429 protein-coding genes, 12 tRNA genes, 2 other RNA genes and 1 riboswitch (2 of these 444 only partly in view) are annotated in these 447075 nt (G+C 64.6%); of the genes, 196 read left to right on the plus strand and 247 right to left on the minus strand.

Annotated features, from left to right (window positions below):
• Together AB1K63_RS03015 and AB1K63_RS03020 are read left to right on the plus strand one after the other, a co-directional pair.
• Positions 1-605: the 3' portion of a hypothetical protein gene (locus AB1K63_RS03015; RefSeq protein ID WP_366958453.1), read on the plus strand. Its footprint begins 373 nt before the window's first position; 605 of the gene's 978 nt are visible here — the last part of the coding sequence; its start codon lies beyond the left edge, outside the window; its stop codon occupies positions 603-605.
• On the plus strand, positions 598-1986 hold the full coding sequence (locus tag AB1K63_RS03020; protein WP_366958454.1) for a HAMP domain-containing sensor histidine kinase: 1389 nt from the start codon (positions 598-600) through the stop codon (positions 1984-1986). Before AB1K63_RS03015 ends, AB1K63_RS03020 begins: the two co-directional genes overlap by 8 nt.
• A 7-nt stretch (positions 1987-1993) precedes the next feature.
• Here the strand turns inward: AB1K63_RS03020 and AB1K63_RS03025 are convergent, their stop codons facing one another.
• A complete protein-coding gene (locus tag AB1K63_RS03025) occupies positions 1994-3280 on the minus strand; it encodes a citrate synthase (RefSeq protein WP_366958455.1) in 1287 nt (428 codons plus the stop codon).
• Positions 3281-3293: 13 nt separating this feature from the next.
• A complete protein-coding gene (gene gltX, locus AB1K63_RS03030) occupies positions 3294-4709 on the minus strand; it encodes a glutamate--tRNA ligase (protein ID WP_366958456.1) in 1416 nt (471 codons plus the stop codon).
• 131 nt (positions 4710-4840) lie between these two features.
• Between gltX and AB1K63_RS03035 the strand changes: the two genes are divergently transcribed.
• Positions 4841-6931 (plus strand): ComEC/Rec2 family competence protein, encoded by a 2091-nt coding sequence (locus AB1K63_RS03035; protein WP_366958457.1) that lies wholly within the window; start codon positions 4841-4843, stop codon positions 6929-6931.
• A gap of 28 nt (positions 6932-6959) precedes the next feature.
• Here the strand turns inward: AB1K63_RS03035 and lexA are convergent, their stop codons facing one another.
• The 9 genes from lexA to AB1K63_RS03080 form a co-directional block, all read right to left on the minus strand.
• Positions 6960-7655 (minus strand): transcriptional repressor LexA, encoded by a 696-nt coding sequence (lexA, locus tag AB1K63_RS03040; RefSeq protein WP_366958458.1) that lies wholly within the window; start codon positions 7653-7655, stop codon positions 6960-6962.
• Positions 7656-7793: 138 nt separating this feature from the next.
• Positions 7794-8279, minus strand: a complete 486-nt coding sequence (moaC, locus tag AB1K63_RS03045) for a cyclic pyranopterin monophosphate synthase MoaC (protein ID WP_366958459.1) — start codon at positions 8277-8279, stop codon at positions 7794-7796.
• Between the two features lie 150 nt (positions 8280-8429).
• Positions 8430-9215: an indole-3-glycerol phosphate synthase TrpC gene (trpC, locus tag AB1K63_RS03050; RefSeq protein WP_366958460.1), complete on the minus strand. Its 786-nt coding sequence runs from the start codon at positions 9213-9215 to the stop codon at positions 8430-8432.
• Positions 9212-10204: an anthranilate phosphoribosyltransferase gene (trpD, locus tag AB1K63_RS03055; RefSeq protein WP_366958461.1), complete on the minus strand. Its 993-nt coding sequence runs from the start codon at positions 10202-10204 to the stop codon at positions 9212-9214. The genes trpC and trpD overlap by 4 nt, the downstream gene beginning before the upstream one ends.
• Positions 10201-10800, minus strand: coding sequence for an aminodeoxychorismate/anthranilate synthase component II (locus tag AB1K63_RS03060; protein WP_366958462.1), 600 nt, complete (start codon positions 10798-10800; stop codon positions 10201-10203). Before AB1K63_RS03060 ends, trpD begins: the two co-directional genes overlap by 4 nt.
• Positions 10800-11765 (minus strand): prolyl aminopeptidase, encoded by a 966-nt coding sequence (gene pip, locus AB1K63_RS03065; protein WP_366958463.1) that lies wholly within the window; start codon positions 11763-11765, stop codon positions 10800-10802. Before pip ends, AB1K63_RS03060 begins: the two co-directional genes overlap by 1 nt.
• Positions 11762-12592, minus strand: coding sequence for a phosphodiester glycosidase family protein (locus tag AB1K63_RS03070; RefSeq protein WP_366958464.1), 831 nt, complete (start codon positions 12590-12592; stop codon positions 11762-11764). The genes pip and AB1K63_RS03070 overlap by 4 nt, the downstream gene beginning before the upstream one ends.
• Positions 12589-14106 (minus strand): anthranilate synthase component I, encoded by a 1518-nt coding sequence (gene trpE / locus AB1K63_RS03075; RefSeq protein WP_366958465.1) that lies wholly within the window; start codon positions 14104-14106, stop codon positions 12589-12591. The genes AB1K63_RS03070 and trpE overlap by 4 nt, the downstream gene beginning before the upstream one ends.
• Positions 14103-16034: a peptidyl-prolyl cis-trans isomerase gene (locus AB1K63_RS03080; RefSeq protein ID WP_366958466.1), complete on the minus strand. Its 1932-nt coding sequence runs from the start codon at positions 16032-16034 to the stop codon at positions 14103-14105. Before AB1K63_RS03080 ends, trpE begins: the two co-directional genes overlap by 4 nt.
• A gap of 195 nt (positions 16035-16229) precedes the next feature.
• Between AB1K63_RS03080 and tpiA the strand changes: the two genes are divergently transcribed.
• The 3 genes from tpiA (at position 16230) to AB1K63_RS03095 (ending at position 19192) form a co-directional block, all read left to right on the plus strand.
• Positions 16230-17003: a triose-phosphate isomerase gene (gene tpiA, locus AB1K63_RS03085; protein WP_366958467.1), complete on the plus strand. Its 774-nt coding sequence runs from the start codon at positions 16230-16232 to the stop codon at positions 17001-17003.
• A 78-nt stretch (positions 17004-17081) separates the two neighbouring features.
• Positions 17082-17468 carry a preprotein translocase subunit SecG gene (gene secG / locus AB1K63_RS03090; RefSeq protein WP_366958468.1) on the plus strand — a complete coding sequence of 129 codons (387 nt, stop codon included), beginning with the start codon at positions 17082-17084 and terminating at the stop codon, positions 17466-17468.
• A gap of 92 nt (positions 17469-17560) precedes the next feature.
• A complete protein-coding gene (locus AB1K63_RS03095) occupies positions 17561-19192 on the plus strand; it encodes a CTP synthase (RefSeq protein ID WP_366958469.1) in 1632 nt (543 codons plus the stop codon).
• Between the two features lie 329 nt (positions 19193-19521).
• Here AB1K63_RS03095 and AB1K63_RS03100 read toward each other — a convergent pair whose 3' ends face one another.
• Complete coding sequence (locus tag AB1K63_RS03100; RefSeq protein ID WP_366958470.1) at positions 19522-20001, minus strand: Hsp20 family protein; 480 nt, start codon at positions 19999-20001, stop codon at positions 19522-19524.
• Between the two features lie 170 nt (positions 20002-20171).
• Between AB1K63_RS03100 and grxC the strand changes: the two genes are divergently transcribed.
• From grxC to AB1K63_RS03120, 4 genes are all read left to right on the plus strand, one after another.
• Complete coding sequence (gene grxC, locus AB1K63_RS03105; RefSeq protein ID WP_366958471.1) at positions 20172-20438, plus strand: glutaredoxin 3; 267 nt, start codon at positions 20172-20174, stop codon at positions 20436-20438.
• Positions 20435-21262 carry a carbon-nitrogen hydrolase family protein gene (locus tag AB1K63_RS03110; protein ID WP_366958472.1) on the plus strand — a complete coding sequence of 276 codons (828 nt, stop codon included), beginning with the start codon at positions 20435-20437 and terminating at the stop codon, positions 21260-21262. The genes grxC and AB1K63_RS03110 overlap by 4 nt, the downstream gene beginning before the upstream one ends.
• Entirely contained in the window at positions 21259-21741 is a 483-nt protein-coding gene (locus AB1K63_RS03115; RefSeq protein WP_366958474.1) for a DUF1178 family protein, read from the plus strand. The genes AB1K63_RS03110 and AB1K63_RS03115 overlap by 4 nt, the downstream gene beginning before the upstream one ends.
• Before the next feature lie 40 nt (positions 21742-21781).
• Positions 21782-21858 (plus strand) — tRNA-Arg (locus tag AB1K63_RS03120).
• A gap of 9 nt (positions 21859-21867) precedes the next feature.
• Here the strand turns inward: AB1K63_RS03120 and AB1K63_RS03125 are convergent.
• Genes AB1K63_RS03125 through hppD form a run of 4 tightly spaced genes read right to left on the minus strand, consistent with a single transcriptional unit; the run spans position 21868 to position 25735 of the window.
• A complete protein-coding gene (locus AB1K63_RS03125; protein WP_366958475.1) occupies positions 21868-23037 on the minus strand; it encodes an MFS transporter in 1170 nt (389 codons plus the stop codon).
• 54 nt (positions 23038-23091) lie between these two features.
• Positions 23092-23997, minus strand: coding sequence for a mechanosensitive ion channel family protein (locus AB1K63_RS03130; RefSeq protein ID WP_366958476.1), 906 nt, complete (start codon positions 23995-23997; stop codon positions 23092-23094).
• 32 nt (positions 23998-24029) lie between these two features.
• Entirely contained in the window at positions 24030-24617 is a 588-nt protein-coding gene (locus AB1K63_RS03135) for a VOC family protein (RefSeq protein ID WP_366958477.1), read from the minus strand.
• The gene (hppD, locus tag AB1K63_RS03140; protein ID WP_366958478.1) at positions 24614-25735 is read right to left on the minus strand and encodes a 4-hydroxyphenylpyruvate dioxygenase; all 1122 of its coding nucleotides are present in this window, start codon (positions 25733-25735) and stop codon (positions 24614-24616) included. The genes AB1K63_RS03135 and hppD overlap by 4 nt, the downstream gene beginning before the upstream one ends.
• A gap of 149 nt (positions 25736-25884) precedes the next feature.
• Here hppD and AB1K63_RS03145 point away from each other — a divergent pair, with 149 nt between their 5' ends.
• The 4 genes from AB1K63_RS03145 to AB1K63_RS03160 all read left to right on the plus strand — a co-directional run bounded on the left by AB1K63_RS03145 (position 25885) and on the right by AB1K63_RS03160 (position 29152).
• Positions 25885-26202, plus strand: coding sequence for a septum formation initiator family protein (locus AB1K63_RS03145; RefSeq protein WP_366958479.1), 318 nt, complete (start codon positions 25885-25887; stop codon positions 26200-26202).
• Between the two features lie 174 nt (positions 26203-26376).
• On the plus strand, positions 26377-27405 hold the full coding sequence (pdhA, locus tag AB1K63_RS03150) for a pyruvate dehydrogenase (acetyl-transferring) E1 component subunit alpha (RefSeq protein ID WP_366960634.1): 1029 nt from the start codon (positions 26377-26379) through the stop codon (positions 27403-27405).
• Positions 27405-27746, plus strand: a complete 342-nt coding sequence (locus AB1K63_RS03155; protein ID WP_366958480.1) for a hypothetical protein — start codon at positions 27405-27407, stop codon at positions 27744-27746. The genes pdhA and AB1K63_RS03155 overlap by 1 nt, the downstream gene beginning before the upstream one ends.
• Complete coding sequence (locus AB1K63_RS03160; RefSeq protein WP_366958481.1) at positions 27746-29152, plus strand: pyruvate dehydrogenase complex E1 component subunit beta; 1407 nt, start codon at positions 27746-27748, stop codon at positions 29150-29152. Before AB1K63_RS03155 ends, AB1K63_RS03160 begins: the two co-directional genes overlap by 1 nt.
• Before the next feature lie 6 nt (positions 29153-29158).
• On the opposite strand, the gene AB1K63_RS03165 is transcribed toward AB1K63_RS03160, so the two are convergent.
• The 3 genes from AB1K63_RS03165 to AB1K63_RS03175 are packed head-to-tail and all read right to left on the minus strand — an operon-like array spanning position 29159 to position 32462.
• Positions 29159-29848 (minus strand): hypothetical protein, encoded by a 690-nt coding sequence (locus AB1K63_RS03165; protein WP_366958482.1) that lies wholly within the window; start codon positions 29846-29848, stop codon positions 29159-29161.
• Positions 29845-30435, minus strand: a complete 591-nt coding sequence (locus AB1K63_RS03170) for a TadE family protein (RefSeq protein ID WP_366958483.1) — start codon at positions 30433-30435, stop codon at positions 29845-29847. Before AB1K63_RS03170 ends, AB1K63_RS03165 begins: the two co-directional genes overlap by 4 nt.
• On the minus strand, positions 30432-32462 hold the full coding sequence (locus AB1K63_RS03175) for a VWA domain-containing protein (protein ID WP_366958484.1): 2031 nt from the start codon (positions 32460-32462) through the stop codon (positions 30432-30434). The genes AB1K63_RS03170 and AB1K63_RS03175 overlap by 4 nt, the downstream gene beginning before the upstream one ends.
• A 187-nt stretch (positions 32463-32649) precedes the next feature.
• Between AB1K63_RS03175 and AB1K63_RS03180 the strand changes: the two genes are divergently transcribed.
• The 5 genes from AB1K63_RS03180 to AB1K63_RS03200 are packed head-to-tail and all read left to right on the plus strand — an operon-like array spanning position 32650 to position 37097.
• A complete protein-coding gene (locus AB1K63_RS03180; RefSeq protein ID WP_366958485.1) occupies positions 32650-34650 on the plus strand; it encodes a TadE/TadG family type IV pilus assembly protein in 2001 nt (666 codons plus the stop codon).
• A complete protein-coding gene (locus tag AB1K63_RS03185; protein ID WP_366958486.1) occupies positions 34650-35243 on the plus strand; it encodes a TadE/TadG family type IV pilus assembly protein in 594 nt (197 codons plus the stop codon). Before AB1K63_RS03180 ends, AB1K63_RS03185 begins: the two co-directional genes overlap by 1 nt.
• The gene (locus AB1K63_RS03190) at positions 35240-35923 is read left to right on the plus strand and encodes a pilus assembly protein TadE (RefSeq protein WP_366958487.1); all 684 of its coding nucleotides are present in this window, start codon (positions 35240-35242) and stop codon (positions 35921-35923) included. The genes AB1K63_RS03185 and AB1K63_RS03190 overlap by 4 nt, the downstream gene beginning before the upstream one ends.
• Before the next feature lie 36 nt (positions 35924-35959).
• On the plus strand, positions 35960-36595 hold the full coding sequence (locus tag AB1K63_RS03195; protein ID WP_366958488.1) for a hypothetical protein: 636 nt from the start codon (positions 35960-35962) through the stop codon (positions 36593-36595).
• A 34-nt stretch (positions 36596-36629) separates the two neighbouring features.
• Positions 36630-37097: an EF-hand domain-containing protein gene (locus tag AB1K63_RS03200; RefSeq protein WP_366958489.1), complete on the plus strand. Its 468-nt coding sequence runs from the start codon at positions 36630-36632 to the stop codon at positions 37095-37097.
• Between the two features lie 3 nt (positions 37098-37100).
• Here AB1K63_RS03200 and trmFO read toward each other — a convergent pair whose 3' ends face one another.
• Positions 37101-38468: a methylenetetrahydrofolate--tRNA-(uracil(54)-C(5))-methyltransferase (FADH(2)-oxidizing) TrmFO gene (gene trmFO, locus AB1K63_RS03205; RefSeq protein ID WP_366958490.1), complete on the minus strand. Its 1368-nt coding sequence runs from the start codon at positions 38466-38468 to the stop codon at positions 37101-37103.
• 91 nt (positions 38469-38559) lie between these two features.
• Here trmFO and AB1K63_RS03210 point away from each other — a divergent pair, with 91 nt between their 5' ends.
• Positions 38560-39213: a lysoplasmalogenase gene (locus AB1K63_RS03210; protein WP_366958491.1), complete on the plus strand. Its 654-nt coding sequence runs from the start codon at positions 38560-38562 to the stop codon at positions 39211-39213.
• Here AB1K63_RS03210 and gyrA read toward each other — a convergent pair.
• Complete coding sequence (gyrA, locus tag AB1K63_RS03215; RefSeq protein WP_366958492.1) at positions 39210-42044, minus strand: DNA gyrase subunit A; 2835 nt, start codon at positions 42042-42044, stop codon at positions 39210-39212. The two genes, AB1K63_RS03210 and gyrA, sit on opposite strands and share 4 nt — an antisense overlap.
• A gap of 385 nt (positions 42045-42429) precedes the next feature.
• Here gyrA and AB1K63_RS03220 point away from each other — a divergent pair, with 385 nt between their 5' ends.
• On the plus strand, positions 42430-43644 hold the full coding sequence (locus AB1K63_RS03220) for a hypothetical protein (protein WP_366958494.1): 1215 nt from the start codon (positions 42430-42432) through the stop codon (positions 43642-43644).
• 57 nt (positions 43645-43701) lie between these two features.
• On the opposite strand, the gene AB1K63_RS03225 is transcribed toward AB1K63_RS03220, so the two are convergent.
• A complete protein-coding gene (locus AB1K63_RS03225; protein ID WP_366958495.1) occupies positions 43702-44412 on the minus strand; it encodes an NYN domain-containing protein in 711 nt (236 codons plus the stop codon).
• Positions 44413-44454: 42 nt separating this feature from the next.
• Positions 44455-45108, minus strand: coding sequence for a carbonic anhydrase (locus AB1K63_RS03230; protein WP_366958496.1), 654 nt, complete (start codon positions 45106-45108; stop codon positions 44455-44457).
• Positions 45109-45168: 60 nt separating this feature from the next.
• On the opposite strand from AB1K63_RS03230, the gene lipA reads away from it, so the two are divergent.
• Both lipA and AB1K63_RS03240 read left to right on the plus strand, forming a co-directional pair.
• Positions 45169-46122 (plus strand): lipoyl synthase, encoded by a 954-nt coding sequence (lipA, locus tag AB1K63_RS03235; protein ID WP_366958498.1) that lies wholly within the window; start codon positions 45169-45171, stop codon positions 46120-46122.
• Positions 46122-46583, plus strand: coding sequence for a type II toxin-antitoxin system RatA family toxin (locus AB1K63_RS03240; protein ID WP_366958499.1), 462 nt, complete (start codon positions 46122-46124; stop codon positions 46581-46583). Before lipA ends, AB1K63_RS03240 begins: the two co-directional genes overlap by 1 nt.
• Here AB1K63_RS03240 and AB1K63_RS03245 read toward each other — a convergent pair.
• Entirely contained in the window at positions 46544-47044 is a 501-nt protein-coding gene (locus AB1K63_RS03245; RefSeq protein WP_366958500.1) for a CinA family protein, read from the minus strand. The genes AB1K63_RS03240 and AB1K63_RS03245 overlap by 40 nt on opposite strands.
• Positions 47045-47049: 5 nt before the next feature.
• On the minus strand, positions 47050-48198 hold the full coding sequence (locus tag AB1K63_RS03250; protein ID WP_366958501.1) for a bifunctional 2-C-methyl-D-erythritol 4-phosphate cytidylyltransferase/2-C-methyl-D-erythritol 2,4-cyclodiphosphate synthase: 1149 nt from the start codon (positions 48196-48198) through the stop codon (positions 47050-47052).
• Between the two features lie 76 nt (positions 48199-48274).
• Between AB1K63_RS03250 and dusB the strand changes: the two genes are divergently transcribed.
• From dusB to hflX, 7 genes are all read left to right on the plus strand, one after another.
• Positions 48275-49291, plus strand: coding sequence for a tRNA dihydrouridine synthase DusB (gene dusB / locus AB1K63_RS03255; protein WP_366958502.1), 1017 nt, complete (start codon positions 48275-48277; stop codon positions 49289-49291).
• Positions 49288-50355, plus strand: coding sequence for an ATP-binding protein (locus AB1K63_RS03260; RefSeq protein WP_366958503.1), 1068 nt, complete (start codon positions 49288-49290; stop codon positions 50353-50355). The genes dusB and AB1K63_RS03260 overlap by 4 nt, the downstream gene beginning before the upstream one ends.
• Positions 50345-51775, plus strand: coding sequence for a sigma-54 dependent transcriptional regulator (locus AB1K63_RS03265; protein WP_366958504.1), 1431 nt, complete (start codon positions 50345-50347; stop codon positions 51773-51775). Before AB1K63_RS03260 ends, AB1K63_RS03265 begins: the two co-directional genes overlap by 11 nt.
• 48 nt (positions 51776-51823) lie before the next feature.
• Positions 51824-54031 carry an ATP-binding protein gene (locus AB1K63_RS03270; RefSeq protein WP_366958505.1) on the plus strand — a complete coding sequence of 736 codons (2208 nt, stop codon included), beginning with the start codon at positions 51824-51826 and terminating at the stop codon, positions 54029-54031.
• Complete coding sequence (locus AB1K63_RS03275; protein WP_366958506.1) at positions 54031-55416, plus strand: sigma-54 dependent transcriptional regulator; 1386 nt, start codon at positions 54031-54033, stop codon at positions 55414-55416. The genes AB1K63_RS03270 and AB1K63_RS03275 overlap by 1 nt, the downstream gene beginning before the upstream one ends.
• A 122-nt stretch (positions 55417-55538) precedes the next feature.
• Positions 55539-56078, plus strand: coding sequence for an RNA chaperone Hfq (hfq, locus tag AB1K63_RS03280; RefSeq protein ID WP_366958507.1), 540 nt, complete (start codon positions 55539-55541; stop codon positions 56076-56078).
• Positions 56075-57391 (plus strand): GTPase HflX, encoded by a 1317-nt coding sequence (gene hflX / locus AB1K63_RS03285; RefSeq protein ID WP_366960635.1) that lies wholly within the window; start codon positions 56075-56077, stop codon positions 57389-57391. The genes hfq and hflX overlap by 4 nt, the downstream gene beginning before the upstream one ends.
• Here the strand turns inward: hflX and mazG are convergent.
• Genes mazG through AB1K63_RS03335 form a run of 10 tightly spaced genes read right to left on the minus strand, consistent with a single transcriptional unit; the run spans position 57388 to position 66331 of the window.
• Positions 57388-58152, minus strand: a complete 765-nt coding sequence (gene mazG, locus AB1K63_RS03290; protein WP_366958508.1) for a nucleoside triphosphate pyrophosphohydrolase — start codon at positions 58150-58152, stop codon at positions 57388-57390. The genes hflX and mazG overlap by 4 nt on opposite strands.
• Before the next feature lie 44 nt (positions 58153-58196).
• Complete coding sequence (locus AB1K63_RS03295; RefSeq protein ID WP_366958509.1) at positions 58197-58367, minus strand: hypothetical protein; 171 nt, start codon at positions 58365-58367, stop codon at positions 58197-58199.
• A complete protein-coding gene (locus tag AB1K63_RS03300; protein WP_366958510.1) occupies positions 58364-59131 on the minus strand; it encodes an MBL fold metallo-hydrolase in 768 nt (255 codons plus the stop codon). The genes AB1K63_RS03295 and AB1K63_RS03300 overlap by 4 nt, the downstream gene beginning before the upstream one ends.
• Positions 59128-59904: a TatD family hydrolase gene (locus AB1K63_RS03305; protein WP_366960636.1), complete on the minus strand. Its 777-nt coding sequence runs from the start codon at positions 59902-59904 to the stop codon at positions 59128-59130. Before AB1K63_RS03305 ends, AB1K63_RS03300 begins: the two co-directional genes overlap by 4 nt.
• Complete coding sequence (gene metG / locus AB1K63_RS03310) at positions 59904-61463, minus strand: methionine--tRNA ligase (RefSeq protein ID WP_366958512.1); 1560 nt, start codon at positions 61461-61463, stop codon at positions 59904-59906. The genes AB1K63_RS03305 and metG overlap by 1 nt, the downstream gene beginning before the upstream one ends.
• Entirely contained in the window at positions 61456-62409 is a 954-nt protein-coding gene (locus AB1K63_RS03315) for a DNA polymerase III subunit delta' (RefSeq protein WP_366958513.1), read from the minus strand. Before AB1K63_RS03315 ends, metG begins: the two co-directional genes overlap by 8 nt.
• The gene (tmk, locus tag AB1K63_RS03320; RefSeq protein WP_366958514.1) at positions 62409-63044 is read right to left on the minus strand and encodes a dTMP kinase; all 636 of its coding nucleotides are present in this window, start codon (positions 63042-63044) and stop codon (positions 62409-62411) included. Before tmk ends, AB1K63_RS03315 begins: the two co-directional genes overlap by 1 nt.
• Complete coding sequence (locus AB1K63_RS03325) at positions 63041-64177, minus strand: D-alanyl-D-alanine carboxypeptidase family protein (RefSeq protein WP_366958515.1); 1137 nt, start codon at positions 64175-64177, stop codon at positions 63041-63043. The genes tmk and AB1K63_RS03325 overlap by 4 nt, the downstream gene beginning before the upstream one ends.
• A gap of 53 nt (positions 64178-64230) precedes the next feature.
• Entirely contained in the window at positions 64231-65328 is a 1098-nt protein-coding gene (locus AB1K63_RS03330) for an SPOR domain-containing protein (RefSeq protein WP_366958516.1), read from the minus strand.
• The gene (locus tag AB1K63_RS03335) at positions 65312-66331 is read right to left on the minus strand and encodes a lytic murein transglycosylase (protein ID WP_366958517.1); all 1020 of its coding nucleotides are present in this window, start codon (positions 66329-66331) and stop codon (positions 65312-65314) included. The genes AB1K63_RS03330 and AB1K63_RS03335 overlap by 17 nt, the downstream gene beginning before the upstream one ends.
• A gap of 123 nt (positions 66332-66454) precedes the next feature.
• On the opposite strand from AB1K63_RS03335, the gene AB1K63_RS03340 reads away from it, so the two are divergent.
• Positions 66455-66544 (plus strand) — tRNA-Ser (locus tag AB1K63_RS03340).
• Positions 66545-66560: 16 nt separating this feature from the next.
• Here the strand turns inward: AB1K63_RS03340 and AB1K63_RS03345 are convergent.
• The 6 genes from AB1K63_RS03345 to AB1K63_RS03370 form a co-directional block, all read right to left on the minus strand.
• The gene (locus AB1K63_RS03345) at positions 66561-66761 is read right to left on the minus strand and encodes a hypothetical protein (protein ID WP_366958518.1); all 201 of its coding nucleotides are present in this window, start codon (positions 66759-66761) and stop codon (positions 66561-66563) included.
• 57 nt (positions 66762-66818) lie between these two features.
• The gene (lpdA, locus tag AB1K63_RS03350) at positions 66819-68231 is read right to left on the minus strand and encodes a dihydrolipoyl dehydrogenase (RefSeq protein WP_366958519.1); all 1413 of its coding nucleotides are present in this window, start codon (positions 68229-68231) and stop codon (positions 66819-66821) included.
• A gap of 260 nt (positions 68232-68491) precedes the next feature.
• Positions 68492-68899 (minus strand): hotdog domain-containing protein, encoded by a 408-nt coding sequence (locus tag AB1K63_RS03355; protein ID WP_366958520.1) that lies wholly within the window; start codon positions 68897-68899, stop codon positions 68492-68494.
• Entirely contained in the window at positions 68892-69311 is a 420-nt protein-coding gene (locus AB1K63_RS03360) for a hypothetical protein (protein WP_366958522.1), read from the minus strand. Before AB1K63_RS03360 ends, AB1K63_RS03355 begins: the two co-directional genes overlap by 8 nt.
• Before the next feature lie 5 nt (positions 69312-69316).
• Complete coding sequence (locus tag AB1K63_RS03365; protein WP_366958523.1) at positions 69317-69748, minus strand: hypothetical protein; 432 nt, start codon at positions 69746-69748, stop codon at positions 69317-69319.
• Positions 69749-69822: 74 nt separating this feature from the next.
• Positions 69823-71163, minus strand: coding sequence for a pyruvate dehydrogenase complex dihydrolipoamide acetyltransferase (locus tag AB1K63_RS03370; protein WP_366958524.1), 1341 nt, complete (start codon positions 71161-71163; stop codon positions 69823-69825).
• Between the two features lie 139 nt (positions 71164-71302).
• Here AB1K63_RS03370 and AB1K63_RS03375 point away from each other — a divergent pair, with 139 nt between their 5' ends.
• Positions 71303-71758, plus strand: a complete 456-nt coding sequence (locus AB1K63_RS03375; RefSeq protein ID WP_366958525.1) for a universal stress protein — start codon at positions 71303-71305, stop codon at positions 71756-71758.
• 4 nt (positions 71759-71762) lie between these two features.
• On the opposite strand, the gene AB1K63_RS03380 is transcribed toward AB1K63_RS03375, so the two are convergent.
• The 11 genes from AB1K63_RS03380 to radA form a co-directional block, all read right to left on the minus strand.
• On the minus strand, positions 71763-72278 hold the full coding sequence (locus tag AB1K63_RS03380; RefSeq protein WP_366958526.1) for a peroxiredoxin-like family protein: 516 nt from the start codon (positions 72276-72278) through the stop codon (positions 71763-71765).
• Positions 72279-72341: 63 nt separating this feature from the next.
• Complete coding sequence (rnr, locus tag AB1K63_RS03385) at positions 72342-74645, minus strand: ribonuclease R (protein ID WP_366958527.1); 2304 nt, start codon at positions 74643-74645, stop codon at positions 72342-72344.
• A gap of 23 nt (positions 74646-74668) precedes the next feature.
• A complete protein-coding gene (locus tag AB1K63_RS03390; protein WP_366958528.1) occupies positions 74669-76114 on the minus strand; it encodes a M28 family peptidase in 1446 nt (481 codons plus the stop codon).
• 46 nt (positions 76115-76160) lie between these two features.
• Positions 76161-76748: a DUF805 domain-containing protein gene (locus AB1K63_RS03395; protein ID WP_366958529.1), complete on the minus strand. Its 588-nt coding sequence runs from the start codon at positions 76746-76748 to the stop codon at positions 76161-76163.
• 34 nt (positions 76749-76782) lie between these two features.
• The gene (locus AB1K63_RS03400; RefSeq protein WP_366958530.1) at positions 76783-78324 is read right to left on the minus strand and encodes an aminoacyl--tRNA ligase-related protein; all 1542 of its coding nucleotides are present in this window, start codon (positions 78322-78324) and stop codon (positions 76783-76785) included.
• A gap of 94 nt (positions 78325-78418) precedes the next feature.
• Positions 78419-78997 carry a polyhydroxyalkanoate synthesis repressor PhaR gene (phaR, locus tag AB1K63_RS03405; protein WP_366958531.1) on the minus strand — a complete coding sequence of 193 codons (579 nt, stop codon included), beginning with the start codon at positions 78995-78997 and terminating at the stop codon, positions 78419-78421.
• Positions 78998-79071: 74 nt separating this feature from the next.
• On the minus strand, positions 79072-80115 hold the full coding sequence (gene alr, locus AB1K63_RS03410) for an alanine racemase (protein WP_366958532.1): 1044 nt from the start codon (positions 80113-80115) through the stop codon (positions 79072-79074).
• Positions 80105-81739 (minus strand): MFS transporter, encoded by a 1635-nt coding sequence (locus AB1K63_RS03415; RefSeq protein ID WP_366958533.1) that lies wholly within the window; start codon positions 81737-81739, stop codon positions 80105-80107. Before AB1K63_RS03415 ends, alr begins: the two co-directional genes overlap by 11 nt.
• 53 nt (positions 81740-81792) lie before the next feature.
• A complete protein-coding gene (locus AB1K63_RS03420) occupies positions 81793-82227 on the minus strand; it encodes an iron-sulfur cluster assembly scaffold protein (protein ID WP_366958534.1) in 435 nt (144 codons plus the stop codon).
• Complete coding sequence (locus AB1K63_RS03425; RefSeq protein WP_366958535.1) at positions 82224-82748, minus strand: CvpA family protein; 525 nt, start codon at positions 82746-82748, stop codon at positions 82224-82226. Before AB1K63_RS03425 ends, AB1K63_RS03420 begins: the two co-directional genes overlap by 4 nt.
• Positions 82749-82761: 13 nt before the next feature.
• A complete protein-coding gene (radA, locus tag AB1K63_RS03430) occupies positions 82762-84138 on the minus strand; it encodes a DNA repair protein RadA (protein ID WP_366958536.1) in 1377 nt (458 codons plus the stop codon).
• Between the two features lie 70 nt (positions 84139-84208).
• Between radA and AB1K63_RS03435 the strand changes: the two genes are divergently transcribed.
• Positions 84209-86524, plus strand: a complete 2316-nt coding sequence (locus AB1K63_RS03435; RefSeq protein WP_366958537.1) for a patatin-like protein — start codon at positions 84209-84211, stop codon at positions 86522-86524.
• 3 nt (positions 86525-86527) lie between these two features.
• Here the strand turns inward: AB1K63_RS03435 and dnaJ are convergent, their stop codons facing one another.
• Positions 86528-87640, minus strand: coding sequence for a molecular chaperone DnaJ (gene dnaJ / locus AB1K63_RS03440; protein WP_366958538.1), 1113 nt, complete (start codon positions 87638-87640; stop codon positions 86528-86530).
• A gap of 75 nt (positions 87641-87715) precedes the next feature.
• Entirely contained in the window at positions 87716-89647 is a 1932-nt protein-coding gene (gene dnaK / locus AB1K63_RS03445; RefSeq protein WP_366958539.1) for a molecular chaperone DnaK, read from the minus strand.
• Positions 89648-89818: 171 nt separating this feature from the next.
• Between dnaK and AB1K63_RS03450 the strand changes: the two genes are divergently transcribed.
• Both AB1K63_RS03450 and AB1K63_RS03455 read left to right on the plus strand, forming a co-directional pair.
• Positions 89819-90301, plus strand: coding sequence for a copper chaperone PCu(A)C (locus AB1K63_RS03450; RefSeq protein WP_366958540.1), 483 nt, complete (start codon positions 89819-89821; stop codon positions 90299-90301).
• 68 nt (positions 90302-90369) lie between these two features.
• A complete protein-coding gene (locus AB1K63_RS03455; RefSeq protein WP_366958541.1) occupies positions 90370-90828 on the plus strand; it encodes a vgr related protein in 459 nt (152 codons plus the stop codon).
• Between the two features lie 52 nt (positions 90829-90880).
• Here the strand turns inward: AB1K63_RS03455 and AB1K63_RS03460 are convergent, their stop codons facing one another.
• The 4 genes from AB1K63_RS03460 to hrcA form a co-directional block, all read right to left on the minus strand.
• Positions 90881-91177, minus strand: coding sequence for a glycine zipper domain-containing protein (locus tag AB1K63_RS03460; protein ID WP_366958542.1), 297 nt, complete (start codon positions 91175-91177; stop codon positions 90881-90883).
• A 127-nt stretch (positions 91178-91304) separates the two neighbouring features.
• Positions 91305-93056: a DUF885 family protein gene (locus AB1K63_RS03465; protein ID WP_366958543.1), complete on the minus strand. Its 1752-nt coding sequence runs from the start codon at positions 93054-93056 to the stop codon at positions 91305-91307.
• Between the two features lie 5 nt (positions 93057-93061).
• Positions 93062-93646 carry a nucleotide exchange factor GrpE gene (gene grpE, locus AB1K63_RS03470; RefSeq protein WP_366958544.1) on the minus strand — a complete coding sequence of 195 codons (585 nt, stop codon included), beginning with the start codon at positions 93644-93646 and terminating at the stop codon, positions 93062-93064.
• A gap of 14 nt (positions 93647-93660) precedes the next feature.
• On the minus strand, positions 93661-94704 hold the full coding sequence (hrcA, locus tag AB1K63_RS03475; RefSeq protein WP_366958546.1) for a heat-inducible transcriptional repressor HrcA: 1044 nt from the start codon (positions 94702-94704) through the stop codon (positions 93661-93663).
• Between the two features lie 143 nt (positions 94705-94847).
• Between hrcA and rph the strand changes: the two genes are divergently transcribed.
• The 4 genes from rph to AB1K63_RS03495 all read left to right on the plus strand — a co-directional run bounded on the left by rph (position 94848) and on the right by AB1K63_RS03495 (position 98352).
• Positions 94848-95561 (plus strand): ribonuclease PH, encoded by a 714-nt coding sequence (gene rph, locus AB1K63_RS03480; protein WP_366958548.1) that lies wholly within the window; start codon positions 94848-94850, stop codon positions 95559-95561.
• Between the two features lie 9 nt (positions 95562-95570).
• On the plus strand, positions 95571-96197 hold the full coding sequence (rdgB, locus tag AB1K63_RS03485) for an RdgB/HAM1 family non-canonical purine NTP pyrophosphatase (RefSeq protein ID WP_366958550.1): 627 nt from the start codon (positions 95571-95573) through the stop codon (positions 96195-96197).
• 65 nt (positions 96198-96262) lie between these two features.
• Positions 96263-97456, plus strand: coding sequence for a radical SAM family heme chaperone HemW (gene hemW / locus AB1K63_RS03490; protein WP_366958552.1), 1194 nt, complete (start codon positions 96263-96265; stop codon positions 97454-97456).
• Complete coding sequence (locus AB1K63_RS03495; RefSeq protein WP_366958553.1) at positions 97453-98352, plus strand: tyrosine recombinase XerC; 900 nt, start codon at positions 97453-97455, stop codon at positions 98350-98352. The genes hemW and AB1K63_RS03495 overlap by 4 nt, the downstream gene beginning before the upstream one ends.
• Here AB1K63_RS03495 and AB1K63_RS03500 read toward each other — a convergent pair.
• From AB1K63_RS03500 to rsmI, 4 genes are read right to left on the minus strand one after another with little or no spacing between them, the layout of a single operon-like run.
• Positions 98349-98954 (minus strand): DedA family protein, encoded by a 606-nt coding sequence (locus tag AB1K63_RS03500; protein WP_366958554.1) that lies wholly within the window; start codon positions 98952-98954, stop codon positions 98349-98351. The genes AB1K63_RS03495 and AB1K63_RS03500 overlap by 4 nt on opposite strands.
• Before the next feature lie 7 nt (positions 98955-98961).
• Positions 98962-99924 carry a glutathione synthase gene (gene gshB / locus AB1K63_RS03505; RefSeq protein ID WP_366958555.1) on the minus strand — a complete coding sequence of 321 codons (963 nt, stop codon included), beginning with the start codon at positions 99922-99924 and terminating at the stop codon, positions 98962-98964.
• Between the two features lie 9 nt (positions 99925-99933).
• Entirely contained in the window at positions 99934-100284 is a 351-nt protein-coding gene (locus AB1K63_RS03510; RefSeq protein WP_366958556.1) for a YraN family protein, read from the minus strand.
• Positions 100281-101129: a 16S rRNA (cytidine(1402)-2'-O)-methyltransferase gene (gene rsmI, locus AB1K63_RS03515; protein ID WP_366958557.1), complete on the minus strand. Its 849-nt coding sequence runs from the start codon at positions 101127-101129 to the stop codon at positions 100281-100283. Before rsmI ends, AB1K63_RS03510 begins: the two co-directional genes overlap by 4 nt.
• 39 nt (positions 101130-101168) lie before the next feature.
• Between rsmI and AB1K63_RS03520 the strand changes: the two genes are divergently transcribed.
• Genes AB1K63_RS03520 through AB1K63_RS03535 form a run of 4 tightly spaced genes read left to right on the plus strand, consistent with a single transcriptional unit; the run spans position 101169 to position 105524 of the window.
• Complete coding sequence (locus tag AB1K63_RS03520; protein ID WP_366958558.1) at positions 101169-102356, plus strand: penicillin-binding protein activator; 1188 nt, start codon at positions 101169-101171, stop codon at positions 102354-102356.
• Positions 102357-102413: 57 nt separating this feature from the next.
• On the plus strand, positions 102414-104390 hold the full coding sequence (gene parE / locus AB1K63_RS03525) for a DNA topoisomerase IV subunit B (protein ID WP_366958559.1): 1977 nt from the start codon (positions 102414-102416) through the stop codon (positions 104388-104390).
• A 53-nt stretch (positions 104391-104443) separates the two neighbouring features.
• Positions 104444-104965, plus strand: a complete 522-nt coding sequence (locus tag AB1K63_RS03530; protein ID WP_366958561.1) for an RNA polymerase sigma factor — start codon at positions 104444-104446, stop codon at positions 104963-104965.
• Positions 104958-105524, plus strand: coding sequence for a hypothetical protein (locus AB1K63_RS03535; protein ID WP_366958562.1), 567 nt, complete (start codon positions 104958-104960; stop codon positions 105522-105524). The genes AB1K63_RS03530 and AB1K63_RS03535 overlap by 8 nt, the downstream gene beginning before the upstream one ends.
• A 16-nt stretch (positions 105525-105540) precedes the next feature.
• On the opposite strand, the gene AB1K63_RS03540 is transcribed toward AB1K63_RS03535, so the two are convergent.
• The gene (locus AB1K63_RS03540) at positions 105541-106785 is read right to left on the minus strand and encodes a bifunctional alpha/beta hydrolase/OsmC family protein (protein ID WP_366958563.1); all 1245 of its coding nucleotides are present in this window, start codon (positions 106783-106785) and stop codon (positions 105541-105543) included.
• A gap of 74 nt (positions 106786-106859) precedes the next feature.
• Between AB1K63_RS03540 and AB1K63_RS03545 the strand changes: the two genes are divergently transcribed.
• Positions 106860-108152: a serine hydrolase gene (locus AB1K63_RS03545; RefSeq protein WP_366958564.1), complete on the plus strand. Its 1293-nt coding sequence runs from the start codon at positions 106860-106862 to the stop codon at positions 108150-108152.
• A 9-nt stretch (positions 108153-108161) separates the two neighbouring features.
• Here the strand turns inward: AB1K63_RS03545 and AB1K63_RS03550 are convergent, their stop codons facing one another.
• Positions 108162-108704, minus strand: a complete 543-nt coding sequence (locus AB1K63_RS03550; protein WP_366958565.1) for a hypothetical protein — start codon at positions 108702-108704, stop codon at positions 108162-108164.
• 275 nt (positions 108705-108979) lie between these two features.
• Between AB1K63_RS03550 and AB1K63_RS03555 the strand changes: the two genes are divergently transcribed.
• Positions 108980-109828: a MoxR family ATPase gene (locus tag AB1K63_RS03555; protein ID WP_366958566.1), complete on the plus strand. Its 849-nt coding sequence runs from the start codon at positions 108980-108982 to the stop codon at positions 109826-109828.
• Positions 109829-109834: 6 nt separating this feature from the next.
• Here AB1K63_RS03555 and AB1K63_RS03560 read toward each other — a convergent pair whose 3' ends face one another.
• Entirely contained in the window at positions 109835-111235 is a 1401-nt protein-coding gene (locus AB1K63_RS03560) for a methyl-accepting chemotaxis protein (protein ID WP_366958568.1), read from the minus strand.
• 113 nt (positions 111236-111348) lie between these two features.
• Here AB1K63_RS03560 and AB1K63_RS03565 point away from each other — a divergent pair, with 113 nt between their 5' ends.
• Positions 111349-112533: a VWA domain-containing protein gene (locus AB1K63_RS03565; RefSeq protein WP_366958569.1), complete on the plus strand. Its 1185-nt coding sequence runs from the start codon at positions 111349-111351 to the stop codon at positions 112531-112533.
• A 64-nt stretch (positions 112534-112597) separates the two neighbouring features.
• Positions 112598-112984 (plus strand): hypothetical protein, encoded by a 387-nt coding sequence (locus tag AB1K63_RS03570; protein ID WP_366958570.1) that lies wholly within the window; start codon positions 112598-112600, stop codon positions 112982-112984.
• Between the two features lie 28 nt (positions 112985-113012).
• Here AB1K63_RS03570 and AB1K63_RS03575 read toward each other — a convergent pair whose 3' ends face one another.
• From AB1K63_RS03575 to AB1K63_RS03585, 3 genes are read right to left on the minus strand one after another with little or no spacing between them, the layout of a single operon-like run.
• Entirely contained in the window at positions 113013-114026 is a 1014-nt protein-coding gene (locus tag AB1K63_RS03575; protein ID WP_366958571.1) for an aspartyl/asparaginyl beta-hydroxylase domain-containing protein, read from the minus strand.
• Positions 114026-115222, minus strand: coding sequence for a DUF1343 domain-containing protein (locus tag AB1K63_RS03580; protein WP_366958572.1), 1197 nt, complete (start codon positions 115220-115222; stop codon positions 114026-114028). The genes AB1K63_RS03575 and AB1K63_RS03580 overlap by 1 nt, the downstream gene beginning before the upstream one ends.
• Positions 115219-115752: a DOMON-like domain-containing protein gene (locus AB1K63_RS03585; RefSeq protein WP_366958573.1), complete on the minus strand. Its 534-nt coding sequence runs from the start codon at positions 115750-115752 to the stop codon at positions 115219-115221. Before AB1K63_RS03585 ends, AB1K63_RS03580 begins: the two co-directional genes overlap by 4 nt.
• Before the next feature lie 211 nt (positions 115753-115963).
• On the opposite strand from AB1K63_RS03585, the gene tyrS reads away from it, so the two are divergent.
• The 4 genes from tyrS to cysK all read left to right on the plus strand — a co-directional run bounded on the left by tyrS (position 115964) and on the right by cysK (position 119947).
• The gene (tyrS, locus tag AB1K63_RS03590; RefSeq protein ID WP_366958574.1) at positions 115964-117193 is read left to right on the plus strand and encodes a tyrosine--tRNA ligase; all 1230 of its coding nucleotides are present in this window, start codon (positions 115964-115966) and stop codon (positions 117191-117193) included.
• Between the two features lie 118 nt (positions 117194-117311).
• Entirely contained in the window at positions 117312-117650 is a 339-nt protein-coding gene (locus AB1K63_RS03595) for a PilZ domain-containing protein (RefSeq protein WP_366958575.1), read from the plus strand.
• A gap of 66 nt (positions 117651-117716) precedes the next feature.
• Positions 117717-119033 (plus strand): MFS transporter, encoded by a 1317-nt coding sequence (locus tag AB1K63_RS03600; RefSeq protein ID WP_366958577.1) that lies wholly within the window; start codon positions 117717-117719, stop codon positions 119031-119033.
• Positions 119030-119947: a cysteine synthase A gene (gene cysK / locus AB1K63_RS03605; protein ID WP_366958578.1), complete on the plus strand. Its 918-nt coding sequence runs from the start codon at positions 119030-119032 to the stop codon at positions 119945-119947. Before AB1K63_RS03600 ends, cysK begins: the two co-directional genes overlap by 4 nt.
• A gap of 76 nt (positions 119948-120023) precedes the next feature.
• On the opposite strand, the gene AB1K63_RS03610 is transcribed toward cysK, so the two are convergent.
• From AB1K63_RS03610 to AB1K63_RS03625, 4 genes are all read right to left on the minus strand, one after another.
• Positions 120024-121829 (minus strand): acyl-CoA dehydrogenase C-terminal domain-containing protein, encoded by a 1806-nt coding sequence (locus AB1K63_RS03610; RefSeq protein WP_366958579.1) that lies wholly within the window; start codon positions 121827-121829, stop codon positions 120024-120026.
• A 39-nt stretch (positions 121830-121868) separates the two neighbouring features.
• Entirely contained in the window at positions 121869-122309 is a 441-nt protein-coding gene (locus AB1K63_RS03615) for a MerR family DNA-binding transcriptional regulator (protein WP_366958580.1), read from the minus strand.
• Positions 122310-122340: 31 nt separating this feature from the next.
• Positions 122341-122721: a phosphoribosyl-AMP cyclohydrolase gene (hisI, locus tag AB1K63_RS03620; RefSeq protein ID WP_366958581.1), complete on the minus strand. Its 381-nt coding sequence runs from the start codon at positions 122719-122721 to the stop codon at positions 122341-122343.
• A 300-nt stretch (positions 122722-123021) separates the two neighbouring features.
• Entirely contained in the window at positions 123022-123813 is a 792-nt protein-coding gene (locus AB1K63_RS03625) for a ComF family protein (RefSeq protein WP_366958582.1), read from the minus strand.
• Between the two features lie 53 nt (positions 123814-123866).
• Here AB1K63_RS03625 and AB1K63_RS03630 point away from each other — a divergent pair, with 53 nt between their 5' ends.
• Positions 123867-124625 (plus strand): methyltransferase domain-containing protein, encoded by a 759-nt coding sequence (locus AB1K63_RS03630; protein ID WP_366958583.1) that lies wholly within the window; start codon positions 123867-123869, stop codon positions 124623-124625.
• Here the strand turns inward: AB1K63_RS03630 and ppdK are convergent.
• From ppdK to AB1K63_RS03645, 3 genes are all read right to left on the minus strand, one after another.
• Positions 124622-127285 (minus strand): pyruvate, phosphate dikinase, encoded by a 2664-nt coding sequence (gene ppdK, locus AB1K63_RS03635; RefSeq protein ID WP_366958584.1) that lies wholly within the window; start codon positions 127283-127285, stop codon positions 124622-124624. The two genes, AB1K63_RS03630 and ppdK, sit on opposite strands and share 4 nt — an antisense overlap.
• Before the next feature lie 121 nt (positions 127286-127406).
• Positions 127407-129533 (minus strand): glycine--tRNA ligase subunit beta, encoded by a 2127-nt coding sequence (glyS, locus tag AB1K63_RS03640; protein WP_366958585.1) that lies wholly within the window; start codon positions 129531-129533, stop codon positions 127407-127409.
• A complete protein-coding gene (locus AB1K63_RS03645) occupies positions 129530-130429 on the minus strand; it encodes a glycine--tRNA ligase subunit alpha (RefSeq protein ID WP_366958587.1) in 900 nt (299 codons plus the stop codon). Before AB1K63_RS03645 ends, glyS begins: the two co-directional genes overlap by 4 nt.
• 194 nt (positions 130430-130623) lie before the next feature.
• On the opposite strand from AB1K63_RS03645, the gene AB1K63_RS03650 reads away from it, so the two are divergent.
• The 10 genes from AB1K63_RS03650 (at position 130624) to AB1K63_RS03695 (ending at position 136075) form a co-directional block, all read left to right on the plus strand.
• Positions 130624-130941, plus strand: a complete 318-nt coding sequence (locus AB1K63_RS03650; RefSeq protein ID WP_366958588.1) for a UrcA family protein — start codon at positions 130624-130626, stop codon at positions 130939-130941.
• A 65-nt stretch (positions 130942-131006) separates the two neighbouring features.
• The gene (locus AB1K63_RS03655) at positions 131007-131414 is read left to right on the plus strand and encodes a hypothetical protein (protein WP_366958589.1); all 408 of its coding nucleotides are present in this window, start codon (positions 131007-131009) and stop codon (positions 131412-131414) included.
• An 11-nt stretch (positions 131415-131425) separates the two neighbouring features.
• Positions 131426-131815, plus strand: coding sequence for a hypothetical protein (locus AB1K63_RS03660; RefSeq protein ID WP_366958590.1), 390 nt, complete (start codon positions 131426-131428; stop codon positions 131813-131815).
• Entirely contained in the window at positions 131812-132009 is a 198-nt protein-coding gene (locus AB1K63_RS03665; RefSeq protein WP_366958591.1) for a helix-turn-helix transcriptional regulator, read from the plus strand. Before AB1K63_RS03660 ends, AB1K63_RS03665 begins: the two co-directional genes overlap by 4 nt.
• On the plus strand, positions 131993-132415 hold the full coding sequence (locus AB1K63_RS03670) for a hypothetical protein (protein WP_366958592.1): 423 nt from the start codon (positions 131993-131995) through the stop codon (positions 132413-132415). The genes AB1K63_RS03665 and AB1K63_RS03670 overlap by 17 nt, the downstream gene beginning before the upstream one ends.
• A gap of 52 nt (positions 132416-132467) precedes the next feature.
• Positions 132468-133409, plus strand: coding sequence for a TraB/GumN family protein (locus tag AB1K63_RS03675; protein WP_366958593.1), 942 nt, complete (start codon positions 132468-132470; stop codon positions 133407-133409).
• A complete protein-coding gene (locus AB1K63_RS03680) occupies positions 133406-134281 on the plus strand; it encodes a TraB/GumN family protein (RefSeq protein ID WP_366958594.1) in 876 nt (291 codons plus the stop codon). Before AB1K63_RS03675 ends, AB1K63_RS03680 begins: the two co-directional genes overlap by 4 nt.
• A 106-nt stretch (positions 134282-134387) precedes the next feature.
• A complete protein-coding gene (locus AB1K63_RS03685) occupies positions 134388-135065 on the plus strand; it encodes a 50S ribosomal protein L25/general stress protein Ctc (RefSeq protein ID WP_366958595.1) in 678 nt (225 codons plus the stop codon).
• A 126-nt stretch (positions 135066-135191) separates the two neighbouring features.
• A complete protein-coding gene (gene pth, locus AB1K63_RS03690) occupies positions 135192-135767 on the plus strand; it encodes an aminoacyl-tRNA hydrolase (RefSeq protein WP_366958596.1) in 576 nt (191 codons plus the stop codon).
• A gap of 113 nt (positions 135768-135880) precedes the next feature.
• Positions 135881-136075 (plus strand): PEP-CTERM sorting domain-containing protein, encoded by a 195-nt coding sequence (locus tag AB1K63_RS03695; protein WP_366958597.1) that lies wholly within the window; start codon positions 135881-135883, stop codon positions 136073-136075.
• Between the two features lie 38 nt (positions 136076-136113).
• Here AB1K63_RS03695 and AB1K63_RS03700 read toward each other — a convergent pair whose 3' ends face one another.
• Positions 136114-136362: a hypothetical protein gene (locus tag AB1K63_RS03700; protein WP_366958598.1), complete on the minus strand. Its 249-nt coding sequence runs from the start codon at positions 136360-136362 to the stop codon at positions 136114-136116.
• Between the two features lie 80 nt (positions 136363-136442).
• Here AB1K63_RS03700 and AB1K63_RS03705 point away from each other — a divergent pair, with 80 nt between their 5' ends.
• From AB1K63_RS03705 to AB1K63_RS03725, 5 genes are all read left to right on the plus strand, one after another.
• Positions 136443-137441: an SDR family oxidoreductase gene (locus AB1K63_RS03705; RefSeq protein WP_366958599.1), complete on the plus strand. Its 999-nt coding sequence runs from the start codon at positions 136443-136445 to the stop codon at positions 137439-137441.
• A 62-nt stretch (positions 137442-137503) separates the two neighbouring features.
• A complete protein-coding gene (gene ychF / locus AB1K63_RS03710; RefSeq protein ID WP_366958600.1) occupies positions 137504-138604 on the plus strand; it encodes a redox-regulated ATPase YchF in 1101 nt (366 codons plus the stop codon).
• An 84-nt stretch (positions 138605-138688) separates the two neighbouring features.
• Entirely contained in the window at positions 138689-139492 is an 804-nt protein-coding gene (locus tag AB1K63_RS03715; RefSeq protein ID WP_366958601.1) for a DUF1206 domain-containing protein, read from the plus strand.
• Positions 139489-140262 carry a glutaredoxin gene (locus AB1K63_RS03720; protein WP_366958602.1) on the plus strand — a complete coding sequence of 258 codons (774 nt, stop codon included), beginning with the start codon at positions 139489-139491 and terminating at the stop codon, positions 140260-140262. Before AB1K63_RS03715 ends, AB1K63_RS03720 begins: the two co-directional genes overlap by 4 nt.
• Positions 140263-140278: 16 nt before the next feature.
• Positions 140279-140740, plus strand: coding sequence for a MaoC family dehydratase (locus tag AB1K63_RS03725; protein WP_366960637.1), 462 nt, complete (start codon positions 140279-140281; stop codon positions 140738-140740).
• On the opposite strand, the gene AB1K63_RS03730 is transcribed toward AB1K63_RS03725, so the two are convergent.
• Both AB1K63_RS03730 and mutL read right to left on the minus strand, forming a co-directional pair.
• Positions 140737-141228, minus strand: a complete 492-nt coding sequence (locus AB1K63_RS03730; RefSeq protein WP_366958603.1) for a hypothetical protein — start codon at positions 141226-141228, stop codon at positions 140737-140739. The genes AB1K63_RS03725 and AB1K63_RS03730 overlap by 4 nt on opposite strands.
• A complete protein-coding gene (gene mutL, locus AB1K63_RS03735; RefSeq protein ID WP_366958604.1) occupies positions 141228-143030 on the minus strand; it encodes a DNA mismatch repair endonuclease MutL in 1803 nt (600 codons plus the stop codon). The genes AB1K63_RS03730 and mutL overlap by 1 nt, the downstream gene beginning before the upstream one ends.
• 192 nt (positions 143031-143222) lie before the next feature.
• Between mutL and AB1K63_RS03740 the strand changes: the two genes are divergently transcribed.
• The 7 genes from AB1K63_RS03740 (at position 143223) to ribH (ending at position 149648) form a co-directional block, all read left to right on the plus strand.
• Complete coding sequence (locus tag AB1K63_RS03740; protein WP_366958605.1) at positions 143223-144266, plus strand: rod shape-determining protein; 1044 nt, start codon at positions 143223-143225, stop codon at positions 144264-144266.
• 20 nt (positions 144267-144286) lie between these two features.
• On the plus strand, positions 144287-145180 hold the full coding sequence (gene mreC / locus AB1K63_RS03745) for a rod shape-determining protein MreC (protein ID WP_366958606.1): 894 nt from the start codon (positions 144287-144289) through the stop codon (positions 145178-145180).
• Positions 145177-145734, plus strand: a complete 558-nt coding sequence (mreD, locus tag AB1K63_RS03750; RefSeq protein WP_366958607.1) for a rod shape-determining protein MreD — start codon at positions 145177-145179, stop codon at positions 145732-145734. Before mreC ends, mreD begins: the two co-directional genes overlap by 4 nt.
• The gene (mrdA, locus tag AB1K63_RS03755) at positions 145734-147809 is read left to right on the plus strand and encodes a penicillin-binding protein 2 (RefSeq protein ID WP_366958608.1); all 2076 of its coding nucleotides are present in this window, start codon (positions 145734-145736) and stop codon (positions 147807-147809) included. Before mreD ends, mrdA begins: the two co-directional genes overlap by 1 nt.
• Positions 147806-148930: a rod shape-determining protein RodA gene (rodA, locus tag AB1K63_RS03760; RefSeq protein WP_366958609.1), complete on the plus strand. Its 1125-nt coding sequence runs from the start codon at positions 147806-147808 to the stop codon at positions 148928-148930. The genes mrdA and rodA overlap by 4 nt, the downstream gene beginning before the upstream one ends.
• An 85-nt stretch (positions 148931-149015) precedes the next feature.
• A tRNA-Lys gene (locus tag AB1K63_RS03765) sits at positions 149016-149091 on the plus strand.
• Between the two features lie 134 nt (positions 149092-149225).
• Entirely contained in the window at positions 149226-149648 is a 423-nt protein-coding gene (gene ribH / locus AB1K63_RS03770) for a 6,7-dimethyl-8-ribityllumazine synthase (RefSeq protein ID WP_366958610.1), read from the plus strand.
• 16 nt (positions 149649-149664) lie between these two features.
• Here ribH and eno read toward each other — a convergent pair whose 3' ends face one another.
• Complete coding sequence (gene eno, locus AB1K63_RS03775) at positions 149665-150951, minus strand: phosphopyruvate hydratase (RefSeq protein ID WP_366958611.1); 1287 nt, start codon at positions 150949-150951, stop codon at positions 149665-149667.
• Between eno and AB1K63_RS03780 the strand changes: the two genes are divergently transcribed.
• From AB1K63_RS03780 to AB1K63_RS03810, 7 genes are read left to right on the plus strand one after another with little or no spacing between them, the layout of a single operon-like run.
• On the plus strand, positions 150941-151066 hold the full coding sequence (locus tag AB1K63_RS03780; protein WP_366958612.1) for a hypothetical protein: 126 nt from the start codon (positions 150941-150943) through the stop codon (positions 151064-151066). The genes eno and AB1K63_RS03780 overlap by 11 nt on opposite strands.
• 7 nt (positions 151067-151073) lie before the next feature.
• Complete coding sequence (locus AB1K63_RS03785; RefSeq protein ID WP_366960638.1) at positions 151074-151649, plus strand: hypothetical protein; 576 nt, start codon at positions 151074-151076, stop codon at positions 151647-151649.
• Positions 151650-151678: 29 nt separating this feature from the next.
• Positions 151679-152077 (plus strand): phage holin family protein, encoded by a 399-nt coding sequence (locus AB1K63_RS03790; protein WP_366958613.1) that lies wholly within the window; start codon positions 151679-151681, stop codon positions 152075-152077.
• A complete protein-coding gene (locus tag AB1K63_RS03795; protein ID WP_366958614.1) occupies positions 152074-152451 on the plus strand; it encodes a hypothetical protein in 378 nt (125 codons plus the stop codon). The genes AB1K63_RS03790 and AB1K63_RS03795 overlap by 4 nt, the downstream gene beginning before the upstream one ends.
• A gap of 1 nt (position 152452) precedes the next feature.
• Complete coding sequence (locus AB1K63_RS03800; RefSeq protein ID WP_366958615.1) at positions 152453-152929, plus strand: hypothetical protein; 477 nt, start codon at positions 152453-152455, stop codon at positions 152927-152929.
• Positions 152930-152983: 54 nt separating this feature from the next.
• Complete coding sequence (locus AB1K63_RS03805) at positions 152984-153238, plus strand: DUF4170 domain-containing protein (protein ID WP_366958616.1); 255 nt, start codon at positions 152984-152986, stop codon at positions 153236-153238.
• Positions 153239-153246: 8 nt separating this feature from the next.
• Positions 153247-153726, plus strand: coding sequence for a GNAT family N-acetyltransferase (locus AB1K63_RS03810; RefSeq protein WP_366958617.1), 480 nt, complete (start codon positions 153247-153249; stop codon positions 153724-153726).
• Between the two features lie 11 nt (positions 153727-153737).
• Here AB1K63_RS03810 and greA read toward each other — a convergent pair whose 3' ends face one another.
• From greA to carA, 4 genes are all read right to left on the minus strand, one after another.
• Complete coding sequence (gene greA, locus AB1K63_RS03815; RefSeq protein WP_366958618.1) at positions 153738-154205, minus strand: transcription elongation factor GreA; 468 nt, start codon at positions 154203-154205, stop codon at positions 153738-153740.
• A 107-nt stretch (positions 154206-154312) separates the two neighbouring features.
• On the minus strand, positions 154313-157636 hold the full coding sequence (carB, locus tag AB1K63_RS03820; protein WP_366958619.1) for a carbamoyl-phosphate synthase large subunit: 3324 nt from the start codon (positions 157634-157636) through the stop codon (positions 154313-154315).
• Positions 157620-158105, minus strand: coding sequence for a hypothetical protein (locus AB1K63_RS03825; protein ID WP_366958620.1), 486 nt, complete (start codon positions 158103-158105; stop codon positions 157620-157622). The genes carB and AB1K63_RS03825 overlap by 17 nt, the downstream gene beginning before the upstream one ends.
• On the minus strand, positions 158102-159298 hold the full coding sequence (gene carA, locus AB1K63_RS03830) for a glutamine-hydrolyzing carbamoyl-phosphate synthase small subunit (protein WP_366958621.1): 1197 nt from the start codon (positions 159296-159298) through the stop codon (positions 158102-158104). The genes AB1K63_RS03825 and carA overlap by 4 nt, the downstream gene beginning before the upstream one ends.
• Before the next feature lie 151 nt (positions 159299-159449).
• Here carA and AB1K63_RS03835 point away from each other — a divergent pair, with 151 nt between their 5' ends.
• From AB1K63_RS03835 to rpoD, 4 genes are read left to right on the plus strand one after another with little or no spacing between them, the layout of a single operon-like run.
• Positions 159450-159905, plus strand: a complete 456-nt coding sequence (locus tag AB1K63_RS03835) for a GatB/YqeY domain-containing protein (protein WP_366958622.1) — start codon at positions 159450-159452, stop codon at positions 159903-159905.
• A complete protein-coding gene (locus AB1K63_RS03840) occupies positions 159902-160663 on the plus strand; it encodes a hypothetical protein (RefSeq protein WP_366958624.1) in 762 nt (253 codons plus the stop codon). Before AB1K63_RS03835 ends, AB1K63_RS03840 begins: the two co-directional genes overlap by 4 nt.
• Positions 160664-160714: 51 nt before the next feature.
• Entirely contained in the window at positions 160715-162586 is a 1872-nt protein-coding gene (gene dnaG / locus AB1K63_RS03845; RefSeq protein ID WP_366958625.1) for a DNA primase, read from the plus strand.
• Between the two features lie 8 nt (positions 162587-162594).
• The gene (gene rpoD, locus AB1K63_RS03850; RefSeq protein WP_366958626.1) at positions 162595-164607 is read left to right on the plus strand and encodes an RNA polymerase sigma factor RpoD; all 2013 of its coding nucleotides are present in this window, start codon (positions 162595-162597) and stop codon (positions 164605-164607) included.
• A 33-nt stretch (positions 164608-164640) separates the two neighbouring features.
• Here rpoD and AB1K63_RS03855 read toward each other — a convergent pair whose 3' ends face one another.
• Positions 164641-165939: an EAL domain-containing protein gene (locus tag AB1K63_RS03855; RefSeq protein ID WP_366958627.1), complete on the minus strand. Its 1299-nt coding sequence runs from the start codon at positions 165937-165939 to the stop codon at positions 164641-164643.
• A 274-nt stretch (positions 165940-166213) separates the two neighbouring features.
• On the opposite strand from AB1K63_RS03855, the gene AB1K63_RS03860 reads away from it, so the two are divergent.
• Both AB1K63_RS03860 and AB1K63_RS03865 read left to right on the plus strand, forming a co-directional pair.
• Positions 166214-167626, plus strand: a complete 1413-nt coding sequence (locus tag AB1K63_RS03860; RefSeq protein WP_366958628.1) for an HWE histidine kinase domain-containing protein — start codon at positions 166214-166216, stop codon at positions 167624-167626.
• The gene (locus tag AB1K63_RS03865) at positions 167626-167988 is read left to right on the plus strand and encodes a response regulator (protein ID WP_366958629.1); all 363 of its coding nucleotides are present in this window, start codon (positions 167626-167628) and stop codon (positions 167986-167988) included. Before AB1K63_RS03860 ends, AB1K63_RS03865 begins: the two co-directional genes overlap by 1 nt.
• Before the next feature lie 53 nt (positions 167989-168041).
• Here AB1K63_RS03865 and AB1K63_RS03870 read toward each other — a convergent pair whose 3' ends face one another.
• Positions 168042-168320 (minus strand): PepSY domain-containing protein, encoded by a 279-nt coding sequence (locus AB1K63_RS03870; RefSeq protein WP_366958630.1) that lies wholly within the window; start codon positions 168318-168320, stop codon positions 168042-168044.
• 266 nt (positions 168321-168586) lie between these two features.
• Here AB1K63_RS03870 and rpiB point away from each other — a divergent pair, with 266 nt between their 5' ends.
• The 5 genes from rpiB to AB1K63_RS03895 all read left to right on the plus strand — a co-directional run bounded on the left by rpiB (position 168587) and on the right by AB1K63_RS03895 (position 172451).
• Positions 168587-169024 (plus strand): ribose 5-phosphate isomerase B, encoded by a 438-nt coding sequence (gene rpiB / locus AB1K63_RS03875; RefSeq protein WP_366958631.1) that lies wholly within the window; start codon positions 168587-168589, stop codon positions 169022-169024.
• Between the two features lie 37 nt (positions 169025-169061).
• Entirely contained in the window at positions 169062-170339 is a 1278-nt protein-coding gene (glyA, locus tag AB1K63_RS03880; protein ID WP_366960639.1) for a serine hydroxymethyltransferase, read from the plus strand.
• Positions 170340-170345: 6 nt separating this feature from the next.
• Complete coding sequence (gene nrdR / locus AB1K63_RS03885) at positions 170346-170834, plus strand: transcriptional regulator NrdR (RefSeq protein WP_366958632.1); 489 nt, start codon at positions 170346-170348, stop codon at positions 170832-170834.
• The gene (locus tag AB1K63_RS03890) at positions 170824-171558 is read left to right on the plus strand and encodes an RNA methyltransferase (RefSeq protein ID WP_366958633.1); all 735 of its coding nucleotides are present in this window, start codon (positions 170824-170826) and stop codon (positions 171556-171558) included. The genes nrdR and AB1K63_RS03890 overlap by 11 nt, the downstream gene beginning before the upstream one ends.
• An 80-nt stretch (positions 171559-171638) precedes the next feature.
• Complete coding sequence (locus AB1K63_RS03895; RefSeq protein WP_366958634.1) at positions 171639-172451, plus strand: FkbM family methyltransferase; 813 nt, start codon at positions 171639-171641, stop codon at positions 172449-172451.
• On the opposite strand, the gene AB1K63_RS03900 is transcribed toward AB1K63_RS03895, so the two are convergent.
• Complete coding sequence (locus AB1K63_RS03900; protein WP_366958635.1) at positions 172452-172763, minus strand: chorismate mutase; 312 nt, start codon at positions 172761-172763, stop codon at positions 172452-172454.
• 206 nt (positions 172764-172969) lie between these two features.
• Here AB1K63_RS03900 and rpsD point away from each other — a divergent pair, with 206 nt between their 5' ends.
• Both rpsD and AB1K63_RS03910 read left to right on the plus strand, forming a co-directional pair.
• Positions 172970-173584, plus strand: a complete 615-nt coding sequence (gene rpsD / locus AB1K63_RS03905) for a 30S ribosomal protein S4 (protein ID WP_366958636.1) — start codon at positions 172970-172972, stop codon at positions 173582-173584.
• Positions 173585-173722: 138 nt separating this feature from the next.
• Positions 173723-174025, plus strand: a complete 303-nt coding sequence (locus tag AB1K63_RS03910) for a hypothetical protein (RefSeq protein ID WP_366958637.1) — start codon at positions 173723-173725, stop codon at positions 174023-174025.
• Here the strand turns inward: AB1K63_RS03910 and tgt are convergent.
• From tgt to AB1K63_RS03955, 9 genes are all read right to left on the minus strand, one after another.
• Positions 174022-175176 carry a tRNA guanosine(34) transglycosylase Tgt gene (gene tgt / locus AB1K63_RS03915; RefSeq protein WP_366958638.1) on the minus strand — a complete coding sequence of 385 codons (1155 nt, stop codon included), beginning with the start codon at positions 175174-175176 and terminating at the stop codon, positions 174022-174024. The genes AB1K63_RS03910 and tgt overlap by 4 nt on opposite strands.
• Positions 175176-176123 (minus strand): DUF481 domain-containing protein, encoded by a 948-nt coding sequence (locus AB1K63_RS03920; protein WP_366958639.1) that lies wholly within the window; start codon positions 176121-176123, stop codon positions 175176-175178. Before AB1K63_RS03920 ends, tgt begins: the two co-directional genes overlap by 1 nt.
• 43 nt (positions 176124-176166) lie before the next feature.
• Positions 176167-176931, minus strand: a complete 765-nt coding sequence (locus AB1K63_RS03925) for an ABC transporter permease (RefSeq protein ID WP_366958640.1) — start codon at positions 176929-176931, stop codon at positions 176167-176169.
• A complete protein-coding gene (locus tag AB1K63_RS03930) occupies positions 176928-177884 on the minus strand; it encodes an ABC transporter ATP-binding protein (protein WP_366958641.1) in 957 nt (318 codons plus the stop codon). Before AB1K63_RS03930 ends, AB1K63_RS03925 begins: the two co-directional genes overlap by 4 nt.
• Before the next feature lie 7 nt (positions 177885-177891).
• Positions 177892-178920, minus strand: a complete 1029-nt coding sequence (gene queA, locus AB1K63_RS03935; protein ID WP_366958642.1) for a tRNA preQ1(34) S-adenosylmethionine ribosyltransferase-isomerase QueA — start codon at positions 178918-178920, stop codon at positions 177892-177894.
• Positions 178921-178958: 38 nt separating this feature from the next.
• Positions 178959-179633 (minus strand): peptidylprolyl isomerase, encoded by a 675-nt coding sequence (locus AB1K63_RS03940; protein ID WP_366958643.1) that lies wholly within the window; start codon positions 179631-179633, stop codon positions 178959-178961.
• A 79-nt stretch (positions 179634-179712) separates the two neighbouring features.
• Positions 179713-180225 carry a pantetheine-phosphate adenylyltransferase gene (gene coaD / locus AB1K63_RS03945; RefSeq protein ID WP_366958644.1) on the minus strand — a complete coding sequence of 171 codons (513 nt, stop codon included), beginning with the start codon at positions 180223-180225 and terminating at the stop codon, positions 179713-179715.
• On the minus strand, positions 180222-181124 hold the full coding sequence (locus AB1K63_RS03950) for a farnesyl diphosphate synthase (RefSeq protein WP_366958645.1): 903 nt from the start codon (positions 181122-181124) through the stop codon (positions 180222-180224). The genes coaD and AB1K63_RS03950 overlap by 4 nt, the downstream gene beginning before the upstream one ends.
• Before the next feature lie 11 nt (positions 181125-181135).
• Positions 181136-181387, minus strand: a complete 252-nt coding sequence (locus AB1K63_RS03955) for an exodeoxyribonuclease VII small subunit (protein WP_366958646.1) — start codon at positions 181385-181387, stop codon at positions 181136-181138.
• Positions 181388-181549: 162 nt separating this feature from the next.
• Here AB1K63_RS03955 and AB1K63_RS03960 point away from each other — a divergent pair, with 162 nt between their 5' ends.
• The 3 genes from AB1K63_RS03960 to AB1K63_RS03970 all read left to right on the plus strand — a co-directional run bounded on the left by AB1K63_RS03960 (position 181550) and on the right by AB1K63_RS03970 (position 185202).
• Positions 181550-182221 (plus strand): hypothetical protein, encoded by a 672-nt coding sequence (locus AB1K63_RS03960; RefSeq protein ID WP_366958647.1) that lies wholly within the window; start codon positions 181550-181552, stop codon positions 182219-182221.
• A gap of 63 nt (positions 182222-182284) precedes the next feature.
• Positions 182285-184519 (plus strand): phosphoribosylformylglycinamidine synthase subunit PurL, encoded by a 2235-nt coding sequence (purL, locus tag AB1K63_RS03965; protein ID WP_366958648.1) that lies wholly within the window; start codon positions 182285-182287, stop codon positions 184517-184519.
• Positions 184516-185202, plus strand: coding sequence for a nitroreductase family protein (locus tag AB1K63_RS03970; protein ID WP_366958649.1), 687 nt, complete (start codon positions 184516-184518; stop codon positions 185200-185202). The genes purL and AB1K63_RS03970 overlap by 4 nt, the downstream gene beginning before the upstream one ends.
• Positions 185203-185215: 13 nt before the next feature.
• Here the strand turns inward: AB1K63_RS03970 and AB1K63_RS03975 are convergent, their stop codons facing one another.
• Positions 185216-186073 (minus strand): Coq4 family protein, encoded by an 858-nt coding sequence (locus AB1K63_RS03975; protein WP_366958650.1) that lies wholly within the window; start codon positions 186071-186073, stop codon positions 185216-185218.
• A 47-nt stretch (positions 186074-186120) separates the two neighbouring features.
• Positions 186121-187005, minus strand: a complete 885-nt coding sequence (gene serB, locus AB1K63_RS03980) for a phosphoserine phosphatase SerB (protein WP_366958652.1) — start codon at positions 187003-187005, stop codon at positions 186121-186123.
• On the opposite strand from serB, the gene miaA reads away from it, so the two are divergent.
• The 3 genes from miaA to AB1K63_RS03995 all read left to right on the plus strand — a co-directional run bounded on the left by miaA (position 186998) and on the right by AB1K63_RS03995 (position 190200).
• Positions 186998-187963, plus strand: a complete 966-nt coding sequence (gene miaA / locus AB1K63_RS03985) for a tRNA (adenosine(37)-N6)-dimethylallyltransferase MiaA (protein ID WP_366958654.1) — start codon at positions 186998-187000, stop codon at positions 187961-187963. The genes serB and miaA overlap by 8 nt on opposite strands.
• A 159-nt stretch (positions 187964-188122) precedes the next feature.
• Positions 188123-189172 (plus strand): amidohydrolase family protein, encoded by a 1050-nt coding sequence (locus tag AB1K63_RS03990; RefSeq protein ID WP_366958655.1) that lies wholly within the window; start codon positions 188123-188125, stop codon positions 189170-189172.
• 71 nt (positions 189173-189243) lie between these two features.
• On the plus strand, positions 189244-190200 hold the full coding sequence (locus tag AB1K63_RS03995) for a nitronate monooxygenase family protein (protein WP_366958656.1): 957 nt from the start codon (positions 189244-189246) through the stop codon (positions 190198-190200).
• Positions 190201-190206: 6 nt separating this feature from the next.
• Here AB1K63_RS03995 and AB1K63_RS04000 read toward each other — a convergent pair whose 3' ends face one another.
• Complete coding sequence (locus AB1K63_RS04000; RefSeq protein ID WP_366958657.1) at positions 190207-190698, minus strand: NAD(P)H-dependent oxidoreductase; 492 nt, start codon at positions 190696-190698, stop codon at positions 190207-190209.
• An 80-nt stretch (positions 190699-190778) separates the two neighbouring features.
• Here AB1K63_RS04000 and recJ point away from each other — a divergent pair, with 80 nt between their 5' ends.
• The 8 genes from recJ to phoB all read left to right on the plus strand — a co-directional run bounded on the left by recJ (position 190779) and on the right by phoB (position 199010).
• A complete protein-coding gene (gene recJ, locus AB1K63_RS04005) occupies positions 190779-192566 on the plus strand; it encodes a single-stranded-DNA-specific exonuclease RecJ (protein WP_366958658.1) in 1788 nt (595 codons plus the stop codon).
• Positions 192567-192655: 89 nt separating this feature from the next.
• A tRNA-Glu gene (locus AB1K63_RS04010) sits at positions 192656-192730 on the plus strand.
• A gap of 58 nt (positions 192731-192788) precedes the next feature.
• The gene (locus AB1K63_RS04015; RefSeq protein WP_366958659.1) at positions 192789-193982 is read left to right on the plus strand and encodes an ATP-binding protein; all 1194 of its coding nucleotides are present in this window, start codon (positions 192789-192791) and stop codon (positions 193980-193982) included.
• Between the two features lie 171 nt (positions 193983-194153).
• Positions 194154-195539, plus strand: coding sequence for a phosphate ABC transporter permease subunit PstC (gene pstC, locus AB1K63_RS04020; RefSeq protein WP_366958660.1), 1386 nt, complete (start codon positions 194154-194156; stop codon positions 195537-195539).
• The gene (pstA, locus tag AB1K63_RS04025; RefSeq protein ID WP_366958661.1) at positions 195532-196797 is read left to right on the plus strand and encodes a phosphate ABC transporter permease PstA; all 1266 of its coding nucleotides are present in this window, start codon (positions 195532-195534) and stop codon (positions 196795-196797) included. Before pstC ends, pstA begins: the two co-directional genes overlap by 8 nt.
• Positions 196794-197582, plus strand: coding sequence for a phosphate ABC transporter ATP-binding protein PstB (gene pstB, locus AB1K63_RS04030; RefSeq protein WP_366958662.1), 789 nt, complete (start codon positions 196794-196796; stop codon positions 197580-197582). Before pstA ends, pstB begins: the two co-directional genes overlap by 4 nt.
• A complete protein-coding gene (phoU, locus tag AB1K63_RS04035; RefSeq protein ID WP_366958663.1) occupies positions 197582-198250 on the plus strand; it encodes a phosphate signaling complex protein PhoU in 669 nt (222 codons plus the stop codon). The genes pstB and phoU overlap by 1 nt, the downstream gene beginning before the upstream one ends.
• 73 nt (positions 198251-198323) lie before the next feature.
• Positions 198324-199010 carry a phosphate regulon transcriptional regulator PhoB gene (gene phoB, locus AB1K63_RS04040; RefSeq protein WP_366960640.1) on the plus strand — a complete coding sequence of 229 codons (687 nt, stop codon included), beginning with the start codon at positions 198324-198326 and terminating at the stop codon, positions 199008-199010.
• Here phoB and AB1K63_RS04045 read toward each other — a convergent pair.
• From AB1K63_RS04045 to AB1K63_RS04065, 5 genes are read right to left on the minus strand one after another with little or no spacing between them, the layout of a single operon-like run.
• Positions 199007-199747 carry an extensin family protein gene (locus AB1K63_RS04045; RefSeq protein WP_366958664.1) on the minus strand — a complete coding sequence of 247 codons (741 nt, stop codon included), beginning with the start codon at positions 199745-199747 and terminating at the stop codon, positions 199007-199009. The genes phoB and AB1K63_RS04045 overlap by 4 nt on opposite strands.
• 2 nt (positions 199748-199749) lie before the next feature.
• A complete protein-coding gene (locus AB1K63_RS04050; protein WP_366958665.1) occupies positions 199750-203322 on the minus strand; it encodes an error-prone DNA polymerase in 3573 nt (1190 codons plus the stop codon).
• Position 203323: 1 nt separating this feature from the next.
• Entirely contained in the window at positions 203324-204757 is a 1434-nt protein-coding gene (locus AB1K63_RS04055) for a UdgX family uracil-DNA binding protein (RefSeq protein ID WP_366958666.1), read from the minus strand.
• Positions 204754-205998: a putative DNA modification/repair radical SAM protein gene (locus tag AB1K63_RS04060; RefSeq protein WP_366958667.1), complete on the minus strand. Its 1245-nt coding sequence runs from the start codon at positions 205996-205998 to the stop codon at positions 204754-204756. The genes AB1K63_RS04055 and AB1K63_RS04060 overlap by 4 nt, the downstream gene beginning before the upstream one ends.
• Before the next feature lie 45 nt (positions 205999-206043).
• A complete protein-coding gene (locus tag AB1K63_RS04065; protein ID WP_366958668.1) occupies positions 206044-207051 on the minus strand; it encodes a transcriptional regulator in 1008 nt (335 codons plus the stop codon).
• A gap of 101 nt (positions 207052-207152) precedes the next feature.
• Here AB1K63_RS04065 and AB1K63_RS04070 point away from each other — a divergent pair, with 101 nt between their 5' ends.
• Both AB1K63_RS04070 and AB1K63_RS04075 read left to right on the plus strand, forming a co-directional pair.
• Complete coding sequence (locus AB1K63_RS04070; RefSeq protein ID WP_366958670.1) at positions 207153-207686, plus strand: hypothetical protein; 534 nt, start codon at positions 207153-207155, stop codon at positions 207684-207686.
• A 97-nt stretch (positions 207687-207783) separates the two neighbouring features.
• Entirely contained in the window at positions 207784-209322 is a 1539-nt protein-coding gene (locus AB1K63_RS04075) for a DASS family sodium-coupled anion symporter (RefSeq protein WP_366958672.1), read from the plus strand.
• Between the two features lie 11 nt (positions 209323-209333).
• On the opposite strand, the gene AB1K63_RS04080 is transcribed toward AB1K63_RS04075, so the two are convergent.
• A complete protein-coding gene (locus tag AB1K63_RS04080) occupies positions 209334-210911 on the minus strand; it encodes a DUF6504 family protein (protein ID WP_366958673.1) in 1578 nt (525 codons plus the stop codon).
• The gene (locus AB1K63_RS04085; RefSeq protein WP_366958674.1) at positions 210847-211611 is read right to left on the minus strand and encodes a hypothetical protein; all 765 of its coding nucleotides are present in this window, start codon (positions 211609-211611) and stop codon (positions 210847-210849) included. Before AB1K63_RS04085 ends, AB1K63_RS04080 begins: the two co-directional genes overlap by 65 nt.
• Positions 211612-211730: 119 nt before the next feature.
• Between AB1K63_RS04085 and AB1K63_RS04090 the strand changes: the two genes are divergently transcribed.
• Positions 211731-212216, plus strand: a complete 486-nt coding sequence (locus AB1K63_RS04090; protein WP_366958675.1) for a pyridoxamine 5'-phosphate oxidase family protein — start codon at positions 211731-211733, stop codon at positions 212214-212216.
• Between the two features lie 43 nt (positions 212217-212259).
• Here AB1K63_RS04090 and AB1K63_RS04095 read toward each other — a convergent pair whose 3' ends face one another.
• A complete protein-coding gene (locus tag AB1K63_RS04095) occupies positions 212260-213837 on the minus strand; it encodes an amino acid permease (RefSeq protein ID WP_366958676.1) in 1578 nt (525 codons plus the stop codon).
• Positions 213838-213931: 94 nt separating this feature from the next.
• Positions 213932-215356, minus strand: coding sequence for a sodium-dependent transporter (locus AB1K63_RS04100; RefSeq protein WP_366958677.1), 1425 nt, complete (start codon positions 215354-215356; stop codon positions 213932-213934).
• Between the two features lie 138 nt (positions 215357-215494).
• On the opposite strand from AB1K63_RS04100, the gene panB reads away from it, so the two are divergent.
• A complete protein-coding gene (panB, locus tag AB1K63_RS04105; RefSeq protein ID WP_366958678.1) occupies positions 215495-216364 on the plus strand; it encodes a 3-methyl-2-oxobutanoate hydroxymethyltransferase in 870 nt (289 codons plus the stop codon).
• A gap of 72 nt (positions 216365-216436) precedes the next feature.
• Complete coding sequence (locus AB1K63_RS04110; RefSeq protein WP_366958679.1) at positions 216437-217513, plus strand: DUF475 domain-containing protein; 1077 nt, start codon at positions 216437-216439, stop codon at positions 217511-217513.
• Here the strand turns inward: AB1K63_RS04110 and AB1K63_RS04115 are convergent.
• The 6 genes from AB1K63_RS04115 to AB1K63_RS04140 all read right to left on the minus strand — a co-directional run bounded on the left by AB1K63_RS04115 (position 217505) and on the right by AB1K63_RS04140 (position 225993).
• Positions 217505-219160 carry a tetratricopeptide repeat protein gene (locus tag AB1K63_RS04115; protein ID WP_366958680.1) on the minus strand — a complete coding sequence of 552 codons (1656 nt, stop codon included), beginning with the start codon at positions 219158-219160 and terminating at the stop codon, positions 217505-217507. The two genes, AB1K63_RS04110 and AB1K63_RS04115, sit on opposite strands and share 9 nt — an antisense overlap.
• Before the next feature lie 100 nt (positions 219161-219260).
• Positions 219261-220628 carry a PEP-CTERM-box response regulator transcription factor gene (prsR, locus tag AB1K63_RS04120; RefSeq protein WP_366958681.1) on the minus strand — a complete coding sequence of 456 codons (1368 nt, stop codon included), beginning with the start codon at positions 220626-220628 and terminating at the stop codon, positions 219261-219263.
• A complete protein-coding gene (gene prsK / locus AB1K63_RS04125; protein WP_366958682.1) occupies positions 220628-222718 on the minus strand; it encodes an XrtA/PEP-CTERM system histidine kinase PrsK in 2091 nt (696 codons plus the stop codon). Before prsK ends, prsR begins: the two co-directional genes overlap by 1 nt.
• 20 nt (positions 222719-222738) lie before the next feature.
• The gene (locus AB1K63_RS04130) at positions 222739-224124 is read right to left on the minus strand and encodes a TIGR03013 family XrtA/PEP-CTERM system glycosyltransferase (RefSeq protein WP_366958683.1); all 1386 of its coding nucleotides are present in this window, start codon (positions 224122-224124) and stop codon (positions 222739-222741) included.
• Between the two features lie 123 nt (positions 224125-224247).
• Positions 224248-224538: a hypothetical protein gene (locus tag AB1K63_RS04135; RefSeq protein WP_366958684.1), complete on the minus strand. Its 291-nt coding sequence runs from the start codon at positions 224536-224538 to the stop codon at positions 224248-224250.
• A 63-nt stretch (positions 224539-224601) separates the two neighbouring features.
• Positions 224602-225993: a short-chain fatty acyl-CoA regulator family protein gene (locus AB1K63_RS04140; protein ID WP_366958685.1), complete on the minus strand. Its 1392-nt coding sequence runs from the start codon at positions 225991-225993 to the stop codon at positions 224602-224604.
• Positions 225994-226148: 155 nt separating this feature from the next.
• On the opposite strand from AB1K63_RS04140, the gene AB1K63_RS04145 reads away from it, so the two are divergent.
• The 3 genes from AB1K63_RS04145 to AB1K63_RS04155 all read left to right on the plus strand — a co-directional run bounded on the left by AB1K63_RS04145 (position 226149) and on the right by AB1K63_RS04155 (position 228555).
• Positions 226149-227747: an isocitrate lyase gene (locus AB1K63_RS04145; RefSeq protein WP_366958687.1), complete on the plus strand. Its 1599-nt coding sequence runs from the start codon at positions 226149-226151 to the stop codon at positions 227745-227747.
• A gap of 22 nt (positions 227748-227769) precedes the next feature.
• On the plus strand, positions 227770-227955 hold the full coding sequence (locus AB1K63_RS04150; RefSeq protein ID WP_366958688.1) for a hypothetical protein: 186 nt from the start codon (positions 227770-227772) through the stop codon (positions 227953-227955).
• Positions 227956-228072: 117 nt separating this feature from the next.
• Entirely contained in the window at positions 228073-228555 is a 483-nt protein-coding gene (locus AB1K63_RS04155; protein WP_366958689.1) for a hypothetical protein, read from the plus strand.
• Positions 228556-228562: 7 nt separating this feature from the next.
• Here the strand turns inward: AB1K63_RS04155 and AB1K63_RS04160 are convergent, their stop codons facing one another.
• Both AB1K63_RS04160 and AB1K63_RS04165 read right to left on the minus strand, forming a co-directional pair.
• Complete coding sequence (locus AB1K63_RS04160; protein ID WP_366958690.1) at positions 228563-229897, minus strand: amidohydrolase; 1335 nt, start codon at positions 229895-229897, stop codon at positions 228563-228565.
• A gap of 137 nt (positions 229898-230034) precedes the next feature.
• On the minus strand, positions 230035-231834 hold the full coding sequence (locus AB1K63_RS04165; RefSeq protein ID WP_366958691.1) for an SLC13 family permease: 1800 nt from the start codon (positions 231832-231834) through the stop codon (positions 230035-230037).
• Positions 231835-231986: 152 nt separating this feature from the next.
• On the opposite strand from AB1K63_RS04165, the gene AB1K63_RS04170 reads away from it, so the two are divergent.
• Positions 231987-232784 carry a class I SAM-dependent methyltransferase gene (locus tag AB1K63_RS04170; RefSeq protein WP_366958692.1) on the plus strand — a complete coding sequence of 266 codons (798 nt, stop codon included), beginning with the start codon at positions 231987-231989 and terminating at the stop codon, positions 232782-232784.
• A gap of 3 nt (positions 232785-232787) precedes the next feature.
• Here the strand turns inward: AB1K63_RS04170 and AB1K63_RS04175 are convergent.
• The 3 genes from AB1K63_RS04175 to efp all read right to left on the minus strand — a co-directional run bounded on the left by AB1K63_RS04175 (position 232788) and on the right by efp (position 234409).
• A tRNA-Leu gene (locus AB1K63_RS04175) sits at positions 232788-232872 on the minus strand.
• 69 nt (positions 232873-232941) lie between these two features.
• Complete coding sequence (locus tag AB1K63_RS04180) at positions 232942-233760, minus strand: inositol monophosphatase family protein (protein ID WP_366958693.1); 819 nt, start codon at positions 233758-233760, stop codon at positions 232942-232944.
• Between the two features lie 85 nt (positions 233761-233845).
• On the minus strand, positions 233846-234409 hold the full coding sequence (gene efp / locus AB1K63_RS04185; protein ID WP_366958694.1) for an elongation factor P: 564 nt from the start codon (positions 234407-234409) through the stop codon (positions 233846-233848).
• A 131-nt stretch (positions 234410-234540) separates the two neighbouring features.
• On the opposite strand from efp, the gene AB1K63_RS04190 reads away from it, so the two are divergent.
• Positions 234541-234900 (plus strand): elongation factor P, encoded by a 360-nt coding sequence (locus tag AB1K63_RS04190; RefSeq protein ID WP_366958695.1) that lies wholly within the window; start codon positions 234541-234543, stop codon positions 234898-234900.
• Here the strand turns inward: AB1K63_RS04190 and AB1K63_RS04195 are convergent.
• Genes AB1K63_RS04195 through thiE form a run of 3 tightly spaced genes read right to left on the minus strand, consistent with a single transcriptional unit; the run spans position 234890 to position 237475 of the window.
• Positions 234890-235552: a M23 family metallopeptidase gene (locus AB1K63_RS04195; protein WP_366958697.1), complete on the minus strand. Its 663-nt coding sequence runs from the start codon at positions 235550-235552 to the stop codon at positions 234890-234892. The two genes, AB1K63_RS04190 and AB1K63_RS04195, sit on opposite strands and share 11 nt — an antisense overlap.
• Before the next feature lie 18 nt (positions 235553-235570).
• Entirely contained in the window at positions 235571-236788 is a 1218-nt protein-coding gene (locus tag AB1K63_RS04200; protein ID WP_366958698.1) for a L,D-transpeptidase family protein, read from the minus strand.
• Between the two features lie 48 nt (positions 236789-236836).
• Complete coding sequence (thiE, locus tag AB1K63_RS04205) at positions 236837-237475, minus strand: thiamine phosphate synthase (protein ID WP_366958699.1); 639 nt, start codon at positions 237473-237475, stop codon at positions 236837-236839.
• 85 nt (positions 237476-237560) lie between these two features.
• On the opposite strand from thiE, the gene AB1K63_RS04210 reads away from it, so the two are divergent.
• A complete protein-coding gene (locus AB1K63_RS04210; protein ID WP_366958700.1) occupies positions 237561-237956 on the plus strand; it encodes a hypothetical protein in 396 nt (131 codons plus the stop codon).
• Positions 237957-237977: 21 nt separating this feature from the next.
• Here AB1K63_RS04210 and AB1K63_RS04215 read toward each other — a convergent pair whose 3' ends face one another.
• Positions 237978-238868: a fructose bisphosphate aldolase gene (locus tag AB1K63_RS04215; RefSeq protein WP_366958701.1), complete on the minus strand. Its 891-nt coding sequence runs from the start codon at positions 238866-238868 to the stop codon at positions 237978-237980.
• Positions 238869-238995: 127 nt separating this feature from the next.
• Between AB1K63_RS04215 and AB1K63_RS04220 the strand changes: the two genes are divergently transcribed.
• Entirely contained in the window at positions 238996-239751 is a 756-nt protein-coding gene (locus AB1K63_RS04220; protein ID WP_366958702.1) for a flavodoxin family protein, read from the plus strand.
• A gap of 6 nt (positions 239752-239757) precedes the next feature.
• On the opposite strand, the gene AB1K63_RS04225 is transcribed toward AB1K63_RS04220, so the two are convergent.
• The 4 genes from AB1K63_RS04225 to tkt are packed head-to-tail and all read right to left on the minus strand — an operon-like array spanning position 239758 to position 244447.
• A complete protein-coding gene (locus tag AB1K63_RS04225; protein ID WP_366958703.1) occupies positions 239758-240228 on the minus strand; it encodes a PaaI family thioesterase in 471 nt (156 codons plus the stop codon).
• Positions 240225-241424, minus strand: coding sequence for a phosphoglycerate kinase (locus AB1K63_RS04230; protein WP_366958704.1), 1200 nt, complete (start codon positions 241422-241424; stop codon positions 240225-240227). Before AB1K63_RS04230 ends, AB1K63_RS04225 begins: the two co-directional genes overlap by 4 nt.
• 11 nt (positions 241425-241435) lie before the next feature.
• Positions 241436-242443, minus strand: a complete 1008-nt coding sequence (gap, locus tag AB1K63_RS04235) for a type I glyceraldehyde-3-phosphate dehydrogenase (RefSeq protein ID WP_366958705.1) — start codon at positions 242441-242443, stop codon at positions 241436-241438.
• 15 nt (positions 242444-242458) lie between these two features.
• Complete coding sequence (gene tkt / locus AB1K63_RS04240) at positions 242459-244447, minus strand: transketolase (RefSeq protein ID WP_366958706.1); 1989 nt, start codon at positions 244445-244447, stop codon at positions 242459-242461.
• A 194-nt stretch (positions 244448-244641) separates the two neighbouring features.
• On the opposite strand from tkt, the gene AB1K63_RS04245 reads away from it, so the two are divergent.
• The 5 genes from AB1K63_RS04245 to AB1K63_RS04265 all read left to right on the plus strand — a co-directional run bounded on the left by AB1K63_RS04245 (position 244642) and on the right by AB1K63_RS04265 (position 246342).
• Positions 244642-244851: a hypothetical protein gene (locus AB1K63_RS04245; RefSeq protein ID WP_366958707.1), complete on the plus strand. Its 210-nt coding sequence runs from the start codon at positions 244642-244644 to the stop codon at positions 244849-244851.
• Positions 244848-245336 (plus strand): cell division protein ZapA, encoded by a 489-nt coding sequence (locus AB1K63_RS04250; protein ID WP_366958708.1) that lies wholly within the window; start codon positions 244848-244850, stop codon positions 245334-245336. The genes AB1K63_RS04245 and AB1K63_RS04250 overlap by 4 nt, the downstream gene beginning before the upstream one ends.
• A 10-nt stretch (positions 245337-245346) precedes the next feature.
• Positions 245347-245518, plus strand: a non-coding RNA gene (gene ssrS / locus AB1K63_RS04255) — 6S RNA.
• Positions 245519-245539: 21 nt separating this feature from the next.
• The gene (locus tag AB1K63_RS04260; protein ID WP_366958709.1) at positions 245540-246112 is read left to right on the plus strand and encodes a 5-formyltetrahydrofolate cyclo-ligase; all 573 of its coding nucleotides are present in this window, start codon (positions 245540-245542) and stop codon (positions 246110-246112) included.
• On the plus strand, positions 246112-246342 hold the full coding sequence (locus tag AB1K63_RS04265; protein ID WP_366958710.1) for a DUF2842 domain-containing protein: 231 nt from the start codon (positions 246112-246114) through the stop codon (positions 246340-246342). Before AB1K63_RS04260 ends, AB1K63_RS04265 begins: the two co-directional genes overlap by 1 nt.
• Positions 246343-246380: 38 nt before the next feature.
• Here the strand turns inward: AB1K63_RS04265 and AB1K63_RS04270 are convergent.
• A tRNA-Asp gene (locus AB1K63_RS04270) sits at positions 246381-246457 on the minus strand.
• 185 nt (positions 246458-246642) lie between these two features.
• Between AB1K63_RS04270 and AB1K63_RS04275 the strand changes: the two genes are divergently transcribed.
• Positions 246643-247086: a hypothetical protein gene (locus tag AB1K63_RS04275; RefSeq protein ID WP_366958711.1), complete on the plus strand. Its 444-nt coding sequence runs from the start codon at positions 246643-246645 to the stop codon at positions 247084-247086.
• Position 247087: 1 nt separating this feature from the next.
• Here the strand turns inward: AB1K63_RS04275 and AB1K63_RS04280 are convergent, their stop codons facing one another.
• The 4 genes from AB1K63_RS04280 to thyA form a co-directional block, all read right to left on the minus strand.
• Positions 247088-248410 carry a dihydrolipoamide acetyltransferase family protein gene (locus tag AB1K63_RS04280; protein WP_366958712.1) on the minus strand — a complete coding sequence of 441 codons (1323 nt, stop codon included), beginning with the start codon at positions 248408-248410 and terminating at the stop codon, positions 247088-247090.
• 4 nt (positions 248411-248414) lie between these two features.
• On the minus strand, positions 248415-249476 hold the full coding sequence (locus AB1K63_RS04285; protein ID WP_366958713.1) for an alpha-ketoacid dehydrogenase subunit beta: 1062 nt from the start codon (positions 249474-249476) through the stop codon (positions 248415-248417).
• Positions 249473-250762 carry a 3-methyl-2-oxobutanoate dehydrogenase (2-methylpropanoyl-transferring) subunit alpha gene (locus AB1K63_RS04290; RefSeq protein ID WP_366958714.1) on the minus strand — a complete coding sequence of 430 codons (1290 nt, stop codon included), beginning with the start codon at positions 250760-250762 and terminating at the stop codon, positions 249473-249475. The genes AB1K63_RS04285 and AB1K63_RS04290 overlap by 4 nt, the downstream gene beginning before the upstream one ends.
• 74 nt (positions 250763-250836) lie before the next feature.
• On the minus strand, positions 250837-251769 hold the full coding sequence (gene thyA, locus AB1K63_RS04295) for a thymidylate synthase (protein ID WP_366958715.1): 933 nt from the start codon (positions 251767-251769) through the stop codon (positions 250837-250839).
• Between the two features lie 112 nt (positions 251770-251881).
• Between thyA and AB1K63_RS04300 the strand changes: the two genes are divergently transcribed.
• From AB1K63_RS04300 to AB1K63_RS04330, 7 genes are all read left to right on the plus strand, one after another.
• Positions 251882-251958: transfer RNA gene (locus AB1K63_RS04300), tRNA-Pro, on the plus strand.
• Positions 251959-252237: 279 nt separating this feature from the next.
• A complete protein-coding gene (locus tag AB1K63_RS04305; RefSeq protein WP_366958716.1) occupies positions 252238-253224 on the plus strand; it encodes a hypothetical protein in 987 nt (328 codons plus the stop codon).
• Between the two features lie 22 nt (positions 253225-253246).
• A complete protein-coding gene (locus tag AB1K63_RS04310) occupies positions 253247-253702 on the plus strand; it encodes a hypothetical protein (protein WP_366958718.1) in 456 nt (151 codons plus the stop codon).
• A 149-nt stretch (positions 253703-253851) separates the two neighbouring features.
• Positions 253852-254976, plus strand: a complete 1125-nt coding sequence (locus AB1K63_RS04315) for a hypothetical protein (protein ID WP_366958719.1) — start codon at positions 253852-253854, stop codon at positions 254974-254976.
• A 67-nt stretch (positions 254977-255043) separates the two neighbouring features.
• Complete coding sequence (locus tag AB1K63_RS04320) at positions 255044-260095, plus strand: hypothetical protein (RefSeq protein WP_366958720.1); 5052 nt, start codon at positions 255044-255046, stop codon at positions 260093-260095.
• Positions 260092-262182, plus strand: a complete 2091-nt coding sequence (locus tag AB1K63_RS04325; RefSeq protein ID WP_366958721.1) for a DUF11 domain-containing protein — start codon at positions 260092-260094, stop codon at positions 262180-262182. The genes AB1K63_RS04320 and AB1K63_RS04325 overlap by 4 nt, the downstream gene beginning before the upstream one ends.
• Positions 262183-262258: 76 nt before the next feature.
• Complete coding sequence (locus tag AB1K63_RS04330; RefSeq protein ID WP_366958722.1) at positions 262259-262732, plus strand: low molecular weight protein-tyrosine-phosphatase; 474 nt, start codon at positions 262259-262261, stop codon at positions 262730-262732.
• Here the strand turns inward: AB1K63_RS04330 and recG are convergent.
• The gene (gene recG, locus AB1K63_RS04335; RefSeq protein ID WP_366958723.1) at positions 262729-264789 is read right to left on the minus strand and encodes an ATP-dependent DNA helicase RecG; all 2061 of its coding nucleotides are present in this window, start codon (positions 264787-264789) and stop codon (positions 262729-262731) included. The two genes, AB1K63_RS04330 and recG, sit on opposite strands and share 4 nt — an antisense overlap.
• 122 nt (positions 264790-264911) lie before the next feature.
• Between recG and AB1K63_RS04340 the strand changes: the two genes are divergently transcribed.
• The 3 genes from AB1K63_RS04340 to AB1K63_RS04350 are packed head-to-tail and all read left to right on the plus strand — an operon-like array spanning position 264912 to position 271227.
• Positions 264912-265187 (plus strand): succinate dehydrogenase assembly factor 2, encoded by a 276-nt coding sequence (locus tag AB1K63_RS04340; RefSeq protein WP_366958724.1) that lies wholly within the window; start codon positions 264912-264914, stop codon positions 265185-265187.
• Positions 265188-265224: 37 nt separating this feature from the next.
• Positions 265225-268749, plus strand: coding sequence for a transcription-repair coupling factor (mfd, locus tag AB1K63_RS04345; protein ID WP_366958725.1), 3525 nt, complete (start codon positions 265225-265227; stop codon positions 268747-268749).
• A 54-nt stretch (positions 268750-268803) separates the two neighbouring features.
• On the plus strand, positions 268804-271227 hold the full coding sequence (locus AB1K63_RS04350) for a prolyl oligopeptidase family serine peptidase (protein WP_366958727.1): 2424 nt from the start codon (positions 268804-268806) through the stop codon (positions 271225-271227).
• Between the two features lie 37 nt (positions 271228-271264).
• Here the strand turns inward: AB1K63_RS04350 and AB1K63_RS04355 are convergent, their stop codons facing one another.
• Positions 271265-272086, minus strand: a complete 822-nt coding sequence (locus AB1K63_RS04355) for an EAL domain-containing protein (RefSeq protein WP_366958728.1) — start codon at positions 272084-272086, stop codon at positions 271265-271267.
• A gap of 107 nt (positions 272087-272193) precedes the next feature.
• Between AB1K63_RS04355 and AB1K63_RS04360 the strand changes: the two genes are divergently transcribed.
• The 3 genes from AB1K63_RS04360 to AB1K63_RS04370 all read left to right on the plus strand — a co-directional run bounded on the left by AB1K63_RS04360 (position 272194) and on the right by AB1K63_RS04370 (position 274215).
• On the plus strand, positions 272194-272982 hold the full coding sequence (locus AB1K63_RS04360) for an NAD kinase (protein WP_366958729.1): 789 nt from the start codon (positions 272194-272196) through the stop codon (positions 272980-272982).
• A 104-nt stretch (positions 272983-273086) separates the two neighbouring features.
• A tRNA-Asn gene (locus tag AB1K63_RS04365) sits at positions 273087-273161 on the plus strand.
• A 391-nt stretch (positions 273162-273552) separates the two neighbouring features.
• Positions 273553-274215, plus strand: coding sequence for a hypothetical protein (locus AB1K63_RS04370; RefSeq protein ID WP_366958730.1), 663 nt, complete (start codon positions 273553-273555; stop codon positions 274213-274215).
• A gap of 147 nt (positions 274216-274362) precedes the next feature.
• Here AB1K63_RS04370 and secA read toward each other — a convergent pair whose 3' ends face one another.
• Together secA and AB1K63_RS04380 are read right to left on the minus strand one after the other, a co-directional pair.
• Positions 274363-277110, minus strand: a complete 2748-nt coding sequence (gene secA, locus AB1K63_RS04375; RefSeq protein WP_366958731.1) for a preprotein translocase subunit SecA — start codon at positions 277108-277110, stop codon at positions 274363-274365.
• A gap of 98 nt (positions 277111-277208) precedes the next feature.
• Positions 277209-277478, minus strand: a complete 270-nt coding sequence (locus tag AB1K63_RS04380) for a hypothetical protein (RefSeq protein WP_366958732.1) — start codon at positions 277476-277478, stop codon at positions 277209-277211.
• A 168-nt stretch (positions 277479-277646) separates the two neighbouring features.
• Between AB1K63_RS04380 and argJ the strand changes: the two genes are divergently transcribed.
• On the plus strand, positions 277647-278873 hold the full coding sequence (gene argJ, locus AB1K63_RS04385) for a bifunctional glutamate N-acetyltransferase/amino-acid acetyltransferase ArgJ (protein ID WP_366958733.1): 1227 nt from the start codon (positions 277647-277649) through the stop codon (positions 278871-278873).
• A gap of 23 nt (positions 278874-278896) precedes the next feature.
• On the plus strand, positions 278897-279673 hold the full coding sequence (locus AB1K63_RS04390) for an inositol monophosphatase family protein (RefSeq protein ID WP_366960641.1): 777 nt from the start codon (positions 278897-278899) through the stop codon (positions 279671-279673).
• Here the strand turns inward: AB1K63_RS04390 and trxA are convergent.
• The 8 genes from trxA to ahcY form a co-directional block, all read right to left on the minus strand.
• Positions 279670-279990: a thioredoxin gene (trxA, locus tag AB1K63_RS04395; RefSeq protein WP_366958734.1), complete on the minus strand. Its 321-nt coding sequence runs from the start codon at positions 279988-279990 to the stop codon at positions 279670-279672. The two genes, AB1K63_RS04390 and trxA, sit on opposite strands and share 4 nt — an antisense overlap.
• A 49-nt stretch (positions 279991-280039) precedes the next feature.
• Positions 280040-283564 carry a double-strand break repair helicase AddA gene (gene addA, locus AB1K63_RS04400; protein ID WP_366958735.1) on the minus strand — a complete coding sequence of 1175 codons (3525 nt, stop codon included), beginning with the start codon at positions 283562-283564 and terminating at the stop codon, positions 280040-280042.
• Positions 283557-286523, minus strand: a complete 2967-nt coding sequence (locus tag AB1K63_RS04405) for a PD-(D/E)XK nuclease family protein (protein ID WP_366958736.1) — start codon at positions 286521-286523, stop codon at positions 283557-283559. Before AB1K63_RS04405 ends, addA begins: the two co-directional genes overlap by 8 nt.
• The gene (locus AB1K63_RS04410; RefSeq protein ID WP_366958737.1) at positions 286516-287232 is read right to left on the minus strand and encodes a nucleotidyltransferase family protein; all 717 of its coding nucleotides are present in this window, start codon (positions 287230-287232) and stop codon (positions 286516-286518) included. The genes AB1K63_RS04405 and AB1K63_RS04410 overlap by 8 nt, the downstream gene beginning before the upstream one ends.
• Entirely contained in the window at positions 287229-288218 is a 990-nt protein-coding gene (locus tag AB1K63_RS04415; protein ID WP_366958738.1) for a phosphotransferase, read from the minus strand. The genes AB1K63_RS04410 and AB1K63_RS04415 overlap by 4 nt, the downstream gene beginning before the upstream one ends.
• Positions 288215-288658 (minus strand): tRNA (adenosine(37)-N6)-threonylcarbamoyltransferase complex ATPase subunit type 1 TsaE, encoded by a 444-nt coding sequence (tsaE, locus tag AB1K63_RS04420; protein ID WP_366958739.1) that lies wholly within the window; start codon positions 288656-288658, stop codon positions 288215-288217. The genes AB1K63_RS04415 and tsaE overlap by 4 nt, the downstream gene beginning before the upstream one ends.
• Complete coding sequence (locus AB1K63_RS04425) at positions 288655-290994, minus strand: PAS-domain containing protein (protein ID WP_366958740.1); 2340 nt, start codon at positions 290992-290994, stop codon at positions 288655-288657. Before AB1K63_RS04425 ends, tsaE begins: the two co-directional genes overlap by 4 nt.
• A 101-nt stretch (positions 290995-291095) precedes the next feature.
• Entirely contained in the window at positions 291096-292508 is a 1413-nt protein-coding gene (ahcY, locus tag AB1K63_RS04430; protein ID WP_366958741.1) for an adenosylhomocysteinase, read from the minus strand.
• A 158-nt stretch (positions 292509-292666) separates the two neighbouring features.
• Here ahcY and AB1K63_RS04435 point away from each other — a divergent pair, with 158 nt between their 5' ends.
• Positions 292667-293149: a peroxiredoxin gene (locus AB1K63_RS04435; protein ID WP_366958742.1), complete on the plus strand. Its 483-nt coding sequence runs from the start codon at positions 292667-292669 to the stop codon at positions 293147-293149.
• Positions 293150-293193: 44 nt separating this feature from the next.
• On the opposite strand, the gene AB1K63_RS04440 is transcribed toward AB1K63_RS04435, so the two are convergent.
• From AB1K63_RS04440 to AB1K63_RS04470, 7 genes are all read right to left on the minus strand, one after another.
• Entirely contained in the window at positions 293194-293994 is an 801-nt protein-coding gene (locus AB1K63_RS04440) for a hypothetical protein (protein ID WP_366958743.1), read from the minus strand.
• A gap of 236 nt (positions 293995-294230) precedes the next feature.
• Entirely contained in the window at positions 294231-294686 is a 456-nt protein-coding gene (locus AB1K63_RS04445) for a hypothetical protein (protein WP_366958745.1), read from the minus strand.
• A gap of 85 nt (positions 294687-294771) precedes the next feature.
• Positions 294772-295350, minus strand: coding sequence for a TMEM165/GDT1 family protein (locus AB1K63_RS04450; protein WP_366958746.1), 579 nt, complete (start codon positions 295348-295350; stop codon positions 294772-294774).
• 24 nt (positions 295351-295374) lie between these two features.
• Positions 295375-295538: riboswitch (yybP-ykoY riboswitch) on the minus strand.
• 115 nt (positions 295539-295653) lie between these two features.
• On the minus strand, positions 295654-295974 hold the full coding sequence (locus AB1K63_RS04455) for a multidrug efflux SMR transporter (RefSeq protein WP_366958747.1): 321 nt from the start codon (positions 295972-295974) through the stop codon (positions 295654-295656).
• Between the two features lie 132 nt (positions 295975-296106).
• Positions 296107-296715 carry a GTP cyclohydrolase I FolE gene (gene folE, locus AB1K63_RS04460; protein WP_366958748.1) on the minus strand — a complete coding sequence of 203 codons (609 nt, stop codon included), beginning with the start codon at positions 296713-296715 and terminating at the stop codon, positions 296107-296109.
• Positions 296712-298265: a phospholipase D-like domain-containing protein gene (locus tag AB1K63_RS04465; protein ID WP_366958749.1), complete on the minus strand. Its 1554-nt coding sequence runs from the start codon at positions 298263-298265 to the stop codon at positions 296712-296714. The genes folE and AB1K63_RS04465 overlap by 4 nt, the downstream gene beginning before the upstream one ends.
• Positions 298266-298276: 11 nt before the next feature.
• On the minus strand, positions 298277-298768 hold the full coding sequence (locus AB1K63_RS04470; protein WP_366958750.1) for a hemerythrin domain-containing protein: 492 nt from the start codon (positions 298766-298768) through the stop codon (positions 298277-298279).
• Between the two features lie 108 nt (positions 298769-298876).
• Between AB1K63_RS04470 and AB1K63_RS04475 the strand changes: the two genes are divergently transcribed.
• Positions 298877-299278: a metallopeptidase family protein gene (locus AB1K63_RS04475; protein WP_366958751.1), complete on the plus strand. Its 402-nt coding sequence runs from the start codon at positions 298877-298879 to the stop codon at positions 299276-299278.
• Between the two features lie 22 nt (positions 299279-299300).
• On the opposite strand, the gene AB1K63_RS04480 is transcribed toward AB1K63_RS04475, so the two are convergent.
• From AB1K63_RS04480 to AB1K63_RS04490, 3 genes are all read right to left on the minus strand, one after another.
• The gene (locus AB1K63_RS04480; RefSeq protein WP_366958752.1) at positions 299301-299600 is read right to left on the minus strand and encodes a PilZ domain-containing protein; all 300 of its coding nucleotides are present in this window, start codon (positions 299598-299600) and stop codon (positions 299301-299303) included.
• Positions 299601-299841: 241 nt separating this feature from the next.
• Positions 299842-299918: transfer RNA gene (locus tag AB1K63_RS04485), tRNA-Arg, on the minus strand.
• A gap of 44 nt (positions 299919-299962) precedes the next feature.
• Complete coding sequence (locus AB1K63_RS04490; RefSeq protein ID WP_366960642.1) at positions 299963-300385, minus strand: (deoxy)nucleoside triphosphate pyrophosphohydrolase; 423 nt, start codon at positions 300383-300385, stop codon at positions 299963-299965.
• A gap of 84 nt (positions 300386-300469) precedes the next feature.
• Between AB1K63_RS04490 and AB1K63_RS04495 the strand changes: the two genes are divergently transcribed.
• Positions 300470-300670, plus strand: a complete 201-nt coding sequence (locus AB1K63_RS04495; protein ID WP_366958753.1) for a Flp family type IVb pilin — start codon at positions 300470-300472, stop codon at positions 300668-300670.
• A 113-nt stretch (positions 300671-300783) separates the two neighbouring features.
• The gene (locus AB1K63_RS04500; protein ID WP_366958754.1) at positions 300784-300957 is read left to right on the plus strand and encodes a Flp family type IVb pilin; all 174 of its coding nucleotides are present in this window, start codon (positions 300784-300786) and stop codon (positions 300955-300957) included.
• A gap of 59 nt (positions 300958-301016) precedes the next feature.
• Here the strand turns inward: AB1K63_RS04500 and AB1K63_RS04505 are convergent, their stop codons facing one another.
• From AB1K63_RS04505 to AB1K63_RS04525, 5 genes are all read right to left on the minus strand, one after another.
• Complete coding sequence (locus tag AB1K63_RS04505; protein WP_366958755.1) at positions 301017-302489, minus strand: M48 family metalloprotease; 1473 nt, start codon at positions 302487-302489, stop codon at positions 301017-301019.
• A 163-nt stretch (positions 302490-302652) separates the two neighbouring features.
• Entirely contained in the window at positions 302653-303597 is a 945-nt protein-coding gene (locus tag AB1K63_RS04510; protein ID WP_366958756.1) for an acetyl-CoA carboxylase carboxyltransferase subunit alpha, read from the minus strand.
• A 9-nt stretch (positions 303598-303606) separates the two neighbouring features.
• A complete protein-coding gene (locus AB1K63_RS04515; protein WP_366958757.1) occupies positions 303607-304494 on the minus strand; it encodes a tyrosine recombinase in 888 nt (295 codons plus the stop codon).
• A 4-nt stretch (positions 304495-304498) separates the two neighbouring features.
• A complete protein-coding gene (locus AB1K63_RS04520) occupies positions 304499-306349 on the minus strand; it encodes a hypothetical protein (RefSeq protein WP_366958758.1) in 1851 nt (616 codons plus the stop codon).
• Complete coding sequence (locus AB1K63_RS04525) at positions 306346-306525, minus strand: hypothetical protein (protein ID WP_366958759.1); 180 nt, start codon at positions 306523-306525, stop codon at positions 306346-306348. The genes AB1K63_RS04520 and AB1K63_RS04525 overlap by 4 nt, the downstream gene beginning before the upstream one ends.
• Positions 306526-306551: 26 nt before the next feature.
• Between AB1K63_RS04525 and AB1K63_RS04530 the strand changes: the two genes are divergently transcribed.
• Together AB1K63_RS04530 and aroB are read left to right on the plus strand one after the other, a co-directional pair.
• Positions 306552-307133, plus strand: a complete 582-nt coding sequence (locus tag AB1K63_RS04530) for a shikimate kinase (RefSeq protein WP_366958760.1) — start codon at positions 306552-306554, stop codon at positions 307131-307133.
• On the plus strand, positions 307124-308245 hold the full coding sequence (gene aroB / locus AB1K63_RS04535) for a 3-dehydroquinate synthase (RefSeq protein ID WP_366958761.1): 1122 nt from the start codon (positions 307124-307126) through the stop codon (positions 308243-308245). The genes AB1K63_RS04530 and aroB overlap by 10 nt, the downstream gene beginning before the upstream one ends.
• A 24-nt stretch (positions 308246-308269) precedes the next feature.
• On the opposite strand, the gene AB1K63_RS04540 is transcribed toward aroB, so the two are convergent.
• From AB1K63_RS04540 to AB1K63_RS04595, 12 genes are all read right to left on the minus strand, one after another.
• The gene (locus AB1K63_RS04540) at positions 308270-308644 is read right to left on the minus strand and encodes a tRNA-binding protein (RefSeq protein WP_366958762.1); all 375 of its coding nucleotides are present in this window, start codon (positions 308642-308644) and stop codon (positions 308270-308272) included.
• Positions 308645-308647: 3 nt separating this feature from the next.
• Positions 308648-308911 (minus strand): hypothetical protein, encoded by a 264-nt coding sequence (locus AB1K63_RS04545; protein ID WP_366958763.1) that lies wholly within the window; start codon positions 308909-308911, stop codon positions 308648-308650.
• Between the two features lie 154 nt (positions 308912-309065).
• The gene (locus tag AB1K63_RS04550; RefSeq protein ID WP_366958764.1) at positions 309066-311105 is read right to left on the minus strand and encodes an acetyl/propionyl/methylcrotonyl-CoA carboxylase subunit alpha; all 2040 of its coding nucleotides are present in this window, start codon (positions 311103-311105) and stop codon (positions 309066-309068) included.
• Entirely contained in the window at positions 311105-311905 is an 801-nt protein-coding gene (locus AB1K63_RS04555; RefSeq protein WP_366960643.1) for a DUF3445 domain-containing protein, read from the minus strand. Before AB1K63_RS04555 ends, AB1K63_RS04550 begins: the two co-directional genes overlap by 1 nt.
• Entirely contained in the window at positions 311902-312330 is a 429-nt protein-coding gene (locus AB1K63_RS04560) for a hypothetical protein (protein WP_366958765.1), read from the minus strand. Before AB1K63_RS04560 ends, AB1K63_RS04555 begins: the two co-directional genes overlap by 4 nt.
• Positions 312327-313337: a biotin synthase BioB gene (gene bioB / locus AB1K63_RS04565; RefSeq protein WP_366958766.1), complete on the minus strand. Its 1011-nt coding sequence runs from the start codon at positions 313335-313337 to the stop codon at positions 312327-312329. Before bioB ends, AB1K63_RS04560 begins: the two co-directional genes overlap by 4 nt.
• Positions 313338-313593: 256 nt before the next feature.
• Positions 313594-315750 (minus strand): methylmalonyl-CoA mutase, encoded by a 2157-nt coding sequence (gene scpA / locus AB1K63_RS04570; protein ID WP_366958767.1) that lies wholly within the window; start codon positions 315748-315750, stop codon positions 313594-313596.
• Between the two features lie 8 nt (positions 315751-315758).
• A complete protein-coding gene (locus AB1K63_RS04575) occupies positions 315759-316370 on the minus strand; it encodes a glutathione S-transferase family protein (RefSeq protein WP_366958768.1) in 612 nt (203 codons plus the stop codon).
• A gap of 1 nt (position 316371) precedes the next feature.
• Positions 316372-317157, minus strand: coding sequence for an enoyl-CoA hydratase-related protein (locus AB1K63_RS04580; RefSeq protein WP_366958769.1), 786 nt, complete (start codon positions 317155-317157; stop codon positions 316372-316374).
• Between the two features lie 91 nt (positions 317158-317248).
• Positions 317249-317707 (minus strand): methylmalonyl-CoA epimerase, encoded by a 459-nt coding sequence (gene mce, locus AB1K63_RS04585; RefSeq protein ID WP_366958770.1) that lies wholly within the window; start codon positions 317705-317707, stop codon positions 317249-317251.
• On the minus strand, positions 317704-318438 hold the full coding sequence (locus AB1K63_RS04590; RefSeq protein WP_366958771.1) for a hypothetical protein: 735 nt from the start codon (positions 318436-318438) through the stop codon (positions 317704-317706). The genes mce and AB1K63_RS04590 overlap by 4 nt, the downstream gene beginning before the upstream one ends.
• Before the next feature lie 7 nt (positions 318439-318445).
• On the minus strand, positions 318446-319978 hold the full coding sequence (locus tag AB1K63_RS04595) for an acyl-CoA carboxylase subunit beta (protein ID WP_366958772.1): 1533 nt from the start codon (positions 319976-319978) through the stop codon (positions 318446-318448).
• A gap of 224 nt (positions 319979-320202) precedes the next feature.
• Here AB1K63_RS04595 and AB1K63_RS04600 point away from each other — a divergent pair, with 224 nt between their 5' ends.
• On the plus strand, positions 320203-320385 hold the full coding sequence (locus tag AB1K63_RS04600; RefSeq protein WP_366958774.1) for a CsbD family protein: 183 nt from the start codon (positions 320203-320205) through the stop codon (positions 320383-320385).
• Positions 320386-320472: 87 nt separating this feature from the next.
• Here the strand turns inward: AB1K63_RS04600 and gorA are convergent, their stop codons facing one another.
• Positions 320473-321825 carry a glutathione-disulfide reductase gene (gene gorA, locus AB1K63_RS04605; RefSeq protein ID WP_366958775.1) on the minus strand — a complete coding sequence of 451 codons (1353 nt, stop codon included), beginning with the start codon at positions 321823-321825 and terminating at the stop codon, positions 320473-320475.
• 74 nt (positions 321826-321899) lie between these two features.
• Positions 321900-322619, minus strand: a complete 720-nt coding sequence (locus AB1K63_RS04610) for a hypothetical protein (RefSeq protein WP_366958776.1) — start codon at positions 322617-322619, stop codon at positions 321900-321902.
• Between the two features lie 204 nt (positions 322620-322823).
• Between AB1K63_RS04610 and AB1K63_RS04615 the strand changes: the two genes are divergently transcribed.
• Positions 322824-323930 carry a mechanosensitive ion channel domain-containing protein gene (locus AB1K63_RS04615; protein ID WP_366958777.1) on the plus strand — a complete coding sequence of 369 codons (1107 nt, stop codon included), beginning with the start codon at positions 322824-322826 and terminating at the stop codon, positions 323928-323930.
• Positions 323931-323938: 8 nt separating this feature from the next.
• On the opposite strand, the gene AB1K63_RS04620 is transcribed toward AB1K63_RS04615, so the two are convergent.
• A complete protein-coding gene (locus AB1K63_RS04620) occupies positions 323939-325324 on the minus strand; it encodes a DEAD/DEAH box helicase (RefSeq protein WP_366958778.1) in 1386 nt (461 codons plus the stop codon).
• A 327-nt stretch (positions 325325-325651) separates the two neighbouring features.
• Here AB1K63_RS04620 and AB1K63_RS04625 point away from each other — a divergent pair, with 327 nt between their 5' ends.
• On the plus strand, positions 325652-325927 hold the full coding sequence (locus tag AB1K63_RS04625; RefSeq protein WP_366958779.1) for a hypothetical protein: 276 nt from the start codon (positions 325652-325654) through the stop codon (positions 325925-325927).
• A 17-nt stretch (positions 325928-325944) separates the two neighbouring features.
• Positions 325945-326433: a response regulator gene (locus tag AB1K63_RS04630; RefSeq protein WP_366958780.1), complete on the plus strand. Its 489-nt coding sequence runs from the start codon at positions 325945-325947 to the stop codon at positions 326431-326433.
• Between the two features lie 37 nt (positions 326434-326470).
• On the opposite strand, the gene AB1K63_RS04635 is transcribed toward AB1K63_RS04630, so the two are convergent.
• A complete protein-coding gene (locus AB1K63_RS04635; protein ID WP_366958781.1) occupies positions 326471-327370 on the minus strand; it encodes a DUF4886 domain-containing protein in 900 nt (299 codons plus the stop codon).
• Positions 327367-328911, minus strand: a complete 1545-nt coding sequence (gene pgi / locus AB1K63_RS04640) for a glucose-6-phosphate isomerase (RefSeq protein WP_366958782.1) — start codon at positions 328909-328911, stop codon at positions 327367-327369. The genes AB1K63_RS04635 and pgi overlap by 4 nt, the downstream gene beginning before the upstream one ends.
• 48 nt (positions 328912-328959) lie before the next feature.
• Between pgi and lepB the strand changes: the two genes are divergently transcribed.
• The 4 genes from lepB to AB1K63_RS04660 are packed head-to-tail and all read left to right on the plus strand — an operon-like array spanning position 328960 to position 331837.
• Positions 328960-329799, plus strand: coding sequence for a signal peptidase I (gene lepB / locus AB1K63_RS04645; RefSeq protein ID WP_366958783.1), 840 nt, complete (start codon positions 328960-328962; stop codon positions 329797-329799).
• A complete protein-coding gene (gene rnc, locus AB1K63_RS04650) occupies positions 329796-330470 on the plus strand; it encodes a ribonuclease III (RefSeq protein ID WP_366958784.1) in 675 nt (224 codons plus the stop codon). Before lepB ends, rnc begins: the two co-directional genes overlap by 4 nt.
• Positions 330467-331372: a GTPase Era gene (gene era / locus AB1K63_RS04655; RefSeq protein WP_366958785.1), complete on the plus strand. Its 906-nt coding sequence runs from the start codon at positions 330467-330469 to the stop codon at positions 331370-331372. Before rnc ends, era begins: the two co-directional genes overlap by 4 nt.
• Positions 331373-331417: 45 nt before the next feature.
• Positions 331418-331837: a hypothetical protein gene (locus AB1K63_RS04660; RefSeq protein ID WP_366958786.1), complete on the plus strand. Its 420-nt coding sequence runs from the start codon at positions 331418-331420 to the stop codon at positions 331835-331837.
• 7 nt (positions 331838-331844) lie between these two features.
• Here AB1K63_RS04660 and topA read toward each other — a convergent pair whose 3' ends face one another.
• From topA to plsY, 4 genes are all read right to left on the minus strand, one after another.
• Positions 331845-334424 carry a type I DNA topoisomerase gene (gene topA, locus AB1K63_RS04665; RefSeq protein ID WP_366958787.1) on the minus strand — a complete coding sequence of 860 codons (2580 nt, stop codon included), beginning with the start codon at positions 334422-334424 and terminating at the stop codon, positions 331845-331847.
• A 91-nt stretch (positions 334425-334515) separates the two neighbouring features.
• Positions 334516-335229, minus strand: a complete 714-nt coding sequence (locus AB1K63_RS04670) for a hypothetical protein (RefSeq protein WP_366958788.1) — start codon at positions 335227-335229, stop codon at positions 334516-334518.
• A complete protein-coding gene (gene dprA, locus AB1K63_RS04675) occupies positions 335226-336332 on the minus strand; it encodes a DNA-processing protein DprA (protein ID WP_366958789.1) in 1107 nt (368 codons plus the stop codon). The genes AB1K63_RS04670 and dprA overlap by 4 nt, the downstream gene beginning before the upstream one ends.
• Complete coding sequence (gene plsY / locus AB1K63_RS04680; protein WP_366958790.1) at positions 336329-336958, minus strand: glycerol-3-phosphate 1-O-acyltransferase PlsY; 630 nt, start codon at positions 336956-336958, stop codon at positions 336329-336331. Before plsY ends, dprA begins: the two co-directional genes overlap by 4 nt.
• Before the next feature lie 79 nt (positions 336959-337037).
• Here plsY and murI point away from each other — a divergent pair, with 79 nt between their 5' ends.
• From murI to AB1K63_RS04700, 4 genes are all read left to right on the plus strand, one after another.
• Positions 337038-337832 (plus strand): glutamate racemase, encoded by a 795-nt coding sequence (murI, locus tag AB1K63_RS04685; protein ID WP_366958791.1) that lies wholly within the window; start codon positions 337038-337040, stop codon positions 337830-337832.
• Between the two features lie 68 nt (positions 337833-337900).
• Positions 337901-339121: a 5-aminolevulinate synthase gene (gene hemA / locus AB1K63_RS04690; protein WP_366958792.1), complete on the plus strand. Its 1221-nt coding sequence runs from the start codon at positions 337901-337903 to the stop codon at positions 339119-339121.
• 95 nt (positions 339122-339216) lie between these two features.
• Positions 339217-341427 carry an EAL domain-containing protein gene (locus tag AB1K63_RS04695; RefSeq protein ID WP_366958793.1) on the plus strand — a complete coding sequence of 737 codons (2211 nt, stop codon included), beginning with the start codon at positions 339217-339219 and terminating at the stop codon, positions 341425-341427.
• Between the two features lie 94 nt (positions 341428-341521).
• Complete coding sequence (locus AB1K63_RS04700; protein ID WP_366958794.1) at positions 341522-342295, plus strand: hypothetical protein; 774 nt, start codon at positions 341522-341524, stop codon at positions 342293-342295.
• Between the two features lie 18 nt (positions 342296-342313).
• On the opposite strand, the gene AB1K63_RS04705 is transcribed toward AB1K63_RS04700, so the two are convergent.
• Together AB1K63_RS04705 and AB1K63_RS04710 are read right to left on the minus strand one after the other, a co-directional pair.
• Positions 342314-343516: a type III PLP-dependent enzyme gene (locus AB1K63_RS04705; RefSeq protein ID WP_366958795.1), complete on the minus strand. Its 1203-nt coding sequence runs from the start codon at positions 343514-343516 to the stop codon at positions 342314-342316.
• A 176-nt stretch (positions 343517-343692) separates the two neighbouring features.
• Complete coding sequence (locus tag AB1K63_RS04710) at positions 343693-344265, minus strand: LemA family protein (protein WP_366958796.1); 573 nt, start codon at positions 344263-344265, stop codon at positions 343693-343695.
• Between the two features lie 81 nt (positions 344266-344346).
• Between AB1K63_RS04710 and AB1K63_RS04715 the strand changes: the two genes are divergently transcribed.
• Positions 344347-345471: a DUF3137 domain-containing protein gene (locus AB1K63_RS04715; RefSeq protein WP_366958797.1), complete on the plus strand. Its 1125-nt coding sequence runs from the start codon at positions 344347-344349 to the stop codon at positions 345469-345471.
• Here AB1K63_RS04715 and AB1K63_RS04720 read toward each other — a convergent pair.
• The 3 genes from AB1K63_RS04720 to AB1K63_RS04730 are packed head-to-tail and all read right to left on the minus strand — an operon-like array spanning position 345468 to position 349156.
• Positions 345468-346643, minus strand: a complete 1176-nt coding sequence (locus AB1K63_RS04720) for a carboxynorspermidine decarboxylase (RefSeq protein WP_366958798.1) — start codon at positions 346641-346643, stop codon at positions 345468-345470. The two genes, AB1K63_RS04715 and AB1K63_RS04720, sit on opposite strands and share 4 nt — an antisense overlap.
• Positions 346644-346646: 3 nt before the next feature.
• The gene (locus AB1K63_RS04725) at positions 346647-347915 is read right to left on the minus strand and encodes a S41 family peptidase (RefSeq protein WP_366958799.1); all 1269 of its coding nucleotides are present in this window, start codon (positions 347913-347915) and stop codon (positions 346647-346649) included.
• Positions 347916-347944: 29 nt separating this feature from the next.
• Positions 347945-349156: a saccharopine dehydrogenase family protein gene (locus AB1K63_RS04730; RefSeq protein ID WP_366958800.1), complete on the minus strand. Its 1212-nt coding sequence runs from the start codon at positions 349154-349156 to the stop codon at positions 347945-347947.
• A gap of 236 nt (positions 349157-349392) precedes the next feature.
• Here AB1K63_RS04730 and AB1K63_RS04735 point away from each other — a divergent pair, with 236 nt between their 5' ends.
• The 5 genes from AB1K63_RS04735 (at position 349393) to AB1K63_RS04755 (ending at position 353242) form a co-directional block, all read left to right on the plus strand.
• Entirely contained in the window at positions 349393-350349 is a 957-nt protein-coding gene (locus tag AB1K63_RS04735; RefSeq protein WP_366958801.1) for a threonine/serine dehydratase, read from the plus strand.
• A 74-nt stretch (positions 350350-350423) separates the two neighbouring features.
• On the plus strand, positions 350424-351656 hold the full coding sequence (locus AB1K63_RS04740; RefSeq protein ID WP_366958802.1) for a DUF3419 family protein: 1233 nt from the start codon (positions 350424-350426) through the stop codon (positions 351654-351656).
• The gene (locus AB1K63_RS04745) at positions 351653-352300 is read left to right on the plus strand and encodes a class I SAM-dependent methyltransferase (protein WP_366958803.1); all 648 of its coding nucleotides are present in this window, start codon (positions 351653-351655) and stop codon (positions 352298-352300) included. The genes AB1K63_RS04740 and AB1K63_RS04745 overlap by 4 nt, the downstream gene beginning before the upstream one ends.
• A gap of 61 nt (positions 352301-352361) precedes the next feature.
• A complete protein-coding gene (locus AB1K63_RS04750; RefSeq protein ID WP_366958804.1) occupies positions 352362-352814 on the plus strand; it encodes an MAPEG family protein in 453 nt (150 codons plus the stop codon).
• Positions 352811-353242: an MAPEG family protein gene (locus AB1K63_RS04755; protein WP_366958805.1), complete on the plus strand. Its 432-nt coding sequence runs from the start codon at positions 352811-352813 to the stop codon at positions 353240-353242. The genes AB1K63_RS04750 and AB1K63_RS04755 overlap by 4 nt, the downstream gene beginning before the upstream one ends.
• Before the next feature lies 1 nt (position 353243).
• Here the strand turns inward: AB1K63_RS04755 and trxB are convergent, their stop codons facing one another.
• Both trxB and AB1K63_RS04765 read right to left on the minus strand, forming a co-directional pair.
• Positions 353244-354227, minus strand: coding sequence for a thioredoxin-disulfide reductase (trxB, locus tag AB1K63_RS04760; protein ID WP_366958806.1), 984 nt, complete (start codon positions 354225-354227; stop codon positions 353244-353246).
• Positions 354228-354338: 111 nt separating this feature from the next.
• Positions 354339-355127, minus strand: a complete 789-nt coding sequence (locus tag AB1K63_RS04765) for a tyrosine-protein phosphatase (protein ID WP_366958807.1) — start codon at positions 355125-355127, stop codon at positions 354339-354341.
• Between the two features lie 177 nt (positions 355128-355304).
• Between AB1K63_RS04765 and AB1K63_RS04770 the strand changes: the two genes are divergently transcribed.
• Positions 355305-357356, plus strand: coding sequence for a glycoside hydrolase family 97 protein (locus tag AB1K63_RS04770; RefSeq protein WP_366958808.1), 2052 nt, complete (start codon positions 355305-355307; stop codon positions 357354-357356).
• A 35-nt stretch (positions 357357-357391) separates the two neighbouring features.
• Here the strand turns inward: AB1K63_RS04770 and AB1K63_RS04775 are convergent, their stop codons facing one another.
• A complete protein-coding gene (locus AB1K63_RS04775; protein ID WP_366958809.1) occupies positions 357392-359056 on the minus strand; it encodes a sulfatase in 1665 nt (554 codons plus the stop codon).
• Positions 359057-359061: 5 nt separating this feature from the next.
• Entirely contained in the window at positions 359062-361404 is a 2343-nt protein-coding gene (bglX, locus tag AB1K63_RS04780) for a beta-glucosidase BglX (RefSeq protein WP_366958810.1), read from the minus strand.
• 236 nt (positions 361405-361640) lie between these two features.
• On the opposite strand from bglX, the gene AB1K63_RS04785 reads away from it, so the two are divergent.
• Together AB1K63_RS04785 and AB1K63_RS04790 are read left to right on the plus strand one after the other, a co-directional pair.
• A complete protein-coding gene (locus tag AB1K63_RS04785; protein ID WP_366958811.1) occupies positions 361641-364628 on the plus strand; it encodes a TonB-dependent receptor in 2988 nt (995 codons plus the stop codon).
• 63 nt (positions 364629-364691) lie between these two features.
• Positions 364692-366188, plus strand: a complete 1497-nt coding sequence (locus AB1K63_RS04790; RefSeq protein WP_366958812.1) for a glucoamylase family protein — start codon at positions 364692-364694, stop codon at positions 366186-366188.
• A 7-nt stretch (positions 366189-366195) separates the two neighbouring features.
• Here the strand turns inward: AB1K63_RS04790 and AB1K63_RS04795 are convergent, their stop codons facing one another.
• The 5 genes from AB1K63_RS04795 to purU all read right to left on the minus strand — a co-directional run bounded on the left by AB1K63_RS04795 (position 366196) and on the right by purU (position 371179).
• The gene (locus tag AB1K63_RS04795; protein WP_366958813.1) at positions 366196-367062 is read right to left on the minus strand and encodes an endonuclease/exonuclease/phosphatase family protein; all 867 of its coding nucleotides are present in this window, start codon (positions 367060-367062) and stop codon (positions 366196-366198) included.
• Positions 367063-367065: 3 nt separating this feature from the next.
• On the minus strand, positions 367066-367857 hold the full coding sequence (locus tag AB1K63_RS04800; protein WP_366958814.1) for a hypothetical protein: 792 nt from the start codon (positions 367855-367857) through the stop codon (positions 367066-367068).
• Positions 367858-367954: 97 nt separating this feature from the next.
• Positions 367955-368947: a LacI family DNA-binding transcriptional regulator gene (locus AB1K63_RS04805; protein WP_366958815.1), complete on the minus strand. Its 993-nt coding sequence runs from the start codon at positions 368945-368947 to the stop codon at positions 367955-367957.
• 83 nt (positions 368948-369030) lie between these two features.
• Entirely contained in the window at positions 369031-370251 is a 1221-nt protein-coding gene (locus AB1K63_RS04810; RefSeq protein WP_366958816.1) for an MFS transporter, read from the minus strand.
• Positions 370252-370303: 52 nt separating this feature from the next.
• On the minus strand, positions 370304-371179 hold the full coding sequence (purU, locus tag AB1K63_RS04815; RefSeq protein ID WP_366958817.1) for a formyltetrahydrofolate deformylase: 876 nt from the start codon (positions 371177-371179) through the stop codon (positions 370304-370306).
• A gap of 152 nt (positions 371180-371331) precedes the next feature.
• Here purU and AB1K63_RS04820 point away from each other — a divergent pair, with 152 nt between their 5' ends.
• The 5 genes from AB1K63_RS04820 to AB1K63_RS04840 all read left to right on the plus strand — a co-directional run bounded on the left by AB1K63_RS04820 (position 371332) and on the right by AB1K63_RS04840 (position 378848).
• The gene (locus tag AB1K63_RS04820) at positions 371332-372162 is read left to right on the plus strand and encodes a Ku protein (RefSeq protein ID WP_366958818.1); all 831 of its coding nucleotides are present in this window, start codon (positions 371332-371334) and stop codon (positions 372160-372162) included.
• A 3-nt stretch (positions 372163-372165) separates the two neighbouring features.
• The gene (gene ligD, locus AB1K63_RS04825; RefSeq protein WP_366958819.1) at positions 372166-374661 is read left to right on the plus strand and encodes a DNA ligase D; all 2496 of its coding nucleotides are present in this window, start codon (positions 372166-372168) and stop codon (positions 374659-374661) included.
• 67 nt (positions 374662-374728) lie between these two features.
• Positions 374729-376798: an HAD-IIB family hydrolase gene (locus tag AB1K63_RS04830; RefSeq protein ID WP_366960644.1), complete on the plus strand. Its 2070-nt coding sequence runs from the start codon at positions 374729-374731 to the stop codon at positions 376796-376798.
• A complete protein-coding gene (locus AB1K63_RS04835) occupies positions 376795-377952 on the plus strand; it encodes a hypothetical protein (protein WP_366958820.1) in 1158 nt (385 codons plus the stop codon). Before AB1K63_RS04830 ends, AB1K63_RS04835 begins: the two co-directional genes overlap by 4 nt.
• A complete protein-coding gene (locus tag AB1K63_RS04840; protein ID WP_366958821.1) occupies positions 377949-378848 on the plus strand; it encodes a galactosyltransferase-related protein in 900 nt (299 codons plus the stop codon). Before AB1K63_RS04835 ends, AB1K63_RS04840 begins: the two co-directional genes overlap by 4 nt.
• A 3-nt stretch (positions 378849-378851) precedes the next feature.
• On the opposite strand, the gene AB1K63_RS04845 is transcribed toward AB1K63_RS04840, so the two are convergent.
• A complete protein-coding gene (locus tag AB1K63_RS04845; protein WP_366958822.1) occupies positions 378852-379940 on the minus strand; it encodes a glycosyltransferase in 1089 nt (362 codons plus the stop codon).
• Positions 379941-380080: 140 nt separating this feature from the next.
• Between AB1K63_RS04845 and AB1K63_RS04850 the strand changes: the two genes are divergently transcribed.
• From AB1K63_RS04850 to AB1K63_RS04860, 3 genes are all read left to right on the plus strand, one after another.
• The gene (locus tag AB1K63_RS04850) at positions 380081-380866 is read left to right on the plus strand and encodes a Crp/Fnr family transcriptional regulator (RefSeq protein ID WP_366958824.1); all 786 of its coding nucleotides are present in this window, start codon (positions 380081-380083) and stop codon (positions 380864-380866) included.
• A complete protein-coding gene (locus tag AB1K63_RS04855) occupies positions 380863-381648 on the plus strand; it encodes a sulfotransferase (RefSeq protein WP_366958825.1) in 786 nt (261 codons plus the stop codon). The genes AB1K63_RS04850 and AB1K63_RS04855 overlap by 4 nt, the downstream gene beginning before the upstream one ends.
• A gap of 159 nt (positions 381649-381807) precedes the next feature.
• Positions 381808-383586: a DEAD/DEAH box helicase gene (locus AB1K63_RS04860; RefSeq protein ID WP_366958827.1), complete on the plus strand. Its 1779-nt coding sequence runs from the start codon at positions 381808-381810 to the stop codon at positions 383584-383586.
• A gap of 24 nt (positions 383587-383610) precedes the next feature.
• On the opposite strand, the gene AB1K63_RS04865 is transcribed toward AB1K63_RS04860, so the two are convergent.
• From AB1K63_RS04865 to aspS, 7 genes are all read right to left on the minus strand, one after another.
• Positions 383611-383687: transfer RNA gene (locus AB1K63_RS04865), tRNA-Met, on the minus strand.
• A gap of 78 nt (positions 383688-383765) precedes the next feature.
• Entirely contained in the window at positions 383766-384287 is a 522-nt protein-coding gene (locus AB1K63_RS04870) for a 2'-5' RNA ligase family protein (protein WP_366958828.1), read from the minus strand.
• Positions 384284-385255, minus strand: coding sequence for an endolytic transglycosylase MltG (gene mltG, locus AB1K63_RS04875; RefSeq protein ID WP_366958829.1), 972 nt, complete (start codon positions 385253-385255; stop codon positions 384284-384286). The genes AB1K63_RS04870 and mltG overlap by 4 nt, the downstream gene beginning before the upstream one ends.
• A gap of 1 nt (position 385256) precedes the next feature.
• The gene (gene fabF, locus AB1K63_RS04880; protein WP_366958830.1) at positions 385257-386516 is read right to left on the minus strand and encodes a beta-ketoacyl-ACP synthase II; all 1260 of its coding nucleotides are present in this window, start codon (positions 386514-386516) and stop codon (positions 385257-385259) included.
• 118 nt (positions 386517-386634) lie between these two features.
• Positions 386635-386871, minus strand: a complete 237-nt coding sequence (locus AB1K63_RS04885; protein WP_366958831.1) for an acyl carrier protein — start codon at positions 386869-386871, stop codon at positions 386635-386637.
• A gap of 100 nt (positions 386872-386971) precedes the next feature.
• Complete coding sequence (locus AB1K63_RS04890) at positions 386972-387436, minus strand: hypothetical protein (RefSeq protein WP_366958832.1); 465 nt, start codon at positions 387434-387436, stop codon at positions 386972-386974.
• A gap of 56 nt (positions 387437-387492) precedes the next feature.
• Positions 387493-389310, minus strand: coding sequence for an aspartate--tRNA ligase (aspS, locus tag AB1K63_RS04895; protein WP_366958833.1), 1818 nt, complete (start codon positions 389308-389310; stop codon positions 387493-387495).
• A gap of 155 nt (positions 389311-389465) precedes the next feature.
• Between aspS and rnd the strand changes: the two genes are divergently transcribed.
• From rnd to AB1K63_RS04910, 3 genes are all read left to right on the plus strand, one after another.
• Positions 389466-390674 carry a ribonuclease D gene (gene rnd, locus AB1K63_RS04900; protein WP_366958834.1) on the plus strand — a complete coding sequence of 403 codons (1209 nt, stop codon included), beginning with the start codon at positions 389466-389468 and terminating at the stop codon, positions 390672-390674.
• Positions 390671-391567: a hydrogen peroxide-inducible genes activator gene (locus tag AB1K63_RS04905; protein ID WP_366958835.1), complete on the plus strand. Its 897-nt coding sequence runs from the start codon at positions 390671-390673 to the stop codon at positions 391565-391567. The genes rnd and AB1K63_RS04905 overlap by 4 nt, the downstream gene beginning before the upstream one ends.
• Positions 391568-391644: 77 nt before the next feature.
• The gene (locus AB1K63_RS04910; RefSeq protein ID WP_366958836.1) at positions 391645-391980 is read left to right on the plus strand and encodes a PilZ domain-containing protein; all 336 of its coding nucleotides are present in this window, start codon (positions 391645-391647) and stop codon (positions 391978-391980) included.
• 4 nt (positions 391981-391984) lie between these two features.
• Here AB1K63_RS04910 and pgsA read toward each other — a convergent pair whose 3' ends face one another.
• Complete coding sequence (gene pgsA, locus AB1K63_RS04915) at positions 391985-392593, minus strand: CDP-diacylglycerol--glycerol-3-phosphate 3-phosphatidyltransferase (protein WP_366958837.1); 609 nt, start codon at positions 392591-392593, stop codon at positions 391985-391987.
• Between the two features lie 115 nt (positions 392594-392708).
• On the opposite strand from pgsA, the gene AB1K63_RS04920 reads away from it, so the two are divergent.
• Positions 392709-394109: an MFS transporter gene (locus tag AB1K63_RS04920; RefSeq protein WP_366958838.1), complete on the plus strand. Its 1401-nt coding sequence runs from the start codon at positions 392709-392711 to the stop codon at positions 394107-394109.
• Here the strand turns inward: AB1K63_RS04920 and AB1K63_RS04925 are convergent.
• Both AB1K63_RS04925 and AB1K63_RS04930 read right to left on the minus strand, forming a co-directional pair.
• Complete coding sequence (locus AB1K63_RS04925; protein WP_366958839.1) at positions 394106-394297, minus strand: hypothetical protein; 192 nt, start codon at positions 394295-394297, stop codon at positions 394106-394108. The two genes, AB1K63_RS04920 and AB1K63_RS04925, sit on opposite strands and share 4 nt — an antisense overlap.
• Positions 394298-394408: 111 nt before the next feature.
• Complete coding sequence (locus AB1K63_RS04930; protein ID WP_366958840.1) at positions 394409-394819, minus strand: EVE domain-containing protein; 411 nt, start codon at positions 394817-394819, stop codon at positions 394409-394411.
• Positions 394820-395041: 222 nt separating this feature from the next.
• Here AB1K63_RS04930 and AB1K63_RS04935 point away from each other — a divergent pair, with 222 nt between their 5' ends.
• The 5 genes from AB1K63_RS04935 to AB1K63_RS04955 are packed head-to-tail and all read left to right on the plus strand — an operon-like array spanning position 395042 to position 400204.
• The gene (locus AB1K63_RS04935) at positions 395042-396613 is read left to right on the plus strand and encodes an EAL domain-containing protein (RefSeq protein ID WP_366958841.1); all 1572 of its coding nucleotides are present in this window, start codon (positions 395042-395044) and stop codon (positions 396611-396613) included.
• Between the two features lie 39 nt (positions 396614-396652).
• Positions 396653-397459 carry a diaminopimelate epimerase gene (gene dapF, locus AB1K63_RS04940; RefSeq protein ID WP_366958842.1) on the plus strand — a complete coding sequence of 269 codons (807 nt, stop codon included), beginning with the start codon at positions 396653-396655 and terminating at the stop codon, positions 397457-397459.
• A complete protein-coding gene (locus tag AB1K63_RS04945) occupies positions 397456-398628 on the plus strand; it encodes a MiaB/RimO family radical SAM methylthiotransferase (protein WP_366958843.1) in 1173 nt (390 codons plus the stop codon). Before dapF ends, AB1K63_RS04945 begins: the two co-directional genes overlap by 4 nt.
• Complete coding sequence (ftsY, locus tag AB1K63_RS04950; protein ID WP_366958844.1) at positions 398625-399548, plus strand: signal recognition particle-docking protein FtsY; 924 nt, start codon at positions 398625-398627, stop codon at positions 399546-399548. Before AB1K63_RS04945 ends, ftsY begins: the two co-directional genes overlap by 4 nt.
• Complete coding sequence (locus tag AB1K63_RS04955) at positions 399548-400204, plus strand: inner membrane-spanning protein YciB (RefSeq protein ID WP_366958845.1); 657 nt, start codon at positions 399548-399550, stop codon at positions 400202-400204. Before ftsY ends, AB1K63_RS04955 begins: the two co-directional genes overlap by 1 nt.
• A gap of 3 nt (positions 400205-400207) precedes the next feature.
• Here the strand turns inward: AB1K63_RS04955 and AB1K63_RS04960 are convergent, their stop codons facing one another.
• The 10 genes from AB1K63_RS04960 to AB1K63_RS05005 all read right to left on the minus strand — a co-directional run bounded on the left by AB1K63_RS04960 (position 400208) and on the right by AB1K63_RS05005 (position 408375).
• Positions 400208-402133: a potassium transporter Kup gene (locus AB1K63_RS04960; protein ID WP_366958846.1), complete on the minus strand. Its 1926-nt coding sequence runs from the start codon at positions 402131-402133 to the stop codon at positions 400208-400210.
• 102 nt (positions 402134-402235) lie between these two features.
• The gene (locus AB1K63_RS04965) at positions 402236-402877 is read right to left on the minus strand and encodes a tetratricopeptide repeat protein (protein ID WP_366958847.1); all 642 of its coding nucleotides are present in this window, start codon (positions 402875-402877) and stop codon (positions 402236-402238) included.
• Positions 402874-403218 (minus strand): cytochrome c-type biogenesis protein, encoded by a 345-nt coding sequence (locus AB1K63_RS04970; RefSeq protein WP_366960645.1) that lies wholly within the window; start codon positions 403216-403218, stop codon positions 402874-402876. The genes AB1K63_RS04965 and AB1K63_RS04970 overlap by 4 nt, the downstream gene beginning before the upstream one ends.
• An 83-nt stretch (positions 403219-403301) precedes the next feature.
• Positions 403302-403835 carry a DsbE family thiol:disulfide interchange protein gene (locus AB1K63_RS04975; RefSeq protein WP_366958848.1) on the minus strand — a complete coding sequence of 178 codons (534 nt, stop codon included), beginning with the start codon at positions 403833-403835 and terminating at the stop codon, positions 403302-403304.
• Positions 403832-405775 carry a heme lyase CcmF/NrfE family subunit gene (locus AB1K63_RS04980; RefSeq protein ID WP_366958849.1) on the minus strand — a complete coding sequence of 648 codons (1944 nt, stop codon included), beginning with the start codon at positions 405773-405775 and terminating at the stop codon, positions 403832-403834. Before AB1K63_RS04980 ends, AB1K63_RS04975 begins: the two co-directional genes overlap by 4 nt.
• Positions 405772-406251, minus strand: coding sequence for a cytochrome c maturation protein CcmE (gene ccmE, locus AB1K63_RS04985; RefSeq protein WP_366958851.1), 480 nt, complete (start codon positions 406249-406251; stop codon positions 405772-405774). The genes AB1K63_RS04980 and ccmE overlap by 4 nt, the downstream gene beginning before the upstream one ends.
• Entirely contained in the window at positions 406248-406388 is a 141-nt protein-coding gene (gene ccmD, locus AB1K63_RS04990) for a heme exporter protein CcmD (RefSeq protein WP_366958853.1), read from the minus strand. Before ccmD ends, ccmE begins: the two co-directional genes overlap by 4 nt.
• The gene (gene ccmC / locus AB1K63_RS04995) at positions 406381-407109 is read right to left on the minus strand and encodes a heme ABC transporter permease CcmC (RefSeq protein ID WP_366958854.1); all 729 of its coding nucleotides are present in this window, start codon (positions 407107-407109) and stop codon (positions 406381-406383) included. The genes ccmD and ccmC overlap by 8 nt, the downstream gene beginning before the upstream one ends.
• Positions 407110-407185: 76 nt before the next feature.
• Positions 407186-408253 (minus strand): Glu/Leu/Phe/Val dehydrogenase dimerization domain-containing protein, encoded by a 1068-nt coding sequence (locus AB1K63_RS05000; protein ID WP_366958855.1) that lies wholly within the window; start codon positions 408251-408253, stop codon positions 407186-407188.
• 45 nt (positions 408254-408298) lie between these two features.
• Positions 408299-408375: transfer RNA gene (locus AB1K63_RS05005), tRNA-His, on the minus strand.
• Between the two features lie 208 nt (positions 408376-408583).
• Here AB1K63_RS05005 and AB1K63_RS05010 point away from each other — a divergent pair.
• The 3 genes from AB1K63_RS05010 to AB1K63_RS05020 all read left to right on the plus strand — a co-directional run bounded on the left by AB1K63_RS05010 (position 408584) and on the right by AB1K63_RS05020 (position 409970).
• A complete protein-coding gene (locus AB1K63_RS05010; RefSeq protein WP_366958856.1) occupies positions 408584-409216 on the plus strand; it encodes a 2OG-Fe(II) oxygenase in 633 nt (210 codons plus the stop codon).
• On the plus strand, positions 409213-409461 hold the full coding sequence (locus AB1K63_RS05015) for a hypothetical protein (protein ID WP_366958857.1): 249 nt from the start codon (positions 409213-409215) through the stop codon (positions 409459-409461). The genes AB1K63_RS05010 and AB1K63_RS05015 overlap by 4 nt, the downstream gene beginning before the upstream one ends.
• A 218-nt stretch (positions 409462-409679) precedes the next feature.
• Positions 409680-409970: a hypothetical protein gene (locus AB1K63_RS05020; RefSeq protein WP_366958858.1), complete on the plus strand. Its 291-nt coding sequence runs from the start codon at positions 409680-409682 to the stop codon at positions 409968-409970.
• 65 nt (positions 409971-410035) lie between these two features.
• Here the strand turns inward: AB1K63_RS05020 and rpmE are convergent, their stop codons facing one another.
• From rpmE to pyrH, 10 genes are all read right to left on the minus strand, one after another.
• Positions 410036-410263: a 50S ribosomal protein L31 gene (gene rpmE, locus AB1K63_RS05025; protein WP_366958859.1), complete on the minus strand. Its 228-nt coding sequence runs from the start codon at positions 410261-410263 to the stop codon at positions 410036-410038.
• A gap of 122 nt (positions 410264-410385) precedes the next feature.
• A complete protein-coding gene (fabZ, locus tag AB1K63_RS05030; RefSeq protein ID WP_366958860.1) occupies positions 410386-410874 on the minus strand; it encodes a 3-hydroxyacyl-ACP dehydratase FabZ in 489 nt (162 codons plus the stop codon).
• A gap of 24 nt (positions 410875-410898) precedes the next feature.
• Positions 410899-411594 carry an OmpH family outer membrane protein gene (locus AB1K63_RS05035; protein ID WP_366958861.1) on the minus strand — a complete coding sequence of 232 codons (696 nt, stop codon included), beginning with the start codon at positions 411592-411594 and terminating at the stop codon, positions 410899-410901.
• Positions 411594-414338 carry an outer membrane protein assembly factor BamA gene (gene bamA / locus AB1K63_RS05040; protein ID WP_366960646.1) on the minus strand — a complete coding sequence of 915 codons (2745 nt, stop codon included), beginning with the start codon at positions 414336-414338 and terminating at the stop codon, positions 411594-411596. Before bamA ends, AB1K63_RS05035 begins: the two co-directional genes overlap by 1 nt.
• A gap of 147 nt (positions 414339-414485) precedes the next feature.
• Positions 414486-415616: an RIP metalloprotease RseP gene (gene rseP / locus AB1K63_RS05045; protein WP_366958862.1), complete on the minus strand. Its 1131-nt coding sequence runs from the start codon at positions 415614-415616 to the stop codon at positions 414486-414488.
• Positions 415613-416776 carry a 1-deoxy-D-xylulose-5-phosphate reductoisomerase gene (gene dxr, locus AB1K63_RS05050; protein WP_366958863.1) on the minus strand — a complete coding sequence of 388 codons (1164 nt, stop codon included), beginning with the start codon at positions 416774-416776 and terminating at the stop codon, positions 415613-415615. Before dxr ends, rseP begins: the two co-directional genes overlap by 4 nt.
• A complete protein-coding gene (locus tag AB1K63_RS05055) occupies positions 416773-417528 on the minus strand; it encodes a phosphatidate cytidylyltransferase (protein ID WP_366958864.1) in 756 nt (251 codons plus the stop codon). The genes dxr and AB1K63_RS05055 overlap by 4 nt, the downstream gene beginning before the upstream one ends.
• Positions 417518-418201: a polyprenyl diphosphate synthase gene (gene uppS, locus AB1K63_RS05060; protein WP_366958865.1), complete on the minus strand. Its 684-nt coding sequence runs from the start codon at positions 418199-418201 to the stop codon at positions 417518-417520. Before uppS ends, AB1K63_RS05055 begins: the two co-directional genes overlap by 11 nt.
• A gap of 22 nt (positions 418202-418223) precedes the next feature.
• Positions 418224-418781, minus strand: coding sequence for a ribosome recycling factor (gene frr, locus AB1K63_RS05065; RefSeq protein WP_366958866.1), 558 nt, complete (start codon positions 418779-418781; stop codon positions 418224-418226).
• A 13-nt stretch (positions 418782-418794) separates the two neighbouring features.
• Positions 418795-419514: a UMP kinase gene (gene pyrH / locus AB1K63_RS05070; RefSeq protein WP_366958867.1), complete on the minus strand. Its 720-nt coding sequence runs from the start codon at positions 419512-419514 to the stop codon at positions 418795-418797.
• Between the two features lie 199 nt (positions 419515-419713).
• Between pyrH and AB1K63_RS05075 the strand changes: the two genes are divergently transcribed.
• The gene (locus AB1K63_RS05075; RefSeq protein ID WP_366958869.1) at positions 419714-420193 is read left to right on the plus strand and encodes a hypothetical protein; all 480 of its coding nucleotides are present in this window, start codon (positions 419714-419716) and stop codon (positions 420191-420193) included.
• 75 nt (positions 420194-420268) lie between these two features.
• Here the strand turns inward: AB1K63_RS05075 and tsf are convergent, their stop codons facing one another.
• The 6 genes from tsf to AB1K63_RS05105 form a co-directional block, all read right to left on the minus strand.
• Positions 420269-421198 carry a translation elongation factor Ts gene (gene tsf, locus AB1K63_RS05080; protein WP_366958870.1) on the minus strand — a complete coding sequence of 310 codons (930 nt, stop codon included), beginning with the start codon at positions 421196-421198 and terminating at the stop codon, positions 420269-420271.
• Positions 421199-421287: 89 nt separating this feature from the next.
• On the minus strand, positions 421288-422034 hold the full coding sequence (gene rpsB / locus AB1K63_RS05085; protein WP_366958871.1) for a 30S ribosomal protein S2: 747 nt from the start codon (positions 422032-422034) through the stop codon (positions 421288-421290).
• A gap of 558 nt (positions 422035-422592) precedes the next feature.
• On the minus strand, positions 422593-423378 hold the full coding sequence (gene pssA, locus AB1K63_RS05090) for a CDP-diacylglycerol--serine O-phosphatidyltransferase (RefSeq protein ID WP_366960647.1): 786 nt from the start codon (positions 423376-423378) through the stop codon (positions 422593-422595).
• A gap of 35 nt (positions 423379-423413) precedes the next feature.
• Positions 423414-424166 carry a phosphatidylserine decarboxylase gene (locus AB1K63_RS05095; protein WP_366958872.1) on the minus strand — a complete coding sequence of 251 codons (753 nt, stop codon included), beginning with the start codon at positions 424164-424166 and terminating at the stop codon, positions 423414-423416.
• Positions 424167-424215: 49 nt separating this feature from the next.
• Positions 424216-425334 carry a beta-ketoacyl-ACP synthase III gene (locus tag AB1K63_RS05100; RefSeq protein WP_366958873.1) on the minus strand — a complete coding sequence of 373 codons (1119 nt, stop codon included), beginning with the start codon at positions 425332-425334 and terminating at the stop codon, positions 424216-424218.
• Between the two features lie 50 nt (positions 425335-425384).
• Positions 425385-425470, minus strand: a tRNA-Tyr gene (locus AB1K63_RS05105).
• A gap of 126 nt (positions 425471-425596) precedes the next feature.
• Here AB1K63_RS05105 and rlmB point away from each other — a divergent pair.
• Positions 425597-426394 (plus strand): 23S rRNA (guanosine(2251)-2'-O)-methyltransferase RlmB, encoded by a 798-nt coding sequence (gene rlmB / locus AB1K63_RS05110; protein WP_366958874.1) that lies wholly within the window; start codon positions 425597-425599, stop codon positions 426392-426394.
• A gap of 62 nt (positions 426395-426456) precedes the next feature.
• Here the strand turns inward: rlmB and AB1K63_RS05115 are convergent, their stop codons facing one another.
• The 10 genes from AB1K63_RS05115 to AB1K63_RS05160 all read right to left on the minus strand — a co-directional run bounded on the left by AB1K63_RS05115 (position 426457) and on the right by AB1K63_RS05160 (position 436622).
• Positions 426457-426729: an HU family DNA-binding protein gene (locus AB1K63_RS05115; protein ID WP_366958875.1), complete on the minus strand. Its 273-nt coding sequence runs from the start codon at positions 426727-426729 to the stop codon at positions 426457-426459.
• Between the two features lie 213 nt (positions 426730-426942).
• Positions 426943-429333 (minus strand): endopeptidase La, encoded by a 2391-nt coding sequence (gene lon / locus AB1K63_RS05120; protein WP_366958876.1) that lies wholly within the window; start codon positions 429331-429333, stop codon positions 426943-426945.
• Positions 429334-429598: 265 nt separating this feature from the next.
• On the minus strand, positions 429599-430750 hold the full coding sequence (locus AB1K63_RS05125) for a hypothetical protein (RefSeq protein WP_366958877.1): 1152 nt from the start codon (positions 430748-430750) through the stop codon (positions 429599-429601).
• A gap of 42 nt (positions 430751-430792) precedes the next feature.
• Positions 430793-431134, minus strand: a complete 342-nt coding sequence (locus AB1K63_RS05130) for a YbaB/EbfC family nucleoid-associated protein (protein WP_366958878.1) — start codon at positions 431132-431134, stop codon at positions 430793-430795.
• Positions 431135-431147: 13 nt separating this feature from the next.
• On the minus strand, positions 431148-432935 hold the full coding sequence (locus AB1K63_RS05135) for a DNA polymerase III subunit gamma/tau (protein WP_366958879.1): 1788 nt from the start codon (positions 432933-432935) through the stop codon (positions 431148-431150).
• A gap of 94 nt (positions 432936-433029) precedes the next feature.
• An RNA gene (ffs, locus tag AB1K63_RS05140) (signal recognition particle sRNA small type) lies at positions 433030-433124 on the minus strand.
• A gap of 34 nt (positions 433125-433158) precedes the next feature.
• Complete coding sequence (locus tag AB1K63_RS05145) at positions 433159-433437, minus strand: ETC complex I subunit (protein ID WP_366958880.1); 279 nt, start codon at positions 433435-433437, stop codon at positions 433159-433161.
• A 118-nt stretch (positions 433438-433555) separates the two neighbouring features.
• Positions 433556-436003: an ATP-dependent helicase HrpB gene (gene hrpB / locus AB1K63_RS05150; protein ID WP_366958881.1), complete on the minus strand. Its 2448-nt coding sequence runs from the start codon at positions 436001-436003 to the stop codon at positions 433556-433558.
• On the minus strand, positions 436003-436218 hold the full coding sequence (locus tag AB1K63_RS05155; RefSeq protein WP_366958882.1) for a helix-turn-helix transcriptional regulator: 216 nt from the start codon (positions 436216-436218) through the stop codon (positions 436003-436005). The genes hrpB and AB1K63_RS05155 overlap by 1 nt, the downstream gene beginning before the upstream one ends.
• On the minus strand, positions 436218-436622 hold the full coding sequence (locus AB1K63_RS05160; protein WP_366958883.1) for a hypothetical protein: 405 nt from the start codon (positions 436620-436622) through the stop codon (positions 436218-436220). Before AB1K63_RS05160 ends, AB1K63_RS05155 begins: the two co-directional genes overlap by 1 nt.
• Before the next feature lie 138 nt (positions 436623-436760).
• On the opposite strand from AB1K63_RS05160, the gene AB1K63_RS05165 reads away from it, so the two are divergent.
• Together AB1K63_RS05165 and AB1K63_RS05170 are read left to right on the plus strand one after the other, a co-directional pair.
• A complete protein-coding gene (locus AB1K63_RS05165; RefSeq protein WP_366958884.1) occupies positions 436761-437294 on the plus strand; it encodes a hypothetical protein in 534 nt (177 codons plus the stop codon).
• A gap of 87 nt (positions 437295-437381) precedes the next feature.
• Positions 437382-437549, plus strand: a complete 168-nt coding sequence (locus tag AB1K63_RS05170; RefSeq protein WP_366958885.1) for a hypothetical protein — start codon at positions 437382-437384, stop codon at positions 437547-437549.
• 4 nt (positions 437550-437553) lie between these two features.
• Here the strand turns inward: AB1K63_RS05170 and AB1K63_RS05175 are convergent, their stop codons facing one another.
• Positions 437554-438564 carry a polyprenyl synthetase family protein gene (locus AB1K63_RS05175; protein WP_366958886.1) on the minus strand — a complete coding sequence of 337 codons (1011 nt, stop codon included), beginning with the start codon at positions 438562-438564 and terminating at the stop codon, positions 437554-437556.
• 77 nt (positions 438565-438641) lie between these two features.
• On the opposite strand from AB1K63_RS05175, the gene AB1K63_RS05180 reads away from it, so the two are divergent.
• The gene (locus tag AB1K63_RS05180) at positions 438642-438962 is read left to right on the plus strand and encodes a chorismate mutase (protein WP_366958887.1); all 321 of its coding nucleotides are present in this window, start codon (positions 438642-438644) and stop codon (positions 438960-438962) included.
• Between the two features lie 15 nt (positions 438963-438977).
• Here AB1K63_RS05180 and AB1K63_RS05185 read toward each other — a convergent pair whose 3' ends face one another.
• From AB1K63_RS05185 to AB1K63_RS05205, 5 genes are all read right to left on the minus strand, one after another.
• Positions 438978-439472 (minus strand): hypothetical protein, encoded by a 495-nt coding sequence (locus tag AB1K63_RS05185; protein ID WP_366958888.1) that lies wholly within the window; start codon positions 439470-439472, stop codon positions 438978-438980.
• 60 nt (positions 439473-439532) lie between these two features.
• Entirely contained in the window at positions 439533-440846 is a 1314-nt protein-coding gene (locus AB1K63_RS05190) for an ATP-binding protein (protein ID WP_366960648.1), read from the minus strand.
• 117 nt (positions 440847-440963) lie between these two features.
• On the minus strand, positions 440964-441641 hold the full coding sequence (locus tag AB1K63_RS05195) for a response regulator transcription factor (protein ID WP_366958889.1): 678 nt from the start codon (positions 441639-441641) through the stop codon (positions 440964-440966).
• An 85-nt stretch (positions 441642-441726) separates the two neighbouring features.
• Positions 441727-442068, minus strand: a complete 342-nt coding sequence (locus tag AB1K63_RS05200; RefSeq protein ID WP_366958890.1) for a hypothetical protein — start codon at positions 442066-442068, stop codon at positions 441727-441729.
• A gap of 88 nt (positions 442069-442156) precedes the next feature.
• Positions 442157-442879 carry an SIMPL domain-containing protein gene (locus tag AB1K63_RS05205; RefSeq protein ID WP_366958891.1) on the minus strand — a complete coding sequence of 241 codons (723 nt, stop codon included), beginning with the start codon at positions 442877-442879 and terminating at the stop codon, positions 442157-442159.
• Between the two features lie 133 nt (positions 442880-443012).
• On the opposite strand from AB1K63_RS05205, the gene AB1K63_RS05210 reads away from it, so the two are divergent.
• The 3 genes from AB1K63_RS05210 to AB1K63_RS05220 are packed head-to-tail and all read left to right on the plus strand — an operon-like array spanning position 443013 to position 447001.
• Positions 443013-444575, plus strand: coding sequence for an amidohydrolase family protein (locus AB1K63_RS05210; protein ID WP_366958892.1), 1563 nt, complete (start codon positions 443013-443015; stop codon positions 444573-444575).
• 42 nt (positions 444576-444617) lie between these two features.
• Positions 444618-446426: an ATP-binding cassette domain-containing protein gene (locus AB1K63_RS05215; RefSeq protein ID WP_366958893.1), complete on the plus strand. Its 1809-nt coding sequence runs from the start codon at positions 444618-444620 to the stop codon at positions 446424-446426.
• Positions 446423-447001, plus strand: coding sequence for a uracil-DNA glycosylase family protein (locus AB1K63_RS05220; RefSeq protein ID WP_366958894.1), 579 nt, complete (start codon positions 446423-446425; stop codon positions 446999-447001). Before AB1K63_RS05215 ends, AB1K63_RS05220 begins: the two co-directional genes overlap by 4 nt.
• 34 nt (positions 447002-447035) lie before the next feature.
• Here the strand turns inward: AB1K63_RS05220 and AB1K63_RS05225 are convergent, their stop codons facing one another.
• Positions 447036-447075: the final stretch of a DUF6456 domain-containing protein gene (locus AB1K63_RS05225; protein WP_366958895.1), read on the minus strand. Its footprint extends 431 nt past the window's final position; 40 of the gene's 471 nt are visible here — the last part of the coding sequence; its start codon lies beyond the right edge, outside the window — the gene reads right to left on this strand; it ends in the stop codon at positions 447036-447038.

The raw sequence follows: 447075 nt of genomic DNA on the forward strand, positions 1-447075 counted from the left end.
TGGAACCGGTGCTTTCTCCCTATATCCAGAACGCGGTCGCTTCCAGCGACGCGGAGACCAGCGGCCTTGCAATGCGTGTTCTCGCGGCGCAGGCGCGGTTTTTCCGGCACCAGTCGCGGATGCACCTGCCCCTCGGCGAATTGCCGGTGGAACTGTTCGAACTGGTGCTGGTCCACTGGCGCGATTTCCTGCCCGACGATGCAGGGGAGGGGGCCCGGGACGCGGAGCAGGCCCTGCGCGACCTTCGCCACGAACATCCGGCGCGGCTGCTGCTGATCGAGAAACTGCTGGCTACCAATCCGCAGGATCGGCGAGGGGCGCTCTCGATCGGCCACGCCGGGCTCGCGACGTTCATTACCGCGCTTGCCGGGGCCACCCGGCAGGACAGGGCGCTGGTGATGCAGTGCAGCAGCGAGCAGCATCTCGGCCGGTTCGTGCTTTCCCTGCGCGCCGCCGGGCTGGCACCGCAAGAGATCGAGAACCAGTTCCAGTATCTCCATCCGGAAATCGAATTGCCGGACGGCCTGGCCACGCTGCGCCCGGACCGCGCCGCGCAGATGTTGCATGCAGGCGCAAGCGCCGCGGACACGACCGGCCATGCATGAACGCGTGACACCGGCCGGGCCGCGCGCGCTGGGCGATGCGCAGGGCCGCCTCCTGGAGGCCGACGAGAGGATCGCCAACCTGCAGACGAATGCTGGCGGAGACGTTCCTGGACCTTGCACCATTCCCGCGATCCGGGATGTGCTGCTGACGGTCGCGTCTTCCGGGCGCACGGTGCGGCGGCGGCTCGCTGCCCATGACGGCAGCGGCTTCGTATCCTTCCGGGTCGTGGCGAGGCCGGCGGACGAGGACGGCCGGATCGCCATCGAGACGACCGACTGGGTCGTGGAAACGCCGGAGCAGGCGAACGAGCGCGAGGACGAGAAGCGCCGGCTCGCCGCGACGCGCGCGGGCGCCGAGATTGCCCTGCTGCTGGATAGCGAACAGCGGATCCTCGAATGCGAAACGCGCTCTCCCGACGCGGCCGAGGCGGTGGAAGCCATGCGCGAAGGGCGCGGGCAACCCTGGACCGGTTTCGTGGACCTGGCCGACAAGCCCGGCACGGCCGCGCTCCACTGGCGCTTGCTGGACGGCGCACGCTGCCGCCTGGCCGGATCGGAGAGAAGCTGGGAAGCGCGGATCTTCCCGCGTGGTGCGGGCGAGGACGACGCGGCAGGCTTCGAACTCTACCTCGTCGCACAGACGGCCGTGTCGACGCTCCCGGTCGCGACCGGCAATGCAGGCACCCTGGCAAATGCGGAAACCGCGACGGAATCGGCGTCGATCGGGCGCGACGTATCGCCCGTCCTGCGCCAGCCGATCACGCGCATCATCGCCAATGCGGAGACGATCCGGACCAAGCTCGCCGGGCCTCTGCCGGACCAGTACAGCGCCTACGCCGCGGACATAACCGCCGCAGCGCGGCATCTCCTGTCGCTGGTGGACGACCTTGCCGACCTCGAAATCGTCGAGGCGGAGGATTTCCGAACCAGTGCCGATGCGATCGATCTGGCCGAAGTGGCGAAACAGGCGGTCGGCATTCTCGCCGTCAGGGCGCAGGAGAAATCCATCGCGCTTGATCTCGCAGGTGAATCGGCCGTGCCGGTGACGGCCGAGTTCCGGCGCGCCTTGCAGATCCTGCTGAACCTGATCGGCAATGCCATCCGCTATTCGCCGGAAGGCTCGACCGTCCGGGTTGAAACCGGAAGCGGTGATTGCCTTGGCCGTGTGGCGGTCATCGACGAAGGGGCCGGCATCGCGGAAGAAGACCGCGAGGCCGTTTTCCGGAAGTTCGAAAGGCTCGGCCGGACCGGCGATGGCGGGTCTGGGCTCGGTCTCTATATCTCGCGCCGGCTTGCCCGGGCGATGGGCGGCGACCTGGTGGTCGAAGCGGCACCGGGTGGCGGCGCGCGCTTCGAACTCACATTGCCGCAGGAAGCCTGACGGCCCCTCAGCGTTCCGAAACGGGCACGTAATCGCGCTGCGTCGGACCGGTGTAGAGCTGGCGCGGCCGACCGATGACCTGCGCGGGATCGGAAATCATCTCGTTCCACTGCGCGACCCAGCCCACCGTGCGCGCGAGCGCGAACAGGGCGGTGAACATGGTGGTCGGGAAGCCGATCGCCGACAGGATGATGCCGGAATAGAAATCGACGTTCGGGAACAGCTTCTTCTCGATGAAATAGTCGTCGTTCAACGCCATTTCCTCAAGGCGAAGCGCCGTCTCGAACACGGGATCGTCGACCTTCAGCGCTTCGAACACTTCGCGCACGGTCTTCTGCATCACGGTCGCGCGCGGGTCGTAGTTCTTGTACACGCGGTGGCCGAAGCCCATCAGGCGGAACGGATCGTTCTTGTCCTTGGCCCGCTCGATGTAGTGCGGGATCTTGTCCGGCGTGCCGATCTCGCGCAGCATGTTGAGCGCCGCTTCGTTGGCGCCGCCATGCGCGGGGCCCCAGAGGCAGGCAATGCCGGCGGAAATGCAGGCGAACGGGTTGGCGCCAGAAGACCCGGCCAGGCGCACCGTGGAGGTCGAGGCGTTCTGTTCGTGGTCGGCATGGAGGATGAAGATCCGGTCCATCGCCTTTTCGACTTCCGGGATGACTTCATACGGTTCGGCCGGGACGCCGAAAGTCATGCGCAGGAAATTGCCGGTGTAGCTGAGCGAATTGTCGGGCTGCATGAATGGCTGCCCGATCGAGTACTTGTACGCCATCGCCGCGATGGTCGGCATCTTGGCGATCAGCCGATGGCTGGAAATCTTGCGATGTTCCGGGTCCGCGATGTCGGTGCTGTCATGGTAGAAGGCCGACAGCGCGCCGACCACGCCGCACATGATCGCCATCGGGTGCGCGTCGCGGCGGAAACCGCGATAGAACGTCATCAGCTGCTCGTGCAGCATGGTGTGGCGCGTGATGGTGTAGGAGAACTCGTCCAGCTCGGTCGCCGAGGGCAATTCGCCGTTCAGCAGCAGGTAGCTGACTTCCATGAAGCTGGAATGTTCGGCCAGCTGGCCGATCGGATAGCCGCGGTGAAGCAGCACGCCTTCCTCGCCGTCGATGAACGTCAGCGCGCTTTCGCAGCTGGCGGTCGACTTGAAGCCGGGATCGTAGGTGAACCGGTTGGTGGTGCCGTAGAACTTGCGGATATCGACGACTTCCGGTCCGCAGGTCCCTTCCAGAATGGGGAATTCCTGGGTGTCGCCGGCAATCTCCAGCTTTGCGGTAGTATCCGACATCGGGGTCTCCTGCTTAGGTCTCGTTGTTGGTTCCGGCCGCCTGCGCGTCGATCCGCGCCAGCGATTCCTCTCGTCCGAGAAGGACCAGAACATCGAAAATTCCGGGGGACTGGGTGGTCCCCGTCAAGGCCGCGCGCATCGGCTGCGCGAGCTTGCCGAGCCCCAGTTCGAGCTGTTCGGCAAGCGATTTGGTAGTGGCTTCGAGCGCCTCCGATGTCCAGTCGTTTTCCGCGTGCAGCGCGGCGGAGACCTCAGACAGCCGGGCGCGGCCATCCTCGTCGAGCAGGGCGGCGGCTTTGTCGGTCATTGCCAGCGGCCGCTCGGCGAACAGGAAGGCGGCGCCTTCGGCAAGTTCGTTCAGGTCCTTCGCCCGTTCCTTGAGGACCGGCATTGCCCGTTCGAGCAACGATTCATCCGCCCCGGCACCGATTTTCGCAGCGACCAGCTGCGCCAGCCGGGCATCGTCCGCTTCGCGCAGATAGTGGCCGTTGAGGTTGAGCAGCTTCTTGGAATCGAAGCGCGACGGGCTCTTGCCGACGCCTTCGAGCGTGAACAGCTCGATCGCTTCCTCGCGCGTGATCTCTTCCCGGTCGCCGTGCCCCCAGCCGAGGCGCAGCAGGTAATTGAACAGCGCTTCGGGCAGAATGCCCATCTCGTCGCGATAGGTTTCCGCGCCGGGCGCGCCATGGCGCTTGGAAAACTTGGCCCCGTCGCTGCCGTGGATGAGCGGGACGTGGGCATAGACCGGTTCCGGCCAGTCCATCGCGCGATAGATCGGCAGCTGGCGGAAGGCGTTGTTGAGGTGATCGTCGCCGCGAATGACGTGGGTCACGCCCATGTCGTGATCGTCCACCACCACGGCCAGCATGTAGGTCGGCGTGCCGTCCGCGCGCAGGATGATGTAATCGTCGATCTCGGCATTGGCGACGCGGACGCTGCCCTGCACCGCGTCCTCGATCGTGGTCTCGCCGTCCTGCGGCGTCTTCAGCCGGATCGTGTAGGGCACGCCCTCGGGCGCTTCGGCCGGATCGCGGTCGCGCCAGCGCCCGTCATAGCGCATCGGCTGCTTGGCTGCGCGCTGTTCTGCGCGCATCGCCTCCAGCTCTTCCGGCGTGGCGAAGCATTTGTAGGCATTGCCCGTCTCGAGCAGCGCGTGCGCGACTTTGGCGTGGCGCGCGGCGCGTTCGGACTGGAACACCGGGTCCTCGTCGAAGTCGAGGCCGAGCCAGGACAGGCCGTCGAGGATCGCGTCGATTGCGTCCTGCGTCGACCGCTTCTGGTCCGTATCCTCGATCCGGAGCAGCGCCTTGCCGCCGTGATGGCGCGCGAACAGCCAGTTGAACAGCGCGGTGCGGGCGCCTCCGATATGCAGGAATCCGGTCGGGGACGGCGCGAAACGTGTCACCACCTGTCCGGTTTCACTTGCCATTGATTGCACGTTCCTTTTCAAATCTCGTCATGCCCGGCAGCGAGACATTCGGCGTGCCCTTCGGGGGACCCGGCGAGGGGGCGGGGGGTGCCGATGCTGCGGTGCAGCGTCCTTGGCGAAGCAGGCTCCACTTGTCCAGTATCGCCGACAGGGCCGAAGCGTTCCTGGACCGGGCGGGATTCGATCGCGCGCCCTGGCTGACGGTCGCTTTTGCGGGAGGAATCGCGCTCTGGTTCACCCTGGCCGCCCCTTGGCAATGGTGTGCGGCGATCGGCGCGTGCCTGCTGCTGGCGCTCGGCGCTTTCGCAGTCTGGCGCGACCGGCCGGGCCGGGTCGAACTGCAGAAGGCGGTAATCGCCCTGCCGGTGATGGTCGCGCTGGGGATCGGCGTGGTCTGGGCCCGGTCGGAACTGGTCGGGGCCGAGGCGATCGACGGCCCGCGGGTGGAGCGGTTCGATGCGCGGATACTGGAGCGCGAGGAGCAGCCGGCGCAGGACCGGATCAGGCTGGTCCTCGCCATGCACGATTCCGAGGCGGGGGAGGCGCGCAAGGTGCGGGTCAACGTTCCGCTGGCCATGGCTGCGCCGGGCCTGCGCGAAGGTGTCGTCATTCGCCTGCGGGCGCGCCTTATGCCGCCGGCGCCGCCCATGCTCCCGGGCTCCTACGATTTCGCCCGGCGGGCCTGGTTCGAAGGTCTGGCCGCGACCGGCGCCGCCATCGGAAAGATCGAGATCGTGGAGGGGGCAGGCGCGGCGGACGGGCTGGCGCAAGTGCAGCGGTACCTGGCGAGCCATGTCCGCTCGCAGCTTGGCGCGTCGCCCGGCACCATCGCGGCGGCTTTCGCGAGCGGCGACCGGGGCGCGATATCCGAGGCGGACGAGGAAGCGATGCGCGATGCCGGGCTGACGCACCTGCTTTCCATCAGCGGGCTGCATGTGAGCGCGGTGATAGCGGCGGCCTATCTGCTGGCGCTGAAGCTGCTTGCGCTGTGGCCCTGGCTCGCCCTGCGGGTCCGCCTGCCGTTGATGGCGGCGGCGATCGGCGCGCTCGCAGGTGTCGGCTACACCTTGCTGACGGGCGCGGAAGTACCGACGGTGCGCAGCTGCGTCGGGGCCCTGCTGGTCCTGATCGCGCTCGCCATGGGGCGCGAGGCGCTGTCGATGCGCATGGTCGCGGTGGCTGCCTTCATCATCCTGCTGGTCTGGCCCGAGACGCTGGTCGGCCCGAGCTTCCAGCTGAGCTTTTCCGCCGTTCTGGCGATCGTGGCGCTTCACAACAGCGCGCCGGTCAAGGCGTTCTTGGCGCCACGCGAGGAAGGCTGGCTGGCATCGACCGGGCGCAAGGCGGTGATGCTGCTGGTGACGGGGCTGGTGATCGAGATTGCGCTGATGCCGATCGTCCTGTCGCATTTCCACCGGGCCGGCGTGTACGGCGCCTTCGCCAATGTCTTCGCGATCCCGCTGGTCACTTTCGGCTCCATGCCGCTGATCGCGCTGGCGCTGTTCGCAGACCTCGTGGGGCTGGGCGCGCCGTTCTGGTGGCTGGCGGGCAAGTCGCTCGACCTGCTGCTGGCGATCGCGCACTGGACGGCCGACCAGCCGGGCTCGGTCAAGCTGATGCCGGACATGGGGCGCGGCCTGCTGATGCTGTTCGTCGCGGGCGGGTTGTGGCTGGCACTGTGGAAGGGGAGGGCGCGGTTGCTCGGGCTCGTTCCGGCGGGCCTCGCGGCCATGCTTTACGCGCTGAAGCCTGCACCGGACCTGCTGATCTCAAACGACGGACGGCATGTCGGAATCGCGGGCGAGGGCGAGCGGCTGCTGATGCTGCGCGACACGCGCAGCGACTATGCGAAGGACAATTTCAACGAACTCGCGGGTCTCGACGGCGAGCCGGTTCCGCTGGCCGAATGGGAGAATGCCGAGTGCAGTCCGGATTTCTGCGTCATCACGCTCGAGCGAGCCGGGCGAAGCTGGTCGATCCTGATGGCGCGCAGCCGCAACATCATCGAGGAACGGGCACTGGCGGCGGCGTGCGAGCGGGCCGATATCGTGGTGGCGGACCGCTGGCTGCCGCGCTCCTGCCGTCCGCGCTGGCTCAAGGCCGACCGCAAGATGCTGGCGGAGGAGGGCGGCCTCGCGATCGACCTGTCGACGCCGTCATACTCCGCCGTTGCCGACACGCAGGGCGCGCATGGATGGTGGCGCGGCGAAAGCTTCCGCTGACCGCCGCGCCGACCGTCATCCGGCCGCGTCAGTGATAGCGGCGCAGCAGGCCTGCGAGCTTGCCCTGCACCTGCACCTGGCCCGGGTGGTAGACCTGCGGCTCGTAGCTCGAATTCGCCGGATCGAGGCGGATATTCCCGCCGTCGCGGCGCAAATACTTGAGCGTCGCTTCCTCGTTCTCGACCAGGGCGACGACGATCTCGCCGTCCCGCGCGGTGTCGGTCCGCTTCACGAGCGCATAATCGCCATCGAAGATGCCCGCTTCGATCATCGAGTCACCCGACACCTCGAGCGCGTAGTGATCGCCCGGACCGAGCAGCGCCGCGGGGACCGGCAGGCTCGACTGGCCTTCGATCGCCTCGATTGGCGCACCGGCGGCGATGCGGCCGTGCAGCGGGATCTCGATCACGTCGTTCGCCGGTTGCGGCATGCGCGCCGGCGGCGTGGTCGCCCGGTCCACCGCGTCCGATGCCGTGTCGTTGGCGGCGACGGTCTTCGTCCCGGTCACGTTTTCCGGCTGCTTGAGGATTTCCAGCGCGCGGGCCCGGTTGGGCAGGCGACGGATAAAGCCGCGCTCTTCCAAGGCGGAAATCAGCCGGTGAACGCCGGACTTGCTCTTGAGGTCGAGCGCTTCCTTCATTTCCTCGAACGAGGGGGAAATGCCGGTCTCTTCCAGCCGCTGCTGGATAAAACGGATGAGCTCGTGCTGCTTTGCCGTCAACATGGGGCCCTTGGCTCCTTGATTGCCTTTACGATCCATCCGCAAACCGCGAACGAATGCAGAACAATTAGGCAACCAATTCGGTTAGGTCAAGCGTTTCCGCCATTCCGGGGTGGATAGTGCGGAACAGGCGTTCCCCTTTCATCCCGCCGGCGCATCGTCCGCAATCCACGATCCGGACTTGCCGCCATGCTTTTCGAACAGCCTTATGGCCTCGATGGTCATGGACCGGTCGATCGCCTTTGCCATGTCGTAGATCGTCAGCAGCGCGACCGAGACAGCGGTCATCGCTTCCATTTCCACGCCCGTGCGCCCGGTCAGCGCGGCGGTGGCGGTGACCGCGATCGCTCCGTCCTCGAACGCGAAGTCGACCGTTACGCTGTCCAGTGCGAGCGGGTGGCACAGCGGGATCAAGTCGCCGGTCTTCTTGGCCGCCATGATCCCTGCGATGCGCGCCGTGGCGAGGACGTCCCCCTTTGCGGTATTGCCGTCGCGGATGGCGGCGAGCGCCGCCTCCGACATCCGGATGCGACCGCCGGCGACGGCGCGCCTTCCGGTCGCAGGCTTGCCGCCGATATCGACCATCCGGGCCGCGCCCGATTCGTCTAGGTGAGTCAGGTCAGGCATAGCGAAGCTGAACCAAGTTGACGGAGTTGACACAGTCCTGATGGCAAAACCCGACGGCCGTGAAGGGCCGGAATTGCGGCGGGCAGACGGGACGGGGCAGGGGCTTGCTCATGGATTGATCCTGACAGCTTCGCGCCCTGTAGGACAGGCCTATCCGTTCAGCAGGTCGCGGGTCGCCTGTGCGACATCGTCCTGCCGCATCAGGCTTTCGCCGACGAGGAAGCAGCGGATGCCGCTCCGGCTCAAGCGCTCGCAGTCGGCGTGGCTTGCGATCCCGCTTTCCCCGACCAGCATGGCGTCCTCGGGCGCACGCGCGGCCAGCCGTTCGCTTGTGCCCAGATCGGTCTCGAAACTACGCAGGTCGCGATTGTTGATGCCGATGAGGCGCGATTTGAGACGCGCGGCGCGCTCCAGCTCCGCCTCGTCATGCACTTCGACCAGCACGTCCATGCCGCGCTCCAGCGCCGCCGCCTCGAATTCGGCCAGTTCGCCATCGGACAGTGCCGCCACGATCAGCAGGACCGCGTCCGCGCCCAGCGCGCGCGATTCCGCGATTTGCCAGGCATCGACCATGAAATCCTTGCGCAGGACCGGCAGGGCGCAGCTCTTGCGCGCTTCGATCAGGTAATCGTCATGACCCTGGAAATAGGGTTCGTCGGTCAGGACGGAGAGGCACGACGCACCGCCATCGGCATAATCCATCGCGTGCTGGTGCGGACGAAAATCGGGCCGGATCAGTCCCTTGGAAGGCGAAGCTTTCTTGATTTCCGCAATCAGCGCGAAGCCATCCGCCGATTTTTGCGCCAGGGCGTCGGCAAATCCGCGCGGCGGGGTGGCGGCAAGTGCGGCCCGGTCCAGGTCCTCGATTGTCGCGCGCGCCTTTCGCGCCGCGACCAGTTCGCGCTTCGCGGCGCAGATTTCTTCCAGCCTGTTCATCCGACCATCTCTATCCAGCGCGCCAGCAGATCGCGCGCGCGCCCGCTGTCGAGGGCTTCCGACGCCATGGAGGCGCCCGTGTTCCAGTCCTCCGTCCGTCCTGCCACGATCAGCGTTGCGGCGGCATTGAACAGGACCGCATCGCGATAGGGGCCGGGCACGCCGTCGAGCAGCGCGACGAGCGCCCGCGCGTTGTGCGCCGCGTCCCCGCCGCGGATCGCCTCGACCGGCGCGTGTTCGAGGCCGGCCATCCCGGCATCGACCCGGCGCATGGCGAATTCGCTGCCCTGAACGTCAGCGACCTCGTTGCCGCCGGCAAGGCTCAGCTCATCCAGCCCTTCGTCGCCCGAGACGATCATGGTGCGCTGGGTGCCCAGGCTCGCCTTGGCGCGCGCGTAGATCGGGACATAGGCGGGGCGGGCGATGCCGATCAGCTGGCGTTCGACGCCCGCGGGGTTCGACAGCGGGCCCATCAGGTTGAAGATCGTCCGCCGGCCGAGCCGCTGCCGGATGGGCTGAATCCGGCCCATCGCCGGGTGGTGGTTCTTCGCGAACAGGAAGCAGATGCCGATTTCCGCCAGCGTGCGCTCCGCCGTGCGGCCCGCCGCTTCCATGTCGAGGCCGAGCGCTTCGAGCGTATCGGCCGCGCCCGACTTGCTGCTGGCGGCCCGGTTGCCGTGCTTGGCGACCGGCACGCCGCAGGCCGCGACGACCAGGCTGACCGCGGTGGAGACGTTCAACGTATGGTGCCCGTCACCGCCGGTGCCGCAGCAATCGACCGCGCCTTCGGGTGCCTCGATCGGGATGAGGCGCGCGCGCAGTGCCCGCGCGGCGCCGGCGATTTCCTCCGCCGTCTCGCTGCGTTCGGTCATGGCGAGCAGGAAGCGGGCGATTTCCTCCTCGCTCGCTTCGCCATCAAGGATCCAGCCGAAGACTTCTTCGGATTCCGCCTCGTCCATGTGCGGCACCGCCAGCGGCAGCGTCTTCATGCCGGGTCCTTCGCTTCGTTGCCGCAGATCGCCAGGAAATTGGCGAGCAGGGCGTGGCCGTGTTCGGTGGCGATGCTTTCGGGGTGGAACTGCACGCCGTGAATGGGGAGCGTCCGGTGGCGGAAACCCATGACGCTGGTGCCGTCCAGCCCGGGCGTCTCGCTGGTCGCGTTCACTTCCAGCACCTCGGGAATGTCTTCCACCACCAGAGAATGATAGCGGGTCGCCATGAAGGGCGAGGGCAGGCCGGTGAAGACGCCGCTGCCCTGGTGGGTCACGGCCGATGTCTTGCCATGCATCAGCCCGCCGCGGACGACCGTGCCGCCGAAATGCTGGCCGATCGCCTGGTGGCCCAGGCATACGCCCAGCAGCGGCAGCTCCGCGTCGGCACAGGCCGCGACGAGATCGAGGCTGATCCCGGCCTCGTTGGGCGTGCAGGGGCCGGGAGAGATCAGGATGCCTGACGCCCCGCTCTTAGCCGCCTCGGCCGCGGTCAGCGCATCGTTGCGCTCCACCCGCACGTCCGCGCCCAGTTCCATCAGGTAGTGGACGAGGTTGAACGTGAAGCTGTCGTAATTGTCGACGACGAGGATCATCAGCCGGTCTTGCCTGCCAGCTTGTCCGTCGCGCGCACGTGGCCGTCGATGATGCCGGGTTCGCCCGCGCTGTGGCCCGCATCGTGGACGATCCACAGTTCCGCTTCGGGCCAGGCCTTCTTCAGTTCCCAGGCGGAGGTGGGCGGGGTGCAGATGTCGTGCCGGCCCTGGACGATGATGCCCGGAATGCCGCGCAGTCTGTCCACGTTCTTCAGGAGCTGCGCTTCCTCGAGAAAGAAGTCCTTGAGGAAGAAGCTGGCGCAGATGCGCGCGAAGGGAACCGCCTTGGCCGGATCGGCGAAACTGTCCATCAACGCCTCGTCCGGCAACAGCGTGGCGACAGTGCCCTCCCACAGCGACCATTCCTTCGCGGCGGCGAGGCGGGTTTCCTCGTCCGGACTGGTCAGCCGGTCGTAATAGGCCTGCACCAGATTGCCGCGTTCTTCCTCCGGGATATGGCCGGAGAAGGAGTCCCATTGTTCGGCCATGATCTCGCTGGCGCCGTATTCGTAGAGCCAGGCCTTTTCCTTCTGCCGGCCGAGGAAGACGCCGCGCAGCACCAGTTCGCTGGTGCGTTCGGGGTAGGACTGGGCGTAGGCGAGCGCGAGCGTCGCGCCCCAGCTGCCGCCGAAAACCTGCCATTTCTCGTGGCCGCACATCTGGCGAAGGCGTTCCAGGTCCTCCACGATGCGCCAGGTATCGTTGGCTTCCAGTTCGGCGAAGGGCTTGGACTTGCCGCAGCCGCGCTGGTCGAACAGCAGCACGTCGTACAGATCCGGATCCCACTGGCGCCGGTGCATCGGGCTCATCCCGCCGCCCGGGCCGCCATGCAGGAAAACCGCCGGTTTCGCGCCCTTGGTGCCGACCCGCTCGTAATAGAGCGAGTGGCCTTCGCCGACGTCGAGCATGCCGGTTTCGTAGGGTTCTATCTCGGGATAGAGCGTGCGTTCGTATTCGATGGTCATTGCTTCGTCTCCACCACGATTATGGGCCCGAGCGGGGCGCGGGCATCGCGCCGGCCGCTGGCAGGATCCCAGAGCGACGACACGTTGCCGTCGAGGAACAGGGCGTTTGGGGTCTTCGCCTCGTCCCGGAAATAGCGCGCGAACAGCCCGAAGCTGACCGGGCTTTCGGAAATCACGAAATGCGCGCGGCCCTGCGCGTCGACGCCAACGCCGTTGCGCAGCGCCTTGCTCGGCCCGTCTTCCGAAATCTCCGGATGGATCGTGCCGTCGATCACCAGCATCGGGCCGCTCTGCGTGCCGAACTGCGGACGGTCGCCGACAGTGCGGTAGAAGGTCTCCGAATCCAGCACGCGCCAGCTGCCGTTGCTGCCGAAGAACACGCCATTTGGTTTGAGATGGAAATTGCCGGGGCCGTCGTTGCGGTTGAGTTCGACGAGCCGCTCCGCGTCCTCGACATAGTATCCGACCGGATCGCCCGATGCCTCGAACATGCCGCCGTTCATCGCGAAGGCGACCGGCGGCGCGCTCGCGCCGCGGCCGGAGGACAGGGCGGCGAAGCTGCGATAGGGCGCGCCGTCGTCGGGGCCGAGATCGGTCGTGATGGCGTGTTTCGCGGGATCGGCGATGCAGTGGGTGAGCCTTGCACCTTCGAAACTGACCGGCTTGCAGTCGGATGCGCGCATCGGCGTGCTGGCCGGTTCGGGGGATGCGATTTCGGCGCCGTCGTCCGATCCGCCGCCGATCTCGGTGGTGATGACCGGCTCGCCTTCGGGTGCGGGATTGCAGGCGGCGAGGCCGAGCGCGAGAAGAAGGACCGCGGTCCTCACTGGCCGAACCCCGGTTCCCGGGCGAGGCGCACGGCCTCGCGCGCCGCGGCGAGCAGGGCGCCGGCCTTCGCCTCGCATTCGCGCAGCTCGTAATCGGGATCGCTGTCGGCAACGATGCCGGCACCCGCCTGCACGTGCAGCACGCCGTCCTTCACCACGCCGGTTCGCAGCACGATGCAGCTGTCGACCGAGCCGTCGGGCGCGAAATAGCCGACCCCGCCGGCATAGGCGCCGCGCGTTTCCGGCTCCAGCTCGGCGATGATTTCGCAGGCGCGCAATTTCGGCGCGCCGCTGACCGTGCCCGCGGGAAAGCCCGCGAACAGCGCGTCGAGCGCGTCGCGCGCGGGGTCGAGTTCGCCGACGACATTGCTGACGATGTGCATCACGTGGCTGTAGCGCTCGATCGTGTAGCTGTCCGTCACTTCCACCGTGCCGCGCTTCGCCACCCGGCCGACATCGTTGCGCCCGAGATCGAGCAGCATGAGGTGCTCGGCCCGTTCCTTCGGATCCGCCAGAAGCTCGGCTTCCGCCGCGCGGTCCAGCGCGGGCGTGGCCCCGCGCGGGCGTGTCCCGGCGATCGGGCGGATGGTGACTTCGCCCTCGCGCACCCGGACGAGGATTTCCGGGCTCGACCCGACGATCGCGAAATCGGGCAGGTCGAGGAAATAGAGGAAGGGCGAGGGATTGATCCGGCGCAGCGCGCGATAGAGATCGAATGGCGGCAGCGTGAAATCGCAGGTGAAGCGCTGCGCCAGCACGACCTGGAAGACGTCGCCGGCCGCGATGTACTCCTTCGCGCGCAGCACCATGTCGCGATAGGCCTGCGGGTCGGACTGCGGTGCGAGCGCCGGGTCGGGCAGGTCCGGCGCGGCCGTTCGCGATGGCGGTGCCGCGGCGAGCCCGCGTTCGGCTTCCTCGATCCGCTCATGCGCCAGGGCGATCCGTGCGTCGCTCCCGCCGGGGCCGTCCCAGACGGGCGCGATCAGGAACAGCTCGTCCGTGAGGTTGTCGAACACCAGCAGCAGCGTCGGGCGCACGAACAGCATGTCCGGCAGGCCCAGCGCCTCGTTGGCCGCGCGCGGCACGTCCTCCACCAAGCCCAGCGTCTCGTAGCCGAAATAGCCGACCAGGAAGGCGAGGGCAGGGGGCAGCCCTTCGGGCACGTCGATGCGGCACGCATCGGCCAGCGTGCGCAGCCGAGCCACCGGATCCTCGGCGCAGCTTTCGAAGGCTGCGGGGTCGCGCAGGTAGTCGGCATTGAGTTCCGCCTGCCCGCGCGACGCGCGGTACACGAGGTCCGGCTCCAGCCCGATCAGGCTGTAGCGGCCGCGCTGGCTTCCGCCCTCGACCGATTCTAGCAGGAAATCGCCGCGACCGTCGCGCGACAGTTTCGCGAAAGCGCCGACCGGCGTTTCGCAATCCGCGACGATCCGGCGCCAGACGAGGCCGTTGCGACCGGTCGGCGTGCTGGTGCCTGCGGAGGCGCGGCTGCCCGGGGGGGCTGCTGCGCTCAATTGTTGCCGTTCAGCTGGCGACGTACCGCCGCAATCGCATCCTCGTTCCTCTCGATGCCGATTTCCTCGCGGATCGCGAGGCGCAGCTGGTCGCTGTATTCGCGGCCCATGGACTGGCTGAGCGCGGCCTGCGTCTGCGTGAACAGCGGATCGTCGCTTTCGATCGGGTTCGCTTCGATGTCGTTCAGGTCGACGATGTACCAGCCCGCGCTGGAAGGGGCTTCCAGCTTCTTGGACGTGCCTTCGGCCATGCTGAACAGCAGCGCGAGCGGCGGCGGGATCTGCTGGCCGCCGCGGGCGAGCTGTTCGCGGTTGAGGTCGACGTTCTCGATCTGCGGCAGGCTCCGGTCCTCTTCGCGCAGCGCTGCGGCGAGGTCCGATCCACGGCCGAGCCGGGTGATGATGCGGTCGGCCGCCTTGCGCGCTTCGGCAAGACCGCGCGACAGCTTCCAGTCGGCAACGACCTGGTCGCGGATTTCCGACAGCGGTGCCGCGGCGGACTGGGTGATGCGGTTGACTTCGAACACGAGGTAACGGCCGCCCTGCTCGATGACGGCCAGTTCCGGCTCGCCTTCGGGCATTTCGAACGCGGTCGCGAGCGCGGGGGCGAGGACTTCGTCCACCTGCTCGTCCTGCGTGCCGTATACCAGGCCGTTGCCGGTCAGCGGGCGCGTGGTTTCGAGATCGACGTTCAGAGCGCGTGCGATGTCGGTGATGGCCGAGCCGCCAGTGACCTCGTCCTCGATCTCGTCGGCCAGGTCGTCCAGCGCGGCGCGGGTCTTCTGCTGCTGCAGCGTCTCCGCGATCTCGTCGCGTGCCTGGGCGAGCGTGCGGGCTTCCTGCCGCTCGACATCGTCGACGACCGCGACGTGGAAACCGAGGCCACTTCGCGCCGGTTGCGCGACGCTGCCTTCGCTCGCCGCGAACACGGCATTGGCGACGGCGGTGGATGTCTGGGCGGCCAGTTCCTCGCGCGTGACGGGCCCGACATTGGTGACGCCGAGGCCCGCTTCCTGTGCTGCGGTGGCGATCGGCGTCCCGCCGGCGATGCGCTGGCGGAAGGAGGTCGCGGCCTGCTGCGTGGGGACGATGAACTGAGTGATCGTGCGCCGCTCGATCGCCTGGAATTCGGCACGACGCGCCTGGTAGCTGGCGCGGATTTCGGCATCGGTCGGCGCGGTCACGGTCACCTGGTCGGGGCCGAACACGGCGTAGCGGATCACGCGGCGCTCGGGCCGCAGGTAATCGCCGCGATTGCTGGTGTAATAGGACTGAAGCTGTTCGTCGGTCGGATCGCCCGAGGGCGCGTAGGCCTGGCTCGGCAGGAAGCCGATCGCGCCCTCGCGCTGTTCCTTGAGCAGCGCGCCGTAACGCAGCGCGACCTTCTGCGGCACCTTGGCCCCGAAGGCGGCGGGCACCAGCACCTGCTGCGCGAGCAGGATATCCGTCTGTTCGGCGCGGAATTCCGCTTCGCTCATGTTGATCTGGCCGAGCAGCGCGCGGAAGGTCTCGGGATCGAAATTGCCGTCAGACCCGCGGAAGTTGGGATCGAGCAGGATCTGGCTGTTGACGAGATTTTCGCCGGCACGGAACCCGTATTTCTGCGCCCATTCGCCCAGCGCCGCCCGTTCGATCAGCTGGTCGAGAACTTCGTTGAGGCCGTCTTCCTCGAGGAAGGCCTGCATCGAATAGGTCCGCTCCTCGCGGCGGATCCGGTCCACTGCGGCCGTGGCGGTTTCCGCCAGTTCGGCCGAATCGATCCGCCGGTCGCCGACGACCGCGGCCCGGTCACCGCCCGCCACGCCACCGAAGAAGGCGTTGTTGCCCACGTCCCCCAGCGTGAACCCGACGGCGATGATGCCGAGCAGGACCAGGAAGAGAACGATACCGAAAGCGGAGCTGAAGAACTTGCGGACGCTTGTAAGCATGGTCGTGAATCGATATCCGGATATGGGTTGGCCGTGGCATGCGGCGGGAGCGTCGCCTTATCTTTGATGCGTCCCCTCGGCAACACTTCCCGGCCACTTTTGACCTCATGTGGATTGACGGCTAGCGACACCTGCCGATCGATCCATATAGCGGGTCCTTCGCAATTCGAACTCACTACAAATCAAGGCGTTTAGATGCACGAGCGTCCCTTTATCGTTGGCAACTGGAAGATGAACGGAACCCGCGCGATGCTGTCGCAGGCGCGCGCCATCGACCGTGCCGCACAGAATCTCATGCGCGCGGAGGTGGCCTTGGCGCCGCCCTATACCCTCATCCACCCGGTGCATCGCGAAGCGGCGCAGATCGGCGTCGGCGCGCAGGATTGCCATGCGGGCGACGAAGGCGCGCATACCGGCGATATCTCCGCCGCGATGGTGGCCGATGCCGGCGCGAAATTCGTGATCCTGGGACACAGCGAACGGCGCAAGGCCCATGGCGAGAAGGATTCGCTGGTGCGCAAGAAGGCCGGAGCGGCCTTTGCCGCGGGATTGCAGGTCATCCTGTGCTGCGGCGAGCCGGAACAGGTCCGCGACGAAGGCACCGCGCAGGATTACGTGACCAAGCAGCTCGAAGCCTCGCTGCCCAAGGAAATCGAGCGAGCCGGGGAAAACCTGACGGTCGCCTACGAGCCGATCTGGGCGATCGGCACCGGCCGCACCCCGAACGTCGAGGAAATCGGCGCCATGCACCGCGCCATCCGCAAGGTGCTGGTGGAACGGTTCGGCGAGGATGACGGTGCGCAGATCCGCATCCTGTACGGCGGCTCCGTCACGGCCGACAATGCCGCCGAACTGCTTGGCGCGGACGAGGTCGGCGGGGCGCTGGTCGGCGGGGCCAGCCTGACGGCAGATACCTTCATCGGCATCGTGATGGCCGCCGCCGGCGGGGCGGACAGCGCCGCGAGCTAAGGCAAGAACCGGCGTCCGGCTTGCGGTTTGGGCCGCACGGACCTATTTGACGCGCGAATTTTCTGGGATCGTTTAGCAATGTCACTCTTCCTCTTCCTGACCGTCGTCCAGGCCCTCGTGGCCGCCGCGCTCGTCTGCGTGGTGCTCATGCAGAAATCCGAAGGCGGCGGTCTGGGCGTGGGCGGCAGCCCGAGCGGGATGATGAGTGCCCGCGGCGCGGCCGATTTCCTGACGCGTGCGACCAAGTGGCTCGCGGTGGGCTTCGTGGTCCTCTCGATCATTCTGGCGGCGCTGGCGACCAACACGACGTCTTCGGGCGAGATAACCTCGACCATCGACCGCACGGTCACGCCGCAGTCGGCCCCGGCCAACGATCCGCTCGGCGGCGGCGCGGCTCCGGCACCGGCGGCACCGGCCGATGCCCCGGCACAGGCGCCTGCCGAGACCGACCCGCTGGGCAACTGAGCCCGGTTTTCCTTTCCCCTGTGGATTGCGTGGCAAACGGCGGCGCAATTCGCTTGCCCCGAATCCGGGGTGCAGCTTAAGGCTCGCCTCCCATGGCGCGGTTCATTTTTATTACCGGCGGCGTGGTTTCCTCGCTCGGCAAAGGACTTATGGCGGCGAGCCTCGCAGCACTGCTGCAGGCGCGCGGGTACAAGGTCCGCATTCGCAAGTTCGACCCCTATCTGAACGTCGATCCGGGCACGATGAGCCCGTACCAGCACGGCGAAGTCTACGTCACGGACGACGGGGCGGAGACCGATCTGGACCTGGGTCATTACGAGCGCTTCACCGGCGTCGCCGCGCGGCAAAGTGACAACGTCACCAGCGGCCGGGTCTATCGCGACATCATCGAGCGCGAACGGCGCGGGGACTATCTGGGCGCGACGGTTCAGGTCATCCCGCACGTCACGGACGCCATCAAGCAGTTCGCGCTGGCCGATGTCGACGACCTCGACTTCGTGCTGTGCGAGATCGGCGGGACAGTGGGCGACATCGAATCGCTGCCCTTCATGGAAGCGATCCGGCAGTTGCGGAACGAGCTGGAGCCGCTCCAGACGCTGAGCGTCCATGTGACGCTGGTGCCTTTCATTGCGGCGGCGGGCGAGCTCAAGACCAAACCGACCCAGCACTCGGTGCGCGAGCTCGCGGCGCTGGGCATCAAGCCGGACCTGCTCCTGTGCCGCAGCGAGCATCCGATCCCCGACAGCGAGCGCAACAAGATCGCGCAGTTCTGCAACGTACGGGCCGAAGCGGTCATACCCGCGCTCGATGCGCCTTCGATCTATTCGGTGCCGCTCCAGTACCACGAAGAGGGACTGGATCGCGAAGTGCTGCGCGCCTTCGGTATCTCCGACGCGCCCGATCCGGACCTATCCCGCTGGCACGACGTGACCGACCGCTTCTTCAATCCCGAAGGCGAGGTTACCATCGGCGTGGTCGGCAAGTATGTCGGCCTGCAGGACGCCTACAAGTCGCTCAACGAGGCGCTGATCCACGGCGGTCTGGCGAACAAGGTGCGAGTCAACATCCGCTGGCTGGATGCCGAGATGTTCGAGCAGGGCGAGGAAGACCTCGCCGCCAAGCTCGAGCCGATGCACGGCATCCTCGTGCCCGGCGGTTTCGGCGAGCGCGGATCGGAAGGCAAGATTTCCAGCGTCCGCTTCGCGCGGGAACGCGGCGTTCCCTTCTTCGGCATATGCCTTGGCATGCAGATGGCCTGCATCGAGGCGGCACGCCTTGCCGGCCATGCCGCGGCATCGTCCACCGAGTTCGGCGCGACGGAAGAACCGGTCGTCGGCATCATCACCGAATGGATGAGCGAGGAAGGCCTGCAGAAGCGCGAGGAAGGCGGCGATCTCGGCGGCACGATGCGGCTCGGCGCCTACGAAGCGAAGCTGGCCGGAAACAGCCACGTGCATTCGATCTACGGCTCCGACAGCATTTCCGAGCGCCACCGGCACCGTTACGAAGTCAACAACGCCTATCGCGAGCCGATGGAGAGCACCGGCCTTTCCTTCTCCGGCATGTCGCCCGACGGCCTGCTCCCGGAGATCGTGGAACGTCCGGAGCATCCGTGGTTCGTGGGCGTGCAGTTCCATCCCGAACTGAAGTCCAAGCCTTTCGATCCGCACCCGCTTTTCGCGGACTTCATCGCGGCGGCCGTGCGCCAATCGCGCCTGGTTTGAAACGAACGGTCCGGCGATCGTTCGCCGGATGACGTTTTCGTACAATCGGGACTTTATCTTTTCTTAGTTTTGGCCCATAGAATCGAGCGCCGCTGGGGGGCGGTCGGCGTGTGGGATTTCTGAAAAGGATCTACTTGTCCGGATTGGACGGTCTTCTGCGACCCGGACGGTCCTTTACGGACGAGGCGGCCTAGGCCGCGGGGGCAGGTCTTCGGGCTTGCCCCCTTCGCTTTCGGGGAACCCCAAGTCTCAACAATAGCTATCGGAAACGGCCCGGATCGATGCCGGGCCGTCCCCTTTCAATGATGCTGCGTGTGTCGCAGCGCGGATCAGGCGGCGTCCGCCTGGTCGTCGCGCTTGTCGCCCTCGATCACTTCGAGGCCTTTCTGGCCGTTCACGGCGATCTTCTTGGGCTTCATCGCTTCGGGCACTTCGCGCACGAGGTCGATCGTCAGCAACCCGTCCGCGAGATCGGCATTCGCCACGCGGACATAATCGGCCAGTTCGAACCGGCGTTCGAAGCCGCGATTGGCAATGCCGACATGCAGCATTTCGCCTTCGCCATCCTCGTCGTCGCGCTTGCGGCCCTGGATCGTCAGCAGGTTCTGCTGGGCGGTGATGTCGAGATCGCCGGCCCTGAATCCCGCCACGGCCAGCGTGATGCGATAATCGTCATCGCCACGGCGCTGGATGTTGAAGGGGGGGTAATTGTCGCCGCCATTGCCGCGGGCCTGGTTTTCCAGGAGATCGAACAGGCGATCGAAACCGACGGTGGAACGGCGATAGGGGGTAAAATCGAGACGTGACATCGAAACAAACTCTCCTTTGAGCAATTTGATATGTGTGGGCCCGCGAAAGCGGCGCCCGGTTACGCATTCCCGGCCCTTGCAGGCACCGGGAACAGCGTCGATATCGGAAATTCGCGCGGCCGTTTCAAGACCTCCGGAGCCGCGCTCCAGCCCCTTCGGAAGGAACCGGAATGAGCCAGCCGCAAGTCGACATCTACACCAAGTTCGGATGCATGTACTGCACACGCGCCCGCCAGCTGCTGGACGGGAAGGGCGTGTCCTACAACGATATCGACGTGACCATGGGCGGCGACGAGAAGAAGGCCATGCTGGAACGTGCGCCCGATGCCCGCACTGTGCCGCAGATCTTCATCGGCGATACGCATGTGGGCGGATCGGACGATCTCGCCGCGCTCGATCGCGCGGGCAAGCTCGACGGGATGCTCGGCCTCGCATGACGCGTATCGCCGTACTCCAGATGCAGTCGGGCATCGACCCCGACGCGAACCGCGCGACGCTGGTACAGGCGGCGGACGATGCGGCGAAGGGTGGGGCGGCGATGCTGTTCACCCCGGAAATGAGCGGGCTGCTGGACCGGGATCGGAAGCGGGCCGCGCAGTCCATCGTGGCCGAAGAAGAGGACACCGTCCTCGCCGCCATGCGCGAGGCCGCGGCGCGCAACGGCATCTGGATCGCGCTCGGATCGCTTGCCGTGAAGGGCGAGGGCGACCGCTGGGCGAACCGGTCCTTCGTAATCGACGACCGGGGCGGGATCGCTGCGCGCTACGACAAGATGCACATGTTCGACGTGACGCTGGAAGACGGGGAAAGCTGGCAGGAATCGAGCGCCTACCGGGCCGGTGACGGCGTCGTCGCGGTGGATACTCCGGTCGGACGGCTCGGCCTCACCATCTGTTACGATGTGCGCTTCCCCGCGCTCTATCACGCGCTGGGCCACCTGCAGTGCGACGTCATTGCCATTCCCGCCGCCTTCACACGGCCGACGGGGCGCGACCACTGGCACATCCTGCAACGCGCGCGGGCGATCGAGGCCAGCGCCTATGTCGTCGCGGCCGCGCAAGTGGGCGAGCACGAGGACGGACGGGCGACCTTCGGCCATAGCCTCGTCGTCGGCCCTTGGGGCGAAGTGACGCTCGACATCAGAGGCGACGCGCCGGGCCTCGCCTTTGCCGAGATCGACCGCGACCGCGTGGCCGGCGTGCGCCGACAGGTCCCCAGCCTTGCCAACCGGCGCGACATCCCCGAACCCGCGCAGCGATGATCGTCTTCGACCTCAAATGCGACAATTCGCACCGTTTCGAATGCTGGTTCAAATCGTCCGGCGATTTCGAGGAGCAGTCGTCGCGCGGGCTGGTTTCCTGCCCGCAATGCGGGTCCGGCGTGGTCGCCAAGGCGCCGATGGCGCCCGCGGTTCCGAAGAAGTCGGCAGGCGAGGGCAGGCGAAATCGCCTCGAACCCAAGAGCGCTCCCGCAGATCAGCCGCTCGCGGGCGGCAGCCTGCTGCCGGAGGTCGCCAAGGCGCTGCAGACGATTGCCAAGGCACAGGCCAAGGCTCTGGAAAAGAGCACGTGGGTGGGGGAGAAGTTCGCCGACAAGGCCCGCGCCATGCATTACGGGGAAGCGGACGAGGCGCCGATCCACGGCCGCGCGTCTAGGGACGATGCCGAAGCCCTGCTGGAAGAAGGCATCACCGTCGCCCCGATCCTCTTCCCCATCGCGCCGCCCGACGAAGTGAACTGATTGCACCCCCGCCCATCGCGCGATAATGCGATCCCCGCACGCGCTCGTAGCTCAGCAGGATAGAGCACCAGATTCCTAATCTGGGGGCCACAGGTTCGAATCCTGTCGGGCGCACCATCCCTCTCTTCAGGCCTGTCGTTTCAAGCTTTCGATGGAAAGCGCGGTCAGCGCGCCGGACATCACGAGTAGGAGAACGCATGTGCCGGGCCAGCCGAAGTGGTCGTACGAGAATGTGCCGAGAAGGCTGCCCAGACCGCCGCCTGTGAACATCAGCACGATGTAGATCGTCGTCAGCCGGGTGCGCAGGTCGGGGGCGAGTGAAAGGAAGGTCATGCGCCCGGCGACGTCGATGCCCGGACCGACCAGATTGGCGAGGACCAGCGGCACCACGAGACCCCAGAGCGAATAGCCGAGCGGCCAGAAGAGCGCGAGGCCGGCCATCTGGATGACGGCGAAAACCGCGCGGGCGCGGTAGGGGCCGACCTTGTCCGCCCATTGTCCGAGGCGCGGCGTCGAGATCACGCTGACGGCCGCGATGGCGGCGAGGTAGCCCACTGTGTCGACCCCGTACCCCATTTCGGCCGACGTGAGATGGAGTGCGAGGCCGAGCCAGAGCGCAATGAAGGCGCCGAAATTGAAAGCCTGGATCACGCCCGACAAGACGATTGCGCGGTGCGACTTGAGGAGCGCGAAGAGAGAACTGAGCAAGGCAAGGTACGGGGTTGCCTCCGTCCGTTCGGACGCCCGGCCTTCCATCAGCCGCGGAAGGAGCAGCATGGTGACGGCCATCGCCCCGGTGGCGATCCAGTAGACCGTTCGCCAGCCGAAATACTCGGTCACGACGCCCGCGCCCACTCGCGCCACCAGTATGCCGAAAATGACGCCTGCGGTGAGGAGCGCGGTGACGTGTCCGAGACGTTCCGGCGGGACGCGTTTCGACGCGTAGGCGGGCAGCAGGTAGGGCGCGATCGTGACGAAGCCCAGCAGGGTCGAGCCGAGCGTGAACAGCAGGAACCCTTCCGCAAGCGTCATGAGCGCAAGGCACGCGGTTTGCCCGGCGACGAAGAGGATCGTGAGGCTCCGGTTGGAGAACCGGTCGCCCAGCGGCAGCAGGAAGAAGATGCCGATGGCGAGCGCGATCTGGTTCAGGGCGGGGACGATCCCGATCTCGCTGTGACCTACGCCGAAGTGATCGGCGACTTCGCCGATGATCGGGTGGATGTAATAGGCGTTGGCCGTCACCACGGCGCATGACAGCGCCAGGCCGATTTCCTGCGACCGGGTCAGCTCCCGCATGGCGTAATTCCGAATTCGGGATCGGTTGGGCGCCGTAAGGCGTCCCGTTCCGGATCAGGCAAGTTCGCCCGGCTTTTCGCCGAGCGGCACGCGCTCCTTGAACGTGTGGGTCACGTAGGGGAAAGGGATCTCGATGCCCGCATCGTCCAGCGCCCGCTTGATGGCGCGCACGACCTTGTCCTTGCTTTCCCACATGTTTCGCGGCGTCGAACCCGCCCACCAGCGGACGTTGAAGTCGACCGAGCTCGCGTTGAATTCCTGCGCGAAGACGTCGATCCCCTTGTCGACCTCAACCCCCTCGACCCCTTCGACCGCCTTGCGGATGACGTCTGCCGCGTGGTCCAGATCGGTGTCGTAGGACACGCCCGCCACGACCTCGTGACGGCGCATGGGATCGTCGGTTAGGATCTCGACCGGGTTCTTGAACAGCATGGAATTGGGAACCAGCGTCACTTCGCCCGACAGCTTGCGGACATGCGTTTCGCGCAGGGTGATATGCTCGACCTTGCCGACGATGCCTTCGCATTCGATGACGTCGCCGATCCGCATTTTCTCGCGGATCATGATAAGCACGCCCGCGAGGAAATTTTCGAAGATGTCCTGGAACGCGAAACCGATGGCGACGGCGCCGATGCCGAGGCCGGCGATCAGGCTGGCCGGCGTCAGCCCGGGCATGACGACGATCGCGGCGACCATCAGGCCGAAGATCCAGATCGCGAGACGGACGATGGTTTCGAGCAGATTGCGCAGGGAGGGGCGCATCTCCGTGCGGCCGGTCATCTTGTCGACGATCCGCACTGCGAACTTGGCGACCAGCCAGGTGACGAAGAGGATAACCAGCCCGATGACCAGGCCGGGGAGCGCCCGGATGAGCTGCTCCCCCATGTCCACCAGTTGACCCTGAAGTGTCGCGACGGGATCTACTGTCGCTTCGGCGGACTCGCTTGTCGTGGCTTGCATGAAACTCCCTCTTTCAGGGCTCAATGCATCAGTCAGTCGGCAGGTTCCTGCCCTTTGTTATGCTCCGACCGGGCGATTTCGTGCAGCCAGGCCGCATGCTGGGGTGCCTTTTTCGTCTCCGACCATTCGTCGAGCATCGGCATCGCGACCCGCTTCAGTTCGGCATACTGCTCGTCCGTCCCGATATCGGTTGCCAGTTCGACGCGGTGCCCGTTGGGATCGAAGAAGTAGATCGACTTGAAGATGCCGTGATGGGTGGGGCCGAGGACCTCGATGCCCTCGCTTTCGACATGCTCCTTGGCGGCGAGAAGCTCTTCTTCGCTGCCGACCTTGAAGGCGAGGTGCTGGACCCATTTCGGCGTGTTCTTGTCGCGGCCCATGTCCTTCTGGTTGGGCAGTTCGAAGAAGGCGAGGATGTTGCCGTTCCCTGCGTCCAGGAAGACATGCATGTAGGGATCGTATTCACCGGTCGACGGCACGTGATCCTCGGAAAAGGCCGAGGTGTATTCCATGCCGAGGACGCGCGTGTACCATTCGACGGTCTCCTTGGCGTCTTTGCAGCGATAGGCCGCATGGTGCACGCCGCCGAGGCGGATCGGGTGGTTTGCAGTCGCGTTCATTCTGCCGGCTCCGCTTCTACGGTCTTGGCGTCCTCGACGCTGAGAGTGCCGCGCTTGATCTGGTCGCGTTCCATGCTCTCGAACAGCGCCTTGAAATTGCCTTCGCCGAAGCCTTCGTCACCCTTGCGCTGGATGAATTCGAAGAACACGGGTCCGACCTGGGCTTCCGCGAATATCTGAAGCAGCAGGCGCGGCTGGCCGCCTTCTGTGGTGCCATCGAGGAGGATGCCGCGCGCTTTCAGCTCGTCCACCGGCTCGCCGTGTTCGGGCAGGCGTTCGGGCAGCATCTCGTAGTAAGTTTCGGGCGGGGCGGTCATGAAGGGCACGCCGAATTCCTTCAGCCGGTCCCACGCCGTCACGAGGTCGTCGCAGATGAGCGCGATGTGCTGGATGCCTTCGCCGTTGAATTCCTTCAGGAACTCCTCGATCTGACCCTTGCCGCCTTCGCCTTCCTCGTTGAGCGGGATGCGGATCTTGCCGTCGGGGGCGGTGAGCGCCTTGGACGTGAGGCCCGTGTACTCGCCCTTGATGTCGAAGAAGCGGATTTCGCGGAAGTTGAAGAGCGTCTCGTAATAGTCCGCCCAGTATTTCATGCGGCCGTTGTAGACGTTGTGGGTCAGGTGATCGATCACCTTGAAGCCGGCGCCTTCCGGGTATTTCTCGACATCGGGCAGGTACTCGAAATCGATGTCGTAGATCGAGAGGCCATCATCGCCTTTGTCGGCATAGCGATCGATCAGGTAGACGATGGCGCCGCCGATCCCGCGAATGGCCGGAATGCTCAGTTCCATCGGCCCGGGTTCGTTGGCGACCGGTTCGGCGCCCTTTTCGATCAGGTGTTCGTATGCCTTCGCCGCGTCCTTGACCCGGAACCCCATGCCGCACGCGCTGGGCCCGTGTTCGCGAGCAAAATACCAGGCGGCGCTGCGCGGTTCGTAATTGGCGACGAGGTTGATGTTGCCCTGCCGCCAGAGCTGGACATCCTTGCTGCGGTGGCGTGCGACCATCGAGAAACCCATCGCCTTGAAGACCGGCTCCAGCTTGCCTTTTTCCGGGGCACAGAACTCGACGAACTCGAAGCCGTCGAGGCCGGCGGGGTTTTCGAAAAGGTCGGGCATATGTCTCTCTCCTGTGAATGTGGTTTCACATGTAACCAATTTTCAGGGAACTTTCAACGCCAACGAGCGAGCCCCCTTGCGAGTTTCCTGTTCGCGGACGTCCTTTTCCGCTTGATCGGAGGAATCAGGTGTGATTCAAGGAATTTGCAATGCGCAAACGCCACCGCTTCGACACCCGCCGCGAACGGCTCGCCCAGGGGGCCGCCCTTGGCGTCCTGCTGCTGATGGCCGGCTTCGCCTTCGCGGGGCCGAGCGGGCTTCTGTCGTGGAGCGAGAATTCCGCTACGCTGGATGAACACCGGGCGAAGATCGCCAAGCTCACCGACGAGGTCGATGCGCTGGATAACCGGGTCCGCCTTCTCGACCCGGCCCATGCCGACCCCGACCTGGTCGGCGAATTGCTGCGCCGTAACCAGAATGTCGCGCATCCGGACGAGATCGTGCTGACCCTGCCCGAAGAAGAATAACGACCCCGATCGGAATAGCCCGATCCGAATAGCTATGCGCAGCCCAAGGCTTGCCTTGACGCTGCGGCACGCCCATGGAACGCCCGAACCGTTCGCCCATTCAGGGGTGACAGACGACCGGAGAGCGAATTCGTGGCCAAAGCCAAATCTGCCGCCAAGAATACCCCAGAAGCGATGGACGAGGATTTCGCGCTTCGCACCCTTCAGGAAGAATTCGAGAAGGCGAAGCGCTACGACGCTAGCGAAGAGGAAAAGCTTCGTTTCTACGAGCAGATGCTGCTCATCCGCCGGTTCGAGGAGCGCGCGGGCCAGATGTACGGCCTGGGGCTGATCGGCGGTTTCTGCCACCTCTATATCGGGCAGGAAGCGGTCGCCATCGGGCTCCAGTCCGCGCTCGACAACGACCGGGACAGCGTCATCACGGGCTATCGCGATCACGGGCACATGCTCGCCTACGGGATCGACCCCAAGATCATCATGGCCGAACTGACCGGCCGCCAGGCCGGCATCTCGAAGGGGAAGGGCGGCTCGATGCACATGTTCAGCACCGAGCACAAATTCTACGGCGGTCACGGGATCGTCGGCGCGCAGGTGCCGCTCGGCGCCGGCCTCGCGCTGGCGCACCAGTACCGCGACGACGGCGGCATCTGTCTTGCTTATTTCGGTGACGGCGCCGCGAACCAGGGCCAGGTGTACGAAACCTTCAACATGGCGGCCCTCTGGAATTTGCCGATCGTGTTCGTGGTCGAGGACAACCAGTATGCGATGGGGACCGCCACCAAGCGGTCGTCCGCGGAAACCCGGTTCTACCGCCGGGGTACGGCATTCCGCATTCCGGGCATGGAAGTGAACGGGATGGACGTGCTCGAAGTGCGCGCCGCTGCCGAAGTGGCCTTCAGGCACGTGCGCGAAGGCAACGGCCCGGTGCTTATGGAATGCAACACCTATCGCTATCGCGGACACTCCATGTCCGATCCTGCGAAGTACCGGACGCGCGAGGAAGTGCAGGAGCAACGCGACCACCACGATCCGATCGAGCGGCTCAAGAAGGAACTGATGGACGCCGGCAAGGGCGAGGACGACTTGAAGTCGATCGACAAGGACATCCGCAAGACCGTGTCCGAAGCCGCCGACTTCGCGGAAAGCTCCCCCGAGCCGGAAGCCGATGAGCTCTATACCGACGTGCTGGTGGAGCAGTACTGATGGCGATCACCGACGAAGCGTTGTGGCACGCGGAAACGCGGCTGTGGCTCGAAGGCGCGCCGGCATACCGCGAACTGGTGTCCGGCGACGCCGTGATGACGTTGCCGGAAGTCGGCATCCTCGACGGCGCACAGGCGACGGAAGGCGCGTCCGGATGGCAGGACGCGCAACTGACCGAGCGGCGCCTGGTGCGCAGCGACAAGGACGTCATCGCCATCGCCTATCGCGGCGACGCGAAACGGACGGACGGTAGCGCATACAGTGCCTACTGCGCCTCGACCTATCATGCTGTCGGCGGCGACTGGCAGCTTATCCAGCACTCCCAGACGGTAATCGACTGATGGCAATCGAACTGAAAATGCCCGCCCTTTCCCCGACGATGGAGGAAGGCACTCTCGCCCGCTGGCTGAAGCAGGAAGGCGACGAGATCGCACCCGGCGACGTCATTGCAGAGATCGAGACCGACAAGGCGACGATGGAATTCGAAGCCATCGATGAAGGCACGCTGGCCAAGATTCTCGTGGAAGAGGGTACGGAGAACGTGGCGGTCGGAACGGTCATCGGAATGCTGGCCGGCGAAGGCGAGGATGCTTCCGACGTGGAGGCTCCGGCGCAGGACGACAGCGCTGACGCCGCTGCGGACGAGAAAACGGATGTCGCGGGCGAGGGCAAGGATGTCGGCCGCGACGACGAGGACGGATCGGTCACGCCGGAAAAGCCGAAGCGGTCGCCCGCGTCCGACCCGGACATTCCCGAAGGCGCCGAGATGGTCTCCACCTCCGTTCGCGAAGCGCTGCGCGACGCGATGGCAGAGGAAATGCGCGCCGACGACCGCGTCTTCGTCATGGGCGAAGAAGTCGCGGAATACCAGGGAGCCTACAAGGTGACCCAGGGCCTGCTGGAGGAGTTCGGTCCGAAGCGGGTGATCGACACCCCCATCACCGAATACGGCTTTGCCGGCATCGGCACGGGTGCGGCCATGGGCGGCCTGCGGCCGATCGTCGAGTTCATGACGTTCAACTTCGCGATGCAGGCGATCGACCACATCGTGAACTCGGCCGGCAAGACCAATTACATGAGCGGTGGCCAGATGCGCTGCCCGGTCGTGTTCCGCGGACCCAATGGCGCGGCCAGCCGGGTCGGGGCACAGCACAGCCAGAACTACGGTCCCTGGTATGCGAGCGTGCCGGGACTGGTGGTGATCGCGCCGTATGACAGTGCCGACGCCAAGGGCCTCATGAAGGCCGCGATCCGCAGCGAGGACCCGGTCGTCTTCCTCGAGAACGAGCTCGTCTACGGTCGCAGCTTCGATGTGCCCAAGCTGGATGACCACGTCCTGCCGATCGGCAAGGCGCGGATCGTGCGCGAAGGCAGCGACGTAACCATCGTGAGCTATTCGATCGGGGTCGGCTTCGCTCTCGAAGCCGCCGAGACGCTAGCCGAAGACGGCATCGACGCGGAAGTGATCGACCTGCGCACCCTGCGACCGCTCGACAAGCAGGCGATCCTGGACAGCCTGGCCAAGACCAATCGCCTGGTCATCGCCGAAGAGGGCTGGCCGACCTGCTCGATCGCGTCGGAAGTGATTGCGATCTGCATGGAAGAGGGCTTCGACGATCTCGACGCGCCGGTGCTGCGCGTGTGCAACGAGGACGTGCCGCTTCCCTATGCGGCGAACCTGGAAAAACTGGCGCTGATCGACGCGCCGCGGATCGTGGAAGCCGTGAAGAAGGTCTGCTACGTCTGAAGCCGCTCAGGCTTCGATGTCGGGCATGCCGTCATACGTGTCGCATTCGGCGACCGGGTCCGGCTCCACGGGATCACGCTGGTAGATCTGGGACAGATCGCGATTGGCGCGCACGTTGAAGGCGGCGATCGCGCTCAGGGTCTCGACATTGGCGAAGGTCTTCGAAACGATCGGCTGGTAGTCGTACTGGACCTCCACGAAGATCACGGCCTCATCCTTGATGGCGTAGATTTCCTCGCCCGCAGGGCCCATTCCCGGCAGTCCGCTGGACCGCCCGTCGTCCTCCACGCCGTAGGATGACACGACGCGCTTCTTGCCCTTGCAGCGTTGCCAGTGGATGTATTGCTGGTCCTCGGTATCGTCGAGTACCTGGAGACTGGAGATGATCACCCGGCCGTGTTCGTAAAGGCCGAAATTATCGCCACCTTGCAGGTGCGCGCCCTGCAAAACGTCGTTCACGTCGCTTTCGAAAATCTTCACTTCGCCCAAGAGCGAGTTTTCCCCCACGCGCGAACCGTTGTCCGCCAGCAGCACGGCGACCTGGCTGATCCGCATCTGAGTGACGGCGAGATTGGCGGTTTCCACGCCATACAGCCCTGCGCCAAGCAGGAGCGGCGCGGCGAGCGCGAACTCGAGCGCGGCGGCCCCGCTCTGGGAAGCGCGAAGCCGTCGGAGCAGTCTGGGCAGGCCGGTCATGTGCAGTTCCCGACGGCCGTGTTGTCGACGACCTTGCCATAGGGCTGGTTCCGCAGGACCGTGGTGGCACTCATCTCGACCGTTTTGGACAGGCCGACGAAGCTCGCCGCCGCGAACTGGCGTGGGTACTCGACATTGACGACGTACAGCACGGCGTCGCGCGCGCCGCCGCCGCCATCCGTTCCGCGATCCTGGTCCCAGGTTCCGTTGGCGTTCGCGTCTTCGAAGGGTTCGCCGTCGTTGCAGACCCCGTCGCCGTTGAGGTCGGAAAAGTCCTCGGCGCGGTCGACGTCGGAGAAGCTGGAATAGGACCGCCTGCGAAACTGCACGTTAGCATCGGGTGCGATCTGACGGACCGCCTCAAGGACGCGTTTGTCGATGGCTTCGTATTCCAGCTGCGCCCCCTCGATGCCGGAGTCACGAGCGGCATTCTGGATCGCGCCCTGCATCTGCGACTGCACGTAGTAATTGTAGCTCATGTCGAAGAGACCGAGCATCATCAGCAGGAGAACGGGCGCGATCAGCCCGAATTCCACCAGTGTCGCGCCGCGCTCGTCGCGCGCAAGAGGACCCGGCCGAAAGGTCATTCGACGATCCGCAGTTCCGCGATGTCTTCCGCGATGGTCGCGAAGGAGGCATTGAGTTCCGCCGCGTCGGCAGCTTCGAAATAATGCCCTTCGCCGGCGCATTCCTTCATGACGTCGCTCAGCGTGGTACCGAAACCGACGACCCAGACCTTGATGTTCTTCTTCCGGATCTGCTTGCAGGTGAACAGGAAGCGCTGCTCGACCGTCTTGGTCAGGTTCGTCTTGGATCCGCGCTTCCAGCGGCGTTCGTCCAGCGGCTCCACACCGTAGCTCGAATAGCTGACATCGTTCGGCGCCGTCTCGCCGTCGGTGAGGAAGATGACGTTGCGCTTGGTCGGCGTGCTGCCGTCCCGGTTTTCCGATTTGAACAACCCGTCCGGCGAGATGAGGCGCCCGCCCCAGATCATGCCGATATCGTGATAGGTGTTGCCCGACGGCCTGATGGTCGAAAGATAGGTCTCGAGTTCTGCTTTCGTGATCGGGGCCAGCTTGCGCGCCTTCGCGGGACAGGCCGACGTCCCGAGCCCCACCACGTCGACGAAGTTGTCGGTGGAGGTGACTTTCTTCTTGTCCAGCTTACCGCCGCCGTCCCATTTCATAGTGCGCAGGAAAACGCGTTCCGGATACATGGGGCGCCACTGGGACATGTCATAATTGAGAGATGTCGTCGACGGGCCATCATCGTCATCTTCGTCGTCGTCGTCGTCATCATCGTCATCGTCGTCATCGTCGCCAGATACGGTCGAGACGACATTGTCGAGCAGACCCCTGAGCCTTCCCCTGCGGTAGGCCGGATCGGTCCCCGGAACGAGATCGAGATTGAGGTCGAGCGCCTTTTCGAGATCGACATCGTCGTAATCCTTGATCTCGTACGTGTCGCGTTCCTCGATGCAGCCGTTCGAAGCGGTCCGGAAATCGGTCACGTCGTACTTGATCTGCCCGTATTGCCAGGTCGGCTTGGTTTCGAGCTTGGGCTCGGTGACTTCGTCGTACTCCTCCGCATGACTGCTGAAGGTAACTTCGTAGACGGTACAGGTGCTGCCGGACACGCGGGCATCGTAATCGGTTCCGTCCCGCGTGCGTCGCTTGCGTTCGACGGTTTTGGTGCCGGGTACCGGCAATAGGACGGTCGAGGTGGACTTGCTGACCGTGGAAGTCTTGTCCGACAGCTTGGGCTCCGGGCGGGTCGGACAGGTGTACCCCGTCAGCTCGCCGAAAGTCGCGGGATAGGTATCCACCGCGTGCTCGCTTCTCGTTCCTGACACCACTACCGGGTTGGTGGTGTAGGTTCGCGTGGTGGTCACATTGAGTAACGCGCTCTTCCGCGACTGGTACGCCCATTCCGGCACGACCCATTCGTCCTTCAGCAGGTGGAGGACGTTGACGTTCGTCGAGTAGGGCACGAAGCCATATCGGATGGATGATCCCGCCGCGGCGGACGCTTCCAGCTGCGCGTGGAAGTTCACCACCGTTTCTTTCATGACATCGACGCGGGGCGCGGCATCGCCCGGGTTCGTCCGGCTCATCGACCCGGTGGAGTCGAGGACCATCATGACATCGGTATTGGAAAAGTTGATTTGCGCGGTGCAATCGACATTCACGTCGATCCGATCGTGGCCGAACACCTTCATGATGGTGGTGGGCACGTCGACGCTGGCGGACCCGGAAATGGCGTAGTCTTCTTCCAGCGCCATCTGGAACGCGCGCTGTTCCGAACCGTAGGCGCCGTCGCGAAAGTTCAGGTTGAAGAAGCGCTGGCCGGTATCGACCACGATGTCGGGCACGGTTCCATCCACGACCGCTTCCGGCCCAAGCGCCTTGCGCGCGGCGAGGACGCCGGCATCGCACGCCTGTTGCAGACGGCTCTGCGCCATGTAGCCCCGGCCGAGATCGACCCCGCTGCCGACGAGTGCCAGCAGGGGCAGAATCGCGGCGCCGATGAGGACGAGCGTATTGCCCTCCTCGTTGCGCAAAAGGCGTGCAAGCAGGCCGTTCCTGCAGGATCGGATGATGTATTTCGCGCCCATTCCATTGTGCGGATAGGCGCAAGCCATTGACGGCTAAGGTAATGTTCTTGGTTAATATTTTGATGACGCCACGCGTCGGCCATATTTAGGATTTGTTGAGAAAGGGTCCGTATTTGTCCTGCCCTGGATTATAGGGGCATTGCGTCACATGGGCGATACATCGGGCGTCCCCGGGGGCGGGGGCATAATGCGATTGATGTACGATCACCGCGGGAACGTGTTTCCCCTGGCGGCGGTCGGACTCATTACGCTCGCGGCCATGGTCGGCGGCGGCGTGGACATGTCGCGCGCCTACATGGCGCAGAACCGCCTTCAGAACGCGTGCGACGCCGGCGTCCTGGCAGGCCGCAAGGCGGTTGCGAACCGCGGCTTCAACGCGGCCGCGCAGACCCAGGCCAACAATTTCTTCGCCGCGAATTTCGATGCGCAGCAGCAGGACGTGGACAACCTCGTCTTCACACCGAGCTCACCCGACAACGGTAATACCGTCGAGGGCACGGCCACCGCGACCATCGATGCCGCGGTCATGCAGCTTTTCGGGTTCGACGATATCGATCTCGCCGCAAATTGCAGCGCCACCATGTCGATCGGCAACAGCGATGTCGTGATGGTGCTGGATACCACGGGCTCCATGGCTTGTACGTCGGCCATGTCGAGTTCCGAATGCTCGAACTATATCGCGTATAACGGATACGACGAGGACAATCACGGCAGCGATTCCCGGCTGAAGGAACTGAAGGACGCGATGAAGTCCTTCTATTCGACCGTGAACACGGCTGCGATGGGCGGGAACGGGCGCGTGCGGTATGGCTTCGTACCCTACAGCTCGTCCGTCAATGTCGGTCGCCTGCTCGATCCTTCCCATGTTGTCGACAGTTGGGAATATCCCTCGCGCGAAGCGCAGTTCATCACGGAAACCCAGCAGAACCAGGTCGGCTGGATCGATCCGCCGACGGTCACGAACGCCACCGAGTACGACAACTACTGGTACGGCAACGTGGAGTATTACGGTGGCGGGACATTCAGGCGAGAGCGGGATTGCACCGACGGCTTGCCGGCGAATGGCAACTGGTCGAATTACGGTTCAGCCGGATCTCCTTCGACCAACACCTATGTGAATTATGCCGGACAGCAGGTCCGCGAAACGACGACGACCACGCGGGAAAGCCGCCGTGCATACGGCTGTATCTACAGCAGCTATTACCGCGAATACTACAGGGCCTACCAGGACCAGCGCCGGGATCGGAACGAAGTTCGCCGCGAGACGCGCAATCCGCGTTACGAGACAACCACCACACGGCGTTTCGACAAGTGGATCTACAAGAACGTCACTTATGACACGAGCAGGTTCAAGACGTTCGCCAGCGTGACCACGCCGACGGATACGAACGGCACCGACCAGACATCCGTCTGGGAGGGATGCATCATGGAACGCTCGACCGTCTCTGAACCGAACTTCTCCTACAACACCAGCACTGGCTGGTCGCCGACTGGAGCCAAGGACCTCGATATTGATCTTGTCCCTTCGGCCGGCGACAACACCACGAAGTGGCGCCCGCTCTGGCAGCAGATATCCTATCGCCGCACGACTTCGAACGGCTCGACAGGGACGACTGCCAACCAGTCGGATTACGGGCGCCATGGCAGCAACGATTATTACTGCCCGCAGCGCAGCAAGCTTCTGAGCACCATGTCGCAGAGCGAATTCAATTCCTATGCCGACGGACTGTTTCCGAGCGGCGGTACCTATCACGACATCGGGATGATCTGGGGCGCGCGAATGAATTCCGTCGATGGGGTCTTCGCATCCAACGTTACCGATGAGCCGGCAAACAACGGCAGCGTTTCGCGTCACATCATCTTCATGACCGACGGGGACATGGCGCCCAATCGCTACATCCTTGGCGCGTGGGGCTATGAATTCCACGAACAGAACATCTCGGACGACCGCGGCGGCGACATCGACGAGCTGACGCGGCGGCACAACCGGCGCTTCCGCGCGGTTTGCGATGCAGCCAAGGCCAAGGGCATCCGCGTCTGGGTCATCGCCTTCGCATCGAACCTGTCGAGCGACTTGCAGTACTGCTCGTCGGACAACAGTTCCTACACGGCGGCGAACTCGTCGCAGTTGAACCAGGCGTTCCAGGAAATCGGGAATGTGGTCGGCGAATTGCGGGTGGTCCAGTGATGGCGCGCCGGAAATCTTGCGACCGGAGCGTCGCCCGCGACGAGAGTGGCGCCGCGCTCATGGAGTTCGGCATCGTCGCGCCGGTCTTCATCATGATGCTGATGGGTCTGTTCGATTATGGACAGCTGACCTACGGCCAGTCCGTGCTGAACGGCGCAGTGCAGGAAGCGGCCCGTGCGTCCGCGCTGGAGACCGGGGATACGGCGGAAGCCGATGCCATGGTCCGGGAGCAGGTCCAGAAAATCCTTCCGGGGGCGGACGTCAGGGCCAGCCGCGTCAGCTATTACGACTTCGCCGACCTCGAGCGTCCTGAGCAGTGGAACGACGCCAACAACAATGGCGACTGCGATAATGGCGAAGCCTACACCGACGAGAACCGCAACGGACAGTGGGACGAAGATGTCGGTGTGTCGAACAACGGCAACGCCAACGACGTCGTCATCTATTCGGTGACCGTGTCCTACGATGCGCCCTTCGCCGTGCCGCTGCTTCCCTACAGCGACGATCGCACGATCGAAGCCAGCGCCATCAAGAAGAACCAGCCCTTCGCAGACCAGCAGGGTTATGGCTCCACGTCGGGGACATGCTCGTGAGCGTGCGCGCAGCACTAGCTTCAGCGAAGCGGTTCGCATCGCGGCTGGTCCTTGACCAGTCCGGCATCTCGCTGACCGAATTCGCCGTGGTGACCCCGGTCCTGCTGACGATGGGCCTGTATGGGGCCGAACTGGCACGGTTGGCGATTACGCGTACGCAGGTCAGCCAGATCGCACTTTCGATCGCGGACAACGCCTCACGACTTGGTCAGACGGACAACAGCGCCGTGGCACCCACGGTCCGCGAAGCCGAGGTGGATGCGATCCTTGCGGGTGCCCTGCGACAGGGCCGGTCGATCGATCTCGGGGACAATGGTCGCATTATCCTCTCCAGCCTCGAATTCCGCCAGAACGGTTCGCGCCAATGGATCCACTGGCAGCGGTGCCGCGGGAAGAAGGTGGAGGAGTCGGATTACGGCAACGACACCAATCGCAACGGCTATTCCGGCACGCGCATCACCGGGATGGGCAGCGGTAGCAGCCAGGCAACGGCGTCATCCGGCAATGCGGTCATGTTCGTCGAAATCTATTACGAATATGAAGCCATGTTCGACACGCCTTTCGGCACCGGCGATCGCGCTTTCAAGCAGGAAGCGGCGTTCATGGTTCGCGACGACCGCAATCTCGACCCCGGTCTTACCGGAGGCAGCACGCAGTCCAGCTGCACCGTCTACAGCTGACTTTCGCCGGTGGGCATGGTCCGCTAGTCGGATACGGTGCCCGAACAGACTCCGGAAGAACTGCCCCTGCCGCTCCAGCTCGCGCTAAATTACGCGCCGACGCCTCAGCGCCCGGCGGCGGAAGCCGTGTTCCGTCTGGATGCGCGGCTGGCCCGCTTCGTATTGACGGCCCAGGAATTGTCGATCGCCCAGATCCGCCTCGCGTGGTGGCGCGACAGCCTTTTGAAATCAACGGACGACCGGCCGCAGGGCGATCAGGTGCTCGATGCGATCGGCCGGGAATGGGCTGGGGAGACGCCCGTTCTCGCGGCGCTCGTCGACGGGTGGGAGGCCCTGCTCTTTCGAACCGAGGGGGATGAGAGCGGCGCGACCGAATTCGAAACTGCGTGGGCCGCTGCATTCGGGGCACTCGCGCGCCTGGCGTCCGCTCCGGCCCATCAGGATGGAGCCGCGAATGCGGGACGGCGATGGGGCAGGGCGGTCTGGTTCTCGTTCGAAGGTGAGGGATCGGTGCACGAAAATTCTGGGCGCGCGCGACTGCCACGAAGCCTTCGCCATCTCGCCGTCCTCAATGGAATCGGGCGTCGCGCGCTGCAGCGGGGCGGTGGGCCCCTGATCGCCGGACGCGGCGATATGCTCGCCATTGCACGGCTTGGATTGATCGGCAGATGATGTAATCTGCCGGCGCATCAGGGGGCGCAGGTTTATGGACAGGCTAATTCTGGGGGCGCTTGGCGCGCTTCTGCTGACCGGGGTGGGTCTGTTCTGGTGGCAGGGCAGGGCCCAGGTCGAACAGGCGGCACCGCCCCCGATGATGGCGGAGACATCCCCTGCGGACGATCCGGATGTGTTGCCGGCAGCCGATCCGGGCCAGTCGCGCGGACCCGCCCCGCCGGAAGCGACCGAGCTCAGCAAGGAACAGCGCCGCTTCTTCCGCTACGACAGGAACCGCGACCTGCGGATTACGCGCAACGAGATGTTGTCCAGTCGCACGGCCGCCTTCCGGAAGCTCGATACGGACGGAAACAACCTTCTCACCTTCGAGGAATGGGCCGTCACCACGGCAACCCGGTTCGACGATGCCGATGCCAATGGCGATCGGGAACTCGACCAGAAGGAGTTCGCAACGACACGCCTGAAACGAAGTGCCAGCAAGCCGCGCTGCAATTGCTGAGGGTCAGGCGGCGATGCGGTCCATCGTTGCCAGCCATGATCCGAAATCGGCCTTCGCCCGTTCCGTGTAGGCTTCCTTGCGCTGCTTCTTCTTCACGTCGTGCAGCGGAGGAAACAGCCCGAAGTTCACGTTCATCGGCTGGAAAGTCTCGGCGTTCGCATCACCCGTGATGTGGGAGAGCAGCGCGCCCATGGCCGAGGTTCGCGGGGGCGGCGACCAGCGCGTGCCGGCGAATTCCGATGCGGCCATCAAGCCGGCCAAGAGGCCGACTGCCGCGCTTTCGACATAGCCTTCGCAGCCGGTAATCTGGCCTGCGAAGCGGATGTTCGGCGCTTTTCTGAGGCGTAGCTCGTGATCGAGAACGATCGGCGAATTCAGGAAGGTATTGCGGTGGAGGCCTCCAAGCCGCGCGAATTCCGCATTCTCGAGACCGGGAATGGTCCGGAAGAGTTCCACCTGGGCACCGTATTTCAGCTTCGTCTGGAAGCCGACCATGTTCCACAGCGTGCCCAGCTTGTTGTCCTGGCGCAGTTGCACCACTGCATGCGGCCAGCGGCCTTGCGGGAATTCCTCGGTCCGGTCGTTCGGGTTGTCGAGCCCCACGGGCTTCATCGGACCGAACCGCAATGTGTCTAGACCTCGCGACGCCATCACTTCGATGGGCATGCAGCCGTCGAAATAGGGCGTATTCGCCTCCCACTCGCGAAATTCGGTCTTCTCGCCATCCAGAAGTCCCTGATGGAACGCCTCGTACTGCGCCTCCGTCATGGGACAGTTGATGTAGTCGCCGTCCTCGTTCGATGCCTCGGTCCGCTTGTTCCAGCGGCTTTGCACCCAAGCGATGTCCATATCGATGCTGTCGCGGTGAACGATCGGCGCGATGGCGTCGAAGAAGGCGAGGCGTTCGCTCCCCGTCGCCTCTACGATACTTTCGGCGAGGGACTGCGCCGTCAGCGGACCGGTCGCGACGATGACGCTGCCCGTCGGGGGAAGCGTATCGACCCGTTCCCGGACGACCGTCACATTCGGATGCTCGCTCAGCGCTTTTTCGACAGCTTCGGAAAACATGTCGCGGTCGACCGCCATGGCCGATCCTGCCGGGACCTGTGCCTTCGCACCCGCCTGCATGACGAGTGAGTCGAGCCGCCTCATTTCGTGATGGAGCAGGCCCACCGCGTTCTTGGTGTCATCGTCGGATCGGAAGCTGTTGGAACACACGAGTTCGGCGAGCCCGTCCGTCTGATGGGCGGGTGTCATGTCGCCGGCACCGCGCATTTCGGACAAGCGGACGCGAAGACCGCGCTGCGCCAGTTGCCATGCCGCCTCGCTGCCCGCCAGACCCCCGCCGATGATGTGAATGTCGAGTTCCATGCGGGCCACTTAGATTTTCGGCACGCCCATCGCAACGAAAGCGATCAATCCATGTCTTGCTCCCCTTACGACGAGCGACCATGGCCACGCAATGGTTCGACGCGCACTCGTGGAAAAGCGGCCCTTCCTCCTGTCCGCGATTGCCCTCGGCATTTTCTATTATCTCGTTCGCGCCGAGCCGATCGGGGAACTCTGGCTGATCCCGCTGAAGGGATCGGCAGTTGCCATGCTCGCCTTGTACGCGTGGCAAAGGCACACGGCCCGAGATGCGCGCATCCTGTCGGTCGCCTTCGCCGTTGCCGCTATCGGCGACATGGCGCTCGAGATCGAATTTACAGCAGGGGGCGCAGCGTTCGCGCTTTCCCACGCTATCCTGATCGGGCTGTTTCTTCGTAACAGGAAGCGAGGGCCAAACGCTTCGGAGAAACTGATGGCTGGCCTGATATTCCTGAGCGCACCGGTCGTGACGTGGTTTATTTCGGACGCCGTCCCGATCACGATCTATGCCGTCTTTCTCGGCACGATGGCCGCGACGGCATGGCTCAGCAGGTTTCCGCGCTCCCGCGTGGGACTGGGCGCGATCCTGTTCATGGTTTCGGACTGGCTCATATTCGGCCGCGCACTCTCGCCTTTCGCCGACAGGCTGGCCGATATCTTCGTCTGGCCGCTTTACGTCGCGGGGCAGTTCCTCATCGCAGTCGGCGTCATTCAGACCATGCGTCGGGAAAGCCCCGCTTCGACCTAGCCGCCGGGCTTGTCATCCATGTCCCGGTCGCTGTGAGCGGTCGTCTCGGGTGTCGTCGCTTCGGCGTCCCGCTCAAGCATTTCCTCGACAATGGCTTCCTCGGCTTCGTTTTCGGGAGACTCCTCCTCGTCGATACGCGCCGCGCCCACGATCTGCTCGCCCTTGGCGACGTCGAACAGGCGAATGCCGGAGGATGTCCGGCCGTAAATGGCCAGTCCCTTGTGATTTTCAAAGCCGCCCTCGACGAGATGGCGGAATTCGATCGGCAACCGGATGAGCTTTGCCCTGTCGGTCACAAGCATCAGCTGCATGCCGTGGCGCACGGGAAAGCTTGCGACGACCGGACCGTTGCGAGACGGATTGCTGGCTGGTTCGCCGATATTGGCAAGCCCCTGACCGCCGCGACCGATGGTCCGGTATTCGTAGGCCGACGTCACCTTGCCATAGCCATTGGCTGTAATCGTGAGGATGAACTCCTCGTTCTCGGCCAGCTTTTCGACAGTTTCGGGGTCGAGCGTCGCTTCGGCGTCGTTGTTCTTCCAGCTCGCTGCGCGCAGGTACGCTTCGCGAGTTTCCATGTCGGCCTCGAGCCGGTCGAGAACGGCCAGCGACACGACCTTGGCGCCGTTCCTGAGGCTCATGCCACGCACACCGATGCCGGTGCGGCTCTTCGTCTCGCGCGCGTCCGTCGCCGCGAAGCGGATCGCCTTGCCGCTGTCGCTGGCCAGGAACACTTCCTGGTTGTGGCTCAGCAACCGGACGCCGATCAGCCTGTCTCCGCTGCCCTCGGCAAAACCCATTGCGTACTTGCCGTTCGTGGGCACGTTGGTGAAGGCGTCCATCGAGTTTCGCCGGACCATGCCCTGTTCGGTTGCGAACACGATGTTGAGCGCGGACCACTCGTCCTCGTTTTCCGGAAGGGGCAGGACGTTGGTAACGCGCTCCTCGTCCGCGAGCGGGAGCAGGTTCACCATCGGCCTGCCCTTGGTCTGGGGCGCCCCTTCGGGCAGTTTCCAGACCTTTAGGCGATAGACACGTCCGGTATTGGTGAAGAACAGCACCGGGTTGTGGGTGCTGGTGACGAACATCTCGACCACGGCATCTTCGTCCTTGGTCGCCATCCCGGCGCGGCCCTTGCCGCCGTGGCTCTGCGCCCGGAAAGTCGAGAGCGCTGTGCGCTTGATGTACCCGCCATGCGTGACGGTCACGACCATCTCGTCGCGTTCGATCAGATCCTCGTCGTCCAGCCCGTCCCAGGCCGGAGCGATCTCGCTGACGCGGGGCGTGGCGTACTCTTCGCGGATCTCCTGCAGCTCGTCGCGCATGACGCCGTAGAGCTTGACCCGGTCGGCAAGGATCGAGAGGAAGTATTCGATCTTGTCGGCGAGTTCCTTGAGCTCGTCACCGATCTCGTCCCGCCCGATCGCCGTCAGCCGGTGGAGCCGCAAGTCCAGGATCGCCCTGACTTGCCGCTCGGAAAGACGGTATGTCCCGCCTTCCTGCTCGGCATTCGGCTCGATGGCTTCGACGAGGGCGATGTATTGCGCGATGTCGCCGATCGGCCATTCGCGCTGGAGCAGTTTCGCCCGCGCATCGGCAGGGTTCGACGCACTGCGGATGATCCGGACGACCTCGTCCAAATTCGAAACGGCCACCACGAGACCGAGCAGGATATGCGCCCTGTCGCGTGCCTTGTTGAGTTCGAACTTTGTCCGCCGCGTAATGACTTCTTCGCGGAACTGGATGAAGGCCTGGATGATGTCGCGCAGCATCAGGACTTCGGGGCGTCCGCCGCGGATCGCGAGCATGTTCGCCGGGAAGCTCGACTGGGCAGGGGTGAAGCGCCAGAGCTGGTTGAGCACGACATCGGCCGATGCGTCGCGCTTCAGGTCGATGACAACGCGCACGCCGTCTCGCGAACTTTCGTCGCGAATGTCGGAAATCCCCTCGATCCGCTTGTCCTTGGCGGCCTCGGCGATCTTTTCCACCAGGCCGGATTTGCCGACCTGGTAGGGGATGGAGGTAAGAACGATGCTCTGGCGGTCGCCGCGCTTCTGCTCGATTTCGTGCCGTGCACGCATCAGGACGGATCCGCGTCCCGTCGTGTAGGCCGCCTTTGCTCCGGATCGCCCGAGGATCAGTGGAGCGGTGGGGAAGTCGGGTCCGGGAATATACTCGATGAGTTCTTCGGACGTGATTGCCGGATTGTCGATAAAGGCAAGACACCCGTCGATCACCTCGCCCAGATTATGGGGAGGGACGTTGGTTGCCATGCCGACGGCGATGCCGCCCGCACCGTTGACAAGCAGGTTGGGGAACCGCGCGGGGAGAACCGTCGGCTCCTTGAGCGAACCGTCGTAGTTGTCAGCGAAATCGACGGTATCCTTGTCGAGATCGTCGAGAAGCGTGTTGGCGACCTTCGCGAGCCGCGCTTCGGTGTAGCGCATGCTCGCCGGCGGGTCGGGGTCCATGCTTCCGAAGTTGCCCTGGCCATCCACGAGCGGAACGCGCATTGACCAGTCCTGTGTCATGCGCGCGAGCGCATCGTAGATCGCGGCGTCGCCGTGGGGGTGATAGTTACCCATGACGTCGCCGACGATCTTGGCGCTCTTGCGATAGGGCCGGCCGGCGACAAAGCCGCCTTCCTGGCTGGCGTAGAGGATCCGACGGTGCACTGGCTTGAGCCCATCGCGCACGTCCGGCAGGGCGCGACTGACGATCACGCTCATCGCGTAATCGAGGTAACTCGTCTTCATTTCGTCGACGATGTCGACGCGGGGATGTTCACCGGAAGGGGCAGGGGGTGCGAGAGTGTCTGTTGGGTCGCTCAAAATGGGTCTTTTCTATCTTGGACCAGCTTATTGGACTATGACCGCAACTTAGGCTCTGCGACCCTCTTTCGCCACCTTGGAGAGCACGGGAGCGGCCGGAAAATGCCCTTTTTCCACATATGCGCGCCGTTTTCGCCCGCTCAGTGGTTCAAACGCGATTAAGACGCGGTCTATTACCTCTTGTCACATCGGACCCGGACTGTCTGGCACTTTCGCAAGGTTGGCGAGTTCCACTCGGGTCAACGCAATCCATCACTACTGGGAGATAATTTCGATGCACGTTTTCAATCGCGCTCTTGCACGTCAATTCGGTACGCGGCTGGGCTTGGCCGCTGCCCTGGCATGCGGGTCCGCCCTTGGAACAGTCGCTCTTGCTTCTCCGGCAATGGCTCAGGAAGAACAGCAGGAGAGGGAACCGCAGTACTCGGACGAGTTCCGTACGGCCTATCCGCCTGTTGACGCTCTAGTGAACGAGCAGCAGGATTACGATGCTGCGAGAGCGCAGATTCCTTCCCTGGTAGCATCGGCGACAACTCCGGACGACAAAAACGTCGCCGGTGGACTTCTTTTCAAGCTCGGTCAGAGTCTTAGCGATAGCCAAGTGCAGTTGCAGGGCATCAATCTGATGCTGGAGAGCAACCTCGGTGGGCCGGTTCGGCAAGGGCAGCTCCGCTATGCAACGTACAGCCTGTACGAGGACGCCGGCGACCTGGAAGCTGCACGAGCCGCGCTCGAAGAGGCAGCGTCATCAGGATACGCCACAGAGGGACAACTCACCGACGGTACGAAAATTACGATTGACGGCGACTACATGCGCCTGATGGCAGCCGAAACCTACTTTCAAAATGATCAGACGCGCGAAGGTCTGGCATACGTCGACAATCTCGTGTCGCAAAAGATGGATGCGAACGAACTCCCGTCTGAGCGTCTCTTGAGCCGAGCGCTCGGCGAGGCTTTCGGGGCTGATCTGCTCGATGATGCCGGACGATACAGTGTTCTTCTGGTGAAATATTTTCCGAATGAAATGAACTGGAAGAATGCCCTGGCGGTGGAGCGTGCAAAGCCTTACGGTGATCCCATCTCATTGGACCTTCTCCGATTGGCGTCAAGAACGGACAATCTTGAGACAGATCGCGATTATTCTGATTACATCCAAGCTGCTGATGTAAATCGGCTGCCTGCGGAGGTGAACAGAGTGTTCAGTGAAATGATGGCGAAGGGTGTTCTCGAGAATTCGCCGGAAAATACCGCTTATGCCAACGAACTTCGAAGCGATATCAGCGATCGTTTGGAGAACGACCGGGAGGATCTTCCCGCACTTGAAGCTGACGCTCGTGGTGCTGGTGCATCAGCGACTTTGGTCACGCGGACGGCCGATTCCTTCTTTTCCCATGAAAACTACGCGACTGCGGAAGAGCTATACGATCTTGCCTTGACGAAAGCGGATTCTGACAGGGATCTCCTCTACACCCGCAAGGGCATTGCGCAGATTGAGCAAGGCAAGTTCAGCGAGGCGCTCGGAACGCTTGCGCAGGTGCAGGGTCAGCGCAAGCAGGTCGCCGATCTGTGGGCCGCCTATGCTCAGCAGCAAATGTCCTGAGTTCTGGACCGAAACACATCACGAGGGCGTCGGCATCTGCCGGCGCCCTTTCTCGTTTCAGCGCAGGCGTTTGACGTAGATCTGGTTATTGGGTCCGCGCTTCATGTCGAAGCGATCCAAGGAACGCACAAGCTCCGAAAGGCGCTTGAAGCCGTAATTGCGAACGTCGAAGCTTGATCGGTTTCCGGCGATCTGTCCGACTTCCTGCAGTTTCGCGAAGCCTTCGTCGTCGCGGCTGGATGCTTTCCAGGCATGCCCCAGCAATTCGATCACGTCCTCTTCGACGACATCGTGCTGCTCGCTGCCGCTTGGCGCCTGGTCGGCGCGGATCAGCTTGTTGATGTCAAGGAAACGGGTGCAGGCGGCCTTCAGGGCATCGGGCGAGCGCTGTTCTTCACCGAAGCAGTAGACCGGCAGGCCGTCCTGCCTGAGGCGGGAGATCAGCGGGGTGAAATCACTGTCCGAACTCATGATCCCGAAACCGTCGACCTTGCCCTGATAGAGGAGGTCGACCGCGTCGATCGTCATGGCCATGTCGGTCGCGTTCTTTCCGCGGGTCAGATCGAATTGCTGCTGCGGACGAATGCCGTAGCGATTGGTAATATCGCCCCAGCGCTTCAGGGCGTCCTTGGCCCAGTTCCCGTAAGCCCGACGGATGTTGACCTGGCCCAATTCGGCGAGGACCGTCAGGACAGCATTGATGCCGTCCGGATTGACGTTGTCCGCATCGATGAGCAGCGCGATGTTCTTGGCGTCCATTTCTGACATCGGGCGCCTATCGCAGTCCGTAAGGGGGAGGGCAAGCCGCCCTCAGTTCACCGGGCCGAACCGTCCGCTCTTCTCGTCCAGCAGGTGAAGCACGCCGTGCGAGATCGCGAACCACGCACCGCGCAGGGTGAGACTGCCTTCGCTTTCCTTTTCGCGGACCGACGGAAACGTCCTGAGGTTCTGCAGGCTCGTCCTGACGGCTTCGTGCTCCATCGCGCGAAGGGCTTCGCGGCCCTCGGTACCCTTTTCCGCCGTGACCTTGTCGCGCGCATCATCCAGCATAGCTATCCAGTGGGCGACGAAGCCGCCTTTGCCCATTTCCGCGCCTTCCATCGAGCGCTTCAACGCAGCTTCGCAACCACCGCACATTCCGTGCCCCATCACGACGATCTCTTCGACGCCCAGCACCTCGACCGCGAATTCCAGTGCCGCGGATACACCGTGCTGGCCCGGCGTCGTCTCGAACGGAGGGACGAGCGCGGCGACATTGCGCACGACGAAGATTTCGCCCGGGCTGACGTCGAAGACCTGCGCCGGATCCACCCGGCTGTCGGAACAGGCGATCACCATCACCTTGGGTGACTGGCCTTCGCGCAACTGGGCCCAACGCTTGCGGTTGGGTTCCCAGCCGACCTGACGAAAACGTTTGTATCCATCGATGAGGCGCAGCAGCGGCGCGGAAACATTCTTGGCCATGGGCCGGTGCCTAGTCCGCACTGGTTGCCTCTGGCAAGAGCGGCTCCTAGATGGACGCCAATGAACGATCTTGCATCAGCGCCCAGACCCGAAACCGACCGACCGGTACGCCAGCGCAAGCCCGACTGGATCCGGGTGAAGGCACCGGTCAGCGAAGGCTATCACGAGACGCGCCGTCTCATGCGCGAGCTGAACCTCAATACCGTCTGCGAGGAAGCCGCCTGTCCCAACATCGGAGAGTGCTGGACCAAGAAACACGCCACGGTGATGATCCTGGGCGACGTTTGCACCAGGGCCTGTGCATTCTGCAACGTGAAGACCGGCATGCCTCGCATGGTCGATCCGCTGGAGCCGGAAAACACGGCCGTAGCGGCAGCGAAAATGGGTCTCGAACATATCGTCATAACGAGTGTCGACCGCGATGACTTGCCTGACGGCGGCGCGAGCCAGTTCGTCAAGGTGATCGAGGCCCTGCGAAGGGAAACGCCCGGCACGACGATCGAAATCCTGACCCCGGACTTTCGCGGGAAGATGCGTGCCGCGGTCGAAGCGATCTGCGAGGCAGGTCCCGATGTCTACAATCACAACCTGGAAACCGTCCCGCGTCTCTATCCCACGATCCGCCCGGGCGCCCGCTACTACGCATCCCTGCGGCTGCTGGAGGAAGTGAAAGCGCATGATCCGCTCATCTTCACGAAGTCCGGCATCATGCTCGGTCTCGGCGAGCAACGGCTCGAGGTGCATCAGGTCATGGACGACATGCGCAGTGCCGACGTCGACTTCATCACGATGGGCCAGTACCTCCAGCCGACCCCGAAGCACGCTGCGGTGGAGGATTTCGTAACGCCGAAGGCATTTGATGCGTTCGGTTCGATCGCGCGGGCAAAGGGCTTCCTGCAAGTTGCGTCGAGCCCGCTGACCCGGTCCAGCTACCATGCCGGTGACGACTTTGCTCAGATGAAGGCGGCACGGGAAGCGAAGCTGGCCAAAGAGAAGTCGCGCGCGACTGCCTGATGCCGAAGATCCGCGAACACCGCGTGCTGCCTTACTCGGCCGAGCAGATCTTCGATCTTGTCGCCGATGTCGCGAGCTACCCGGACTTCCTTCCCTGGGTGGTCGCGACCCGCGTGCGCAAGGATACGGAGCAGGAACTGGTCGCCGACATGGTGGTCGGGTTCAAGTCGCTTCGCGAGAGATTCACGTCGAGGGTCGAGAAATCGCGGCCCTCTCGGATCGTGGTGCACTACGTGGATGGTCCGATGCGCGAGTTGGACAACCGCTGGCTCATCACGCCGGTTTCGGAAACCGAATGCGAAGTCGATTTCTGCGTCGATTTCACGTTCAAGAACCGGGTCTTCGAAACCTTGGCTGGGCAATATGTGGATCGCGCCTTCAGAAAGCTCATCGGTGCGTTCGAGGCGCGAGCGGAAGAGCTCTACGGCAGCAGCAGGTCCAGCGCGCACAGCGCCGCCTGACGACGTATTTCCGAACGGCCGATATCGCCGAACCGTTTCATTTCGCCTTCCTGCTCGCTGTCCTCGCCACGTATCGCGCGCGCGAAGACAACCGTCCCCACAGGCTTCAATTCGCTACCACCGGCGGGTCCGGCAATTCCGCTGACGGCCACGGCAACGTCCGCCTGACTGTTGGCGATCGCGCCCTGCGCCATGGCCCAGACGCATCCAATCGAAACCGCCCCGAGGGTTTCGATGATGTCCAGCGGAACGCCGAGCATGTCGCATTTGGCGTCGTTGGAATAGGTCACGAACGCGCGTTCGAGAACTGCTGACGAACCGGGTATCTCCGTAAGCGCGGCCGCAACCAGTCCCCCGGTACAGCTTTCGGCCGTGACGATCTTCCGGCCGGCCGCGCGGTTTTCCGCAACAACCCGCTCCGCAAGTTCGATCAGGTCTTTTGGCAGGATCGAGTCGTCCATGACCTTCAGTCCTTTAGCAGCATGACGGTGGCTTGTGCGGCAATACCTTCTCGTCTGCCCATCGGCCCCAGCCCTTCGGTCGTAGTGGCCTTCACGCTGACCTGATCGAGCTCGCAGCCAAGCAGGCCTGTAATCTTGTCGCGTATCGCATCGCGATGGGGTCCGATCTTGGGGGCTTCGCAAATAATGGTGAGGTCGGCATTACCGATGCGATATCCGCGCCCCTCCATCAAACCGATCGCGTGCGTGACGAAGCGGTCGGACGAAGCGCCCCTCCATTTCTCGTCGCTCGGCGGAAAATGGGTACCGATATCCCCTTCGGTCAGGGCGCCAAGTATCGCGTCGACCAGGGCATGAAGCACGACATCTGCATCGCTGTGCCCGGAAAGGCCGTGGCTGTGAGCGATCTTCACGCCGCCGAGCCAAAGGTCTTCTCCCTCTACGAGGCGATGGACATCATATCCGGTACCGATCCGCGCGGAGGGCTGCGTGGTCATGAAATCTTCCCTGAATGTCAGCTTCTTGAGCGTTTCGTCGCCCTCGACCAGGTCGACCTTCATGCCGGCGGCCATCGCCACCTGAGCATCGTCCCCCGCGGTTGGCTCGCCTTTCCAGGTCCGATGTGCATCGAGGATGGACACGAAGGCGAATGCTTGCGGGGTCTGGACCCGGCGAAGGACATCCCGGTCGGCTTTGGCTTCCATCCGGCCGCTTCGTTCGATGCACAGGCTGTCGACGACCGGGAGGACGGGGATCGCGGCCTCGCCGGTTTCGAGGGAGGACAGCAAGCGCTCGAGGACCTCGTCGGGAATGATCGGCCGCGCGGCGTCGTGGATGAGGACACTATCGGGTTCGAAATCGGCGATCGCTTCCAATCCGTTGCGAACCGAGCCCTGTCGGGTCGTTCCCGCCACTGCGAGGACTACGCCGTCTTGTCCTGAAAGGATCGCTTCGATCTCGCGCGTCAGTCGTTCCGGAACGACGATGGCAATCGGCTTCGCTCCTGCCTTCGCTAGACGTTCGACGGAGTGGAGCAGAACCGGCTTCCCGCGCCATACGGCCAGTTGTTTCGGGATGCCGAGGCCGGCCCTGCTGCCTTCGCCGCCTGCGACGATAACGGCGGCGAAATTCGATCGGATCGGGGCAGTTGGCATTACGCTCGAGCGGCTAGCGGGTTGCGGGTACGGTCGCAATCCACTAAGCGCTGCCTAAATTTTAAGCACGACGACCATGGCCCTTCCGACACCTCCTCCATTGCGCCCCATATCCGTGGGTCCGGTGACGATCCACGATCCGGTGATCCTCGCGCCGATGACCGGCGTGACGGACCTGCCGTTCCGCACGCTGGTCAGGCGTTATGGCTCGGGCCTCAACGTTACGGAAATGATCGCGAGCCAGGCGGCCATCCGCGAAACCCGCCAGAGCGTGCAGAAGGCGGCCTGGGACCGGACGGAAGAGCCTGTGTCCATGCAACTGGTCGGTTGCGATCCGGAAAGCATGGCAGAAGCAGCCAAGCTGCAGGAGGGCAACGGCGCGGCGATCATTGATATCAACTTCGGTTGTCCGGTTCGCAAGGTCACGAATGGCATGGCCGGCAGCGCTCTCATGCGAGAAGTCCCGCTCGCGACGAAGCTGATGCAGGCGACGGTCGAGGCGGTGAACGTCCCCGTGACCGTCAAGATGCGGATGGGATGGGATCATGCCAGTCTCAACGCACCCGAACTCGCGCGCATCGCCGAGGATCTCGGCGTGAAGCTGGTGACCGTCCACGGACGGACCCGCAACCAGATGTACAAGGGAAGCGCGGACTGGTCCTTCGTGCGCGAGGTGAAGGACGCCGTTTCCATTCCCGTGATCGTCAACGGCGATATCTGCGACATCGGCGACGCTTCGACCGCTTTGCAACAATCGGGCGCGGATGGCGTAATGATAGGGCGGGGCGCTTACGGCAAACCCTGGCTGCTCGCGCAAGTCATGCACTGGTGGCGAACGGGCGAGAAACTGGAAAGCCCGAGCTTCGACGAGCAATACGATCTGGTGGTCGAGCATTACGAACGGATGCTCGATCATTACGGGTCGGATGTCGGCGTCAAGATCGCCCGCAAGCATCTCGGATGGTATACCAAGGGAATGCATGGTTCTGCCGAATTCCGGAACCACGTGAACTTCATCGACAACCCGAAGCAGGTGCTTGGCGAGCTTGCCCGGTTCTACGAGCCATTTCTCAACCGGCGCGCGGCTGCGTGAACGCACGTTCGCCAGCGCCGGATGCGCAGGCGCAGATTGCCGGCCTCGCTTTCGGTGTAATCCTGATCGATCTGGCCGGTCGCATCGAAAGCGTGAACCAGGCGGGAGAGGAATTGCTTGGCACCAGCGCGTCACGCCTGGTCGGCAAATCGCTCGGCGAAGCGATCTGGTTCGAAGACGCCATCATCCTCGAGCGGGTCGAGACCAAGCTGGAACCGCTGGTCGCCCGGGGGATCGGCTTGCGGGTCGGGCATAAGGCGCTGAAGGTCAATCTGACCGTTTCCCCGCTCACGGCCTATCCGGAATGGAAAGTCCTCACCCTGAGCGATGCATCCCGGGACGACTGGGAAATCGCGCAATACGATACGGTGGCTGCCCCTGCGGTGCTGGCGCATGAGATCAAGAACCCGCTCGCAGCCATAAAGGGGGCGGGGCAATTGCTGGCTCGGGGCGCCGATGCGGACCAAAGGGCCCTCACGGACCTGATCGGAAACGAAGTGGCACGGATCGCCGGCATTATCGACCGGATGCAGGAACTGGGAAGCAGCAAGCCCCTGCCGCTGAAATCCGTCAATCTCCATCGATCGGTTCGGCGTGCCCTCATGAGTGTGCGGCATCGCGCCGGAACGGATCGCGTCAGAATCGTCGAGGAGTTCGACCCGTCCTTGCCCAAAATCCAGGCGAACGAAGAAGCGCTGGAGCAGGCCTTGATCAATCTCCTCGCGAACGCCTACGCCGCTTGCGAAGTGGCGGAAGACCCTCAGGTCGTTGTGCGAACCCGCTACGCGAGCGGCCTCGCGAGCCTTGCCCCGGGCCATTCGCGAGCGTCATTCCTGCCGATCGAGATTTCGATCGTGGACAACGGGCCGGGAGTCGAACCGTCAATTGCGGGACGCATGTTCGAGCCCTTCGTCACATCGAGGCGCGGTGGTCAGGGATTGGGCCTCGCACTTGTTCGCAAGTTTGTCGCGGGAATGGGTGGCGCCGTGACCCACCGGCGAGACGCGGAGCGCGAGCAGACGATTTTCCAGATCCAATTGGCGCGAGCGTCCGATGACCGATAATTCGAAACCTTCCGTCCTACTCGTGGAAGACGATGAGTCGATTGCGACGATCATCCAGGCAGCATTGCGGGACGCCGGTTTCCGGACGACACGGGCTGCGAGTATCGCCGCCAGGAATGAAGCGCTGGCGGACGCCACTTTCGACGTGGTGCTCACCGATGTCATTCTTCCGGATGGCGATGGCATCGAAAGCCTTCCCGGCACGGTGATCGCCGACACGCCCGTCGTAGTCGTCTCTGCACAGAATACTCTCGATACGGCAGTGCGAGCATCGGAAATCGAGGCTTTCGAGTATTTTCCGAAACCGTTCGACATCGACGAACTCGTCGAGGCCGTCCGGCAGGCGGCATCGAAGCGAGCGCCGGGCAAGACCGACAGAAATGCCGATGACGGGATGCCGCTTGTCGGACGCAGTCCCGCGATGCAGGCAGTCTATCGCCTTATCACGAGGGTCCTGCGCAACGACCTGACCGTCATCATCACCGGGGAATCGGGTACCGGCAAGGAACTGGTGGCCGAAGCGATACACGAATTGGGCCATCGCAAGACAGGACCGTTCGTAGCAGTCAATACGGGCGCCATTCCCCGCGATCTCGTCGAAAGCGAACTTTTCGGACATGAGCGAGGGGCATTCACAGGTGCGGTCTCGCAATCGATCGGCAAATTCGAGCAGGCAAATGGCGGCACACTGTTCTTGGACGAAATCGGCGACATGCCACCCGAAGCGCAGACCCGTCTCTTGCGAGTGCTCCAGTCCGGACGAGTGCGCCGGGTCGGGGGCAAGCACGAGATACCGGTCGATGTGAGGATAATCGCGGCCACAAATCGCGATCTCATGCCGATGATCGACAGCGGCGAGTTTCGCGAAGACCTGTTCTATCGCCTCAACGTCGTGCCGATCAGGCTGCCGGCGCTGCGAGAGCGGAAATCGGATATCGAACAGCTCGCACACCATTTCCTTGTCGAGGCGCAGGAAGAAGGGCTCCCGCGCCGCGAACTCGATTCTGACGCTATCGCGTTCCTGTCCGAGAAGGAATGGCGAGGAAACGTCCGCGAACTGCGCAACACGATGTTCCGGGCCGCTTTGTTATCGCGGGAAGAGACCATCTCGGTTGCGATCCTGCGAGAGACCGGAGAGCCGGAGGGTTCAGTCAGCCGTGCCGGCACCGACGAGGACCTTGGAAGCGCGTTGGCGCGGTGGCTTCGCGAACAGTCGCCGGTACCGGGGCGTGTCTACCAGGAAGCGCTGGCGGCTTTCGAAGCGCCGTTGATTTCACACGCGCTTATTCTTTCGGAAGGCAACCAGTTGCGCGCCGCCGAGTGGCTGGGGATCAACCGGAACACGTTGCGCAAGCGCTTGACCGACCTTCGGCTCGACCCGGATGGCTTTGCATCCGGCGCAGAATCTCGGAAAGCCTGACAGATTGCGCTTGCTTTTGCGACACAGGACTGTTGTCAATTTGCAACGATGGAACTCGCCGCCCTGACTCCGGAACATCACACGCCGCGCTGGCGGAGGCGTTTCGCCGTGGCTGCCAAGCGGGCCAACCTGTTCGGGATACTGGAAATCGCGTCGGGAGTGGCATTCGTCGTAATGGCGATTGCCGCCTGGTATGCATTCTCGAGTTACCCTGCCGAAGGCCAGCTGCTGCCTTCGGGCCAAGTGGCGACCCTGCTGATCGGAACCCTCATTCCGGCCATGGCGCTGCTTGTCCTGCTGGGCCGCAGGATAGCTCTGCGAAGAGCAGCCGGCAGTACGGCACGCCTTCACGTGCGGCTCGTGTTCTTTTTCTCATTGGTCGCTGCAATACCGACTTTGCTCGTGGCGGGATTTGCGGCGTTCCTGTTCCAGTCCGGCGTCGACTTCTGGTTCTCGGACGATGCGCGCGGCCTGATGCGCAATGCCGACGAGTTTTCGCGCAGCTATTACGAAGACAACCAGAACGATCTGGCGGAGCAGACCGTCGCGATGGCGAGCGACCTCCGGTACACGCTCGTCAATAGCGGGCAGACTGCCTTCAACGATCCGGACTTCGTTGAATGGCTCGCGACGATCCAGTTCGGCGGCCGATCCATCAGTGAAAGTGCCATACTCGTGGCTACGGATGGCGGATCGATGCAGACTCTCGCACTCTACGACATCTCCCCCGAAAGCGAGCCTGCCGAGTTCGGTACCGCCAACAAGTCTCGTCTGGACGCCGGCGAGAGGGCCGTCGTCGAAGGCGACGAAGCACGGATACAGGCGCTGTCCGCGATCGACCGCGAGCAGGGCTTGTACCTGTACAACGTCCGGAACCTGCAGGCACTGGAATTCGACACCTGGGTCCGCGTCCGGGACATGTCGAGTTCCTACCAGATGCTCGTCGACCGTGCCCGCGCGCTCCAATTGCGGTTCAATCTTGCACTGTTCTTCGTTTCGCTGGCGCTTGTGGGCCTCGCAGTCTGGTTTGCACTGCGGTTCGCCGACCGTCAGGTCGAGCCCCTGACGGACCTCGTGCTGGCGGCCCGCCAGGTCGGTTCCGGCAATTTCTCGCTGCGTGTGGCCGGACGGACCGGGGCGGACGAAATCGGCCTTCTCAACCGCGCCTTCAATCGCATGACCGCGCAGATCGAGAAGCAGACCGATGCCCTGCTCGGCGCGAATGAGCAGCTCGAAGAAAGGCGCGCTTTCGTCGAGGCACTGCTAGAATCCATATCCGCCGGAATCGTTTCGACCGACCGGGACGGCAATATCCTGCTGATGAACAGTTCCGCCAAGACGTTCCTCAACCCCGGCGAAAAGTCGACGCTCGAGAAGATACAACCGCAAATTGCCGAGCTCCTTCGCAGCGGCGACATGGCAGGTATCGTCCAGCACGAGCGGGACGGCGAATTGCTGACCCTCGCCGTGAAAATCGCCCAAACGGACGAAGGCTGGGTCATAACCTTCGAGGATATCACACGGCAACTGCTGGACCAGCGGCAGGCTGCATGGTCGGATGTCGCGCGACGCATCGCGCACGAGATCAAGAACCCTCTGACGCCGATCCAGCTGGCTACCGAGCGACTGAAGCGGCGCTATGCCAAGGAGATCGAGACCGATCCGGCCCTGTTCAACGAGCTGACCAGTACGATCGTCAGGCAAGTCGGTACGCTGAGGAAGATGGTGGACGAGTTCTCGTCCTTCGCACGCATCCCGAAACCGGTATTCCGGCAGGAGGACATGGTGGATCTGGTGCGCCAGGCCATGTTCCTGCAGGACGTCGCGCACCCCGGGGTCGAATTCGAATTGACCGGGGACGTGACATCCACCGCAAACGTCGCCTGTGATCGCCATCAGGTCGGACAAGCGCTGACGAATGTCCTCAAGAATGCAGTGGAAGCCATCGAGGCCCGCGAGGCACGGGATGGATCCATGGAATTCTCCGGGCGCGTGCTGCTTCGGTTTGCGATGGAGGATCGTTTCGCGCGGATCGATGTCGAGGACAATGGCATCGGACTGCCGAACAAGGGCGAGCGTATCGTCGAGCCGTATGTGACGACCCGCGAAAAGGGCACCGGCCTCGGCCTCGCGATCGTCAAGAAGATCGTCGAGGAGCACGGGGGAGACATGAACTTCGCCGACGCAGGGGAGGGGGGCACCCGGGTCACCCTGCGCTTTGCTCGCGAACCGGAATCTGATGAAGGAGGCGCTTGATGGCGCTCGATATTCTAGTTGTCGACGACGAACGCGACATCCGCGATCTCGTATCCGGCGTCCTGACGGACGAGGGTTACGAATGCCGGACCGCAGCGGACAGCACGGCTGCCCTTGCCGCGATCGACGAGCTTCGACCCAGTCTCGTGCTGCTGGATGTCTGGCTGCACGGCAGCCCCATGGACGGGCTCGAAGTGCTGGACGCGATCAAGGTCCGCGAGCCGGAACTGCCCGTCATCATATTTTCCGGCCACGGCAATATCGATACGGCCGTTTCCGCCGTCAGTCGCGGTGCGATGGACTTCATCGAGAAGCCGTTCGAAGCGGAGCGCTTGTTGCTCCTAGTGGCGAGAGCGACGGAAACCGAACGTTTGCGCCGGGAAAATACCAGGCTGCGCGAAAGAAATACCGGTGAGGGTATTGAATTTACAGGTAATTCAAGCGCAATCAATCAGGTTAGGGCCACCCTGAAGAGGGTGGCCGGGACCGGCAGTCGTTTGCTTATTACCGGCCCTGCCGGTGCGGGAAAGGAAGTCGCGGCGCGGCAGTGTCACGACTGGAGCACGCGCAGCAACGGTCCCTTCGTCACGGTCAATTCGGCACGCATCACCGCAGATCGCTTCGAGCATGAGCTGTTCGGGGAGGAAAGCGACGGGAAGCTGGTGCGGGAAGGGCTGCTCGAGCTCGCCGACGGTGGTACGCTCTATCTCGACGAAGTCGCCGACATGCCGCTTTCGACACAGGCGCGTATCCTGCGGGTCCTGACCGAGCAGAGCTTTGCACGCGTGGGCGGAACGCGGCAGATCAATGTCGATGTCCGCGTCATCTCCTCCACTTCCCGTGATCTTCGGAAAGAGATCGAAGCCGGGACCTTCCGCGAGGATCTCTTCTACAGGTTGAATGTGGTTCCTGTGGAAGTACCGTCGCTTGCCGAGCGGCGGGAGGACATTCCCATGCTCGCCAAGCACTTCTTCGCCCGACTCGCGACGGAGCAGGGGATCCCACCGCCGCAACTGACCGACGAAGCGATGGCGGCGCTCCAGGCATACGATTGGCCGGGCAATGTGCGGCAGCTCAGGAATGTGATCGAGCGCACCCTGATCCTTTCTCCGCGCGACGAACTGGAATCCATTTCGCCGGAGCAACTGCCCGGGGAAGTCAACGGCACCGACATGTCTAACGGAGCCGGTATCGGTGCGATGATGGGGGTTCCGCTGCGTGAAGCGCGGGAATCCTTCGAGCGGGAATATCTAACTGTCCAGATCCGCCGGTTCTCCGGCAACATATCACGTACTGCGACGTTCATCGGAATGGAACGCTCGGCCCTTCATCGAAAACTGAAGCTGCTGGGAATGGCCGAACGCAAGAAAAACGAGACCGACTGACATGCGGCGGTCCGGCATCTTGGCAATTTTGGTGCGACGCACCATAAAGAGAGGGAACTTCGGCGAAGGCTGGGCGCTTTTTGCCAGAATGCGGCACGTTGCCGCCAATAATGGAGCGAAAAATGGCTGCCAGTGGTACTCTTTCGGCGAGGCCCGTTTCGAAGCCTGAACCGACGGAAAAAGCCGGTAAGCATCCCAACTTGCAGGACGCTTTTCTCAACCAGCTTCGCAAGGACCGCACGCCGGTCACGATGTTCTTGGTCAAGGGCGTGAAGCTGCAAGGTATCGTCACCTGGTTCGACAATTTCTCGATCCTCCTGCGTCGGGAAGGTCAGTCGCAACTCGTGTACAAGCACGCCATCTCGACGATCATGCCCAGCGATCCGATGGATGGTAGCCAGTTCGCGAGCCAGGACAGCAGCAAGAAGCAGCGCTTGTTGCAGGACGTCTTCCTGTCGCGCGTTCGTGACGCGGACGTTCAGGTCACCATGTTCCTGGTCAACGGTGTTATGCTTCAGGGCGCGATTGTCGCATATGACCTTTTCTGCGTTCTTCTCGAGCGTGAAGGCTTCGTGCAGCTCGCCTACAAGCACGCGGTGTCGACCATCCAGCCTGCGACGAACATCGACCTGTCCGAAGATTTCGAAGGCGACGACAGCTGAGTTTCGACGACGATCTCCAGAATGAAGTCTCCCGCGGCGCGCGTGCGATCGTTGTTTGCCCGGATGTCCGTGGGCAGACCTACGATCTCGACGCGGAGCAGCGGCTCGAGGAAATTTGCGGGCTTGCCCTCGCGATCGGGATCGAGGTCGCGTCGCGTGCCATTCAGCCCGTAAGGGACGTGAAACCCAACACGTTTTTCGGTTCCGGTCAGGTCGAGGCGCTCGCCGCCGAAGCGGAAATGGAAGACGCAACACTGATCGTGGTGGATGGGGCACTGACGCCGATCCAGCAGCGAAATCTCGAAACGGCGCTAGAGCGCAAGGTCATCGACCGAACCGGTCTAATTCTGGAGATATTCGGGGAACGCGCGGCGACGGCGGAAGGCCGCCTGCAAGTCGAGCTGGCCCATCTCGACTACCAGCAGAGCAGGCTCGTGCGAAGCTGGACTCACCTGGAAAGGCAACGCGGCGGCTTCGGCTTCCTAGGCGGACCGGGTGAGACACAGATCGAAGCCGACCGTCGCATGATCCGTCAGCGCATGGGCCGTCTGCGGCGCGAGCTCGAGCAGGTGCGAAAGACGCGCGCTCTTCATCGCGAAAGACGGGGCAGGGCACCGTGGCCCGTCATCGCCTTGGTGGGATATACGAACGCCGGAAAGTCCACGCTTTTCAATCGGATGACGGGTTCTGACGTCATGGCGGAAGATTTGCTCTTCGCAACGCTCGACCCCACGATGCGCGCCGTCCGTTTGCCCGGCGTCGAGAAGGCTATTCTATCCGACACTGTCGGTTTCATCTCCGACTTGCCGACGCAGCTGGTCGCCGCCTTTCGCGCGACGCTGGAGGAAGTGACCGCGGCCGACGTGATCGTGCATGTCAGGGACATGGCAAACCCGTCCGCGGGCGCGCAGAAAACCCAGGTCCTGCAGGTGCTGGAAGAACTCGATGTCATCGCCGACGGGGTATCGACCATTCCGATCGTCGAAGCCTGGAACAAGATCGACCTCCTCGACACCGAGCAGCGCACGGAACTGCTCGATCAGGCGCAGAGAGAGCAAGACGTGATCGCCGTGTCCGCGTTGACTGGAGAGGGGGTGGAAGAGTTGTTCGGAATGATCGACACCTTGCTGACGCGAGAAGCGAGGACCCATCATTTCGTGTTGCCAGCCTCGGCAGGACGGGAGATTGCATGGCTGCACGCGCATGGTGAAGTCATCGAAGACGAGGATGCGGGAATGGGTGAGGGCGGTCCGCAGCGCGCGCTATCCGTTCGCCTAAGCTCGAAAGACTTGGGTCGGTATCGAAGCCTTTAATTATCAGAAATCTGGACGGACTTCTTGACGGCCTGCCACAGATTTTCCTGTTGTTCGAGATCGAGATCCTGAAATCTCCCTTCGGCCAAGGTCTCCATCGCGCGAAAGCGCCCCTCGAATTTATCGTTGGCCGAGCGAAGAGCGCTTTCCGGCTCGATGCCGTACGCGCGGACCAGATTGACGGCTGCGAATAGCAGATCGCCTGCTTCTTCCAGTCGCTTGTCTTCCGGCGCTTCCTTCAGTTCGGCCATCTCCTCGACCACTTTCGCCGCGGGACCTTCGGGATCCGGCCAGTCGAAGCCTGTTCGCGCTGCCCGCTTCTGCAGTTTCTCGGCACGCAGTAAGGCCGGTAGTGCCTTGGCGACGCCATCCATGGCGCTCGCCGCGCCTTTTCTGTTTCGTTCGCTTTCTTTCAGATCCTCCCAGCGGGTTTCGTCCATTCGGCCGCCGGCTTCGTCGAAGATGTGCGGATGACGCGCGACCATCTTGTCGCAGATGCTCCTGGCAACGTCTTCGAAGCTGAACAGGTCTTGGTCTTCGGCCATCTGCGAGTGAAATACGACCTGAAGGAGCAGATCTCCCAATTCTTCGCGCAAGTCTTCGGTCGCGCCGCGCGCGATCGCGTCGGCAACTTCGTATGCTTCCTCAATCGTATAGGGCGCGATCGTCTTGAACGTTTGAGCCTGATCCCATTCGCAGCCGTTCTCGGGGTCGCGAAGGGTGGACATGATCTGCAGAAGGCGGTCGGTCTGGTCGGACATATATCAGAGTGATAATATATATTATGTAAAGTAAAGGAGCCTTGTCAAAGTGCGATCGCGTTCATCAAAAGGGTCGCCCCCGCAAAGATTGCGCCCCATATGAGAATGTACACGAGCCCTTTTTTCCAGCTCAACTGATATCCGGCCAGCGCACCCGCTGCGAGAGCAAGGACGCCGATCCCCCAGATAATTTGATACCACTGCATATCGTTCATGCTACGATCTCCAAGCCGTCGAAGCCGACCACCACACCGTCGGGAAGACCGGACTGGAGCGTCGCGTAATCCATGCTGGTGTCCATATGGCTCAACACCGTCTTACGTGCTCGCGTCCGCGCAGCGAACTCCAGCGCCATTTCAAGGTTCGCGTGCGTGGGATGATGCTCCTTCCGCAAGCAGTCGGTGACCAGAACATCGACGCCGTCGAACAACTGCAGCATCTTGTTCGTGATCTGATTGAAGTCCGTCGCGTATCCTATTGATTTCCCGTCGGCATCGAACCGGAAACCTGTACTTTCCGTCGGTCCGTGCGGCATCTGGCACCATTTGACCCCGAAGCCGGCGCAGATGCGAACGGTGTCGAGCGTCTCCAGCTTGACGATCGTGGGATAGCCATGCTGACCTGCAAAGATGTAGTCGAAGCGCTGGCGAAGCCGCCGGACCGTTTCACCGGAGCCGTATCCGGGAATGGGTACCTTTCGCTTGTAACGAAGGACGCGCAGATCATCGATGCCGTGACAATGGTCGGCATGGTCGTGCGTCCAGAAAACGCCGTCGATCCTGGCTATTCCGTTGGCGAGGCATTGCTGGCGAAGGTCCGTCGACGTGTCGACGAGCAGCCGACCGCCCTCGTCGTTCTCCACCATGATGGATACGCGCGTTCTGCGGTTTTTCGGTTCCTCGGGATCGCAGGCACCCCAATCGCCATCGAGGCGAGGCACGCCGCTGGAGGTTCCGGAGCCGAGAACCAGGACTTTCATGCTGCAGCTTTTTTGAACAGTTTGAAGAAGTTATCTGTCGTTTCTGTCGCCAGTTCTTCTGCGCTCTTTCCGCGAAGTTCAGCAAGGAACTTTGCAGTGTCGCTCACATAGGCTGGCTCGCACGACTTGCCGCGATGGGGCACCGGCGCCAGGAACGGACTGTCCGTTTCGACGAGCAGACGACCGGCAGGGATAGTCTTTGCGACTTCCTGGAGGTCCTTCGCGCTCTTGAACGTGACGATGCCGGAAATTGATATCGACAGGCCGAGATCGAGAACATCCCGGCCGAATTGGGCCGATGCGGTAAAGCAATGGATTAGTGCCGGAAATTCCCCGCGTTCGGTTTCGTCCTGCAATATCTTCAGCGTGTCCGCTTCTGCATCGCGGGTGTGAATGATGACCGGAAGTCCGGTCTCGCGCGAGACATCGATATGCATGCGAAACAGGCGCTGCTGCGTGTCCCGGTCCGACTTGTCGTAGTAATAATCCAGTCCGGTTTCGCCGATCCCGATAACCTTTTCGTGCTGGGTCGCTTCCAGCAGTGTATCGCGAGCCAGATCGGCATGCGCATCGGCGTTATGGGGGTGGATGCCCACACTGGCCCAGACATCCGCTTCCCTGGCAGCTGTTCCTACGACTTGATCCCATTCGCTCTGCTTTGTCGAGATATTGAGGAATCCGCCGATTCCCGCCGCTCTACCGCGGTCCAGAACAGCGCCCTGCTCTTCGACGAGACCTTCGTATTCGAGGTGGCAATGGCTATCGATCAGCATCATGCAGCCTCCACCTCAGGAAGCTCGAGCCGCGGGAAGACCGGTTTGGGCGGATCTATCCGGTGACCATTTGCAGCAAGGGCGCCGAACCAGCTTTCGTCCGCCAGATCGGCGTAGGAGCGCCGCTCCGGATTGACGCCAAGCTGGTCCAGTATCTGACCCGCCTTGTCCGGGATCACGGGCTGGATCGCGAGAGCGAGGTCGCGAATGGCGATAAACAGTGTCAGCAAGACCTGACGCATGCGTTCCGGATCTGTCTTCTTGAGGGCCCACGGAGCCTGCTCGTCGACATACTGGTTGCATGCGTAAACCGCCTGCATCCATGCTTCGATGCCGTGCGAGAAGGCCAGAGCCTCGAACTGCGCGGGCAATTCCGTCCGGCAGGCGTTCTGGACATGCGAAAGAAGCGTCCGATCATCCCCTGCAGGCTCGAAAGAACCGATCTGACCGTCGAGGTTCTTCGCAATCATCGAAAGGGTGCGTTGCGCCAGATTACCGAAGCTGTTGGCGAGTTCGGCGTTGCAGCGCATCACGATCGCTTCCGGGGAATAGCTGCCGTCCTGGCCAAATGTGACTTCGCGCAACAGGAAGTATCGCAGGTTGTCGACCCCGAACTGATCCGCCAGGACGAGCGGATCGGTGACATTGCCCAGGGATTTCGACTCCTTCTGCCCCCTGTTCAGGAGGAACCCGTGGGCAAACACTTTCTTCGGGACCGCGATGTTCGCGCTCATGAGAAAGGCCGGCCAGTATATCGTGTGGAACCGGACGATGTCCTTGCCAATCAGGTGCAGATCTGCCGGCCAGAATTTTTTCCAGTTCTCGCTATCCTCCGGATAGCCGAGCCCCGTGATATAGTTCGTGAGCGCATCGACCCAGACGTACATCACGTGGTTGTCGCTGCCCGGAACCTTGACGCCCCAGTCGAAGCTGGTCCGGCTGATCGAAAGGTCTTTCAGCCCGCCTGAAACGAAGGCGAGCATTTCGTTCCGGCTGCGTTCGGGTTCCAGAAATCCCGGTGTCTCGAGAAGCTCCTTCAGCTGGTCCGCGTATCGCGACAGGCGGAAGAACCAGCTTTCTTCCACGGTCCATTCCACCGGGGTACCTTGCGGCGAGAGCTTTTCGCCCCCCTCCCCTTCGACGAGCTCCTTCTCGTCGTAATAGGCCTCGTCCCTGACTGAATACCAGCCTTCGTACCGGTCCAGATAGAGATCGCCATTCGCCTCCATCGCTTGCCAGATCGCCTGGCTTGCGCGGTGATGGTCGTCGTCAACCGTTCGGATGAAACGGTCATATCTGACATTCAAAGCGTCGCACATGGCCTTGAAATGACCTGACATCTCATCGGCGAGCGCGCGCGCGGTGGTGCCCTGCTCCTCCGCCTTGCGGGCCATTTTCAGCCCGTGCTCGTCGGTCCCGGTCTGGAACCGGACGTCCTTGCCATTCAGGGACTGGAATCGCGCGATGACATCGGCAGCGATTGCCTCGTAGGCATGACCGATATGCGGGCGCCCGTTCGGGTAGCTGATTGCGGTGGTGATATAGTATGGATCAGACATCGACCCGATCCCTATGAGGGGAAGCGGAGGCTAGCAAGTCGCCCAGACGGGCTAGAAGCAGGGCGGCATCGAAATTGTAGGTGGGAGCCTGTTCGGCAAGCGCCACGACCTGGCGATAGGCAGCATGGATAGCCGCGAGGGAGGAAGAATCGGCGTTCGGGACCTCGCCTGCCAGAACCGCGCAAGCGAGTTCGAGCGTCGCGCCGATCTTCTCCCTGTCCGGCCGCGCTCCGATGCGGGCGATCATCGCTTCGCGCCGCGTGCTGTCGGGATCGCCCTGCTCCACGATCTGCTTCATCGCCATGTAGACCGAACCCAGATCCTTCCGGACGAAATCGAGAGCGGCCCCGGGTGAGCCGGCCGCGGCGATCATGGCGGCTTCGATTGTCTCAGAATTCGCATCGGCGGCTTCCCGAGCCAGCAATTGTCTCAACTCCGTCGCCGGCACGGATCGGAACCGCAGCACCCGACAGCGCGACCGGATGGTCGGCAGCAGCCGCGCGGCATTGTGGGATACGAGGAAGAAGATCGTTCCTGCGGGCGGTTCCTCCAGGCTCTTGAGCAGGGCATTCGACGCGCCTTTTTCCAGATCGTCCGCGGCATCGATGACGATCGCGCGCCTGTCACCCAGGGTCGGTCGCGTTTCAAGCCTGCGCTGCATAGATCGGATCTGGGCGACAGGGATGTTCCGCTTGGTCTCGAAAGGCTTGCCCTCGGCGCGCTTCTTTTCTTCCTTCTCGTCTTTCGGAAGCCGTTCGAGAATGTGAATGTCTGGGTGGCTTCGCGGATCGGTGGTGGACGCGACGAGGTCCGCTGCCGCGGCAAGCGCGAACTGCATTTTCCCGAGACCCTTCGCGCCGGCGAGAAGCCACGCGTGGTGCATCCGTGCATCGGCCTGCGCATCGTGCCAAGCGGCCCAGGCGGCTTCATGACCGATGAGTGGCATCACCGGAGCTCCAGGCGATCGGCAACGGCCTCGACCACCCTTGCGTGGACTTGGTCGGCGTTCCCGGATCCGTCCAGCACCACGAAGCGGTGTGGCTCGTCGGCCGCGAACTTGCGGAAGGATTCGCGTACCGCACCGTGATAGGCGGCTGCCCGGCCGCCGATAGCATCGGAATTCCCGCCGTCCCGCCGGGCGAGCCTGTGCGCGATTTCTTCGTCCGCCACGTCGATCAGAATGGCGAGGTCTGGCAGCAGCCCGTCGCTTCCGAAGGTATGCAGGGCCTTGATGGTCTCGTCATCCAAGCCCCCCGCCCCGCCCTGGTAGGCGCGAGACGAGTCCAGGAACCGATCGCAGACCACGGTAATGCCGCTCGCGAGGGCGGGCGCGATCCTGTTGCTGACGTGATCCGAGCGAGCCGCAGCGAACAGGAGAGCTTCGGCCTTCGCGTTCCATTCCCTGCCCGGAGGATCAAGAAGGAGTTTCCTGATGGACTCCGCACCGTCGGTGCCGCCCGGCTCGCGGGTCAGGTCGACGGACAGGCCCAGCTTCTCGAGGTGGTCGGCGAGCATTTTCGCCTGGGTGGACTTGCCGGCCCCCTCCCCCCCTTCGAAGGCGATAAAGTGTCCCGTGCTCACCGGAAGACGCCCGCCAAACCGTTCACCACGCGTCGCGGGAAGGACGCCTGCTCGACCTTGTCCGCCGCTTCGAGCGGTATGACGGTGTCGGGCAGGCCCGGGGTCGCAACCACGAGATCGGCCACGTGCTCGCCCTTTTCGATCGGTGCGCGAAGGGGACCGCGATAGCGGATCGTCGCATCCTGTTCGCACGCGCTTCGCGATGGGCAAGCCAACACGACCGGATGCGAAGTCGTCAGGTCGACCGAGAAACGGTCTCCGTCCTGCACCTCGGCCTGGCCGACAACCGCCGCTTTCCCGAATAGCGATTTGCGCTGGAAGCCATCGAAGCCCCACTCTACGAGGTTGCGCGAAACCTCGGCGCGATCGCGGGAACTCCCCATGGCACCGACCACCATCACGATCCGTGTGTCGCCCCGTTTCGCGCTTCCGACGAAACCGTAGCCGGCATGGTTGGTGTACCCCGTCTTCACCCCGTCGGCGCCCGGGACGACCCCGGTGATCGGATTGTGGTTGGACTGGGCGATGCCGTTATAGCCGAACTCCGACTTGCCGTAGTACTGCCGGTATTCCTCCGGATGCCGTTCGATCAGCGCACGCGTGAGCTTCGCCAGATCGGCAGCCGTCGTGAAGGTCCGGCCCTCGTCCGGCCAGCCGTTCGGAGTACCGAAACGGGTATTGTTCATGCCCAGGCGACGCGCCTCGGCGTTCATGCGTTCGACCCAGCGGGAGACCGAACCGAGACTTCCCTCGGCGAGCATGATGGTGGCGTCGTTGGCCGAGATCGTCGTAATCGCGGTCAGCAGGTCGGCGACCCGGACGCGGTCGCCGGCTTCCAGGAACATGCGCGAACCCTGGCCCGTCCATTCCTTCGCGGCCTCGTCGCTCATCTCGAAGACGGTGTCGGGCTTGATCCTGCCTTCGTCCATCAATTCGAACGCGACGTAGGTCGTCATGATCTTGGTCATCGATGCCGGTACGAAACGGCGATCGGCATCCTTGGAGAACAGGACCTGGCCGCTGGACTGGTCGATCACCAGCGCGATCGGCGCATCGCGGGCGATAAGACTCGCTTCGCCCGGCGCGGGGCCCGCGCCGACGCCCAGCATCGATGCGGATACGCCGACGACCAATGCAGGAACCGTCTTGATGTGGATGTCTCCCCGCCACCGGCGGGGGCCGGCGGTCAGCCTGTCGTGAATACCTTGGCGTCGCTATAACCGGCAGCCCTGACCTTGGCGAGTGCCGCTTCGGCCTGTCCCCGATTGGCGAACGGGCCGGTGCGGACGCGGAAATAGGTGCCGGAACGCTCGACGAAGCCCCCGATCACCTTGGCGGCCCTGTCGGCATTGGCCCGATTGGAGAATGCCGCGGCCTGCACGACGAAGTTGCCAGGGGCAGCAGAGCGGACCGTGGCCGACGGACTTGCCGGGGCGGCGGACCGCGGGCGGGCTTCGCTGGTCTCGATCGCCAGCGGAGCGTATTGCGAAGGGCTACGCGGCGTCAGCGGCACTTCGCGCAGGGGCCGCAGGGGATAGTCGCTGTTGGCCTGTCGTTCCGGTGTCGACGGAAAAGCCCTGTCGAACGACCGGGCGGTATCGGCCTCCGCCGCGACCGACTGCGTCGGCGCGTTCACAGGTCGGGCAGGTGCCGCAGCGACCGTCGGCACAGGATCGGGACGCGGCTCGGGCGCGCTTCCGGCCTGTCGGGGGCCGGCGATATCCGCCCAGCCGCTCGCCGGGAGTTTCTCCGAGAGGACTGCCAGCAGTGCCTTGGGAGTTTCGAGCCTGGCCGGCGCCGAACCACCCTGCCGCAGCATGGCCTGCTCGACATCGGTCGGAAACACGCGGCGGATACGAATGGCGGCGCCGTCGGCGACACCCAGTTGCTGCGCCGCGGCGGGCGAAAGGCCCGCGAGACGCTCCGAGGTCATCGGCCCACGCCGGTCCACTCGTGCGAGGATGGTCCGGCCGTCCGTCAGCGAGGTGATCTCGACATAGCTCGGCAGCGGAAGCGTCTTGTGCGCGATGGATACGCCGGAGGCCTGACGGTCCAGTGCGGCGTAACCCAGCGCATCGTAATTCATCGTGTCGGCAGGGGTGTAGACCTCCCCGTCGACCGTGAACGGTTCGCCCAGCACGGTGCGTTCGGACGCCGCCAGCGGGGCCTCGTCGCCGGCGGTGCGGACCTCCAAGTAATCGCCGCCGCCGAAGCCGCAGCCGGTCAGGCCGAACACGCCTCCGATGGCCAGGAAACAGGCTTTCGCGTCATTGCGCAATCTCATCTGCAAGCAACCCCACACTCATCGCATAGTAGTTCGAGCAGTTGTATTCGAGGATAACCCTATAATTTGACGTTAAGGCCCATGCCCTGGTGCCGGGGCCGTCGGGCTGGAACAGGCTGACCAGCGTTTCGTCGGGCAGGTAGCCTTGCAGCGAAACGCCCAGCCGGCGCCATTCGGAAACGGGCTTGTACTCGCTGTGGCGCTCGTGGACGCGCGGGCACGTGGGGCCGACGATGGTGGAGCGGTACGCGTCGACGTCGAACCCGTCGGGCAGGAAGGCGCGCATGCCCCAGGGCTGGCCCCGTCGCCAGCCGGAATCCTCGAAATAGCGGGCGATCGAGGCAAGCGTGTCCGCCTGGTTGTTGAAGATGTCGGCCCGCCCGTCACCGTCGCCGTCCGTGGCCAGCCTGAGGTACACGCTGGGGAGGAACTGCGGATTGCCGAACGCCCCGGCCCAGCTCCCGACGAGGTCCGACCGGTCGTAGCCCTTGTCAGCGACCTTCATGAGAGCGATGAACTCGCCTTCGAAGAGCTCGCGCCGGCGGCCTTCCCATGCGAGCGTCGCGAGGGAGCGCGACAGGTCGAAATCGCCCTTGTAGCCGCCGTAATTGGTCTCGTGCCCCCAGATCGCCATCAGCACTTCGGCAGGCACACCGTAACGCTCCTCGATCCGGCTGTGGAGGTAGGCCGTGCGGGCGAAGGTCTCCCGCCCCCGCTGGATGCGCGTGGGGTTCACATGCGTGTCGAGATAGGGCTGGAGCCGGGGATAGCCGCTGCTGGTCGCGGAACCGGGCTGGCCCCGGTCGAGCTCGATCACGCGCATGTTGGGCGTCAGGCCTGCGGTCATCCGCCGGATCGTGCTTTCGCTCACCCCTTCGGCGCGGGCGCGCGCTTCCAGCTGTTCGACATAGGCGTCGAAGGAAACGTCCTGCGCTGCGATCTGCTGCGACGATGCGCCGGCGAGAAGGGCGACGAGGAAGATGGGGAGGTGGTTCAGCGTCATGCCCTGCTTGTCACACACCTTTTCTGTGCAGCCAATGAATTGCGACGGGTTGCCACAGAATTGTGCCATGCGGCTTTGTGGACGTGACAACCGGCCCGCCCGAGGCTAGCGGAACAGCACCGCGGACAGGTGGCAGAGCGGTTGAATGCACCGGTCTTGAAAACCGGCAAGGGTGCAAGCCCTTCGTGGGTTCGAATCCCACCCTGTCCGCCAGCCTTCCCCCGAAAGGTCAGCCTTCTTCCTCGTCCTGCTTCGGTGCGGCGTTCACGACGCTGCCCTTGGCGGGCTTCGACTTGTCGACCAGCGACTGGTCCTTGCGCTCCGTCTCCGGGTAGTCGTCAGCCTTGACCGAGGACTGGTTGATCAGCGCGCGGTGTTCCTTGATCGTCTTGCTGTCGGACGGCTTTTCGGGATCGGTACGTTCGGTCATGGAAACTCCTTTCCCTCGCAATGCCTGGCCGTGCGTGGCAGTTCCTCGTCTGCCGCGTCAGATGTGCAAAGCCCTGCCGTAGGCGCCCAGCACGCTTTCGTGCATGCTTTCGCTGATCGTGGGATGCGGGAAGACCGTCTGCATTAGTTCCACCTCGGTGGTCTCCAGCGTCTTGCCGACGACGAAGCCCTGGATCATCTCGGTCACTTCCGCGCCGACCATGTGCGCGCCCAGCAGTTCGCCGGTCTTCGCATCGAACACCGTCTTGCAGAAGCCCTCCGGCTCGCCCAGCGCGATCGCCTTGCCGTTGCCGATGAAGGGGAAGGTGCCCGCCTTCACCTCGTGGCCCGCTTCCTTCGCTTTCTCCTCGGTCAGGCCGACCGATGCGACCTGTGGGTGGCAATAGGTGCAGCCCGGTATGTTCGCACGGTCGAGCGGATGGGGATGTACGTCCTTGTTGCCCAGTTCCTGCGCGATGGCTTCGGCGCAGGTCACGCCTTCGTGGCTCGCCTTGTGCGCGAGCCAGGGTCCGGGCGTGCAATCGCCAATCGCCCAGAGACCCTTGGACTTCGTCCGCCCTAGCCCGTCGATCTGGATGAAGCCGCGATCCATTTCCGCCAGCTTCTCGACGCCGATGTCCTCCGTGTTGGGGACGATACCGATGGCGACGATGCAGTGGCTGAATTGGGTCTCGGTGGTCTTACCGTCCTTCGCCTTGATCTTCGCCTTTACGCCCTTGTCCGTGACATTGAGGTCCTCGACCCCTGCACCGGTCATGATGGTCATGCCCTGCTTGGACAGGCTCTTTTCGAGGAAGGCGGAGACATCCTTGTCTTCCACCGGCACGATCCGGTCGAGCATTTCGACCACGGTCACGTCCGCGCCCATGTCGTTGTAGAAGCTGGCGAACTCGATACCGATCGCGCCCGATCCGATGACCAGCAGCTTCTTCGGCATCTCGGCCGGCGTCATGGCGTGGCGGTAGGTCCACACGCGCTTGCCGTCGGCTTTCGCGAAAGGCAGGTCGCGCGCGCGTGCGCCGGTCGCCACGATCACATGCTTTGCAGTGAGCTTCTCTTCGCCCTTCTCCCCTTTCACGGTCAGCGAAGTCGGGCCGGTCAGCGTGCCCTCGCCCATGTGGACCGCGATCTTGTTCTTCTTCATCAGGTGCGTGACGCCCTGGTTCAGCTGCTTGGCGACGCCGCGGCTGCGCTTCACCACCGCTTCCAGGTCCGCTTCGATCTTGCCCGCGACTTTCAGGCCGTAATCACCGGCGTGTTCCATGAAGTGCTTGATCTCGGCAGAGCGGAGCAACGCCTTTGTCGGGATGCAACCCCAGTTGAGGCAGATCCCGCCTAGAAGTTCGCGTTCCACGATGGCGGTTTTCAGGCCCAACTGCGCACAGCGGATTGCCGCGACATAGCCGCCGGGTCCCGAACCGAGCACGATCACGTCGTAGTTTTCAGCCATGGCTACTCGTCTTTTCCTTGCATGCGTTTTCGGTGGCGGTCCGGGACATGGACCGCTCGAACGGGTTCAGAATCATGTGACTTTTGCGCGTTCTCCGGGGGCAGAGCGGGCCGGCGGCAGCGTCACGGTGTGGCTTTGCGGAACAGCCGAAAGTCACGGGCCGATCGCGGGAAGTCGCGCCGGGATTGCGGGATCGCTCGAACGTCACCGGCGGGGCATAGCGCATCGGATAGCCTGTAGGACAGCGTGTTGGTGGGCGATCACGCATCGTTCTCGGGAACGGGCTGTGCTGCCTCCGCGCGGGCGCGCACGGGGCGCGGCTTGTCGTCGTCCCCGAGCAGGACGAACTTGAACGTGCCACCCGCCACCTTGACCGTGACCTCGCCATTGCGCTCACGCGCGATTGCTTCGGCGACGATGGTAAGGGAGGTGCGACCGTATCGCTCGACCTCGCAGAAGACCGACAATTCGTCGCCCACGTCCATCGCGCCGGGAAAGGCGAAGTCGGTTGCGGAAACGACAACGGCCTTGCCCTCCCCCTCGCGGCTCGCCAGCGCCCCGGCGCCGAGCGCCATCTGGCTCATCAGCCAGCCGCCGAAGACACCGCCATAGGGATTGGTATCGGCCGGCATGGCCGTCGCACGGATCATCAGGTGCCGGTCAGCCAAGCTGCATCGCCTCCACCGGCGCGGCGAGCGCGATCGACAGGGCGATCGTGAGAACGATCGCGACAATGACCTTGGCGTCGACCTTGGTCGTGATCCCGCCCATGGTGATGAAGAAGTTGTTGAACAGTCGCTTGGGCAGCATGAACAGCGCCGCGAAAGTGAGCAGGTAGATCGCCAGCCACCAGACCGGGTCGCCAGCCGCCACGAGGTTCGCCAGCAAAGCGCCCGCTAAGTTCGGGATGATCAGCATCACGCCCGCGGCCGCCGCGAAAAACATCTGGATGGCGAGTTGCCCGGGCCAGAAGGACACCGGGTACTGGCGCAGCTGCGCATTGGCGAGACCCATCGCGAGCGCCATGCCGGCGGGCACCAGGAGCGGGAGGAAGAAAGCGAGCCAGAGGGACAGGTACATCGCGATCAGCCCGCCTTACCGGTCACGTAATCGGCATCCACCCAACCCTGCCTGCAGGGACCGGTGTAATTACGTTCGCCTTCCGCCGTGCCGCGCAGTTCGCAATCGGTCGCGCCGTTGGCGGGGCCCGAATAGATCACAGCGTTCCAGCCGTTCTCGGTACTGCAGACGAACACCTCCTGCCCGTCTTCCAGCCGATCCCGTTCCTTGACCAGCGTGCTCGGCGCATCGCGTACGGAAAGGTACTCGATATCGGCATCGGCGAGGCCCGCGACCACGCCCGATTGCTGGCAGGACATGGTCCCCGGCCCACCGGCACCGACACGGATCGGCTTGGGTATCGGGCCGTCATATCCGGCCGTCGCCGCGCCTTGCGATGCGCCATCGTCCGGCATTGCACCGGATGCATTGGCGCCCGGCTGTGGCTCGCCGGTCAAGGCGGCTTCGTCGGACTGTTCGCTGCAGGCTGCGGCAAGGAAGGCAAGTGCCGCGATAGCGAGGCTCGCCCGCCTCATACGACGAGCCCCAGCGGTTCCTCGCAAAGCTGCTTGAACGCCGCCATCAGCTTCGCGCCGTCCGCGCCGTCGATGGCGCGGTGATCGAAGCTGCCGCTGGCGGTCATCACGGTCGCGACACCCAGTTCGCCGTCCACGATGTAGGGCCGCTGTTCACCGGCGCCGACGGCCATGATCATGCCGTGGGGCGGATTGATGACCGCGTCGAACTGCTTGATTCCGAACATGCCGAGATTGGAAATGCTGGCGGAGCCGCCCTGGTACTGGTGCGGCTGCAACTTGCCCTCCCCGGCCTTTTCCACAAGGTCCTTCATCTCGGTCGAGATCTGGGCGAGGCCCTTGGTATCGGCGTGGGTCACGATCGGCGTGATCAAGCCCTTGGGCGAGGCGACCGCGACGGCCACGTCGGCGCGCGTGAAGCGGTGGAGCGTCTCGCCCTGGAAGCTGACATTGCATTGCGGTTCGCGCACCAGTGCGCGCGCCAGCGCCTTGATCAGCATGTCGTTGACGGAAAGTTTCACGCCATCGGGTTCGAGCGAGGCGTTGAGCTGCTTGCGCAGGTCGAGCAACTTGTCGAGGCGCACGTCCACCGAGAGGTAGTAGTGCGGAACGGTCTGCTTCGCTTCGGTCAGGCGCTTGGCAATGACCTTGCGGACATTGGAGAGCTTTTCTTCCTCGAACGGGGTGCCGCCATCCGGCTGACCGGACGCCTGAGAGCCCTGGGCGGCAGGCGCGGAGTCCTTCTCCGCCTTGGCAGCGGATGCCGCCTGCGGTTTCGCATCCTCCACATCGGCCTTGACGATCCGGCCGCGGGGGCCGCTGCCTTCGATGGTCGCAAGATCGAGGCCCTTCTGGTCCGCGATACGCCGTGCGAGCGGCGAGGCGATGATGCGCTTGCCATCCTGCACCGGTGCGGCAGGCGCTTTCGTCGTTTCCTGCGAGGGCTTGTCCTTGGCATCGCCGCTCGATGCGGGGGCCGGGGCGGGCTGGTCGTTGGAAGTCTTTTCCGAAGCGGAAGAGGTGTCGGCCTTTCCGTCCGACTTGGTGTCGCTGCCGCCGGATGCATCCGCGGAAGCGACGTCGGACACGTCCTCGCCCTCTTCCGCGAGGATCGCGATGACAGTGCCGACGGCCACGTTCTCGCTGCCTTCCGCGACGACGATCTTGGCGAGCGTGCCCTCGTCGATCGCTTCGAACTCCATCGTCGCCTTGTCGGTCTCGATCTCGGCGATGATGTCGCCCGGCTCGATGCTGTCGCCTTCCTGCTTCAGCCATTTCGCCAGGGTGCCTTCCTCCATCGTGGGGGAAAGGGCGGGCATCTTCAGTTCAGTCGGCATGCATGCTCCGGTTCAGGGGGCGCAGTTTGCGTGTGGCGTGCTTTGCCGACTTGCGTGCGCGCGGGCAAGGTTCTTGCGTGTGTTTACGTTTGCGCTGATACTGGCGCAAAGGCTTCGGCACGCAATCGTGGGATGGGACATGCGGGCATATCTGGTCGTGATGGATGAAACGGCGGAAGCGCAGAAGGCGCTGCGCTTCGCATCGCATCGCGCGATGAAACTTGGCGACACGGTGCAGATACTGGCGCTCGTGTCGCAGCAGAACTTCAATGCCTTCGGCGGCGTGCAGGCGACGATCGAGCAGGAAGCGCGCGACCGGGCCGAAGTGCTGGCGAGCAGCGCAGCCGGCAGCATCTTTTCCGAAAGTGGCAAGATGCCGACGATCACGGTGAAGGTCGGCGAGTGGCAGGCGGCGATCCGCGAATACCTGTCCGAGCACCCGGAAGTCATCGCGCTGGTGCTGGGTGCGGCGGAGGACGGTTCGCCCGGCCCCCTGATCAGCCATTTTTCCGCGCATTCGGGCAATCTGCCCTGCCCCCTCTACATCGTGCCGGGGCACTTCACGAACGAACAGATCGACGAACTCGCCGCCTGACCGGTCAGGTCAGCGTACCGCGCGCCGGATAATCGTTCTCCAGCACGTAATCGATTCCTTCCAGCAGCTTGTCGAGCGGCGGGCGGGCGAACGGGCCGCTCTGCACGGCCGCGAAAAACAGTTCCTGCTCCGGCGTGATGAGGAAGATGCCGGGTTCGGAGAACACCTCCGGCTCGTCGCTGTCGGGGCGCTTTTCCGAAATGTAGAGGCCCCATTTGCGGGCTTCCTCCTCCGGCAGGTCGTAGACGAGCGGCAGGTCGCCGGTCTTCCATTCCTCGTCGACCGTCATGGCACGCTCCTTGTCGTCCATGCTTATCGCGAAGGGCGAGATGCCGCGCTTCGTGAATTCCTCCAGCTTGCCTCCGAGCTCCTCAAGCTGCGACTTGCAGATCGGGCAGTGCCTGCCGCGGTAGAAGACCAGCATCGTAAGGTTGTCGGGACTCTGCTTGGCGAGTTCGAAACGGGCCTGGATCGTCAGGGGCAGATCGATGTCGGGGACCTTCTGGCCGGGCTTCAGCATGGGCAATTCTCCGTGTGGGGGTTTCACCCAACAATGCGAGGCTGGAGCGCCTGTTCCGGCCGGCTATCGCTTGCCCCGACCCTGGTGCCGGATATTGCCGGGCCGTCCGCGCTTGCCCGTCTTGTACTTGCCCTTGGCAGCCGGTCCCTTGCCGCCGCCCTTGTGCCGGGGCGGCGGGCGGTTGCCGCGCGTCTCGATCGCATTGCCGTCGCTGTCCAGCGGCACGAACTTGAGCGCGCCCGTCAGCGGGTTCGCCTCCCCCAGCTTGAGCTTCAGCTTGTCGCCAGTAGTGTAGCTGGTGCCGCTGTCCTCTCCGATGAGTGCGCGCGCGGCCTCGTCATACCGGAAATGCTCGCGGCCGAGCGTCGACACCGGGACGAGCCCGTCGCCGCCCAGCCCCACGATGGTCGCGAAGAAGCCGAAATTCTGGACACCCGTGATCCGCGTCTCGAAGGTTTCGCCCACGCGCCCGGCCAGCCATGCGGCGACGTAGCGGTCGATGGTGTCGCGCTCCGCCTCCATCGCGCGGCGTTCGGTCTGGCTGATCGCGTCGGAAATCTTCGCCAGGTCGGCGCGGTCGGTTTCGGACAGGCCGCTCGCCTCGGGAAGCTTCCCGTGGGGTTTGGGCTGTTCGAGCTTGAAGGCATCGACCAGCGCGCGGTGCACCAGCAGGTCGGCATAGCGCCGGATAGGCGAGGTGAAGTGCGCATAGCTGCCGAGCGCGAGACCGAAATGCCCGGCATTGGCAGGCCCGTAATAGGCCTGCGTCTGGCTGCGCAGGACCGCTTCCATGACCTGCGCCTTTTCGGATTCGTCCGAGACGTCCTTCAGCATCCGGTTGAACAGACCGGGCGTGATGACCTGGCCTAGCGCCAGCTTGCGACCGAAAGTCTCGAGATATTCGCGCAGCGCGATCAGCTTCTCGCGGCTCGGCGGTTCGTGGATGCGGTAGACGACCGGCGCGGTCTTGCTCTCCAGCGCCTTTGCCGCCGCGACATTGGCGGAGATCATGAAGTCCTCCACCACGCGATGCGCATCCAGCCTTTCGCGCACGGCGATCTCGGCGATCTTGCCCTTCTCGTCGAGGACCACCCGACGTTCCGGCAGGTCCAGTTCCAGCGGATCGCGTGCGTCGCGGGCGGAGGCCAGGGCCTTCCACGCGGACCAGAGATGCTGCAGGTTCTCGCCAGCGCGGTCCTCGTCGATCCGGGCCTGTGCCTCTTCGTAGGCGATGACCTCGTCGATCCGCACCAACGCGCGGGTGAAGCGGTGGCCGGTGATTGTGCCGTCGGCGGAAATGGTCAGGTGGCACGCCATCGCCGCCCGGTCTTCGCCGGCGCGCAGCGAACAGACGTCCGCGCTCAGCACCTCGGGCAGCATCGGGACCACGCGGTCGGGAAAATAGACGGAGTTGCCACGCTTGCGCGCCTCGCGGTCGAGCGCGCCGCCGGGGCGAACGTAGAAGCTGACATCGGCAATCGCGACGAGCGCGTTGAAGCCGCCATTGCCGTCGGGTTCCGCCCAGATGGCATCGTCATGGTCGCGCGCATCCGCCGGGTCGATCGCGACGATCGGCAAGTGGCGCAGATCCTCGCGATGCTCCGCGCTGAGGTCCAGCTTCGCGGCGCGCTCTGCTTCTTCGATCGCGGCATCGGGGAAGACGTGGGGAATGCCGTGCTTGGAAATCGCGATGAGGCTGAAGCTTTTGGGCGCAAGCGGGTCGCCGTAGATCTCGACCACCTTGACCCCGGCGCGCGGGCTGCGGCCGGACCGTTCGGCCAGGACCAGCTGCCCCGCTTCCGCCCCGGCAAGGTCGCTGATGGGCGATGAACTGCGCACGCGTTTGTCGGTGGGTGCGAGCCACGCCTTGCCGCTGCCGTCGATCTCGACCACGCCCAGGAGGCCTTCGGTCTTTTGCGGCAGCTTCTTCATCACATGCGCGATCCATCCGCGCCCGGTCTCTTCCGTGCGTGCCAGCACCCGGTCGCCGACCTTGAGCGCTGCATGCGCCTTCTTGCCGCGCTTGCTCTCGATGAGTCGCAGGCGGGGCGGTGTCTCCCCGCTATCGGGTTGCCAGCTTTCCGGCACGGCGAAGGGATCGCCGTCCTCGATCTCCGCAACGCGCAGGACGGTCACCTTGGGGACCCCGCCCATGCGATGATAGGCGGTCTTCTTGCCGTCGATCAGGCCCTCTTCGGCCATGTCCTTGAGCAGGCGCTTGAGAGCGATCTTCTCCTGCCCCTTCAGCCCGAAGGCCTTGGCGATTTCCCGCTTGCCCGCGGGCGTTTCCGACGTCTGGATGAATTCGATTACCTGTTCGCGCGATGGCATTCCGGCCACGCGCTGGTTCTTTTTTTGATTTGTCATGTGCCCCTCATATGGGGGCGGGCCTAGTCGCTGTCATCCTCGGATGCGGAAAGCGGTTCGAAGGCCCCGCCCGGAACGGCGCTGGCAGCGGGCGAGCAATAACCGGCATTGCAGGCCCGGACCCCGAAGATCCAGTCGTCCCCGCGCAGGTCGGCAGTGTAAGTGAAGGTCCCCCCTTCCGCAGCAGCGCTGCCATTGGCCGACACTGGTCTGTCGAGATAGGTCAGCCCGATCGGCTCCGGCCAGTCGGGTTCGTTTGTGCGACGCGCCAGCACTTCGTAGATCTGCGCACCCGGCACCGCTTTCCACGTGATTTCGGTATCCACGCGGACGGCTGCATCGGCCGTCACTTCGGGCGGCATCGGTGCCATGGCAAGCCGGTGCAGCGCGCGCACGTTCAGTTGCGATGCGCGGGTGAGGTAGGTCCAGTCGAGTTCGTCGATCGTGTCGCCATAAGTCACGCCATCTTCGGTGCGCAGGTCCTGGTGCTGGTGATCGTAATCCTCGACCGCGACAGTGATCCGCACGGCCGGATATCCTTTGTCGAGAAACGGGATCTGGTCCCCGCCCCGCCCCATCCTGTCCGTGCGCCAGATTTCGCGCACCTGCATGCCCGACGGCACATCGGTGGCGACATCGTCCAGCCAGCGGGACAGGTTGCGGCCCGGGCTGTCGTTCTCGCCGCCGAAGCGACGCTGCAACGCGCGCAGTTCCTCGGTCGAATCCGCCCGCAGGCCTTCGGAAAAGACCCGGACGTGTTCGGCATCGCAGAACCCGTCTGACCCGCAGCTGTTGCCGATCATGTCGTTGTTGAGCACGGCCTTCACCCTCATGCCCTGCTCCTCGACCCAGTCGGCCAGGATCTGCGCGCCGTAAAGGCCCTGCTCCTCGCCGGTCAGGAGAGCATAGATGATGGTGGACGGGTATTCCTGCTGCGAAAGGATGCGCGAAGCCTCCAGGATCATGATGCTGCCGGACCCGTCGTCGTTCGCACCCGGGGAATCCGCCGTTGCGTTCATCACGTCCGACACGCGGGTATCGTAATGGCCTTGCACGATGATGACTTCGTCCGGGCGTTCGGTGCCGCGCTGGATGGCGACCGCGTTGCGGATGAGCGTATCGGTGGGGATACGCCGGCCGTCGGCCTCCACCACGCGCTCGACCGATTGCACGTCCAAGCAATTACCGCACCGGCTGCCGATCCTCCGGAATTCGTCCAGCGCCCAGTTCACCGCTGCTCCGACGCCGCGTTCGGGATCGGTTTGCGTGGAAAGGGTATGGCGCGTGCCGAACCCGACGATCGTGTCCATGTCGGCCCGCAGCCGATCTTCCGAAACCTGTGCGGCGAGGCGGTCCGTCAGCTCCGTGCCGTCTTCGCCAGCGGTCTGCGATGCTTCGGACTGGGCCTGGACGGCCTGCGGGGCGGTGCCTGCCAGAAGCAGGGCGAACAACGAAAGATGCCTGATCATGCTTCCTTTTCGCGTGCGAAGGCACGCTTGGCAAGCATCGCTTCGGTCAGGCGCCGACCGGCTCCGGGCCATATCGGTTTGGGCCTTCGTCCGACTTCATGACGCCAAAGACAATCACCACCAGGTAGCCAATATAGGACAGCGCGCTGTAGGCGTAGAGTTCGCTCTGCCGCGCCATGGTGTCCGCCGGGCTGCCGGGCGTCATGCTCGCCTGCATCACGGCCAGCACATCGTCCAGGTACGCGTAATTGTAGAGGGCGGATCCGAAGACCGGAACGTAGGCGGCCAGCAGCCACCAGCCGCTCTTGCCGGAATCGTGCAACCGCCTGACGAAGGAGGCCGCGAACAGGATCCCCGACACGATCGTGACAGCCAGACCGACCAGCACCTGTCGCTCCATCATGCCCGCCATGTTGCCGAGCATCATGCGTTCGAGGTCCTCGGGCTGGGCGCCGGACTGGCCCGCATCGAATGCGGCGGAAAACATCTCGAAATAGACAGGCGCGATGGTGATGATCGATACCGCGAACTGCAGGACCACCAGGAACAGCAGGTAGAGCCAGAAGGTCGAACGCGCATCGCGGCCCGAAAAATTGAACAGGTTGCGAAGACTGTATCCGATGCTGCCGATCATTTGCGTTTCCCCCTTGGCTCTCGATCCGTGAGTGTCAGTACGCCCTGGCGAGCAGGATCCGCTCCTTGGCCGGACCGCCGCCGAAGATGCAGGTCCCGTCCGCCGGGGCAGAGCCTGCAGGAACGTTTCGGATGGTCAGCTTCAGCGCTTTCAGCCGTTCCACGACCGCTTCGAGTTCCGCACCCGTAGGCCGCGACCATTGCACTTCCACCCAGCCGGGGTAGCAATTGCCTTCGGTGAAATGCGCCTCGACCTCGTCGAAACCGGTGACGCCGCGCGTGATGCGCTCGTCGCGGAATTGCCGTGCCGCATCGTACAGCGAGTGCTGGATGTCCTCTAGCAGCTGGCCGATCTGGGCCGAAGCGTCGGAATGCGAGGGTGCCTGGAAATCGGGCTTGCCGTTCTCCGCCCAGAGGCGGTCGCGCCGCAGCAGGCTGACGACGCCGTTTTCCATGTCGCGTCCGCCGACCTCGATGATGACGGGCGCGCCCTTGCGGACCCAGTCCCAGCGCTTGGCGGCCGCCTTGCCCGGTTTCAGATCCAGCAGGACGCGCACCGGTTCGCCCAAAGCCGACTGCCGCGCCATCGCATCGCGCAGCGTCTCGCAATAGGCGATAAGCGCATCGTCTTCGGGCTTGTCGCGCAGCATGGGCAGGATGACGACCTGCCACGGGGCGATCGTGGGCGGCACGCGCAGGCCATCATCGTCGCCATGAGTCATGATGACGCCACCGACCATGCGCGTCGAAACGCCCCAGCTGGTCGTGTGGCACAATTGCTGCGTGCCCTCGCGGTCCTGGTAGCGGATGCCCGAAGCCTGTGCGAAATTGGTGCCGAGATAGTGGCTGGTCCCGGCCTGCAGCGCCTTGCCGTCCTGCATCATCGCTTCGATGGACCAGGTTTCGACGGCGCCGGGGAAACGTTCGTTCTCGGGCTTTTCGCCGGCGACGACCGGCATGGCGAGGTCTTCTTCCGCGCAGGCACGATAGACCTCCAGCATGGTCATGGTGTGGTCCTGCGCCTGTTCCCTTGTCTCGTGGGCGGTGTGGCCTTCCTGCCAGAGGAACTCGCTGGTGCGCAGGAACATGCGGGTGCGCATTTCCCAGCGTACCACGTTGGCCCACTGGTTCGTCAGCAGCGGCAGGTCGCGCCAGCTCTGCACCCAGCGCGCCATCGCATCGCCGATGATCGTCTCCGACGTGGGACGCACCACGAGAGGTTCTTCCAGCTTCGCTTCGGGATCGGGGATCAGGCCCCCTTCCCCGTCGGCGATGAGGCGGTGGTGGGTGACCACGGCCATTTCCTTCGCGAAGCCTTCGACATGCTCGGCCTCCCGCTCGAAATTGGACAGGGGGATGAAGATCGGGAAATAGCAGTTGTCGTGGCCCTTGGCCTTGATCCGCGCGTCCAGCAGGCGCTGGATGCGTTCCCAGATGCCGTACCCCCACGGCTTGATGACCATGCAGCCGCGCACGCCCGATTCCTCGGCAAGGTCGGCGGCCGAAATGACTTCCTGGTACCAGGCTGCGAAATCGTCTGCGCGCCGGGTCGAAAGGGCGTGGCGGATGTTGGACACGGGGTGCGGTGCTTTCCTGGCTTGTGCGGATTCGAGAACCGCGCCCTAGCGCCCGCGCGGCTGCGAAGTCGAGAGGGGCCGGCGCATGCGCGCGCTATTTGCCCAGTTCGTCCAGCCTCTTCTGCATCGCGGCCATCTGGTCGCGCAGCGCCGCGATGTCGTCATCCTTCGCAGCCGGTTGCGCAGATTGTTTCTGGGCCGGGGGAGCGGTATCGGCCTGCCTCGATCCGCCGAGGCCGGGCATGAAGGCTTCGCCCATGGCGCGCATCATGGCCAGGTTGTTCTCCGCCAGCTTGGCCAGCGGATTTCCGGACATAAAGGCCTCCTGGAACTGCTCGCGGTTCTCGCGGAAGTTCTTCATGCTGGCCTCGAGATAGCTCGGCATCAGCGCCTGCATCGAATTGCCGTACATGGCGATCACGTCGCGCAGGAAGCTGACGGGCAGCATCTGCGCCCCGCCCGCTTCTTCTTCCATGATGATCTGGGTCAGGATGGATCCGGTGATGTCGTCGCCCGATTTCGCGTCGATTACCACGAACTCGGCCCCCTCGCGGGTCATCTTCGCAAGATCGTCCAGCGTGATGTAGCTGGAGGAACCGGTGTTGTAGAGACGGCGATTGGCGTACTTCTTGATCGTGATCGGTTCGTCGCTGCCGGGTTTGCGCTTTGCCATGTATGTCCATCCGAACGCTGCAGGAATTGCTGCACTAGCAGGTGCAGCATGTGCAGTGCAACAAGTGCGGAAATTCAGGCGCTTCCGAAGCGGGACCCGAGCGTGGTCAGCAGCTCGTATTGCGACAGCCCGGAAAGGCGCGCGGCGGTGGGGAGGTGGTACGGCAGGTCGAGCCAGTCCCCTTCGCGCAGGTCCGGCGCATTGCTCAGATCGACGACCACCATGTCCATCGACACGCGCCCCAGCAGCGGGACTTCCGTGCCCTGGTGAAGCAAATATCCCTCGCCACCCCAGCTGCGCAGGAAACCGTCGGCATAGCCGAGCGAGACGACGGCGATATCCATCGGCTGCGACGCGACGAAGGTGGCGTTGTATCCCACGCTCTCGCCCGGCGCGATCCGGCGGCGCTGGATGATGGCGGCTTGCGGGAAGGCGACCTGCGCGATGGCGTCTGCCAGCTCGCGTCGCGGTATCCCGCCATAGAGCGATAGGCCCGGGCGCGACAGGTCGAAGTGATACGCAGGGCCGAGCGCGATCCCGGCGCTGTTCGCGAGGCTGCGAAGGCGATGCGGGACCTGCCTCGCGACGCTCTCGAAAGCGGTCAGCTGCTGCGCGTTCATCGCGACGTCCTCGTCCGCGCAGGCAAGGTGGGACATCAGCGTGTCGATCTCCAGCCCGCGAATGGGCTCGCTTCCCCCTTCCGCCGGACCGATACCGAGGCGATTGATGCCGGTATCGACCATAAGGTGGCACGGCCCCCCGCCCGTATCGAGCCATATCGCAGCCTGATGCACGCTGTTGATGACCGGCAAGGCGCCAACGGCACGTGCATACTCGGCCTCCGCCGCATTGCCGATGCCATGCAGCACGGCGATCTGGCTGGCGGGGACATGCGCGGCCACGGCCTCCACCTCGCTCCAGTGCGCGACGAAGAAGTGCCGCGCGCCCGCCTCGCGCAGGACCGGCACGACGTGCTCGACCCCGAGCCCGTAGGCGTTGGCCTTTACCGCAGCGCCCGCCGTTGCAGTCCCGGACAAGCGATCCAGCGCGGTCCAGTTCGCGGCAAGTGCATCGGTATCGATCCGCAGCCTCAGTGTCGGAGGCGGACTAGTCGGCACGCGCTTCGAAATCCTTCGGCGGTCCGGCCGGCAGGCCCCACCAGGCGACGACCAGACCGAACGCGACCACGATCCATGTGTACCAGAGCCCGGCGTAAACGTCGCCCGTGCGCGCCACGATGAAGCCCGCAATCAGCGGCAGGAACCCGCCGAGATAGCCGGCGCCGATATGGTAGGGAATGGACATGGAACTGTAGCGGATCTGAGCGGGGAACATCTCTGTCAGGAGGGCGGCGACCGACCCATAGGTGAGCGCGGACAGCATGGCGAGGGCCAGCAGCAGTGCGAGGATGCCGAGGAGGTTCGCGAACGGCGGAGTCTGTGGTGTGAAGTCGAAGCCCGACGCGCTCAGCCGTGCCTGCAATCCGTCCCTGCGCGCCGCACCGTCCTCGAACCATTGCGCGTCCAGCGCGACGGGTTCGCCGCCGACCGTGAGAGCGAGATCGTCGGCATCCCGCACATCGTATCGCACGCCGCTGGCGGTCAGAGTCTCCAGGATTTTCCCGCAATCGGTCTGTTCGCGATCGAACAGGTCGGCGAAGGGATCGGTGACGCATTGCGGTCCGCTGACCACGACCGGGCTGCGCTCCGCCGCCTGCGCCAGTCCCGGATTGGCGAGATTGCCCATCGCCCAGAACAACGGGAATATGGCGAACAGGGTAAGCAGGGCCCCGATGATGATGGGCTTGCGGCGCCCGACCCGGTCCGACCAGCGGCCGACGATGACGTAGAAGCCCATCGAGATGAGCCCCGCCACGAGCAGGACGAGTTCGACCGTCAGCCCCTCCATCCGCATGTCGCGCTGCAGGAACGAGAGGCTGGAGAAGAACGCCGTGTACCAGATCGTCGTCAGGACACCGGTAATGCCGAACAGCGCCACGAAGATGCGCTTCTTGTTGCCCGGATAGGCGAAGCTTTCAACGAAGGGGTTGGACGCGGTCTGTCCGGCGGCCTTCATGGCCTTGAAGACGGGGCTTTCCGAAAGCTTCAGGCGCATCCAGAGGCTGATGCCTAGGAGGACGACGGACAATAGGAAGGGTAGTCGCCAGCCCCAGTCGCTGAAGGCTTCCTCCGGCATCAGGGCGCGGCAGGCGAGGACCACCATGATGCTGAGGACGAAGCCTCCGACGACGCTTGCCTGTATGAAGCTTGTATAGAACCCGCGCTTTTCGGGCGGAGCGTGCTCCGCGACATAAATCGCCGCGCCGCCATATTCGCCGCCCAGCGCGAGCCCCTGCAGGATTCGCAGGAGTATGACGATGGCAGGTGCGGCCAGCCCGATGGTCTCGGCACTGGGCACGAGCCCGACACCGGCCGTCGCTAGGCCCATCACGGTCACGGTCACGAGGAAGGTGTATTTGCGGCCGAGGCGATCGCCGAGATAGCCGAACAGGATCGCGCCCAAGGGCCGGAAGCCGAAGCCGATCGCGAAGCCCGCCCACACCAGCAGGATCTGCAGCGTCTCGTTGTCGCTGGGAAAGAACGCCGCGCCGATGAGCGCGAAGAGCGTGCCGTAGATGAAGAAATCGTACCATTCGAAAATGGTCCCCGCCGAACTGGCCGCGATGACGAGCCGGATTTCCTTCGCGCTCGGTTCGCGCTCGGCGGTATCGGTTGCATCCACCAGTCGGTCCCTCCCCTGTCTCGCTGCGGATAGTGCGCAGTCGTGAGGGAAAGCTACTGCGATGCTTCCCGCTTGGAAAGCGCCTGCTGCGCGGCCTTCCACGGCAGGATGATCGCGCCGTGACGCCCAGGATAGCCGCGCGCGTCGGTCAGGATTTCGATGCCCGGCCAGTCGGGGACGGCATCCTCGTCTGCCAGCCACCGCTCGAGTTGGTCGAGGGTCCGCGCCAGATCGTCTGACGAAGAGCCTCCGGCCGACCGGGCGAAGATGGCGGCCGCGGCCTGCCCGATGGCGCAGGCGCTGACCTCCAAGCCGATCGGGTCATCTGCGGCATTGCCGTAGCTGATCCGGACGACGCTCCCGCAACTGCGGGAGCGCGCATCGCCGACATGGGGAGCCGACGCATCGAACGGGTATCGCGCCAGCTCCACCGCGAGACCGAGAATTTCCGGAGTGTAGAGGGAGCCTGCGCTTCCGGCGCGGGTCAATTCCCGTCCTCGTCGTCGCTTCCGCGAAGCTGCGCGCGGCGCTGCTCGATCAGCTGGACCAGGCCATCGGCGCTGGCGTTGATGACCGGGTAGGTCCGCGCCGTGGTGATCCATGCCGGGCGACCGGCCACGCCCCAGACCGTATCATAGCCAAGGACGAGCAGGGAAAACGCAATCACGACGATAAGCGCGCCCTTCACAAGGCCGAAGCCGAAACCGAGCACGCGATCGACGGGACCGAGCACCGACTTGCGGGACGCTTCCCCCGCCCTGCCCGCGATGAGCTTCATCGCGGAATAGGGAATGAGGAGCAGCAGCACGAAGGCCAGGATGGCGGCGCCTGTCAGCTGTCCGATATAGGGAAGGAGGAAATCGGTGAGCGGCGTGTGGAGGTAATGTATCGCGAACATCGCGAGGATCCAGGACGCGAGCGAGAGCACTTCCTGCACGAGGCCGCGCATGAAGCCACCGACCGCGGCCACGCCCACGATCACCAAGACGATAATATCGAAGCCCGTCATGCCGTCCGCGGAATTAGGTCCGTCCCATCACCTGGTCAACGAGATTGGCCAACTTACTGAGACCACGGTAGTTAAGGTCCGGTGAATCGGACTTGCTGTCGGCCGTTTCGCGCGGACCGTAGCCGATACGGAAGCCGAGCTTGGCCGATTCGCGAAGCCGCAGGCCGGCATGGGCCACGGGACGGATTTCCCCCGCAAGCGAGACCTCGCCGAAGCACACGGCACCGGACTTGATCGGCGTGTCGGCCAGTGCCGAGACCAGCGCCGCGGCGACGGCTAGATCCGCCGCAGGGTCTGACAGGCGGTACCCGCCGGCGACGTTGAGATAGACTTCGGCTGTGCTGAAACTGAGCCCGCAGCGCGACTCCAGCACAGCCAGCAGCATGGCGAGCCGGCCGCTGTCCCAGCCCACCACGGCGCGGCGCGGCGTGGCGCCGCTCTGGAGCCGCACGATCAGCGCCTGTATCTCGATCAGGACCGGCCGCGTGCCTTCGAGCGCCGGGAACACCGCGCTGCCGGCCAGCGGCGTCTCGCGGCCGGAGAGGAACAGCAGGGATGGGTTGGCGACCTCCTCCAGGCCGGCGCCGGCCATGGCGAACACGCCGATCTCGTCGACCGCGCCGAACCGGTTCTTGATGGCGCGCAGGATCCGGTACTGGTGGCTGCGCTCCCCTTCGAAGCTCATCACCACGTCCACCATGTGTTCCAGCACGCGGGGGCCGGCGATGCTGCCGTCCTTGGTCACGTGACCGACCAGCACGAGGGCGCAGCCGTGTTCCTTGGCGTACCGGATCAGTTCGAAGGCGCATCCGCGGACCTGGCTGACCGTGCCGGGCGCCCCTTCGATCGTATCGGAATGCATCGTCTGGATCGAATCGATCACCAGGAAGGCGGGTGCTTCCATCGACTTCAGCGTCGTCAGGATATCGCGCACGGATGTCGCGGCCGCCAGCTTGATCGGCGCGTCCGCCAGTCCGAGGCGGGACGCGCGCAGCCGGACCTGCCCAGCGGCTTCCTCGCCGCTGATATAGACCGTCTGCCCGCCTGCCTTCGCGATGCTGGCGGCAGCCTGCAGCAACAGCGTGGATTTGCCGATGCCCGGATCGCCCCCCATCAGGATCGCGGAACCGGGGACCAGTCCGCCCCCGAGTGCGCGATCGAGTTCAGCAAGGCCAGTCGCGCGGCGCTTCAGGACCTCGCCCGGCGCATCCAGCGGTTCGAACTCTACCCGGCGACCGCCGCTGGAGAGATCGTGCTTCTGCGAAAAAACAGTAGCGGGTACGTCCTCCACCATCGTGTTCCATTCCGCGCAATCGGGGCACTGCCCCTGCCACCGCGCGGACACCGACCCGCAGGCCTGACAGACATAGCGTTTCTTCGGCTTGGCCATCCCCGGCCAATAAGCGGAACATAGGTGGAACGCAATTGCCTGTCGCGGATAATCCCGCCACTAAAGGCGGATGCGGCAGAAGGAACTCAGGATCGCGCTCGTCTGCTACGGCGGCATCAGCCTCGCGGTCTACATGCACGGCGTCACCAAGGAACTGTGGAAACTGGCGCGTGCCAGCCGCGCCTTTCTGGCGCACGAGCCGCGGGCCGAAGGGGTCCAAGGCGTCTATCGCGACCTGCTCGAATGCCTGGAGCAGGACCAGGGCGTGAAGCTGCGCGTCCTGCCCGACATCCTGACCGGCGCCAGTGCCGGCGGCATCAATGCCGTCTTCCTGGCGCAGGCCGTACATTCCGGCCAGTCGCTCGAACCGCTGACCGATCTCTGGCTGGAGAAGGCCGATATCGACGAGCTGGTCGATCCGGACGCGCGGCCCGTGTGGCGGTTCGCGAAATTCTGGGCGCAGCCGATCGCGTGGTGGGTCCTCAAGCAGCCGGGCAACATCGTGTCCGAAAGCGTGGCGGAGGAAACCCGCAGCGAAGTGCGCCGCAAGGTCTCGCAACTTGTCCGCGGGCGCTGGTTCCACCCGCCCTTTTCGGGCGACAATTTCACGCGGCTGCTGTTCGATGCGTTTGCCGCCATGGCCAAGGCGCCGGCCGACCAACCCCTGCTGCCGCCCGGCCACCCGCTCGACCTGTTCGTGACTGCGACCGATTTTCGCGGTCATCTGGAAAAGCTTCGCCTGCACAGCCCGCCCGTCGCCGAAGAAAGCGAGCACCGCATGCCGATCGGTTTCCGATCGCGCACACCCCGCGATCCGGGGACAGGGCTTGCCAACCCCCTCGAACTCACAATGGCGGCACGCGCGACGGCGAGCTTCCCGGGCGCGTTCCCGCCGCTCCAGCTGCGCGAGATCGATAGGCTCGGGGAACAGACCGACACTTCGTGGCCGCAGCGGGCCCGGTTCCTGCGCCGCATCATGCCGGCGCATCTCGACAAGGACATCGCGGAACAGGTTTCGCTGATCGATGGCTCGGTGCTCGTGAACAAGCCGTTCGACGGCGCGCTCGTCGCCCTGCACGGGCGTCCGGCACAGCGCGAGGTCGATCGCCGGTTCGTCTATATCGATCCGCGTCCCGACCGGTTCGGATCGCTAAAGGAGCCGAGCGACCAGCCGATCGGTTTCTTCGGGGCCATCTTTGGATCGCTGTCCACCATTCCGCGCGAACAGCCGATCAGGGACAACCTTGCGGTCCTGGAAGAGCAGTCGCGCGAGGCGGAGCAGCTGCGCCGGATGATCAAGGGCCTGCGGCCGCAGGTGGAAGCCACCGTGGAACGGCTTTTCGGCTACACGCTGTTCTTCGACCGGCCCACGACCAAGCGTCTCAAGGCGTGGCGCAACAAGGCGCAACAGGAAGCCGCCGTCCAGGCGGGCTACGCCTATCATTCCTATGCGCAGGCGAAGTTCGGCGCCATCGTGCGCAGCCTGGCCGACCTGACCCTGGCAGCAGCGCCCGATCTCGACCTGCCCGATGCAACGCCGATTGCCGATGCCTTCTTCACCGCGCTGGCGCGTACCGGGCTGGAGGGTCTGGCCGGCGAAAAGGGCGGCGCAAACGACGCCGCGATCGCGTTCTTCCGCGCGCACGACCTTGGTTTTCGGATACGGCGCCTTCGCCTCCTCAACCGCAGGCTGGCGCGCGACTGGGACGCGGATCCCGAACTTGACGACGAAGCGGTCGAGGCGGCCCGGGTGGCGATCTACGAGATACTGGAACTTTACCTGGCGCGCGAGGGCATCGCCAATCTCGGTCCCGACTTCGCGGCGCATGCGAGTGAGGTGCTGCACGACCCGGAACGGGTGCTGGACATGCTGGAAGAGCGGCGCCTGCTGGCCGACATCGACGAGAAGGCCGAGATCATGCTCGCCGAGGCGCTGGAAGCGATGCCCAAGGACCTGCGCCGCAAGATCCTGCTGACCTATCTCGGCTTCCCGTTTTACGACGTCGCCACCCTGCCGCTGATGCGCAACGAGGGGCTGACCGAGTTCGACCCGATCAAGGTGGACCGGATCAGCCCGGACGATGCGCGCAGCATCCGCGAAGGCGGGACCCGGGCGACGCTGAGGGGTATCGAGTTCTACAATTTCGGCGCATTCTTCAGCCGCGCCTATCGCGAGAACGATTACCTGTGGGGACGCCTGCACGGCGCGGAACGGATGATCGACCTCGTCTGCTCGACGCAGGACGGCGCGGTCGAACAGGACCGGTGCCGGCGGTTCAAGCGGCAGGCCTTCCTCGCCATCCTCGACGAGGAAGAAGACCGGCTGACCGCAGACCCGCAGCTGCTGGATCGCATCCGCAGGGAAGTGCTCGACAGGCTGGGCTGAGGCTCAGGCCCCGAAGGCTTCCTTGATGCGTTCGAAGAAGCCGCGGCTTTCGGGGCATTCGTCGCCGGTTTCGGTCTCGCGGAACCGTTCGAGGATCTCGCGCTGTTCGCGAGAAAGCTTGGTCGGCGTTTCTACCGTGACTTCCACGATCAGGTCGCCGCGCCCCCTGCCCTGCAGCACCGGCATCCCGCCGCCGCGAACCCGCAGCTGCTTGCCGGACTGGATTCCGGCCGGAATGTCCACCGAATGCGTGTCGCCGCCAAGGTCCGGGATTTCCACGCAGCCGCCGAGAGCAGCCTTGGTGAAACTGATGGGGACCCTCGTGAGGAGCGTGGTGCCTTCGCGTTCGAAGACCGTGTGCCGACGGACGTGGACGAAGATATACAGGTCGCCCGGAGGCGCCCCGCGCGGCCCTGCCTCGCCCTTGCCGGACAGGCGGATGCGGGTGCCGGTATCGACGCCCGGTGGTATTTCCACGTCGAGCTTCTGCTCGACATCGACGCGGCCTTCGCCGCGGCAGCTGTGGCAGGGCGTCTCGATCACTTCGCCGCGCCCGTGGCAGTTGGGACAGGGGCGTTCGACCACGAAGAAGCCCTGCTTGGCGCGGACCTTGCCGAAGCCGTTGCACAGCTGGCAGCCGCGCGTCCCGGTACCGGGCTCTGCGCCCGAGCCGCTGCATGTGTCGCAGGTCTGGGAAATCTCGACTTCGATCTGGGTCGACTTGCCATGGAAGGCGTCCTCCAGACCGATTTCCATGTCGTAGCGAAGATCGGCCCCGCGCCTTGCGCGCTGCTGGCCACCGGCCCCGCTAAAGGCGCTGCCGAAGATCGTTTCGAAGATGTCGCCGATATCGGCGAAGTCCTGCGGACCGCCGCCGCCCATGCCCTGCTGGAAGGCGGCGTGGCCGTACCTGTCGTAGGCGGAGCGCTTCTGCGGGTCCTTCAGGACCTCGTAGGCGGCGTTCACCGCCTTGAAACGCGCTTCGGCCTCGGCATTGCCGGGGTTGCGATCCGGGTGGTTGGCCATCGCCTGCTTGCGATAGGCGGATTTCAAGGTCGCGGCGTCGGCATCGCGGGAGACGCCGAGCAGTTCGTAGAGATCGGTCTCGGAAGACATAGCACTAGGACCCGACAGACCGACCGCCACCGATGCGCGCTGGCATCGATGGCGATCGTTCCGTCATCGGGCTGGTCAGCCCTTGTTGTCTTCGTCGACTTCGGAGAATTCGGCGTCGACGACATCGTCGTCGGCCGCGCCGTCCGAAGTGGCGTTGTCGCCGCCTTCGGCGGAACCGGCGGAGTTCGCCTGCTCCTTCTCGTAGATCTGCTGCCCCATCTTCATGGCAGCTTCGGTCAGGGCCTGCGCCTTGGCATTGATCGCGTCGACATCGTCGCCTTCCAGAGCGGTCTTCGTCTCGGCAATCGCGCTTTCGACCGCGGCCTTCGTATCGGCATCGACCTTGTCGCCATTCTCGTCGAGCTGCTTCTGGGTCGTGTGGACGAGGCTGTCCGCCTGGTTGCGCGCTTCGGCGCTTTCCCGGCGCTTCTTGTCCTCTTCCGCGAACTTCTCGGCGTCCTGGACCATCTGGTCGATGTCGGAATCCGAGAGGCCGCCGGACGCCTGGATCTTGATCGTCTGCTCCTTGCCGGTGCCCTTGTCCTTCGCATTGACGCTGACGATGCCGTTGGCGTCGATGTCGAAGGTGACCTCGATCTGGGGCACGCCGCGCGGTGCGGGCGGAATGCCGACCAGGTCGAAATTACCCAGCAGCTTGTTGTCGGCCGCCATCTCGCGCTCGCCCTGGAACACGCGGATGGTAACCGCCTGCTGGTTGTCCTCGGCCGTCGAGTAGGTCTGCGACTTCTTGGTCGGGATCGTCGTGTTGCGATCGATCATGCGGGTGAACACGCCGCCCAGCGTCTCGATACCCAGCGAAAGCGGGGTCACGTCGAGCAGCAGGACGTCCTTGACATCGCCTTGGAGAACGCCCGCCTGGATGGCGGCACCCATGGCGACGACCTCGTCCGGGTTCACGCCGGTGTGCGGGTTCTTGCCGAAGAAGTCCTTCACCACTTCGCGGACCTTGGGCATGCGGGTCATCCCGCCGACCAGGATCACTTCGTCGACGCCGCCCTTTTCGATACCGGCATCGGCCAGAGCCTTCTTGCACGGTTCGAGAGTGCGCTTGATGAGATCGCCGACAAGCTGTTCGAGCTTGGAACGGGTGATCGTTTCGACGAGGTGCAGCGGGGTGGAGCTGCCGCCTTCCATGCGTGCCGTGATGAAGGGCAGGTTCACTTCGGTGGAGGCCGAGCTGGAAAGCTCGATCTTGGCCTTTTCGGCCGCTTCCTTCAGGCGCTGCAGGGCCAGCTTGTCGCTGCGGAGATCCATGTTCTCCTTCGACTTGAACTGGTCGGCCAGGTATTCGACGATCGTGTTGTCGAAGTCCTCGCCGCCCAGGAACGTGTCCCCGTTGGTGGACTTCACTTCGAACACGCCATCGCCGATCTCTAGGATCGAAACGTCGAACGTACCGCCGCCAAGGTCATAGACGGCGATGGTCTTGCCGTCGTCCTTTTCGAGGCCGTAGGCCAGCGCAGCCGCGGTCGGCTCGTTGATGATGCGCAGCACTTCGAGGCCCGCGATCTGGCCGGCGTCCTTGGTCGCCTGCCGCTGCGCGTCGTTGAAGTAGGCCGGCACGGTGATGACGGCCTGCGAAACCGTTTCGCCCAGATAGCTCTCGGCGGTTTCCTTCATCTTCTGCAGGATGAAGGCGGAAATCTGGCTGGGGGAGTATTCCTCGCCGCCTGCCTCGACCCACGCGTCGCCGTTCTTGCCCTTCACGATGTCGTAGGGAACGATCTCCATGTCCTTCTTGGTCATGGGATCGTCGAACCGGCGGCCGATGAGGCGCTTGATCGCGAACAGCGTGTTGTCGGGATTGGTGACCGCCTGGCGCTTGGCCGGCTGTCCGATAAGGCGTTCCTGGTCCTTCGTGAACGCCACGATCGAAGGCGTGGTGCGCGCGCCTTCGGAGTTTTCGATCACCTTGGGCTTCGCCCCATCCATTACGGCTACGCACGAATTGGTGGTGCCAAGGTCGATACCGATAACTTTAGCCATGTATTCCCCGTGTCTTTGCATTGGTTGGACACCGCGCGCTTGGCTTCCCTGCGAGAGGCAAAACCGCTCGGCGGCTCGGATTATGCGGGCGATATAGGTGCACTTGTCCTTGGCACAAGAGAACCCGTTGGCTAGTCAGACGCACGGTTCGCCAACGGAGAATTCTCGACCATGACCACGCCGTGGAAACTCGCCCTCGCCCTCGGTCTCGCGGGCATTACCGCCTCCTGCGGGAGCCCCGAAAGCGAGGAGAAGGAAGCACCCGTTTTCACAAAGGTCCCTGCCGAGACGCAGGTGCAGAACGCGCGGCTGATCCTGCCCGCGGTCTCCGGCAATCCCGCCGCAGTCTATTTCGACATGACCTATGTCGGCGACGATGTCAGCCTGGACGGCGCCAGCGTCGAGGGGGCGGAGCGGACCGAGTTGCACGAACATGCGATGGTGGACGGCATGGCCCGCATGCAGGAAATGGACCCGTTGCCCCTGACCGGCGGGAACGCGTACAATTTCGAACCGGGCGGCAACCACCTGATGGTGTTCGGCGTCGGCGATGACCTCCAGGCCGGCGGCACGGCCCGCGTGACCCTGACGGCAGGCGACGCGACGGTGGCGCAATTCGACGCGGAAATCCGCGGCGCAGGGGAAGCGCGCTGAGCGAACACGGCATCGTCGCAGAAGCGGACGCCGCGCCGCAGGCCTGCCCAGCGGGCGGCGAACGGCAATTGACGGCCGGTGAAATCGAACTCGCCCGGACGGTGTTCGGCACGGCGATCGATTACGAGCGGGTCCGCATCCGGCGCAGAAAGTGGGCGTTCTTCCAGCCACGCCAGACCACGATGGCGCCGCGCGGCCACATCCATTTCCATCCGCGCGGGACCGCCTATTGCGACGATTTCGCGCTCGAGACCCGCATCAGGCAGGGCCTCTTCATCCACGAAATGGTGCATGTCTGGCAGGTGCAGACGAACGGGCCCTGGTTCCTCATCCTGAACCGGATGCCCTGGGCGCGGTACCACTATTCGCTGAAGCCCGGATGGCCGCTGGAGCGCTATGGCGTGGAGCAGCAGGCGGACATCGTGAAGCACGCTTTCTGGCTCAGGAACGGCGTCCGGGTCGCCGGCGCGCCCGACGTTTCGGCCTATGACCTGCTGGTCAGGTTTCCGGGGGCCGACGGACGCTGAACGAAGAAAGGGGCCGCGAAATCGCGACCCCTTCTTGCAGAAGTTGGATTGGTCAGCGGAAATAGCGACCGTAGCGACGGTCTCCGCGGCAATCGTCATCCAGATACCGCCCGCGGCGATCGTAGAAGCCGTCGCAGCGGTTGTTCTTGTCCTTGAAGTAACCGGCAATACCGCCGATCGCGGCACCGGCCACGGCGTAGGTCTCGAAGTCCTCGCCCGTAATCGCGGCAGCGGCAGCGCCGGCGGCGGCACCGAGGCCCGCGCCTTCCAGCGCGTAGTTCTCGGCGCACGCGCTGAGCGACAGGGCGGAGGCGGCAAGTGCCGGGGCGAGCAGGATACGCTTGTTCATCGATAGTCTCCTTTGTCTGAACCGTTGTCACCCCAACGCAAACCGACTGTCTCGGTTTTGACAGGGTCGTTCAGAAAAGCAGCAAACAGGATGAACCGTGCTAAGGAGGCGATAAGCCGCCAGTGGCTTATCGGTAGGTCACGCCCTCAAGTCCCTCGCCGCCTGACGCGATGAACCGGTCGATGCGATCTTCCAGCACCGGAAGGGGGACCGAGCCAAGCGCCAGTACCACATCGTGGAACTTGCGGATGTCGAACGCGGAACCCAGCGCGTCCTCGGCCTTGTCGCGCACGCGGCGCATGGTCAGTTCGCCCAGCTTGTAGGACAGCGCCTGTCCCGGCCAGCTGATATAGCGATCGACTTCGGTTTCGACCTCGTGCTCCGACAGGGCCGTGCGCGATGCGAGGTAATCAAGCGCCTTGTCCCGGTCCCAGCCGTAGTGGTGGATGCCCGTATCGATAACCAGCCGCGCCGCGCGCCACATCTCGTAACTCAGCCTTCCGAACCGCTCGTAGGGCGTGCGGTAGATTCCCATCTCCTCGCCCAGATACTCGACATAGAGGCCCCAGCCTTCGCCGAAACCGGAGAAATAGGTCTGGCGACGGAAATCGGGCGCCGCCTCGCGCTCCAGCGCGATGGCCGCCTGGAAGCTGTGGCCCGGAATGCACTCGTGCAGCGTCAGGGCCGGAATGTTGTAAAGCGGCCGCGAGGGCAGGTCGTAGGTGTTCATCTGGCACGCATCGAGCCCGCCGCGCCCCGCGGTGTAGAATGGTGCGATCGCCGGATCGACCGGCCGGATGGTGAAGCGGTGCCGCGGCAGGAATCCGAAATAATCGGCGATCACGCCATCGACCCGCTTGGCCGCATAGGCGGAAACGCCCATCAGTTCGTCCGGCGTGCGCGCCACGAACTGGGGATCGGTGCGCAGGAACCGGACGAACTCCTGCAGCGAGCCTTCGAAGCCGGCTTGCGCTTTCACCTCTTCCATCGCGGCGGTGATGCGGGCGACCTCGTCCAGCCCGATCCGGTGTATCTCCTCTGCGGTCAGGTCGAGCGTCGTGTATTGCCGAATCTGCTGCTGGTAATAGGCCGGCCCGTCCGGCATCCGTTCGGCCGCCAGCGTGGTGCGCGTGCGCGGCAGGTATTCGTCGCGAAAGAAGTCCAGCAATCCGACATAGGCGGGGACAACACTTTCGCGGATGGCCGCGCGGCCTTCTTCCTTCAGCCGCTCGGCATCTTCGGCGGAGATGCGGGCCGGCATGTCGGCAAAGGCACCCCAGAAGGCACTGTCCTCCGCATTGTCCACCACATAGGATTCGATCGAGGCATCGCGGCCTTCCAGCGTCACGCGCGGCACGCTGAACCCGCGTTCCAGCCCGGTGCGCGCATTGGCGATATGCTCGTCGAAATAGCGCGGCAGGTCGCGCATCCGGGCGATGTAGCGTTCGTATTCCTCGACGGTCGAAAAGCCGCGCGATGCGGCGAGATAGCTCCAGAAATTGCTGTCGCTGTCGAACGGCATTTCCCATTCGCGAAACCGCGCATCGCCGATTTCGGACTCGAGCATTTCGCGCAGGACCGCGGCATCGATGGCGACCGACGGCGAAAGGCCGCCGGCGTCGAGCCGGTCGAGTTCTTCAAGGAATGCCTGCGCCTGCTGCGCGCGCGCCTGCTGCGCTTCGCGCGTGACCGACCACAGGCCGCCGCCCATGGTCGTACCGCCATCCGCGGTCTCGATCCGGCCGGACTGGGCCATGCGATACTCGTGGTACCGCTGCCCCAGTTCCAGAAGGGCCTCGTCGGCCTCCTGCGCTGCGAGCGATCCGGGACATGCCGCGAAGATCGCGGCGGCGAGAATTGCGGACCGGAGCGCTTTCACAGGCGTCAGTCGGGTTTCTTCGCCACGCCGACCATGGCCGGGCGCAGCAACCGGTCGCGGATCATGTACCCGCTCTGCATTTCCTGCACGACCGTGCCGGGCTCGTCCTTGTCGGACGGAATTTCCATCATCGCCTGGTGCTGGTTGGGGTCGAGCGGCAGGCCCATCGCGGCAATGCGCGTGATGCCGTTCTGGCCGAAGACCTTGTCCAGTTCGCGCTGCGTGGCCTGGATGCCCTGCACCAGCCCTTTGAACTTGCTGTCCTCGCGCAGGTCTTCGGGGATCGAGTCGATCGCGCGGGCCAGATTGTCCGCCACGCTCAGTATGTCGCGCGCAAACCCGGTCGCGGCGTAGGCGCGCGCATCGGCGACATCCTTTTCCATGCGGCGCCGCAGGTTCTGCGTTTCCGCCTTGGCATAGAGCGTTTCCTGCTTCGCCTTTTCCAGGTCCTCGCGCAGCGATGCGATCGCCTCGCCAAGATCGTCGTCTTCCTCCGGGGTGTCATCCTCATCTTGGAGGAATTTCTCCGGAACCCCTTCGAGCTCTTTTTCTACGGCGGGATCGTGCGCCGGCTTGTCGTCGTCGGTCATTGTTTCTTTCGCGATTATCCGATGAGTTTGCCCAGGGACCGGGCCGTGAAATCCACCATGGGAACGATTCGCGCGTAATTCAACCGCGTGGGGCCTATCACGCCCAGCACGCCGACCACCCGCCCCTCGCGGTCGCGATAGGGCGAGGCGATGACGGAGGAGCCGCTGAGCGCGAACAGGCGGTTTTCGCTGCCGATGAAGATACGCGTGGCGCTGGCCTCGCGCGCGCTGTCGAGAAGGTCTGCGACCGACCGCTTGTTCTCCAGGTCGTCGAGCAGCTGGCGCACGCGCTCGAGGTCGCCGATGGCATCGTCGTCCAGCAGCTTGGCCTGGCCGCGCACGATGAGCACGGGGCGCTTGTCGGCATCCTCGCTCCACATTGCGATGCCGCGTTCGACGAGATCGCGGCTCGCCGCGTCGAGCTGCGTGCGGTTCGCTGCCAGTTCGCTGCGGATGGCGGAGAGCGCTTCCGAAAGGGTCCGCCCGGTCAGGCGGGACGCGATGTAGTTGCCCGCCTCCTGGAGGTCCGAGGCCGAATAGGAGCGCGCGAGGTTGAGCACGCGGTTCTCGACCGTGCCGTCCTGCCCGACCAGCACCGCGAGCACCCTCCCCTCGCCGAGGTCCAGCAGGCTGAACTGCGCCAGCCGCGGATCGCGGGTCGGGACCATGACCATGCCGGCCGCCCCGGACAGGTCGGAGAGCATGGAACTGGTCGCTTCGAGCGCCTGCTCGATCGGTCCCGCTTCCGAAATGCGCTGGGCGATCGCCTCGCGTTCCTCCGCCGTGGGTTCGGCGACCTGCATCATCGCATCGACGAACAGGCGCAAACCGCTCTCGGTCGGCATGCGGCCCGCGCTGGTATGGGGCGCGGCGAGCAGGCCCTGCGTTTCCAGGTCGGCCAGCACCGAGCGGATCGAGGCGGGCGAGAGCTCGACCGTTCCTCCGCTGGCGATGGCCTTGGAGCCGACCGGCTGCCCGCTTTCGAGATAGCCTTCGACCACGAGCTGGAAGATGGCTCGCGCGCGATCCGACAGGTCCGATAGAGGGGGCTGCGCCATGGGTGTTAGCTAGAATGGCGGTGGCCGTCCTTGCAAGGGGGTCCGCCCTTCCTGCCGCCTTTCTTGCCAAGGTCCGCTACCGCGTCTGGCGTAGCGCGGGTGAGGCCGCTAGGGCCGTGCCACGAATTCCAACGGAGATCATCATGCGACCATCGGGCCGCGCGCCAGACGAAATGCGCGCCATCACCATCGAGACCGGCTTCACCAGGCACGCGGAGGGTTCCTGTCTCGTCAGCTTCGGCGATACGCGCGTCCTGTGTACCGCCAGCGTCGAGAACAACGTGCCGCCCTGGATGCGGAACAAGGGCAAGGGCTGGGTCACGGGCGAGTACTCCATGCTGCCCCGCGCCACCCACACCCGCGGGAGCCGCGAAGCGGCCAAGGGCCGGCAAAGCGGACGGACGCAGGAAATCCAACGCCTGATCGGCAGGTCGCTGCGCGCGGTCGTGGACATGAAGGCGCTGGGCGAACGGCAGATCACGCTCGACTGCGACGTCATCCAGGCGGATGGCGGCACGCGGACGGCCGCGATCAGCGGCGCATGGGTCGCGCTGAGACTGGCCGTAAACGGCCTTCTGGAAGCAAAGGCGATCGACACCGATCCGATCACCGCGCAAGTCGCCGCGATCAGCTGCGGCATCTTCCAGGGCACGCCGGTGCTCGACCTCGATTATGACGAGGATTCGAAGGCCGATGCCGATGCGAACTTCGTCCTGATCGAAGGCGGCCATATCGCGGAAGTCCAGGCGACCGCGGAAGGCGCGACCTATGACGAGGAAGGGCTTCTGCGCCTGCTGCGCCTCGCGCGCATCGGCTGCGACCGGATCTTCGCCGCGCAGCGCGACGCGGTGAAGTGAGCGCGGCACATGGTTAGGCGCATCGGGTCCGGCAAGCTGGTCATCGCCACGCACAATGCCGGCAAGCTGAAGGAGATCGCCGCACTCCTCGCGCCCTACGGCGTCGACTGCATCAGCGCAGGCGCGCTCGGCCTGCCCGAACCGGAAGAGACCGGCACGAGTTTCGTGGAGAACGCGCTGCTGAAGGCGCGCGCCGCGGCCGAAGGATCGGGGCTGGCCGCGCTCGCCGACGACAGCGGCCTGTCGGTCGCCGCGCTGGACGGGAAGCCGGGGGTCTACACGGCAGACTGGGCGGAACGGCAGTGGTTCGAAGGCGATCCGGGACGCGACTGGTACATGGCGATGGGCAAGGTCGAAGGGCTGCTCGCACAGAAAGGCCCCGACGCGGACCGGTCGGCCGCGTTCCATTGCGTGCTGGCGATTGCGTGGCCCGACGGTGAGCACGCCGTCTACGAAGGCCGCGCCCCGGGGTCGGTCACCTGGCCGCCGCGCGGCGAACTGGGCTTCGGCTACGACCCGGTCTTCGTGCCCGAAGGCCGCGAGCAGACCTTCGCCGAGATCGACCCGGACGAGAAGCATCGGATCAGCCACCGCGCAGATGCCTTCGCCAGGTTCGTGGCGGAACAGTTCGGATAAGCTGACGGTCCCGCTCCGGCCGGCAGGCTTTGCAATGCGGGCGGCCACCCGATAGATTCGTTCTCGTGCAACACCGCCCCGCCCCATACCGGCAGCCGTCCGCGCAGCCCCTCGCGCTTTACGTCCACTGGCCGTTCTGCCTCGCCAAGTGCCCCTATTGCGACTTCAACAGCCATGTCCGGGCGCGGGTCGATACGCAGGCGTGGGAACGCGCGCTGCTGGCCGATCTCGATTACGAATTCGGCGCCGTCCGCGATGCCGGCCCGATCGGTTCGATCTTTTTCGGAGGGGGCACACCGTCGCTCATGCCGCCCGCCCTCGTCGCGAAGCTGATCGAGCGGGCGGACGAACGCAGGGGGTTGCTGCCGGACTGCGAAATCACGCTGGAAGCAAATCCCTCCTCGGTGGAGGCGGAGCGCTTCGCCGAGCTTGCGTCGGCCGGCGTCAACCGCGTGTCGCTGGGTCTCCAGGCCCTGAACGATGCCGACCTGCGCTTCCTCGGGCGATTGCACGGGGCGAACGAAGGCATTGCCGCTCTGGACGTGGCGCAGCGGCATTTCGGGCGCGTCAGCTTCGACCTCATCTATGCGCGCCCCGGCCAGTCCGGGCAGGCATGGCGGGAGGAACTGGAACGCGCGATCGGCTTCGGCACGACACACCTGTCGCTCTACCAGCTGACGATCGAGCCGGGCACACGCTTCGCCACCGACGTGCGGCGCGGTGCCTTCGCGCCGCTAGACGACGATGCGGCGGCCGACCTCTTCGTCATGACTCGCGAGATGACGGTCGCGGCAAATCTGCCCGCCTACGAGATCAGCAATTTCGCGCAGCCTGGGCAGGAGAGCCGGCACAACCTGACCTACTGGCGGTACGGCGACTATTGCGGCATCGGCCCGGGCGCGCATGGCAGGCGCCGGGGCGCTGCCACCCAGCGCCATCGCAAGCCGGAAAACTGGATGGCGGCCATCGATCGGCAGGGGCACGGCATCGAAAGCGAAACCCCGCTGGCCGCGGAGGAGAGAGCCACCGAAGCGCTCCTCATGGGCCTGCGCCTCGCGGAAGGCGTCGATCCCGCCGGCATCGCGCAGCGGACGGGCCTGCCGGAGGCGTCGTTGCTTGACCCTGCGAAAGTCGCGCTTCACCGGGGCAACGGCCTGCTGTGGCAGGAGGGATCGCGCATCGGGGCGACCGAAGACGGGATCAGGGTGCTGGACGCCCTGCTGGCGGAAATCGTCGCTACCGCGCGGGTCGCCGCGTGACCGACCGGGCCGCGATGGTGGCCGAGTGGGAAGCGCACCTTGCGCTCGGACAGCGCCGCTCGCCCCACACCGTCCGCGCCTATACCGCCGCTGCCGGTCGCCTGCTCGCCGGCAGGACGATCGAGGACTGGCATGCAGCTGCCACCCTGGATGCCGCCGGCCTTCGGAGCCATCTCGCGGCGCGGAGACAGGAAGGGCTCGGCAATGCATCCGCCGCGCGGGAATTGTCGGCGATCAAGGCCTTCATCAGGTTCGCGCAGGGCAAGGCGGGGTTCGAGACGAAGTCCGCCCCGCGCATTCGCGGCCCAAGAGTCAAGAAAGGCCTGCCGCGTCCGGTCACGCCGGACGATGCCGCCAATCTGGCCGACGGGGTTGCCGATCTGGGTGCGGACAGCTGGATCGGAGCGCGCGATCGCGCGGTCCTGCTGCTGCTGTATGGCGCCGGTCTTCGGATTGCCGAAGCCCTCGCGCTGACCGGGGCCGACGTGCCGCTGGGCGAGACCGTGTCCGTCACCGGCAAGGGATCGAAGCAGCGCATCGTGCCGGTCCTTCCCGTCGTGCGGGAGGCGGTCGATGCCTATATCCGCAAATGCCCGTTCCCGCCGGAACGGGACCGGCCGATCTTTCGCGGCGAAAAGGGCGGCCCGCTCAATGCCGGCATGGTCAGGAAGGCGATGGCGCAGGTCCGCGATCTGCTCGGCCTTCCCGCTTCCGCCACGCCGCACGCGCTGCGCCACAGTTTCGCGACGCACCTGCTGGGCGCCGGAACCGACTTGCGCAGCCTGCAGGAACTGCTCGGCCATGCGAGCCTCGGCAGCACGCAGATCTATACGAAGGTGGACGCCGCGACGCTGCTCGACAGCTATCGCAATGCCCACCCGCGCGAGCGGGACTAGCGCCGGGCGCGCGGCGTCCAGGTCGCGAGCCGGAAGAGATAGCTGCCGATGGCGAGCGCGCCGGTCGCGATGATGATCCAGCTGACGAGGTCGTCGGTCTGGTCGAAAGTACGCGATAGCCACTGCATCCCGAAGATCAGCATGAGGTTCCAGATCGCCACGCCGATGGTGGTGAAGATCACGAACCGCCAGACGGACATGTGCGTCAGTCCCGCCGGGAGCGAGATCATGGTGCGCATGAACGGCAAGGCGCGCACGAACAGGACCGCCCACTGACCGTATTGCCGGAAGAAGGCGGCGAGGCTCTCCACGTCTTCCCAGTCCAGCGTCAGCCACCGGCCGAACCGGTCGATGAAGGGACGCAGCCTTTCGTAACCGAGCTTGTGCCCGATCCAGTACCACACATAATTGCCGGCGACCGAGCCGATCGTCCCGGACACGAAGACGGGCCAGAATTCGAGCTTGTCCTGCTGGATGGCGAGCGCGCTCGCGCCCATGATCGCTTCGGAAGGGAACGGCGGGAAAACGTTTTCCAGCGCCATCAGCAGGGCAATGCCGAGGTAGCCCAGCCCGGCAATCGTATCGGCAATGAAATCGTCCATCGCCCGGCTACATCGCCGCGTGCCGGCGTTCGATGGCATCCCAGATGGCGCCTGCCGTATCGGTTCCGTTGAACCGGTCGATGGCGACGATGCCGGTGGGGCTGGTGACGTTGATCTCCGTCAGCCACTTGCCGCCGATCACGTCGATGCCGACGAACACCAGTCCGCGCCGCTTGAGCTCGGGACCCATCGCGGCGCAGATTTCCTCTTCTCGCGCGGTCAGCTTGGCAGCCTCCGCATAGCCGCCCTGCGCCAGGTTCGATCGGAACTCACCCTCGCCCGGCTTGCGGTTGATCGCGCCTGCGAATTCGCCGTCGACGAGGACGATCCGCTTGTCGCCCTGGCTTACTTCCGGGAGGAAAGGCTGCACCATGTGCGGTTCGGGCCAGGTCTGGTTGAAGACCTCCATCAAGGCCGAAAGGTTGCCGCCGTCGGCATCGATCTTGAAGATCGCCTTGCCGCCATTGCCGTGCAATGGCTTCACCACCACGGCGCCGTGTTCCGCCTGGAACCGGCGGACTTCGTCGAGCGAGCGGGCGATCAGCGTCGGCGGCATGAAGCGCGCGTAATCGAGGACGAACATCTTTTCCGGCGCATTGATCGTCTCGCGCGGATCGTTGGCGACCAGCGTCGTGCCGCGCAGCCGGTCGAGCAGCAGCGCGGCCGTGATATAGCCGAGATGGAACGGGGGGTCCTGCCGCATCAAGACGACGTCGATATCGCGCGCGAGGTCTATCCGCCGGCGCTCGCCCATGGTGAAGTGGTCGCCTTCCACCAGCTGGACCGTGACCGGCGCGGCCAGTGCCGTCAGGCGGCCGCCCTCGCCCGTTTCGTAGGAGAGCGAGGTCACGTCGTAGTGCCACACCTCGTGACCGCGATCCTGCGCGGACAGCATCAGGGCGAAGCTGGAATCACCGGCGATGTTGATCGATTCCATCGGGTCCATCTGGACGGCGACGCGAAGGGACATGGGATTTTCCTATGGCTGCCAGGCGTTCGGGATGTGGCGAGGGAGCGCGCCCGGCGCAAGGAGGATCACGTCCACCCTGATATCCTCGCCATTGGTGGCGTATTCGTGCGCGACGCATTCGACCGCCGCCGCCACCCGGCTGAGGCGGAACGCATCGATCGCATGGTCGAGATCGGCCTTGCGCTGCCGCCACTTCACCTCGACGAAAGCGACCGTGCCCGCGCGCCGGCAGACGAGGTCGATCTCGCCGCGCGGCGTCTTGACCCTACGGGCAAGGATGGACCACCCCTTGAGCTGTAGCCATGCGGCAGCGCGCGCCTCGCCGTCGCGTCCGCTGCGTTCGGCGATCTGTCTCTTCACGAAGCCTTGAGCTCCATGGCGCGTGCGTAAAGCTGCTGCCGGTCGCGACCCGTCCGCTTGGCCACCAGCGCGGCCGCGCGCGAGGCCTTCTCGGTTTCCAGCGCATTGCGTAGCAGCGCGTCGACGTCCGCATCGGACGCTTCATTCGCCGATGGCGGACCGACCAGCAATACGATCTCGCCCTTCGGGGGGTGGTTTTCGAAATGCGCGATGAGGTCCTGCGCCGGACCGGTCCTGCATTCCTCGTAAAGCTTCGTCAGTTCCCGCGCGACGCTGGTGGTCCGTCCGGGAAGGATCTCCGCGATGGCCCCCAGCGTCTTGGTCAGCCTCGGCCCGGTCTCGTAGAAGAGGAGCGTCGCGTCCACGGTCGCGAATTCGCCGAGAAAGTCCAGCCGCGCCTTCTCCTTGTTCGGAACGAAGCCTGCGAACAGGAACCGGTCGTTCGGCAGGCCGGACAGCGTCAGGGCGGCGATCGCGGCGCACGGTCCGGGCAACGTGGTGACGGGAATGTCGGCCGCTCGCGCCTCCTGCACCAGGCGATAGCCGGGATCCGAAACCAGCGGGGTCCCCGCATCGCTGACCAGCGCGACCGCGCGCGACCGCATGGATTCGATCAAGCGGCCCCTGTCGCGGTCCTCGCTGTGATCGTTGTAGCGCCAGAGCGGTTTCGAAATGCCCAGATGTTTCAGCAGCTTGCCGGTCACTCTCGTGTCCTCGCAGGCGATTCCGTCGCAGCCGCGCAGCACCTCGATCGCCCGCAGGGTGATATCCCCGAGATTGCCAATCGGCGTCGCCACGATATACAGGCCGGCAGCCAGGGAGAGTTGGTCGGGGTGTTCGTCCACGGGCATCTCCATGAACCAGACAAGCAAGGGTCGGCAAGGATGAAGCTTTTCGCAAACCTGCGACGTGTCGCAATCATGTCCATAGCGATGGCGGGGCTGGCGGGGTGCCAGCTGATCCCCGACACGTCCGGTCCGGATACGTCCGGCCCGCCGGTCAGGGACGAACCGGTCGTCCAGCAGCCCTCCGTTCCTGACGCCAATGTCCTGCCAAACGACGGATCGCATCACCGCGTGGCGTTGCTGGTCCCGCTTACGGGCCCGGATGCCGCGGTGGGCAACTCGATCGCCAATGCGACGACCATGGCGCTGCTCGATACGAACGCGACCAATATCCGCATCACGTCCTACGACACGGCACTGGGTGCGCGCTCCGCCGCGCGCAACGCCATCGCGGATGGCAACAAGCTGATCCTCGGCCCGCTGCGGGCCGGGAATGTCTCGCAGGTCCAGGCGGAAGCCCGCTCGGCCGATGTGCCGGTCATAACCTACTCCAACGATGCCAGCGTCGCCGGCCCGGACGTGTTCGTGATGGGCCAGGTGCCTTCGCAGTCGATCATGCGATCGGTCGGCTATGTCCGCCGCCGCGGAGCGGTCAATTTCGCAGCCATCGTGCCTGACGACGATTATGGCCGCGAAGCACAGGAAGCGCTTGCCGATGCGATCGCCCGGAGCGGCGGACGTTTGATCGCCACCGAGCGCTACAGTTCGGCCAACACCTCGATCAAGAGCGCCGCGCTCCGCCTGCGCCAGCGGGGCGGGTTCGACACCGTCCTGATCGCCGACGGCGCGCGCCTGACCGCGATTGCCGCGGAAGAACTGCGCCCGGGCGGACGCGGATCGCTGCAATTGCTGGGGACCGAAAGGCTCAGCGGAGAAGGCAGCGTGACGCGCGAACCTTCGCTCGAAGGCCTCCTGTTCTCGTCGATCTCCGACGCTCGGTTCCGCCGGTTCTCCGAGAGTTATGAAGAGCGGTTCGGCGGCCAGCCCTACCGCATCGCGACGCTGGGTTACGACAGCGTTCTGCTGACGCTTCGCATCGCGCGCGACTGGCAGGTGGGCGAGGATTTCCCCAAGCGACGCATGCGTGAGGACGATGGTTTCCTCGGGCTCGACGGTGCGTTCCGCTTCGGCAGCGACAATCTGATCCAGCGTGCGATGGAAGTGCGCGAGATCCGCGACGGCCAGGTCGTGATCATCGACGACGCACCGCAGCGTTTCCAGGACTGACGATAAGCCGCCCGCCCCGCTTGTGACGCGGCGGGCGGCAGTCCTATATTCCCGATCATGTCCGAAGACCTGTTTGACGGTACGCCCGCGTCCAGCGGCGACTACGATTCATCCTCCATCGAAGTTCTCGAAGGACTGGAGCCGGTCCGCCGGCGCCCGGGCATGTATATCGGCGGTACGGACGACCGCGCGCTGCACCACCTCGCCGCGGAAGTGCTCGACAACGCGATGGACGAGGCTGTCGCAGGCCATGCCAGCCGCATCGAGGTCTCGCTCGAGGAAGGCAATCGTCTCACCATTACCGACAACGGGCGCGGCATCCCGGTTGACGAGCATCCCAAGTTTCCGGGCAAATCGACACTCGAGGTGATCCTTTCCACGCTCCACTCCGGCGGCAAGTTCTCGGGCAAGGCCTACGCGACCAGCGGCGGCCTGCACGGCGTGGGCGTCAGCGTGGTCAACGCGCTCAGCAGCGACACGCGGGTCGAGGTCGCGCGCGACCGGCAGCTTTATGCGCAGACCTTCTCGAAAGGCCAGACGACGAGCGAGCTGCAGAAGCTCGGCCCCACCCCCAACCGCCGCGGCACGACGGTCAGCTTCCTGCCCGACACCGAAATCTTCGGCGACCGGCAGTTCAAGCCGCATCGACTGTTCAAGCTCGCACGGTCCAAGGCATACCTGTTCGCAGGGGTGGAGATCCGCTGGAAGTGTGCGGAAAGCCTGACATCCGACGATGTGCCGGCTGAAGCGGTTTTCAAGTTCCCCGGCGGTCTGGCGGACCACCTAGCGGAACAAATCGGCGCGCGCGAATGCGTGACGAGCCAGCCCTTCACCGGCTCGCAGGATTTCCCCGACGACCAGGGCCGCGTCGAATGGGCGGTCGCCTGGCCCCTGTTCTCCGACGGTTCGACCAGCTGGTACTGCAACACGGTGCCCACGCCCGATGGCGGCACGCACGAACAGGGCGTGCGGGCAGCCCTCACCAAGGGACTGCGTGCCTTCGGCGAACTGACCGGGACCAAGAAGGCGAAGGACATCTCCGCCGACGACGTGATGACGGGCGCGGAGATCATGCTCAGCGTCTTCATTCGCGATCCGCAGTTCCAGAGCCAGACCAAGGACCGCCTCACCAGCCCGGAAGCGACCCGGCTGGTCGAGAACGCGGTGCGCGATCACTTCGACCATTTCCTCACCGATAACATGGACCGCGGCAAGGCGTTGCTGGGCGAGGTCATGGACCGCATGGACGAGCGCCTGCGCCGCAAGGCGGAGCGCGAGATCAAGCGCAAGACCGCCACCAATGCGAAGAAGCTGCGCCTACCCGGCAAGCTGACGGACTGCTCCGGTGAGGGATCGGGCGAAACCGAGCTGTTCATCGTCGAAGGCGATTCCGCGGGCGGCAGTGCCAAGCAGGCGCGCGACCGCAAGACGCAGGCGATCCTTCCCATTCGCGGCAAGATCCTGAATGTCGCCAGCGCGACCGCCGACAAGATTCGCGCCAATTCCGAAATCGCGGACCTCATCCTCGCCATGGGTTGCGGCACGCGCAAGGACTGCGATCCGGAGAACCTGCGCTACGACCGGATCATCATCATGACCGACGCCGATGTCGACGGCGCGCACATCGCGACGCTTCTGATGACGTTCTTCTTCCAGGAAATGCCGGAAGTGGTGCGGCGCGGGCACCTGTTCCTGGCGCAGCCGCCGCTCTATCGCCTGACCTCTGGCAAGGAGAGCCGCTACGCCGCCGACGACGCGCACCGCGCGGAACTGGAAGCGACCGTGTTCAAGGGCAAGAAGGTCGATGTCGGCCGCTTCAAGGGCCTAGGCGAGATGAACCCGCAGCAATTGCGGGAAACGACCATGAACCCCGAAACGCGCAGCCTGATCCGCATCACCCTGCCGCAGGAGTTCGAACAGCGCGCCGTGGTCAAGAACCTCGTCGACCAGCTGATGGGCCGCAATCCCGAGCACCGGTTCAATTTCATCCAGAACCGCGCCGGCGAAATGGACCGGGACATGATCGACGCCTGAAAATTTTTTCGCGTCCGTTGTAAGAAATCCGGCCCGTCGGCGACTAAAGGGACATGACGGGGCAACAGGCAGACCTCTATCGACAGGCGGGCGAGCATTTCGCCCCTGCCATTGCGCGCCTTTCCCGCGCGATGGAGCGCGATGCCGACAAGGCGCGCGACCTCGAACAGGAAATCCACCTCGAAATCTGGCGCAGTCTCGCGCGCTTCAAGGGAGACTGCGCGCTCAAGACATGGGTGTTCCGCGTGGCGCACAATGTCGCCGCCGATCACGTGGGTCGCGCCGGACGGCGACCGGCCACCGTCGATCTCGAGGATGTCGACGTCCTGCCGGGCGATGACGACGAAGCAGCCGCCGCCGACCGCCATGCGCTCGACCGGCTGCACGCACAGATACGCGTGCTGCCGCTGCTCGACGCGCAATTGATCCTGCTCTGGCTGGAAGGCCATTCGGGTTCGGAGATCGCCGAAGTCACGGGATTGAGCGCAGGGGCGGTCGCCACGCGCCTTTCGCGGCTGCGCGAAAGACTTGCCGCCCATTTTCAGGACACCAATGCGGGAGAGGCCGATGACTGATCTCAGGAACCGCTGGGCCGCCCAGGAACAGGACGCGCGTTTCACAGACCCGGAGCAACTCACCATGCGCAGCAAGAGCTTCCGCCGCACCATCCGGCGGCGCAACCTGATCGAATACACCGTCGCGGCCGGTCTCGTGATCCTCTTCGGATCGCGCGGCATCGATGCGTGGTCGGATGGCCAGGCTCTCAGGGCCCTCGGTTATGCCGCCGCCTGTATCGGCATCGCGGTCGCCATGCTGGGCCTCGCCCGCCGTGGTTCGGCAGGGAGCGCCGGTCCCGAGGAAAGTACGCTTTCGCACCTCCGCGGCGAACTGACGCGGCAGGTCCGGGCGCTTCGATCGATAGCCGTTTGGTATCTCCTGCCGCTTGTCCCGGGCCTGATACTTATCTTTGCGGCAGACTACCAGCTTCAGGCGACGCTGGAGGGTGACCAGAGCGCGCTCTGGTCGCTGGCCTGGAAGCTCGTTTTCTTCCTTGTCGTGTTCGGCGGCATATGGTGGGTCAACCAGAAGACCGCCGATCACCTGGAAGGCGAGCTGTCAGGTCTCGAGCCCTGACATGCCCGAAAAGCTATCAACTTTCGCGCCGCGTATCGGTGTGGATGTGCAGATGCCCTTCCAGCGTCCGGTGGACCGGGCACTTGTCGGCAATCTCGACCAGCTTTTCGCGCTGTTCGTCGGAGAGGGCATTGCCCCTGAACCGGATGCTGCGGTTGAGTGCCTGCACCTTTGCTCCTTCTTCCAGGACGTGATCGCAGTCCTCGGCATGATCGCGCTCGTGCGTGACATGGACCTGCACCCCTTCGAAGGGCCATTTCTGCCGGTCGGCATACATCTTCATGGTCATCGCGGTACACGTACCGAGGGCAGCGTTCAGGAGGTCGTATGGTGTCGGTCCGGTGTCGTCACCGCCGAAGCTGCGGGGTTCGTCCACGATGAACCGATGATCGCTGGTGTGGACTTCGGTGCCGAACCGGCCGTGCCCGGTGCAGGCTACGATGCCGTCTTCCGGCATCGGCCAGTCATCTTCCATCGGGATATACCGCTGCGCCCAGGTGGCGATGACCCCGGCCACGAACCTTGCGTCCCGCGCCTGGGTCAGCAGGTGATCGGCGCCCGCCAGGCTGACGAAGCTCTTGGGATGCTTGGCCGCGCCGAACAAGTGCGACGCGTGATCGACCGAGACGATCTGGTCTGTGGGCGAATGGCAGAACATCAGCGGGATCCGCAGCGCACCGACCTGTTGCAGGAGATCGACCGACCGGGTCCTGTCCAGAAACTCCTTGCTCAGCTCGAACTTGCGCCCCCCGATCGTGACGGTGCCCCTGCCCTCCGCCTCGATCCGTTCGAGGTCGCCTTCGATATTTCCAAGCACGTGCGGCACGTCGGAAGGCGCGCCGATCGTCGCTATCGCTGCGATCCTGTCCCGGCCGATCATGTCCGCTGCCGCCAGCACGGCCGCGCCGCCAAGGCTGTGACCGACCAGCAGGATACCGTCGCCGAACCGGCGGCAAAGCTCCTGCGCGGAAGCGACCAGGTCCTCGACATCGCTGGCGAAGCCCGCCCGTCCGAAGTCGCCCCCGCTCCCGCCGAGGCCGGTAAAGTCGAAACGCAGCGTGGCTATACCTTCCGCCGCCAGCGCCCGGGTTACTTCCACCGCGGCCTTGCTCTGCATCGTGCAGGTAAAGCAGTGCGCGAACAGCGCCGCGCCGCGCACGAGACCGGTAGGCAGTTCCAGCTTGCCGTCCAGCGTGTGCCCCGCCGGAGTCCGGATCTCGATATTCTCGCTGGGCATCGCCTTTTCTCCTGCATCACGCATGAAGCCGCACGCGGGCGGTTTGTGTCGAACGGCATGGCGTGTACCACCCTCCCCGCGTCTCACAAGGAAACCGGATGATGTTTGCAAAACTGACTGCACCCTTCCTGCTGCTGATAGCCCCCGCGGTCGCGCATGCGCAGGCCGAAGACCCGGCCGCGACGCAGGTTTCGACCTTGCTGGAACAGAGGGCGAAGGACGTGGTGGCCGTATTCAACGGCGCGAAGCGCGCGGAAGAGGTATTTGCCGAACCCTTCCTCGCGCAGGTTTCGCCCGACATGCTGATTCAGTTGAACTCGCAGCTTTCGGCCCAGTTCGGACCGATTATCGGTGTCGAAAGCGTCACGCCTACCGGGCCCTTCACGGCCACGGTCGCCATCCGTTTCGAACGGGCGGTCGGACGTGGACCGATGACGCTGTCGGGAGAAGAACCGAACTTCGTCGTCGGCTTGCTGCTCAACGATTTCCAGCCGATCGACGACACGCTCGAGAAGATACAGGCCGATATCGAGGCACTGCCCGGCCGCGCGAGCGTCCTCTATGCCCCGGTTTCCGGCGGCGAACCGATCCTCGCGATGGACGAAAACGGGCAGTACGCGATCGGTTCGACGTTCAAGCTCTACGTCCTGTCCGCGCTTTCGAGATCGATCGCAGCGGGCGAGCATAGCTGGGACGAGGTCGTGCGCCTCGACCGCTCATCCTTCCCGAGCGGCCAGATGCAGGACTGGCCCGAAGGCGCACCGGTCACGCTGCACACGCTGGCGACGATGATGATTTCGATCAGCGACAACACGGCGACCGACATGCTGATCGACGTGGTCGGCCGCGACGCGATCGAGGCCGAATTGCGCGCGACGGGCCATTCCGATCCGGATCGCACCCTGCCCTTCCTCTCAACCCTGGAACTGTTCGGGCTGAAGGGCGACATCGACCGGGGTACGGGCTACGTCGCCGCGACCGAAGCTGACCAGCGCCGGCTGCTGGACGAGTTCGCGGAAGAGATCGACGGAAACCCGGCGAGCATCATGCCGCCGACCTTTTCGAAGCCGACTGCGATCGACACGCTGGAATGGTTCGCCAGCGGACAGGATCTGCGCCAGCTGGTGCAGCGTATGGTTGAAGGTGGGGACGACACCGCGCTCTCCATCATGGCCGTCAGTCCCGGCCTTTCCTACGCGCAACAGAACAAGTGGGACTACGTGGGATACAAGGGTGGCTCCGAACCCGGGGTGCTCAACCTCACATGGCTGCTCCGCAGGGACGATGGCGTGGCCCGCATCCTGACCATGAGCTGGAACAATACCGAAGCGTCCGTGGACCAGACCGCCTTCGAGCTCCTCGCGCAGCGGATCCTCGCCCTCGAGGAGTGAGAAGCGAAGTCAGCTCTGGACGAGTATGTACCGGGTTCGCGAACCGGCCTTGCGTTCGGTGACTTCGAATGTTCCCTCTATCGGATAGTATCCGAAGCCCGAACCCTGGCCCACGGGGTTGGGCCCGAAACCGGGAAAATCAAATGTGACGGTCTCGTCGCAGCGGACTGTATTGCCGATATCGTCAGCGTCGTAATCCCAGCTATAGCCGTCGGAGAAGATCACCATTGCGTGTTCCACGCCATTGATGCCGACCTGGCCCCCGTCCACGATCACGTTGTAGCGTTCGCCACATGCGTCCATCATGTCGGTCGATCCGGGCGTGTATCCGTAGGACAGCTGGATATCGAGTTCGATCTCCTCGCCGGCGGCATCCCTGACGACTTCCATGAACTGTCCGACTTCCGGACCGCCTTGCAAGGATATTTCCCCGGCGAAGGACTTCGTCGCGCCATCGTCAGCCGGTTCGGCAACCTTTTCGCTGGAAGCAGACGGCGATGACTGGGCGCCATCCGCCGACGCGCCATCGGCCGGCGCTGCCGTGTTTTCCATCGTGTCATCGACACCTTCCGCCGAGTCCGTCGCATCCGCGGTTGCGCCACCACAAGCGCCTAGCAATGCGATCGCTGAGCCGATCGTGCCTGTCCGGATCACCCCAATTACCATTATTATCTCCCCGTTTTCCCGCGTCCAGCCTCCACATCGTGGCCCTCGCTGGCAACCCCCGGAGCCCAGTCGATTGTATTTGCGCGACTATCGCCGTTCCCTTGCACTGGGCTGCGCGTCCGAATATCGCGGGGCTGAATGAAAGTTGCAAAGGACCACCGATGACCGAGCGTTTCCAGGGCACCGAGAACTACATCGCGACCGACGATCTCAAGGTCGCGGTCGATGCCGCGGTCACGCTGCGCCGTCCGCTGCTGGTCAAGGGCGAGCCCGGCACGGGCAAGACGGTCCTGGCGCACGAGATCGCAAAGGCGATCGACGCTTCGCTGATCGAGTGGAATGTGAAGTCCAGCACGAAGGCGCAGCAGGGCCTTTACGAGTATGACGCCGTTGCGCGGCTCCGCGACGGGCAACTGGGCGACGAACGCGTCCACGACATCGCGAACTACATCAAGAAGGGCAAGCTGTGGGAGGCCTTCACCAGCGAACGCCTGCCGGTCCTGCTGATCGACGAGATCGACAAGGCCGACATCGAGTTCCCCAACGACCTGCTGCAGGAACTCGATCGCATGCAGTTCGACGTCTATGAAACGCATGAAACGATTGCGGCGAAGGAACGCCCGATCGTGGTGATCACCTCGAACAACGAGAAGGAACTGCCCGACGCGTTCCTGCGCCGCTGCTTTTTCCACTACATCAAGTTCCCCGACCGCGAGACGATGCGCGAGATCGTGGACGTCCATTTCCCGAACATCCAGAAGACCCTCGTCACCAAGGCGATGGACGTATTCTACGAGATCCGCGAAGTTCCGGGGCTCAAGAAGAAGCCGAGCACGAGCGAACTGCTCGACTGGCTGAAGCTGCTGCTGAACGAGGACATGCCGCTCGAGGTCCTGCAGGACCGCGATCCCAGCAAGGCGATCCCGCCGCTGCACGGCGCGCTGCTGAAGAACGAGCAGGACGTGATGCTGTTCGAACGGCTCGCCTTCATGTCGCGCCGCCAGAGCTGAGGCGGATCAGTCGAAGGTGTAGGCGAGCTCGAAATCGCCCCAGCGCCTGCCCGCGATGACCAGCGGCACGTAAACGTTGCGCACGACCTGGTAGGTCCGTCCGTCGCCTTCCTGGCGATAGACCCCCATCATGTAGGGTGCGGAGCTACGCTTCGCCTTCTCGTCCAGAGGGCCGAGGATGATCCGGCCGTTGCGGCAGTATTTCGTGTCGTAGGCAAGGTCGCCCGTCGGCTCTCGTGAGCGATCTGTGACATGGGTCGGCAGGAAGCCGTTCATGTCGCTTTGCGATGCCATGATCGCATTGCCGCCTGAGGCGACGACCTCGTCGTTGATCGGGCGCCAGTTCGCGTCGGCCCAGTCGTTGAGGCGCGTGCGGTATAGCTGCGGGTCGGTTCCTTCGACCGGCCGGTAATCCTGGTCGAACAGCTGGTCGATGGTGAGGCTGCCCGATTCCAGCGCCCGTTCGGCGATGTCCTTCAGCCTTGTGGCGTAGCCTTGCGCGCGTTCCACCATGGCGCTGTCCTGCGGGCTGAGACCCGCCTGCACCAGCTGGTCGAACATGTCGCTGGCGGTCAGTTCCAGGTCGCGGATGCGGTGATGCGCGCCTTCCAGCCGGGCCTCGTTCTCGCGCGCGGCGACTTCGTATCCCTCGATCACGTCCTGCACGCTGGTCACGTGGCCGGTCATCGTCCCCGTCGCCCGCGTGATCTGGTCGTTCTGCTGGTCGACCTCTTCCACGAGGTCGGAGACGCCCTGGATGGTCTGTTCGATGCTGGCGATGGAGGCCTTGGCACTGTCGCTGGCCTGCGCACCCTGCTGGATGCGTTCGATGACGCCGGAGGCCTCGCCGCCCAGCGTGTCCACCACCCGGCTGATCTCGTTGGTCGCCTGCCGCGTCTCGGCGGCGAGCGACTTAACTTCGCTCGCCACCACGGCGAAGGCCCGGCCCGCCTCGCCCGCGCGCATGGCTTCGATCGTCGCGTTTAGCGAGAGGATGTTGGTCGTCTCGGCGATCTGCTCGATGTCGCTGGAGCACCGCTTCACCTGCTCCATTGCTGCGGCGAAGCCGGTCACATGGTCGGCCAGCGTCTCGACGAGGTCGACCAGCGTGCTGAACTGCCGCAGCGAGGAATGGATCTGCGCCGTGCCCTGCCCCAGCCGCTCGATCGCGCGGGCGGACAGCAGGCGGGCCTCGTCGCTGGCTTCGGAAACGGCGCGCTGGTCGCGCTCCAGTTCGCGCACCGTGTCCTGCAAGGCCTCGTGGTCTTCGCGCAGTCGTACGGAGGATGCCAGCACCGCTTCCACGATCCCCGCGACATCGGAGCAACCTTCGGACACCTGTCCGCAGGCGTCCGGAATGCGATCGATCGCATGCCCACTGGTCGCGTCGATTGGCTGGTGATCCATTGGTAGATTGCGCCCCTTGTTCGTCCCTAGCGATCCCTAAGCGGCAATGGTTGTCGGATGCTTAAGGCTGAAAGGGCTGGTGCGCCGAAAAGCGCTCCGTTAGGCAGGCTTCCATGTTCTACGATTTCCTGGACGAGTTGCGGGCCGCGGGCATTTCCGCGACGCCCAAGGAGCATCTGACCCTGCTCGAAGCGCTAGACCGCGACGTGATCGGCCAGTCGCCCGAAGCGTTCTACTACCTCAGCCGCGCGACCTTCGTGAAGGACGAAGGCCTCCTCGACCGGTTCGACCAGGTCTTCGACCGCGTCTTCAAGGGCATCATCAGCGACTATGGCCAGAACCCGGTCGAAATTCCGGAAGACTGGCTGAAAGCGGTGGCCGAGAAATTCCTCAGCGAAGAGGAAATGGCCGAGATCGAGAAGCTCGGTTCCTGGGACGAGATCATGGATACGCTTAAGAAGCGGCTCGAGGAGCAGAAGGAGCGGCACGAGGGCGGCAACAAGTGGATCGGGACCGGCGGGACCAGTCCGTTCGGCAATTCCGGCTACCACCCCGAAGGCGTGCGTATCGGCGGGGAGAGCAAGAACAAGCGCGCCGTGAAGGTGTGGGAAAAGCGCGACTTCAAGAACCTGGACAACACGCGCGAACTGGGCACGCGCAACATCAAGATGGCGCTGCGGCGCCTGCGCCGGTTTGCGCGCGAGGGCGCAGCGGACCAGCTGGACATAGACGAGACCATTCGCGGCACGGCGAAGCAGGGCTGGCTCGACATCCACATGCGGCCCGAACGGCGCAATGCGGTCAAGGTGCTCCTGTTTCTCGATGTCGGCGGATCGATGGACCCCTTCATCAAGCTGGTGGAAGAACTGTTCAGCGCCGCCACGGCCGAATTTAAGAACCTCGAATTCTTCTACTTCCACAACTGCCTTTACGAAGGCGTCTGGAAGGACAATCGCCGCCGCTGGCAGGAACGCACCAAGACGTGGGACGTGCTTCACAAGTACGGGCATGATTACAAGGTCGTCTTCGTCGGCGATGCCGCGATGAGCCCTTACGAGATCAGCCATCCGGGCGGCAGCGTCGAGCACATGAACGAGGAGGCGGGCGCCATCTGGATGCAGAGGATGACCAACACCTATCCCGCGACCGTCTGGCTCAATCCCGTTCCGGAAGCGCAATGGGGTTATTCCCAGTCCACTAAGATGATGCGCCAGCTTGTGAACGACCGGATGTACCCGCTCACGCTGGACGGTCTGGACGACGCGATGCGCGAACTGACCCGCAAGCACGGCCACTGAAAACCGCCGCGCTCTGGCTTCGCCGGCTCCGATCCGCTATCATCGGGGGAAGAGGAGAGATATCATGCGTTTGGTTGCGATGCTCGTCGTGGGATGCGGACTTTTCGGAAGCGTCGCCTTCGCGCAATCCGTAGATCCCGTGTCACTGGACAATCCCGCCTATTCGGATCCTGCGCGGCAATGGCAGTCGATCGAGGATGCCGAGTTTTCGGAGGAAGTCCCGGCAGGCAAAGAGGCGGAATGCCGCGAGACGGTTCGGCATGTGCGTGACGAAGCGGGACAGGCCGAATTGCGGCGCGAACCTGCCGGTGATCACTCGGCTCACCTAATGAAGGCCGTGGACAAGCGGATCGACGGTTGCCCCGTCATGGTCATGGACAACGCTGCCGAAGACGTGCGCCCCCTTCCGAAAGTCGAGCCTGACCTTAATGGCCTCGTCCCGGCTCAGTAGGGTAGTAATTCGTAAGGCACTCAAGCCACTAGTAAGCATCGACCGCCGAGAACAAAGCGCGAATTTGATCCTTCTCGATCTCTTCGAGGCTTGGGTGCCAGACGTCGAAAATAAGGACCAATCTATCTTTCGTTGCCGAGTTCCAGGCTTCGTGTTCAACCGAGTCGTCGAACGCTAGCAGTTCTCCCTCCTGCCATTGGCGTCGCTCTTCGCCGACACGAAGCTCGGCTTCTCCGGGCACGACGAGGGGAAGATGGCAGATCAAGCGGGCATTGATCATCCCGGTATGTGGCGGAATTGAACGAGAGGCCTTTAGTAACGAAAACATGACCGTAGGCGCGCGATTAGGGATGTTGCAGAGCGGCGCGGCAGCGGAAATGGTCGACCAAGTCGAAGGCGCTCGCTCAATGCGTTCGAGAATTGGCTGTCCTTTTTCCGTCAAATCGAAGGTCGTCCAGTCTCGGTTGTCCAGCATCCCATGGACATCGCCTTGGGGCCGATCGCCCCTGCTCCTCACGTAGGGTTCGAAGTCTCCGTCGCGAGCAAGCAGGGCTAGTCCCTCGTCTCGAATAGAACCTGAAGCCTTTTGGACCTGTTCGCACCAATTGAATTCACGAGCATCGAAAAAGTACATCTGCGGCAGATCTGGGTAGTAGAACATCGTAGGTACCTGCGGGAAACGAACACGAGTCGGTTCGCGCGACCTAGTACCGGTCATTATTTCAAACGCTTTTTCAAACCGCGGATGCCAATCTTGTCTTGGAAATCCGGCTTGCCGAAGTTGCTCTATCGTATGCGGCAAGATTCCGCGTTCAAGTTCGTCCAGTTCGCCTCGCATCTCGTCCAACAAGCGCTGGACATCCAGGTTCGAAGCACTGCCATGCCGTAGAGCCGTCCGGTAAAAGGCGATTGCAGCTCTTCGCTCCCCAGCGAGAGACCGATGCGACCCTTTGGCAACAAGCGCTTCGACGTCCTTCGGATTAAGCGCCAGTCTGCGATCGGCTTCGTCCTCATTTAAAAAATGCAGATGAGAGGACATCATCAGTAAAGCAAATGCCCGCGGACCATCGGGACCCAGGCCGCTTCGTCGGCGCTGGCGATGTTGTCCAGATCGTGCGGTGATGCGGCGGGGTCGTCGACCCATTCGCGCAGCGACGGGCCGCCATTGATGACGTCGATCGCCAGCCTCTCGTGCTCGTATTCGTACGGGAAATCGCGCCAGATATCGTAGTCCGGATAGCGGCGGCGGATCGCCTTGAAGGCCAGCGCCTGCAATCGCCAGGGGCGGAAGGCGTGGTGCGCGTAGAACGGGCCTTCGGCATGGACCATCAGGCCGTTGCACAGCTGCCCGGCATGCTTGTGGAAGGTCGGTTCGAACCAGCATTCGCGCAAGGCGCATCCGGCGAGCCATTCGGGCTCGAGCCGCTCCATTTCGGCGCGCACTGCGCCTGCGTCCACATCCGGCGCACCGAACAGCATTTCAAGCGGGCGGGTGGTGCCCCTTCCCTCGCTCAAATTCGTGCCTTCCAGCATGACGGTGCCGGCATAGGCGCGCGCCATGTTGACGTTGGCCGCGTTGGGCGAGGGATTGATCCACACGCGGTCCTGCGGCCAGCCGTGGCCGGGGCCGTCGGGTTGCCAGCCTTCCATCTCGATGACGCGGTATTCGATGTCGAGATCGAAGCGTTCGATGAACCAGTGGCCCATTTCCCCCATGGTCAGGCCGTGGCGCATGGGCATGGGCGCGGCACCGACGAAGCTTTCTTCGCCCGGCACCAGCAGCGTGCCCTCCACCGGCCGCCCCGCCGGGTTGGGCCGGTCGAGCACCCAGACTTCCTTGCCGTGGCGCGCCGCTTCCTCGAGCAGGTAGAGCAGCGTGGTGACGAAGGTGTAGATCCGGCAGCCGAGGTCCTGCAGGTCGAACAGGAACACGTCCGCGCTGGACATCATTTGCCCGCTTGGCCGGCGGACCTCGCCGTACAGGCTGAAGACGGGGATACCGTATTGCGGATCGGTCTCGTCCGCGGTTTCGACCATGTTGTCCTGCTTGTCGCCCTTCAGCCCATGCTGCGGGCCGAATGCGCTGGTAACGCGCACGCCCGCCGCGATCAGCGCATCGAGGCTGTGGGTCAGGTCCGCCGTGACGGAAGCGGGATGCGCCACGAGGGCCACTCTCTTGCCTTCGAGGGGCTTGCGCAATGCGGCGTTCGAAAGGAGCCGGTCGATGCCGTTCTTCATGGCTTATCGGGTGGCGGAAGCCGCGCCGCGAAGCAAGCCGGATCGTGGAAATCGGGCACGCCCTTCCGGTGTTCCAGCGCCCAGTAGGACTTCGTGCCCCCATCCTCCTCGATCACAGCGGTGATCCCGACGCGGTCGCAGTCCGGCAATCCGGCGCGGGGGATGTCGGCATCGTACAGGGTGAAGGCACGTCCGGGGCGAATGGTGCCGACCGGGCTGCGCGGCATCTCGCGGTTCCGCATGCCGGCGCGCACCCCGTCGAAATCGTAGGCTGCCCAGCGTGTCGACGGCGACAGGTTGATCTCCGTGTATCCATCGGTCCCGGAGTGACCGAGGAAGAGCTCGAAGCACGTCGTGGTCCACAATTCGTCCGCTCTTGCCCGGGTGGCGATAGGCGGCAGGACGAGTGCCGCACTGCCGTCGACACGCCAGCGGATGCGCAACCAGTGTTCGGTCTGCTTCAGCCAGCTTGCAGTGACCTTGGTGACCGACCGCGGCGGGCGGGACGGATGGGCGACGAGTTCGTACATGATGCCCTTACTGCTAGGGCCGGCGCTTTTGGGCGGCAAGCTGCTCAAGGCGCTGTCCTACAACCATCGTCATCGGCTAGAGGGCTTGCATGACCGCCGTGCCCGCTTCAATGCCACCATCCGTTCCGCCCCGATCCCGGGGGCGGTTTTTCTCCCCCAGGACAGTGGTCCAAGCGGTCCATGTCTCCACTTCCGGCCTGGAACCGAACCGATGAGTGAATACCGATCCGACCTTCTGAAGCTGCTCGACGAACGCGGCTACATCCACCAGGCGACCGATGCGGGTGCGCTGGATGCGCTGGCCTCGAAGCAGGTCGTGCCGGGATACATCGGATATGATGCCACCGCGTCCAGTCTTCATGTCGGGCACCTGGTCCAGATCTTCATGCAGCGCCGCCTGCAGCAGGCGGGGCACAAGCCGATCGTCGTCATGGGCGGCGGGACGACCAAGGTCGGCGACCCCAGCGGCAAGGACGAGAGCCGCAAGATGCTGTCGGACGAGGACATCGCCGCCAACATCGCCGGGATCCGGACGGTGTTCGAAAGGCTGCTGACCTTCGGCGACGGCCCGACCGATGCCATCATGGTCAACAACGACGAATGGCTGGGCCAGCTCGGTTATATCGACCTGCTGCGCGATGTCGGCCCGCACTTCACCGTCAACCGGATGCTGACCTTCGATTCGGTGCGGCTGCGCCTCGACCGGGAACAGCCGCTCACCTTCCTCGAATTCAACTACATGATCCTCCAGGCCTACGACTTCGTCGAACTGGCGCGGCGTTACGACTGCCGCCTGCAAATGGGCGGCAGCGACCAGTGGGGCAACATAGTCAACGGGCTGGAGCTCGGTCGGCGCATGGAGGGGCGCGAACTGTTCGGCGTGACGACGCCGCTCCTCACGACGGCCGACGGCGCGAAGATGGGTAAGACGGCCGGAGGCGCGGTCTGGCTCAACGAGGACCGCCTGCCGGGCTACGACTTCTGGCAGTACTGGCGCAATGTGGACGACCGCGACGTCGGCCGTTTCCTGCGGCTGTTCACCGATCTGCCGCTGGACGAGATCGCGCGCCTGGAAGCGCTGGAGGGGAGCGAGATCAACGCGGCCAAGGTGGCGCTTGCCAACGAGGTCACGTCGCTGGTCCGCGGTCCGGAAGCGGCTGCGGCAGCGGAAGCGACCGCGTCCGCGACCTTCGCCGGGGGCGGCGCGGGAGAGGACCTGCCGCGTTTGGCGCTGGGGCCGAACGGCATGCGGATCGGCGCGGTGCTGACCGAGCTCGGCTTCACCGCGTCCAATGGCGAGGCGAAGCGCAAGCTCGCCGAAGGGGCCGTCAAGCTGGACGGGGAGACGGTCTCGGACCCGGGCGCGATGATCGTCCTTGTCGAAGGCGCCGAGGGCAAATTGAGCCTCGGGAAGAAGAAACACGCGATCCTGACGCGATAAAAGCGTGCGAATTCAGTGCCCTCGTCCCGATATAGGACAATCGCGGTTTACCGAATTTCAGGCTTTTTGCGGCATTAACGATCACCGCACGACATAATAAGAACGGGAGGTCGTCATCGTGTCAACTGGAGCCCAGCTCTCCGTACCGGACATGCGCCGCAGCACGCGGTGCCCGGTCGATCATCCGGTCATCGCCGAGCATCAGGCTCGCGGCGATGTCAAAATGCACCTGTGCAACATTTCCGCCAACGGCTTCATGGTCGACGATGCGAAGGACCTGGCGCGCGGGGATCGCGTGATCGTGCGCCTGCCTGTCATCGGCCGTATCGAGGCCTATGTCATGTGGACCAAGGACAGCCGCGCCGGGTTCCAGTTCGAGCGGATCATCCGCTTCGAGGATTTCGGTGAGATGATCGAGGCGCTCCAGCCCAATCCCAAGCTCCGCCGGCCCCGCTGACAAGGCTTCCCGCCTAGAAGCACAAGTTTCTTGCCCGCGCCCCGCGCCCCATGCAAAGGCGCGGGCGTGAGCGACGGTGTGACGGAAACGGAAGAGGGGCTTCGCGGTCCCCTGAGCTACCACAATTTCCGCGCGTACCTGGTCGCCCGTTTCACCATGATGGTCGGCCAGTACGCGATGATGCTGATCATCAGCTGGCAGACCTACACCCTCGCCCGCCAAGGGGGGATGGACGAGTTCGCTGCATCGGGGCAGCTGGCCCTGATCGGGCTGCTCCAGTTCCTGCCGCTATTCGTGCTGTCGCCCTTCTCCGGTCTCGTCGCGGACCGGTTCGATCGCAAGACGGTCTCGCGGTTGACGATCACCCTGCAGTTCGCCTGCGCGGTGACGCTTGCATGGTTGACCTATACGGGCGCCATCGACCTCGTCTGGCTGTTCGCGGTTGCCGTGGTGCTGGGCGTGGTGCGCGCCTTCAACGGCCCGGCCCTGTCGGCTCTCGCGCCGAACCTGGTGCCCAAGCAGATCCTGCCCAATGCGATCGCGCTGTCCTCGATTGCCTGGCAGACGGGGATGATCGTCGGCCCGGCGCTGGGCGGGTACGCCTACGACGCAATGCCCGCCCTGCCCTATATGCTTGCAGCGGTCCTGTTCCTGGTGGGCATCGCGGCCATCACGACCATCGGCAAGGTGCCCCGATCCCCCATTACCGGCGCGCAGAGGCCGATCGGCCAGATCATCGATGGCTGGCGATACGTGATCCAGAACCGCATGGTTCTGGGCGCCATCACACTCGACCTGATGGCGGTGTTCCTTGCCGGAGCGACCGCCTTGTTCTCGCCGTTCGCCTACGACATCCTCGAAGTAGGGGAAACCGGGCTCGCACAACTCGCGGCCGCCCCCGCCGTCGGGGCGGCGGTAACGGCGCTCTGGTTCAGCTTCCGTCCGTTGAAGACGAATGTCGGGCCGAAGATGCTCTGGGCAGTGGCGGCATTCGGAGTCGCGACGATCGTGTTCGGCTTCTCGAGATCGATGCCGATCAGCTTGGCCGCATTGTTCGTCGTCGGTGCCGCGGACATGTTCTCCGTCTATATCCGGCAATCGCTCATCCAGTTGCACACGCCGGACGAAAAGCGCGGTCGGGTTTCGTCGGCGAGCCTGTTGACGATCAGCGCCTCGAACGAGGGCGGCGATGCGTTCTCCGGTTTTCTCGCCAGCATCCTCGGTCCGGCACTCGCCGTGATCGTCGGAGGCGTCGGGGCGCTGGCTACGGTTGCGCTGTGGTCGCGGATCTTCCCGGTTCTTCGGAACACCCGGACCTTTGACCCGCCGCCGGAGTTGGACGAAGAACTACCCGAAGAGAAATTGCAGGAGCGGACTCCATGAAAGCCGAAACCATCCTCCAGACGATCGGCAACACGCCGCATATTCGCATGTCCAGACTGTTTCCGGACCACGAGGTCTGGATCAAGTCGGAACGCGCCAATCCCGGCGGTTCGATCAAGGACCGTATCGCGCTGGCAATGGTCGAGGATGCGGAAAAGTCCGGCGCGCTGAAGCCGGGCGGTACGATCATCGAACCGACCAGCGGCAATACCGGTATTGGCCTCGCGATGGTCGCCGCCGTGAAGGGATACAAGCTCGTCCTCGTCATGCCGGAAAGCATGAGTCTCGAGCGGCGCCGGCTGATGCTCGCATACGGTGCGACATTCGACCTGACCCCCAAGGAAAGCGGAATGAAGGGCGCGATCGAGCGGGCTACCGAACTTGTCGGCGAGGACGATGGCGCCTGGATGCCCAGCCAGTTCGACAACGACGCCAATTACAAGGTCCACGCCCGGACGACTGCGAAGGAGATCCTCGAGGACTTTCGCGACAGTCCTATCGACGTGATGATCACGGGCGTCGGTACCGGAGGGCACATAACGGGCTGTGCCGAAGCATTGAAAGAGCAATGGAGCGACCTGAAGGCCTACGCGGTCGAGCCCGAAGGATCCCCGGTGATCAGTGGTGGGCAGCCGGGACCGCACCCGATCCAGGGTATCGGGGCCGGCTTCATTCCCCAGAACCTGCATACGCAGTCGATCGACGGAGCGATCAAGGTCGATCCGGAAAAGGCCAAGGAGATGGCCCGACGCGCCGCCCGCGAGGAAGGTATGCTGGTCGGTATCTCGAGTGGCGCGACGCTAGCGGCCATCGCGCAGAAGCTGCCCGATCTGGAGAAGGGAACCCGGATACTGGGGTTCAACTACGACACGGGCGAGCGGTATCTCTCGGTCCCGGATTTCCTGCCCGAATAGACCAAGGAAACAGCCCATACGAAGAGGGCCCGGATCGCGGATCCGGGCCCTCTTTTTTTGATACGATGCGTATTGCTCAGGCGGCGGTGGCGAAGGCTTCCTCGCCAAGTGCCATCATGCTGTCGGCGCCGGTCTCGAGCTTGCGGCGGAGCGCGCCGGCGTCCGGCAGATACCGGTCCATGTAATAGCGCGCGGTAGCGATCTTCGCCTCATAGAACGCCTTGTCTTCGGTCGACCCGGCAAGGACTTCCTGCGCCTTTTTCGCCATCCGGAGCCACATGAGGCCGATCGTCACGATGCCCATGATATGCATGTAGTGATGCGCACCGGCCCCCAGATGGTTGGGGTTTCGCATCGCATTCTGCATGAACCACATCGTTGCCGCCTGCTGATCGCCGAGCGCCTTTTCGAGCTTTTCGGCCATCTCCTTCAGGCCTTCGTCCGACTTGGCGGCAGCGATCTCCTCGCCAGCCATCTTGAAGAACGCCTGGATGGCGGCACCGCCCTTGCTCGGGAGCTTGCGACCGCAGAGATCCATCGCCTGGACCCCGTTCGTGCCTTCGTAGATCTGCGCGATGCGGGCATCGCGCACGAACTGGCTCATGCCCCATTCCTCGATATAGCCGTGGCCACCGAAGACCTGCTGCATATTGGTCGCAATCTCGTAGCCCTTGTCGGTGCCGTATCCCTTGATGACCGGTGTCAGTAGCCCGAGCAGCGCGTCGGCCTCCTCGCGTTCTTCCTCGGTCTGGGCCTTGTGCGTCAGGTCCACAAGCAGGCCGGCCCAAAGGGTCAGCGCGCGCATGCCTTCGGTGAATGCCTTGGCATCCATCAGCATCCGCCGGACATCGGGGTGAACGAAAATCGGATCGGCCTGTGCTTCGGGTTCAGCCGGACCGGTCAGCGCCCGTCCCTGCCTGCGATCGAGCGCATAGGCGACCGCGTTCTGGTAGGCGACTTCCGCCTGGCTCAGGCCCTGGATGCCGACGCCGAGGCGAGCCGCGTTCATCATGATGAACATGGCGGCAAGGCCCTTGTTTTCTTCGCCGACCATCCAGCCTTTCGCGCCGTCGTAGTTCAGGACGCAGGTGGAGTTGGCGTGAATGCCCATCTTGTGCTCGATCGAGCCGCAGACGACGCCGTTGCGCTCGCCGAGCGAACCGTCGTCGTTCACGAGAACCTTCGGCACCACGAAGAGCGAAATCCCCTTAGTGCTGTCCGGCGCGCCCGGAGTTTTCGCCAAGACGAGGTGGATGATATTGTCGGCCAGATCGTGCTCGCCGGCCGAGATGAAGATCTTGGTCCCCGTAATGGCATAGCTGCCATCGGCCTGGGGCTCCGCCTTGGTGCGGATCATGCCCAGATCCGTCCCGCAATGTGGTTCGGTCAGGTTCATGGTCCCGGTCCACTCGTTGGAGATCATCTTCGGAAGATACTTCTCCTTCTGCTCCTGCGATCCCTTGGCGATGAGCGCGGAAATGGCACCATGCGTCAGGCCCGGATACATGCCGAAGGCCTGGTTCGCGCTGGAGATGTATTCTTCCAGCACGAAGCCCAGCACATGGGGCATACCCTGGCCGCCGAATTCCTCGGGCTGCGCGAGAGTACCCCATCCCGCCTCGCGGAACTGGTCGAACGCCTGCTTGAAGCCCTTCGGCGTGGTGACCGAGCCGTCATCGTTACGCGTGCAGCCTTCCTGATCGCCCGACTGGTTGAGCGGGGCCAGAACTTCGGCGCAGAACTTTCCGCTTTCGTCGATCACAGCGTCGCTGACATCCGGCGTCGCCATTTCGAAGCCGGGCAGATTACCGTAGCTGGCGAGATCGAGAACCTCGTTGATGAGGAAGCGTGTGTCGCGGGTCGGGGCTTTGTAGGTAGGCATTTCAGATATCCTTCGGGGGTTGGTCCAAAGCTGGCTGGATCAATCGAGGTCGAGCGAGACGATGTGCTTCACGAAATCCGTCAGTTCCTTGATTGATGAATCGATATCGGCACGCTGGGATTTCAGCTTGGCAATGTGCTCGCGGCACTTCTCGATCGTGACACGGCGCTGTTCCACGCGGCCGTCGTCAAGGTCGTAGAGGTCGATCATCTCACGAATTTCGGAGAGGCTGAAGCCGACGTTCTTCGCACGCATGATCCAGGCAAGGCGCGCACGATCACGCTTCGAATACAGCCTGGTCAGTCCGACACGTTTGGGGGCGATCAGCCCCTCGTCCTCGTAGAACCTCAGGGCACGTGCCGTACAGTCGAACTCGTGCGTGAGGTCCGAAATGGAATACTGCTCCCGACCAAGCTCGTCTGGCCGGTCGAGATGGGCGCCGCGATGGCGCTCCTGCGTAGGGGCTGATGCGCTTGCCATGCAAACTGGATAGCTTACCCTTCCGTAAACGTCAAGGTCCGGTGGGTTTGAGCGAAGTGTCGTGCAACTCCCTGTAGAAGCACGAACGCTGCCCCGTATGGCAGGTCGGCCCAGCGGGTTCGGCGCGAAGGACCAGCGCATCCTGATCGCAATCGACCAGAATTTGCTCGATCCTGAGAGTGTTGCCGCTGGTTTCGCCCTTGCACCACAAGGTTGCTCTCGACCGCGACCAGAAGTGCGCAAGGCCGCTCGACTGCGTCGCATCGAGCGCTTCCCGGTTCATGTGGCCGACCATCAGCACTTCCGCTGTCCGTGCATGAACGACAACGGCCGTCAGAAGTCCATTGTCGTCGAACTTGGGAATGAAGCGCGTACCGGTTTCCCGCTCTTCTTTGGTCGATATATCGGTCATGGATTACGTGGTCTTTCAAACGTGCCGTAGCTGCGGCGAATTGTTGCACGATAACCACATCGTGCGTCCAAAATCTAACGCTAGAGCAATGACATCTTTCCGAACCGTTCGCGAGATGGAAGAAAGCGGTCGTGATCTCGAGGGGGTCACGCTGACTTGGAGCAGCTTTTGCGCCGGGTTCAGGGAAAGTCGGGAGCGCCGACGATCGGAAACGGTCGCGCGCCTCGCGGGAACGAGTAAGGGCTGTTGGCGCCGGCTTGGGGGAGTCGCCGCCAGCAAAAGTCAGCCCGCCTGGTTTCGTCACGGTGCGCCCGGGATCTTCGGATCCCGGGCGCTTTCGTATCCGGTCACTTCGTGAAGGACACGGGCAAAGCAGGCGATCTTGACCTGCTGCGCGCCCGCGCGTTTCAGGACACCCACGCAGGCATCGCTGGTCGCGCCGCTCGTAAGTACGTCGTCCACCAGAACCACGTTGCTTCCGGAGATGCTTTCGCGCTGACGTGGGGCAACCCGGATGGAGCCGGCCAGCGTCCGCTCTCGTGCCTTGCGTCCCATGCCGCCTAGCGGCGGCGTACGCTTGATGCGGCGCAGAGCGTCCACGGCGACCGAATGACCTGTCGCGCGGGACAATTCCTTTGCGAGCAGCGCGGACTGGTTGAAACCGCGTGCCCACAGGCGAAGGGGATGCAGCGGCACCGGGATCAGTAACCATTCGCCTTCCAGACCGGCCATTCTCGCGGTTATCAGGCGCGCAAGCATCGGCGCCAAGGCGATCCGCCGACCGTGCTTGTACTTGAGCACGAGTTGCCGCGAAGCCTCGTTATAGAGCGTGCCCGCCATGATGCCATCGTGGCGGGGCGCGGCCGCCATGCAGGGCGCGCACAGGGCTGCTTCTCCTGTGATCGAGGAATCGCCGAAAGGCCGCTGGCAGGCTGCGCACGCCGGATCGGACGGGATCACCAGTTCGCTCCAGCATGTCTGGCACAGCCCGGTCTGCTGAGCGATCGCGTCCCCGCACAGGGGGCATCGCGGCGGGTAGACGAGATCCACCACCGGTGCCGTTGCCCGGGACAAAGTGCGAAGCAGTGTCACCGCCCACCCCTGCACCGCTTGCACAGCAGGAGCAAGACAGGCACGGGCGGGGAATGGAGCGATCGCAGCCGCCTGTCATCTTTTCGCGCCGGAAGGCCGCGGCGAAATGGGCCCGGGGTCGATCGCGCTCTTCGGATGCCGACGCAGCGACGTACCTTTCCGACACCGTCACGGACGACGTTATCGAGCGGCTCGAGTTCATGCGCCACGAGCCCGGCTCGGCGCTCGTCGTTGGTGACGGGTCCGGCCGTCTGGCGAAGTGGCTCAAGCGACGCGGGACCGCAGTTGTGCGTCGGGACCTCGGCCGGTTCGACGAAGAGCAGCCGGGAGAGCCCGACCGGTTCGATCTCGTGGTCCATCTCATGGGCCTCGGCCATGTGAACGACTTGCCCGGTGCGCTCATCCATGCCCGCAATTCGCTCGCGCCGGGTGGCGTCTTCATTGCCGCGTTTCCGGGCGCGGGCAGCCTTGCGACGCTGCGCCGGATCGCGCTGGCGGCCGATGGCGACCGTCCTTCTCCGCGCATGCACCCGCTGGTGGACGAGCAGGCCGGGGCATCCCTGCTCCAGCGGGCCGGCTTCACGCGGCAGGTCGTGGACAGCTTCCCGGTCGACGTCCGCTTCGGATCGCTTCGAAGGCTGGTCGAGGACCTGCGGGACCATGGCCTTACCCGCAGCCTGGCCTCGCCCGCGCCGCCTGTCACCCGCCGGTGGCTGGCACGGGCCGAGGATGTGTTCGAGGCGGAGCGCGACGCGCAGGGCAAGGTTCCCGAGAGGTTCGAGATCCTCGTCCTGACTGCCTGGAAGGTCTAGCGAAGCGCCGCCTGTGCCGCGGCGAGACGGGCGATAGGCACGCGGTAGGGCGAGGCGCTGACGTAATCGAGCCCGATCTTTTCGCAGAATGCGATGCTGGCGGGGTCACCGCCATGTTCGCCGCAAATGCCCAGCTTGATGTCGCTGCGGGTCGCCCTGCCCCGCTCCGCGGCGATTTCCACCAATTGCCCGACGCCGTCGATGTCCAGGCTGACGAACGGATCGCGGGCGAAGATGCCGCGCTCCACGTACTGCGCCAGGAAGCGGGCCGAATCGTCACGCGAGACGCCCAGGGTGGTTTGCGTGAGGTCGTTGGTGCCGAAGCTGAAGAACTCGCCGTCCTGCGCGATCTCGCCCGCCATCAGCGCGGCGCGCGGGAGTTCGATCATCGTGCCGACAAGGTAGCCGAGCTCGCACCCCTTCTCCGCGAACACGTCCTTCGCCACCCGGTCCACCAGTGCCCGCAAGATTGCAAGTTCGCGCCGGGTTCCCACCAGCGGGATCATCACTTCGGGCAACGGCGCGTCGCCGCTCGCCTCGGCCACGTCGCACGCGGCCTCGAAGATCGCGCGCGCCTGCATCTCGTAGATCTCGGGATAGGTGATGCCGAGGCGGCAGCCGCGATGGCCCAGCATGGGGTTGAACTCGTGCAGTTCGTTCGCGCGGCGCTTCAGCGTTTCGACGGGCTTGCCGACGATCTCCGAAAGCTCGGCGAACTCGGCGTCACCTTGCGGCAGGAACTCGTGCAGCGGCGGATCGAGCAGGCGGATGGTGCACGGCAGGCCGGCCATCTCCTCGAAGATGGCGCGGAAGTCGTCGCGCTGTTCGGGCAGCAGCTTGTCGAGCGCGGCCCGGCGGCCCTTCTCGCTTTCGGCCAGGATCATCTCGCGGACGGCGGCGATCCGGGCTGCATCGAAGAACATGTGTTCGGTCCGGCACAGACCGATGCCCTCCGCCCCGAACTGGCGCGCCCGCGCGCAGTCCGCCGGCGTTTCGGCGTTGGTGCGCACGCGCATCCGCCGCTTGGCGTCGGCCCATTCCATCAGCGTGGCGAAGTCGCCGGCCATTTCTGGCTCGAGCGTCGGAACTTCGCCCGCCATGACTTGTCCGTTGCCGCCGTCGAGCGTGATGATGTCGCCTTCCGCCAGGTCGCGATCGCCGATCTGGAGGGTCCGCGCCTCACGGTCGATCCGCACCTGGGATGCACCGGACACGCAGCAGCGACCCATGCCGCGTGCCACCACGGCCGCATGGCTGGTCATGCCGCCACGCGCGGTCAGGATGCCGGAGGCGGCATGCATGCCGTGAATGTCCTCCGGGCTGGTTTCCACGCGCACCAGGATGACGCTTTCCCCGCGGCCGGCCCATTGCTCGGCGGTATCGGCATCGAGCACGATCTTGCCGCTGGCGGCCCCCGGGGATGCGGGCAGTCCGGTCGTCATGACATCGCGCGGGGCATCGGGGTCGAGCGTCGGGTGAAGCAACTGGTCCAGCGCCATGGGATCCACCCGGCAGATGGCCGTATCGCGGTCGATCAGTCCTTCGCCAACCATGTCTACCGCCATCTTGAGCGCGGCCTTGGCGGTGCGCTTGCCGTTGCGGGTCTGGAGCAGGAACAGCTTGCCGCGTTCCACGGTGAACTCGATGTCCTGCATGTCGCGGTAGTGCTTTTCGAGCAGGTCGAACACGTGCGCCAGCTCGGCATAGGCATCGGGCATGGCCTCTTCCATGCTCGGCTTTTCGGCACCGGCCGCCTCGCGCCGGGCGCGGGTCAGGTATTGCGGCGTGCGGATACCGGCGACCACGTCCTCGCCCTGCGCATTGACCAGCCATTCGCCGTAATAGGCCTTTTCGCCGGTCGAGGGGTCGCGGGTGAAGGCGACGCCAGTGGCGCTGGTATCGCCCATATTGCCGAAGACCATCGCCTGCACGTTCACGGCGGTCCCCATGTCATGCGGGATGTCGTTCAGGCGGCGATAGACCTTCGCCCGTTCGCTGTCCCAGCTGTCGAACACGGCGCGGATTGCGCCCCAGAGCTGCTCGGTGACGTCCTGCGGGAAAGCGGAGCCGCGTTCCTGCTGCACGATACCCTTGAACTCGTCGACCAGCGCCTGCCAGTCGTCGGTCTCCATTTCGGTGTCGGAGAAGTAGCCCTTGTCTTCCTTGGCAATCTCCAGCGCTTCCTCGAACAGGCCGTGATCGAGGCCGAGGACGACATCGGAGTACATCTGGATGAAACGACGATAGCTATCCCAGGCGAAGCGATCGTCGCCCGAGGAGGCGGCTAGCCCTGCGACCGTCTCGTCGTTGAGGCCGAGATTGAGGACCGTGTCCATCATGCCCGGCATCGATACCGCGGCGCCCGAACGGACCGAGACGAGCAGCGGATCCCGCGCATCGCCCAGTTTCTTGCCGACGGTGCCTTCGATATGGGCGAGCGCTCCCGTCACGGCTTCGCGCAGTTCGGGTCTGAAATCCGCGCCGCCTTCGAGGTAGCGCAGGCATTCCTCCACCGTGATGGTGAAGCCCGGCGGTACCGGCAGGCCGATACTGGCCATTTCGGCAAGGTTGGCGCCCTTGCCGCCCGTTACCGTCTTGTCCTTCTGGCGCGGATCGGAATGATCGGCGTCACCGCCGAATGGATAGACCGTCTTCGTCATGGGGCATCACCTGACATGGACCGTTGAACCGGTGTTTTCGAAAAAGCGTCCGGGCCCGCAAAAGCGCCCGAACCGTAAGGAAAAGGCGCGATGAGCGTAGGAGAGATCGTGACTTTTGCGATCACCCTTCGATCCGGCCGAAATCTGCGACATTGTGGACGGCGGCGCGGAACCGGGCGAGCAGGTCAAGCCGCGCGCGGCGCTTGTCCGGATCCTCGTCGTTCACCGTCACCTCCTCGAAGAATGCGTCGATCGGCGCGCGCAAGGAGGCGAGCGCCGCCATGGCCGCGCCGAGATCCTCCGCCTCGACCGCCGATGCCGCCCGGGGCTCGGCCGCGTCGAGTGCGTCGATCAGGGCCTGTTCCGCCTTTTCGGGCGTGTAGGACAGCGATTTCTTCGCCGCGTCGCCCGAATGGCTGCGCAGCGCGTCGCGCAGGTCCGGATCGTCCACCAGCGCGAGCGGATCTTCCTCGCCCGTATGCGGGGACAGGTGGTCCCCTCCGGCCCAGTCTTCCTTCTTGAGGATGTTCGCCGCCCGCTTGTACCCGGCGAGCAGGTTGGCGCCGTCCTCGCTTTCCATGAAGGACTGGAGCGCATGGACCCGGGCGAGCAGGCGGACGAGATCGTCCTCGCCCCCGTCACCATCTTTCTGGGCAGCAAACACCGCGTCGATCAGGTCGTGGCGGACACCCGCCTCGCGCTGCTGAACCTTGAGACGGTCGGCGAAGAAGTCGAGCAACTCGCCTTGCGCAATTGCCATGCGAAGGCGGTTTTCCTGCACGATCCGGATCGTCCCGAGTGCCGCGCGTCGCAACGCGAACGGGTCTTTCGACCCGGTCGGCTTCTCGTCGATGGAAAAGAAGCTGCGGAGAGTATCCAGCTTGTCCGCCAGGCTCACCGCCACCGTCACCGGAGCAGTCGGCACTTCGTCGCCCTGGCCGACCGGCTTGTAGTGATCGCGGATGGCGTCGGCCACTTCGTCAGGCAGGCCTTCGGCGCGGGCGTAATAGCCGCCCATCAGGCCCTGCAGTTCGGGGAATTCGCCGACCATTTCGGTGACGAGGTCCGCCTTGGCGAGGCGCGCGGCCTGTTCCGCCATGTCCGGATCGGCGCCTGCGACGATGCCTTCCTCGACCAGCCAGCGCGCGAGCTTCGCGACGCGGTCGACCTTGTCGGCCAATGTGCCCAGCTTCTCGTGGAAGGTGATCCGCTGCAGTTTCGCGGCGTGGTCCGCCAGCGAAGTCTTGCGGTCCACGTCCCAGAAGAAGCGCGCGTCGGACAGGCGCGCGGCCAGGACCTTGCGGTTGCCATCGACGATGGCCGCGCCGCCGTCTGCCGCCTCGATATTCGCCGTGCAGATGAAGGCATTGGCGAGCGCCCCGCCCTCGCCGTCGCAGACGAAATACTTCTGGTTCACCCGCGCGGTCAGCTGGATCACCTCGGGCGGGACGTCGAGGAATTCCTCGTCGAAGCGACCGAGCAGCGGGATCGGCCATTCGGTAAGGCCCGCGTTCTCGATCACTAGGCCTTCGTCCTCGACCAATGCGAGACCGGCCTGCTGCGCCACGTCCTGCGCGCCCTTGCGGATCAGCGCGGCGCGTTCGTCCTGGTCCACTATGACATGCGCGGCACGCAGCTTCACCGCGTAATCGTCTGCACCGCCGATCGTGATATCGCCGGAATGGTGGAACCGGTGGCCGAGCGTGACCGCGCCGCTGGTGACGCCGTACACTTCGCACTCGACCACGTCCTCGCCCAGCAGGGCCACGATGCCCGACAGCGGGCGTACCCAGCGCAGGGACTCGGTGCTGAGCGATGCCGCACCCCAGCGCATGGACTTGGGCCAGCTGAAACCGCGCACGATGGCGGGGATCGCCTCGGCCAGCAGGTCGCGTGTCGCGCGGCCCGGCTTCTCGATCACCGCAAAATAGGTGTTGCGGCCCTTCACGTCGCGCACTTCGAGCTGGTCGCGCGTGACGCCGTTCTTGCGGCAGAAACCCTCCACCGCCTGGTCGGGCGCGCCTTCGGGCGGGCCCTTGGCTTCTTCGCTGACGGCCTTCGTGGCCTCGGGAAGTCCGCGGGCGACCAGCGCGAGGCGGCGCGGCGTGGACCAGACGGTGACGTCGTCGACCGCGATCCCGGCAGCGTCCATCTCCCGGCGGAACAGCCGCTCCAGCTCGCTTCGCGCGTCGGCCTGCATCCGTGCGGGGATTTCCTCGCTGCGCAGTTCGAGAAGGAAATCGGTCATAGCGACCACTCCGGGAAGTTTTCCTGCCATGCCGGAGCCATGAGTTCGGCGTATTTCTCGCACGACCCGCGCGCGAGTTCACGGACCCGGCCCATATAGCTGGCGCGTTCCTGCACGCTGATCACGCCGCGCGCCTGCAGCAGGTTGAAGATGTGGCTCGCCTCGACCGCCTGTTCGTAAGCGGCGATCGGCACGTCCGCGTCGAGGGCGTTGCGGCATTCGGCCTCCGCCTTGGCGAACAGGTCGAACAGTGCATCGGTCTCTGCCACCTCGAAGTTCCACTTCGACATCTGCCGCTCGTTTTCGAGGAAGACCTGCCCGTAGCTCACGCCGCGTCCGTTGAAGTCGAGGTCGTAGACGTTGTCGACGCCCTGGATGTACATCGCGAGACGCTCCAGCCCGTAGGTCAGCTCGCCTGCCACGGGCTTGCAGTCGAAGCCGCCCATCTGCTGGAAATAAGTGAACTGGGTGACTTCCATCCCGTCGCACCAGACTTCCCAGCCGAGGCCCCAGGCGCCCAGCGTGGGGCTTTCCCAGTCGTCCTCCACGAAACGGATGTCGTGCTTGAGCGGATCGATGCCGATGACGCGCAGGCTTTCGAGATACATCTCCTGAATCTCGGGCGGGCTCGGCTTCAGGATCACCTGGTACTGGTAGTAGTGCTGGAGCCGGTTTGGGTTCTCGCCATAGCGCCCGTCGGTCGGGCGACGGCAGGGCTGGACGAAAGCGGCGTTCCAGGGTTCCGGACCGAGTGCGCGCAACGTGGTCGCCGTGTGGAACGTCCCCGCCCCCATCCGCATGTCGTATGGCTGCAGGATCAGGCAGCCCCGCTCGCTCCAGAAATCGTGAAGGGCGAGGATCATGTCCTGGAAGGATTTACGAGGGTCGCGGTCCATGCTGCGGCGCAATGGCGCAAGGGCGAAAATGCGTCAATGCCGCATGCCCTTGACCATCGTCACGACAGGTCATCCGAACTTTTTGTCAGGTTGTGTTGACATGGTCAGCGAATCACGACATATAGTCAGGACAACCTGACAAAAGGGAAGGTTGACCAACCCACTGGACCCAATATCCAAGCTGGAGACCCGCTATGAAAAAGACTGCACTGATTGCCGCTGCCCTCGCCTTCGTTCCCGGTGTTGCCATGGCCGAAGACCTGCCCAGCATCGCGGTAGAAACCGCCGACCTCGACCTTGCGACGGCTGACGGTCAGGCCCGGCTCGGCGATCGGGTAAATACCGCCATCCGCATCGCCTGCCGCTCCGGCGACAGGACCATCGTCTCCCTCCGGATGGAGCGCGAATGCGCCTCGACCATGCGGAAGCAGGCCGAAGGGCAGGTCCGCCTCGCCATCGCCGCAGCGCGCGAAGAACGCTTCGCGGCGCTCGACCTCGATCCGGGCGCTTGAGCCATAGTCTGCGGCCGGGGCGGTTGGTCAGCATACCGCCCCGTTCGCCCTCGCAGGAGTATCCGATGGCAAACCCGCCCCCGACCAAGCGCCAGAAGCAGGTCCGCACGCACAATGTCGCGACCCTGATCGCCTTGCTCACTTTCATCGTCATAACGCTTGGCGCGACGGAAATCGTCGCGATCCCCATCGCCATCAACGCCCTGACCGTAGTGCTGATGTTCGTCGCGATCGTCGTGATGTTCGCGAGCCGCAATGCCGATGAATACACCGCCGCGGTATGGCGCACGGGCACCAGTCTCGCTTTCGTCATTACGGCATCGGTCATGCTGTTCACGCCTGTGCTGGAAGGCTTCTTCGACGGACTGTTCCGAGCCGGCAGAGAACACGACTTGAAGCTCGACGGCTTCATCGTGGTCGTCGCGACATTCTTCCTGGGCAATGCCTGGGCCCGCCTGCGCGGGACGATCTGAGGAGATTGCTCATGCCTTTCGATCCGAAAGCCGACAAGATCGACGATCGTACCTTTGCGCTGAACTCCCTCTGGCTCGGCTTCGCGTCATCGCTTCTTTTTCTGGCCGGACTGCTGGCTGGCTGGGAGGTGTTTCTCGTCAAGCTGGCCGGCGCTCTCGCGAGTGCTGCGCCGGTCAGCCTGCTGTTCGTGCGCTTCTTCGATGATTACCAGACGCGCCTGGTCTCGCATGGCGCCCGATGGGCCTCGGTTGTGGTGGGTATCTGGCTCCTGGCGCAGCTGCTGTCCGATACGTCCGCGAGACTGGTGGCCGAAATCGATCCCATGCTTGGCCTCGCAATCTGCGTGGTCGCATTTCATGCGGGCATCGCATCCGCCCGCATCCGGGGCACGGTGTCATGAAGAACCGCCTCAAGGTCCTGCGCGCGGAGCGTGACTGGAGCCAGGCCGAACTAGCCGGACAGCTCGACGTATCACGCCAAGCCGTCAATGCGATCGAGACCGGCAAGCACGACCCGTCGCTTCCGCTCGCCTTTCGTATTGCGCGCCTTTTCCAGATGCCCATCGAGGAGATTTTCGATGACGGACACGATTGAAGCCACCGGCGTCCAGCGCCTGCGCACGCGTCGCCAGAAGTTCTGGCGCTGGTGCGCCCTCGCCTTCGCGCTCTCTATTTTTGCAGGGATGGCCAGCGGCACCCTAGCCGCCCTCTACCAAGACGATCTGGTCCCGGCATGGTCGCTCTATGCCCTCTGGGCGGTGGTGGCCTTCGCATGGGTCTGGTTCAGCCGGGACTATTTCCTGCGGATCGACGAGCTGGACCAGATGGACAATCTGTGGGCCTGCCTGATCGGGTTCTACTTCTACGTCGGCGCCTTCGTGACGTGGTACATGTTCGCCGATGCAGGGCTCGCGCCCGAAATTGACGGGACGATCATGTTCTTCGCCACGATGACCGTCATGGTCGTCTCCTATGGTCTCAGGAAGCTGGGGCTTCGCTAATCACCTGTCACTCGACTTGAAACACGACGCCAAACCGATGAAGGATCAAATCATGAAATCGACGTTCAAATCGCTCGCTCTTGCCGCTTCAAGCCTTTCCCTCCTGTTTGCCGGCGCAGGCTGCGCCCCGATGGACGGCGCGCGCTCCGCTTCCTCCGATGCGGCCATGTGGCAGAAGCCGGCCGGTGCCGAGGGGCCGGCCATGTGGAAGGTATCCGACGAGGATACGACCATATACCTGTTCGGGACCATCCACGTGCTGCCCGAAGGTCTCGACTGGTACACGCCGACCGTGGCGAATGCGCTGACCGGTTCCGACATCATGGTCACCGAAATTCTCGGCGATGCCATGTCCGATACGGAAACGGCACAGCTGATGCAGACCAAGGGCATGCTGCCGCAGGGCACCACGCTCCGCTCGCTGCTGGACGAGGAACAGACCGCGAAATACGAGGCCGCACTGGCGAAGATCGGCATCCCGGCCGCCAATTTCGACGGCTTCAAGCCGTGGAGCGTCGCGCTGACCCTTTCGGTCCTGCCGTTGATCCAGGAAGGCTACAAGATCGACGAAGGGGTCGAGCAGAAGCTCGAGGAATATGCTGGCGAGGACCTCGCGCGCGGCAACCTGGAAACGGTCGGCGAACAGCTCGCCATTTTCGACAACCTGCCGCAGGAAGACCAGATCGAGTTCCTCATGGCGGCGGCAGAGGAAACGGATAACCTCAAATCCTATATCGACCGCATGGTCGAACAATGGATGGCCGGTAACCCCGAGGCACTGGCCGAAACCATGAACGAAAGCCTGGAAGACGATCCGGCGCTGGCCGAAGCCCTGCTCTATCGCCGCAACCGCAACTGGGTCGAGTGGATCGACACCCGCATGGACCAGCCCGGCACGGTCTTCATCGCCGTGGGGGCAGGCCACCTCGCGGGGGACAAGAGTGTCCAGGACTATCTGGCGCAGCGCGATATCGAAGTGGTTCGCGTCCAGTGATCCGCCGTGTCGGCATCTGGCTGGCAGCCTTTGCGCTGCTGGCCGGATGCGACGACCAGGGCGCGTCCGATCAGCCACCCCCCTCCCCCATTCTCTACGAACTCGCGAATGCGGACGGAGAGATGGAGGGTTGGCTTTTCGGGACGGTGCACTCCCTCCCGGACGGCGTGCGATGGCGAACGCCGGCGCTGGAAGATGCGGTAACCCGGGCGGACAGCCTGATGGTGGAAGTGGCATCGCTCGACGGCGGTGCCACGACTGCGAATGTATTCCGAGACCTGTCTACGACAAGCGGTCTTCCGCCGGTTCTCGACCGGCTCGAGGGTGCAGATCGCGAACGGCTCGTGGAAGCCTTGTCCGAAGCGGGGCTTTCCCACACGACTTTCGCCGGGGTCGAGGACTGGGCCGTCGCTCTCGCGCTCGCCAGCGCACTCTCCCCGGGCGATCCTGCAAACGGAGTTGACCGGGCTCTCATCGCGGATTTCAGGGGCCGCACGATCCACCAGTTCGAAGGCGCTCCGGCGCAATTCCGCATTTTCGACGCGCTGCCGTCCGAAGCGCAGCGAACTCTGCTGATGGAAGCGGTGAGCGAGGCTGGGGAAGATCCCGACAAGCCCGCGCCTTACCTCGTCTGGCTGACGGGCGATGCGGACGCCCTCGAGGACATGACGACGGATGGCATGCTGGCCGATCCGGCGCTGCGCAAGGCTCTGCTGATCGACCGCAACCGCGCCTGGTCGCGCCGCCTTGCAAGCCGTCTGGAAAGCGAAGGTCCGATGCTGGTCGCAGTCGGTGCGGCGCACCTTCCCGGGCCCGACGGTCTCGTCGCCCTCATGGAAGAGCGTGGCTACACCGCGACGCGCATCCAGTAGGACCGGCTTGCATTCGCAGGCAATGGCGCTATAGCGCGCGCTTCCCGTTATCGGTCATCCCTGGAGGCGTGGCGGGAAAACCAACCGCATTTCGAAAGGCACCGATATGAGCGACGCTCTGACCCTGCCGGCCGAGACGCGCGAACAGGCTGGCAAGGGAGCCTCCCGTTCACTGCGTCGCGAAGGCCGCGTACCCGCCGTAATCTACGGCGGAAATGAAGAACCCACGATGATCCACGTCGAGGAGAAGGAACTGGTCAAGCAATTGATGACCGGTCACTTCATGAACTCGATCGTGCAGATCGAACTCGGCGGCAAAAAGATGCGCACCCTGCCCAAGGACGTTGCGCTCGATCCCGTCACCGACCGTCCGATCCACGCCGACTTCCTGCGCATGGTCAAGGGCGCGAAGATCGACGTCGAAGTGCCGGTGGTCTTCATCAACGAAGAACAGTCGCCCGGCCTCAAGAAAGGCGGCGTCCTCAACGTCGTGCGTCACGAGCTCGAGCTGGTCTGCGACAGCGAGAAGATCCCGAGCGAAATCGAGATCGACGTCACCGGCAAGGAAGTCGGCGATTCGATCCACATCAGCGAAGTGACCCTTCCCGAAGGCAGCGAAAGCGCGATCACCGATCGCGACTTCACGATTGCCACGCTGGTCGCACCGTCCGCGCTCAAGAAGAGCGAAGACGAGACCGACGAGGAAGTCACCGAGACCGAAGTCACCGAGCAGAATGCCGACACGGTCGAGGACGAAGACGACAACGTGGTCGAAGGCGAGTAATCGCTTTCCCATCGATGACGAATTGGCGCCGGGCTTCCCTCAGAAGCCCGGCGTTTTCGTTTCTGCGCCGCATCCAAGGCGAAAAGGGTTTGGCATTGGCCGCCCGCCATCGCTAACGCGCGACCCATGCAGATCTGGGCAGGACTAGGAAATCCGGGGCCGCGCTATTCCATGCAGCGGCACAATGTCGGCTTCATGGCATGCGACGTGATTGCCGAAATGAACGGCTTCGGACCGGTGCAGAAGAAGTTCCAAGGCTGGACCCAGGAAGGCCAGATCGACGGCGAGAAGGTCCTGCTGCTGAAGCCGGCCACGTTCATGAACGAGAGCGGTCGCAGCGTCGGCGAGGCGTTGCGGTTCTACAAGCTGGGCACCGCGGATCTTACCGTCTTCCATGACGAACTGGACCTTGCGCCCATGAAAGTTCGGGTGAAGCAGGGCGGCGGCACGGCCGGCCATAATGGCCTGCGATCGATCGGCCAGCATTGCGACCAGGATTTCCGGCGTGTCCGGATCGGCATCGGCCATCCGGGACACAAGGACCGGGTGCACGGCCATGTCCTTGGAAACTACGCGAAATCGGAAATGGACGATCTGGCGCAATTGCTGGGCGCCATCGGTGCCGAAGCGGCATGGCTCGCGCGCGGAGAGTCCGAAAGGTTCGTGAGTGACCTCGCGCTGCGCATGTCAGACCGCGACTGACCCGACCGACAACCTGTTCCGCCGCGGGACAGCGCTGCAGATACGGCCCATGAGGCCCGGTTTCTGGTTATCGTCCCGCTTACCAAACGGGTCGAACAGGGAGCCAGATCATCATGCACACAGCAAAGTCAGCCGCGCTGTCTTTCGGACTCTTTCTCGCATTTGCCGGTACGCCGGCGCTCGCCATGGATCGGCCCGGCTCCGATCCGGGCGGCTCGGGACCTGTTTCGGTGCCCGAACCCGGCATGGTCGGCCTGATGGGCCTGGCGCTGCTGGGCCTGGCCGTGGCGCGCCGCCGGAAAACCTGAGGCCCGAAAGCTTGGGGGGCGGCAGTCCCTCCCCGGGTCTATTCGATCCGGAGGGACTGCCGGATTTCCGGCCTGGGTTCCCAGCCGAAGGCTGCCAGGCACCGGATGAAGATCGCGGTCTTGTCCGCGTCCTCTTCCTCGATATCGACGATCTGCTTCTCGCAGGTGTCTTCCGCCTGATCGAATGGCGTTTGCGGTTCGCCCGTCCCGATCCATTCGCTTTCGTTGGTGGTCTCGCACGCGGCGAGCGTGCACGCGGCGACGGCGATGATGAAGAAGCGGCCCATGGCGCTTGGCTAGGCCGCGCCCTGCCCTGCTGACAAGCAAATAATCTCTTCCTATGTTCCGGTGCGACAAGGAGAGAGACATGCCCGAACTGACCCGACGTACCCTCCTCGCTGGCACCGCCGCTACCGGAGCCTTTGCCGCCAGCGGCCTGTCCGCGCAAACCGACATGGTCGGGACCGAACCGGACCTGTCGGGCAAGTCGATCCTCATCACCGGCTGTTCGTCCGGCTTCGGACGACTTGGCGCGGAATATTACGCGCGGCGTGGCGCGAAGGTCTTCGCAACGATGCGCAACACGCCCCGGCCCGAGGCGGAAGAGTTGCGCAAACTCGCGAGCGAGGAAAATCTCGACATCACCGTCATTCGCCTCGACGTTCTCCTGCAGGATGAAATCGACGCGGCGATGGAAACCGTTTCCAACGCGCTGCGCGGGGGTGCGCTCGATGTGCTGGTGAACAATGCCGGGATCGGGATCACCGGTCCTTCCGAAGTCCAGGACATGGAGGCGACCAGCCTCATGTTCGACACCAATGTTTTCGGCCCGCATCGCATGGCCCGCGCGGTGCTGCCCGCGATGCGGGCGGCAGGCGGCGGCCAGATCTTCCAGATCAGTTCGCAGCTCGGCCGGGTCATCGTGCCCCATTCCGGGCATTATTCCGCGACCAAGTTCGCGCTGGAAGCGATGGGCGAGCAACTGGCCTACGAACTGGTACCGCACAATATCGACGTCACGATCATCGAGCCCGGCGGGTACCCGACGGAGGTCTGGGTGAACCGTAACATCTATTCCGAAGCGCTCCAGCAGCGTGCCGCGGACATCCACAAGGCGGGCTATCCCGATGTCGTTGCCCGGATGGGCGAGGAAGACGGTTCCGGCCGCAGCGCCGATCCGATGGACGTGCCGCGCGCGATCGCGAAGATCATCGCCATGCCCGCCGGAACGCGCCCCTTGCGTCAGCCGGTCAGTGGCGGTGCGATCCCGCAGACCGAGATCAACCGCGTTGCCGCCGAAACGCAGGTCGGATGGCTCGGCGGATCGGGCTACGGCCCGTGGATCAAGGCGGTCCACGGGCGCTGAGTGTCTGGCCAAGCCGCGCCTTCCCGTCTAAGCGCGCCGCCTGATCGAAAACTGGAGTTTATATGGGTTTCCGTTGCGGGATCGTGGGCCTGCCGAATGTCGGCAAGTCGACGCTGTTCAATGCACTGACGCAGACGCAGGCCGCGCAGGCCGCGAATTATCCGTTCTGCACGATCGAGCCCAATGTCGGCCAGGTCGCGGTCCCGGACGAACGGCTGGAGAAGATCGCCGCGATCGCCAAGAGCGCGAAGACGATCCACACGCAGCTCGCCTTCGTGGATATTGCCGGCCTCGTGAAGGGCGCCAGCAAGGGAGAGGGCCTTGGCAACCAGTTCCTCGCCAACATCCGCGAGGTCGACGCAATCGTCCACGTCCTGCGCTGCTTTGAGGATGACGACATCCAGCACGTCAGCAACAAGGTCGACCCGATCGCCGATGCGGAAGTCGTCGAGACCGAACTCCTGCTGGCGGACCTGGAAAGCCTCGAGAAGCGGGTCGAGAACGCGCGGCGCCGCGCGACCGGTGGTGACAAGGAAGCCAAGGCGCTGGTCAGCGTGCTGGGTCAGGCATTGGATCTTCTGAAGGACGGCAAGCCCGCCCGCCTCACCCAGCCCAACGACGACGAGGAAGCCGCGCTGTTCGAACAGGCGCAGCTGCTGACGGCCAAGCCGGTTCTCTACGTCTGCAACGTGGCGGAAGAAGATGCCGCGACCGGCAACGCGTTGAGCGAGGAAGTCTTCGCCAAGGCGGAGCGCGAAGGTGCGCAGGCGGTGATCGTTTCCGCCGCGATCGAGTCCGAGCTGGTCGAAATGGAGCAGGAAGACCGCACCGAGTATCTCGAGAGCCTCGGCCTCGAAGAAAGCGGCCTCGCGAAGATCATCCGCGCCGGGTATCGCCTTCTGGGTCTGCAGACCTTCTTCACCGCCGGTCCCAAGGAATCGCGCGCCTGGACTTTCCCTGCCGGAGCCAAGGCGCCGCAGGCTGCGGGCGAGATCCACACCGATTTCGAGCGCGGCTTCATCCGCGCCGAGACGATCGCCTACGACGATTACGTTGCCCTGGGCGGAGAAGGCGCCGCACGCGAGGCCGGCAAGCTGCGCCAGGAGGGTAAGGAGTACCTCGTCCAGGACGGCGACGTGATGCTGTTCAAATTCAACGTCTGACCGCCGCGGACCAAACAATCCCTCCTTCCCGGCACGATTGCCCCGCCCGCCCGTTCGCAAGGGCATAACAAGGGGAACAAGACGATGGTCGACAAGTCGGAGAAGTTCAATTGGGCCGTGCGCGTGGGATATTTCAGCCGCGCGATACTTTATGCTGTGCTGGGTCTGGTCGCACTGACCAGCGCGGGCCGGATTGCCGAAGGCACCGACGGCGTGTTCCTCGCGATCGAGGACTATCCCGCCGGCACCGTGCTTCTCTGGATCATGGCGGTGGGCCTCACGGCCTATGCCCTGTTCCGCTTCTGCTCGTTGTTGTTCGATATCGAGAACAACGGTTCGGATTCGAAAGGCTGGGCGAAGCGGGTCGGTCATGCCGGCAGCGGCATCGGTCACCTCGTCCTCGCCTATTCGGCCTTCAAGTTCGCCAATGACAGTGCGTCCTCGTCGTCCGGTGGCGGCGCAGAGGAAGCGGCCGCCGGTATTCTGTCGGTCGAACTCGGCGGTATCGTCCTCGGGGTCCTCGGGGTGATCTTCTTCGCGGTGGCCGTATTCCAGGCGAAGAAGGGCATTTCGGGCGACTTCATGCACCGCATCAGTCCCGCGGCCCCGTCCGCGACGCGTTGGCTCGGAGGCGTCGGCTTCTGTGCGCGCGCCGTCGTCTATGCCGTGATCGGGTGGTCGCTCGTCCAGGCGGGCTTCTTCTCGCAAGGCGCCGACGAAGTGAAGACGCTGGGCGACGCGGTCGCGAGCCTCGCGGGCGAAGGGCCGATCTTCACGATCACGGCCATCGGCCTGCTGACCTTCGGCCTCTTCAGCCTGATCCTCGCCCGGTATCGCATCATTCCGGACATGGATTCCAGCAAGGGAATCCCCAAGTTCCGGATATGAGCGACGCGCAAACTCCCGATCGCGCGCATTCGTCCGGCGCGCGTACTGCCCGCCTCTACCGGATGGTGATGGACAAGCATGTCTGCCCCTACGGCACGAAGTCCAAGTTCCTGCTGGAACGCGAAGGCTATTCAGTCGAGGATCACCACCTGACGACGCGCGCAGAGACGGATGCCTTCAAAGCAAAACACGGCGTCTCCACCACGCCCCAGACCTTCGTCGGGAACGACAGGATCGGCGGCTACGACGATCTGCGCGCGTGGCTCGGCAAGGCCGGAAAGGACGGGCCGAGCTATACGCCAGTCCTCGCGGTCTTTGCAGTCGGAGCCCTGCTGGCCGTGTCGCTCAGCATGTTCGTCTATGGCAGCGCCTTCACGATCCGGACCGCCGAATGGTTCGTCGCCTTCTCGATGGCGATGTTGGCCATGCTCAAGCTGCAGGATGTGGAGCAGTTCTCCACCATGTTCGTCGGCTACGACCTGCTGGGCATGCGCTGGGTGCCCTATGCGTACGCCTACCCGTTTCTCGAGGCGGCCGCCGCCATCCTGATGGCGGGCCGCGTGCTGCCCTGGCTCTCTATCCCGATCGCACTGACCATCGGCACGATCGGTGCCGTCAGCGTCTTTTACGCGGTGTATATCCAGAAACGCGACATCAAGTGCGCCTGTGTCGGTGGCAGTGGCAACGTGCCGCTCGGCTTCGTCTCGCTGACCGAAAATCTCGCCATGATTGCCATGGGGATTTGGATGCTGGTACGCCCTGCGCTCTGAAGGGAGAGGCATGGCCATGATCTATTTCGAGGACATCGAAGTCGGGAAGAAACAGTCGTTCGGGCGCTACGAAGTCACGCGCGAGGAAGTGATGGAGTTTGCCGAGAAATACGATCCGCAACCCTTCCATCTCGATGACGAAGCCGCCGCGCGCACCCATTTCGGCAGGCTGTCCGCCAGTGGATGGCATACCTGCGCCATGACCATGCGGATGCTGGTCGACAACATGAAGGACCAGCAGCAGGCTGGCCTCGGGTCGCCGGGCGTCGATCACATCCGCTGGGTCAAGCCCGTCTATCCCGGCGATGTCCTGCGCTGCGAAAGCGAAGTGATCGAGAAGCGGCGGAGCAAGAGTCGCCCGGAAATGGGCCTGTTCAAATCCCGCGGAACCACGTTCAACCAGAACGACGAACCCGTCCTGCAAATGGTATCGAACGGGATGATCCTGGTCCGCAATCCGGAAGACCCGGCGGACTAGCTCGCTTCCATCCGGCAGCGCAATTCGCCCGCCGCCTCCCAGACCGTACGATCCGCCCCGTCGCGCGCAATCGCGGTGGCTGCAAAGCTGTCCGCGCCGGTGCCTCGCGCACTGGGCCTGATTTCGACTTCGAATTCGGTGCCGACATATTTCGGCTTCACCGAGCCGAAGATCGGCTCCGCCCCTGCATCGGAGGCCAGCGGTGCTGTCTTTCCCTTAACCTTCATCACGCCGGATGTGTCGTGCATGATGACGACGGGCGTTTCGCTGCCTTCCTTGTAGAAGGCGCAGCTGTCTCCGGTGATCTGGTCCTTGTCCATGTCGCTTTCCGAAACCGCTTCGGGTTCGATCGCCACGGGTGGCGGAGCGATGTCCTCGACTACTTTTTCCAGGTCGGTGCCTTCGGGCGCGATATCCTTGAAAGTGGCTTCGTTATTGTCGTTGCACCCTGCAAGCAGGGCCAGACCAAGCAGGAACGCAACACGCATCAGTGTCTCCCAAAGAGCTTTTCGACATCGTCCATGGAAAGCTTAACCCATGTAGGCCTCCCATGGTTGCATTGTCCCGATCTCGGCGTTCGTTCCATCTCCCGAAGGAGGGCATTCATTTCGGCAACATTGAGGACGCGCCCCGCCCTGACCGACCCGTGGCAGGCCATCGTGGCCAGCACGAGATCCAGCTTCTCGCCCAGCAGAAGGGCTTCGCCGTGCTTGGCGATATCGTCGGCAATGTCGGCAAGCAGCCGGTGCGGATCGGCCTTGGAAAGCGAATGCGGCATGGCGCGGACGAGCATTGCGTCAGGGCCGAAGCGTTCCATGATGAGTCCCAGTTCCGCGAGCGCGTCGATCGCGTCCTCCAGCCGGTCGCAGACGGGTTCGTCCATTTCGACGACTTCGGGCATCAGCAGCGCCTGGCTCCGCCGTACCGCGTCGCCGGCCCCCGCGGCGCGCAACCGCTCCAGCACGATCCGCTCGTGCGCCGCGTGCTGGTCGACGAGGACGAGACCGTCGGCGGCTTCCGCGACGATGTAGGTTTCAGCAACCTGGCCGCGCGCGATGCCGAGCGGATATTCGGCCTGCGGTTCGCCCGGTTCCGCCAGTTCCGCCCTGCCCTGCGGCGCGTCGAGAGCCACCGTCTCGCCGCCCCGCCATGGTTGCGGCGGTTCGCGAACGCCGTTGTCCTGCGGGGCGGTCCAGTCGCGCCCGCTGAAGATGGATGCCATGGCCGGCGCGTTTTCGGTCGCGACCGGCTCCTGCTGCCAGCGACCCATCGCCGCGGTATCTGGCGCCTGGGCACTGCGCCGGTCCCCGGTGCCCAGTGCCTGCCTCAGCCCGGAAACGATGAACCCGCGCATTCCCTGCGCATCGCGGAAGCGAACTTCCGTCTTGGCCGGGTGGACGTTCACGTCGACGTCTTCGGGCGGCAGTTCGACGAACAGGGCGAGGACCGCGTGACGATCGCGGGCGAGCATGTCCGCATAGGCACCGCGGACGGCCCCTGTCAGGAGACGGTCCTTCACGGGTCGGCCGTTCACGAACAGGAACTGCTGGTCGGCCACGCCGCGATTGTATGTCGGAAGTCCGGCAAGCCCGGTCAGCCGCATCGGCCCCCTCTGCAGGTCGATCGAAACGCCGTTATCCTTCAGTTCGCGCGCGACGATCTCGGCCACGCGCGTCTCCAGCGGCTGCCCCGGCTGCAGCGCCAGCGTGCGCCGGTCGCCATGATCGAGCGTGAAGGCGATGTCGGGGCGCGCCATCGCCAGACGCCGGACGACATCGAGGCACGCCGCATATTCGCTGCGCGGGGTGCGCAGGAACTTGCGCCGTGCCGGTATCTTGCCGAACAGGTTTTCCACCACGACCCTTGTCCCGGGCGGAAGGGCGGCCGGTCCGTCCGATTTCTTCGCGCCATGGTCGATCACGGTGCGCCAGCCCTGTGCCTCCCCCTCGGTCCGGCTTTCGAGCGTGAAGCGGGCGACACTGGCGATCGAGGGCAGCGCCTCTCCCCGGAAGCCCAGCGTGGCGACCTGTTCGATCGCATCGTCCGGCAGCTTCGAAGTCGCATGCCTTTCCAAGGCCAGCGCCATTTCGTCCGGCGACATCCCGCAGCCGTCGTCGATCACTTCGAGTCGGCCGAGCCCGCCGTCGGTCAGCTTGACCGCGATCCGGCCGGCGCCAGCGTCGATCGCGTTCTCCACCAGCTCTTTCAGGGCCGATGCAGGCCGCTCCACCACCTCGCCTGCGGCGATGCGGTTGACGAGAGTTTCGGGCAATCTTCTGATGCGGGGCATGGAATTTGCGAGGTTAGCGACGAAGCGCCGCAAATTCGAGATTAAGACACAGATTTTACGCTGGCGTGTTGATAAATTTTTGGTGTTTTGAGCGATGCTTCGTTAAGGAGCCGACATCCCTGTCATGACCGGGTTTCGACTGTCGCGATCGAGAGCGGCAAAGGTCCAGAATTTATACGGAATACACGTGGAATGAACTGGTTCACAAATCTCTTCAAACTCGGCGCTCAGAACATGGCTATCGACCTCGGTACGGCGAACACGCTGGTCTATGTCGACGGGCAGGGAATCGTCCTCAACGAACCTTCGGTCGTCGCGATCGAGACGATCCAGGGGATCAAGAAGGTCAAGGCGGTCGGGGACGATGCGAAGATGATGATGGGCAAGACGCCCGACACGATCGAAGCCATACGCCCGCTGCGCGACGGCGTCATTGCGGACATCGAGATCGCCGAAGAGATGATCAAGCACTTTATTCGCAAGGTGCATGGCAAGAAGAACCTGTTCCGGTACCCCGAAATCGTGATCTGCGTCCCGTCAGGCTCGACCTCGGTCGAGCGGCGCGCGATCCGCGATGCCGCCAGCAACGCCGGCGCCAGCGAGGTCTACCTCATCCTCGAGCCCATGGCGGCCGCGATCGGCGCGGACATGCCCGTGACCGAACCTGTCGGTTCCATGGTGGTGGATATCGGCGGCGGCACGACCGAAGTCGCCGTGCTCTCGCTGCGCGGTCTGGCCTACACCACCTCGGTGCGTACGGGTGGCGACAAAATGGACGAAGCGATCGTCTCCTACGTCCGCCGCCATCACAACCTGTTGATCGGCGAAGCCACGGCGGAACGCATCAAGAAGGATTACGGCGTCGCGACGACTCCGGAAGACGGCATCGGTGAGATCATCACCCTCAAGGGGCGCGATCTGGTCAACGGCGTGCCCAAGGAAATCACGATCAACCAGGCGCACATCGCCGACGCCCTGTCCGAACCGATCGGGGCGATCGTGGAAGGCGTTCGCATCGCGCTTGAGAACACGGCCCCGGAACTGGCCGCCGACATCGTCGACCAAGGCATCGTCCTGACAGGCGGCGGTGCACTGATCCGCGGGCTGGATGAGCATCTGCGCGAGGAAACCGGTCTCCCGGTCAGCATCGCGGAAGATCCGCTCACCTGCGTCGCGGTCGGCACTGGTCGCGCCATGGAGGACCCAGTTTTCCGCGGCGTCCTGATGACCGCTTGATGCCTTAAGGGGGCCTTGTCATGGCGTCACCAGGTCGGCGCTCGAGCTATTCCCGTCGTGAACAATACGGTGTTTTCACCGGCTATGTCATCGCCGGCGCGGGCGCGCTGGCCGGTGCCATATTGCTTGGCCTGTCGCTCTGGCGGCCGGCCAATTTCAACGGGCCGCGCACCACCGCTTCGGACATCGTCGCCCCCATCGGCGAAGCGGGCGCGAGTGCGCGTAATTCGGGCAAGGGCCTGATCGACAGCATTTCCGGCTATCTCGCCGCAGGAAGCCAGAACGCAGAACTGCGCAAGGAAGTGGAAGCGTCGCGGATCCGCCTGGCCGAAGCCGAGGCGACTAAGCGCGAAAACGACCGGCTCAAGGCGCTGCTTGGTCTTTCCAACGACGAGACGCCGCCTGTCGCGGTCGCCCGCCTTATTGGATCGACCGCGTCGAGCAGCCGCCGGTTCGGCTATATCGGCGTGGGACGCGGCGATGGTATCGTCCCGGGAATGCCGGTGCGTTCCTCGCGCGGGATCGTCGGCCGCGTTCTGGAAGTGGGCCGCTCGACGTCGCGAGTGCTCCTGCTCGCGGACAGCCAGAGCGTGGTGCCGGTACGGCTCGCGGATTCGAAGCGCGATGTCGTTGCCCTCGCCGAAGGTCGTGGCGACGGACTGCTCCATATCCGCCTGGTCAATCTCGGCATCAACCCGCTCGAGCGCGGCGATGTGCTGGTCACCAGCGGATCGGGTGGTTTCTATCCGCCCGGCGTCGCAGTCGCGATCGTCGAGGAAACCGTCAGCGACGGAGCGGTCGCGCGGATGATCAGCGATCCCGCCGCCACGCTTTACGTAACCGTGGAGCCGATCTGGCAGGCACCTACGATCGAAGCCGCTCGCACGCCTGTCGAAGACCGGCTCGAGGAATGATCGAACGGGTCAACACCAAGGCACGCAGCGATCGCTACGGCAGTCGTCTCAATCGCGCCCATTCGCCCGTCATCGCCTATGCGGTGCCGGTGGCTACGATCCTGCTCGGTTCCTTCCTGCCCTTTTTCGCCATAGCCGGGGCGGCACCGTATATTCCGCCGTTCGGCTTCCTCATGCTGCTTTGCTGGCGCAGCCTTCAGCCCGGTCTTTTCCCTATCTGGATCGGCTTTCCGCTCGGCCTGTTCGACGATCTATTCAGCGGACAGCCATTCGGTTCGGCTATCCTGCTGTGGTCCCTCACGATGATTGCGTTCGAGATGATCGATACACGGTTTCCGTGGCGCAGTTTCTGGCAGGACTGGATGACCGTCGCCATGTTCACGACCCTTTACATCGTCCTCGCTGCCGTCGTTTCCGGCGGCGAGCTGAGTGTGCCCGGGCTGGTCGCCATCGTGCCGCAGATCGTCTTCTCCATTTTCGCCTTTCCCCTCCTGGCTCGCATCGTGGCGAGCTTCGACAGGTTCCGGCTGTTGCGCTGGCGGAGGCTCGGCTGATGGCCCGTCGTTCGCGTCGGCAGAAGAAGACCACCGTCAACGCCTCGATCCTGGACAACCGGTTCGACAGGCGCAGCTTCGTGGTCGGCGCAGTGGGTGCCGGTATCGGGACGCTTCTCGCCGTTCGCATGGCTTACATCGCCATCGCCGAGAACGAACGGTGGAAGGTTGAGGCGGAAAGCAACCGCGTCAACCTGTCGCTCATCCCCCCACGCCGTGGCTGGATCCTCGACCGCGAAGGCGCGCCACTGGCGTCGAACCAAGCGGATTTTCGCGTGGACATCATCCCCGAGCGGCTGCCCGATCCGAACAAGACGATCGATATCCTCGGGGAACTGCTCGATCTCAACATCGGCAAGATCCGCGACCTGAAGGCGCAAGTCGAGGAGAAGCGCGGTTTCCAGCCGATCGAGGTCGCGACCGGCGTGGATTTCGAGAAATACGCGGCCGTTACCGTGCGCCTCCCGGACCTTCCCGGGGTCGTCCCCCAGCGCGGTTTCTCGCGCTTTTATCCGACGGGGCCATCCGTCGGCCACCTCATCGGATATGTCGGGCCTGCGTCCGCGGAAGAGTACCAGAAGGATCGCAATCCGCTCCTCCTCACCCCGGGCTACAAGATCGGCAAGGACGGACTGGAAAAGCAGTTCGAACAGCGCCTTCGCGGCGAACCTGGTGCGCGCCGTGTCGAGGTGACCGCGGCAGGCCGCATCGTACGCGATCTCGACACCCGGCCGGATGTTCAGGGCGATCCGCTGCATCTCACCATTGATGGCCCGTTGCAGGATTACGCGGCGCGGCGGATCGGGCTCGAAAGCGGCTCCGTCGTGGTGATGGACTGCGAGACCGGTGACCTGCTCTGCATGGCATCGATGCCCAGTTTCGATCCCAACAGCTTCTCGGACGGGATCGGCCGCGTGGAATACGCGATGCTGCGTGACGATGAGCGCGTACCACTCCGCAACAAGGTCCTAAAAGGGCTGTATCCCCCCGGTTCGACGGTGAAGCCCATGCATTGCATGGCGTTCCTGAAGGAAGGGGTCGGTTTCAACGACACCATCACGTGCGGCGGCGGTCGGCGGATCGGAAACCGGTTCTTCAATTGCTGGAGCAACCACGGCCAGGTCGACATGGCAAAGGCCATCTACCAGAGCTGCGACAGCTATTTCTATCACTTCGCGCAACAAGTCGGTTTCGACAAGGTGGCGGCGATGGCCCGCAGTCTCGGCATGGGTCAGGAATTTCCCCTGCCCGTTATCAGCCAGTTCTTCGGGACCGTCCCGGACCCCGAATGGAAATTCAACAAGTTCGGCGATCGCTGGCAACCCTTCGACACGGTGAATGCGTCCATCGGACAGGGTTACTATCTAGCGAGCCCCCTTCAGCTCGCCGTGATGAGTGCCCGCCTCGCGACCGGAAGGGTGCTGAAGCCGCGGCTCGTGCGAAGCAATGCGGTGCGCGAGGCGCAGCATTACAATTTCCGCGATGAGGAAATCGCCTACATCCGTCAGGCGATGAGCGACGTCGTCAACGGGCCCGGCACCGCGGGACGCGGTCGTTTGCCATTCGACGACATCCAGATGGCGGGCAAGACCGGTACGGCCCAGGTCGTCTCCTTAAGCGTCTCGGATGGACGAAGCGGCCCCTGGAAATATCGCGATCACGGACTGTTCGTGTTCTTCGCGCCGATCGACAACCCCCGCTACGCCGGCGCCGTCGTCATCGAGCACGGAGGGGGATCGGGGGCGGCTTATCCGATCGCCCGCGACGTGATGACCTTCATGTTCGACCCGCAAAAGGGCCTCGACGCGCTCTACGCTCTCGAGAAGGAGTGGGGCGGCACCGCACAGGAGCGTCTGGCGAAGAAATACGCGGCATACGCAGCAGAGGCCGGCGAAACCGTTCCCCCCGCACCCCAGCGGGAAGAGGAGATCTTCGATCAGGTCGATGCAGAGGCCCGCGCAGCGGCCAATCAGTCCCAGGCCATTGCCGATGACGTCATTGCGCCCCGCCCCAATCCCACAGGCACGGGTGGGCCGCCACCTGACGCAGCCGGCATAGCGGGCGAACCCGAATGAACTCGGTTGTACCTGCCCCGATCGCGCGCCAGCCCTGGGGCATGCTGATCCCGCTTTTCATGCTCGTGGGTTTCGGCGCACTGGTGCTGTATTCCGCGGCGGGCGGAAACATGCAGCCCTTCGCACAGTCACATCTGATCCGTTTCGGATTGTTCCTCGTAATGGCGGGCGTGATCGTTGCGATGCCGCGTCCCTTCATCGAGTTCATTTCCTATCCCGCCTACGCAGTCGTGCTCGTGCTGCTGCTGGCCGTGGAGGCGATGGGGGCCATCGGCGGGGGGAGCCAGCGATGGCTGGACCTCGGCCCGCTGACCTTGCAGCCGTCGGAGCTCATGAAACCGGCAATCGTGTTCGCCCTTGCCCGGTTCTACTCCGATCTGCCGGCTGGAATGGTCAACACTTGGCGGGCGTTGATTCCCGCAGGCGTGTTGATTGCAATCCCCATGGCGCTCGTCCTGATCCAGCCTGACCTGGGAACCGCCATCGCGATCGCATTCGGCGGGGCAGCGGTGATGTTCCTTGCCGGCCTGCCGCTGCGCTGGTTCGTCATTGGCGGCCTCGCCGCAATCATCCTGGCGCCTCTGGCCTTCTTCTTCGGCCTGCAGGAATATCAGCAGAACCGTGTCCTGACCTTTCTCGACCCGGAAAGCGATCCGCTCGGCACGAACTACAATATCACACAATCGAAGATCGCCATCGGTTCGGGCGGCATGTGGGGCAAGGGTTTCAACGAGGGATCGCAGAGCCACCTCAATTACCTCCCCGAAGCGCATACCGATTTCGTCTTTTCGACCATGGCCGAAGAGTGGGGCTTCGTCGGCGGGGTGTTCGTCATCGTGGTGTTCGGCCTGATCCTGCGCTGGGGCCTCAAGGTGGCGAGCAATGCGCAGGATCGTTTCCCGAAGCTGCTTGCGGCAGGAATGGTCGCCACCGTGTTCTTCTACGCGGCGATCAACCTGATGATGGTCATGGGCCTTGCCCCGGTGGTGGGAATCCCCCTGCCCTTCATGAGTCACGGCGGCAGTTCAATGCTGACCAACATGATCTGCCTCGGTACGCTGATGATGGTGGACCGGTGGAACCGGCAGCAGGCACCGCGGGGAGGACTGTCTCGCTATTAAGTCTTGCAAGACCTGCAAAGCTCGCTATTTGCACCGCTCCCGCGACGCGATGTCGAATCGCAGCGGCAGCCTCACGCAAGGCGATGGACGCATAGCTCAGTTGGTAGAGCAGCTGACTCTTAATCAGCGGGTCCTAGGTTCGAGCCCTAGTGCGTCCACCACTCCCCCACAGTTCTTCTGATCCCAATACCCGGAAGCCAGCGCCGGCATCGTTTCCGACGTTTTTTTGCGCTCCGCCTCTTTCGCTTGGCTCCGGCTGCAGCTAGCCGCGGGGTCGTTCCAAGCGGAGTTTGAAATGGCCAGTTTTCTCATCGTCGAAGCGCGGTTCTATGGCGAGCTCAACGACAAGCTGATTGCCGGTGCTCGCGCAGCGCTCGAGGCCGAGGGTCACGATGTCGAGGTCCTGACCGTCCCCGGTGCGCTCGAGATACCCGGCGCAATCACTCTCGCCGACGGGAGCGGACAGTATGACGGCTATGTCGCGCTGGGCATCGTCATCCGCGGTGAGACCTACCATTTCGAGATCGTGGCTGGCGAGAGCGCCCGTGCGCTCATGGCGCTGACCATGGACGGGATCGCGATCGGGAACGGGATCCTGACGGTCGAGAACGAGGAACAGGCGCTGGTCCGGGCCGATCCATCGCAAAAGGACAAAGGCGGGGAGGCAGCAAAAGCCGCGATGGCCCTGCTCGACCTTCGTCGCAAGTTCGGCGGGTAGCGCCTCCGCGCTTTAGCTACCCGGCGAGCCGTCCGAAACAGGCGTGGCCGGCAAAATCCGCACTGGCGCCAAGCTCTTCCTCGATACGGATGAGCTGGTTGTACTTTGCAAGCCGGTCCGATCGCGCGAGCGAGCCCGTCTTGATCTGCCCGCAATTGGTCGCAACGGCGAGATCGGCGATCGTCGCGTCTTCCGTCTCTCCCGAACGATGGCTCATCACGCAAGTGTAGCCGGCCCGGTGCGCCATATCGACGGCCTCCAGCGTTTCGGTGAGAGTTCCGATCTGGTTGACCTTGACCAGGAGGGAGTTCGCGAGCCCGCGCTCGATACCGTCGGAAAGGCGCGCCGGATTGGTCACGAACAGATCGTCGCCGACTAGCTGGACCTTCTTGCCCAAGAGGTCGGTCAGGGCTTTCCAGCCTTCGAAATCGTCCTCGCTCATCCCGTCCTCGATCGACCAGATCGGGTAATCGGCGCATAGGGAGGCGAGATACTCGGCCATCTCGGAGGGCGAGAGCGACTTGCCCTCCCCGCTGATCTCGTATCGCCCGTCCCGGAAGAATTCCGTGGCCGCGCAATCCAGGGCCAGGACTACATCGTCGCCCGGTGTAAAGCCCGCCAGTTCGATCGACCGCATGATGAAGTCCAGCGCTTCGCGCGTGCCGGCGATGTCGGGCGCGAACCCGCCTTCATCGCCGACAGCCGTGGAAAGGCCTTTTTCGGCAAGGCCCTTCTTCAGCGTATGGAATATTTCCGCGCCCCAGCGCACGGCCTCGGTCAGGGAATCCGCCCCGACCGGCATCACCATGAATTCCTGGATATCGATCGGGTTGTCGGCATGTTCGCCGCCGTTGACGATATTCATCATCGGGACGGGCAAGCGATGCGCGGACACCCCGCCGACATAGGACCAGAGTGGAAGACCGCGCGCGGCCGCCGCGGCTTTTGCCACGGCAAGACTGGTGCCAAGGATCGCGTTCGCGCCTAGGCGCTCCTTGTTGGGCGTCCCGTCCAGTTGGAGCAGCGCAAGATCGAGGTCCCGCTGATCTTCGGCATCGAGACCGAGAAGCACGTCCGCAATCTCGCCATTCACGCCTTCGACAGCCTTGGTGACGCCCTTGCCGAGATAACGGTCCGCATCGCCGTCCCGCAGTTCCACCGCTTCGTGCGCGCCGGTGGACGCGCCCGACGGGACTGCCGCGCGCCCGAAGCTGCCGTCTTCCAGCAGGACATCGACCTCGACCGTGGGATTGCCGCGACTGTCGAGGATTTCGCGCGCGTGGATGTCGAGAATGGCGGTCATGATCGGTTTCCTGCTGCGTGGTGTTGTAGAGGAGCAATACACTGCCCACATCCGAATTCGCAGTCGCAATATGCAGCGGAACGAAGCGGTGCAAGTTGCGTTGCAAGGTAAATGAGGGGGTGATGGCGCTTTCGCCCACCTCCAGCATGAAGGAGGAATTTGAAATGGCTCGTAAACCGACCCCCGAACCCGAAGTTCTTGCAGCCGATGCCGCCGCGACCGGCGCCGGTGCCGAAGCGGACGCGCACGAATCCGAAGCGAAGACCCGCTTCAACGCGGCTCTGGAAGAAGCCAAGGCCGGTGCCGCTGCACTGAAGGGCGAAGCAACGGCCAAGGCTCGGGAATATCGCGAGAAGGCGAAGTCCCAGTCCGAGGGTCTGAATCAGGACGCCAAGGTCAAGGCCGGCGAACTGGCCAACGAAGGCAAGACAAAGGTCAGCGAAGGCATTTCCGCGCTGGGCAAGCTCGTCGATGACAACGCGGCCTCGATCGATGAGAAGCTCGGCCCGAAATACGGTGACTACGCCCGTTCGGCCTCGCGCAACCTGCACGAGACGGCCGCCAAGCTCGACGCAAAGAGCTTCGATGAACTCGGCGACGACACGACTGAATTCGTCCGCAAAAGCCCGGCGACCGCGCTCGGTATCGCTGCCATCGGTGGCTTCCTGCTGGCGCGCCTTCTCGGGGGTCGTCGCTGATCGCCAATACGCGAACGGGGGCCGTCGACATGGCCGAAGACCACCTGTCCGACGGGCGGGTACCTCAGGACGAACATTTGGAGGACGGCGGTCCTGTCCACTCTCTTGCCGACGATCTGGAGGCTCTCTGGATCGACGGCAAGACATATGCGGAGGCGGAACTCAGCTTTCAGAAGAGCCGCTTCGGATACGCAGCGGGTCAGGGCCGATCGGGACTGGCCTATGGAGTGCTGGCGCTCGCGTTCGCACATCTTCTGCTGATCGGCCTGGTCGTCGGCGCGATCCTGTCCTTGGCGACGCTAATCGGACCGCTCGGCGCGACCCTGATCGTTTGCGGAGTACTTCTGGCCGGAGCGATCATCTTCGCTCTGTCCGCCAAGAAGCGGTTTGCCAGCATCGGCGACGCCTTCGCAAAGGATGAAGAATGACCGTGGCTAGCAAGATGCGGATGCTGGAGGACCGGGCCTTGCGCGATGCTGCGCAGGCACTCGTGAAGGCGGATGTTGCGCACCTCAAGAGCGATTTCTCGGCCAAGAGCCTTGGATCGCGAGCTCTTGCGCGGGTCGGCGATGGCACCGAGGAACTCGTGGAAATCGGGAAGGATGCCGCGAAGAAGCACGGAGGATGGTTCGCCCTTGGCGCAGCGGCCGTCGCGCTCTGGTTCTTCAGGGAGCCGATCGTTTCGCTCTTCGATGACACCGATCCGGAGGCCGATCCTGCCGCCGACGATATCAAAGGTGAAACACAGGAACCTACTGCCCGGAGCCGCCGTTCCGGAGGAAACGAAATCAATGGAGTTTGACATGGTCGACGAAGCGAAAAGAGATGAATTGCGAGCGAAGATCGAGGCCGGTGAACGCCGGAATGCCGATCGCAGCTTCAGCGACGCGTTGAGCGAAGCTGGCGAAAGTATCGGTGATGTCGTCCGCGAACATCCGATAGCTACAATCGCCGGTGTCGCAGTCGTGGGCGTGATTATCGGAACCCTGCTTCCGACCCGCCGCATCGCCGACCGCGCGTCGTCCCTTGGCTCGACGGTGGCCGAATTGGGAGCGGCTTACGGAGCCGGACTGTTCGACGCCGCCAGCGGAGCCGCGCGTCACGGACAGGATCGGCTCGAGGATTTCGCCGATGCCGTCTCCGACAATCGTCGCGGCATCAGCCGCGAGGCGCGCTATCGCGGGCAGAGGGCGAGCGACTCGGCCCGGCGGTTGGGTCGGGACGCCGGAAAGCGCGCCGGACGTTCTCTGCGCGATGCACGCGCTAGACTGGGCGTCTGACCACTCGACAGAGACGCTTGCCTTGAAGCCGAGCGAGCATTAGGCGCGCGGGCGATGACCAACGAAGAAACTCAGCCCGTGCCCGATGCGCCGACGAACCAGACCCTACACCTCGTGATGGGTGGCAAGGTGAAGGATCCGCGAGCGTTCGAATTCCAGGATCCGGAAAGTCTCCACGTGGTGGGCGTGTTCAGCGACTACGACATGGCTGTTGATGCGTGGCGTGCAAACGCCCAGCGGACCGTGGATGATGCGGAGATGAAATACGTCATCGTGCCCATTCATCAGCTTCTCACTCCCGAGAACTGACGCTGGCAATGGCGGATTATGCCATCCGCCAGGCAACATCAGGCAACTTCGAGGTGCTGGCGGATTTGTTCGCCGCCTCCGTAGAACGGATCGGCCCGCGGGCCTATTCTCTCGTACAGGTAGCGGCCTGGACGCAACGAGCTAACGGTGTGACCGAGTTCGCAAACCGTCTCGGCCAGGGCGATATCATCATTCTCGCTTGCAACTCAGTCGGTGATGTTGCGGGATATGCCATCCTTCAGCCCGATGGCTGCATCGACCACCTCTACTGCCACCCCGATCACGAGCGCAGAGGGATCGGTGCCGGACTTCTGGAGCGGTGCGAGGACGAAGCCGAACGGTTGGGCATCATGCGCCTTTACACGGCGGCAAGCGAGATTGCCCGGCCGGTATTTGGCAGGGGCGGCTACCGGCTCATCGGCCGCCGCGACTTCGAAATCGGCGGCGTGCCGATCCACAACTACGCAATGGAAAAGCGGCTCCGTTAGCCGCGCTCAGCTCAGACGAATTCGATCTTGTTGACGAGGTAGAACTTGTCGCCGGAAGGAACGGTGACCTCCACCTCGTCCTCGACCTTCTTGCCGATGAGCGCGCGGGCGAGCGGGGAGCTGTAGGAAATGCGTCCCTTCTTCGCGTCCGCTTCGGTCTGCCCGACGATCTGGTAGATCACGGGCTGGTCGTCCTCGTCGAGAAGATGGACCGTGGCGCCGAAGATGATCTTGTCGCCGGACAGCGTGGCCGGATCGATGATCTGGGCCCGGCTGACCTTGTCCTCGATCTCCGCGATCTGCGCTTCCACCTGACCCTGCCGCTCCTTCGCGGCGTGGTACTCGGCGTTTTCAGACAGGTCGCCATGCGCACGCGCTTCCTCGATTGCATCGACGATCTTCGGGCGTTCTTCGCGCAGGGCCTTCAAGTCACGGGTAAGCTGCTCGTACCCCTCGGCCAGCATCGGGACTTTTTCCATTCGAACCTCGTCTCTCTGGGACCTCTCCGTCGGCAATTCGGAACCGTCCGCTGCGTCGGGAGCGGAGGGCGAGGCCGAAATGTCGGGAGAGTCTCTCGGTATTCTTCTCAGCTATAATAGTCCTGCAGTGGCCTGACTGCAAGTTCAGCGGCATCGACGGTCGCAATGGCGTCGGCCGCTGCGAGCGAGGCCGCCGCGGTCGTGTAATAGGGAATCTTCATTTCCAGCGCCGTCGCCCGGATCGATTTGCTGTCGACCAGGCTTTGCCAGCCTTCCGTCGTGTTGAAAACGAGATCGATTTCCCGGTCGATCATGCGGTCGACGATATGGGGCTGGCCTTCGGCCACCTTGTTGATCCGTTCGACCGGCAGACCGCGTTCCGAAAGATACGTCTGGGTGCCGCCGGTCGCCACGATACGGAAGCCCTGCTCCACCAGCTGGCGCACCGCCGCGAGGATGATCGGCTTGTCGCTCTCCTTTACCGAAACGAAGGCTGTCCCCTGCCGCGGAAGCTTTACCCCGGCACCGAGCTGCGACTTGACGAAAGCCCGGTCGAAATCGGTGTCGATGCCCATGACTTCGCCGGTCGATCGCATTTCCGGCGTCAGCACGGGATCCGAGCCCGGGAAGCGGTTGAAGGGGAACACGGCTTCCTTGACCGCCATATGGTCGAGCTCGCGCCGGAAAGGCGGGAAATTGCTCAGGGGCTCGCCCGCCATCACACGGGCGGCGATCTTGGCCACCGGTTGGCCGATCGCCTTCGCTACGAAGGGGACGGTCCGGCTCGCTCGCGGGTTGACCTCGATAAGATAGATTTCGCCGTCCTTCACGGCAAACTGCACGTTCATGAGGCCCCGCACGCCCAGCGCGTGCGCCAGCGCCGCGGCTTGGTTCTCCATTTCCGCAACGGTTTCCGGCGCCAGCGAATAGGGCGGGATCGTGCAGGCGCTGTCACCCGAATGAACACCGGCTTCCTCGATATGCTGCATGACCCCTGCGATGCGCACTTCCTCGCCATCGCATAGCGCATCGACATCGCATTCAACCGCATCGCGCAGGTACTGGTCGATAAGCACGGGGCTTGCGCCGGAAACGTTGACGGCGTTCTCGATGTAATCGTTCAGTTGCGCTTCTGAATCGACGATTTCCATCGCGCGGCCGCCCAGCACGTAGGACGGGCGGATCAGCACCGGATAGCCGATCCGCGCGGCAACGGCGGCCGCCTCGTCACGCGAAGTGGCAATGCCGTTCTCGGGCTGCTGCAGCTTCAGTTTGTTGACAAGCCGGGCGAACCGTTCGCGGTCTTCCGCGAGGTCGATGGCATCGGGACTGGTCCCGAGGATCGGAATGCCCGCATCTTCGAGCGCCTGCGCCAGCTTCAGGGGCGTCTGCCCGCCGAACTGGACGATGACGCCGACGAGCTCGCCGGCCTCCTGCTCGACGCGCAGGATTTCCAGCACATCCTCGGCCGTGAGCGGCTCGAAGTAAAGGCGATCGGACGTGTCGTAGTCCGTGCTGACCGTCTCCGGATTGCAGTTGACCATGATCGTTTCGAACCCGGCTTCGGCGAGTGCGAAGCAGGCATGAACGCAGCAGTAGTCGAATTCGATGCCCTGCCCGATCCGGTTAGGTCCGCCCCCGAGGATCACGATCTTGCGACGATCGGAAGGCTGCGCCTCGTCCTCCGGTTCGCCGAAGGTCGGCGCTTCGTAGGTCGAGTACATGTACGGTGTGATCGCCTCGAACTCGGCGGCGCAGCTGTCGATCCGCTTGAACACCGGATGGACACCGAGCTTGCGGCGCAGATCGCGTACTTCCTGTTCGCTGGTGGCTCCCGCCATCGCCTGGAGGGCATCGTGCAGCAGACCCGAACGCTTCGCCTGCGTTTCCGCAAGGCCTCCCGCCACGCCGACCGAGCGGACGGCCAAGGTCGCAAGGCGCTTGTCGGAAAAGCCCATCGATTTCAGGCGGCGGATTTCGGCTGCGTCGTGCGGCAGGCCGTTGTGGCCAATCATCGCTTCTTCGTAGATGATCGCTTCGATCTGGCGGAGGAACCAAGGATCGTACCCAGTGATGGACTGGATTTCCTGGACCGTCAGGCCTTCGCGGAATGCCTGCGCGACTTTCAGCAGGCGGTCGGGCGTGCGCTGGCTGAGCGAGGCGGTCAGCAGGTCGCGGTTCACGCCTTCGAGTTCGGTGACCCGATTGAAACCGTCGAGATCCGTCTCGAGGCCCCGCAGGGCTTTCTGCATGCTTTCCGCGAAGTTGCGGCCGATCGCCATGACCTCGCCGACCGATTTCATGGCCGTGGAAAGCTTCGCTTCGGTGCCCTTGAACTTCTCGAATGCGAAGCGCGGGATCTTGGTCACGACATAGTCGATGGTCGGTTCGAAACTGGCCGGGGTCGCGCCGGTGATCTCGTTGGTGATCTCGTCGAGCGTGTAGCCAACCGCGAGTTTGGCAGCGACGCGGGCGATCGGAAAACCGGTTGCCTTCGATGCCAGCGCTGACGAGCGCGAGACGCGCGGGTTCATCTCGATCACGATCAACCTGCCGTCCGCGGGATTGACTGCGAACTGAACGTTCGATCCGCCCGTTTCCACGCCGATCTCGCGCAGCACCGCGATGCTGGCGCTGCGCATGATCTGGTATTCCTTGTCCGTCAGCGTCAGCGCCGGCGCGACAGTGATGGAATCGCCGGTATGGACGCCCATCGGATCGACGTTCTCAATCGAGCAGATGATGATGCAATTGTCCTTGCGGTCGCGCACGACCTCCATCTCGAATTCCTTCCAGCCGAGGAGCGATTCCTCGATCAGGACTTCGGTGGTGGGCGATGCGTCCAGGCCCTCGCGCACAATCTGCTCGAATTCCGCCTTGTTGTAGGCGATGCCGCCGCCAGTGCCGCCCAAGGTAAAGCTCGGGCGGATGATGACCGGAAGCCCGGTCCGCTCCAGCACCGCATGCGCTTCCTCGACCGTGTTCGCGACGCCGCTGCGCGCACTTTCCAGGCCGATCTTGTCCATCGCCTCGCGAAAGCGCTGGCGGTTCTCCGCCTTGTCGATCGCGTCTGCATTGGCGCCGATCATCTGGACGCCGTGCTTTTCCAGCGTGCCGTCCTCGAACAGCGCCAGCGCGCAGTTCAGCGCTGTCTGGCCACCCATGGTGGGGAGCAGCGCGTCCGGCTTCTCCTTCGCGATGATCTTCGCGACGATTTCCGGCGTGATCGGCTCGATATAGGTCGCGTCCGCCATGTCCGGATCGGTCATGATCGTGGCAGGGTTGGAGTTGACTAGGATGACCCGGTACCCTTCCTCCCGCAAAGCCTTGATAGCCTGCGTGCCAGAATAGTCGAACTCGCAGGCCTGGCCGATGATGATCGGACCGGCGCCGATGACGAGAATCGAGGAGATATCAGTGCGTTTGGGCATTAGCTAAAGGTCTTTCTTCTGCCGATGAGTCCAAGCAATCAATCACGGCGAAATCATAGTCGAGTTGCGATGGGTTGAAGATCTGTCCCGAAATTGAACGATACAGTGCGCTTCTTGCTTCTGGATCTTCGCACGCTTCATGTAGTCGTGCCCCCGAGAACAAATGAGGGATTTCGTTGGACACGCAAACGATAAAAGCCTCTTCTTCCGTCGTTCTCGCAAACAAGAGTTCAGCTGACGCATCGAATGAATTCAAGCTATTCGATTTAAGCCATTCCAAACGGACGCCACTGACTTTCCCACAATGATTCATTGCGGAGTCGATATCCGCGATCAATTTTTTCTGATTGCGATCTTGAGAAATTCTATCGGCTATGTCCCACAGCGCGAAACCTAAGAAAGTGATAAGGATGGCAGCGGCAACAAATCCAAAGAATACTTTTGGAAAAATGGAGACCTGATAGGTCACCCCAACATCCCCACGAACTTCTCGAACAGGTAGAAGCTGTCCTGCGGCCCCGGGCTTGCTTCCGGGTGGTACTGCACTCCGAAAGCCTTCTTGCCGGTGATCGCGATCCCGCAATTGGTGCCGTCGAACAAGGAAACGTGGGTCTGCTCCACGCCGTCGGGCAGGCTGTCTCCGTCGACCGCGAAGCCGTGGTTCATGCTGGTTATCTCGACCAGTTCGGTCGTGTCTCCCCACCCTTCCCCGACGCGCTGGACCGGGTGGTTGGCGCCGCGGTGGCCCTGGTGCATCTTCATCGTCTTCGCGCCCGCGGCGATGGCGAGCATTTGGTGGCCGAGGCAGATGCCGAAAAGCGGCACATCCTTGTCCAGCAGCGCCTTGATGACCGGCACGGCATAGGTGCCCGTGGCCGCCGGATCGCCGGGGCCGTTCGACAGGAACACCCCGTCGGGCTTGAGCGCCATGATGTCCTCGACCGAAGTCCTGGCGGGCACCACCGTCACGCGCGCACCGGCCTTCACCAGATTGCGAAAGATGTTGTCCTTCGAGCCGTAGTCGATGGCGACGACATGCGGCTTGTCGGCGCCGCCATCGTTTTTCCACGCGGCGCGCGAATATCCCTGACCCAGCTGCCAGTACCCGCCGCCCCAGTCTTCCTGGTTTTCACGACTGACGCGCCCGGCCAGATCCATGCCTTCCAGCCCGGCCCATTCGGCTGCCCGCTTCTGAAGCTCGGGAATGTCGAAACCGGCATTGGGTTCGTGCGCGATCATCGCGTTGGGTGCGCCCGCCTCGCGGATGCGGCGCGTCAGCGCGCGGGTGTCCACGCCCGAAATGCCGATCTTGCCCGCCGCCTTCATCCATTCAGCGAATTCGGATGTGCTGCGAAAGTTGCTCGCCGGCGTGACCGCTTCGCGCACCACGCAGCCGACAGCGCTTTCCACCTTGCTTTCCACGTCTTCCATGTTGGCACCGACATTGCCGATATGGGGGAAGGTGAAGGTGACGATCTGCGCGGCGTAGCTGGGATCGGTCATGATCTCCTGATAGCCGGTCATGGAGGTGTTGAAGCAGACTTCCCCGACCGCATAGCCGGTGGCCCCGAATCCCTTGCCCCAGATGACCGTTCCATCGGCCAGAACGAGGCAACCCGTCGCACCTTTGGGTTGCGCAGGGATAGTGGCGGCAGAAGCCATAGGGTGGCGCTCCGTGTGAAGAAAAACCGGCGATGCTTGCTAAGTCTCGTTCGCTACGGACAGGGACCGCCCCCGTCAAGTTGTCGCGGGCCATTGTCTTGCGCTAGGGGGTCGCGATACCGCCGATCCATCCACAGGAAAGAATTGCACGATGCCGCTTCGCGAAACCATCAAGTCAGAAACAGTCGCCGCGATGAAGGCCAAGGACAAGGACCGTACCGCCGCGCTCCGGCTGATCGGTGCCAAGATCAAGGACCGGGACATCGAACTGCGCACCTCGACCAAGGAGATCGACGACGAAGCGCTGGTCACGGAAGTCCTGCAGAAAATGGCCAAGCAGCGGCGCGAATCGATAACCATGTATGTCGATGGCGGACGCGAGGAGCTGGCGGCGCAGGAACGCGCGGAACTCGCGGTTATCGAGGAGTTCCTGCCCAAACAGATGGACGAGAACGAGACGCGCGCCGCGATCGAGGCGATCAAGCAGGATGTCGGCGCCGAATCCGTTAAGGATATGGGCAAGGTAATGGCGGAACTTAAGAGCCGCCATGGCGCTTCCCTCGACATGACGAAAGCCAGCGCCCTCGTGAAGGAGTCCCTGCAATGAAGACCGTTTCCCTCGCCGCAGCCGTCAGCCTGTTCGCGCTTGCCGCGTGCGGCGAGCCGGTCGATCCGTCCGCCACGGACGACACCGACCTGGAAGTCGCGACCACCGACGGCGAAGCGGAAGCCCTCGCCGACGCATTGGAAGCCGGCGATTTCGAGAACCTGCAGATCGGCGCCATGATCGAAGGCCCGCAGGGCACCGAGCCGACCGGAATATTCGCCAATGCGCAGGGCAATTTCGGCGAGATCCGCTCCTACGTCGCGTGCCCGACGAGCATGGATGTGTGCGACCCGAGCGAAGCGCCCGAGGACACGGTCTATACCTATGTGCACGTGGTCTATCCCGGGCACGACAACAATCCCGAAAACGGCATCGCGGATGCCAGCGAAACCTCCACGATAGAGCAGGCCAACGCGTTCAAGCTGATGCGCCCCGCCATCGGTTTCACGGGCGAAGTCGGTTATTCCAATGCGGAAGTCCGCGCCGCCGCCGGACCGGCCGCGCAGGTCGTCATCAATTGCGTCGATGGCGGCATTACGTGGACGGTGAATTCCGGCGATGGCGGCGACCAGTGGGAACAGTCCGAACCGATCACGTTCTACTGGCGTTCCACGGTTCCCCCGGGCGGCCCTGCCCCTGCCTACATCCTCGAGGCGAACCGTACGGAAGCGACCGGACCCGGGCCCTATCCCGCCGGCGGCTCAAACGCGGAGAACGCCACCAACGCCTGCGAACGCTCGATACCCGCAGCACGGTAATCTACCCCATCCGGCTTGCCTCAGCGGCAGGCCGGGTGCATTTCGAGCGCCATGGCCCTTTCACCCCAATGGCTGGACGAACTGCGCGCGCGGATCACGCTTTCGAGCGTGGTGATGCGTACGACCAAGCTCCAGCGCGCGGGACGTGAATGGAAGGCCTGTTGCCCGTTCCACGACGAAAAGACACCCAGCTTCTACGTCAACGACCAGAAGGGCTTCTACCACTGCTTCGGGTGCCAGGCGCACGGGGACGTCATCCGCTGGATGACCGACCAGCGCGGACTGCCGTTCATGGACGCGGTGAAGGAGCTTGCATCGGAAGCGGGCATGGAAGTCCCCGCCCCCGATCCGCGCGCGGCCCGGCAAGCGGAAAAGCGGGCAAGCCTGGTCGATGTCACGACCGCGGCGCAGCAATGGTTCGTCGAGACAATGCAGTCACCCGCCGGTGAGAAGGCGCGCGCATATCTCGAAAGCCGGGGAATTACGGCGGCCATGTCCCGTGAATTCGGCTTCGGTTACGCGCCGGAGACGAAGCAGGCTCTCAAGGACGCGCTCAAAGGCTTCGACGAACGGATGCTGGTCGACGCGGGCTTACGGGTCGAGGTAGAGGGGAAGGCGCCGTACGACCGCTTCCGCGACCGGTTGATGCTTCCGATCCAGGACCAGCGGGGCCGCGTCATCGGCTTCGGGGGGCGCATCCTGGAAAAGCGCGAAGGCGCGCCGAAATACCTGAATTCGCCGGACACCCAGCTCTTCGACAAGGGGCGGACGCTTTACAACCTGCATCGCGCTGCCCCCGCTTCGCGCCAGTCCGGCCGGATCATCATCGTCGAAGGGTATATGGACGTCATCGCACTCGCGCAGGCGGGGATCGCGGAGGCCGTTGCGCCGATGGGGACTGCGCTGACGGAACTGCAGATCGAGCTTCTCTGGCGACACGTCGAGACGCCCGTCCTGTGTTTCGACGGCGACGCCGCCGGTCAGCGTGCGGCGATGAAAGCAGTCGAACGCGCCCTGCCCCTCCTGCGGCCTTCGCATTCGCTGCGTTTCGTACGCTTGCCCGAAGGTCTGGACCCCGACGATCTCGTCCGCGACCGGGGCAAGGCGGCCATGGCAGCATTGCTCGACGACAGCGAGAGCCTGCTGGACACCCTATGGCGCACGGAACGCGATGCGGTTCCGCTGCGCTCGCCGGAGGACAAGGCGGGCCTGAAGGCCCGGCTTCTCGCCCATGTCGACACCATCGCGGATCAGGACATCCGCGCCCTTTACCGCCGGGAACTGCTGGACCGGTTCTCCGCCTTCGCCTTTCCGCGGAAGGAATGGAAGGGCGGCGGAGACGGTCGCAGGTTCGGGAACAACCGGGACGCTTCTGCCGGAAGGCCCCAAGTCGCGCGCCGCGACCGCACCGCGTCGCGCGATGCGTTGTTCGCAGCCACCATCGCCGGCCTCGCCCGTCACCCTGCCCTCGTCGACCGGCACCACCATGCTCTCGCACGGCTCGCACAGATCGACCCGAAAGCCGCACCTGCGATAGATTTCCTCATGGAAAACACCGAGTCGCTTGAACGGGATGGCGAATCGCCCATATTGCTGCCAGACGGTCTCGTCGCGCCGCCGGATGAAACCCGTTTCGCCTTCCTACGCGAAGGCACAGATCCGCAAAGCGCGCGTGATGCACTGGCCGAAGCCGTGTCCCTGCTGGTCGAGAGACCTGCGCTCGATGCCGCGCTCGCCGCGGCCACGGCGCGGTTCGAAACCGATCCCGAGGGCGCGTTTGCGGAACAGCAGCGATTGTTGCGTCGCAAGCGCGAATTCGACGGGCGGATAGGACGGATGGCAAGCGAACGGTCCGCCCCGGCGGCTCCGATTGATGGTTCAACACGCGGCGCCCCGGCGACGCATGACGAAACGACGGGTTAACGACCTTTATGGCGACCAAGAACAAGTCCGAGACAGAAGACGCGCCGCTGATCGATCTCAACGAAGCGAACGTCAAGAAACTGATCTCGAAGGCGAAGAAGAAGGGCTACGTCACTTATGACGAGCTGAATGAGGCCCTTCCCCAGGACCAGATGAACAGCGAGCAGATCGAGGACGTGATGTCCGCGATCAGCGAGATGGGCGTCAACATCGTCGAGAACGACGAAGAGGCGGAAGCCGAGGCCGAAAAGGAAAACGAGGTCGAGGAAATCGCCGGCGCCGACAAGAAGGACGCCAAGAAGGATTCCAAGGCAACCGCGACGAAGAAGCTGGCGACCGGCGAGCGGACCGATGATCCGGTCCGCATGTACCTGCGCGAAATGGGCGCGGTGGAACTGCTGAGTCGCGAAGGCGAGATCGCTATCGCGAAGCGTATCGAGGCCGGCCGGGACACGATGATCATCGGCCTGTGCCAGTCGCCGATCACCTTCCACGCCATCATCCACTGGTCCGAAGCGCTGAATGCCGAGGAAATGCAGCTGCGCGAGATCCTCGATCTCGACGCGATGCTTTCCAAGGAACCTCCGGTCGACAAGATGGAGGAGGAAAACGAGGACGACGACGGCGAGATCACCGAGGATTCCGCTGGCCCCTCGATCCGCGACGACGACGAGGTCGAGGAAGAGTCCTCCGAAGACGACGAGGACGAGGACGGCGAAAGCAAGAAGGCCGACGATGACGACGACGAGGACAACACCATGTCCCTCGCCCAGATGGAAGCCGCGCTGAAGCCCGAGGCGCTGGAACGGTTCGCGCGGATCACCGACCTGTTCAAGAAGTTCGAGAAGCTGCAGGCAGAGCGTGTCGAGACCATGGCGCGCGGCGAACAGCTGCCCAAGGCCAAGGAATCGAAATACGAAAAGCTCGGTGAGGAACTGACCACCGAGGTGGAAAGCATGCAGTTCCACGCGACCAAGATCGAGTTCCTGGTCGATAACCTGTACGCCTTCAATCGCCGTCTGACCGCGCTTGGGGGCCAAATGCTGCGACTGGCGGAGCGTCACAAGGTGAAGCGCGCCGACTTCCTCGACGCCTATATCGGCAACGAGCTGGACGAGAACTGGCTCGAGCAGCGCGCGGTCAAGGACAAGAAGTGGAAGGCCTTCGCCGAGAAGGAAGCCGATGCCCTCGATCGGATCCGGACCGAGATTGCGGACATCGCCAGCCAGACCGGCATGAGCCTGCCCGAGTTCCGCAGGATCGTGAACATGGTCCAGAAGGGCGAGCGCGAAGCACGCATCGCCAAGAAGGAGATGGTCGAGGCGAACCTGCGTCTCGTGATCTCGATCGCCAAGAAATACACCAATCGCGGGCTGCAGTTCCTCGACCTGATCCAGGAAGGGAACATCGGCCTGATGAAGGCGGTCGACAAGTTCGAGTACCGCCGCGGTTACAAGTTCAGCACCTACGCCACCTGGTGGATCCGGCAGGCGATCACCCGCTCCATCGCGGACCAGGCGCGCACCATCCGCATCCCGGTCCACATGATCGAGACGATCAACAAGCTGGTGCGCACGTCACGCCAGTTCCTGCACGAGCAGGGTCGCGAACCGACTCCGGAAGAAATGGCTGAGCGCCTTTCCATGCCGCTCGAAAAGGTCCGCAAGGTGATGAAGATCGCCAAGGAGCCGATCTCCCTCGAAACGCCGATCGGTGACGAGGAAGATTCGCATCTTGGCGATTTCATCGAGGACAAGAACGCGATCATTCCGGTGGATGCCGCGATCCAGGCGAACCTCAAGGAAACCGTCACGCGTGTCCTTGCCAGCCTGACCCCGCGCGAAGAACGCGTGTTGCGCATGCGCTTTGGCATCGGCATGAATACCGATCACACGCTCGAAGAAGTCGGCCAGCAGTTCTCGGTGACGAGAGAACGTATCCGTCAAATCGAGGCCAAGGCGCTTCGCAAGCTGAAGCATCCGAGCCGCAGCCGGAAGATGCGCAGCTTCCTCGACCAGTAAGGCAGACCTGTTTCTGGAGAACGCCGTCGCGCTTTAGGCGCGGCGGCGTTCTTCTTTGCGAGCGGCCCTTACGATACGTTCCTGGTCCGGCTCGGTAGCAACCCGCATCAGGTGCTGGGTGACTGCAACCACCGGCATCGGCCGGGCGAAGTGATACCCTTGCGCGTAATCGACGCCCAGTTCGGCAAGGACTGCCGCTTCCTCGGCACATTCGACGCCTTCGGCCACCAGCTTGGCGCCGATGGATCCGGCGAAAGCCACCATGGCAGAAACCAGCGCCCGCCGGGCGCGATCCTTGTGGACATCGCGCGCGAGGCTCATGTCGAGTTTCAGCAGGTCCGGTTCCAGATCGACGAGGTGGCGCATCCCGGCATAGCCGGCCCCGACATCGTCGATCGCGATGCGGGCATGGCCGCGCAGCTTGTCGAGTGCCGCTTTCATCTCCACGAAATCGGGGATCGCCTGGTGTTCGGTCACTTCGACCACGATGTTCCGCCCCGGAATGGCATCGATCGCCCTCAGGACTTCACCTGAAAGGATCGCGTCGGGCGACGCGTTGATCGAAAGGTAGCAGTCGGAGGGCACATGCCGGGCCGTTGCGAGAGCGGACCTGAAGGCCAGCATCTCGAGTTCGACGCCCAGACCGACTTCCGCTGCCTCATCGAACCAGCAGTCCGGGCCGCGTTCGGCGGCGTCGGGGAAGCGGGACAGGCATTCGGCACCCACCGGATGGCCCGTGGCAAGGGAGTGGATCGGCTGTTGGAGGATCGTAACCGCGCTCGCCGCGATGACGGCATCGATCGCCTCGCGCACGATGACGGCGCGCTGATCTGTTTCCAGCGTCAATTCGATCTGCTCGACCGCGAGTGCGGCAAAGGCCCGCAACACGCCCAGATCCCGCTCGGTCATGGAGCGGTCGGGTGTTCGGCTCAGGCAGCAGAAACTGCCGTAGATCGTCCCGTCGGACAGTCGCAGCGGTGTGTTCAGGTGGCAGCCGACCGGCAGGAATTCGGTAATCGCCATCGTCGCCGTGAAGGGATGATCGGCGGGGTCCTGGATAAGTTCGGGCAGCCTCCCTTCCGCGATATGCCAGCAATAGCTGTTCTCGCGCGGATCGACGAAGCCGGGCCCCATCGGCAGGTCCAGATCGGAATCGACATGCGTCAGTTCCTTCATCCCGCCTTCGAGATATCGTGAGACGAACGCGATTTCCGTCCCGAGATGTTCACGTACCGCACGCAGGATGCGGTCCACGGATGCGTTCTGGAGCGGCTCCATGCGGGCATGGGCTGCAGTCAGAAGGCTTTCGACACTGGTTGCGGTCTCGGTCACGTCTCCGAGCGTTACCTGTAAAAGATTAATTCTTCGCAAGGGCCACGCGCATTCGGTTCATGTCGAGTTTTTCGCGCCGATGACAACGTAGTAAGATCGCTCTCGTTGGGGTTAGCGCTCCCATTTCCGATGGACGTATGGCCCATTCCGAACCATCCCATGAAATGATAGACGGAACCGGCTTCGCTACCGCACGTTATTGGGGCTTGAAAAACAGAACAGGACGTCTGTCAGGGACAGTTGTGCCGGAACGGCAGGCTCGGGGCATCAGGTAATGAATGTTGATTTCAAGGAGGTTCTCGATCACTCGCCGAACCCCTACGTTCTGCTGGATGCCGAACTCGTACTTGTGTGGGCGAACAAGGCCTATCTGACGGTTACGGGTCGAGAATGGTCCGATATCGGTGGTCGGCAGATGTTCGATGCTTTTCCGAGCACCGGCGAGAGCCATGACCAGCTGGAATCGTCCCTCAATCGCGTTCTCGAAACCGGCGAGCCGGACGAACTTGCCCATATCCGGTATGACATTCCCAACTCGTCAGGGGGCTTCGACACGCATGTCTGGAGCGCGACCCACACGCCGATCAAGGATCAGGGTGGCGCAGTGACCCATGTGCTGCAGCACACTGTCCAGATCACCGGCATGGAGACGAGCAAGCGAGGCCGGGATGCGGCCGGCATCGCGCGCCGGGCCGAAGCGGTCGAACGCAGATATCGCGGGGCGTCGCAGGAGCTCGAGCGGGTCAGGCTGCTCCTTGAGCAGGCACCCGGCTTCGTCGCCGTTCTGAGCGGTAAGGAACATCGGTTCGTCATGGCGAATGCTGCCTATCGGCAGCTAATCGGCCATCGCGAGCTGGTCGGAAGGACCGTGGCCGAGGCGTTGCCGGAAGTCATCGACCAAGGGTTTGTTGATGTCCTCGATCAGGTACTCGAAAGCGGGGACCCGTATATCGGCAAGCGACAGCTCGTAATGCTGGGGTCTGCCGATGATGCCGATCTCAAGGCCCGGCACTTGGAATTCATTTTCCAGCCCATTCATGGGCGCGAGGGATTTGAAGGTATCTACATCCAGGGCTACGACGTCAGCGAAGAAGTCGTGGCCGAAGAGCACCAGCGCATCCTGATCAACGAATTGAACCATCGGGTGAAGAACACCCTTGCCGTGGTTCAGGGTCTTGCCCAGCAATCGTTCCGAAGGGGGCGTGCGGACCCGGCGCTCAACGTGTTCACCGATCGCCTGGCTGCGCTTGCCAGCGCCCATACCCTCTTAACCGAGCAGAACTGGGAATCGGCGGACCTAAAGCAAATCGTGTGCGGCTCGTTGAAAGCGACCGCGGGCGACGACGAGGGACGCTACACTGTCAGCGGCCCTGCCGTGGTGCTGCAACCGCAGGCTGCGGTGACCTTGTCGATGGTGATACACGAATTGTGTACCAACGCGCTGAAATACGGGGCGCTGTCCGGGAACGATGGTCATGTCGCTATTGATTGGACCGTCGCGACAGAAGGGGATGCGCGCGTGTTGAATTTCAAATGGAAGGAATCAGGCGGTCCTCCCGTATCGGAACCCGAGACCACCGGGTTCGGATCGCGTCTCATCCAGCGCGGGCTGGCCGGGACGAACGACAATGTGGAACTGGAATTCCATCGCGATGGCCTTCGTTGCCGGATAAGGGCGAACGTGTGATGTTCGAAGGGAAACGAATCCTCATCCTAGAAGACGAGCCGATCATCGCGTTCGACCTGGAGGATCTTCTGATGGCCGAGAATGCAAAGGTGGCCGTCGCAGGTTCGGTCGACGGTGCCTTTGCATCGCTGGAAAAACAGACCTTCGATTTCGCCGTTCTCGACGTCAATCTTCACGGAACGAAGAGCTACCCGTTCGCTTCGAGACTTGTCGACGAGGGTGTCCCGTTCCTTTTCGCGACGGGCTATGGCGATGCGGAGCATCCAGCGGAATTCGCCCATGTACCCACTATCATGAAGCCGTATCGCCTCTCGCAGATCAAGGACGCGGCTTCGCGGACGCTTCTAGGCAAGCGCTCCTGACTTGTGCGGTGATTGGGGGAGCGGTCGCCGGAACGACGCTCCCCCAATCGCAATCAGTCTTCCAGATCGCGCTCGATTATCTCGAGCGTATCCGGTGCGAGCTTGAGGTCGTAGCGCAGGCCGTCGGCGGTGCGCGCATCGTCGATGTCCCAGTACGGACCGTCATCGTCGAGTTCGATTTCCTCCCAGGATACGAAGCCTGCGTCCTTCAGCGCCATTTCGATCGCGGCGCGTTCTTCGGCCGTAGGCGGACGATCCTGCGCGATCGCGGGCGCCGCCAGCACCATCGTTCCGATGGCCATGGCGCTTGCGAGAGTGGATTTGATTTTCATGGCTCAACTGCCTTTCCGTTCGTTCGAATTGATGTTCCGACCGAACTCCACGGCAGTGAATACAGCGCGGGCCCGATCGTTGCGTCCGACATCACGACAGCGCAAGGCTGTCGCCAGAGGGGCCCGGTCCGCGTCATTTCTACGCTCCATCGAGCGTCAAGGTTCCGATCGGTGCCGCTTTCCCCCGTTCGTAGTCGGGGAAACGAAGCACCTGTGCGTACTCTGCACCCTAGCCTGCGGGGACGGTTGGCAGTATGAGGCGCGCCATGCGCATCGCCATAGCCTCGGACCACGCCGCCATCGAACTCAAGGCGCAATTGCGCGACTGGCTGATCGAAGGCGGGCATGAAGTCGCGGATCTTGGCCCTGAAATCGCCGAGAGCGTCGATTATCCCGATTTCGGCTACAGGCTGGCCTCGGTCGTCGCGGACGGCACGGCCGAAAGGGGCATCGCCCTGTGCGGTTCCGGCATCGGCATTTCCATGTCGGTCAACCGCAACCCCGCGGTCCGGTGCGCGCTCGTGTCCGAACCGCTGTCCGCACGGCTGGCGCGCGAACACAACGACGCGAATTGCTTGGCTCTCGGCGCCCGCCTTACGGGGGTCGATATGGCGAAGGCCTGCGTCGACGCCTTCCTCGAAACCGAATTCGCCGCCGGCCGCCACCAGCGGCGGGTCGACAAGCTTTCCAATCCGGAGATTTGAATTGGCCACCCAGCCCGTAGATGCCGCCCGCGATCCGATGGACCGTTTCTGGCACGACAGCCTCGCCGACGCCGATCCCGAGATCCACGCCGCCGTGCGCAGCGAACTCGATCGGCAACGTGACAAGATCGAACTGATCGCGAGTGAGAACATCGCCAGCAGCGCCGTGCTGGAAGCCGCCGGGAGCGTCTTCACCAACAAGTACGCCGAAGGATATCCGGGCAAGCGCTATTACGGCGGATGCGATTACGCGGACGTTGTCGAGACTCTGGCGATCGAGCGGGCGAAGGAACTGTTCGGCTGCAACTTCGCCAACGTGCAGCCCAATTCGGGCAGCCAGATGAACCAGGCCGTGTTCCTCGCCCTGCTTCAGCCCGGCGACACTTTCATGGGGCTCGACCTCAATTCCGGCGGACACCTCACGCACGGATCACCAGTCAATATGAGCGGCAAGTGGTTCAATCCGGTCGCCTATGGCGTGCGCCAGGACGACGAACTGATCGACATGGACGAGGTCATGGCGATCGCGAAGGAACACAAGCCCAAGCTCATCATCGCAGGCGGCACCGCCTATTCGCGTGTCTGGGACTGGGAAGCCTTCCGACGGGTCGCCGACGAGGTCGGCGCATACCTGCTTGTCGACATGAGCCATATTTCCGGCCTCGTTGCCGGCGGCGCGCACCCCTCCCCCTTCCCCCATGCGCATATCGTGACCAGCACGACGCACAAGTCGCTGCGCGGTCCGCGATCCGGCGTGATCCTTTGGAACGACGAGGAATTCAGCAAGCCGCTCAACATGGCGGTATTCCCGGGGCTCCAGGGCGGTCCGCTGATGCACATTGTCGCCGCCAAGGCAGTCGCCTTTCGCGAAGCACTGCGTCCGGAATTCAGGGACTACGCAGCCCGCGTCGTCGAGAATGCCCGCGCGCTAGCGAGCAGTCTCGAGGCCAACGGTCTGCGCATCGTGTCCGGCGGAACGGACAACCACTCCATGCTGGTCGATCTCAGCGCGAAGGACGTGACCGGAAAGGATGCGGAGAAGGGTCTCGATCGCGCTTATCTGACTTGCAACAAGAACGGCATTCCCTTCGACACGCGCAGCCCCTTCGTGACCAGCGGCGTCCGGCTCGGCACGCCCGCCGGGACGACGCGCGGCTTCGGTCCGGCCGAATTCGAGACGGTCGGAAAGCTGATCGCCGAAGTGGTCGAAGGCCTTTCGAAGAACGGTGCCGAAGGTGACGCGCAGGTCGAGGAAAGCGTCCGTGCGCGCGTGTCGGAACTGTGCCGGCGCTTCCCCGTCTATCCGGGCCGCTGATCGCGCATGCGTTGTCCGTTCTGCGCGCATGACGAGACGCAGGTAAAGGATTCCAGGCCCGCGGAGGACAACGCCTCCATCCGGCGCCGTCGGCAGTGCGGCAAGTGCGGTGCCCGGTTCACTACCTTCGAGCGGGTCCAGTTGCGCGAGGTCATGATCGTAAAGAGCGGCGTGAACGGCGAGCCCGGCCGCCGCGAGGCCTTCGACAGGGGCAAGCTGGAACAATCCGTCTCTCTGGCCTGCCGCAAGCGCGGCGTATCACAGGAACAGATCGACCAGCTCGTGTCGGGCATACAACGCCAGGTCGAAACCGCAGGCGAAGCGGAGGTGCCGTCTTCCCGCCTCGGCGAGCTTGTCATGGACGGGCTGCGGCAGGTCGACAGCGTCGCCTATATCCGTTTTGCCAGCGTCTATCGCGACTTCAGCGAGGCTCGCGACTTCGAGGAGTTCGCCAGCACCGTACAGGAAGCGGCCCGGAGCGAAGATGGCGACTGATGCTCCGATCATCGTGCTCGTCCGGCCGCAACTGGGCGAGAATATCGGCAAGGCCGCCCGGGCGATGCTCAATTTCGGGCTGGTCGAGCTGCGTCTGGTCGCCCCGCGCGATGGCTGGCCCAATCCCGATGCCGGCCCCGCCGCTTCCGGTGCGGACATCGTGCTCGACCAGGCAAAGGTGTTCGATACCACGGCCGAAGCGGTCGCTGACTGCGCGCACGTCTATGCGACGACCGTGCGCAAGCGCGGCGTCACCAAGCCGGTCTTCACGCCCGAAACGGCGGCAAGGGAGATCGCGGCCGCCGACGGACGCAGCGCCATTCTGTTCGGGGCCGAGCGGTCGGGGCTCGAGACGGAGGACGTCGCGCTGGCGCGCGCGATCCTGACCGTTCCCGTGAACCCGCACTTCAGTTCGCTCAATCTCGCGCAAGCAGTGATCCTGTGCGCCTACGAATGGTCGCGCCACCGCGACCTTGCTATGCCGACCGTGGAGGAAATCCTTCCTCCGGCACCCCAGGCCGATCTGGAAGGCCTGATCGCGCATTTCGAAAAGCTCCTCGAACCGCGCGGGTACTTCCTTCCCGAAGCACGGGCGGCAGCAACCCGTCGCACGCTGCGCACGGTTCTTACCAAACCGGCTTGGAATCATCTCGAAATACGGACATTACGCGGCGTCCTGAGCACATTGGATCGTGGCTCGGACAGACGGGATCAGTTCGAATGACTCAATCGGGTGCGATTATGGGCCACCCACAGCCGTGGCCGGTGCATAACCCTTGGCTGACGAAAGCCGATTTCCTCCTCATGCGCCATCTCAGGGTGGCGCGGGCGCGCTCAATGCGGCTCCTGCGCGGCAGGATAGGCGGCCTTACGCCGGCCCGGAACCGGTACGGCGTCACCATGTGGCCGGACTGGTCCGACAAGACCTTCGCCTATTGCCACTACGGCACGTACGGGCGGTACCTGAGCGATCTCCTCGCATCGATAGACCGGCCGTTCTGCTTTCTGGACATCGGCGCCAATCAGGGCCTGTTTTCGCTCGTCGCGGGCAAAAACCCCCATTGCAGGTCCATCGTTGCGCTCGAGCCGGTGCAGCGCACCCATGACAAGCTCGCAGCAAACCTGACGCTGAACGACCTCGACCCGAAAGCGAGCCGGATACGGGCCGCCCTGTCGGATCGCGACGGCGAATGCCAGATCACCTTGCGCGACGCGCATAGCGGGATGGCGACGCTGGGCTCGCATCTCAGCGATGTCCGCGACTGCCGGCACAGCGAAACGGTGCGGCTGATCACCATGCGTACGCTGGACGAATACCTGCCGTCTGACCTGCCCATATTCGCGAAGATCGATGTCGAAGGGCACGAACCTGTCGTGCTGCAGCAATTGCTCCGCTCCTCGCACCGATCGAACATCCTCGCCATGTTCTACGAGATGGACGAGCGCTGGGCCGATGCCGGCGCGGTCGCGGCCATGCTGGCCGATGCCGGTTTCGAAACGTCGCGCAAATACGGACGCGGCGTGCATTACGACGTTCTGGCCACCAGGAACGATGCCGCGGGCGGCCTTGCGGACATCGGCGACCAGGAACTGCTCTACGCCGTTCCGGCGGAGTGATCAGCGGCGCAGCCGGTCCCACTCGACCATTTCGTAGGCGATCGAAGCTTCGACGAGGCTATCCCAGATCGTGCCGATTTCCCCGGCAGGCAAATTCCTCGATCCCGCATCGGCCACGACGGCCGCGATCACGCTTGCCTTGCGCGCTTCGTCCCGGACCTGTTCGCGCTCGGTCTTGATGCGCGCGGCGGCCCGCATGTATCTGAAACGCCGGTCGAGAAGGTCTACCAGTTCACGGTCAGTCGCATCGACGCCCTGGCGCACGTCTTCCATCGTTTCGCACGCGTCGGGCAGCTTGTAATCGTCGGTCATGCCAAGCGCCCTGCCCCGCTTGCCAGCCCGTGTCGAGCGCCTATCTCCCGACTTGACGATTGGCGCCGCGCTGCTAAAGCGCGCGCTTCGCGAATTGGCCCCGCATCCCGGTGAAGCGGTGGCCGCGCAGGACGCAAAGGTCGTGCGGGCGATGCCGGGTTGGATGGCCGCAACAGGTGCGGTCCACGCAAATTTGGAGAATACCCATGACGAAGCGCACACGCGCCAAGCACAAGCTCGACCGCCGGATGGGCGAAAACATCTGGGGTCGTCCCAATTCCCCGGTCAACAAGCGTTCCTACGGTCCCGGCCAGCACGGCCAGCGCCGCAAGGGCAAGACCAGCGACTTCGGACTGCAGCTGCGCGCCAAGCAGAAGCTCAAGGGCTATTACGGCGACGTCACCGAGAAGCAGTTCAAGGCGACCTACACCGAAGCGAGCCGCATGAAGGGCGACACCGGCCAGAACCTGATCGGCCTGCTCGAACAGCGCCTCGACATGATCGTCTATCGCGCCAAGTTCGCGCCGACGATCTTCGCCGCGCGCCAGCTCGTCAGCCATGGCCACATTCGCGTCAACGGCGTGAAGTGCAACATTGCGAGCCGTCGCTGCTTCGTGGACGACGTGATCTCGCTGGGCGACAAGGCCAAGGAAATGGCGCTGGTCATCGAAGCGCAGAGCCTGCCCGAGCGTGAAATCCCGGACTACGTCGCGCCCGACGGCGACGACAAGGTCACTCTCACCCGCATTCCGAAGCTGGACGAGGTGCCCTATCCGGTGACCATGGAACCGAACCTGGTCGTCGAGTTCTACTCGCGCTGATCGGTCGGCAGATACGATTCGAAGGGCGGTCCCGCAGGGCCGCCCTTTTTCGTTGCCTGCCAATCTATTCGCGTTTCTTGCTCGCGAATGGCTCGCATGGTATCAGACCATATCAATTCCTCCTATAAAGGACGACAAATGCTGTTGTCGGTTGCATTCTCTTTTCTTCTCGTAGCTTCTGCCTCGACGCAGGATGGCGACTCTCAGGAGGCTATTGAAAAGACCGAAAAGACCCGCGAGAAAGAGGAAGTATCGAGCTCGGATAAGCAGAAGATTCGATGCCGCACAGAACGTTTGGTCAACAGCCGAATTCCCCAGAAGATTTGTCGCACTGAAGCTGAGTGGGAAGAGATCGAACGGCAAAACCGTGAGCAGCATGAAAACAGCAGGCGTAGTGGCGGAAATCGTGCTGAAAGCGGAACGATCTACGGGGGTGACTAGGAGTTTGCGGTACCTGACACAGTGACGTAGTTCCTGCGGAAATCCGCGGCGAAGGCGGCGAAACGGCCTCCGGCAATCGCGTCGCGCATCGCCTGCATCAGTTGCTGGTAGAAGGCGAGGTTGTGCTCGGTCACCAGCATGGCGCCGAGGATCTCCTGCGACTTTACGAGATGGTGCAGGTAGGCGCGGCCATAGGTCCCGCAGACGGCGCAACTGCATTCCGGATCGAGCGGACCCGTATCCTCGGCGAAGCGCGCGTTACGCAAGTTGATCGGCCCCGACCAAGTGAATGCTTGGCCATTGCGTCCCGACCGTGTGGGCAGCACGCAGTCGAACATGTCGATCCCGCGCTCGACGGCGCCGACGAGATCGTCCGGCTTGCCCACGCCCATCAGGTATCGCGGCGCATCCTGCGGCAACTGCCCGGGCGCGAAGTCTAGCGTGGCGAACATCGCCTCCTGCCCTTCCCCGACCGCCAATCCGCCCACGGCGTAGCCATCGAAACCGATTTCCCGAAGCGCGTCCGCGGATCGCGCACGAAGCCCTTCGTCGAGCGCGCCCTGCTGGATGCCAAAGAGGGCCGCGCCTTGCGCGTGGTCCCCGCCCGCATCGAAAGCATCGCGACTGCGCTTCGCCCAGCGCATGGATAGCTCCATGCTCGCCTCGATCTCCGCGAAGGGGCGGTCGGCCCGCGGACATTCGTCGAAGGCCATGACGATGTCGCTGCCAAGCAGCCGCTGGATTTCCATGGACCGCTCGGGAGTCAGCATGTGCTTGGACCCGTCGATATGGCTGCGAAATTCGACGCCTGTCTCGGTCAGCTTGCGCAGGTCCGACAGGCTCATGACCTGGTACCCGCCGCTGTCGGTCAGGATGGGACGCTGCCAGTTCATGAACTGGTGGAGCCCGCCGAGGCGCGCCATGCGCTCGGCACCCGGTCGAAGCATCAGGTGATAGGTGTTGCCGAGGATGATGTCGGCGCCGATCGCGCGAACGGTCTCAGGCTTCATTGCCTTGACGGTCGCGGCCGTGCCGACCGGCATGAAGGCCGGCGTACGGATCGAGCCCCGCCGCATGGCGATTTCGCCCGTCCGGGCCTTTCCGTCGGTCGCCGCGATGGAAAAGGCGAACCGTGGCCGGTCTGAATCCATCAGAAGCCGTAAACGAGCGTGAAGCGGGACAGCGTGTCGGTCGTCTCGGCACCCGCCGCGGGGCTGCTGTCGTAATCGATCTGGTATGCAAGCCGCGTGCTCAGCCGGTCGGTGACCTTCGCACGCAGTGCCGTGATCAGGTTCAGCGTGGTGCTCGATCCGTCGATGATGACGGTCGCGCTGCCGCGGGAGTCGGCGACCACGTTGCTGTCCTGCGTCAGCGTGAGCCAGTCGGCAATCTGCCAGTCGAAATCCGTGCCGACCAGTGCCGCCAGCTCGTCCTCGACTACGCCGGTGACGAGTTCCGTCCGCCGATAGGCCGGGCCGGCCTTTACGGAGAGCGTCAAATTGTCGCCGTCGATCACTTTGTATCCGAGACCGCCCGACAAGGCGTAGCGAGCGTCGAAGCCCTGGAACGTGTTACGGTCGAACTGGGCTAGGCCGAACCCGAACAGGCGTTCGTTGATCTGGTAGCGCGGTTCGTAAGCGGCGAAGTACTGCTCGCGCGTGGTGACGTCGTTGCTTTCCTGGTAATCGGCGCGGGCCCGGATCTGGTGCGTCCAGTCGATCCCCTGCCGCTTGAGATTGAGCGCGACCGAGAGACCGGTATTCTCAGAGTTGCCCGTCGCGCGGAAAGCGCCGATTTCGCCCTCGCCCTTCCAGTTCTCGAAAATGCCGGCGGACCGGATTTCCTCTTCCTTGCGGGCGGCCTCGGCTTCGGCCAGCTTCTTGCGATCGTCCAGGAACGTCTTGCGGATCGCCTGGACCTCTTCGGCATCGTCCGGATTGGTCTGTTCTACCAGATCCAGCACGGTCTCGACCTTCTTCGGGTCGCCGGTCGCCAGCGCCGCGTCGACAATCGCCTGCACGTCCGGGGGCAGGGCGGCATTCGCCGCGCACGGGATGGCAAGACCGATCGCGAAGGGGACACAGGCGAGCAATTTCATGATGCGAATCCTAGAATCGCAAGCCTGTACTGGCAATGGCCGGTTAGCTGCGCAGTCGCCAGCCCGTCCTGAATATGTATGCGATGATCCCGACGCATACGGCGAGGAAGCCGAGCGTCAGGCCGAGCGAGAGCCAGATCGAGACGTCCGCCTCGCCGTAGAACGTCCAGCGCAGGCCGCTGACGAGGAAGGCGATCGGGTTGGCGAGCGCGATCTTGTCCCAGGGGTCGGGCAGCATGTCGAGCGAGTAGAATGTCCCGCCCAAGAACGTGAGCGGTGTCAGGATGAGCATGGGGATGATGCCCAGCTTCTCGAAATTGTCCGCCCATATTCCCAATGTGAAACCGAACAGGCTGAAAGCGGCGGCCACCAGCATGATGTAGAGTATGGCGAGGAACGGGTAGGCGATTGTGTAATCGACGAACAATCGCGCGGTCAGCAGGATGATCGCGGCGAGGATCAGGCTCTTGGTCGCGGCCGCGCCGACGAAGCCGATCAGCGTTTCGGCCACGCCCACGGGCGCGCTCAGCAATTCGTAGATCGTCCCGGTGAAGCGCGGCATGTAGATACCGAAGCTGGAATTGCTGGTCGTCTCGCCCAGCAGGGTCAGCATCAGCAGTCCGGGGATGATGAAGGCGGCGTAGTCCACCCCGCCGAGGTCGGGCATGCGCCCGCCGATCGCCGCGCCGAACACGATGAAATAGAGCGCAGTCGTCAGCACCGGCGCCAGCACCGACTGAAAGGCGGTGCGCAGGAAACGCAGTAGCTCGCGGGTGTAGATGGCCCTGGTGGACCGCCAGTTGATCATGCCGACTGCTCCCCTTCACCCAGCAGCGAGACGAAAATCTCCTCGAGGCTGCTCTCCCGCGTGTCGATACCTACATAGTCGATCCCGGCGCGGGTCAGCGCCTTCGTAAGCTCCGCGACTTCGGCCTTGCCCTTGCCCGATCCGTCGCCGCCGCGATAGCAAAGTGTCCGTCCGCCCTCCTGCAGTTCGACGGGGAAACCCGCGATCGCGTGCGGGATCGTGTCCATCGGTTCGGCCAGCGCGATGTGTGCCTCGGTCCGGCCGAGCCGGCCCATCATGGCGGTCTTCTCGTCGACCATCAGGATGCGGCCCTTGTTGATGATGCCGACCCGGTCGGACATCAGCTCGGCTTCCTCGATATAATGCGTGGTGAGGATGATGGTGACGCCCCGCGCGCGCATCTGGTCGATGATCGCCCACATGCCCTTGCGCAGTTCCACGTCCACGCCCGCGGTCGGTTCGTCCAGGAACAAGAGGTCGGGCTCGTGCGCCAGCGCTTTGGCGATGAGCACGCGGCGCTTCATGCCGCCCGAAAGGGCCATGATCCGTTCGTCGCGCTTGTCCCACAGGCTGAGACTGCGCAGGATCTCCTCGATCCGGTCGTCGTCCCGCGCAAGGCCGAACAGGCCGCGCGAATAGCTGACCGCGCGGTGCACCGGTTCGAACATGTCGGTGCTGAGTTCCTGCGGGACGAGGCCGATCCGCTTGCGCGCCGCGCGCCAGTCCTTCGCCATGTCGTGTCCGAAGGCGTGGATCGTGCCCGAAGTCACCCGGACCAGCCCGCACACCGCGCCGATCAGGGTCGTCTTGCCCGCCCCGTTCGGCCCGAGAAGGGCGAAAATCTCGCCTTTCCTTATGTCCAGATCGACATCGTCGAGGGCCTTGAAGCCGCCGTCATAGACCTTGGTCAGGTTGCTGATGCGAAGGATCGGCTCGGCGACTGTGTCTGTCATGGCCGGCTCATGGCAGCAGCAGCGACGAATCGCCATAGCTATAAAACCGGTACTCCTGCGCGATCGCGTGCGCGTAAGCGGCCACCATGCGGTCCCGGCCCATCAAGGCGCTGACGAGCATGAACAGGGTGGAGCGCGGCAGGTGGAAATTCGTCATCAGCCCGTCGATCGCGCGGAAGCGGTAGCCGGGCGTGATGAAGATGTCGGTATCGCCCTCGAACGGCCGTATCGTCCCGCTCTCGTCCGCCGCGCTTTCCAGCAGGCGCAGGCTGGTCGTACCCACTGCGATTACCCGCCGGCCGTCCGCGCGCGCGGCATTGAGCCGGTCGGCCGTTGCCTGGTCCACCCGGCCCCACTCGGAATGCATCACATGTTCTTCGGTATCGTCCGCCTTGACCGGCAGGAAGGTGCCGGCCCCGACATGGAGCGTGAGGACGGCGCTTTCCACGCCGCGTTCACCGAGCGCCGCCATGAGCGCGGGCGTGAAATGCAGCGAGGCTGTGGGCGCCGCGACTGCGCCGTCGCGCTGTGCGAACATCGTCTGGTAGTCTTCCCGGTCCCGCTCGTCCGTGGCGCGCTTGCCGGCGATATAGGGCGGCAGCGGCATGGTGCCGGCCCGTTCCAGCAGGATCTCGACCGGCTCCGCCCCTTCGAACGCCAGCACGAAGCTGCCGTCGGCAAGGCGGCTTTCCGCTATCGCGGTGACATCCCGGCCGAAATCGATCCGGTCGCCTTCGCGAAGCCGCTTGGCGTTGCGGATAAAGGCCTGCCAGCGTCGCAGGTCGATGCGCTTGTGCAGGGTCGCGCCGATGCGCGCTTCGCCCCGTGTACCCTGCAATTGTGCGGGGATGACCTTGGTATCGTTGAAGACCAAAACATCGCCTGACTGCAGCAGGTCGGGCAGGTCGCGGACGCTCCGGTCCTCGAAGGCGCCCTCCCCGCGCACGAGCAGCATGCGCGCGGCATCGCGCGGCGTCACGGGGCGCAGGGCGATCCGCTCGGGCGGGAGTTCGAAATCGAAGAGGTCGACGCGCATGGCGCGCCGCTACCAAATCCCGCGCCCTTGCGGGAGGATTATTCGATCGGGGCGTTCAGCTCGTCCACCGTCACCGTCTCGCGCGGCACGACGTTCATCGCCGGCCGGGGCTTGTTGTCCGACGCCATGCTGGCCTGGATGATGCGGGTCGGGTTGGCGGGCGGCTCGCCGCGGTTGATCGCGTCGACCGCGGCCATGTTGCCGATCACGCGGCCGAAATTGGTGTAGTTCCGGTCCAGGCGGAAGTTCGGATAGAACACGATGAAGAACTGGCTGTTCGCGCTGTCTTCGCTCTGCGCGCGGGCCATGGACACGGTGCCGCGAATATGCGGCATCGGATTGAATTCTTCCTCGAGGTCGGGAAGCTGCGATCCGCCCTCGCCCGTGCCGGTCGGATCGCCGGACTGCGCCATGAAACCTTCGATCACGCGGTGGAAGATCACCCCGTCGTAGAAGCCTTGGCGGGTCAGCGTCTTGATCCGCTCCACGTGGTTGGGTGCCCAGCTCGGCATCAGGCGGATCGCGACCCGCTCGCCGTTGGACAGGTCGAGCAGCCAGACGTTTTCCTGCTCCACGTTCTGGTCGTAGCTGATCGCTTCGTACTGCACGCGCGTGGTGGCGGCGGGCGCTTCGTCCGCTTCCTGCGCCAGCGAAAGGGTCGGGGTGAAGGCCAGGGCGGCAAGCGCGCCGGCAGTCAGAAATCGTGCAAACATGGATATCCCGTCAGTCTGTCCGTTCGGAAAGGTGGAGTGCCGGATAGCCGCGCGCCTCTGTCCGATCAATGAATGGACGTCAGTAGTCGCCCTTGCGCCCGATCTTATCCACCCGGGCGGTCACGTCGTCGCGTACCGCCATACTGACGAAGGGGGCGATGTCCCCGCCATACATGGCGATTTCCTTGACCAGCTTGGATGCGATGGGCTGCAGGCTGACATCGGCCATGAGGAAGACCGTCTCGATCTCGTCATCCAGCTGCTGGTTCATGCCGGCCATCTGGTATTCGTATTCGAAATCCGCGACCGCGCGCAGGCCGCGCACGATGACATTGGCACCCTGCTTCCGGGCGAACTTCATCAGCAGGGCATCGAACCCCACCACCTCGACATTGCCGCAGTCGAGGTCCGCGACCTCGCGCTTCACCATCGCGAGCCGCTCTTCCGTCTCGAACATCGGGTTCTTCGACGGGTTGGTGGTGACGCCGATGATCAGCCGGTCGACCAGCTTGGCCCCGCGCCGGATGATGTCGCGATGGCCCAGCGTGATGGGATCGAACGTCCCGGGATAGATGCCGATACGTTCGCTCACCGGTCGCGCTCCACGATAAACCGCGCCAGGCTGCGCAAGAGGTCCGCTTCCTTGCCGTGCTGCGCCAGATGGCCAATCGCCTGTTCGACCAGGAGCGTGGCCTGCTTGCGCGCACCCTCCACGCCCATCAGCGTGACGAAGGTCTGCTTGCCCTGCTCCTCGTCCTTGCGCAGCGCCTTGCCGGCGGCGTCCTCGTCCCCCTCGACATCGAGCAGGTCGTCGGCGATCTGGAAGGCCAGGCCGATATCGCGGGCGTAGGCGCGCAGGTGCCCCCGTCCTTCGACCGACAGCTTGGCAAGGACCGCGCCCATTTCGACCGATGCGCCCAGCAGCGCGCCGGTCTTCAGTTGCTGGAGCCGCGTAATCGCGGGCAGGTCGTAGTCGACGGCTTCGGACGCCATGTCCATCATCTGCCCGCCGGCCATGCCGTCCTTGCCGCTGGCCCGGGCCAGCGTGCTGACGAGGGCCGCACGCGTGAACGGGTCCACGAAAGTCGCGGCATCGGCGAGGATCTCGAATGCGAGCGCGTGCAGCGAGTCCCCGGCAAGGACCGCGGTCGCCTCGTCGAAGGCGTTGTGCAATGTCGGCTTGCCATGGCGCAAATCGTCGTCGTCCATGCATGGCAGGTCGTCATGGATCAGGGAATAGACGTGGATCGATTCCACTGCGCAGCCGGCCCTGACGGACAGCTTGCGATCGACACCGTAAAGATCGGCAATCGCCTTCACCAGCAGGGGCCGCACGCGCTTGCCGCCGCCGATCGTGGCGTAGCGCATGGCTTCGACGAGGCGCGATCGCGTGTCCTGCGGCACCGGCAGCAGGAAATCGAATTCGGCATCCACCTCTTCCTGGATGCGCGAAAGAGCCTCGGGCAGCGGATTGTCGGATACGAGTTCCACTGGCCCAGCCCTCAGTTGCCGGTGTCGAAAGGCACCGTCCCGGTCGCCTTCCCGTCCGGGCCGGACACGATCTGCTCGATCCGCGCCTGCGCCGCGTCGAGCCGCGCCTGACAGTGCTTGCGCAGGACTTCGCCGCGTTCGTAGAGCGCGATCGACTGGTCCAGCGGCACGTCGCCGCTTTCCAGTTTGTGCACAACCTCTTCCAGCGCTCTGAGCGCGTCTTCGAAGGTCATCGCGCTCACGTCTTCGGTATTTTCGGCCATGAATGACGCATTGACCGCCACCGGTCTCTTGGTCAAGCAAAGTGGCAGCAGGGATTGGGGGATTCGATGCAGCGACATTTTGCCCGCAAGGGCCGCCGGATCATGGCCGGACGGCGGCGTACACATGCGAACCGCGGGATGCGCCGATAGGGCTGGCGACGCATGTTCATCGGTCACTTCGCCCCCGCCCTGGCTGCTGCCGCCCTCAGCCGGCGCGCGCCCAAGCTCGCGACGCTTTTCGTCGCGGCACAACTGGTCGACTGGGCGTTCTTCGCGCTCGGCCTGGCCGGCATCGAATCGATGCGGATCACGCCGGGTGCCAGTGCGATGAACCCGCTCGAACTGGTGCACCTCCCCTATACGCACAGTCTCGCCGGGACTGCGGCCTGGGCGACCGCCTTCGGCCTCGGGACCGCGATCGTCTTCCGCGAGGCGCTGGCGGGCCTGCTCGCCGGTTGCGTCGTGCTGTCGCACTGGTTTCTCGACCTGCTGGTCCACGTGCCGGACCTGACCCTGGCGGGCGGCGATGACCGGCTCGGCCTCGGCCTGTGGAACTTCCCCTGGATCGCCATCCCGCTGGAGCTGGCGCTCATCATCGCGGCCTTCGCGTTCTTCCTGCGGCGGACCAAGGGGCCGGTCGGGCCGCCGCTGGTCCTGATGGGCGTGATGCTGGCGCTGCAGGCCTATGCCTGGTTCGGGCCGGAGCCCGCTTCAGTGACGGCATTCTACGTCTCGGGCATCCTTGCCTTCGGCATCATCACCCTGCTCGCGAAATGGGCGGGGGACACGCGCTGGCACAAGCGCCATGCCAGCCTGACTTTTTCCACGACCTAGCGCCCCCTCTGGAAGAGCGCCCCCTCTGGAAGGGTGCGCGGCTTGGCGCTAGGGGATTTCGCCATGAGCGGAATCACCCCAGAAATCGTCGAGCAGCACGGCCTCAGCATCGAGGAATACGAGCGCGTCCTGAACGCCCTCGGCCGCGAGCCCAACCTCGTGGAACTCGGCATCTTCTCGGTCATGTGGAGCGAACACTGCTCCTACAAGTCGAGCCGGCTGCATTTGAAGAAGCTGCCGACCGAGGCGCCTTGGGTGATCTGCGGCCCGGGCGAGAATGCCGGCGTGATCGACATCGGCGACGGGCAGGCGGCCATCTTCAAGATGGAGAGCCACAACCACCCGAGCTACATCGAACCCTACCAGGGCGCGGCGACGGGCGTGGGCGGCATCCTGCGCGACGTCTTCACCATGGGCGCGCGGCCAGTGGCGAACGCCAACGCGCTGCGCTTCGGTCAGCCCGACCATCCCAAGATGAAGCACTTGGTGCAGGGCGTGGTCGCGGGCATCGGCGGATACGGCAACTGCGTGGGCGTGCCGACAGTGTGCGGGGAGACCAACTTCCATCCCGCCTATAACGGCAACATCCTCGTCAATGCGATGACCGTGGGCGTCGCGGACGCGGACCGGATCTTTTATTCGGCGGCCACGGGCGTCGGCAATCCGATCGTCTATGTCGGGTCCAAGACCGGGCGCGACGGCATCCATGGCGCCACCATGGCGAGCGCCGATTTCGGCGAGGACGCGGAAGAAAAGCGCCCCACCGTGCAGGTGGGCGATCCGTTCACGGAGAAGCTGCTGATCGAAGCCTGCCTCGAACTGATGGCGACCGACGCGATCGTCGCGATCCAAGACATGGGCGCGGCGGGCCTCACCAGTTCCAGCGTGGAAATGGCGACCAACGGCAAGGCCGGCATCCGGCTCGACATGAACAAGGTGCCCTGCCGCGAAGAGGGCATGACGCCCTACGAGATGATGCTGAGCGAGAGCCAGGAGCGGATGCTCATGGTGCTGAAGCCGGGCAAGGAAGCCATGGCCGAAGCGATCTTCCAGAAGTGGGAACTCGATTTCGCAGTCATCGGCGAAGTCACCGACACGCGCCACATGGTCCTCGAATTCGACGGCGAAGTGGTGTGCGACATCCCGCTCGGCCCGCTTGCCGCGGACGCGCCGGAATACGACCGGCCGTATCTCTCCTTGGAGGAATACACCGAATGGGCCGGCATCGCGCCCATGACCGACCGGCCGGACTCGCAGGACGTGGGGGCGGACCTTGTGCAGCTTCTCGCCAGTCCCGACCTCGCCTCGCGTCGCTGGATCAGCGAACAGTATGACAGCCAGGTCGGCGCGGACACTCTCCAGACCGGCGGGGATGCCGGCGTGGTCCGGGTCCACGGCACGAAAAAGGCATTGGCGATCAGCACCGATTGCACCCCGCGCTACGTCCATGCGAACCCGCGCGAAGGCGGGAAGCAGGCGATTGCGGAGGCTTATCGCAACCTCTGCGCGGTCGGCGCGCGGCCGCTGGCGGTCACCAACTGCCTCAACTTCGCCAACCCGCAGCGGCCCGAGATCATGGCGCAGTTCGTCCACGCGCTCGACGGGATGGGCGCCGCCTGCCGCGCGCTCGACTTCCCGATCGTCAGCGGCAACGTCTCGCTCTACAACGAATCGAAGGCCACCGGCGGCGGCTCCGCTATCCTGCCGACCCCGGCCATCGGCGGCGTGGGGCTGATCGAGGACTACGATCGCATGATGACCATGCCCTTCAAGGCGGAAGGGGATGCGATCTACCTCATCTGGCCGGAAGAATGGGCGACGCCCGATCCGGAACGCTCGCATCTGGGCAAGTCGCTCTGGTTGCGCGAGATCCACGGCCGCGACGAGGGCCGCGCACCGCCGGTCGACCTCACGTTGGAAAAGGCGGCGGGCGAGATCGTGCGCCAACTGATCGAAGACGGCCTGATCAACGCGGCGCACGACGTGTCCGACGGCGGCATCGCGGTCGCGCTGGCGGAAATGGCGATGGCGAGCGGGCTCGGCGCAGAGGTCGAGGCAAATCCGGACTACTCGCAGGCGCAGTGGTGGTTCGGCGAGGACCAGGGCCGCTACCTCGTCACCGTGCCGGATACCGACGCGCTGAACCGGGTGCTCGCCGAAGGGACGCAGGACGAGAACCACGCCCGCGTCGGCTTCCGCCGCCTGGGACGCGTCGGCGGCGAGACGCTGTTCGGCAAGACGGTGACCGAGATGCGCGAAGCCCATCGCAGCTTCTTCGAAGGCTGGATGGAAGCGTGAGCGAAGGGCACCGGCCCTTCCCCGACCTGCCCCGCCTGACGGACGAGGAGCGCGTCCAGCGATCCGCCGCCGCATTCGAGCGGCTGCGCTCACGCCATTCCTGCCGCGCCTTTGCCAATACGCCGGTGCCTCGGGCAGTCATCGAAAATGCGATTCTTGCCGCCGGTACCGCGCCCAGCGGCGCGAACCACCAGCCCTGGCATTTCGCGGCGATATCCTCCGCCGAAAAAAAGCGCGCCATCCGCGAGGCGGCGGAGGCCGAGGAGCGCAAGTTCTATGGCGACGGGGACAGCGCCGCGAAAGCGGGCGACGAATGGCTCGGTGCGCTGGCCCCGATCGGGACCGATGCGCACAAGCCCTATCTCGAAACCGCGCCCTGGCTCATCGCCTGCTTCGCGCAGCGCAAGGGCGGGATCGAGGAAGACGGCACCACGCAGAACTACTACGTCAGCGAAAGCCTCGGCATCGCCTGCGGCCTGCTGATCGCAACCCTGCACGAAGCGGGGCTGGCGACGCTGACGCATACGCCTTCACCCATGGGGTTCCTGCGCGAGCTGTGCGGTCGCCCGGATTGGGAAAAGCCGTTGATGATCGTCGTGGTGGGACACCCGGCCGTGGATGCGACCGTGCCGGAACACGCTCTGCGAAAGAAGCCGCTGGAGAAGATTTCCAGCTGGCTGTGACGCTGGCTGTAATTTAGGCCGCCTGCGGCGCGCCCTCTTCGGCGCCGGTTGCCAGCAGATTGTACGGATCGACGCCTTCCTCGCGCCAGATCCGGTGGCATTCGCGGTACCAGTGCGGCTCGGGAATGGCGAAGCGGCGGCGCGCCTCGTCCAGATTCATTGCCAGCAGGTCGCGGATCGACATGCCGACGAGCGCCGGGCACGCGGTGCCGGTCCGCTGCGCCTGGCGCACCGCTTTCAGCACGGGCGCCTTGCTGCCGCGAGTCATCTTCTTGATGTTGAGCGCCCCGGCATAGCCGATCAGCAGGTGCCCGTGGCTCGGCTGCTGGCCGTGGGTGAACAGCAGTACGCACTGTTCGCCCAGCGCATCGCGCCCGTACCCGGTCAGGACATGCATCAGGTCATGCGTGTCGCGGGAGCGATAGGAGAACCATGCGGTCAGGTCGTCGTACTTTCTGCGGCCCAGCTTGTCCGCTTCGGCGACCAGACCGGCGGCCGAAAGGCCTTCGGTTTCCATGAAGTCGCAATAGGCATGCGCGACCGTGCCGCGCGGCAATTCACGCAGCGTCTCGTGATCGTCGAGGATCGGCGGCAGATAGGGTTCGTCGGCGCGCAACCGCTCCCCCTTCTCGCTCAGCACCAGGTTGCGCACGCGCGTCTTGAACGACTTGTTGGGCAGCGCCTCGAAGATGCGGAAGACGTGGCTGGTGTCCTCCTTGTCCTTCAGCAGTTCCCGGAAGTGGTGGAGCGCGGTCAGCGGCCGGTATTTCGGTTCCGGCCGGGCGGGATCGCGCAGCGGCGTGCCGTCGCGCGCGCGGTCCTGTGCATGAGCGGAGAGCGATTGATTCGCGAAATCGGCTGCCTGTTCCATGCCCCTTATATTACTTACACTGGTGTAAATAACAAGTGAAAGCCGCCCTATTCCATCACCCAGTCGTGCTGCGGAATATCGAGCAGTTTCAGGATCGCGGTCAGGTCGCCCCGGTCGATCCTTCCGTTGGCCGCCATCCGGGCCTTTGGCTTGGCGCGATAGGCGAAGCCGTAATCCGCGGCCTCCAGCATCGGGATGTCGTTCGCCCCGTCGCCCGCGGCGCATGAGACGGCCCCGTCACCCAGCTCCGTCGCTTCCTCGGCCAGCACGGCGCGCTTGGTCGCACTGTCGGTGATCGCGCCCACGAGTTCGCCCGTCAGCTTGCCGTCCGCGGTCGCCAGACGATTGCCGACCACGCGCTCGAACCCGACCGTTTCCGCTACCGGGTCGGCAAAGTGATGGAAGCCGCCTGTGACCAGTACCGAGCGGCACCCCCGGGCATGGAGCGTGGCGACGAGCGTGCGCGCGCCATCGGTCGGGCGGATGCGCTGCTCCAGGCAATCCTCGATCGCCTGCATGTCGAGCCCGGCCAGCAGGCCCACGCGCTCGCGCAGGGCCGCCTCGAAATCGAGCTCCCCCTGCATCGCGCGTTCGGTAATGGCCGCGACCTCGCTCTTGAGGCCCGCGAAATCGGCCAGTTCGTCGATGCATTCCTGCCCGATCATGGTCGAATCCATGTCGGAGACGAACAGGCGCGGCACGACGATTTCGTCGCGTGCGACCAGCACGTCCGCTTGCGGGAAAGCTTCGTCCAGCAGGCGGCGCAGCGTCTTCGCGTCGTCGCCCGGCAGCGACAATTGCGCCACTTCGGGGGACTGGCCCAGCAGCCGCATTTCCGCGACCGGCAGGTCCGCATCGCGAAGGCTGTCGGCAAGTGCGTCCAGTTTCGTTTCCAAGCCTTCCGGGTCTGCTATCAGCCTGGCGATGAGCACTGCGTATTCTCCCGGAAGCGGCGACGATCCGTCGCTCAAGAAACCGCTGGCGCTCATTGCAGGACCGACCGCGAGCGGCAAGAGCGCACTGGCGGTCGATCTGGCGCTGGCCCTGCAGGCGCGGGGCCGCGCGGTGGCGGTCGTCAATGCGGACAGCGCGCAGGTCTATGCCGATCTCGCGATCCTGAGCGCGCGGCCCGACGAGAGCGAGATGCGCGGCGTGCCCCATCTGCTGTTCGGGGCGTGGGACGGTGCCGACGCGTGTTCCGCCGCGCAGTGGGCGGACGCGGCGAAGCGCGAAATCGCGCGCCTCCATGCAGATGACGCGGTGCCGATCCTGTGCGGCGGGACCGGCCTCTACCTTCGGACATTGCTGGACGGGATCGCGCCGATCCCGGAAATCGATCCGGCCGTGCGCACCGGGGTTCGCGCACTTGCGACCGCGGACGCGCGAACGGCGCTGGAGCGCGAGGACCCGCAGGCCGCGAAGCGCCTGTCGCCCAACGACACCGCACGGACCCAGCGCGCCCTGGAAGTCGTCCGCTCGACCAAGCGGACGCTGGCCGAGTGGCAGGGGCGCAAGGAAGGCGGGATCGGAGATGCGGTGACGCTCCATCCCCTGATCCTGTTGCCCGATCGCGAATGGCTTTACGAACGCTGCGACCGGCGGTTCGGCCAGATGATCGACCGTGGGGCGATCGGGGAAGTCGAAGCCCTGCTCGCTCGCAAACTCGATCCCGCGCTTCCGGTCATGCGCGCCATCGGCGTTCCCGAACTTGCCGGCGTCTTGCGGGGTGAAACAACACTGGAGGACGCAGCGGAGGAAGCGCGGCGTGCGACCCGTAATTATGCCAAGCGGCAGTTTACCTGGTTTCGCCGCCAGCCACCGGAGGACTGGCCGCGTATCGCGGACCCGGTGGCCGATGTCGAAGACCTGTTTCGCACGCTCCTCAATTGAAAGCCTGTCCTACATGGCAGCGGCGCGCTAGCCTCCGGCCATGACCTCGCGCACCTGCCTCTCCCGACATCGTGGAAACGGCACCGTCGCGCGGGGCAATTTTTTTGCCCGAGGACAGTGGTCCATGCGGTCCATGTCTCGGGATAACAGGAGACGACGATGACCGAATCGATCCTCGAACCGGACCTGCCGATCATCGATCCGCACCACCATTTGTGGGACCTGCGGCCGCTCGTCCCCGCCTTCCCCGAACCGCGCCATCCCTTCATCGAGGCGATCGCGGGCGCGGCCTACTATACCTTCGACGAATTGCGTGCCGACACCGCCAGCGGCCACCGGATCCTGGGTACCGTGTTCATGGAGTGCGGCGCGTTCTACGATCCGGCGCGCGGCGATGCGCTCAAATCGGTCGGCGAGGTGGAGTTCGTGAACGGCGTCGCGGCGCAGGGCGCCAGCGGGCTCTACGGATCGTACAGGCCCTGCGCGGCCATCGTCGGCCATGCCGACCTTCGCCTGGGCGGGCGGGTTCGCGCCGTCCTGGAAGCGCTCGCGACAGCGGGCAACGGTCGCTTTCGCGGGATCCGGCACAGTGCCGCCTGGGACGCCGATCCCGCGACACTCGGCCCGCCCTTCCATGCGCCCGAAGGACTGCTGCGCGACGCGGCCTTCCGGGACGGCTTTGCCGTGCTGGGCGAGATGGGCCTGACCTTCGATGCCTGGGTGCTGGAGCCGCAACTGCCGGACGTGATCGACCTCGCCCGCGCCTTTCCCGACCAGCCCATCATCCTCGACCATTGCGGCACGCCGCTCAACGTCGCCGGCTATCGCGGACGCCTCACCGAGCATTACCAGCGCTGGAAGACGTCCATCGTCGAACTCGCCGCCTGTCCCAACGTCTCGGTCAAGCTGGGCGGGCTTGCGATGGCGTTCTGCGGGATGCCCGAAGACGGCCCGGCGCGCGGCTGCGGATCGGAAGAGCTCGCGGTCATGTGGAAGCCGTATATCGAGACCTGCATAGAAGCCTTCGGCGCGGACCGCGCCATGTTCGAAAGCAACTATCCGGTCGATCGCTGGGGTGCGAGCTACCCTGTCCTGTGGAACGCGTTCAAGCGGCTCGCCGCGGGCGCATCGGAGGCCGAGAAGCGGGCCCTGTTCGCCGGAACGGCGGCGCGCACATACGGGATCGAACACGTGCTCGACCTTCCGTAACGGCAATCTCGACACCGCGCGGAACCCGCCATAAGCCCCTTCGCACATCCAGCGAGACGGAGACCTTCGCCATGCCCCTGCCCGCCCCGTTCGACCGCCTGCGCCTGCCCGTCATCGGTTCGCCGCTGTTCATCGTCTCCGGCCCGGAACTGGTGATCGCCCAATGCAAGGCCGGCATCGTCGGCAGCTTTCCTGCACTCAATGCCCGTCCGCAGTCGCAGCTGGACGAATGGCTGCACCGGATCACGGAAGAGCTGGCGGCGCACAACAGGCACAATCCCGACCGGCCCGCCGCGCCGTTCGCCGTCAACCAGATCGTCCATCGCTCGAACGACAGGCTGGAAGCGGACATGCATACCTGCGCCAAATGGCAGGTGCCGCTCGTCATCACCTCGCTCGGCGCGCGGCCGGAAATCTTCGAGGCGGTGCGCGGCTGGGGCGGGATCACGCTGCATGACGTCATCAACAACCGCTTCGCGCACAAGGCGATCGAGAAAGGCGCCGACGGCCTGATCCCCGTCGCGGCGGGCGCCGGCGGCCATGCCGGAACCCAGTCCCCCTTCGCGCTGATGCAGGAAATCCGCGAGTGGTTCGACGGGCTGGTCGCGCTGTCCGGCTCCATCGCCCACGGCCGGGCGGTGCTGGCCGCGCAGGCGCTCGGCGCGGACTTCGCCTATATCGGCAGCGCCTTCATCGCGACCGAGGAAGCCAATGCGGACCGGGCCTACAAGCAGGGCATCGTCGACGGCAGCGCGGAAGGCATCGTCTACACCAATCTCTTCACCGGCGTTCACGGCAACTACCTGCGCTCCTCGATCGAGGCTGCCGGGCTCGATCCGGACGACCTGCCGACGAGCGATCCGAGCAAGATGAACTTCGGCAGCGGCGGCAACACCAAGGCCAAGGCATGGAAGGACATCTGGGGTTCGGGCCAGGGCGTTGGCGCGGTGAAGGCGATCGAAACCGTGGCCGACCGGGTCGACCGGCTGGAGCGGGAATACGAGGAGGCGCGCGCCTCCATTGCCTGACGCGCATCAGAAGATGCCGGCGGCGATCCCTTCGGCCAAACCCCCGCCGAGATCGCGGCACTGCGCAAGGTCGGCCTCGCCCAGCGTCTTGGGTGCCCAGATCTCCTCGGCCGTCTGCGCCGAGGTGCCGATGATGAGAGGTTCCGCCACGCGCTTCAGGCGCCAGCCCTTGGCGATGCGGTCGATCTGCCGCTGCGCGCCCTCGCCGTCCGACCCGGCAGCGATCGCGGTGGCGTAGGGCCTTCCCTCGATCCGTCCGAGGACGTCGTAATAGGTGCGGTCGAACATCTCCTTCATGAGCCCACTCATGGTGGCGAGGTTCTCCGGACACACGAACAGGTATCCCGCGGCCGCCATGATCGCATCGCCGTCCACCTCGTCGCATCGCATCAGGCGCGCCCTGTCGCCCGCACCCTGCGCCGCTGCCCGCGCCATCGCGTCGCTCGCGCCCGTCCGGCTGTGCCAGGCGATGAGGAGTGTATCGGTCCGGTCGGCCATCCGCGAAGCCTCGCCACTGTCCTGTCGAAAGTCAAACGGCCGGACTTGGCGCATCGCGGCGGTTTGCTACATGTGACGTCATGTCGTTGACCCAATCCCCGGCTGTCCTCGGCGTCGAGAAGTCCATCACCGGGATGCGATGGCGGTGGCGCGGCGGCAACATGGCGCTTGGCGATGCCGGCATGCTCGACGGTGGAGGCTTGTTGCGCAACCTCCTCCTCTCGCGCGGCGTGGCGGAGAGCGACATAGAACGCCAGCGCTCCCCCACCCTCGCCGCCTTCCTGCCCGATCCCTCGATCTTCAGGGACATGGACGTCGCCGCCGAAAGGCTGGCGCAAGCCGTCCTCTCGCGCGAGCGGATCACGATCTTCGGCGATTACGACGTAGACGGCGCGACCAGCGCCGCACTCCTTGTGCGCGCCCTGCGGATGATGGGTTGCGATGCGAGCACCTACATTCCCGATCGCCTGCTCGAAGGGTACGGCCCAAGCGGCGAGGCGCTCGTCCGCCTCGCGGAGGAAGGCTCGAGCCTCATCGTCACCGTCGATTGCGGCGCTATGGCGTACGAGGCGCTCGCAATGGCCCGCGATGCAGGCGTGGATGTCATCGTCGTCGATCACCACAAGTGCGCCGCAGAGCTTCCGCACGCCGCAGCGCTGGTCAATCCGAATCGCCTGGACGAGGGAGACGATGCCGCCGCGCACGGCCATCTGGCAGCGGTGGGCGTCGCCTTCCTGCTGTCCATCGCCCTACGTCGGACCCTGCGCGATCGCGGCTATTTCGAGAGCCGGCCCGAACCCGACCTCATCTCATTGCTCGACCTTGTCGCGCTGGGAACGGTCGCCGACGTGGCGGCACTGCACGGGCTCAATCGCGCCTTCGTCGCGCAAGGCCTCAAAGTCATGGGCCATCGCCGCAATGTCGGGCTCGATGCGCTGATCGATGCGAGTCGGCTGAAGCGCGCTCCAGTCTGCAGCGATCTGGGATTCGCGCTCGGACCCCGCATCAACGCGGGCGGCCGGGTCGGCGAGGCGTCGCTGGGTGTCAGATTGCTGACGACGGAGGATCGCGACGAGGCTCGCGCGATCGCGGAACAGCTTTCCCAGCTGAACGAAGAGCGGCGCGCGATCGAGGCAGCTGTACAGGAAGAAGCCGAGGCCCTGCTGGGCGCGCAACACAACCGAAGCATCGTGATTGCCGCCGGTAGGGGATGGCACCCGGGCGTTATCGGCATCGTGGCCGGTCGCCTCAAGGAGCAGACCGGCAAGCCGGCGATCGTCATTGCCCTGGACGGTGACAGTGGCGAGGGAAAGGGCTCGGGCCGCTCGATCGCCGGCGTGGATCTGGGGGCCGCGATCATCGCGGCCCGGGATGCCGGACTGCTGGTCGCCGGTGGCGGACATGCCATGGCGGCCGGTCTGACCGTGAAAGCCGACACGGTGGAGGCGCTGGGCGATTTCCTGGAGGACCGACTTGCAAGCAAGGTCGCTGCGGCCGGCGCGTCGCGCGAGCTGAAGCTGGACCTGTCCGTCGCTCCGCGCGGCCTCACGCCGGAACTGGTCGGCGAACTGGACCAGGCTGGCCCTTACGGGATCGGCTGGCCCGGACCGCGCGTCGCGGTCGGCCCCGTCCACCTTATCAAGGCGGACGTAGTCGGGAACGGCCATCTGCGCCTCATCGCAGGCGGACCCGATGGCGGATCGCTCAAATGCATCGCATTCCGGCAGGCGGAAAGTGAGCTTGGCCAGACCTTGCTCCACGCGGCGAGCGGGCGTCGCCTGTGGCTGGCAGGCCGTGCGAAGATCGACGACTGGGGCGCTCGTCCGGCTGCCGAATTGCATCTGGAGGATGCCGCGTGGGCAGATTGAGCAAAGCGGGGTTGACGTGCATCAAGCTCCTGCCTAATTGCCCCGCCACGCCACATCGCGGCCTCGGGTTTCGTACCCGGCTTGGATATGGCCCCTTCGTCTAGCGGTTAGGACGCGGCCCTTTCACGGCTGAAACACGGGTTCGATTCCCGTAGGGGTCACCATTCCACGATACGGTCGCTCGAAAGTGATTCGCTGGAGTGCGAAATTTCGGGAGCTGGCATGCCTCAACGCGACACCCTGTTCTGGATCGGCTTCGGTCTTGCGCTGTGCACCACGGCCTTCATGCTGGTGCTCGAGGTATCGCTGGGGCTCGCGGCTTCGGTGCTGCTCCTCTGGGGCGGATCGCTCTGGCTGACCCATTGGGCACCACCCGAAGTGAAGCTGGTGGAACGCGCGCGCGGTTTCGATCTCGAAAGCCTCGGCCAGATCATCGAGAACTCGCACTCTCCCGTCCTGATAACCGAGAACGATCGCGTCGCGCTGGCCAATCGCGCAGCGCGTCGGGATCTCGGGCGACACGTCATCGGACAGGACGCCCGGCTCGCTTTCCGTCATCCCGAAGCTGTCGCCCTGATCGAGTCGAAATCGAGCGGCCAGGCGGTGATCCACAATGTCGCGCGGCGCCGCGACCAGTGGCTCTTCGCGCGCCAGCAACTCGCCAGCGACATTGCCGTCATCGAACTGGTCAACCAGACGGCGCAGCAGGACATCGGTCGCGCGCACACCGACTTCGTCGCGAATGCCAGCCATGAATTGCGCACCCCCCTCGCCTCGATCATCGGCTATGTCGAAACGCTCCAGGAACAGGCGGAGGATGTCGATCCGGCGATCGCGCAGCGCTTTCTCGGCACGATCCAGAGCGAGGCGAAACGCCTGCAGAACCTCGTCAGCGACCTCATGTCGCTTTCCAGGGTGGAAGCGGAGAAGCACGATCCGCCAGCGGATATCGTCGATTTCGGCGCGCTGGTCCGACAGGCCGCACACGATGCCGCCGGACTGGAGCGCACGGCAAGGCTGGCTTTCGAACTCGCGGACGATGTGCATGTCATCGGTGATCCGCGCCAGCTCGAACAGCTCGTCCGCAACCTCGTCGACAATGCGCTCAAATACGGCACGGACGGTACGCCGGTCACCGTGACGCTCGATCGTGCAGCGGGCGAATACGCCCGGCTCACCGTCCGCGACCGCGGCGAGGGAATCGCGCGCGAACATCTGCCCCACCTGACCCGCCGCTTCTATCGCACCAACCCCAGTCGCAGCCGCGCGTCGGGCGGAACGGGACTGGGTCTTGCGATCGTGAAGCACATCGTCGAACGCCATTCGGGCCGGTTGGATATCACCAGCGAACTGGGCGAAGGGACCACCGTGGTCGTCAGAATTCCGGAACATTCGCCGGTATCGGCGGCGGCGTAACATACGCGTAATATTCATTCGACAGGCGGATTTGTGTACAGCTTCGCCAAGACCCCGACCGACGTCGCGGGCCCGGCACGAACAAGGGATTCCAACAGCGCCGATGCACAGGGTCTGCACTCGCAAGATGTCTGACGGATTCGGCCCGAATCGGCGGGGCGGGACCGCCTGATGTCCGTCGCACTGCTGCTGTTGCTGGCGCTGGGTCTGGGCCTGGCAGGATGGCTTACGGGCCGCGCCCGGGCTTGGGCTTTCCACAAGAAGTCCGATTCGAAGCGACTGGCTTCCCTGCCCGGATATCACGCGTGGTATCTGGCCCTGTGGGTCTTCATTCCGGTGCTGGCCTTCATCGCGATCTGGTCGGCCCTCTCTCCCTATCTGATCACGCAGTCCGTGCTGGCATCTCCCGCGGCCGATAGCCTTCCGGAATTCGGCTTCCAGCGGGAAACTATGCTCCAGGAAGCCCGTGCAGTTGCCAGCGGCAACGCATCCGGCGTCTTCAATCCCGGCGCGCAGGGACTGGTGCAGCCATTCGAGGAGGCCATCTCCTTCTATGGCATCATCGGCATATTGGTGACTCTGCTGATCGCGTTCGTCGGCGGCGTCTACGCTTTCCTCAAGCTGAAGCCGGATTTCCGGGCACGCACCCGGGTCGAGCGAATCGTCATGGCGATTCTCCTGCTGGCATCGCTCGTCGCGATTCTCACGACCTTCGGTATCGTCGCCAGCCTCGTGTTCGAAACCGTCCGCTTTTTCGGAATGGTCGACCCCGTCTCGTTCCTGACCGGGACGCAGTGGGGTCCCGATCCCACGACGGCACCCGATGCGGCCGATCCGACGCGGTACGGCGCCATTCCACTGTTCTGGGGCACCATCTTCATCGGCGCGATCATTGCCATGATCGTTGCCATTCCGCTGGGCCTGATGAGCGCCGTCTATCTGACCCAGTACGCCGCCCCGACGGTGCGACGCTGGATCAAGCCCGCGCTCGAGATACTCGCGGGCGTGCCGACGGTCGTTTACGGTTACTTTGCCGCCCTGACCGTGGCGCCCTTCATCCGCGACATCGCGCAGGCCGTGGGCATCAGCAACGCATCGAGCGAAAGTGCGCTGGCCGCCGGCCTCGTGATGGGCGTCATGATCATCCCGTTCGTCTCGTCGATGGCGGACGATTCGATCGCGGCCGTTCCGAGTTCGATGCGCGACGGGAGCCTGGCAATGGGTGCCACCCGGTCGGAGACGATCAAGAAGGTGTTGGTGCCCGCCGCCCTTCCCGGCATCGTGGCGGGCGTGATGCTCGCCGTCAGCCGCGCGATCGGCGAGACGATGATCGTCGTCATGGCGGCCTCCACCGCCGCCAACCTGACCGGAAACCCGCTGGAAGCGATGACCACGGTGACGGTCCAGATCGTCGCCCTGCTGACCGGCGAGGGCAGCTTCGACCATCCCGCGACGCTGGCGGCCTTTGCGCTCGGCTTCGTACTGTTCCTGGTCACCCTTGCGCTCAACTACATCGCCCTGCGCGTCGTGAAGAGGTTCCGCGAAGCCTATGAGTGAAGTCTCGGCCCCTCCCCGCAACCTTCCGACCCGCTCGGCTGCCTTCGAAAGGCGGCTGAAGAAGCGCTATGCGTCCGAGCGGCGATTCAAGCTGCTGGGACTTTCGGCGATCGTCTTCTCGGTTGCGGTCCTCGTCCTGTTGCTCGGCAATATGCTGTGGAACGGGATCGGCGGCTTCCAGCGGACCGAAGTGCCGGTCACGATCAATTTCGCGGAATCGCCCGTGTCGGCCAATCCCGACGTCCTGCAGCAACCCGGCGGCGAGCAGAACCTGGAACTGCAGGGCCTGCCGCAGATCGTCGCAACCGCGGCCGAACAGTCGCTCGGATCGGAAGCGGCAGAGCATATCAGCGTGAATGCCTGGCGTACCGTCGCACAGGAAATCATCGCCAATACGGCGAATGCGCAAGGGGAACGCACTTTCTGGGTACCGGCCAGCCCCGATCTCGCCACTGCCTATTCCGACGACGGCGATCCGCAGCTTCAGGCGCTTGCCGACGGGCTCGACGAACGCGGCCTGATCGCCAACAACTTCGATTTCGGGTTCCTGCAACGCTCGGACGCCACCGATCCGCAGGAAGCCGGTATCTGGGGCGCGCTGAAGGGGTCCATGCTGACGATGCTGGTGACGCTCGTCCTCGCTTTCCCCATCGGCGTGCTGGCCGCACTGTACCTTGAGGAATTCGCGCCCAAGAACCGCTGGACCGATATCATTGAGGTGTCGATCAACAATCTCGCCGCGGTCCCTTCGATCATCTTCGGGCTGCTCGGGCTGGCCGTCTTCCTGACCATATTCCCGAACTTCCGGTCCGCGCCGATTATCGGCGGCATGACCCTCGCGCTGATGACCATGCCGGTCATTGTGATTTCCGGCCGCAACGCCATCAAGGCGGTACCGCCCTCAATCAGGGACGGCGCGCTTGGTGTGGGGGCCTCGCCGTTGCAGGTCGTGTTCCACCACGTCCTCCCGCTCGCCCTGCCCGGTATCCTTACCGGAACCATCATCGGCATGGCACGCGCGCTGGGCGAGACCGCACCGCTGCTCATGATCGGCATGCGTGCCTTCGTGGCGACTCCGCCGGCCGACTTCACGGCGCCGGCGACGGTCCTGCCGGTCCAGATATTCCTGTGGTCCGACGAGATCGATCGCGGCTTCGTCGAACGCACATCCGCTGCTATCATCGTGCTGCTGCTGTTCCTCCTGCTGATGAACGGCGTGGCCATTTATCTTCGCAACAAATTCGAGAAAACCTGGTGACAGTCATTCACGACAACCTCGAGCCGACCGAAACCAAGATCCGGGCGCAGGACGTCTCCGTCTGGTACGGCGAAAAGAAGGCGATCGACGGCGTGACTGTCGATATCCCGAACCGGTTCGTGACCGCGTTCATCGGTCCGTCGGGCTGCGGCAAGTCGACCTTCCTGCGCGTCCTCAACCGGATGAACGACACGATCGCCTCGGCCCGCGTCGAAGGCGATATCCTGCTCGATGGGGAGAACATCTACGATCCCAGCATCGACGTGGTCCAGTTGCGCGCCAGGGTCGGGATGGTCTTCCAGAAGCCCAACCCTTTTCCTAAGTCGATTTACGACAACGTGGCCTACGGTCCCCGCATCCACGGCATCGCCTCGGGCAAGGACGAACTCGACACGATCGTCGAGAAGTCGCTCAAGCGCGCAGGGCTATGGGAAGAGGTGAAAGACCGGCTGAGCGACAGCGGAACAGCTCTTTCCGGCGGTCAGCAGCAACGCCTGTGCATCGCGCGCGCGATCGCGGTCGATCCAGAGGTCATCCTGATGGACGAGCCCTGCTCCGCCCTGGACCCGATCGCCACTGCGCGGATCGAGGAACTGATCGAGGATCTGCGGCATCGCTACGCGATCGTCATCGTAACCCACTCGATGCAGCAGGCCGCACGTGTGAGCCAGCGGACCGCCTTCTTCCATCTGGGTGAAATGGTCGAATACGGCGAAACGGACGCCATGTTCACAAACCCGATAGAAGAGCGTACAAAAGACTATATCACAGGACGTTACGGTTGATGGCCGAGCATACAGTCAAATCTTTCGATGAAGACATCATTCGCCTCCGCGGCCTGATCGCGGAGATGGGCGGGCTTGCCGAACAGGCAGTGCAGGACGGGCTGACGGCCCTCCTTCGTGGTGATGAGAGCCTGGCGGCATCGGTGGTGGAAGGCGACAAGAAGCTCGACGCCATGGAAGCCGAAGTCGATCGCCTCGCCGTGCGGATCATCGCGCTGCGCGCGCCCATGGCGGACGACCTTCGCGAAGTGATCGCCGCGCTCAAGATCGCGGGCGTCATCGAGCGGATCGGCGACTATGCCAAGAACATCGCCAAGCGCGTCGACTACATGGAGGACTACAAGCGGTTCGAACCGCTCACGCTGCTTCCCGCGATGGGCGAGATCGCGGCCGAAATGGTCCATGACGTCCTCCACGCCTATGCCTCACGCAATGCGGACCTAGCGATCGAGGTCATCGACACGGATGCCAAGGTGGACGCGTTCTACAACAGCATTTTCCGCAACGTGACCAGTTACATGGTCGAGAATCCTGCGACCATTTCGAGCGCGGCGCAGTTGCTGTTCGTGGCCCGCAACCTGGAACGCATCGGCGACCATGCCACCAACGTTGCCGAAATGGTGCACTTCGCGGCCACCGGGGAGTATCCGCCCGAACGCGACCGGTAACATCGTCACATAAGTGTCGCCAAACCGTCATAGCGACGGTAGGACCACTCACATGAAATCGGGAACGAAAGTCATGGCGGCAGCCAAGCTTCTCCTTGTCGAAGACGATCCGGCCCTTTCCGAACTGCTCGAATTCCGCTTCGAGAACGAAGGCTACGAAGTTCGCTGCACGTCCGATGGCGACGAAGCGCTGATCCTGGCGAACGAGGACGTTCCCGACCTCATCATTCTCGACTGGATGATCGACGGGACTAGCGGGATAGAGGTCTGTCGCCGCCTGCGCCGCACGAAGGAAACGGCACACGTCCCCATCATCATGCTGACCGCGCGCGAAGCGGAGGACGATCGCATCCGCGGCCTCGAAACGGGCGCGGACGATTATCTGACCAAGCCGTTCAGCCCGCGCGAACTCCTCGCGCGCGTGGCGGCGGTCATGCGACGGATCCGGCCCGCGCTCGCAGGCGAGGCGATCGAGGTAGGAGATATCCGGCTCGATCCGGTGGCCCACAAGGTGGAACGGCGCGGTCGTTCGCTGCAACTCGGCCCTACCGAATACCGCCTGCTCAAGTTCTTCATGGAAAGCCCCGGTCGCGTCTTCAGCCGCGGACAGCTGCTGGACGGCGTATGGGGTACGGGCAGCGACATCGAGCTGCGAACCGTGGACGTGCACATCAGGCGCTTGCGCAAGGCGATCGAGCTGGAAGGATCGAAGGACCCGATCCGCACCGTGCGGTCCGCTGGCTACGCGATGGAAGGCTAGCGGCAGACTCCGAAGCTGCGCCCCGCCATGTCGAAATGGAAATGGTCCCGATGCGCCTCGTTGTATTCCGGTGAAAGCACCGTCCCGAACAGCCCGCACGCCCCGTCCCGCGCCTCGCGCAGGAACGCCGCGCCATTGTCCTCGCCTTCCCAGTCTCCCAGCACGCTGATCCGCGTTCCGTCGTCCAGGACGAAGGCGGCGATGTCGATCGCATTGCCGGTCGCGTGTTCGCTCCAGGGTCCGCTGCCGCGCCCGTAAAGCCGCCGGCAGCTGAACGATCCGAAATGCTCCACCTCGGCGACGGCACTGCCGTAGCGCTCCTGCGCAGCGGGCTGCACCACGTCGCGCATCCAGAGCTCCATCGCGATCCCGACCGGGCAGGTCGTGGGCGGCGGTGCGGGTGAGAGCGGCAGGTCGCCGAGCACTGTCCGGTCTTCCCGGCGGCACGGCCCCTCGCCCGCCGGTTCGAGCGCGGTGAAAGTCACGTCGCTGCGTTCCAGCACCGCGCGGCAGGCATCGGGATCGTCCCTCAGCGCCACGAGCTTGTTCTCGGTCGTCCACCCGGGCGGATCGCGCAGGTCGAGCGGCGCCCACGGATCGTGCTGCGGATTTTCCGCGAGCCAGGCCCGTCCGAACAGGAACGCGGCACCGACGACGAGCAGGACTATGACCCTGCGATCCCCCGCGAACCGCCCGATGCGCTTCGATATCGTCCAGGTCCGATCTGCGTCTGCCATGCTCAATGAAAGTCGCGTGACTTCGGAATGATCCGGACATCGCGCGGATGGCCGCCCGCCTGCGGGCCGTGGAAGCCGCATTCGCGATTTCCCGCCGGCGGCTCCTGCCATGGCTCGACCGGCCTGTAGGGATCGTTCGCGCCGCTGCGAAGGTCGTCGCGCGGATTGGTCTTGTTGCCGGGCAGCGGGCTGTTCACGTGGTCCGCACGCGCGATCGAGGGCCGCAGCATGTCGTCCGACAGCTTGTGCAGTTGCTGGCTCGCATCGGTCATGTGGTGGGCGATGACATGGATGACCTCGTCGTCATATTCGACCCGTCCCCGCACTTCCATCAGCCGCGCGCCCATCACGACGGTCCGCTGCCTTTCCTTGAGGTCCGGCCACACGACCAGGTTGATCACGCCGGTCTCGTCCTCCAGCGTGATGAAGCACACGCCCTTGGCGCTGCCGGGACGCTGCCGGATCAGCACGACACCGGCGACCTGGACCATGGAACGGAACTTGCGATCCCGCAGTTCGCAGGCGCGCACGAAACCGCGCTCGGCAAGCTCGGGCCGCAGGAATGCCATCGGGTGCGCTTTCAGGCTCAGCCGGGTGGTCTGGTAATCGGCGACCACTTCCTCACTCATCGGCATGATCGGGAGCTTCGTCTGCCGGCGCTCCGCCCCCTCGTCGCGCTCGCGGGCCGCCGCGAACAGGGGCAGGTCGGGTGCCCCCACAAGGCTGCGCGCATCCCACAGGGCGCGCCTGCGCGAAAGACCGATCGAATTGAAGCAGTCCGCACTGGCAAGGCGTTCCACATGCGCGGGCGACAGGCCGGCCCGGTCGCGCAATTCGCGCACATCGGCATAGCGACCGCGCTCGGCGCGTTCCGCCACCAGTCGCGCCGCGACATGTTCGGGCAGGCCGTCGATCTGCCGCAGGCCGAGCCGCAGGGCGACATGCCGGTCCAGGCGGCCTTCGTCCCCGGCCCGGCCGCCGGGAGCGGACATCGTTTCCAGCGTGCAGTCCCATTGCGAGGCGTTCACGTCCGCCGGCAACACCTCCACCCCATGCTCGCGCGCGTCGCGCACGATCTGCGCCGGGGCGTAGAAGCCCATGGGCTGCGAATTCAGCAGCGCGCAGCCGAAGGCGGCCGGGAAATGGCATTTGAGCCAGCTGCTGACATAGACGAGGTGGGCGAAGCTGGCGGCGTGGCTTTCCGGGAAACCGTATTCACCGAACCCGCGGATCTGGTTGAAGCAGCGCTGGGCGAATTCGCGATCGTATCCGCGATCCACCATCCGCTCGACCATCATGTCCTGCAATTCGTCCACCATGCCGCGGCTGCGGAAGGTGGCCATCGCCTTGCGCAGCCGGTTGGCTTCCTTGGAACTGAACTTCGCCGCGTCGAGCGCGATCTTCATCGCCTGTTCCTGAAAGATCGGCACGCCCAGCGTGCGTTCGAGAATGCTGGAAAGCTCGTCCGGCGGACCGTGTTTGGGGGACGGCGCCGGTATCGTCACCTGCTCCGCACCCCTCCGGCGCTTCAGATAGGGATGCACCATATCCCCTTGGATCGGCCCCGGCCGCACGATCGCGACCTGGATCACCAGGTCGTAGAACTCCCGTGGGCGCAGGCGCGGCAGCATGTTCATCTGCGCCCGGCTTTCGACCTGGAACACGCCGAGCGAGTCCCCCTTGCGCAGCATGGCGTAGGTTTCCGGATCCTCCCGCGGAACGCCGGCCAGTTCCATCGGCCGGTCGTGATGGTCTTCCAGCAGGTCGAAGCATTTCTTGATGCAGGTCAGCATCCCCAGCGCCAAGACATCGACCTTGAGGATGCCCAGCGCCTCTATGTCGTCCTTGTCCCACTCGATGAAACTGCGATCCGCCATCGCGCCATTGCCGATCGGGACCGTCTCCGTCAGCGCGCCTTCGGTCAGGATGAAGCCGCCGACATGCTGGCTGAGGTGGCGCGGCATGCCGATCATCTGCCGGGTCAGCGCGAGCACCCGGCGCAGGTGTGGGTCGCCTATGTCCATTCCCGTCTCGGCGACATGCCCTTCCCCGATCTCGCGGCCCCATCCACCCCAGACCGTCCGCGCCAGGGCGGAAGTGACATCCTCGGAAAGCCCCATCGCCTTGCCCACTTCCCGGATCGCCATGCGGGGACGGTAATGGATGACCGTGGCGGCGATACCGGCCCGGTGGCGGCCGTATTTGCGATAGAGGTACTGGATCACTTCCTCGCGCCGCTCGTGCTCGAAATCGACGTCGATGTCGGGCGGCTCCTTGCGGTCTTCGGAAATGAAGCGATCGAACAGCAGCTGGTGCTGCGCCGGATCCACGCTGGTTATGCCGAGGCAATAGCAGACCGCCGAATTGGCCGCGCTGCCCCTGCCCTGGCACAGGATCGGCGGATCGACCTGGTTGCGGGCGAAATCCACGATGTCCTTGATGGTGAGGAAGTACCGGGCAAGGTCCATCTTGCCGATCAGCGCCAGTTCCTTTTCCAACGTCGCCCGCACGGCATCGGGAAGCCCGCCCGGATACCGCCACTGCGCGCCCTTCCAGGTTTCCTCTTCCAGGTATTCCTGCGGCCCCATCCCGTCGGGATAGATTTCCTCGGGGTATTCGTAGCGCAGCTGGTCCAGGCTGAATTCGCACGCATCGGCCACCGTGCGGGCCGCCGCAATGGCGTGCGGCCAGCGTTCGAAAAGCTTCACCATCGTTTCCGGCGGCTTCAGGTACCGTTCCGCATTGGCGGCGAGCAGATGGCCTGCCTGCGCCACCGTCGTCTTGTGGCGGATCGCGGTCATGACGTCCTGCAGCGGCCGGCGCTGCGGTTCGTGGTAATGCACGTCGTTGGTGGCAAGGATCGTCAGGCCGTTCTGGCGGGCCAGCGCATCAAGCGTGGCGATCCGCGCGATATCGTCGCCCGCATACAGGAAGCTGGCACCGATATGGCCGAGCGTCGGCAGCTGCTCCGCGAGCCTGGGCAGGATCGTCGCCAGCGGGCCTGTCAGGGTATCTTTCGCATCCGCATCGCCCTGCGCCGTGTCCTCTCGGGCGAACGGCACCACGTTGTTCGCGATGCCGATCGTGAATGCGTGCGACAGGTCGTGCGGCGGCATCAGGACGAGCTGGACCCCTTCGCCATGCGCGGCGAGCATGGCGAGATCGATCTCGCAGATGCCCTTTTCCTGCCATTCGCCCGTCAGCGTGCGGGTCCGGCCGGCGGATATCAGCTTGCAGAGACGCCCATAGGCCGCGCGATCCTTCGGATAGGCGAGGAATGCCAGCCCCTCCACCGTCTCTATCCGGCAGCCGATGACGGGCCGCATCTTGAGCGTCCGCGCCTCGGTATGGATCCGCACGACGCCCGCCATCGAATTGGCATCGGCGATACCGATGGCATCGTAGCCGAGTGACCGCGCCGTCAGAACGAGGTCGACGGCATCCGACGCGCCGCGCAGGAAGCTGAAGCAGCTTACCAGGCCGAGCTCGACGAACGGCGCACGCGCGGGCGCGTCGATCAGGTCCGGATCGAGATCGATCCGTCGCTTGTCGGGAGTGAGGGGCTGGTCGGGCATATCACCCTGCCAGTTCCTCCAAGCGCTCCTTCACCGCCGCCAGATCGGCGTCGAACAGGGCGGCCTGCTTCTCCGCCGCTTCGCCGTCGAGCCGCAACAGGTAGGACGGATGCGCCGTGATCCACAATTCGCTGCCGTCGTCGAGCGGGATCGGTTCGCCGCGCGCCTTCGATATGCTCACCGTCTTGCCCAGCATCCCGCGCGCCGCGCTGGCCCCCATGGCGAGGACCACCTTCGGCTTCACGATCGCCCGCTCGCTTTCCATCCACCAGCGGCAGGTATCGATTTCCTTCGCGCCCGGGGACTGGTGCAGGCGCCGCTTGCCGCGCTGTACGTACTTGAAGTGCTTGACCGCATTGGTGACGTAGGCGGACTGCCGATCGATGCCGGCGCGCTCCAGGTGCCTGTCCAGCAACTGCCCCGCCGGCCCCACGAAGGGCTTTCCGCTCTGGTCCTCCTGGTCGCCCGGCTGTTCGCCCACGATCATGAGCGCCGCATCCTGCGGGCCCTCCCCCATCACGGCGGTGTTGTCGAGATCGCCGATCGGGCACTTGCGGCATTCGTGGATCGCCCTGTCGATCGCCTCCAGCGTGTCCGGACGGTCCTCGAATTCCAGCGTTCCTGCTTCGACCATGCTTGCCTCGCGTGTCTGCGCCCCGGCGATCAGCTCGGGAATGAGCGTGGCCTCGGGCAGGTTCTTCCAGTATTTCTTAGGCATCTCGGAGAGCATTGCCCCGACCTTCAAACGCGCGGGATTGAAGATGGATGCGTAATAGGTGCGCCACAGATCCTCGACCGGGTCGCCCTGCGGCGCATCCGATTTGCGCGCTGGCGGACCCTCGCGCATCGTTTCCCCGTCCCAGTGAAGCGTGCCGCGCGGCGTGAGGATGGACCATGCCATGTTGGCGAAGCGGCGCTTGAAGAACCCGGCATTGGCCCGCACGATGTGATGTTCCGGCTCGAACCAGGCGACGTAATGCGCGCTGCCTTCCTCGTCCTCGATCTCGCGAAACCGGACGAAGGCGTGCATCTTGTGGCTGTCGCGCCGGACGTTCTTGTCCAGTTCCTCCACCCACCGCACGTCGGGATCGGCCTTGTCCTCCATGATCCGGGGGTTGGCCTGGAGCCGCCAAAGGAGGCGATAGAGCACGGCGAACCGCTCCGGGTCGGAATGGAGCGAAGCGTTGCGCGCCAGGGCGACGAACCGCTTGCTCGCGCGGACCGGGCGCGTCTCGTCTTCCGGCATGGGCAGGCGCGTGCTGCCATGCGCGAAAAGGTCGCCTGAGCCGCCCGGTTCCACCCACGCAACCCGGTCGGGCGGCACATCGGCCCGTACCAGCAGACGCGCCCGCTCGCGCCAGAAATCGAAATCGTCCGGCCGCGGCATCTGCACCACGTAATAGGTGCCGAGCTTCACATGCTGCAGCGCGGTCATGCGGCGAACAGCTCCAGCTGCTCCTGCCTGGGTGCCAGCAGGCGGCGCAGGTCCGCCCGGTCGGTCAGCATGGTCGGTCGCCAGTCGCAGGTCACGATGAACGGGCGGACCTTGGTCAGCGACACGGTCAGCCGCGCCATGTCGTCGAGCCGCAGGGTCCGGTGACGCCTCGCGCCCAGTATCTTCGCCACCGCCTTGGTGCCCAGCCCGGGGACACGCAGCAACTGCTCCTTCGAGGCGCGGTTCACATCGACCGGGAACTGGTCCCGGAACTTGAGCGCCCAGGCGAGCTTGGGATCGATATCCAGCGGGAGGTTCCCGTCCGCCTCCGTCGCCTGCATGATCTCGTCGGGGCGATACTGGTAGAAGCGCATCAGCCAGTCGGACTGGTACAGCCGGTGCTCGCGGATCAGCGGCGGACGCTTCAGCGGCAACACCGCGCTGGCATCGGGAATGGGGCTGAATGCGCTGTAATAGACCCGGCGCAGATTGAACCCGTCGTAAAGCCGGCTCGCCTTGATCACGATGTCGGAATCAGTCGCGCTGTCCGCACCGACGATCATCTGGGTCGACTGGCCGGCCGGGGCGAACCGCGGGGCGTGCCTGAAACGCTTGGTCTCGTCCCTGGATTGCAGGATCGAGCGCTTCATTCCCGTCATCGAGTCCTCGATCTGGGCGGCATTCTTGTCCGGCGCGAGCCGCGTGAGCCCGGCATCGGTCGGCAATTCGACATTGATGGAGACACGATCGGCATAGAGCCCGGCCCGGTGAACCAGCTCCGGATCCGCCTCGGGAATGGTCTTGAGGTGAATGTATCCGCGGAAGTCATGCTCCTCGCGAAGGATGCGTGCCGTCTCCACGATCTGCTCCATCGTGTGGTTGGAGCTCTTCACGATGCCCGACGAGAGGAACAGACCCTCGATATAGTTGCGACGGTAGAAACTGATCGTGAGGTCCGCCACTTCCTGCGGGGTAAAGCGCGCCCGGCGGACATTCGAACTTTTGCGGTTCACGCAGTAGTGGCAATCGAAAACGCAGTGGTTGGTCAGCAGGATCTTGAGCAGGCTGATACAGCGCCCGTCAGGCGCATAGGCGTGGCAGATCCCCATTCCCTCGGTGGAGCCGATCCCCTTTCCGCCCACCGAATTCTTCTTCGCCGTTCCGGAAGAGGCGCACGACGCATCGTACTTCGCGGCGTCGGCGAGAATTTCGAGTTTCTCCAGAGTCGTGTGCTGGCGCATATGTTCTACATATGTTCTCGAGAGGGCTTTGCATAGCCGTTTCGATCAATTTGCCTCCACGCGGTCCGGTAAGCGCCCGCCAATCGCCCATGCGCCGACAAGGCAAGCGACAAAGATACCGCCCTCCAGTCCCCCGCCCAACACCGCGACGATACCGGATGCTTCCGGCAAATCGAGCGACGATGCAGGGACGTCGTTTGCCAAGGAGACGAGGCTTCCGCCGAACATCGTGCCGCCCAAACCAATCGCCAGCCCGCCAGCCAGAAGTCCGATCAGTCCCGCCAGACCGATCGCAATCCGCCTTCCGCGAACCGGGCCGAGCGCAAGAAACGCGGCAAGTCCGACCGTTGAACCGATGATCAGACCTTCCGTCGGCCCCGTCATCCGGTCGGGCGAATGCCCAACCAGAATGCGGAACGTGTCCCGGCCCAGGAGGTTCGCAATGCCACCCGTCACCAATCCTCCGACCGCGCCTCCTGCAAGGATGCTCCAAGGGCCCGCCATCCATCGCGTTAATAGCTGCATGCCCAGCCCGATGCCGAAAGCGGACACGGCAGCCGCAACCACCGATAGCAACGCCATCACGATCACCAGCGAGAGTGAACCGACGGACGAACCTTCGGTGGCGAAAAAGGCATATCCGATGCCGACAACCAGCCCGGCGACGCAGCCTCCCGCAACAAGCAGGCCGATGTCCAGCAGTGGAGACCTGCCGGCGGACAGAGCAACCTGCGATGCGACAGGAGTAGCGCAAGACCTCACGGTACCAATGAAACGATAGCCGTGCTTCGGAACGGTCTCGATATAGCGCGGGGCCGATGCATCGTCGGACAATGCCTTGCGCAAGGCCCTGATGGCTTGCGTGATCGCATCGTCGGTCACCGGGATGCCCTTCCAGACCTCGCGGTGCAGCCGGTCCTTGGAAAGAAGCTCGCCGGGGTGCCGCGTCATCAGGAGCAGGACGTCGAAATAACGGGCACTCAGATCGATCGGATGCCCGTCCTGCAAAAGACGCCGATTCGCCGTATCGATCCGGAAGGGGCCGAACTCCATCGCATCGCCGGTCGATTTCAGCGTTTCCTCAGAGATCGCTCATGCCTTTCATCCCGTCTGTCGCCACGAAATGCCCCGGTTTGGACAGGAAAGGCAAGCATATGCAGAACACGAGCGAACGGGATCCCATGGCGGGTCGTCTCTGGAGGATTATCTATTGGAGCGGGACGGCGATCCTGTTGTGCATTCCGGCACTCGCCATGCAGTTTACGAGCGAGGTCGACTGGACGACGAGCGACTTCGTGTTCGCTGCCATCATTTTCGGCCTTGTCGGCGGGGCGCTGGAATGGACTGTCCGCGCAAGCACGAACTGGACCTACCGTGCCGCCATGGCCGTCACGATCCTGATGTCGTTCCTGACGACCTGGTCCAACATGGCAGTGGGCATCATCGGCAACGAGGACAATCCTCTGAACCTGCTGTTCTTCGCGGGCCTTGCAGCGTTGGTACTCGGCGGGGCAGCATTCCGCTTTCGTGCGCGAGCCATGAGCGTGCTTACCGCGCTGCAAGCGGGCTTGCATCTTGCATTGGGAGTGTATGTCGGTTCGACCCTGATGTGGTACTTTCTCGGGACCTTCGCCCTCATGTGGCTGGTCGCCGCAGTGTTGTTCCTGAGGTGCAGCCAAGAGTGCTAGGGCAGTTTCACCACACTGGTGTGGGATAGGAAGAAGCCGATCTTCTGCTTGGCAGGGGGTCGGCTTTATCGCATGGCCTCTCCTGGAGGGAGAGATCATGACAGAAGCGGAAGAGAGCGCCGACAGCTCCGGCAAGCGCTCCGGGCTCGGATTGATCGCGATCCGCCTCCTGGGGATAGGAGTAGCGCTCGCCGTCTATCTTCTGCTCGATGGTGCAGAGGGCTTGTCACCCGACGCGCGTGTCGTGGCGGCCGTCGGTACGCTGATGGCATTCTGGTGGATTACCGAAGCTATTCCGCTCGCGGCCACGGCCTTGCTCCCGATCTTCGTCTTTCCGGCCCTGACGGAGCAGACCGTCGGGGAATCCGCCGCCCCCTACGCCAGCCCGATCGTCTTCCTGTTCCTCGGTGGTTTCCTCATTGCCATCGCGATGGAGAAGTGGAGCCTCCATCGCCGCATCGCGCTGATGACGCTGCGGCGGGTCGGTGCCGAACCGAAGATGATCGTCCTCGGCATGATGATCGCGACGGCCTTCCTGTCGATGTGGGTCTCCAACACCGCGACGACCCTCATGATGCTGCCCATCGCCTTCTCGGTCCTCTCGCTCATTCGGGAGGGGACGCAGACCGGCGATGCGAGGTCAGGCGCAGCAGCGGCTATCCCGGACGATCCGCAGCTGCAACGCTTCGGCATCTGCCTCGTGCTGGCGATCGCCTGGTCGGCCAGCATCGGCGGCCTCGGTACCCTGCTCGGCAGTCCGCCCAACGCCATCGTTGCCGGCTATGCCGCGACCGAGCTCGGCCGGCCGATCGGTTTTCTGCAATGGATGATGGTAGGCCTGCCGATTGCGGCGATCTTCCTCGTGGTGGCGTGGTTGCTCATGACCCGCCTCATCTACCGGTTCGACCTTCGCGAGATACCGGGCGGGCGAGAGATGATCGCCAACGAGGTGCGCAAGCTCGGCCGGCTGGGCCGCGGCGAGAAATCGGTCCTGGTCGTATTCGCCAGTGCCGCCTTCCTTTGGATCGTGCCGGGCCTGCTTGCAGAGTTCGTCGTCGAAGCGGACGGCGCCTGGTGGACCGGGTTCGACGATACCGCCATTGCGATCGCCGCCGGAACCGCCCTGTTCCTCCTTCCAGGAGACGCCAGGGGCGAAGCGGCTCTTGGATGGAAGGACGCCGAAGAAGGCCTTCCCTGGGGCGTGCTCATCCTTTTCGGCGGTGGCCTCAGCCTTGCAAGTGCGGTCGCGGCATCGGGGCTCGATGCGTGGCTTGGCGGTCAGGTTGGAGGGCTCGGCTCCCTGGCTCCAATCCTGTTGATCGGCGCGGTCGTGCTGATCACCCTCTTCCTGACCGAGATCACCAGCAACACCGCGACGGCAGCGACCTTCATTCCCATCCTGGGCGGCGTGGCGCTTGGTCTCGGGATGGATCCCTTCGGCCTGCTCATTCCCGCAGCACTTGCCGCAACCTGCGCTTTCATGCTGCCCGTCGGGACACCGCCCAACGCGATCGTGTTTTCGACCGGCGTCGTGACCATCGGGCAGATGGTGCGCGGCGGTCTGGTGCTGAACCTGGTCGGCGTGGTCCTGATCACGCTCGGCTTCAGCCTTCTTGGGGGATGGGCCTTCGGCTGAGGCCCGTTTCATCAGGCGCAGAGGCCCTGCAGATACCATTCGGGTGCGCCCCCGCGCCCGTCTCCGATAAGCCCGTGGCGATAGATCCAGTAACGCCGGCCGGCCTGGTCTTCGATCCGGTAGTAGTCGCGCAATCTCGTCGCGGACCTGGACCGCCACCATTCGGGCGCGACGCGTTCCGGACCTTCCACTTTCGCCACTTCATGTACTTCGCCGCGCCAGCGGAAGCGTTTCGGGTACCCGTCAGGCGTCGCGTACAGCACCGCGATGGCTTCCGGCCGGTCGAGCAGCTTGAGCGGCCGGGCATGAAAGCGCATTTCCTCCTGCCGCGCCGGCTCCGGGTCCAGTGGTGCCTGCCAGCGTTGCGCCCGCTCGGGAATGTGGCTGCCGTGGGGTACGGGGCGCCGGACGGCCTTCGGCCCGAGCCGGGTCGTCAACCGGTCCAGGCAGGCGGAGAGGCTGGTCCCGTGCCGCTCCGCCGCGGCTTCGATATCGGCCTGCTCCAGAGCCAGCGGTTCGGCCCAGCTCGCCCTGAGACGCACCGTCTCGATCCCGAAACCGGCGTCGATATCCTCCAGCTTTTCGGCGAACAGGCGAACTATATGCGACGGATCGCGCGTGGCGGCGGCGAGTTCCAGGACGCGCAGGATGACTTCCCCGTCGACACGCCATAGCCCCAGTTCCAGGCGCCTTGCGCCTTGCGCCTTTCCCTCCAGTTCGCGCACCATGTCCTCCGCCAGGTCCGACACCACGGTATCCAGCAATGCACGATGCCGGATCGGCTCCATGAGGCGGCGCTGGACCAGCGGCATCTGCTGGGGAATGACGGGAAGCAGCGGTTCGGGCACCTTTCCCGCAAGCTGGTCAAGCCGGACGAGGGGGTTGGCGGCAGGCGACTTGCGGTTGCGGAACCGGCGATGGAGTGAATCGCGCCCGGCCCCGTCCTGCCGCTCGCCCTCCTCCACTCCGGCAAGCTGGCCGATCGTTTTGAGGCCGAGGCGCCGAAGTACGACCAGCACGTCCTCGTCCAGGCGCAGGGAAGTCACCGGCAGGTCCGACAGACGGGCCACCACGTCGCACCCGGCGCCAAGGATAGCACGTTCGGGACCGAAATGGGACATGGCCCAGGCCGCGCCCGCGGTCGGAGCTATCGCGAGCCGGGCCACCAGTCCGCGCGAGGCAAAGCGTGCCTGCACGTCGGCCAGCAGGCTGCTCTCGCCGCCGAACAGGTGGGCCACCGCCGTCACGTCCACCAGCACGCCGTCCGGCGCATCCATGGCACTCCACGGGCCCCACTGGCGGGACCACAGAGCCAGTTTCTCCAGGAAATCGAGATCGCCTGCCGGATCGCTCGGCATGGTCTGGATACGGGGGCAAAGCGTGCGCGCGTCGGCCAGCATCATGCCCTTGCGCGCACCTTCCGCGCGGCCGGCGGGATTGACCGCCTCGATCCGCGGTCCGTGAGCGGTTTCGGCGATCAGGACGAGCGGGCCGGCATCGGCGCCCTCGCCCCGCCCGGTACCGCTACACAGCCGCCAGCGATCGACCGGGAGTTCTGCGCACCAGATCGACAGGATACGGCGCGGCATTTTCGTCCCGGGACCGCGCTGCTGAAAGAGCGCGTCCGTCATCGGTCAGTATCCACTCGCCAGGCGCGTGGGCGCGGGCCCGGAACAGGGTTGCATGCCATGCAGGCGTGCCCGGCGCCTGCGTATTGGGTCCGTGTGGCGAAGAAGGCGCAGCCTCCACTCGCCAGCGCAGCCGTGCGGACGAGAGATCCGGCCGTGCATCGAGCCGTACCAGCCAGAGCTTCACGCCATGGCGTTCCGCGGCGAGGCTGAGCCGTCGCGACGCGGTGAAGTCCAGCGCCTTCGGATTGCCGACCACTTCCCCCATCACGAAAGCGATTTCGCGGCAGCGCAGACCTTCCTCCAGGGCGAACAGCGCATCGGCGTCCTTTTCCGCGATCACGTGGATCAGGCGATGGCTCACTTCGCGCGGCAGGCCCGGGCGATAGGGACGACCGCCCAGCTTCACCGCGGCACGGGTCTGTACCCAGAGCACCGCGCGCCGGTCTTCGGCTTCTCCCGTCTCCGGGCGTTCGCGCATACGCCAGTCGTCGAGCGCCAGGGACAATGCCACGGCAGCCCCGGCGCATTCTGCGCTGCCGGCGAACACCTCGCTGTGCGAGGCATCGCGCAGCCCCGGCCGCCAGCGCGCGGTTCGCGAGGCGGAAACGGCCGCAAGATCGGCCGCGCTAGGCAGCGTGAGATGGCTTGGCATGGTCATGGTCGAATCGCGTTTGTTCTATTTATGTTCCATATCTCTTTCCCATGCAATCGGTTCCCTCCCGCTGCACGGAACGAAATCCCCCGCCATGCCGTTCGCTAGGAGAAGGAGAAACGCATATGAAAACCGCCGAAGGCAATCCCGACGAACTGAAGAAGAAATTCTGGAAGACGCTGGCCGACAGCCCGTATCTTTTCCTCGAGCTCTCGGGACAATCGGACACCTCGGTTCCCATGAGCCCGCAGCTCGACAAGGACGCGAACAGCGCGATCTGGTTCTTTACGCATACCAAGAGCCCGTTCGCCCAGACCGGCCCGGCCACCGCCACCTTCCAGGGCAAAGGCCACGAAATCTATGCCCGCTTCAACGGCAATCTCGTCCGCGAGACCAGCCAGGAGCGGTTCGACCAGTTCTGGAACAACTTCGTCGAGGCGTGGTACGAGGGCGGGAAGGACGATCCGAACATCGTCTTCCTGCGCATGGATCTCGGCGATGCCGAAATCTGGGACGGTGACATGAGTCTCCTCAACGTCGCCAAGATGGCGCTCGGCATGAACGTCCACGAGGACGCCGAGGAGAAACACGTCAAGAGCGCGTCGCTCTAGATCCTGAACTGATCCAATCCCGAGGGACTGGCGGGTCGCCCCGTCAGTCCCTTTTCGTATCCGTATCTATCGGCAACAGGCTTTCCTCGTGGTCGCCCGGGCCGACGACCTCCACGATGCCGCGCCCCAGATGGCTGCGTGACCGCCCGTAGATAAAATAGATCACCAGTCCGATCGCCCCCCAGATCGGGAGCACCAGCATCGCCTCTGTCGGCAGGTTCACGAACAGGAACACGCACCCGGCACACGCCGCTGGTGCGACGAACCACAGTCCGGGGACCCGGAACGGTCGCTTGCGATCGGGATCGTTACGCCGCAGCAGCATTACGGCGATCGCCACCATGGCGAAGGCGTACAGCGTGCCCGCATTCGCGATGTCCGCCAGCCTCCCAACAGGGAAGACCGCCGCAGCCACTGCCACGACCACGCCTGTGATCGCGGTGACGACGTAAGGCGTCTTCCATTTCGGGTGCACCTTGCTCAGGCTCTGCGGCAGAAGCCCGTCGCGGCTCATCACGAAGAAGATACGCGTCTGGGCGAACAGCAGGACGAGGATCACCGACGGCAGTGCCACGAATGCAGCGATGCCGAGCAGGTTTCCGACGCCGGAAAAGCCGATCTCGCGCAGGACGTGGGCCAGCGCCTCGTCCGAACAGACCAGCGCGGACGCAAACTGCGGGAGTGCGCACTGGCGCGCGAGTTCTTCCGATCCGGCCGGGAACGGGATGCCGCCCGGCCCCATGATCGGCTGCCCGCCGATCGTGCCGATCGCGCCTGCGGCCACGAGGATGTAGAACACCGTACAGAACAGCAGCGATCCTATCAGGCCGATGGGGACGTTCTTCTGGGGGTCCTTCGTCTCTTCCGCGGCGGTCGAAACGGCATCGAAACCGACATAGGCGAAAAAGATCGTGGCGGCTGCGCCGACGGCGCCGGTTCCCGTGCCCCACTGGCCGAACAGGCCCGCCGGCAGGAAGGGATTGAACCGGTCGAGCTCGACTTGCGGGAGCGTCAGGGCGACGAAGATGGTCAGCGCCGCGACCTTGATCGCGACAAGGATGGCATTGACCTTCGCGCTTTCGCTCGTGCCGATCATCAGCAACCAGGTGACGAGAAGCGCGATCACCATCGCCGGAAGATTGACCAGTCCCCCCGGCTCGCCGCCGAGGAAAAGCGGTCCGGCGGACAGCCATTGCGGCAAGGTTATCCCAAGGAACTGCTCTAATATGGTGCCGGAAAAATATCCCGCCCACCCGACCGAGACGGCGCTGGCGGACACCGCGTATTCGAGGATAAGCGCCCATCCGACCGTCCAGGCAAGGATCTCGCCCATCACGGAATAGGTGTAGGTGTAGGCGCTGCCCGCGACGGGGATCATCGCGGCGATCTCGGCGTAGCAGAGCGCCGCCACGATGCAGATCGCCCCTGCGATTGCGAATGCCAGCATGAGGCCGGGACCGGCTTTCTGGGCGCCGGCCGCGGTCAGGACGAAGATACCGGTACCGATGATGCAGCCGATACCGAAAAGCATGAGCTGGAAACCACCCAGCGTCCGATGAAGCGACTGGCGCTCAGCGGTAGCAAGGATCGCGTCCAGTGATTTGACACGTCCGAACAACATTTTGTGAAACCCTCACCGGCCGGGCCCGACTCATTGCCCCCCGTTACAACCGGCGCGGTTTCTTACAATTGCGTCACATTCCGGAAAAGCGAAATTATCCGCCCGCAATCGAAGGGAAAATTCCCACGATCAGAATGGCCGCCAATGCGAGCGGACACACGATCCGGATCAGCAGCAGCCAGAACTTGTGCAGTCCGCCGCTGAGGCCGTTCTCGCCATCGACGAGCCGCTGGTTCGCAACCCAGCCAAGGAAGATACAGGTCAGGATCGCACCGATCGGCATCAGCAGTTTGCTGGTCACCGTGTCGAGCACGTTGAAGAGATCCTGCCCTTCGAACAGGCCGATCGACGAAATCCCGGCGACAGGCGTTTCCCAGAACCAGGCTGCCAGCGCACCCAGCACCAGCGCACCGCCTGCGACCATGCCGGTCGCCACCGGTCGCGGCATGCGCGCACGATCCTTCAGCCAGGCCGTCGGCGCTTCCAGCAAGGATACCGAGCTGGTCAGAGCCGCAAAGAAAACCATGGTGAAGAAGAGCAGTCCGATGAGCGAGCCGAAGGGAATGTCCTGGAACGCGAGCGGGAGGCTCTGGAACATGAGACCCGGGCCCGCATTGGCTTCCAGTCCGGCAGCAAAGACGATCGGAAAGATGCACAGGCCCGCAATCAGGGCCACAGCCGTATCGGCGCTGGCAATGATCCCGCTGGTTCCTGCCAGATTGACGTCGCGGCCCACATAGGCCCCGTATGTCATCATGCCTGCCACCCCGAGCGACAGCGAGAAGAAGGCCTGCCCGACTGCGGCCAGCATCACCGGTCCGGTCAGCTTCGAAAAGTCGAATGTGAAAAGATAGGCGACCGCCTCGCCGAAACCGCCCGTGAACGCGCCGTAGACCGTGATCGCCAGGAACAGGACGAAGAAGGCAGGCATGAGCCAGGTCGCGACCCATTCGATACCGCTGGACACGCCGCGCGCGACGAAAAACAGGGTGATGGCGAGGAACAGGGCGTGGAGGCCGACCATTAGGGCGCCATTGCCGAAGAGTCCGGGCAACAGGCCTTCCACTTCTGCTGCGGGACGCCCCTGGAAGGCATAGCCGGCGAGGCCGGTCGTCAAGAGATCGTCCGCGAAGACACCCATGTAATAGAGGACCCAGCCACCCACGACGCAGTAGAAGCTGAGCACCATGAAGGCACCGAGCACGCCGAAATCGGCGAGGATCGCCCAGCCCTTCGACTTGTTGCTCTCTGCTGCCATGCGCCGCACGCTTTCCGGAGCGTTCGACTGACCGTGGCGGCCGATGAGGACTTCCGAAAGCAGGACCGGCAGTCCGATCAGGACCACGCACAGGATGTAGAACAGGACGAAGGCACCGCCGCCGTTCTCGCCCGCTTCTGCCGGGAAGCGCCACATGTTCCCGAGACCGACGGCGGAGCCGACAGCCGCCAGGATGAATGCGGAGCGCGAGGACCAACCTTCGCGCGGCGTGATCCCATCGGAACCGGTGGTGACGACCATCTCTTCAAATTCCTCCCCAGCGCACGCGCTCCATGGCGTGCTGATGTTTGTCAGCTTCGTGCAACAATCGTGCGCGCACGTCCACCCGCCATTGTGCCGCTTTGCCAATGTCGGTTGCCACCGCTAGGAACGCGAACCATGTCCACGACCTTCCAGCTCGAAACCTCCACCAGTCGCGCCAACCCGACGCCGGCGCCGATGAAACGGCTCACCGTTCCGCGCATTCGCGACCGGAAGAAGGATGGCGAGACGCAGGAAGCGATCGTGATGCTGACCGCCTACACTGCACGCATGGCGCAGTTGCTCGATCGCCATTGCGACCTCCTGCTGGTGGGGGATTCCCTCGGACAGGTCATATACGGGCTGTCTTCGACCGTGCCCGTCACGCTGGACATGATGGCCAATCACGCAGCTGCGGTCGTGAGAGGGAGCTACCATGCGGTGGTGGCGGTGGACATGCCCTTCGGCTCCTACGAGGCTTCGCCGGAACAGGCGTTCGAAAATGCCGCATACCTGATGAAGCAGAGCGGCGCCGCTGCCGTGAAGCTGGAAGGCGGGGCAGCGATGGCGGACACCGTGGCATTCCTCGTTCAGCGCGGCATCCCCGTCATGGGGCATGTCGGATTGACCCCGCAGGCGGTCAACGTGCTCGGAGGGTACGGCGCGCGCGGACGGAGCGACGCGGAAGCGGAAAAGATCGTCGAGGACGCGATCGCGCTGGACCGCGCGGGAGCATTCGCAATCGTGGTCGAAGGCGTCGTCGAACCGATTGCAATCGAGGTGACCAGGTCCGTGTCGGCGCCCACCATCGGTATCGGCGCATCGGCCAGTTGCGATGGGCAGGTCCTCGTCACCGAAGACATGCTGGGCATGTTCGAGCGGGTGCCTCGCTTCGTGAAGAAGTACGAAAATCTGGCCGAAACGATCGAAAAGACTGTCGAGAGCTATGCCGGGGAAGTCCGGGCACGCAGTTTCCCCGGTCCCGACCAGACTTATCAGCCCAAATGAACCCGCTCGTCTTGCGTCCTCGCCTCGCCCACGCGTAGCCGGGCGATAACAGCGATCATCAAGAAGCCTGCCATGTCCGTCATCCTGAAATTCTACAAGTTCTCGCTGGTTTTCACGGCCATCTGTCTTGCCCTGGCGGTCTGGTACGGCTGGGCAAGCACGGGCACCATCGGCGGTACGATGAGCTTGCTGTGGATCGTGCTGGTCCTGTCGGTCCTCGAAATTTCGCTCAGCTTCGACAATGCCGTGGTGAACGCCACGGTCCTGCGCAACATGGATCCGGTCTGGCAGAAGCGCTTCCTGATCTGGGGCATCGCGATCGCCGTTTTCGGGGCGCGGATAGCTTTCCCGCTGGCCATCGTCGCCATTGCGGCCGGCATCGGGCCGATCGATGCCATCGACCTGTCGCTCAATCGCCCGGACGAATACGAGCGGATCGTGAATTCCGCCCATGTCGGCATCGCCGGTTTCGGCGGGGCCTTCCTCATGATGGTCGGACTGAAATTCTTCTTCGACCATACGAAGGAAATCGACTGGATATCGGTGGTGGAAAGGCAGCTGAAGAAGTTCGCCGTCCTCCCGGCCATCGAGATCGCCATCCTGCTGCTGATCCTCTGGGGGATTTCGAGCATGCTTGCAGCAGACGAGGCGCTGACCTTCCTGGTCGCGGGCATTTTCGGCCTCGTCACCTTCATCGGCGTGGAAGGGATCAACAAGATCCTCGAAATCCACGAGGAGAAACAGCGAATGGCGGGCGCGGTGGTTCGCAGCGGACTCGGGGGGTTCCTCTATCTGGAGGTACTCGACGCCAGCTTCAGCTTCGACGGCGTGATCGGGGCCTTCGCCTTGTCGAACAACATGATCGTGATCGCGCTGGGCCTGTCGATCGGAGCGATCTTCGTACGCTCCATGACCATCCATCTCGTTGAAAAAGGGACGCTGGCACAGTACCGTTTCCTCGAGCACGGGGCGTTCTGGGCCATCATCGCGCTTGGCGGTATCATGCTGGTTTCGGCCAGGGTCCATATTCCCGAAACCATTACCGGGCTGATCGGCGCCGTCCTGATCGGGATCAGCTTCTGGTGGTCGGTACGCTACAATCGCCGCCTGCCCGCGAGCGAGCGCACCGCGATCGATCTGTCAGACTAGGCGCGCGGCCTTCCGTACCAGCGCCTCCGCCAATCGCGGATCGGCACCCGTTTCGCGATAGACGTGCGCCAGCATCCGGGTCGTCAGCGGATTTGCCGGCAACAGTGCGTAAGCTTCCCGCGCCGCTTCCACCGCCATTTTCGGGTCGTTCTCCTGCAGTGCGAATTCCGCCTGTATCATCATCAGGAACGGATCATTGATCGCCCCGGCCTTTATTGCCCGGTCGGCAAAAATTGCCGCCGCGGGCCAGTCGCCGGACTGCGCGGCATTCGTTGCCAGCAGCCGGGCCGCCTCGGCATTTCCGGGATCGCCGAAGAAGTGCGCCAAAAGCAGGCGCAGGCTCGCTGCTTGGTCACCCTTCGCCTGACTGGCTGCAGCCATACGCAGGGTCAGTGGCCAAGGACGTCGGATATGCGCCGCCCTGCGGTACAGATCGAGCGCTTTATCGGCATCCGACGTGCCAAGTCTGGTATCGCCCGCAAGGGAAAGCGCGTCCGCGGACCCCGGGAACTTCGCCAGGAAGCGAGAAGCACTCTCGCGAGCTTCGGCATTTTGCCTGGCCGAAAGAGCGGCCCGGACAAGCTGGAGAACATCAGGTCCCGTCTCGTCGCCGTGGACACGCGCAACGTCGAGCGTAACACTCGCCTCCTTCGCGATCGGATTGGATGCGCGCGGTTTGGAAACCGCGTCGGTGAAGGCCGCCGCTCTCTCGTACTCCCCCAGCCTTTCGTAGGACCGGGCAACCAGCGAACGCAGGTATGGCGATGCGCTGGACCTCTTCGCAGCCTCCCCGAACCGGTAGATCAGCTCCCGATCGTTGCGTCCCAGCGCCAATGCACGGGGCAGAAGGTCCTGCACATGGCGGTTGTCGGGCTGCATGACGGACAACCGTTCCAGCATCTGAGCGGCGCTGGCAAAATTGCCGCTTTCGAGGTCCAGTACCGCCGAAAGCTGCATGGCGCCCGGGACTTCACCATCGACGTAACCAGACCTGCCGAGGAGCTGGCGACTAAGCGAGAACTGCCCGCCGCGCGCGGCAAGGACAGCCTGCAAATAAAGGGCGCGCCTGTTTGCGGGATCGAGTTCGATCATGCGCCGGGCAGCGGCCAGCATCTCGTTTGCCTCTCCCAATTCGCCGAGGGTCGCGGCATAATCGCCGAGCAGTCCCACGTCGTCCGGATTGGTTTCCAACGCCCGTTCGAAAAAGGGCAGAGCGGCAAGGTTTCCTTCGGAATCCCGAATGAGTTGCCCGCGGAACTGTAGTGCAGCGGCGTTGTCAGGTCCCAGCCCGAGCGCGCGCTCGCTGGCTTCGATCGCTTCGGCCTGCTCGCCACCGCGGTACCGCATCCGCCCGATATCGACCCAGATTTCCGGGTCCCGGCCCTTGACCTGCAATGCGCGATCGAACGCGCGGCCGGCCGCCGGCAGATTGTCCTGTGCCATCTCGAGCCTGGCGAGCATGTGGTATCCGTGCCCAACGCTCCCCTCGTCGAACTCGCCATCACCCAGCCATTTGCGGGCTTCGGCAAGTTCGCCCTGCTGCAGCTCGGCCTGTCCGTAATAGGCGGCGATCGCCTCCCTTGGCTCGCCCGCCGCAAGTGCGCGGTTGAGGGCAATTTCGGCCCCCAGTCCGTCTCCAACGGCCAAGGCCGCCTTTGCTTCCTCGACAGGCGGCAATGGCGCAGGTTCGTCCGCGCATCCTGCGGACAAAGCCAGCAAAGACAGTGCAGCCGCGCGCGCGAACATGTCAGCCCGGCTGGAGATCATACTGTTTAAGAAGATCGTAGAGCGTCGGTCGGCTGATGCCCAGTAGCTTGGCGGTCTGCGAGATGTTGCCCTCGCTTCGCGACAGAGCGCGGCGGATGACCTTTCGATCGGCCTGCTCGCGGGCAGACTTCAGATTGAGAACGTCCTCGTCACCCTCCGGCCCCTCCCCGAGATCCAGATCCTCTGCCGCGACCAGTTTGCGATCTGCCATGATGACGGCTCGCTTCACGCGGTTTTCCAGTTCGCGGACGTTCCCCGGCCATGGCCAGGCATCGATCGCAGCGAGTGCGTCGGGCGCGAAGCCGCGAACCTGCGGGTTCATCTCCGCTGCGAAGCGCGTGAGGAATGCCTTGGCCAGAAGCGCCGGGTCGCCGGTCCGTTCGGCCAGCGCGGGAATCTTGATCACGATTTCGGCCAACCGATAGAAAAGATCCTCGCGGAAGTCGCCCGATCCAATCATCGCTTCCAGGTCCTGATGCGTGGCGCAGACAATGCGGGTGTCCACCGGAATGGCCTTGCGCCCGCCGATGCGTTCGATCGTGCGTTCCTGCAGGAACCGCAGGAGCTTCACTTGCAAGGCTAACGGGATGTCGCCGACCTCGTCCAGAAACAACGTGCCTCCGTCCGCCAGTTCGATCTTCCCTTCGGTCGTCTTGACCGCGCCGGTGAAGGCGCCCTTTTCGTGGCCGAACAGTTCGCTTTCGAGGAGGTTTTCGGGGATCGCCGCGCAATTGATCGCGACGAATGCTCCCGTCTTCCGGTCGCTGGACTCGTGCAGGCCCCGAGCGAGCAGTTCCTTGCCGGTCCCGCTTGCTCCCAGCAGCATGACCGACGCGCCGGTCGGAGCCACACGTTCGATGGTCCGAGCGACCTTCATCATCTCGGGCGCGTTGGTGATCATCGTGCCGAGAACGGTTCTGTCCTCCCCGGCACGATCCGCCAGTCGCCGGTTTTCATTCTCCAGTCGGTGCAGGTTCAAGGCCCTGCGGACGATCAAGCCGAGCACATCGATATCGACCGGCTTACGGTAGAAATCGTATGCCCCCAGTTCGATTGCCCTCAACGCGCTATCGTGCGAGCCGTGTCCCGACGCGACAATGACCTTTGTGTCGGGCTTCATCGCCATGATCGCTTCGAGGACGGCAAATCCTTCGGTGACGCCGTCGGGATCCGGGGGCAGCCCCAGGTCGAGCGTGACGACCGCAGGCTCTTCCGACCGCAGTGCGGCGAGCGCGGCATCGCGCGATCCGACGATCGAGACCTCGAAGTCTTCGTACGCCCATTTCAACTGAGCCTGGAGACCTTCATCGTCCTCGACGATCAGGAGCTTGGGTTTTTCTTCGGGCATCAAGCGACCTTTGACATCTGTGCGGTTCCGGAACCGAAGACATCGGCAACCGAAGAGAGGGGGAAGGAGATGGAGAACCTGCTGCCGAGCCCTTCCTTGGACTCGACATCGACCCTGCCGCCCATTGCGCGAACGAGTTCGCGCGCCTCGTAGGCGCCGATGCCGAACCCGTTTTCCTTCGAGGTGGTGAACGGCCTGAACAGGTTGGTCCGGACGAATTGCGCGCTCATGCCGGTGCCGGCATCGATGATTTCCAGCACGCCCCTGATGCCGTCGTCGGACACGCACAACTGGACCGGCACATTCGGCTGGCTGGCCTCGATCGCGTTCTGGACCAGGTGCGTGATCGCCTGATCTAGCGCGGCCTTCTGGCCCTCGATGAGAACGGGTCCGGACGGCACGACCGACAGCGGATGAAGACCGCGCATCCTCTCGGCGACGTCCTGCGCCAGGCGCGCCAGATCGATGGACTGGCACGGTTCGCCCTTCCCGCTCCCGTATCGGCCGAGCCGTGAGAGCAGTCCGTTGAGCTTTTCTGAGGAGGATCGCAAAGTCACCAGCATGTCGGCGCGAAACTCGGGATTGTCCGCATGCTTCTCGGCGTTGCGCGAGAGGAGGGACAACTGGCTCGCGAGGTTCTTGATGTCGTGCATGACGAAGGCGATGCGGCGCGAGAAATCGTCGAACCGTCCTGCTTCCATGAGCGCTTCCTGACTCGATTGCTCCGCGAGATGGATTGCGATCTGGCGCCCGGCGACACGCAGCAGATCGAAATCTTCCCAGTCCAGGCGACGGGCGACAGGGGGCCGGGCAAGGATAACGATGCCGGCGAGCTTTTCGGAATTGAGGAGCGGCACCAGCGCCCACGCCTTCGGGAGGTCGATCAGCCACTCCGGAAGCTCGAACTCCTCCCCACCCGGGAGACCGCGCAGCGCATCGAGGTCGAAGACGAAAGATTGTTGTGCCATGCTGAGTGCCGTGCCCTCAGGGATCGGGTCGCTCGGCACTTCAGCCTGGGGCCATCCCCATTCGGCAGCGTACCGGAAGCGGCCTTCCTCGTCCGGCAGGAGCAGAATTCCCCCCGGGCTTTCCGTGATGTCCGCGAGTGCCTTAACGGCACGCACCTCCAGAGGCCTTCCAGGTTCGTCTCCGATCGCGATCGTCTCGTTGAATCGCAGCCATTCCGTCCGGTAGTCGTAGCGGTGCCGGAAAAGGTGCTTGGTGACCGTCACTCGGAGCCGGTTGCGCAGGCTTCGCGATGGAAGGACCAGGAGGGCCGCCGAGCAAGCCAGGAAGACGAACCCGGTCTGCAAAACCACGCTCCATTCGCCGCCAACCCAACTGAGCGCCCGCGCGCCCGCGACCATGGCGAACAGATAGGCACCCAGCACGAAGACCGACAGAGACTGGAACGTCACCCGCCGGGACGGTTGCAATGTCATGGAGCGTGAAGCCTGGGTCGCGCCGAATGCCAGAAGTATGGCGACGAGACCGGCGACAACGCCCCGCACGAGAGCGAGGTCCGCCACGCTCGGCCCGCCGACATAAGCCAGAAGATGTGCGTTGAGTTCGACCGTCCAGAAGATGCCGGTTCCTGCAACCGTCCAACGCATCGCTTGTTGCAGCGTCAACGATGCACCGACCAGCAGGTTGTGCAGGCAAACCAGGACCCCCACCGCGACCAGAATGCGGAACAGTGCCGAAACCTGGAGAGCCATCGCAATCTGGTCGGGACCGACTGCCATTCTCGTCTCGATCGCCATGAGCGCCAGTTGAAGAAGCTCGACGAAAACCAGCGCGAGTATGACCGGGCGGACGGGTCTGAGGCTCGCATGCCGTCCATCATTTGCGAACATCGCGTACAGCAGCGCGAACCACGCGAGATTGCGCGCAATCTCGGTGAGCCCCGAGGCGCGTGTGTCCGGCCCCAGCGCCGCATGCAGAAGGCTCCAGACAGCAGTCAGGCCCAATGCGACCACGGCCAGCCACCGGTCGGTCCGCCTGCGCTCGCCATGGCGGACGATCCATGCGGCGGCCAAGGTGCATCCGATACCGGCACCGACCATTACGGCGAATTCGATCGTGGCCAAGATGGAAGCATACGCGGACATCATCGCACTCCGTCCGGCCACAGGATCACCCGCAAGGTCTGCAGGAGGATCAGGATGTCGAGAAACGGTGTGTAATTCTTGGCGTAATAGAGGTCATATTCCAGCTTGTGCCGGGAATCCTCGATGCTGGCTCCGTAAGGATAATTGATCTGCGCCCACCCGGTGATGCCCGGTTTCACCATGTGTCGTTCGGCATAATAGGGCAGTTGCTCTTCCAGATCCGCCACGAACTTGGGAACCTCCGGACGCGGGCCGACGAAGCTCATGTCGCCGCGAAGGACGCTCCAGCTCTGCGGCAGTTCGTCGATCCTGACCTTGCGGATGAACTTCCCGATCCGGGTAATGCGCGGGTCGTCCTTGTCGGCCCATTTCGCGCCATCCTTCTCGGCATCGGTGCGCATGGAACGAAGCTTGATGAGGTCGAAATCCTGCCCGTAAAGGCCCACGCGTCGTTGCCGGAAAAAGGCCGGGCCCTTGCTGTCGAGCTTTACCAGAAGCGCGAACAGCGCGATGATCGGCCAGGTCAGGGCAAGGAGCAGTGCGCTCGCCACGATGTCGAAAATTCTCTTCGATGCGCTGGAAATGACGCGGCCGCTCGAAAAACCGTCGCTGAAGATGAGCCAGCTTGGATTGACCGTATCGAGATCGATGCGGCCCGTCTCGCGTTCGATGAAGCTGCTGAAATCGTTGACGTGCACGCCCTTGGTCTTGATCCTGAGCAAGTCCTTCAGCGGAAGGGAATTGCGGCGCTCCTGCAAGGCCAGCACCACTTCGGTCACACCGAGATTGTCGACGAAATCTCCGAGATCGTGGATCGCTTCGCGCGATATCGCTTCCGGGATGGCGCGATCGGGTTCGTTCATGGCGATGAACGACACGACGGCAAAGCCGGACCCTTTCTCCTTGGACAGCGCCTTCAACCTGGCGGCACGCGCACCGGCGCCAAGGACCATGACCCGGCGCCTGAACGCCGATGTCCCGAGGAAGCTGCCAATGAGGAGCCGGTTCGCCACCAGTAGCAGGACTGCCAGCAACATGGCGAACAGCAAGGTGGACCGCCAGAAGGTTGCGCCCGGAACGATGAAGTCGAGAACCGAGAGGGCGATAATCCCGAGACTGATGGCGACCAGCAACCGTGCGCAGGCATAGCGCATCGATCGAAGGGCTTCCGATCCGTAAACGCCCACGGATATCATCGCGACCCACACGACGAGCGCGAAACCGCACAAGGGTACGGCGCGCTCCGAAAACGATCCCGGGTCCATTCCGATCTGTGATGCGCGCAACTGCCACGCCGCTTCCCCCGCCGCCAGCAGCAGCAGCAGATCGAAGATGCCGAGCAGCATCACCGAATGGGGAACGTAGTGTTTGAAAAGGCGGATCATCGTATCCCAGTGCGGACATTCCGTTTCGGAAGGACCGCACTAGGACCGAGAGGTGAAATGTCGGTAAACTTTACACCGAGGCGTAAACCCGAGTGACTGGGAAAGCCGGTATCGGAGAGATCCTTATTCTCCGTCGATCTTGTCGACCGCCTCCTGCGCCGCATCGCCGACCTGCTCGGCACCGTCGCCGACCTTTTCCGCCGCGCCGGCAATGGCATTGTCCTTCGCGATTTCGGCCCCGGTCCCTTGCGAAACGAAGTAAACGACAGCCGCGGCCACCAGCACGATAATCAGCAGGAACACCCACCGCGCCCCGCCGCCGCTGCGGCGACCTTCCCCGTCGCGGATGATCGTGGTTCGGGTATGAGTGTTTCCGCTGGCATCGGTGGTTTCGGTGACGCGTTCTTCTGTCATGTGCGTATCTCCCTGTGGATGCTGCAAAACGGGGTTTTTCCGATGCGGTTCCGCGACCGATGGTTAATCGGCACGACCTGTTCCGAAGGAGAAGGGCGTATTGCCTCGCGACATCCGGTCGAAATGCAACCTAGCGCCTTCAGGTGCCAGCGATCGCTGCAAACAGGCGGACCGGTGACAGCGTGAACAGCCGTGGCCGACCGGCTGTGCGTGCTTCTTCTCGAAGGAGAAATGCCGAGCCTGTGCAAGGTCGCGCGCGAGCCGGACTTCGAGGCCAAGGACGATCGCAAAGCGTGCTTCGCCCGAGGTTCCGCTTCCGTCCACCGTGCGTGAAATCGTGAACCAGTGATCGGGCGCGGCGCCAGCACCCTCCAGGTCCAGCATTTGCAACATGAGTTCTGAAGGTCGGGAGAATGTCTCGTGCACATTCCAAAGAGGACACGTGTCTTCGGTTTCGAGAATGGTCGCCCCGCTGGCTCCGACGAAACGTTTGGAGATCTGTCCCGCGCGGTCGATTCTCGCCATGAAGAAGGGAAGGCCTCGCTGACCAATCCGCTGTAGCGTCGTGAGGCGGTGCGCCAGCTGTTCGAAGCTGACCGTGAAGCGCCGCATCAGGACCGGGAGGTCATAGCCGGTCGCTTCGCACGCTCTCAGGAAGCGTCCATACGGCATGACGAGCGCGGCGGCGAAATACGCTGCCAGATGACGCTCGAACAATTGGCGCGCGGCATCGTCGGCGAAATCGGTCGCACTCGCAAATTCGTCGATGCGCCGTTCCTGCTCGAGACGTGCGAGTTGCAGCGCCACCTGGAAGTTACGCGACGGCACGTCGAGCATCTCCGAAAGCTGGAGCTGGCGGGCATGGAGATCTAGTCGACGGAGAGCTTCCGGCATGACTTCGCGCGGAAGGATACGAACGGTGAGCTGGTGCTTCTCGCGCAACCGCTCCGTCAGGGCCGCACCGATTTCGGCCCGCGAAAGACGCATTTCATCCGCAGTCTCTTCCGCCGCCTGGTCCAGATCGGCAAAGTGGTTCTGCCAGCGCTCGATCTCACGCCGCGATTGTTGCAGCGGACCGTCTACTGCCGCGTCCGGCGTTGCCGAATGATCGAACAGATCGGCGAAAGCAGCGGCGATGTTCGGCGCCGATGACAGAAACTCGACCATTTCCTCGCGATCGATATCGAACCGCTCGAAGCGATCATGCGCCAACCGCCTGACGAGGCCTTCGATACCACCGATCGACTTGTCTTCCCGCAAATTACGTGGATCGAAATCGAACGTGTCCACGACCTTCATCATCACGCGGGCCGACAGCGGCCTCTGGTTGCGTTCAATCAGGTTGAGATAGCTCGGCGATATATCGAGCTTTTGCGCCATTGCGGTTTGCGTCAGACGCTCCCGCTTGCGCAATCTGCGCATGGCCGGTCCTGCCAGAATGGATGAATCACTCATTAAATACAGCTGTCACATTTTTTACATGTTTGCAACTATGCCACCTCGCTTCTGCTCACTGAGACAAATGTGTCTGTAAAATTTCTTCGCATCCTGCGCCGGCTTCCTTCATTTCGAACCACGAGACAGTTTCGGAATCGAGCCAGGAGTTACGAATGACCTATCACCAGACCATCGACGGGGCCGGACGAACCATAGAGTCGGCCGGGAGCAGCTGGGAAGCGATCGACGCGGAACAGGTCGCGCGGATGCGGCTGCAGAACCGCTTCAAGACCGGCCTCGATATCGCACGGTACACCGCCGGCATCATGCGCCGGGATATGGCGGCCTATGACGCCGATCCTTCGGCCTACACCCAGTCGCTCGGCGCTTGGCACGGCTTCATCGGCCAGCAGCAGCTCATCAGCATCAAGAAGCATTTCGGCAGCACCAAGGGCCGATACATGTACCTGTCTGGCTGGATGGTCGCAGCGCTCCGCAGCGAGTTCGGCCCCCTGCCCGATCAGTCCATGCACGAGAAAACCAGCGTTCCGGCGCTCATCGGGGAGCTCTACACCTTCCTCAAGCAGGCCGATGCACGCGAACTGGGTGGCCTGTTCCGAACGCTTGATGCTGCCCGCGAGGCGGGAGACGAGCTGGAAGCGAAGCGTCTGGAAAGCGCGATCGACGGTTACGAAACCCATGTCGTGCCGATCATCGCGGACATCGATGCCGGCTTCGGGAATGCGGAGGCGACCTATCTGCTCGCCAAGAAGATGATCGAAGCCGGGGCATGCGCGCTCCAGATCGAGAATCAGGTTTCGGACGAAAAGCAGTGCGGCCATCAGGACGGCAAGGTCACGGTCCCGCACGAGGACTTCCTGCAGAAGATCCGGGCCATCCGGTATGCCTTCCTCGAACTGGGCGTCGATGATGGCATCATCGTTGCCAGGACGGACTCCCTCGGCGCGGGACTGACCAAGCAGATCGCCTACACCACGGAAGAGGGCGACCTTGGCGACCAGTACAACAGCTTCCTCGATTGCGAGGAGGTCGACCCGGCCAATATCCGGAACGGCGATGTCTTTCTAAGCCGCGAAGGCAAGCTGCTGCGTCCGCGCCGGCTGCCGTCGAACCTGTACCAGTTCCGGCCGGGAACCGGCGTCGACCGCGTGGTCCTGGACTGCATCACTTCGCTCCAGAACGGCGCCGATCTCCTGTGGATCGAAACCGAGAAGCCGCATGTCGAGCAGATCGCGGAGATGGTCGACCGGATCCGCGAAACGGTGCCGAACGCCAAGCTGGTCTACAATAACTCGCCCAGCTTCAACTGGACGCTCAATTTCCGGCAGCAGGTGTTCGACGCCTGGGAAGCGGAAGGGCGCGATGTCGGCCAGTATGACCGCGACCGGTTGATGAGCGTCGATTACGACGAGACCGAACTGGCGCAGGAAGCGGAAGAGAAGATCCGTACCTTCCAGGCGGACGCGTCCCGGCGCGCCGGTATCTTCCATCACCTGATCACGCTGCCGACCTATCACACGGCAGCCCTCAGCACCGACAATCTCTCGAAGAGGTACTTCGGGGAAGAAGCGATGCTGGGCTACGTCAAGCAGGTGCAGCGTGAGGAAATCCGGCAGGGTATCGCCTGCGTGAAGCACCAGAACATGGCCGGCTCCGACATAGGGGATGATCACAAGGAAGCCTTTGCCGGGGAAGCTGCGCTGAAAGCGGGCGGCAAGGACAACACCATGAACCAGTTCGAGGCGGCGTGAGGCCGCCGGGAAAGGATCGCACATGACACAGACTACCGAATTGCCGAAAGAGCCCGGACGCGCCCGCGCGCTGCTTTCGACTGCCGACTTCAAGCTCCTGCGGCGTGCCCTCGAAAGCCATGCCAAAGCCGTCGAGGACCGCGAGGAACTGGCGAAGATCAACGCCCTTCACCACCGGCTCGGGACCTACGTCCCCGACGCCGACTGAACACAAACTCCTGGGGAGGAGTACGGCCATCGGGGTTCGCGCCCCGGTGGCCGTCAACCTTTCATGAACCATCCCGCGCACCGGATGCTTAAGGCTTGTTTGCCATAGGCGTGCACCATGGCCCGCCGTCAGACCAAGCCTACCATCAGCAAGACGATGTACGTCCACTTCGCCGCGATCACGCTGGCGCTGACGGGCGCCCTCGCGATGCTGGCGGATTCAGAGAGCCTGACCGCGATCGCATCGGAAGCCGCAGATGACCGGAGCTCTCCTGTCGAAGCGAAGCCCCTGATCGACAAGCGCGACGAGAGCCGGCAGGCGGGTCGCTGGTCCGCCGAAACCGGCGCATTCGGCAGCGCCACTATCACCGATCCCGATGCGAGCGGATCGATGGCCACGTCCCACGAAGGCGACGTTCCGGACGGCGACATCCTGCGGCGGCTGGGTCTTACGCAGGCCCAGTGGGATGCCTTGCCACGTGAGGAACAGTTGCGCCTGCTGGGCGAACTCGACACCCGCGCTCCGACCGTTTCCAGCGACGAGCGCCGCGCGGCGGCCGAGCGGATCCTGGAAGCGTCCAACGCGCGCAGCGTCGAGTAGACGTCGATCAGCCGCCCTTGCGCGGCATCAGGTCCAGGGCGGCACCGGCCAGCGCCTCCGCACCCGTCGCGATCACTTTCTCCGCATCGGGCGCCCAGTATGGCGAGTGAAGCGATGGCAGCGGCTTGCCATCCTTCTCCAACGCCTCGAGCATGGGCTGCGGGGTGCCGCTGATCCAGAACAGCATGGTTTCGACATCGCCGGGGGCGGCACGGCGGAACTGGCTGAAGTCCTCACCGCCCATGACCGGCTTGCGTTCGATCACCCGGTCCTCGCCGAAACGGGTCCGCATCGCGCTCGCCATGCGCTGGGTGAAGTCGGGATCGTTGTAGGTCGCGGGCGTGTAGGGATCCTCCACCTCGACCACTGGCATCATGTCTTCCGGCAGGCCGGCCGCGATCGCCTCGCCGCGGGCGATCCGCTCGATGCCCTTCAGCAGGCGGTCGCGTGTTTCGTCCGAATAGCTGCGCACGGTCAGTTGCAGGCGCGCCTCGTCCGAGATGATGTTGTGCTTCGCGCCCGAATGGAAGCTGCCCACGGTCACCACGGCGGAATCCAGCGGATCGATCTCACGGCTGATGAGAGTCTGCAGCTTCATCACGATCGCGCTCGCCAGGACGACCGGATCGCGCGTCGTGTGCGGATAGGCACCGTGCCCGCCCACGCCCTTCACCGTGATGTCCACGCTGTCGACATTCGCCATCGCGAAACCGGGCACGTATTCGATGGTGCCGGCCGGCGCAGCGGCCGGTCCGTTGTGGAAGGCGATGGCGTAGTCGGGCTTGGCGAAGCGAGTGTAGAGCCCGTCTTCCAGCATTGCGAGCGCGCCCAGGCCCAGCTCTTCCGCCGGCTGCAGGATCATGACCAGTGTTCCGGACCATTCGTCCTTGCGCTCAGCAAGCTGCTGCGCCGCGCCGACCCATGCTGTCATGTGCGTGTCGTGCCCGCAGGCGTGCATCACGCCCGTCGTCACGCCGCTGGCGGGAGTCGCGGTCCTGGTGCTGGCAAAGGGCAGTCCGGTCTGTTCGACCACCGGGAGCGCATCCATGTCGGCCCGGATCAGGACCGTCGGCCCCTCCCCGTTCTCCATCACCGCGACCACGCCCGTCCGGCCGACCCCTTCGGTCACCTCGAAGCCCAGGGCGCGGGCACGTTCGGCCAGCTTCGCGGCAGTCTGCGTTTCCTCGAAGCTGAGTTCCGGATTTGCGTGGAGGTCGCGGTAGAGTTCCATCAATTCGGGCATGTCAGCGCTCACCGCATCGCGCAGCTCGTTCGCCTGCGCCTGCCCGCCTGCCGTCATGGCCAGCGCCATTGCCGCCATGCCGAGATACCGTCCGTTCATCGCCGTTCTCCCCGTTGCCCGATTCGAGACATGGACCACATGGACCACTGTCCTGGGAGAGAAAAATCGCCTCCCGAAACGGCCTGTCCTGCCTCTCCGCAAGCGAAGATGACACAGCATCGCGATGTAGGAAAGGATTACAGCCCGTAGGTCATCACGAGGAGGACGGAGAGGGTCACCACCATCAGCAGGACCAGCGGTACGCCCGTGCGGACATAGTCCCCGAAGTCGTAGCTGCCCTCCGACATGATGAGCATGTTCGTCTGGTAGGCGATCGGCGTCGCGTAGCACAGGTTGCAACCGAACAGGACGGCGAGGATCAGCGGTTCCGGCGGCAGGCCGAGCTGCTGGGCGATGCTGAAGGCGATGGGCGTGCCGACCGTGGCCGCCGTCGCATTGGATGCAAAGTTCGTGAGCACGGTCACGAACAGCATGATCGCTGCCAGCACCAGTGGCGGATCGAGATATTGGAGGCCGAGCGACAGGGATTCGCCCAGCCACTGCGCAGCGCCGCTTTCGTCGATGATCCGGCCGATGGCGATACTCGCCGCGATCAGCACGATGACCTGCGCGGACAGCGCCCGGCCCACCTTGTCGAACCGGACGCAGCCGGTCACGAACATCAGGATGGCTCCCGCAAGCGCGGCGATCGCAATGGGCAGCAGGCCGACCGATGCCAGCGCCAGCGTGCCGAACATGATCCCGCCGGCCAGAACCGCCTTGGAGCGGCGCGGCAATTCCCGGGCACCTTCCAGCGCGAGCAGGCTGTCCGCGGCCGCGAAATGGCGCAGGTCGGACGGCAGGCCCATGACGAGCAGCACGTCCCCTTCGGCCATGCGCATGTCGCCCGCCTCACTGAGTGCGGTCCGCTGCCCCATAAGCCTCTCCGGCCGGTGGATGCCGAGCACCGCGACCCCGTGCAGGTCGGCGATGCCGGATGTCGGCAGGGTCCGGCCGAGCAGGCGGCTGTCAGCGGTGACCGTCATTTCGACGATATTAATATCCTCCCGTTGCGCGGCCGATGCGCGTCGTATGCGGTCGAGGACCCAGGTCGGCGCCATTTCGCTGCCGAGGACGCGCATCGCCTCTTCCAGGCTTTCGTGGGTGCCGGACACACGCAGGCGCTGTTGCGGCTGGAGGACCCCACCCGGACTGTCCACGAATTCGAAATCGTTCGGCATGCGCGCCATGATCGCGGCTATGTCCTGTCCGCGCAGGTCGCTGGTGTCCCCGATCCTGAGCCGCGCTTCGAACCGGCGACGGACGGTATCGTCCTCTACCCGGTTGTCATGCAGCATTCGCGGCATGACCAGCCACAGATAGGGCAGCGCCACGAGCGAGGCGACCAGCACGATCGGCGTGAAGTGGAACACGCCCATTTCGGGCATACCCAGATCCATGGCGATCGCGACCACGAGGATATTGGTCGATGTGCCGACCGTGGTCGCCAGTCCGCCCAGCAGCGAGGCCGCATTGAGCGGTATGAGCGTCTGCGAGGACGGCAGGGCGCCGCGTTGCGCGAGCGCGGCGAAGATCGGGATCAGCAGCACGAGAACCGGCGTGTTGTTAACGAACATCGACAGGACGAACGCGATCAGGAGCGAGATCAGCAGGCCGAGCTGGATATTGATCCGGAACATCTGTTCCAGAAAGCGTGCCGCCGGCTCCAGCGCACCGGTGACCACCAGCCCCCGGCCCATCACCATCAGCGCGCAGATCGTGATGAGCGCGTAATGGCCGAACCCGCCGAACGCGATTTCAAGGCCCGTCGTGGGGCTCGTCCCTTCGAGCGGGAAGAAATACAGCCCGACCGCGATTACCGCGATCGTGAGCAGCGAAACGATCTCGATCGAGAGCGTGCCGCGCACGAACCCCACGAACATCGCCACCGTGACCAGCATGGCGGCGAGCGCGTGTGGGGAAGGCGGTTCTATCATGGTCTGCCGGACCGTTCCCATCGCACCCCGTGCAATTCAAGCACTTTCGCCGGACTTGTGCGATGACGCACCAAGCTTTCGCTCGACATTTCGCGTTCCCGGGATGAGACGGACACTCGGGGATCGGCGGGATTTCCCGCGGGGAGAGAACGATGGTCGAAGGCCGGAAAGCGGACGGCAGTGCGGGCGATGTCGATTACGCGGAGATCGGCGGTACCTACAGCCGCTATCGCCAGCCCGATCCGGTGATCGCGGAGCACATCCACCGCGCGCTGGGCGATGCGACGACCGTGCTCAACGTGGGCGCGGGAGCCGGGTCCTACGAACCGACCGACCGGGACGTGACGGCAGTCGAACCGTCCGCGAGCATGCGGGCCCAGCGCCCGTCTCACCTGGCAAGGGCGATCGACGCGGTCGCCGAGGACCTGCCGTTTCCCGACAATAGCTTCGATGCCTCCATGGCCTCGGTGACCGTACACCAGTGGCCGGACCTGGAAGCGGGACTGGCGGAAATGCGCCGGGTGACGCGCGGGCCCGTCGTCCTGCTGGTGTGCGACCCTGCCCTGATGATGGATTACTGGCTCAGCGACTACATTCCCGAGGTCCGCGAGAACGAGGCGCGCCGGTTCCCGCCAATCGCGCGGATCGAGGCGGCGCTGGGCGGGCGCGTCACGATCGAACCCGTGCCGGTACCGCTGGATTGCCGGGATGGCTTCAACGAGGCGTATTATGGACGGCCGGAAGCGTTCCTAAACGAGGATGCGCGGCTGGCCTGCTCGAGCTGGAGCCTCGTACCCAAGTCGGCAATCGAACGGTTCGAGGCGGCGCTGTCGGCCGATCTGGCGGACGGGACCTGGGATGCGAAATACGGGCACTTGCGCACGCAGCCGTTCTTCGACGGGCCGCTGCGCCTGATCGTCGCGATGCCCGACCAGGCGAAGCCGGCCTGATTCTGGTGCCCCTGGCCCGACTCGAACGGGCACTCCCGAAGGAAAGCGATTTTGAGTCGCTCGCGTCTACCAATTCCACCACAGGGGCGCCCCGTGCAGGAAGCGGGCGGATAGCCGCGCCGGGGCGCGGCCGCAAGCCGCTGTTCTGCAGAAGGCCTTATCGAAGCGCGCCGGCCAGCAGCTTGTGCAAGCGGGAATGCAGCGCATCGTTGGCGGCCAGGATCTGTGTGGAATGGATCGGCTGCGAACGGCCGCGGAAATCGCTGACGAAACCGCCGGCCTCGCGCACGATCAGGCAGCCTGCGGCGGTGTCCCAGTCGTTGAGGCCGCTTTCCCAGAAGCCGTCGTATCGGCCCGCGGCCAGCCAGGCCAGATCGAGCGAGGCGGCGCCGAAGCGGCGGATGCCGGCGACCTGCGGCCCGATGGCGGCGAAGATGCGCGTCCATTCCTGGAAATCGCCATGGCCGGCGAACGGGACGCCGGTGCTGATGAGCGCTTCCTGCAGGCGCGAGCGCGCCGAAACGCGCAGGCGACCGTCATGGAGCCACGCCCCGCGCGATTTCTCCGCCCAGAAGGTCTCGTCCGTGATCGGCTGGTAGATGACGCCTGCCGTCACTTCGCCCCAGCCACCGCCGCCGGGCTTGGGTTCCTGCACCGCGATGCTGATCGCGAAATGCGGGATGCCGTGGAGGAAGTTGCTGGTCCCGTCGAGCGGGTCGATGATCCAGCGCGGCTTGTCCGGATCGCCTTCGATGATGCCCGCTTCTTCCAGCACGAAGCCCCAGTCGGGCCGCGCCTTGAGCAGTTCGTCATAGAGCGTGCGTTCGGAGTTCTGGTCCGCCTTGGACACGAAATCGGCAGGGCCCTTGCGGCTCACCTGCAAGTGCTCGATCTCGCCGAAATCGCGGCGCAGGCGTCCGCCCGCCTTGCGCGCGGCGCGTTCCATCACGCGGATCAGGCCGGTAATCGTTGCCATAGAGGTCTTTCCGTTCAGCCCGGCACGAACCGGATCGTTCGCGCGGGGTCAGTTCAATTGTCTCCGCGCCGGCGGCGGAAGAGGCCTATCCGGCCTTCCCGACATAGCTGCGTTCGTACACGTCGACGATGATCCGCGTGCCGCTTTCGATATGCGGCGGGACCATGACGCGCACGCCGTTGTCGAGCACTGCGGGCTTGTAGCTGGACGAGGCGGTCTGCCCCTTCACGACGGCGTCGGCCTCGACGATTTCGGCTTCCACCTGGTCCGGCAGCGCGACGCTGATCGGCTTCTCGTCGTACATTTCGAGCGTGACGGTCATGCCGTCCTGCAGGAACGGGCGCGCATCGCCAAGCAGGTCCGAAGGCAGGTTGATCTGCTCGTAGGTTTCCTGGTCCATGAACACCAGCATGTCGCCGTCTTCGTAGAGGAACTGGTATTCCTTGGTGTCGAGACGCACGCGCTCGACATTGTCGGCGCTGCGGAAACGCACGTTTGTCTTGCGCCCGTCGATCAGGTTCTTCATCTCGACCTGCATGTAGGCGCCGCCCTTGCCCGGCTGCGTGTGTTGAATCTTGGCGACTTTCCAGATGCCGCCTTCGTATTCGAGGATATTGCCGGGACGAATGTCCACGCCGCTGATTTTCATGAAATGTGCCTTCGCTTGCCGCGCCGCATGAACCGTTGGCTGCGCGCTTCGGGCAGCGCGTCTAACGCACGCTTCATGTCCCCGCAAGGCGGGAGGTGGTATTGCAAAGCATACGAGAAACGGGGCTTACGATGAACAACCAGATCAAGACAATCGGCGCGGCGATCGCGCTGGCGGGACTGGGGATCGCCCCCGGCGCCGGAGCGCAGGGCAAGCTCAGCACCTTGCCGCAGGGTACCTATACCTGTTCCATGCCGGGTAACGCGGCCAGCGCAGCCTGGCGCGAAATTCCGGGGCGTACCTTCACCATCGCCAATTCCTCGACCTACAGCACGGCCGACGGCGCAGGGACCTACCTGCTGTCCGGCTCCACGGTACGCTTCACCCGCGGGCCGATGAAGGGGATGCAGTTCAAACTGACAGGCACCAGCACACTCGTGCTGCTCGAGGACGACGGGTCGGCATCCAAGGTCCGCTGCGTCAGGGGTTAGGCGCCGTCTCGCCTGTCAAAAGCGGATAGGGGTTCACTACCCTTCCCTCGTCATACCAGTCGGCTTGCGGGCTTACGCGCTTGATCGCGAAATGAAGATGCGGCGCCTCTGGCGCGGCGTTGCCGGTGGATCCGACCGTGCCCAGACGCTCGCCCTCGGCCACGCGGTCCCCTTCCGCAAGGCCGGGCGCATAGGACTGCAAGTGCGCGTAGTAGTGGATCGTCCGGCGGTCGGGGGATCGCACGTAGATCGTGCGACCGCCATCATCCGACAGGAAGATCTGTTCCACGGTGCCGGGGGCTGCCGCCACGACCGGCGTGCCGGCCTCTGCCATGATGTCGATCGCCTGGTGCGTGCGATGCCCGTCACCCCGCGCGTCCTCGAAGCTGTCGGACAGGCTGTCACGCGCGACCCCCGCTACCGGCACGAGGAGTAATCCGCCTGCCGGTCGCGCAGGCCCATCCACGCTTGCGGATGCAGAGATTTCTTCCGCAGCAGGCGAAGCGGATGACGCGACGGGCGCTTCCGGCGCCGCATCTTCCGCCCCCTCGCTCGAACTGAGGTCCAGCAAGCCGCCGGTCGCAAGGAACCACGCCGCCGACGTGACCCCTGCGGTCAGCACGATCGTCAGCAGGCGGTCTGCGGTACCCATCGGTTTCCTGCCGCTCCGTCAGGCTTCGAAAACGACTTCGGTTTCGCTGTCGACCATCTGGCTGAGCCGCGCCGCGTCCCAGTTGGTGAGCCGGACGCAACCGCTGCTCTGAGCGCGCCCGATCGTTTCGGGGTCCGGCGTGCCGTGAATGCCGTAATGTTCCTTCGACAAATCGATCCAGACCACCCCGACCGGGCTGTTGGGACCCGGCGGCAGGGTATAGACCTCGCCGCTACCCTTCCCCAGCACTTCGGGGTCGTACTGGTAGTCCGGATTATATGCTTCGCCCACGATGTCCCAGTTGCCGATGGGCAGCGGAAACTGGCTCGACCCCGAGCTGACCGAGAACAGGGCGACCAGCTTCTCGCCCGAATAGGCCTTCAGCGTCTTGCCGGCCTTGCTGACGACGATGCGATCGACCTGCGGCTGCTCCGTCCCCACGCCAAGGCTGGCCAGCGTCCGCTGCCAGTCGCGGTCCTGGAGAGCGCCTGGCTCGATCCGGTCCGCGCCGATATTGGGAACCCTGATCTGCTGGCCTGCGCGAAAGATCGAACTGGATGCGCCGCTCGTGTCGGTGCCCGTCGAACTGGGCGAAGGAGACGGACTTGCCGCTGCCGATGCAGCGCCTGCCATTCCGGCAGGCTTTCCACCCGGATTGAGCGCCTGCAGGACCTCGATCGTCGTGTGGAAACGCTCCGCCACTTTCTCGTCCAGCGAGGTGTAGCCGAGACTGTCCAGCTCGGCCTGCGCCTCGGCGCTTTCCGGCATGTCGGTGTAGTCCACCCGGCCCCAGCTTTCCGGTATCGTCACCACACGCGTTGCCGGGATGCGATCCCACTGGGCCAGCGCCTGCCGCGTGGCATCGTCGAGTTCGCCCGAGGTTTTGAGCTCGTTGGCTTCCTGAAAGCCCATGAGTGCGTTCTTCGTGCTCATGCCCATCTTCCCGTCGATCACGCCCGGGCCGAAACCCTGCCGGTCCAGCACGACCTGCGCCTGCATCACGGGCCTGTCTTCGGGGTCGGCAATCGTATCACGGCGGTCCGCGGCGCTCGCATCGTCGCTGGATGCCATCGAGTCGGCCAGATTGTCGTCGCTATAAGTGTCGTATCCGTAATCTTCCCCCTGTTCGGCCGGGGCCTGCGCCTGGGTCGACTGGTCTTCCTGATCGGCATCGGTGCCGTTGAAACCGCAGGCGGCCAGCGCGAAGATCGAGCTGAGAACGAGAATTCGGCGCATTGAGGAAACTCCGGAAACGGGGCTTCAGCGCCCCTTCCGGCATTCAACTCACCGGCGGCGAAGAATATCCGCAAAAGCGGCGACGACTTCCGCCTCGTCGCCGTTCCAGACCGAACCCGAAACGGCGAGGAAGTCCGCCCCTGCCTTTACCAGCGGCGTAGCGTTCTGCGGCGTGATGCCTCCGATCGCCACGCAGGGTATCTCGAAGATTTCCGACCACCATTCCAGCATCTCCGGTTCGGGCCGGTGTTCCGATTCCTTGGTGGTACTAGGAAAGAATGCACCGAAGGCCACGTAATCGGCCCCTGCCTCTCCCGCTTCCATGGCAAGGTGGCGCGATGCATGGCAGGTCACCCCGATCTGCGCTTCCCGGCCGAGCTCTTCGCGCGCTTCCCGCGGATCGCCGTCCCGCTGTCCGAGGTGGACGCCGTCCGCGCCGAGCCGCTTGGCAAGCGCGACACTGTCGTTGACGATGAATGCGACCTCGCGCTCGCGGCAGATGGCGAGCAGCGGTTCGGCGAGCCGCGCAGCCTCGTGCTGGTCGATATCCTTCACCCTGAACTGGAAGGCGGCGACCGGATTGTCCGCCCCCAGCGCAACGAGCGCATTCGCCAGGCGAGCGGCGAAGCCTTCGTCGATGGTCGGGGGCGAAATGAGATAGAGCTGGCAGGGCGGGTTTTCTTGCATGGCGGCGCTCTATCGCCAGACGTCGCCCGCGCCAAGCGGGCCGCATTCAGCATCGCGAAAGCGGGCGGAGCGCCAGACTTCGCCGATGAAGAACACGATCCTCGCCTTGGCCGCTTTCTCGCTCGTCTCTGGATGCGCCGTCATCCCCGACGCTCCGAATGTCGATGGCAATGTCGCACCGGCGGGCTACCGGGTCTCGCTCGACCGGCCCGTCGCCGTGGGAGACGTAGTCGTCACGCCGAAGCGTGTGGTGGAAGACAGCCGCTGCGCCCAGAATGCGCGTTGCGTATGGGCCGGCCGGGTGATCGTGGAGACCCGTATCGACGGTGCGGGATGGCGGGATACGGCGAACATCGCGCTGGGCGAAACCTTCGCCACCCACGGACACGTAATCCGCCTGGCGTCCGTTTCTCCGGAAAAGACGGCCGGAGAGGAAACCGCCCCCGGCCGGTACTATTTCACCTACGAGGACGCGCGCTAGCCAGCTAGGGCTGGCGCGCGGTCAGGCAACGCTTGCCGCGTAGATTTCGTCGATGGCGCTCTCCAGCGCATCGTCGAACCGCGCGTCGTCCATATCCTTGCGCAGTTCTTCCAGCAGGGCACGGCTGAAGCTCGCGATCATGCCCTCGTTCTTCGCGAGCTCGGCGACCGCTTCCCCGCGCGAATAGCCACCGGACAGGGCGACGACGCGCAGCACCTTGGGATGCTGCGTCAGAGGGCGGTACAGGTTCGGCTCGCTCGGAATGGTCAGCTTCCACATGACCTGCTGCCCTTCGGGAACCCGTTCCAGCTGGTCGAGCGCTTCCGACAGGACCAGCGCCTCGGCTTGCGCCCGGCTCTCGCTCTTCAGGCTGACTTCCGGCTCGAGGATCGGCACGAGACCGTTGGAAAGGATTTGCAGGCCGAAATCCATCTGCTGCGAGATATTTGCCGCGATGCCCGTGCGGTCGGCCTCGTGAATGACCGATCGCATCTTCGTGCCGAAAACGCCCAGTTCGCGCGCGCGTGCGCAGATGGCATCCAGTTCGGGCATCGGCTTCATCAGCTGCACGCCGTTGTCCGTATCGTGCATCCCCTTGTCGACCTTCAGGAACGGGACGATACCCTTTCCTCGCAGGCGTTCGGGGATCGGCATTCCGTCCGCGTTGCAACCTTCCATGGTCTTTTCGAACAGGATCGCGCCGACGACCTTGTCCCCGGTGAAGCTGGGGCTCTCCACGATCCGGCAGCGCATTTCATGGATCCTGGCGAACATCTCCTCGTCGCCCTCCCATTCGCTGTCCGCGACGCCGTATCCCTGCAAGGCCTTGGGCGTCGAACCGCCCGACTGGTCCAGCGCTGCGATGAAACCGCGTCCGTCGGCCAGCTTGGCCCTCATTGCCTCGAAATCCATGGGTAATCCTTGTTGCGTGCATTCGTATGCGCGTAGCGCTTAGTCAGGCTGCCCCGGCGGGGCAACAGCGCGTGGTAACCTTTCCCGCACCGGGACGTTCGGAAAGCGTACGCGAAGGGAGACACACATGCTGAACGACCAACAAAAGACAATCTGCGAAGATGCGGGAATCGACTTTTCGGACCTGAAGGCGGTCCTGTTCAACGCGACTCTCAAGCACCCCTCGCAGCCTTCGCACACCGATACCCTGCTCGATGTCGTCGCCGAAATTTTCGAGATGCAGGGCGTCGGCGTGAAGCGGCACCGATTGACCGAATACGAGATCGCGCCGGGGGTCTATCCCGACATGACCGAGCATGGGTGGGACAAGGACGACTGGCCCAGATTGTCGCCCGACGTGTTCGATGCGGATATCCTGGTGCTCGGCACACCGATCTGGCTGGGGGAAAAGAGCTCCGTCGCCACCACGCTGATCGAAAAGCTTTACGCCCATTCGGGCGAGACCAACGACAAGGGCCAGTACGCCTTTTACGGCAAGGTCGGCGGGTGCGTGGTCACGGGCAACGAGGACGGGATCAAGCATGTCGGCATGGGCGTGCTCTACTCCCTCCAGCATGTCGGGTTCACCATCCCGCCGCAGGCCGATTGCGGCTGGGTCGGCGAGGCGGGCCCGGGACCTTCCTATGGCGACGACTGCGACGACGGCAGCCGCGCCGGATTCGACAACCAGTTCACCCAGCGCAACACGACCTTCATGGCGTTCAACCTGCTCCACGCCGCGCGGATGCTGAAGGATGCAGGAGGGTATCCCGCGGTCGGCAATGTGAGGTCGGACTGGGACGACGGGTGCAAGCCGGGATGGCCCAATCCCGAGCATCGCTGATACGGCTCAACCGCGCGGCGATACCTTGCGGATGATGCCGGTAAAGCTCAGCACCGGTTTGCCGTTCGCCGTGACAATACCGCGCGCGTAGATCGTCTTCCCACCTGCTCTGGTGACTTCGCCGCGCGCTTCGATCAGGTCCCCTGTCCGTGCCGCGTCCAGGAAATCGCTGGTCATGCTCATGGTCACGCCATGCGAGCCGGCCAAGGCTTCGCGCGCGATGGTGAAGATCGCGCTGTCGGCGAAGGTCATCAGGCAGCCGCCATGCATGAAGCCGGCACCGTTCATATGGCGCGGTTCCGCGCGGAACGCGACGACCGGCCGCCTGTCATCGTCGATGCGTTCGTAGAAGGGTCCGGCGCGCTGTTCGAACGCGTCGGACTGCCACATCTGCCATCCGGCGAACTCGCCGCTGTCCACATCGACGAGACCGCCGCCCGGCCCGACTTGTTCGCCGACGGCTTCGTTCTCGCTCACGATCGCAACGCCGCCACACCCGGCAGTTCGCGACCTTCCATCCATTCTAGGAAAGCGCCGCCGGCCGTTGAAACGAAAGTGAAATCGTCCTTCACACCGGCGTGGGCGAGCGCGGCCACGGTGTCGCCGCCACCGGCCACGGATGTCAGCGACCCGTCCTGCGTCAGGGCCGCCGCGGTCCGCGCGAGGGCGACGGTCGCCTCGTCGAAGGGCGAGGTTTCGAAGGCCCCGAGCGGACCGTTCCACACGAGGGTGCGGCACGTCTTGAGGACGTCGGCCAGCGCTTCCACCGCTTGCGGTCCGATGTCGAGGATCATCTCGTCTTCGGCGACCTCGTGGACGTTGCAGACCCGCCGGGAAGGCGGATCGGGTGCGAATTCCTTGGCGACGACCACGTCGTAGGGGAGATGGACCGTGCAGCCGGCATGGTCGGCCTTGTCCATGATGGCGTTCGCCGTGTCGGTCAGGTCGTGCTCGCACAGGCTCTTGCCCACGTCGACGCCGCGCGCCGCGAGGAAGGTATTGGCCATCCCGCCGCCGATGATGAGATGCCGTACCTGGCCGACGAGGTGCTGCAGCACATCGAGCTTGGTGGATACCTTGGCCCCGCCGACGACTGCCGCGACCGGGGGTTCCGGATTGCCCAGCGCCGCGTCCAGCGCCTTCAGTTCCGCTTCCATCGCTCGACCGGCATAGGCCGGCAGGCGATGGGCCAGGCCTTCGGTACTGGCATGGGCGCGGTGCGAGACGGAGAACGCATCGTTCACGTAGAAGTCGCCGTGCGCGGCGATGGCGTCCGCGAATGCGGGATCGTTCGCTTCCTCGCCCGGCCAGAAACGGACATTGTCGAGCAACCCGATGTCCCCGTTACGCAGGATTCCGATCGCCTGTTCGACCACCGGCCCGGACACTTCGGGCACGAACATGATCTCGGAGCCGAAGACCTCCTCGACATCGCCCTGCACGAAGCTGGTGCTCATCGTCGAGTGACGCTGGCCATTCGGCCGACCGAAATGGGCGACGAGGAGGACCTTGGCGCCCTTCTCGCACAATTCCATGACGGTCGGCTTCGCGGCCTCGGCCCGTGTCACGTCTGTCGCCGAGCCGTCCTGCATGGGCAGGTTGAGGTCGACCCTGACGAGAGCGACCTTGCCCGCGACGTCGCCCAGATCGTCCAGTGTCTTGAAGGAGGTCATCGCGCTGTTCCTCAGATGAGGCCGGCCATCACCCCGGCGGTGTCGATCATACGATTGGAGAAGCCCCATTCGTTGTCGTACCAGCTGACCACGCGGGCGAGCTTGCCTTCCATGACGCTGGTTTCCAGGCTGTCGATCGTGGAGCTGGCCGGCTGGTGGTTGAAATCGCTGCTGACGAGCGGCTGGTCGGTGTAGTCGAGCACGCCTTTCAGCGCACCCTCGCTGGCGGATTTCAGCGCCCCGTTCAGCTCCTCGACGCTGGTGTCGCGCTGCGGCGTGAAGACCAGATCGACCAGGCTGACATTGGCCGTCGGCACACGGACCGAGCTGCCGTCCAGCTTCCCGTTGAGATCCGGCAGGACGAGCCCGACAGCCCGGGCGGCGCCCGTGGTGGTCGGGATCATGTTCTGCGCACCGCCCCGCGCCCGGCGCATGTCGGAATGCATCTGGTCGAGCATACGCTGGTCGTTGGTATAGCTGTGGATCGTGGTCATGAAGCCACGCTCGATCCCCACGGTCTCGTGCAGGACCTTGGCCATCGGCGCGAGGCAGTTGGTGGTGCAGCTCGCGTTGGAAACGATGACATCATCTTTCGTCAGCGTCTCGTGATTGACGCCGTAAACGATCGTCGCCGAGACGTTCTTCGCCGGCGCGGAGATCAGGACGCGCTTCGCGCCAGCCTTCAGATGCGGTTCGGCGGCCTCGTGGCTCTGGAAGAAGCCGGTGCATTCGAGGACGATGTCGATGCCCTGCTCGCCATGCGGAAGGTTGCCCGGATCGCGTTCGCTCGTGACCTGGATGGTCTTGCCGTTGACGGTAATGGTGTTCTCGCCGGTTTCTACCGTGCCGGGGAATCGGCCATGCGTACTGTCGTACTGGAACAGCAGGGCATTCGACTTGGTGTCGGCGAGGTCGTTGATGCTGACCAGTTCGAGATCGTGGTCATCACGCTCCAGAATTGCGCGCGCGACGAGGCGCCCGATACGTCCGAATCCGTTGATTGCAACCTTCGTCGCCATGTGAAGAACCTCCGATTACGATTTGATCTTGTTCATGATTTTGGGGACGATCGCGTCCACCGTGAAGCCGAATTTCTCGAATAGGTCGGGTGCCGGTGCAGACGCGCCGAAGCGATCCAAGCCGATGGTGAGACCGTTCGCCATCGTGTAGCGCTCCCAGCCCAGCGTCGCGCCCGCCTCGATCGAAACGCGCAGGATTTCGTCCGGCCCGACATTCGGCAGCAGGTCCGCCTTGTAAGCCTCGTCCTGCTGCTCGAAGAGCTCCATCGACGGCATCGAGATCACGTCTGCGCCTACGCCCTTCGCCTCGAGGTCCTTCGCGACATCGAGCGCCAGCGAAACCTCCGAGCCTGTCGCGATCAGGATAACCTTGCGCGCGCCCTCAGCCGACTTGAGGCGATAGGCGCCCTTCGCGGACAACATGTCCCCATCGTGGCGCAGTTGCGGCAGGTTCTGACGCGTAAGGCAAAGCACCGAAGGCGTATCGGCATCGCGGAGCGCCAGCTGCCAGCATTCCGCCGTTTCGACGATGTCCGCCGGACGGAACACGTTGAGGTTCGGAATCAATCGCAGGCTCATGACCTGTTCGATCGGCTGGTGGGTCGGGCCATCCTCGCCAAGGCCGATGCTGTCATGGGTCATGACATAGATGACACGGGTCTGCTGCAAGGCCGACAGGCGGATGGCATTGCGGCAATAATCGCTGAAAATCAGGAACGTACCGCCGTATGGTATCACGCCGCCGTGCAAGGCCATGCCGTTCATGGCCGCCGCCATGCCGAATTCGCGAATGCCCCAGTAAAGGTAGCGTCCCGAATAATCGTGGGCCGTGAAAGGTCCGATATCGCCGGCCTTGGTGTTGTTGGATCCGGTCAGGTCCGCGCTTCCGCCGATGGTCTCGGGAACCACCGGGTTTATGACGCCGAGCGCCAGTTCGGACGCCTTGCGCGTCGCGACCTTCTGGTCGCCCGAAAGCCAGTTCGCAAATTCGGTCTCGGCGGCCGCCATGTCGGGCAGGTCGCCGGCCATGCGACGGCGGAATTCGTCCGCGCGATCATGTCCCGAGAGGCGCTCTTCGTAGTCCCGTCGGGCTGATTTTCCGGCCTCGCCGGTCGCGCGCCAGGCGTTCAGGATGTCCTGCGGGATGTCGAAGGGCTCATGGTTCCAGCCCAGCGCCTGGCGGGCTGCCGCGATCTCGTCGTCGCCCAGCGGTGCGCCGTGGGTGGCGGACGTGCCCTGCTTGTTCGGAGCACCCTTCCCGATGACGGTGCGGCATACCACCAGGGACGGTTTCCCGGTCTCGTCCCGCGCTTCCTGCAGGGCCCGGTCGATATCGGCGAAATCGTGCCCGTCGCATTCTGTCACGTGCCATCCGGTGGCGCGATAGCGTGCCGGAATGTCCTCGCTCGTCGAAAGGTCGGTCGATCCGTCGATCGTGATCGCGTTGCTGTCGAACAGGACGTTGAGGCGCCCCAGCCTGTGATGCCCGGCAAGGCCGATCGCTTCGTGGTTCACGCCTTCCATCAGGCAGCCATCGCCCGCGATCACCCAGGTCCGATGATCCACCAGATCGTCACCGTAGACCGCGTTCAGATGCCGTTCCGCCATCGCCATGCCGACGGCCATCGCCAGCCCTTGGCCGAGCGGCCCCGTCGTGCATTCGACGCCGTCCAGCAGGAAATTCTCGGGATGGCCGGCACACGGGCTGCCAAGCTGGCGGAAATTGCGGATATCGTCCATCGTCGGACGCTCGTAGCCTGACAGGTGCAGGAGCGCGTAGATCAGCATCGAGCCGTGGCCCGCGCTCAGGACGAAGCGGTCACGGTCGGCCCAGTCCGGTGCCGAGGGATCGAACTTCAGATATTTGGACCAGAGCACCGTGGCGACGTCGGCCATGCCCATCGGCATGCCGGGATGGCCCGAATTCGCAGCCTGGACCGCGTCCATACTCAGGGCCCGGATCGCATTGGCCATGGGCTGAAGGCGCGCGGTGTCGAGTGTCATCTGGCGTGGTGCTCCTGCGGATCGCGCCGCTTCGCGCGGCGCACGATTCGTGCCGGCGCGAGCCTTCGCGGACGGGCGCACTCAGGTCAACCTACCCTGCCGCGCGGGCCCTGCTTCCATCCGTATGAGAGGGTTTATCAACAGGCATCGCCAACCCTTTGCGCAGGCGTAAAACTTGCGATAAATGATGCCGGATGGAAACGGGGCAGGACGAACACAGGGTCGAACTGGCGGTCCGCCGGATCGAGGAAGCGCTCGCCCGGATTTCCGCCGCAGCCGAGAAGACGCCTGCGGCAGTGCCCGCATCCATATCGGCGTTTGTCGAAAAGCATGAGAGCCTGCGCGAGACCGTGGCCACGAACCTGCGTGCCCTCGACGAACTGATCGCGGAGCTCGAACCGTGAGCGAGGTGCGCCTCAATATCGGCGGTCGGCCCTACACGATCGCATGCGGACCGGGCGAGGAAGAACACGTCGCGGGCCTTGGGGCCCTCCTGCAAGAGAAGTTGGACCAGTTGGGCGGTGCGCTGTCCGTCCAGGAATCGCAGAACCTGCTGTTCGCGGCCCTCTATGTTGCTGACGAGTTGGTAGAGTCGCGCACGAAGCTGGAAGCGGCCGAAAAGGCGCGCGAAAAAGCCGCGGCCGGCGAGGAAGAAGCCCGTTCGGAAGCGCAGGAAGCGAATACCAGGCTGGTCGATCTTCAGAAGCGGCTCGAGGAAGCCGAATCGGAGGCCGCAAAACTGGCGGGAGAAGCCCAAGAACTGCGGGCAAACCCCGCTCCGGCGATCTCCGCCGACCACCACGATGAGCTGGGCCTGGCGCTGGAGCGTTTTGCAGGTTTGCTCGAAGATTGCGCCGACAAGCTTGAGGGCAAGGCGCAGACTTCCTAGATTGGCATTGGCGGGACTGCCCGGCACGAGCCGTTTGTGAACATCCCTGAGGCTATAAGCAATCCAAGGGAGCTGTCCCTGTCCTGGAACACGGGTTCGTCCCGGGAACCGGGATATACGGCGCCCACCTGACGTTTAGGCGTCAGAGGATTTCCCGGAAAACGACCCATGGTGGTTCCGCCACTTCCTGATGCGAGAGGCACGTGAAAGACAAGACCGAGCTTCGTGATATGCTGCGCGCCCGGCGCCGCGAGCATGTGGCCGCCCTGCCCGAAAGCACGCGCGCCCTTATCCTCCACCGCCCGCCCGCCCCGCTGCTCGACCTGATACCGGCAGGGGCAGTCATCGGGACGTACCACGCCACCGCCAACGAAGCGCCGGCCGGTGGCTACACCCGGTTCTTCAGCGAAGCGGGTCATACCGTTGCACTCCCGTATTTCGAGACGGCAGACGCGGTCATGGACTTCCGCATTCATTCCGATCCTTTCGGGGAAACCGATCTGGAAGCAGCCCCGTTCGGAGCGCTGCAACCCGGGCCGCAAGCCGAAGCCGTTGTTCCCGATGTGCTGATCGCACCGCTGATCGGTTTCACGGCAGCCGGGGAGCGGCTCGGACAGGGCGGCGGACATTACGACCGCTGGCTGGCCGATCATCCCGGGACCCGCGCGATAGGCCTCGCCTGGGATTGCCAGCTGGTCGACGAACTGCCCACGGAGGCGCACGATATGCCCATGACCGCGATCGTCACCCCTACCCGCCTCTACGGGCCGTTCTGATGCGCACGGAGCCCACATGGCGCATTCCGGTCGGCATCGGCGGGTTGCTGGTCGGTCTGATCGTCTACGGCGTCCTGATCGCCCGGTACGTCCCTGAACTGATCGGGGGATGGCACGTGGCGCTGCAGACCGTGGTCTATCTCGTGCTGGGTCTTGCGTGGCTGCTGCCGCTCGGCAGGTTCCTCGCGTGGATGGAAACCGGGAACTGGAGCGAGCGCTCGCGGGACTGAACGTCCGCGGCTCCAACCTTCCAGCGATGTGCCAAAAATGGCGCGAGTGACGGGACTCGAACCCGCGACCTCCGGCGTGACAGGCCGGCGCTCTAACCAACTGAGCTACACCCGCACAGCGCTATGTTTGCGCGGGAGCGGTGCCGTTAGGCGAGGCTCGCAAACGTGTCAACGGCCTGGGGCCGGGAAAAGTGCATGTGGGATGGTAAGGTCGCAATTAACCATATCTTGGTGTGTTTGCGTCACTCGCGGTGCCGGCCGTCCAGCAAGGACGGTCGATCGTATCGGGGGCATCGTTTCATGCGCAAGACGCTTGTTCTGGGCTGCGTCGCCAGCCTTTTCGCGACAGGGGTTGCCGCGCAATCGGCAATCGAGATCCAGCGGGCGGTCTACCTGCAAAAGAAGACCCAGCAGGCAGGTAGGATCGTGCATTCGCTCGAACCGGCCGAACGCCTAAGGCGCGGCGACAGCGTGGTGCTGATGCTCGAATGGAGCGCGCCCGGTCGCAGCAGGAGCTTTGCCGTAAGCAGCCGTGTTCCGCGAGATCTCGCCTTCCAGCGATCGAACGGCCGGCAGGCGGAAGTCTCGGTCGACAACGGACGCAACTGGGGCCGTCTCGGCGTGCTCCGCACGGGAGCGCGCAAGGCTGCGCCCGAAGACGTGACTCACGTCCGGTGGATGGTCAGCGACGCGGAAGCCGCCTTCGGAAGCGGCATGATGACCTACAGCGCGATCGTGCGCTGATTTAGTCCGCCAGCAGCAGAACGGGCGACTCGATCAGTTTCTTGAGCGCCTGCACGAAGCTGGCCGCATCCCATCCGTCCACGACGCGGTGATCGCAGCTGATCGAGATATTCATCAGCTTGCGCTTCTCGAGCCGCTCTCCGCCCATCCCGTCGGGAACGAACATCGGCCGCTCGACGATCTTGTTGGGTCCGATGATGGCGACTTCGGGCCGGTTGATGACGGGCGTCGTCGCAATGCCGCCCAGCGGGCCGAGCGAGGTGACCGTCAGCGTACCGCCGCTCAGTTCCTCGCTCTTCGCGGTCCCGTTGCGAGCAGCGTCGGCCAGGCGCCAGATTTCGCTCGCCAGTTGCCAGACATTGCGGCTCTGCGCGTCGCGGATGACCGGCACCATCAGGCCCGCATCGGTCTGCGCCGCCATGCCCATATGGACAGCCCCGTGGCGCGTCACCACGCCCGCCTCGTCGTCGTAGCGGGCGTTGATCATGGGGAATTCCGGCAGCGTTTTGCAGATCGCGGTGATCAACAGCGGCAGAATCGTGAGTTTCGGCTTGTCCCCGCGATTGGCGTTCAGTTGCGCGCGCATCGCTTCGAGTTCGGTGACATCGACTTCCTCCACGTAGGAAAAATGCGGGATGTTCCGCTTCGATGCAGCCATGTTCTCGGCAATGCGGCGGCGCATCCCGATGACCTTGCGCTCTTCATCCTCGCGTCGCGGGGCGGCGCCGGTAAATCCGGAATTGTAAGACAGGAACTGGTCGAGATCGCCGTGTCGGACGCGATTGCCTTCTGCAGGCTTCACTTCCGACAGATCGAGGCCGAGTTCCTTCGCCCTTTTGCGCACTGCAGGTGAAGCGAGGACCTTGGCCACATCGGCCTTTTCCCGGGCCGGGGGCGTGGGCTGCGACGGAGCGGGTTCCGGATCGGCCGCCATGGCATCGTCCGCATCCGACGCATCCGGGTTCTCGACTTCGATCCGCTCTTCCACATCTCCGGATTTCGGGGCGGGCGCCGGCGTTTCGGCGGGTGGATCGTCCTTGGCAGGAGCCGCGTTTTCCTCGGCAACGTCTTCGGGAACTTCCCCTTCGACTTCGATCACGAGAAGCATCGCACCGACCGAAATGACGTCTCCCGGCTCGCCGGCAATTTCGAGGACCTTGCCGTCGACGGGACTCTCGATGTCGATCGTCGCCTTGTCGGTCATCACGTCGACCAGATGCTGGTCCTCGGCAACAGTGTCGCCGACCTTGATGTGCCAGTCGACGATTTCCGCCTCGGCCACGCCCTCGCCCACGTCGGGCATGTTGAAGGTGAATTTCGCCATCGGGTCAGTCCTTCAGAATCTTGTCGATCGCCTCGCCGATGCGGACGGGGCCGGGGAAATAGGCCCATTCGAGGCTATGGGGATACGGGGTGTCGAAGCCGGTGACACGCTCCACCGGGGCTTCGAGATGATAGAAACAGCGTTCCGTCACGAGAGCCGACAGCTCGGCGCCGAAACCGGCAGTACGGGTGGCTTCGTGGACGATCAGGCAGCGTCCAGTGCGCTCGACCGATTGCTCGATCGCTTCGATGTCGAGCGGGACCAGCGTTCGCAGGTCGAGGATATGGGCTTCCACGCCCTTCTGGCGGCAGACTTCCTCGACCACGTGCACCATAGTGCCGTAGGCAAGGACGGTCAGCTGCTCGCCTTCGGTGACCGTGCGCGCCTTGCCGAGCGGTATCCGGTAGTATTCTTCCGGCACCACGCTGTCGCGATGCTTCTTCCAGGGCTGGACGGGCTTGTCGTAATACCCGTCGAAAGGCCCGTTATAGATCCGCTTCGGCTCGAAGAAGATGACCGGATCGTTGTCCTCGATCGCCGCGATAAGGAGGCCTTTCGCGTCGTACGGCGTCGAAGGGATCACCGTCTTCAGACCGGAGACGTGCGCAAAGATGGCTTCCGGGCTCTGGCTGTGGGTCTGGCCGCCGAAGATACCGCCCCCGAAGGGCGAGCGCACCGTTAGCGGCGCGATATATTCTGCCGCCGAGCGATAGCGCAGCCGCGCCGCTTCGCTGATCAGCTGGTCGAGGCCGGGATAGATGTAGTCGGCGAACTGTATTTCTGGCACCGGACGCAGGCCGTAGGCACCCATGCCGACGGCCACGCCGATAATCCCGCATTCGGAGATCGGCGTATCGAACACGCGCGTCTTGCCGTGCTTTTCCTGCAGGCCCGCGGTGCAGCGGAACACGCCGCCGAAATAGCCAACATCCTCCCCCATGATGATGACGTCCGGATCGCGCGTCAGCATCGTGTCGAGCGCGTCGTTGATAGCCTCGATCATGTTGAGGCGGCGTTCGCTCCCCTGCTCCGTGGCGGGGGCTTCCTGTGTGGTGCTGTCGCTCATTCGAAGGGGGGCTTCTCGGGAAATTTGATCTTGCGTTCGTGGGTCGCCTGCGCGGCCTGTTCCTGCAGGTGCCAGGGCAGATCCTCGAACACGTCCTCGAACATGGTGCGGAACGGGTGGTGGAGGCCATGGCCGAGGATGCCGTTCTTCTCGGCTTCCTTGGTGGTCGCCTTGACCTTCTCCATGCAATCCTTGTCGAGCTGTTCCTGCCGCTCCTCGTCCCACTCCCCGAGCGCTATGAGATGCTTCTTCAGGCGCATCACCGGATCGCCCAGCGGCCATTCCTCGCGCTCGGTCGCGCTGCGATAGCCGGACGGATCGTCGGAGGTCGAATGGCCCTCCGCGCGATAGGTGAAATACTCGATGAGCGTCGGGCCGGCGTTGGCGCGTGCCCGGTCGGCAGCCCACTTCTGGGTGGCATAGACGGCGAGCGGATCGTTCCCGTCCACCCGCATGCCGGCAAGGCCGTATCCGAGGGCACGCGCCGCGAAAGTCGTGCGCTCCGCCCCGGCAAACCCGCTGAAGCTGCTGATCGCCCACTGGTTGTTGATGACGTTGAGAATGACCGGCGCGTTGTAAACGGTCGCGAAAGTGCAGGCGGAGTGGAAATCACCTTCCGCCGTACTGCCTTCGCCCACCCAGGTCGCGGCGATCCGGCTGTCGCCCTTGATGGCGCTCGCCATCGCCCATCCCACCGCTTGCGGCGTCTGGGTGGCGAGATTGCCGCTGATCGAGAAGAAACTGTGCTCCCGGCTCGAATACATGATCGGCAGCTGCCGGCCCTTCAGCTTGTCGCCCTTGTTCGAGTAGATCTGGTTGATCATCTCGATCAGGGGATAGCCGCGCGCGATCAGCACACCCTGCTGGCGATAGCTGGGAAACACCATGTCGTCGCTGGCAAGTGCCATCGCGGCGGCGACGCTGGTCGCCTCCTCCCCGGTGCACTTCATGTAGAAGCTGGTCTTGCCCTGCCGCTGCCCGCGGAACATCCGCTCGTCGAAAGCCCGCACGAGGGCAAAATGCCCGAGCATTTCGCGCAGAGTTTCCGGATCCAGCTTGGGATCCCACGGTCCGTGCGGCATGTCGTCATCGCCAAGGACCCGGATCAGGTCGTGACACAGGATCGCCGTCTCGTTCGCATGGCATGCCTCGTCGGGACGCGCTTGCTCTCCGGGCTGGGTAATCCTGAGGTGGGAAAAGTCGACCGCATCACCCGGCCTGAACTTCGGTTCGGGCACGTGCAGCGACAGCGCCGGTTTGTTGTGGCCTTGTGGCCCCTCGGCCATGTCTCGTCTCCCAACGCGGAAATTTCTTATGGGCGTTATTTTATTTCAAGCGCGCCTACCGGTCAACAGGCGCGTCAGACAGCGACCGGAGCCTTTATCGGCGCGTGCGGCGTGTAGCCGCTCACTTCGAAATCCTCCATCCGGTAATCGAAGATGGATGGCGGCTTCCTCATAATGGCAAGCGTCGGGCGCCCGACCGGTTCCCGGCCCAGCTGCTCTTCGATCAGCTCGGCGTGGTTGAGATAGAGATGCGTGTCTCCCCCCATCCACACGAGCTCGCCCGGTTCCAGGTCCGTTTGCTGCGCCATCATTCGCGTCAAGAGGGCAGCCGACCAGAGATTGAACGGCAGTCCCAGCGCAACGTCGCAACTGCGCTGGTACAGCGCGCAGTTCAGTTTTCCGTCGCCGACATGGAACTGGTAGCTCTTATGACACGGCGGCAGTGCCATCGCGCCCAGTTGCGCCACGTTCCAGCCCTCGATGATGTGGCGGCGACTGCCGGGATTGGTGCGCAGGCTCTCGACCACCTCGGCGACCTGGTTGATCCCCTCGCCCGGCTCGTAAAGCCCGTCCTTGCGATAGCGGTAGGTCGGCCAGTCCACCCATTGCTTGCCGTAAACCGGCCCCAGATCGCCCCATCGATCCGCGAACGCTTCATCCTCCGCGATCCGTGCGACAAAATCTTCGAGCGAGATCGGGTCCCCGCTTTCACGGACGTAGCGCGCGTGCGGCCACTCGTTCCAGATCTTCACGCCCTGCAGGACGAGCGGGCGGATATTCGTGTCGCCGGTCAGGAACCACAACAGTTCGCGGGTCGCCGTCTTCCAATAGACTCGCTTGGTCGTGACCAGCGGCATTGCGCCATCCGCAAGGTCGCACCGAAGCATGGTGCCGAAAATCGACCGTGTCCCGATTCCCGTGCGGTCGACGCGCTCGTCCCCTTGCGTCCAGATACGGCGCATGAGGTCGAGATAGGCGTAGTCGAGCTGCGAGGTGGCCGATTCCATGGCGGGAAGCCTTAACCGCAAAAACGCCGCTTGCCACCCCGGACCCATGCAGCTAGAGGGCGCGCCTTGCCTCGACCCGCACAGGCCTTCGCGCCGGCGGGACCGACACGGTCGGGGAGTAGCTCAGCCTGGTAGAGCACTGTCTTCGGGAGGCAGGGGCCGGAGGTTCGAATCCTCTCTCCCCGACCAATTTTTCCATTCAGATTTTTTTACGACCGAACCTGCATCGCAGGTTCGGGAGCTCTTTGCGTACGAATCCGCGTTTTTTTACGTAGGGGCAAGGCCGAAAAGGGCGATATTTCTTAACGGAGCTTTAGCCCTGTTGCTGAACCCTATCAGCCTCGCATCCGAATGAGGCAAGGCCGCTGAAATCAGCCGTTTTGTAGTCCAGCCCAAGAGCTGCCACGCAAGTCCCCAAGCATTCGCCCTTCAACTACCTCTTAACCTTTGACGGTTACTTGAGGCGGCATGACACGTATCACGCCCGTCGCGCGGTTCGCTTTGGCCGCCTCCGCCCTGCCCTTCGTGGCGCTCGCGCAACCCGCATTCGCCGAGGGTGTGCCCGCTGGCACGTCGATCGACAACACGGCCGAAGCGACCTACACGGTCGGCGGCCAGACCGTCACGGTTCCGTCGAACACGGTTTCGATCACCGTGGACGAAATCCTCGATGTCGTCGTGACGTCGCTGGACGGCGGCAATGTCGCCCTGACGAACAACGGCGCGGTACTCACCTTCCAGGTTACGAACACCGGAAACGGTCCGGAAGCCTTTAATATCGACGTCGATCCGGCGATCGCGGGCGACGATTTTGATCCGGCGATTATCCGTATCGCTTACGACAGCGACGGCAACGGGATTTACGAAGCCGGCGTAGATGCCGAGATCGCGCTGGGCGGCGCCACGCCGGAAATCCCGGCAGACGGCTCGCTTCGCATCTTCGTCATCACCGATTTCGGTCCGAATACCCCGCAGGACGGCCAGACCGCCGACGTTCGTCTGACGGCGACCGCAGCCACGGGCAATGGCGCGCCCGGCACTGTTTTCACGGGCGACGGCGCGAACGGAACGGACGCAGTCATCGGTTCTTCTACCGCGCAGGACGACGATCTGGCCACGCTGCTTGCGCAGCTTGCCGCCGTAACCCTCTCCAAATCGGCAGTAATTTCCGATCCGTTCGGCGGTAGCCAGCCCGTACCCGGGGCTACCGTTACTTACAGCCTCGTCGCGAGCGTCGCCGGTTCGGCTTCCATCGCCGACCTGGTCGTGAACGACCCGATTCCGGCCAACACGACCTATTCGCCAAACACGCTCACCCTGGGTGGCGCGACGCTGACCGATGCCGCCGACGCCGATGCCGGCCAGGCGGGAAGCACGGGCATTTCGGTCGACCTTGGAACGGTGGCCGGCGGCGAAAGCCGGACGATCACCTTCCAGGTGACCATCGAACAGTAATTTCAGCACGAAGGATCGCACCATGTTCAACCGCTATCTCCTCGGCGCTCTCGCCTTCGCGGCCGTTTCCTCGCCTGCATTCGCGCAGGAGCGTCCCATTTCGCTCGAAACGGACGTTTTCCTCGTCCAGCAGACCGAAAACGGCGTCGACCTGGCCGAAGCGACCAGCGTCGTACCGGGCGATATCCTGCAGCTCAGCACGAAATACGCGAACAACACGGGCCAGACGGTGACGAACTTCGTCATCAAGACGCCTGTCCCCTCGAACGTACTTATCGCCGGCGAATCGCTCGCCGAGCTGGAAGTGTCGGTCGACGGCGGAACGGTCTGGGGACCTGTTTCCGCGCTCACCATCACGATGGAAGACGGCACGGAACGCCCCGCCAATGCGGGCGACGTGACCCATGTCCGCTGGATACTCGCGGAGCTGGCCCCGGATCAGACCGGATCGGTCAGCTATCGCGCAACCGTGAAATAGCACGGAAAAAGAGGGGGTTGCGGGGGCTTTCTTACCCGAAATCCCAAGGAAAAGAGGAGTTTCGGGCCGGGCGCTGACCAAACCGGGCCGGAAAAACCGCGACCTGTCAAAAGGCGGGCGCTTTCGGTCAAAATGCAACGGAGGTTAAAGTGAAGAACACTCTGCTTACCGGAAGCGCAATCGGAATGGTTGTGGCTTCCCTCGCCATTGCTGCCCCTGCGGCGGCGCAATCCACTCCGGTGGGCACGCAGGTCGGTGAGACGATCCGCAACACCGTGACCGTGAACTATACGGTCGGCGGCGTCGCGCAGGATCCGGAAACGGACGACGATATCGTGGCGCTCGACCGCAAGGTCGATCTCACGCTCGTTCGTCTGGACAATACGGCAACGCAGGTCAGCCCCGGTGCCCAGAACCAGGCGGTTTCCTTCCAGCTTACCAACCTGTCGAACGACGTCCTGGACTTCGCGCTCGACGCGGACAACGTTGCCAACGGTACCGCGTCCGAGCTTACTCCGGGCGAGAACGACAATTTCGACGTGAACGGTGGCTTCACCTATTATCTCGACAATGGCGACGGCATCTTCAACGCGGCCGACGACACGGTTATTACCTATGTCGACAACCTGGCCTCTGGAGATTCCCGGATCATCCATGTCGTGTCGAACATCCAGACCGGCCTGACGAACAACGATCGTGCAGCCATCGAACTGACGGCGACGGCGCGCGACAGCGGCCAGACCCTGACGTACAACGCGACGACGTTCGAATACGACGTAACCGCGACCGGTGCAGGTACCCTCGGTGGCGTGCTGACGCAGGCCGGCGCCAACTCGGCCGATCCGCTCGCGATCGACACGGTGTTCGCCGATACCGACGCGAACGGCCAGATCGCGCGTGACGGTGCGGCGTTCGATACGGATGACTACCTCGTCTTCACCGCCGGCATCATCGCCGCGAAGTCGAGCCGTATCGTGGCCAGCCCGATCCCGGGCGACACCTCGGGCACGAACATCCCGGGCGCGACCATCGAATACTGCATTCTGGTCACGAACGCCGCGGGCGGTGCCGATGCGCAGGCGGTCACCATCACCGACGTCCTGCCGGGCGAAGTCACCTACGAAAGCGCCTATGGCGTGCGCGTGGGCGGTGCCGATTGTGCGACGCCGGGTCCCAATACGGGCACGGAAACGGGCGGCACGGTCACAGGCACGATCGGTACGGTTCCGGCCGGCCAGTCGCGTTCCGTGATCTTCCGCGCGCTCATCGACTGATAAGAACGGTGGAGGGGCGCGTGCAAGCGCGCCCCTCGCCTACCGCCACTCCGGTGGCAGCAGGACCATGACATTCACGAATCGCCTTTTTCGCGCCGGTATGGCGGCCCTTGCCGGGCTGGCCACGCTGAGCGCATCGGGACTGGCCCAGGCCCAGACGGTCGAGAACGTCGCCACTGCCACATGGCAGGACGGCGACCGGACGATTACCGTCGAATCCAACAGGGTCAGCTTCGATATCGCGCCCGCATCGCAGGCGCGGCTGACGACGTTCGTCCCCCTTCCGGGCGCGGGACAGCCGGTCGGCCTGGAAGCAAGTTACTGCACGAATTCGCAAGGCTCGGCCGTTCCGAGCATCGTCGGGCCCGGTAGCGGCCCCGACACGAACATCGCGCCCACCGAAACGCTGCGCGTGGGCCAGACGCTGGTCGTGCGTATCGATGCCGCCGCCGCGAACACCAATTCCGCCGCCAAGGACCGCCTCTCGCTTCGCGTGACCGCGCCCCATGGCGATGTCGAGCGCCTGACGGCGGTCGAGAGCGACGTCGATAGCGGCATTTTCTATGCCACCGTCGCCACCATACCTTTCCCCCCGCCCTTCAGCGCCGGCGATTGTCGCCTGAGCCTGCAGAATGGCGATACGGTGGACATCTCGGCTTTCGTCGCCGGGCGCGACACGCCGTTCCTCATCGGGGCGGTGGACGTGCTGGCCGATCCGTTCGGCCTGGTGTTCGACAGCCTCGACGGCCGCCCTGTCGACGGTGCGCGCGTCACCATTGTCGATGCGGTCACCGGCCAACCGGCGCAGGTTTTCTCCTTCGACGGAGTGACGCCGTGGCCTTCGACCGTCATCACGGGCACCAGTGTGACCGACGGCAGCGGCCTGACCTTCGACCTGCTGCCGGGCGAATACCGCTTCCCGCTCGTCGCATTCGGCAATTACCGCCTGCGCGTCGAGCCGCCCTCCCCCTACACCGCGCCCTCGGACGCGCCGCCGGGCCAGATTGCGAACCTGACGGATCCGCAGGGCCAGCCCTTCGACATCAGCGACGCGTCCTATGGCGGCGTGTTCGCGGTCGACAGCCCGATACCCGTCCGGGTCGACATTCCCGTCGATTCTCCCGGCGGCGACGTGACGATCATCAAGACCGCTTCGCGCGACATTGCGGAGCCGGGCGATGCGATTTTCTACACCGTCAACGTGCGCAACAACGACCGGAGCCGCCCGACGAGCGAGCTGACGCTTACCGACGACGCGTCATTCGGCCTGCGCCTGCGTGCCGAATCCGTTCGGATCGACGGCGAACCGAGCCCCGAGGGTGCTCTGACGCCGGCTGCCGACGGTCGTGGTTTCTCGCTCTTCCTGGGCCGTCTGGGCGCCGGCGAGACCCGCCGCGTGACCTACGCCATGGGCGTGCGTGACGACGCACCTGTCGGTGAAGCGCTCAATCGGGCGGTCGTAACCTCCCCAGGTGCCGATCCGGTCGAAACCGAGGCGAATGTCCGCATCCAGCGCCGCAGCATTGCGGAACGCATGACCATCATCGGCCGCGTGGTCGACGGTGCCTGCGGTCGCCCCGAGGATGCCCGCGGCATTCCGGGCGTGCGGGTCATGCTGGAAGACGGCAGCTTCGCGATCACCGATTACGAGGGCCGCTATCACTTCGAAGGCGTCGTCCCGGGCAACCATGTCGTCCAGGTATCGCGCTACACCCTGCCGGAAGGCGGAGAGTTCGTGGAATGCGTGCAGTCGAGCCGCAGTCAGGGCAGCGCCATTTCGCGCCTCGTCACCGGTCAGGGTGGCAGCCTCGTCCGCGCGGACTTCCATGCCATGCTGCCGGAAGGCACGCAGCTCGCCGAAGCCCCTGCCGACCCGCTCGAATCGCTCGGCAATGTCGAGGCATCGGGCGCCGATATCGACTTCGTTGCCGAGGGTGACGGACCCGACGGGTTCCTCTTCCCGGCCGAAGAATACAATCCGCGTGCGCCGTCCGTGCGCGTGGCGATCCGTCACCGTGCGGGCCAGAAGGTTCGCCTGACGGCCAACGGTCAGGAAGTCGATCCGCTGTCGTTCGACGGTGTGAAGACCAGCGGCGACAAGACCTATGCCGTCAGCGTGTGGCGTTCGATCATCCTCGAAGGTCCCGACACCATGCTGCGCGCCGAAATCCAAGACAAGGACGGCACCGTCGCCGGCCAGTTCCAGCGCAATGTGCACTACGCCAAGATCCCGATGCGCGCAGAAGTCGTGCTGGAAGAATCGCGCCTGATCGCCGACGGCTCCACCCCGCCGGTCCTCGCGCTGCGCATGACCGACCGCTTCGGCAAGCCGGTCCACGCAGGCGTCGCCGGCCGTCTCGAGCTTGCCAGCCCCTACCAGGCGAAAAGCGCCATTGCCGCGCAGCAGAACGCCGAACTGACCGGCTTCGGGGATACCTCCGCCAGCTGGCTGGTCGAGGGCGACCAGGGCATCGCCTATATCGAACTCGCCCCGACCATGATCAGCGGCGCGCTTCGTGCGACCTTCGAATTCAGCGACGGCGAGACCGTGCGCGAGCAGGAAATCGAAACTTGGATCGAGCCGGGCGATGCGCCCTGGACGCTCATCGGCCTCGCCGAAGGTTCGATCGGTGCGCGCACGGTCGCCGACAACATGGAACGCGACGGCAATTTCGACAGCCATCTGGGCGACAATGCCCGCGTCGCCTTCTACGCGAAGGGCCGCGTCCTCGGGAAATACCTGCTCACGCTGGCTTATGACAGCGCCAAGCAGGAAGAGGACCAGCGCCTGCTCGGCACGATCGATCCTTCAGCCTACTACACCGTGTTCGGCGACAATTCGCAGCGCTTCTTCGACGCCGCGAGCCGCGACAAGATCTATGTCCGCGTCGAGAGCAGCACGTTCTACGCCCTCTACGGCGATTTCGAGACCGGCTTCGACCAGACTTACCTCGCCCGCTACCAGCGCATTGCCACTGGCGTGAAGGCCGAGGCGCGCATCGGGCAGGTCCAGGTCGAAGGCTTTGCCGCCAATATCGGTTCGCGCCATCGCCGCATCGAACTGCAGGGCGCCGGTATCTCCGGACCCTACCAGCTCGGCACCCGCGGCATCATCCCGAACAGCGAGACCGTGATCCTCGAGACCCGCGACCGCCTGCGCAGCGAGATCATCGTCGAGCAGCGCGAGCTGGTCCGCTTCGTGGACTACAACATCGACATCCTGTCGGGCACCATCACCTTTGCCCAGCCCGTTCTCAGCCGCGACGCTTCACTGAACCCGCAGTTCATCGTCGTCGATTACGATGTGGACCGCCTGGGCGAGCAGGAGTGGAACGCCGGCGCGCGCGCCACCTGGACCAGCAATGACGGCCGCATCCGCATCGGCGCGACCGGCATCACGGACAAGGGCGACGAAGAGCGCACGACGCTGGGCGCAATCGATGCCCGCATCCGGGTCGGCAATGCCACCGAAATCCGCGCCGAAGCCGCGCTGAGCGAAGGCACGAACGGTTCCGCCAAGGCCCTGATGGCTGAGGTCGAGCACCATTCCGGTAACCTCGATCTGCTCGCCTATGCGCGACAGGTCGACGAGGACTACGGCGTCGGCCAGCAGAACGTCGCCGAGCGTGGCCGTCGCAAGCTGGGTGCCGATGCGCGCCTGCGCATCAGTGATGCCCTGTCGGTGGTCGCGAGCGCCTGGCACGACGAAAGCCTGATCGACGATTCCGCACGTGACGCGCTCGAAGTGCGTGCCGCCTGGCAGACCGACGACACCGACGCCTTCGTCGGCATCGCGCACCTGTCCGATACGCTTTCCGACGGGACCAAGGGCGATTCCACGGTCCTGCAGGCCGGTGCCACCCAGCGTCTGCTGGACAAGCGCCTCGAACTGACGGGCGCCACAAGCGTCGCGCTCGGCGGCACCGACAGCATCGACCTGCCGACCCAGCACAGCCTCGGCGTGCGCTACGCGATCACGCCCGACATCAAGGCGTTGGCCACCTACGAAATCGCCCGCGGCGATGCGATCGACGCGAACACGCTGAAGTTCGGTGCCGAGGTCACTCCGTGGGAAGGCGGACGCCTGATCGGTGCCCTGGGCCGCGATACGATCGGTCGCGATACGCTTGAAACGGATTCCGACCGTACCTTCGCCGCCCTGTCCCTCGGCCACTCTTTCAAGATCGGCGAGCGCCTGATCCTCGACGCGACGATCGACACGAACCAGACGCTCTCGGGCAGCATTTCTCCGCTCGGGGTCGTCAATCCCGCCCAGCCCGTCAGCAGCGGTGGCCAGTTCGGCCCGGGCGGCACCATCGGCGAAGATTTCGCCGCCATCACGCTGGGCGCTGCATGGGGTGTCGGACCCTGGAACGCCCGCATGCGCGGCGAATACCGCGACGGCGAATTCGCCGACCGGATGGGTGCGACTCTCGCGATCATCCGCAAGCTCGGCGAAGGCAGTGTCGTCGGGACCGGCGTCAACTGGACGAAGGCCGACGCGGTCCTAGGCGGTTCCGCGCAGATCCTCGACGCCGCCGTTTCGATCGCGCACCGGCCCGAGGACTCGGCGTTCGCCTTCATCGGCAAGCTCGAATACCGCAGCGACTCGATCGAGAACGCCTTCGAAGGCGGGGATGTCGGCGCGGCGGGCCAGACCGCACTGATCACTGCCGGGGATGCAAGCGCGCGTCGCCTGCTTGCCAGCGTGTCCGCCAACTGGAGGCCGCAGGACGACGAAAACAGCAACAGCACGACGGAAGTCGGCGTGTTCCTGGGCGTGCGCCACAATTTCGACCGCCTCGACGGCTTCGACCTGACGGGAACCTCGCTCCTCGGCGGTCTCGACGCGCGCCTTGGCCTGACCGACATGTTCGAGGTCGGCGGCCGTGCGAATGTCCGTCACGACCTCGAAACGGGTACGACGCTCTTCTCGATCGGTCCGGAAGTCGGCGTGGTCCCGACGAAGAACGTCCTCGTCAGCGTCGGTTACAACGTCGTCGGCTTCCGCGATCCGGACTATTCGGCCTCGCGCTTCACCGATGAAGGTGTCTTCGCCAGCATCCGGATCAAGTTCGACGACGACTTCCTGGGGGGTCTCTTGGGGAACCGCCGATGAGCGGGCCCAGGAATATTCTGGCAAGGCTGACGCTCGCCTTCTTGGCGCTTTTGGCGATGCCGTCGGTCGTCCATGCGCAGGCGACTGCCACGGTCGACTGGACGACGCTTGGTGCCCCCAGCTCTGCCGCGCTGCCCAGCCCGTCCACCGCGACGGCGAGCGACGGCACGACTACCGCGACAGTCACCTATGCGATGGCAGCGTCGGGCACATCGCCTACGCCAATCCTGCCGACCTTCGTCACCTATTACGATCCGGTCTTCGGCAACATCACCGGCTCGCTGCTGATGAATTTCGACAACCCGGCCTACGATCCGAACGACAAGCTGACGACGCAGATCTCGCTGAACCGGGCGGTCACCGGCTTCCAGTTTACCGTGACGGATATCGACGCGCAAAACTGGGTTGATGCTCTCGAGGTGCAGTATGACACTGGTGACGGCGTCTGGCGCAATGCCGCGGATACCGCCGCTTTCTACACTGCGGGGAGCGCTCTGACGCGGACCAACAACACGGTCATGAACGGCTGGCGCGGCAACGCAAACGTGGCGCCCGAGCAGACGACCGGGAACATCGCCTTCAATTTCGGGAACACCCTCGTCCAGCGTGTTCGCGTGATCTATTTCAGCTACACCGGGACCGGCGATCCCGGTGGTCAGGCCGCCGGCATCAGCGACCTGACCTTCAATCGCGCATTTGCCGACCTTTCGCTGGCCAAGACGCTGCTGACCACCAATCCGACCAGCGGCAGCACGGCGACCTTCCGGCTTACGCTGACGAATTCCGCCGCTTCGACACTGACCGCCACGGGTGTTGCCGTCCGCGATACCCTGCCCGCAGGGTTTGTCTATACGGCCGCCACGGGCACGGGGACGTTCAACCCGGCGACAGGCATCTGGAGCCCGGGCAATCTGGCGCGAAACCAGAGTGTTAGCATCGATATCTCAGGAACCGTGGCAGCCACGAGCGGTGCCGTTCTCACGAATATCGCCGAGGTATCGGCGAGCGGCCAGTTCGATCCCGATTCCACACCGAACAATGGCGCGACGGGCGAAGACGATTACGCGACCGCCACGCTGACCGTTGGCGGAACCCGCACCGCGGGCACCCCGCCCGTACTGACCTGTCCGAACAGCACCATCGTCTTCGACTGGGACGCGGTTGCCTGGACGGCTGGTAGCACCAACAATTCCTATCCGCTCGGCACGCTCGGAACCATCGTCTTCAACCTGACGAACGATGGTGCCTGGCTCAACAACGCGGCCTTCGGCGGCCAGCAGCCTGCGCGGCAGAACATCTTCACGGGTGGCTTCCTGCCGGCCCAGTTCTCGCTGGGTCAGGTCGTCGATCACACAAGCTTGGCCGGACGCACCACGACGACGATCGCCCTGCCCGAGCTCATGCAGGGGGCACAGTTCCGCATCTTCGATGTGGACAGCAATCCCGGTCAGTTCGCGGACCTGGTGACCGTCGAGGGCCGTCGGGCCGGAGCGACCGTGACGCCGGTGCTGACCAACGGGGTCGCGAACTACGTCATCGGCAATTCCGCCTACGGCGACGGAGCGTCTGACAACACGGCCAATGCCGGCAATGTCGTCGTCACCTTCTCGCAGCCGATCGACACCATCATCATCCGCTACGGCAACCATGCCGCGGCGCCTGCCGACCCGGGGCAGCAGGGCATTGCGCTGCACGACATCACTTTCTGCCGGCCCGACACGACGATCGTCCCCAGCAAGACGAGCCGGGTAATCTCCGACAACATCCCCGGATCTTCCACGACATTCGCGGTCCCGGGGGCGACGATCGAATACTGCCTGCTCGCCACGAACACCGGTGCATCGGCTGCCTCGAATATCGCGATGAGCGATATACTTCCGCCCGAAGTGACCTTCGTGTCGGGAAGTATCCGGTCCGGCGCGACCTGTGCGAACGCGACGACGGTCGAGGATGACAACGCGATCGGGGCCGACGAAACGGATCCCGCCGGCGCGCAATACCTGACGTCCGGCGAAGTCCGCGCAACGCGCACCACCCTCGCCGCCGGAGCGACCGCCGCGTTCACCTTTCGCGCCACCGTCGACTGACGGAGCGGGCCGGTCGCCGCTTGCATCGCGGCGCCCGTCTACCAGATGGGACATCCAGCAGTTTTCCGGGAGCCCCATGTCGAAACCATCAGTTCTGTTCGTATGCCTCGGCAATATCTGCCGGTCTCCGATGGCCGAAGGCGCTTTCCGGTCCGCTGCCGAAAAGGCGGCCCTCGATGTCGAGACGGACAGCGCGGGAACGGCGGATTATCATGTGGGCCAACCGCCGGATGCGCGCGCCATTCGCACTGCGGCCGATAACGGGGTGGAAATTCCCGGTCTGCGCGGCCGGCAGTTGCGGCCCGACGATTTTGCGCGCTTCACGCATATCTTCGCCATGGACCGCCAGAACCTGAGGAACATCGAGAGCATCCGGTCGGACGACAGCGGCGCGAAAGTCGCGCTTCTGATGGACACGGTGCGCGGGCGCGAAGGCGAAGAAGTCGCCGATCCCTATCACGATGGCGACGAGCAGTTCGCCCTGACCTGGGCGGATGTCGATGCGGCTGCCAAGTCGATCGTCGCTGCCCTGAAAAGCGAGAAGGCCTAGCCCCCGCGCAAGGTCTTCACGCCCCAGTCGCGTTCGAAGAGGTAGAGCAGAATCCGCGCCGCTTCGCCGCGCTTGCCCTCGAGGCCGCCGTCCCGCTCCATCAAGAGCCGCGCGTCGTCGTGCGCCAGCGGCAGCAAGCGGTTGATCTGGTCCAGCGTCGCGATGCCGAAGGCCTGGTCCCCGGACTGACGGGTTCCCAGCAATTCGCCGCCACCTCTCAGCCGCAAGTCCTCTTCCGCGAGCCGGAAACCGTCCTGCGATTCCCGCATGAGGGCCAGTCGCTCGCGCCCCGTTTCCGACAGGGCTTCGCCGCGCAGCAGCAGGCAGGTGGACTTGTCCGCCCCCCTGCCGACCCGGCCGCGCAACTGGTGCAACTGCGCCAGCCCGAACCGCTCGGCCTGCTCGATCACCATCAGCGAGGCCTTGGGCACATCGACACCGACCTCGATCACTGTCGTCGCGACCAGCAGGGATGCGTCCCCGGACGCGAAACGCTGCATCGCGGCGTCTTTCATTTCCGGGGTGAGCTGGCCGTGGACCATGACGACATCGTCGCCGAACCGCTCCTTCAAGGCTGCAAAACGCGCCTCCGCCGCCGCGATATCGTCGCTCTCGTTGTCGCGTACCATGGGGCAGACCCAGAAGGCCTGCTTGCCCTCGGCGATGTGCCGCGCGACACCGTCAACGACTTCGGGTAGCCGTTCGAGAGCAACCACGCGCGTATCGATCGGCTTGCGACCGGGCGGCATCTCGTCGAGGCGACTGACGTCCATTTCACCGTATTGCGCCAGCGTGAGCGAGCGGGGGATCGGCGTCGCCGTCATGGCGAGCGTGTGCGGCTGCCTGCGACCCTTGCTGGCGAGTTGCAGCCGTTGGGCGACCCCGAACCGGTGCTGTTCATCGATCACGATCAGGCCGAGATTGCGATAGGCGACAGTGTCCTGGAAGATCGCGTGCGTGCCCACGACGATGTCGATACTTCCGTCGAGCAGGCCCATGAGGATGCTCTCACGCGCACGGCCCTTGTCCCGGCCGGTGAGCCGCGCGATTTCCACCCCGGTCGGGCGAGCCATCGCCTGCAGAGTTTCGAAATGCTGGCGAGCGAGGATTTCCGTCGGTGCCAGCAAGGCGGCCTGTGCCCCGGATTCGACCGCAACCAGCATCGCTTCCAGAGCGACAACCGTCTTGCCGGCGCCCACATCCCCCTGGAGGAGCCTCAGCATCGGAGTCGTCTGCGCCAGATCGGCCGCGATTTCCGCGTTCGACCGCGCCTGCGCCCCGGTGAGCGGGAACGGCAGGTCCAGCTTCGCGCGAAGCGAGCCAACCCCTTCCAGCGCCTGTCCCTGCCTCTGCCGGTTGGCCGCCCGGACGAGCATCAGCGCGAGCGCGTTCGCCAGCAGTTCGTCATAGGCTAGCCGGTCCCGCGCAATCGCGTCCTCGCCGCGATGCGCGCGTCCGATCGCCTCCGACCAGGTCGGCCAGTCGGCCCGTCCGACCTGCGTCGGCTCGATCCATTCGGGCAGGTCCGGCAGCTTCGCCAGTACCTGCGCCACCAGCGACATGACTTTCGGCTGTGTCAGCCCTTCCGAAAGCGCATAGACCGGCTCGCTCAGCCGTTGCAGCGAGGCACCGTCCTCTTCCAGCACGTGGTCCGGATGGACGATCTGCAACATCTGGTCGTACTGATCGAGCCGTCCCACGACCCAGCGCCTTTCACCGACAGGCAGCTGCTTCTTCGCATTGTAGGATGCGCGTCCGAAATAGGTCAGCGCGCAGACATTCCCCGCGTCGTCCTGCGCCATGACGCGGTAGGGTCCGCGCGGGCTGCGGCTGGACCGGTGCTCTGTGGGTGTCAGCGCGACGATGATATTCTCGCCCGGATGCGCGTCGTCCAGATCGCGCACCGCCCGTCGGGTTACGAAACGCTCCGGCAAATGGAATGCGATGTCGCGCAGGCGTTCGAGCCCCAGCCGGCCGAGCGGCTTTTTGAGCTTGGGCCCTACGCCATCCAGAATTTCGACCTCGGCAAAAAGCGGATTGAGAATATCGGGGCGCATGGCCCTGTCCGCTTACACGCCTTCCGCGGCGGCGCGATAGATGCATGGCCATGTTTTCCCGATGAGGCGTTCCCCCCAGAGCGCCCTTGCGCCGCGCGGCGCCGCTCTCTAGCTCGGGCCCCATGTCCGATCCGACCTTCGCCACCCGCCTCTCCCGCTGCAAGTTCCGCTCCTGGCATCGCGGCACGCGCGAGGCGGACTACATGATCGGTGGTTTCTTCGATCGCTACAGCGCCGACTGGGCCGAAGACGAACTCGCCTGGTTCGAGATGCTGCTCGACGAAGACGACGTCGACATCATGGCATGGGCGCTGGGGACGCAGCCGATCCCGGAGCATGTGGCAGGGGAACAGATGGAAGCCATGAGGCGGCTGGATTACGTGTCGATTGCACGCTAGCGGGAACGGCCCCGCCACAAGTCTCTTTTAAAACACGATGCCCGACCTCAACCGCATTCTCGCGGCCGACACACCCTTGAGTCTCACATCCATCGCCCGCGGCGCACAGCCGCTGGTGATGAGCGACCTTGCGCGCGCCGCCAAGGGACGGGCCGTCTTCATCACGGCGGACGATGCCGCCATGCGCGCGGTGTCCGATGCGGCACGATATTTCGCGCCGGAACTGGAAGTGCTGGAATTTCCGGCGTGGGACTGCCTGCCGTTCGACAGGGCCAGCCCCGCGCTTTCGGTAAGCGCGCGTCGCCTGTCCGCCTTGCATCGCTTGCAGGCCGGGCGAACGAAGGACCAGCTTCTCGTCACCACGGTCAATGCCGTCCTCCAGCGCGTCCTGACGCCTTTCCGCATTCGCGAAAGCATCCGCGAGTTCAAGCCGGGGACGGAAATCGGGCGCGACAGCCTCGCCGCCCTGCTCCAGCGCCAGGGCTACAGCCGTGCCGACACGGTCATCGACAAGGGCGAATACGCCGTACGCGGATCGATCGTCGACATCTTCCCCTCGGGTCTCGACCAGGGTCTGCGGCTGGACTTCTTCGGGGACGAACTGGAATCGCTGCGCAGCTTCGATCCCAACACGCAGATGAGCACCGGACGGCTGGATTCTCATTTGCTGCTGCCGGCGAGCGAGGCGCTGCTCGACGAGGACAGCATCAAGCGGTTCCGCACCCGTTACCGGGAGATGTTCGGCGCGGATGCGACTCAGGACCCGCTCTACGAATCCGTCAGCGAGGGACGGCGGCTCGCCGGAATGGAGCACTGGCTGCCCCTGTTCGAAGAGCGGATGGCGACGCTGTTCGACTATCTCGATGCCAAGGACGATGTCGTCGTCATCGATGCGGCGGCACTGCCTGCGGCCGAAGAGCGCCTGTCGGACATCGCGGATTACCAGGACCAGCGCACGAGTGCATCGGGACAAGCGAAGGGCAGCTATCGTCCCCTTCCCGCTGATGCCCTTTACCTCAAGCAGGACGAGTTCGCCGCGGAGCTGGACAAGGCGCCCGCGCACCGGACGAAGATTTTCGCCGAACCCGACACCGAGGGCACGATCGATTTCGGCTTCGGCTCCGCGCGCGATTTCGCGCCGGAGAGAGCACGCGGGGACAATGTCTATGAAGCGGCGGCGGACCATCTCAAGGCTCTTGCCAAGGCCGGCAAGAAGACGCTTTTCGCCGCCTATTCCAACGGCAGCCGGGCACGTATCGCGTCGATCCTGACGGAAGCGGGCGCGGCAACCCAGACGGCGGAAACCTGGCAGGAGGCGCTCGGCCTGGCAGCCAAGGGCAAGTCTGTCGCACTGGTCCTGCCGCTCGATACCGGGTTCTCGAACGACGAGATCGAACTCGTCACCGAGCAGGACGTGCTGGGCGACCGGCTTGTCCGCAGGCGCAAGCGCCGCAAGGATTCGGATGCGTTTCTCGCCGAACTGCAGGCGCTCAACCGCGGCGACCTCGTGGTCCATGTCGAGCACGGGATCGGCAAGTATCTCGGGCTCGAGCCGATCGCCGTGGGCAAGAGCCAGCACGACTGCGTGATGCTGGAATATGCCGGAGGCGACAAACTCTACATCCCGGTCGAAAACATCGACGTCCTCAGTCGGTACGGCAGCAGCGAGGAAGCCGTCACGCTGGACAAGCTGGGCGGGGAAGCCTGGCAGAGGCGCCGGTCCAGACTGCGCGAGCGCATCCGCGAGATCGCGAACGAACTGATGAAGACCGCTGCATCGCGGTCGCTGAAGAAGGCGCCCGTCCTCGAAGCGGACGGCTCCTCCTACAACCAGTTCGTCGATCGATTCCCTTGGGAAGAAACCGACGACCAGGAACGCGCCATCGAGGACGTGCTGCGCGATCTGGAGAGCGGCAGACCGATGGACCGGCTGGTGTGCGGCGATGTCGGCTTCGGCAAGACCGAGGTCGCCCTGCGCGCAGCCTTCGTGGCGGCCATGAACGGGCAGCAGGTGGCCGTCGTTGCGCCTACGACCTTGCTCGCCCGCCAGCACTACCAGAATTTCGCCGATCGCTTCGCCCCCTTCCCGTTGAAGGTCGGCCGCCTCAGCCGCCTCGTTCCGTCCAAGGAGATGAGCGCGACGCGCGACGGTCTCGAAAAGGGCGATATCGACATCGTGATCGGCACCCACGCCATCCTTTCGAAATCCACCAGCTTCAAGAACCTGGGCCTGGTCATCGTGGACGAAGAGCAGCGCTTCGGGGTCACGCACAAGGAAAAGCTCAAGCAACTGCGGTCGGATGTCCACATGCTGACGCTGACCGCGACGCCGATCCCGCGTACCCTGCAAATGGCCATGAGCGGCTTGCGCGAACTCAGCACCATCCAGACCCCGCCGGTCGATCGCCTGGCGGTCCGCACCTACGTGATGGAATGGGACGACATGGTGATGCGCGAGGCCCTGCTGCGCGAACACCATCGCGGCGGCCAGAGCTTCATCGTCGTCCCGCGCATTTCCGACATGGAAGGCATCGAAGGCTGGCTGCGCGAAACCGTGCCGGAAGTGAAGGTCGTGACCGCGCACGGCCAGATGGGTGCCGGCGAGATCGAAGAACGGATGAGCGCGTTCTACGAGAACAAGTACGATGTGCTGCTCAGCACGACGATCGTCGAAAGCGGCCTCGACCTGCCGAGCGCGAACACCATCATCATCCATCGCGCCGATATCTTCGGCCTTGCCCAGCTCTACCAGCTGCGGGGCCGTGTCGGCCGGTCCAAGCTGCGCGCATATGCCTACCTGACGCACGAGAAGGATGTCGCCCTTTCCGAGGTCGCTGAAAAGCGCCTCAAGGTGCTGGGCGACCTCGACAGCCTCGGTGCCGGTTTCCAGCTCGCCAGCCACGATCTCGACATCCGCGGCGCGGGCAACCTGCTGGGCGACGAGCAGTCGGGCCATATCCGCGAAGTCGGTTTCGAACTCTACCAGTCGATGCTGGAAGACGCGATCCTGGCCGCAAAGGCCGGCGAGATGGGCCTCGACCCTGCCGAGCGCGACACGGTCAGTCCGCAGATTACCGTCGATGCGCCGATCATGATTCCGGAAGACTACGTGCCCGATCTCGCCGTGCGCATGGCGCTGTATCGCCGCCTGAACGATGCGCGCGACAAGGCCGAGATCGAGGCGCTGGCCGCCGAGATGATCGACCGGTTCGGCGAACTGCCGGCCGGAACAGCCAATCTGGTCCGCCTCATAGAGATCAAGCATCAGGCGATCGCAGCCAACATCGCCAAGATCGATGTCGGCGCCCGCGGAACGCTGGTGACGTTCCACAAGGACGACTTCCCCGATCCCGCCGGCCTGATCGCCTATGTCGACAAGCGGAAGGATTCGGTCCGTCTGCGTCCGGACATGAAGCTGGTGGTGGACCGGGCCTGGGGCGATCCGCAGAGCCGACTGAACGGCCTGTTCCAGCTCACCAAGGGCCTCAGCACGATCGCCTCGCGCGCGAAGGACGGGAAGAAGAACGTCCCATCGACGAAGGGCGAACCGCAGACGGCGTAAGGCGTTGCTCCGCGCGATCCTTTCCGACTAGGCTGGCCGGGAGGGAGAAATACCATGCATCGTGTTCTGACCAGATCCACCGCCGCGATCGCGCTTGCCATCGGGGCCGGCTTCGCCATGCCTGCCATCGCGCAGGATGGATACCAGTTGCCACCGCAGGACGTAACCGACATCGTGACCCGCGCCCCCAGCCCCGGCGTGTCGGTTTCGCCGGATAACGACCAGATGCTCCTTCTCGCGCGGGAAGCCCTTCCGCCGGTCGCCGAACTAGCGAAACCGATGGAGAAGCTGGCAGGCCTGCGGCTCGATGCGGCGACCAACGACCGGCACGGAACCCGCGCGACGGTCGGCCTGTCCCTGCAGGATATCGACAGCGGTACGGTCCGCCCGGTCGCACTGCCCGCCAATGCCGATATATCCGACGTGTCCTGGGCACCGGACGGTTCGCGGGTCGTCTTCACGAACACGCGCGCCGACGCGATTGACCTGCACGTGCTCGACACCGAAGCCGCGACCTCGCGCAAGGTGATGGACGGCGGCGTCAATCCGATCTTCCAGAATGCGCGATGGCTGCCCGACGAACGACTGCTGGTCCTGACGATTCCTGAAGGCCGCGGCGCGAAGCCGGTCGAATCGCTGACCCCGACCGGTCCCGCCATCCAGGACGCCGCGGGCGGGGAGGAAGCGCAGACCCGCACCTATCAGGACCTCCTCGAGAACCCGTATGACGAGGCGCTGTTCGAATGGCTGGCCACCAGTCAGCCGGTCGTCATGGATGCTGATGGTGGCAATGTGCGGGAGATCGGCGAACCGCGCATCTACACCAGCGTCAGCCCGTCGCCCGACGGGCGTTACCTGCTGATGGAGTGGCTGGAAAAGCCGTTCTCATACCAGGTTCCCTATTACCGCTTCCCCACCACCAGCGCGGTCTACACGATGGAGGGCGAACTGGTCGAAACGATCGTTCGCCAACCGCTTGCGGACGCCTTGCCCGTCCAGGGCGTGGTGACTGGCCCGCGCAACATCCAGTGGCATCCGACGGAGGACTCTCTCCTGTTGTGGGTCGAGGCGCAGGACGGCGGCGACCCGCGGGTCGAGACGGACAATCGCGACAACATCGTGGCGGTCACCGCGCCGTTCTCCGGCGAGCCGCGCGTGCTGGCCCGACTGGAAGACCGCGCTTCGGGTGCCTTCGGGATCGACGGGTCCGACGATCTCATCGCCTACGAATACGACCGGGACACGCGCGAAATCCGGCAGACGCTGATCGACGTGACGGGCGGAGACGCGCCGCGCGAGATCAACATCCGCAATGCGCAGGATGCCTATGCCGATCCGGGCAGTCCGCTCTTCACCTACACCGATCGCGGCTTCTCGGTCGCGCGCAATGTCGACGGCAAGCTGTTGCTAACAGGGTCCGGCGCGACGCCCGAAGGCTATCGCCCATTCCTGCGCCGCTTCGACCTCGACACACTCGAAACCGAGGAGGTCTGGCGCAATTCCGGGGAACAGCTGGAATCGGTGGTCGATGTAGTTTCGGACGACGGCAGCGAGTTCATCACCTACTTCGAAAGCCCGCTCAATCCGGGCAACTTCAAGCTCTACCGGGACGGCACCGACCGCTTCCTGACCGACTTTCCCGACCCGCATCCCGAACTGACCGGAATCAAGCGCGAACTGGTGACCTACAAGCGCGCCGACGGCGTCGACCTCACCGCCACTCTCTACCTCCCGCCGGGATACAAGGAGGGCGACAAGCTGCCGGTCGTCGTGTGGGCCTACCCGATGGAATACAACGACGCGGCGACGGCGGGCCAGAACCGCGATTCACCGTATCGCTTCACCCGCATCGGGGGATATTCGCACCTGTTCTTCCTGACGCAGGGCTATGCCGTTCTCGACCGCGCGGCCATGCCGGTGGTGGGAGCGGACCCGGAAACGGTCAACGACACCTTCATCGAACAGATCGTTGCGAGCGCGCAGGCGGCCATCGACTTCACGGTCGAGCGCGGCTTCGGTGACGGCGTGCGCGTGGGCGTCGGCGGGCACAGCTACGGCGCGTTCATGACGGCGCACCTGCTGGCGCAGAGCGACATCTTCAAGGCGGGCATCGCACGATCGGGCGCCTACAACCGTACGCTGACGCCGTTCGGGTTCCAGTCGGAACGGCGGATCTTCTGGGATACGCCGGAAACCTACTACAAGCTCAGCCCCTTCATGGCCGCCGACCAGATCGACGAGCCGATCCTCTTCATCCACGGCGCCAACGATTCCAATTCCGGCACATTCCCGCAGCAATCCGAACGCATGTTCGCGGCGGTGAAGGGGACCGGAGGAACCGCGCGCTTGGTCATGCTGCCGCACGAGGATCACGGGTATCGCGGACGGGAATCGATCCTGCACACGCTGGACGAGATGTTCGACTGGTTCGACCAGCACGTGAAGAATGCCGAGGTCGAGGTGACCGCGGCGCCCTAGCCCGCCATCCGGGACGGGGCTGCGCCCGGCGCGGCCCCTAACCCTTCAGCAGGCTGTCGAACGCATCGGCGGACATGGGCTTCGCGCCGAGGAACCCCTGCCACCGGTCGCACCGTTCGCGGCGGACCGCATCGCGCTGCGCGTCGGTTTCCACGCCTTCCGCGATCACTTTCAGTTCGAGAGCCTCGGCCATCGCGACGATGCCCTGCAGCACTGCAAGGTCCGTCGGCTCGTCAACGATCCCCTGCACCATCGACCGGTCGAGCTTCAGTGCGTCGAGCGGCAGGACCTTGAGATAGCGGAAATTGCAGAAGCCCGCCCCGAAATCATCAAGCGCCACCGCGATCCCCTCGTCCGCCAGGACGCGCAGCAGCACAGCCGCCCGGTCGAGCTCCGGCACCAGCGCCTGCTCGGTGATTTCCAGCGTCAGGCGGTCGGCGGGAAAACCGGTCGCTTCCAGATCCTCGAACAGCGCCTTGGCAAATGCAGTGTCCGCGAGGTCGTGCGCCGTGACGTTGAGCGAAAGCCGCAAGTCCTCCGGCCAATTCAGTGCGGCCGTCATCGCCTTGCGATAGACATACGATGCCAGCACCTCGGCAAGGTCGGTCTGGCGCGCAATTTCGAACAGCGTGTCGCCCGACACCGGGTGATGCCCGCCGAACGGCCAGCGCACCAGCGCTTCCGCCCCCGCGATCGTATCGTCGGCGCATGCGAATTGCGCCTGGAAGAGTATGTCGATCGAATCGTTCTCGATCGCCCTGCGCAACGCGCTGCCAAGGCCCTGGACCGCGGGATTGCGCCGGTCCGTACGGGAGCGTCTGTCGATGATTGGATCGGCCATCAGGAGGGCATAGGACATTCGCGACCCATACGCATCGCCAATCGTCGCGCGCGTGCGCTTTGCATCCACGTTGCCAAATGGGACAGGCCCCAATAGGGACAGGGGCCTGGCGAGCGAGGGGATACATGAGCGACAGGCACGGTTTCACGCGGCTCGCACTGGCGATTTCCGATACGGCGCGGGCGCAGGAAACCGCGGCGGCCCTGCGCGAAGCGCATGACTGGGTGTCCGAGGACGAGGCCGAAGCCGTCGTGGCGCTGGGCGGCGACGGCTTCATGCTCCAGACGCTTCACCGGATGCTCGAAGGCGGCGCCGTAAAGCCGGTCTATGGCGTGAACCGGGGGACCATGGGGTTCCTGATGAACAAGCACCGGCCCTCCTCCAAGCTAATCGACCGGATCAACCGCAGTCGCAGGATCGCGATTTCGCCCCTCCAGATGAAAGCCACCACGCAAGACGGCACCAGCCACTCGGCCTGTGCGATCAACGAGGTGTCGCTGCTCAGGGAAACGCGCCAGACCGCCAAGATCGAAGTCCAGGTGGACGAGAAGGTGCGGATCAAGGAACTGGTCGCGGACGGCATCCTCGTCGCGACGCCCGCCGGTTCGACCGCGTACAACCTGTCGGCCAACGGCCCCATACTGCCGCTCGAATCGCAGCTTCTCGCCCTGACGCCCATCAGCGCCTTCCGCCCACGCCGCTGGCGCGGGGCGATCCTGCCAGACCGGGCGCGGATCACGCTGCGGATCAATGAACATGACAAGCGCCCGGTGGCCGCCGTGGCCGACCAGCAGGAAATCAGGGACGTGGCCGAAGTCCAGATCGAGCGGCTGCGCGATACCGACCTGACGTTGCTGTTCGATCCCGGCCACTCGCTCGATGAGAGGATCGTGTCCGAACAGTTCATGTTCTGAATCGACGACCCGAAATGGCGTTTGGGGGCTTGCCATCGCGCCAGCCCCGCCATATAGGCCCGCCCTCGCCCGGAACGAACGTTCAAACACGGGTTCTGGGCTGCTCCCCGATAGCTCAGCGGTAGAGTAGGTGACTGTTAATCACTTGGTCGTTGGTTCGAATCCAACTCGGGGAGCCACTTTTGCCTCGTAACGCGCAGTTACGTCGAACAATCTGTGCCCCTGCCCTGGGGCATCCCCACACATGGTACTGCTTCGCTCGGTAGCACTGCTTCCGTGGGGTTCTTAAGCGCTTTTGGCTGCCGTAATTACTCGAGCACACCGCTAATCAAAGCGCCTCTTCGGACGCGGTCCTGCCAATCGTATAGACACCATGAGTCTCTCAACCCCCAATGCAATCGCCAGAGTTCCTGCCTTCGGTTCAATCTGACGCATTTTCAATTCGGAAAGCTCTGTCACGTCGAGCGAGCTCAAGAAATAGGATTTCCTAAACGGTTCAAACGTAATCGGTACCGCAAGAGAGCAGATCAATCCGAAATGCTCATCAAACGAGAGACTTCGGATACGCCGATGACGCGCGATGTTCTTCTAGCCTGCTTGGCCTTTCTCACACTCACCGCTTGCGATAGCTCAGAAACTGTTCGGTATCGACTGACAGTCGAGGTCGATACGCCGCAAGGCGAACGTGAGGGCTCGAGCGTAATCGAGGTCGAGGTTCGCGAACAGCCGCCGGGCCCGACCTTGGGGAACAAGGTTCGTTTGCGTCACCATGGCGAGGCGGTGGCGGTCGACATGCCCAATGGAAAGACGCTTTTTGCGTTGCTCTACAATGAGCGGGATCTTGTCGAAGCAGGCAACCTTTACCCTTGGCGTGCGCTGCTACCCGCCCCTGGCGGTGATCATGCCTGGGGTGTGCGGGCAGCCCGAAATTTAGAGAAACGCGAAGGGCCCTATCCGCTTCCGCCTGCGTTCTATCCAACTTTTGTCACGTTCGACGATCCAACCAATCATGCTACCATCATTCTGTTGGACAAGGATGACATTGCTGCCGAATTCGGCTCCGGCACAAGAATTAGCAATGTCACAGTTGAAATGACCGATGATCGGGTGACGAGGGGACTACCAGATCGTTTGCCGTGGCTAACAGATCCCACCCTCGAGTCCTCGCCCAACGATGTTTATCCGGAAGGCTTACCATTGGGTAATTTTCGCGGACTCTTTCATAGGAAATGAGTTCAGTTCATAGAAAACGAGGTCGGGTTTCCAAAGATTGGTTTCCACCCTTGGTAATGTAATACAATCTCGAAGGAGCCCCTTTTTCCAGCATTGGAACTGAAAGGGGCCTGACCGCATTGGCGGTCAGGCCCCTTTCGTTGTGGGTCACGCCATCGCGCCGTGGCAGTGCTTGTACTTGTTGCCCGAACCGCAGGGGCACGGGGCGTTGCGGCTGATATTCTGGTCCGCATACGGGTTGTCGGGGAAGTGGCCGCCCGGCCCTGCAGCAGCTTGGGCGGAACCGGCGAGTGCCCCAAAATGGGCTGCCTGCGTTTCCGAACCGTCTCCGTCGTTCGAATTGTCGAGGCCCGTCAGCGGATCGATGTGACCGGTCAGGAAGTCCGGCAGGTCCGGCAGCGATTCCTGCGGCGGCGGGGCCATGCGCAGTTCGCTCTTGATCAGGATGCCGGTGACGTCCTGGCGTAGCGTGTCGAGCATGCTTTCGAACAGGCCGAACGCTTCCTGCTTGTATTCGTCGATCGGCTTCTTCTGGGCGTGGGCACGCAGCCACACGACCTGCCGCAGCGCATCGAGCGTTGCCAGGTGTTCCTTCCAGTGATGGTCGAGCCGATCGAGCAGGATCGACTTTTCCACCCGCCGCCACAGCTGCGGATCGGATTCGGCGACCTTGCGGTCCATCACCTCGGCCGCCATCGCGGAAATGCGTTCCTCGAAGATTTCCGGTTCGATCTGGTCCTCTTCCAGCCATTCGTCGATCGGCGGGTTGAGGCCGAGGACTTCGTTGACGTTGGCCTTCAGGCCCTCGACGTCCCACTGTTCCGGATAGGAACCCGGAGGACAGCTTTGCGCCACCAGCGCGGCGATCGTGTCCTGCCGCATGTCCAGCACCACGTCGTCCACGGTCTCGCTGTCCATGATCTCGCCGCGCTGTTCGTAGATGACCTTGCGCTGATCGTTCATGACGTCGTCGTATTCGACGACCTGCTTGCGCACGTCGTAATTGCGCGCCTCGACCTTCTTCTGCGCGGTCTCGATGGCCTTGGACAGCCATTTGGACCCGATCGCCTCGCCGTCTTCCAGGTTGGAGTTCATCATCCGCGCGAACAGCGTGTCCGGGCCGAAAATGCGCAGCAGGTCGTCTTCGAGGCAAAGGTAGAACCGGCTGAGGCCCGGATCGCCCTGGCGCCCGGATCGGCCGCGCAGCTGGTTGTCGATCCGGCGGCTTTCGTGCCGTTCGGTGCCGAGCACGAACAGGCCGCCTGCATCGAGCACGCGCTGCTTTTCCTCGCGCACTTCCTGCTTGATCCGTTCGATCGCGGCATCGCGGTTCGGACCTTCCTCTATCTCGCCGAGTTCGTCGCCCACGCGGAATTCGACATTGCCGCCCAGCTGGATGTCGGTCCCGCGACCGGCCATGTTGGTGGCGATGGTCACCGCACCCATGCGGCCCGCCTGTGCGACGATGTGCGCCTCGCGCTCGTGCTGGCGGGCGTTGAGCACTTCGTGCTTCACGCCTTCCTTGTCGAGGAACTGGCTGAGGAGTTCGGACTTCTCGATCGAGACGGTACCGACGAGCACCGGTTGGCCGGTTTCCTGCTTCTCCTTGATGGCCTTCGCGATGGCCGCGAACTTGTCCATCGTGTTCTTGTAGAACTCGTCTTCCTCGTCGATGCGGGCGACGGGGACGTTGGTCGGGATCTCGACCACGTTCATCTTGTAGATGTCCCAGAACTCGCTCGCCTCGGTGGCGGCGGTGCCGGTCATGCCGGACAGCTTGGGATACATGCGGAAATAGTTCTGGAAGGTGATCGAGGCCATGGTCTGGTTCTCGGGCTCGATCTTGACCCCTTCCTTGGCTTCCACCGCCTGGTGAAGGCCGTTGGACCAGCGGCGCCCGTCCATCATGCGGCCGGTGAACTCGTCGATGATGACGACCTTGTCGTCCTTGACGATGTAGTCGGTGTCTTTCTTGAACATGATGTTGGCCTTGAGGGCCTGGTCGAGGTGATGGACGACCTGCGTGTTCTCCACGTCGTAGAGATTGTCCGTCTCGAGAAGGCCGGCCGCGATCAGCAGCTTCTCGACCTCCTCGATACCGTCTTCGGTCCAGCTGATGTTCTTGGTTTTCTCGTCGGCCTCGTACCAGTCCTCGTCGACCTTCTTCACGACCTCGTCGATGGTGACGTAAAGGTCGGTCTTGTCCTCGGTGGGGCCGGAAATGATCAGCGGCGTGCGCGCTTCGTCGATCAGGATCGAGTCCACCTCGTCGACGATCGCGTAGTTGAAGGGGCGCTGCACCATCTGCGCCTTGTCGTGCTTCATGTTGTCGCGCAGGTAGTCGAAGCCGAACTCGTTGTTGGTGCCGTAGGTGATGTCGGACCCGTAGGCTTCGCGGCGCTCGAACTCGTTCAGGTTCGGCACGATGACGCCGACCGTCAGGCCCATCCAGTTGTGCAGGCGGCCCATCCATTCCGCGTCGCGCGATGCGAGGTAGTCGTTGACGGTGACGACATGGACGCCCTTGCCCGAAAGCGCGTTAAGGTAGGTGGCGAGCGTTGCCACCAGCGTCTTGCCCTCGCCGGTCTTCATCTCGGAGATTTCGCCGCGATGGAGGACGATGCCGCCGATCATCTGCACGTCGAAGTGCCGCATGCCGAGCACGCGCACGGATGCCTCGCGCACGGTGGCGAAGGCTTCGGGCAGGATGTCGTCCAGCGTGCGCCCTTCGGCGAGCTGCTGGCGGAACTTGACGGTCTGGCCCTGCAGTTCCTCGTCGGAAAGGGCCTGGATCTGCTCTTCCAGAGCGTTGATCTCGTTGACGATCTTGCCCAGCGACTTGACGTAACGGTCGTTGGACGAGCCAAAAATGGACTTGCTGAGAGCCTTGAGCATGAGGTGCTGCTTCCCGGATAATGTCAGAATATGCGATTGCGCCGCCCGAGCGTGCGGCATCGGGACGACAGGAACTTCGGATTATGAAGAACGACGCGCTATTCGAGCGCGCGGTCGGGACCGAGCTGGACCGTGGGGAGATAGATGACGATCGGCTTGCGGACCTTGCACGGTCCGCGCTCTCCCGGCTTGCGGTCGCCCGCTTCCTTCGCGCTGCGACAGCGGCAACGCTGTTCCTCGCTGCCGGGCGTGCATTCCTGCGCCGCCGCGGCCTGCGCGGTCGAACCGAGCGCCGCGGCATGCGCAGGCGCGTTCACGGCGGCGAGGCCGGTGAGAAGCACGAGGCAGGCGATCAGGCGACGGAACATCGCGGCTGACATAGGCCACAAGCTGCCATTCGTCCACCTTGCAGTGGATCCTGCGGCAATCATTCCACGACCACGAACTGCGTTGCCGAAGTAATGATGGGGTAACGGCCGTGTCGAACGACCTGTTCTGCCTTGCCGGCATTTGCCGCTGATCTTACGGCGGCACGCATGGAACTCAAACCCTCTCCCCTGGCCCTGCCCTTTCCCGACTTGCCCGGCATCGGCGGCGTGACCCTGCGCGTGGCCCGCGCACGCTACAAGGACTGGGACCGGGCGGACCTGACCTATGTCGAACTGGCGCCGGGAACGGCCGTTGCCGGCGTCCTCACGCGCAGCGCCTGCGCTTCCAGCGAGGTCGAGATGGGGCGTGAGCAGGTGCGCGACGGCAGCGCACGGGCATTGGTGGTCAATGCGGGCAATTCCAACGCCTTTACCGGCTATCGCGGGCGCGAGGCGGTCGAGCAGATCATGGCGCAAGTGGCGGATCATCTCGGCTGCGCGCGGGGCGAGGTGTTTGTGTCCTCCACCGGTGTGATCGGAGTTCCCCTCCCGCGCGACCGGGCGAAGGCCGGCATCGATGCCGCGCTGACCGCCGATCCGTGCGACTGGGAAACGGCCGCCGCCACCATCGGCACGACCGACACGTTCCCCAAGGGGGCAGGCGCCGCGGCCATCGTGGGCGAAACGCGCGTAGAACTGGCCGGCATCGTCAAGGGCAGCGGAATGATCGCGCCCGACATGGCGACCATGCTGGGCTACGTGTTCACCGATGCGGCGGTCGCCCCCGCCTTCCTCCAGCAGTTGCTGACCGACATCAACCGGCGGACCTTCTCCTGCATCACGGTCGACGGGGATACCTCCACCAGCGACACAGTGCTGGTCTTCGCCACCGGCGCTGCTTGCAATCCGCCCATCGCCTCGTTCGACGATCCGGGCGCGGATGCCTTTGCCGGCGCGCTCGAGGATGTCTGCCGACGGCTCGCGCACCTGGTCGTGCGCGACGGCGAAGGGGCGAGCAAGTTTATCGAGGTCGCGGTGACGGGCGCCGTTTCGGACGAGAGCGCACATCGCATCGCGCTGTCGGTCGCCAATTCCCCGCTGGTGAAGACCGCCATCGCCGGAGAGGACGCGAACTGGGGCCGCGTGGTCATGGCCGTGGGCAAGGCCGGCGAACCCGCAGACCGCGACCGACTTTCCATCGGTTTCGGCGGGCACTGGGCCGCGCGCGAGGGCCAGCCCGTCGATCCGCTGGACGAAGCACCGCTCGCCGAACACCTGCGCGGACAGGACATCCGCATCGACGTGGACCTCGCGCTCGGCGACGGACGCGCGAGCGTCTGGACCTGCGATCTCACCCACGGCTACATCGCCATCAACGGCGACTACCGCTCGTGACGCCCGACGCGCTCCATGCCGAAATGGAACGCCTGCTGCGCCGGGTGAACGAGACCGCAATCTTGCCGCGCTACCAGGCGCTGGAGGCCGGGCAGATCGAGGACAAGGGCGGCAACGATCCGGTGACCGTGGCGGATCGCGAAGCGGAAGCCATGCTGGCCGAAGGGCTGCGCGCCCTCGCGGACCTGCCCGTCGTCGGCGAGGAAGCCGCCCATGCCGATCCGGCGATACAGGATGCGCTGGGCAGCGATTGCTGGATCGTCGATCCGCTCGACGGGACGCGAAACTTCGCGAAGGGGAAGCCACCCTTCGGCATCCTGATCGCGATGGCATCGGGCGGCATCGCGCATACCGGCTGGATCTTCGATTGCCTGACGGGCCGGCTGTGCATTGCCCATCGCGGCAAGGGCGCGTTCGTGGACGGCGAGAAGATCGCGGCCCGTCCGACCGGACAGCCAAAGCCAGTCGCCGCCATATCGCTGGTGTTCCTGGACGATGCGAAGCGCGAGGCGATCAGGCAACATGTCGCGCCCGACTACACGCTGGTTGACATCCCCTACTGCGCCGCGGAACAATATCCACGCCTCGCGCTGGGCGAGAACGACGTCTCTATCTTCGAACGCACGCTGGCATGGGACCATGCCGCGGGCGTGCTGTGGCTGAACGAGGCCGGCGGCATGGTCGCGCGGCCCGACGGATCCGCCTACCGGGTGGACGAATGGGACCGGCCGGGCCTCATCAGCGCAGCCAGTCCGGAACTATGGGAGGCGCTCGCAGCGAAGCTCGCGCGGCTCGCCTAAAGCTCGCTTTCGATCCACTGCTTCAGCTGGCCCTTGGGCGCAGCGCCCAGCTTCTGCGCGACCGGCTTGCCGTCCTTGTACAGGACCATCAGCGGAATCGACTGCACGCCGATCTCGCCCGGCACGCCGGTATTCTCCATGATGTCCATTTTGGCGATGGTGATCTTGTCGGCCAGCTCGTCGCTGATTTCTTCCAGCGCCGGCGCGATCATCTTGCACGGCCCGCACCACTCGGCCCAGAAATCGACGAGCACCGGCTTGTCGGCTTCTAGGACATCCGACTGCCAGCTGTTGTCGGTTACGTTGATCGTGGCCATGCAATGTCTCCTGGTAATGCGATGTGGTCCATGTGGCAGCTTACCTTGTTCACACAATGGCTGGCGCGCCAAAGCTTTCCTCGCGCTCCGCAAATCGCGGCTTGTGTTGCAACATCAGATCGGCCGGCAGCGCGATGAGGGACGGCGCGTGGGTGTAGATGATCGCGGCTCCCACGGTGTGATCGGGGTAGATCTTTGCCATCGCCGCGACATAGGCGGCCATCTGCCGCAGGGTGGAAATGGGCACGGCATCAAGGTCCGTCGGCGGGCGGCGCGTCGTCTTGAAATCGACGATGCGGACCGTGTCTTCCGTCACCAGCAGGCGGTCCACCGTCCCTGCCACGACCTGCCCTTCGACCGTCGCCGCAAAGGGCGCTTCGGCAAGAGCGCGATCGGTGAACAGTTCGCTGAAGCGCGGATCGTCGATCACGGCCAGCGCGCTGTCGACGATCTCCTTCCGGGCCGCGTCGGCCAGTTGCGGTTCGCGCCGCGCGACCCAGGCCAGCGCCCCTTCGCGCCGGTCGTCGGACGGCACGGCGGGAAGCCGCTCGATCAGGGCATGGATCAGCGTGCCGCGAAGGGCGGCGGCTTCCAGAGCCTCGCTTTCGATGGGCGGCGACGGGCTTTCGTCCAATCCCGCCGATGACGGGGCGAGCGGAGCGGGCGGCTGCGGCTCGGGACCGATCGGCTGGGCGGTCCAAGCCGGTAGTTCGGTCTGCGTCGTGATTGCCTGCGCTGCCCCCGGCATCCCGCCGACCGGTTCGGGCGCCTCGCCATGCGTCAGGCGCCAGCCCCAGACCGGGTCGTCTTCCGGCAGGCCATCGACCAGCGGCGCGAGCTGCGCGAACCAGCTGTCTTCCTTGGGCTCGTCTTCCCGCTTGCCCAGCGCACCGCCGACAAACAGGGCTTCTTCCGCCCGGGTCATCGCCACGTAGAGCAGGCGCCAGTGTTCCTCGCGCTCCTCGCGTTTCGCCACCTCGTCCGCCGCCTCGATCCGGCCGACGCGCTCGGCGGTCCGCAGGCCCGGGATCGGCACTTCCGGCCCCTCCCCGCCCGGTAATTCTTCCCTCAGCGTCAGGTCCCGCGTCTTCGACGCGTCGGGATCGCCCGTCGCATCGGCAAGGATCACGATCGGGCGCTGCAGCCCCTTCGCGCCGTGGACGGTCAGGACCTGCACCATGCCGGCATTGGCCCCCGCCTCGCGCTTCAGCTCGCCCTCGCCCGCGTCGAACCAGCGGATGAAACCGGCCAGGCTCGGTACGTGCGCGGAGCTGTAGGCGTGGGCCGCGTTCAGCAATTCGTCGATCGGATCGTTCGCCTCGCTGCCGAGCCGACCGGACAGCTTCGCCCGGCCGCGCCAGGGGCCCACCAGCATCCAGTGCAGGAGTGCTTGCGGCGGTTCGTAGTCCGCCAGCCTCAGCAGGTCGCGCAAACGGCCGACGGTTTCGACCACGTCCGGATGCTCGCCCCTGCGCAGATGGTCCCACAGGGTCACGCCCTTTTCGCGGTAGCCGTGATCGAGCAGCTGTTGCTGGCTCCAACCGATGAGCGGCGAGACGAGGAGACAGGCGAGGCTGAGGTCGTCGCGCGGCTGCGCGGCGAAGCGGACCGCCGCCATCAGATCCTTGACCGCCAGCGGCGCGCCGAGCCGCAGGCGGTCGACCCCGGCAACCGGGACACCGGCGGCATGCAAGCGGGCGACAATCAGCCCGGCCAGTTCCCTGCGCTTGCGCACCAGGATCATGACGTCGCCCGGCCCGGCATTGCGCGGCGTGCCCTTGTGCAGCGGATAGGGGCGATGGTGCGGATGGTCCGCCTTGACCCAGCTCGCCACCTGCTGCGCGATGCGGTCGGCCATTCGCCGCTCGGGCTCCGAAATCCAGGTCTGTTCCTCTTCGCTGTCGCTCCCGTCCTGGTCCTCTTCCGGGCGGGCCGGCACCGGTTGCCACAGCACGACCTGCCCCGGCCGTGTCTCGCCCCGGTGGTCTTCGGGTGCGTCCGGCAGGCCGAACCGTTCCGGACCGATCGCACGGATGGCATCGTCCACGAAAGACAGGACCGGCTGCGACGTGCGATAGGACCGCCCGAGGCCGAGCTTCTGCAGCGGGCGAACCGTCGCCGGTAGCTTCAGTTCGACTGCACCGCGCGCCGCGTCCGCCATGCGGGCATCGAACTGGTCGCGCGCACGCTGGAAATTGCGCGGACTCGTCCCCTGGAAGCGGAAGATCGCCTGCTTGTAATCGCCCACCACGAAGATCGTCCGCAGGCGGAAACCGCGCTGGCCCGCACCGGCGAAGAAATCCTCGGTCAGCGCATTGATGATGTCCCACTGCGCCTGGTTGGTGTCCTGCGCCTCGTCGATCAGGATGTGGTCGAACTGGCGGTCGAGCTTGTAGCGGACCCATTCGGCAAGGTCGGACCGGCCCAGCAGCGCCGCCGCGCGGCGGATCTGGTCGTCGAAATCGACGAAGCCTTCGCGCAGTTTCGCCTCGTCCCACCGCCTGGCGAAAGCTTGCCCGATCTGCAGGGCCGGGACGAGCCAGTCGACAAGGTCAAGCAAGGCGAGGAATTGCGAAACGCCGAGATGGGCCTGCCGGATCTCGTCCTGCCATTGCGGGAGCGCCGGGTTGGCTTCGAACGGCTTCTTGAAGCTGCGCGGCTCGCCCTTGGCAGTGAGGACCGATTGCAGGAAGACGTCGAGATACGCCAGCCTTCCCGCCGGCTCGGCGGCCAGCCAGGCATTGAGCTTCTCTGCGAATTCGAGCCCCTGCTTGGTCCCCCATTCCGCCATCGCGGCGGCGAAGCGGCGGACCGTCTCGACCGGGAAAACATCGTCCGAACACAGCCTCTCGGCATCGGCATGCCCGGCATCCGCGGTCAGGCCGAGCAGCTGCTTCGTGCGCGCAGGAATATCCTCCGCCTGCCAGGCGCCGGTGCCGAACCAGAGCTCGCGCGCCTCGGCGCAACGCATCAGCCAGCGGCGCGCGCCGTCGGGGGCCATGCGCACGCTCAGCATGGCGAGCGCGTCCAAGAGGCCGTCGTCGCCCTGCGCTTTCGCATCGACCAGCATGTCCGCCAGCACCCGGTGGGCGAGCAGGTCGCGGTCGCGATCCTCCATCGCCTTCGTTCCCGGCAACAGTCCAGCCTCCTGCGGGAAGGCCGCGAGCAGCCACTGGGAAAAGGCGTGGATCGTGTCGATCCGCAGGCCTCCGCCGGGACAATCGAGGACGCTCGCAAAGCGAGTCCGCGCCCGCTCCAGCGTGGCCGGATCGACCGGTGCGCCGATCGCGCGCAAATTGGCGGCGAGGACTTCCGGCTTCATCCGGACCCAGCTCGCCAGCTTCTCGTTCACCCGCACCGCCATTTCGGCAGCGCCCGCCTTGGTAAAGGTGAGGCACAGGATCTGCGAAGGCTCGACATCGGGCTGCAGCAGCAGCCGCAGCACGCGCGAACTCAGCACATGGGTCTTGCCCGTGCCGGCCGAGGCGGACAGCCACACGCTGTCGGCCGGATCGACCGCCTTCGCCTGGTTGTCGGCCAGTCCGTGGATCGTCTGTCCCGGCGAACTACTCATCGCCCCGCCCCATCCATTCCTCGAGCCGCATCAGCTGGTCGTAGGTATCGTAGACGCTCGCATCGGGGTTTAGACGGGCGGTGAACGGTTCGGCGCCCAGGATCCAGCGATCGAGCGCTTCTTCGACATGATCGTGTACCTGCGGCAGGAACTCCTCCGGCGGAATTCCGCCCCTCCTGCTGCCGGTCTTGATCGGGGTGGCGACATAGCCGAAACCCGTCTCGCTCTTCCCGCTGCTGGCGAGCGACCAGTATTCGAACGCCGCCGGCGTGCCGCTGACGCCCTCGAAAGCGCCCATTTCCGCGAGGATTCCGAGCGTCCCCAGCTGCAGGGCGTAACCGCCCTCGACTTGCGAATTCGACGGCGGTCCGCCCGTCTTGTAATCGACTATCGCGAGCGAGCCGTCCTCCATCCGGTCGATCCGATCGACCTTGCCATGCACCGTAACCCCGCGGATTTCCGCCGATCCCCACTGCTCGAACGCAATCGGCTCCCGGCCTTCCTGGCCCTCGATCTCCTGCTCCACCCACTGGAGCGCCCGCATCAGCCGCGGCTCCCACAAAGCGCGCATCAGGGGGTGTGCGTTCATCTGCTCGAGGGTCTCGTCGGCGATCTCCATCATCGGTCGCGGCGCACCTTCCGCCCTCGCCTTGTGCCAGGTCTCCAGGATTTCGTGCGCCACCGTCCCGCGCCATGCCGGCGAGGGTTCTGCATCCAGCCCGTCCTTCTGCACGAGCCGCAGGACCTGTCCCGCATAGAACTGGTAGGGATCGGAGCGCAGCCGATCGAGCGCGGTCACGCTTACCTTCACGCGCCGCTGATCCGACGACGGCATCGGTCGCGGCCGCTCGGCAGGAGACAGCCGCGCTTGCGCGTCGAGCGCCCTTGCCCATTCCACGGCGTCCCGCTCGCGATGCTCTTCGAGCAACCGGTCGCCCAGCAGGGCCTTTACCCGCAGGAGGAAGCGCGACGGGATCGTCGGCCCGTCGCTATCGCGGGCGGCGCGGCTGAGGATCACTTCCGGTGCTCCCATCGCGCCCGCGAGGTCGTGCGCGGCAAGGCCTATGCGGAAGTCCGCGCCGGGCACGCCGAGCGCCCGCAGGACTGCCGGGGCAAGCAGCGGATCGACCGACGGAGTGGCGGGCCAGCTGCCTTCGTTCAGGCCGGCGCAAATCGTCAGGTCCGCGCGGCTCATCCGTGCTTCCAGCAAACCGTAGAGAGCGACGCGCGGATGCCCGCCATAAGGCCTGCGCACCGTGACGCCGTTCATCAGCTCGGAAATCACGGCGGGGAGGTCCGCCGCGGCGACCCAGAACGCCTTTGCCTCCTCCTGCATGCGGACCTCGTCCAGCAATGCGGACAGGCTGCGCCCGTCTTCCCGCGCCCAGAGATCTTCGCCGCATAACGCCTCTCCCGCCGTGACGATGGCGTCGAGCCAATCAGCCAGAATGCGGATGCCGTCGCCTTCCACCAGTGGCGAAAGGACCGCACCGACATCCTGCCACCAGTCGTCCACCCCGGCCTTGCGCGCATATTCCGCCAGGGGCGCGAGCCCGGGCGCCTGTCGCGGGCCTCGGATGGCATCGTCGAAGGCTCGCAACCGGTCCAGCCAGATGCCGCGTTCCAGTGATCCGCGGACAAGCGGATGATGTAGCAGGGCGACCAGTTCGACCGGGGCCGCCTGCTCCGCCACGGCTTCCGCCAGCAGGAGCGGCACCCTGCCCGCAACGGTTATGGCGAGCGGCGTACCCGCGCTGTCGTCCACCGCGATGTTCCAGCGGCGCAGGTGGTGGACGAGGCGCTGCGCCAGCCCGCGATCGGGTGTGACGACGGCGACGCGCCGTTCGTCTTCTAGCAGCGCTTGCCGCACCAGCAACGCGACGGCCTGCGCCTCCTCCTCCGAAGTCGCGCATTCCATGATCCGCACGCCGGCAAGTCGTCTCTTGTCCGCAGGAAGCGCCACCCAGTCGCGGCTCGCCTCGGGCGGCAGGAACAGGGTCGAAACGGCGTGACTGCGTTCCGGAGCGGCGGCGGTCATCCCCTTGCGGTGCCAGGGCTTCACTTCCTCGCGCGCGATCGCCATCCGGTTGAGGAGCAGCTTGAGGTGGTATTGCGGGTGCGTGACCGCATCTTCCGGCGCGAAGGGCGGAGTGCCCGCCCCCGCCCGGCCCAGTTCGTCCCACACTTCCGGTGAAAGTGTCAGGTCGAAATCGGGCAGGACGACGGCGCCCTGCGGCATCTCGGTCACGACCCGCAAGAGGCGAGCCAGCGCCGGCGCCGCGCTGGTCACGCCGGCGGCGATCACGGGATTTGCCGGCGGATTGGCCCGCCACCGCTCCGCTGCCTTGGAGAACAGCCGGTTGCGCCGGGCCGCGCCATCGATGCGGCCGTGCTCCTGCAGCCAGGCGAGCCAGCGCGCCTGCACGCGCGCGAACAGGTGAAGGTTGTCTTCCCAATGGGTCGCCAGGCTGCCGAGCCAGCCCAGCACATCCTCGCCGAGAAGATCATCGGGCGCGATATCCTCGACAAGCAGGCGATCCATCTTGGCGGCCACTTCGGCGGCGTAGCGCAGCAGGGCACCGCCCTCCGGGGCTGTCTCGCCCATTTCCTCCTTGAGGATGGCAGCGAGGCGGAAGCGGCGCACCATGGGGTCGACCGCGGGCGGAATGTCCGCATCGCCCAACGGGTCCAGCAGCGGTCCGAGCACCTCGTCCAAATCGAGATCGCCCACGGCCACCATGCGGGGCATCAGCAGCCCGTCGCGGCCCTCGGTCCCGTAGTGCCTGACGAACGCGTCCGATACGGTGCGGATCGCGCGGCTGCTCGGCAGAAGCAGCGTGCAGTGTGGTAGATTGCCGCGCGCATCGCCGTATCGCGGCACCAGGCCCGCCACCAGGGCATCGGCAAAGCCCCGGTGCGCTGCGATCGAATAGATGGCGGGTCCGCGCCCCTCAGACACGTGCAAGAGCGTCTTCGGTCGGCGCGATCGCCTCCGGCGTCCCCACTTCGTACCAGCTGCCGGTGAAGGGTACGCCGAACAGCCGTCCTTCCTCGATTGCCCGGTTCCACAGGACGTTGGTAGAGAACTTCTCGTCCGGCGGATCTCTCAGCAGATGATGCGAAACGAGCTGGATACCGGTGTAGATGAAGGGCGCGATCCGGCCGGACCGGCGGCGCGTGACGGCGCCCCTCGCATCGAGATGGAAGTCCCCCGGACCGCGAAAGTTCGCCGCCGCCTTGTGCGGGACGAGCAGGAGCAGCGCGTCCATCCGCTCGGGATCCCAGCGCGCCGACAGATCACGGAAACAGTCGCGCGGCCCCTCCAGCCAGATATTGTCCGAGTTCAGGCAGAAGAACGGATCGGGCAGCTCGGGCTGCGCCTTGATCATGCCCCCGCCCGTTTCGAGCAGCATTTCGCGCTCGTCCGAAACGACGACCTTGGGCGCGGCGCGTTCCTTGAGGTGTGCCTGCAACGCATCGGCCATGTAGTGCACGTTGACCACTGCCTTCGCGATGCCGGCTTCGCGCAAGCGGTCGAGGGTGTGGTCGATCAGGGGCTTTCCGGACACCCGGACCAGCGGCTTGGGCTGCGATGCGGTCAGCGGCCGCATCCGCTTGCCCAGCCCCGCCGCCATGACCATCGCGGTATCGGATGCCAGGCCCGTCACTGGATCTCCCCGCCGAAATCGTCGCGCAGAACCTGCGGGATATTGGCATCGAACCAGGCGCGGACCGGGGCCAGCGCATCGTGGGCGAGATCGCGCTCCATCGCTTCCCACACACGCGGGATCATCGCCAAGTAGCGCTGCTTGTGGTCGCGCTTGGCTAGGCGGGTGAAGATGCCCACGATCTTGGCATTCCGCTGCGCCCCCAACCGCGCATAATCGGCATCGAAATGAGCCTGCTCCCCGATCCCCTCGAGATAGCGGGCGATCATCGCGCGTTCCAGATCGGGCGAGACGTCGCGGCGCGCATCCTGCAGCAGCGAGACGAGATCGTAGGCGCGATGGCCGACACGCGCGTCCTGGAAATCGATCAGTCCCTGTTCGCCCTGCCCGTCCGCGGCAGGCGCCAGCAGCATGATGTTTTCCGCGTGATAGTCCCGCAGCACCGTGACGCCCGGCTGCTGCCTGCCCATCAGCGGCGCCAGCGCTTCGCGCCAGGCGGCATCGTAAGCCTCAACATCGGCATCGACGCCCATCGCGGGGCAGTACCATTCGGTCAGCAGGCGCGCTTCGCGAAGATAGGTGTCCATGTCGTAGGGGCTAAAAGGGCCGGCCGGTTCGCGGTGCAGGCGGACCAGCGCGTCGATCGCCTCGGCATAGCAACGTTCTTCGGCCTGCGGATTATCGTCCAGCCAATCCCGCATCCGGGCATCGCCGAAGTCCTCGGTCAGCACCCATCCCGCGTCGGCATCCTCGGCGAAGATTTCGGGTGCTCGCTGTCCGTGATCCGAGAGCCACCGCGCGACGTCCAGGAACGGACGCGGGTCTTCCTCCGGCGGGGGCGCATGCATCAGCATGGCGCCGCGTTCGGCGCCAGTGATGCGGAAATAGCGGCGGAAGGACGCATCGCCCGGGATCGGATCGATTTCGGCATCGTGCCAGCCCGCCACGCGCAGGAATTCGTTCAGGCCTTCGGGAAGTTCGCTCATCGCCAGCGGCTTAGCCAATCCGCACCCGGGCGGGCAATCGCCATTCGGCCTGCATCCGCAGTTTCGAGCGCAATCGAAAGACAGCGCGGATCGTGGGAAAAGCCGCCCACCTGCTCCGGCCATTCGGCCAGCATGGCCGCGCCTTCGCGATATTCGTCGATGCCGAGTTCCTCCAGCTCGTCCGCGGAATTGAGCCGGTAGAAGTCCGCATGGACGACCGGCAGCCGGACCGACGGCGGATCGTATGTCTGGACGATCGTGAATGTGGGCGAAGGCACCTCGCCTCGATGCCCCAGCGCCGAGAGGATGGCCCGCGCCAGGGTGGTCTTGCCCGCGCCTAGCCCGCCGGAGAGCGCCACGATGTCGCCTGGTTCGAGCAAGTCCGCGATGCGGCGTCCCAATGCCTCGGTCGCCGCGATATCCGGCAGCGCGATGGTCACGGCAGCAGGATCTTGGCCGTGGTGCCGAGCCCGGACTGCGACATGATTTCCAGCGATCCGCCATGCGCTTCGATGAGCTGCCGGGCAAGCGGGATGCCCAGCCCCTTGCGGCCGTCCTCTCCGGTCCGGCTGCCGGGGTCGGCATTAAGGGCGCGCGCGAGTTCTTTCGCGCTCATGCCCCGCCCGTTGTCCGAAATGACGATCCTCGCCTTGCCCCGTTCGCGCGCCAGGTCGACGAGGATCTTCCCGCCGTCCGGCGTCCCGGCGATAGCATTGTCGAGAAGGTGTCCGACCGCGCGCGCCAGTTGCTGTCGGTCGCCCTCCACCCGGCCCACGGTACGATTGCCGCGCAGGTCCAGATCGAGGCAGGCGTGCGCGATGGCGGTTTCCCGTTCGCGGATGATCCCGGTCAGGAAGGGCATCAACTCGATCGGATCGCGCGCCAGGGGCATCAGCCCGGCCTCGCTCTGCGACAGGTCGAGGACGTTGCCGACCTGCTCCGTCAGCCGCGCGACCGATTGCAGGATGGCGTCCACGTAATCCTCGCCCGAAGCGGACAATGCGCCGCCGGCACCGCCCTGCAGCAGCTCGGCATAGCCGCCGATCGACGTGAGCGGCGTGCGCAGTTCATAGGACATGTTGGCAAGGAAGCGCGTCTTTACCGCGTCCGCCTCTTCCAGCGCCTGGTTGCGATCGCGAAGGGCGGTTTCGACGCGCTCGTTGTCGGTGATGTCCAGCACGGTCAGCAGGCCATTCCCGTCGGGCAGCGGGACTCCTGTATATTCCAGCGTCCGTCCGTCCGCCATCACCGCCCTCCCCTCGCGCCGCTTGCGGTCGAGCGTGGCGGCGCGGATCGTGCGGCCGATCTCGTCCGCGCTTTCCGGGTCCGCGAGGTTCTTCCTCAGCCGCGACAGGATCGCTTCGGCTTCCGGATGCTCGTCGAGGATGTCGGCATCGAGGCCCCACATGCCGGCGAAGCTGCGGTTCCAGAGCTGCAAGTGGCTGTCGGGTGCGAACACCGCAAGCGCTTCCTTCAGGCTGTCGAACGTCGCGGTCCGGGTGCGCAGCAGCGTGTCGCGCGTGGCGGCGAGCGCCAGCTGCTCCGTGCGGTCTTCCGCCACGAGGACGAGCCCGCCATCGGGCAGCGGCTGCGCCACGATCCGCAGATGCGTGCCGCCCGAAAGGGGCCATTCCTCGTCCCGCGTTTCCGCTCCGGCGAACCAGTCCACGCGTTCCGCCCGCCAAGCCGGGAAGTCGCGCAGTTCCGGCACTCGGCCATTGTCGCGCGCATCGCTAAGGAAGCGGGCGAAATCGATCCCCTGCGAGACGATGCCGGAATTGAGCCGGAAGACCCGCTGGAACGGCTGGTTGGCGAAGACCAGCTTCCGTTCGGAATCGAACTGCCCGACGCCGACCGAAAGCTGGTCCAGCATCGATCGCTGCGCTTCGCGAAAGGCGCGGAAAGCGCGGGCCTGTTCCTCCAGGTCCTCGATATCGACCGCATAGCCGGCCACGGTCCCGTCGCCCAGCGGCAGGTCGATAACGCGGAAGCTGCGGCGCATCTCGTCCACGGTCACGGGGACGATGCGCTCCACTCGCCGGTCGTGTTCCGCGACCTGGCGCGCGACGTCGGCGGCGCTGAGGCCGTCGACCGGCTCGACCAGTTCCGTTCCGGCCGCCACCACGGCTTCGGCGCTCTCGCCGTCAACCGCCTTCACATAGGCGCGGTTGACGAGGCGCAGGCGACCGTCGCTCTCACGCACCCACATCGGCAGGGGGGCGGCTTCGATCAGGCCGGCGAGCGCACCGAAATCCCGACGCGCCTCGCTCGCTTCGGTTTCGAGCGCGGCCATGCGCCCGCGGCTTTCGCTGAGGTCGAAGATCCAGACCAGCGCCGCGCCGCCGGGCGAAACCTGGGGGTCGGCCAGCGCGCCGTGCAGCGCCAGGGTCATTTCAGACCCGACCGGCGTGACCGTCTGGCGGAAGGGCCGCGCGGTCTTCTGCGTCGCCTGCACCGCCTTTTCCAGCGCCTCCAGCTCGGCGCGCTCCAGTCCGCCCTCGCCCGTGGTGGCGACTTCGCTGAGGTAGCGCGGCAATGCCTTGAGGCCGAGCCAGCCCGCCAGCCTCTCGCTTCCCTCGATCCGGCCGTCGGCGCGGACCAGCAGCGGGATCGCCGGTGCCTCGTCGATCATGCGGGCCATCCGGCGCGCGGCCTTGCGGCTGCCTTCCGCCGCGCGCGACCGGCCGGCGGCGTGCAACATCAGCCACGCCGCGCCGCCCATCCAGGCGGCCATGAGAAGGCCGATGATCAGCAGCGCGGTGGGCGTGAATTCCATAACCGGACAGCTATGCGGCGCTTGCGTTCAATGCAATGGCGGCGCGCCGACCGGGGTCGACGCGCCGCCTGTTGTTCCCGGCTGATTTGCCGGACCGCGTTTTAGTAGCGGTAATGGTCCGGCTTGAACGGCCCTTCCTGCGGCACGCCGATATAGTCGGCCTGCTTCTTCGACAGCTGCGTGAGCATGACGCCCAGCTTGTCGAGGTGCAGCGCGGCGACCTTTTCGTCCAGGTGCTTTGGCAGGACGTAGACGTCGTTTTCGTAATTGTCGGTGTTCTTGAACAGCTCGATCTGCGCCAGCGTCTGGTTGGTGAAGCTGGAGGACATGACGAAGCTGGGGTGGCCGGTGGCGCAGCCCAGGTTCACCAGGCGGCCCTTGGCCAGAACCAGGATCGACTTGCCGTCCGGGAAGGTGACGAGGTCGGTGCCTTCCTTGATTTCCTTCCACTCGTAATTGTCGAGCGCGGAAATCTGGATCTCGGAATCGAAGTGGCCGATATTGCACACGATGGCCATGTTCTTCATCGCCTTCATGTGTTCGGCGGTGATCACGTCTTCGTTGCCGGTCGCGGTGCAGAAGATGTCGGCGCGCTTCACCGCCTCTTCCATGGTGACGACCTCGAACCCGTCCATCGCGGCCTGCAGGGCGCAGATCGGATCGATTTCGGTCACCATCACGCGGGCGCCGCCGTCACGCAGCGAAGCAGCGGATCCCTTGCCGACATCGCCGTAACCCGCGACGCAGGCGACCTTGCCGGCCAGCATCACGTCGGTCGCGCGGCGGATAGCGTCGACCAGCGATTCCTTGCAGCCGTAGAGGTTGTCGAACTTCGACTTGGTGACACTGTCGTTCACGTTGATCGCGGGGAACGGCAGCTTGCCGGCCTTGGCGATCTGGTAGAGGCGCATGACGCCCGTGGTCGTTTCTTCCGACACGCCCTTGATGTTCTGCACGCTCTTGGTGAGGTAGCCGGGCTTCTTCGCGATGAAGGCCTTCAGCGCCTTCTGCATCTCGATTTCCTCGGCATTCTGCGGCGCGGGCATTTCCTCGCCCGCTTCCAAGCGCGCGCCCCACAGCGCGAACATGGTGGCATCGCCGCCATCGTCGAGGATCATGTTGGCGGTGAGATCCGCGTCGCTGTCCGTCGACCAGTCGAAGATGCGGCCGACATAGTCCCAGTAATCCGCCAGGCTCTCGCCCTTCACGGCGAACACCGGCACGCCCTGCTCCGCCATGGCGGCAGCGGCGTGGTCCTGCGTGGAATAGATGTTGCAGGTCGCCCAGCGCACATCCGCGCCCAGCGCCTTCAGCGTCTCGATCAGGACCGCGGTCTGGATCGTCATGTGGAGGCTGCCGGTGATGCGCGCGCCCTTCAGCGGATGCTCCTCGCCATATTCCTCGCGCACCGCCATCAGGCCGGGCATCTCGGTTTCGGCGATCTCGATCTCGTCCCGCCCGTACTTGGCGAGGTTGATATCCTTGATGATGTAGTCGTTGTCGGCGCGGGCCATTTTCGTCTCCTGAAAGGCGTCTCGTTGGCCGCGGACCTAGCGATTGGCCCCTCCCTTCGCAAATATAAAGTTTTCTTTATATCCTTGTTTGTTGCCCGGGCGCGCCGACGCATTATATCGTGCGCCAACCCTCGCAAGGACGAAAGGAACGACCCCCCATGACTATTTCCGTCGGTGACAAGATCCCTGAAGCCACAGTGGTGCGCGCGACCGATTCCGGTCCTGAGAAGACGACCACTTCCGATTTCTTCGCCCGCCGCACGGTCGCGCTGTTCGCGGTGCCCGGCGCCTACACCCCGACCTGTTCGGCCAAGCACCTTCCCGGCTTCGTCGAGAAGGCGGACGAGCTGAAGGCGAAGGGCGTGGACGAGATCGCCTGCACCAGCGTGAACGACGCCTTCGTGCTCGGCGCGTGGAACAAGGCCACCGGCAGCGAGGACATCACCATGCTGGCGGACGGCAATGCCGACTTCGCCGAAGCGATCGGCCTGACCGCCGACATGGGCGGATACGGCATGGGCAAACGCAGCCAGCGCTATTCCATGCTGGTCGAGGACGGCGTCGTGAAGCAGCTCAATGTCGAGCAGCCGGGCGACTTCTCGGTCAGCAGCGCGGAGCACATGCTCGGGCAGCTTTCATAATTCAACCAGGTCGAAAGGGGGCGGTCTTACCGGGCCGCCCCCTTTCATACATTCCGCAAGGCTCCCGCTGGAAAGAAGGTCGCAATCCGATCATCCGGCGATAGCAGGATGTCGCATTCCTTCAGGATTCCACCGCCGATCACGTAAGGCTGCGAAGCCGTCTTATCGGCGTGCAAATGGCGGAAGCGAATATTACGCTCCAACGTCCCGATACGCACATGCGCGATGCGCCTGTGGAACCTTCGCAGGCCGAATTCGCCGAAGCCGTTGAATTCGATATCAAGCCCCTTCCTCGCAGAGCCGGACGGGACCGGGAGGGCTGCGGTGGCGGCCAAGGTCGACGTGCGACCGGTATCGAGGAAACAGGCTTGTTGCTCGCCGTCGATCTCCACCTTCAAGCTCAGCCCGGTGATGCGACTGCGGTATGCCGCATCGGCATGGACGGTATCGATTTCCACCGTGCCCAGTGCCTTCCCAGCGGGAGCCGTCCCACCGAACCTCACGCCCCAGGATCCGAGTGACAGCGAGCCGCGCGACAGCAGGAGGTCAAGACCAAGCAGGCAAGTTCGCCCTCGCATCGCCAAGAATCGGGCTTTCTCGAAGGAACTGCCCGCAACTTCCACCGGACCAAGCGCAACCACCGGCTCCTTGCGCGTGGCGAGGCGCGTCTGGACATTGGCGTTTTCGAGAATGGGTTGACCGGCGGCGATCCGACGCGGAACGACGGAAACCGACGCGCCGGAATCCACAAGCGCCAAGCTTTCGTAGTTCGCATAGCGGAACGGCACCCAGAGCCGATTTACCTTGTAGCGTGGCTCCAGCAAGTCTTCGCTCAATTCTTCCATTGAACGTCGACGCCGAGCGCATCGATGGTGTCGCCGCGCTTTGGCCGTCCGTGTTCGGTCAGGGATGGCATAGCGGCTGCCGTAGGACTCTTCACGCTTGAGCTCAACATCCCGGAGCCGGGCGATTTCCCGGTCGGCAGCGCGGAGCATATACTTGGTCAGATGTGACGCAACGCCACTCCTATGAGTGTTGACACACACCGGGGGCTTTCGCGTAATTTTCGGAGGAGCGGATCTCAATGGTCCGCCCCTTTTTTCTTCTGGACCGGCGCGATGCGCCTAACCGCCCGCAGAAGCGCGGAATTGTCGGCTTTTCGGCGGATACCGGTCATCGTGCCGCGATGGATGACGGGCTGCACCATGCCGGTTTCGGCGCGCTGCAGGACCGCGTCCAGTGTCACCTTCCGCCAGTCTGTCTTCGGACGCGTCTGCCTGCCCGATCCGGGCGCGGTGAGCACACAGTCCCAAGCGAAGGCGAAGCCTGCCGCTCCGTCCCTTTCGCGCAGCCGATAGGCGCTCGCCCGCGACAAGCCCACGGACCGCGCCGCACCGGCAACCGAGCCGGTCACGTAGAGCGCGGCGAGAAACGCGCACTGGCGCGGCACCGTCCACCCGTCGCGCCGCGACCGCAGCGGGACCGGGTGGAAGAAAGGCGGCTTTCGCCGCAGGCGGTGCGCGGGGGTCTTCGGCATCGGCGAGGATGGAGCAGGAATTGCCGATGTAGGACAGCGTTTTCGCCCCCCTCGCGTTGCCCTGCCCCGCATGCCCGGGATGCGCTCAGAAAAGGCGCAGCCCCGCCGCATCCGCCAGCACCCAGGCGCCGATCAGCAGGAACAGCAGGGCCGCCACGATCCGCACGAGCCGGAGCGACACCCGTTCGATGATCGCATGGCCCAGATACACCGCCGGTACGTTCGCCAGCATCATGCCCAGCGTCGTGCCCAGGGTCACCAGTGCCACGCTCTGGAATTGGGCGCCCAGCGCGATGGTCGCGATCTGCGTCTTGTCGCCGATCTCGACCAGGAAGAAGGCGATCGTCGTGGTCAGGAAGGCGCCAAAGCGCGAGGGCTTCGGCTCTTCGTCCTCGTCCAGCCTGTCCGGCACCAGCGTCCACAGCGCCATGGCGATGAAGCTGGCCCCGACGGCATAGCGGAACCACGGACCGGCCAGGACATCCGCAATGGACTGGCCGAGGAAGGCGGCGATGCCGTGATTGGCGAGCGTCGCCACGAAGATCCCGGCAACGATCGGGACCGGTTTGCGAAACCGGGTGGCCAGGACGATGGCGAGCAGCATCGTCTTGTCGCCTATTTCGGCGAGTGCCACCACCAGTGCGGAGGTAATCAGGGCTTCCATCGAAAAACTTCCGGGCCGGGCGACAAGACGACAACGACACCACGCCTTCCGCCCGGCCGGACGAAAGCAGGTGTCATTGGTCTTGCCCGGACGGTGACCGTCCCGCCTGCGCCATGGCCTCTCGGCCAAGTATGTTGACGCAGGGAACCGCGCTGGACGCGGCGGGCTACTCCCCAGATGACGGGCGCCCGGTATCAGGCGAACGTTGCGATGGCAACGGGGTGGTCAGTAGCCCATCAGTCCGACGCGTTCCCGGTATAATCGGGAACCCGCGCCTACCCGACGACCATCCTTCCCGCGCGACTATGCCGGCGTGGAAATCTTCATCAGGACCAAGCCGGATACGATGAGCACGGCTGCGCAGACCCTGGCGAACGTCAGGGCTTCCCCGAAATAGGCGATTCCGATGATGAAGGCACCAAGCGCCCCGATCCCGGTCCAGATCGTGTAGGCGGTACCAAGCGGCAGCAGCTTCATCGACCAGGCGAGCAGAGCGAAGCTCAGCATCATGGCGACCGCCATCGTCACTGTCGGCCAGAACCGCGTGAATCCGTCCGACTGCTTCATGGCAGTCGCCCAGACAATTTCGAACAATCCCGCGAGAAGAAGGGCAATCCACGCCATTACGGCCTCCTGCAAACGCCGGGCCGTCCCGGTCTTGAATTCCAGAGGCGGGAACGTGGTCTCCGCGCCTATTTTCTAGCCGGAACGGCGCGAGAATTCAAGATCGGCCGGTACTTTCGACGACCCGGTCTGTCAGTAGCCCATCAGGCTCATGACTTCCTTGCGGCTGCGCGGGTCGTCGCGGAACGCGCCCATCATGCGGCTGGTGACCATGCCGACGCCGGGCGTCCTGACGCCGCGCGCGGTCATGCAGGCGTGGCTCGCCTCGATCACCACCGCGACGCCTTCCGGGCGCAAATTGTCCCAGATGCATTGCGCGACTTCGGCGGTCAGCCGTTCCTGCACCTGGAGCCGGCGGGCGAAGCCGTGGAGGACGCGCGCCAGTTTCGAGATGCCGACCACGAAATCGGTCGGGAGGTAGGCGATGTGCGCCTTGCCGATGATGGGCGCCATGTGGTGTTCGCAATGGCTCTGGAAGGGAATGTCCTTCAGCAGCACGATTTCGTCGTAGCCGCCTACTTCCTCGAACACGCGGGACAGATGCACGGCCGGGTCTTCCTCATAGCCCTGGCAGTATTCCTTCCACGCGCGTGCGACGCGCGACGGCGTGTCCAGCAGCCCTTCGCGCGTCGGATCGTCGCCCGCCCATTCGATCAGGGTGCGCACGGCATCCTGCACGTGTTCGGGCACGGGCGGCTTGCCGCGGGAGACGTCTTCGTCGGGTCCGACCAGGCTGCTCACTTCTTGATCCTCCGGAACTTGTCGCGGGCACGCCGCAGGATGCTGCCCTTGCGGAAAAGCCCGCGCTTGGCAAACGGCTCGAACATCTCCTCCGGAGACTCCGGATCGAGCAGTTCGGTTTCGGACAAGGTCTGTTCGATTTCGTTCAGTTCCGGGATTTCGAACGGGCGCAATTGCCGGCTGTTGCTCTGGCCGAGGCGCGAGATGGTCTCGCACATCGAATCGGTCTCCTCCAGCAGGCGGCCGACCTCCTCCGGCTCCACGCCGCAATGTTCGGCGAGCAGCGAACAGCGCAGGTCGCGGATGGTCTTTTCGAAGCCGCGACCGCGATTGTGCAGCCGGTCGCAATCGACGAACATGTCGCATTCGCTGTCGAGGCCCATCGACCTATTGTTCAGATTGGCCGATCCGATGCGCAGGATCCGGTCGTCCACGATCATCAGCTTTGCGTGGATGTAGATCCAGGTGTCCCCGGTCCACGCGACATAGAGCGAGAATCGGTTCTTATGGTCGATCTCGCGCAGGGAACGCGCCAGGTCCGACCGCGCATAATCCATCGCCTGCTGTTCCAGCCAGCCTTCGGCATGCTTGGCGTGGACAATGACGATTTCGGGCGGGTCGGGCTCCTGCAGCCGTTTCGCGATCGCTTCAGCGATTCGGCGAGAGGTGAAATACTGGTTCTCGATATAGATGTACCGCTTGGCCGACGCGATCTGCGCCAGCATCAGAGTCTGCACCTCCTGGATACGCGACAGACCGCCATATTCGGCGCGCGTGCGCGAGATGCCGACCTCGACATCGGTCATGTCCACGGCAAGGGAATCGGGCCACAGGCTGTGATCGGGCGGCCGCAGGTCTTCCAGTTCCGGCGCCCCGGCCGCTTTCCAGCGAGACCGGGCGAGATCGCCCAACGCATCGGCCACCTCGCCCTCCATCATCATGGTGATATCGTGCCAGGGACGGTAGCTGCGCCCGCTGGGCCGCTTGCGCCGGCGGTCCTTTTCGAGATGCGCGCGCGTGTCCCACCGGTCCACCGTCAGGTCGATGCCGCCGCACACCGCCAGCTTTTCGTCGAAGACGCCCAGCTTCTGGTGATGGGTGCAGCCCACCGGGTGGCGCGTGTCGAACTTGAAGGTGATCCGGTCCTTGCGCCACATGCGCGCGACATCCATCGCCATGCTGCCGCGCAAGGCGAACTGGAAGACGGACAGGCCCCATTTGAGGAGGTTGATGTCCAGGTCGCTGCGATTGTTGGACAGCCAGAGCAGGAAGCTGCCGAGGCGCGAGGGGTATTCGCGCCGCTTGAACGGCCGCTGGTACCATCGCCTCCCCTGCGTCAGGTGGATGCGGGTGTCGAAATCCCACCCGACCAGCATGATCCGGCGCCGCGCGTTCAACATCGCCTGCTGGACGAGCTCGAAATAGCTCTCCGCGTCCACGATGACGGACAGCTTGTCCGCCCGTACGTAACGCCAGACGCCCGGCTCCACAGAGCCGTCGAACGGCTCGTCGCCCTTGCTCTCGTCCAGTTGCTGTCCCCCCTCGGCCATGACCGCTGCGATTATTCCTTCGCTTCGGACTTCTTTTTGGGCGTCACTTCCGCGTCAGCCTTCTCTTCCTTCTTCCGGCGGTCGAAAACCTCGCGCATGTGCTCGACATCGTCCTTGTTCAGATGTTCGGCGAAATCGGGGAAGTGGTCTTCCTCTTCCTCGTTGATGTGGTGGCGATAGTCGTGGTCGAGCTGCTTGAACTTCTGCATCCACGCGCTCGACGACATGTCCGTCGCAGCAAGATCGTTCAGCGCCTCGTTCAGTTCATGGTGTTCGGCCACGGAATGGCGAGTCTCGTCCGTGGTCGGCGGCTTGCGCAGCATGGTGGAATAGAGCGCCTGCTCTTCCGCGGCGGCGTGGCTTTTCACTTCGCGCGTGAACTGCTCGAGCAGGTCCTTGCGCTCCTCGCTCTCGCCATGCGTTTCGGCCAGCTTGTCCAGCAGCGCGCGGTGATCGTCGTGGTCCTGCTTCAGGCGTTCGAAAATGTCGGTGGAATCGGCCATGGTTCGCTCCTCGGTCGCGCGTGGTGTCATTTCACAGGGTCAACATAAGGCAACCCGTCCGGTTCCGGCGGTACTGGTCCGGGGGCCGCGCATCGCTATATCCGGGCGATGGAAAGCGAACCCCAGGCAGAGCCGAGCACGCAGACCTTCGAGAGGATCGCTCGCGAGGCGCTGGCCTCGATACCCGAGCCGATGGCGCAGCACCTGACGGACGTGGTCCTGAAGGTGGAAGATTTCGCGACCGGGGAGCAGCTCAACTCGGTCGGCCTCTACGACAAATGGCAACTGACCGGCCTATACGAAGGGCGGCCCGTCAGCGAGCAGTCGATCTGGGACCCGTCCGACCTGCCGCCGGTCATCTCGCTGTTCCGCCGGCCCCTGCTGCGCGAATGGGAGCAGACCGGCGTGGAGCTCGACGCGCTGATTCGCCACGTGGTGATCCACGAGGCGGGCCATCATTTCGGCTTTTCGGACGACGACATGCACGCGCTGGAGGACAGCGCCGACTAGGATTGCGACTTGGGCTCGCGACCTAGGCTTGGGACGCGGCGATCTGGTCCCTGATGTGTTCGAAGACGGGACCGTAGAGCGGCTGGTCGAACTCGACCCCGACCTTGCCTTCGTTGCGCCAGCGAACCGTGGCGAGCAGCGGACCGATCGGGCCGATGCGAAGGCTGATTTCCGTACCTTCGGGAAGACGACCGAACCGGTCGAAGAAGCGGCAGCCCTCTTCGGTGAGGTCGAGGATCTCGACGTCGCGTGCGGCTCCGGTGCCGCGCCGGTAACGGCCGGTGACGGAGATTTCGGTACGTTCTGTTCTGCGGGTTCCCATGTTCGGAACAAACCATAATTGAGAGGACGGGGGAAGCCGGCTCATAGCGTGCCTGCGATATGCAGGGGTTAATTGCCGTGCTGAATCGCGCGTTACCGGAGACGGTTTTGCGTGCCTCGGCAAAAGAATTCGCCACCGCCCTCGCCATCGTTTCGCGATGGTCGGCAAGGCGCGAATCCGGCGCGCGACCTTCCCCGGAAACCAAAAAAGCCCACCCCTGTCGCCAGGGATGGGCTTTTTATGGCGCGCCCGGAAGGATTCGAACCTCCGACCGCCTGGTTCGTAGCCAGGTACTCTATCCAGCTGAGCTACGGGCGCGTTGAGCGGGCCAATTAGGAGGGCTGGACGACTATGGCAAGCCTTCAGATGCCGAATTCTCGGCGCAGCTGCGACAGGAGCTTCACGTCGAGCGGCGGCATGGGCAATTCCTCTATCTCCGCCGGCCCGAACCAGTCCACCCGTCCCCCTTCCAGCGAGCGAGGCGTGCCTTCCCACCGGCGGGCGCTGTAAAGGAGTATGACAATCGGCACGCGCCCCGGTTGCCCGGCGTGATCGGCCATCCCCACCGGTTCCAGATCATCTGGTCGGATCGCGATATCCAGCTCCTCAAGCACTTCCCGAATAAGAGCTTCCCGTGGTTTTTCAGTGACTTCCACCTTGCCGCCGGGAAATTCCCACAGGCCTGCATGCGCCTTTCCGGGCGGCCTGCACTGCATGAGCCACCGCCCGTCACCGTTCCTGAGGGCGAGCGCGACCACCGGGATCCATGTCGGATTATTTTCCATCTCGATGCGCTCTTTCAACCTTTTCTTAATCGGTCGGCGCGAAATGGGGGGCAGATCAGCAACGGTCGGATGGGGAAAAACATAATGAGCAATCCGCTTACCCTGAGAAGGTTCTTGCGCGACGAAAGTGGCGCAACGGCCGTCGAATACGGGCTGATCGTGTCCTTGATCGTCATCGCGATGGTCGGTGCTCTCGAATCCGTAGCGAACGAGAATACCGGTCTGTGGGGCCGCGTGTCGAGCACGGTAGTGGATGTGATCGGCCACTCCGGTGACGAAGCCTAGGCCGTTCGCGCTTAGGAAATTGTCAAGGGTTCCGATCTAAATACGCAAACGCTCTTTCCGCTGATTTGACCTTGGAAAGGGTCGGGTACCGAAGACCAAACCAGGAGACTACAATGACCTTCTTCAACAAGCTTGCCCGCGACGAGCAGGGCGCCACCGCCATCGAATACGGCCTGATCGCCGCTCTGATCGCCGTCGCCGCCATCACCGCCATGCAGGGCCTGGGCAACCAGCTTTCCGGCACCTTCGGCGAAGTGTCGACCAAGATGGCGAACGAAGGCGAATAAGCCTCGCTATCAAGCCAAAAAGAAGGGCGGCGGGAGAAATCCCGCCGCCTTTTTTGTGCCTAGCGCGCGCGTACCACGACCTTGACCCGCTGCCCGACCTGCAGCGCGTCGCTCGAGCCCAGGCCGTTCAGGACCCTGAACCGGGCGACCTGGTTATCCGCATAGGCCATCTGACGTGCCACCGATGCCACGGTGTCGCCGCTGCGCACGGTATAGATGTCGATCCGGCGCGGGACGATCGCCTGCGCTTCGGCGGCACTGATCCGCCGCATCGAATTGAACATCGGGGTAAACACGTCCGCCCTGCCCGCCTGCGTTATCGCGGCGAAGTGATAGGCCTGACTGTTCGAGAATTCGTAGGCGAAGACGACCACGTCGACCTGGCTGCTGCCATTGTTCACCCGGGCCGTTCCGTAGGCGGCGGGAATGCCGTTGACCGTGGTGCGCTGGATGCTCTGCGGGGCGAGGCGCTGCTGCTGCCCGCCCAGTTCGGTGAAGACCCCACGGATGTAGCTGTCGATATTGCCGTTATAGGGCCGCAGCGCCAGTTGCGCCTTGCCGCTCTGGCCGTTGATGGAAACAGCGCTGGTGCCGTTCACCATGTAGAAGCCCTGCGGCGCGGTGAAGGCGAGGCGCAGGTCGGGATGGAGGAACTGCCGCCCCTCGATGACCCCCTGCGCCGGATCGTCGCCGTACAGCAGGCCGTCGATGCTGGTCATGAAGGTATCGCGATTGGTCACGCCCGTCGCCGTGCCGGCCAGCGCCAGCGCCTCGCGCACGCGCGATGCGGGGTCCGGGTGGGTCGACGCCCATTCGGGAATCGTCGCATTGTCGCGGCCCTGCAGCTGCGCATCGAGCTGCGTCTGCGCGGCGAGGCTGGCGAGCACCGTACCCATGGCCTTGGGATCGTAACCCGCGCGCGTCAGGTACTGCACGCCGAGCGCATCGGCCTCGCTTTCCTGGCTGCGCGAATAGCTGAGCGTCAGCAGCTGCGAACCTTGCAGGAAGCCGCGCGACAGCGTGTTGCCCAGACCGCTGTCGCCCAGCACCACGCCCGAAAGGATGGCACCGAGGGCGCCGAAAATCTGGTTCTGCTGCGCATTGGCCTGCCGCCGCTGGGCGTGGCGCGCTGCGACGTGCCCGACCTCGTGCCCCATCACAGCGGCCAGTTCCGCCTCGTTGTTCATCAGGCCGACCAGCTGGCGCGTCGTGTAGACGTAGCCGCCCGGAATGGCGAAGGCGTTGTTGACCGGGCTGTTGAGCACGGAAACAGTGAAATCGGACCGCGCGTTCGCGAGGCCCGACTGGACAGCGATGTTCTGTCCCACGCTCTGGATATAGCTGGAGCCGGGGCCCTGATAGGTGCCGCCGAATTCGGACAGCAGCTGCGGATGGTATTCCGCCCCCTGCGCCGCTTCCTGCTGGGTGATCGGGGTGTTGGCACTGGGAATGTTGCCCACGCCCATGCAGCCCGAAAGGGCCAGTGGCAGAGTGGCGGCGGCGGCCAGGATGGCGGATCGGATGCGCGGCATGGAAGTCTCCCCTAGACGGATTCGAATACGGGCGACCCACCACCGCCCGACAGGGCAGGCGAATTGTTTCCGCCCGCCGATGATGGTCTGACAACCGCGCTTTTTGTGGAATGTTCCCCGTAAGGGGAGCTTCGCCCGTGGCGGACTTTCGAAGCGAGCCGCCTCAGCCCGCCATCTGGAGGAAACGGTCTTCGCGCATCTTGCGGATCGTATCGGCATCCTTCGCCCTGAGCGCGTCGATCTCCTCGACCAGCGCCGCTTTAAGCGATGCGATCGCGGCCGGCTTGTCCCGGTGTGCGCCGCCCATCGGTTCGGGCACGATCCGGTCGATCACACCGAGGCGCTTCAGGTCCTGCGCCGTGACTTTCATCGCCGCCGCGGCGTCCGACGCATTATCGGCCGTGCGCCACAGGATCGAGGCGCAGCCTTCGGGCGAAATGACCGAATAGACGGCATGTTCGAACATCAGCACGCGTTCGGCGCTGGCGAGTGCGACCGCGCCGCCCGATCCGCCTTCGCCCACGATCGCCGCCACCATGGGCACCGGCAGGCCCAGGCAGGCCTCCGTCGCGCGGGCGATCGCTTCGGCCTGACCGCGTTCCTCCGCTTCGATACCCGGAAACGCGCCCGAGGTATCGACCAGCGTGACGACCGGCAGGCCGAACCGGCCGGCCAGTTCCATCAGGCGGATCGCCTTGCGGTAGCCTTCCGGCTTGCCCATGCCGAAATTGTGCCGGATGCGGCTTTGCGTGTCGTTGCCCTTCTCGTGACCGATCGCCATGACCCGGCGGCCATCCAGCATCGCGAAACCGCCGATGATCGCCTGGTCGTCGGCAAAGGCACGGTCCCCGCCCAGCGGCAGGAACTCGTCGAACATGTGTTCCACGAAGTCCGCGAAATGCGGCCGTTCGGGATGGCGGGCGACCTGCGTCTTCTGCCACGGCGTCAGCGACCCGTAGAGCGAGGCAAGCATGTCCGCGCTCTTGGCTTCGAGCCGTTCGAGCTCGTCCGAAATATCGACTTCGTCGTCACCCGCGGCATCGCGCAGTTCGGCGATGCGGGTTTCGAGCTGCGCGACGGGTTTCTCGAATTCGAGGAATGATCTCATCGCGTCCAGCTAGTCGGACGCGGCGCGCGCGGCAAGAGGATGGCGTTCATTGACCAGCCTGACGAGCCGCGCGCTGTCGACATGGGTGTAGATCTGCGTGGTCGCGATATCGGCATGGCCGAGGAGCGCCTGCAGCACGCGAAGGTCCGCCCCGCCCTCCAGCAAATGGGTCGCGAACGCATGGCGCAGGACATGCGGGCTGACCTTTTCCGGCGCAATCCCCGCTTTCGCGGCAAGGCCTTTCACGATCTGGTAGAGGCGGATGCGGGTCAGGTGGCTGCTGCGCGAGGGAAAGACGAACGACGATCGCTCGCCATCGCGGACCGCCATCCAGCGCGACAGTGCCTGCGACGCCTTGGTCCCGACGGGCACCATGCGCGCCTGCCCGCCCTTCCCCGTGACGGTCAGGAAAGGCGCGTCGCGCGGGACCGCCGAAACGGGGAGCGAAACCAGTTCGGTGGCGCGCAGGCCGGAGCCGTAAAGCATTTCGATCAGCGCCAGCGTACGCACCGCCAGCGGCCTGTCGCCCTGCGCATCCTCCTGCGCGCAGGCGAACAGCGCCTCCACTTCGGAATGGTCGAGGACCTTGGGCAGGTTGCGGCGGCGCGACGTGCTCGGCAGCGCTTCCGATGGATCGTCGTCGCGATAGCCCTCGTCCACCGCGAAGCCGAAGAATTGCCGCAGGGCCGACGCCTTGCGCGCGACGCTTGCCGGGGCGAGGTCGCGCCAGGCTTCGCCCAACGTCGATATCCGGTCCCGGTCCGCCGTCGCCAGGTCGCCGATCGCGTCCGCGGCCCCGTCCAGGTCGCGCCGGTAGGCGGCGATGGTGTTGGCCGCGGCGCCCCGCTCGACCGCGAGCATGGAGAGGAATTCCTCGACCGGGTCGACGGGCGTCATCGTGTCAGCCCCGCGCCACGGCCTCCGCCGCGATCATCCGCGCCTCGGCGGACAGACCAACCCGGTTGAGCGCGGAAACGATGTGGTAGAGGTGACGCGGCGTCATTTCCGACCAGTCGCCCCCCTGCATGCCGAGCGCCGCAAGGTAGGCGACGAGCGCCGGATTGTTGACCTCTGCGGAACGGGAAATCAGCTGGCTCCAGCGTGTTTCGCGGCCCAGCCCCGCGCCCAGATCTTCCGACAGGGAATTGGCCAGTCCCTGATCGATGCGCCCGAGGCCGGCGAGACCGGCAAGCAGGAACTTCGACTTGCGCGCGCCTTCGCTCTGGTCCGCGTCACGGAAAGTGGAGAACTGCGACGACGTCACCGGATTTTCGCGCACCGGCTGCGCGAACACGAGCTGGCCCCAGGCGAGCGAACCCTGCGGTACGAAATCGGCCCAGCGCATGGCGTCGCGCTCCAGCCCTGCCGTCAGCATTGAGGCGATGAGATCCGGCGCGGCTTCGAGCAGTTCCTCGCTCGGCTCGACGCGGGCCGCGGCGTAGGCGGTCAGCACCATCCGGCCGTAATCGCGATCGGTCCCGTCCCAGACCTCGCGAATGGCCTCGACCCGGGCAGCCGAACTGTCGGCGGTGTAGGCATCGCGCAATCGCGAGGCGGTCCTGCGCAGCGCGCCGTCGCCGCCTTCTTCGGCATAGATACGGCTGTAGAGGTCCACCATGGCATCGGCGGAGAGGATGCCTTCGCGCGCGGCGCGATCGGCGGCCCCGGCCCGGCGGTCCAGATCGAGCAGCGCGTTGGTGGCAGCGACCCGCTCGAAATAGGGATCGTCGCTCGATCGCAGGTCTTCGGGCACGTCAACCCCGACCGCGCTCGCCAGTGCGAAGCGCAGCGGCGTGATCTCTTCCACGCCGTCCCATTCGATCTGCGCGGTCCGGCGCGACTGTCCGGCAGCGCCGGCGAAGCGTTGCGCCAGCAGCACGTCGATGTCGGCAATCTCGTCGCCACGAAGCGCGCGATCCAGATTGGCGAAGGCGCGCGAGCCCTGCCCCGAATAGGCCTGGCAGATGGCGCGCAGCAGCGTGCCCTGTTCGCCGTCGCGTGCGCTGCCCTGCAGCTCGAGCGCGGGGCAGATACCGGTGATGTCGGCTGTCGCGATATAGGCCTGCGCCGCCGCATTGGTCAGGCCCGCATTCCAGTTCGCTGTATCGACGTCCTGCGCCAGCGCGCGGGCGACGCCGAACTCGCCGATGCGGTTCAGCGCCTGCACCCGCAGCGCGGCGAATTCGGCCGGATCCATACCCTCGGGTGCGGCCATGCGACTGGCATAGGCGCGCCGGGCGAGGATATGCCCCCAGCGCGACACGAGCGGCTCGTCCACGCCGGACAGGGCCGCACGCACGATTGAGGCCGGTTGCCGCACGAGCGATCCAGGTGGCAGGCCGCCCTCCGTCGTCGCGATGACCCCCGCCCGGGCGAGCGAGCGGCGCGCGGCAGGCGGAATATCGTATTGCGGCCGGATGCCGAGCAGCTCGTCCAGTTCCTCGTCGCTCAGCCGGTTCAGCCGCTCCAGCGCGGGCAGGCTTCCCGAACCGCCCGCCGAAGGTGCAGGCGCCGACGGTGCCGGCGTGGACGGTGCCGGAGCGGAAGACGGTCCCGATGGCGAAGGCGCCTGCGTCGTCGAAGGCGCCGGGCTGGCCGGCGGCGTGGTCGCCGTCGGACGCGGGGTGGGTGTCGGCGACGGGCGCGGCGAGCTGTAGACGTCGGGCAGCAGCGATTCCGGGTTCTCCCCGGCAACCACCAGCGAAGAGGTAAGCGCGATCGCGCCCGCGGATACCAGCAGCGCGCGTATCATCGGGCGTCTCCCGGCAGATCGATCGGCTGTTCGATCGTATGCAGCGGTTCCTCCCCGCCATCGATCCAGGCGACGACGAGCAGGACGACGATTGCGGCCGCGGCGACGAGCCCCCAGCGTCGGGCGGAAATCTGCACGGTGGGATTTTTCCTCAAAGCAAGCACGTTGCGCGGCATGTAGCCGATCTATAGGCAAAGCGGCAATGGATGTTGCGCCCCAGCCCACCGCCACTGCCCTTTCCAGGGGAGAGATCGCGGCGATCGCCCGGCGGATCGACCGGCCGATCGTGCTCGTCGGCCTGATGGGCGCGGGCAAGTCCACCGTGGGTCGCAAGCTTGCCCGGCTGCTCTCGTTCGATTTCGTCGACGCGGACGAGGAGATCGAGGATGCAGCGCAGCTGAGCATTTCGGAAATCTTCGCCCAGTTCGGGGAAGACTATTTCCGCGACGGGGAGCGGCGCGTAATCGCACGGCTGCTGGACGAAGATGCAGGCGTGATCGCCACGGGCGGCGGCGCCTTCGTCAACGACGAGACGCGCGCGCTCGTACTGGAACGGGCCATCTGCGTATGGATCGACTGCGATCTCGATACGCTGGTGGAGCGCACGGCGCGCAAGAAGACCCGGCCGCTGCTGCGCCAGGGCGACCCGCGCGAGACGCTGGCCCGCCTCCAGCAGGAGCGCGAGCCGTTCTACAGCCAGGCGCAGATCAGGGTGGCGAGCCAGCACGCGCCGCACGAGGCGACCGCGCTGGCCATCATCGAAAGGATCGACAGGTGGCTGTGATCGACGTCGACCTCGCCGGCCGCGCCTATAAGGTGCAGGTCGGCGGCGGCCTTCTCGCCAATATGGCGCAGGAAGCCGCGCCTTTCCTCGAAAGCTACGGCAGCCGGCGCCCGGTCCCGATCGTCGCCGATGCGAATGCGCGCCGCCATTGGGGCGGGACGGTCGAGGATGCGCTCTCCTCCGCCGGACATCGGACGGACTGGTACGATGTGCCTGCGGGCGAAGCATCCAAGTCCTGGGCCCGGCTCGAGGACCTGACCGACTGGTTGCTCGCCCTCGGCATCACGCGCAGCGATCATGTCTTCGCCCTCGGCGGCGGAGTCGTCGGCGATCTCGTCGGCTTCGCCTGTGCGATCCTGAAACGCGGCTGCGGCTTCGTGCAGCTTCCGACCACGCTCCTCGCGCAAGTGGACAGTTCGGTCGGCGGGAAGACCGCCATCAACACCGCCACTGGCAAGAATCTCGTCGGGGCATTCCACCAGCCATCGCTGGTCCTCGCCGATACCGACACGCTGGCGACCCTGCCGGAGCGCGAGCTGCGGTCGGGCTATGCCGAAGTGCTGAAATACGGTGTCCTTGGCAATATCGAATTCTTCGACTGGCTTTCGGAAAACCGCGCTGCGGTGCTCTCGCTCGAGCAGGACGCTCTCATCCACGCGGTCGCGCACAGCGTGGCGGCCAAGGCGCGGATCGTGGCGGCGGACGAACGGGAGACTCAGGACCTGCGCGCGCTGCTCAATCTCGGACATACGTTCGGGCACGCGCTGGAAGCGCAGACGGGCTTTTCCGACCGGCTGCTGCATGGCGAGAGCGTCGCACTCGGCATGGTGCTGGCCGCCCGCTATTCGGCGCGGCGCGGCGATCTTTCGCTGGAGGATGCGGAGCGGGTGGACGAGCAGGTGGCGCTGGCCGGCCTGCCCGCCTCCCTCGCCGCGCTGGATCTCGATTGCGACGGGTCCGCGCTAGTCGATCACATGCGGCACGACAAGAAGATGGAAGGCAGCACCCTGCCCTTCATCCTGCTGCGCGACATCGGCGATGCCTACCTGGCGCGCGACGTTGCGCTGGACGATGTGGCGGCGTTCCTGGACGAGCAGCTGCGCAGCCACTGACGCGGGCGCGCATCCGCGCGGGACCTAGAACAGGCGCGATCCGTTCGGCACCGGCTTGTCAGGCGCGAAGAGCACCACTTCCCCGTCCTCGTCCGCGAAGCCCAGCGTCAGGACCTCGCTCATCGCCGGACCGATCTGGCGCGGCGGGAAGTTGACGACGGCGGCCACCTGCCGCCCGACCAGATCGGCCAGCGCGTAGTTCGCGACGATCTGCGCGCAGCTCTTTCGTTCACCGATGCCGGGTCCGAAATCGATCCGCAGCCTTGCCGAAGGCTTGCGCGCTTCGGGAAAGGGTTCGGCCGCGATCACCGTGCCGACGCGGATGTCGGCTTTCAGGAAATCGTCGAAGGATATTTCCGCCGCGGGTCCGGCGGCAGGATCGTGATGGAGGTGCGCCAAGCCTTACTCGACGACTTTCAGGCCGGCCTTGCCCAGTTCGGTAACGCGCGGGTGATCCTCGCCCTCGTCCTGCATGGCGTCGTATTCGCGGAAGATTTCCTCGATCTCGGTCCGGCGCGCCATGATCGTCAGCGCGATTCCTTCCGCCAGGCTTTCCCCGTCGCCACCATGGCCGAACACGGCGGCGAGATCGCTGATCGTCGCCTCCTTCGCGGTGCGGAAATACCGCCCGCGTCTGTCGAAATATCCAAAGCCCCTGCGCGCCACGAAGAATTCCCGAGTCGTCCCTTGTGCAAGCCACTATAGTGCCACCAAACGGTACGTTTCTCTACCGGATTGGGTGAAAGGCCTATTAAACAGGGCACAAGTTGCCATTTCGTCGCACCCGTGCGCTGCCGGCACGACGAATTCTAACAAAAGGCTATTCCAGTTCGAGAATCACTTCGTCAACCGCGAGGCTGTCGCCTTCGCCGGCGTTGATCGTGGCGATGGTGCCTTCCTTTTCGGCGCGCAGGATGTTCTCCATCTTCATCGCCTCGACCGTGGCGAGGGGCTGGCCCGGCTGGACCTCGTCCCCTTCCGCGACGTGCAGCTTCACCAGCAGGCCGGGCATCGGGCAGATCAGCATCTTGGAAAGATCGGGCGGGACTTTCTCGATCATGTGATCGGCCAGATGCGCGATCCGGGTCTGCAGGATGCGCAGCGAATGCGTCGCCCCACGGGCGGTGACGTCGTAACCGGTGCGGGTCGAGGACAGTTGCAGCGTCAGGGCCTCGCCCGGCTGCTCGTCCGTGCCGCCATGTTCGACGTCCACCATGGTCTCGCCGGGGGTGTAGGACATTTCGAGCATGACCGGTTCGCCGTCCACCGTGATCGCGTTTTCGTCCAGGCGCACGTCGTAGTCGGTGTCGCCGATCCGGATCGTCCAGTCGCCCGGCGCGTAGAAATCGTTGTCCAGCTTCTGGTCGATGCGCCGCGCGCGATCGGCATCGGCGGTCGCGATCACGCCGCCGACGGCCGCGAGGACGCGGTTCAGTTCCGGCGAGGCGGGCGCGCCCTGGAAGCCTTCGGGATATTCCTCGGCGATGAAACCGGTGGTGAGATTGCCCGAGCGGAAGCGCGGATGCTGCATGATGGCGCTCAGAAAATCGATATTGTGGCCGAGGCCTTCGATCCGGAATGCGTCGAGCGCCTGGATCTGCAGGTCCGCTGCCTCGTCGCGCGTTTCGCCCCACGTCACCAGCTTGGCGATCATGGGATCGTAGAACATGCTGACCTCGCCGCCTTCGAAGACGCCATCGTCCACGCGTACGCCATCGACCCCGCGGCGGCCATTGACGGCGCCTTCGTCTGTCCAGCCTTCCACGGGCGGCTGGTAATGCACCAGCCTGCCGATGCTGGGCAGGAAGCCGCGATAGGGATCTTCCGCATAGACGCGGTTCTCGATCGCCCACCCGTCGATGCCAATATCGTCCTGCGCGAAAGTGAGTTCTTCGCCCGCGGCGACGCGGATCATCTGCTCCACCAGGTCAATGCCGGTAATGGCCTCGGTGACGGGATGCTCCACCTGCAGCCGGGTGTTCATTTCGAGGAAGTAAAAACTCTCACCGGTCTCGTCCGCACCGCTCACGATGAGCTCGACCGTGCCGGCCGAATGATACTCGACCGCCCGGGCCAGCGCGACCGACTGTTCGCCCATCGCCTTCCGCATCGCGGGCGTGACGAACGGGCTCGGCGCTTCCTCGACCACCTTCTGGTGGCGTCGCTGGATGCTGCATTCGCGCTCGTTCAAATAGAGGATGTTGCCGTGCTTGTCGCCGAGGATCTGGATCTCGATGTGGCGCGGGTCCTCGATGAACTTCTCGATGAATACGCGCTCGTCTCCGAAGCTGTTCTTGCCTTCGCGCTGGGTGGCTTGGAAACCGTCCTTCACGTCCTGGTCGTTCCAGGCCAGCCGCATGCCCTTGCCGCCGCCGCCAGCGCTGGCCTTCATCATGACCGGATAACCGATCCTGTTGGCCCACTCGAGCGCTTCGGCAGTGTCGGCAATCGCCCCGCCGGACCCGGGCACGGTATTCACTCCGGCCTCCGCGGCGAGCTTCTTCGATTCGATCTTGTCGCCCATCGCGGCGATCGCGCCGGCCGGCGGGCCGATGAAGACGATGTTCTCCTTCTCCAGCGCTTCCACGAAGCTCGCCCGCTCGGACAGGAAGCCGTAGCCGGGATGGACCGCCTCGGCGCCGGTCTGCTTGCACGCGTCGATGATCTTGTCTGCCAGCAGGTAGCTTTCGGCGGCGGGGGCGGCGCCGATATGGACCGCCTCGTCGGCCATTTTCACGAACGGCGCGCGCGCGTCGGCATCGGAATAGACCGCGACCGTCGCGATACCCATGCGCTTTGCGGTCTTGATGACCCGGCAGGCGATTTCGCCGCGATTGGCGATCAGGATTTTCTTGAACATCAGGCGTCTGACTCCGTCTCTTGCCGAGCCGCATAGCCGATTAAGGCGTTTGCGTAAGCCCCCGCGCCCCTCCGGTCCCCCTCCCCCTTCAGAAGCGACTCCATCGCCGTGGCGAGACGGCGGACATTGGCCGTGGAAAGCTTGCCAAGCGGCGAGACATAAACACCGATGGTGAACAGGATCGCGCCCGTTTCGGGCAAGCGGCGCAGCGTCTGGCGTTCGGAGCGCACGAACAGCGTTTCGCCCGCGTTCTGCGCGGTGACATGGGCGAAGGCGCGCTCCGGCGGCTGCGCGACCCAGCGCATCGCATCCGTCGCGGCGATGAACCAGTTGCAGCGCCCGTAGATCGCACCGGGCCGCAGCTTCGCCATGAAGTGATCGACCCCGCTGGCCAGCTGTTCCTCGTAACCCTGAATCGGTGCGTGGAGCGCGCGGAGCGGCAGGCCCAGCTTCTCGGCGGGCGTCCAGTCGGACGGCCAGGCGACCGCCGCCCCGACCAGGCGATACTGGTCCTCGCCCGGTGCGAGCGTCAGCAGGCACATGTCCTCGTGATACGCCCGCGCCGCTCCGGGAAGGCCGCCGGGCGCGCCGAGCATGCCGGCAAGTTCGGCGCCGGGTGCCTCGCCTTCTGGCGAAAGCTGGATGCCGTCGGGATAGGCCGCGAAGGCCTCGGCCCGCGCGGCAATATCCGGGCCGGGCTGGAGCCACCCGCCCTCGTCCAGCTTTGCGAGGCCCATCTTGAGCACCCCGCCGCCACGCGCCTTCGGCAGCAATTCGTCGACCGAGAAGCCGAGCGTCACGGCACTATCACGGCGCCCAGGGCGAACCAGCACACCGGTATGATCGCACCCAGCATCGCAAGCGAACTCCCCACGACCAGCACCGAGACGAGCCGTTCCTGCATACGCGTTCCGCGATGTCCCTTACCGGCGATCGGCAAAGCCTCGCTCGCCCCCGTCGCCGCTGCTAACCCAATCCCGCACACGAGGATGTAGGAGGATCCCGCCAGGACCACCGCTAGCGGCCAATCCCATGCCGGCGGCACCGAGCAATAGCGCCAGAACAGGCCGATCGCGACAAGAGCCGGACCCGTCTGCACTGCCGTCAGGTGCGCCGAGAGACCCATGCGCGAATTGCGCAGGAGGGGGATCGCAAAGCCGAGAACAAGTCCGATTGCGAACAGCAACAGTCCGCTCGTCCCGAGGAAGAGCGGAGCCGGGTTCACTCGGCCGGCTCCGCGACCTTGCAGGCGCGGGCGGGTTCTTCCTGCTGCAAGGGCGTCAGGCCCAGCTTGGCGAACAGCGCGCCGTCGCTGTCGTCGCCCGCATTGGGCGCGGTCAGCAGCTTGTCGCCGGTGAAGATCGAATTCGCGCCGGCGAGGAAGCACAGCGCCTGCGTTGCTTCGGACATCGACTCGCGACCCGCACTCAGCCGCACCATGCTCATCGGCATGCAGATACGCGCCACCGCCACCGTCCGGACGAACTCGATATCGTCGATCTTGGCGAGCGGCGTGTCCGCCAGCATGTCGCCCAGCACCGTACCCTTGACCGGGACCAGCGCGTTGACCGGCACGCTTTCGGGATGGCGTTCGAGCGTGGCGAGCGTGTGGACGAAGCCGACGCGGTCCTCGCGCGTCTCGCCCATGCCCACGATGCCGCCGCTGCAGACGTTGATCCCGGCATCGCGCACGTTCTGAAGCGTATCGAGCCGGTCCTGGTAATTGCGGGTAGAGATCACGCGCTCGTAATATTCCGGCCCGGTGTCGACATTGTGGTTGTAGTAATCGAGGCCTGCTTCCTTCAGCATGTCCGCCTGCTTCGGCGTCAACATGCCCAGCGTCATGCAGGTCTCGAGACCCATTTCGCGCACGCCCTTCACGATCTCGACGATCGCGGGCATGTCGCGGTCCTTGGGATTGCGCCAGGCGGCGCCCATGCAGAAACGCTGGCTGCCCGCATCCTTCGCCTGCGCGGCGGATTGCAGCACGGCGCGCACGTCCATAAGCTTGGTCGCCTCGACCCCGCTATCCGCCTTCACCGACTGCGAGCAGTAGCCGCAATCCTCCGGACACCCGCCAGTCTTGATCGAGAGCAGCGTGCAAAGCTGGACCTGCTCGGGCGGATGGTTCTCGCGGTGGACCGTGGCGGCACGGAACAGCAACTCGGTAAAGGGAAGCTCGAACAGCTCCGCGATTTCCTCGCGGGTCCAGTCGGTGCGGATTTGGGTCAAGTCTTAATTCCTCGAATATTTGATCGCTTCGCACGTCGGATCAAGAACCACGACCAGACCACGAAGGGGAGAGTGATTGCCAGCCAGAACCAAAACGGTGGCGCACCACATTCGCCCTTGGTCTGCTCTAATTCCAGTGCGTTTCGACACCAACCAATCTGCGACATCGTAAGTACGTAAACGACAAAAATCGCGCCGAACCAGATAGCAGCGCTCACAAAAACCCTCGCAACGAGTTGGAGGATAGCGCCAAATCTCACTCCGCCGCCTCGTCTAGATCCTCACCCGCGGGCGGCATGTTGTGACCTAACAGGCGCAGCACGTCCGCGGCGCATTCGACCACATTGCTCCCCGGGCCGTAGATCCCCTGCACCCCTGCATCGCGCAGGAAGTCGTAGTCCTTCTGCGGGATCACGCCGCCGGCGATAACCTTGATGTCGCTGCGTCCCGCTTCCTTCAGCAGGCCGATCAGTTCGGGGATCAGCGTCTTGTGGCCTGCCGCAAGGCTGCTCGCGCCGATGGCGTCCACGTCGTTCTCCAGTGCCATGTCGCGCGTTTCGGCGGGCGTCTGGAACAGCGGGCCGCTCAGCACTTCGAAGCCCATGTCGGCAAAGGCGGACGCGATGACATTTGCGCCGCGGTCGTGGCCGTCCTGGCCCATCTTGGCGACCATCAGCTTCGGCGCGCGGCCCAAGCGGCGTTCGACCGCCTTCACGCCTTCCACCACCTGCGCGTAGCGATCGTCCTCGGCATAGGCGCTGGAATACACGCCGCGCACCGGCGTCGGCATCGTGTCGTAGCGGCCGAACACGTCCTCCATCGCGGCGGAAATTTCGCCCAGCGTCGCGTCGTGCCGGGCCGCTTCCACGGCGAGGCCGAGAAGGTTGCCTTCCTTCTGCGCGGCACCGCGCGCCAGCGCGTCGAGCGCGGACTGGCAGGCGATCTCGTCGCGCGCCGAACGCACCTTCTCGAGCCGCGCGATCTGGCTCTGGCGCACCGCGTGGTTGTCGATATCGAGCGTGTCGATCTCGTCTTCCTTGTCGCGGCGGTACTTGTTGACGCCGACGATCACGGTCTCGCCCCGGTCGACGCTGGCCTGCTTGGCGGCCGCGGCTTCCTCGATCTGCGCCTTGGGTTTCCCGCTGGCGACGTATTCGGTCATGCCACCGGCCGCCTCGACTTCGTCCAGCATCGCCTTCGCCTTTTCGACCAGCGCGTCGGTAAGGCTCTCGATGTAGAACGACCCGCCCAGCGGATCGGCGACATTTGTGATGCCGGTTTCCTCCTGGATCACCAGCTGCGTGTTGCGCGCGATGCGGGCGCTGAAATCCGTCGGCAGCGCGATCGCCTCGTCCAGCGCATTGGTGTGGAGCGACTGCGTGCCGCCCAGCACCGCGGCCATCGCCTCGATCGTGGTGCGGATGACGTTGTTGTAGGGATCCTGCTCCTGCAAGCTCACGCCGCTGGTCTGGCAATGCGTGCGCAGCATCTTGGACTTGGGGTTCTGCGCGCCGAGATCGGTCATGACATCGTGCCAGAGCGCGCGCGCCGCGCGCATCTTGGCGATTTCCATGAAGAAGTTCATGCCGATGCCCCAGAAGAAGGACAGGCGCGGCGCGAAATCGTCGATAGCGAGGCCCGCTTCCATCGCGCGCTTGGCGTATTCCTTGCCGTCCGCGATGGTGAAGGCGAGTTCCTGCACTGCCGTCGCCCCGGCTTCGTGCATGTGATAGCCGCTGATGGAGATCGAGTTGAACCGCGGCATGTGCTGCGACGTGTAGGCGATGATGTCCGACACGATCCGCATGCTGGGCGCGGGCGGATAGATGTAGGTGTTGCGGACCATGAACTCCTTCAGGATGTCGTTCTGGATGGTCCCCGACAGGTCCTTCTGCGCAACGCCCGCGCGTTCCGCCGCCACGATGTAGAACGCCATGACCGGGATCACCGCCCCGTTCATGGTCATGCTGACGCTCATCTCGTTCAGCGGGATCTGGTCGAACAGGATTTCCATGTCGCGCACGGTGTCGATCGCGACGCCGGCCTTGCCCACGTCGCCCACCACGCGCGGATGGTCGCTGTCGTAACCGCGGTGCGTAGCAAGATCGAAGGCGACGCTGAGGCCCTTCTGGCCGGCCGCCAGATTGCGGCGATAGAAGGCGTTCGATTCCTCGGCAGTGGAAAAGCCCGCATATTGCCGGATGGTCCACGGGCGGCCGGTATACATGCTGGCATAGGGGCCGCGCGTGAACGGCTCCATGCCCGGCACGCCGGGGTCGAGGTCCCGCGTATCCTCGCTGGTATAGAGCGGCTTCACCTCGATCCCTTCCGGCGTGTGCCAGGTAAGATCGCGGCCCTTCGTTTCCTTGTCGGCCCGGGCCTTCCAGTCTTCGTATGTCGGTGTGTCGGTCATGTGTCTCCTCAGGCGCGCGCGCTCGGCCGGGCCGATACGCGTTCATGCCATTGGTAAAGGTTCGTGCAGCCATCGTCCGCCGGGCAGCCGACGAATTTGGCGAAATCCATGCTGGTCAGGAGGGCGATATCGGCCACGGAATAGGCATCGGTGGCGAGAAATTCGCGGTCGGCGAGCGCGGCGTCGAACCGCTCGAACGCCCTTGCCACGCGCGGGCGGTTGGCTTCGCCCCACTCGCCGTTCCGGCCCGGCAGTGCGGCCGTGAAATCGTGCGTGTGGACCCAGACCTGCGCGATGGCATTCATCAGTTCCAGTTCCACCTGCCGGCTCGCCATCTCGATCCGCGCCATCTCCAGCGGGGTGGAGCCGAACAGCGCGGGTTCGGGATGCAGCCCCTCCAGATAGCGCATGATCGCCACGCTTTCCGTGATGACATCGCCATCGTCGGTTTCCAGCGCGGGTGTCTGGCCGCGCGGGTTTACCGCGAGATACTCGGCCGATTTCTGCTCGCGCTTCGGAATCGCAATGTCGCGCGTCGGAAGCTCGATCCCCTTTTCGGCGGCGAAAATGCGGACGCGGCGCGGATTGGGCGCGGGATAGGCGCTGTCGTAATACAGCATCTCAGCGGCCCTTGAATTGCGGCTGGCGCTTCTGGAGGAAGGCCATGCCGCCTTCCATCGCGTCCTCGCTGGCAGCGGCCACGCGCTGCCCCTCCGCCTCGGCCAGCATCACTTCGGGCAATGCTCCGTCGAGCGCGGTGGCGATGTTCGCCTTGATCGTTTCGTAAGCCAGCGTGGGCCCTGCGGCGAGGCGCTGCGCCAGCGCGCCTGCCTCGGCCAGCAGCGCATCGTCGTCCACGGCGCGGTAGATGAGTCCCCATTCCTCCGCCTGTTCGGCGCCGATCTTCTCGCCCAGCATCATCATGCGCGTGGCGCGTGCGCGCCCGATGCTGCGCGCCAGCAACCAGGTGGAGCCGCCATCGGGCACCAGCCCGATATTGACGAAGGCCTGCAGGAAATAGGCGCTCCGGCCCGCCAGCACGAAATCGCCCGCCAGCGCCATCGAACAGCCGACGCCCGCCGCCGGGCCGTTGACCGCGCACACCACCGGCACGGGGCAACGGGTGATCTGGCTGACCAGCGGGTTGTAATGGTTCTGCAGCGCCTGGTGGCTGCCGCCTTTCGACTGGAGCGGTCCGCCCTCGGCCCGCGCGGAAAGGTCCGCCCCGGAACAGAAGCCCTTGCCCGCACCGGTCAGCAGGACCGCGCGCGCATCGCCTAGGTCGTAGAACGCAGCCGACAGTTCCTGCGCCAGCTGGATCGATGCGGCGTTGAGGCGATCCGGGCGGTTCAGCGTGATCTTCGCGACATCGCCTTCGCGTTCGACAAGGATCGTTTCATGGCTCACGCGTGCACTCTCCCGGTGATGGTTCGGATTTCCGCCGTCTGTGGCCCTTAAGCCGGGTCAGGGCAAGGGTGGCGGAGCGGCTTCCGCCCGATCAGTGTGCGCCGTCCCCGTGGCCCTTCGGGGGCGTTTCCATGATCTCGGTCAGCTGGCCCATCATGTCCTTGGGGTGGAGGAAGAAGATCGGCGTGCCATGCGCGCCGATGCGCGTCGGACCGAGGATGCGCTTGCCCTTCCCCTCGAACCACGCGCGCGCAGCCTCGATGTCCTCGACCTCGTAGCAGACATGGTGCTGGCCGCCGGCCGGGTTCTTGGCGAGAAAGCCGTTTATGGGGGAGCTTTCGTCGAACGGCTCGATCAGCTCGATCTGCGTGCCCTTGCCCACTTCCCCCGCGCTATCGGGCGTATCGACGAAGCAGACCTTCACGCCCTGCTCGGGCAGGTCGAAAGGCTCGGTGATCCGTACCGCGCCCATGGTGTCGCGGTAATATGCGATGGATTCCGCGATCGAGGACGTCGCGACGCCGATGTGGTTGAGACGGCCGAGTTTCATTCGAAACCGCAATGCGAAAGCACCGCCTCGTCGTCTGTGGTAAATTCGGAGCCATTCCAGCGATATTGCAAAACACCGGTCTCCGATCCCGAATAAGCCACCTCGAAGCCTTTACCTTTGAATATAGATCTAATCTTGCCTTCGATAGCGAAATCCTCACCGTCGAAGGATGTACCGCCATAATAGTCAGGTATGGTCGCAATAGTGCGTGGACCATTCGCAGTAAGCTCAGTCAGGACGGTACATCCCTCGGTTATCCCCTGGCCAGTGAAGCCGCCGGAAGCGTAGATCGTAGGGTTTTCGGTAAATTTATCGGAGAGTGCCCATTCAGCTAATGCTCCCAAACTTCCCAATCGAACTGCCTCCGGATACCGCTCTTTCACAAACAACCCTTCGCGAGGATCGCTGAAATAGAATACATCGAGACGGCCAGCTGTCGAATGCGAACCAGTCGGTTCTACCAAGGTTCCTTCGCTAACCAGAGCAAGTCCTTCAGCGATCGAAACCATCTCGTGATTCCGAAAAATCCATTCTGCTCCATCTGCATCGCGAAGTGGTTCTTGAGATGGAAAAGCAATCTGCGCCAGCTCGGATTCATCCAGTTGAGAAACTGGAATTACCGGCTCAGCGCCTTCAGATCTCGCCGCTTCAAACTCGCGCTCGGCAATTGCTGCATCGCCACTCTCAGAACAACTGGTTAGCATCAAACCAGCTACGACGAGGTACTTCATTTCGGCCTCACAACGGAATATTATCGTGCTTCTTCCACGGGTTCTCGAGCTGCTTACCGCGCAGCTTGCGCAGTCCCAGCGCGATCCGCCGACGGGTCGAGTGCGGATAGATCACCTCGTCGATATAGCCGCGTGAAGCGGCGACGAAGGGGTTGGCGAAGCGGTCTTCGTATTCCTTCGTCTTCTCGGCGATCTTTTCGGGATCGTCGCGGTCCTGGCGGAAGATGATCTCCACCGCGCCCTTCGCGCCCATCACGGCGATCTCGGCGGTGGGCCAGGCGTAGTTCAAGTCGCCGCGCAGGTGCTTGGACGCCATCACGTCGTACGCGCCGCCATAGGCCTTGCGGGTGATCACGGTGATCTTGGGCACGGTCGCCTCGGCATAGGCGAACAGCAGCTTCGCGCCGTGCTTGATGATGCCGTTATGCTCCTGCGCCGTGCCGGGCAGGAAGCCGGGCACGTCCACGAAGGTCAGGATCGGGATGTCGAACGCGTCGCAGAAGCGCACGAAGCGCGCGGCCTTCTTGGAACTGGCGATGTCGAGCACGCCGGCGAGCACCATCGGCTGGTTCGCGACCACGCCGACCGTGCGCCCTTCCACCCGGCCGAAACCGCAGATGATGTTGGCTGCATGCGCCGGCTGGATCTCGAAGAAATCGCCCTCGTCCAGCGTCTTCCGGATCACCTCATGCATGTCGTACGGCATGTTCGCATTGTCGGGGATGAGCGTGTCGAGCGACGGCTCCTCGCGGTCCCAGGCATCGGCGGTCGGGCGTTCGGGCACGTCCTCCCGGTTCGACAGCGGCAGGTAATCGACGAAATTGCGGGTCTGCAGCAAAGTCTCGATATCGTTCTCGAACGCGATGTCGGCGACGCTGGTCTTGGTCGTGTGCGTGACCGCCCCGCCCAGTTCCTCCTGCGTCACTTCCTCGTTGGTGACCGTTTTCACCACGTCGGGCCCGGTTACGAACATGTAGGAACTGTCCTTCACCATGAAGATGAAGTCGGTCATCGCCGGGGAATAGACCGCCCCGCCCGCGCACGGGCCCATGATGAGGCTGATCTGCGGCACGACGCCCGATGCGAGCACGTTGCGCTGGAACACCTCGGCATAGCCGCCGAGCGATGCCACGCCTTCCTGGATGCGGGCGCCACCGCTGTCGTTGAGGCCGATGACCGGCGCGCCGACCTTCATCGCCATGTCCATCACCTTGCAGATCTTCTCCGCGTGGCGCTTGGACAGGGAACCGCCGAAGACGGTGAAGTCCTGGCTAAAGACGAACACCAGACGCCCGTTGATCGTGCCGCTGCCGGTGACGACGCCGTCGCCCGGGATGCGCTGTTCCTCCATGCCGAAATCGATGCAGTCATGCTCGACATAGGTATCGAGTTCCTCGAAGCTGTCCTCGTCCAGCAGGATCTCGAGCCGTTCGCGCGCGGTCAGCTTGCCCTTGGCGTGCTGCGCGTCGATCCGCTTCTGCCCGCCACCCATGCGGGCGGCTTCGCGGCGGCGTTCCATTTCGGCGATATTGGCGGACATCCGCAGGCTCCCGTGAAATCAGCGTTTTCGGATCGCCTTGCGCCATGCCGAGCGGCCATCGCTCGGTCAAGGCGGGCCCGTCCGGCTTTGCGTCCCCGCTGGTCAACAATCGCCCGATTAGAGCGGGTTAGAGCCCTTTTTGCAGGGAACCCGGTTTGCGTTCCGGAGTTAACTTATCACAGGCGGCGATCGTGCCGCAGACTGTTTTTTCTAGGAGAATTACGATGGGTGAATTCACGGACAAGGCGAAGGCTGCGGCCAACGACATTGCCGGCAAGACCAAGGAAGCCATCGGCGAAGCGACCGACAACCGCAAGCTGGAAGCCGAAGGCGAAGCGCAGCAGGCGAAGGCCAAGGCCCAGAAGGCCAAGGGCACTGTCAAGGGCGCGCTCGGCGACAATATCTAACGTCGATCCGACCCGAAAACGAGAAGGCCGCGGCGATTGCCGGGGCCTTTTTCTTATGCTGCGCTGACGAAGCGGGAGAACTCCCGCTTATTTCAGCAGGACGAGTTCTTCCGCCACGGTCGGGTGGATCGCGGTGGTCGCGTCGAAATCGGCCTTGGTCATGCCGGCCTTCACCGCCACGGCGGCCGCCTGCATGATCTCCGGCGCTTCCGGGCCGATCATGTGGATGCCGACGATCTTGTCGTTCGCGCCGTCGCAGATCATCTTGATGAGGCTGCGTTCCTCGCGCCCGGCAACCACGTTCTTCATCGCCCGGAAGTCCGACTGGTAGACCTTGACCTGGCCGAGCGCGTTCTTCGCCTCGCCCTCCGTCATGCCGACGGCGGCGATGGGCGGGTGGCTGAAGACGGCGCTGGGGATGCAGGAATGGTCGACCGCGGTCGGCTTGTCCCCGAACACGGTGTCGGCAAAGGCCTGGCCTTCGCGGATCGCCACGGGGGTCAGCTGCACGCGCGCCGTCACGTCGCCCACGGCGTAGATGTGGTCGACATTGGTCTTGCTGAACCGGTCGACCTTGATCTCGCCCTTCTCGCCCAGCTCGATGCCCGCTGTCTCGAGACCGAGGCCCTCGGTGTTGGGCACGCGGCCCGTGGCATACATCACGGCCTCGACCTCGATCGGGTCGTGATTGCTCATGCAGACGCGCAGGCAGCCGTTGTCGAGCTGCTTGATGTTCTCGAACTCAGCATTGAAGCGGAAATCGATGCCCTTCTTGACCGAGATCTGCAGCAGGCGGTCGGTCAGGCTCTGGTCGTAGCTGCGCAGCAGCGTGTCGGTCCGGTTGATGATCGTGACCTTGGTGCCGAATTCGTTGAAGATGCCGGCAAACTCGTTGGCGATGTAGCCGCCACCCGCGATCAGGATGCGTTTGGGCAGTTCGTCCAGGTGGAACGCCTCGTTGCTGGTGATGCCCAGCTCGCCGCCGGAACAGCCCGGGATGTGCGGGCGCGCGCCGGTGGCGATCAGGATGTATTTCGCCGTGACGGTCTTGCCGCTCGCCAGCTTGATCTCGTGCGGGCCCACGATCTCCGCCCGTTCGTCGAAGATGGTGACGTCGTGGCTTTCCAGCGTCTTGCGATACACGCCGTTGATGCGGTCCACGTCCGCCATCACGTTGTCGCGCAGCTTGACCCAGTCGAAGCTCTTGCCCTCGATATTCCAGCCGAAGCTCTGGCAGTCCTCCAGGTCCTCCGCGAAATGCGCGCCGTAGACGAGCATCTTCTTGGGCACGCAGCCGCGAATGACGCAGGTGCCGCCGATGCGGTGTTCCTCCGCCACGGCGACCTTCGCGCCATGCGCCGCCGCCACGCGGCAAGCGCGCACGCCGCCCGATCCCGCGCCGATCGTGAACAGGTCGTATTCGTATTTATCGGCGGACATTCAAGGCTCTCCTGCTGGCACGAGCGCGCGATATGGCGGGCCGCGCCTGCAGGTTCAACCGCAGTCTGCCGAACTCAGGCCCCGTCCGCGTCAAAGGAAATTTCCGCCGGATCACTGAAGACACTGAGAGCGAGGGCAGCCACGATTAGCGTTCTGGCCAGTCCGGGATCGGTGCCTTGCGCCATATGGAGCACGGGCCGCCCGTTCAGTTCCAGCGCCCCCACCGCCCGGCCGCGCCGTTCGAAGACGTAGCCGATGGGCGTGATCGTGCCGATGCGCGTCCGGGTAAGGTCGTGCGCGGACCGGATCCGGACGACCTCCCCGCCGAGCGCGATTTCGCCGATCCGTTCGTAGCGATAGGCGGCCGTGCCCCTTCCGGTCACTTCCTGCAGTTCGAACCGCGCCGGGATCGGCCGGCCGTCGGCGGTGAATTCGCAGCGATAGGCCATCGGCGCGGTGGTCATCTCGACACCGTCGCCCAGCGAAAGGGCCTGCTCGTCCATCCCGCAGCGGCCCTCGATTGCGGACGTGATTTCCGGGCCTCTTACGGCGAAACGAGCCAGCGCGTACCGCTCTATCACCGTGTCGAACACGTCCGTACGGCCCCCGGTCTGCCGGAAGGTCCCGGAATAGGGGCCGGCTTCGAAGCGCCCCGTGTTCCAGCCGCTGAAGCCGCGAAATTCGATGGACTGCGGGTTTGCGCCAAGGCTTTCGGGCACCTGCATCCGGGCCGGCTGGATCGCCGAACATCCCGCCAGAAGGAGAATGCCAAGCCAAAGTGTGTGTCGAAGCATGAACGGCTCCCCCTGTCGCCCGCCGGCGCTTTGCCGGCGGCATGAGCCGGATGCGCCGCGCCAGGTGAACGGCGGCTGTCCGCAACGGCGCGGCTTCGCGGTACCGGGAACCTTCGCGCACGCGGGCCCATTCAGGACCATAAGTGGCGGCAAGCCGCAGGAGCGCTGCGCCGTCATCACCGAACCTGAGACAAGAAAGGCCGGATGACGCAACCGATAGAGAATATCGTCGACCAGGGGGCGGGCCTGCTGCCTTATCCCTGGAGCCTGCTTGCCGTCGCGGTGCTTGCGACCCTGCTCGCGCTTGCCGTCCACCAGCTCGTCTTCCGGGTCCTGTCGCGGATCGCGCGGCGGACCGACAGTCCGTCCGACACGCTGCTGATCCGCAAGCTCGCTTCGCCCACCCGAGTCGCGGTGATCGCGCTGGCGCTGGTCCTGACCGCGCGCGAAATACCCGCCTTCGAGACGGTCTGGCAGAAGGTCGCCGGCTTCGTGATGCCCGCACTGGTCGGCTGGATCGCGATCGCGATCCTCCATGCACTGGTCGAAACGATGAAGCTGCGTGCCGACATCACCGTGGCGGACAACCTCTCCGCGCGGCGGCGGCGCACGCGGCTGACGATGCTGAACCGCATAGCGACCTTCATCATCATCTTCGTGACGGTGGGCCTCGCCCTGCTGTCCATTCCCGGCATCCGCGACATCGGCCTGACGCTGGTCGCCTCCGCGGGCCTTGCTGGCCTCGCCGTCGGTGCGGCGGCGCAGCCTGCGCTCAAATCGCTTATCGCCGGGGTCCAGATGGCCCTGACCGAGCCGATCAATATCGACGATGTCGTGATCATCGAAGGGGAATGGGGCCGGATCGAGGATATCCGCACGACCTATGTGGTGGTCCGCATCTGGGACGATCGCAGATTGATCGTGCCGACCACGCAGTTCCTGGAAAGCGCATTCCAGAACTGGACCAAGAAGACCGCCGAACTGCTCGGCTCGGTCGAACTCTATCTCGATCCCGCCACGCGCATCGGACCGATCCGCGCCGAATTCGAACGCCGTATCGCGCAGAACGAACGCTGGGACGGCCGGGTCCAGGTCGCGCAGGTCACAGAAACCAGCCGCGATGCCATCGTCCTTCGCCTGCTGATGAGCGCGAAGGATTCACCCACGCTGTTCGACCTGCGCTGCGATATCCGCGAAGCGATGCTGGAATGGCTGGCGGACAACCAGCCCGCCGCCTTTGCCAGACTGCGCGTCGTCTCGCCGGAGCCCGAGGAATCGGACGTGCGGGCCAGGATCGACGCGCAGGTCTAAATTCCGGATCAGCCGCGCGCCGCGCCGCCGCTCCGGTTGCGATTGCCGCCCTGTCCGCCACGGCCACGGCCGCCGCCCGGCTTGCCTTGTCCGGCTCCGGCGGGCCTGCCCTTGCGGGCGGGATGCTTGGCCTTGGGCTTGGACTGGCGCGGACCGCTCTCGCCGCGCGGGATCACCTTGGGCTTCTTCTGCCGCTGATTGGGCGCCTCGCGCTTGGTCGGGCCGACGCCCTCCACCACCGCGCGGAAATTGTCAGGCAGGGGAAGCCGGTCGAATTCGGCGTCGGTCTGCCTGTTGATGTCCTTCAGGTAAGCGCGCTCGTCCTCGGCACAAAAGGCGATGGCGATGCCGTCCGCTCCGGCGCGGGCGGTCCGTCCGATGCGGTGGACATACTGTTCCGGCACGTTGGGCAGTTCGTAATTGATGACGTGGCTGACGCCGGGAATGTCGATCCCGCGCGCGGCAACGTCCGTCGCGACCAGGATCGGCGTCTTGCCGCGGCGGAACTCGTCCAGCGCGCGCTGGCGCTGCGGCTGGCTCTTGTTGCCGTGGATGGCGTTCGCCGGAAGGTTCCTTTGCGCCAGCTTCTTCACCACGCGGTCCGCACCGTGCTTGGTGCGGGTGAAGACCAGCACGCGCTCGATCTTGCCCGGGATGGGATGGCGGCCCGACAGGATGAGTTCGAGCAACGACTGCTTCTCGTCCTGCTGCACCATGAAGAGATACTGGTCGATCCGCTCCGCCGTCGTCGCCGCCGGGGTGACGCTGACCGTGACGGGATCGTGGCAGTACTGCCCGACAAGATCCTTGATCTGCTTGGGCATGGTGGCGGAAAAGAACAGCGTCTGGCGGTCTTCGGGGACCAGCTGGCTGATCCGGCGCAGCGCGTGGATGAAGCCGAGGTCCAGCATCTGGTCCGCCTCGTCCAGCACCAGGATTTCCACCTTGGAGAGGTTGAAGGCCTTCTGGTCGATCAGGTCGAGCAGGCGGCCCGGCGTCGCGACGAGGATGTCGGTGCCGCGATGCAGCTTGTTGCGGTCCTTGTTGACGCTGGTCCCGCCGACGATCGAATGCACGCGCATGCCGGCCATCGCGCCGTAATCCTTGGCGCTCTGGGCGATCTGCCCGGCCAGTTCGCGCGTCGGTGCCAGCACCAGCATGCGGCAGGACTTGAACGGGGTCTGGTTGTCGGCCTCGCGCAGCCGGTCGATGCTGGGCAGCATGAAGGCCGCCGTCTTGCCGGTACCGGTCTGGGCGATACCCAGGAGGTCGCGCCCTTCCAGCACGGGCGGGATCGCCTGCGCCTGGATCGGCGTGGGATTGGAGTAGCCCTTGAGGTCGAGGGCCTGGAGGACGGGCTGGGACAGGCCCAGCTGGTCGAATGTCGTGGTCATTTGAAAATCGTACTCGCAATGATGCGCGGCGCGCAGCGGGAGCCTGTGGCTCGCGCACAACGCGACGCGGGGGATGAAACCGCCCGCGTGAAAAGGGTAGGTTAGAAACTGGACCGAGAGGCTGCCGGGACCGGGCGTATTCCGCACCGTCGCTTCACGCAGGCTGGCGTCTCGATGCCGGGCAAATGGCTGCCGCACTGCACAATGTCAAGCTGGCCGCGCAAATCATTCGTCGCATTGGGAAAATCGAAACCATCGCGATTTACCCGTCGGACAAGAATCGAAGGCTACCCTGCCATACAACGCCAGACCGGGACTTTGCGCGCCGTGATCGAAATCGAAATCCAGAACGAGGACCATCAGACAGAAACCCGCGTGCGATTTTCCGCCGTCCCGCGCATCGGCGAAGGCGTACGGCTGAAGGAACCCGACGGCTTCTGGGCGAGCTACGACGTCATGGACGTATGGTACCAGAAGGCGGAATACGGGGATGTCTGGGTCCCCTATCTTCACGTGCGCAAGACACCTTCGGAAAGCGCAGGCGTCCACCAGCCGGACAATCTCGTCCCGTTCGAAAGGGAGGCAGGACAATTCAGAACCTGATCAAGCGCTCCGGCCAGATGCCGGAGCCCGCCAACGAGCAGGCCGATGCGCCCGCACCGCGCGTCCAGCCCGAGGCCGCCCCGCCTTCCGAAGCTGCGGAGCCGAAACCGCTCGGCCGCAATCCGGTGGCACCGGGCGCGCGCCGCGCGCTGATCGTCGATGACAGCCGGATGGTCCGCCGGATCTCGCGCGGGCTCCTTGAAGGCTGCGGCTACACGGTCACCGAAGCCGAGAACGGCACCGAGGCGATTGCCCGCGTGCGCGCCGACGGCATGCCGCAACTGGTGATGCTGGATTGGAACATGCCCGAAATGAATGGGCTGGAAACGCTGAAGGCCCTGCGCGAAAACGCGGGCGACGCGATGCCGCGGGTCCTGTTCTGCACCACCAATTCCGACTCGCTCGACATCCACAAGGGGATCGAGGCAGGCGCGCAGGAATGGATGGTGAAGCCGTTCGACAAAGCCGCGCTGGAAGCGAAGCTCGAACGGATCGGCGCCATCTGAGCTTGCCGCCCGAAGATGGCGGGGACGCGCGGCGCCCCTAGCGGTCGAAGCGGACCAGTCCTTCGCGTTCCAGCTGCGCGATCGCGACCTGCTGCAACTGACCCGCGACCTTCGGTTCGATGCCGAGTTCGTGCGCGGCTCGTTCCCCGTCGCCGAACTTGCGCACGTCGTAACCGGTGATCTGCGCGAACACGACCAGCGCTTCCAGATACGATCCTTCCGCGCTCGCGTGGTAATGGTCGTAGCTCCAGAGATCGATCTGGTCGTAGGTGCGCCCGTCATACGGATTGGGATCGGCGATCTGCATGTCCATCGCCCGGTTCCACGCCTCGCCCACGGGTATCACGCCGTCGATCGCGTCCGATGCCTCGTCGGCCCGGTCCAGTCCGCGCCGGACATCCATCGACATCGCGTCCACGGGCTGCCCGAACCAGTTGCCTTCCGGGCGATAGGCCTGGTCCGCCCTGCTCCAGGTCGCCATCAGCAGGACCCGGACATCGTCGTTGCGCATCTCGAACATCCGCGCCAGCGCCGGGGCATCGCGCAGGGTCGTGGTCGCGTCGCCCGGGTTCTGCGGATCGAGGACCGAGAACTGCTGCATGACTACCACGTCCCACGCCCGGTCGATCAGGTCGCGCCGCTCGTTCAAATGGAAGTCCAGCGTGGTCCCGCCGCGAAGCTCGTGCGCGACGCGCCACTCGATCCCGGCCTGCTCCGCGAATTTCGCGAAGAGGGCCGGGATGCCTCCCACGCCCTCCCCGTTTAAATCCTCGACGCTGTCCGGCCGGTACCGCAGCACGGCGGAGTTGGCGCCTTGCGTGAAGCTGTTGCCGATGAAGAGGATCGTCTGAGGATCTGCCTCCTCCGGCTCGGCGAATGCGGGCGCGGCGTTCAGCAGCGCAAAAGCGGCGAGTATGGTCCCGATCAAGCGGTTCATTGACGTACTCCTGCCAGGTCCAGAAGGGCCTGCGTGCTGGGATCGAAGGACCCGCCACCGCTCTCGATATCCTTCGCCATCTTCTTGCCGAGCTCCACTCCGAACTGGTCGAACGGGTTGATTCCCATAAGAACCGCATTCGCGAAAGTGCGGTGTTCGTGAAAGGCGATCAGCGCGCCCAGCGTCGGCGCGTCGAGGTCGTCCGCCAGCATCGTCGCGCTCGGCCGGTCGCCGGGAAACGCGCGCGCCGGGTCCGTCCCGTCCGCGCTCATGTTCCCGCCTTCCATCAGCGCCGCCCCTTGCGCGAAGCAGTTGGTCAGCAGGATCCGGTGGTGCGCCGGGTCGAGCGTGTCGCCCGGCGCGATGCTGGCGATGAAATCGACCGGCACCAGGTGCGTCCCCTGGTGCAGCAACTGGAACACCGCATGCTGCGCATCCGTGCCCACGCCGCCCCACGTAATCGGCGCCGTCGGCCCGTCCACGTCCTCGCCCGCGCTCGTCACCCGCTTGCCGTTCGATTCCATCTCCAGCTGCTGGAGATAGTCCGGCAGCAGGGCGAGCCGCTCGTCGTAAGCGAAGCAGGCGCGCGTCTGGCATCCGCGCAGCCGCGCATAATACTGGTCCGCGAATGCCGCCCGCAGCGGCAGATTGTCGCGCCCGTCCGTGTCGCGGAAATGCTCGTCCATCGCGCGCGCGCCGGCCAGCATCGCCTCGAATTCGTCCCACCCGGCGGCCAGCGCGACCGGGAAGCCGATGCTCGACCACAGCGAGTATCGCCCGCCCACGCTCTCGCCGAAGGGCAGGATCCGCGTCTCGTCCACGCCCCATTCGACCGCCTTGTCCGGACTGGCCGTCAGCGCGATCACACGTCCCCCCGGATCGGACACGCCGTTGTCCTCCAGCCATTTGAGCGCGCTCTGCGCATTGGTCATCGTCTCGATCGTAGTGAAGGTCTTAGATGCGACCGCGATCAGCGTCTTTGCCGGATTACATTTCGCGAAGGCAGCTTCCAGCGCCAGCCCGTCGATATTGCTGACCACGTGGCAGTCGACCAGTTCCAGGTCCCGCGTCAGGGCGCTTACCGCCATGGCCGGGCCGAGCGCGCTCCCCCCGATGCCGATATGGATCAGGTGCTCGATCTCGCCCAGCGCGCCGGCATGGATCGCTTCGACCAGCAGCCGCATGCGCTGGTGGAGCGCCTGCGCCTCTTCCACCGAACTATCGGCACCGGTCCCGCGCTGGGCGGTGTGTTCCGCGGCGCGGCCTTCCGTCACGTTGATCGTCTCGCCCGAGAGCAACGCTCTACGCTTGCCCGCGAAATCGCACGCCTGCGCCAGCTCCTCGAAACCGTCCAGCAGCACGTCGTCGAGATGGGTCTTGGACCAGTCGAAGCGGATCCCGCCCGCCGTCTCGCCCTCGCCCCATTCGAAACGCGTCGCCAGTTTCCCGACCCGGTCGGGGTCCGCATCGAACAGGGCGTGCAGGCCCTGTCGTTCGTGCCCTGCCAGTCTGTCGAGGATCGTACCAGCCGCGTCGCCCATCGAAAATTCCTTTTGCCTTGTCGCGCGTGCGGACTATCGACTGCGGCCATGAATGCAACGACCGATAGCGACATCGCCGACACCGGAAGCAAGAAAGCCAGGGAAGAGAAGAAGGAGGACAACTTTCTCGTCTTCGTCCTGAAGCTCGCCCTCATCGTGGTGGTGTTCCGCAGCTTCTTCTTCTCCCCGTTTAACATCCCGAGCGAAAGCATGCTGCCGACGCTGATGAACGGGGACTACCTCGTCGCGAGCAAGTGGAGCTACGGTTACACCAAGCATTCGATGCCCTTCAGCGCGCCGGTCATCCCGGGCCGCATCTTCGCCAGCGAGCCGGACCGCGGCGACGTGGTCATTTTCAAGCACCCGATCGACACCTCCGACTACATCAAGCGCGTTATCGGCCTTCCCGGTGACACGGTGGCGATGCGCGACGGCGTGGTGATCCTGAACGGAACGCCGCTGGAACGCGAGCGCGCTCCGGACCTGCTCGTGCCGCTGAGCGACAATACGGAATGCCACCAGATGGCCCGGCTCGACACGCTGGATAACGGTGAGCCCGCCTGTCGCTACATGCGCTATCGCGAAACGATGCCGGGAGAAGACGGCGCGAGCTATTACACCTTCGATCTCGCCAACATGCCGCAGGACAATTTTGGGCCGATCGAAGTGCCCGAAGGCCAGATGTTCCTGATGGGCGACAACCGCGACAATTCGCTCGACAGCCGGTTCGCCGCGGCGCCCCGTGGCGGGATCGGTCTCGTCGACCAGGACCTATTGGTGGGCAAGGCGCAGTTCCTCATGTGGTCGACCGACGGCAGCGCCAACTGGTTCCTCCCCTGGACCTGGTTCCAGGCCCTGCGCGGCGATCGCCTGGGCACCGGGCTTTGAAGGGCGGCCTGTCAGGGGAAACGCGCGACTGGCTGAAGGATACGGGATTCACAGTCGCCGATGAAGGGCGCTGGGTCGAAGCACTGACCCACGGGAGCACCGGCGCATCGCGCGACTACCAGCGGCTCGAGTTCCTGGGGGACCGCGTGCTGGGCCTCAGCATCGCAGACTGGCTGTTCGAGCGGAGCGACGCGTCCGAGGGCGTCCTCGCCCAGCGCCTGAATGCGCTCGTCAGCAAGGCCAATTGTGCGGCCGTCGCGCGGCAGATCGGTGCATCCGCGCATATCCGCCTCGGCAAGCAGGCCCGCGACGATGGCGCGGCGGACAGCGACAATGTGCTGGGCGACATCATGGAATCGCTGCTGGGCGCCAACTTCCTCGATGGGGGGTTCGACGCCAGCCGCGCGCTCGTCCACGATCTCTGGCAGGCGCAGACCGAAGGCGAAGTGGGGCGGTCCAAGCATCCCAAGAGCGCGCTGCAGGAATGGGCTGCCGGAAACAGACGCGCAGGTCCCAAATACGAGCTGGTCGACCGCTCGGGCCCGGACCATGCCGCCCGCTTCACGGTGCGTGTCAGCATTCGCAATGTCGGCGAGGCGGAGGCGACGGCCGGCAACAAGCAGGAAGCGGAAACCGAGGCCGCGCGGATCTTCATGGAGAAATTCGGATGAGCGACGAAACAGGCCAGCGATGCGGTGTCGTCGCGATCATCGGCGCGCCCAATGCGGGCAAGTCCACGCTCGTCAACCAGCTGGTGGGCCAGAAGGTGGCGATCACCAGTGCCAAGGCGCAGACGACCCGCGCGCGGATGCTGGGCATCGCCCTGCACGAAAAAGTGCAGATGGTCCTGGTCGATACGCCGGGGATCTTCTCGCCCAAGCGCAAGCTGGACCGGGCGATGGTCAGCGCGGCATGGGACGGGGCGGAAGCGGCCGACGCGGTCCTCCTGCTGGTCGATCCGATCAAGCAGCGCCGGCACGAACTGGAACCGCTGCTGGAAGCGCTCGGCCGGCGGCCGGAGCGCAAGATCCTCGTCCTCAACAAGGTCGACAAGGCGCGGAAGGAGCCCCTTCTCGCACTGGCTCAGGAACTGGGCGACAAGGCCGAATTCACCGAGGTCTTCTTCGTCTCCGCGCTGACCGGCGACGGGGTTCCGGAAATGAAGGCGGCGATTGCCGGAATGATGCCGGAAGCCCCCTGGATGTACCCGGAAGACCAGGTCAGCGACGCCAGCGAACGCCTTCTGGCGGCGGAAATCACGCGCGAGCAGCTCTATCGCCAGCTGCACGAGGAACTGCCGTATGACAGCGCCGTGCGGCCCGAACGCTATATCGAACGCAAGGACGGCAGCGTGGAAATCCACCAGCAGATCGTCATCGCCCGCGAAAGCCAGCGCCCCATCGTCCTCGGCAAGGGCGGGTCGCGCATCAAGGCGATCGGCGAGGCAGCGCGCGGCGAACTGAGCGAACTGCTCGGCGTGCCCGTGCACCTCTTCCTGCACGTGAAAGTCGAGGAAGGCTGGGCCGAAAGCCGCGAAGTGTACGAGGAAATCGGGCTGGAATGGAAAGGCTGAGCGGCGTATTATCGCCCGCAGCGTAACCTGACGGAGCTCCCCCCAATGCGCCCGATCCTCACCACCGCCGCCTGCCTCTCCCTCGCGGCCTGCACCACCTACGGCGAAGGCCAGGACGAACGAGCCGAAGGCTGCCCCGCCTATGACAGCCGCAACTGGACGGCATGGATCGACCGGATGCCCGGACCGGGGTCGCGCCCGACACTCAACATCAGCGGCGAGGTCGACATGCCCACGCCGGGCTACACCGTCCGGCTGGTGGCTGGCCCTGCCGATCGCGCGCAACCGCCGGGCCTTCGCTTCCGGCTGGAAGCGACCGCCTCGGACGGCATGGTGACGCAGGTGATCACCCCCACAGAAGTGCGCTACCGCGAACCCACGCCTTACAGCCGGATCCGCGAGATCATCATCACGTGCGGCGACGGCACGCTGGCGACCATTCCCGACGTGATGATCACCGAATAGGCCAAACTCAGTCCCCGGTCTTGGCCGGGGACTTTTTGGCCGCTGCCTTCTTCTTGGCAGGCGCCTTCTTCTTGGCGGCGGGTTTCTTCGCCGGGGCCTTGCGCTTCTTTTTCGCCGGTCCCTTGGCCACCCGCGCATCGATCAGTTCGATCGCCTGGGCTTCGGTCAGGTCTTCGGGCTTCACGTCCTTGGGGATCGTGGCATTGGTCGTCCCGTCGGTGACATAGGGGCCGTAGCGCCCGGGCATGACCTTCATTTCGGCGCCGCTGGTCGGGTGCTCGCCCAGCGTCTTGATCGGCTCCGCCTTCTGGCGCCCGCCACCCTTGCGATTGGCCGCCTGCGCGAGGATATCGACCGCCCGGTTCATGCCCACTTCGAACACTTCGCGCGTGTTCGACAGCTTGCCGTACTTGCCGTCGTGCCTGAGATACGGCCCGTAACGCCCAATCGCGGCTTCGATCTCCTTGCCGGTTTCCGGGTGCGCGCCGACGATGCGCGGCAGGTCGAGCAGCTTGATCGCCCATTCCAGGTCGAAATCGTCGAGATCCTTGGGGATGCTCGCCCGTTTGGCTTCCTTGCCCTCGCCCATCTGGACGTAGGGACCGAAGCGTCCCGACTTGCGTTCGATTTCGAGGCCGGTTTCCGGGTGCTTGCCCATCGCACCTTCCTCGCCGCCGTCGCCGCCGTCCGCTCCGGGTTGGGCGAACCGGCGGGTGAACTTGCACTCGGGGTAATTCGCACAGGCGACGAAGGCCCCGTAGCGGCCGCCACGCAAGTGCAGTTCGCCGCCTTCGCGGCCTTCCTGGTCGCAGAGCGGGCAATAGCGCGGCGGCTTCCCGTCGGCGCGCGGCGGGAAAAGGAAATCGGACAGGTACTCGTCGAGGACCTCGGTGACTTCGGAAGGCTTCTTCTCCATCACCTCTTCGGTCTTGGGCTTGAAGTCCTGCCAGAAGGCGGCGAGCAGTTTCTTCCATTCCTCGCGCCCGTCGCTGACCGTGTCGAGATCGTCCTCCATCCCGGCGGTGAACTCGTACGCCACGTATTTCGGGAAAAAGCGCTCGAGAAACGCTGTCAGCAGCCGGCCGGATTCCTCTGCGAAGAAACGCTTCTGCTCCATGCGGACATAATCGCGGTCGCGCAGGGTCTGGATCGTGCTGGCATAGGTCGAAGGCCGACCGATACCCAGTTCCTCCAGCCGCTTGACCAGGCTCGCTTCGGAATAGCGGGGCGGCGGCTGCGTGAAATGCTGGTTAGCCTCGACTGCCTTCTTCGCCGGACAATCGCCCTTGTTGATGACCGGCAGCAGATTGTCGCCGTCGTCCCCGCCGTCATCCTTGTCGTCGAAACCTTCCTGGTAGACCGCGAAGAAGCCGGGGAACTTCACCACCTGCCCGGTCGCGCGCAATTCGTGCTGGCCGGTCCCGTCGCGCAGGGTGACGGTCGTGCGCTCGAGCTGCGCCGGGGCCATCTGGCTCGCCATCGCCCGCTTGAAGATCAGGTCGTAGAGCTTGCCCTCGTCGCCGGAACCGGCGCGGTCGCGCGTGAAGTTGGTCGGCCGGATCGCCTCGTGCGCTTCCTGAGCATTCTTCGCCTTCGTGCTGTAATGGCGCGGCTTTTCCGGGAGGTAGCGCGCATCGTACCGGTCGCTGATGGCCTTGCGCGCGGCGCTGATCGCGCTGCCGTCCATCTGCACGCCGTCGGTCCGCATGTAGGTGATCGCGCCCGCTTCGTAGAGCGACTGCGCGCAGCGCATCGTATGGCTGGCGGAGAAGCCCAGCTTGCGCGCGGCTTCCTGTTGCAGCGTGCTGGTGGTGAATGGCGGCGCGGGATTGCGCTTCAGCGGCTTCGTCTCGGTATCCTCTACCGTGAAGCGGCCCTGCTCTACCGCGGCCCTCGCCTTGTCCGCACTGCCCTTGTTGCCCAGGGACAGCTTTTCGAGCTTCTTGCCTTCGAAGCGGACGAGCCGCGCGTCGAATTCCGTGCCGTCCTGCTCCAGCTTCGCGATGACGGACCAGTATTCGTCGGCGACGAAGGTCTCGATCTCGTGTTCGCGCTCGCAGATCAGCCGCAGCGCGACCGACTGGACGCGGCCCGCCGACTTGGCGCCGGGCAACCTGCGCCAGAGCACCGGGCTCAGCGTGAAACCGTAGAGATAGTCGAGCGCCCGGCGCGCGAGATACGCATCGATGAGATCGCCATCGAGGTCGCGCGGCCGCCCCATCGCCTCGGTAACTGCGCTCTTGGTGATCGCGTTGAAGGTCACCCGGTCGACCTTCTCGGGCAGCGCCTTGCGCTTCTTCAGCAGCTCGCGCACGTGCCAGCTGATCGCTTCCCCTTCCCGGTCGGGGTCGGTGGCGAGGACCAGCCGGTCCGCCTTCTTGGCCGCGTCGGCGATCTCCTTGAAGCGGCTCTGCTTGTCGCGATAGAGTTCCCAGTCCATCGCGAAATCCTCGTCCGGGCGGACGCTGCCGTCCTTGGGCGGCAGGTCGCGGACGTGGCCGTAGGATGCGAGGACCTTGAAGTCCTTGCCGAGATATTTCTCGATGGTTTTCGCCTTGGCCGGCGATTCGACGATGACCAGTTGCATGGGAGTGGTTGAAGTCCTCTACGCGTATACGTGCATGTACGCGCGAAAGTGGGGTCGGGGAATCGCCCCCGTCAAGCGGCTTTGCGCATGATCAGCTGAACACGTCCCCCAGTTCCTGCCGGTCGGTATGCACCAGGCTGTAGACCGCGACCCCGAAGGCGGCCGTAAGGACCGAGCTGATCGCATCCGCGAAAGCGGCCACGATTTCCGTGACGACCGGGGTGGAGGCGAAGGCGGAGCCCGCCCCGAAGACGGCCGCCACGATGCCGAAGATCAGGAAGATCACCAGCCCGGCGAAAAATATCTGCCAGGAATGCCCTTCGGTGGCGCGCCAGCTGGCGCCCAGCGCGTCGGTCACCCCCTCGCCCGATCCGACCAGAAATCCCGGCGCGGCGCACCAGCGGGTGATCAGGATCAGGCCCGGGATGATGAGCAGGATGAAGCCGACGATGATTCCCAGCAGCGACAGGATACTGAGCCCGATATAGGCCCAGATGCGGTTGCGTGTGTCGAACCGCATACCGGCGGTCTCCACCAGCTTTACGAGCAAGAAATAGCCCGCAATCACGCTGACGATGGCGGCGGATATCTGGAAGGCGACGCCTGCGGGGCCCGCAGTCCCGTCTATCGTGATCCCGCCGCCAAGGCCGAAGAAGGCTCCCTCGTCGTCCGCGAGACCGGCGACAAATCCTGCCGAATGCACTCCGCCGACCACGAGTACGAAAGCGCCGGCATAGGCGGCTGCCGAGCCGAGCAGGTCCATCGTCTGGCTCAGAAAGCCGGAAAAGTCGGCATCGCGTTTCACGTCTCGTTCCCCCCGTGGATACTCACTCGCCCCCCGGCGTGGCGCTGCAGCCTTCCGGCAATTTCCAGTTCCAGCAGCGCAAGTTGCACCGCGGCTGCACCCGCACCCGATTGCCGGATCAGCTCGTCCACCGCAACCGGTGCGGTGGTCAGCAGGTCCGCGATCTCGGCCGGTTCCGCATCGGCGAGTTCCTCGGGCGCATGATCGAAATGGCGTTCCGCTTCCCGCACGGTCGATTTCGGCTGGCCGTCGAACCCGCCCAGCAATTCGACGACATCCTGCGCGGACTGGACGAGGACCGCCCCTTCGCGGATCAACTGGTTACAGCCATGGCTTCGTGCGTCGAGCGGACTGCCCGGTATCGCCATCACTTCGCGTCCCGCTTCGCCGGCCAGCCTCGCCGTGATGAGAGAACCCGATTTGGGGGCCGCTTCCACGACGAGCGTGCCCACGGCCAGACCGGCGATGATCCGGTTGCGGCTCGGGAAGTGGCTGCCGCGCGGCTCGGTGCCGGGCGGCTGCTCGGCGAGCAGCAGCCCCTCGTTCGCGATGCGGTCCTGCAACTGCGCGTGCTGCGGCGGGTAGGCGATGTCGATACCGCTGGCGATGACGCCGACGGTCTGCGGTATCGCGCCTTCATGGCAGGCGCCGTCTATGCCCCGAGCGAGGCCGGAGACGACCACGAAGCCTTCTCCGCTCAGCTCCCGTGCAAGATCGCGCGCCAGCTTCACCGCCGCTGCGCTGGCGTTGCGCGCGCCGACCATCGCCACGCAGGGCCTCCCCGCAAGCGACACGTCGCCGCGCCAGGTCAGGATCGGCGGCGCGCCTTCGGCTTGCGACAGCAGTGCGGGATAATCGGCCTGATCGTGGAAGAGGTAGCGCGCGCCTGCCTTGCGAACGGCGTCGATCTCCCGCTCGATGCCCTCGACCGGCGCTGCGCGATAGGCCGCCCCGCCCCGCTTGCCGAGTTCCGGCAGGGCCTCGATCGCGGATTGCGCATCGCCGAACCGCGCCAGCAGCTGTGCATAGCTGACCGGTCCGATGCGCGGACTGCGCAGGAGACGGATGCGGGCGAACGCCTCGCCCTGCGACAGGCCGGTCACGATTTCCCGCCGACCCTCGGTTCCTCGCCGCGCATCAGGCGGCCAATATTGGCCCGGTGCTGGACGAGTACGATCACCGCGATCGCGACAAGCGGCGCGACGAGATCCGCAAGTCCGAAGATCGCCGCGGCGATCGGCGCGGCGACTACGGTCAGCATCGAGGATACCGAGGAGATCCGGCTGATCGCGAGCGTCGCTGCCCAGATCCCGGCGCACAGCAGGACGAGCGGCCAGTTGAGTGCGGCGAGCACGCCCGCAGCGGTGGCGAAGCCCTTGCCGCCCTTGAACTTCAGCCACGGCGTGAAGCAGTGACCGGCAACCGCCGCCACGGCGGCAATTTCCGCCGGACCTCCGAAGATCGATTGCGCCTGCGGGAACAGCACGGGCGTCGCTAGGACGGGTATCGCCCCCTTGGCGGCGTCCAGCAGGACGGTGGCCGCAGCCAGTCCCTTGTTGCCCGTGCGAAGGACATTCGTCGCCCCGATGCTGCCGCTGCCTATATTTCGCACATCGCCCAGGCCGGCCATGCGCGTCAGCAGCAGTCCGAAGGGAATCGACCCGAAGAGAAAGCCCACCAGAAAGGCCCAGATGCTGTCCAACACGTCGCTCCCCTGCATGCGGCGCATCGCAAGTGCACGCCGCCACCCGCACCTAAATCGACAGGCACCCCTTCGACAAGTTCCGGTGACACGGTAAGGGGCCGCAATGGATCGAAATTCTCCCATCCTGCTGTTCGATTCCGGTGTCGGCGGGCTAACGGTGCTGGCGGAACTGCGCGAATTGCAGCCCGACGCGCCGGTCCTGTTCGCCGCCGATCATGCCGGGATGCCGTACGGCACCAAGACCGAGCCCGAGGTCGCCGCACGGGTCGCGGGGCTGCTCGGCCGGATGGCGGAACGATACCAGCCCAGCCTGATCTGCATCGCCTGCAATACCGCCAGCACGATCGCCCTCAGCATGGTGCGCGAGGTCCTCGAAGTGCCGATCGTCGGCACCGTGCCCGCGATCAAGCCGGCGGCGGGCATGACGAAGACGGGCACGATCGGCCTGCTCGGGACCGAGGCTACGATCCGGCAGCCTTACGTGGACCAGTTGGAACAGGACTTCGCCAGCGACCACCGCCTGCTCCGCCATGCCGCGCCGGGCCTGGTGCAACTGGCGGAAGCCAAGCTGCGCGGCCGGGACGTGTCGGTCGACGACGTCACGGCGGAGGTCCGCGCGCTCGTCATGCAGCCGGGCGGTCAGGATATCGACACGATCGTGCTCGCCTGCACCCATTTCCCACTCCTGCTGGACGAGCTGGCCGAAGCGTTCGGCGACGGGATCGCATTCGTCGACGGATCGCGGGGAATCGCGCGCCGGATCGCCGCCTTGACCGAGGGCATGAAGCTCGAACGGGCCGAGCCGGATCGCGCGGTCACCACAGGCGACTTGGAAAGCTTCAAAGAACTCACCGACAGTTTCGTGGCATTCAACATCCATCGCCTTGAGCGCTTCTAGCTGCGAACGGCTCGCAAAGATCGCGCTGGAAACCCGCGGGAGACCTCACTATTCGCTCGCAGCGAGCCATGAACTACGATCAAGTCTTCGACCAGGCCATCGACCGCCTCCATTCGGAAGGCCGGTACAGGGTGTTCATCGACATCCTGCGCAACAAGGGCGCCTATCCCAATGCGCGCTGCTTTGCCGGGCATAACGGGCCGAAGCCGATCACGGTGTGGTGCTCCAACGATTATCTCGCCATGGGCCAGCACCCCAAGGTGATCGAAGCGATGGAGCAGGCGCTGCACGACGTCGGCGCCGGCAGCGGCGGCACGCGCAATATCGGCGGCAACACGCATTACCACGTCGAACTGGAAGCCGAACTCGCCGACCTGCATGGCAAGGACGCCGCGCTGCTGTTCACAAGCGGCTACGTTTCCAACGATGCGACGCTCTCGACCATCGCCAAGCTGCTGCCCGGCTGCGTGATCTTTTCCGACGAACTCAACCACGCCAGCATGATCGCGGGCATCCGCAATTCCGGTTGCGAGAAGCGGGTCTTCCGCCACAACGACCTCGCCCACCTGGAAGAATTGCTGGCCGCAGAAGATCTCGACGTGCCCAAGCTGATCGCGTTCGAAAGCGTGTACTCGATGGACGGGGACGTCGCCCCGATCCATGCGATCTGCGACCTGGCGGAGAAGTACAACGCGCTGACCTATATCGACGAAGTGCACGCGGTTGGCATGTACGGCGCGCGCGGCGGCGGCATTTCGGAACGCGACGAAGCGGCGCAGCGCATCGACATCATCGAAGGGACGCTGGGCAAGGCGTTCGGCGTCATGGGCGGCTATATCGCGGCCGATCGCAAGATCGTGGACTGCATCCGGTCCTATGCGCCCGGGTTCATCTTCACCACCTCGCTCAGCCCGGCACTCGTGGCTGGCGTGCTCGCCGCGGTGAAGCATCTCAAGGCATCGAGCGAGGAGCGCGAGGCGCAGCAGGCCAACGCCGCCGCACTCAAGCGCAAGCTTTCCGAGGCCGGCCTGCCGGTGATGCCGAGCACGACGCACATCGTCCCGCTGATGGTGGGCGATCCGGTCCGCGCCAAGAAAATCAGCGATATCCTGCTCGCCGAATACGGCATGTATGTGCAGCCGATCAATTTCCCGACCGTGCCGCGCGGTACGGAAAGGCTGCGCTTTACGCCCGGCCCCGCGCATACCGATGCGATGATGGACGAGCTGACCGAAGCGCTGGTGGAGATCTGGGACCGGCTCGAACTGGAGCTCAGGCAGGCCGCCTGACATCCGTCCGGCGCAAGTTCGCGCCTGCCTGATCCGGCCGTTCACCGGCCAGCGTTAGCAGCTTTTCAACCATATTCAGGCAAGGCTTCCGGCCCATGGCAGTCGGAAATCTTCTCAAGGGTCTTGGCGGCGGGAAACGCGCCGATGCCGGTACGATGCACGCCGATCCGGCGCTGCGCGCCCGGGTCCTCGACCAGTTCGATGCGGCCGGGATCGGCTGGATCTGGGGAACGGACCGCGACGGCAAGCTGATCTACCTGTCCGAACGCGCCGCCGAGAAGCTGGACCGGCCCATGCCGGACCTGATCGGCAGGCCGCTCGAAGAACTCTTTGAAATCGACATGGAAAGCCCGGAACGCGAAAGCTCGCGGCCGATCCATTTCCAGATCAAGGCGCAGAAGAAGATCCGCGAACAAGTCGTGCGCTTCTCGCTCGGCAAGTCGGCGCAGGACGTTCGCCAGACATGGTGGTCGCTGACCGGCTATCCCGTATTCGCCGAAAACGGGGACTTCGACGGATATCGCGGCAACGCCGCCGACGTGACCAGCGAATACGAGCGCAAGCTGGTCGATTCCCGGCTCGCCGACTTCGATTCGCTGACCGGCCTGATCAACCGGCACAACATCAACCGCCAGCTGGACAGCACGCTGGCCGGTTTCGGCTCGCAGAACCGCGCGCTGGCGCTGCTCATGCTCGATCTCGACAAGTTCAAGCGCGTCAACGACACACTCGGTCACCAGGCGGGCGACGAACTGCTAGTCCAGGTCGCGGAACGCCTGACCGGCATCGTCGGCACGCGCGGCAAGGTCGCGCGCCTTGGCGGGGACGAGTTCCAGGTCATGATCCCTGACGAGGACGACCGCGGCAAGCTGGGCGAGATGGCGGAGAAGATCATCCAGATCCTGTCCCAGCCCTACCCGCTGGAAGACGAGAAGCGCGCGATCATCGGCGCGTCGGTCGGGATTGCGATCGCACCCTTCGACGGACAGACGCGCGAGGAGCTTGTCCGCAGCGCCGATCTCGCCCTTTATGCCGCCAAGAATGGCGGACGCGGACAATTCCGCTTCTACGCCTCCGACCTCAAGGACGAGGAAGAGGTCCGGCAGAACATCATCGACGAGATGCGCGAGGCGCTGGAGAACGACCAGTTCCGCCTGCTCTACCAGCCCGTGGTCTCCATCGCGACCGGCGAGGTCACCTGCCTCGAGGCTCTGATCCGGTGGGAGCATCCCGAGAAGGGTACCATCGCGCCCAACATGTTCATCCCGATCGCCGAGGAATCGGACATCATCAACGTGCTGGGCGAATGGGTCCTGCGTACCGCGTGCGAGACCGCGACGACATGGCCGCGCAGCGTACGGGTCGCGGTGAACGTGTCGGCGGTGCAGTTCGCCAATCCCGGGCTGGCAGCCGTGGTCGCCAATGCGCTGGCGCATTCCGGCCTCGCGGCAGACCGGCTCGAGCTCGAGCTCACCGAAAGCATCTTCGTGGGCGACACTGACGAAACCGAAAAGGCGTTCAAGCGGCTCAAGGATCTCGGCGTCCGGCTGGCGCTGGACGATTTCGGGACCGGCTATTCCTCGCTCAGCTATCTGCGCGGCGCCCCGTTCGACAAGATCAAGGTCGACCGCAGCTTCGTCGACAGCTGTACCCGCAAGGACCGCAACAGCGCCAAGATCATCGCCGCGATCGTGGGCCTCTCGAACGCGCTCAACATGGAAACGACCGTGGAGGGCGTCGAGGCATTCGACCAGCTCGAGGTCGTGAAGGCGCAAGGCGCGAAGCTGGTCCAGGGCTTCCTCTATTCCCGCCCGATCACGCCCGAGGCAGTGCAGGAAAACATCGCCAGCGGCGAATTCCGGATCGAGCCCGACGGCCCCGACACCTACCGGCCGGAACGCCGCTCGGTCTATCGGCGCGTGGGCGCGATCCACGAGGACTATTACTACAACGCCGTCATGCGGGACCTCTCCAGCGTGGGTGCGGGGATCGAAGGCATCGTCGGCGTCGAACTCGGCACGCAGCTGGTGCTCGACATGGGCGAAGGCCAGCTGGCCGTGGCGACGGTAACGCGCAGTGACGGCGACCGTGTCGGCCTCGAATTTGAGACGCCGCTGGTGAACGACGGCGCCGGCGGCCTTTGCACCCGCCACCGCGTCTCCCCCTACACCATCGCCGCGGCCGGCCTCCCGGCCTCGCCCGGGACGGCCGGCCCTACCGAAGGCAAGCGGGACCAGTCGAAGCCCAAATTCCTGGAAGTGGCGGTCGGTCAGAGTGGTGTTGCCGCGTCCTCCCAGGCTGCCTGAAGCCTGACTAATCTCGCAGACCCCATTGCCCGGGTCTTGACGAGCCCGAATATGCCCCTGACATGCCGACGCTCGCAACAGGAGGCGCGCGACCATGGCAGAAACGATGATCGAACTGGCGGACGGCTACTGGTCGATCCGGGGCGAGTTCAAGGTGGCGGGCGTGCTGAACCTCGGCACGCATTGCGCGCTGGTGCGCAAGGCGGACGGGCGGTTCGTGCTGCTGGACAGCTATACCCTGCCGGACAACATCAAGGCCCGGGTGGATGCGCTGACCGATGGCGGGACCGCCATCGACGCCATCCTGAACCTCCACCCGTTCCACACGCTGCATTGCGAGTGGATGCATGAAGCGTACCCGCAGGCCGCGCTTTACGGAACGGCGCGGCATCGCTCGCATCTGCCGGACCTTCCTTGGGAAGAGGTCGGCTGCGAGCACGATGCGCTGGCCGATCTCTTCGGCACCGACTTCGCCTTCTCCGTCCCGCGGGGAATGCCGCTCGTCTGCGACGACGAAACGGTCCATTTCGCTTCCGTCCTGGCCCTTCACCGGGACAGCGGCATCATCCATGTCGACGACACCTTCGTCTATCTGGACAAGGGTTTCCCCTTCTCCCTCCTGCCGATAAACCGCCGGTTCGGGTTCCATCCCACCCTGGCGAAGGCGCTGGACCCGGAAGCCGGCGCCGCGGACCGGTTTCGCGAATGGGCGATAGAACTTGGAATCGAATGGGCCGACGCGCGCCGCATAGTCGCCGCGCATGACGGCATCCTGGAGCTTGCCGAAGGCGAATTTCCCGACCGGATCGGAGAAGCACTCGGCCGCGTCGGCCCGGTGCTCGAAAAGCACCGGGCGCGCTACGGCTGAGCGCGGATCACCTGCGCGTCAGCGCAGGCTCACCACATTGTCGCTCGCGGGGCGTTCGCGGTCGCCGCGATAAAGGCTGGCCATCGGTTCGTCGTCGACGATCACCTGCTCCGCGTCGCCGAAGCCGTTGAAGCCCGTCTTCATGGCGGCGCCGTAGGCACCCAGCATTCCGATCTCGATATAGTCGCCGGCCTGGATATCGCCCGGAAGCGGGAACGGGCCGCGCATGTAGTCGGCATCGTCGCAGGTCGGACCGTAGAAGGCGAATTCCTCCTCCGGATCGCGCAGGTCGTCTTCCAGCGCGCGCAGGGGGAAACGCCAGCCCACATGAGCAGCATCGTAGAGCGCGCCGTAGGCACCGTCGTTGATGTAGAGTTCGTCACCCCGGCGCTTCTCGACCCGCACGATGAGCGAGGAATACTCCGCGCACAGCGCGCGGCCCGGTTCGCACCACAGTTCCGCGTTGTAGGCGATCGGCAGCGCGTAGAAATGCTGGTGGATGATCTGGAAGTAATCTTCCAGCGGCGGGGGTTCCATGCCCGGATAGATGCTCGGAAAACCGCCGCCCACATCGATCATGTCGATCACGACGCTGGCCTCGGCAATGGCCGCGCGCACGCGGTCGAGCGCCTGCACGTAGGCGAACGGGCTCATCGCCTGGCTGCCTACGTGGAACGCGATGCCGAGCCAGTCGCAATGCTGGCGCGCCATCTGCAGCAGCGCGGTCGCATCGCCCAAATCGCACCCGAACTTGGAAGCGAGCGAGAGTTCGGCATATTCGCTGGAGACGCGCAGGCGCAGCAGCAGCCGCAGGTCCGTCGCAGCTTCGCCCGCATCGCTGCGGCATGCTTCCACGATCTTTTCCAGCTCTTCGGCCGTGTCGAAGACGAACGTCTTCACCCCGTGCTGGAAATAGGCCTCGCGCACGGCCCGCGCCGTCTTGACCGGGTGCATGAAGCACAGGTCCGCCTCGGGCAGAGTCGCGCGCGCCAGGCGGACTTCGGCGATGGAGGCGACGTCGTATTTGACGATCCCGTTATCCCACAGGATCCGCAGCAGGTCCGGCGAAGGGTTCGCCTTGACCGCGTAGAGCGGCTTGCCCGGAAACTTCTCGACGAAGAATCGGGCGGCGCGCGCGGCGGCGTGGGGACGGTTCAGGATGACCGGCTCGTCCGGCGTCAGCGCGCGAGCTACGGACCAGGCGTCGGGATAAGTGTGCAATTCAAGGGACCCCCTGGGCGTCGTTAAACATACCCGCTGCCTTGCGTTGAGAGTCCCCCGAGAAAACGGGGAGGACAGCGGGAGCGCGCATATAAAACGCTGCGGATGAACCGCAAGCGAAAATGCGCGCTTCCTTCAATACGAAACAGCCTGCGGAAAGGTCCGGCGGCCCGTCGTCAGAACTGCACCTGCGGGCGCTGGTCGACCACGCCCTTCTCGCTGTCGTCGAGGCGGTGGAAGTCGTAGTGCCGGAAGCCGAGCAGGCCGGCGAACAGCACCGCGGGGAAATTTTCGATCGCGGTGTTGTAGCGCGACACGGCGGCGTTGAGCGCGCGGCGCGCGGCGGCGAGCTTGTCTTCCACGTCGCTCAGCTCGTCCTGCAACTGCAGGAAGTTCACGTTCGCCTTCAGCTCGGGATACGCCTCGGCCAACGCCAGCAACCGGTCGAGCGCGATCTTCAGCTGCGCCTCGTCTTGGGAGTTCAGCTCACCCTGCGCGGCGGTCGAACGCGCGGAAATCACCGCGTCGAGCGTCTCCTTCTCGTGCGCGGCATAGCCCTTCACCGTGGCGACGAGGTTGGGAACCAGATCGTGCCGCTGGCGAAGCTGGACATCGATGTCCGCCACGCCCTGGTGGCAGTTCTGCCGCAGTGCCACGAGCCGGTTGTAGATGACGATCAGCAGGATCGCGAGGCCGACCGCCAGGACGACGAGAGCGGAGGTCCAGAAAGTAGAGAGTATCGGTTCCACGTTTTCCCCCTTCAGCGAAGTGCCGTTAGGACTATCATAGCCGATAATGTTTAAGGAAGCCTGCGGGGGCTTTTGATCGATATGCTGGAAAGACCGAACGCCGATGCGCTGATGCAGGGCCCGCTTGGCGGCTGGCTGCGGCAGCAGACGCATGTGCGCGAAGAAGCGCGCAGCAAGGCGAATTCGCGCCTGTTCATGGTGCTGATCATCGGCCTGCCGGTGCTGGTCTTCATGGTGCTGCTCGACCCGCTCGGCCTCGACTTCAAGTTCTTCCTCGTGATGGCCGGCACGGGCCTCGGATGGTGGTGGTCGCAGGCGCCCAAGCGCGAGGCGATCAAGCAGGTGAAGATCGGCATCAACGACGCGATCGCCGACACGCTGGGCCTAGAATACACCATCGAAGTCGACCAGCTGGACGGTTTCCACACCGCCCGCGCCCACGAGATGTTTCCCGGCTTCACCCGCGCCAGCTTCGAGGACCAGTGGTGCGGCCAGGCGATGGGGCACCGTTTCTGCCTGCACGACGCGCACCTGGAGGAGCGCCGCGGCTCGGGGAAGAACCGCCGCTGGGTCACGACGTTCCGCGGCGCGGTGATGACCATCGGCTGCACACGCGAGGTTCACGGGGTCACTCTCGTCCAGCGCAGCGGCAAGCATCGCAAGTTCTTCGGCGGGGCGAAGGACACGATCCGGCTGGACGGGCGCGAACTGGCCTATGTCGACATGGTCCATCCCGGGTTCGAGGACGTGTTCGACATCTATTCGACCGACCAGGTCGAAGCGCGCTATCTCGTCCACCCGGCCTATGTCGAACGGCTGCTGAAGCTGGAACAGGGCCTGCAGGGGCAGGATATCCGTGCCTTGTTCGTACGCGGGGAACTGATCGTGGTGATGAAGGCGAACAGCCTTTTCGAAAGCGGATCGATAGAGGCGAGCCAGGACCGCGTCCTGCTCGAACGGACGATCGAGCAGTTCGGTCGTCTCGCCGATCTGGCCGCCTCGCTCAACGAATGGGACCGCGCCGCGCGCAAGCGCCACCGCGAAGAGCTGGTCGGGCTGCAGCAGGACCGGCGCGATACGGCGCAATTCGTCGCTGGGGCAACCGCCGCCGCTGCGGTCGCCGGAGCCATCCCGGCTCGGCCGGGCGGGTTCGGGCGCAAGGGGCTTGGCGGCGACCCGCGATCGGAGACCGACCCGCAGGACTAGCCGAGCCGGTTGCGGAAATCCTCGTATTCGAAGGCTTTTACCTGCTCCAGCGCATCGGTTTCGCTGTCCCACAGCCAGATGCTCGGCAGGGGAACGCCGTTGAACGTGTTGGTCTTCACCATCGAGTAATGCGCCTGGTCGAGGAAGGCGATCCGCTGCCCCGGCTCGCACGGCACCGGCAGGGAATAGTCACCGATGACGTCGCCCGCGAGGCATGACGGCCCGCCCAGCCGGACCGCCTGCCCTTCCCCCACGCGCTCGCCCAGCATGGCGGGACGATAGGGCGCCTCGATCACGTCGGGCATGTGGCAGGTGGCCGAGACGTCGGTGATGGCGAACGGCACTTCGTTGACGCCCGCGTCGAGGATGGTGCCGACGAGGATGCCGGCATCGAGCGCCACCGCCTCGCCCGGTTCGAGGTAGATTTCCGCCTGCGAGTCTTCCTTCGCATCGCGCAGGAATTCGATGAGCTCCTCGCGCTGGTAATCGGCGCGGGTGATGTGGTGTCCGCCGCCCATATTGATCCACTTGAGCTGGCCGAACCAGGGCTCGATGGCATCGAACACCTTGTCCCAGGTCTGGCGCAGCGGTTCGAAGTCCTGCTCGCACAGATTGTGGAAATGGATCCCGTCGAGCCCCGCCATGTGGTCGAATTCGAGCTGGCTGATCGGAAAGCCCAGCCGGCTGCCCGGGCTCGACGGGTCGTAGCGCGGCACTTCTCCCGTCGGCACCTGCGGGTTGAGCCGCAGGCCGACGTCGAACCCGCCCCCGCTCGCCCGCGCCGCATCGAGGATCAGGGACGCGCGCTCCATCTGCTGGGGCGAATTGAAGATCACGTGGTCGGACAGGCGGCAGACCTCTTCCAGGTCCTCGGGCTTGTAGGCCGCGCAATAGGTGCTGATCTCGCCGTCGTAGAACTCGCTCGCCAGCCGCGCTTCCCACAGGCCGGAAGTGCAGACCCCGTCCAGATATTCGCCCAGGATCGACGCGACCGGGAACATGCTGAAGGCCTTCAGCGCCGAGAGCATCTTGATGTCCGCCGCATCGCGAATGTCGGCCAGGATCTGGCAATTGGCGCGCAGTTTCGCCGCATCGACGACGAAGGCGGGACTGTCGACGCGGTTGAGGTCGAACTGGGCGAAGGCGCCCGGATCGCCGGCTCTCGTTTCCATGGGTCAGCGTGCCTCCAGCAATTCGAGCGCTGCCGCCAGCGCGGGATCCGAACCGTCCGCGGCCGTGCTGGCGGGTTCGGTGGGAATGTCCGCGACATAGTCCTCGCGTGGCGTACCGTCGGGGTGGAACAGCGATTCCCCGCCGAAATCGACGCGCGCGCCGCTCAGTTCCAGCTGCGCGTTCCACACGCCGCCGAGCAGGTCGCCCATGTTCGATCCTATGGTGGTGGCGGCGCTGGCCGCATCCATGCCGATCACGATGCCCTCGCCCATGCTGCCGGTCCAGCGGCCGTGAAGCACGACCACCGGGCCTTTAAAAAGCGGCTCTCGCGGGAAGACGTATTCGACGAACTGGCGCGGTACCGTGAATTCGCGTTCCAGCACGGGCACGCGGTGCATCTGGTATGGTCGGGGCGCGTCGACGAAGTGGCCTATGACCGACCGGCCGACTTCGGTGTTCCCCCCGCTCGGGGTCTCGCGCATGTCGAGCACGACGCCCCGCGCACCGTCGGCAATCGCCTTTTCCAGCGCAGCGTCGAAGGCGGTTATCGTGTCGTTGTCGCCGAGCGAATTGAGCGGCCGCAGGACGGCGATATCGCCTGCGGCGCCCGCAAAGGACAGTTCGACCAGCTCCCGGTCGGCCAGGCCATTCGCCCAGTCGCGCGTCGAACCGAGCTGCACCTCGCGAACCGGCGCTTCGGCCGACCTGACCGAGAGCAAGCGGTTCCCCGTGCGCAGTCCGTTGACCGCCAGGGTCAGTCCGTAATCGAACTGCGCATCCGAGGGGTCCGGAAGGACGGTTCCGAACGGTGCCCGCGCCGCATCGCGTGCCGGCAAGCCAGCGATGGACACGATCTCGTCGCCCGGTCTCAGGCCTGCATCGAATGCGGGCGATCCGCGCCGCACGTCCACGATGACCGCCCGGCCATCCTCGAAACAGGCGTCAAGGTCGGCGGACGACATGAGGATCGCATAGTCGTCGTCATCGAACGGCCCGACGAGCAGGTGCGGGTCCATGAATGTCAGCCCGGTGCGATGCATGATCCGCCGCAGCGCCTTCCGGTCGCCGGCCTCCGCAGCCAGCGCACGGGACCGGCGCAGCTGCGCCTCCACGTCGATATCGTCGCGCTCGATATAGGCGTACTCGCTGCGCAGCAGCTGTTCGAACTCGTCCCACGCCGCAACCGCATCGAACTCAGGCGCGTCCGCGGCAGACGTCGCAGGAACCTCCTGCGCGAGCACCGGCGAAGCAACGGCCGGTAATGCTGCCAAGACGAGGGCCGACAGGACCGTGCGCATCGTCAGAAGTCGACCGGCCCGTCCAGTTCCTTCACCTGCCAGGGCAGGCCGTGGTCGTTCAGCATGTCCATGAAGGGATCGGGGTCCATCTGTTCCATGTTGATGACGCCGTCCTCGTCCCATGTGCCGGTGACCATCATCGCACTGCCGATCATGGCGGGGACGCCGGTGGTGTAGCTGACGGCCTGATTGCCGGTTTCCTCGTAGGCGGCCTCGTGGCTGCAGATATTGTTGATGTAGAACGTCTTCTCGCCCGAACCGTCCAGCGCCTCGCCGGTGGCGATCACCCCGATATTGGTGTTGCCCTTGGTGGTTTCGCCCAGCGTTTCGGGCTTGGGCAGCACGGCGGCGAGGAACTGCAGCGGGATGATGTCCTTGCCCTGGTACTTGACCGGATCGATCCGGGTCATACCGACATTCTGCAGCACGGTCAGGTGCTTGATGTACTCGTCGCCGAAGGTCATCCAGAACCGCGCGCGCTCCAGCTCCGGGTTGAACTTGGCGAGGCTTTCCAGCTCCTCGTGATACATCATGTACATGTTCTTGGGGCCGACGGCTTCGAAGTCGAATTCCACCTTCTTGCCCATCGCCGGGGTTTCGACGAATTCGCCATCTTCCCAGTGACGCGCGGGCGCGGTCACTTCGCGGATGTTGATCTCGGGATTGAAGTTGGTGGCAAAAGCCTGCCCGTGATCGCCGCCATTGCAGTCGAGAATGTCGAGCTGGCGGATGGTCTTCAGCTTGTGCTTCTTGAGCCACATGGTGAAGATAGACGTGACGCCCGGATCGAAGCCGGAGCCGAGTAGCGCCATCAAGCCGGCATCCCTGAACCGGTCCTGATAGGCCCACTGCCATTTGTATTCGAACTTCGCCTCGTCCTTCGGCTCGTAATTCGCGGTGTCGAGGTAATCGACGCCCGCTTCCAGGCAGGCGTCCATGATCGGCAGGTCCTGGTACGGCAGTGCCAGGTTGACGACGAGCTTGGGTTCGACCTTGCGGATGAGGTTGACCATGGCCGGGACTTCCTCAGCGTCGATCTCGTAAGTGCTCACGTCCACCCCGGTGCGCTCCTTCACGCTCGCCGCGATGGCATCGCACTTGCTCTTCGTCCGGCTGGCGAGGTGGATGTCGCTGAAGATGTCCGTGTTCATCGCCATCTTGTGAACGCAGACCGAGCTGACGCCCCCTGCCCCGATAACCAGAACCTTTGCCATGTGCCGTTTGCCTCTTCGTGTGTGTGGATTTGCGGGTGCCCTAGAGCAATGCGCGCGCCGCGCCAATCGATCCGGTTCCGCTTTCCTACAGCCGCCCCGAATCGCTATGAACCTGTGATGAGCTGCCCTCCTCCCCTGCCGTCCGCCGCGCCCGTTTGCGCCCATGAAACCCCCGGTTTTTTTGCCCCTGGACAGTGGTCCAGGTGGTCCATGTCTCCGGTTCCGGACGCTTCGCGATGAGCGCCGGACGGATGCCGACTCGCGACGGGGTACGCGCCGCGGCGGACGCGGTCGGCGCGATCCTGCCGCCCACGCCGCTGCTGCCGGTCGAGATCGGGGACGTTACGTGCCACGTGAAGGCGGAAAGCCTGCAACCGATCGGCGCGTTCAAGATACGCGGCGGCTGGTGGCGGCTTTCGAGCATGGACGATGCCGAGCGCGAGCGCGGCGTCGTCGCCGTGTCGAGCGGCAACCATGCCCAGGGGGTTGCCTGGGCCGCGCGGCGGCTGGGTATCGCCGCGACCATCGTGATGCCGCGCAACGCCCCTGCGGCGAAGCTGGAAGCGACCCGCGCGCTGGGCGCCGAAGTGGTGCTCTACGAACGGCCGGGCGAGGACCGGGACGAGGTCGCCGCGCGGCTGGTCGCGGAACGCGGATCGGTGCTGGTCCACGCCTTTGGCGATCCTTGGGTCATCGAGGGACAGGGCAGCGCGGGCGTGGAAATCGCCCGACAGCTGGGCCGCCAGCCGAGCCGGATCGTCGCCTGCTGCGGCGGGGGCGGCCTCGCGGCAGGCCTCGCACTCGCCTGTCCGGACAGCGCGATCGTGCCGGTGGAGCCTGTCGGCTGGGACATGGTGGGGCAGTCGCTCACCAAGGGACAGATCGTGCGTGTGGCGGACGATCCGCCTACCACCATCTGCGATGCGCTGCAGCCCGATGCGACCAAGCCGATCAACCTCGCCGTCCTGTCGGGCCGGGCCGAACCGGGTGTCACCGTCACCGATGCCGAGGTGCGCGCGGCCCAGCGCTTCGCCTTTGCCCGGCTCCAACTGGTGGTGGAACCCGGCGGCGCAGCCGCCTTGGCCGCTGCGCTGGCCGGAAAGGTGCCTCTGGACGAGGACACCGTGATCATGGTCACCGGCGGCAACGTGGACCCCGCCGCGTTCGCCAGAACGATCACGACCGACGATTAGCGGGGGTTTGTCCTTAAACCGTAGCCACCCGGCGGTTACAGAAGCCCCCCCTCCCGAACCCAAGGCGACTTTCCATGGCAACCCGGCCCGACACCACGAAGAAACCCCGGATCATCGACGATGCGGTGGTTCGCAAGGAAGGCAAGCGTGGCGAGAAGCTGCTCGACAAGGCGTTTGCCACTGCCTTCAAGGGCCTCGTCTACGCGCAGATCTGGGAAGACCCGGTCATCGACATGGAAGGGCTGGAAATCCGGCCCGACAGCCGTGTCATGTGCATCGCCAGCGGTAGCTGCAACGCGCTGTCCTACCTGATCGCGGACCCGGCGGAAGTAACCGCGGTGGACCTCAATCGCGCCCATGTGGCGCTGGGCCGGCTCAAGATCGCGGCAGTGAAGCACCTCGACAATTACGAGCGCTTCCGCCGGTTCTTCGTCCATTCGGACCACAAGGAGAACAAGGAGGTCTACAAGCGCGAGATCGCCCCGCATCTCGATGTGGAAAGCCGCAAGTACTGGGAAAAGCGCGACTTCACCGGCCGGCGCCGAATCACCTATTTCACCCGCGGGATCTACAAGCAGGGGTTGCTCGGCAACTTTATCGGCATCGCGCACCTCTTCGCCCGTCTTTACAAGGTGGACCTGTCGCGCGTCCTTGCCGCGAAGAACCTCGAGGAACAGCGCGCCGTGTTCGAGAAGGAAGTCGCGCCGGTCTTCGACAGGAAGTTCATCCGCTGGCTGACGGACCAGCCGGCCTCGCTCTTCGGTCTCGGCATCCCGCCCGCGCAGTTCGACGCGCTGGCCGGAAACGAGAAGATGGCCGAGGTCCTGCGCAAGCGGCTGGAAAAACTCGCCTGCGATTTCGAGGTCAGCGACAACTACTTCGCCTGGCAAGCCTTCGGCCGCGGCTATTCGCGCAACGAGGACGCGCCCCTGCCGCCCTATCTCCAGCGCGGCAACTGGGACGTCCTGCGCGAACGGATCGATCGGCTGGAGGTCCGCAATGCGAACATGGTCCACTTCATGGGGGAGCGCGAGGCAGGTACTCTCGATCGGTTCGTCCTGCTCGACGCGCAGGACTGGATGGACGACGACCAGCTGAACGGCCTGTGGGAACAGATCACGCGGTCCGCCGCGCCGGGCGCCCGCGTGCTGTTCCGGACTGCGGCCGAACCGTCACTGCTGCCGGGGCGCGTCAGACCCGAAATCCTCGACCGCTGGACGTATCACGAGGAACTGTCGCGCGACCTGACGCAGCGCGACCGGTCCTCGATCTATGGCGGCGTGCACCTGTACGAGCTGGCCGGATGAGCGACCCGCAGGCGCAGGGGCATGCCGCACTGATGGACTCGGTCTATCGCGGACAGCGGCACATCTACGACCTGACGCGCAAGTACTACCTCTTCGGCCGCGACCGGCTGATTGCCGCTCTCGACTGCGGGCCCGGCGATGCCGTGCTGGAAATCGCCTGCGGGACCGGGCGCAACCTCGCGAAGATCGGCAAGGCCTATCCCGGCGTCGAACTCTACGGCATCGATATCTCGAGCGAGATGCTCAAGAGCGCCCGCACGACGCTGGGCGACAACGCGACACTGGCCCCCGGAGACGCGCGCGACTTCGATGCGGAGGCGCTGCTGGGGCGCGGCCGGTTCGACCGGGTGGTCCTGTCCTACTCACTGTCGATGATCCCCGACTGGGAGCGCGCGCTCGCCCATGCCGCCACGCTGGTCGCCCCCGGCGGATCGCTCCATGTGGTCGATTTCGGGACGCTCGAGACGATGCCGGGCCCCCTCGCCGCACTGCTGCGCGGCTGGCTGGCGAAGTTCCATGTCGAACCGCGCGCAAGCCTGCTGCCCGAGGCCGGGCGGCTGGCGGACAGCGAGGGGTTGCGCCTTCGGAGCGAGCGGGGTCGGCTGTCCTACTTTACCCGGCTCGATCTTGGCCGGCCGCGATAGGTTGCGTTTGACAATTGGACGGGCACGGTCCCATCGTCCGGGCAAACAGGGAGAGGATTCGATGCAAGCTCAGATACTGGCCCCGGCCGCAGTGCTCGTCGCGTGGTCGCTGGTCATGCTGTTCTGGATGGCGTTCACCCGCCTGCCGGCAATGAAGCAGGCCAGTTCCGGCCTCGGCAAGGCGAAGCCGGGCGGGCGCGGGCAGGACTTGGAAGGCGTGATCCCCGACCGGATCAACTGGAAGGCGCACAATTACACGCACCTGATGGAACAGCCGACCATCTTCTACCCGGTCGTGCTGATCCTGGCCGTCATGGGTGCGGTTGCGATCGACGTCGTCTGCGCCTGGATCTACGTCGCGCTGCGCATCGTGCATTCGGTCTATCAGGCGACGGTCAACAAGGTCTCCGTCCGGTTTACGCTGTTTGCGCTCAGCACGCTCGCACTGATCGTCCTTGCGGTGCGCGCGATCATGGTCACCCTGTTCTTCGACCCGGGCCTCGCCCCGGCATGACGATGCCCGAGTTCTTCCAGCCGGTCATCGCCCTGATGATCTGGACCATGGTCATGTGGGTCTGGATGTACGCCACGCGCATCCCGGCCATGAGCCGGGCACCGGGAGTAGAGACGAAGAAGCTGGTCGGCACGACAGGCGCGAGCCTGCGGTCGCAATTGCCGGACAAGGTGAACTGGAAGGCGGACAACTACAATCACCTGCACGAACAGCCGACGCTGTTCTACGCGGTGATGATCGTCCTCGCCCTGCTCGATCAGGGTACATCGGCCAACGCGTTTCTGGGCTGGATCTACATGGCGCTGCGCGTGATCCACTCGCTGGTGCAGGTGACCGCGAATGTCGTCATGGTGCGCTTCGCCCTTTTCGCGCTGAGCAGCGTGGTCCTGGGCGTGCTGATCGTGAAGGCGGCGCTGGCCGCCTTCTAGATCATTCGGCCGCTTCGACCTGCGGCATCTCTTCGCGGGCGAAGTCCATCGTCGCCAGGAACCGCTCCGCATCGAGCGCGGCCATGCAGCCCGTTCCCGCGGCCGTCACCGCCTGGCGATAGGTGTGGTCCATCACGTCGCCGCAGGCGAACACGCCCGGCAGCTCGGTCTTGGGCGTACCCGGCTCCACCACGAGGTAGCCGCTGTCGTCCATTTCGAGCTTGCCCTGGAACAGCTCGGTCGCCGGCGCATGTCCGATCGCGACGAAGGCTCCGTCCACCTTCAGCTCCGACCTTTTGCCGGTCTCCGTATCGCGCAGTACCAGATGGGTCAGCCCGCCCGCCAGAGGATCGCCTTCGAAGCTCTCGACGGTCTTGTTCCACATCGGGGTGATCTTCTCGGACGCGAACAGCCGCTCCTGCAGGATCCGCTCGGCCCGCAGTTCGTCGCGGCGATGGATCAGGGTGACGTCGTGCGAATGGTTCGTGAGATAGAGCGCTTCCTCGACCGCAGTGTTGCCGCCGCCGATCACCGCGACCTTCTTGCCGCGATAAAAGAAGCCGTCGCAGGTTGCGCAGGCCGATACGCCCTTGCCACCAAGCTCCTGCTCGCCCGGTACGCCAAGCCACTTGGCCGATGCACCCGTGGCGATGACCAGCGTGTCGCCGATATACTCGTCGCCGCTGTCGCCGACCGCACGGTATGGCGGCCCGCCATCGAGATCGACCGAAACGATCGTGTCCCACATCATGCGCGTGCCGACATGCTCGGCCTGCGCCTTCATCTCTTCCATCAGCCAAGGGCCCTGCACCACGTCGCGAAAGCCGGGATAGTTCTCGACATCGGTGGTGATGGTCAGCTGGCCGCCCGGCTGGAGGCCCTGCACCACGATCGGCTCCAGCATGGCCCGCGCGCCATAGATGGCGGCGCTGTAGCCGGCAGGGCCGGAACCGATGATGAGCATTTTGGTGCGATGGGTCGCCATGGGTCGTTCCAATCGAGAGTCTTGAAGTCAGTCAGCAGCCATATGAAGTCGCGCCGGGTTTCCGCAAGGGCCACAAGGCCGCGGGTGAACAGCCGCGACCGCGGTTCACGCTCACGCCAGATAGCGCTGCCTCAGTGTGTCGGCCAGTTCTCGGTCGACCCCGAGCGCCCGTTCGACGAAGCCATCGATCGACCCAAAATCAGCCTCGACCTCTCTCGTGAAAGTCGCGAGATACTCCTCTCGCACTTCCATCAGGTTGCGGATGGTTTCTTCGTCCAGCTTGCCCAGCCTGGCCTCGATGCCGGGCAGGGACTGGGATTTGAGCACGTCGACCGTGGGTGCGAGATTGGTCAGCAGAAACTCCGCCATCTGGTCGTCGCGGCCGACACCGAGAACGTGCAGGACCAGTGTGGCGGCGACACCCGTCCGGTCCTTGCCGGCGAAGCAGTGGACGAGGCTAGCGCCCTCCCGCTCGGCAAGAACGCGAAAATACCGGCCGAACATCTCGATCATCGCCGGATTGCGGGCCATCCTCTTGTACACCTGCGTCATCCGGCGCCTTGCGTAGTCCGCATCCACGGCCGTATCACCTAGGTCTTCATGCGGCGGGCTCGAGCTGGTTTCGCCGTCGTAGAAGACGACCTCGCCAACGAACCCCTCGACCCGGCGGCATGGATTGCGCTCGCGCTCCGCATTGCCCCTGAGATCGATGACCGTACGGATATCGAGGGCCGCAATCGCGGCGAGGTCGGCATCGCTGGCACCGACATGCTGGCCGGAACGAAACAGAAGGTCGCGTCGCACCATGGCGCCATCCGCGCCCCGATACCCTCCGAAATCCCGGAAGTTGTGGATCCCTTCGGTGGGAAGGAAGGCGGACACGGCGTTGCTGCGAATCATGGCGAGGACGGTGGCAGGTCCCGCCTTCCCGGTGAAGAACTTCCCGCTGCGATGTCGGAACCGCCGCATCCGATAGACCCCGGGTCACCGGATGTAACCGGTTGCAGGACTTCCGGGCTTCGGTCACAAGGATCGCCTAGACGGTCGCCCATGACATTGCGACCGGGGAGAAATCACATGACCGGTCCGCTTCTCAAAGCGATCGCACGCCTGCTCGCGCTTCTGTCCCTTTTTCTGGGGTCCGGTATCTCCGGAGCTTCCGCGCAGGATGGACCCGAGCTGCGAGAATGCTCGCCCGACGGGCGCCTCTGCTTCGAACTCGCGACGGCAGGCGGGATCGCCGTTTACAGCATCGATCGCGATGGCGTTCCGGTCATCGAACCGTCGAAGCTGGGCTTCATGCTGCGCGGAGCCGGCAAGTGGCAGAACGGCGTCGAACTTGGCGAGGCGGAGCGAAGCAGCCGGTCCGAACGGTGGGAGCAGCCCTGGGGTGAGCGCCGCTTCGTCGACAACACCTATCGCGAGATCCGGGTGCCGGTCACCGAGACCGGCAAGACCCGCCGCCGGATCGATGTCGTTGCCCGCGTCTACGACTACGGTGTCGGCTTCCGCTTCGAATTTCCCGCTCAGGAGCAGCTTTCCGACGTCCTGGTCGACGAGGAACTGACCGAATTCACCCTGGCCGGCGATGCCACCGCCTGGTGGATACCGGGCGGCGAGTGGAACAGGTACGAGTATCTCTACAACACCACGCCGGCGGCGGAGGTCGGCGTGGCACATTCACCGATAACGTTCCGCCGGGCGGACGGCCTTCATGTCGCCATCCACGAGGCCGCGCTGGAGGATTATAGCGCGTTCTGGCTCCAGCGCATCGAAGGGCAACGCTTCCGGACCGTTCTCGCGCCCTCGTCCCAGCCCTGGAAGGTCCGGCGTCAGGCGCCGTTTCACACGCCATGGCGGACCGTGATGGTGGCTGCCGATGCTCCGGCGCTCTACGCGGCATCGGACCTGATCCTCAATCTCAACGAGCCGAACAGGCTGGGCGACACCAGTTATGTACGGCCCCAGAAGTATGTCGGAATCTGGTGGGCGATGCATCTCGACAAGTGGAGCTGGAACGACGGACCCAAGCACGGCGCGACCACCGAACACACCACCGACTACATAGACTTCGCGGCCGAGCACGGCTTCGATTCCGTCCTTGTCGAAGGATGGAACGAGGGATGGTGGAGCGAGAGCGGTCGCAACTTCCAGTTCGCGACCGCCTACCCCGATTTCGACATGGACCGGCTCAGTGCCTACGCGGCCGAAAAGGGCGTGGAGATCATGGGTCACCACGAAACTGCGGGCAATGCCGGCCTGTACGAGCGGCAGCTCGAGCGTGCTTTCGATTACTACGAGAAGCACGGCGTGCATTCGGTGAAGACCGGCTACGTCGCCGATGCGGGCGGCGTGCTGCGCGAGGATCCCGACGGTACCGAGCAATGGGAATATCACGACGGGCAATACATGGCGCGTCATCACGTGCTGGTCGCGGAGCGGGCTGCCGAACACCGGATCGCGATCAACGCGCACGAGCCGATCAAGGACACCGGCATGCGGCGTACCTACCCCAACCTGATGACCCGTGAAGGTGCGCGGGGCACGGAGTACATGGCATGGGGAGAACCGCCCAATCCTCCCGAACACGAACCGATCCTGCTGTTCACGCGAATGCTCGCGGGTCCGTTCGACCTGACTCCGGGGATCGTCAGCCTGGAAGGGCGTGACGGGCGTGCCCTTCCCAACACGCTAGCGCGGCAGCTGGCCGACTATGTGGTAATCTACTCGCCACTGCAGATGGTGGCGGATCTGCCCGAAAACTATGCCAAGGCCCCGGACGCGCTCGATTTCATCAAGCAGGTCCCGGTCGACTGGGAAGAAACCCGCGTCCTGGCGGCCAGGGTCGGCGAATACGCCGTCGTCGCCCGGCAACGGCGTGCCGGCAACGACTGGTGGATCGGGGGCGTGACGGACAGCACACGCCGCGAGGTGACTATCGACCTGTCGTTCCTGCCTGAAGGGTCCACCTACACGGCCGAAATCTGGCGCGATGGCGCAGGCGGGGGGATCGACGGAGACCGGTTCGCGATGGTCCGCGAGATACGCAAGTTGCGCGCCGGCGATATTGTGACGCTCGCGATGGAGAGCGGCGGCGGTTTTGCGATGAGTCTCAGACCGGCGTCCTAGGCACTGGTTCACAGACCAGCGGGTCCAGCGCCCCGTTAGTGATGGTCGTGATGCCCGCTGCCTGCTGCGGCATCGGCATCGCGGCGTCCCTTCGCAATGGCAGAGGCCATCGTGACGGGATCGTCGACTGCCGGACCGTCACCGTCCCGGTAGCGGGCGCGAAGGTCTTTCAGTTTCTCCTTCAGACCGCGCACGATCGGCTGAACGGACGGGTCGTCGATCCGGTTGTCCATCTCGCTCGGATCGGTCTGCAGGTCGTAGAATTCCCACTGGTTGATGTCGCCGTAGAACCGCATCAGTTTATAGCGGCCAGACTTCACGCCGTAATGCGCTCGCACGGCATGGAATCCGGGATATTCATAGTAATGGTAATAGACATCTTCCCGCCAGTCGCGCGGCGGTGAACCGCCCGTCACGTCGCGCAGCGAACGGCCCTGGATCGTGGCGCGATCCGGCAGACCGGCGTAATCGAGGAATGTCGGCGCATAGTCGACATTCTGGACCGGTACGCTGACCCGGGTGCCCGGGGCGATGTGGCCGGGATATTGCATGACCAGCGGCGTACGCAGGCTCTCCTCGTACATGAACCGCTTGTCGAACCAGCCATGTTCGCCGAGGTAGAAGCCCTGGTCGGAAGTGTAGACGACGATCGTGTTGTCCGCCTTGCCCGTCGCCTCGAGCCAGTCGAGCACGCGGCCGACGCTCTCGTCCACGGCCGCGACGGTCCCGAGATATTCGTGCATGTATCGCTGGTACTTCCAGATCGCCATTTCGCGGTCCGACATCTCGGCCGCATTCATCGCGTCGTTTTCCGGCTGCAGTGCGCCGAAATAGGTCGCGCGCTGTTCCGGGGTCATACGCTTGAAGTCGTCGGTCCAGGGATTGAAGCGAAGTTCGCTCGAGCCTTCCTCCAGGGTCATCTTCAGATCGTGACCCTCGTACATGTGCTCGTAGATGCTCATTTCCTGGTCCGCCGCGGCGGGCCGACCGTCGTAGTGATCGAAATAGTTTGTCGGCACCGGGAATTCGGTGCCGATGTATTTCTGCACATGGCGCAGGGCCGGCATGAAATTGCGATGCGGCGCCTTGTGGTGAATGAGGATCGCGAACGGTTCGTCCGAGCGCGCATTCTCCTCCAGCCAGTCGATGCTCAGGTCCGTGACGATATCGGTGGCATAGCCTTCCACCACGTTTCGCCCGCCCGGGGTGATGATGTCCGGATTATAGTACTTCCCCTGATCGTCGAGCACGGCCCAGTCGTCGATCCCGGCACCTTCGGGCGAATAGTTGAGGTGCCACTTGCCGAACAGCGCGGTACGGTATCCGGACTGCCCGAGGGCGCGCACCCAGTTCCACTGGCCGTTGTCGAAACGCTGCCCATTGCGAGTGAACCCGTGCATGTGGGAAAACTGGCCAGTCAGCATCGTCGCGCGGCTCGGCCCGCACAGGGAATTGGTGACGTAGCTGTTTTCGAACAGCGCTCCGTTTTGCGCGATCCGGTCGATATTCGGAGTGGGCGCCAGGCGGCCGATCTCCGTCCCGTAGGCGGAAATGGCCGTCTGCGCGTGATCGTCGGTCATGATGAAGACGATGTTCGGACGCTCCGCCTTCGTTGAACCCTCTCCGCTCTGAGCCGCGGACGGCGCGGCCGTCGCCAGCGCCAGGATCCAGGCAAAGCCGAAAGCCGATCCGCGCATCATCCGCCTCACTCCTGGATCGTGAAGGTCACCGGCGTGCTCGCCTCGGCTCCCGAAGACGGCGCGATCCAGAGTTGGAACTCGCCCGGCTCCCATCCGTGCGACATGTCGGCACGCGTGAAAGCCAGATCTTGGGGCGCAATCTCGAAAGTCACCGTGCGGCTTTCGCCCGGCTGGAGCATGATCTTCTCGAAGCCCTTCAGTTCCTGGACCGGCCGGGTGACCGAACCGACGAGGTCGCGCACGTACAGCTGGACCACTTCCTCCCCGGCGCGTTGGCCGGTATTCGTAATGGTCGCACTCGCAGTGATGTTGCCACCCGCCGCCATCTGCGCGGAGCTAAGCGTGACCGGCGAATAGGTGAAGTCGGTGTAGCTGAGCCCGTATCCGAAACGGTAGAGCGGATCGTTCGGCGTGTTGAGATACCGCGAGACGTATTTCGCGCCCGGCGCGCCCAGCTCGATCGGCCGGCCCGTGTTCTTCATGTCGTAGTGGATCGGCGCCTGACCCACATTGCGGGGAAAGGTCACCGGCAGCTTGCCGGACGGGTTGTACTTGCCGAACAGCACGTCCGCCACCGCGTGGCCGCCCTGCGTGCCCGGATACCAGGCGTGGAGGATCGCCGGCACGTTGTCTTCAGCCCAGGTGATCGAATTGGGCCGGCCGCTCAGCATTACGAGGACGACAGGTTTGCCCGTCGCCACGAGCTGCTCCAGCAAGGCTTGCTGGTTGCCGGGGAGGTCCAGCGAGGTGCGACTGGCGGCCTCACCCGTCATGTCCCACTTCTCGCCCATCGCGGCGACGATGACGTCCGATCGCTCGGCCAGCGCCAGCGCTTCTGCGAAACCGTCGGTCTTGCCCTCGTCGGCGAACTCGTAGCTCGCGCCCTTCGCGTATTCGACAGTCACACCGTCGGCAGCATTCGCCCGCAGGCCTTCCAGCAGGGTCACGGGCCGCGTCTGGCGATCACCGGCGGCGGCCCAGCTGCCGATCATGTCCGGCTTGCTGTCCGCGAGCGGCCCTACGAGCGCGATCGACTTCGCCGACCCCACGAGCGGGAGTACATCGCCTTCATTCTTGAGCAGGACCATGGACTTGCGCGCAACATCGCGCGCGGCCTCGAGGAATTCGGGCTTGTAGAGCGTCGCTTCCTGCCGGGCGCGGTCGGAATACCGATAGGGATCCTCGAACAGGCCGAGGCGGTATTTCATTTCCAGAACCCGGCGCACGGCCGTGTCGATCGCGGCGATATCCACGCGGCCTTCCGCCACCGACTGGGCAAGGTTCTCCATGAAGACCGCACCCTGCATGTCCATGTCGACGCCGGCATTCAGCGCCTGTTCGCCCGCCTGCTTCAAATCCTCCGCGTAGCCATGCGGCACCATCTCGTTGATCGAGGTGTAGTCGGTCACGACGAAGCCGTCGAAACCCCACTCGTCGCGCAGGATGTCGGTGAGAAGGTACCGGCTTCCGCTGGCGGGGACGCCGTCGACCTCGTTGAAGCTGGTCATGAAGGACGCGACGCCCGCATCGATCGCGGCCTTGAACGGCGGCAGGTACACGTCGCGCAGCGTCCGGTCGCTGACGTCGACGGTGTGATAATCGCGGCCGGCCTGCGCCGCGCCATAGGCGGCGAAGTGCTTCGCGGTTGCGATGACCGTGTCGACGGCGGAGAGGTCGTCACCCTGGTAACCCTCGACCCGCGCCTTTGCGACCTTGCTCCCGAGATAGACGTCTTCGCCTGCGCCTTCCGAAATGCGGCCCCAGCGCGCATCGCGGGCGACATCGACCATCGGCGAGAAGGTCCAGTGGATTCCTTCGGCGCTGGCTTCCTCGGCCGATACGCGCGCGGACAATTCGACCGCTTCCATGTCCCAGCTGGCCGCTTCGCCTAGCGAGATCGGGAAGATCGTGCGGTGTCCGTGAATCACGTCGTACCCGAACAGGAGCGGGATCTTCAGGCGAGTCCCGTTGATCGCGAGATCCTGCAGTTCGCGCGTGTAGTCGGCGGTATAGGCATTGAAGATCGAACCGACCTTCCCCGCCCGGATGTCCGCCTTGTAGGTATCGCGCATCGTCGGGCCGGTGGACTCCCAGTCGCTCGTCAGCAGTGTCAGCTGGCCGATCTTCTCGTCCAGTGTCATGCGGCCGATGAGTTCGTCCAGGAACCGGTCCATTTCCGCATCGGGTGCGGCCCATTCCGGCTGGCCCGGCTCTATCTCGACCGTACCGGCAGCGGACGGCTGGGCCGACATGTCCCGCGCCTGTGCCGGCGAAGTCGCCAGTGCCGTGGCGAGACAGATGGCGAGTGGTCCGCTCAGGGCGAACTGGTGGATCGAATTGCGCTTCATGGCTTCCCCTCTCTCATGGCTGTGTCCGCCATGTCACTTTCCGGGGCCGAACGGATTCGGCGGGTTGTGGCAAGACTATACAGTCCGAATGAAACCGGTTACAAGATGCATCTCAAAATGTTGATTCGAGCACGGCAGGAGCCGGCCCGTTTTCAGAGGTCCAGCACGCACGGACCATGTGGGGAGAGATTTTGATGGGATTTTCGCGCACTACTCGTTCGTCCGTCGCCGGTCGCTTGGCCAGTGCCTTGGTGCTTGGCAGCACTGCCAGCGCCCTGGCAATCGGTTTCGCGACCCCGGTCGCCGCGCAGGAAGTGAACGCCTCGCTTCGCGGCCGGATTTCGGGCGGCGCCACCGAGGTGACGGCGGTCAATGTCGATACCGGAGCAAGGCGAACGGTGTCCGTCGGTTCTGACGGGCGATACAATTTTGCCGTCCTTGCTGCGGGCGAGTATCGGCTCGATGTGACGACCTCCAGAGGCGTCCTCCCGACCGACGTCTTCGAACTTTTCGTGGCGCAGAATGCGATCCTCGATTTCGACGTCGCCGAACTGCTCGCTGCGCAGGCTGCCGACACGACTACTCCGGATATCGCAGCGGGGGACAACGTGATTCTCGTGACCGGCCAGCGGATCCGCAGCCTGGAAGGCGGCGAAGTCGGTGCCAATATTAGCGAGCGGGAAATCGAAACGCTTCCGCAGAACAACAGGAACTTCCTGGCATTCGCGGACCTCGCGCCGGGCGTTTCCTTCGAAAATCCCGACGGCCAGTCGCGCATTCAGGGCGGCGGTCAGAACAGCCGCACGGTCAACGTCTATATCGATGGCGTCGGTCAGAAGGATTATGTCCTGAAGAACGGCATCACCGGGCAGGACAGCTCGCAGGGCAACCCCTTCCCCCAGCTGGCGGTCGGCGAATATCGCGTGATCAGCTCGAACTACAAGGCGGAGTTCGACCAGGTCAGTTCGGTGGCCATCACGGCGGGGACCAAGTCGGGCAGCAACGAATTCCACGGCACTGCCTTCGTCGATTACACCGATACCGACATGCGCGCACTCACACCGCTGGAAAAGTTCGGCGGACGCGAGAAGGCCGAAACCAAGGATCTCCAGTTCGGTGGCGCGCTCGGCGGCCCGATCATCAAGGACACGCTTTTCTTCTTCGGAACCTACGAAGGGAAACGTCGTCGTCTGCCCGTCGTGATCGAGCCCGGCGCCAACTTCCCGGTCAGCTTCTTCCCGACCGAGTTTCAGGACCTTTTCGGCCCGACCCAGCAGGAATTCAACGAAGACCTGTTTTTCGGCAAGCTGACCCTTCAGGCGACCGACCGCGACCTCTTCGAAATCACCGGAAAGTATCGCAACGAATCCGGTATCTTCCTTGGCAACGGCAGCTCTGCTGTGGAAACGGCTTCGTCTCAGGACGTCGATGAGAAACGGGGCCTGTTCCGCTGGGTGCACAGCGGCGACAATTTCGTGAACGACTTCAAGGCGACATACGAGAGCGCTTTCTGGTCGCCTCGTCCGCAAGAATTCACGCCCGGGCAAATCTATACCTTTGGCGGGGTCAGCCCCGTCACGGGCCAGAATCTCGTCCGCCCGCAGATTCTGCGGATCGGAGGCAGCCCGAACTTCCAGGACAAGGGTCAGGAAGGCTATTCCGTTCAGAACGATTTCACTTGGACCGGTCTCGACAACCACACGATCAAGGCCGGTGTGAAGTCGAAATGGGTCCGGCTCGACCGGGTCGAGCAGAACTTCTTCAACCCGCAATATTCCTACAACGTGAACCTGGTGCCGGGCGAGTTCAACACGACCATTCCCTATCGGGTCCAGTTCGGTGCCGGCACCGGTCAAGGCACGCCTTCGGTTATCTCGAACAACTGGCAGTTCGGCGTTTACATCCAGGACGACTGGATCGTGAACGACCGCCTGACTCTCAACTTCGGTATCCGCTGGGATTACGAGGAAACGCCGTCCTATCTCGATTTCGTGACGCCGGCGGATGTCGTCGCCGCCGTTTCGGAAGAGAACTATCCGAACATCTACCAGCCGGGCGTCGAGTACGACATCAACGACTACATCACCGATGGCACGCAGCGCGAAGCCTTCCTGGGCGCATTTCAGCCGCGCCTGGGCTTCAGCTACCAGTTCCTCGATCAGGGAAAACTGACCCTGTTCGGCGGTTACGGGCGTTCCTACGATCGCAACCAGTTCGATTTCATCGCGCAGGAAGTGAGCATCAATGCGTACAGCACGCGCGAGTTCAACTTCATCACCGGTGATCCGAACAACACTTGCAACCCCAGCCCGACCTGCGTGCCTTTCGATCCGATCTACCTGACAGAAGAGGGTCGCCAGCTTCTGCTCGACAATGCAGGCGTTGGCGCCGGTCGAAGTATCCGCCTGATCAACAACGATCTGAAAGTGCCCTATTCGGACCAGTTCAGCCTCGGCCTGCGAAGCGACCTGACCAGCCTGTTCAATGTCGAGGTCGGATACCGGCATATCAAGAGCCGCGACGGGTTCGCCTATCTTCTCGGCAACCGGCGCGAGGACGGCAGCTTCTTCACGCCGCCCCCGGCCACTCCAGGTTCGCCGTTCGGCTTCGCGCCTCCGGGATGGGGCTCGATCATCATCGGGACGAACGGACTGAAGACCGATGAAGATGCGGTGCACTTCAAGTTCGTGAAGCGCTATACCCAGCAATCTCCTTGGAACCTCTCGGCAACCTATACCTACACCGACGGGACCGAGAACCGTGCCTTCGGCGAATACTTCTCGTTCGATTTCCCGACGCTGGACGATTACACCGTCAAGACCTCGAGCGGCCTGCGCAAGCATCGCCTGGTCATTGCCGGCGCGGTCGACCTGCCGACGGAAACGACGCTTTCGGGCAAGTTCCTCATTTCGTCGCCGGCGTATCTCAACAGCTTCGTCCGTACGCCGGGCGGCAACCCGCCGGTGGAGGTCGTGACGGTCGAAACCGAAGGCAACGGGGATCGCTGGGGCTTCCGGCAGCTCGATTTCGCGGTGACTCAGAACATTCCGTTGAATTTCCTGAGCGACCGGACGCGGGTCTATGTGCGTGCGGACCTCATCAACGCGCTGAACGACCGGAACTACAACAGCTTCAACGGCGTAACCGGATTGCGGAACCCGAACTCCTTCAGCACCAGCGGACCGCCCCGCACGTTGAAGCTGTCGGCCGGCTTCGACTTCTAATCCTTTCTCCCATGGGCGCGGTGGACAGTGGTCTACCGCGCCCCTTTTTTATATCGAGAGAGCATGACCAGGACAGCGATCTTCGCCCTCGCCCCGGCCGCCCTGCTGGCAGGCTGCATGACATCGCCTGCCAGTCCCGGCACGGCTGCCGATCACACCGTCGAGCCTCTCGACCGGGCGGAATTTTCCGAAGATCTCAGCCAGCGCACGTTTCGCTATTTCTGGGAAACGACCGACACACAGCGCTGTCTCGCGCCCGATAGATGGCCGAGCAATCCGTTCTCATCCATCGCCGCCACCGGTTTCGCCCTCACCGCATACGGCATCGGTGCGGAACGCGGTTACGTGACGCGGGAGGAAGCGGCCCGGCGCACGCGCGACTGCATGGAATTCTACTGGGAAGCGCCGCAGGGACCCGAAGTCAGCGGGACGGCCGGGCACAAGGGTTTCTTCTACCATTTCCTCAACAACGAGGACGGGACCCGGCGCGGGAATACCGAACTGTCCACCGTCGATACGGCGCTGCTCCTCGGCGGCATCCTTTTCGCGCAAAGCTATTTCGACCGTGACGATCCGGTCGAGGCGGAAATCCGCGATCTGGCGGAGCGGATCTATCGCCGCGTGGACTGGACCTTCGTCCAGCGCGAAAACAGCGCGATCCCGTCGGCGAACGGCGGCAGCGGCAAGGCCATCGTCATGGGCTGGTATCCCGAACGCGGCGATGGCGGCGATTTCGGCACGCACGACTGGGTCGGCTACAACGAGGGCATGCTGGTCTACATCCTGGCCGCGGGGTCACCGACCCATCCGGTCGGCAAGGAAGCCTGGGATACCGGCTGGGCCGCCCGTCTCGAAGAGGACTGGGGCTCGTTCTACGGCTACGAGCACCTCCAGTTCGAGCCGCTGTTCGGCCACCAGTACAGCCATGTCTGGGTCGATTTTCGCGGCATCCGCGACGAGTTCATGCGTGGCAAGGGTATCGACTATTTCGAGAACAGCCGCCGCGCGACCCTGAGCCAGCGGGCTTACGGCGCCGACAATCCGAACAGGTGGGTCGGATATTCGGGGGATGTCTGGGGCTGGACTGCATCGGACGGTCCGACTGCCGCGGCAAACGGCCGGGAGGTGAACGGCACGCCGCGCACCTTCATGGGCTATTCTGCGCGCGGCGCGAGCGCGATCCGAGTGGTGGACGACGGCACCATCGTGCCCACCGCGGCCGGAGGATCGATCCCCTTCGCTCCCGAGGCGACCATCCCGGCACTCATGAACATGCGCGCTGCCTACGGGCACAGGCTCTATACCCGCTACGGGTTCAAGGATGCCTTCAATCCCAGCTACACCTTCGTCAACGCCGGCAGCCGCAGCGGCACTGTCGATCCAACCACGGGCTGGGTCGCAAGCGACCATCTGGGCATCGACCAGGGCCCCATCCTCGCCATGATGGAAAACCATCGCAGCGGGCTCGTATGGGAGACGATGCGGAAAAACCCCCACGTCCGCCGCGGGCTCGAACGGCTCGGCTTCACCGGCGGCTGGCTGGAGGAAGAGGCCGAGTGATTCGGCCTCAGTCCTCGATGAGCAGATCCACCAGCACGGGGTAGTGATCCGAGGGCAGACGCCCGCCCCAGTGCTGCGTCAGAACCGCGTATGATGCGACCGAGACGCCCGGCGACACGAAGACGTGGTCGATCGGCTGCTCCGCGTTGCGCGCGATATCGAACCCGGAGAACGTGCCGGTCGGTCCGTAAGGCGCCCTTTTGCTGGCACCCCGCGTATCGACGAGGCCGAATTGCGCGTCCGAAATCACGGCGTAGGGCTCGGATCCGGGAGCCGAATTGAGGTCTCCCATCACGATGACCGGTATGCCGGCGGCGATACTGGCGCTGGCCCATTCGCCGATAAGGCGGGCGGATTCTGCCCTCGCCCGTTCGCCGACATGGTCGAAATGGGTGTTGAGAACTCTCAACTGTTGTCCGCTCCTGCGATCCTGCACTTCGGCCCAAGTCGCGATGCGGGGCAAGGCGGCGTCCCATCCGGTCGACGGTTTTCCGGGCGTTTCGGACAGCCAGAACGTGCCGCTGTCGAGCAACGCGTAGCGGGTCCGGTCTATGAAAAGCGGCGAGAATTCGCCGCCCGCCACCCCATCGTCGCGCCCTACCCCCACGACGTCATACTGCGGGAGGGCAGCTTCGAGGTACTGCTTCTGGCTCAAAAGGACTTCCTGCATGCCCAGCAAATGCGGTCGTTCATGGCTGATCAGGGCCGCGACCATTTCCTTGCGGTGGGGCCAGGCGTTGGGGCCATCCGACTGGGTGTCGAGACGAATGTTGAAGGTCATGGCCCGAACGGGTTCCGGGGTGGCGGTCGGCGCCGGCGTGTGGACGCAGGCGGCCAGAGCCAGCAGAAAGAGCAGCGAGAACAGTCTTTTCATCGCCTATTTCTCCCCGATTTCGGACATTTTCCGGTGCTTCAGGAGCCAGAGGTAGAGGGCGGGATCGGCGTAGGCGGGGTCCCAGGAGTTGTGGCCAAGGTCGGGGTAGATGGTCAGGCGGCTCCGGCGGCCGCCGCAGGCGCGGATCGCGCGCGACATGGCGAAACTGCCTTCCGGCACGACCACGTCGTCCCGGTCTCCGTGAAAGGCCCAGACCGGTATTTCCGTGAGATTGCAGGCGGTTGCCTCATCCCCGCGGCCGGCGACCGGGGCGATGGCGGCGAACAGGCCGGGCTCCTGCGCGGCCCAGCGCCAGGTGGCATGCCCGCCCCTGCTGAGCCCGGTGAGGTAGATCCGGTCCGGGTCGACAGGGTGCGATTGAAGCGCTCGATCCAGTATCGCACGCAGTTTTTCGATGTTCCAATCCTCGTCCGACGGCAGCAGCGGCGAAATCAGGATGAAGGGAAAGTCCGGATCGGCATCCGCCACCTTGGGAGGACCATGCACTTTCACCCGCGCCACGTCCGATCCGCGCTCTCCGGAGCCGTGAAGGAAGATCATCAGCGGCCACAGCTTGCGGTCCTCCGGATCCTGCGCGGCGAGTGCGCGGGGGACATGCAGCTGCCACTCATAGCCGCCCTCTTCCACCGGTGCCTGGGGGAACTGGCCCGCCACCAGGGGCGCGTCCGGCGCGGGGTTCGCGGAAGCCGATGTCATGCCCGCACAGCCCGCGATTGCCAGGGCCAGCGGCGCGAGGATTGCCAGCCGGACGGGCCGGCGGGAAAGCGTGGGCATGGGCGGGCGTCCTTCATGAAAGTAACCGGTTACATGCATACTCGCAGAGCGTCGCGTGCTGGCAAGGACTTTCTCCCCTGTGCGAACCTGTGCGGAGCTATCCGACGGTGGAGCTGCGGATCGCCAGCGTGGGCGGAATGATCAGCGAATCCTCCGCCCCGATCTCTTCGCCCTTCAGCATGCGCAACACCATCAGCGCGGCGGCGGAGCCGAGCCGGGTGATGTCGGAATGCACCGTCGTCAGCTGCGGCGTGACGTAGCGCGCCAGCGGGATGTCGTCGAAGCCGGCGACCAGCAGGTCCTTGCCCGGCTCCACCCCCTGCTCGCGCAGTTCGGCCATCAGGTCGATCGCCATCAGGTCGTTGCCGGCAAAGACCGCGTCGAACCGGATCTTGTCGCTCAGCAGCAGCCGCGCGGCGTGCCGCCCCGCATCCTCACGGAAGGTGCCGGGAATGACGTAGGGCTGCGTCTCGCCCAGTCTTTCGCGCAGGCTGTCGCGATAGCCGCGCTGGCGTTCGCCCGCATCGCGGTTGCTGGACGGCCCGCCGATATGGACGATGCGGCGCGCGCCGCAGTCGATCAGGTGGTCGGTCACCATCCGCGCGCCCGCGTAATTGTCCACCGTGACGTAGGGAAAGCCCTTGGCGCTGCCATGGGCGTTGAGGAGCACGGTGGGAATGTCCTTGGCCAGCGCCTCGTCCATCGCGTCGGCGCTGGAATTGGGCGGCATGACCAGCAGGCCGTCCACCCGCCCGCGCATCGCGCGGATCGCCTGCCCGGTTTCCTGCGCGCTGCCGTGCATATTGCCCAGCAGCAGCGTCTTGCCCGCGCCGTGGACCACCAGGTCGATGCCGCGAATGATTTCGGAAAAGAACTCGCCGAAAAGGTCCGGCAGGATCACGCCGATCGTGTCGGTCTTGCGCCGGGTGAGGCTGCGCGCGCCGCTGTGCGGCACGTAATTCAGTTCCGCCGCCTTCGCCTCGATCTTTTCGCGCGTGGCGCGCGTGACGTTGTCCATGCCGTTGAGGGCACGCGATGCGGTGGCGACGGATACGCCGGCCGCCTTGGCCACTTCCCGGATCGTTACCATTGTCCCCTCATCCCAGTCGTTTAGCCCCTTTCCCGCCCGCCGACAAACATTTCACAGTATCGCGAATGCCCTTCGGCAGCGGGTTAGAACCGCCGGATGCTGGCGAGGATCAGGCTGGACAATGCCAGCAGCACCGCGAGGAGGACGAACAGGCCCCTGAAGCCGAATGCCGGTATCAGGGCCAGCACGATCCACGGCATGACCAGCGACGGCACCGTATTGGTGAGGTTGAAGATGCCGAGGTCCCGCCCGCGCCGGCTGGGCCGCGGCAGGACGCGCAGCGTCTGACCGGCATGGAGCGAGAGGAACACGCCCGCCGTCAGGCCGAACAGGACGTAACCGGCAATGCCGCCGGCAACGCCCGGAGCGACCGCCAGGATCAGGATGCCGATCGCGGACAGCGCAGTCGCCACGGTCAGCGGCAGGCGCGGACGCCCCGCCCTGTCCGACCAGCGCCCGACCACCAGCGATACCGGGACGGAAGCGAACAGCACGATCGTGAAGATGCGCGCCGTGTCGTTTTCCGTGAAGGCGGGATCGAGGCTGCTGAACCACAGGAACAGGAAGGCGAACAGGGTGGCTTCCGGGATCTGGACCAACAGGCGGGCGACCCACATGCGCGCCACGGGATAGCCCTTGTCAGCCGGATCGGTGTCCACGACCAGCACTCCGCCCGCTTCGACTGTTGCGGGTTCCATCAGCTGCGGCATGGGCCGGGGACGGCCGAAGACCACCAGCGGCAGGATCATCGCCGCGACCAGCAGGGCGTTGAGGACCAGTCGCGTGTCCGCATCCGCCAGCCCCGGCAGCGTGATCAGCGCACCCACCAGCGCGCCGGTGGCGGGCGCGACGGACAGCAGGCCGCCCAGCGTGCCCTTTTGCGCATCGGGCACGTAATCCCCGCCCATCGCCATGAGCGGGCCTAGCATCATGTTGAGCGCGGCCTGCCATGCGGCGATCAGGACCAGCAGCATCGGCACCGTGGTCACCCGGTTCATCATGCACAGCAGGATGCCCGACAGGACCAGCCCCGCCACAATCCAGCCCCGCCGGTTGCGCGTCCGGTCGCTGAGCCAGCCGAAGCCGATATTGGCAAGGCTGGCCGAAACCGCGCCGACGAAGGCGGCATAGGACAGGACTTCCAGGCTTTGCACGTCCCAGACCTCGCGCGCGCGCAGGGGCAGCAGCAGGGTCAGGAACGGGGCGTAGGAAGCGGACGCGCCGGCCGATGCCAGTGCGTAGAGCAACAGGAAACGCCGGGTCTGCAGCGCGCCCGTATCGGACTGGGTCAGGGAACGGGCCATGCCGCACCGTCCGTATTGCGCCGCGCGATCATCCCAAAGCCTTTTCGCGAAGTCAGCGGAAGACCACCGTGCGAATGCCGTTCAGGAACACGCGGCGTTCCGCCACCCAGCGCACCGCGCGCGCCAGCACTCGCGCTTCCACATCGCGCCCGATCCGCGCCAGGTCGCTTTCCGTGGCGCGGTGGTCCACCCGTTCGATGTCCTGTTCGATGATCGGTCCTTCGTCGAGGTCGCTGGTCACGAAATGGGCGGTTGCGCCGATCAGCTTGACACCGCGCTCATGCGCCTTCCCGTAAGGCCGGGCGCCCTTGAAGCTGGGCAGGAAGCTGTGATGGATATTGATGCACCGGCCCTCCAGCCGTTCGGTCAGGTCCGGCGACAGGATCTGCATGTAGCGGGCCAGCACCAGGTAATCGGCCCCGCTGGTCTCGAAAACGTCGAGTATCCGACCTTCCTGCGCCTGCTTGTCCGCGGGATCGACCGGCAGGTGATGATAGGGAACGCCGTGCCATTCGGTCAGCTGCCGCAGGCTGTCATGGTTCGAAACCACGCCCACGATGTCCACCGGGATGTTTCCTGTGTGCCAGCGATGGAGCAGGTCGTTGAGGCAGTGGCTGCCCTTCGATACGGCGATCAACAGCCGGGGCCGGTGGTCGGACGCGACGATGGCCCATTCCATTCCGAAACCGGACGCGACCGTGGCGAAGCCTTCGCGCAGCCGGTTCGCGTCGGCGGGGAAATCCTCGCCCTCGGCGCGAAATTCGATCCGCAGGAAGAAACGGCCTGCGTCGAGATCGGCATATTGCTGGCTGTCGAGGATGAAGCCGCCGATCCCGGCGAGATAGCTGCTGACGGCCGACACGATGCCGACCCGGTCCCGGCAGGACAGGGTCAGGATAAAGGCGGGCCTGGCTTCGGACGCGGTCATGCACCCGGTCATATCCGCGCATCCGGCCCGCGCCAAAGCCGTTTACCATTGGCGGGATGCGCCCGTCCCGTGCCGCGGCAAGGCACCCCATGCTTTGTGGATGCCGGAACACACCGGCGGGCACTGCGCTTTGGCAGGGAAGGGAACCGCAAATGGCAGCACGCGCATACTGGCAGGGGCAGATCAGGCTGGCGCTCGTCTCGATCCCGGTCGAGATCTACACCGCCACGAAATCCGGGGCGAAGATCCGCTTCAACCAGATCCACGAACCGAGCGGCAAGCGCATCTCCTACGAAAAGGTCGTGCCCGGCATCGGCCCGGTGGACCGGGACGAGATCATCAAGGGCTACGAGATCTCCAAGGGCAATTACGTCCTGCTGGGAGAGGACGAGATCGAGGCGGTGAAGATCGAAAGCCGCAAGACGCTCGAACTGGTCCAGTTCGTCGACAGTTGCGAGATCGATCCGCTCTATTTCGAGAAGCCCTATTACGTCGCGCCCAAGGACGAGCTGGCGGAGGAAGCCTTCATCGTGCTGCGCGAAGCCTTGCGCAAATCGAAGAAGGTGGCGTTGGGTCAGTTGTCCGTGCGCGGGAGCGAGAAGCTGGTCGCGCTGAAACCGTGCGGGCGCGGCCTGCTGCTGGAAACGCTGCGCTATGCCGACGAGGTACGTGCGGGCCAATCCTTCTTTTCAGAGATCGACGAGGCGAAGCCCAAGAAGGAATTGCTGGACCTCGCCAGCACGCTGATCGAACAGCGCAGCGCCCCGTTCGATGCGAGCGAGTTCGAGGATCGCTATGTCGATGCGTTGCGCAAGCTGATCGACAAGAAGGCCAAGTCGAAGAGCAAGAAGGCGATTATCGAGGATGTCGACGATGGCGGTGGCGCGGAAGGATCGAACGTCATCGACCTGATGGCCGCGCTGAAGAAATCGGTCGGCGACGAGAAGCCGAAATCGGGCTCGCGGCGCAAGAAGTCGGCCTGACCCGTGGCCCGCCGGACGGACCCCCTCGCCACCTACAATGCGAAGCGCGACTTCGGGCGCACGCCCGAGCCCGCGGGAGAGGAGGAAAGCAGCGAGAGCGGCAATTTGTTCATCGTCCAGAAGCACGACGCGACGCGGCTGCACTGGGACCTGCGGCTGGAAGTGGACGGCGTGCTGAAGAGCTGGGCCGTGACCAAGGGCCCCTCCCCCGATCCGGACGTGAAGCGGCTGGCCGTCCGGACGGAGGACCACCCGATGTCCTATGCGGATTTCGAAGGCGTCATTCCCGAGGACGAATATGGCGGGGGGACCGTCATGCTGTGGGACCGCGGCACCTGGTCCCCGATCGAGGGCAAGAGCGCGAGCGACCTCGAGGACGGGCACCTGCACTTCTGCCTCGAGGGCGAGCGGATGAAGGGCGAATGGCTGCTCGTCCGGATGAAGGGCAAGCCGAAGGAGAAGCGCGAGAACTGGCTGCTGCGCAAGATCGGGGACGACCATGCCGAGGACGGCGACGTGCTGGTCGAGCGGGAACTGACCAGCGTGAAGACCGGCCGGTCGATGGCGGAAATCGCGGCCGGCAAGGATGAGGCGGCGGAATTCCTCGAAGCGATGGAAAAGGACAAGCCGAAGGCTAAGCGCGGAGCAAAGGCGCGCAAATCCGGCAAGAGCGCACCCCTGCCCGGCTATCGCAAGCCGCAGCTCGCGACACTGGTGGACGAGGTGCCGACCGGCAATCGCTGGATGCACGAGATAAAGTTCGACGGCTATCGCGCGCTGGTTGCCGCGCGTGGCGAGGAGGTGCGCATCTACACCCGCAGCGGCAAGGACTGGACCGACAAGTTCGCGCCGCTGGCCGAGGCGATGGGCGCGCTCGACCTGCCGTCGTGCCTGATCGACGCGGAAATCGTCGCCTACGATGCGAAGGGCAATCCCGACTTTTCCAGCCTGCAGAAGGTGCTGAAGCGCGGCCACGGTTCGCAGGGGAAATCCGACGCCCTCGCCCTGCACGCCTTCGACCTGCTGGAAGTGGATGGCGAGGACCTGGCGGACCTTCCCAATATCGAGCGCAAGGAGCGGCTGTCGGCGCTGCTGGCCGACGCCGCCGAGCCAATCCATGTCGCCGACCACGTGCTGGGCGCGGGCGAGAAGCTCTACCGCGCGATGTGCGATGCGGGGCAGGAAGGCATCATCTCCAAGACCGTGGACGGGCGCTATTCCAGCCGGCGGAGCAAGTCCTGGGTCAAGGTGAAGTGCACCCGGCGGCAGGAATTCGTGATCATCGGATCGAAGGAATCGAGTGCCAAGGGCCGCCCCTTCGCCTCGCTCCTGCTGGCGCAGCACGAGAACGGGAAGCTCGTCTACAAGGGCAATGTCGGCACCGGCTTTTCCGCCGACGACCTCGACGAGCTGGCGGCGAAGCTGAAACGGATCGAGCGCAAGACACCGCCCGCCGAAGTCGACCGCGCATCCTCGCGCGGAGTGACCTGGGTGACGCCGAAACTGGTCGCGGAAATCGCCTTTGCCGAATTCACCGCGGACGGGAACGTGCGCCACGGCAGCTTCCTCGGCCTGCGCACGGACAAGGACGCGGACGATGTCGTCCCCGAGCGCGCCGCAAAGGCGCAAAAGGCACCGGAGCGCGTCGAGATTTCCAGCCGCGACCGCATCGTCTTTCCCGAGAGCGGACAGACCAAGGGCGAACTCGCCGACTATTACGAGGCGGTCGCACCGATCATGCTGCCCCATGCCGCCCGCCGCCCCGTCAGCCTCGTCAGGTGCCCCCAGGGACGCGCGAAGAAATGCTTCTTCCAGAAGCACGACAGCGGTGGCTTCGGGGATGCGGTGCATCACGTGCCGATCAAGGAGAAGGACGGCGGCCACGAGGACTACCTTTTCGTCGACGATGCGCGCGGGCTGCTGCAATGCGTGCAGATGGGCACGATCGAGTTCCACGGCTGGTGCTCGCGCTCGGACGCGGTGGAAAAGCCCGACCGGATGATCTTCGACCTCGACCCGGACGAAGGCCTCGATTTCGAAGAAGTCAAAACCGCCGCTCGCGACATTCGCGACCGGCTGGCAGACCTCGGCCTCGTCAGCTTCGCCATGCTTTCGGGCGGCAAGGGCGTGCATGTCGTGGTGCCGCTGACCCCCGGACACAGCTGGGACGTCCACAAGGATTTCGCGAAGCGGTTCGCGGAGGCACTCAGCATGGCGGAGCCCGACCGTTTCACCGCGACCATGAGCAAAGCCAAGCGCAAGGGTCGCATCTTCATCGACTGGCTGCGCAACCAGCGCGGGTCGACCGCCATCCTGCCCTACTCCGCCCGCGCCCGGGCCGGCGCGCCGGTCGCGGTCCCGCTCGCCTGGAACGAGTTGAAGGCGATGAAAGACGCGAAGCCTTTCTCCATCGACCAGACGAAAAAGCTGCTCGACCGCGCGCGGTCCAAGGCGCTCCAGGGCTGGGGAATGGCAAATCAGACGCTCCCCGATCACTGAAATAAACCGCTTCATAACAAAAGCCCGGTTAGGAACGGCCATAGTTGGGCGGGCGTCCCTTCGAGTGATGCAGCCCCTTACCATCATGCACCTCGCTCTCGGCGGATGTCTTCGGAGCGAACCGAAATACGGCATTACCGAAGACACCGGCGGGCACATCACCTACATCCTCGGCGCGGCGCGCGCGCTGGCCCGTCGGTCCGACGTCGCCCGGTGCGAGATAGTGACGCGGCTGTTCGACGAGCCGGCACTCGGGCGAGTCCACGCAAACGAGAGCGAGATCGTCGCGCCCAAGCTCGGCATCACGCGGATCGACAGCGGCAACCGGCGCTACCTGTCCAAGGAAGCGCTGGCCGGAGACCGGGAAGCGTTCACCGCTGCCCTTATCGAAAACCTGCGCCGCCGCACGAGCCTGCCCGACTGCATCCACGCCCATTTCGCCGACGCTGCCGAAGTCGCGCGCAAGGTGCGCGATGCCTTGGGTATACCCTTCATCTACACGCCCCATTCGCTCGCCGCCGACAAGGCGGCGTGCTGCGAAACGGTGCCGTCGTGCCTCGAACACCGCCTGGCGGAAGAGGATCGTGCCATCGGCCAGGCCGACGCCATCGTCGCCTCGTCGCGCGACGAATGCGAGCGGCAGGTGATGGCCTACCCCTCGGCGAAGGAGGAAACCGTTTGGCGCATCCGGCCGGGCATCGACCAGCGCGTGGCCGACAACGCGGATATGGCCGCCGCCAGGGAGGCCATCGCCCCGTTCCTGCGCGATCCGTCCCGGCCCATCGTCCTGGCCATCGCTCGCCCGGTCCGCAAGAAGAACCTCGCGGCGCTGGTCGAGGCATTCGGCCGGCACCCCGACCTGCCCGCCACGGCCAACCTCGTCATCCTGCCCGGCCTTCGCGACAGCATGACCGGCGGCGAAGCGGAACAGGCCGAGGTCATGCGGGACATTTTCGACGCGATCGACCGCTTCGACCTGCACGGCATCGCGGCTTATCCGCGTCAGCACGATGCCAGCATCGTTCGCGGTCTCTACCGTCTTGCGGCGGAAAGCGGCGGCGTGTTCGTCAATCCGGCCCTGTTCGAACCGTTCGGCCTGACCATCCTCGAAGCGGCCGTTCACGGTCTGCCGGTCGTGACGACATCCAGAGGCGGACCCTCCGATATCGTCGCGGAAATTGGCCACGGCGATCTCGTCGATCCGACCGACACAGACGCGATCGGCGCGGCGATCTTCGATCTTGTCCGGGATCGCGCCCGCCACCGGCGATACGCAGCCAGCGCGGCCGACAGGATCGGCGCGGTCAGCTGGGACGCCTATGCGGAGCAATTCATGGGCGCCGTGCGAAGCGTGACCGGGGAACAAGCATCCGCAACGGTCCAAGGCCTGGCACGCCCCACACATCTGCTGGTGTGCGACATCGACAATACGCTAACCGGATGCCGGAATTCCGCCGCCGAACTGTCGGCCTATCTGCGCGACAATCCGCACATCGCCTTCGGTATCGCCACGGGCCGCAGCCTGGTCGAAGCGCGCCGGATCCTCAACGACTGGAAGCTGCCGTCTCCGTGCGTCTGGATCACGTCGGTCGGCTCTGAAATCCACTGGGCCGATGGCGGACGTTTGCGGCGTGACGAAGAGTTCGCCCGGCGGATCGCATCGGGCTGGGACGCGGAACGGGTCGACCGCCTGATGGAACCCCTGTCCCAGTTCGATCCGCAGCCATGTGTCGACCAGAAGCGCTTCAAGCGGAGCTTTTTTTGCGCGGATGCGACCGAGGCCGACGCGTTACGCCCGCATCTGGCAGATCGCGGCATCCCAGCCCGGGTCATCTTCAGCCATGGCCGGCTGCTCGACATATTGCCGGCGCGCGCCGGCAAAGGTGCCGCCGTGCGTTTCGCGGCAGAGAGCATGAGGATTCCAGAACACCGGGTCATCGTGGCGGGCGACAGTGGCAACGACCGGGACATGATCGAAAGCTGTGCGCAATCGATCCTCGTATCCAATTGCGAACCGGAGATGCAGGCGGTCGGTCGCCGCACCGGAGCCTTCATGGCGCGGCAGGCCCATGCGGCCGGTGTCCTGGAGGGCCTGCGCGCCCATCTCGCTATTTCAAACAGGGAGGTCGCGGCTTGAGCGCACACACCAAACCGATCGGCATCTTCGTGCACCATCAGGGGCGCGGCCATGCCGAGCGCGCGGCGGCACTGGCGAATGCAATGGCGGCGGATGTCCCGGTGCGCCTGTTCAGCGCGCGCGAAGACATATTCCCTGCGCTTTCCGGCGATATCGAAATCGTGTCCCTGCCATCGCTGTTCGAACCGGACGGCGTGGCACCGTCCGCGCTGGATGACCTCGAAACGCCCGATACGCTGCATTGCGCCCCCGTGGGCTGGCAGCAGATCACCGATGCTGTCGCGACACTGACCGCCTGGTTCGCGCGCGAACGGCCCGCGCTGTTCGTCACGGATGTGTCGGCGGAGCTGGGCCAGCTGGCGCGCATCGCGTCCGTCCCGCACATGGCCGTGCTCCAGCATGGCGAGCGGGACGATCCCGGGCACATGGCATCCTATCGCGGCGCGGCCGGCTTGCTGGCGCCCTACGCGCGCGCCCTGGAACAGGTCGGGCGTCCGCCGTGGATGACCGAAAAGACGATCTACGCGCCCGGCATCGGCATCGACTGTTCGAGCCTTTCGTCCAAGGCGGAAGCGCGCCGTAAGCTCGCCCTGCCGGAGGATCGCGAGCTGGTCGTGGTGGTGAGCGGCGGGGGCGGAACCGGCTTTCCGACCGCGCCGCTTACCATCGGTGCGCGCTTCGACAGCCGCAGCGAATGGGTGACTCTGGGCCGCGTCGAAAGCGAATGGCACGAAACGCCGCCCGCTAATCTGAGGCACCTTGGCTGGGTGGAAAACCCGGAAGACTGGATTTCGGCGGCCGATCGCGTCGTCTCCAGCGCGGGCAATACCACGGTCCACATGGTCGCCTCCGCGGCCAAACCGTGGGTCGTCGTGCCCGAATGGCGGTATTTCGCCGAACAGCTGTGCAAGGCGGAAGCCCTCGACCGGGCCGGGGTGGCCGCCGTTTCGCGCCACTGGCCCGCATCGGGCGCGGAATGGTCGCGCCTGTGGCATGCCGCATCCTGCTTGGATCCGGAGGCCCAGCGGGCGCTGGTGAAACCCGACGCCGCGAAGAATGCCGCGGAAGAAATCCTCTGCCTCACCGAACGGCTCTGGAAAGTCAGGCCGCCAGTGGCGCACGAAACCGTCAAGCCGGAGCTGACCGTCGTATGAGCGTTTCCGTCTGCACGCTGGCCTTCGGCCGCGAGAAGCACCTGTGCAACCTGGTCCGCGGGCTGAGCCTCGGCAGCAGCTTTCCGGACGAACTGGTAATCGCCGTGCTGCAGGAACAGGCCTACGACCTGCCTTCCGCCCCCTTCCCGGTTCGCCAGATCGCGATGGGCAATGCCGGCCTGTCGCTTGCCGAGGCGCGCAATCGCGCTGCCGGCGAAGCGACCGGAGACCTGTTGGTATTTCTGGACGTCGATTGCATCCCCGGACCGGACTGCGTTGCGGATTACGTGCGGGCGGCGCAATCGCACGATGGCGTGATGATGGGCGAAGTCGCCTATCTCCCGTCGGGTGCTACCGCGAACGGGATCGATTTCCGCAGCTTCGAATCGGTGGGCGTGCGCCATTCCGAACGCGCCGGACCGCCCGAAGGGCCGAGCCGGGAGTGCAGCGACTATCGCTGCTTCTGGTCGCTCAATTTCGCACTGAGCGCCAGGGAGTTCCAAATCGTCGGCGGGTTCGACGAACGGTTTCGCGGCTATGGCGGCGAGGATACCGATTTCGGACGGACGGTCGCATCGCTGGGCCTGCCGATCTGGTGGCTGCGCGGCGCAAAGGCGTTCCATCAATATCACCCCCACCACATGCCGCCGGTCCATCATCTCGACAGCGTGCTCGCCAACGCGCACGTATTCATGGAGAAGTGGGGCGAGCCGACCATGCAGCACTGGCTGCGCGCCTTCGTGCTGATGGGGCTCCTGGAGCGGACTCCGCACGGATGGCGCAAGCTGCGCGATCCCTCGGACGCGGACCTAGCGCTGACACGCCAGCAGGCCGACCAGCCCTATGCCAGCAGCGCGATCGTGCTGGAGCAGCTGGAAGCGGCCGCGCTCTCCTGAGGATCAGGCCGCGATCGTTACCGCGGTTTCGGCAGGTTGCACGCCGGCAATGGCGTCGCGATAGGCCGCGACATAGCCGTCGATCATCTGTTCGATCGAGAACAGCCGTTCGATGCGATCGCGGCAGCAATCCCCGTCCAGCGCTTCGGCGCGACGCATCGCATCGGCCAGCTCGTCGACGTCCCCGCCCCGCACCAAGGCGCCGCAAGGGCCCAGCACTTCGCGCATCGCACCGCGATCGAACGCGATCACCGGCACGCCGAGAGCCATTGCCTCCGCAGCGACAAGACCGAAAGGTTCGTCCCACATCGGCGTGACGCAAACCGCCAGGGCCTGCGAGACGGTGGTCCTCAACTCCTTGCCGGACAGATGGCCAAGATAACGGATCCGGTCGCCTAGGAACGGCGCGACATGCGCATCGAAATAGCCGCGGTCCTCGATCGATCCGACGATGTCCAGTTTGCGTCCGGCCATACGCGCCGCGGCGACAGTTTCGCGCAGGCCCTTCGTCTCGGTGATGCGCCCGAACCAGAGAAGCCGGTCGTGCCGGGTCTCGTCAGAGCGCCATTCGCCGGTGTCGATACCGTTATGGACGACCCGCATGTTCCGGCCGCGATCATCCCCCCAGAGGCCCAGTTGCTGGCGCGAGGTGACCGTCACGATCTGCCCCGGCCTGTCCTTCACTGCGCCGACCGCGCGGCGCATCCTCGCAAACGGCGGCACGTGCTGGGATGTCACCATCGGCACGCCATCGCGCGCGGCCCAGACGGCAAGGTCGGTCGACAGCGAATTGTTGTGCACGACGTCGAAATCGTCCGCCAGGATCGCCTTCCACGCGCGCGCAAAAGCTTCCGTCTGGAAGTCGGCGAGTTCGTCCGTATCGCGCCATTCGGCCCAAGGCAGGACCGCTTCGTAAGGCTGATCGCAAATGGGCCTCAGCTGGCGTGCTTCGCTGCCCGCAGCGGCGAACAACGTCACCTGATGTCCCGCCCGCTCAAGCGATCCGACCAGCGTGTGACAATGCGCTTCCATCCCGCCCATGAAGGGCGGCGCGATCGGATGCCGGATGTGGCCGATGACGGCGATCTTCAATGTGGGGAGCCCGATTTGCAAAAGTTAAGTCGTCGTGGTCGAAACCGGTGCGGCGCAAGCCGCGTTCCTGTTCGAACAATTGCTAACTCGCCTGGTCTCGCGAGTTAGGCCAAGGGCAACTGCCGGAAAGGAGCGAATTGGTGGACGATTTCGAAGCATATCCCAAGACAGGGCGGTTCCTCGCCAGCCGCCTGCGCCACGCCATGACCGACCGGGAAAAGGACCTGCTCGAAAGCCTCGTGGAAGAGGTGGTCGAGATGCAGGGCGAACACATACTCGTATCGCGCGGCGACTTCTGCGAGAACTCGACGATCCTCATCGAAGGCTTCATGCTGCGCACGATCCATGCGGAAAACGAGCGCAGCATCGTCGGTTTCCAGGTCCCGGGGGACTTCGTGGACCTGCATGGGTTCGCGCTCAAGCGCCTCGATCACGACCTCGTCACGCTCGGGCGCACGAAAATCGGCATCGTGCCTCATGAAAGGCTGCGCGAAGTGCTGGTCAACGAACCGCATCTTGCCCGCATGTTCTGGTTCGGCACGCTGCTCGATGCGGCGATCCACCGCGAATGGGTGGCCAAGATCGTCAAGCTGCGGGCCGTGGGCCGCGTGGCCCATATCCTGACGGAACTGTGGTACAGGCTGCGCATGGTCGGCCTCGGCCGCAGTTCAGGGTTCGTGACCCCACTCACCCAGATCCACCTGGCCGACATTTGCGGCCTCTCCGAGATCCATGTCAGCCGTTCGCTGCGCGATCTTCGCCAGGCGGAAATCGTCGACTTCCGGCGCGGGCGCATCACCATCCTCGATGCCGACAAGCTGAAGCAGATGGCGCGGTTCGATCCGGCCTACCTCTACGGAGAAGGCGGTCTGGAGGTCGGCGACGCGCTGGCTTACGGAACGGGCGAGAGACAGCCGACATCGTGAGCGGCTTCACGGGTCGCTACGTCTTCGTGGCCGGTCTCCACCGGACCGGCACGAGCATACTGGCAAGGCTGCTGGCCCAACACCCGGAGGTGGCGACGATCTCGCACTCGCCTGCGCCCGAGAACGAAGGGTGCTACCTGCAAGGCGCGATCCCGCATACCGCGCTGCACGGGATCCCGGGGCACTATGCCACCGATCCCGAGCAGCACCTGACGGAAGAATGTCGCTTCGATACGCTGGAAACGAGGACGCGGCTGGAGCAGGACTGGGACCGCTGGTTCGAAGAGGGCGGGCAATGGAGACTGGAAAAGTCTCCGGTCAACCTGACGCGGATGCGGTTGTACCAGCAGCTGTTCCCGCTCAGCCAGTTCGTGGTGATCCTGCGCCACCCGGCAGTCATGGCCGCCGCTTTGGCAAAATGGACCGACACCCCGTCGGACGTGCTGATTGACTACGCTCTTGATGCCTACGAGCAGACGCTGGCCGACTGCGAGTACCTGCACGCCGCGATGGTGGTGCGATACGAGGATCTCGTCGCCAGCCCATCGCTCTCGCCGTTCTGGCAATTCCTCTCGCTACCCGAGATCGAGAACGACGTCGCACTCAAGGACGGGAATGCGGACTACCCGGCCGTCATACCATTCAGCGCTGAGCAGGACGAGCGCGCGCGCCGGTTCGGCTACGGCACGGGCGGTGCCGCAAAGACCTTCGAACCGGTTATCCGTCATCCGTTGAGAACCGTCCGCGAAGCGACGCTCGCCGCCTTCCGGCCCCGGGCTTGACGCTCTGACGGGCGCCATCATTTTTCGCGCGCCAAAATCCGAATTTCCGGCTATGGGGCGCCATCCACGCGATCCCGATTGCCCCGGCTTTCACCGTGCAAAGAGCGCCCCGGCGCTTTGCAGCGGCATCGCGTGTTCCTCCTATCACAGGCCCTTACCATGAAATTCCCGAACCTTCCGTCCAGCCTCGAAGCTGCCCTTGCCGAACGCGGCTACGCCACGGCCACCCCGGTGCAGGCCGAAGTCATGCAGCCGGAAGCCGCGGGACGCGACCTGATCGTGTCCGCACAGACGGGATCGGGAAAGACCATCGCCTTCGGCCTCGCCATGGCGCAGGAACTTCTGGGCGATTCCGAAACGTTGCCCTTCACCGAACGGCCCCTCGCCCTCATCATCGCACCGACGCGCGAGCTGGCCCTGCAGGTCAGCCGCGAGCTCGGCTGGCTCTACCGCGAGACAGGCGCCCGGGTGGCGACGTGCGTGGGCGGAATGAACCCGCAGCAGGAACGCAAGATGCTTCGCTCCGGCGTGACGATCGCGGTCGGCACCCCCGGACGGCTGCGCGACCATCTCGAACGCGGTGCGCTCGACCTTTCCAGCCTCCGGGCCGTGGTTCTGGACGAGGCGGACGAGATGCTGGACATGGGCTTTCGCGAAGAGCTCGAGGAAATCCTCGACGCAACGCCCGACAGCCGCAGGACACTGCTCTTCTCCGCTACGATGCCCCGCCCGATCGAGGCGCTTGCACGTCGGTACCAGCGCGATGCCCTGCGCATCGCGACGATCAGCGAAGGACGCGGCCATGGCGATATCGCCTACCAGGCGGTGACCGTTTCGCCGCCCGAGATCGAGAACGCCGTCGTCAACCTGTTGCGTTACCACGAGGCGGAAACGGCGATCCTGTTCTGCGCCACGCGTGAGAAGGTACGCCACCTGCACGCGACGCTTCAGGAACGCGGCTTTGCCGTCGTGGCGCTGTCGGGCGAGCATTCGCAGTCCGAACGCAACCAGGCCCTGCAGGCTCTGCGCGATCGACGGGCGCGCGTGTGCGTCGCGACCGACGTGGCCGCGCGCGGCATCGACCTGCCCTCGCTCAGCCTGGTGATCCATGTGGAAATTCCGCGCGACGCCGAAACCCTGCAGCACCGGTCCGGTCGTACCGGGCGCGCCGGGAAGAAGGGGACGGCGGTTCTCATCGTCCCGTTCTCGCGCCGCAAGCGTGTCGAGTCCATGCTCCGCCATGCGAAGATCGCCGCCGACTGGACGGACGCGCCGGATCGTGAAGCCATCAAGGCGCGCGACCGGGAACGCCTGCTGGAAAAGCTTCTCCAGCCGGTCGAGGTGGACGAAGGCGACCGGGAACTCGCCGAACGGCTGCTCGCCGAGCGGACGCCGCAACAGATCGCCTCCATGCTGGTCCACGCGCACCGCGCCCGCCTGCCGGAGCCAGAAGACCTGATCGCCGATACGCCGGAAGCCCGCCGTGCGGCGCAGAAGGAGAGACACCGTCCGGGGTTCGAGGACACCGTGTGGTTCCGGATGGATCTTGGCCGGAGGCAGAACGCCGACCCGCGCTGGATCCTACCGCTGCTCTGCCGGCGTGGGCATATCACCCGCAACGAAGTCGGCGCGATCCGTATCGGGCCCGACGAGACTTATTTCCAGATCCCGCGCCAGATTGCCGACAAGTTCGCCGATGCCGCCAACCGCTCGGCCAAGGCCGAAGGTGACGAGGACCCGGTAAGCATCGAACGGTCGGAAAGCGGCCCGCGCGATGCCGCCAGGACCAACCGCAAGCGGCACCCAAACGCTGGCAATTCTGGCGGACCGCGTGTGCAACCCAAGCCCGCTTTCCGGAAGGGCGACAAGCCGCGCGGCCCCAAGCGCGGCAAGCAGGCGCGAACGCCACGCAATGCTTCGAAGAAGAAGCGGCCCTGAGCCGGATGTCATTCTATCTGGAAATGGTAGCGGAGGAGGGACTTGAACCCCCGACACGCGGATTATGATTCCGCTGCTCTAACCACCTGAGCTACTCCGCCACACACGCTTCAAGGGACAGGATCTAGCGCGACCGTCGCCTTGGCGAGCGGCGCATTTAGGGCGGCTCCCTGCCCCGGTCAACCGCGAAAGGCGTAGGTGTGCAAATGCTCCCACGGACCGCCGCGATAGACGAATAGCGACAGGCCACGGAACGCGAAGTCACGGGGCGACATCGCGGGCGCAAGCTCGGCTTGCAACGCCTTCGCCTCGTCCGGCTTTACCTTGTTTTGGATGGTTACGTGCAGGCGCGGCTTGTGCTGGTCCTGCGCGGTGAGCAGGCCGTGAAACCTGCCCGCGATCTCCGCCCGCAGGCTGAGCATGTCCGGGCTTTCCAGCTTGAGCGCCGTGCCCTTCCCCAGCGACATCAGGCCGGTGAGCCGTCCGGGCACGGGCGCGGTCTCGGCGGCGATCCGCCCCAGCGTGGTCCTGATCTCATCCTCGTACATGCGCGGGAGGGCGTGGAACAGCGTCACGTGCGCATCGAGGTAATTGCGTTCGGGCGGAAAATGGGCGCGCCGCAGGCCGGTCGCCCATCCGGCCATGTCGCGGGGAAGCTCCGCCGTCAGGATGAGCGGCGCATCGTCACCCGATCCGGTCACATTTCCCCGCGTTCGCGGCGGATTGCGTACCAGCGTTCGACATTCGCGTTGTGCTCGGCCAGCGTGTCGGCGAATTCGTGCTTACCCGTGCCGTCGGCCACCATGTAGAGCGCGCTGGTCTCAGCCGGATCGAGCACCGCGGCAATGCTTTCGCGTCCGGGATTGGTGATTGGCGCCTTCGGCAGGCCGATCATCGAATATGTGTTGTAGTCGTTCACCGCGGCGATTTCCGAACGACGGATCCGCCGCCCCAGCGGCTTGCCCTGCGTGATCGGATAAATGATCGTCGCATCGGCCTGCAATAACATGCCCTTCTTCACGCGGTTGGAATACAGGCCGGCGACCATGCGGTGCTCCCCGGCGCCGGTTTCCTTCTCCACGATCGAGGCGAGCGTGATCGCATCGGCGATGTTGTCCACCGCAATGCCCGGCTGGCGCTTTGGCCACGCCTCCGCCATGTAGTTCTGCATGGCCGCCTGCATGCGCGCGAGAACTGCGGCGCGGTCCTCCCCACGTTCAAACGCGTAGCTGTCGGGCAGCACCGACCCTTCGCGCGGGACCGGGATTTCGCCGGTCAGCAGTTCCTCGCCCATCAGCATCTCATAGACGAGGATCGAGGGCATTCCGGGCGTGACCGTGACCATGCGCCTGACCGCTTCGCCATATTGCAGCGTGTCGAGAATCTCGGACGGGGTCGTGCCTGCGGCCAGTTCGAATTCGCCCGCCTGCACCGGCGCCGATCCGCCGAGGATCTTCGCGCGGAACAGGAACGCGTCGGCATTGGCGATCAGCGATTGTTCTTCCAGGTCCCGCGCGACGGATGTCAGCGTGCTTCCGGAACTGACGATGAAGTTGGTATCCTCCTCCACTTCGGACGAGAAATACCAGCCCCAGCCGATCGCCCCGAAACCGGTCAGGACCAGTGCCGCCAGCACGACGACCAGCCAGGCACCGCGCCATCTGCGCATGTCAGTCGACCTTCTTGACGATCACGCTCGCATTGGTGCCGCCGAACCCGAAGCTGTTGTTGAGCGCGGCGTTCACTTCGCGCTTGCGCGCCTCGTGCGGCACCAGATCGACGCCTTCTGTCCCTTCGTCCGGATTGTCGAGGTTCAGGGTGGGCGGGACGATCTGGTCGCGAATGGCGAGGATGCAGAAGATCGTCTCCACCGCTCCCGCGCCGCCAAGGAGGTGGCCGATGGCCGACTTGGTGCTGCTCATGGACGCGCCTCCAAGATCGTCACCCAGCACGCGCTTGACCGCGGCCAGTTCGATCGTGTCGGCCATGGTGGAGGTACCGTGCGCGTTGACGTAATCGATGTCCGACGGTTCCATGTCAGCGCGCTTCAATGCCATGCGCATTGCAAGTTCCGCGCCCTTGCCTTCGGGATGCGGGGCGGTGACGTGGTATGCGTCGCCCGAAAGTCCGTATCCGACCACTTCGGCATAGATCTTCGCGCCGCGGGCCTTGGCGTGCTCGTATTCTTCGAGCACCACAACGCCGGCACCTTCACCCATGACAAAACCTTCGCGGTCCTTGTCATAAGGGCGGCTGGCCTGTTCCGGCCGGTCGTTGTAGCTGGTGTTGAGAGCGCGCGCCTGCGCAAAGCCGGCGATGCCGAGCGGATTGACCGTGCTTTCCGCACCACCCGCCAGCATCACGTCCGCATCGTCCAACGCGATCATGCGCGCCGCGTCGCCGATGGAGTGCGCGCCGGTCGAACAGGCCGTGACGACCGCATGGTTGGGACCCATCAGGCCGTACTTGATCGAGACCTGACCCGAAACGAGGTTGATCAGGCGGCCGTGCACGAAGTGCGGGCTGACCCGGCCGGGACCGCGTTCGTGCAGATTGACGGATTCGCTCTCGATGCCCGGAAGGCCGCCTATGCCGGCGCCGATCGAGCAGCCGGTGCGAAGCGTCAGCTCGTCATCCATGTCTGCGAGGCCGGCGTCTTCCAGCGCCTGACCTGCGGCATCGATGCCGTAAACGATGAACGGATCGACCTGGCGCTGGATCTTGCCGTCCACGCGTTTGTCCGGATCGAACCCGAATTCGTGGTCCTTCGGCTTGATTTCGCACGCGATCTTGCACTTCTGGTCCGTCGCATCGAAGCGCGTAATGGGCCCGGCGCCGCTTTTTCCGGCAAGGATGTTCGACCAGGTTGTTTCGACGTCCCCGCCAAGAGGCGTGACAAGTCCAAGTCCGGTTACGACCACACGGCGCATGCAAAATTCTCCGTCAAAAATACGACAGGCCCGTCCCGCGATATCGGGCCGGGCCTGCGGTGTTCAAGCCGCCCTGCCCGATGGTCGAGCGGGACATGCCTGAAAAAACGGGGCCGGATCAGCCCTTGTGTTCTTCGATGTACTTGGTGGCGTCGCCCACGGTGGTGATCTTTTCCGCCGCGTCGTCCGGGATCTCGATGCCGAACTCTTCTTCGAACGCCATCACGAGTTCCACGATGTCGAGGCTGTCTGCGCCCAGATCGTCGATGAAGCTCGCTTCCTGAGTGACCTTGTCGCTTTCGACGCCGAGATGCTCGACGACGATCTTCTGCACGCGGTCCGGGGTATCGCTCATAGGTGCCCTCTTATTCTTGGGGTTACGGGTTGCCTTTCGCCCTAATGAACGCCGCAAGGCAGCGCAAGTGCCCGAAGGCTTTAGCCTGTCGGATGCAAGTCTAGCGGGCGTACCAGTCGGCCGGATCGATGCCGGTCCTGGCTTCTCCCGCACCGACTTCGACCACGATCGGGTCGTGATCGGGGCAATCGACCGAAAGCCCGCACGGCACGGCATTGGAATAATAGGCCCGGTAATCCGCGCCGTAATCGGCCGTGCTCGCCCAGACGGTGTATGACCCTGCCGGAACCTCGATCCGGTAGCTGTCCGCCCCTTCCGCTCTCCGCTCGCAATATTCCTCGCCGCTGGTCTCGTTGCGGGCGCATACGGTCAGGTCTTCGGGCAGATAGTCGCTCGGATAGGAAAGCTGGCCGGCAATCGAACCCGGCGTCGGGGCAGCGGATATCGCTGCGGGAGCCGACGCCGCGTTGTCCGAGGTATCGTCCACTGCCGTTTCGCTGCCGTCCCCGCACGCCGCCAGCAGGCCTGCCAGCGCGATTGCCGTCGCCAGTCCGATCCGTCCCATATCGCTTCCCCCCTCCTTGGTGCGGGAGCGATTATGCAAGGAATGGGCCGCCGCGATCAAGCCCCGGCGCGGTCGACCCTCGTCGCTTCGGGCGAATCCGGCTTGGGCTGCTCGACCGTCCGGATGGAAAGCTCGCGCAGCTGCCGCGGCGACACGACCGAGGGCGCGCCCATCATGAGGTCCTGCGCCCGCTGGTTCATCGGGAATGCGATAACCTCGCGAATGTTCGGCTCGTCCGCCAGCAGCATCACGATGCGGTCGATACCCGGGGCGGAACCGCCATGCGGAGGTGCGCCGAGCTTGAACGCCTCGATCATGCCGGAGAAGTTCGCGTCGACATCCTCCTTGGAATAGCCGGCAACCTCGAATGCCCTGTACATGATGTCCGGGCGGTGGTTCCGGATGGCACCGGAGGACAATTCGTATCCGTTGCACACGATGTCGTACTGCCAGGCTAGGACATCGAGCGGATCCTGCGTCTCCAGCGCTTCCATCTCGCCCTGCGGCATCGAGAAGGGGTTGTGGCTGAAATCGACGCGCTTCAGTTCCTCGTCGTATTCGAACATCGGGAAATCGACGATCCAGCAGAACTTGAAGCAGCCCTGCTCGATCAGGCCCAGCTCCTCGCCGACACGGGTGCGCGCGGCACCGGCCAGCTTGGCCGCGTCCTTTTCCTTGCCCGCCGCGAAGAACAGACCGTCGTTTTCGCCGAGGTCGAGTTCGGCATACAAAGCTTCCATGCCTTCGGTGCCGTGGTTCTTGGCGATCGGACCGCCGAACTCGCCGCCCTTGCGGGTCACGTAGCCGAGACCTGCAAATCCTTCGCGGCGCGCCCAGTCGTTCATGTCATCGAAGAACTTGCGGCTCTTCTCGTGCGTGGCGGGCGCCGGAATGACGCGCACCCGTCCGCCGCCGCCGACGATCTTCTCAAACAGGCCAAAGCCCGATTTCTCGAAATGTCCGGTGACGTCGCTGATTTCCAGCGGGTTGCGCAGGTCCGGCTTGTCGGACCCGTATTTCAGCATCGCTTCGGCATAGGGGATGCGCGGAAATTCGCCCGCGGGCGTCACGCTCTTGCCATTGGCGAACTCCTCGAACACGCCCGCCAGCACCGGCTCGATCGCTTGGAACACGTCTTCCTGCGTCACAAAGCTCATCTCGAAGTCGAGCTGGTAGAATTCGGGGCTGCGGTCGGCGCGAAGGTCCTCGTCGCGGAAGCAGGGGGCGATCTGGAAGTAGCGGTCAAACCCGGCCACCATCAGCAGCTGCTTGAACATCTGCGGGGCCTGCGGAAGCGCGTAGAAGCGGCCCGGGTGGAGGCGGCTCGGCACGAGATAGTCGCGCGCGCCTTCCGGACTGGACGCCCCCAGAATCGGAGTCTGGAATTCGCTGAAGCCCTGGTTGGTCATCCGGCGGCGCAGGCTCTGGATCACCTTGTTGCGCAGCATGATGTTGGCATGCACCCGCTCCCGCCGAAGGTCCACGAAGCGGTACTTGAGGCGGATATCCTCCGGATACTCCTGCTCTCCCGCCACCGGCAGCGGAAGCTCTTCGGCCTTGCTCTGGATGGTGACATCGCGCGCGAATACCTCGATCCCACCCGTCGGGAGGTTGGGGTTCACTGCCTCGGCGGCACGCGCCTTCACTTCGCCATCGATGGTTACGACCGATTCCAGCTTGAGCGAATCCAGCAGGGACAGCGCCGGCGAGTCTTCATCCGCCACGATCTGCGTCATGCCGTAGTGATCGCGCAGATCGACGAACAGCACGCCGCCGTGGTCACGCTTGCGATGGACCCAGCCGGACAGGCGCACGGTCTCGCCGACATCCTTCTGTGTCAGTGCGGCACAATTGTGGGTACGATAGGCGTGCATGGTTTCGCTCTTTCCATGGCGGAATGTATGGGGCTAAGGGCGCGGCGTGCGCGGCCCCTCCGGTTCAGGCGCGCTAACAGGCGATGCACGTGGTTTTGTCAAGCGAACGACGGGCACGCGAGGGCGGTACTCCGCCCATGATCGAAGAAAGTGCCATGAAGATACATCCTCTGATAACCGATACCGATACGCTGGCCGATCTGTGCGAGCGGCTCGCGAAGCACGAATTCGTCTGCGTCGACACCGAGTTCATGCGTGAAAACACCTACTGGCCGCTTCTCTGCCTGATCCAGATCGGCAACGAGCACGAAGCTGCGGCGATCGATCCGCTGGCCGACGGCATCGACCTCGCCCCCTTGTGGGAACTGCTGACCGACAACGAGGACATCCTCAAGGTCTTCCACGCAGGCGGGCAGGACGTGGAAATCGTCTACAATTTCACCGGCAAGACGCCCTTCCCCATATTCGACACGCAGATCGCGATGATGGCAATCAGCCAGTCCGAACAGATCGGCTATGCCAACCTCGTCGAGACCTGGCTGGGCAAGACGATCGACAAGGGCGCCCGCTTCACCGACTGGAGCAGGCGGCCGCTGACCGACCGTCAGATCGAATACGCAATCGGCGACGTGACCTACCTTGCCAGGATCTTCCCCCAGATACTGGATCGCCTGATCAAGACCGGGCGCGGCGCCTGGCTGGATGCGGAGATGGACAGCCTAGCCGACCCCGAAAACTACCGGTCGGACCCGGGCAGTGCATGGAAGCGTATCCGGCAGGCTGGACGCAATCCGCAGGTCTTGGGCAGGTTGAAGGCTCTTGCCGCATGGCGCGAGGGCGAGGCACAGCACAAGGACCTGCCGCGCGGTCGCATCATGCGCGACGAGACACTGGCCGACATTGCCAGCCATCCGCCGAAGAAGCAGGCCGATCTGGCCAAGGTCCGCGGCCTGTCGCAGGCGTGGAAGGAAAACGACATCGGCAAGCGCCTGATGAAAGTGCTGGCGGACGCCGAACCGCTGCCCAAGGAAGAGATGCCGCCCAAGATCAAGCGCGGCGCGCCGCTGGGCAAGGAAGGTGCGCTGGTCGCGGATTTGCTCAAGCTGTTGCTGAAGATCAGAAGCCGCGAAATCGACATTGCCAGCCGCCTGCTTACCCGGTCCAGCGAGATGGAAGCACTGGCCGCCGGCGTGCGCGACCTGCCCGTGCTGGAAGGCTGGCGCTACGAGGTGTTTGGTAAGGACGCGCTGCAACTGGTCGAAGGCAGGACCGCCTTCGCGGTCAAGGGCGGCAAGCTGCACATGACCCATATCGACGACATGGCAGGCGACCTTGCCGAAGCGCAGGCCGCGACGAAGGAGTGAGCACCTACCTCCCCACCATCAAGCAGCTGCAATACCTGGTCGCGCTGCACGAGCACGGGCATTTCGGGCGGGCGGCAGAGGCAAGCTTCGTCTCGCAAAGCACGCTTTCCGCAGGCATCCGCGAGCTCGAGACGCTTCTGGGCGTCACACTGGTGGAGCGCAGCCGGCGGGTGGTGCGGTTCACGCCTCTCGGCGAGAAGGTCGTGGCCAAGGCGCACAGACTACTGCGTGAGGCGGAAGAGCTTTCGGACATCGTGCAGGCCAGCGGCACCCCGCTTTCGAGCGAGGTGCGCATGAGCGTCATTCCGACCATCGCGCCTTTCCTGTTGCCCCGCGTCCTGCCCCGGCTGCGGGAAGAACGCCCCAACCTGAAGCTGTTCCTGCGCGAGGAGACGAGCGCCGATGCGATCGAATCGCTTCACCACGGGCGGGTCGATTGCGTCCTACTCGCCCTGCCCTTCGCGACCGGCGAGGTGGAACAGGCGCATATCGCGGACGATCCGCTCTACGTCGCCTTTCCGCGGGACGACCCGCGCGATCCGCCGCCCAGCATCGGGCCCAAGATGATCGACGAGGGCCGGCTCCTGCTGCTGGAAGACGGGCATTGTCTCAAGGACCACGCGCTTGCCGCCTGCAACCGACCGGAATTGCGCGCTTCGACCGCGATGATCGGTACCAGCCTCCACACGCTCGTGCAGATGGTCGACAACGGCCTCGGCCTCACGATGCTGCCGAAAATGGCGCTGGATGCCGGAATCCTCTCCAATACCCAGATCGTCGCCCGGCCGCTGAAGGCGGACAGTCCTTCACGCGAGATCGCGCTGGTCTGGCGCAAGAACTCCCCGCGCGAATCCGATTTCGTCCTGCTGGCCGAGGAACTGCGCAAGGTCTGACAACGTCCGCCTTCACGATTTGTTTGCCAACCGCGCACTAGGTCCTTGTGAAACGCTGACAATCGGGGGCCACGACAATGCGTTCATACAACCGCTTCATCACAGACGTCGAAATCGAGGTAACCGTGGACGGGCAACCCGACATGGCGACCCTTTACAACCTTTCCTGCGGCGGTTGCATGCTGGAAATCCGTAACCAGGCGGCCGTACCTGGTACCGATATCGAAGTCGCCTTGCGCAATGTGGGCCGTATGCCCGGGCGCATCGTGTGGCAGGTTGACCGCAATATCGGCGTGCAGTTCGACAACCCGCTCCACCAGAAAGCCGTGGAACTGGTCGGCTTCTCGAGTCAGGGCGAGGACTTCGATCGCAACGATCCGCGCGACAAGTTCGGCCTGCCGCTCTTCGGCTGACAGGTCAGTCCATGTGCCGGAGGCCGACGCGCAGGTAGTCCCAGCCGGTCACGAGCGTCAGGATCGCAGCGCCCCAGAGGCTTGCAAGCCCGATCAGGTGCACCCAGTGACCCTCCATCGCCTGGCAGGAGCCGGCTAGCGACGAGCACGGCGGACCGTGAACGGCGCCCCCCAGGATCAGCGCGCCCAAAGCGACGAGCTGCAGCGTCGTCTTCCACTTGGCGAGCATGGTGACGGGCACGGAAACCTGCAGCCCCGCCAGGAATTCGCGCAGGCCCGACACCGCGATCTCGCGGATCAGGATGATCAACCCTGCCACCACGTGAAGGTCCCCGACATAGGGCCCACGCAGATATCCTTGCGCCGTCAGCACGAGGATCACCGCAGCGACCATGATCTTGTCGGCGATGGGATCGAGGAAGATGCCGAGCTTCGATACGGTGCCCTGCGCGCGCGCCAGGTACCCGTCGAGATAGTCGGTAAAGGCAATCACGCAGTACAGCACGAAAGCGAACATGAAGCCGAGCCGCCAGTCGGGCCACCACATCAGCGCGGCGAGAAACGGCACGCCCGCGATCCGGGAAAGCGTCAGTATGTTGGGCAGCGTCAGCATCGGGATCGCTCCCTAGCGCAGGGGAACGGCCTGCAAAAGCTATGTCTTTGGCCTTGTCCGCCAACCTCAATCGGCTAAGCCTTCGCCGCATGATACAGGGCCGCGACCTTCATCCATGACGACAACCACTAAACTGCTGCAACGCAAGCGCTTCCTGCCGCTGATGGTCACGCAGTTCTTCAACGCCTTCAACGACAATCTGTACAAGACCGCGCTGGTCCTGTTCGTCGTCTATACTGTCTACAATTCCGAGCAGCACGAGGCGCTGTTCAGCGGACTTGCGACCGGCATCTTCATCCTGCCTTTCGTGATCCTGTCCGCGCTGGCCGGGCAGCTGGCGGACACACATGACAAGGCCGCCATTATCCGCAAGGTCAAGCTGTGCGAGATCGGCTGGGCATCCATCGGCGCGGGCGGGCTTTTCATGGCGTGGCAGGGCATCGCGGTGCACACGGTTGCGATCCCGCTTCTGCTGTTCGTGGTTTTCCTGGCCGCCGCGCAATCGACTTTCCTGGGCCCGATCAAGTATGCGATCCTTCCCCAGCACCTGAAGAAGGAAGAAGTCCTGCCGGGCACCGGCCTCATCGAGGCGGGAACCTATCTGGCGATCCTGACGGGCACGATCCTGGCAGGCTTCATCGCGATAGAAATCGCCATGATCCTGATCGTCGCAACGGCTGTCGTCGGCTACTTCGTCAGCCGGTGGGTCCCCGACGCGCCGCCGCAGTCCGATTACGAAGTCCATTTCCCGCTGCTCGAGCCCTACGCAGCACGCGTGCGGAATCCGGTCCTGCGCTGGCTCGGCTACGCCCCGATGGCCGTCGCCGATCAGGCCGTGATGAGCTGGCGGCTGATCAAGGACACGATGCACAATCGCGAAATATACTTCGCGATCCTCGCGATCAGCTTCTTCTGGACCGTCGGTGCCGTCCTGTTCATCCAGTTTCCGCCGCTGGCGAAGAACCAGCTCTATGCGAGTAAGGAAGTCGCCAGCCTGTTCCTCGTCATTTTCTCGGTCGGGATCGCCATCGGGTCGGTCGGGATCAACGCCCTGCTGAAGGGCGAGGTGTCGGCCCGCTATTCGCCGGCCTCGGTGGTCGTGATGGGGCTGTTCGTCGTCGGTTTCTATCTCGTGGCAAAGGCCTGGCCGGCCAGTCCGTCAGGCGAATTGCAGAGCGTAGGCAGCTTCATCCTCGAACCACTGGCGATACCGTTGCTACTCATGCTGCTCGGAATTTCGACCGCCGGCGGGTTCTTCGTCGTCCCGCTCTACGCGTTCCTGACCACGCGATGCGCGCACGACGCCGCATCACGCACGATCGCTGCCAACAACATCGTCAATTCGCTCGCGATGGTCGTGGGATCGGTCATCGCGATCGGCCTGACGCTTGTCGGGATGCCCGTTGCGGAACAACTCCTGCTTGCAGCGGCGATGTGCCTCTTTTCCGCCTGGCTCGGCAAGCGGCTCTATGTCGTGGAGCAGGAAGCCGCAGCGCTGCTCGGCAAGTCCTGCTAGAGAATGAAGATCGACGCGGCCACGAAAGTCGCGGTGAAGGTGGTCCCGAATTCCCGAACGTCCTCGCGCGAAAGGCGCCACGCCGCGCGTGGCGAGATCGGCTCCTCCTGGCGTCGCACATGGGGCGGGAGCGAAGCCCGGAAGGGGTGCCGGGCGCTTTCGTCGGTCAGAACAAGTGATCGTCTCATGATCACCGCTTAACCGTTTGCTAACCATGCGGCTCCCGCGGATTGGGAAGCGTCATGCAATGGGACACTGCCGTACCCGAAGCGAACCGGAACGGAACCCTGCCGCCGGGCTCAGAGCCCGCCCATCTTGCAAATGATCTGCCATTCGCCGGGCGTGATTTCAGCCACGGACAGGCGGGACTGTTTGACCAGTTCGCATTCGGCGAGTTCGGGATTGGCCTTGATCGCCTTGAGCGTGACCGGCTCGGGCAGCTTTTCGACCGGCTTGACCTTGACCGCCGCCCACTTGCCCGTATCGTCGGTCGGATCGCCGATACCTGCCTCGCTGATTTCGACGATCCCGACGATCTCCAGCCCGATGTTCGAGTGGTAGAAGAAGGATCTGTCGCCCACGCTCATCGCCTGCAGGTTGTTCCGGGCGCGATAGTTGCGGACCCCGTCCCACGTCCCTTCCCCCTGCTCCTCGAGATCATCCCAGCTGTATACGTCGGGTTCGGATTTCATCAGCCAGTAACGTGCCACGCGGTGTCTCTCCTTTTCGGGACGGATGGAAAATCGGCGACCGGCGCCGATCTGGCGGTCTGCCGGTCCGCGACCGAACCGGTTAACCGCATTTTTAGGCGATCGGCCCATAAGCCAAATCGTGGTCGTGCAACAATGGCGCATGAACTGCGGGGACCGAACGGGATGGGCTACGGGGGCCGTAAAGACTGGAATGCGCGCGATGCGGCCGGAAGGGACATTGTGGCCCTGGGCATCGGCATCGCGTCCGTACTCATGTTTGTGGGAACGGGAAGCGCGGTCATTCCTGAAATCGCGAACAGCTGGGTCACCGGCACCAACGGTCCCAATTTCGTCCTGATCAACGCCCTGCTGCTGAATATCGCCCTGCTGATTTTCGGCATGCGGCGCTACCGCGACCTCCTGCGTGAGGTCGAAACACGGCGGCAGGCGGAAAGCAGGGCGAAGGAACTGGCGGAAACGGACCCGCTTACGGGTTGCCTCAACCGCCGAACCCTTATCCCGGCAATCGACGGCAAACTTGCCGAAGGCAACCCCTTGGCGATCCTCGTCTGCGACCTCGACAAGTTCAAGCAGATCAACGACCTTTACGGTCACAAGGCGGGCGACTTCATCCTTGGACGCGCGGCCGAGCGCATTCGCTGCTGTCTCCCCGAGGGCGCCCTTCTCGCCCGAATCGGCGGCGACGAATTCGTCGTCGTTCTCCCCTGCGACCCGAACGCGGCGCAAGCCACCGACAGGATCGTCGACCGGATCATCGAGGCGACCCGCCGGGAATACGACTTCGAAGGCCAGATCCTGCGCGTGACGACATCTATCGGGATCGCGGAATGCCGCGAAATGCCAACGGATACCGATGCATCGACCCTGATGCACCGCGCCGATATCGCGATGTATCATGCCAAGCAGTCGGGCAAGAACCGCAGCTGCACGTTCGAACATTCGATGGAGCAGGAACTGCTCGCCCGTGGAAAGCTGGAAAACGGTATTCGCGCGGGGATAGAGTGCGGGGAATTCGTGCCCTATTACGAGCAGCAGATCGACCTGGAGACAGGCAGGCTCGTCGGCTTCGAAATGCTCGCCCGCTGGAAATCGCCGGACATGGGGCTCGTAAATCCGACGGTTTTCATACCGATCGCGGAAGAGATCAACGTGATCTCCGAAATATCGGAACAGCTGATCGCGCAGGCCCTGCAGGACGCGATGGAATGGGATCCCTCGCTGTCGCTTTCGGTCAACATTTCCCCGATGCAGCTGCGGGATCCCTGGTTCTCCCACCGACTTCTCAAGCTGCTGTTACAAAATCGCTTCCCCGCCCAGCGCCTGGAAATCGAGATCACCGAAAGCTGCCTGGTGGAGAACCTTACGCAGGTGCGCGGCCTGATCGACAGCCTCAAGAACCAGGGCGTGCGCGTCAGCCTTGACGATTTCGGGGCTGGCTATTCCAGCCTGAACCAGCTGCGCACGCTGCCCTTCGACAGCCTGAAGATCGACCGGAACTTCGTTTGCGACCTGCGCGACCAGGACGGCGACGGGCGACTGATCGACGCGATCGTTTCCATCGGCCGGGGTCTCGATATCCCGATCGTCGCGGAAGGTATCGAATGCACCGAAGTGCTCGAACTCCTGCGCCAGAAGGGGCAGATGAAGGGCCAGGGATACCTGTACGGGCGCCCGACCGATGCCGACACTGTCCGTCGCCAGCTGCGCGAACAGGGTCTGCTCCAAACCGGCATCGACGTATCGGATGAGGAAATGCCGGCGGCACAACCCCGCCAGCAGGCCGCGTCCTAGACTGGACGCGCCCCTTCCGGCCCCATACATGCGGGCGCGATGCGCGTCCCCTTCATCAAGATGCACGGCCTGGGTAACGACTTCGTCGTGCTCGACCGGCGCGAACAGGCCGGCGAACCCGTCGGTCCTGCCGTCGCGCAGGCGCTCGCCGATCGTCACGCCGGCATTGGGTGTGACCAGCTGATTCTGCTAGAACCCTCGGCAAGCGCGGATTTCGCGATGCGCATCTTCAATTCGGACGGCAGCGAGGTGGAAGCTTGCGGCAATGCCTCGCGTGCCGTCGCGGTGCTGCACGGCCGGCCTGCGCGCATCGAAACGCGCGGCGGACTGATCGCGGTCGAAGCCGATGGTTCGGGCGCGAGCGTGGACATGGGCAAACCGCGCTTCGACTGGGATGCGATTCCACTAGCCGAAGCCATGGACACCGCCGCCCTTCCCCTCGCGTGGGACACCCTCGAAAACCCCGCCGCAGTCAATGTCGGCAATCCGCACATCGTTTTCTTCGTCCATGATCTCGACGCCGTCGATCTGGAGGCGATCGGCCCTGTCATCGAGCACGATCCTGTCTTTCCAAACCGGATCAATGTGAACGTGGCGCAAGTGGTGCCCGACGGGATCCGGCTGCGCGTCTGGGAGCGTGGCGCGGGCCTGACCCGCGCGTGCGGCACCGGGGCCTGCGCCACCGCCGTCGTCGCGATCCGGCGCAAGCTAGTCCCGTCACCCGTGACGGTCCACCTTCCCGGCGGCGCGCTCGATATCGCATGGGACGGCGACGGCGCGATCTCCATGACAGGTCCCGCAGTCGAGAGCTTTCGCGGCACGTTCGAATGGAGCGACTACGCGTGAGCGGGCCGGAAATCGTGACGCTCGGCTGCCGCATGAACCTGGCGGAAAGCGAACGGATACGCGGCTTTCTCGGCCAAGAGGACGTCGTCGTCATCAACAGCTGCGCAGTGACGAACGAAGCCGTCCGCCAGACCCGACAGGCGATAAGGCGCGCGCGCAGGACACGACCGGACGCACGGCTACTGGTGACCGGTTGCGCGGCGGAGACGGAACGGCAGCATTTCGCTTCGATGCCGGAAATTGACGGGCTGGTCGCCAACGACCGCAAGCTCGACCCGCGCGCCTGGAACCTGCCCGATCCCGGCCATGCGATCGCCAACAGGAAGACGCGCGCCTTCATCCCGATCCAGACGGGCTGCGATCATGCCTGCACCTTCTGCATCATTCCGCAGGGACGCGGGCGCAGCCGATCGCGGACTGTCGAACAGGTGGTGCGCGAGGCGGATCGGCACATGGACGCAGGGGCGGCCGAAGTCGTACTGACCGGTGTCGACGTGACGTCCTGGGGCCACGATCTTCCGGACGCCCCGCCCCTCGGCCTGCTCGTGCGGACATTGCTCGACCAGCTGCCCAGTCTCGACCGGCTCCGGTTCTCGTCGCTCGACGGGATCGAGATCGATCCGCTGCTCGAGGAACTCATCGCCTCGGAACCGCGTGTCATGCCGCACCTTCATCTCTCGCTCCAGCACGGGCACGACCTGATCCTCAAGCGCATGAAGCGCCGCCATTCGCGCAGTGACGCCATTGCACTGGTGGAGCGGCTCAGGGCGCGGCGCCCGGATCTTGCCGTCGGGGCCGACCTCATTGCCGGCTTTCCTACGGAGACGGACGAGCATCACCAGGCCAACCGCGCGATCGTGCGCGAGCTCGAGATAGTCCACGGCCACATCTTTCCCTATTCGCCGCGACATGACACGCCGGCGGCGCGCATGCCGCAGGTCGATCGCGCGACTGTGAAGCAACGCGCCGCCGAATTGCGGGAGGATGTCTCGCAGGTACGATCGGCGTGGCTGGAACGGCAGATCGGCCGCGAAGCGAAGGTCCTTGCCGAAAAGGACGGGTACGGCCATGCGGAGAACTTCTCCCGCATCGCGCTCCCCGCCGAGACGCAGGCCGGCACCATCGTGACCGTCCGTCCGCACCGTATCGAGAAAGGCATTTTGATATGAGCGGCGAAAGCTGGTCCGACCGACTCTTCGGCGGATTTAGAAAGACATCCGAACGGCTGAGCGAAAACCTGACCGGCGTCGTCGGCAAGGCAAAGCTCGACGATTCGACGCTGGACGATGTCGAGGATGCGCTGATCGTCTCCGACCTCGGCCCGGCCGCGGCGGCCCGCATTCGCGCGAGGCTGGCCGAAAAGCGCTTCGGCCTCGACATCACGGAGCGCGAGTTGAAGGAAGCCGTCGCCGAAGAAATCGCGGAAATCCTGCGCCCGGTGGCGAAGCCGCTGGAGATCACCGCCTTTCCGCGCCCGCAGGTTGTCCTGGTGATCGGGGTGAATGGTTCGGGCAAGACCACCACGATTGCCAAGCTGGCGCACCTGTTCCAGGAGGACGATTACGGCGTGATGCTCGCCGCAGGCGACACGTTCCGCGCCGCGGCCATCGCGCAGTTGGGCACATGGGCCGAGCGCATCGGTGCCCCGATCGTGCGCGGTCCGCAGGGCGGCGATCCGGCCAGCATCGTGTTCGACGGCGTCAAGGCCGCTACCGAACAGGGGATCGATGCGCTGGTGGTCGACACGGCCGGGCGGTTGCAGAACAAGCGTGAACTGATGGACGAACTGGCGAAAATCCGGAAGGTCCTTGGCCGGCTCAACCCCGAAGCGCCGCACGATGTCGTCCTCGTCCTCGACGCGACGAACGGGCAGAACGCGCTGTCGCAGATCGAGGTTTTCCGCGAAGTGGCGGGGGTCACAGGGCTCATCATGACCAAGCTCGACGGGACGGCGCGCGGCGGCGTGCTGGTCGCGGCGGCCGAGCAATACGGCTTGCCGATCCACGCGATCGGCGTCGGTGAGAAGATAGACGACCTGCGCCCCTTCGATCCCGATCTGGTGGCGCGCGTGATAGCAGGAGTTGCCTGATGGCCGACACGGCTGAAAAACCCAAAAGCGGATGGCTCAACGTCCTGGTCGATTACGGACCGCTGGTCGTTTTCCTCGCAGTCTACTGGTGGTTCGCGCCGGACAGGGGCAGCCCCAACCAGATTTCCGAGACAGTGCGCGCCGTCGTGACCAGCACCGGTGCCTTCATCGTGGCCGCGCTGATTGCGCTCGGCCTGTCGAAATGGCTGACCGGCACGGTGTCTCGGATGCTGATGTTGTCCACCGTATTGATCGTCGGCTTCGGTGGGCTAACTATCCTGCTGCGCGATCCATTCTACGTTCAGATCAAGCCCACCGTCCTCTACGCCTTCTTCGGCATCGTCCTGTTGGCCGGCTGGTTGCGCGGCCAGGCCCTGTTGCAATGGTTGCTCGAGGCGGCATTCGAAGGGCTTGAGCCTGCAGGCTGGCTCAAGCTGTCGCGCAACTGGGGCTTCTTCTTCCTCGTCCTTGCGGTCGTGAACGAAACGCTGCGGCACTATCTCGATTTCGGCGACTGGCTGACGGCCAAGTTCTGGGTTTTCCTGCCCCTCACCTTCCTTTTCACCTTCAGCCAGGTGCCCATGCTTCTGAAGCACGGGCTGGACCCGGAGAAGAAGGATGCCGCGATCGAGGACCAGCCCCCGACCGGGGAATAGGCCTCAGATCCTGACCTGGCTTCCCAGTTCGACCACCCGGTTGGTCGGCAGCCGGAAGAACTCCATCGCGGTCGCGGCATTGCGCAGCATCCATGCGAAGATCTTTTCACGCCAGATCGGCATGCCCGGCTTCTCGCTGGGCAGCAGCGTCTGCCGGCTGAGGAAGAAGCTGGTCTGCATCATGTCGAAGGCACCGCCGCAACGCTCCATGCCCTTCAGACCTTCGGGCACGTTGGTTTCTTCCATGAAGCCGTAATGCAGCACCGCACGGTAGAACCCGTCGCCCAGATCGTAGAGCTCGCAGCGGCGCTCCGGATCGATGTACGGCTCGTCCGCGATCTCCACCGTCAGGATGATGACCCGCTCGTGCAGCACCTTGTTGTGTTTGATGTTGTGGAGCAGTGCCGACGGTACACCGGCCTGCTGGCTGGCCATGAACACCGCCGTCCCCGGTACGCGCAGCGCGCTGTTCTTGGCGCTCTTGGCGAAGACCTCGATCGGCAATGCGACTTCGGTCATCCGCTCCTTCATCAACCTTCGCCCGCGCGCCCAGGTGGTCAGCAGCGTGAAGATGACCGCGCCGACGAGCAGCGGGAACCAGCCACCGTCCGGCACTTTCAGCAGGTTTGCCGCGAAGTAGGCGCCGTCGACGATCAGGAACAGGACGACGACCGGTGCGGCATACCACCACTTCCACTTCCATACGCCGACCAGAAGGACCGCCATCAGCAGCGTATCGATGGTCACCGCTCCGGTGACCGCGATGCCGTAGGCCGAGGCAAGGCTCGAGGAATTCTGGAAAGTGAGCACCAGCAGGATTACCGCGATCATAAGCGCCCAGTTGACCACCGGGATGTAGATCTGGCCGGATTCGGTCTCGCTCGTATGCCGGATCGACATGCGCGGGATGTAGCCCAGCTGCATGGCCTGGTGCGTGATCGAGAATGCGCCGGAAATGACCGCCTGGCTGGCGATGAAGGTCGCGAAGGTCGCCAGGAAGACCAGCGGCAGGCGCAGCATTTCAGGGGCCAGCGTGAAGAACGGTGCCTGGATCGCTTCCGCCGCCTCGCTGGCACTCAGGCTGACGATCATTGCACCTTGGCCGAAATAGTTGAGCAGCAGGCACGGCATGACGAAACCGAACCAGCTCAATTTCATGGGTCCGCGTCCGAAATGGCCCATGTCGGAATAGAGCGCCTCCGAACCGGTGACGGCGAGCACGACCGAGCCCAGCGCGAGGAAAGCCAGCCAGCCGTCCAGGATGAAGAACTGGATCGCGTACCAGGGATTGAGGGCCCAGAAGATCTCGGGATGCTGGACGATCTGGATCGAGCCCAGCACCGCGATAACCGAGAAATAGACGATCATGACGGGCGCAAACAGCGCGCCGACCTTGGCGGTGCCTCTCTTCTGGATCAGGAAAAGCAGGACCAGCAGGACGAGGGCGATGGGTATGACGAGCGGCTCGAGATCCGACTGGACCACCGTCAAGCCTTCCACCGCTGAAAGCACCGAGATCGCCGGCGTGATCATGCTGTCGCCGTAGAAGAGGGATGTCGCGAACACCCCCAGCACGATGGCGAGCCAGCCGTAGCGAGACTTGCCGATGTGGCTCGAAATGAGCGCGACGAGAGCGAGGCTGCCGCCCTGCCCCTTGTTATCTGCGCGCATCAGGATCGTGACATACTGGATCGCGACCACCAGGACCATCGACCAGAAGATCAGGCTGACCACGCCAAGCACGTGATTGTAGTCGATGGGGAGCGGGTTCGGACCAACGAAGGTTTCGCGAAAGGCGTAAAGCGGGCTCGTGCCGATATCGCCGAACACGATCCCGACCGCCCCGACGGCAAGCTTCGTCGTGGACGAACCATGCTTCGACGAGGGGACCGAACGGTCGGGAGAAATGCTGGGTGGGTTTTCGCTCATCTGGATGTCCCGAGGCGAAGCGTCAGAAAGGGCGCAAACCCTGCGACCGCCAAAGTGCCGCGCCGGTAGCAGCAAGCGTGCTGCGCTGCAATATGAGGCACGCTATCGCGTCCTCTCGGGTGCGCCCAGCCGAAGCAGGGCTTCCAGCCGGGCGACCTGGTCTTCCAGCTGGGGCCGCCATTCGGCGTCCTCGTCCGTATTCGCGAGCGCGCGCGTCCAGAGAACCTGTGCGCGTCCGGCATCGCCGGTCTGCAATGCGGCCACGCCCTCGTAATAATCCGGGATCGGGCTGTCGGGCGCGACGTCCCGCGCCCTGTCGAAGGCCTCGACGGCCGCAGGCGTCAGGTGCCCTTCGGCGTGACCGACCAGGGCGCTACCCAGCGCGACCCAAGCCTCCTCGTCGTTCGGGTTCTCGCGCACGGCATTCTGCAGGAACTGCGCCGCGTCGCGGAACTGGCCCCTGCGCGCAAAGGCATCGCTGACGGTCACGAACCGGCTGGGCTGCGTTGTCTCGCCGAACAGGCTGCGGCGCGAATCGATGAGCTGTCCCTCCCCTTCGGCCTGCGTCTGGGTCGCCTCGGTCGGCGAGCCGGAAAGATCGGGCGATCCGAATGATGCGTAGCCCGCGAGCCCGAAAACGAGCGCGGCCGCGAACAGTGTCCAGACCGGACGTTCCATCCGCAGGCCGAACGCGGCCGTAGCAAAGGCCACCGCCGCAAGGGCGAGGATCGCAACCCAGATCATGCGCCCTTCCTCCCGAAGCGGCGCCACAGGATGAGCAAAGCGAGACCGAACAGCGCTGCGGGCACCGCAAACAGGGGCCATGTCGTGCGGCCAACCTGCGGGGCGTAGCTGATGTAGTCTCCGTAACGCTCCACCATCAGAGCCCTTATCTCTTCCGGGTCCTCGCCCGCAGCGATCCGGCTGCGCACTTCATGCCGCATGTCGCCGGCAATGGGCGCATCACTGTCCGCGATCGACTGGCTCTGGCAGTTGAGGCAGCGCAGCGTCTCCATCAGGTCCTGCGCTTCGGCTTCCTCCGCCGGATCGGCGAGCTGGGTATAGGCATAGGGTGCGTCAGGCATCGCCTGCTGGGCGAGCACTCCGGACGGACCGGAGATACCGGCGATACACGCGGTACCGATGCACAGGATATGGCCGATCGTTTTCATCGACCGCCCGCCTTGCGCCATTCCTCGATCAGCAAGGGCACGTGTTCGGGCCGGATATCGCCGATATGCTGGTACGTGATCGTGCCGCTGCCATCGACCACGAAAGTCTCAGGCACGCCGGACGATCCGATCGAGAGCTGGACCTGCGAAATGTCGTCCGCTCCGATCCGGGTGTAGGGATTGCCGTGCGTGTCGAGGAACCGGTCGACATCTTCGCCGCTGTCGCGGATCGCCACGCCGACGATCGGAATCCCCGCGCTCTCGAGTGTTTCGAGCTGGGGCGCTTCTGCGATGCAGGGGACGCACCAGCTCGCCCAGATGTTGAGCAGCTTGGGCTGACCGTTGGTGAGGTCCGCGATCGATACGCCCGGCCGCGCGGAGCTGGCGGCCGGCAACTCGAAATCTGGCACCTGCTTCCCGACCAAAGCACTCGCCACTGCCGTATCGCGCGGGGTGAACAGCATGTACGCCGCCAGTCCGACGAAGAAAGCGAACGCGGCAAGCGGGAGCCACAGCTTGAGCCTGCTCATGTCGACGCCTCCCGGTGGCGGGCCAGGCGCTCGGCCATCCAGCGCTTGCGGTAATCGGCACGGATCCAGCCGATGATGGCGAGAACGCCGCCCAGTGCGATCAGCACGCCGCCATACCAGATGAGGGTCACGAACGGCTTCCACCAGAGGCGGACCTGCCATCGCCCATCCTCCGCCCGGTTGCCGAGTACGGCATAGAGCTGCCCGTTCCACCTCGTGGCGAGCGCGCTCTCGGTCGTCTCCTGTGCGGGCGACCAGTAACTGCGCGCCTGCGGGTTCAGCGTGACCGGCGCACCGTCGCCGACGCGGGCGGAAAAGCCTGCCTGCAGCGCAGTCCAGTTGGGGCCGGCCACGGGTTCGACCTCGTCCAATGTCACCGACCACGGACCGACGACCGCGCTGTCACCCGGTGCGAGCGCCGCCAGTTCCTCGTCGCTGAACGCCGCTTCGCTCGCCATGCCGAACAGAGCGACCGCGATACCGAAATGGGCGAAGATCATACCCCACGTCGCCACCGGTACCCGGCGCAGTCGTCGTCCGCGCAAGGGGGCGAAGCTGGCGACCGCAAGGCCGGCCGCGAATACCAGGCCGAGTAGTGGCAGGATGCCGATCGGGCCGTTCACCACAGCGATCAGCAACGCAACGATGCAGACCGCTGCGATCAGCGCCAATGGTCGGGAAATGCGCGACCAGGAATCGTCCCGCCAGCGCAGCAGTGGTCCCACGGCCATCACCGCCAGCATCGGAAACGTGAAGATCGCCCCGACCGGATTGAAATAGGGAGGCCCGACGGACACCCGCGCGCCGAACGCTTCGGCCAGCAGCGGATACAGCGTGCCGAGCAGCACGATCGCCAGGATCGCGCTCAGCATCACATTGTTGAACACCAGCGCCCCTTCCCGGCTGGTCACCGCGAACCGCTCGCCCTCGGCAATGCTGCCGGCTCGCAGCGCGAACAGGACGAGCGCGCTGCCGATATAGATCGTCAGCAACACCAGAATGAAGCTGCCGCGTTCCGGGTCGACCGCAAAGGCGTGGACGCTGGTCAGGATGCCGGAGCGCACGAGAAACGTGCCGAGCATCGACATCGAGAAGGCGACGACGCCCAGCATGATCGTCCACGTCCGCAACGCGTTGCGCGAGGCGAGCACGCTGACCGAATGGAGGAGCGCCGTCGCGGCTAGCCAGGGCATGAGCGAGGCGTTTTCCACCGGGTCCCAGAACCAGTAGCCGCCCCAGCCCAGCTCGTAATAGGCCCAGTAGCTGCCTGCCGTGATTCCGAGCGTCAGGAACACCCAGGCGCCAAGCACCCAGGCGCGCATCGCCCGAGCGAAATCGGGAGTGACCTGCCGCGTCAGCAGGGCACCGACGGCAAAACTGAAAGCGACCGAAAGGCCGACGTAACCGATGTAAAGCGTGGGCGGATGGAAGGCGAGCCCGATGTCCTGCAGCAGCGGGTTCAGTCCCAGCCCCTCGCTCGCCGGGACCGGCAGCCTCTCGAACGGATTGGAACTGAAAAGGAGGAAGGCGTAGAAGCCGACGCCGATGAAGCCTTGCGCGCCGAGCGTCGCCAGCGTGGTGCGCTCCGGCAGGCGATGTTCGATTTTCGCGATCAGGGCGCCCGACAGCGCCATCACGGCAACCCAGAGCAGCATCGAACCCTCATGGTTCCCCCAGGCGCCCGTCAACTTGTAGAGGAACGGCTTGGCGGTATGCGAATGGGTCGCCACCAGTTTGACCGAAAGATCGGTCTGCGCGAACAGGACCAGCAGGATGACGAAGGATGTGGTCGCAAGCGCGCCCTGCACGATCGCGGCCGGCCGGACCAGCGCCGCCATCTGGCGCCCCTCTTCGCGCAGGGAAAGCGCGGCGGACACGAGTTGCAACACGGCGAGTGCCGCAGCCATCCACAGCGCAGCAAAGCCCAGTTCCGCGATCATCGTGCGGTATCCGGCGCGGGTACGGTTTCGGCCACCACCTCGCGCTTCTGGTGTTCGGTCATTTCCTGCAACTCGCGCGGTACGTAATTCTCGTCATGCCGGGCGAGCAGGCTTTCCGCCTCGAACGTGCCGTCCGCGCCAAGTTGCCCTTCGGCCACCACGCCCGAGCCTTCTACGAAGAGATCGGGAAGGATGCCCCTGAAGCGGACGGGGACGCTCGCCTCGCCATCGGCGACAACGAATGCGACGGTCACACCGTCGGCAAGCGTATCGAGCGAGCCTTCCTGCACCATGCCGCCCAGCCGGACGGTTCGCCCGGTTTCGGGGGGTGCTTCGGCGATCTGGCTGGGCACGTAGAAGAAGTTTGCCTGGTTGCGCAGACCCCAGGCGGCGAGCAGTCCGGCGGCGACCAGCGCAATGAGCGCCAGCACGACGAGGACCAGCCGCTGGTGCTTGGGCTTGAATCGGGCGTTCATTTGCGCCGCGCCTCATCCCTGCGCCGTTCGGCGCGGCGCATGGCAAGCCAGCTCCACGCCAGCAGCACGAGGATCGCGACGAGCCCGACCGCATAGGCGGCGAGGACGAAATCGCTCTGGTCCAGCGCCTCACGCATGCGCGTCTCCCAGCGCCTTGCGGCGGAGGCGTGCTTCGGCCTGCGCATCGGCCAGCAGGGCCCGCATGCGCATCAGCACGATCGCGGCGAACAGCAGTGTGAAACCGAGCACCGCCGCCAGCAGCGGGATCAGGTAGGCCGCATCCATCGAACTTTGGCCTACGGTGATGCTGGCCGGCTGGTGCAGCGAATCCCACCATTCGACCGACCTGTTGATGATCGGGATATTGATCGCACCGATCATGCCGAAGATCGCCGGGATCCTGCTGGATGCGCCTTCGCGTTCGACCGCCTGCGACAGGGCGATGTATCCCATGTAGAGGAAGAACAGCACCAGCATGCTGGTCAGCCGGCCGTCCCATTCCCACCAGGTGCCCCATGTCGGCCGGCCCCAGATCGATCCGGTGGCAAGGCACACGCCCGCAAACACCGCGCCCGGCACGGCGCAGGCCCGCGCCGCAAGGGCGGCAAGCGGGTGTTTCCAGACCAGGAAGGCGGCGCTCGAAATCGCGATGCCGACCCAGCCGCCCATGCCGAGCCAGGCAGATGGGACATGAATGAAGAGGATGCGGACCGTGTCCCCCATCAGCCTGTCGGGCGGCACGGCGAACACGCCCCACGCCAGCGACGCGGCCGTCACGACGAGCCCCGAAACCAGCAGCAGCGGCGTGAGCCAGCCGGCCAGCATCAGGAATTTACGGGGATTGGCGAAACCGTGCATGATGCCGATGTCGTATGGAGTTGGCGAAACCGCGCGGCAAGCCTGAGCTTTGCAATTCGCGATGCGCCGCGTGCACTCAAGCGCGGCCGATGAGCGTCTGCGCCATTCGGTCGGCCACCATGTCCGGCGATACGCCCGAACTGTCGCTTTCGCGCCAGATGTCTTCCAGCCGTCCCGGGATCAGCGCGATCCGCTTACGGACCTCGTTGATGTCGCACGGTTCGCCATGGCGACGACACAGATATTCCATCGTCACGCTGATGATGCCGCCTGCGTTGATCACGTAATCGGGCGCGTAGAGGATACCGCGTTCCGCCAGCATCTTGCCGTGATGCGCGCGGGCGAGCTGGTTGTTGGCCCCGCCCGCAACGATCGGCGCTTCCAGCCGCGCAATGCCTTCATCGTCGAGTATCGCGCCCAGCGCGTTGGGGCTGAACACGTCGCAAGCGACGCCCATGATGCCGTCGGGCGTCGCCGTTTCCCCGTCGAGTTCGCGTGCCAGAGCTTCGGCGCGGTCGGCGTTGATGTCCGCCAGCGTCAGTTTCGCTCCGTCGCGCGCTAGCAGGCGGGCAACCCCGCCGCCCACGCTGCCGGTGCCTTGGATGGCGACATGGACGCCAGCGACGCTATCCTTGCCCAGCTTGTGCTGAACGGCCGCCCTGATGCCGTGATAGATGCCCATGGCAGTGAACGGACCGGGATCGCCACCGGCATCGTTCTCGCCCGCCACCGGCAGGCCGGAGACATAGCGCGTGCGCTCGGCGACCGCGACCATGTCCGCCTCGTTGATGCCGACATCCTCGGCCGTCACGTACTTGCCGTCGAGCGCTGCCACCGCATCGCCGAACGCCGCGAGCATTTCCGGGGTCTTGGTCCGGTCCTCGCCGGCGAGGATAACGGCCTTCCCACCGCCCATCGGCAGGCCGGCCATGGCATTCTTGTAGCTCATTCCGCGGCTGAGGCGCAGCGCATCGCGCATCGCGTCCTTGGCGACTGGATAGTGCCAGAACCGCGTGCCCCCCGCGCCCGGGCCCAGATGGCTGGAATGGATGGCGATGATGGCGGTGAGCCCGCTTTCCGGATCGCGCACGAGCTGGACCAGCTCGTGATCGTCGTAATCGGGTTCGGTCCAGAAAGCCGTCATCTCGTAATGCCCCGCGCTCGCGTGGTATGGAAGGTGCGGGAAAAATGGGGCGATCGACGGGACTTGAACCCGCAACCTCCGGCATCACAAGCCGGCATTCTAACCAATTGAACTACGATCGCCGCAAGCCCCGGCACGGACCGCAAGGCGGGCCGCGCTGAATGGGGGCGTTTAGGCCCAAGCACCGCCCGGTCAAGCCTTGGCGGGTCGGAGGCGAGCCTGTTGCACAGGAGTGGGTCGTTTGGAAGCGAAAACTGCGCCGCAACCCGCGACGCGCAACTATCTGTCGCCGCTTGCGGAGCCGGCGAGGCGCACTATCCTGCCAGACCGATGACCTCGGCCAACGAATCCTCAGCGACACACCTTCTCGCCCGCCCGGGCGTACAACAGGTGCCGACCGAGAAGCTCGAACTGTTCCAGATGCGGAATTTCCTTTCGGCGGATCTGTGCCGGCGCCTGATCGCGCAGATCGAAGCAGACAGGCGCCCCTCGACACTCGCGGACCATTCCGGCGACGATTATTTCCGGACCAGCGAGACCTGCGACCTGCCACCCGATCTCGACGCGACGCGCGAACTCGAGACGTTGCTGGAGGAGATTTCCGGCATCGACCCCAGGTTCGGCGAGCCGCCGCAGGGCCAGCGCTACGACGTGGGCCAGGAATTCAAGCCGCATTGCGACTGGTTCAACCCCCAAGGTCAGGACTGGGAAAAATACTGCGCCGTATCGGGCCAGCGGACCTGGACCTTCATGATCTACCTCAACGATGTGGAGGCAGGCGGCGCCACGCGCTTCAAGACTATCCGCAAGACGTTCCAGCCGGAAACAGGCAAGCTGCTGTGCTGGAACAACCGCCGCCCGGATGGATGCGGCAATCCCAACACGCTCCACCACGGAATGAAGGTCCGGAAGGGACTGAAATACGTGATCACGAAATGGTACCGGGAAAGGCCTTGGGGGTGAAGTTGCCCAGAACGCAATGGCCTATTTGGCTGCTGACTCTCGCTCTGGTTATCGGATACCCGGTCCTGTCCTTCCGTCAAATCAATGCCATGGCACGGGCCGGTGAGTTCCCACCGGAATCCGACACGATCATCATCGGCCTCGCCGGTGTGGTGGTTTTTTCGATCGTGGCTGGCTTGCTCGTCCTGCTCGCCACGGCACTTTCGCTGAGGAAATATTTCAGCGAAACCAGACTTTTCGCCTAGCGGCAGGATCGCCCGATAAGCTCCATACTTTCAACAATCCTTTTCGTGCCATTGGCCGCCGTCATGACGTGGTTGGCAGTCATGTCGGTAATGCAAGTATCGGATTTCGATGGATGGATATGGTGCGCGTATCCTGGCGGGTGGGTGCTGTGGTGCCTCCTAATTCGGGCGGCGATCATCGACCGGTCAGGGCCGATCAGATCATGACAGTTAGTAGGGTGACACAAACACCGGGTTTCATCGCTGTCTATCGCTGGAAAATTGCAGAGGAGAACGTCGCGGCATTCCGCGAATGCTGGCGCGCTGCGACCCGGGAACTGGGCCCTCATGGCATCAGGGGATCGCTTTTCGCGCGTGCGGACGACGGGACTTTCTGCGCCATCGCACTCTGGCCGGATCGCGAAACGAGAGATCGCGCCTTCGCCGACGTACCCGGGCGCGAATGGCCTCCTGTGGAGCGACTGGAGCCGATACTCCTTTCGCCTTTGGACAATCTCTGGAAGCTGTAAAGAAAAGGGCGGCCCCGTCGGACCGCCCTCCTTCGCGGCGCAAGGCCGCAAATCTCGAATGGCGCTTACTTCTTGGTAAGCGAAAGCCCGCCGAAACGCTTGTTGAACTGCGCGACGCGGCCGCCTTCCTGGATCTGCTTCTGACCGCCGGTCCAGGCCGGGTGACTGGTCGGATCGATGTCGAGCGTCAGCGTGTCGCCTTCGCTGCCCCAGGTGGAGCGCGTCTGGAATTCGGTGCCATCGGTCATCTTGACCGTGATCATGTGGTAGTCGGGATGCGTATCGGCCTTCATGGCAAGTCTCCAAAGCTTCGGAACGGTTCCGACCGGTCCAGCTGATTTCGGGAAAGCGCGCCCTTAGATGCTAAGCCGCGCCGTTGCAAGATTTTCCGGATATGGCATCCGGCGCGGATAGGTCAGGCCGGCGGATCGGCGATCATGGCGGTAAAATCGACCGTGCAGGTCGTCTTGCCGTCGACGCTCGCCTCGCCGTGGAACTTGCACACCCGGGTGCTCTTGCGGGTGAACTCCACCTTCAGGTCGAGCATGCAGCCGGGGGTCACGGGGGCGCGGAACTTGGCCTCCTCGATCGCCATGAAATAGACCAGCTTGCCGGTCCCTGCGAGATCGAAACTCTCGATCCCGAGGATCCCTGCCGCCTGTGCCAGCGCTTCGACCTGCAGCACGCCGGGCATGATCGGCTGCGCCGGGAAATGCCCCTGGAAGAACTGCTCGTTAAAACTGACTGCCTTCACCGCGTGGATGCGCTCACCCGATACGAGATCACGCACTCGGTCGACGAGCAGCAGGGGATAGCGATGCGGCAGCGCTTTCAGGATCTGGAGGATGTCGAGTTCCTTGCCGGTACCCTCACCCGCCGCGCCTTGCCGTGCTTCGTCCGTCATCGCCTGCCCCTGCGCTCAGTTCGATCAGCGACCGGTCGGCTGCTGGGCCGGCTGTGCCGCCTGCTGCGCACCCTGCTGTTGCTGCTGATAGGCCGCGGCCTGCGCGCGGTAGAGGAGCAGCTGCTGGAGAGTGTCATGCATGGTGATCGCGGTACGGCGCGGCTGGTAATTGGCCGGTGGCGTCGCGGAGACGCTGGGGACGCTCGCATTGAACTGCGTGATCATCTTTTCGGTGATGTTCGCGGCCGGCGGCGCGTACTGGAACACGTCCGGATTGAAGATGAACTGCACGTTGTTCGCGGAAACGACCTGCTGTTCCACCGCGTCGTAATTATTCATCAGCTGCTCGACCACGAAATAGCGGGCGATGGCGATCGGCGTGCTGGCCTGCGCGAGCTGCTGCTGCTTCTGTTCGAGCTGCGTGCGCACGGAAGCGTTCGCGGCGATTTCTTCGTTGGTCGTGTTGCCGTCGCCATTGGCATCGGCGCTCGCGATCAGCGTGTCCGCCTCCTGCTGGAGCGTCTCGATCTGCTGCAGCTGTGTCGCGTAGGTGTTCGCGATTTCCGCATAGGCCGCCTGTCGCGCGGAGGAGTTCAGATAGACCGCTTCCGGGCTGGTATAGGCGATGCCGTTCACCTGCGCGGCGGCGGGGGCGGCGACAGTCGCGGTCGCAGCCATGGCGATGCCGGCGGCAAGCACGGTTTTCTTGGAGAATTTCATCAGAATTGCGTTCCTACGTTGAATGAGAATGCCTTGTCGTCGTCACCTTCCTGCTTGGAGATGACGTAGGCATAGTCGATCCGAAGCGGACCGAAGGGCGAGTTCCAGTTGACCCCGATACCGGCGGTGATGCGCGGCTTGGCCGAATCGCCGAGGAAGACTTCCTCGAACGCCGGGACGGTGCTGCCCTGCGCGACGAAGCCGTCCGGGATCGGATCGCCGACGGGAATGCCGATGACCTGGTCGTCCTCGTTGGTGTCGGGATCGCCGCCGTTGAAATAGACCGGGTTGCCGTTCTGGTCGAGCAGCGGCCGGAAGATTTCGTTGCCCAGCGGGTTCTGGATGAGCTGCGGGCGGGTCACGTTGAACAGCGCACCGGCGTCTAGCCAGATCGATGGACGCAAGCCCAGTTCGGCGGCACCCGCACCCAGCGGGATTTCGAGCTCGGCGCGTCCGATATAGTAGGACTTGCCGCCCAGCGCGTCGTCCTGGATGCGGTCGCGATCGGTAATGACCAGCGGCAGCGGGTTTTCCGGATCGGGGCTGTCGGGATCTGCGACGATCGGACGACGCAGGATACGCGGACCCACGCCGCGGATGTCGAAGCCGCGGATCTGCGGTTCGCCGAGGAAGAAGCGGTCCGTCAGGCGGACATCGTCCACGAACGGATTGTCGTTGTTCTCGAGCGAGAAGATCGAGCCGCCTTCGAGCTTCACCGAGAAGATGAAGTCGTCGAACACGTTCCAGTAGTGCGCGGCGCGCCCGACATTGCGGACGTAACGCGTGTCCCCGCCCAAGCCCGCCACTTCGGTCGTCAGCGAAACCGAAAGGCCATTGGTCGGGCGGAACCTGTTGTCGGTGCCGTCATAGCTGATCGTCGCGCCGACAATGGAGCTCAGCCGGTTACCGATCGAATCGCACAGGAAGCGGTTTGCGCGCAGCGGGTCGCATTCCAGCGTACCGTCGCCGTCGAGGTCCGAGAAATACTGCGCCTCGTCGAGCGAGACCTGGTCGTAATTCAACGTGTAGCTGCCGACCAGCGACATGAATTCGGTCAGCGGCACACCGACGCGCACCGCGCCGCCCGTCGTGGTCTGCTCGAACGTCGTGTTGCGATCGCCGCGGGCGAAGTTGAAGCCGTTGTAGTCCTGCCGGTAGATCTGCGAGCTGAGCGAGATGTTCCGGTCGAACAGGTAAGGCTCGGTGAAGCTCGCCTGCACGGACCGGCTGAAGCGCGAGTAGTTCGCGCTCAGGCCGACCGTCTGGCCGCGGCCACGGAAATTGCGCTGCCGGATCGAACCCGAGAAGATGAAGTTCTCGATCGATGAGAAACCGGCCGAAAGCTGCAATTCGCCGGTCGGTTGTTCTTCCACGTTCGCTTCGAGCACGATGCGGTCGGGCGCGCTGCCCGGCTTCTGCTCGATCTCGAAATTTTCCTGGTAGTAGCCGAGCGACTTGATCCGGTTGGTGGACCGGCGGACGGTAAGCGAGTTGAACGCATCGCCTTCCGAAACGCGGAATTCGCGGCGGATCACCTTGTCCTGCGACAGCGTGTTGCCGTTGACGTCGATCCGCTCGACGTAGACGCGCGGCGCCTGTTCGATGGTGAATTCGATGTCCATCGTCAGCGTGTCGGGATTGGCGGTGAACTGCGGGTTCACTTCGGCAAAGGCGTAGCCGAACGTGCCGGCCAGCTCGGTCAGCTGCTCGACCGTGTCCTCGACCTGCTTGCCGTTATACCAGTCGCCCGTCTTCATCGGCAGCTGGGACGTGAGGCCCACACTGGAGAAGTCGCGGATCTGGCTGTCGACGCTCACTTCGCCGAACTTGTACCGCTGCCCTTCTTCCAGGACATAGGTGATGATGAAGTCTTCCTTGTCCTGCGTCAGTTCGGCGATGGCCGACACGACGCGGAACTCGGGATAGCCCTGCTCCAGGTAGAACGCCCGAAGCTGCTGCTGGTCGAAGGCCAGGCGGTCAGGGTCGTAGCTGGTGTTGGAGCTGAAGAAGCTCAGCAGGCCGCCGGCCGTCTTGGTCACCATCTCGCCGCGCAGCTTCCCGTCGGAAAACGCCTCGTTGCCGATGATGTTGATCGAGCGGACCTTGGACTTGGGCCCTTCGTTGATCTCGTAGACGATATCGACGCGGTTCTGGCTCAGCTGGACCGTCTGCGGTTCGACCGATGCGGCGAAGCGGCCCTGCCGCTTGTAGAGCTCGATGATGCGCGCGGTGTCGGCACGGACCTTGGACCGGGTGAATATCTGGCGGGGGGCCAGCCTGATCTCGGGCAGGATCTTGTCGCTGTCCAGCCGGTCGTTGCCTTCCAGGATGATGCGGTTGACCACCGGGTTTTCCACCACGGTAATCACGACGTTCCCGTTGTCGTTGCGGATCGAGTAGTCGGCGAAAAGTTCGGTCGCCGCCAGGTCCTTCAGCGCCTGGTCGGCCGCGGCCGCCGTATAGACCTGGCCAGGGCGCAGGCGCACGTAACTGACGATGGTCGACGGCTCCAGCCGCTGCGCACCGCTCACCGCGATCTGGCGAATGACCTGGCCCTGCTGCTGCGTTCCGAGCTGCGCGACCGGTTCTGCGGTCTGATCGTCCTGCACGACCGGCTCGGCCGCCTGCTCGTCCTGAGCCCAGGCGACGGCCGGAACGCCGGCCAGCGCGCTGCTGCCCAGCAGCGCGAGCGCGAACCGGTAGCTCTTCCCCTGGCCCTTCGGCCCGAGCGTATCAAAATCCATCATCGGCGCGATTGTCCCGTCCTTTAATTCAGTCCGGCGCTGTGCCGGGTGCTCCGGACTTCGGGAGCACGAATGTGCGCCCATTGCCCGATGCGGTGCCCCCGATCAAGCAGTGCGGAAAGACGATCCCCCTCGATTGTCTTCCATCTACCGGAAAAACGGCACCACATCGTTCACCGTGACGAACACCATGAAGGCCAGCACGATCGCCACCCCGGTCCGGTACGCCAGTTCGGTGCCCCGCGGGCCGACCGGTTTCCGGCGGACCGCCTCGATCGCGTAGAAAGCGAGGTGGCCACCGTCGAGGGCCGGAATTGGCAACAGGTTGATGAATGCCAAGTTAAGCGAGATGAGCGCGATGAAGAAGATGAAAGAGTCCGGTCCGAGGCTCAGCTGTTCGCCGGAAAACTTGGCGATCTTTACCGGTCCACCCAGCTCGCTGAGTGGCCGGACGCCGCTGATGATCTGGCCGATTCCCGTGATCATCAGGTCGACGATATCGACGCATTGCTGACCAGCCGTCGCCAGCGCCTCCAGTGGGCCGACGGACTGGAACTCGCGCTCCACCTGCGTTCCTTCGACCCCGATCAGGCCGACTTTCGACCGGTTGCCGAACCGGTCGACGAATTCCTGGCTGGCGATGGTCACCGGCACGGTGATTTCCTCGCTCCCGCGCTCAACCGTGACCTCGATCTCGCGTCCGGGATAGACCGCGATGGAACGCCGCACGTCCTGGAAATCGACCATGCGCGTGCCGTCGATCTCGACGATGCGATCCCCGACCTCGATTCCCGCCGCGCGGGCGGACGAGGTTTCGGAAAAGCCCGCGACTTCCAGTTCTGCACCGGGATCGACCGGCACCGCCTTGCCGTAGACCATCGCGAATCCGGCGAAAATCAGGATCGCGACCGCGATATTGGTGACGGGGCCCGCGGCCACGATCAGGGCGCGCTGCCACAGGGGCTTGTGATGGAAGCTGTCGCCACGTTCCTCGGGCGGCATGGCGGCGATCTCTTCCGGATGCGGAATGCTGGCCGGGTCCATATCTCCCTTGAACTGGACGTATCCGCCCAATGGCAGAGCGGAAATACGCCAGCGAGTGCCGCGCTTGTCGTCCCAGCCGACCAGTTCCTTGCCGAAGCCGATGGAGAACGCCTCCGCCTTCACCCCGAACCAGCGTCCGACGAGGTAGTGGCCCAGCTCGTGCACGGTCACCAATGGTCCCAGCACAAGCAGGAATCCCAGGATCATCATCCACCAGGGTACGCTTTCGATCACTCGGCCTCCGTCAGAATGGCATGCGCCGCAGCCCGTGCCGCCCGGTCGATCGCCAGAACCTCGTCCAGCGTTTCCGGGGGCGGCGCGAGATTGCTGCGCTGCAGGGTTTCCTCGACCGTATAGGCGATCCGTGTGAATTTAATCTGACCTGCGAGGAATGCGGCGACGGCGACCTCGTTGGCTGCGTTCAGCGTGGCCGGGGCTGCCCCGCCCGCCTCGATCGCCTCGCGCGCGAGCCGCGTCGCCGGAAAGCGCGCTTCGTCGGGTGCCATGAAGGTCAGCTCGCCAATCGCCGGCAGGTCCAGCGGCGCGCACGGCGTCTCCATCCGGTCCGGCCAGGCGAGGCAGGAGGCGATCGGCACGCGCATGTCCGACGGGCCCAACTGCGCCAGCGTGGAGCCGTCGCGGTACTCGACCATGGAATGAATGACGCTTTGCGGGTGGACCACGATACGCAGCCGGTCCAGCCCGACCGGGAACAGGTGGTGTGCCTCGATGAACTCAAGGCCCTTGTTCATCATGGTCGCGGAATCGACGCTGATCTTGGCGCCCATGTCCCAGTTGGGATGCGCAATCGCTTCCGCGGGCGTCGCCGCGTCCAGCCGTTCCTGCGACCATTCGCGCAAGGGTCCGCCGCTGGCCGTGAGCGTTATCCAGCGTACCGCGTCCAGCGATTCCCCATTGAGGCACTGGAAGATCGCGTTGTGTTCGGAATCGACCGGCAGCAGTGTCGCGCCGTGCCGTTCCACGGCCGCCGTCATGACGTCACCGGCGGATACCAGCGCTTCCTTGTTCGCCAGCGCCACGGTGCCGCCACGCTCGATCGCTGCCATCACCGGCGCCAGTCCGGCGCAGCCGACGATCGCGGCGACTGTGATGTCCGCCGGGCGGGCGGCCGCGTCGCACAGGGCTTCGGCGCCGCCTGCCGTTTCGATCCGGTCGGACCCAAGCGCCGAGCGCAGGTCCGCGAGGCAGGTCTCGTCGCCCACGACTGCGAGCTCGGCTTGGAATTCGTCGGCCAGCGCGGCAAGTTCCCGGGCGCTGCAATTCGCGGTCAGGGCGACCACGCGCCACTGCTCGCGATTGCGCCGCACGAGATCCAGCGTGGACGCACCGACCGAACCGGTCGCGCCGAGGATGGAAATGGAACGCTGTGTCACGACCAGAGCATCAATACTGTCCCGAAGATCAGGACCACAGGGACGAGACCGTCGATACGGTCGAAAACGCCCCCGTGTCCGGGAATGAGGTTGGAGGAATCCTTGCGGCCCGCCTTGCGCTTCAGCCAGCTTTCGAAGAAGTCGCCCGCCTGCGCCACGATTGCCGCGCCGCACCCGATGGCGATGCCCAGCGCCGCCATTTCGAGGACGGGCGGTGCCACTGCCCCTTCGGCAGGCGCGGTGATCGCGCCGGAAACCGTGGTGAGCACGCATGCAACGAAGATGGCCGCCGCCAGCATTCCGCCACATAGCCCGGCCCAGGTCTTGTTGGGGCTGATCGAGGGCGCGATGCGCGGTCCCCCGATCGTCCGCCCCGAGAAATAGGCGCCGGTGTCGACGCAGACCACGGTCAGGATGGTCAGCAGTACAAGCGGCCGCTCGAACGCGACCAGCGCGAATGCGGGAACGCCGATATAGGCCATCCCGGAAAGCAACCCGAACAGGCGGTTGAGCGGCTTGTCCGTGGCTTCCAGTACCAGCCGCGACATCTCGGCATAACACAACATGGCCACGGCGACGATCATCAGGTCGAGGACGAGGCCGTCCGCCCAGACGGCCGCCCCCGCCCCCACCATCATGACGACGGCGGAAATGGCCCGCTTGGAAAGGTCGGACATGCCGCGCGCGAACTGGTCGCGCGCAACCCGCCTGATCCGGTCGCGCCGCCGCTCCTGGACGGAATCAGCGGCCACCGAAGCGGCGCTCCCGTTGCGCGAAATCGTCGAGTGCCGCCTGCAGGTGCTCCGGCGTGAAATCCGGCCAGAGCGTGTCCACGAACAGCATTTCCGCGTAGGCCGCTTGCCACAGCAGGAAGTTGGAAAGGCGCACTTCGCCGCTCGTCCTGATCAGCAGGTCGAGGGGCGGCAGTTCGTTAGTATAAAGGTGCCGATCGAGCGCTTCTTCCGTAAGCTCCTGACCCTCCGCGGCGAGCCTCGCTGCACGGACGATTTCCTGCCGGGAACCGTAGTTCAGCGCCACGGCAAGCGTGCGCGCGCCTTTCGCGGTCTGCTCCAGCGCATCCTCGAGCATTTCGACGATATCGGGTGCAAGCCCTTGCCAGTCGCCGATAATCTTCAGCCGGACATCGTTGGCGATGAACTCCGGCAGGTCGGATTTGATGAACCGGCGCATCAGGTTCATGAGGTCGTCGACCTCGTCCTCGGGCCGCCGCCAGTTCTCGCTGCTGAAGGCATAGAGCGTCAGGCAGTCCAGCCCCATCGGCTCTACCGCGCGCACCAGCTTCCGCACCGCCTCGACCCCGCGCTGGTGGCCGATGGCGCGCGGCAGGCCCTTGCGTTTCGCCCAGCGACCGTTGCCGTCCATGATGATGGCGACATGCCTGGCGCGCTGGTCCTGCTCTTCCATCCTCTCTTCCGAAAACCTGCGCTTATTGCGTCAGGATTTCCTTCTCCTTCGCCTGCGCCGCACTCTCCGCTTCGGCGACATACTTGTCGGTCAGCTTCTGGACCTCGTCCTCGCCACGCTTGCGGTCGTCCTCGGAGATTTCCTTCTTCTTCTCGTCTTCCTTGAGCGCTTCCATCCCGTCGCGCCGGACGTTGCGGATCGCGATCTTGGCGTTTTCGGAATAGGTGCCGGCGACCTTGGCGAGTTCCTTGCGCCGTTCCTCGGTCAGGTCGGGCATCGGAATCCGCAGGGTTTGGCCGTCCTGCATCGGATTGAGGCCCAGATTGGCGTGCGCGATGCCCTTCTCGACCGCGTTGACATTGCTCTTGTCCCACACCTGCACGCTCAGCATGCGGGGCTCGGGCGCGGAAACGGTCGCCACCTGGTTCAGGGGCATCATCGCGCCATACACTTCGACCTGCACAGGATCGAGCAGGCTGGTATTGGCCCGCCCGGTCCGCAGGCCGGCGAGGTCGCCTTTCAGGCTTTCAACCGCGCCCTGCATCCGGCGCTCGATATCGCTCTTGTCGTACTTGGCCATGCTGGCTTTCCTCTCACTGGTCCTGAACTATCGTCTGCACGCCCTCGCCCGCAAGAACGCGGGCGAGATTGCCTTTCTCGCGAATGGAGAAGACGACGATCGGTATCTGGTTGTCTCGGCACAACGCGACGGCGGACGCGTCCATCACTTTGAGATTGTCCGCCAGCACCTTGCCGTAACTCACTGTTTCGAAGCGCTTGGCTTCGGCGTTCGACTTGGGATCGCTGTCATAGACCCCGTCCACGCTGGTACCCTTGAGCAGCGCATCGCACTTCATTTCCGCCGCGCGCAGCGCCGCCCCGCTATCGGTGGTGAAGTACGGCGCGCCGACGCCCGCTGCGAAGATCACCACGCGCCCCTTTTCCAGATGGCGTTCCGCACGGCGCCGGATAACCGGCTCGCAGACCTTGTCCATCTCGATCGCGCTCTGGACACGCGTGGGAACGCCAAGCTGCTCCAGCGCGCTCTGCATCGCGAGCGCATTCATTACGGTCGCCAGCATACCCATGTAGTCCGCCTGCGCACGGTCCATGCCCTGCGCCGCGCCGGCCATGCCCCGGAAGATGTTGCCGCCGCCTATGACGAGCGCAATCTCCAGGCCACCGTCCTTTGCCGCTTTCACTTCCTTGGCAAGTTCCAGCACGAAGGCAGGATCGATCCCGAAATCCTGATCCCCCATCAGCACTTCGCCCGACAGTTTCAGGAGAACGCGCTTGAATTGGGGCAGAGGCATGCGATCGGGTTCCACGGCGAGAATTGGGGAATGGCGCTCCTTAGCTGCCAACCGTCGGACGCGCAAAGGGAAAGCCGGAAGATCCGAGTTGTAGTGGATTGACCATGATCCGTTCAGGAATAAAGTCTAGGAGCATCGCCATCGATCGGTTCTCTCGGACCGGCGGATACTGCGGTCGTCGCGAAGGAGGGGTTATCACATGAAATATCTATCGGCGGCCTCGGCCGTTCTGGCTCTCGGTCTGGCTGCTCAGGGTCAGGCACAGGAGGCGGAAGTCCAGCTGGACGAACAGCTCGCCGTCGATGCGTGCATCGCGCCGGAAGACCAGCAACGGGACATGTCGGAATTTTCGAGAGAACAGCGCGATGCGATCCTGGCCTGCTCCTTCAAGGAAGCGGAGCGCCAGCTGGCGCCGCAACTGCCCTTGCAGCTCGACGACGTCACGCAGATCGTGGCCGTTTCAGCCGATGGCCTCGTATTCTCCTATCGCTATGCGATCGACATCGAGACAGCGGATGTCGGGGCGGAAGCTGCGAGTTTCCTTTCCGAAGCCACGCGCGAGAACGTGTGCAACGACCCGGATATGCTCGCCACCATGCAGGAAGGCGGCAGCTTCGCCTACGCCTGGTACGACAATTCGGACAAGCTGATCCACCGGATGACGGTAAGCACCTGCTGATTACGCACATGCGGACATGAAAAAGGGCCGCCGAACTCCGGTTCGGCGACCCTTTTCAATCGAAATCGGACGGGATCAGTCGCGCTTAAGCGTAGCCGCGACTTCCGCCGCGAAATCCTCTTCCTTCTTCTCGATGCCTTCGCCGAGCTGGTAGCGGACGTAGTCCTTCAGCACGATTTCGTGTCCGGCATCCTTGCCGGCCTTGGCGACGACTTCCGAGATCGGCGTCTTGTTGTCGATCACGAAAAGCTGGCTGAGAAGAGCGTTCTCCTTGGCGAACTTCTTGATCGCGCCGTCGACCATCTTTTCCTGGACTTCGGCAGGCTTGCCGCTTTCGGCTGCCTTTTCCCGCGCAATGCCGCGCTCACGCTCAATCAGCTCGGGATCGAGACCTTCCGCGTCCAGCGCCTGCGGGAATGCCGCCGCGATGTGCATGGCGAGCTGCTTGCCGAGCGGTTCGAGAACGTCTTCGCCTGCATCGCTCTCGAGCGCGACGAGAACGCCAATCTTGCCGAGATTGGCAGCGACTGCGTTGTGCATGTACGGCACCACGGTGCCCTTCGCGACCGAAACGGTCTTCATTCGACGGATCTGCTGGTTCTCGCCGATGGTCGCAACGTTGTCGGTCAGCTTGTCCGACACGGTCCCGCCTTCGGGATAATCCATGCCCTTCAGCGTATCGACGTCGTCATTCGAAGCGCCCAGGGCGGTTTCGGTCACCTTGCGGACGAAGTCCTGGAACTTGTCGTTCTTGGCGACGAAGTCGGTTTCCGAATTGACTTCGACGGCCACGCCCTTCGTGCCTTCGACGGCCACGCCGACGAGACCTTCGGCCGCGGTGCGGCTCGACTTCTTCTGTGCAGTCGCCAGACCCTTGGCGCGCAGCGCGTCGACCGCCGCCTCGATGTCGCCATTGGTTTCGGTCAGCGCCTTCTTCGCATCCATCATGCCAGCGCCGGTCTTTTCGCGCAGCGCCTTGATGTCGGCGGTGGTGAAATTCGCCATTGGAAATATCCTTCCAGTCAAATGAGTAAGGGCACCGGACGGAGGATTGCCCCGTCCGGTGCGCTAGGTCTGTTTTGTGACGCGCGTGTTTAGGCGGCTTCGGTGGCCGGCTCGTCCATGGCGCCGACATCGGCACCCGAATCCTGCACGGCGCCGCCGCGGCCGGCGATCGCCGCGTCCGCGAAAGAATCGCAGTACAGGCGAACGGCACGGCTTGCGTCGTCGTTGCCCGGAACCGGGAACGCGATCCCTTCCGGATCGACATTGGTGTCGAGCACGCAGACCACCGGGATACCGAGGACGTTGGCTTCCTTGATCGCGAGGTCTTCCATGTTCGCGTCGATCACGACCATGACTTCGGGCACGCCGCCCATGTCACGGATACCGCCGAGGGAGAGCTCCAGCTTATCGCGTTCACGCGTGAGCTGCAGGACTTCCTTCTTGGTCAGGCCGCTCGTCTCGCCACCAAGCTGTTCCTCGAGGCTCTTGAGGCGCTTGATCGACTGGCTGATCGTCTTCCAGTTGGTCAGCATGCCGCCGAGCCAGCGATGGTTCACGAAATGCTGGCCCGAACGGCGCGCGGCTTCCGCGATCGGCTCCTGCGCCTGGCGCTTCGTACCCACGAACAGCACCTTGCCACCGGCACGAACCGTCTGCTCGACGAAATCGAGCGCGCGCGCCATCAGCGGGACGGTCTGCGACAGGTCGATAATGTGAACACCGTTGCGAGCGCCGAAGATGTACGGCTTCATCCGCGGGTTCCAGCGGTGGGTCTGGTGGCCGAAATGTGCGCCGGCCTCGATCAATTGCTGCATGGTGACGGCAGGTCCCGCCATAATTCTTTCCTTTCCGGTTGTTCCTCCGGGACGCTGGAACCGAGCGGAGATCCCGCAACGGCACCGGTATGTGCGCATCCCGTGTGAATTTACGCTTCCGAACTCCTATCAGAACGAGTCGGAGCCAGCGCAGGAGGCGCCCTTAGCGCCCTTGAGAGAGCAAATCCAGACGCAATTGGACGCTCCGCGTCATCGTTCTGTCGCAAAAACGCTTGACGGGTAGGAACAAATAGAGAACAAATGCCGTCAGTGGGAAACAACAATGGTTAACCGCGTTTATCCACAGCTCGCCCACAGGAAGTCAACATCTTTCGGGCAGTTCGGAAAGGCTCGTTATGATCGCTGCTCTCTTTGTCCTCGCTGCCGTAGCATCGCTCGTCGTTCTGTCGGACAGCATCGTTCGGGGCCGCAACGCCAACGCGGCCCTCAAGCGATCGGCAAGGCGGTTGAGAGCTTCGCAGGCGAAGGTTACTTTCATCCAACCCGCTCGGCGCTTGACTGCAAATTCTGTTGTCGTCCCGTTTACGCAGTCCTCGCGAGCCGCGGCTCCGGCGTCCGCTATCTCGCTGCGCGCTGCAGCCTGATCTTCCTGTAACGCAGAGCCCCGAAGGGCAGCGTCAGAAGATAAATCATCGACAGCGCTGACAAGGTCCACCAGGGTTCGAGCAGCAATGCTGCGAACAGGAGACCGGCAGCCGCGATGATTTCCAGGCGAATGTGCCGCCGTGGACGGATCGACGCCCAGCTGAGCGTCGCGACATTCGATATCATGAGGACTGCAATCACCAGCACCCAGATGCCGTTGACCAACGGATCCCGGAACACGTCCAGATCGGTCGCCATCGTCAGGAAGAACGGCAGGAAGGCCAGCCCCGCCCCGACCGGTGCCGGTATGCCTGTCAGGAATCCCGCCGATTTGTGCGGCTGGTCGTCCATGTCGATCCGCGCGTTGAAGCGCGCCAGCCGCAGGGCACAACACAAAGCAAAGGCCAGCGAGGCGAACCAGCCGACACGTGGCAGATCCTCGAGCGTCCAGAGAAACAGGATGATGGCAGGCGCCATTCCGAAGCTGAGCGAATCAGCCAGGCTGTCGAGCTCCGCTCCGAAACGCGATTGCGCCTTGAGCAACCGGGCGATCCTCCCGTCGATACCGTCCAGCAGACCGGCGAGGATGATCGCAATGACCGCAGCCTGCCATTCGCCCGCGATCGCGAAACGGATACCAGTAAGGCCGGAACACAAGGCCGCTGCCGTGATCGCATTGGGCAGTACCGCACGCAATGTAAGGCCTTCACCCGCCCGGCGGGATACTGCGACCTCGTCCTCCGCGGCCTTCGGCCCGATCCGCGCCCGATCTTCGCCGTCGCGGCCACCGGTCTTCACAGGACGATACCCTCCAGCAATTGCTGTTGCCCGACTTCGCCGAGCACGGTCTCGCCGGCGATGACACGCTGGCCAAGCAGGACCTTGGGGTCGGTTCCGGCAGGCAGGTAGATATCGACGCGGCTCCCGAAACGGATCAGGCCAACGCGCTGGCCGGCGGCCACGCTGTCTCCGACTTTCACGAACGGCACGATCCGACGGGCGACGAGACCGGCGATCTGGGTGAAACCGATCGCCAGGCCGTCGGTGCGCTCAAGCAACACATGCTGGCGCTCGTTTTCCTCACTCGCCTTGTCGAGATCGGCATTCATGAACTTGCCGGGAAGATAGACCATCCGCTTCACCGTGCCGCCGATCGGCGCGCGGTTGATGTGGACGTCGAAGACACTCATGAAGATCGATATGCGGGTCGCCTTGCCACCCGGCAGGCCGGGTTGTCCATGAACGTCGGGCCCGACCAGCTCCGCCGGCGGCTCGACTTCCGAAATGAGCAAAACGAGACCGTCTGCCGGCGACACGATTACGGCGTCACGCTGCGGAACCACTCTTTCGGGATCACGGAAAAATGCGAACACTCCGGCCGACAATGCCAGGAGCGGCCAGCCGACGAAGTCCCAGCCGATGACCAGCAGGAACAGAAGTGCGATCCCGACTGCAATGAGACCGAACTTGCGTCCCTCGGGATGGATGGAAGGCCAGCGCCAGCTGGCTTCCCCACGCCCGCGATTGTCGAGAATTTCACCACTCATCGGTATCGACCTAGGCGCTTGCGCTGCTTGCGGCAAGCGAACGGGTTGGTCAGGCGGACTTGCGCACGAAGACGGCACCGGCAGAATAACCCGCCCCGAAACTGCAGATCAGTCCCGTATCGCCGTCGCCCAGATCCTCGCTGTTCAGGTGAAACGCGATGATGGATCCCGCACTGGATGTGTTGCCATAAGTATCGAGAACAGTCGGACTTTCGTCGTCGCTGGCCTCGTGGCCAAGCACGCGCTGCGCGATAAGCCGGTTCATGCCGGAATTGGCCTGGTGCAGCCAAAGACGGCGCAGCGACTGCGGATCGATCGAGAGGCGCTCCGCCTCTTCGACGATCATGCCCGCCACCATCGGAACGACTTCCTTGAAGACCTTGCGGCCTTCCTGGACGAACAGCTTGTCGGGATTGCCGGCAGTTTCCGGGTGAGCGCGGTTCAGGAAGCCGAAGTTGTTGCGGATATTGTTGGAGAAAACCGTCTTCAGTTTGGTGCCGAGAATATCCCAATGACCGGACGGCGCGATCGAACGGTCTTCGACGAGCACCGCGGTGGCGACATCGCCGAAGATGAAATGGCTGTCCCGGTCGCGCCAGTTGAGATGGCCGCTGGTGATTTCAGGGCTGACCACGAGAACGCTCTTCGCATTGCCTGCGCGGATGTAGTCGGCCGCTGTCTGGATGCCGAACGTGGCCGAGGAACAGGCGACGTTGAGGTCGAAACCGAAGCCCTCGATGCCCAGCTCCTGCTGGATTTCCACCGCCATCGCCGGATAGGGTCGCTGCATGTTGGATGCCGCGCACAGAACCGCGTCGACATCCTTCGCCTCGCGCCCTGCTCTTTCGAGCGCATCGCGACAGGCCTTCACGCCGATCTCGGCCATGATGGACAATTCGTCGTTGGACCGTTCGCGCCAGCGGGGCGCCATGTGCTCGATATCGAGCACCGGTTCCTTCGCGATGACGTAGCGCGACTTGATCCCGCTCGCCTTCTCGATGAATTCGACCGAGCTCTTGCTGAGCTCTTCCACGTCACCTGCCGCGATCGCCGCCGCATTGTCGCGATTGAACGCCTCGACATAGCGGTTGAAACTGTCGACCAGCTCTTCGTTGCTTATACTGTCTTCCGGGGTGAACAGGCCGGTCGCGGAAATGACGGGGTGCATGTCTGCTTCATTCTCCAATCGCAAACCGACGCATGCGACGGCCGCGGGAATGGTGGACAGGGCTGGATTCGAACCAGCGTACGCTTGCGCGGGCAGATTTACAGTCTGCTGCCTTTAACCACTCGGCCACCTGTCCATCGGGCCTCGCCGGGAAAGAGGCTGTCGCCTCGGCTCCTCGAAAAGGAGGGGTTCCCGGTTGGGAGGCGACGCTTTGGCGAACGGGTGCTTGCCTGTCAATGGGGCGGCTGGCATGCGCGCGAACATGACAAAGAGCGAACGCAAACGGGCCCTTCGCGGGCGCGCAGGACGAATGAAGGGCGGACGGGGCAGCGGCCGGGCCAGTACCGGCAATGTCCGGCTTTGGGGACGGCACGCCGTGGAGGCCGCCCTCCTCAATCCCGATCGCGTGCATCGCAAGCTCTGGGCGACGCGCGAGGGTGTCGAATCGCTCGACGGCGAATTGCCGCAGGATTTTCCCATCGAGTACGCGGACACACCTGACCTCGATCGCCTTGTCGCGCGCGATGCGCCGCACCAGGGGCTGGTTCTCGAATGCGCGACGCTGGAGGACCGCCTACTCGACGAAGTGCTGGACGAAGCCGACGGGCGACCGCTGGTCTTTCTCGACCAGGTGACGGACCCGCACAATGTGGGCGCCATCATGCGCTCCGCCGCGGCGTTCGATGCGGCAGCCATCGTCACGCAGGATCGCCATGCTCCGCCCGAATCGGGAACAGTCGCCAAGTCGGCTTCGGGCGCCCTCGAAAGCGTCCCTTGGGTCCGGGTCGTGAACCTGGCCCGCGCGCTGGAGGATGCCGCCCGTGCGGGATACTGGCGGATCGGGCTTGCAGGCGAGGCCGAGGCTGTCCTGGCCGAAGCCATGCCTGCGGGGCCGGTCGCGCTTGTGCTCGGCGCGGAAGGGCCCGGGATGCGGGCCAACATCTCCGGTCATTGCGACGCGCTGGCGCGCTTGCCGATCACCGACAGGATAGAGAGCCTAAACGTGTCCAACGCCGCGGCGATCGCGCTCTACGCCATCGCCAGCCGGTCCGGCGCATAGAAAAAGCGCCGCGCCGGCAATGACCGGCGCGGCGCTTCATGTTCCGTCAGGCGGAACGCGGCTTAGTTGACCGCGTCCTTGAGGCCCTTGCCCGCCTTGAACTTCGGCTGCTTGGAGGCAGGAATGTTCATCGGCTCGCCGGTGCGCGGATTGCGACCGGTAGAGGCCTTGCGCTGAGCCACCGAGAAAGTCCCGAAACCGACCAGTCGAACTTCGTCACCCTTGGAGAGTGCCGAGCTGATGGCATCGAATACGCCTTCGACCGCGCTCGAAGCATCGTTCTTGGAAAGGCCGCTGGATTCAGCGACCGCGCCGATCAGGTCGTTCTTGTTCATTATCTACTTTCCCCCAGGTGCTGGAATGAAATGAGTATCGAAAGTCGACGAGTCGACTCCCACCGCCCGGATACAAAGGCGTTTTTTCCGTGGGTGTCAAAGGCATTTCCCTACGTAAATGCCGCAAAACGCCGAAGAGAATGGCAAGATACGACGAATCGATGACGTGGGCGGCCCATTCAACACCGGTCGGGGCCGCCCATCCGTAAAACGTCAGTGCGCCGTCAGCGGGCCCGTCATTCCGTCCGGCAGTGTCGGCTGGCTGGCAAGATCGTCCGCCTCGGTCCACTCGATCGGGTCCGGCAGTTCGACCAGAGCCTGTTCCAGCACCTCGTCGACATGCGAGACGGGAATGATGGTCAGGCCTTCCTTCACGTTGGCCGGGATTTCGGCGAGATCCTTCGTGTTCTCTTCCGGGATCAGCACGGTCGTGATCCCGCCGCGCAATGCCGCCAGCAGCTTCTCCTTGAGCCCGCCGATCGGCAGTACCCGTCCGCGCAGCGTCACCTCGCCGGTCATGGCTACGTCGGGCCGGACGGCGATGCCGCTCAGTGTCGAGACGATCGAGGTCACCATGCCGATTCCCGCGCTCGGTCCATCCTTCGGGACCGCGCCCTCGGGCAGGTGGATGTGGATGTTCTTGCGCTGGATCAGGCTGGGCTTGATGCCATAGGCGGGTGCCCGGGCCTTCACGAAGCTGAAGGCCGCCGCGACGCTTTCGTTCATCACCTCGCCCAGCTTGCCGGTCGTCTTGACCTCGCCCTTGCCCGGCGTCGAGACGCTCTCGATCGTCAGGAGTTCGCCGCCCACTTCGGTCCAGGCGAGACCTGTCACCGCACCGATCTGCGCATCTTCCTCGCTCTTGCCGTGCTTGAAGCGCCGCACGCCCGAGAATTCGCCCAGATTGTCGGGCGTGATGACCACGCTCTCGGCCTTCTTTTCCAGAATCCTGCGCAGGCTCTTGCGGCACAGCTTGGCGATTTCCCGCTCCAGCGTTCGCACACCGGCTTCGCGGGTATAGTAACGGATGAGATCGCGCAGACCGGTTTCGGTCAGTTCGAACTCGCCGTCCTGCAGCCCGTGATCCTTCACCTGCTTGGGCAGCAGGTGCCGCTTGGCGATCTCGACCTTCTCGTCCTCCGTATACCCTTCCAGCCGGATGATCTCCATCCGGTCCAGCAGCGGCTGCGGGAGGTTGAGGCTGTTCGCGGTCGTCACGAACATGATCTCGGACAGGTCGAGGTCGAGCTCCAGATAGTGGTCCTGGAACTTGCTGTTCTGTTCGGGGTCCAGCACTTCCAGCAGGGCGGATGCCGGATCGCCCCGGAAATCCTGACCGAGCTTGTCGATCTCGTCGAGCAGGAACAGCGGGTTGGACTTGCCCGCCTTCTTGAGATTGGTGACGATCTTGCCCGGCAGCGAACCGATGTATGTGCGCCGGTGACCGCGGATCTCGGCCTCGTCGCGTACGCCGCCCAGCGACTGGCGCACGAATTCGCGGCCCGTCGCCTTGGCGATCGACTTGCCAAGGCTCGTCTTCCCGACGCCCGGAGGGCCGACGAGGCACAGGATCGGCCCCTTCAGCTTGTTGGTCCGCGCCTGCACGGCGAGGTATTCGACGATCCGGTCCTTGACCTTTTCGAGCCCGTAGTGGTCGGCGTCGAGCACCTCCTGCGCTTCGCCGATATCCTTCTTGACCTTGCTCTTCTGGCCCCATGGCAGGCCCAGCAGCACGTCGAGATAGTTGCGGATGACGGTCGCTTCCGCGCTCATCGGCTGCATGGCCTTCAGCTTCTTGAGCTCGCTGTTGGCCTTCTCGCGCGCTTCCTTGGAAAGCTTGGTCTTCTCGATCTTCTCGGTCAGTTCGGCGACCTCGTTGCCGTCCTCGCCGTCGCCGCCACCCAGTTCGTTCTGGATCGCCTTCATCTGCTCGTTGAGGTAGTATTCGCGCTGGGTCTTCTCCATCTGCCGCTTCACGCGGCCGCGGATCTTCTTCTCGACCTGCAGCACCGAAAGCTCGCCCTCCATCATGGAGAGCACCATTTCCAGTCGCTTGAGCGGATCGAGCTCGGCCAGAAGGCCCTGCTTCTCCGAAACCTTGTTGTTCAGGCCGGCGGCCACCGCGTCCGCCAGCTGCCCGGCGTCGTCGATCTCGCCCAGCGCATCACCGGCATCGTCACCCAGCTTCTTGTTGAGCTTGAGGTAGTCGTTGAAACGCTCCGCGACGGAACGCATCATGGCGACGACTTCGCTGCCCGACGCGATCTGCTCTTCCAGGATTTCGACTTCGGCGTTCACCATGCCGTCCGCTTCGGAGAGCGCGTTGAGCCGCACGCGTTCCTGGCCTTCGATCAGCACGCGCATCGTCCCGTCCGGCAGGCGCATCATCTGCACCACCTGAGCGACCACACCCGTTTCGTAGAGGTCTTCCCGCCCCGGATCGTCGCAGGCCGGATCCAGCTGCGCCAGCAGCACGATGTCGCGCTCGTTCTCCATCGCCGCTTCCAGCGCGGCGACCGATTTCTCCCGCCCGACAAAGAGCGGCGCGACCATGCCTGGAAAGACGACGATGTCGCGCAGGGGAAGCAAGGGGAATGTGTTCATAATTCGTCCGTGACGGCCATTGGGGCCCGTCTTTCCCGGAATATGGGAACCGGTCCCGGACCTCGCAACGATTTGGGTCCAGCAAGCTGTGCAAAGTCCGCGCAATCTCGAGACATGGACCGCTTGGACCACTGTCTAGGAGCAAAAAAGCGGTGAGCGAAATGCGCCGGACGACGCAAGGGTTCGGTAATGGTCATGACAGCCAGATCCATCCGCGCATGACTGGCACGCCCCGCACTCTGTAGGACAGCAAAATCGACCCGGTTCAGCCTTCCGGCTCGTACATCGCGCCGTCGAACCAGATCGGTCCGCCCGGTTCCTCCTGCCACATGGAAAGCACCTCGCGCTCCCCGTCGTCATAGGTCAGGTGCAGCGCGCTGCCTTCGACCTGGTAGCGGCCCGAACGCTGGTCGCGTCCGCCAAGGACCGAAAAGCTCTCGCCGGTCGTGGACACCTTGCCGCCGCGCGCGAACCGTCCGTCCGGAGCGAACACGAAATCGCTCTCCCCGGCCACGAACACAGACTGGCTGACGCGCGTGATCGAACTGTTGCCGTAAAAGCCCGACAGTGCCGTTCCGTCCGGAAAGACCATCTTGGGCTGATAGGTATCGCCTTCGATATCGTATTCGCGCGCCGATCCCGAACCGCCGATCGCGGCGACCTGCGTCTCGCCGCTGGCGTAGGTCAGGATCAGGCGGTTGCCGGTGATGCGGAATCTTCCGCCCTCGTCCGGATGTTCGGCGGTATAGGCGGCGACGCCTTCGTCATCGAGCGCGGTTCCGGTCGCCACTTCGGTCATGAAGCGGCCGCCTTCGGTCAGCACGAGATAGGCCGGCCCGTATTCCATCCGCACCGTCAGCACCGGGTCGTAGACGGTCCGGTGGACGAGTGCGACCCAGACGCCGCTGGTGCCCGAAGAGGTGACCGATCCGCCACGCCGGGTCGGTGCAGCAGGCGTTGTCTCCTGCTGTGCGTCGCTCGCCGCCAAAAGCTCCCGAGCGAAATAGCCGGATGTGAAAGCATCGAACGCGCGCGGTCCGTCATCGCCGGGCGCGCAAACGCACATCACCATGACGAACTTTTCCCCGGACCGGCCCGCAGCGACACCGCACTCGATTTCGGAGTCGCGCGCCCATACCACTACTGCCTTGCCGTCACCGATGTCCGCAGCACCGCCGTCGGAGGACGGACAACCATATGTGCGCATGCTGGCCAGCAGATTTATCGCGACCATTTCCGCGTCGACTTCGGGATCGTCCGGGTTCTCGACCACGGTGACCATTTCGCCGTCCGGCGAGGTGAAAGTCCGCGCCGTGCCGCGATCGTCGGCAACGGTCCAGCCCGGCGGCGCGGCGATCTGGGCCAGCGCCGGCTGGGTCAGGAAAAGCATTGCCAGGATTACAAGGACGTGTCGCATGGCCCGTTTTGCTCCCTGGCGGTTCCGATGGCTTCCCGGGGGTCAGCCCATGCCGGGCAGGTTGAAGCCCGGGGGCAGGCCCATGCCGCCCTGGATCGCCTTCATTTCCTCTTCCGACTTGCGGTCCGCCTTGTCGCGCGCATCGTTGAAGGCGGCGGTGACCAGGTCTTCGACCATCTGCTTTTCTTCCGGCTTCATCAGGCTTTCGTCGATATTGACCGAGATGATCCGGCCGCGCGCGGTGCAGCGCACGGTGACGAGCCCGCCGCCGGATGTGCCTTCGACCTCGATCGCGTCGAGCTTGGTCTGCATGTCGCCCATCTGGGTCTGGATGGTTTCGGCGGCCTTCTGGGCGGCCGCGATCATTTCTTCCATCGATTTCATGGTCTTGTCCTTTTCAGATTTGTGCGACCGCCTGCGGCGGTTCGTCTTCGATCAATTCCGCATCCGGGAAGGCGGCAAAGGTCGCTTCGACCAACGGATGGCTGCGCATCTTCGCCTTGGCAGCCTCGTGCTCCGCCTCGGCCAGTTCGCGCAGGCTCGGCGACCCGCCCTCGGCCTGCCGGACCACTTCCCAGCGCTCGTGCGTGACCTTGTACAAAACGTCGCGAAGGTCGCCTGAAGGATCGCCGGGATATCCGGGCGCGAGCGCATAAACGAGTTTCTGAGGCGCGACTTCGACGACGCGCAGCCAGTCGCGCATGATCTGCGCGACCTGCAAATGGCCGGCGCTGTCCACCCGGTGGACGAGCTCGCGCCAGTCGAGCGACGCTGCGGGAGCAGGCGCCGGGGCGGACGATCCCGCCTCTCCGCCGGTCGTGGCCGCTGGCGGGGCGTGCTCCAGCTGCTCCAGCCGCTTCGCCAGCTTGCCGGGATCCGGCAGGTCGGCCGCGTACATTGCCCGCAGCAGCGCCATCTGCGCGGCCACCAGCGGATCGGGCGCGGTGCGCACTTCCTCGTAACCCTTCAGCAGCAGCTGCCACAGCCGGTGCAGCTGTCCGGGAGAAAGGCGCTGCGACCAGTCGCCGAGAGCGGCGCTTTCGTCCTCGCTCGGCGCGTCGGGCGGATGGCCGCCGACCTGCGCCAGAGTAATGCGGTGGCAGATATCCATGATGCCGCGCATCAGCGACAGCGGTTCCACGCCGAGCGCATATTGCTCGTCCACGCTGGCGAGCATCTCCTTGCCCTCGCCTTCCAGGAGGTGCGCGAACAGCCGGCGCTGTGCCCCGCGATCGGCCAGGCCGAGCATGTCGCGCACGCGCTGCGCGGTGACCTTGCTTTCGTCCCCCATGTCCGCATGGGCGATCGCCTGGTCGAGGATGGAGAGCCCGTCGCGCACGGACCCTTCGGCCGCGGACGCGATCATGGCCAGCGCCTCCGGCTCGGCCTCGACATTCTCCTGCTGGCAGACCCAGCCGAAATGGCTTTCCAGCAATTCGGCGGGGATGCGGCGCAGATCGAAGCGCTGGGTCCGGCTCAGCACCGTGACCGGCAGCTTGTCGACCTCGGTGGTGGCGAAGAGGAACTTCACATGCGCCGGCGGCTCCTCAAGTGTCTTGAGCAACGCATTGAAAGCATTGCGAGACAGCATGTGGACTTCGTCGATGATGTAGATCTTGTAGCGCGCGCTGACCGCGGCGTAGCGGACCGCCTCGATGATTTCGCGCACGTCGTCCACACCGGTATGGCTGGCGGCGTCCATCTCGATCACGTCGATATGGCGGCCTTCCGCGATGGCGCGGCACGGTTCGCACACCCCGCACGGATCGATCGTCGGCCCGCCGTTTCCGCCCGGCCCGATGCAGTTGAGCGCCTTGGCGATGAGGCGCGCGGTGGAGGTCTTGCCGACCCCGCGCACCCCGGTCATCAGGAAGGCGTGAGCCAGCCGGTCCCGCTCGATCGCATTGGCGAGCGTGCGGACCATGGGCTCCTGCCCGATCAGCTGGCTGAAGGTCTGCGGCCGGTACTTGCGCGCCAGCACGCGGTATGGCTGCGCGGGATCGGCAGCTGGTGTTGGAGCGGGCGTAGGAACCGCGGGCGCCGTGTCGCCGGACTGCGATTGAAGCGCTCGATCCTGTTCTGCGAGCGCAGGTTCCGCGCCGAACATCGAATCCTGCCCTGCCGCTTCCAGCTCGGCAGCGGTGGGTTTCTCGTCTTCGGTTTCTGGCAGGTCGGAATCGGACATCGCGTCCAATCTAGGACCGGTCCGGCCTTTTGTCGAAGCCTGACTTGTGCCCTGCCCCGCCGGGCCGACGGCACGCCGCGATATCGAAATTTTGGAAAAAGGAGCCGAGCGACCCGTCGCAATTCACCTGGGCTGCTTCCTTCCGGACCTGACCCGGTGAGCGAACGCAAACGTCCACCCGACTCCCGCGGCGCATATGGCGGCGGTCGGACGGAAAATCAACTCAGCGGAAATTGTCGGCGTAGGCCTGCAGTTTCAGGCGGCGCGGCGGGGTCGCGTGGACGCGCGCGGGGATGGCGTGCTTTTCGGCATAGGCCTTAGCCGCATCCTTGTCCGGGAAGGTCAGCGTGACCTGCGCCTGCGTGTCGCCGCTGCCGGTCCAGCCCATTAGCGGGTCGGGACGACGCGCCTCGCTCTGCTCGAATTCGAGCACCCACTCGTCGATCCGGGCCTTGCCGGACTGCATCGCGCTTTTCGGGCGCTGGTAGATTCGTGCCGCCATGGGTGTCCTTGTCTTGGTCCCTCAAGCGCCGGGCGGCGGGCATCCGCCCACCTTGGCTACGCGGCAGAAGCCGCGGCGCGCGGTCGCGCTTGCGGAACGCTGAAGCGTTCCGAAACCCCTAAGTTCCGCCGCCGGATTTTGCAAAGGCGTTCTTCGTCTTGAGGCTCGGCTTTTCGGCCCAGGGTTCGTCGGGCCAGCGATGCTTGGGATAGCGGCCCTTCATGTCCTTGCGCACATCGTCCCAGCTGCCGCGCCAGAAGCCCGGCAGGTCGCGGGTGGACTGGATCGGGCGTCCGGCAGGGCTCGTCAGTTTGAGCAGCAGCGGCGTGCCGCGTCCCTGCGGACCGATCTGCGGATGGCGTTCGAGACCGAACAGCGCCTGCACCCGCACTTCGACGCCGGGGGCATCGTCGCCCGCATAGTCGATCGCGTGGCTGGTCCCGGCCGGGGTTTCGAACCGCAACGGCGCATCGCGGTCGAGCGCCTGCCGCTCGTCCCATCCCAGCAGGCCGAGCGCGGCATCCCCGAAGCGGCCGGGCGGCAGGTCGAGGTCGCGCCGCCCTTGCAGCAACGGGCGCAGCCATTCGTCGGCGCGGGCCGCCAGCGTTTCCGCCGAAAGCGCCTCCACCCCGGCGAAACGCGCGCGCTCCAGCAGTCCCGACGGCAGCAGCGTCCCCAGCTTTTCCAGAGCCTTTTCCACAAGGATGTCCACAATGGCATCCGGGTCCGGAGCGGGGTCGGGACCGCTCGCCAGAACGATCGCGCCCAGCCTGCGTTCGCGCCGCGCCTCGACCCGGTTCTCGCCCGCGTTCCAGCGCGCGACGGTGCGTTCTTCCAGCGCGTCCCGAAAATGGCGTTCGATCTCGCTCGCCTCGATCTCGGCTGCTGCCGTGATGCGCGCGCCGCCGGCGGACCCTTGCGCATCGGCAATGACCAGCCATTCCGCCCGCGCCAGCGACGATGCCGGGTCGAGCCGGTAGCCGCGCCCGCCCGCGGACAGCCAGTCTTCGCCCGAAGCATCGCGCCGGCGCGCCACGAAATCGGACCGGGCCAGCGCGAGGCAGGCGACAGCCGATCGGTCCCCGCCGCCCGGGCCATCGATCATGCGTTCCGCCGCCGAGGCCCAGCGCTGCGCCAGCTTGCGCGCCGCATCGGCCCGCGCCGACCGGTTGCCATCCCAACGCTGCAGGCGCTGCAGCAGGTCCTCGCCGCGGCCGCCCAGCCCGCGTTCCTGTGCCAGCAGGACGAGCTTCGCCGTGGCGAGGGCCTGCCCCGCCCCGGCCCCGTAGAGGACTGCCGCCGCCCCTGACGGGTCGAGCGGCAGGCTGGCAATTCGTTTGCCGGACGGGGTTATCGCGCCGCTCGCATCCAACGCGCCGAGTGCCTGCAAGCGCGCCCGGGCCGATGCCAGCGATGCCTCCGGCGGCGGATCGAGCCAGCGAAGCTCCCCTGCATCCACCGTTCCCCACGACGCCAGCGTCAGCGCCAGCGGCGCGAGGTCCACCGTCTCGATCTCCGGCGGGTCGAATTCCGGGCGACCGCGATGCGCCGCCTCGTTCCACAGGCGATAGGCGACGCCCGGCCCTTGCCGCGCGGCGCGTCCGGCGCGCTGGTCGGCGGAAGCGCGGCTGGCCGCCACCGTCACCAGATGCGCCGTGCCCGCGGCCCGGTCGAATTCCGCCCGGCGCGACAGGCCGCTGTCCACCACGACGCTGACTCCGTCCAGCGTGAGCGAGGTTTCCGCGATCGCCGTCGCCAGCACGATCCGGCGGCGCCCCTGCGCGTCGCGCGCGATGGCGCGGCGCTGGTCGGCGGGCAGGACCTGGCCATGTAGTGGCAGGACGGGCGTTTGCGGCAACCGGGCTTCCAGCCGCTCGCGCGTGCGCTCGATCTCGCCCACGCCGGGCAGGAAGGCCAGGATGTCCCCGCTCTCTTCCTTCCAGGCGGTCAGAATGGCGGATGCCATCGCATCCTCCAGCCGCGCGTCGGGCGAGGCGCCCAGCCAGGCGATGCGCAGATCGTGCGAACGACCTTCGCTTTCCACGACCGGCGCCCCTTCCCCCAGCAGGTCCGCGAAGCGCGCGCCGTCGATGGTGGCGGACATGACCACCACGCGCAGATGCTCGCGCAGCACGGCGCGGCTTTCCAGTGCGAGCGCGAGGCCCAGGTCGCTGTCGACATGGCGCTCGTGCGCCTCGTCGAACAGGACCGCGGACACGCCGTCCAGTTCGGGATCGGCCACGATGCGGTTGACGAAGATCGCTTCGGTCATGACCAGCACGCGCGTCCGGGCGGACTGGCGGCTGTCCATGCGAGTCACGTAACCGACCGTCTCGCCGGCCTTCTCGCCCAGCAATTGCGCCATCCGTTCGGCCGCCGCGCGGGCCGCGACCCGCCGCGGGCTGAGCAGGATCACTTGCCCGCTGCACCATTCCTCGCCCAGCAGCGCCGGCGCGACCATGGTCGTCTTGCCCGCGCCGGGCGGCGCGACCAGCACCGCCGCGCCGGTGTCGCGGAGCGCCGCCAGCAGGTCCGGCAGGACGTCCTCAATCGGCAGGCGGTCCATCAGCCCTCCCACCCGAAAACGTCTTCCACGCCCGCGCCGAACAGGCGCGCGATGCGGAAGGCCGTTTCCAGGCTGGGGGAATAGCGACCCTGCTCGATCGCGATGATCGTCTGGCGCGTCACGCCCACCGCCTCGCCCAGCGCCGCCTGGCTCATGGCCCCGTGCACATCGCGCAATTCGCGCACCCGGTTGGTGATCGGCGGGCGCTTGCCCATCAGATGGCGGTCCGGAAGAACACGATCTGCAGCGCGTATTCGGCCAGCGCCGACAGGATCAGCGCGCCGACGACCATGTGCGCCAGCAGCGTCCCGTCCGCGCCGGCGGCATAGAAGCCGACCGCAGTGATGACGCCCAGACCCAGCACCGTGCCCGACCAGTGCCCCGCCCGGTCGATCGCCATCCGTTCCCGCTCGTCCGCCGGTGCATTCGCCTCGCGCGGGGACGCGATGCCCAGCACCGTCTGCACCACGATCGACAGCACGATGACCGCGAGGACATAAGGGATCAGCGGCCCGATGAACGGCGCATCCGGCGCTCCGATGATCAGGTCGGCATAGAACAGGCCGGTCGCCAGCACGACGAACTCCATGACCCAAGCGGATTTTTCCCTGAACGACATACGCTTCACCCTTCACACGCCTGACTGTTAAATATCTTTAACATAGGCCCGATCGCGATGTCAAAGATTTTGGACATATACCCTGCGACAGGCATTGTTGGGGTCCCTCTTTTGCGGGGCCGGTGATATGAGCAATCGATGGCTAAGAAAAAGAATGTGTTGGTAGGAGGAGGGCTATTCGCCTTCGGTAACTTCCTTTGGGGGTTGTATTCACATTACACCACGGCGCGTGACTTGCCTGACGATGTTGGAAGACTTCGCGAAATGCTGGCAGAGCCCACCCCCGAACTTCCTTGGATATTAGCCCTCGTTGGGGTTGGCTTCGTTTTATGGGTTTGGATGCGATGGTCATCTGACGATGACGACGATGATAATGGAGATGGCAGGATGTCCACCAAAGGTAACAATTCACCAGTCAACCAAGGCGGCAATCAAATCAACGCCGACAACAATTCGGGAGATATTCGGATTACTATTCAAGAGGATACCAGCATCCGGCCCGTTTCAAAGGGTTTGGTAGCCAGCACAGGCGGAATCATTATCGCGGATGGAGCAAAGATCGATGGATTCGACGTTGCGGCTGAGGCGACCTCTGGAGGTTCAATAAGCACCAAGGGAGCGATCATTCGGGGAAAAGGTGAAAAAGGAGCGTCGGATGGGAATGGAAGCTGAATCACACCGTCTTTTGAAGGCGATGGTTGGTCGATAATCCAAGCGCTACCCCTTCGCCTTTCGTCGGTAGGGCACTATAAGGGGGGCATGCGGGAGACACTGGAAATCGTTCTGGCCATCACCACCGGCATCCTGTTCAGCGGGGCGCTGGTCGGACTGGTGATCCTGAGCATCTGCGCGGTTTCGGCCGGCGGGTTCTGGTGGCTCTGGTCCCGGCGCACGCGGCGCGGGGGTGGTTCGCCGGGCGAACGCTGAGGCGTCAGTAGCCGCGCGAAACCGCGAACTGCGCGGCTTCGGCCATCGCCTGCCGCGCACCGGAGTCCGGGAATATCGAAATCGCGTCTATCGCCCGTTCCGCGAAATGCCGTGCGCGTTCGCGGGTGGCGGCGAGCGCGCCGTGCTTGTTGATGAGCGCGGTGGCGCGCGACAGGTCCCCGTCGCCTGCCTTGCGGCCGGCGATCGCATCGCGCCAGAAAGCCCGCTCCGGCTCGTCTCCGCGGGCATAGGCGAGGATCACCGGCAGGGTCATCTTGCCTTCGCGGAAATCGTCCCCGCGCGCCTTGCCCATCTCGCTCGCTTCGGAATCGTAGTCGATCGCGTCGTCCACCAGCTGGAAGGCGACGCCGAGATTGCGGCCGTATTCGTCCAGCGCCTGCTCCTGCCGCTCGTCGCATTCGGCGACCACGGCGGCGATCCGGCTGGCGGCCGCGAACAGCGCCGCGGTCTTCGCCTGGATGATGTTGAGATAGCGTTCCTCGCTCGTCTCGATCTGGCGCTGCGCGGTCAGCTGGCTGACCTCGCCTTCGGCGATGATGGCGCTGGCGCTGGAGAGGATCTTGAGCACGCGCAGCGATCCGTCCTCGGTCATCAGTTCGAACGCGCGGCTGAACAGGAAATCGCCGACCAGCACCGTGGCCGGATTGCCGAAGATGATGTTGGCCGCGGCCTTCCCGCGGCGCAGTTCGCTACCGTCGACCACGTCGTCATGCAGCAGCGTGGCGGTGTGGATGAATTCGACCGCCGCGGCGAGCTTGTGGTGGCGCGTGCCGTTGTATCCGACGAGCTCCGCCCCGGCGAGCGTGAGCATCGGGCGCAGCCGCTTGCCGCCGCCCGCGATCAGGTGTCCGGCGAGCGAGGGGATGAGCGGGATCTCGCTCTGCATCCGGTCGAGGATCACCGCGTTCACGGCATTCATCCCCTGCGCGGTAAGCGCCATCATGGGATCGAGCGTCGGCCGGGACCGCGGCATGGGGACGATTTCAGCTGTCATCGGGCAAACGCCATGAAAGCCGCAGGGGTGCTTGGCAAGCGTGGAAGTCTTGCAAAGCGCGTGATAACGTTCGCGTCATGGACAACACGCCCTCGCCCGGCTCGCAATCGCCGGATCCGCAACTGGCCGCCTTCCGGCGCAGCATCGACAATATCGACGCGGCGCTGATCCATATCCTGGCGGAGCGGTTTCGCATCACGCAGGCGGTGGGCGAATACAAGGCCGCGAACGGGATGCCGCCGGCCGATCCGGGCCGCGAACAGGCGCAGATCGGGCGCCTGCGCACGCTGGCGGAACAGGCGCAGTTGGATCCTGAGTTCAGCGAGAAGTTCCTGCGTTTCGTCATCGACGAGGTGATCCGCCACCACGAGCAAGCTCGCGGCGGCGGACCGGATTAGGGCAGGACGTCCGACCTAGTCGTCGCGGCGCGAACGGCGGCGTTCGCGCCGGTCTTCCCGGCGGTCACGGCGCCATTCGCGCGCGTCCTCGCGACGTTCGCGGCGATATTCGCGCCGGTCCTCCCGGAGATCGCGCCGGTACTCGCGACGATCGCGATTGTTGTAGCGGCGCTGGTCGCGATAGTCGCGGCGGTCGCCCCGGCGGTAGTAATCCCAGTTGGCCCGGCGCTCACCGCGATATGTGCGGAACCGGTTTTCCCAGTAGATGCGGGTCCGGTCGTTCCAGCGATACCGCTCGCCGCCGGGCGCATAGACGTAGTAGCCGGTGCCGGGATAATAGTACCCGTTGTACCAGCCGTAATAGCTCGACGGGCTGTCGTAATAGACGTCGTTGTATCCGTAGTCCGAATACCCGTAGCCGTAGCCATACCCGTCGTCGTAGTGCGAACACGCCCCGAGACCGAGCGTCGCTGCGGCGAGCGCGGCGATCTTCATGAATTTTGCTGACATTCCATCTCTCCGATATCGTATTCCCACCGTTTACCAAATGGTCGGGAACCTTCGGAGTTCCTACGCCGTGCGCGGCAGGCTGAGCCGGACCAGCAGGCCGCCCAGGTCCTCGCTTTCATCGAGCGTCACGCCCCCGCCGTAGATCTCCGCCACGTCGCGCACGATCGCAAGGCCAAGGCCGGTGCCGGGCTTGCCGGTGTCCAGCCGCGCGCCGCGGTCGAACAGTTCCTCGCGCTTTTCGTCCGGGATGCCCATGCCGTCATCCTCGATCCAGATGACGCATTGTTCCGCTTCCGGTTCGGCATCGACGGTCACGAAGACGCTGCCGCCGCCATATTTGGCTGCGTTCTCGATCAGGTTGCCGAGGATCTCGTCGAGGTCCTGCCGCTCTATCGCGACTTCGGCCTTGCGGTTGCCGTCGAGGTCGAAGCGCACGTCGGGATAGAGCCGCTCGATCGCGCGCTGGACCGCGTCCGCGCTGCTGCACACCACGGTGCGCGCATGGCCGACCGCGCGGCGGCCCACGGCGCGGGCCCGGGCGAGGTGGTGATCGACATGGCGACGCATCGTGCCCGCCTCTCGAATCACGGTATCGGCCAGGTCGGGCGCGCGGGCGGTGGCGGCATTGTTTACCACGGTCAGCGGGGTCTTGAGCGCATGGGCCAAATTGCCCGCATGGGTGCGCGCTTCCTCCGCCTGGCGTTCCGAGTGGGCGAGCAGCGCGTTCAGTTCGAGCACCAGCGGCTGCACTTCCAGCGGCAGCGGCTCGGATACGCGGCGCGATCCGGTCTGGCGGACCTGCTGGATCGCGGCGCGGATGCGGCGCAGGGGCCTGAGGCCGTACCAGCTCTGAAGCGCGGCCATCACGATCAGCCCGCCCGCCAGCGCGGCGAAGCTCCAGATCAGGATCGCGCGGATCTGCGCGATCTGTTCGTCCAGCTGTTCGCGCTCGATCGCGACCGCGAAGGTGAACCTGTCCTCGCCCATCGGCAGCAGCAGGGACCGCTCGGCCACGCGCAGCGGCTCGTCCTCGAACTGGTCGTTGTCGTAATAGACCGAGTCCGAATTGGCCGGGTCCGCGCGCACTTCCAGTTGCTGGTCCCACAGGCTGCGGCTGGGCAGCACGCCGTCGGGGCCGCCGCTGATCTGCCAGTAGGCGCCGCTGTTGGGTTCGAAGAAACGCTGGTCGGGCAGTTCGCGATAGAGCCGCACTTCCCCGTCCGGCCCGACTTCGGCGGCGGAGATCAGCGCGTTGAGGATATATTCGAGCTGCTCGTCGAAATTGCGCTCGACCAGGTTGGTCAGCGTCCGGTCCAGCGCGAAGCCGCCGCTCACCAGCAGGAGCGTGATCCAGATCGTCGCGATCGCCATCATCCGGCGCGAGAGCGAGCCGGTATTGCTGGCCGGAATTACCGAGTCATCGAGTTCCGCGCGCCGCGTGGCCTCTTCCACGCCGCGCGGCGTGGTCGGGATTGCGGCGCGGTCCATGCATTACGCCCGCGGCTGTTCGGCCGGATCGTCCAGGCTGTATCCGAGGCCGCGAATGGTGGTGATGACGTCCGCGCCCAGCTTCTTGCGAATGCGGGTCACGAACACTTCGATCGTGTTGGAATCGCGATCGAAGTCCTGGTCGTAGATGTGCTCGATCAGTTCGGTGCGGCTGACGACCTTGCCCTTGTGGTGCATGAGGTAGCTCAGCAGCTTGTATTCCTGCGCGGTCAGCTTGACCGGCTCGCCCTTCAGCGTGACGCGGCCCGAGCGCGTATCGAGGCGCACGTCGCCCGCGGTCAGTTCGCTGGACGTGTTGCCGGACGCGCGGCGGATCAGGGCGCGAAGGCGCGCGATCAGTTCCTCGGTCTGGAAGGGCTTGGCGAGATAGTCGTCCGCGCCCGCATCCAGCCCAGCGACCTTGTCGCTCCAGCTGTCGCGCGCGGTCAGCACCAGCACCGGGAACTTGCGGCCTTCCTTGCGCCACATGCCCAGCACGGTCAGCCCGTCGATTTCCGGCAGGCCGAGATCGAGGATCACGGCGTCGTACTCCTCGGTGCTGCCCAGGAAGTGCCCGTCCTCGCCATCGGTGGACAGGTCCACCGCGTAACCGTTCTGTTCGAGAGTCGATTTGAGCTGCGCCCCAAGGGTCGGCTCGTCCTCGACGATCAGAATGCGCATGCTGCTGTTATCCCCTGCAAGTCGTGCCTCGATTTCGCCCGCGTTCCCTGCGCGTTTCGGAGGGTTGCGTCAACTCGCCAGCGGATCAGTCCACCCGGCGCAGCACCCGCCCGGTCTGGGCGTGGACATCGACGTAGAACACCCGGTCCTTGCGCACGAACTTGAAGCGATAGCCCGGTACCGAGGAATCGTAATCGAACCCCAGATACTCGATGCACCGGCCGTCCTTGCTGGTCTGTCCGCGACGGCAGATCGGCAGGCTGAGGCTGCGGAATGCGCGGTTCTGCAATTCGCTGACGCGCATCTCGTTGCCGGCGCGCATCTCGCGCCGTGCCTCGGCCTGCTCGCCGTTCAGCGGCTGGGCCGCCACGGGAAGCGAGAGCGAGGCCGCGACAATCGCGGCGGCGGAAACGAGGGCGGCTTTCATCGACATGACCAGTCATGCCTATCGGCCGCCCGTTGAACAACCTCTGAATTCGGCGGGACCGCTTCGTTCAGGTTTCCCGGCCCTTTCCTTACCGGGTCATCTCGTAGGTGACGTTCAGGGTCACGCTGCTGCCGACGAGTCCCGGCTGGACCGGGGTGGAAGCCTGTTCGGCAACATCCATCGTTGCAGCCCGGCGCATCAGCGGCTGCGGACCGCTTGACTGCATGTTCTCGCTGACTTCCAAAAGGCGGACATTGCCGTAGCCGGCAGTGCGGGCGTAGCCGCGCGCCATTTCGAGCGCGCGCTGCATCGCCGTCTCGCGTGCCTGCGCCTTGGCCGCGCTGTCGTCTTCGACCGAGAAGTCAGGGCCGCCAAGGTCCGTGGCGCCCGCCGCAACCAGCGCATCCAGCACCGGGCCGGTGCGCTGCACGTCATCCAGTTCCACGCTCACGCGATTGGACACGGTGTAGCCGCGGAAGACCTGCCGCTGGGTGCCCTGGTTGTAATCGTACCGCGCGCTCAGATTGATGCCGGTCGTCTGGATGTCCTCGTCCGCGATGCCCAGCGCCTTGATCTGGTCGATCACGCGGGTCATCTGGTTGGCGTTCTGCTGCATCGCCTCCACGGCGGTGCGGGCTTCGGTCGTGACGCCGGCGCTGATCGTCACCGTGTCGGGCTCGCCTTCCACGGTTTCGGTCACCGACAGGCGGACGATCGGGCCGTCGCTGTCAACCATGACATCGGCAGATGCAGGCGCGGCCAGCACCATGGCGGATGCGGCAGCGGAAAGAATCAGCGTGTTACGCAGCATGTGAAGTCTCCTTTATGGACAGGCAGGCTGTCCCTCGCGCCCTTACGCGCGGCTGAACTGGCAGGTTCCCGCATCGCGCTTGCCGCGCGACCGCACGGCGGTCTAAGCACGCGGGCGAAAAGGGGATTTTTCCATGAACATCGTGCGCGCCTTGCTTCCCGTACTGGTCGGCCTGTGGGCGGTACCCGCAGCCGCGCAGGAGATGGTGCCCGTGCCCGACAGCGCGCCGGGCGAAGCCGAAGGGCCTTACGAAACGCTGATCGTGCGCGGCGCCACGATGATCGAAGGATCCGGCGCCCCGCCCGAAGGCCCGGTGGACATCGTGGTCGAAGGCAACCGCATCGCCCGGATCGCGCGCGGCGGTGCGAGTGCGAGCGAGATTGCCGGTGCGGGCCGGGTGATCGAGGCGGAAGGCATGTACGTGATGCCCGGCTTCGTGGACGTACACGGCCACAATGGCGATCCCGGCAAGGCTGCCGATCCGTCCTACGGTTACAAGCTGTGGCTGGCGCATGGCGTGACCAGCGTGCGCGGCGTGTCCTTCTATTTCGGACCGGGGCCCGACCTGTCCGACGCTCGGCGCAGCGCCGCCAACCAGATCACCGCGCCGCGCCTGTTCCCCTATGCCGCCTTCGGCGACAAGTGGGACCGCCCCTACCCCGCCACGCCCGAGGCCGCGCGCGAGTGGGTCCGCTGGGCCAAGGGCCAGGGATACTGGGGCGTCAAGTTCTTCAATTCCGAAAGCCCGGACGTGCTCGAAGCCGCGCTCGACGAGGCGGACAAGCAGCAGTTCGGCTCCGTCGCGCATCTGGGCCAGCGCGGCGTCGCGGAAGTCAATGCGCGCACCGCGATCTCTCTGGGCCTCGACGGGGTGACTCACTTCTACGGCCATTTCGAAAGCCTGCTGGCGGACGGGCAGGTCCCGCAATATCCGGCGGACTACAACTACATGGACGAGCAGGACCGGTTCGCCTGGGTCGCGCGGCTGGCCGACCAGATCGTGGAGCCGGGCAGCGAGAAGTGGGACGATTACGTCGATTTCCTGATCGACAGCGAAGTGACGCTGAGCCCCACTTTCAACATCTATTCCGCCAGCCGCGACGTGATGCGCGCCCGCACGGCCGAGTGGCACGACCGCTACACCATCCCCAGCCTGATGGACTTCTACGCGCCCTCGCTCACCAATCACGGCAGCTATTACCATGACTGGACGAGCGAGGACGAAATTGCCTGGCGGGCGTTCTATTCGCCGTGGATGCAGCTGATGAAGGAATTCCACGACCGCGGGGGCCGGATCACGGCCGGGTCCGATCCGGGCTACATCTACCAGACCTGGGGCTTCGCCTATATCGGGGAACTGGAAATGCTGCGCGAGGCGGGGCTTAACCCGCTGGAAGTGATCCGCGCCGCAACGCTGAACGGCGCGCGCGAGATCTACGAGGCGCGCGGCGAGGAACCGCCCTTCGGCACGATCCGCGCGGGCAAGCTGGCCGACCTGGTGATCGTGCCGGCCAACCCGCTGGACAACCTCAAGGTCCTCTACGGCACCGGCCACACCCGGCTGGACCGGGAAACGAACATGCTGGAAACCGTCGGCGGCATCCGCTGGACCATCAAGGACGGCGTCGTCTACGACGTGCCGGTCCTGCTCGAAAACGTGGCCCGGATGGTGGAGGAGCAGAAGGCGCAGCGCTGACGCCCTTGCCGCGCCGCGGGCCAGCGCATACGTGCGCATCCGATGGCGCAACCTCCGATACTCAGTTTGGAAAACCTGGCCCTGCAACAGGGCGGCAAATGGCTGTTCGGCGATGCCGATGGCGGTTCGCTGGACCTGCATGTCGGCCCGCGTGACCGGCTGGCGCTGATCGGGCGCAACGGCGCGGGCAAGACCACGCTGTTCCGCCTGATCGACGACCGGATCGAGGCCGATCGCGGCATCCGCAAGGTGAAGCCCAACACTCGCATCGTGGTGCTGGAGCAGGAGCCCGATTTCTCCGGTTTCGAGACGCTGATGGATTTCGCACTCGCCGGCGACCACGCGCCTGCAGAACACGAGATCGAGGCGATCGCGGGCCAGCTGGGCATCGACATGGCGACGCCGTGCAAGGGCGCGAGCGGCGGCGAACGGCGCCGGGCGGCCATCGCCCGCGCGCTGGCGCAGGATCCCGACCTGCTGCTGATGGACGAGCCGACCAACCACCTGGACCTTGCCGCGATCGACTGGCTGGAAAGCTGGCTGGACCGATACAAGGGCGCCTTCATCGTTATCAGCCACGACCGCACCTTCCTGAAGCGGCTGACCCGTGCGACCATCTGGCTCGATCGCGGGACGCTGCGGCGCAAGGAAGTCGGCTTCGGCGGCTACGAGGCATGGGAAGAGGAAGTCTATGCCGAGGAAGCGCGCGCGGCGGAGCGGCTGGACGCGAAGCTGAAGATAGAGGCGCACTGGCTGGAACGCGGCGTGACCGCGCGGCGCAAGCGCAACCAGGGCCGGCTGGAAAAGCTCTGGGAAATGCGCGCCCAGCGCGCCGCGATGATTTCCCCCAAGGGCGCGGCCAAGCTGGGCCTGGCGACGGAGGAGGACTTCAAGAGCAAGTCGGTGATCGTCGCGGAGAACGTGTCCAAGTCCTACGGCGATCGCAGGATCATCCGGGACTTCACGCTGCGCATCCAGCGCGGCGACCGGATCGGCGTGGTCGGATCGAACGGCGCAGGCAAGACCACGCTGCTCAAGCTGCTGACGGGCGAGATCGCGCCGGACGAAGGCTCGGTCGATATTTCGAAGAAGCTGACCGGCGTGATGATCGACCAGCAGCGCAGCCTGATGGAGCCTGACCGGACCGTGCGCCAGATCATCGCAGAAGGCGGCGACTGGATCGACGTGCGCGGCAACCGCAAGCACGTGCAAGGGTACCTCAAGGAATTCCTGTTCGACCCGAAGATCGTCGATACCAAGGTCGGCATCCTGTCGGGCGGCGAGCGCAGCCGGTTGCTGCTGGCGCGCGAATTCGCCCGCAAGTCCAACCTGCTGGTGCTGGACGAGCCGACCAACGACCTCGACCTGGAAACGCTGGACCTGCTGCAGGAGGTCATCGCCGATTATGAGGGCACGGTGCTCATCGTCAGCCACGACCGCGACTTCCTCGACAAGACGGTGACCGTCACGCTCGGCCTCGACGGCAGCGGCTTCGTGGACATCGTCGCGGGCGGGTACGAGGACTGGATCGCCAAGCGCGAGGAACGGCCCGGCGGCAAGGCATCGGCCAAGAACGCCGGCGCGACCCCTCCGCCCCCTTCCCCGCCGCCGCGCTCCAACCCGGACAAGCTATCCTACAAGGACCAGCGCGACTACGAGCTGTTGCCGGCGCGGATCGAACAGCTGGAAGGCGCGATCGCGAAGGGCGAGGCGATCCTGGCCGATCCCGACCTCTACACCGCCGATCCGCAGAAATTCGCGACCATTTCCAAGGGTATCGAGAACGCAAGGGCGGAAAAGGACGCGGCCGAGGAACGCTGGCTGGAACTGGCCGAACGCGTAGAGGCGTGACTCTCCGGGAGGAGATCGCCGCCTGCCGCGTGTGCGAAGCGTACCTGCCCGAAGGCGCGCGCCCGGTGGTGCAGTTTTCCGGCACCGCGCGGCTGCTGATCGTCGGACAGGCGCCGGGCTCGAAAGTCCACCGGACCGGCATCCCGTGGGACGATGCGAGCGGGGACCGGCTGCGCGAATGGACCGGGCTCACCAAGGACCAGATGTACGATCCGGCGCGCGTGGCGCTGGTGCCTATGGGCTTCTGCTATCCCGGCAAGGCCAGTGGCGGGGACAAGCCGCCGCGCCGCGAATGCGCGCCCATGTGGCACGACCGGGTGCTGGACGAGTTGCCGGACGATCGCCTGACCCTGCTGGTCGGCACGTACGCACAAGGCCACTACCTGCCCGCGATGCGCAAGCTGCCGATGACGGAGCGCGTGCGCCGGTTCCGCGAGACGCTGCCCCAATTCCTGCCCCTGCCCCATCCCGCCTGGCGCAGCACGATCTGGATGCGCAACAATCCGTGGTTCGCGGACGAGGTGCTGCCCGAACTCAAGCACCGCGTGGCGCAGGTGGTGGACGGGTCAGGTTGACACAGTTGACACAGTCCAAGGCGCCGACACGGGGTCACGAAATCCGGTAGAAATCCGCAACCCGCTCAAGCGCG

It is taken from the genome of Qipengyuania sp. JC766, assembly GCF_040717445.1.
Classification (GTDB): Bacteria; Pseudomonadota; Alphaproteobacteria; order Sphingomonadales; family Sphingomonadaceae; genus JC766.

What these genes read in the sequence shown, in the direction of transcription:
- parE (WP_366958559.1), top strand. Translation starts at nt 102,414, where the DNA reads ATGTCCGAAGACCTGTTTGACGGTACGCCCGCGTCCAGCGGCGACTAC.
- AB1K63_RS03630 (WP_366958583.1), top strand. Translation starts at nt 123,867, where the DNA reads ATGGAGCGATCGCAGCCGCCTGTCATCTTTTCGCGCCGGAAGGCCGCG.
- AB1K63_RS03225 (WP_366958495.1), bottom strand. Translation starts at nt 44,412, where the DNA reads ATGTCAGAAATGGACGCCAAGAACATCGCGCTGCTCATCGATGCGGAC.
- AB1K63_RS03545 (WP_366958564.1), top strand. Translation starts at nt 106,860, where the DNA reads ATGATGTTTGCAAAACTGACTGCACCCTTCCTGCTGCTGATAGCCCCC.
- AB1K63_RS03185 (WP_366958486.1), top strand. Translation starts at nt 34,650, where the DNA reads ATGGCGCGCCGGAAATCTTGCGACCGGAGCGTCGCCCGCGACGAGAGT.
- AB1K63_RS04550 (WP_366958764.1), bottom strand. Translation starts at nt 311,105, where the DNA reads ATGTTCAAGAAAATCCTGATCGCCAATCGCGGCGAAATCGCCTGCCGG.
- AB1K63_RS03135 (WP_366958477.1), bottom strand. Translation starts at nt 24,617, where the DNA reads ATGAACGCGACTGCAAACCACCCGATCCGCCTCGGCGGCGTGCACCAT.
- ribH (WP_366958610.1), top strand. Translation starts at nt 149,226, where the DNA reads ATGGCCAGTTTTCTCATCGTCGAAGCGCGGTTCTATGGCGAGCTCAAC.
- AB1K63_RS04000 (WP_366958657.1), bottom strand. Translation starts at nt 190,698, where the DNA reads ATGGCCGACCGGACCGATACACTCCTCATCGCCTGGCACAGCCGGACG.
- AB1K63_RS04330 (WP_366958722.1), top strand. Translation starts at nt 262,259, where the DNA reads ATGTCGAAACCATCAGTTCTGTTCGTATGCCTCGGCAATATCTGCCGG.
- grxC (WP_366958471.1), top strand. Translation starts at nt 20,172, where the DNA reads ATGAGCCAGCCGCAAGTCGACATCTACACCAAGTTCGGATGCATGTAC.
- AB1K63_RS03675 (WP_366958593.1), top strand. Translation starts at nt 132,468, where the DNA reads ATGAAATCGACGTTCAAATCGCTCGCTCTTGCCGCTTCAAGCCTTTCC.
- AB1K63_RS03080 (WP_366958466.1), bottom strand. Translation starts at nt 16,034, where the DNA reads ATGCTTACAAGCGTCCGCAAGTTCTTCAGCTCCGCTTTCGGTATCGTT.
- cysK (WP_366958578.1), top strand. Translation starts at nt 119,030, where the DNA reads ATGAAAGCCGAAACCATCCTCCAGACGATCGGCAACACGCCGCATATT.
- hemA (WP_366958792.1), top strand. Translation starts at nt 337,901, where the DNA reads ATGAACTACGATCAAGTCTTCGACCAGGCCATCGACCGCCTCCATTCG.
- AB1K63_RS03335 (WP_366958517.1), bottom strand. Translation starts at nt 66,331, where the DNA reads ATGACGCTGAACCACCTCCCCATCTTCCTCGTCGCCCTTCTCGCCGGC.
- AB1K63_RS04610 (WP_366958776.1), bottom strand. Translation starts at nt 322,619, where the DNA reads ATGCTTCGACACACACTTTGGCTTGGCATTCTCCTTCTGGCGGGATGT.
- phaR (WP_366958531.1), bottom strand. Translation starts at nt 78,997, where the DNA reads ATGGCAAAGCGCAAACCCGGCAGCGACGAACCGATCACGATCAAGAAG.
- AB1K63_RS03660 (WP_366958590.1), top strand. Translation starts at nt 131,426, where the DNA reads ATGCCTTTCGATCCGAAAGCCGACAAGATCGACGATCGTACCTTTGCG.
- plsY (WP_366958790.1), bottom strand. Translation starts at nt 336,958, where the DNA reads ATGCGCCGCATGCAGGGGAGCGACGTGTTGGACAGCATCTGGGCCTTT.
- AB1K63_RS03550 (WP_366958565.1), bottom strand. Translation starts at nt 108,704, where the DNA reads ATGGAAAACACGGCAGCGCCGGCCGATGGCGCGTCGGCGGATGGCGCC.
- AB1K63_RS04130 (WP_366958683.1), bottom strand. Translation starts at nt 224,124, where the DNA reads ATGATCCGCCTTTTCAAACACTACGTTCCCCATTCGGTGATGCTGCTC.
- AB1K63_RS03295 (WP_366958509.1), bottom strand. Translation starts at nt 58,367, where the DNA reads ATGAACGATATGCAGTGGTATCAAATTATCTGGGGGATCGGCGTCCTT.
- AB1K63_RS05205 (WP_366958891.1), bottom strand. Translation starts at nt 442,879, where the DNA reads ATGCTGCGTAACACGCTGATTCTTTCCGCTGCCGCATCCGCCATGGTG.
- AB1K63_RS04070 (WP_366958670.1), top strand. Translation starts at nt 207,153, where the DNA reads ATGCAGAACACGAGCGAACGGGATCCCATGGCGGGTCGTCTCTGGAGG.
- AB1K63_RS04135 (WP_366958684.1), bottom strand. Translation starts at nt 224,538, where the DNA reads ATGACAGAAGAACGCGTCACCGAAACCACCGATGCCAGCGGAAACACT.
- AB1K63_RS04360 (WP_366958729.1), top strand. Translation starts at nt 272,194, where the DNA reads ATGAGCGACAGGCACGGTTTCACGCGGCTCGCACTGGCGATTTCCGAT.
- AB1K63_RS03115 (WP_366958474.1), top strand. Translation starts at nt 21,259, where the DNA reads ATGATCGTCTTCGACCTCAAATGCGACAATTCGCACCGTTTCGAATGC.
- AB1K63_RS03180 (WP_366958485.1), top strand. Translation starts at nt 32,650, where the DNA reads ATGCGATTGATGTACGATCACCGCGGGAACGTGTTTCCCCTGGCGGCG.
- AB1K63_RS04830 (WP_366960644.1), top strand. Translation starts at nt 374,729, where the DNA reads ATGCAGCCCCTTACCATCATGCACCTCGCTCTCGGCGGATGTCTTCGG.
- tsf (WP_366958870.1), bottom strand. Translation starts at nt 421,198, where the DNA reads ATGGCGAATTTCACCACCGCCGACATCAAGGCGCTGCGCGAAAAGACC.
- AB1K63_RS03700 (WP_366958598.1), bottom strand. Translation starts at nt 136,362, where the DNA reads ATGGGCCGCTTCTTCATCATCGCCGTCGCCGCGTGCACGCTCGCCGCG.
- AB1K63_RS04150 (WP_366958688.1), top strand. Translation starts at nt 227,770, where the DNA reads ATGACACAGACTACCGAATTGCCGAAAGAGCCCGGACGCGCCCGCGCG.
- AB1K63_RS04600 (WP_366958774.1), top strand. Translation starts at nt 320,203, where the DNA reads ATGGGTGAATTCACGGACAAGGCGAAGGCTGCGGCCAACGACATTGCC.
- AB1K63_RS03960 (WP_366958647.1), top strand. Translation starts at nt 181,550, where the DNA reads ATGTTCATCGGTCACTTCGCCCCCGCCCTGGCTGCTGCCGCCCTCAGC.
- AB1K63_RS03500 (WP_366958554.1), bottom strand. Translation starts at nt 98,954, where the DNA reads ATGGACGATTTCATTGCCGATACGATTGCCGGGCTGGGCTACCTCGGC.
- eno (WP_366958611.1), bottom strand. Translation starts at nt 150,951, where the DNA reads ATGACCGCCATTCTCGACATCCACGCGCGCGAAATCCTCGACAGTCGC.
- AB1K63_RS04800 (WP_366958814.1), bottom strand. Translation starts at nt 367,857, where the DNA reads ATGCCCACGCTTTCCCGCCGGCCCGTCCGGCTGGCAATCCTCGCGCCG.
- hfq (WP_366958507.1), top strand. Translation starts at nt 55,539, where the DNA reads ATGGCTGCCAGTGGTACTCTTTCGGCGAGGCCCGTTTCGAAGCCTGAA.
- AB1K63_RS03130 (WP_366958476.1), bottom strand. Translation starts at nt 23,997, where the DNA reads ATGCAAGCCACGACAAGCGAGTCCGCCGAAGCGACAGTAGATCCCGTC.
- AB1K63_RS03175 (WP_366958484.1), bottom strand. Translation starts at nt 32,462, where the DNA reads ATGGGCGCGAAATACATCATCCGATCCTGCAGGAACGGCCTGCTTGCA.
- AB1K63_RS03565 (WP_366958569.1), top strand. Translation starts at nt 111,349, where the DNA reads ATGTTCTACGATTTCCTGGACGAGTTGCGGGCCGCGGGCATTTCCGCG.
- AB1K63_RS04575 (WP_366958768.1), bottom strand. Translation starts at nt 316,370, where the DNA reads ATGCTGTATTACGACAGCGCCTATCCCGCGCCCAATCCGCGCCGCGTC.
- AB1K63_RS03240 (WP_366958499.1), top strand. Translation starts at nt 46,122, where the DNA reads ATGCCGAAGATCCGCGAACACCGCGTGCTGCCTTACTCGGCCGAGCAG.
- trpD (WP_366958461.1), bottom strand. Translation starts at nt 10,204, where the DNA reads ATGAAGACGCTGCCGCTGGCGGTGCCGCACATGGACGAGGCGGAATCC.
- AB1K63_RS04770 (WP_366958808.1), top strand. Translation starts at nt 355,305, where the DNA reads ATGACCGGTCCGCTTCTCAAAGCGATCGCACGCCTGCTCGCGCTTCTG.
- pip (WP_366958463.1), bottom strand. Translation starts at nt 11,765, where the DNA reads ATGACCATCGAATACGAACGCACGCTCTATCCCGAGATAGAACCCTAC.
- lipA (WP_366958498.1), top strand. Translation starts at nt 45,169, where the DNA reads ATGAACGATCTTGCATCAGCGCCCAGACCCGAAACCGACCGACCGGTA.
- AB1K63_RS05125 (WP_366958877.1), bottom strand. Translation starts at nt 430,750, where the DNA reads ATGCGACACGTCCTTGTAATCCTGGCAATGCTTTTCCTGACCCAGCCG.
- AB1K63_RS04515 (WP_366958757.1), bottom strand. Translation starts at nt 304,494, where the DNA reads ATGACGCCCGTCGACCCGGTCGAGGAATTCCTCTCCATGCTCGCGGTC.
- AB1K63_RS03930 (WP_366958641.1), bottom strand. Translation starts at nt 177,884, where the DNA reads ATGACAGACACAGTCGCCGAGCCGATCCTTCGCATCAGCAACCTGACC.
- rpmE (WP_366958859.1), bottom strand. Translation starts at nt 410,263, where the DNA reads ATGAAGGCCGATACGCATCCCGACTACCACATGATCACGGTCAAGATG.
- hppD (WP_366958478.1), bottom strand. Translation starts at nt 25,735, where the DNA reads ATGCCCGACCTTTTCGAAAACCCCGCCGGCCTCGACGGCTTCGAGTTC.
- AB1K63_RS03200 (WP_366958489.1), top strand. Translation starts at nt 36,630, where the DNA reads ATGGACAGGCTAATTCTGGGGGCGCTTGGCGCGCTTCTGCTGACCGGG.
- trxA (WP_366958734.1), bottom strand. Translation starts at nt 279,990, where the DNA reads ATGGCCACGATCAACGTAACCGACAACAGCTGGCAGTCGGATGTCCTA.
- AB1K63_RS04455 (WP_366958747.1), bottom strand. Translation starts at nt 295,974, where the DNA reads ATGGCGTGGATTGCCCTTCTTCTCGCGGGATTGTTCGAAATTGTCTGG.
- mutL (WP_366958604.1), bottom strand. Translation starts at nt 143,030, where the DNA reads ATGCCCCGCATCAGAAGATTGCCCGAAACTCTCGTCAACCGCATCGCC.
- AB1K63_RS03265 (WP_366958504.1), top strand. Translation starts at nt 50,345, where the DNA reads ATGACCGATAATTCGAAACCTTCCGTCCTACTCGTGGAAGACGATGAG.
- AB1K63_RS04045 (WP_366958664.1), bottom strand. Translation starts at nt 199,747, where the DNA reads ATGGCAGACGCAGATCGGACCTGGACGATATCGAAGCGCATCGGGCGG.
- AB1K63_RS05185 (WP_366958888.1), bottom strand. Translation starts at nt 439,472, where the DNA reads ATGTCAGCAAAATTCATGAAGATCGCCGCGCTCGCCGCAGCGACGCTC.
- era (WP_366958785.1), top strand. Translation starts at nt 330,467, where the DNA reads ATGAGCGACGAAACAGGCCAGCGATGCGGTGTCGTCGCGATCATCGGC.
- AB1K63_RS03655 (WP_366958589.1), top strand. Translation starts at nt 131,007, where the DNA reads ATGGCAAACCCGCCCCCGACCAAGCGCCAGAAGCAGGTCCGCACGCAC.
- AB1K63_RS03715 (WP_366958601.1), top strand. Translation starts at nt 138,689, where the DNA reads ATGGTCGACAAGTCGGAGAAGTTCAATTGGGCCGTGCGCGTGGGATAT.
- AB1K63_RS03780 (WP_366958612.1), top strand. Translation starts at nt 150,941, where the DNA reads ATGGCGGTCATGATCGGTTTCCTGCTGCGTGGTGTTGTAGAGGAGCAA.
- AB1K63_RS04075 (WP_366958672.1), top strand. Translation starts at nt 207,784, where the DNA reads ATGACAGAAGCGGAAGAGAGCGCCGACAGCTCCGGCAAGCGCTCCGGG.
- AB1K63_RS03125 (WP_366958475.1), bottom strand. Translation starts at nt 23,037, where the DNA reads ATGCGGGAGCTGACCCGGTCGCAGGAAATCGGCCTGGCGCTGTCATGC.
- AB1K63_RS03920 (WP_366958639.1), bottom strand. Translation starts at nt 176,123, where the DNA reads ATGAAATTGCTCGCCTGTGTCCCCTTCGCGATCGGTCTTGCCATCCCG.
- mazG (WP_366958508.1), bottom strand. Translation starts at nt 58,152, where the DNA reads ATGTCCGACCAGACCGACCGCCTTCTGCAGATCATGTCCACCCTTCGC.
- AB1K63_RS03670 (WP_366958592.1), top strand. Translation starts at nt 131,993, where the DNA reads ATGACGGACACGATTGAAGCCACCGGCGTCCAGCGCCTGCGCACGCGT.
- AB1K63_RS03615 (WP_366958580.1), bottom strand. Translation starts at nt 122,309, where the DNA reads ATGGCAAGCGCATCAGCCCCTACGCAGGAGCGCCATCGCGGCGCCCAT.
- AB1K63_RS04060 (WP_366958667.1), bottom strand. Translation starts at nt 205,998, where the DNA reads ATGCGCCAGCACACGACTCTGGAGAAACTCGAAATTCTCGCCGACGCC.
- AB1K63_RS04840 (WP_366958821.1), top strand. Translation starts at nt 377,949, where the DNA reads ATGAGCGTTTCCGTCTGCACGCTGGCCTTCGGCCGCGAGAAGCACCTG.
- gap (WP_366958705.1), bottom strand. Translation starts at nt 242,443, where the DNA reads ATGGCGACGAAGGTTGCAATCAACGGATTCGGACGTATCGGGCGCCTC.
- recG (WP_366958723.1), bottom strand. Translation starts at nt 264,789, where the DNA reads ATGCGCCCCGATATTCTCAATCCGCTTTTTGCCGAGGTCGAAATTCTG.
- lon (WP_366958876.1), bottom strand. Translation starts at nt 429,333, where the DNA reads ATGAACACATTCCCCTTGCTTCCCCTGCGCGACATCGTCGTCTTTCCA.
- AB1K63_RS04220 (WP_366958702.1), top strand. Translation starts at nt 238,996, where the DNA reads ATGCTGAACGACCAACAAAAGACAATCTGCGAAGATGCGGGAATCGAC.
- AB1K63_RS05195 (WP_366958889.1), bottom strand. Translation starts at nt 441,641, where the DNA reads ATGCGCATTCTGATCGTCGAGGACGAGCCGACCCTTGGGGCGCAGCTC.
- rodA (WP_366958609.1), top strand. Translation starts at nt 147,806, where the DNA reads ATGAACTCGGTTGTACCTGCCCCGATCGCGCGCCAGCCCTGGGGCATG.
- AB1K63_RS04050 (WP_366958665.1), bottom strand. Translation starts at nt 203,322, where the DNA reads ATGCCCGACCAGCCCCTCACTCCCGACAAGCGACGGATCGATCTCGAT.
- AB1K63_RS04165 (WP_366958691.1), bottom strand. Translation starts at nt 231,834, where the DNA reads ATGATAGAACCGCCTTCCCCACACGCGCTCGCCGCCATGCTGGTCACG.
- AB1K63_RS04380 (WP_366958732.1), bottom strand. Translation starts at nt 277,478, where the DNA reads ATGTTCCGTCGCCTGATCGCCTGCCTCGTGCTTCTCACCGGCCTCGCC.
- glyA (WP_366960639.1), top strand. Translation starts at nt 169,062, where the DNA reads ATGGACCGTTTCTGGCACGACAGCCTCGCCGACGCCGATCCCGAGATC.
- AB1K63_RS04735 (WP_366958801.1), top strand. Translation starts at nt 349,393, where the DNA reads ATGAGCGCCGGACGGATGCCGACTCGCGACGGGGTACGCGCCGCGGCG.
- AB1K63_RS03955 (WP_366958646.1), bottom strand. Translation starts at nt 181,387, where the DNA reads ATGGCCGAAAATACCGAAGACGTGAGCGCGATGACCTTCGAAGACGCG.
- recJ (WP_366958658.1), top strand. Translation starts at nt 190,779, where the DNA reads ATGTCGTTGACCCAATCCCCGGCTGTCCTCGGCGTCGAGAAGTCCATC.
- AB1K63_RS03560 (WP_366958568.1), bottom strand. Translation starts at nt 111,235, where the DNA reads ATGGATCACCAGCCAATCGACGCGACCAGTGGGCATGCGATCGATCGC.
- AB1K63_RS04190 (WP_366958695.1), top strand. Translation starts at nt 234,541, where the DNA reads ATGAACAACCAGATCAAGACAATCGGCGCGGCGATCGCGCTGGCGGGA.
- dusB (WP_366958502.1), top strand. Translation starts at nt 48,275, where the DNA reads ATGGCCCTTCCGACACCTCCTCCATTGCGCCCCATATCCGTGGGTCCG.
- AB1K63_RS05190 (WP_366960648.1), bottom strand. Translation starts at nt 440,846, where the DNA reads ATGATGGCGATCGCGACGATCTGGATCACGCTCCTGCTGGTGAGCGGC.
- AB1K63_RS04960 (WP_366958846.1), bottom strand. Translation starts at nt 402,133, where the DNA reads ATGAGCGAAAACCCACCCAGCATTTCTCCCGACCGTTCGGTCCCCTCG.
- tyrS (WP_366958574.1), top strand. Translation starts at nt 115,964, where the DNA reads ATGAGTGAATACCGATCCGACCTTCTGAAGCTGCTCGACGAACGCGGC.
- AB1K63_RS03245 (WP_366958500.1), bottom strand. Translation starts at nt 47,044, where the DNA reads ATGGACGACTCGATCCTGCCAAAAGACCTGATCGAACTTGCGGAGCGG.
- AB1K63_RS04495 (WP_366958753.1), top strand. Translation starts at nt 300,470, where the DNA reads ATGAGCAATCCGCTTACCCTGAGAAGGTTCTTGCGCGACGAAAGTGGC.
- pth (WP_366958596.1), top strand. Translation starts at nt 135,192, where the DNA reads ATGCAGATCTGGGCAGGACTAGGAAATCCGGGGCCGCGCTATTCCATG.
- trmFO (WP_366958490.1), bottom strand. Translation starts at nt 38,468, where the DNA reads ATGGAACTCGACATTCACATCATCGGCGGGGGTCTGGCGGGCAGCGAG.
- AB1K63_RS04425 (WP_366958740.1), bottom strand. Translation starts at nt 290,994, where the DNA reads ATGGAATTCACGCCCACCGCGCTGCTGATCATCGGCCTTCTCATGGCC.
- AB1K63_RS05170 (WP_366958885.1), top strand. Translation starts at nt 437,382, where the DNA reads ATGCGGGAGACACTGGAAATCGTTCTGGCCATCACCACCGGCATCCTG.
- AB1K63_RS04630 (WP_366958780.1), top strand. Translation starts at nt 325,945, where the DNA reads ATGCCGGAGCCCGCCAACGAGCAGGCCGATGCGCCCGCACCGCGCGTC.
- AB1K63_RS03220 (WP_366958494.1), top strand. Translation starts at nt 42,430, where the DNA reads ATGGCTCAGGAAGAACAGCAGGAGAGGGAACCGCAGTACTCGGACGAG.
- AB1K63_RS05115 (WP_366958875.1), bottom strand. Translation starts at nt 426,729, where the DNA reads ATGAACAAGAACGACCTGATCGGCGCGGTCGCTGAATCCAGCGGCCTT.
- AB1K63_RS03895 (WP_366958634.1), top strand. Translation starts at nt 171,639, where the DNA reads ATGCGCCATCTCAGGGTGGCGCGGGCGCGCTCAATGCGGCTCCTGCGC.
- AB1K63_RS04505 (WP_366958755.1), bottom strand. Translation starts at nt 302,489, where the DNA reads ATGCCGCGCATCCGATCCGCCATCCTGGCCGCCGCCGCCACTCTGCCA.
- panB (WP_366958678.1), top strand. Translation starts at nt 215,495, where the DNA reads ATGTCCACGACCTTCCAGCTCGAAACCTCCACCAGTCGCGCCAACCCG.
- scpA (WP_366958767.1), bottom strand. Translation starts at nt 315,750, where the DNA reads ATGACCGACACACCGACATACGAAGACTGGAAGGCCCGGGCCGACAAG.
- AB1K63_RS04860 (WP_366958827.1), top strand. Translation starts at nt 381,808, where the DNA reads ATGAAATTCCCGAACCTTCCGTCCAGCCTCGAAGCTGCCCTTGCCGAA.
- rdgB (WP_366958550.1), top strand. Translation starts at nt 95,571, where the DNA reads ATGGTTAGGCGCATCGGGTCCGGCAAGCTGGTCATCGCCACGCACAAT.
- AB1K63_RS04170 (WP_366958692.1), top strand. Translation starts at nt 231,987, where the DNA reads ATGGTCGAAGGCCGGAAAGCGGACGGCAGTGCGGGCGATGTCGATTAC.
- AB1K63_RS05160 (WP_366958883.1), bottom strand. Translation starts at nt 436,622, where the DNA reads ATGTCGTTCAGGGAAAAATCCGCTTGGGTCATGGAGTTCGTCGTGCTG.
- pgsA (WP_366958837.1), bottom strand. Translation starts at nt 392,593, where the DNA reads ATGCTGACGCTGCCCAACATACTGACGCTTTCCCGGATCGCGGGCGTG.
- AB1K63_RS04510 (WP_366958756.1), bottom strand. Translation starts at nt 303,597, where the DNA reads ATGAGATCATTCCTCGAATTCGAGAAACCCGTCGCGCAGCTCGAAACC.
- AB1K63_RS04920 (WP_366958838.1), top strand. Translation starts at nt 392,709, where the DNA reads ATGACGACAACCACTAAACTGCTGCAACGCAAGCGCTTCCTGCCGCTG.
- AB1K63_RS04160 (WP_366958690.1), bottom strand. Translation starts at nt 229,897, where the DNA reads ATGAACGGACGGTATCTCGGCATGGCGGCAATGGCGCTGGCCATGACG.
- metG (WP_366958512.1), bottom strand. Translation starts at nt 61,463, where the DNA reads ATGTCTGATCCATACTATATCACCACCGCAATCAGCTACCCGAACGGG.
- AB1K63_RS05200 (WP_366958890.1), bottom strand. Translation starts at nt 442,068, where the DNA reads ATGAAAGCCGCCCTCGTTTCCGCCGCCGCGATTGTCGCGGCCTCGCTC.
- ahcY (WP_366958741.1), bottom strand. Translation starts at nt 292,508, where the DNA reads ATGGCCCGCGCCGACAACGACTACATCATCAAGGATATCAACCTCGCC.
- AB1K63_RS03835 (WP_366958622.1), top strand. Translation starts at nt 159,450, where the DNA reads ATGCCGCTTCGCGAAACCATCAAGTCAGAAACAGTCGCCGCGATGAAG.
- trxB (WP_366958806.1), bottom strand. Translation starts at nt 354,227, where the DNA reads ATGGCGACCCATCGCACCAAAATGCTCATCATCGGTTCCGGCCCTGCC.
- glyS (WP_366958585.1), bottom strand. Translation starts at nt 129,533, where the DNA reads ATGACCGATTTCCTTCTCGAACTGCGCAGCGAGGAAATCCCCGCACGG.
- ccmC (WP_366958854.1), bottom strand. Translation starts at nt 407,109, where the DNA reads ATGCACGGTTTCGCCAATCCCCGTAAATTCCTGATGCTGGCCGGCTGG.
- rpsB (WP_366958871.1), bottom strand. Translation starts at nt 422,034, where the DNA reads ATGGCGGGACCTGCCGTCACCATGCAGCAATTGATCGAGGCCGGCGCA.
- AB1K63_RS03555 (WP_366958566.1), top strand. Translation starts at nt 108,980, where the DNA reads ATGACCGAGCGTTTCCAGGGCACCGAGAACTACATCGCGACCGACGAT.
- AB1K63_RS03100 (WP_366958470.1), bottom strand. Translation starts at nt 20,001, where the DNA reads ATGTCACGTCTCGATTTTACCCCCTATCGCCGTTCCACCGTCGGTTTC.
- AB1K63_RS03275 (WP_366958506.1), top strand. Translation starts at nt 54,031, where the DNA reads ATGGCGCTCGATATTCTAGTTGTCGACGACGAACGCGACATCCGCGAT.
- lepB (WP_366958783.1), top strand. Translation starts at nt 328,960, where the DNA reads ATGAATGCAACGACCGATAGCGACATCGCCGACACCGGAAGCAAGAAA.
- AB1K63_RS04750 (WP_366958804.1), top strand. Translation starts at nt 352,362, where the DNA reads ATGCAAGCTCAGATACTGGCCCCGGCCGCAGTGCTCGTCGCGTGGTCG.
- AB1K63_RS04500 (WP_366958754.1), top strand. Translation starts at nt 300,784, where the DNA reads ATGACCTTCTTCAACAAGCTTGCCCGCGACGAGCAGGGCGCCACCGCC.
- AB1K63_RS03665 (WP_366958591.1), top strand. Translation starts at nt 131,812, where the DNA reads ATGAAGAACCGCCTCAAGGTCCTGCGCGCGGAGCGTGACTGGAGCCAG.
- AB1K63_RS03530 (WP_366958561.1), top strand. Translation starts at nt 104,444, where the DNA reads ATGACGGGGCAACAGGCAGACCTCTATCGACAGGCGGGCGAGCATTTC.
- gltX (WP_366958456.1), bottom strand. Translation starts at nt 4,709, where the DNA reads ATGGCAAGTGAAACCGGACAGGTGGTGACACGTTTCGCGCCGTCCCCG.
- pgi (WP_366958782.1), bottom strand. Translation starts at nt 328,911, where the DNA reads ATGGGCGACGCGGCTGGTACGATCCTCGACAGACTGGCAGGGCACGAA.
- AB1K63_RS04795 (WP_366958813.1), bottom strand. Translation starts at nt 367,062, where the DNA reads ATGAAAAGACTGTTCTCGCTGCTCTTTCTGCTGGCTCTGGCCGCCTGC.
- AB1K63_RS03800 (WP_366958615.1), top strand. Translation starts at nt 152,453, where the DNA reads ATGGTCGACGAAGCGAAAAGAGATGAATTGCGAGCGAAGATCGAGGCC.
- phoB (WP_366960640.1), top strand. Translation starts at nt 198,324, where the DNA reads ATGGCGGCAGCCAAGCTTCTCCTTGTCGAAGACGATCCGGCCCTTTCC.
- AB1K63_RS04415 (WP_366958738.1), bottom strand. Translation starts at nt 288,218, where the DNA reads ATGAGCGAACTTCCCGAAGGCCTGAACGAATTCCTGCGCGTGGCGGGC.
- AB1K63_RS04490 (WP_366960642.1), bottom strand. Translation starts at nt 300,385, where the DNA reads ATGGAAAATAATCCGACATGGATCCCGGTGGTCGCGCTCGCCCTCAGG.
- AB1K63_RS04080 (WP_366958673.1), bottom strand. Translation starts at nt 210,911, where the DNA reads ATGCCGCGCCGTATCCTGTCGATCTGGTGCGCAGAACTCCCGGTCGAT.
- AB1K63_RS04325 (WP_366958721.1), top strand. Translation starts at nt 260,092, where the DNA reads ATGAGCGGGCCCAGGAATATTCTGGCAAGGCTGACGCTCGCCTTCTTG.
- AB1K63_RS04745 (WP_366958803.1), top strand. Translation starts at nt 351,653, where the DNA reads ATGAGCGACCCGCAGGCGCAGGGGCATGCCGCACTGATGGACTCGGTC.
- AB1K63_RS03210 (WP_366958491.1), top strand. Translation starts at nt 38,560, where the DNA reads ATGGTTCGACGCGCACTCGTGGAAAAGCGGCCCTTCCTCCTGTCCGCG.
- AB1K63_RS03725 (WP_366960637.1), top strand. Translation starts at nt 140,279, where the DNA reads ATGATCTATTTCGAGGACATCGAAGTCGGGAAGAAACAGTCGTTCGGG.
- AB1K63_RS03995 (WP_366958656.1), top strand. Translation starts at nt 189,244, where the DNA reads ATGCCCCTGCCCGCCCCGTTCGACCGCCTGCGCCTGCCCGTCATCGGT.
- AB1K63_RS05010 (WP_366958856.1), top strand. Translation starts at nt 408,584, where the DNA reads ATGACCTCGGCCAACGAATCCTCAGCGACACACCTTCTCGCCCGCCCG.
- AB1K63_RS04155 (WP_366958689.1), top strand. Translation starts at nt 228,073, where the DNA reads ATGGCCCGCCGTCAGACCAAGCCTACCATCAGCAAGACGATGTACGTC.
- hrcA (WP_366958546.1), bottom strand. Translation starts at nt 94,704, where the DNA reads ATGGCGCAGCCCCCTCTATCGGACCTGTCGGATCGCGCGCGAGCCATC.
- rnd (WP_366958834.1), top strand. Translation starts at nt 389,466, where the DNA reads ATGAAGATACATCCTCTGATAACCGATACCGATACGCTGGCCGATCTG.
- purU (WP_366958817.1), bottom strand. Translation starts at nt 371,179, where the DNA reads ATGACCGCGTCCGAAGCCAGGCCCGCCTTTATCCTGACCCTGTCCTGC.
- AB1K63_RS04145 (WP_366958687.1), top strand. Translation starts at nt 226,149, where the DNA reads ATGACCTATCACCAGACCATCGACGGGGCCGGACGAACCATAGAGTCG.
- AB1K63_RS03110 (WP_366958472.1), top strand. Translation starts at nt 20,435, where the DNA reads ATGACGCGTATCGCCGTACTCCAGATGCAGTCGGGCATCGACCCCGAC.
- AB1K63_RS03060 (WP_366958462.1), bottom strand. Translation starts at nt 10,800, where the DNA reads ATGATCCTCGTCGTCGACAATTACGACAGCTTCACGTTCAACCTCGTC.
- AB1K63_RS04590 (WP_366958771.1), bottom strand. Translation starts at nt 318,438, where the DNA reads ATGAAGTACCTCGTCGTAGCTGGTTTGATGCTAACCAGTTGTTCTGAG.
- AB1K63_RS04720 (WP_366958798.1), bottom strand. Translation starts at nt 346,643, where the DNA reads ATGGAAACGAGAGCCGGCGATCCGGGCGCCTTCGCCCAGTTCGACCTC.
- AB1K63_RS03095 (WP_366958469.1), top strand. Translation starts at nt 17,561, where the DNA reads ATGGCGCGGTTCATTTTTATTACCGGCGGCGTGGTTTCCTCGCTCGGC.
- gorA (WP_366958775.1), bottom strand. Translation starts at nt 321,825, where the DNA reads ATGTCCGCCGATAAATACGAATACGACCTGTTCACGATCGGCGCGGGA.
- AB1K63_RS03270 (WP_366958505.1), top strand. Translation starts at nt 51,824, where the DNA reads ATGGAACTCGCCGCCCTGACTCCGGAACATCACACGCCGCGCTGGCGG.
- pstC (WP_366958660.1), top strand. Translation starts at nt 194,154, where the DNA reads ATGTCCGTCGCACTGCTGCTGTTGCTGGCGCTGGGTCTGGGCCTGGCA.
- AB1K63_RS04810 (WP_366958816.1), bottom strand. Translation starts at nt 370,251, where the DNA reads ATGGCCCGTTCCCTGACCCAGTCCGATACGGGCGCGCTGCAGACCCGG.
- AB1K63_RS03650 (WP_366958588.1), top strand. Translation starts at nt 130,624, where the DNA reads ATGAAAAAGACTGCACTGATTGCCGCTGCCCTCGCCTTCGTTCCCGGT.
- thyA (WP_366958715.1), bottom strand. Translation starts at nt 251,769, where the DNA reads ATGGAATCGGCCACCTCGCAGCTCGACTACGCCTATCTCGACCTCATG.
- efp (WP_366958694.1), bottom strand. Translation starts at nt 234,409, where the DNA reads ATGAAAATCAGCGGCGTGGACATTCGTCCCGGCAATATCCTCGAATAC.
- AB1K63_RS03435 (WP_366958537.1), top strand. Translation starts at nt 84,209, where the DNA reads ATGCGGCAGAAGGAACTCAGGATCGCGCTCGTCTGCTACGGCGGCATC.
- pyrH (WP_366958867.1), bottom strand. Translation starts at nt 419,514, where the DNA reads ATGCCTCTGCCCCAATTCAAGCGCGTTCTCCTGAAACTGTCGGGCGAA.
- secA (WP_366958731.1), bottom strand. Translation starts at nt 277,110, where the DNA reads ATGCTCAAGGCTCTCAGCAAGTCCATTTTTGGCTCGTCCAACGACCGT.
- AB1K63_RS05215 (WP_366958893.1), top strand. Translation starts at nt 444,618, where the DNA reads ATGGCGCAACCTCCGATACTCAGTTTGGAAAACCTGGCCCTGCAACAG.
- AB1K63_RS03155 (WP_366958480.1), top strand. Translation starts at nt 27,405, where the DNA reads ATGGCGATCACCGACGAAGCGTTGTGGCACGCGGAAACGCGGCTGTGG.
- AB1K63_RS03230 (WP_366958496.1), bottom strand. Translation starts at nt 45,108, where the DNA reads ATGGCCAAGAATGTTTCCGCGCCGCTGCTGCGCCTCATCGATGGATAC.
- rlmB (WP_366958874.1), top strand. Translation starts at nt 425,597, where the DNA reads ATGACAAAGAGCGAACGCAAACGGGCCCTTCGCGGGCGCGCAGGACGA.
- AB1K63_RS04015 (WP_366958659.1), top strand. Translation starts at nt 192,789, where the DNA reads ATGCCTCAACGCGACACCCTGTTCTGGATCGGCTTCGGTCTTGCGCTG.
- AB1K63_RS03610 (WP_366958579.1), bottom strand. Translation starts at nt 121,829, where the DNA reads ATGCCTACCTACAAAGCCCCGACCCGCGACACACGCTTCCTCATCAAC.
- AB1K63_RS03785 (WP_366960638.1), top strand. Translation starts at nt 151,074, where the DNA reads ATGGCGCTTTCGCCCACCTCCAGCATGAAGGAGGAATTTGAAATGGCT.
- AB1K63_RS03145 (WP_366958479.1), top strand. Translation starts at nt 25,885, where the DNA reads ATGCGCAAACGCCACCGCTTCGACACCCGCCGCGAACGGCTCGCCCAG.
- AB1K63_RS04530 (WP_366958760.1), top strand. Translation starts at nt 306,552, where the DNA reads ATGGATGTTGCGCCCCAGCCCACCGCCACTGCCCTTTCCAGGGGAGAG.
- AB1K63_RS04095 (WP_366958676.1), bottom strand. Translation starts at nt 213,837, where the DNA reads ATGTTGTTCGGACGTGTCAAATCACTGGACGCGATCCTTGCTACCGCT.
- AB1K63_RS03795 (WP_366958614.1), top strand. Translation starts at nt 152,074, where the DNA reads ATGACCGTGGCTAGCAAGATGCGGATGCTGGAGGACCGGGCCTTGCGC.
- AB1K63_RS03425 (WP_366958535.1), bottom strand. Translation starts at nt 82,748, where the DNA reads ATGACGGGCTTCGATATTATCGTCTTGGTGATCGTGGGCGTGGCCGCG.
- purL (WP_366958648.1), top strand. Translation starts at nt 182,285, where the DNA reads ATGAGCGGAATCACCCCAGAAATCGTCGAGCAGCACGGCCTCAGCATC.
- AB1K63_RS04110 (WP_366958679.1), top strand. Translation starts at nt 216,437, where the DNA reads ATGTCCGTCATCCTGAAATTCTACAAGTTCTCGCTGGTTTTCACGGCC.
- AB1K63_RS04200 (WP_366958698.1), bottom strand. Translation starts at nt 236,788, where the DNA reads ATGCGCCGAATTCTCGTTCTCAGCTCGATCTTCGCGCTGGCCGCCTGC.
- greA (WP_366958618.1), bottom strand. Translation starts at nt 154,205, where the DNA reads ATGGAAAAAGTCCCGATGCTGGCCGAGGGGTACGAGCAGCTTACCCGT.
- ccmE (WP_366958851.1), bottom strand. Translation starts at nt 406,251, where the DNA reads ATGAACGCCCGATTCAAGCCCAAGCACCAGCGGCTGGTCCTCGTCGTG.
- AB1K63_RS04210 (WP_366958700.1), top strand. Translation starts at nt 237,561, where the DNA reads ATGAAGAACACGATCCTCGCCTTGGCCGCTTTCTCGCTCGTCTCTGGA.
- AB1K63_RS03865 (WP_366958629.1), top strand. Translation starts at nt 167,626, where the DNA reads ATGTTCGAAGGGAAACGAATCCTCATCCTAGAAGACGAGCCGATCATC.
- AB1K63_RS03520 (WP_366958558.1), top strand. Translation starts at nt 101,169, where the DNA reads ATGAAGCTTTTCGCAAACCTGCGACGTGTCGCAATCATGTCCATAGCG.
- miaA (WP_366958654.1), top strand. Translation starts at nt 186,998, where the DNA reads ATGAGCACTGCGTATTCTCCCGGAAGCGGCGACGATCCGTCGCTCAAG.
- AB1K63_RS04480 (WP_366958752.1), bottom strand. Translation starts at nt 299,600, where the DNA reads ATGGGAACCCGCAGAACAGAACGTACCGAAATCTCCGTCACCGGCCGT.
- AB1K63_RS03360 (WP_366958522.1), bottom strand. Translation starts at nt 69,311, where the DNA reads ATGTACCTGTCCCTCTGGCTCGCTTTCTTCCTCCCGCTCCTGGTGCCC.
- AB1K63_RS03370 (WP_366958524.1), bottom strand. Translation starts at nt 71,163, where the DNA reads ATGCCGACTGAACTGAAGATGCCCGCCCTTTCCCCCACGATGGAGGAA.
- AB1K63_RS04620 (WP_366958778.1), bottom strand. Translation starts at nt 325,324, where the DNA reads ATGACCACGACATTCGACCAGCTGGGCCTGTCCCAGCCCGTCCTCCAG.
- AB1K63_RS04440 (WP_366958743.1), bottom strand. Translation starts at nt 293,994, where the DNA reads ATGGAAGAATTGAGCGAAGACTTGCTGGAGCCACGCTACAAGGTAAAT.
- AB1K63_RS04805 (WP_366958815.1), bottom strand. Translation starts at nt 368,947, where the DNA reads ATGGTAACGATCCGGGAAGTGGCCAAGGCGGCCGGCGTATCCGTCGCC.
- AB1K63_RS04320 (WP_366958720.1), top strand. Translation starts at nt 255,044, where the DNA reads ATGACATTCACGAATCGCCTTTTTCGCGCCGGTATGGCGGCCCTTGCC.
- rnr (WP_366958527.1), bottom strand. Translation starts at nt 74,645, where the DNA reads ATGACAAATCAAAAAAAGAACCAGCGCGTGGCCGGAATGCCATCGCGC.
- AB1K63_RS05075 (WP_366958869.1), top strand. Translation starts at nt 419,714, where the DNA reads ATGAAATATCTATCGGCGGCCTCGGCCGTTCTGGCTCTCGGTCTGGCT.
- phoU (WP_366958663.1), top strand. Translation starts at nt 197,582, where the DNA reads ATGGCCGAGCATACAGTCAAATCTTTCGATGAAGACATCATTCGCCTC.
- AB1K63_RS03330 (WP_366958516.1), bottom strand. Translation starts at nt 65,328, where the DNA reads ATGAGATTGCGCAATGACGCGAAAGCCTGTTTCCTGGCCATCGGAGGC.
- uppS (WP_366958865.1), bottom strand. Translation starts at nt 418,201, where the DNA reads ATGGAAGAGCAGGACCAGCGCGCCAGGCATGTCGCCATCATCATGGAC.
- AB1K63_RS03585 (WP_366958573.1), bottom strand. Translation starts at nt 115,752, where the DNA reads ATGTACGAACTCGTCGCCCATCCGTCCCGCCCGCCGCGGTCGGTCACC.
- AB1K63_RS03990 (WP_366958655.1), top strand. Translation starts at nt 188,123, where the DNA reads ATGACCGAATCGATCCTCGAACCGGACCTGCCGATCATCGATCCGCAC.
- AB1K63_RS03740 (WP_366958605.1), top strand. Translation starts at nt 143,223, where the DNA reads ATGAACTGGTTCACAAATCTCTTCAAACTCGGCGCTCAGAACATGGCT.
- AB1K63_RS05095 (WP_366958872.1), bottom strand. Translation starts at nt 424,166, where the DNA reads ATGAGTGGTGAAATTCTCGACAATCGCGGGCGTGGGGAAGCCAGCTGG.
- AB1K63_RS04215 (WP_366958701.1), bottom strand. Translation starts at nt 238,868, where the DNA reads ATGGATTTCGAGGCAATGAGGGCCAAGCTGGCCGACGGACGCGGTTTC.
- dnaG (WP_366958625.1), top strand. Translation starts at nt 160,715, where the DNA reads ATGGCCCTTTCACCCCAATGGCTGGACGAACTGCGCGCGCGGATCACG.
- trpC (WP_366958460.1), bottom strand. Translation starts at nt 9,215, where the DNA reads ATGAACAGGCTGGAAGAAATCTGCGCCGCGAAGCGCGAACTGGTCGCG.
- AB1K63_RS04975 (WP_366958848.1), bottom strand. Translation starts at nt 403,835, where the DNA reads ATGAGCAGGCTCAAGCTGTGGCTCCCGCTTGCCGCGTTCGCTTTCTTC.
- fabF (WP_366958830.1), bottom strand. Translation starts at nt 386,516, where the DNA reads ATGCGCCGTGTGGTCGTAACCGGACTTGGACTTGTCACGCCTCTTGGC.
- AB1K63_RS03840 (WP_366958624.1), top strand. Translation starts at nt 159,902, where the DNA reads ATGAAGACCGTTTCCCTCGCCGCAGCCGTCAGCCTGTTCGCGCTTGCC.
- AB1K63_RS03910 (WP_366958637.1), top strand. Translation starts at nt 173,723, where the DNA reads ATGCTGTTGTCGGTTGCATTCTCTTTTCTTCTCGTAGCTTCTGCCTCG.
- tpiA (WP_366958467.1), top strand. Translation starts at nt 16,230, where the DNA reads ATGCACGAGCGTCCCTTTATCGTTGGCAACTGGAAGATGAACGGAACC.
- carA (WP_366958621.1), bottom strand. Translation starts at nt 159,298, where the DNA reads ATGGCTTCTGCCGCCACTATCCCTGCGCAACCCAAAGGTGCGACGGGT.
- AB1K63_RS03375 (WP_366958525.1), top strand. Translation starts at nt 71,303, where the DNA reads ATGCGGGCATATCTGGTCGTGATGGATGAAACGGCGGAAGCGCAGAAG.
- carB (WP_366958619.1), bottom strand. Translation starts at nt 157,636, where the DNA reads ATGCCCAAACGCACTGATATCTCCTCGATTCTCGTCATCGGCGCCGGT.
- hrpB (WP_366958881.1), bottom strand. Translation starts at nt 436,003, where the DNA reads ATGGACCGCCTGCCGATTGAGGACGTCCTGCCGGACCTGCTGGCGGCG.
- pstA (WP_366958661.1), top strand. Translation starts at nt 195,532, where the DNA reads ATGAGTGAAGTCTCGGCCCCTCCCCGCAACCTTCCGACCCGCTCGGCT.
- AB1K63_RS04085 (WP_366958674.1), bottom strand. Translation starts at nt 211,611, where the DNA reads ATGACCATGCCAAGCCATCTCACGCTGCCTAGCGCGGCCGATCTTGCG.
- aspS (WP_366958833.1), bottom strand. Translation starts at nt 389,310, where the DNA reads ATGCACGCCTATCGTACCCACAATTGTGCCGCACTGACACAGAAGGAT.
- AB1K63_RS04445 (WP_366958745.1), bottom strand. Translation starts at nt 294,686, where the DNA reads ATGCCGAAGACCCCCGCGCACCGCCTGCGGCGAAAGCCGCCTTTCTTC.
- AB1K63_RS04065 (WP_366958668.1), bottom strand. Translation starts at nt 207,051, where the DNA reads ATGGAGTTCGGCCCCTTCCGGATCGATACGGCGAATCGGCGTCTTTTG.
- AB1K63_RS04465 (WP_366958749.1), bottom strand. Translation starts at nt 298,265, where the DNA reads ATGGCCGAGGGGGGACAGCAACTGGACGAGAGCAAGGGCGACGAGCCG.
- AB1K63_RS04090 (WP_366958675.1), top strand. Translation starts at nt 211,731, where the DNA reads ATGAAAACCGCCGAAGGCAATCCCGACGAACTGAAGAAGAAATTCTGG.
- AB1K63_RS04435 (WP_366958742.1), top strand. Translation starts at nt 292,667, where the DNA reads ATGACTATTTCCGTCGGTGACAAGATCCCTGAAGCCACAGTGGTGCGC.
- ccmD (WP_366958853.1), bottom strand. Translation starts at nt 406,388, where the DNA reads ATGCGTGAGGCGCTGGACCAGAGCGATTTCGTCCTCGCCGCCTATGCG.
- AB1K63_RS03395 (WP_366958529.1), bottom strand. Translation starts at nt 76,748, where the DNA reads ATGATCGGCAGCATCGGATACAGTCTTCGCAACCTGTTCAATTTTTCG.
- AB1K63_RS03170 (WP_366958483.1), bottom strand. Translation starts at nt 30,435, where the DNA reads ATGACCTTTCGGCCGGGTCCTCTTGCGCGCGACGAGCGCGGCGCGACA.
- AB1K63_RS04765 (WP_366958807.1), bottom strand. Translation starts at nt 355,127, where the DNA reads ATGATTCGCAGCAACGCCGTGTCCGCCTTCCTTCCCACCGAAGGGATC.
- AB1K63_RS03450 (WP_366958540.1), top strand. Translation starts at nt 89,819, where the DNA reads ATGACCACGCCGTGGAAACTCGCCCTCGCCCTCGGTCTCGCGGGCATT.
- AB1K63_RS03940 (WP_366958643.1), bottom strand. Translation starts at nt 179,633, where the DNA reads ATGTTTGCACGATTTCTGACTGCCGGCGCGCTTGCCGCCCTGGCCTTC.
- AB1K63_RS04660 (WP_366958786.1), top strand. Translation starts at nt 331,418, where the DNA reads ATGCGCCCGATCCTCACCACCGCCGCCTGCCTCTCCCTCGCGGCCTGC.
- prsR (WP_366958681.1), bottom strand. Translation starts at nt 220,628, where the DNA reads ATGCCCGAAGAAAAACCCAAGCTCCTGATCGTCGAGGACGATGAAGGT.
- AB1K63_RS04635 (WP_366958781.1), bottom strand. Translation starts at nt 327,370, where the DNA reads ATGAACCGCTTGATCGGGACCATACTCGCCGCTTTTGCGCTGCTGAAC.
- AB1K63_RS04820 (WP_366958818.1), top strand. Translation starts at nt 371,332, where the DNA reads ATGGCAGCACGCGCATACTGGCAGGGGCAGATCAGGCTGGCGCTCGTC.
- tkt (WP_366958706.1), bottom strand. Translation starts at nt 244,447, where the DNA reads ATGACACTCGACACCGCGCGCCTTCAGCCCATGGCCAATGCGATCCGG.
- AB1K63_RS05100 (WP_366958873.1), bottom strand. Translation starts at nt 425,334, where the DNA reads ATGCACCCCGTCATTTCCGCGACCGGCCTGTTCACCCCGGAAGACAGT.
- AB1K63_RS04180 (WP_366958693.1), bottom strand. Translation starts at nt 233,760, where the DNA reads ATGGCAACGATTACCGGCCTGATCCGCGTGATGGAACGCGCCGCGCGC.
- AB1K63_RS05155 (WP_366958882.1), bottom strand. Translation starts at nt 436,218, where the DNA reads ATGGGCAAGCGCCCGCCGATCACCAACCGGGTGCGCGAATTGCGCGAT.
- AB1K63_RS03925 (WP_366958640.1), bottom strand. Translation starts at nt 176,931, where the DNA reads ATGATCAACTGGCGGTCCACCAGGGCCATCTACACCCGCGAGCTACTG.
- AB1K63_RS03460 (WP_366958542.1), bottom strand. Translation starts at nt 91,177, where the DNA reads ATGAACAAGCGTATCCTGCTCGCCCCGGCACTTGCCGCCTCCGCCCTG.
- AB1K63_RS04980 (WP_366958849.1), bottom strand. Translation starts at nt 405,775, where the DNA reads ATGATCGCGGAACTGGGCTTTGCTGCGCTGTGGATGGCTGCGGCACTC.
- AB1K63_RS03685 (WP_366958595.1), top strand. Translation starts at nt 134,388, where the DNA reads ATGAGCGACGCTCTGACCCTGCCGGCCGAGACGCGCGAACAGGCTGGC.
- murI (WP_366958791.1), top strand. Translation starts at nt 337,038, where the DNA reads ATGGATCGAAATTCTCCCATCCTGCTGTTCGATTCCGGTGTCGGCGGG.
- mce (WP_366958770.1), bottom strand. Translation starts at nt 317,707, where the DNA reads ATGAAACTCGGCCGTCTCAACCACATCGGCGTCGCGACGTCCTCGATC.
- mreC (WP_366958606.1), top strand. Translation starts at nt 144,287, where the DNA reads ATGGCGTCACCAGGTCGGCGCTCGAGCTATTCCCGTCGTGAACAATAC.
- AB1K63_RS03160 (WP_366958481.1), top strand. Translation starts at nt 27,746, where the DNA reads ATGGCAATCGAACTGAAAATGCCCGCCCTTTCCCCGACGATGGAGGAA.
- AB1K63_RS03540 (WP_366958563.1), bottom strand. Translation starts at nt 106,785, where the DNA reads ATGCGTGATGCAGGAGAAAAGGCGATGCCCAGCGAGAATATCGAGATC.
- AB1K63_RS03250 (WP_366958501.1), bottom strand. Translation starts at nt 48,198, where the DNA reads ATGCCAACTGCCCCGATCCGATCGAATTTCGCCGCCGTTATCGTCGCA.
- rph (WP_366958548.1), top strand. Translation starts at nt 94,848, where the DNA reads ATGCGACCATCGGGCCGCGCGCCAGACGAAATGCGCGCCATCACCATC.
- AB1K63_RS03890 (WP_366958633.1), top strand. Translation starts at nt 170,824, where the DNA reads ATGGCGACTGATGCTCCGATCATCGTGCTCGTCCGGCCGCAACTGGGC.
- dapF (WP_366958842.1), top strand. Translation starts at nt 396,653, where the DNA reads ATGCGCGTCCCCTTCATCAAGATGCACGGCCTGGGTAACGACTTCGTC.
- bglX (WP_366958810.1), bottom strand. Translation starts at nt 361,404, where the DNA reads ATGAAGCGCAATTCGATCCACCAGTTCGCCCTGAGCGGACCACTCGCC.
- AB1K63_RS04520 (WP_366958758.1), bottom strand. Translation starts at nt 306,349, where the DNA reads ATGATACGCGCGCTGCTGGTATCCGCGGGCGCGATCGCGCTTACCTCT.
- AB1K63_RS05210 (WP_366958892.1), top strand. Translation starts at nt 443,013, where the DNA reads ATGAACATCGTGCGCGCCTTGCTTCCCGTACTGGTCGGCCTGTGGGCG.
- AB1K63_RS04595 (WP_366958772.1), bottom strand. Translation starts at nt 319,978, where the DNA reads ATGTCCGCCAATATCGCCGAAATGGAACGCCGCCGCGAAGCCGCCCGC.
- AB1K63_RS03730 (WP_366958603.1), bottom strand. Translation starts at nt 141,228, where the DNA reads ATGCGTGTTGCGTTCCTGCTTGGTCTGGCCCTGCTTGCAGGGTGCAAC.
- AB1K63_RS04275 (WP_366958711.1), top strand. Translation starts at nt 246,643, where the DNA reads ATGCGCAAGACGCTTGTTCTGGGCTGCGTCGCCAGCCTTTTCGCGACA.
- AB1K63_RS03705 (WP_366958599.1), top strand. Translation starts at nt 136,443, where the DNA reads ATGCCCGAACTGACCCGACGTACCCTCCTCGCTGGCACCGCCGCTACC.
- lexA (WP_366958458.1), bottom strand. Translation starts at nt 7,655, where the DNA reads ATGTTGACGGCAAAGCAGCACGAGCTCATCCGTTTTATCCAGCAGCGG.
- radA (WP_366958536.1), bottom strand. Translation starts at nt 84,138, where the DNA reads ATGGCCAAGCCGAAGAAACGCTATGTCTGTCAGGCCTGCGGGTCGGTG.
- ftsY (WP_366958844.1), top strand. Translation starts at nt 398,625, where the DNA reads ATGAGCGGCGAAAGCTGGTCCGACCGACTCTTCGGCGGATTTAGAAAG.
- AB1K63_RS03535 (WP_366958562.1), top strand. Translation starts at nt 104,958, where the DNA reads ATGACTGATCTCAGGAACCGCTGGGCCGCCCAGGAACAGGACGCGCGT.
- AB1K63_RS04355 (WP_366958728.1), bottom strand. Translation starts at nt 272,086, where the DNA reads ATGTCCTATGCCCTCCTGATGGCCGATCCAATCATCGACAGACGCTCC.
- AB1K63_RS05000 (WP_366958855.1), bottom strand. Translation starts at nt 408,253, where the DNA reads ATGACGGCTTTCTGGACCGAACCCGATTACGACGATCACGAGCTGGTC.
- pdhA (WP_366960634.1), top strand. Translation starts at nt 26,377, where the DNA reads ATGGACGAGGATTTCGCGCTTCGCACCCTTCAGGAAGAATTCGAGAAG.
- AB1K63_RS04390 (WP_366960641.1), top strand. Translation starts at nt 278,897, where the DNA reads ATGGAACGCCTGCTGCGCCGGGTGAACGAGACCGCAATCTTGCCGCGC.
- AB1K63_RS04245 (WP_366958707.1), top strand. Translation starts at nt 244,642, where the DNA reads ATGGAAACGGGGCAGGACGAACACAGGGTCGAACTGGCGGTCCGCCGG.
- AB1K63_RS03810 (WP_366958617.1), top strand. Translation starts at nt 153,247, where the DNA reads ATGGCGGATTATGCCATCCGCCAGGCAACATCAGGCAACTTCGAGGTG.
- AB1K63_RS03975 (WP_366958650.1), bottom strand. Translation starts at nt 186,073, where the DNA reads ATGGAACAGGCAGCCGATTTCGCGAATCAATCGCTCTCCGCTCATGCA.
- AB1K63_RS04525 (WP_366958759.1), bottom strand. Translation starts at nt 306,525, where the DNA reads ATGCCGCGCAACGTGCTTGCTTTGAGGAAAAATCCCACCGTGCAGATT.
- queA (WP_366958642.1), bottom strand. Translation starts at nt 178,920, where the DNA reads ATGCGCGTCGACCTCTTCGATTTCGAACTCCCGCCCGAGCGGATCGCC.
- AB1K63_RS03790 (WP_366958613.1), top strand. Translation starts at nt 151,679, where the DNA reads ATGGCCGAAGACCACCTGTCCGACGGGCGGGTACCTCAGGACGAACAT.
- AB1K63_RS04740 (WP_366958802.1), top strand. Translation starts at nt 350,424, where the DNA reads ATGGCAACCCGGCCCGACACCACGAAGAAACCCCGGATCATCGACGAT.
- AB1K63_RS04965 (WP_366958847.1), bottom strand. Translation starts at nt 402,877, where the DNA reads ATGATCTGGGTTGCGATCCTCGCCCTTGCGGCGGTGGCCTTTGCTACG.
- AB1K63_RS03900 (WP_366958635.1), bottom strand. Translation starts at nt 172,763, where the DNA reads ATGACCGACGATTACAAGCTGCCCGACGCGTGCGAAACGATGGAAGAC.
- AB1K63_RS04140 (WP_366958685.1), bottom strand. Translation starts at nt 225,993, where the DNA reads ATGAGTGATTCATCCATTCTGGCAGGACCGGCCATGCGCAGATTGCGC.
- AB1K63_RS03860 (WP_366958628.1), top strand. Translation starts at nt 166,214, where the DNA reads ATGAATGTTGATTTCAAGGAGGTTCTCGATCACTCGCCGAACCCCTAC.
- AB1K63_RS04230 (WP_366958704.1), bottom strand. Translation starts at nt 241,424, where the DNA reads ATGACCTCCTTCAAGACACTGGACGATCTGGGCGACGTCGCGGGCAAG.
- AB1K63_RS04775 (WP_366958809.1), bottom strand. Translation starts at nt 359,056, where the DNA reads ATGATGCGCGGATCGGCTTTCGGCTTTGCCTGGATCCTGGCGCTGGCG.
- fabZ (WP_366958860.1), bottom strand. Translation starts at nt 410,874, where the DNA reads ATGACGGACGAAGCACGGCAAGGCGCGGCGGGTGAGGGTACCGGCAAG.
- AB1K63_RS04910 (WP_366958836.1), top strand. Translation starts at nt 391,645, where the DNA reads ATGCGTTCATACAACCGCTTCATCACAGACGTCGAAATCGAGGTAACC.
- argJ (WP_366958733.1), top strand. Translation starts at nt 277,647, where the DNA reads ATGGAACTCAAACCCTCTCCCCTGGCCCTGCCCTTTCCCGACTTGCCC.
- AB1K63_RS04340 (WP_366958724.1), top strand. Translation starts at nt 264,912, where the DNA reads ATGTCCGATCCGACCTTCGCCACCCGCCTCTCCCGCTGCAAGTTCCGC.
- thiE (WP_366958699.1), bottom strand. Translation starts at nt 237,475, where the DNA reads ATGCAAGAAAACCCGCCCTGCCAGCTCTATCTCATTTCGCCCCCGACC.
- secG (WP_366958468.1), top strand. Translation starts at nt 17,082, where the DNA reads ATGTCACTCTTCCTCTTCCTGACCGTCGTCCAGGCCCTCGTGGCCGCC.
- AB1K63_RS04310 (WP_366958718.1), top strand. Translation starts at nt 253,247, where the DNA reads ATGTTCAACCGCTATCTCCTCGGCGCTCTCGCCTTCGCGGCCGTTTCC.
- AB1K63_RS03805 (WP_366958616.1), top strand. Translation starts at nt 152,984, where the DNA reads ATGACCAACGAAGAAACTCAGCCCGTGCCCGATGCGCCGACGAACCAG.
- lpdA (WP_366958519.1), bottom strand. Translation starts at nt 68,231, where the DNA reads ATGGCTGAAAACTACGACGTGATCGTGCTCGGTTCGGGACCCGGCGGC.
- AB1K63_RS03165 (WP_366958482.1), bottom strand. Translation starts at nt 29,848, where the DNA reads ATGACCGGCCTGCCCAGACTGCTCCGACGGCTTCGCGCTTCCCAGAGC.
- nrdR (WP_366958632.1), top strand. Translation starts at nt 170,346, where the DNA reads ATGCGTTGTCCGTTCTGCGCGCATGACGAGACGCAGGTAAAGGATTCC.
- AB1K63_RS04755 (WP_366958805.1), top strand. Translation starts at nt 352,811, where the DNA reads ATGACGATGCCCGAGTTCTTCCAGCCGGTCATCGCCCTGATGATCTGG.
- AB1K63_RS05145 (WP_366958880.1), bottom strand. Translation starts at nt 433,437, where the DNA reads ATGGCGGCACGAATCTACCAGCGCCCGAAAAGCGCGATGCAGTCCGGC.
- AB1K63_RS04730 (WP_366958800.1), bottom strand. Translation starts at nt 349,156, where the DNA reads ATGGCAAAGGTTCTGGTTATCGGGGCAGGGGGCGTCAGCTCGGTCTGC.
- AB1K63_RS03305 (WP_366960636.1), bottom strand. Translation starts at nt 59,904, where the DNA reads ATGCTGATCGATAGCCATTGCCACCTCGAATACGAAGGTCTCGTCGAA.
- mltG (WP_366958829.1), bottom strand. Translation starts at nt 385,255, where the DNA reads ATGCGCAGATGGCGCGGTGCCTGGCTGGTCGTCGTGCTGGCGGCACTG.
- AB1K63_RS04890 (WP_366958832.1), bottom strand. Translation starts at nt 387,436, where the DNA reads ATGGGACGGATCGGACTGGCGACGGCAATCGCGCTGGCAGGCCTGCTG.
- AB1K63_RS04350 (WP_366958727.1), top strand. Translation starts at nt 268,804, where the DNA reads ATGCATCGTGTTCTGACCAGATCCACCGCCGCGATCGCGCTTGCCATC.
- AB1K63_RS04055 (WP_366958666.1), bottom strand. Translation starts at nt 204,757, where the DNA reads ATGACCGCGCTGCAGCATGTGAAGCTCGGCACCTATTACGTGGTGCAG.
- AB1K63_RS05175 (WP_366958886.1), bottom strand. Translation starts at nt 438,564, where the DNA reads ATGACAGCTGAAATCGTCCCCATGCCGCGGTCCCGGCCGACGCTCGAT.
- AB1K63_RS03315 (WP_366958513.1), bottom strand. Translation starts at nt 62,409, where the DNA reads ATGCCACTCATCGGTCATGAAGCCGCCTGGGCCGCTTGGCACGATGCG.
- AB1K63_RS04615 (WP_366958777.1), top strand. Translation starts at nt 322,824, where the DNA reads ATGACGCAACCGATAGAGAATATCGTCGACCAGGGGGCGGGCCTGCTG.
- AB1K63_RS03575 (WP_366958571.1), bottom strand. Translation starts at nt 114,026, where the DNA reads ATGATGTCCTCTCATCTGCATTTTTTAAATGAGGACGAAGCCGATCGC.
- AB1K63_RS04290 (WP_366958714.1), bottom strand. Translation starts at nt 250,762, where the DNA reads ATGGCCGAGGGGCCACAAGGCCACAACAAACCGGCGCTGTCGCTGCAC.
- AB1K63_RS04285 (WP_366958713.1), bottom strand. Translation starts at nt 249,476, where the DNA reads ATGAGCGACAGCACCACACAGGAAGCCCCCGCCACGGAGCAGGGGAGC.
- gshB (WP_366958555.1), bottom strand. Translation starts at nt 99,924, where the DNA reads ATGTCCCTTCGCGTCGCCGTCCAGATGGACCCGATGGAATCGATCAAC.
- hisI (WP_366958581.1), bottom strand. Translation starts at nt 122,721, where the DNA reads ATGACCGATATATCGACCAAAGAAGAGCGGGAAACCGGTACGCGCTTC.
- mfd (WP_366958725.1), top strand. Translation starts at nt 265,225, where the DNA reads ATGCCCGACCTCAACCGCATTCTCGCGGCCGACACACCCTTGAGTCTC.
- AB1K63_RS04100 (WP_366958677.1), bottom strand. Translation starts at nt 215,356, where the DNA reads ATGGTCGTCACCACCGGTTCCGATGGGATCACGCCGCGCGAAGGTTGG.
- AB1K63_RS04265 (WP_366958710.1), top strand. Translation starts at nt 246,112, where the DNA reads ATGCGCACGGAGCCCACATGGCGCATTCCGGTCGGCATCGGCGGGTTG.
- AB1K63_RS03870 (WP_366958630.1), bottom strand. Translation starts at nt 168,320, where the DNA reads ATGAAAATCAAATCCACTCTCGCAAGCGCCATGGCCATCGGAACGATG.
- ppdK (WP_366958584.1), bottom strand. Translation starts at nt 127,285, where the DNA reads ATGACGAAGACGGTCTATCCATTCGGCGGTGACGCCGATCATTCCGAT.
- AB1K63_RS04925 (WP_366958839.1), bottom strand. Translation starts at nt 394,297, where the DNA reads ATGAGACGATCACTTGTTCTGACCGACGAAAGCGCCCGGCACCCCTTC.
- dnaK (WP_366958539.1), bottom strand. Translation starts at nt 89,647, where the DNA reads ATGGCTAAAGTTATCGGTATCGACCTTGGCACCACCAATTCGTGCGTA.
- AB1K63_RS04955 (WP_366958845.1), top strand. Translation starts at nt 399,548, where the DNA reads ATGGCCGACACGGCTGAAAAACCCAAAAGCGGATGGCTCAACGTCCTG.
- AB1K63_RS03720 (WP_366958602.1), top strand. Translation starts at nt 139,489, where the DNA reads ATGAGCGACGCGCAAACTCCCGATCGCGCGCATTCGTCCGGCGCGCGT.
- AB1K63_RS03645 (WP_366958587.1), bottom strand. Translation starts at nt 130,429, where the DNA reads ATGGACCGCGACCCTCGTAAATCCTTCCAGGACATGATCCTCGCCCTT.
- AB1K63_RS04280 (WP_366958712.1), bottom strand. Translation starts at nt 248,410, where the DNA reads ATGGCGAAATTCACCTTCAACATGCCCGACGTGGGCGAGGGCGTGGCC.
- AB1K63_RS04885 (WP_366958831.1), bottom strand. Translation starts at nt 386,871, where the DNA reads ATGAGCGATACCCCGGACCGCGTGCAGAAGATCGTCGTCGAGCATCTC.
- AB1K63_RS04790 (WP_366958812.1), top strand. Translation starts at nt 364,692, where the DNA reads ATGACCAGGACAGCGATCTTCGCCCTCGCCCCGGCCGCCCTGCTGGCA.
- ychF (WP_366958600.1), top strand. Translation starts at nt 137,504, where the DNA reads ATGGGTTTCCGTTGCGGGATCGTGGGCCTGCCGAATGTCGGCAAGTCG.
- AB1K63_RS03345 (WP_366958518.1), bottom strand. Translation starts at nt 66,761, where the DNA reads ATGACCGAACGTACCGATCCCGAAAAGCCGTCCGACAGCAAGACGATC.
- AB1K63_RS05180 (WP_366958887.1), top strand. Translation starts at nt 438,642, where the DNA reads ATGGACAACACGCCCTCGCCCGGCTCGCAATCGCCGGATCCGCAACTG.
- AB1K63_RS03570 (WP_366958570.1), top strand. Translation starts at nt 112,598, where the DNA reads ATGCGTTTGGTTGCGATGCTCGTCGTGGGATGCGGACTTTTCGGAAGC.
- AB1K63_RS04470 (WP_366958750.1), bottom strand. Translation starts at nt 298,768, where the DNA reads ATGGCCGATTCCACCGACATTTTCGAACGCCTGAAGCAGGACCACGAC.
- mreD (WP_366958607.1), top strand. Translation starts at nt 145,177, where the DNA reads ATGATCGAACGGGTCAACACCAAGGCACGCAGCGATCGCTACGGCAGT.
- AB1K63_RS04715 (WP_366958797.1), top strand. Translation starts at nt 344,347, where the DNA reads ATGCTGGAAAGACCGAACGCCGATGCGCTGATGCAGGGCCCGCTTGGC.
- tgt (WP_366958638.1), bottom strand. Translation starts at nt 175,176, where the DNA reads ATGGATTCAGACCGGCCACGGTTCGCCTTTTCCATCGCGGCGACCGAC.
- grpE (WP_366958544.1), bottom strand. Translation starts at nt 93,646, where the DNA reads ATGACCGACGACGACAAGCCGGCGCACGATCCCGCCGTAGAAAAAGAG.
- AB1K63_RS04475 (WP_366958751.1), top strand. Translation starts at nt 298,877, where the DNA reads ATGGAAAGCGAACCCCAGGCAGAGCCGAGCACGCAGACCTTCGAGAGG.
- AB1K63_RS03300 (WP_366958510.1), bottom strand. Translation starts at nt 59,131, where the DNA reads ATGAAAGTCCTGGTTCTCGGCTCCGGAACCTCCAGCGGCGTGCCTCGC.
- bamA (WP_366960646.1), bottom strand. Translation starts at nt 414,338, where the DNA reads ATGGATTTTGATACGCTCGGGCCGAAGGGCCAGGGGAAGAGCTACCGG.
- topA (WP_366958787.1), bottom strand. Translation starts at nt 334,424, where the DNA reads ATGCAACTGGTCATCGTCGAATCGCCGGCCAAGGCGAAAACCATCGAG.
- AB1K63_RS05165 (WP_366958884.1), top strand. Translation starts at nt 436,761, where the DNA reads ATGGCTAAGAAAAAGAATGTGTTGGTAGGAGGAGGGCTATTCGCCTTC.
- AB1K63_RS04700 (WP_366958794.1), top strand. Translation starts at nt 341,522, where the DNA reads ATGGCAGAAACGATGATCGAACTGGCGGACGGCTACTGGTCGATCCGG.
- AB1K63_RS03380 (WP_366958526.1), bottom strand. Translation starts at nt 72,278, where the DNA reads ATGCTGAAGCCCGGCCAGAAGGTCCCCGACATCGATCTGCCCCTGACG.
- AB1K63_RS03020 (WP_366958454.1), top strand. Translation starts at nt 598, where the DNA reads ATGCATGAACGCGTGACACCGGCCGGGCCGCGCGCGCTGGGCGATGCG.
- AB1K63_RS04450 (WP_366958746.1), bottom strand. Translation starts at nt 295,350, where the DNA reads ATGGAAGCCCTGATTACCTCCGCACTGGTGGTGGCACTCGCCGAAATA.
- AB1K63_RS03390 (WP_366958528.1), bottom strand. Translation starts at nt 76,114, where the DNA reads ATGATCAGGCATCTTTCGTTGTTCGCCCTGCTTCTGGCAGGCACCGCC.
- AB1K63_RS03025 (WP_366958455.1), bottom strand. Translation starts at nt 3,280, where the DNA reads ATGTCGGATACTACCGCAAAGCTGGAGATTGCCGGCGACACCCAGGAA.
- addA (WP_366958735.1), bottom strand. Translation starts at nt 283,564, where the DNA reads ATGAGTAGTTCGCCGGGACAGACGATCCACGGACTGGCCGACAACCAG.
- AB1K63_RS04695 (WP_366958793.1), top strand. Translation starts at nt 339,217, where the DNA reads ATGGCAGTCGGAAATCTTCTCAAGGGTCTTGGCGGCGGGAAACGCGCC.
- AB1K63_RS03580 (WP_366958572.1), bottom strand. Translation starts at nt 115,222, where the DNA reads ATGAAGAACGGCATCGACCGGCTCCTTTCGAACGCCGCATTGCGCAAG.
- AB1K63_RS05130 (WP_366958878.1), bottom strand. Translation starts at nt 431,134, where the DNA reads ATGAAATCGATGGAAGAAATGATCGCGGCCGCCCAGAAGGCCGCCGAA.
- mrdA (WP_366958608.1), top strand. Translation starts at nt 145,734, where the DNA reads ATGGCCCGTCGTTCGCGTCGGCAGAAGAAGACCACCGTCAACGCCTCG.
- rpiB (WP_366958631.1), top strand. Translation starts at nt 168,587, where the DNA reads ATGCGCATCGCCATAGCCTCGGACCACGCCGCCATCGAACTCAAGGCG.
- AB1K63_RS05135 (WP_366958879.1), bottom strand. Translation starts at nt 432,935, where the DNA reads ATGTCCGATTCCGACCTGCCAGAAACCGAAGACGAGAAACCCACCGCT.
- dnaJ (WP_366958538.1), bottom strand. Translation starts at nt 87,640, where the DNA reads ATGTCTTCCGAGACCGATCTCTACGAACTGCTCGGCGTCTCCCGCGAT.
- AB1K63_RS04305 (WP_366958716.1), top strand. Translation starts at nt 252,238, where the DNA reads ATGACACGTATCACGCCCGTCGCGCGGTTCGCTTTGGCCGCCTCCGCC.
- rpoD (WP_366958626.1), top strand. Translation starts at nt 162,595, where the DNA reads ATGGCGACCAAGAACAAGTCCGAGACAGAAGACGCGCCGCTGATCGAT.
- frr (WP_366958866.1), bottom strand. Translation starts at nt 418,781, where the DNA reads ATGGCCAAGTACGACAAGAGCGATATCGAGCGCCGGATGCAGGGCGCG.
- moaC (WP_366958459.1), bottom strand. Translation starts at nt 8,279, where the DNA reads ATGCCTGACCTGACTCACCTAGACGAATCGGGCGCGGCCCGGATGGTC.
- AB1K63_RS05035 (WP_366958861.1), bottom strand. Translation starts at nt 411,594, where the DNA reads ATGAAATTCTCCAAGAAAACCGTGCTTGCCGCCGGCATCGCCATGGCT.
- AB1K63_RS04370 (WP_366958730.1), top strand. Translation starts at nt 273,553, where the DNA reads ATGACGCGCGATGTTCTTCTAGCCTGCTTGGCCTTTCTCACACTCACC.
- AB1K63_RS04195 (WP_366958697.1), bottom strand. Translation starts at nt 235,552, where the DNA reads ATGGGTACCGCAGACCGCCTGCTGACGATCGTGCTGACCGCAGGGGTC.
- rpsD (WP_366958636.1), top strand. Translation starts at nt 172,970, where the DNA reads ATGACGAAGCGCACACGCGCCAAGCACAAGCTCGACCGCCGGATGGGC.
- AB1K63_RS03695 (WP_366958597.1), top strand. Translation starts at nt 135,881, where the DNA reads ATGCACACAGCAAAGTCAGCCGCGCTGTCTTTCGGACTCTTTCTCGCA.
- AB1K63_RS04970 (WP_366960645.1), bottom strand. Translation starts at nt 403,218, where the DNA reads ATGCCTGACGCACCCTATGCCTATACCCAGCTCGCCGATCCGGCGGAG.